At 70.8% G+C, this 461,373-nt stretch carries 393 protein-coding genes, 2 tRNA genes, 20 pseudogenes and 1 riboswitch (2 of these 416 only partly in view); of the genes and pseudogenes, 186 read left to right on the forward strand and 229 right to left on the reverse strand.

What is annotated here, in order from left to right; all coding sequences use genetic code 11:
• From O7605_RS15985 to O7605_RS15995, 3 genes and pseudogenes are all read right to left on the reverse strand, one after another.
• Positions 1–606, reverse strand: partial view of a molybdopterin molybdotransferase MoeA gene (locus O7605_RS15985; protein ID WP_164446207.1) — the 5' end (the start) only. The gene continues 708 nt to the left of window position 1, outside the view; the window shows 606 of its 1,314 coding nt (coding positions 1–606); it begins with the start codon at positions 604–606; its stop codon lies off the left edge, out of view.
• Positions 603–1,556: a UTP--glucose-1-phosphate uridylyltransferase gene (locus O7605_RS15990; RefSeq protein ID WP_269739924.1), complete on the reverse strand. Its 954-nt coding sequence runs from the start codon at positions 1,554–1,556 to the stop codon at positions 603–605. Before O7605_RS15990 ends, O7605_RS15985 begins: the two co-directional genes overlap by 4 nt.
• Before the next feature lie 9 nt (positions 1,557–1,565).
• A pseudogene (locus tag O7605_RS15995) lies at positions 1,566–3,903 on the reverse strand (diguanylate cyclase).
• 118 nt (positions 3,904–4,021) lie between these two features.
• Between O7605_RS15995 and O7605_RS16000 the strand changes: the two are divergent.
• Both O7605_RS16000 and O7605_RS16005 read left to right on the forward strand, forming a co-directional pair.
• The gene (locus O7605_RS16000) at positions 4,022–4,651 is read left to right on the forward strand and encodes a 5-formyltetrahydrofolate cyclo-ligase (protein ID WP_269739926.1); all 630 of its coding nucleotides are present in this window, start codon (positions 4,022–4,024) and stop codon (positions 4,649–4,651) included.
• A pseudogene (locus O7605_RS16005) lies at positions 4,648–4,854 on the forward strand (FmdB family zinc ribbon protein); the annotation flags it as partial. The gene O7605_RS16000 and the pseudogene O7605_RS16005, both read left to right, overlap by 4 nt.
• Positions 4,855–4,868: 14 nt before the next feature.
• On the opposite strand, the gene O7605_RS16010 reads toward O7605_RS16005, so the two are convergent.
• Positions 4,869–5,093 carry a hypothetical protein gene (locus O7605_RS16010; protein ID WP_269742795.1) on the reverse strand — a complete coding sequence of 75 codons (225 nt, stop codon included), beginning with the start codon at positions 5,091–5,093 and terminating at the stop codon, positions 4,869–4,871.
• Between the two features lie 214 nt (positions 5,094–5,307).
• Positions 5,308–5,469 carry a hypothetical protein gene (locus tag O7605_RS16015; protein ID WP_269739927.1) on the reverse strand — a complete coding sequence of 54 codons (162 nt, stop codon included), beginning with the start codon at positions 5,467–5,469 and terminating at the stop codon, positions 5,308–5,310.
• 568 nt (positions 5,470–6,037) lie between these two features.
• On the opposite strand from O7605_RS16015, the gene O7605_RS31915 reads away from it, so the two are divergent.
• A complete protein-coding gene (locus O7605_RS31915) occupies positions 6,038–6,202 on the forward strand; it encodes a hypothetical protein (protein WP_332317132.1) in 165 nt (54 codons plus the stop codon).
• A gap of 54 nt (positions 6,203–6,256) precedes the next feature.
• On the opposite strand, the gene O7605_RS16025 is transcribed toward O7605_RS31915, so the two are convergent.
• The gene (locus O7605_RS16025; protein WP_269739929.1) at positions 6,257–6,742 is read right to left on the reverse strand and encodes a DUF2231 domain-containing protein; all 486 of its coding nucleotides are present in this window, start codon (positions 6,740–6,742) and stop codon (positions 6,257–6,259) included.
• Positions 6,743–6,869: 127 nt separating this feature from the next.
• On the opposite strand from O7605_RS16025, the gene O7605_RS16030 reads away from it, so the two are divergent.
• Entirely contained in the window at positions 6,870–7,733 is an 864-nt protein-coding gene (locus O7605_RS16030) for an oxygenase MpaB family protein (RefSeq protein WP_269739930.1), read from the forward strand.
• Between the two features lie 25 nt (positions 7,734–7,758).
• Here O7605_RS16030 and O7605_RS16035 read toward each other — a convergent pair whose 3' ends face one another.
• The 11 genes from O7605_RS16035 to O7605_RS16085 all read right to left on the reverse strand — a co-directional run bounded on the left by O7605_RS16035 (position 7,759) and on the right by O7605_RS16085 (position 16,367).
• On the reverse strand, positions 7,759–8,598 hold the full coding sequence (locus O7605_RS16035; protein ID WP_443083987.1) for a RecB family exonuclease: 840 nt from the start codon (positions 8,596–8,598) through the stop codon (positions 7,759–7,761).
• Positions 8,599–8,734: 136 nt separating this feature from the next.
• Positions 8,735–9,349: a MarC family protein gene (locus tag O7605_RS16040; protein ID WP_269739932.1), complete on the reverse strand. Its 615-nt coding sequence runs from the start codon at positions 9,347–9,349 to the stop codon at positions 8,735–8,737.
• A gap of 40 nt (positions 9,350–9,389) precedes the next feature.
• Complete coding sequence (locus tag O7605_RS16045) at positions 9,390–10,250, reverse strand: PHP domain-containing protein (protein ID WP_269739933.1); 861 nt, start codon at positions 10,248–10,250, stop codon at positions 9,390–9,392.
• A gap of 24 nt (positions 10,251–10,274) precedes the next feature.
• Positions 10,275–11,483, reverse strand: coding sequence for a hypothetical protein (locus tag O7605_RS16050; protein WP_269739934.1), 1,209 nt, complete (start codon positions 11,481–11,483; stop codon positions 10,275–10,277).
• A gap of 50 nt (positions 11,484–11,533) precedes the next feature.
• Positions 11,534–12,343: a SigE family RNA polymerase sigma factor gene (locus O7605_RS16055; RefSeq protein ID WP_269739935.1), complete on the reverse strand. Its 810-nt coding sequence runs from the start codon at positions 12,341–12,343 to the stop codon at positions 11,534–11,536.
• Positions 12,344–12,443: 100 nt separating this feature from the next.
• On the reverse strand, positions 12,444–13,319 hold the full coding sequence (locus O7605_RS16060) for a PH domain-containing protein (protein ID WP_269739936.1): 876 nt from the start codon (positions 13,317–13,319) through the stop codon (positions 12,444–12,446).
• Between the two features lie 6 nt (positions 13,320–13,325).
• Positions 13,326–13,484 (reverse strand): hypothetical protein, encoded by a 159-nt coding sequence (locus O7605_RS16065; RefSeq protein ID WP_007455302.1) that lies wholly within the window; start codon positions 13,482–13,484, stop codon positions 13,326–13,328.
• Between the two features lie 116 nt (positions 13,485–13,600).
• The gene (locus tag O7605_RS16070; protein WP_332317133.1) at positions 13,601–14,299 is read right to left on the reverse strand and encodes a DUF6758 family protein; all 699 of its coding nucleotides are present in this window, start codon (positions 14,297–14,299) and stop codon (positions 13,601–13,603) included.
• Positions 14,300–14,445: 146 nt separating this feature from the next.
• The gene (locus tag O7605_RS16075) at positions 14,446–15,069 is read right to left on the reverse strand and encodes a TrmH family RNA methyltransferase (protein WP_269739938.1); all 624 of its coding nucleotides are present in this window, start codon (positions 15,067–15,069) and stop codon (positions 14,446–14,448) included.
• 170 nt (positions 15,070–15,239) lie between these two features.
• The gene (locus O7605_RS16080; protein WP_269739939.1) at positions 15,240–15,707 is read right to left on the reverse strand and encodes a hypothetical protein; all 468 of its coding nucleotides are present in this window, start codon (positions 15,705–15,707) and stop codon (positions 15,240–15,242) included.
• 144 nt (positions 15,708–15,851) lie between these two features.
• Positions 15,852–16,367, reverse strand: a complete 516-nt coding sequence (locus tag O7605_RS16085; RefSeq protein WP_269739940.1) for a MaoC family dehydratase — start codon at positions 16,365–16,367, stop codon at positions 15,852–15,854.
• A 588-nt stretch (positions 16,368–16,955) separates the two neighbouring features.
• On the opposite strand from O7605_RS16085, the gene trxA reads away from it, so the two are divergent.
• The 3 genes from trxA to O7605_RS16100 all read left to right on the forward strand — a co-directional run bounded on the left by trxA (position 16,956) and on the right by O7605_RS16100 (position 18,839).
• Positions 16,956–17,318, forward strand: a complete 363-nt coding sequence (gene trxA / locus O7605_RS16090) for a thioredoxin (protein ID WP_269739941.1) — start codon at positions 16,956–16,958, stop codon at positions 17,316–17,318.
• A 148-nt stretch (positions 17,319–17,466) separates the two neighbouring features.
• Positions 17,467–17,907 (forward strand): hypothetical protein, encoded by a 441-nt coding sequence (locus O7605_RS16095; RefSeq protein ID WP_269739942.1) that lies wholly within the window; start codon positions 17,467–17,469, stop codon positions 17,905–17,907.
• Positions 17,904–18,839 (forward strand): HTTM domain-containing protein, encoded by a 936-nt coding sequence (locus tag O7605_RS16100; RefSeq protein ID WP_269739943.1) that lies wholly within the window; start codon positions 17,904–17,906, stop codon positions 18,837–18,839. Before O7605_RS16095 ends, O7605_RS16100 begins: the two co-directional genes overlap by 4 nt.
• A 73-nt stretch (positions 18,840–18,912) precedes the next feature.
• Here the strand turns inward: O7605_RS16100 and O7605_RS16105 are convergent, their stop codons facing one another.
• Positions 18,913–19,311 carry a thiol-disulfide oxidoreductase DCC family protein gene (locus O7605_RS16105; RefSeq protein ID WP_269739944.1) on the reverse strand — a complete coding sequence of 133 codons (399 nt, stop codon included), beginning with the start codon at positions 19,309–19,311 and terminating at the stop codon, positions 18,913–18,915.
• A gap of 92 nt (positions 19,312–19,403) precedes the next feature.
• Between O7605_RS16105 and O7605_RS16110 the strand changes: the two genes are divergently transcribed.
• Together O7605_RS16110 and O7605_RS16115 are read left to right on the forward strand one after the other, a co-directional pair.
• Positions 19,404–21,464, forward strand: a complete 2,061-nt coding sequence (locus tag O7605_RS16110) for an intein-containing Rv2578c family radical SAM protein (protein ID WP_269739945.1) — start codon at positions 19,404–19,406, stop codon at positions 21,462–21,464.
• Between the two features lie 35 nt (positions 21,465–21,499).
• Positions 21,500–21,907: a CoA-binding protein gene (locus tag O7605_RS16115; RefSeq protein ID WP_269739946.1), complete on the forward strand. Its 408-nt coding sequence runs from the start codon at positions 21,500–21,502 to the stop codon at positions 21,905–21,907.
• A 4-nt stretch (positions 21,908–21,911) separates the two neighbouring features.
• Here the strand turns inward: O7605_RS16115 and O7605_RS16120 are convergent, their stop codons facing one another.
• Positions 21,912–23,108 (reverse strand): acyl-CoA dehydrogenase family protein, encoded by a 1,197-nt coding sequence (locus O7605_RS16120; RefSeq protein ID WP_269739947.1) that lies wholly within the window; start codon positions 23,106–23,108, stop codon positions 21,912–21,914.
• A gap of 184 nt (positions 23,109–23,292) precedes the next feature.
• On the opposite strand from O7605_RS16120, the gene O7605_RS16125 reads away from it, so the two are divergent.
• Positions 23,293–23,766, forward strand: a complete 474-nt coding sequence (locus O7605_RS16125) for a DUF4190 domain-containing protein (protein ID WP_269739948.1) — start codon at positions 23,293–23,295, stop codon at positions 23,764–23,766.
• 6 nt (positions 23,767–23,772) lie between these two features.
• Here the strand turns inward: O7605_RS16125 and O7605_RS16130 are convergent, their stop codons facing one another.
• Positions 23,773–24,678, reverse strand: coding sequence for an SDR family NAD(P)-dependent oxidoreductase (locus tag O7605_RS16130; protein WP_443083935.1), 906 nt, complete (start codon positions 24,676–24,678; stop codon positions 23,773–23,775).
• Positions 24,679–24,800: 122 nt separating this feature from the next.
• Here O7605_RS16130 and O7605_RS16135 point away from each other — a divergent pair, with 122 nt between their 5' ends.
• Complete coding sequence (locus O7605_RS16135) at positions 24,801–25,349, forward strand: DUF4190 domain-containing protein (RefSeq protein ID WP_269739949.1); 549 nt, start codon at positions 24,801–24,803, stop codon at positions 25,347–25,349.
• Positions 25,350–25,404: 55 nt separating this feature from the next.
• Here the strand turns inward: O7605_RS16135 and O7605_RS16140 are convergent, their stop codons facing one another.
• Positions 25,405–26,361 carry an HpcH/HpaI aldolase/citrate lyase family protein gene (locus O7605_RS16140; protein ID WP_269739950.1) on the reverse strand — a complete coding sequence of 319 codons (957 nt, stop codon included), beginning with the start codon at positions 26,359–26,361 and terminating at the stop codon, positions 25,405–25,407.
• A 110-nt stretch (positions 26,362–26,471) separates the two neighbouring features.
• Between O7605_RS16140 and O7605_RS16145 the strand changes: the two genes are divergently transcribed.
• From O7605_RS16145 to O7605_RS16160, 4 genes are all read left to right on the forward strand, one after another.
• Complete coding sequence (locus O7605_RS16145) at positions 26,472–27,314, forward strand: SDR family NAD(P)-dependent oxidoreductase (RefSeq protein WP_269742655.1); 843 nt, start codon at positions 26,472–26,474, stop codon at positions 27,312–27,314.
• Between the two features lie 61 nt (positions 27,315–27,375).
• Positions 27,376–28,095, forward strand: a complete 720-nt coding sequence (locus tag O7605_RS16150; protein ID WP_269739951.1) for a GNAT family N-acetyltransferase — start codon at positions 27,376–27,378, stop codon at positions 28,093–28,095.
• Positions 28,096–28,183: 88 nt separating this feature from the next.
• Entirely contained in the window at positions 28,184–28,777 is a 594-nt protein-coding gene (locus O7605_RS16155; protein ID WP_269739952.1) for a TetR/AcrR family transcriptional regulator, read from the forward strand.
• Positions 28,778–28,850: 73 nt separating this feature from the next.
• Entirely contained in the window at positions 28,851–29,666 is an 816-nt protein-coding gene (locus O7605_RS16160) for a TlpA family protein disulfide reductase (RefSeq protein ID WP_269739953.1), read from the forward strand.
• A gap of 38 nt (positions 29,667–29,704) precedes the next feature.
• Here the strand turns inward: O7605_RS16160 and O7605_RS16165 are convergent, their stop codons facing one another.
• Complete coding sequence (locus O7605_RS16165) at positions 29,705–30,631, reverse strand: DMT family transporter (RefSeq protein WP_269742656.1); 927 nt, start codon at positions 30,629–30,631, stop codon at positions 29,705–29,707.
• 144 nt (positions 30,632–30,775) lie between these two features.
• Here O7605_RS16165 and O7605_RS16170 point away from each other — a divergent pair, with 144 nt between their 5' ends.
• Entirely contained in the window at positions 30,776–31,486 is a 711-nt protein-coding gene (locus O7605_RS16170; protein WP_269739954.1) for an HAD family hydrolase, read from the forward strand.
• Positions 31,487–31,528: 42 nt separating this feature from the next.
• Here O7605_RS16170 and O7605_RS16175 read toward each other — a convergent pair whose 3' ends face one another.
• The gene (locus O7605_RS16175; RefSeq protein ID WP_269739955.1) at positions 31,529–32,053 is read right to left on the reverse strand and encodes a hypothetical protein; all 525 of its coding nucleotides are present in this window, start codon (positions 32,051–32,053) and stop codon (positions 31,529–31,531) included.
• A gap of 22 nt (positions 32,054–32,075) precedes the next feature.
• A complete protein-coding gene (locus tag O7605_RS16180; protein ID WP_269739956.1) occupies positions 32,076–32,945 on the reverse strand; it encodes a PhzF family phenazine biosynthesis protein in 870 nt (289 codons plus the stop codon).
• 108 nt (positions 32,946–33,053) lie between these two features.
• Here O7605_RS16180 and O7605_RS16185 point away from each other — a divergent pair, with 108 nt between their 5' ends.
• From O7605_RS16185 to O7605_RS16195, 3 genes are all read left to right on the forward strand, one after another.
• Positions 33,054–34,364 carry a magnesium transporter MgtE N-terminal domain-containing protein gene (locus O7605_RS16185; RefSeq protein WP_269739958.1) on the forward strand — a complete coding sequence of 437 codons (1,311 nt, stop codon included), beginning with the start codon at positions 33,054–33,056 and terminating at the stop codon, positions 34,362–34,364.
• Complete coding sequence (locus O7605_RS16190) at positions 34,357–34,986, forward strand: DUF1003 domain-containing protein (RefSeq protein ID WP_269739960.1); 630 nt, start codon at positions 34,357–34,359, stop codon at positions 34,984–34,986. The genes O7605_RS16185 and O7605_RS16190 overlap by 8 nt, the downstream gene beginning before the upstream one ends.
• 65 nt (positions 34,987–35,051) lie before the next feature.
• Entirely contained in the window at positions 35,052–36,200 is a 1,149-nt protein-coding gene (locus O7605_RS16195; RefSeq protein WP_269739961.1) for an Mrp/NBP35 family ATP-binding protein, read from the forward strand.
• 55 nt (positions 36,201–36,255) lie between these two features.
• Here O7605_RS16195 and O7605_RS16200 read toward each other — a convergent pair whose 3' ends face one another.
• Together O7605_RS16200 and O7605_RS16205 are read right to left on the reverse strand one after the other, a co-directional pair.
• On the reverse strand, positions 36,256–36,675 hold the full coding sequence (locus O7605_RS16200; RefSeq protein WP_269739962.1) for a preprotein translocase subunit TatB: 420 nt from the start codon (positions 36,673–36,675) through the stop codon (positions 36,256–36,258).
• A 76-nt stretch (positions 36,676–36,751) separates the two neighbouring features.
• Positions 36,752–38,071 carry a S1C family serine protease gene (locus O7605_RS16205; protein WP_269739963.1) on the reverse strand — a complete coding sequence of 440 codons (1,320 nt, stop codon included), beginning with the start codon at positions 38,069–38,071 and terminating at the stop codon, positions 36,752–36,754.
• Between the two features lie 186 nt (positions 38,072–38,257).
• Here O7605_RS16205 and O7605_RS16210 point away from each other — a divergent pair, with 186 nt between their 5' ends.
• Positions 38,258–38,932, forward strand: a complete 675-nt coding sequence (locus tag O7605_RS16210) for an O-methyltransferase (protein WP_269739964.1) — start codon at positions 38,258–38,260, stop codon at positions 38,930–38,932.
• Positions 38,933–39,016: 84 nt separating this feature from the next.
• Here the strand turns inward: O7605_RS16210 and O7605_RS16215 are convergent, their stop codons facing one another.
• Complete coding sequence (locus O7605_RS16215; RefSeq protein ID WP_269739965.1) at positions 39,017–40,483, reverse strand: leucyl aminopeptidase family protein; 1,467 nt, start codon at positions 40,481–40,483, stop codon at positions 39,017–39,019.
• Positions 40,484–40,633: 150 nt separating this feature from the next.
• On the reverse strand, positions 40,634–40,801 hold the full coding sequence (locus O7605_RS16220; RefSeq protein ID WP_013283866.1) for a DUF3117 domain-containing protein: 168 nt from the start codon (positions 40,799–40,801) through the stop codon (positions 40,634–40,636).
• A 190-nt stretch (positions 40,802–40,991) separates the two neighbouring features.
• Here O7605_RS16220 and O7605_RS16225 point away from each other — a divergent pair, with 190 nt between their 5' ends.
• On the forward strand, positions 40,992–41,816 hold the full coding sequence (locus tag O7605_RS16225; RefSeq protein WP_269739966.1) for a PaaX family transcriptional regulator: 825 nt from the start codon (positions 40,992–40,994) through the stop codon (positions 41,814–41,816).
• Positions 41,813–42,604 (forward strand): enoyl-CoA hydratase-related protein, encoded by a 792-nt coding sequence (locus O7605_RS16230; protein ID WP_269739967.1) that lies wholly within the window; start codon positions 41,813–41,815, stop codon positions 42,602–42,604. The genes O7605_RS16225 and O7605_RS16230 overlap by 4 nt, the downstream gene beginning before the upstream one ends.
• Positions 42,605–42,638: 34 nt before the next feature.
• Here the strand turns inward: O7605_RS16230 and O7605_RS16235 are convergent, their stop codons facing one another.
• From O7605_RS16235 to O7605_RS16250, 4 genes are read right to left on the reverse strand one after another with little or no spacing between them, the layout of a single operon-like run.
• Positions 42,639–43,262: a hypothetical protein gene (locus tag O7605_RS16235; RefSeq protein WP_269739968.1), complete on the reverse strand. Its 624-nt coding sequence runs from the start codon at positions 43,260–43,262 to the stop codon at positions 42,639–42,641.
• Between the two features lie 12 nt (positions 43,263–43,274).
• Positions 43,275–43,856 carry a DNA-3-methyladenine glycosylase I gene (locus O7605_RS16240; protein ID WP_269739969.1) on the reverse strand — a complete coding sequence of 194 codons (582 nt, stop codon included), beginning with the start codon at positions 43,854–43,856 and terminating at the stop codon, positions 43,275–43,277.
• A gap of 45 nt (positions 43,857–43,901) precedes the next feature.
• Positions 43,902–44,399, reverse strand: coding sequence for an SRPBCC family protein (locus O7605_RS16245; protein WP_164446752.1), 498 nt, complete (start codon positions 44,397–44,399; stop codon positions 43,902–43,904).
• Positions 44,396–45,094 carry a DivIVA domain-containing protein gene (locus tag O7605_RS16250; protein ID WP_269739970.1) on the reverse strand — a complete coding sequence of 233 codons (699 nt, stop codon included), beginning with the start codon at positions 45,092–45,094 and terminating at the stop codon, positions 44,396–44,398. Before O7605_RS16250 ends, O7605_RS16245 begins: the two co-directional genes overlap by 4 nt.
• A 142-nt stretch (positions 45,095–45,236) precedes the next feature.
• On the opposite strand from O7605_RS16250, the gene folP reads away from it, so the two are divergent.
• The gene (gene folP, locus O7605_RS16255) at positions 45,237–46,106 is read left to right on the forward strand and encodes a dihydropteroate synthase (protein WP_269739971.1); all 870 of its coding nucleotides are present in this window, start codon (positions 45,237–45,239) and stop codon (positions 46,104–46,106) included.
• A gap of 23 nt (positions 46,107–46,129) precedes the next feature.
• Here folP and ndhC read toward each other — a convergent pair whose 3' ends face one another.
• Positions 46,130–46,507, reverse strand: coding sequence for an NADH-quinone oxidoreductase subunit A (gene ndhC, locus O7605_RS16260; protein ID WP_269739972.1), 378 nt, complete (start codon positions 46,505–46,507; stop codon positions 46,130–46,132).
• A gap of 121 nt (positions 46,508–46,628) precedes the next feature.
• Here ndhC and O7605_RS16265 point away from each other — a divergent pair, with 121 nt between their 5' ends.
• The 3 genes from O7605_RS16265 (at position 46,629) to O7605_RS16275 (ending at position 51,288) form a co-directional block, all read left to right on the forward strand.
• On the forward strand, positions 46,629–48,098 hold the full coding sequence (locus O7605_RS16265) for a hypothetical protein (RefSeq protein WP_269739973.1): 1,470 nt from the start codon (positions 46,629–46,631) through the stop codon (positions 48,096–48,098).
• Positions 48,099–48,410: 312 nt separating this feature from the next.
• Positions 48,411–50,258: a 2-oxoacid:acceptor oxidoreductase subunit alpha gene (locus O7605_RS16270; RefSeq protein ID WP_269739974.1), complete on the forward strand. Its 1,848-nt coding sequence runs from the start codon at positions 48,411–48,413 to the stop codon at positions 50,256–50,258.
• Complete coding sequence (locus tag O7605_RS16275) at positions 50,251–51,288, forward strand: 2-oxoacid:ferredoxin oxidoreductase subunit beta (protein WP_269739975.1); 1,038 nt, start codon at positions 50,251–50,253, stop codon at positions 51,286–51,288. Before O7605_RS16270 ends, O7605_RS16275 begins: the two co-directional genes overlap by 8 nt.
• A 90-nt stretch (positions 51,289–51,378) precedes the next feature.
• On the opposite strand, the gene O7605_RS16280 is transcribed toward O7605_RS16275, so the two are convergent.
• Positions 51,379–52,392 carry a potassium channel family protein gene (locus O7605_RS16280; protein WP_164446250.1) on the reverse strand — a complete coding sequence of 338 codons (1,014 nt, stop codon included), beginning with the start codon at positions 52,390–52,392 and terminating at the stop codon, positions 51,379–51,381.
• Positions 52,393–52,553: 161 nt separating this feature from the next.
• On the opposite strand from O7605_RS16280, the gene O7605_RS32135 reads away from it, so the two are divergent.
• The 3 genes from O7605_RS32135 to O7605_RS16295 all read left to right on the forward strand — a co-directional run bounded on the left by O7605_RS32135 (position 52,554) and on the right by O7605_RS16295 (position 55,313).
• Positions 52,554–53,267, forward strand: coding sequence for a helix-turn-helix domain-containing protein (locus O7605_RS32135; protein ID WP_443083936.1), 714 nt, complete (start codon positions 52,554–52,556; stop codon positions 53,265–53,267).
• 244 nt (positions 53,268–53,511) lie between these two features.
• Positions 53,512–54,099, forward strand: a complete 588-nt coding sequence (locus O7605_RS16290) for a ClpP family protease (RefSeq protein WP_269739976.1) — start codon at positions 53,512–53,514, stop codon at positions 54,097–54,099.
• 212 nt (positions 54,100–54,311) lie between these two features.
• Entirely contained in the window at positions 54,312–55,313 is a 1,002-nt protein-coding gene (locus O7605_RS16295; protein WP_269739977.1) for an ion channel, read from the forward strand.
• A 67-nt stretch (positions 55,314–55,380) separates the two neighbouring features.
• On the opposite strand, the gene O7605_RS16300 is transcribed toward O7605_RS16295, so the two are convergent.
• The 4 genes and pseudogenes from O7605_RS16300 to O7605_RS16310 form a co-directional block, all read right to left on the reverse strand.
• Positions 55,381–55,456: transfer RNA gene (locus O7605_RS16300), tRNA-Arg, on the reverse strand.
• Between the two features lie 211 nt (positions 55,457–55,667).
• Positions 55,668–55,883, reverse strand: coding sequence for a nucleotidyltransferase family protein (locus O7605_RS16305; protein WP_164446279.1), 216 nt, complete (start codon positions 55,881–55,883; stop codon positions 55,668–55,670).
• A 37-nt stretch (positions 55,884–55,920) separates the two neighbouring features.
• A pseudogene (locus O7605_RS32140) lies at positions 55,921–56,030 on the reverse strand (SitI3 family protein); the annotation flags it as partial.
• Between the two features lie 583 nt (positions 56,031–56,613).
• Positions 56,614–57,255: a hypothetical protein gene (locus tag O7605_RS16310; protein ID WP_269739978.1), complete on the reverse strand. Its 642-nt coding sequence runs from the start codon at positions 57,253–57,255 to the stop codon at positions 56,614–56,616.
• A gap of 151 nt (positions 57,256–57,406) precedes the next feature.
• On the opposite strand from O7605_RS16310, the gene O7605_RS16315 reads away from it, so the two are divergent.
• From O7605_RS16315 to O7605_RS16350, 8 genes and pseudogenes are all read left to right on the forward strand, one after another.
• The gene (locus tag O7605_RS16315; RefSeq protein WP_269739979.1) at positions 57,407–57,541 is read left to right on the forward strand and encodes a hypothetical protein; all 135 of its coding nucleotides are present in this window, start codon (positions 57,407–57,409) and stop codon (positions 57,539–57,541) included.
• A gap of 39 nt (positions 57,542–57,580) precedes the next feature.
• Positions 57,581–59,077 carry a cellulose binding domain-containing protein gene (locus tag O7605_RS16320; RefSeq protein WP_269739980.1) on the forward strand — a complete coding sequence of 499 codons (1,497 nt, stop codon included), beginning with the start codon at positions 57,581–57,583 and terminating at the stop codon, positions 59,075–59,077.
• Between the two features lie 467 nt (positions 59,078–59,544).
• A pseudogene (locus tag O7605_RS16325) lies at positions 59,545–59,748 on the forward strand (hypothetical protein); the annotation flags it as partial.
• Between the two features lie 315 nt (positions 59,749–60,063).
• Entirely contained in the window at positions 60,064–61,632 is a 1,569-nt protein-coding gene (locus O7605_RS16330; RefSeq protein WP_269739982.1) for a TIGR02677 family protein, read from the forward strand.
• The gene (locus tag O7605_RS16335) at positions 61,629–63,020 is read left to right on the forward strand and encodes a TIGR02678 family protein (RefSeq protein ID WP_269739983.1); all 1,392 of its coding nucleotides are present in this window, start codon (positions 61,629–61,631) and stop codon (positions 63,018–63,020) included. The genes O7605_RS16330 and O7605_RS16335 overlap by 4 nt, the downstream gene beginning before the upstream one ends.
• Before the next feature lie 12 nt (positions 63,021–63,032).
• Positions 63,033–67,160, forward strand: coding sequence for a TIGR02680 family protein (locus tag O7605_RS16340; protein WP_269739984.1), 4,128 nt, complete (start codon positions 63,033–63,035; stop codon positions 67,158–67,160).
• A complete protein-coding gene (locus O7605_RS16345) occupies positions 67,157–68,446 on the forward strand; it encodes a TIGR02679 domain-containing protein (protein WP_164446280.1) in 1,290 nt (429 codons plus the stop codon). Before O7605_RS16340 ends, O7605_RS16345 begins: the two co-directional genes overlap by 4 nt.
• 119 nt (positions 68,447–68,565) lie before the next feature.
• Positions 68,566–69,369, forward strand: a complete 804-nt coding sequence (locus tag O7605_RS16350) for a hypothetical protein (RefSeq protein WP_269739985.1) — start codon at positions 68,566–68,568, stop codon at positions 69,367–69,369.
• A gap of 128 nt (positions 69,370–69,497) precedes the next feature.
• Here the strand turns inward: O7605_RS16350 and O7605_RS16355 are convergent, their stop codons facing one another.
• A complete protein-coding gene (locus O7605_RS16355) occupies positions 69,498–69,809 on the reverse strand; it encodes a hypothetical protein (RefSeq protein ID WP_269739986.1) in 312 nt (103 codons plus the stop codon).
• A 61-nt stretch (positions 69,810–69,870) separates the two neighbouring features.
• Between O7605_RS16355 and O7605_RS16360 the strand changes: the two genes are divergently transcribed.
• Positions 69,871–71,373: a TOTE conflict system archaeo-eukaryotic primase domain-containing protein gene (locus O7605_RS16360; RefSeq protein WP_269739987.1), complete on the forward strand. Its 1,503-nt coding sequence runs from the start codon at positions 69,871–69,873 to the stop codon at positions 71,371–71,373.
• On the opposite strand, the gene O7605_RS16365 is transcribed toward O7605_RS16360, so the two are convergent.
• From O7605_RS16365 to O7605_RS16410, 10 genes are all read right to left on the reverse strand, one after another.
• Complete coding sequence (locus O7605_RS16365) at positions 71,363–71,536, reverse strand: CsbD family protein (RefSeq protein WP_269739988.1); 174 nt, start codon at positions 71,534–71,536, stop codon at positions 71,363–71,365. The genes O7605_RS16360 and O7605_RS16365 overlap by 11 nt on opposite strands.
• A 77-nt stretch (positions 71,537–71,613) precedes the next feature.
• Positions 71,614–72,564: a cation diffusion facilitator family transporter gene (locus tag O7605_RS16370; RefSeq protein WP_269739989.1), complete on the reverse strand. Its 951-nt coding sequence runs from the start codon at positions 72,562–72,564 to the stop codon at positions 71,614–71,616.
• 141 nt (positions 72,565–72,705) lie between these two features.
• A complete protein-coding gene (locus tag O7605_RS16375; RefSeq protein ID WP_164446287.1) occupies positions 72,706–72,978 on the reverse strand; it encodes a GlsB/YeaQ/YmgE family stress response membrane protein in 273 nt (90 codons plus the stop codon).
• Positions 72,979–73,114: 136 nt separating this feature from the next.
• The gene (locus tag O7605_RS16380) at positions 73,115–74,197 is read right to left on the reverse strand and encodes a sporulation protein (RefSeq protein WP_269739990.1); all 1,083 of its coding nucleotides are present in this window, start codon (positions 74,195–74,197) and stop codon (positions 73,115–73,117) included.
• 258 nt (positions 74,198–74,455) lie between these two features.
• Positions 74,456–75,328, reverse strand: coding sequence for a hemolysin family protein (locus O7605_RS16385; protein ID WP_269739991.1), 873 nt, complete (start codon positions 75,326–75,328; stop codon positions 74,456–74,458).
• A 127-nt stretch (positions 75,329–75,455) separates the two neighbouring features.
• Positions 75,456–76,598, reverse strand: coding sequence for an RHS repeat-associated core domain-containing protein (locus O7605_RS16390; protein WP_269739992.1), 1,143 nt, complete (start codon positions 76,596–76,598; stop codon positions 75,456–75,458).
• A gap of 132 nt (positions 76,599–76,730) precedes the next feature.
• The gene (locus O7605_RS16395; protein WP_164446755.1) at positions 76,731–78,470 is read right to left on the reverse strand and encodes a cellulose binding domain-containing protein; all 1,740 of its coding nucleotides are present in this window, start codon (positions 78,468–78,470) and stop codon (positions 76,731–76,733) included.
• 210 nt (positions 78,471–78,680) lie between these two features.
• Positions 78,681–78,908 (reverse strand): hypothetical protein, encoded by a 228-nt coding sequence (locus O7605_RS16400; protein WP_164446291.1) that lies wholly within the window; start codon positions 78,906–78,908, stop codon positions 78,681–78,683.
• A 275-nt stretch (positions 78,909–79,183) separates the two neighbouring features.
• Positions 79,184–80,545 carry a pectate lyase family protein gene (locus O7605_RS16405; RefSeq protein WP_269739993.1) on the reverse strand — a complete coding sequence of 454 codons (1,362 nt, stop codon included), beginning with the start codon at positions 80,543–80,545 and terminating at the stop codon, positions 79,184–79,186.
• 321 nt (positions 80,546–80,866) lie between these two features.
• Positions 80,867–81,493 (reverse strand): PKD domain-containing protein, encoded by a 627-nt coding sequence (locus O7605_RS16410; RefSeq protein ID WP_269739994.1) that lies wholly within the window; start codon positions 81,491–81,493, stop codon positions 80,867–80,869.
• Between O7605_RS16410 and O7605_RS16415 the strand changes: the two are divergent.
• The 9 genes and pseudogenes from O7605_RS16415 to O7605_RS16455 all read left to right on the forward strand — a co-directional run bounded on the left by O7605_RS16415 (position 81,471) and on the right by O7605_RS16455 (position 91,853).
• A pseudogene (locus O7605_RS16415) lies at positions 81,471–82,706 on the forward strand (IS3 family transposase). The gene O7605_RS16410 and the pseudogene O7605_RS16415 sit on opposite strands and share 23 nt — an antisense overlap.
• Before the next feature lie 480 nt (positions 82,707–83,186).
• Positions 83,187–84,173, forward strand: a complete 987-nt coding sequence (locus O7605_RS16420) for a sugar phosphate isomerase/epimerase family protein (RefSeq protein WP_164446756.1) — start codon at positions 83,187–83,189, stop codon at positions 84,171–84,173.
• Positions 84,174–84,205: 32 nt separating this feature from the next.
• Positions 84,206–85,090, forward strand: a complete 885-nt coding sequence (locus O7605_RS16425; protein ID WP_269739995.1) for a transketolase — start codon at positions 84,206–84,208, stop codon at positions 85,088–85,090.
• Positions 85,087–86,058, forward strand: a complete 972-nt coding sequence (locus O7605_RS16430; RefSeq protein ID WP_164446294.1) for a transketolase family protein — start codon at positions 85,087–85,089, stop codon at positions 86,056–86,058. The genes O7605_RS16425 and O7605_RS16430 overlap by 4 nt, the downstream gene beginning before the upstream one ends.
• On the forward strand, positions 86,051–87,526 hold the full coding sequence (locus tag O7605_RS16435; RefSeq protein ID WP_269739996.1) for an FGGY family carbohydrate kinase: 1,476 nt from the start codon (positions 86,051–86,053) through the stop codon (positions 87,524–87,526). The genes O7605_RS16430 and O7605_RS16435 overlap by 8 nt, the downstream gene beginning before the upstream one ends.
• Positions 87,523–88,155 carry a DUF2291 family protein gene (locus O7605_RS16440; RefSeq protein WP_164446297.1) on the forward strand — a complete coding sequence of 211 codons (633 nt, stop codon included), beginning with the start codon at positions 87,523–87,525 and terminating at the stop codon, positions 88,153–88,155. The genes O7605_RS16435 and O7605_RS16440 overlap by 4 nt, the downstream gene beginning before the upstream one ends.
• Complete coding sequence (locus O7605_RS16445; RefSeq protein WP_164446298.1) at positions 88,152–89,690, forward strand: sugar ABC transporter ATP-binding protein; 1,539 nt, start codon at positions 88,152–88,154, stop codon at positions 89,688–89,690. The genes O7605_RS16440 and O7605_RS16445 overlap by 4 nt, the downstream gene beginning before the upstream one ends.
• A complete protein-coding gene (locus O7605_RS16450) occupies positions 89,687–90,799 on the forward strand; it encodes an ABC transporter permease (protein WP_269739997.1) in 1,113 nt (370 codons plus the stop codon). Before O7605_RS16445 ends, O7605_RS16450 begins: the two co-directional genes overlap by 4 nt.
• Positions 90,800–90,863: 64 nt before the next feature.
• Positions 90,864–91,853: a D-ribose ABC transporter substrate-binding protein gene (locus tag O7605_RS16455; RefSeq protein ID WP_269739998.1), complete on the forward strand. Its 990-nt coding sequence runs from the start codon at positions 90,864–90,866 to the stop codon at positions 91,851–91,853.
• 124 nt (positions 91,854–91,977) lie between these two features.
• On the opposite strand, the pseudogene O7605_RS16460 reads toward O7605_RS16455, so the two are convergent.
• From O7605_RS16460 to O7605_RS32150, 8 genes and pseudogenes are all read right to left on the reverse strand, one after another.
• Positions 91,978–93,322 (reverse strand): annotated as a pseudogene (locus tag O7605_RS16460) (NF041680 family putative transposase).
• Between the two features lie 233 nt (positions 93,323–93,555).
• Positions 93,556–94,566, reverse strand: a complete 1,011-nt coding sequence (locus tag O7605_RS16470; RefSeq protein ID WP_269740000.1) for a sugar-binding transcriptional regulator — start codon at positions 94,564–94,566, stop codon at positions 93,556–93,558.
• Between the two features lie 447 nt (positions 94,567–95,013).
• Positions 95,014–97,116, reverse strand: coding sequence for a cellulose binding domain-containing protein (locus O7605_RS32145; RefSeq protein ID WP_408058056.1), 2,103 nt, complete (start codon positions 97,114–97,116; stop codon positions 95,014–95,016).
• A gap of 911 nt (positions 97,117–98,027) precedes the next feature.
• Positions 98,028–99,012, reverse strand: a pseudogene (locus O7605_RS31920) (DUF6807 family protein).
• Positions 99,009–99,397 (reverse strand): annotated as a pseudogene (locus O7605_RS16485) (transposase family protein); the annotation flags it as partial. The pseudogenes O7605_RS31920 and O7605_RS16485, both read right to left, overlap by 4 nt.
• Positions 99,398–99,413: 16 nt before the next feature.
• Complete coding sequence (locus tag O7605_RS16490) at positions 99,414–100,547, reverse strand: ISAs1 family transposase (protein ID WP_269740002.1); 1,134 nt, start codon at positions 100,545–100,547, stop codon at positions 99,414–99,416.
• 166 nt (positions 100,548–100,713) lie between these two features.
• Positions 100,714–101,127 (reverse strand): annotated as a pseudogene (locus O7605_RS16495) (transposase family protein); the annotation flags it as partial.
• Between the two features lie 123 nt (positions 101,128–101,250).
• Positions 101,251–101,343 (reverse strand): annotated as a pseudogene (locus O7605_RS32150) (IS5 family transposase); the annotation flags it as partial.
• A gap of 355 nt (positions 101,344–101,698) precedes the next feature.
• Here O7605_RS32150 and O7605_RS16500 point away from each other — a divergent pair.
• Positions 101,699–103,483 carry a nucleoside hydrolase-like domain-containing protein gene (locus tag O7605_RS16500; RefSeq protein ID WP_269740003.1) on the forward strand — a complete coding sequence of 595 codons (1,785 nt, stop codon included), beginning with the start codon at positions 101,699–101,701 and terminating at the stop codon, positions 103,481–103,483.
• Between the two features lie 343 nt (positions 103,484–103,826).
• Positions 103,827–104,194, forward strand: a pseudogene (locus O7605_RS16505) (transposase); the annotation flags it as partial.
• 85 nt (positions 104,195–104,279) lie between these two features.
• Here the strand turns inward: O7605_RS16505 and O7605_RS16515 are convergent.
• Together O7605_RS16515 and O7605_RS16520 are read right to left on the reverse strand one after the other, a co-directional pair.
• Positions 104,280–106,091: a reverse transcriptase/maturase family protein gene (locus tag O7605_RS16515; protein ID WP_269740005.1), complete on the reverse strand. Its 1,812-nt coding sequence runs from the start codon at positions 106,089–106,091 to the stop codon at positions 104,280–104,282.
• A gap of 207 nt (positions 106,092–106,298) precedes the next feature.
• Complete coding sequence (locus O7605_RS16520) at positions 106,299–107,486, reverse strand: ISAs1 family transposase (RefSeq protein ID WP_269740006.1); 1,188 nt, start codon at positions 107,484–107,486, stop codon at positions 106,299–106,301.
• 453 nt (positions 107,487–107,939) lie between these two features.
• Here O7605_RS16520 and O7605_RS16525 point away from each other — a divergent pair.
• From O7605_RS16525 to O7605_RS16535, 3 genes and pseudogenes are all read left to right on the forward strand, one after another.
• Positions 107,940–108,778 (forward strand): annotated as a pseudogene (locus tag O7605_RS16525) (IS701 family transposase); the annotation flags it as partial.
• Between the two features lie 98 nt (positions 108,779–108,876).
• A pseudogene (locus tag O7605_RS16530) lies at positions 108,877–109,110 on the forward strand (ISAs1 family transposase); the annotation flags it as partial.
• A 27-nt stretch (positions 109,111–109,137) separates the two neighbouring features.
• Positions 109,138–109,263: a hypothetical protein gene (locus O7605_RS16535; RefSeq protein WP_269742797.1), complete on the forward strand. Its 126-nt coding sequence runs from the start codon at positions 109,138–109,140 to the stop codon at positions 109,261–109,263.
• A 278-nt stretch (positions 109,264–109,541) separates the two neighbouring features.
• Here the strand turns inward: O7605_RS16535 and O7605_RS31925 are convergent, their stop codons facing one another.
• Both O7605_RS31925 and O7605_RS16545 read right to left on the reverse strand, forming a co-directional pair.
• Entirely contained in the window at positions 109,542–112,364 is a 2,823-nt protein-coding gene (locus O7605_RS31925; RefSeq protein WP_332317134.1) for a cellulose-binding domain-containing protein, read from the reverse strand.
• A 38-nt stretch (positions 112,365–112,402) separates the two neighbouring features.
• Entirely contained in the window at positions 112,403–113,899 is a 1,497-nt protein-coding gene (locus O7605_RS16545) for a non-reducing end alpha-L-arabinofuranosidase family hydrolase (protein WP_269740008.1), read from the reverse strand.
• A gap of 480 nt (positions 113,900–114,379) precedes the next feature.
• On the opposite strand from O7605_RS16545, the gene O7605_RS16550 reads away from it, so the two are divergent.
• The 3 genes and pseudogenes from O7605_RS16550 (at position 114,380) to O7605_RS16560 (ending at position 116,976) form a co-directional block, all read left to right on the forward strand.
• On the forward strand, positions 114,380–114,679 hold the full coding sequence (locus tag O7605_RS16550; protein ID WP_091302750.1) for a transposase: 300 nt from the start codon (positions 114,380–114,382) through the stop codon (positions 114,677–114,679).
• A gap of 231 nt (positions 114,680–114,910) precedes the next feature.
• A pseudogene (locus O7605_RS16555) lies at positions 114,911–115,573 on the forward strand (IS3 family transposase); the annotation flags it as partial.
• A gap of 140 nt (positions 115,574–115,713) precedes the next feature.
• A complete protein-coding gene (locus tag O7605_RS16560) occupies positions 115,714–116,976 on the forward strand; it encodes an ATP-binding protein (protein WP_164446309.1) in 1,263 nt (420 codons plus the stop codon).
• 611 nt (positions 116,977–117,587) lie between these two features.
• On the opposite strand, the gene O7605_RS16565 is transcribed toward O7605_RS16560, so the two are convergent.
• The 11 genes from O7605_RS16565 to fxlM form a co-directional block, all read right to left on the reverse strand.
• Positions 117,588–119,438: an ATP-dependent helicase gene (locus O7605_RS16565; RefSeq protein WP_269740009.1), complete on the reverse strand. Its 1,851-nt coding sequence runs from the start codon at positions 119,436–119,438 to the stop codon at positions 117,588–117,590.
• Positions 119,435–121,474, reverse strand: a complete 2,040-nt coding sequence (locus O7605_RS16570) for an ATP-dependent nuclease (RefSeq protein ID WP_269740010.1) — start codon at positions 121,472–121,474, stop codon at positions 119,435–119,437. The genes O7605_RS16565 and O7605_RS16570 overlap by 4 nt, the downstream gene beginning before the upstream one ends.
• Before the next feature lie 140 nt (positions 121,475–121,614).
• Positions 121,615–122,199: a tetratricopeptide repeat protein gene (locus O7605_RS16575; protein ID WP_269740011.1), complete on the reverse strand. Its 585-nt coding sequence runs from the start codon at positions 122,197–122,199 to the stop codon at positions 121,615–121,617.
• 12 nt (positions 122,200–122,211) lie between these two features.
• Positions 122,212–122,535 carry a hypothetical protein gene (locus tag O7605_RS16580; RefSeq protein WP_269740012.1) on the reverse strand — a complete coding sequence of 108 codons (324 nt, stop codon included), beginning with the start codon at positions 122,533–122,535 and terminating at the stop codon, positions 122,212–122,214.
• A 326-nt stretch (positions 122,536–122,861) separates the two neighbouring features.
• Positions 122,862–123,431 carry a nucleotidyltransferase family protein gene (locus O7605_RS16585; protein ID WP_269740013.1) on the reverse strand — a complete coding sequence of 190 codons (570 nt, stop codon included), beginning with the start codon at positions 123,429–123,431 and terminating at the stop codon, positions 122,862–122,864.
• Between the two features lie 33 nt (positions 123,432–123,464).
• Positions 123,465–123,791 (reverse strand): NUDIX hydrolase, encoded by a 327-nt coding sequence (locus O7605_RS16590; protein WP_269740014.1) that lies wholly within the window; start codon positions 123,789–123,791, stop codon positions 123,465–123,467.
• 143 nt (positions 123,792–123,934) lie between these two features.
• On the reverse strand, positions 123,935–124,717 hold the full coding sequence (locus tag O7605_RS16595) for a thiopeptide-type bacteriocin biosynthesis protein (RefSeq protein ID WP_269740015.1): 783 nt from the start codon (positions 124,715–124,717) through the stop codon (positions 123,935–123,937).
• 11 nt (positions 124,718–124,728) lie between these two features.
• Positions 124,729–125,799, reverse strand: coding sequence for a lanthionine synthetase C family protein (locus O7605_RS16600; protein WP_269740016.1), 1,071 nt, complete (start codon positions 125,797–125,799; stop codon positions 124,729–124,731).
• On the reverse strand, positions 125,796–128,543 hold the full coding sequence (locus O7605_RS16605; RefSeq protein WP_269740017.1) for a lantibiotic dehydratase: 2,748 nt from the start codon (positions 128,541–128,543) through the stop codon (positions 125,796–125,798). The genes O7605_RS16600 and O7605_RS16605 overlap by 4 nt, the downstream gene beginning before the upstream one ends.
• A 68-nt stretch (positions 128,544–128,611) precedes the next feature.
• Positions 128,612–128,767, reverse strand: a complete 156-nt coding sequence (fxlA, locus tag O7605_RS16610; RefSeq protein ID WP_088643751.1) for an FxLD family lanthipeptide — start codon at positions 128,765–128,767, stop codon at positions 128,612–128,614.
• A 12-nt stretch (positions 128,768–128,779) separates the two neighbouring features.
• On the reverse strand, positions 128,780–130,021 hold the full coding sequence (gene fxlM / locus O7605_RS16615; protein WP_269740018.1) for a methyltransferase, FxLD system: 1,242 nt from the start codon (positions 130,019–130,021) through the stop codon (positions 128,780–128,782).
• Positions 130,022–130,552: 531 nt separating this feature from the next.
• On the opposite strand from fxlM, the gene O7605_RS16620 reads away from it, so the two are divergent.
• Positions 130,553–131,938 (forward strand): helix-turn-helix domain-containing protein, encoded by a 1,386-nt coding sequence (locus O7605_RS16620; RefSeq protein ID WP_209959912.1) that lies wholly within the window; start codon positions 130,553–130,555, stop codon positions 131,936–131,938.
• On the opposite strand, the pseudogene O7605_RS16625 reads toward O7605_RS16620, so the two are convergent.
• The 3 genes and pseudogenes from O7605_RS16625 to O7605_RS16635 form a co-directional block, all read right to left on the reverse strand.
• Positions 131,911–133,099, reverse strand: a pseudogene (locus O7605_RS16625) (alpha/beta hydrolase family protein). The gene O7605_RS16620 and the pseudogene O7605_RS16625 overlap by 28 nt on opposite strands.
• A gap of 891 nt (positions 133,100–133,990) precedes the next feature.
• Positions 133,991–134,716 carry a creatininase family protein gene (locus O7605_RS16630; RefSeq protein WP_269740020.1) on the reverse strand — a complete coding sequence of 242 codons (726 nt, stop codon included), beginning with the start codon at positions 134,714–134,716 and terminating at the stop codon, positions 133,991–133,993.
• 3 nt (positions 134,717–134,719) lie between these two features.
• Positions 134,720–135,952, reverse strand: a complete 1,233-nt coding sequence (locus O7605_RS16635) for a helix-turn-helix domain-containing protein (RefSeq protein WP_269740021.1) — start codon at positions 135,950–135,952, stop codon at positions 134,720–134,722.
• Between the two features lie 284 nt (positions 135,953–136,236).
• Here O7605_RS16635 and O7605_RS16640 point away from each other — a divergent pair, with 284 nt between their 5' ends.
• The 5 genes from O7605_RS16640 to O7605_RS16660 all read left to right on the forward strand — a co-directional run bounded on the left by O7605_RS16640 (position 136,237) and on the right by O7605_RS16660 (position 141,466).
• The gene (locus O7605_RS16640) at positions 136,237–137,643 is read left to right on the forward strand and encodes an APC family permease (RefSeq protein WP_269740022.1); all 1,407 of its coding nucleotides are present in this window, start codon (positions 136,237–136,239) and stop codon (positions 137,641–137,643) included.
• Positions 137,640–138,653 carry an acetamidase/formamidase family protein gene (locus tag O7605_RS16645; RefSeq protein ID WP_269740023.1) on the forward strand — a complete coding sequence of 338 codons (1,014 nt, stop codon included), beginning with the start codon at positions 137,640–137,642 and terminating at the stop codon, positions 138,651–138,653. Before O7605_RS16640 ends, O7605_RS16645 begins: the two co-directional genes overlap by 4 nt.
• 14 nt (positions 138,654–138,667) lie before the next feature.
• Positions 138,668–139,348 carry a GOLPH3/VPS74 family protein gene (locus O7605_RS16650; RefSeq protein WP_269740024.1) on the forward strand — a complete coding sequence of 227 codons (681 nt, stop codon included), beginning with the start codon at positions 138,668–138,670 and terminating at the stop codon, positions 139,346–139,348.
• 46 nt (positions 139,349–139,394) lie between these two features.
• A complete protein-coding gene (locus O7605_RS16655) occupies positions 139,395–140,063 on the forward strand; it encodes a GNAT family N-acetyltransferase (RefSeq protein ID WP_269740025.1) in 669 nt (222 codons plus the stop codon).
• Positions 140,064–140,350: 287 nt separating this feature from the next.
• Entirely contained in the window at positions 140,351–141,466 is a 1,116-nt protein-coding gene (locus O7605_RS16660) for a tetratricopeptide repeat protein (protein WP_269740026.1), read from the forward strand.
• Between the two features lie 258 nt (positions 141,467–141,724).
• Here the strand turns inward: O7605_RS16660 and O7605_RS16665 are convergent, their stop codons facing one another.
• Together O7605_RS16665 and O7605_RS16670 are read right to left on the reverse strand one after the other, a co-directional pair.
• Complete coding sequence (locus tag O7605_RS16665; RefSeq protein ID WP_269740027.1) at positions 141,725–142,549, reverse strand: class I SAM-dependent methyltransferase; 825 nt, start codon at positions 142,547–142,549, stop codon at positions 141,725–141,727.
• Between the two features lie 81 nt (positions 142,550–142,630).
• On the reverse strand, positions 142,631–144,091 hold the full coding sequence (locus tag O7605_RS16670; protein WP_269740028.1) for a site-specific integrase: 1,461 nt from the start codon (positions 144,089–144,091) through the stop codon (positions 142,631–142,633).
• Positions 144,092–144,362: 271 nt separating this feature from the next.
• On the opposite strand from O7605_RS16670, the gene O7605_RS16675 reads away from it, so the two are divergent.
• Positions 144,363–145,691, forward strand: coding sequence for a hypothetical protein (locus tag O7605_RS16675; RefSeq protein ID WP_269740029.1), 1,329 nt, complete (start codon positions 144,363–144,365; stop codon positions 145,689–145,691).
• A 61-nt stretch (positions 145,692–145,752) separates the two neighbouring features.
• Here O7605_RS16675 and O7605_RS16680 read toward each other — a convergent pair whose 3' ends face one another.
• From O7605_RS16680 to O7605_RS16700, 5 genes are all read right to left on the reverse strand, one after another.
• Positions 145,753–146,121 (reverse strand): DNA-binding protein, encoded by a 369-nt coding sequence (locus tag O7605_RS16680; protein ID WP_269740030.1) that lies wholly within the window; start codon positions 146,119–146,121, stop codon positions 145,753–145,755.
• A gap of 241 nt (positions 146,122–146,362) precedes the next feature.
• A complete protein-coding gene (locus O7605_RS16685) occupies positions 146,363–146,848 on the reverse strand; it encodes a hypothetical protein (RefSeq protein WP_269740031.1) in 486 nt (161 codons plus the stop codon).
• A 223-nt stretch (positions 146,849–147,071) separates the two neighbouring features.
• The gene (locus tag O7605_RS16690; RefSeq protein WP_269740032.1) at positions 147,072–147,620 is read right to left on the reverse strand and encodes a DNA cytosine methyltransferase; all 549 of its coding nucleotides are present in this window, start codon (positions 147,618–147,620) and stop codon (positions 147,072–147,074) included.
• 108 nt (positions 147,621–147,728) lie between these two features.
• On the reverse strand, positions 147,729–148,733 hold the full coding sequence (locus O7605_RS16695; protein ID WP_269740033.1) for a TRM11 family SAM-dependent methyltransferase: 1,005 nt from the start codon (positions 148,731–148,733) through the stop codon (positions 147,729–147,731).
• Positions 148,717–149,637 carry a hypothetical protein gene (locus O7605_RS16700; protein WP_269740034.1) on the reverse strand — a complete coding sequence of 307 codons (921 nt, stop codon included), beginning with the start codon at positions 149,635–149,637 and terminating at the stop codon, positions 148,717–148,719. Before O7605_RS16700 ends, O7605_RS16695 begins: the two co-directional genes overlap by 17 nt.
• Before the next feature lie 349 nt (positions 149,638–149,986).
• On the opposite strand from O7605_RS16700, the gene O7605_RS16705 reads away from it, so the two are divergent.
• From O7605_RS16705 to O7605_RS16835, 27 genes are all read left to right on the forward strand, one after another.
• Positions 149,987–150,517: a hypothetical protein gene (locus O7605_RS16705; RefSeq protein ID WP_269740035.1), complete on the forward strand. Its 531-nt coding sequence runs from the start codon at positions 149,987–149,989 to the stop codon at positions 150,515–150,517.
• Between the two features lie 505 nt (positions 150,518–151,022).
• Positions 151,023–151,442, forward strand: coding sequence for a GIY-YIG nuclease family protein (locus tag O7605_RS16710; RefSeq protein ID WP_269740036.1), 420 nt, complete (start codon positions 151,023–151,025; stop codon positions 151,440–151,442).
• Positions 151,443–152,113: 671 nt separating this feature from the next.
• Complete coding sequence (locus O7605_RS16715; protein ID WP_269740037.1) at positions 152,114–152,998, forward strand: hypothetical protein; 885 nt, start codon at positions 152,114–152,116, stop codon at positions 152,996–152,998.
• A 706-nt stretch (positions 152,999–153,704) separates the two neighbouring features.
• Positions 153,705–154,061: a pilin gene (locus O7605_RS16720; protein WP_443083988.1), complete on the forward strand. Its 357-nt coding sequence runs from the start codon at positions 153,705–153,707 to the stop codon at positions 154,059–154,061.
• 2 nt (positions 154,062–154,063) lie between these two features.
• Entirely contained in the window at positions 154,064–154,978 is a 915-nt protein-coding gene (locus O7605_RS16725; RefSeq protein WP_269740039.1) for a conjugal transfer protein TrbL family protein, read from the forward strand.
• Positions 154,975–155,937, forward strand: a complete 963-nt coding sequence (locus O7605_RS16730) for a PrgI family protein (protein WP_269740040.1) — start codon at positions 154,975–154,977, stop codon at positions 155,935–155,937. Before O7605_RS16725 ends, O7605_RS16730 begins: the two co-directional genes overlap by 4 nt.
• Complete coding sequence (locus O7605_RS16735) at positions 155,937–157,757, forward strand: VirB4 family type IV secretion system protein (RefSeq protein ID WP_269742657.1); 1,821 nt, start codon at positions 155,937–155,939, stop codon at positions 157,755–157,757. The genes O7605_RS16730 and O7605_RS16735 overlap by 1 nt, the downstream gene beginning before the upstream one ends.
• Positions 157,754–160,270: a helicase HerA domain-containing protein gene (locus O7605_RS16740; RefSeq protein ID WP_269740041.1), complete on the forward strand. Its 2,517-nt coding sequence runs from the start codon at positions 157,754–157,756 to the stop codon at positions 160,268–160,270. The genes O7605_RS16735 and O7605_RS16740 overlap by 4 nt, the downstream gene beginning before the upstream one ends.
• A gap of 300 nt (positions 160,271–160,570) precedes the next feature.
• Positions 160,571–161,455, forward strand: a complete 885-nt coding sequence (locus O7605_RS16745) for a replication-relaxation family protein (RefSeq protein WP_269742658.1) — start codon at positions 160,571–160,573, stop codon at positions 161,453–161,455.
• A gap of 467 nt (positions 161,456–161,922) precedes the next feature.
• Positions 161,923–162,735 (forward strand): hypothetical protein, encoded by an 813-nt coding sequence (locus O7605_RS16750; RefSeq protein ID WP_269740042.1) that lies wholly within the window; start codon positions 161,923–161,925, stop codon positions 162,733–162,735.
• A gap of 436 nt (positions 162,736–163,171) precedes the next feature.
• The gene (locus O7605_RS16755) at positions 163,172–164,017 is read left to right on the forward strand and encodes a hypothetical protein (protein WP_269740043.1); all 846 of its coding nucleotides are present in this window, start codon (positions 163,172–163,174) and stop codon (positions 164,015–164,017) included.
• On the forward strand, positions 164,014–164,202 hold the full coding sequence (locus tag O7605_RS16760) for a hypothetical protein (protein ID WP_269740044.1): 189 nt from the start codon (positions 164,014–164,016) through the stop codon (positions 164,200–164,202). The genes O7605_RS16755 and O7605_RS16760 overlap by 4 nt, the downstream gene beginning before the upstream one ends.
• Before the next feature lie 388 nt (positions 164,203–164,590).
• A complete protein-coding gene (locus tag O7605_RS16765) occupies positions 164,591–165,727 on the forward strand; it encodes an FAD-dependent monooxygenase (RefSeq protein ID WP_269740045.1) in 1,137 nt (378 codons plus the stop codon).
• Between the two features lie 31 nt (positions 165,728–165,758).
• Positions 165,759–166,109: a histone-like nucleoid-structuring protein Lsr2 gene (locus tag O7605_RS16770; protein WP_269740046.1), complete on the forward strand. Its 351-nt coding sequence runs from the start codon at positions 165,759–165,761 to the stop codon at positions 166,107–166,109.
• A 176-nt stretch (positions 166,110–166,285) separates the two neighbouring features.
• Complete coding sequence (locus O7605_RS16775) at positions 166,286–167,281, forward strand: MarR family winged helix-turn-helix transcriptional regulator (protein WP_269740047.1); 996 nt, start codon at positions 166,286–166,288, stop codon at positions 167,279–167,281.
• A 94-nt stretch (positions 167,282–167,375) separates the two neighbouring features.
• Positions 167,376–168,023, forward strand: coding sequence for a GGDEF domain-containing protein (locus tag O7605_RS16780; RefSeq protein WP_269740048.1), 648 nt, complete (start codon positions 167,376–167,378; stop codon positions 168,021–168,023).
• 139 nt (positions 168,024–168,162) lie between these two features.
• Positions 168,163–168,609 (forward strand): hypothetical protein, encoded by a 447-nt coding sequence (locus O7605_RS16785; protein WP_269740049.1) that lies wholly within the window; start codon positions 168,163–168,165, stop codon positions 168,607–168,609.
• Between the two features lie 195 nt (positions 168,610–168,804).
• Positions 168,805–169,242 carry a hypothetical protein gene (locus O7605_RS16790; RefSeq protein ID WP_269740050.1) on the forward strand — a complete coding sequence of 146 codons (438 nt, stop codon included), beginning with the start codon at positions 168,805–168,807 and terminating at the stop codon, positions 169,240–169,242.
• 22 nt (positions 169,243–169,264) lie between these two features.
• Entirely contained in the window at positions 169,265–170,302 is a 1,038-nt protein-coding gene (locus O7605_RS16795) for a hypothetical protein (RefSeq protein WP_269740051.1), read from the forward strand.
• A gap of 110 nt (positions 170,303–170,412) precedes the next feature.
• Positions 170,413–171,495 (forward strand): M23 family metallopeptidase, encoded by a 1,083-nt coding sequence (locus O7605_RS16800; protein ID WP_269740052.1) that lies wholly within the window; start codon positions 170,413–170,415, stop codon positions 171,493–171,495.
• Between the two features lie 100 nt (positions 171,496–171,595).
• Positions 171,596–172,264, forward strand: coding sequence for a hypothetical protein (locus O7605_RS16805; protein WP_269740053.1), 669 nt, complete (start codon positions 171,596–171,598; stop codon positions 172,262–172,264).
• Positions 172,265–172,341: 77 nt separating this feature from the next.
• Positions 172,342–173,439, forward strand: coding sequence for a DUF4314 domain-containing protein (locus O7605_RS16810; protein WP_269740054.1), 1,098 nt, complete (start codon positions 172,342–172,344; stop codon positions 173,437–173,439).
• A 103-nt stretch (positions 173,440–173,542) separates the two neighbouring features.
• Positions 173,543–174,034 carry a hypothetical protein gene (locus O7605_RS16815; RefSeq protein WP_269740055.1) on the forward strand — a complete coding sequence of 164 codons (492 nt, stop codon included), beginning with the start codon at positions 173,543–173,545 and terminating at the stop codon, positions 174,032–174,034.
• 351 nt (positions 174,035–174,385) lie between these two features.
• Positions 174,386–175,561 carry an AAA family ATPase gene (locus tag O7605_RS16820; protein ID WP_269740056.1) on the forward strand — a complete coding sequence of 392 codons (1,176 nt, stop codon included), beginning with the start codon at positions 174,386–174,388 and terminating at the stop codon, positions 175,559–175,561.
• Positions 175,562–175,598: 37 nt separating this feature from the next.
• Positions 175,599–177,236 carry a VWA domain-containing protein gene (locus tag O7605_RS16825; protein ID WP_269740057.1) on the forward strand — a complete coding sequence of 546 codons (1,638 nt, stop codon included), beginning with the start codon at positions 175,599–175,601 and terminating at the stop codon, positions 177,234–177,236.
• A gap of 293 nt (positions 177,237–177,529) precedes the next feature.
• Positions 177,530–178,132, forward strand: coding sequence for a hypothetical protein (locus O7605_RS16830; protein WP_269740058.1), 603 nt, complete (start codon positions 177,530–177,532; stop codon positions 178,130–178,132).
• A 112-nt stretch (positions 178,133–178,244) separates the two neighbouring features.
• A complete protein-coding gene (locus O7605_RS16835; RefSeq protein ID WP_269740059.1) occupies positions 178,245–179,111 on the forward strand; it encodes an HNH endonuclease in 867 nt (288 codons plus the stop codon).
• A 164-nt stretch (positions 179,112–179,275) separates the two neighbouring features.
• Here O7605_RS16835 and O7605_RS16840 read toward each other — a convergent pair whose 3' ends face one another.
• The 13 genes from O7605_RS16840 to O7605_RS16900 all read right to left on the reverse strand — a co-directional run bounded on the left by O7605_RS16840 (position 179,276) and on the right by O7605_RS16900 (position 191,324).
• Positions 179,276–180,379 carry a DUF2637 domain-containing protein gene (locus O7605_RS16840; protein ID WP_269740060.1) on the reverse strand — a complete coding sequence of 368 codons (1,104 nt, stop codon included), beginning with the start codon at positions 180,377–180,379 and terminating at the stop codon, positions 179,276–179,278.
• Positions 180,380–180,477: 98 nt separating this feature from the next.
• The gene (locus tag O7605_RS16845; RefSeq protein WP_269740061.1) at positions 180,478–183,846 is read right to left on the reverse strand and encodes a BTAD domain-containing putative transcriptional regulator; all 3,369 of its coding nucleotides are present in this window, start codon (positions 183,844–183,846) and stop codon (positions 180,478–180,480) included.
• A 32-nt stretch (positions 183,847–183,878) separates the two neighbouring features.
• A complete protein-coding gene (locus tag O7605_RS16850) occupies positions 183,879–184,325 on the reverse strand; it encodes a pilus assembly protein TadG-related protein (RefSeq protein ID WP_269740062.1) in 447 nt (148 codons plus the stop codon).
• Positions 184,322–184,705, reverse strand: a complete 384-nt coding sequence (locus O7605_RS16855; protein ID WP_443083989.1) for a TadE family protein — start codon at positions 184,703–184,705, stop codon at positions 184,322–184,324. Before O7605_RS16855 ends, O7605_RS16850 begins: the two co-directional genes overlap by 4 nt.
• An 80-nt stretch (positions 184,706–184,785) precedes the next feature.
• Positions 184,786–185,238: a TadE/TadG family type IV pilus assembly protein gene (locus O7605_RS16860; protein ID WP_269740064.1), complete on the reverse strand. Its 453-nt coding sequence runs from the start codon at positions 185,236–185,238 to the stop codon at positions 184,786–184,788.
• 2 nt (positions 185,239–185,240) lie between these two features.
• Positions 185,241–185,429, reverse strand: coding sequence for a hypothetical protein (locus O7605_RS16865; protein ID WP_041799409.1), 189 nt, complete (start codon positions 185,427–185,429; stop codon positions 185,241–185,243).
• Between the two features lie 45 nt (positions 185,430–185,474).
• Positions 185,475–186,347, reverse strand: a complete 873-nt coding sequence (locus O7605_RS16870; protein ID WP_269740065.1) for a type II secretion system F family protein — start codon at positions 186,345–186,347, stop codon at positions 185,475–185,477.
• Positions 186,347–187,195: a type II secretion system F family protein gene (locus tag O7605_RS16875; protein ID WP_269742659.1), complete on the reverse strand. Its 849-nt coding sequence runs from the start codon at positions 187,193–187,195 to the stop codon at positions 186,347–186,349. Before O7605_RS16875 ends, O7605_RS16870 begins: the two co-directional genes overlap by 1 nt.
• 2 nt (positions 187,196–187,197) lie before the next feature.
• Positions 187,198–188,508 (reverse strand): CpaF family protein, encoded by a 1,311-nt coding sequence (locus O7605_RS16880; RefSeq protein ID WP_269740066.1) that lies wholly within the window; start codon positions 188,506–188,508, stop codon positions 187,198–187,200.
• Positions 188,505–189,239, reverse strand: a complete 735-nt coding sequence (locus tag O7605_RS16885) for a MinD/ParA family ATP-binding protein (RefSeq protein ID WP_269742660.1) — start codon at positions 189,237–189,239, stop codon at positions 188,505–188,507. The genes O7605_RS16880 and O7605_RS16885 overlap by 4 nt, the downstream gene beginning before the upstream one ends.
• 20 nt (positions 189,240–189,259) lie before the next feature.
• Positions 189,260–189,835 (reverse strand): SAF domain-containing protein, encoded by a 576-nt coding sequence (locus O7605_RS16890; RefSeq protein WP_332317178.1) that lies wholly within the window; start codon positions 189,833–189,835, stop codon positions 189,260–189,262.
• 101 nt (positions 189,836–189,936) lie between these two features.
• Positions 189,937–190,800: a hypothetical protein gene (locus O7605_RS16895; protein WP_269740068.1), complete on the reverse strand. Its 864-nt coding sequence runs from the start codon at positions 190,798–190,800 to the stop codon at positions 189,937–189,939.
• The gene (locus O7605_RS16900) at positions 190,794–191,324 is read right to left on the reverse strand and encodes a hypothetical protein (RefSeq protein WP_269740069.1); all 531 of its coding nucleotides are present in this window, start codon (positions 191,322–191,324) and stop codon (positions 190,794–190,796) included. Before O7605_RS16900 ends, O7605_RS16895 begins: the two co-directional genes overlap by 7 nt.
• Before the next feature lie 815 nt (positions 191,325–192,139).
• Between O7605_RS16900 and O7605_RS16905 the strand changes: the two genes are divergently transcribed.
• The 4 genes from O7605_RS16905 to O7605_RS16920 all read left to right on the forward strand — a co-directional run bounded on the left by O7605_RS16905 (position 192,140) and on the right by O7605_RS16920 (position 197,524).
• Positions 192,140–192,490, forward strand: a complete 351-nt coding sequence (locus O7605_RS16905) for a winged helix-turn-helix transcriptional regulator (protein WP_269740070.1) — start codon at positions 192,140–192,142, stop codon at positions 192,488–192,490.
• A gap of 217 nt (positions 192,491–192,707) precedes the next feature.
• Complete coding sequence (locus O7605_RS16910; RefSeq protein ID WP_269740071.1) at positions 192,708–193,253, forward strand: prepilin peptidase; 546 nt, start codon at positions 192,708–192,710, stop codon at positions 193,251–193,253.
• Between the two features lie 763 nt (positions 193,254–194,016).
• Positions 194,017–195,540, forward strand: a complete 1,524-nt coding sequence (locus O7605_RS16915; protein WP_269740072.1) for an ATP-binding protein — start codon at positions 194,017–194,019, stop codon at positions 195,538–195,540.
• A 10-nt stretch (positions 195,541–195,550) separates the two neighbouring features.
• Positions 195,551–197,524: a Druantia anti-phage system protein DruA gene (locus O7605_RS16920; protein WP_269740073.1), complete on the forward strand. Its 1,974-nt coding sequence runs from the start codon at positions 195,551–195,553 to the stop codon at positions 197,522–197,524.
• A gap of 4 nt (positions 197,525–197,528) precedes the next feature.
• On the opposite strand, the gene O7605_RS16925 is transcribed toward O7605_RS16920, so the two are convergent.
• From O7605_RS16925 to O7605_RS16935, 3 genes are read right to left on the reverse strand one after another with little or no spacing between them, the layout of a single operon-like run.
• Positions 197,529–202,229 carry an ATP-binding protein gene (locus O7605_RS16925; RefSeq protein ID WP_269740074.1) on the reverse strand — a complete coding sequence of 1,567 codons (4,701 nt, stop codon included), beginning with the start codon at positions 202,227–202,229 and terminating at the stop codon, positions 197,529–197,531.
• The gene (locus O7605_RS16930) at positions 202,226–203,734 is read right to left on the reverse strand and encodes a hypothetical protein (protein WP_269740075.1); all 1,509 of its coding nucleotides are present in this window, start codon (positions 203,732–203,734) and stop codon (positions 202,226–202,228) included. The genes O7605_RS16925 and O7605_RS16930 overlap by 4 nt, the downstream gene beginning before the upstream one ends.
• Positions 203,731–205,293, reverse strand: a complete 1,563-nt coding sequence (locus O7605_RS16935) for a hypothetical protein (RefSeq protein WP_269740076.1) — start codon at positions 205,291–205,293, stop codon at positions 203,731–203,733. The genes O7605_RS16930 and O7605_RS16935 overlap by 4 nt, the downstream gene beginning before the upstream one ends.
• A 542-nt stretch (positions 205,294–205,835) precedes the next feature.
• On the opposite strand from O7605_RS16935, the gene O7605_RS16940 reads away from it, so the two are divergent.
• Together O7605_RS16940 and O7605_RS16945 are read left to right on the forward strand one after the other, a co-directional pair.
• On the forward strand, positions 205,836–206,219 hold the full coding sequence (locus O7605_RS16940; protein ID WP_269740077.1) for a hypothetical protein: 384 nt from the start codon (positions 205,836–205,838) through the stop codon (positions 206,217–206,219).
• Between the two features lie 325 nt (positions 206,220–206,544).
• On the forward strand, positions 206,545–207,480 hold the full coding sequence (locus tag O7605_RS16945) for a hypothetical protein (protein ID WP_269740078.1): 936 nt from the start codon (positions 206,545–206,547) through the stop codon (positions 207,478–207,480).
• Here the strand turns inward: O7605_RS16945 and O7605_RS16950 are convergent.
• Both O7605_RS16950 and O7605_RS16955 read right to left on the reverse strand, forming a co-directional pair.
• Positions 207,477–208,556, reverse strand: a complete 1,080-nt coding sequence (locus tag O7605_RS16950) for a hypothetical protein (RefSeq protein ID WP_269740079.1) — start codon at positions 208,554–208,556, stop codon at positions 207,477–207,479. The two genes, O7605_RS16945 and O7605_RS16950, sit on opposite strands and share 4 nt — an antisense overlap.
• 251 nt (positions 208,557–208,807) lie before the next feature.
• Positions 208,808–211,906, reverse strand: coding sequence for a tetratricopeptide repeat protein (locus tag O7605_RS16955; RefSeq protein ID WP_269740080.1), 3,099 nt, complete (start codon positions 211,904–211,906; stop codon positions 208,808–208,810).
• A gap of 244 nt (positions 211,907–212,150) precedes the next feature.
• On the opposite strand from O7605_RS16955, the gene O7605_RS16960 reads away from it, so the two are divergent.
• Both O7605_RS16960 and O7605_RS16965 read left to right on the forward strand, forming a co-directional pair.
• Complete coding sequence (locus O7605_RS16960; RefSeq protein WP_269740081.1) at positions 212,151–212,813, forward strand: hypothetical protein; 663 nt, start codon at positions 212,151–212,153, stop codon at positions 212,811–212,813.
• 24 nt (positions 212,814–212,837) lie between these two features.
• Positions 212,838–218,174, forward strand: coding sequence for an ATP-binding protein (locus O7605_RS16965; RefSeq protein WP_269740082.1), 5,337 nt, complete (start codon positions 212,838–212,840; stop codon positions 218,172–218,174).
• A gap of 438 nt (positions 218,175–218,612) precedes the next feature.
• On the opposite strand, the gene O7605_RS16970 is transcribed toward O7605_RS16965, so the two are convergent.
• From O7605_RS16970 to O7605_RS16985, 4 genes are all read right to left on the reverse strand, one after another.
• Positions 218,613–218,837: a hypothetical protein gene (locus O7605_RS16970; protein WP_269740083.1), complete on the reverse strand. Its 225-nt coding sequence runs from the start codon at positions 218,835–218,837 to the stop codon at positions 218,613–218,615.
• Positions 218,838–218,845: 8 nt separating this feature from the next.
• The gene (locus O7605_RS16975) at positions 218,846–219,652 is read right to left on the reverse strand and encodes an HNH endonuclease (RefSeq protein ID WP_269740084.1); all 807 of its coding nucleotides are present in this window, start codon (positions 219,650–219,652) and stop codon (positions 218,846–218,848) included.
• A gap of 314 nt (positions 219,653–219,966) precedes the next feature.
• On the reverse strand, positions 219,967–222,903 hold the full coding sequence (locus tag O7605_RS16980) for a tetratricopeptide repeat protein (protein ID WP_269740085.1): 2,937 nt from the start codon (positions 222,901–222,903) through the stop codon (positions 219,967–219,969).
• A 392-nt stretch (positions 222,904–223,295) separates the two neighbouring features.
• Positions 223,296–223,739: a hypothetical protein gene (locus O7605_RS16985; protein ID WP_269740086.1), complete on the reverse strand. Its 444-nt coding sequence runs from the start codon at positions 223,737–223,739 to the stop codon at positions 223,296–223,298.
• A 620-nt stretch (positions 223,740–224,359) separates the two neighbouring features.
• Here O7605_RS16985 and O7605_RS16990 point away from each other — a divergent pair.
• A complete protein-coding gene (locus O7605_RS16990) occupies positions 224,360–224,761 on the forward strand; it encodes a hypothetical protein (protein ID WP_269740087.1) in 402 nt (133 codons plus the stop codon).
• A gap of 1,327 nt (positions 224,762–226,088) precedes the next feature.
• Here O7605_RS16990 and O7605_RS16995 read toward each other — a convergent pair.
• Positions 226,089–226,295 (reverse strand): hypothetical protein, encoded by a 207-nt coding sequence (locus O7605_RS16995; RefSeq protein ID WP_269740088.1) that lies wholly within the window; start codon positions 226,293–226,295, stop codon positions 226,089–226,091.
• Positions 226,296–226,456: 161 nt separating this feature from the next.
• Between O7605_RS16995 and O7605_RS17000 the strand changes: the two genes are divergently transcribed.
• Both O7605_RS17000 and O7605_RS17005 read left to right on the forward strand, forming a co-directional pair.
• Positions 226,457–227,827 (forward strand): NB-ARC domain-containing protein, encoded by a 1,371-nt coding sequence (locus O7605_RS17000; RefSeq protein WP_269740089.1) that lies wholly within the window; start codon positions 226,457–226,459, stop codon positions 227,825–227,827.
• Positions 227,824–229,293 (forward strand): tetratricopeptide repeat protein, encoded by a 1,470-nt coding sequence (locus tag O7605_RS17005; RefSeq protein WP_269740090.1) that lies wholly within the window; start codon positions 227,824–227,826, stop codon positions 229,291–229,293. The genes O7605_RS17000 and O7605_RS17005 overlap by 4 nt, the downstream gene beginning before the upstream one ends.
• Here the strand turns inward: O7605_RS17005 and O7605_RS17010 are convergent.
• Positions 229,279–229,572, reverse strand: a complete 294-nt coding sequence (locus O7605_RS17010) for a hypothetical protein (protein WP_269740091.1) — start codon at positions 229,570–229,572, stop codon at positions 229,279–229,281. The two genes, O7605_RS17005 and O7605_RS17010, sit on opposite strands and share 15 nt — an antisense overlap.
• A gap of 665 nt (positions 229,573–230,237) precedes the next feature.
• Here O7605_RS17010 and O7605_RS17015 point away from each other — a divergent pair.
• Positions 230,238–231,509 (forward strand): ATP-binding protein, encoded by a 1,272-nt coding sequence (locus O7605_RS17015; RefSeq protein ID WP_269742661.1) that lies wholly within the window; start codon positions 230,238–230,240, stop codon positions 231,507–231,509.
• Positions 231,510–231,635: 126 nt separating this feature from the next.
• The gene (locus tag O7605_RS17020; RefSeq protein WP_269740092.1) at positions 231,636–232,196 is read left to right on the forward strand and encodes a hypothetical protein; all 561 of its coding nucleotides are present in this window, start codon (positions 231,636–231,638) and stop codon (positions 232,194–232,196) included.
• A 46-nt stretch (positions 232,197–232,242) separates the two neighbouring features.
• Here O7605_RS17020 and O7605_RS17025 read toward each other — a convergent pair whose 3' ends face one another.
• Complete coding sequence (locus tag O7605_RS17025; RefSeq protein WP_269740093.1) at positions 232,243–233,034, reverse strand: hypothetical protein; 792 nt, start codon at positions 233,032–233,034, stop codon at positions 232,243–232,245.
• Positions 233,031–233,660 (reverse strand): RNA polymerase sigma factor, encoded by a 630-nt coding sequence (locus O7605_RS17030; RefSeq protein WP_269740094.1) that lies wholly within the window; start codon positions 233,658–233,660, stop codon positions 233,031–233,033. The genes O7605_RS17025 and O7605_RS17030 overlap by 4 nt, the downstream gene beginning before the upstream one ends.
• 164 nt (positions 233,661–233,824) lie before the next feature.
• Here O7605_RS17030 and O7605_RS31930 point away from each other — a divergent pair.
• Both O7605_RS31930 and O7605_RS31935 read left to right on the forward strand, forming a co-directional pair.
• A pseudogene (locus tag O7605_RS31930) lies at positions 233,825–234,391 on the forward strand (hypothetical protein).
• Positions 234,392–234,393: 2 nt separating this feature from the next.
• Positions 234,394–234,765, forward strand: a pseudogene (locus O7605_RS31935) (nucleotidyl transferase AbiEii/AbiGii toxin family protein); the annotation flags it as partial.
• Positions 234,766–234,836: 71 nt separating this feature from the next.
• On the opposite strand, the gene O7605_RS31940 reads toward O7605_RS31935, so the two are convergent.
• Positions 234,837–235,271: a transposase gene (locus O7605_RS31940; RefSeq protein ID WP_332317179.1), complete on the reverse strand. Its 435-nt coding sequence runs from the start codon at positions 235,269–235,271 to the stop codon at positions 234,837–234,839.
• Between O7605_RS31940 and O7605_RS31945 the strand changes: the two genes are divergently transcribed.
• Positions 235,179–235,379 carry a hypothetical protein gene (locus O7605_RS31945; protein WP_332317135.1) on the forward strand — a complete coding sequence of 67 codons (201 nt, stop codon included), beginning with the start codon at positions 235,179–235,181 and terminating at the stop codon, positions 235,377–235,379. The two genes, O7605_RS31940 and O7605_RS31945, sit on opposite strands and share 93 nt — an antisense overlap.
• Before the next feature lie 19 nt (positions 235,380–235,398).
• On the opposite strand, the gene O7605_RS17055 is transcribed toward O7605_RS31945, so the two are convergent.
• From O7605_RS17055 to O7605_RS17085, 7 genes are all read right to left on the reverse strand, one after another.
• Entirely contained in the window at positions 235,399–235,797 is a 399-nt protein-coding gene (locus O7605_RS17055) for an Imm7 family immunity protein (protein ID WP_269740098.1), read from the reverse strand.
• A gap of 228 nt (positions 235,798–236,025) precedes the next feature.
• Positions 236,026–236,967: a hypothetical protein gene (locus O7605_RS17060; protein WP_269740099.1), complete on the reverse strand. Its 942-nt coding sequence runs from the start codon at positions 236,965–236,967 to the stop codon at positions 236,026–236,028.
• 373 nt (positions 236,968–237,340) lie between these two features.
• Positions 237,341–238,510 carry an FAD-dependent oxidoreductase gene (locus O7605_RS17065; RefSeq protein ID WP_269740100.1) on the reverse strand — a complete coding sequence of 390 codons (1,170 nt, stop codon included), beginning with the start codon at positions 238,508–238,510 and terminating at the stop codon, positions 237,341–237,343.
• Positions 238,507–240,141, reverse strand: coding sequence for a (2,3-dihydroxybenzoyl)adenylate synthase (locus O7605_RS17070; protein WP_269740101.1), 1,635 nt, complete (start codon positions 240,139–240,141; stop codon positions 238,507–238,509). Before O7605_RS17070 ends, O7605_RS17065 begins: the two co-directional genes overlap by 4 nt.
• Positions 240,142–240,143: 2 nt before the next feature.
• A complete protein-coding gene (locus tag O7605_RS17075) occupies positions 240,144–240,821 on the reverse strand; it encodes a DUF2461 domain-containing protein (RefSeq protein WP_269740102.1) in 678 nt (225 codons plus the stop codon).
• 7 nt (positions 240,822–240,828) lie between these two features.
• A complete protein-coding gene (locus O7605_RS17080; RefSeq protein ID WP_269740103.1) occupies positions 240,829–242,049 on the reverse strand; it encodes a 3-deoxy-7-phosphoheptulonate synthase in 1,221 nt (406 codons plus the stop codon).
• Positions 242,046–242,666: a pyridoxine/pyridoxamine 5'-phosphate oxidase gene (locus O7605_RS17085; RefSeq protein WP_269740104.1), complete on the reverse strand. Its 621-nt coding sequence runs from the start codon at positions 242,664–242,666 to the stop codon at positions 242,046–242,048. The genes O7605_RS17080 and O7605_RS17085 overlap by 4 nt, the downstream gene beginning before the upstream one ends.
• 51 nt (positions 242,667–242,717) lie before the next feature.
• On the opposite strand from O7605_RS17085, the gene O7605_RS17090 reads away from it, so the two are divergent.
• Positions 242,718–243,401, forward strand: coding sequence for a methyltransferase domain-containing protein (locus O7605_RS17090; RefSeq protein ID WP_269740105.1), 684 nt, complete (start codon positions 242,718–242,720; stop codon positions 243,399–243,401).
• A 53-nt stretch (positions 243,402–243,454) separates the two neighbouring features.
• Here the strand turns inward: O7605_RS17090 and O7605_RS17095 are convergent, their stop codons facing one another.
• The 9 genes from O7605_RS17095 to O7605_RS17135 all read right to left on the reverse strand — a co-directional run bounded on the left by O7605_RS17095 (position 243,455) and on the right by O7605_RS17135 (position 261,897).
• A complete protein-coding gene (locus tag O7605_RS17095; protein WP_269740106.1) occupies positions 243,455–244,207 on the reverse strand; it encodes an ABC transporter permease in 753 nt (250 codons plus the stop codon).
• Entirely contained in the window at positions 244,204–244,989 is a 786-nt protein-coding gene (locus O7605_RS17100; RefSeq protein ID WP_269740107.1) for an ABC transporter permease, read from the reverse strand. The genes O7605_RS17095 and O7605_RS17100 overlap by 4 nt, the downstream gene beginning before the upstream one ends.
• Positions 244,986–245,942: an ATP-binding cassette domain-containing protein gene (locus tag O7605_RS17105; RefSeq protein ID WP_269740108.1), complete on the reverse strand. Its 957-nt coding sequence runs from the start codon at positions 245,940–245,942 to the stop codon at positions 244,986–244,988. Before O7605_RS17105 ends, O7605_RS17100 begins: the two co-directional genes overlap by 4 nt.
• Positions 245,943–245,998: 56 nt before the next feature.
• On the reverse strand, positions 245,999–246,385 hold the full coding sequence (locus O7605_RS17110; protein WP_269740109.1) for a nuclear transport factor 2 family protein: 387 nt from the start codon (positions 246,383–246,385) through the stop codon (positions 245,999–246,001).
• 84 nt (positions 246,386–246,469) lie between these two features.
• Positions 246,470–247,261 carry a thioesterase II family protein gene (locus tag O7605_RS17115; RefSeq protein ID WP_269742662.1) on the reverse strand — a complete coding sequence of 264 codons (792 nt, stop codon included), beginning with the start codon at positions 247,259–247,261 and terminating at the stop codon, positions 246,470–246,472.
• On the reverse strand, positions 247,261–248,322 hold the full coding sequence (locus O7605_RS17120; RefSeq protein WP_269740110.1) for a Gfo/Idh/MocA family oxidoreductase: 1,062 nt from the start codon (positions 248,320–248,322) through the stop codon (positions 247,261–247,263). Before O7605_RS17120 ends, O7605_RS17115 begins: the two co-directional genes overlap by 1 nt.
• Positions 248,319–249,404, reverse strand: coding sequence for a saccharopine dehydrogenase NADP-binding domain-containing protein (locus O7605_RS17125; protein WP_269740111.1), 1,086 nt, complete (start codon positions 249,402–249,404; stop codon positions 248,319–248,321). The genes O7605_RS17120 and O7605_RS17125 overlap by 4 nt, the downstream gene beginning before the upstream one ends.
• A complete protein-coding gene (locus O7605_RS17130) occupies positions 249,401–254,896 on the reverse strand; it encodes a non-ribosomal peptide synthetase (RefSeq protein WP_269740112.1) in 5,496 nt (1,831 codons plus the stop codon). The genes O7605_RS17125 and O7605_RS17130 overlap by 4 nt, the downstream gene beginning before the upstream one ends.
• Positions 254,893–261,897 carry a non-ribosomal peptide synthetase gene (locus tag O7605_RS17135; protein WP_269740113.1) on the reverse strand — a complete coding sequence of 2,335 codons (7,005 nt, stop codon included), beginning with the start codon at positions 261,895–261,897 and terminating at the stop codon, positions 254,893–254,895. The genes O7605_RS17130 and O7605_RS17135 overlap by 4 nt, the downstream gene beginning before the upstream one ends.
• A 429-nt stretch (positions 261,898–262,326) precedes the next feature.
• Here O7605_RS17135 and O7605_RS17140 point away from each other — a divergent pair, with 429 nt between their 5' ends.
• Positions 262,327–263,880 (forward strand): AMP-binding protein, encoded by a 1,554-nt coding sequence (locus O7605_RS17140; protein WP_269740114.1) that lies wholly within the window; start codon positions 262,327–262,329, stop codon positions 263,878–263,880.
• Positions 263,877–266,126, forward strand: a complete 2,250-nt coding sequence (locus tag O7605_RS17145; RefSeq protein ID WP_269740115.1) for a chorismate-binding protein — start codon at positions 263,877–263,879, stop codon at positions 266,124–266,126. Before O7605_RS17140 ends, O7605_RS17145 begins: the two co-directional genes overlap by 4 nt.
• On the opposite strand, the gene O7605_RS17150 is transcribed toward O7605_RS17145, so the two are convergent.
• The 3 genes from O7605_RS17150 to O7605_RS17160 all read right to left on the reverse strand — a co-directional run bounded on the left by O7605_RS17150 (position 266,093) and on the right by O7605_RS17160 (position 268,800).
• Entirely contained in the window at positions 266,093–266,767 is a 675-nt protein-coding gene (locus O7605_RS17150) for a response regulator transcription factor (RefSeq protein WP_269740116.1), read from the reverse strand. The two genes, O7605_RS17145 and O7605_RS17150, sit on opposite strands and share 34 nt — an antisense overlap.
• A gap of 424 nt (positions 266,768–267,191) precedes the next feature.
• Positions 267,192–267,959, reverse strand: coding sequence for a heliorhodopsin HeR (gene heR / locus O7605_RS17155; RefSeq protein WP_269740117.1), 768 nt, complete (start codon positions 267,957–267,959; stop codon positions 267,192–267,194).
• 13 nt (positions 267,960–267,972) lie between these two features.
• Entirely contained in the window at positions 267,973–268,800 is an 828-nt protein-coding gene (locus O7605_RS17160) for a bacteriorhodopsin (RefSeq protein WP_269740118.1), read from the reverse strand.
• 181 nt (positions 268,801–268,981) lie between these two features.
• Between O7605_RS17160 and O7605_RS17165 the strand changes: the two genes are divergently transcribed.
• Both O7605_RS17165 and O7605_RS17170 read left to right on the forward strand, forming a co-directional pair.
• Positions 268,982–269,677 (forward strand): bacteriorhodopsin, encoded by a 696-nt coding sequence (locus O7605_RS17165; RefSeq protein WP_269740119.1) that lies wholly within the window; start codon positions 268,982–268,984, stop codon positions 269,675–269,677.
• On the forward strand, positions 269,674–270,687 hold the full coding sequence (locus O7605_RS17170) for a Brp/Blh family beta-carotene 15,15'-dioxygenase (RefSeq protein WP_269740120.1): 1,014 nt from the start codon (positions 269,674–269,676) through the stop codon (positions 270,685–270,687). The genes O7605_RS17165 and O7605_RS17170 overlap by 4 nt, the downstream gene beginning before the upstream one ends.
• An 89-nt stretch (positions 270,688–270,776) precedes the next feature.
• On the opposite strand, the gene O7605_RS17175 is transcribed toward O7605_RS17170, so the two are convergent.
• Positions 270,777–271,760 carry an alpha/beta hydrolase gene (locus tag O7605_RS17175; RefSeq protein WP_269740121.1) on the reverse strand — a complete coding sequence of 328 codons (984 nt, stop codon included), beginning with the start codon at positions 271,758–271,760 and terminating at the stop codon, positions 270,777–270,779.
• A gap of 74 nt (positions 271,761–271,834) precedes the next feature.
• Between O7605_RS17175 and O7605_RS17180 the strand changes: the two genes are divergently transcribed.
• A complete protein-coding gene (locus tag O7605_RS17180) occupies positions 271,835–272,395 on the forward strand; it encodes a TetR/AcrR family transcriptional regulator (RefSeq protein WP_269740122.1) in 561 nt (186 codons plus the stop codon).
• Here the strand turns inward: O7605_RS17180 and O7605_RS17185 are convergent.
• Together O7605_RS17185 and O7605_RS17190 are read right to left on the reverse strand one after the other, a co-directional pair.
• Positions 272,392–273,147 (reverse strand): serine/threonine protein kinase, encoded by a 756-nt coding sequence (locus O7605_RS17185; protein ID WP_269742663.1) that lies wholly within the window; start codon positions 273,145–273,147, stop codon positions 272,392–272,394. The genes O7605_RS17180 and O7605_RS17185 overlap by 4 nt on opposite strands.
• 57 nt (positions 273,148–273,204) lie before the next feature.
• Complete coding sequence (locus tag O7605_RS17190) at positions 273,205–275,892, reverse strand: helix-turn-helix transcriptional regulator (protein ID WP_269740123.1); 2,688 nt, start codon at positions 275,890–275,892, stop codon at positions 273,205–273,207.
• A 141-nt stretch (positions 275,893–276,033) separates the two neighbouring features.
• Between O7605_RS17190 and O7605_RS17195 the strand changes: the two genes are divergently transcribed.
• The 6 genes from O7605_RS17195 (at position 276,034) to O7605_RS17220 (ending at position 281,346) form a co-directional block, all read left to right on the forward strand.
• A complete protein-coding gene (locus O7605_RS17195) occupies positions 276,034–276,705 on the forward strand; it encodes a hypothetical protein (protein ID WP_269740124.1) in 672 nt (223 codons plus the stop codon).
• A gap of 58 nt (positions 276,706–276,763) precedes the next feature.
• Positions 276,764–277,333 (forward strand): SdpA family antimicrobial peptide system protein, encoded by a 570-nt coding sequence (locus O7605_RS17200; protein ID WP_269740125.1) that lies wholly within the window; start codon positions 276,764–276,766, stop codon positions 277,331–277,333.
• Complete coding sequence (locus tag O7605_RS17205; protein ID WP_269740126.1) at positions 277,327–278,349, forward strand: sporulation-delaying protein SdpB family protein; 1,023 nt, start codon at positions 277,327–277,329, stop codon at positions 278,347–278,349. Before O7605_RS17200 ends, O7605_RS17205 begins: the two co-directional genes overlap by 7 nt.
• Before the next feature lie 150 nt (positions 278,350–278,499).
• Positions 278,500–279,789: a GAF domain-containing protein gene (locus tag O7605_RS17210; protein WP_269740127.1), complete on the forward strand. Its 1,290-nt coding sequence runs from the start codon at positions 278,500–278,502 to the stop codon at positions 279,787–279,789.
• A 101-nt stretch (positions 279,790–279,890) separates the two neighbouring features.
• Positions 279,891–280,307, forward strand: coding sequence for a hypothetical protein (locus O7605_RS17215; RefSeq protein WP_269740128.1), 417 nt, complete (start codon positions 279,891–279,893; stop codon positions 280,305–280,307).
• A gap of 13 nt (positions 280,308–280,320) precedes the next feature.
• Positions 280,321–281,346, forward strand: a complete 1,026-nt coding sequence (locus O7605_RS17220) for a polyprenyl synthetase family protein (RefSeq protein ID WP_269740129.1) — start codon at positions 280,321–280,323, stop codon at positions 281,344–281,346.
• Positions 281,347–281,357: 11 nt separating this feature from the next.
• Here O7605_RS17220 and O7605_RS17225 read toward each other — a convergent pair whose 3' ends face one another.
• Positions 281,358–282,416, reverse strand: coding sequence for a LacI family DNA-binding transcriptional regulator (locus O7605_RS17225; RefSeq protein WP_269740130.1), 1,059 nt, complete (start codon positions 282,414–282,416; stop codon positions 281,358–281,360).
• Between the two features lie 497 nt (positions 282,417–282,913).
• On the opposite strand from O7605_RS17225, the gene O7605_RS17230 reads away from it, so the two are divergent.
• Entirely contained in the window at positions 282,914–285,016 is a 2,103-nt protein-coding gene (locus tag O7605_RS17230) for a cellulase family glycosylhydrolase (RefSeq protein ID WP_443083937.1), read from the forward strand.
• 61 nt (positions 285,017–285,077) lie between these two features.
• On the opposite strand, the gene O7605_RS17235 is transcribed toward O7605_RS17230, so the two are convergent.
• From O7605_RS17235 to O7605_RS17245, 3 genes are read right to left on the reverse strand one after another with little or no spacing between them, the layout of a single operon-like run.
• Positions 285,078–286,268: an ABC transporter substrate-binding protein gene (locus O7605_RS17235; RefSeq protein ID WP_269740131.1), complete on the reverse strand. Its 1,191-nt coding sequence runs from the start codon at positions 286,266–286,268 to the stop codon at positions 285,078–285,080.
• Positions 286,265–286,669: a roadblock/LC7 domain-containing protein gene (locus tag O7605_RS17240; protein ID WP_099847772.1), complete on the reverse strand. Its 405-nt coding sequence runs from the start codon at positions 286,667–286,669 to the stop codon at positions 286,265–286,267. The genes O7605_RS17235 and O7605_RS17240 overlap by 4 nt, the downstream gene beginning before the upstream one ends.
• A 38-nt stretch (positions 286,670–286,707) precedes the next feature.
• Positions 286,708–289,209 carry a sensor histidine kinase gene (locus O7605_RS17245; protein WP_269740132.1) on the reverse strand — a complete coding sequence of 834 codons (2,502 nt, stop codon included), beginning with the start codon at positions 289,207–289,209 and terminating at the stop codon, positions 286,708–286,710.
• A 325-nt stretch (positions 289,210–289,534) separates the two neighbouring features.
• On the opposite strand from O7605_RS17245, the gene O7605_RS17250 reads away from it, so the two are divergent.
• The gene (locus tag O7605_RS17250) at positions 289,535–291,586 is read left to right on the forward strand and encodes a copper-translocating P-type ATPase (RefSeq protein ID WP_269740133.1); all 2,052 of its coding nucleotides are present in this window, start codon (positions 289,535–289,537) and stop codon (positions 291,584–291,586) included.
• Between the two features lie 61 nt (positions 291,587–291,647).
• Positions 291,648–292,079, forward strand: a complete 432-nt coding sequence (locus O7605_RS17255; protein ID WP_269740134.1) for a DUF2000 domain-containing protein — start codon at positions 291,648–291,650, stop codon at positions 292,077–292,079.
• On the opposite strand, the gene O7605_RS17260 is transcribed toward O7605_RS17255, so the two are convergent.
• Positions 292,054–292,875, reverse strand: a complete 822-nt coding sequence (locus tag O7605_RS17260; protein ID WP_269740135.1) for a helix-turn-helix transcriptional regulator — start codon at positions 292,873–292,875, stop codon at positions 292,054–292,056. The two genes, O7605_RS17255 and O7605_RS17260, sit on opposite strands and share 26 nt — an antisense overlap.
• A 129-nt stretch (positions 292,876–293,004) precedes the next feature.
• Here O7605_RS17260 and O7605_RS17265 point away from each other — a divergent pair, with 129 nt between their 5' ends.
• From O7605_RS17265 to O7605_RS17275, 3 genes are read left to right on the forward strand one after another with little or no spacing between them, the layout of a single operon-like run.
• Positions 293,005–293,586: a copper chaperone PCu(A)C gene (locus O7605_RS17265; RefSeq protein ID WP_269742665.1), complete on the forward strand. Its 582-nt coding sequence runs from the start codon at positions 293,005–293,007 to the stop codon at positions 293,584–293,586.
• 17 nt (positions 293,587–293,603) lie between these two features.
• The gene (locus tag O7605_RS17270) at positions 293,604–294,803 is read left to right on the forward strand and encodes a Dyp-type peroxidase (protein WP_269742666.1); all 1,200 of its coding nucleotides are present in this window, start codon (positions 293,604–293,606) and stop codon (positions 294,801–294,803) included.
• A 17-nt stretch (positions 294,804–294,820) separates the two neighbouring features.
• Positions 294,821–295,444 carry a copper resistance CopC family protein gene (locus O7605_RS17275; protein WP_269740136.1) on the forward strand — a complete coding sequence of 208 codons (624 nt, stop codon included), beginning with the start codon at positions 294,821–294,823 and terminating at the stop codon, positions 295,442–295,444.
• 66 nt (positions 295,445–295,510) lie between these two features.
• On the opposite strand, the gene O7605_RS17280 is transcribed toward O7605_RS17275, so the two are convergent.
• From O7605_RS17280 to O7605_RS17290, 3 genes are all read right to left on the reverse strand, one after another.
• Entirely contained in the window at positions 295,511–296,611 is a 1,101-nt protein-coding gene (locus O7605_RS17280; protein WP_269740137.1) for an L-dopachrome tautomerase-related protein, read from the reverse strand.
• 142 nt (positions 296,612–296,753) lie between these two features.
• Positions 296,754–298,721 carry an ABC transporter ATP-binding protein gene (locus O7605_RS17285; RefSeq protein ID WP_269740138.1) on the reverse strand — a complete coding sequence of 656 codons (1,968 nt, stop codon included), beginning with the start codon at positions 298,719–298,721 and terminating at the stop codon, positions 296,754–296,756.
• A 227-nt stretch (positions 298,722–298,948) separates the two neighbouring features.
• On the reverse strand, positions 298,949–299,284 hold the full coding sequence (locus tag O7605_RS17290; RefSeq protein ID WP_164446363.1) for a YnfA family protein: 336 nt from the start codon (positions 299,282–299,284) through the stop codon (positions 298,949–298,951).
• Positions 299,285–299,475: 191 nt separating this feature from the next.
• Here O7605_RS17290 and crcB (O7605_RS17295) point away from each other — a divergent pair, with 191 nt between their 5' ends.
• Positions 299,476–299,958: a fluoride efflux transporter CrcB gene (crcB, locus tag O7605_RS17295; RefSeq protein ID WP_269740139.1), complete on the forward strand. Its 483-nt coding sequence runs from the start codon at positions 299,476–299,478 to the stop codon at positions 299,956–299,958.
• Complete coding sequence (gene crcB / locus O7605_RS17300; protein WP_269740140.1) at positions 299,955–300,323, forward strand: fluoride efflux transporter CrcB; 369 nt, start codon at positions 299,955–299,957, stop codon at positions 300,321–300,323. Before crcB (O7605_RS17295) ends, crcB (O7605_RS17300) begins: the two co-directional genes overlap by 4 nt.
• 44 nt (positions 300,324–300,367) lie before the next feature.
• On the opposite strand, the gene O7605_RS17305 is transcribed toward crcB (O7605_RS17300), so the two are convergent.
• Positions 300,368–303,019: an HAD-IC family P-type ATPase gene (locus tag O7605_RS17305; RefSeq protein WP_269742667.1), complete on the reverse strand. Its 2,652-nt coding sequence runs from the start codon at positions 303,017–303,019 to the stop codon at positions 300,368–300,370.
• Positions 303,020–303,229: 210 nt separating this feature from the next.
• Entirely contained in the window at positions 303,230–304,015 is a 786-nt protein-coding gene (locus O7605_RS17310; protein WP_269740141.1) for a potassium channel family protein, read from the reverse strand.
• A gap of 310 nt (positions 304,016–304,325) precedes the next feature.
• Here O7605_RS17310 and O7605_RS17315 point away from each other — a divergent pair, with 310 nt between their 5' ends.
• Both O7605_RS17315 and O7605_RS17320 read left to right on the forward strand, forming a co-directional pair.
• The gene (locus O7605_RS17315) at positions 304,326–305,936 is read left to right on the forward strand and encodes a potassium/proton antiporter (RefSeq protein WP_269740142.1); all 1,611 of its coding nucleotides are present in this window, start codon (positions 304,326–304,328) and stop codon (positions 305,934–305,936) included.
• A gap of 106 nt (positions 305,937–306,042) precedes the next feature.
• Positions 306,043–306,930 carry an ABC transporter ATP-binding protein gene (locus O7605_RS17320; protein WP_269740143.1) on the forward strand — a complete coding sequence of 296 codons (888 nt, stop codon included), beginning with the start codon at positions 306,043–306,045 and terminating at the stop codon, positions 306,928–306,930.
• A 1,466-nt stretch (positions 306,931–308,396) separates the two neighbouring features.
• Here O7605_RS17320 and O7605_RS17325 read toward each other — a convergent pair.
• From O7605_RS17325 to O7605_RS17335, 3 genes are read right to left on the reverse strand one after another with little or no spacing between them, the layout of a single operon-like run.
• A complete protein-coding gene (locus O7605_RS17325; RefSeq protein WP_269740144.1) occupies positions 308,397–309,632 on the reverse strand; it encodes an FUSC family protein in 1,236 nt (411 codons plus the stop codon).
• 4 nt (positions 309,633–309,636) lie between these two features.
• On the reverse strand, positions 309,637–310,002 hold the full coding sequence (locus O7605_RS17330; RefSeq protein WP_269740145.1) for a sensory rhodopsin transducer: 366 nt from the start codon (positions 310,000–310,002) through the stop codon (positions 309,637–309,639).
• Positions 310,002–311,219, reverse strand: a complete 1,218-nt coding sequence (locus tag O7605_RS17335; RefSeq protein WP_269740146.1) for a D-arabinono-1,4-lactone oxidase — start codon at positions 311,217–311,219, stop codon at positions 310,002–310,004. The genes O7605_RS17330 and O7605_RS17335 overlap by 1 nt, the downstream gene beginning before the upstream one ends.
• Positions 311,220–311,340: 121 nt before the next feature.
• Between O7605_RS17335 and O7605_RS17340 the strand changes: the two genes are divergently transcribed.
• Positions 311,341–311,967, forward strand: a complete 627-nt coding sequence (locus tag O7605_RS17340; protein ID WP_269740147.1) for a universal stress protein — start codon at positions 311,341–311,343, stop codon at positions 311,965–311,967.
• Positions 311,968–312,086: 119 nt separating this feature from the next.
• Positions 312,087–312,911: a zf-HC2 domain-containing protein gene (locus O7605_RS17345; RefSeq protein WP_269740148.1), complete on the forward strand. Its 825-nt coding sequence runs from the start codon at positions 312,087–312,089 to the stop codon at positions 312,909–312,911.
• 11 nt (positions 312,912–312,922) lie between these two features.
• On the opposite strand, the gene O7605_RS17350 is transcribed toward O7605_RS17345, so the two are convergent.
• On the reverse strand, positions 312,923–313,489 hold the full coding sequence (locus tag O7605_RS17350; protein WP_269742668.1) for a sigma-70 family RNA polymerase sigma factor: 567 nt from the start codon (positions 313,487–313,489) through the stop codon (positions 312,923–312,925).
• A 126-nt stretch (positions 313,490–313,615) separates the two neighbouring features.
• On the opposite strand from O7605_RS17350, the gene O7605_RS17355 reads away from it, so the two are divergent.
• Complete coding sequence (locus tag O7605_RS17355; protein WP_269740149.1) at positions 313,616–314,461, forward strand: MEDS domain-containing protein; 846 nt, start codon at positions 313,616–313,618, stop codon at positions 314,459–314,461.
• On the forward strand, positions 314,458–315,417 hold the full coding sequence (locus O7605_RS17360; protein ID WP_269740150.1) for a sensor histidine kinase: 960 nt from the start codon (positions 314,458–314,460) through the stop codon (positions 315,415–315,417). Before O7605_RS17355 ends, O7605_RS17360 begins: the two co-directional genes overlap by 4 nt.
• Positions 315,418–315,474: 57 nt before the next feature.
• Here the strand turns inward: O7605_RS17360 and O7605_RS17365 are convergent, their stop codons facing one another.
• From O7605_RS17365 to O7605_RS17380, 4 genes are all read right to left on the reverse strand, one after another.
• Positions 315,475–315,648, reverse strand: coding sequence for a CsbD family protein (locus O7605_RS17365; protein ID WP_269740151.1), 174 nt, complete (start codon positions 315,646–315,648; stop codon positions 315,475–315,477).
• Positions 315,649–315,718: 70 nt separating this feature from the next.
• Positions 315,719–317,968 (reverse strand): heavy metal translocating P-type ATPase, encoded by a 2,250-nt coding sequence (locus O7605_RS17370; protein ID WP_269740152.1) that lies wholly within the window; start codon positions 317,966–317,968, stop codon positions 315,719–315,721.
• An 11-nt stretch (positions 317,969–317,979) separates the two neighbouring features.
• Positions 317,980–318,975, reverse strand: a complete 996-nt coding sequence (locus O7605_RS17375) for a hypothetical protein (protein WP_269740153.1) — start codon at positions 318,973–318,975, stop codon at positions 317,980–317,982.
• Positions 318,976–319,008: 33 nt separating this feature from the next.
• A complete protein-coding gene (locus O7605_RS17380; RefSeq protein ID WP_269740154.1) occupies positions 319,009–319,218 on the reverse strand; it encodes a heavy-metal-associated domain-containing protein in 210 nt (69 codons plus the stop codon).
• Positions 319,219–319,330: 112 nt separating this feature from the next.
• On the opposite strand from O7605_RS17380, the gene O7605_RS17385 reads away from it, so the two are divergent.
• The 3 genes from O7605_RS17385 to O7605_RS17395 all read left to right on the forward strand — a co-directional run bounded on the left by O7605_RS17385 (position 319,331) and on the right by O7605_RS17395 (position 322,567).
• Complete coding sequence (locus O7605_RS17385; protein ID WP_099847797.1) at positions 319,331–319,627, forward strand: metal-sensitive transcriptional regulator; 297 nt, start codon at positions 319,331–319,333, stop codon at positions 319,625–319,627.
• Between the two features lie 275 nt (positions 319,628–319,902).
• Positions 319,903–321,249 carry a YibE/F family protein gene (locus O7605_RS17390; RefSeq protein ID WP_269740155.1) on the forward strand — a complete coding sequence of 449 codons (1,347 nt, stop codon included), beginning with the start codon at positions 319,903–319,905 and terminating at the stop codon, positions 321,247–321,249.
• A gap of 166 nt (positions 321,250–321,415) precedes the next feature.
• A riboswitch (cyclic di-AMP (ydaO/yuaA leader) is annotated at positions 321,416–321,546 on the forward strand.
• Between the two features lie 4 nt (positions 321,547–321,550).
• Positions 321,551–322,567, forward strand: a complete 1,017-nt coding sequence (locus O7605_RS17395) for a coiled-coil domain-containing protein (protein ID WP_269740156.1) — start codon at positions 321,551–321,553, stop codon at positions 322,565–322,567.
• Between the two features lie 82 nt (positions 322,568–322,649).
• On the opposite strand, the gene O7605_RS17400 is transcribed toward O7605_RS17395, so the two are convergent.
• Positions 322,650–323,348: a carbonic anhydrase gene (locus O7605_RS17400; RefSeq protein ID WP_269740157.1), complete on the reverse strand. Its 699-nt coding sequence runs from the start codon at positions 323,346–323,348 to the stop codon at positions 322,650–322,652.
• A gap of 199 nt (positions 323,349–323,547) precedes the next feature.
• On the opposite strand from O7605_RS17400, the gene O7605_RS17405 reads away from it, so the two are divergent.
• The 4 genes from O7605_RS17405 to O7605_RS17420 all read left to right on the forward strand — a co-directional run bounded on the left by O7605_RS17405 (position 323,548) and on the right by O7605_RS17420 (position 326,708).
• Entirely contained in the window at positions 323,548–323,883 is a 336-nt protein-coding gene (locus O7605_RS17405) for a helix-turn-helix transcriptional regulator (RefSeq protein WP_269740158.1), read from the forward strand.
• 96 nt (positions 323,884–323,979) lie between these two features.
• A complete protein-coding gene (locus tag O7605_RS17410; RefSeq protein WP_269740159.1) occupies positions 323,980–324,378 on the forward strand; it encodes a hypothetical protein in 399 nt (132 codons plus the stop codon).
• A gap of 213 nt (positions 324,379–324,591) precedes the next feature.
• Positions 324,592–325,377: a hypothetical protein gene (locus tag O7605_RS17415; RefSeq protein WP_269740160.1), complete on the forward strand. Its 786-nt coding sequence runs from the start codon at positions 324,592–324,594 to the stop codon at positions 325,375–325,377.
• 104 nt (positions 325,378–325,481) lie between these two features.
• Positions 325,482–326,708: an AI-2E family transporter gene (locus O7605_RS17420; protein WP_269740161.1), complete on the forward strand. Its 1,227-nt coding sequence runs from the start codon at positions 325,482–325,484 to the stop codon at positions 326,706–326,708.
• Between the two features lie 7 nt (positions 326,709–326,715).
• Here the strand turns inward: O7605_RS17420 and O7605_RS17425 are convergent, their stop codons facing one another.
• Positions 326,716–327,384, reverse strand: a complete 669-nt coding sequence (locus O7605_RS17425) for a dienelactone hydrolase family protein (protein WP_269740162.1) — start codon at positions 327,382–327,384, stop codon at positions 326,716–326,718.
• A 164-nt stretch (positions 327,385–327,548) separates the two neighbouring features.
• On the opposite strand from O7605_RS17425, the gene O7605_RS17430 reads away from it, so the two are divergent.
• Positions 327,549–327,728: a hypothetical protein gene (locus O7605_RS17430; RefSeq protein WP_269740163.1), complete on the forward strand. Its 180-nt coding sequence runs from the start codon at positions 327,549–327,551 to the stop codon at positions 327,726–327,728.
• Positions 327,729–327,743: 15 nt separating this feature from the next.
• On the opposite strand, the gene O7605_RS17435 is transcribed toward O7605_RS17430, so the two are convergent.
• The 10 genes and pseudogenes from O7605_RS17435 to O7605_RS17480 form a co-directional block, all read right to left on the reverse strand.
• Entirely contained in the window at positions 327,744–330,119 is a 2,376-nt protein-coding gene (locus tag O7605_RS17435; protein WP_269740164.1) for a glycoside hydrolase family 65 protein, read from the reverse strand.
• Positions 330,116–330,868 (reverse strand): HAD family hydrolase, encoded by a 753-nt coding sequence (locus tag O7605_RS17440; protein ID WP_269740165.1) that lies wholly within the window; start codon positions 330,866–330,868, stop codon positions 330,116–330,118. Before O7605_RS17440 ends, O7605_RS17435 begins: the two co-directional genes overlap by 4 nt.
• Before the next feature lie 71 nt (positions 330,869–330,939).
• Positions 330,940–331,524 (reverse strand): hypothetical protein, encoded by a 585-nt coding sequence (locus O7605_RS17445; RefSeq protein ID WP_164446390.1) that lies wholly within the window; start codon positions 331,522–331,524, stop codon positions 330,940–330,942.
• A gap of 408 nt (positions 331,525–331,932) precedes the next feature.
• Complete coding sequence (locus O7605_RS17450; protein ID WP_164446391.1) at positions 331,933–332,397, reverse strand: DUF4442 domain-containing protein; 465 nt, start codon at positions 332,395–332,397, stop codon at positions 331,933–331,935.
• Between the two features lie 56 nt (positions 332,398–332,453).
• Positions 332,454–333,755, reverse strand: coding sequence for an ABC transporter ATP-binding protein (locus O7605_RS17455; RefSeq protein WP_164446392.1), 1,302 nt, complete (start codon positions 333,753–333,755; stop codon positions 332,454–332,456).
• A 145-nt stretch (positions 333,756–333,900) separates the two neighbouring features.
• Positions 333,901–336,090, reverse strand: a complete 2,190-nt coding sequence (locus O7605_RS17460) for a bifunctional glycosyltransferase/CDP-glycerol:glycerophosphate glycerophosphotransferase (RefSeq protein WP_269740166.1) — start codon at positions 336,088–336,090, stop codon at positions 333,901–333,903.
• Between the two features lie 15 nt (positions 336,091–336,105).
• Entirely contained in the window at positions 336,106–338,217 is a 2,112-nt protein-coding gene (locus O7605_RS17465; RefSeq protein ID WP_443083938.1) for a DUF5941 domain-containing protein, read from the reverse strand.
• A pseudogene (locus O7605_RS17470) lies at positions 338,214–338,819 on the reverse strand (ABC transporter ATP-binding protein); the annotation flags it as partial. The pseudogene O7605_RS17470 and the gene O7605_RS17465, both read right to left, overlap by 4 nt.
• Before the next feature lie 140 nt (positions 338,820–338,959).
• A complete protein-coding gene (locus O7605_RS17475) occupies positions 338,960–339,787 on the reverse strand; it encodes an ABC transporter permease (protein WP_269740168.1) in 828 nt (275 codons plus the stop codon).
• Positions 339,788–339,851: 64 nt separating this feature from the next.
• Complete coding sequence (locus O7605_RS17480) at positions 339,852–341,294, reverse strand: L-serine ammonia-lyase (RefSeq protein ID WP_269740169.1); 1,443 nt, start codon at positions 341,292–341,294, stop codon at positions 339,852–339,854.
• Between the two features lie 448 nt (positions 341,295–341,742).
• Here O7605_RS17480 and O7605_RS17485 point away from each other — a divergent pair, with 448 nt between their 5' ends.
• Positions 341,743–341,949, forward strand: a complete 207-nt coding sequence (locus O7605_RS17485; protein WP_164446398.1) for a PspC domain-containing protein — start codon at positions 341,743–341,745, stop codon at positions 341,947–341,949.
• Positions 341,950–342,108: 159 nt separating this feature from the next.
• Here O7605_RS17485 and O7605_RS17490 read toward each other — a convergent pair whose 3' ends face one another.
• From O7605_RS17490 to pdxH, 7 genes are all read right to left on the reverse strand, one after another.
• Positions 342,109–342,861: a DUF4230 domain-containing protein gene (locus tag O7605_RS17490; protein WP_269740170.1), complete on the reverse strand. Its 753-nt coding sequence runs from the start codon at positions 342,859–342,861 to the stop codon at positions 342,109–342,111.
• Positions 342,862–342,959: 98 nt separating this feature from the next.
• Positions 342,960–344,120: an acyl-CoA dehydrogenase family protein gene (locus O7605_RS17495; RefSeq protein ID WP_269740171.1), complete on the reverse strand. Its 1,161-nt coding sequence runs from the start codon at positions 344,118–344,120 to the stop codon at positions 342,960–342,962.
• A complete protein-coding gene (locus O7605_RS17500; RefSeq protein WP_093404142.1) occupies positions 344,117–344,422 on the reverse strand; it encodes a type II toxin-antitoxin system VapB family antitoxin in 306 nt (101 codons plus the stop codon). The genes O7605_RS17495 and O7605_RS17500 overlap by 4 nt, the downstream gene beginning before the upstream one ends.
• A gap of 188 nt (positions 344,423–344,610) precedes the next feature.
• A complete protein-coding gene (locus tag O7605_RS17505) occupies positions 344,611–345,213 on the reverse strand; it encodes a nitroreductase family protein (RefSeq protein WP_269740172.1) in 603 nt (200 codons plus the stop codon).
• Between the two features lie 40 nt (positions 345,214–345,253).
• Positions 345,254–346,183: an aldose 1-epimerase family protein gene (locus O7605_RS17510; protein ID WP_269740173.1), complete on the reverse strand. Its 930-nt coding sequence runs from the start codon at positions 346,181–346,183 to the stop codon at positions 345,254–345,256.
• Between the two features lie 11 nt (positions 346,184–346,194).
• Positions 346,195–347,535: an MFS transporter gene (locus tag O7605_RS17515; RefSeq protein ID WP_269740174.1), complete on the reverse strand. Its 1,341-nt coding sequence runs from the start codon at positions 347,533–347,535 to the stop codon at positions 346,195–346,197.
• Entirely contained in the window at positions 347,532–348,185 is a 654-nt protein-coding gene (pdxH, locus tag O7605_RS17520) for a pyridoxamine 5'-phosphate oxidase (protein ID WP_269740175.1), read from the reverse strand. The genes O7605_RS17515 and pdxH overlap by 4 nt, the downstream gene beginning before the upstream one ends.
• A 254-nt stretch (positions 348,186–348,439) precedes the next feature.
• Between pdxH and O7605_RS17525 the strand changes: the two genes are divergently transcribed.
• From O7605_RS17525 to sepH, 3 genes are all read left to right on the forward strand, one after another.
• Positions 348,440–349,546 (forward strand): citrate synthase 2, encoded by a 1,107-nt coding sequence (locus O7605_RS17525; protein ID WP_093404137.1) that lies wholly within the window; start codon positions 348,440–348,442, stop codon positions 349,544–349,546.
• Between the two features lie 275 nt (positions 349,547–349,821).
• The gene (gene serC / locus O7605_RS17530; RefSeq protein WP_269740176.1) at positions 349,822–350,949 is read left to right on the forward strand and encodes a phosphoserine transaminase; all 1,128 of its coding nucleotides are present in this window, start codon (positions 349,822–349,824) and stop codon (positions 350,947–350,949) included.
• A gap of 298 nt (positions 350,950–351,247) precedes the next feature.
• On the forward strand, positions 351,248–352,330 hold the full coding sequence (sepH, locus tag O7605_RS17535) for a septation protein SepH (protein WP_269740177.1): 1,083 nt from the start codon (positions 351,248–351,250) through the stop codon (positions 352,328–352,330).
• Between the two features lie 142 nt (positions 352,331–352,472).
• On the opposite strand, the gene thpR is transcribed toward sepH, so the two are convergent.
• The 5 genes from thpR to O7605_RS17560 all read right to left on the reverse strand — a co-directional run bounded on the left by thpR (position 352,473) and on the right by O7605_RS17560 (position 357,156).
• Complete coding sequence (gene thpR, locus O7605_RS17540; protein ID WP_269740178.1) at positions 352,473–353,075, reverse strand: RNA 2',3'-cyclic phosphodiesterase; 603 nt, start codon at positions 353,073–353,075, stop codon at positions 352,473–352,475.
• A 17-nt stretch (positions 353,076–353,092) separates the two neighbouring features.
• Complete coding sequence (locus tag O7605_RS17545; RefSeq protein ID WP_269740179.1) at positions 353,093–353,599, reverse strand: hypothetical protein; 507 nt, start codon at positions 353,597–353,599, stop codon at positions 353,093–353,095.
• Between the two features lie 140 nt (positions 353,600–353,739).
• Complete coding sequence (locus O7605_RS17550) at positions 353,740–355,017, reverse strand: MFS transporter (RefSeq protein ID WP_269740180.1); 1,278 nt, start codon at positions 355,015–355,017, stop codon at positions 353,740–353,742.
• 79 nt (positions 355,018–355,096) lie between these two features.
• Positions 355,097–355,546, reverse strand: coding sequence for a MarR family winged helix-turn-helix transcriptional regulator (locus O7605_RS17555; RefSeq protein ID WP_216592721.1), 450 nt, complete (start codon positions 355,544–355,546; stop codon positions 355,097–355,099).
• Between the two features lie 131 nt (positions 355,547–355,677).
• On the reverse strand, positions 355,678–357,156 hold the full coding sequence (locus tag O7605_RS17560) for an NCS2 family permease (RefSeq protein ID WP_269740181.1): 1,479 nt from the start codon (positions 357,154–357,156) through the stop codon (positions 355,678–355,680).
• An 89-nt stretch (positions 357,157–357,245) separates the two neighbouring features.
• On the opposite strand from O7605_RS17560, the gene O7605_RS17565 reads away from it, so the two are divergent.
• Complete coding sequence (locus O7605_RS17565) at positions 357,246–357,488, forward strand: DUF2530 domain-containing protein (protein ID WP_269740182.1); 243 nt, start codon at positions 357,246–357,248, stop codon at positions 357,486–357,488.
• Positions 357,489–357,509: 21 nt separating this feature from the next.
• Here the strand turns inward: O7605_RS17565 and O7605_RS17570 are convergent, their stop codons facing one another.
• A complete protein-coding gene (locus O7605_RS17570; RefSeq protein ID WP_269740183.1) occupies positions 357,510–358,346 on the reverse strand; it encodes a DUF3027 domain-containing protein in 837 nt (278 codons plus the stop codon).
• An 86-nt stretch (positions 358,347–358,432) separates the two neighbouring features.
• Here O7605_RS17570 and O7605_RS17575 point away from each other — a divergent pair, with 86 nt between their 5' ends.
• The 3 genes from O7605_RS17575 (at position 358,433) to O7605_RS17585 (ending at position 361,689) form a co-directional block, all read left to right on the forward strand.
• Entirely contained in the window at positions 358,433–360,046 is a 1,614-nt protein-coding gene (locus O7605_RS17575) for an MFS transporter (RefSeq protein ID WP_269740184.1), read from the forward strand.
• Complete coding sequence (locus O7605_RS17580) at positions 360,043–360,693, forward strand: futalosine hydrolase (RefSeq protein WP_269740185.1); 651 nt, start codon at positions 360,043–360,045, stop codon at positions 360,691–360,693. The genes O7605_RS17575 and O7605_RS17580 overlap by 4 nt, the downstream gene beginning before the upstream one ends.
• 147 nt (positions 360,694–360,840) lie before the next feature.
• Positions 360,841–361,689, forward strand: coding sequence for a 1,4-dihydroxy-6-naphthoate synthase (locus O7605_RS17585; protein ID WP_269740186.1), 849 nt, complete (start codon positions 360,841–360,843; stop codon positions 361,687–361,689).
• Here O7605_RS17585 and O7605_RS17590 read toward each other — a convergent pair.
• A complete protein-coding gene (locus O7605_RS17590; protein ID WP_099847833.1) occupies positions 361,650–362,036 on the reverse strand; it encodes a cold-shock protein in 387 nt (128 codons plus the stop codon). The two genes, O7605_RS17585 and O7605_RS17590, sit on opposite strands and share 40 nt — an antisense overlap.
• 28 nt (positions 362,037–362,064) lie before the next feature.
• A complete protein-coding gene (locus O7605_RS17595; protein WP_269740187.1) occupies positions 362,065–362,688 on the reverse strand; it encodes an HAD family hydrolase in 624 nt (207 codons plus the stop codon).
• A gap of 83 nt (positions 362,689–362,771) precedes the next feature.
• Between O7605_RS17595 and O7605_RS17600 the strand changes: the two genes are divergently transcribed.
• Entirely contained in the window at positions 362,772–365,240 is a 2,469-nt protein-coding gene (locus O7605_RS17600; RefSeq protein WP_269740188.1) for a helicase-associated domain-containing protein, read from the forward strand.
• 3 nt (positions 365,241–365,243) lie between these two features.
• Here the strand turns inward: O7605_RS17600 and O7605_RS17605 are convergent, their stop codons facing one another.
• Entirely contained in the window at positions 365,244–365,483 is a 240-nt protein-coding gene (locus O7605_RS17605; protein WP_269740189.1) for a hypothetical protein, read from the reverse strand.
• 476 nt (positions 365,484–365,959) lie between these two features.
• On the opposite strand from O7605_RS17605, the gene O7605_RS17610 reads away from it, so the two are divergent.
• Positions 365,960–367,639 (forward strand): DNA repair helicase XPB, encoded by a 1,680-nt coding sequence (locus tag O7605_RS17610; RefSeq protein WP_269740190.1) that lies wholly within the window; start codon positions 365,960–365,962, stop codon positions 367,637–367,639.
• A 115-nt stretch (positions 367,640–367,754) separates the two neighbouring features.
• Here O7605_RS17610 and O7605_RS17615 read toward each other — a convergent pair whose 3' ends face one another.
• Positions 367,755–368,507, reverse strand: coding sequence for a TIGR03089 family protein (locus tag O7605_RS17615; protein WP_269740191.1), 753 nt, complete (start codon positions 368,505–368,507; stop codon positions 367,755–367,757).
• 118 nt (positions 368,508–368,625) lie between these two features.
• Here O7605_RS17615 and O7605_RS17620 point away from each other — a divergent pair, with 118 nt between their 5' ends.
• Entirely contained in the window at positions 368,626–369,666 is a 1,041-nt protein-coding gene (locus O7605_RS17620; RefSeq protein ID WP_269740192.1) for a hypothetical protein, read from the forward strand.
• A 134-nt stretch (positions 369,667–369,800) separates the two neighbouring features.
• Positions 369,801–370,937: a hypothetical protein gene (locus tag O7605_RS17625; protein WP_269740193.1), complete on the forward strand. Its 1,137-nt coding sequence runs from the start codon at positions 369,801–369,803 to the stop codon at positions 370,935–370,937.
• A 15-nt stretch (positions 370,938–370,952) separates the two neighbouring features.
• Here the strand turns inward: O7605_RS17625 and ligD (O7605_RS17630) are convergent, their stop codons facing one another.
• Both ligD (O7605_RS17630) and ligD (O7605_RS17635) read right to left on the reverse strand, forming a co-directional pair.
• Positions 370,953–371,864, reverse strand: a complete 912-nt coding sequence (gene ligD / locus O7605_RS17630; RefSeq protein ID WP_269740194.1) for a non-homologous end-joining DNA ligase — start codon at positions 371,862–371,864, stop codon at positions 370,953–370,955.
• On the reverse strand, positions 371,854–372,795 hold the full coding sequence (gene ligD, locus O7605_RS17635) for a non-homologous end-joining DNA ligase (protein WP_269740195.1): 942 nt from the start codon (positions 372,793–372,795) through the stop codon (positions 371,854–371,856). The genes ligD (O7605_RS17630) and ligD (O7605_RS17635) overlap by 11 nt, the downstream gene beginning before the upstream one ends.
• A gap of 85 nt (positions 372,796–372,880) precedes the next feature.
• On the opposite strand from ligD (O7605_RS17635), the gene ku reads away from it, so the two are divergent.
• The 5 genes from ku (at position 372,881) to O7605_RS17660 (ending at position 377,512) form a co-directional block, all read left to right on the forward strand.
• Positions 372,881–373,879, forward strand: coding sequence for a non-homologous end joining protein Ku (gene ku / locus O7605_RS17640; protein WP_269740196.1), 999 nt, complete (start codon positions 372,881–372,883; stop codon positions 373,877–373,879).
• Between the two features lie 193 nt (positions 373,880–374,072).
• Positions 374,073–374,708, forward strand: coding sequence for an FKBP-type peptidyl-prolyl cis-trans isomerase (locus tag O7605_RS17645; protein ID WP_269740197.1), 636 nt, complete (start codon positions 374,073–374,075; stop codon positions 374,706–374,708).
• A 186-nt stretch (positions 374,709–374,894) separates the two neighbouring features.
• A complete protein-coding gene (locus O7605_RS17650) occupies positions 374,895–375,719 on the forward strand; it encodes an SCO6745 family protein (RefSeq protein ID WP_269742670.1) in 825 nt (274 codons plus the stop codon).
• 84 nt (positions 375,720–375,803) lie between these two features.
• The gene (locus O7605_RS17655; protein ID WP_269740198.1) at positions 375,804–376,460 is read left to right on the forward strand and encodes an HAD family hydrolase; all 657 of its coding nucleotides are present in this window, start codon (positions 375,804–375,806) and stop codon (positions 376,458–376,460) included.
• 41 nt (positions 376,461–376,501) lie between these two features.
• Positions 376,502–377,512: an NADPH:quinone reductase gene (locus O7605_RS17660; protein WP_269740199.1), complete on the forward strand. Its 1,011-nt coding sequence runs from the start codon at positions 376,502–376,504 to the stop codon at positions 377,510–377,512.
• Between the two features lie 183 nt (positions 377,513–377,695).
• On the opposite strand, the gene O7605_RS17665 is transcribed toward O7605_RS17660, so the two are convergent.
• Positions 377,696–379,345 (reverse strand): long-chain fatty acid--CoA ligase, encoded by a 1,650-nt coding sequence (locus tag O7605_RS17665; protein WP_269740200.1) that lies wholly within the window; start codon positions 379,343–379,345, stop codon positions 377,696–377,698.
• A 55-nt stretch (positions 379,346–379,400) separates the two neighbouring features.
• Between O7605_RS17665 and O7605_RS17670 the strand changes: the two genes are divergently transcribed.
• Complete coding sequence (locus O7605_RS17670) at positions 379,401–379,892, forward strand: NUDIX domain-containing protein (protein WP_269740201.1); 492 nt, start codon at positions 379,401–379,403, stop codon at positions 379,890–379,892.
• Positions 379,893–379,953: 61 nt separating this feature from the next.
• On the opposite strand, the gene O7605_RS17675 is transcribed toward O7605_RS17670, so the two are convergent.
• The gene (locus O7605_RS17675) at positions 379,954–380,502 is read right to left on the reverse strand and encodes a type 1 glutamine amidotransferase domain-containing protein (protein ID WP_269740202.1); all 549 of its coding nucleotides are present in this window, start codon (positions 380,500–380,502) and stop codon (positions 379,954–379,956) included.
• Between the two features lie 146 nt (positions 380,503–380,648).
• Here O7605_RS17675 and rfaE2 point away from each other — a divergent pair, with 146 nt between their 5' ends.
• Both rfaE2 and O7605_RS17685 read left to right on the forward strand, forming a co-directional pair.
• Positions 380,649–382,562, forward strand: coding sequence for a D-glycero-beta-D-manno-heptose 1-phosphate adenylyltransferase (gene rfaE2, locus O7605_RS17680; RefSeq protein WP_269740203.1), 1,914 nt, complete (start codon positions 380,649–380,651; stop codon positions 382,560–382,562).
• The gene (locus O7605_RS17685; protein ID WP_269740204.1) at positions 382,559–383,431 is read left to right on the forward strand and encodes a glycosyltransferase family 2 protein; all 873 of its coding nucleotides are present in this window, start codon (positions 382,559–382,561) and stop codon (positions 383,429–383,431) included. Before rfaE2 ends, O7605_RS17685 begins: the two co-directional genes overlap by 4 nt.
• Before the next feature lie 14 nt (positions 383,432–383,445).
• Here the strand turns inward: O7605_RS17685 and O7605_RS17690 are convergent, their stop codons facing one another.
• From O7605_RS17690 to O7605_RS17700, 3 genes are read right to left on the reverse strand one after another with little or no spacing between them, the layout of a single operon-like run.
• The gene (locus O7605_RS17690) at positions 383,446–384,549 is read right to left on the reverse strand and encodes a glycosyltransferase family 9 protein (RefSeq protein WP_269740205.1); all 1,104 of its coding nucleotides are present in this window, start codon (positions 384,547–384,549) and stop codon (positions 383,446–383,448) included.
• Positions 384,550–384,557: 8 nt separating this feature from the next.
• On the reverse strand, positions 384,558–385,088 hold the full coding sequence (locus O7605_RS17695) for an Hsp20/alpha crystallin family protein (protein WP_269740206.1): 531 nt from the start codon (positions 385,086–385,088) through the stop codon (positions 384,558–384,560).
• Complete coding sequence (locus O7605_RS17700) at positions 385,085–385,591, reverse strand: DUF2231 domain-containing protein (RefSeq protein WP_269740207.1); 507 nt, start codon at positions 385,589–385,591, stop codon at positions 385,085–385,087. The genes O7605_RS17695 and O7605_RS17700 overlap by 4 nt, the downstream gene beginning before the upstream one ends.
• 151 nt (positions 385,592–385,742) lie before the next feature.
• Here O7605_RS17700 and O7605_RS31950 point away from each other — a divergent pair.
• Positions 385,743–385,850 (forward strand): annotated as a pseudogene (locus tag O7605_RS31950) (pyridoxamine 5'-phosphate oxidase family protein); the annotation flags it as partial.
• Between the two features lie 184 nt (positions 385,851–386,034).
• Here the strand turns inward: O7605_RS31950 and O7605_RS17705 are convergent.
• From O7605_RS17705 to O7605_RS17715, 3 genes are all read right to left on the reverse strand, one after another.
• A complete protein-coding gene (locus O7605_RS17705) occupies positions 386,035–386,718 on the reverse strand; it encodes a GOLPH3/VPS74 family protein (protein ID WP_269740208.1) in 684 nt (227 codons plus the stop codon).
• A 74-nt stretch (positions 386,719–386,792) separates the two neighbouring features.
• Positions 386,793–387,512: an ABC transporter permease gene (locus tag O7605_RS17710; RefSeq protein WP_269740209.1), complete on the reverse strand. Its 720-nt coding sequence runs from the start codon at positions 387,510–387,512 to the stop codon at positions 386,793–386,795.
• A 27-nt stretch (positions 387,513–387,539) separates the two neighbouring features.
• A complete protein-coding gene (locus tag O7605_RS17715) occupies positions 387,540–388,421 on the reverse strand; it encodes an ABC transporter ATP-binding protein (RefSeq protein WP_269740210.1) in 882 nt (293 codons plus the stop codon).
• A gap of 108 nt (positions 388,422–388,529) precedes the next feature.
• Here O7605_RS17715 and O7605_RS17720 point away from each other — a divergent pair, with 108 nt between their 5' ends.
• From O7605_RS17720 to O7605_RS17730, 3 genes are read left to right on the forward strand one after another with little or no spacing between them, the layout of a single operon-like run.
• Positions 388,530–389,681 (forward strand): sensor histidine kinase, encoded by a 1,152-nt coding sequence (locus O7605_RS17720; RefSeq protein WP_269740211.1) that lies wholly within the window; start codon positions 388,530–388,532, stop codon positions 389,679–389,681.
• On the forward strand, positions 389,678–390,283 hold the full coding sequence (locus tag O7605_RS17725) for a response regulator transcription factor (RefSeq protein ID WP_269740212.1): 606 nt from the start codon (positions 389,678–389,680) through the stop codon (positions 390,281–390,283). Before O7605_RS17720 ends, O7605_RS17725 begins: the two co-directional genes overlap by 4 nt.
• Positions 390,284–390,312: 29 nt before the next feature.
• Positions 390,313–390,705: a DUF4260 domain-containing protein gene (locus O7605_RS17730; protein WP_269740213.1), complete on the forward strand. Its 393-nt coding sequence runs from the start codon at positions 390,313–390,315 to the stop codon at positions 390,703–390,705.
• 68 nt (positions 390,706–390,773) lie between these two features.
• Here the strand turns inward: O7605_RS17730 and O7605_RS17735 are convergent, their stop codons facing one another.
• Positions 390,774–391,418 (reverse strand): hypothetical protein, encoded by a 645-nt coding sequence (locus O7605_RS17735; protein WP_269740214.1) that lies wholly within the window; start codon positions 391,416–391,418, stop codon positions 390,774–390,776.
• The gene (locus O7605_RS17740) at positions 391,415–391,930 is read right to left on the reverse strand and encodes a SigE family RNA polymerase sigma factor (protein ID WP_269740215.1); all 516 of its coding nucleotides are present in this window, start codon (positions 391,928–391,930) and stop codon (positions 391,415–391,417) included. Before O7605_RS17740 ends, O7605_RS17735 begins: the two co-directional genes overlap by 4 nt.
• A 56-nt stretch (positions 391,931–391,986) precedes the next feature.
• Between O7605_RS17740 and O7605_RS17745 the strand changes: the two genes are divergently transcribed.
• On the forward strand, positions 391,987–392,196 hold the full coding sequence (locus O7605_RS17745) for a hypothetical protein (protein WP_269740216.1): 210 nt from the start codon (positions 391,987–391,989) through the stop codon (positions 392,194–392,196).
• Between the two features lie 52 nt (positions 392,197–392,248).
• Here O7605_RS17745 and O7605_RS17750 read toward each other — a convergent pair.
• Positions 392,249–392,321 (reverse strand) — tRNA-Thr (locus O7605_RS17750).
• 129 nt (positions 392,322–392,450) lie between these two features.
• Between O7605_RS17750 and O7605_RS17755 the strand changes: the two genes are divergently transcribed.
• Complete coding sequence (locus O7605_RS17755) at positions 392,451–394,238, forward strand: metallophosphoesterase family protein (RefSeq protein WP_269740217.1); 1,788 nt, start codon at positions 392,451–392,453, stop codon at positions 394,236–394,238.
• A gap of 105 nt (positions 394,239–394,343) precedes the next feature.
• On the opposite strand, the gene O7605_RS17760 is transcribed toward O7605_RS17755, so the two are convergent.
• From O7605_RS17760 to tmk, 6 genes are all read right to left on the reverse strand, one after another.
• The gene (locus tag O7605_RS17760) at positions 394,344–395,174 is read right to left on the reverse strand and encodes a PSP1 domain-containing protein (RefSeq protein ID WP_269740218.1); all 831 of its coding nucleotides are present in this window, start codon (positions 395,172–395,174) and stop codon (positions 394,344–394,346) included.
• Between the two features lie 338 nt (positions 395,175–395,512).
• The gene (locus O7605_RS17765; RefSeq protein WP_269740219.1) at positions 395,513–396,217 is read right to left on the reverse strand and encodes a hypothetical protein; all 705 of its coding nucleotides are present in this window, start codon (positions 396,215–396,217) and stop codon (positions 395,513–395,515) included.
• On the reverse strand, positions 396,217–396,522 hold the full coding sequence (locus O7605_RS17770) for a hypothetical protein (protein ID WP_269740220.1): 306 nt from the start codon (positions 396,520–396,522) through the stop codon (positions 396,217–396,219). Before O7605_RS17770 ends, O7605_RS17765 begins: the two co-directional genes overlap by 1 nt.
• A 1-nt stretch (position 396,523) precedes the next feature.
• Positions 396,524–396,853 (reverse strand): YbaB/EbfC family nucleoid-associated protein, encoded by a 330-nt coding sequence (locus tag O7605_RS17775; RefSeq protein WP_269740221.1) that lies wholly within the window; start codon positions 396,851–396,853, stop codon positions 396,524–396,526.
• 164 nt (positions 396,854–397,017) lie between these two features.
• Entirely contained in the window at positions 397,018–398,232 is a 1,215-nt protein-coding gene (locus tag O7605_RS17780; RefSeq protein ID WP_269740222.1) for a DNA polymerase III subunit delta', read from the reverse strand.
• Positions 398,232–400,571 carry a dTMP kinase gene (gene tmk, locus O7605_RS17785; RefSeq protein WP_443083939.1) on the reverse strand — a complete coding sequence of 780 codons (2,340 nt, stop codon included), beginning with the start codon at positions 400,569–400,571 and terminating at the stop codon, positions 398,232–398,234. Before tmk ends, O7605_RS17780 begins: the two co-directional genes overlap by 1 nt.
• Positions 400,572–400,719: 148 nt before the next feature.
• Between tmk and O7605_RS17790 the strand changes: the two genes are divergently transcribed.
• Positions 400,720–401,928 carry an amino acid deaminase/aldolase gene (locus tag O7605_RS17790; RefSeq protein ID WP_269740223.1) on the forward strand — a complete coding sequence of 403 codons (1,209 nt, stop codon included), beginning with the start codon at positions 400,720–400,722 and terminating at the stop codon, positions 401,926–401,928.
• A 44-nt stretch (positions 401,929–401,972) separates the two neighbouring features.
• Here the strand turns inward: O7605_RS17790 and O7605_RS17795 are convergent, their stop codons facing one another.
• Positions 401,973–402,626 (reverse strand): TetR family transcriptional regulator, encoded by a 654-nt coding sequence (locus O7605_RS17795; RefSeq protein WP_164446778.1) that lies wholly within the window; start codon positions 402,624–402,626, stop codon positions 401,973–401,975.
• 224 nt (positions 402,627–402,850) lie between these two features.
• Between O7605_RS17795 and O7605_RS17800 the strand changes: the two genes are divergently transcribed.
• Both O7605_RS17800 and O7605_RS17805 read left to right on the forward strand, forming a co-directional pair.
• Entirely contained in the window at positions 402,851–404,167 is a 1,317-nt protein-coding gene (locus tag O7605_RS17800; RefSeq protein ID WP_269740224.1) for a D-arabinono-1,4-lactone oxidase, read from the forward strand.
• 660 nt (positions 404,168–404,827) lie between these two features.
• Positions 404,828–405,406 carry a DUF559 domain-containing protein gene (locus O7605_RS17805; protein WP_269740225.1) on the forward strand — a complete coding sequence of 193 codons (579 nt, stop codon included), beginning with the start codon at positions 404,828–404,830 and terminating at the stop codon, positions 405,404–405,406.
• Between the two features lie 63 nt (positions 405,407–405,469).
• On the opposite strand, the gene topA is transcribed toward O7605_RS17805, so the two are convergent.
• The 6 genes from topA to O7605_RS17835 form a co-directional block, all read right to left on the reverse strand.
• Positions 405,470–408,295: a type I DNA topoisomerase gene (gene topA / locus O7605_RS17810; RefSeq protein ID WP_269740226.1), complete on the reverse strand. Its 2,826-nt coding sequence runs from the start codon at positions 408,293–408,295 to the stop codon at positions 405,470–405,472.
• A gap of 302 nt (positions 408,296–408,597) precedes the next feature.
• Positions 408,598–409,365: a hypothetical protein gene (locus O7605_RS17815; protein ID WP_269740227.1), complete on the reverse strand. Its 768-nt coding sequence runs from the start codon at positions 409,363–409,365 to the stop codon at positions 408,598–408,600.
• On the reverse strand, positions 409,356–409,898 hold the full coding sequence (locus tag O7605_RS17820; protein WP_269740228.1) for a hypothetical protein: 543 nt from the start codon (positions 409,896–409,898) through the stop codon (positions 409,356–409,358). Before O7605_RS17820 ends, O7605_RS17815 begins: the two co-directional genes overlap by 10 nt.
• 119 nt (positions 409,899–410,017) lie before the next feature.
• Positions 410,018–412,396 (reverse strand): sodium-translocating pyrophosphatase, encoded by a 2,379-nt coding sequence (locus tag O7605_RS17825; protein WP_164446459.1) that lies wholly within the window; start codon positions 412,394–412,396, stop codon positions 410,018–410,020.
• A gap of 293 nt (positions 412,397–412,689) precedes the next feature.
• A complete protein-coding gene (locus O7605_RS17830; protein WP_164446460.1) occupies positions 412,690–413,124 on the reverse strand; it encodes an ATP-binding protein in 435 nt (144 codons plus the stop codon).
• Positions 413,124–413,465 carry an STAS domain-containing protein gene (locus tag O7605_RS17835; protein ID WP_099847876.1) on the reverse strand — a complete coding sequence of 114 codons (342 nt, stop codon included), beginning with the start codon at positions 413,463–413,465 and terminating at the stop codon, positions 413,124–413,126. Before O7605_RS17835 ends, O7605_RS17830 begins: the two co-directional genes overlap by 1 nt.
• A gap of 233 nt (positions 413,466–413,698) precedes the next feature.
• On the opposite strand from O7605_RS17835, the gene O7605_RS17840 reads away from it, so the two are divergent.
• From O7605_RS17840 to O7605_RS17850, 3 genes are all read left to right on the forward strand, one after another.
• The gene (locus O7605_RS17840) at positions 413,699–415,999 is read left to right on the forward strand and encodes a DEAD/DEAH box helicase (protein ID WP_443083990.1); all 2,301 of its coding nucleotides are present in this window, start codon (positions 413,699–413,701) and stop codon (positions 415,997–415,999) included.
• 105 nt (positions 416,000–416,104) lie between these two features.
• Positions 416,105–416,311 carry a hypothetical protein gene (locus O7605_RS17845; RefSeq protein WP_164446462.1) on the forward strand — a complete coding sequence of 69 codons (207 nt, stop codon included), beginning with the start codon at positions 416,105–416,107 and terminating at the stop codon, positions 416,309–416,311.
• 70 nt (positions 416,312–416,381) lie between these two features.
• Positions 416,382–416,960: a hypothetical protein gene (locus O7605_RS17850; protein WP_269740230.1), complete on the forward strand. Its 579-nt coding sequence runs from the start codon at positions 416,382–416,384 to the stop codon at positions 416,958–416,960.
• Positions 416,961–417,068: 108 nt separating this feature from the next.
• Here the strand turns inward: O7605_RS17850 and O7605_RS17855 are convergent, their stop codons facing one another.
• The 5 genes and pseudogenes from O7605_RS17855 to O7605_RS17875 form a co-directional block, all read right to left on the reverse strand.
• The gene (locus O7605_RS17855) at positions 417,069–417,458 is read right to left on the reverse strand and encodes an Rv3654c family TadE-like protein (RefSeq protein ID WP_269740231.1); all 390 of its coding nucleotides are present in this window, start codon (positions 417,456–417,458) and stop codon (positions 417,069–417,071) included.
• Between the two features lie 212 nt (positions 417,459–417,670).
• Positions 417,671–418,039, reverse strand: a complete 369-nt coding sequence (locus O7605_RS17860) for a TadE family type IV pilus minor pilin (protein WP_269740232.1) — start codon at positions 418,037–418,039, stop codon at positions 417,671–417,673.
• Complete coding sequence (locus tag O7605_RS17865; RefSeq protein ID WP_205808979.1) at positions 418,036–418,164, reverse strand: DUF4244 domain-containing protein; 129 nt, start codon at positions 418,162–418,164, stop codon at positions 418,036–418,038. Before O7605_RS17865 ends, O7605_RS17860 begins: the two co-directional genes overlap by 4 nt.
• A gap of 63 nt (positions 418,165–418,227) precedes the next feature.
• Entirely contained in the window at positions 418,228–418,935 is a 708-nt protein-coding gene (locus O7605_RS17870; protein ID WP_443083991.1) for a type II secretion system F family protein, read from the reverse strand.
• Positions 418,936–419,084: 149 nt separating this feature from the next.
• Positions 419,085–419,417: pseudogene (locus tag O7605_RS17875) on the reverse strand (type II secretion system F family protein); the annotation flags it as partial.
• 432 nt (positions 419,418–419,849) lie between these two features.
• On the opposite strand from O7605_RS17875, the gene O7605_RS17880 reads away from it, so the two are divergent.
• The gene (locus O7605_RS17880; protein WP_269740233.1) at positions 419,850–420,131 is read left to right on the forward strand and encodes a hypothetical protein; all 282 of its coding nucleotides are present in this window, start codon (positions 419,850–419,852) and stop codon (positions 420,129–420,131) included.
• Positions 420,132–420,436: 305 nt separating this feature from the next.
• On the opposite strand, the gene O7605_RS17885 is transcribed toward O7605_RS17880, so the two are convergent.
• Together O7605_RS17885 and ssd are read right to left on the reverse strand one after the other, a co-directional pair.
• Positions 420,437–421,636, reverse strand: coding sequence for a TadA family conjugal transfer-associated ATPase (locus tag O7605_RS17885; protein ID WP_269740234.1), 1,200 nt, complete (start codon positions 421,634–421,636; stop codon positions 420,437–420,439).
• Positions 421,633–422,736 carry a septum site-determining protein Ssd gene (ssd, locus tag O7605_RS17890; RefSeq protein ID WP_269740235.1) on the reverse strand — a complete coding sequence of 368 codons (1,104 nt, stop codon included), beginning with the start codon at positions 422,734–422,736 and terminating at the stop codon, positions 421,633–421,635. Before ssd ends, O7605_RS17885 begins: the two co-directional genes overlap by 4 nt.
• Positions 422,737–422,998: 262 nt before the next feature.
• On the opposite strand from ssd, the gene O7605_RS17895 reads away from it, so the two are divergent.
• A complete protein-coding gene (locus tag O7605_RS17895; RefSeq protein ID WP_269740236.1) occupies positions 422,999–423,886 on the forward strand; it encodes a VHL beta domain-containing protein in 888 nt (295 codons plus the stop codon).
• A gap of 133 nt (positions 423,887–424,019) precedes the next feature.
• Complete coding sequence (locus O7605_RS17900) at positions 424,020–424,949, forward strand: hypothetical protein (RefSeq protein WP_269740237.1); 930 nt, start codon at positions 424,020–424,022, stop codon at positions 424,947–424,949.
• Between the two features lie 15 nt (positions 424,950–424,964).
• Here the strand turns inward: O7605_RS17900 and O7605_RS17905 are convergent, their stop codons facing one another.
• Positions 424,965–425,426: a hypothetical protein gene (locus O7605_RS17905; RefSeq protein WP_269740238.1), complete on the reverse strand. Its 462-nt coding sequence runs from the start codon at positions 425,424–425,426 to the stop codon at positions 424,965–424,967.
• Positions 425,427–425,832: 406 nt separating this feature from the next.
• On the opposite strand from O7605_RS17905, the gene O7605_RS17910 reads away from it, so the two are divergent.
• Positions 425,833–426,639: an HAD family hydrolase gene (locus O7605_RS17910; protein WP_164446469.1), complete on the forward strand. Its 807-nt coding sequence runs from the start codon at positions 425,833–425,835 to the stop codon at positions 426,637–426,639.
• A gap of 203 nt (positions 426,640–426,842) precedes the next feature.
• Here the strand turns inward: O7605_RS17910 and O7605_RS17915 are convergent, their stop codons facing one another.
• A complete protein-coding gene (locus tag O7605_RS17915; RefSeq protein ID WP_269740239.1) occupies positions 426,843–427,586 on the reverse strand; it encodes an oxidoreductase in 744 nt (247 codons plus the stop codon).
• A 303-nt stretch (positions 427,587–427,889) separates the two neighbouring features.
• Here O7605_RS17915 and acs point away from each other — a divergent pair, with 303 nt between their 5' ends.
• The 4 genes from acs (at position 427,890) to O7605_RS17935 (ending at position 434,178) form a co-directional block, all read left to right on the forward strand.
• The gene (gene acs, locus O7605_RS17920; RefSeq protein ID WP_269740240.1) at positions 427,890–429,878 is read left to right on the forward strand and encodes an acetate--CoA ligase; all 1,989 of its coding nucleotides are present in this window, start codon (positions 427,890–427,892) and stop codon (positions 429,876–429,878) included.
• A 271-nt stretch (positions 429,879–430,149) separates the two neighbouring features.
• Entirely contained in the window at positions 430,150–432,555 is a 2,406-nt protein-coding gene (locus O7605_RS17925) for an immune inhibitor A domain-containing protein (RefSeq protein WP_269742673.1), read from the forward strand.
• A gap of 116 nt (positions 432,556–432,671) precedes the next feature.
• Complete coding sequence (locus O7605_RS17930; protein ID WP_269740241.1) at positions 432,672–433,157, forward strand: DUF5818 domain-containing protein; 486 nt, start codon at positions 432,672–432,674, stop codon at positions 433,155–433,157.
• Positions 433,158–433,245: 88 nt separating this feature from the next.
• Positions 433,246–434,178 (forward strand): alpha/beta fold hydrolase, encoded by a 933-nt coding sequence (locus O7605_RS17935; protein ID WP_269740242.1) that lies wholly within the window; start codon positions 433,246–433,248, stop codon positions 434,176–434,178.
• A gap of 15 nt (positions 434,179–434,193) precedes the next feature.
• On the opposite strand, the gene O7605_RS17940 is transcribed toward O7605_RS17935, so the two are convergent.
• Both O7605_RS17940 and O7605_RS17945 read right to left on the reverse strand, forming a co-directional pair.
• Positions 434,194–434,559, reverse strand: a complete 366-nt coding sequence (locus O7605_RS17940) for a hypothetical protein (RefSeq protein ID WP_269740243.1) — start codon at positions 434,557–434,559, stop codon at positions 434,194–434,196.
• On the reverse strand, positions 434,556–437,480 hold the full coding sequence (locus O7605_RS17945; protein WP_269740244.1) for an SseB family protein: 2,925 nt from the start codon (positions 437,478–437,480) through the stop codon (positions 434,556–434,558). The genes O7605_RS17940 and O7605_RS17945 overlap by 4 nt, the downstream gene beginning before the upstream one ends.
• A gap of 244 nt (positions 437,481–437,724) precedes the next feature.
• On the opposite strand from O7605_RS17945, the gene mycP reads away from it, so the two are divergent.
• On the forward strand, positions 437,725–438,876 hold the full coding sequence (gene mycP / locus O7605_RS17950; protein ID WP_269740245.1) for a type VII secretion-associated serine protease mycosin: 1,152 nt from the start codon (positions 437,725–437,727) through the stop codon (positions 438,874–438,876).
• 38 nt (positions 438,877–438,914) lie between these two features.
• On the opposite strand, the gene O7605_RS17955 is transcribed toward mycP, so the two are convergent.
• Positions 438,915–439,208, reverse strand: a complete 294-nt coding sequence (locus O7605_RS17955) for a WXG100 family type VII secretion target (protein ID WP_269740246.1) — start codon at positions 439,206–439,208, stop codon at positions 438,915–438,917.
• A 25-nt stretch (positions 439,209–439,233) separates the two neighbouring features.
• Entirely contained in the window at positions 439,234–439,554 is a 321-nt protein-coding gene (locus O7605_RS17960; RefSeq protein WP_269742674.1) for a WXG100 family type VII secretion target, read from the reverse strand.
• A 238-nt stretch (positions 439,555–439,792) separates the two neighbouring features.
• Here O7605_RS17960 and eccE point away from each other — a divergent pair, with 238 nt between their 5' ends.
• The 4 genes from eccE to rarD all read left to right on the forward strand — a co-directional run bounded on the left by eccE (position 439,793) and on the right by rarD (position 443,659).
• The gene (gene eccE / locus O7605_RS17965; protein WP_269740247.1) at positions 439,793–441,673 is read left to right on the forward strand and encodes a type VII secretion protein EccE; all 1,881 of its coding nucleotides are present in this window, start codon (positions 439,793–439,795) and stop codon (positions 441,671–441,673) included.
• A gap of 45 nt (positions 441,674–441,718) precedes the next feature.
• The gene (locus tag O7605_RS17970; protein WP_164446481.1) at positions 441,719–442,105 is read left to right on the forward strand and encodes a phage holin family protein; all 387 of its coding nucleotides are present in this window, start codon (positions 441,719–441,721) and stop codon (positions 442,103–442,105) included.
• Positions 442,106–442,229: 124 nt separating this feature from the next.
• On the forward strand, positions 442,230–442,727 hold the full coding sequence (locus O7605_RS17975; protein WP_269740248.1) for a GNAT family N-acetyltransferase: 498 nt from the start codon (positions 442,230–442,232) through the stop codon (positions 442,725–442,727).
• Complete coding sequence (gene rarD / locus O7605_RS17980; protein WP_269740249.1) at positions 442,724–443,659, forward strand: EamA family transporter RarD; 936 nt, start codon at positions 442,724–442,726, stop codon at positions 443,657–443,659. The genes O7605_RS17975 and rarD overlap by 4 nt, the downstream gene beginning before the upstream one ends.
• Before the next feature lie 25 nt (positions 443,660–443,684).
• Here the strand turns inward: rarD and O7605_RS17985 are convergent, their stop codons facing one another.
• Positions 443,685–444,377: an anti-sigma factor family protein gene (locus O7605_RS17985; protein ID WP_269740250.1), complete on the reverse strand. Its 693-nt coding sequence runs from the start codon at positions 444,375–444,377 to the stop codon at positions 443,685–443,687.
• The gene (locus O7605_RS17990; RefSeq protein WP_166458318.1) at positions 444,374–444,868 is read right to left on the reverse strand and encodes a sigma-70 family RNA polymerase sigma factor; all 495 of its coding nucleotides are present in this window, start codon (positions 444,866–444,868) and stop codon (positions 444,374–444,376) included. Before O7605_RS17990 ends, O7605_RS17985 begins: the two co-directional genes overlap by 4 nt.
• A gap of 246 nt (positions 444,869–445,114) precedes the next feature.
• On the opposite strand from O7605_RS17990, the gene O7605_RS17995 reads away from it, so the two are divergent.
• Positions 445,115–447,238: a PhoX family protein gene (locus O7605_RS17995; protein ID WP_269740251.1), complete on the forward strand. Its 2,124-nt coding sequence runs from the start codon at positions 445,115–445,117 to the stop codon at positions 447,236–447,238.
• An 82-nt stretch (positions 447,239–447,320) separates the two neighbouring features.
• On the opposite strand, the gene O7605_RS18000 is transcribed toward O7605_RS17995, so the two are convergent.
• On the reverse strand, positions 447,321–448,103 hold the full coding sequence (locus O7605_RS18000; protein ID WP_269740252.1) for an IclR family transcriptional regulator: 783 nt from the start codon (positions 448,101–448,103) through the stop codon (positions 447,321–447,323).
• A gap of 154 nt (positions 448,104–448,257) precedes the next feature.
• Here O7605_RS18000 and O7605_RS18005 point away from each other — a divergent pair, with 154 nt between their 5' ends.
• A complete protein-coding gene (locus O7605_RS18005; RefSeq protein WP_269740253.1) occupies positions 448,258–449,436 on the forward strand; it encodes an MFS transporter in 1,179 nt (392 codons plus the stop codon).
• Between the two features lie 119 nt (positions 449,437–449,555).
• Here the strand turns inward: O7605_RS18005 and O7605_RS18010 are convergent, their stop codons facing one another.
• From O7605_RS18010 to O7605_RS18050, 9 genes are all read right to left on the reverse strand, one after another.
• The gene (locus tag O7605_RS18010; RefSeq protein WP_269740254.1) at positions 449,556–450,641 is read right to left on the reverse strand and encodes a polyprenyl synthetase family protein; all 1,086 of its coding nucleotides are present in this window, start codon (positions 450,639–450,641) and stop codon (positions 449,556–449,558) included.
• A 91-nt stretch (positions 450,642–450,732) separates the two neighbouring features.
• A complete protein-coding gene (gene nuoN / locus O7605_RS18015) occupies positions 450,733–452,283 on the reverse strand; it encodes an NADH-quinone oxidoreductase subunit NuoN (protein ID WP_269740255.1) in 1,551 nt (516 codons plus the stop codon).
• Positions 452,284–452,506: 223 nt separating this feature from the next.
• A complete protein-coding gene (locus O7605_RS18020) occupies positions 452,507–454,039 on the reverse strand; it encodes an NADH-quinone oxidoreductase subunit M (protein WP_269740256.1) in 1,533 nt (510 codons plus the stop codon).
• Between the two features lie 79 nt (positions 454,040–454,118).
• Positions 454,119–456,062, reverse strand: coding sequence for an NADH-quinone oxidoreductase subunit L (nuoL, locus tag O7605_RS18025; protein ID WP_269740257.1), 1,944 nt, complete (start codon positions 456,060–456,062; stop codon positions 454,119–454,121).
• Positions 456,063–456,086: 24 nt separating this feature from the next.
• A complete protein-coding gene (gene nuoK / locus O7605_RS18030; protein WP_013731028.1) occupies positions 456,087–456,404 on the reverse strand; it encodes an NADH-quinone oxidoreductase subunit NuoK in 318 nt (105 codons plus the stop codon).
• A complete protein-coding gene (locus O7605_RS18035; protein ID WP_269740258.1) occupies positions 456,401–457,171 on the reverse strand; it encodes an NADH-quinone oxidoreductase subunit J in 771 nt (256 codons plus the stop codon). Before O7605_RS18035 ends, nuoK begins: the two co-directional genes overlap by 4 nt.
• Complete coding sequence (gene nuoI, locus O7605_RS18040; protein ID WP_093404032.1) at positions 457,168–457,809, reverse strand: NADH-quinone oxidoreductase subunit NuoI; 642 nt, start codon at positions 457,807–457,809, stop codon at positions 457,168–457,170. Before nuoI ends, O7605_RS18035 begins: the two co-directional genes overlap by 4 nt.
• A 1-nt stretch (position 457,810) precedes the next feature.
• Positions 457,811–459,157, reverse strand: coding sequence for an NADH-quinone oxidoreductase subunit NuoH (gene nuoH, locus O7605_RS18045; RefSeq protein ID WP_269740259.1), 1,347 nt, complete (start codon positions 459,155–459,157; stop codon positions 457,811–457,813).
• On the reverse strand, positions 459,154–461,373 hold the 3' portion of the coding sequence (locus tag O7605_RS18050; protein ID WP_269740260.1) for an NADH-quinone oxidoreductase subunit G. Its footprint extends 276 nt past the window's final position; only the last 2,220 of its 2,496 coding nucleotides appear in the window; its start codon lies off the right edge, out of view; the stop codon is at positions 459,154–459,156. The genes nuoH and O7605_RS18050 overlap by 4 nt, the downstream gene beginning before the upstream one ends.

Raw genomic sequence — 461,373 nt, forward strand, 5'->3', positions numbered from 1 at the left:
GGGGCTCGGACGCACCACCACATGGCCGATGCCGGTCGCCGCGAGCACCGCCACCAGCGCCGGCGAGACGTAGGTGCCGGAGCGGGCGAGCAGTGCACCGCCGGTCACCTCCTCGCCCGTCCGCCGGACCCCGTACCCCCGTTTCGGGACCCGGAAGATCTCCACCGCCGCCATGCCCTGGTCGGTCCACTCCACCGGCACGACCACGTCGGCACCGATCGGCAGTGGTGCGCCGGCCGCCACCGAGAAACACGACCCCGGCGTGAGTCGGACCGGCCGCCAGCTTGCCGCACCGAGATCACCGACGACGTTGAGCCGTACGGTGCGACCGCCCGGCCGACCCGACTGGACCGGGACGTATCCCACGCCCCGGCCCCCACCGGCGATGTCCTCCCAGCGCGCGGCGTACCCGTCCACGGCCGCCTGGTCGAAGGCCGGGAACGAGTGCGGGGCGACGACGTCCTCGGCGAGGACGTTGCCGTACGCCTGGGTGAGGTCGAGGTCGAGCGGAGGCAGCGCGCGCAACCTGCGCAGCACGCTGCCCAGGTAGTCGGCGAGCGGCGTCAACCCGTTTTCGGCCGCCTCGGCGTCGGCCGTCGCGGTCATGTATTCGGACCGCCCGACGCGTCGGAGTTGACGAACTCGGCCAGCCACTTGCGGAACTCGCTACCGAGGTCCTCGCGGTCGGCCGCGATCTGGACCACGGTCTGCAGGTAGCCCAGCGGCATGCCGGTGTCGTAGCGGGTGCCGCGGTAGACGATCGCGTGCACCGGTGTCCCCTCGGTACGCAGGATCTCCATCGCGTCGGTCAGTTGGATCTCTCCGCCGCTGCCGGGCTCCGTCCGGCGGATGGCGTCGAAGATCTTGCCGGGCAGCACGTACCGGCCGAGCACGGCGAGGTTGCTCGGCGCGTCCTCCGGCTTCGGCTTCTCCACCATTCCGGTCACCCTGACGACCTCGCCGATGTCGGTCAGCTCGGACTCGGCCGGCTCGACGGAGGCGATCCCGTACCGCTTCGTCTCCGCCGGGTCGACCTCGAAGAAGGCGAGCACCACCCCGCCCGTACGGGCCTGGAGTTCCAGCATCGCGGGCAGCAGCGGCTCACTGAGGTTGACGAACTCGTCGCCGAGCAGCACCGCGAAGGGCTCGTCGCCGACGTGCGACTCGGCGTACCCGACGGCGTGCCCGAGACCCAACTGCTCCGGCTGCCGACAGGTGTAGATGGACGCCAGTTCCTCGGTCCGCTTGACGGCGGCGAGCAGGTCGGGCTTCTCCGCGAGCCGTTCCTCCAGGTCAGGGCGACGGTCGAAATGGTCCACCATCGAAGTCTTGCCGCGGCCGGTGATCAGCAGCACGTCGCCGATGCCGGCCTGGGCGGCTTCCTCGACGATGTACTGCAGCACCGGTCGGTCGACCACCGGCAACAGTTCCTTGGGAACGGCCTTGGTGGCCGGTAGGAACCGGGTGGCCAGTCCGGCGGCCGGGATGACGGCCTTGACGGCACGGGGACGGCCGGTGGCGGCGGTCGCTGAGGGGTTCGCTGAGTGCTCCGACATGTCGCGAGACTATCGGCCACGGCCCTGACTCGGCGGGTGAGGACCGGAAGACGCGCCGCCCGCCGGACCGGTTCTGCCGGTTACCGGTGGCGTCCCGGTCAGGTCGGCGGACCGCCGGTGGTCGGCCCGCCCGGACCGGGGCGACGGGCCGACCGACGGGGGTCGACGCCGGCAGGTCGACACCCGGCGGGCCGATGCTGGTGCCGGCAGGTCAGGGCCCGCCCGACGGGTCGCCGGTGGTGATCGGCGCGTCGGGTCCGGCCCTGGGCAGTCCGTCGGCGGGGCTGCGGGCGACCGCCGGCACCGGTACCTCACGGGTCGGCGACGGCTCCCGGGCCGGCGCCAGGCGCCAGGTGTCCCGGCTGGCGGTCTTCGCGGCGTACAACGCCTCGTCCGCCGCCGCCAGCACCTGCGGGCCGGTGTCGGCGTGGTCGGGAAAGACGGCGATGCCGACGGAGACGGTCACCGGGATCAGCTCGCGGACACCGGCGTGCCCCACCACGGTCACCGGGGTGTCGCGAACGGCCGCGCCGAGCCGCTCGGCGACGGTTGCCGCGCCACGGGCGTCGGTCTCCGGTAGCAGCACCACGAACTCCTCGCCACCCCGCCGGAAGGCCAGGTCCACCTCGCGGATCTCGCCGCGTACCCGCCGGGCGAACTCGGCCAGCACGGTGTCCCCGGCCGCGTGCCCGTAGGTGTCGTTGACCCGCTTGAAGCGGTCCAGGTCGAGGGCGAGGACGCTGACCATGCGGCCGAACCGGCTGGCCCGTTCCACCTCCCGGCGCAGCGACTCGCGCAGGTACCGGTAGTTCCACAGCCCGGTCAGCGGGTCGGTGAGCGACAGTCGTTGCGCCTCCTCGTGTACGCGCACGTTGTCCACGGCGACCGCCGCGTGCCGGGCGAAGGTGCGCAGGGTGGCCAGGTCGTCGTCGTCGAACTCGTCGCCACCGAGGCGGTCGTAGAGCGCCAGCACGCCCAACACCACCTCCGGCGGCCGCCCCTGGGCGGCAGCCGCCGAGGCCACGCCCGAGACGTCGCCGCCGGTCGGGTCGGGCGCGGCGAACGGCACCGCGATGTACGTCCGGCAGCGCGGCTCGTCCGGGTCGACGCTCGCCGCTTCGGCCCGACCCCGACGGGGCTGACCGGTCGCCGCGACCGCGCCGACCACCCCGCTGCCCAGCGGCACCCGCAGTGGCGCGGTGCCGGGCCCGCGCTCGTCGAGCCCCTCGCTGCACCGGGCGACAAGGTGCTCACCCTGGTCGGTGAGGAGTACCGCCCCCGCGCGGGCCCCGGTCGCGGCGAGCGCGCTGTGCAGGATCACCCGCAGGATCCGGGGCAGGTCGTGGGTACTGGCCAGGGTGTCACCGAGCACCGCGAGGTGCCCGCGCAACTGGTCCCGGCTGCTGGTCAGCGCCGCCAGGTAGCCGCCCGTCTCGCGGGTCATCCGATTGAAGGCGACGGCCAGCCGGCCGATCTCGTCGCGGCTGCGTACCGGCACCCGGGCGGTGAGATCGCCGGTGGCGACCCGGTCCGCCGCACCGGCCAGTTCCACGAGTGGCCGAGTGGTGACCCGGGCCAGCCGCCAGGCGGCTGCCACGCCCAGCAGGGCGGCCATCAGCACCACCGCGACCAGCACCGCGTGCAGCCCGGGTGGCTGGTCACTGGGTACCGAGAGCACCAGGGGCAGCGGCTGGCCGACGGTCGGGCCGGCGCGACGTACGTACCGGCCGTCGGTGGTGCCGGCGACGTGCTCGTCGCGCAGCGAGGCCGCGGCGGCGAGCACCGCGTCCCGACCGTTGCCGGATTCGGTGGTGTGCGCCACCTGCACCGGCGCGGCCCCGTCGAGCAGGGTCACCGCCACCCCGGTCACCGCGGCGAGCCGCGCGACGAAGGCCGGGTCGACCGGCTGGGCGGCGGCCACCGTACCCAGCGACGTGCCGGCGGCGTCGCGTAGCTGCACCCGCGCCACCAGGGCGTTCGCCCCTCCGCCGGGCGCGGCCTGCGCGGTGCAGTCCCGCCAGGGTGCCGGGGGCGGATCCGGCGTGGCGTAGCCGACCCGACCGGCCACGTCGGTGACGAGCACCGCGGTGGCCAGGCCCCGGCTGACCACCTGCGCCGCCGCCGCGGCGTGGTCAGCGGTGACGGCGACCGCGTCGGCTGCGGCGCGTAGCTGCTGGCATAGGGCGTCGACCGAGGTACGTACGGCCGTGGCGGCCACCGCCAGCCGTTCGGTCGCACGACTGCGGTCGACCGCCGCTACGGTGGACGCGACGAAGACGGCACCGAGCAGGACCGGGCCGAACGCCACCGCCAGGAAGGCTGCGGTCAACCGCCCGCGTAGCGTCAACGCTTCCCCTTCCCCCCGGAAGTTGCGCGACCGTTGCCTGCGATGCTGACACAGAGCAACGGGTAGGCAAGCGTTGCGTGAGGAGTGTTGCGTGCCGGAATTTGCGGAAGGAGCGGAAGTGACGCATGACGCGAAGCGGGCCGCCCGGATCGAGTTGCTCGCCCGCCGCCGCGCCCGCACCGACGCTGAGCGCGCCACCGCCGCAGCACGCCTTCAGGACGAACTGGCGTCCCTGGTCAGCCGGCTGCGACCGGGCCGGACAGCCGCGTACGCCCCGGTCGGTGGGGAGCCGGGCGGGTCGGAGCTGCCGACGGTGCTCGCCGAGGCGCTGCCCGCCGGGGCGGACCTGTTGCTGCCGGTGCTGCGTGACGACCTCGACCTGGACTGGGCCGTCTGGGACGGGCCGCAGGCGATGGTCGCCGCCGGGCGGGGCATCCGCGAGCCGACCGGCCCCCGGCTGGGGGTCACCGCCGTGGCCACCGCCGACCTGGTGGTGGTGCCCGCCCTGGCCGTGGACCGACGAGGGATCCGCCTGGGACGCGGCGGCGGGTCGTACGACCGCGCCCTGGCGCGGGTACCGGCAACCGTCCTCACGGTGGTGCCGCTGTACGACGGTGAACTGCTTTCCGAGGTGCCGGCCGAACCACACGACCTGCCGGTACGGGCGGTGGTCACGCCGACCGGCGGCCTGCTGACCCTCGCGGGTGTCGTGCCCCACACTTCCGCTGGACGAACCGGGGGGCGATGACGCACCATTGGCACTCGAATACGTCGAGTGCCAATTCGGCCGTGCCAGATCCGGAGGGGAACGTGCCCACGTACCAGTACGCCTGCACCGCGTGCGGTCACCAGCTCGAGGCGGTGCAGTCCTTCTCTGACGAGCCGCTGACCGACTGCCCGGCGTGCGAGGGACGACTGCGCAAGCTGTTCAACTCGGTCGGCATCGTCTTCAAGGGCTCGGGCTTCTACCGCACAGACTCCCGCTCCTCCGGCTCGGACACCACGTCGAACGGTTCCGGCGGCAAGTCGGAGTCCTCGTCGTCCGGCTCCAAATCCGCTGACTCCGCGAGTTCCTCGTCGAACGGCTCCGCGTCGTCCGCGTCCGGCTCCGGCTCGTCCGGCTCCGGCAACGGGTCGTCCGGTGGTTCATCGGGAGGATCCTCCGGTGGAGCGAGCAAGGCGACGGCCACGGCCAGCCCCTCCTGACCGTCGGCACGCCCCCGGCTGCGGTGCTGACCGAGTGACTGCAGCGCTGACCGGCAAGCTGGGGTGACCGGCAAGCTGCGGTGCCGGCCGGCAAGGGCACCCCGTCAAGGAGCACCTCTGCCGGGCAGCACGGCTGCTGGCGGGCGGGCCCGACGCAGCAGGGGCGTCGGCGGGCACGCTGACGGGCGCCTGCCGGGCTCAGTCCCAGTGTGGCGGGCGCTCGGCGAGCAGCCGGTCGTCGTTGTCGCCGGCACGCTCGCCCCACCCGTGGTCGGTGTCGTCCGCGGTCTGCTCCGGCAGCACCACGAAGTCGTCGGTCAACTCGACCGCGCGATCGTCCTCACCCCGCCAATCGCTCACGAACGACAACATTAACCCTCTGCCCCACGCAGTCAACGCAGCAACTTCGGGGATCGTGCTGGGTCTCGCGCGACGGAGGCAGCACCATCCCCGAAGTTGCTCGTATCGACCGCCACAGGCGCGGCCTGGCGGAGCGGCGACGAGGTGATTGGTAGCGTCGGACAGCGTGACGATGCCCCCATCCGGTTCGGATCCGGACGATGCCTGGCGCCGGCCCGACTCCGGCGACGGGCGCTCCGGCGGCCCTCCCGCGGAGCGCGTTCCGGCGGCGGCCGATGCGAGTCACCCCCCGGACCCGTCGGTACCCGCCCCCGTTCCCGACGCGAGCCCGACCCCGAGCGACACCTCACCCCCGAGCGACACCTCACCCCCGAGCGACACCTCACCCCCGAGCGACACCTCACCCCCAAGCGACATGCCGGGCCCGAGCGGCATGCCGGGCCCGAGCGGCCTCCCCGGCCCGAGCGGTGGCCCCGGCCCGAGCTCCGGGAATGTCGCTTCCGGTGGGGCGAGCGGCTACAGCGGGCCGCCACCCACCACCGCTCCACCGCCCGGTTGGCGTCCCCCGGTGCACCTGCAGGCAGCACCGCCCCGCCGGCTGCCGCCTCAGGACATGGCCAGCCTGGACGCGCAGGAGCAGCGGGCGCAGCGGGTCACCTGGGCCGTCGGCGCGGTCGCCGGAGCCGTGCTGGTGGTGCTGACCTGTCTGCTCTGCACCCGGCTGCTGTTCTGAGCGGGCACCCGGGCGCGGCGGTGGGCGTACCCGCTCACGGCGGCCGTGGCCGGCCTACTCGTACGTGGTGCCCCAGACCATCTCGGCACCCGAGTGGCCGCTGAGCCAGACGTAGACCAGGGCCGCGACGCCCAGCCCCAGCACCACGACTGACAACACCGCCGGCACCCAGCCGGGCAGCTTCGGCACCCGGGCATGGCCGCTCGTGGCGACCAGCAGCAGGATGACCGCCAGACCGAGCCCCAGCGTGACGCGGAACAGCACCTCGCCGTGTGCCGCATGCTCGTTGATCTTGTCGAGGATCTCGCCCGAGAAGCCCCGCGCGATCTGCCGGGCCTGCAACGCCTCACCGGACTCCGTGGCGACCCACGCGGTGATCGGCGCGACCACCGCCAGGACCGCCACCGCCCAGTCCAGTCGGGCGCGGAACCGGGGCAGCACGATGTACGCGAGGGCGAGCAGCACCAGCAGCGGCACGAACACGACGACGGCGTGCACGACCAGTACGTGTAGGGGCAGGCCCAGCGCCTTCTCGAACATCGGCACCTCCGAGGGTGATCGTGGATGTCAGCGTACGGGCCCGTGCTTGATCCGCCCAACGCCCTGTTGCTCCACACGCAGACCCGACCGCACGGGTTCACCTCGGTTCGCGTGGCACCCTTGACAGGTGGAAACCGTCGACGTCGGCCTGTTCGGTCCCGCCTCGGTCACCTGGAAGCTGCACCAGGAGCCGATCCTGTTCGTCGCCGGCCTGCGCTCGCTCTACCTCCAGGCGCTGCACCCACGGGCCATGGCCGGGGTGGCGCAGAACAGCAACTACCGCCAGGACGCCTGGGGGCGTCTGATCCGTACCGCCGACTACGTGGGTACCACCGTCTACGGCACCACCGATGAGGCGGAGCGGGCCGGCCGGCGGCTGCGTCGGCGGCACGCCCGGATGACCGCGGTCGACCCCGGCACCGGCGAACGGTTCCGGATCGACGAACCGGACCTGCTCCGCTGGGTCCACGTCACCGAGGTGGAGTCGTTCCTCGACACGGCGCGGCGGGCCGGCGTACCGCTGGACGCCGACGAGGTGGACCGCTACTACACCGAGCAGCGGCGGACCGCCGCCCTCGTCGGGCTGGCGCCCGAGACCGTGCCCGGCACCGCCGCCGAGGTGGCCGACTACTACCGGCGGGTCCGGCCAGAGCTGCGGATGACCCGGGAGGCCGCCGAGACCGCCCTGTTCCTGACCGCGCCACCCCTGCCCTGGAAGCTCAGCCTGCCGGCCCGGATCGGGCTGAACCTCGGCCCGCCCCGGTGGGCGTACCTGGGCATCGCCGGCACCGCGCTCGCCCTGCTGCCACCGTGGGCCCGACGGCTGTACGGCGGACTGGGCCTGCCGACCACCGCGCTGTCGGCCGACGTGACGGTACGCGCGCTGCGGCTCGCGCTCACCGCCCTGCCCCGCGACTGGCGGGAGGGCCCGGTGCAGCGCGCCGCCAAGGAACGCGCGGCGCGGCTGACCGCTGCTTCCTCCGCCACCTGACGCACGGCGCGAGGTCGGTCGCGGATCAGTCCTCCGTCGTCGGCGCGGCGAAGCGTTCCACCGCGGCCCATGGCTCCTTGCCCGGCAGGGCCGAACCGGTGGGGCAGGTGCGCCGGTAGTCGCACCAGGCGCAGCGCGGGCCGGGGGCGGTCGGAAAGACGTCGTCCGGATCGGCGCCGTCGGCCACCGACCGCTCGGCGGCGATGATGTCGCGGGCGGTCTCCTCCGCGCGGCTCACCTGCCGGGCCAGCGACTCGACACTGTGCTCGTGCGCGGCGACGGTGCCGCTCGGCAGATGGTGCAACTCGACCCGGCGGCACGGCCGGCGGAACACCTGCTCGGCCGCGTACGCGTACAGCGCCAGCGCCTGCGAACCGCGCGCGTCGTCGCCGTCCAACCCGGAGCGACCGGTCTTGTAGTCGACGATGACCAACTCGGGCCCCTGCGGGCCGGGCCGCGAGTCGATCCGGTCGGCACGGCCGTTGAAGGCCAGCACCCCGGTCTTCACCGCCACCACCCGCTCCACCCCGACCGGCTCGTCGGCCGGGTCCAGCCCGGCGACGTACGCCTCCAGCCAGCCGAGGGCCCGCCGGTAGGACTCGCGCTCCTGCTCGTCGTCGCGGTAGCCCTCGCGCACCCAGGTGCTCTTGAGCAGGGTCGGCAGCACCTCCGGGCGGCGTCGGTCGGTGGGCAGCGCGTACCAGTTCTTCAGGGCGGTGTGCACGCTGGCGCCGAGCGAGTTGTGCGCCCAGGGCGGGCCCTTCGGCGGCGCCGGGCGATCGACGTAGGAGTAGCGGTAACGCCGCGGACAGTCGGCGTAGGCACCCAGGCGGCTCGGGGTGCAGACGAACAGCCGCTCCGGCATGCCCTCGAAGCCGAGCTGCTCGGGCTGCGCGTCGCGGGGCCGGGGCGGGCGGCCACCGGCGGCGGGTCGTCCGGCTGGAGAGGCTCGTCGCACCACCTGATCCTGCCATCCACCCCCGACAGACCGGGCGACCCGGTCAGCCGGCACCGTTGTACTGCGCCACGAACGCCGCGATCGCGTCCGCGATGAGCTGTACGGCGATCGCCGCCAGCAGCAGGCCGGCGATCCGGGTGAGCACCTCGATGCCGCCGGGGCGTAGCACCTTCACGATGCCGCCGGAGAACCGCAGCACGATCCAGACGGTGAGCATCACCGCGACGATGGCGGCGGCGATCGCGGCGAAGTCGGCGGGTCCGTCGCCCTGCTGGACGAAGAGCATCGTCGCCACGATCGCGCCGGGCCCGGCCAGCAGCGGCGTGCCCAGCGGCACCAGGGCGATGTTGGCGGTGGCCTGCTTGGTCGGGTCGTCGGTCTTGCCGGTCAGCAGTTCCAGCGCGACCAGGATCAGCAGCAACCCACCGGCCGCCTGCAACGCGGGCAGGTCGACGTGCAGGTAGGCCAGCAGCGTCTGTCCTGCCACCGCGAAGATCACGATCACGCCCAGCGCCAGCGCGACCGCCTGCCAGGCGGCCCGGTTGCGCTCCCGCGCGGACAGCGGGCCGGTCAACGCCAGAAAGATCGGCATCATGCCGGGCGGGTCGACGATCACCAGCAGGGTCACGAAGACCTCGCCGAAGAGCTTGAGATCCACCCGGTCACCGTAGCCGTGCCGGTCGGCGTCGAAACCCAGGTCAGCCCGAAGCGACCTCGGTCACCCCGGAGGATGCCGCGACGATCCGCTCGTACGCGTCGACACCGGTGGTGAAAGCACCGAGCCGAACCGTCTTGTGACTGCCGTGAAAGTCCGAGGAGCCGGTCACCAGCAGACCCAGCTCGGCCGCGAGACCGCGTACGTGGGCCCGCTCGCTTGGTGAATGGTCCTCGTGGTCGGCCTCCAGGCCGACCAGTCCAGCCGCGGCCAGCTCGGCGATCAGCTCGTCCGGCACGATCCGGCCGCGCCGGCTGGCCCGGGGATGGGCGAACACCGGCACGCCGCCGGCCGCCCGGATCAGCCGGACGGCCCGGAACACGTCGATGTCCTCCTTGGGCAGCCGGTACCGCCGCCCAAGCCAGTCCGGCCCGAACGCCTCGGTGGTGGTGGCAACGAGCCCGGCCCGGATGAGCGCCTGAGCGATGTGCGGCCGGCCCACCGTCCCGCCGCCGGCCAGAGCCAGGATCTCCGGCCAGTGCACGTCGACGCCGTCGGCACGCAGCAGGTCCACGGTGCGTTCGCCCCGGGCCAACCGCGCCGCCCGCACCCTGGTCAGCTCGGCCACCAGGTCCGGATCCGTCGGGTCGAAGAGGTACGCCAGCAGATGCAGCGGCACCGGAGGCTGTTCACCGTCCCACCGGCAGGAAAGCTCCGCGCCACGGACCAGCCGCAGCCCGGTCGGCAGGGCACGCAGTGCCGGTTCCCAGCCGTCGGTGGTGTCGTGGTCCGTGATCGCCACCACGTCCAGTCCGGCCGTCGCGGCGGCGCGCATCAGCTCGGCCGGGCGGAGAGTGCCGTCACTGGCCGTGGAGTGCGTGTGCAGATCGATCCGGGAGGTCATCGCCCGCGGTCACCGGTCGCCCGGTCAGCCACCGCTCACCACCACCGGTAGCTCACCGGCGGGCAGGCCGGGCAGGGCGGTCGGTGCGGCGGGACGGCCCGCGACGACCCGGTCGACGGCCACCCGCACCAGGCCACCGGCGGCGTCGGCGTAGTAGGCCGTGTCGGGGTTGCGCCAGACCACGGTGCCGGTCATCGGCGGTCCCGCCGGCCGTACGGCGGTGGGCAGGTCGAACATGGCCAGGTCCACCAGCAGCGCCGAGTCCACCCCCGCCGACCGCCCGTTGACCAGCAGCCAGCGTCCGTCGGGCGACACCGCACCTCGGCCGTCACCGGCCGTCTCCGGCCCACAGTCCGGCTGGCTGGGTGCCAGATCCCGGGCCGGGTCGAGCAGGGTCAGGCAGGTGGGCAGCCCGACGCCCGGAGTGGTCCCGCCGACCAGGCGTCCGTCGGGCAGCGCGCCGAAGATGTCGGTGCTGGCTCGGTCCCCGCCCAGGTCCAGCTGACCAGGTTGCAGGGTCCACAGCACGTGCCCGGGGCGATCGGGCGCCAACCTGACCAGCACCGCCCCGTTGACGAACCGCAGCGGCACCGCCTCGGCCGGTGCCTCGGCCCGTACGGTGCTGGCGAGTTCACCGTTGACGATCCCGGCGCCGGCCAGCACCGTGCCCTGCTTCCAGGCGACCTGCCGGCCGTCCGCGTCCAGGACGATCTCGTCAGCACCGGCCAGCAGCACCTGCGCGGTGCCATCCGCGGCCACCGCCCAGAGGAACCGCCCGGCCAGGGTCGGTGCCCCGACCGCCAACCAGCCACGGCCGTCCGTTAGCCGGTGTACCCGTTCCACCTCGCCGATGCCGAGCAGCGGCACCCGTCGACCCTGCGCGGTGGCGATCGAGCCGTCGATCAGCAGGTCGACCTCGGCGATCGGGGCCGCGGTGTCCGGCCCGGGTGGTGCGGTGACGCGCTCGACGAGCGGCCGCTGGTCCGGGTCGCCGATCACCACCGTCCCGCCCGCCGGCGGCCGGTTGTCGCGCAGGTGCAGGCTGCCCGCGCTGACCGCCACGACCACCAGCACGGCCACGCTCATCCCGGCCAGGGTGCGGCGACGTTGGATCCGGTCGGCCCGGCGGATCGCCGCACCGGCCGGGTCGGCGGCGACCGCGCGCGTCACGGCCGCCCGCCTGGACAGCATCTCCCGGAGGGCGCCTTCCAACTCGTCGGACGACACGTCCAATTGACGATCCGGGAACCGGCTCTGGTTGTCATGAGCTGCCGGTTTCCGCATCACCACCGCTCTCCGACCAGCGCGTCGGGCTGCGCTGCCGCCGGTCCGGGCTGAGCTGCCGCCGGTCCGGGCGCCGTCGGCGGGACGTCACGTCCGTCGGCCGCCGCAGCGGCGGGTGTGCCGCGCGAGGAGATCCGGTCGGGCGAGGCCGTCGCACCGGTACCGGCGCCACGGGCCGGTACCACCCCGCCGGCGGGCCGGCGCTGGGCGGCCCGCACGGGGCGCTCAGCGTCCTCCGGTTGCGGACTTCCGGGCCCGGTCCGGTCAGCCGGCTGACCGGTCGGCTCCGGCCTGCCGGCACGCAGGCCGAAGGGTTCCTCCGCGCCGATTCGTCGGCGCAACGTGGCCAGTGCCCGGGAGGTCTGGCTCTTCACGGTGCCCGGCGAGATCTCGAGCATCGCGGCGGTCTGTGCCTCCGACATGTCCTCGTAGAAGCGCAGCACCAGCACCGCGCGCTGCCGGGCGGGCAGGGCCCTCAGATGCCGCCAGAGCACGTCCCGGTCCAGCTGGCGTTCGAGCTCGTCCGCCGCGGCATGCTCGGGCAGTACCTCGGTCGGACGCTCACCGTGCCAGCGACGCCGCCACCAACTCGTCGAGGTGTTGACCATGACACGCCGGGTGTAGGGCTCGATCGCCTCGATCCCACCCAGCCGCTTCCACGCCAGGTACGTCTTGGTCAGCGCGGTCTGGAGAAGATCCTCGGCCGTGCCCCAGTCGCCGGTGAGCAGGTACGCGGTCCGCAGCAGAGCACCGGAGCGGGCCGCGACGAAATCGCGGAACTCCTCCTCCAGCGGGTTGCTGCTGGCCACACACCACCTCCGTGCCTGATCCTGCCGCAGCCTGCCACAGCGGGACCAGCGGGTCGAGGACGAAAGGTGCGCAATATCTCCGATGTTCGGACAAGAAGTTTCAGGCGCCGTCGTCGGCCTTCGCCTCGTCCTGTTCCTTGCCCAGCCGGGCCTCGACCGCCTGCGGCTCGTACATCTCCTCGACGACGCGCAGATAGAGTTCGTTGGGGTTGGGCAGGTTCTTGACCTCGCGCAGCGCCTGCTCCTGGCCGGCGGACTCCAGCACGAAGGTGCCGTAGTTGAGCGCCCGGCCCGCCGGCGTCTGCTCGTACTTCATGTCGGTCACCCGGACCAGGGGCATCATCGCCACCCGCCGGGTGATGATCCCGTTGACCACCATGACCCGCTTGTTGGTCAGGATGAAGCGGTCATACCACCAGTCGGCGACCCGCCACGCCACCCAGCCCATCACCGCGAACCAGAGCAGCACCGCGATCGTGGTGAGCGCGCCGACGTCCTGACCGGCGAGGAAGCCGGAGAGATAGCCGAGCACGAAGGTCGCGGCGACGCCGACGATGATCGGGGTGGCGAGGTGGACCCAGTGCCGCTTCCATTCGCCCCGGTACCGCTCGGTCGGAAACAGGTATCGGGCCACCAACGAGCTGGGCTCGTCCTCCAGCGGCAGCACCCGACGCGGGGTGCCACCGCTGGCGTCGGCGCGTAGGCCGGCCAGCTCCTCCTCGGAGATCTCCGGGTGGAGGTAACCGGCCTCCGGATCGCGCACCCAGGCCCGCCCCGACCGGCCTTCGCCGGCGTACCCCGGGCCGTCGCCGTAGCCGACGTCGTCGGAGAAGGACGGACCGTCGGAGAGGCGAGGGCCGGCGCCGTAGCCCGGCCCGTCGTCGGGATCGATTCGAGGGATCGGCTCTGTGTCGCGTTCCCGGCGGGCCCGGTCGGGATCGTCGGGATCGAAGGGCGGGCCGGAGGGGCTTCCCATCGGAGGCTAGGCGACCAGTGAGGTGAAGAAGTCGCCGAAGCCCTGGGCGATGTCCATGATGCCGCCGCCCAGCGACTTGAACACGTCCGCGGCGGAATTTGGCCGGTAGGCGACGAAGAAGATCAAGAATGCGATTCCGGCCCAGGTGAGGACCTTCTTGACCATGGCGGGCCATCCTCTCGCGCGGCGCCGGGTCCCATTACCGCAGCGGCACCCAGAGTATCAGCGTGGTGTCTTACCGTGAATATCTGCGTCCGTTCTCCGACATTCCGGGAGACTTGTCAAGCCTTCCCGTGCAGGTACGGAGATGGAGCGCCGTACACGAGCTCGGACGGCGTCCACTCGACCAGGTCGTGCAGCAGCACGTCCTCCGCGAGCAGATGCCCCGCACTCGCCGGCCAGGCTATCGCATAGAGCCACATTCCCCGAGCCTCGCCGGCGTACGCGCTTCGATCCGGCAGCGAGTTCACCAGCCACAGTGGAGTCGGGTGACCGGCCACCCTGATCCCGGCGCGTCCGACATGGCCGGGATGCCCCGGGCCGGGGTCGGTCAGCGCCTCGACCAGTTCCGGTCCGGCGTCGGGCCCGGGCACTCCGGCGTACCGCGCGCCCAGCCCCACGCCGGGCTCCTCCGCCACGAAGACCAGGTCCGCCGGGCCACCACCCAACGGTGCCGGCCCGGCGCAGGCGACCACCGTGGCCCGCACTCCGAGCCGATCGTCGCCGGCCCACGCCACGCCGGTCGTGGTCCAGCCCGGCGGCAGCGGCCACGGACACCACAGCGGAACCGCCGGCTGCTGCGGCCCGGCGGCGGCCCGGATGTGGTCGACCACGCTGGCCACGATCTCCGCGCCGATGTGCTCGGGCACGTGCAGGGGCGCGACCGGCCCACAGTCGGGGCAGCGGGATTCCGGGTGCATCAGATCCGGCGACCGGACCGACCCCCCGCATCTGGGACAACTCACCGCAACCGTCACCACTCCACCGTCACCCCCCAACCGCCCCCCGTCAACCCCCTCCCCCGCTCCCCACCCCCGTCCCCCACCTTCGCGATCATGAAGTTGTCATCTCGCTCCTCGGCGTGTCGCGACAACAACTTCATGGTCAACAGCGGTGGAGGGTGGGGTCAGGTCGGAGGTGGGCCGGCGTGGGCGCGGATCCAGGCGTGCATGGCGATGCCGCTCGCCACCCCGGCGTTGATCGAGCGGGTCGAGCCGTACTGGGCGATCGAGAAGACCTGGTCGCATGCGGAACGGGCGGCCTCGGAGAGCCCCGGACCCTCCTGACCGAACAACAGGACGCACCACCGGGGCAGCGTGCTGGTCTCCAGTGGCCGACAGCCGGGCAGGTTGTCGATGCCGACCAGCGGCAGCTCGTGCTCCGCCGCCCAGACGATCAACTGGTCGATCGTCTCGTGGTGGCGTACGTGCTGGTAGCGATCGGTGACCATCGCGCCGCGGCGGTTCCAGCGCCGTCGGCCCACGATGTGCACCTCGGCCGCGAGGAACGCGTTGGCGTTGCGGACCACCGTGCCGATGTTGAGGTCGTGCTGCCAGTTCTCGATCGCCACGTGGAAGTCGTGCCGCCGCCGGTCCAGGTCGGCGACGACGGCCTCACGTCGCCAGTAGCGATAGCGGTCGACCACGTTGCGCCGATCCCCCGCGGCGAGCAGCTCCGGGTCGTAGCGGGGGTCCTCCGGCGGGTCGCCGGGCCAGGGCCCCACGCCGACGTCGAGCTGCTCACCGGTCACGGTCACGCAGGTTACGCCCCGCCGCCCGGAGCACCTCCCACCGCCCGGAGCACCGGAAGTCACGCGGAGCACCGGGAGCCACGCGGACCGCCCGCACACCGCCGGCGGCGGACCGCTGTCACCGTCGGGCGGCCGGTCAGCGCACCGGTCAGCGCGGGCATGGGCACCGGTCAGCGCAGGGCGAGGGCGCCGCCGAGCCGGTCGAGGAACCGACGGTCGGCGGGTGCCAGCACACCGCCGGGCACGGCGGAGGACGCGGTACGACAGACGCGGGCGGCCACCGACTGCACCCACTGCCGGTAGGCGGCCGAGTCGGCGGGATCGGCATGCCGAGCCAGTACCCGCACGACGGCCCGGCAGGCGGCGAGCACGTCCACCAGATCGGTGAGCGGCGCCGCCGGCCGGGACGGCCCGTCGTGCCGGGCGTAGATCGCGGCCACCACCGCCCGGACCAGATCGCTGTCGAAGGCTCGTCCGGCCGCCACCGCGTCCAGTCCGGCCAGACCCGCCGCCACGCTCCGGGGCGGACGCCCCGGGCCGGGTTGGGCGGCGGCCACGATCACCCGCCCGGGCAGACCGGTGAGCAGGTCCCACTCGGTGGCGGAATAGGCGGTGGCGGTGGTGATTCGCTCGCTCATGGCGGGACCTCCGGCGCCAGCATATTCGCCCGGGACGGGGACCGAACCCCTACGGCGGGAACCCGCCGCGGCGTGCCACCGCCTCCCCGCCGGCCGCGATCGACCGGCCGCGACGGGTCCAGGCTCGGGACGTCACCACCCGGGTCAGCGCGGTTCGGGGAAGCTGGGCCGCTCGGGGTCGACGCCGTCGGGAACGGCCGCCGCCGCGTACTCCCGTTTGGGGACCATCACCTTGCGCCGGAAGACGCAGACCAGCGTGCCGTCCTGGTTGTAGCCGCGCGTCTCCACCGCCACCACGCCACGATCCGGTTTGGAGGCGGACTCCCGCTTGTCCAGCACGGTGGTCTCGCCGTAGATCGTGTCGCCGTGGAAGGTGGGTGCGACGTGCCGCAACGACTCGATCTCCAGGTTCGCGATGGCCTTGCCACTGACGTCCGGCACCGACATGCCGAGCAGGAGCGAGTAGATGTAGTTGCCGACCACGACGTTGCGCCCGAACTGACTCGCGGTCTCGGCGTAGTGCGCGTCCAGGTGCAGCGGATGATGGTTCATGGTGAGCAGGCAGAACAGGTGGTCGTCGTACTCGGTGACCGTCTTGCCCGGCCAGTGCCGGTAGACCGCGCCGACCTCGAACTCCTCGTAGTAGCGGCCGAACTGCATCCTGGTCTCCCTCGACGGAGGCGGCGGAGTTCGGCACAGCATGCCTTATCGAGGGTTAAGGCGAAGCCGGGGGCGCGACGGGCGGCGGAATGTCACACCGGCCGAGACCGATAGGCACCGGAGCGGGTGGGGCCGGCGCGGCTGGACCGAGGCCGGACGCAATGAGCGGCGGGGCCCTCCCCGGCACCCGCCGCCCACGCTCTGATGCTTCAAGATTCTGCCGTACGCCCGTCCTGTCGCACAGAGACCGAGGTCACATTTATCTTTTTGTTACATTACTCTGAGTGACATATCATCGGCCAAAAAGCGATCTCTGCAGGTCGAATCGCTGCTAGTCAGCGCCAAAGTTACCGCTTCGTACCCGGTCAGAGCGTTGATCTCACTGGAAACGCTCCCATTACGGGCGGTCACGCAAATGCGACATGCATGTGCGATCTGCGGACGCCCCCGGAGGCCGACGGCGATCGATGCGGACAAACACCCCATCCGGACTGCGACCAGGGTTACGGTGGCACCACGACGGGAATGCGAAGGGGGACGCCCGAGTTCCACCAGACGTAGCTGTTCCGCGTGATCGGAGAGACTCACATGGCAACCGTCGAGCTGACCACGGCCAACTTCGACCAGGTGACCGAAGGCGACGGCATCGTGCTGGTCGACTTCTGGGCCGACTGGTGCGGTCCCTGCAAGCGGTTCGCTCCGGTCTACGAGCGATCGTCGGACAAGCACGCGGACATCACCTTCGGCAAGGTGGACACGGAGGCGCAGCAGGAACTCGCCGCCAAGTTCGACATCCGGTCCATCCCGACCATCATGGCGATCCGCGACGGCGTGATCGTCTTCGCCCAGCCGGGCGCGCTACCGGAGTCGGCTCTGGAGAACCTCATCGAGCAGGTTCAGGCGCTCGACATGGACGACGTGCGCAAGAAGCTGGCCGAGCACAAGCACTGATCTCATCTCGGCACGCGGGCCGGGCCCCGATCGGGCCCGGCCAGCGGCGTCTGCGCCACCTGTCCGCTCGCCGGACCCGTCACAGCTGGGACACGGCCCGCCGATCAGGCCACTGCAACGCACGCCGGTGCCGTATCTTCGGCATCCGATGGATGCGTTGACGAGCCGCGGCCGTACGGTCCGGGTGGCGGTGACGGCACTCGGCCTCGCCGTCCTGCTCGCCGGCACGGCCTGGGGCGCCGACGACCACTTCCCGTTCGGCCCCTTCCGGATGTACTCCACCTCCGATCCGGCCGACGCGGACGCACCGGACACCCGGGTGGAAGGGGTCGACCGCAACGGCGACCTCGTCGACCTGGGCGAGGCGGCGACGGGCATCCGCCGGGCCGAGATCGAGGGCCAGCAGAGTCGGTACGTCGCCGACCCCAGCCGGTTGCGCGAGGTCGCCGAGGCGTACGGCCGACGCCACCCCGACGCACCGGGACTGGCCGAGGTCCGGATCGTGATCCGGTGGCACGACGTCACCGACCGCCGACCCACCGGCCGGTGGCTCGACGAGACCGTCGTCCGCTGGCAGGTCACCCCATGAGCCGCTGGCTCACCGAGGCGGTGCCGCGCGGTCGCGTCGCCGCGTTCCGCACGCTCGTCTACCTGTTCGTCGCCGCCGACCTGGTCGTCTTCACCCCCTGGGTACGCGACCGCGTCGACGTACCCGGCAACCTCTACCAACCGCTGTTCGTCGGGCGCGTACTGCCGCTACCCACCCCCACCGCGACGCTGGTGAGCGTGATCTTCTGGGCCCTGCTGCTGCTGGCCCTGCTCGCCGCGACCGGACGCGCTCACCGGCTGCTCGGCTGGACGGTCTTCGCGCTCTACCTGGAGTGGATGATCATCGCGATGAGCTACGGCAAGGTGGACCACGACCGGTTCGCCCTGCTCGTCGCTCTGGCCGTGCTGCCCACCGCCGGCCGCGCCCGGCACGGCGACCCGACCAGGACGGAGGCCGGCGGTTGGGCGCTGCGGGTCACCCAGATCTCGGTGATCTGCACCTACTTCCTGGCCGCCTGGGCCAAGTTCCGTTTCGGCGGCCTGGACTGGGCCACCGGCTCGGTGCTCGCGAAGGCGATCATCCGACGCGGCACCGACCTGGCGGATCTGATCGCGCAGGTGCCCCACCTGCTGCTCGTCGCCCAGTTCGGCATCCTCGCCTTCGAACTGCTCAGCCCGCTGGTCTTCGTGCTGCCCGAGCGCTGGCGGCTGGCCATGGTCGGCTTCTTCTACTCGTTCCACCTGGTGACGATCGCGACCATCACCATCTCGTTCGCCCCGCACCTGGTCGCCATGACCAGCTTCCTGCCGCTGGAGAAGGTACGCCCGCTCGTCGCAGTGCGACGGCTCCTCGCCCGCAGGTCACCGTCCGATCAGCGCGGGCTCGACTCGGATCCACTGGCCGACACCGCCACGCCCGCGAAGACACGACACGGTGGCCGCGAGCCGGTGCCGGACCCGACAGCGCCCTGACCGGCCCACGATCCGTGCTCGGCGCGCGAGCGGTAACGCACGGAACAGGCGGGCGGTCCGTCCTGGCGAGGTGTCAGCCGCCGGAGGGGCCGTAGAGGCGGTCCCGGGTCTCCTGGGGCAGCGAGCAGGCGGCCGTACCGCCGGGCATCCGGTGCCGGTTGCGGGCCACCCAGCGGTACACGGGCCAGGCGACGGCGCGTACCGGTGGGATCCGTAGCCCGGCCCCGGCGAGCCGCCACCCACGGCCGCTGCTGGCCAGCAGCGCCGCGATGGCGTCCGGGCCGGCGGCCCGGCTGCCGTCCGAGCCGACCCACTGCACCGCCTCCTCGCACTGCGCCTCGGTCAGGCCGAGCCGGTCGAGATCGGCGAACTGCCAGGGCACCACGCGGGCGTCGGTGGGAATCCGGCGCTCGATGAACTCCGCGCAGCGGGTGCAGAAGGCGCAGTCCCCGTCGTAGACGAAGGTCGACATGCCTTCATCCTCCCCCCAGCGTCGACCCACCCACACCCGGGTGTCCGGCGAGTCACTTGCACACCACTAGGACATGTGTTCGAATACTGGCCATGCGCTGGGAGAACCTGACCGCTCCCCCGGTCGAGGAAAGTCCCGGACGGGCAGCGCCAGCGACGCCACCCCTGCCGCTGGCGCTGCCCGATGCGGTCGTCCGGACCTTCGACACTCCCGACTTCGCCGGCATGACCTTCTACGAGGTGCACGCCAAGTCGATCCTCAACAAGGTCCCGGGCACCTCCCGCGTCCCGTTCGAGTGGACCGTCAACCCGTACCGGGGATGCAGCCATGCATGTTCGTACTGCCTGTCAGGGGAGACTCCAATCCTGATGGCTGACGGAGGCATCAGGGCGATACGCGACCTGGAGGTGGGCGACCGCATCTACGGGACCGAACGACGAGGTACCTACCGCCGCTACGTGGTAACCACCGTTCTGGCCAAGTGGTCGACGGTGAAGCCGGCCTACCGACTCACGCTTGAAGACGGCACGACACTTGTCGCGAGCGGCGACCACCGCTTCCTGACCGATCGGGGTTGGAAGCACGTCACGGGCGCCATGCAAGGCGACGGCCAGCGGCCCTACCTGACCACGAACAACCGCCTGATCGGCACCGGGCGATTCGCAGCCGGACCGAAGGTGAACGACGCCTACCGGAAGGGCTATCTCAGCGGCATGATTCGCGGGGACGGCAACCTCGGCACCCATGTCTACCCGTACGGGGTCGTGCACGAGTTCCGGCTCGCACTGGCCGACGAGGAGGCGCTGCACCGCACCCAGCAGTATCTGGGGGCGTTCGGAGTGCAGACGACACGGTTCTCCTTCACACCTGCGAGTTCACAGCGCAGAGCGGTGGAAGCGATCCGCTCCTCCAAGGCAGTGGATGTCGACGCCATCCGAAGACTCATCATGTGGCCCACCCAGCCCGACGACGACTGGTACCGAGGTTTCCTCGCCGGCGTCTTCGACGCCGAAGGAAGCTGTAACAGGGGGATCCTGCGGATCTCGAATACTGACGACGCCATCCTGACCCGGACAGCGGCCGCGTTCCGTCACTTCGGCCTTTCCGCCGTCCTTGAGGACCGTGGGCTGACCAACCGGGTCCGCACCGTGCGGCTGACGGGTGGCCTCGCTGAACGTCTGCGATTCTTCCACCTGACCGACCCCGCCATCAGCCGCAAGCGGTCGATCGAAGGAGCGGCGGTGAAGTGTCAGGCCAGGCTCCGGGTCACTGCGATCCAATATCTCGGATTGGAGCTCCCCCTGTGGGACATCACCACGGGCACCGGAGACTTCGTCGCCGACGGGGTGGTGAGCCACAACTGCTTTGCCCGGAACACCCACACCTACCTTGACTTCGACGCGGGGGCGGACTTCGACAGCCGAGTGGTCGTCAAGGTCAACGCGGGCGAGTTGCTGCGTCGCGAACTGGCCGCGCCGCGCTGGCGCGGGGCGCACGTGGCGATGGGCACGAACGTCGACTGCTACCAGCGGGCCGAGGGGCGTTACCGGCTCATGCCGCCGATCATCGAGGCGCTGCGCGACTTCGCCAACCCGTTCTCGATCCTGACCAAGGGCACGCTGATCCAGCGTGACCTGCCGCTGCTGCGAGAGGCGGCCGAGGTCACCCGGGTGTCCGTCGCCTTCTCGGTCGGCTTCCTCGACGAGCGGCTGTGGCGCTCGGTCGAGCCCGGCACACCGAGCCCGCGCCGCCGGCTCGACGCGGTACGCCGGTTCGCCGACGCCGGTTTCGAGGTGGGCGTGCTGATGGCGCCGATCCTGCCCGGCCTCTCCGACTCGGACGAGTCGATCGAGGCCACCGTGGCGGCGATCGCCAACGCCGGTGCCGCCAGCGTTACGCCGCTACCACTGCACCTGCGCCCCGGCGCCCGCGAGTGGTACGCGCGCTGGCTCGGGCGGGAGCACCCCCGGCTGGTGCCGCGCTACCGGGAGCTGTTCGGCGCGGGCGCGTACGCGCCGCAGTCCTATCAGCGGGAGCTGACCGCCCGGGTCCGCATCGCCGCCCGCCGGCACGGGCTGATCCGTCCCAGGGCCGACGAGCACCGTGACGCGCCGCAGCCGGCACCGGCACCTGAGCAGCTGACCCTGCTGTGAGCGCGCGCCGAATGCGACGCGGCTACAGTCGGCAGGTGCGTACCGCCCAGCAGATCCTCGCCGACGCCCAGGTGATCGCCGTCGTGGGCGCGTCCCGCGATCCGTTCAAGGCCGCCCACCGCGTACCGCTGGAGATGCAGCGGTACGGCTGGCGCATCATTCCGGTGAACCCGACCGCCGACGAACTCTTCGGCGAGCCGGTGTACCGGTCCCTGGCCGACATCCCCCACCCGGTCGACCTGGTCGACGTGTTCCGACCGGCCGACGACGCCGTGGACGTGGTGCGGCAGGCGGTGGCGATCGGCGCCCCGGCGGTGTGGTTGCAGCTCGGCATCGTGTCGCCGCAGGCTCGGCGGATCGCCGAGGAGGCCGGCATCGACTACGTGGAGGACCGCTGCCTGATCGTGGAGCGGGCCGCCGCCGGGCTGACCCGCCGGAGCTGACCGCTCAGAGCTTGTAGTCGCGGAGCAGGCCGCGGGAGATGATGGTCTTCTGGATCTCCGAAGTGCCCTCGCCGATCAGCAGGAACGGCGCCTCCCGCATCAGCCGCTCGATCTCGTACTCCTTGGAGTAGCCGTAGCCGCCGTGGATGCGGAACGCCTCCTGGACGACCTCGGCGCAGTACTCCGAGGCCAGCAGCTTCGCCATCCCCGCCTCGACGTCGTTGCGCTGGCCGGCGTCCTTGAGCCGGGCCGCGTTGACCATCAGCGCGTGCGCCGCCTCGATCTTCGTGCCCATCTCGGCCAGCTTGAAGGCGATGGCCTGGTGCTTCGCCAGCGGCTGGCCGAAGGTCCGGCGCTGCTGGGCGTACGCGACGGCCAGCTCGAAGGCCCGGATGGAGATGCCGCAGGCGCGGGCGGCGACGTTGACCCGACCGACCTCGATGCCGTCCATCATCTGGTAGAAACCCCGACCCACCTGGTCGGCCCCGCCGAGGACGGCGCTGTCGGGAACGGTGACGCCGTCGAGCACCATCTCGGTGGTCTCGACGCCCTTGTAGCCCATTTTGTCGATCTTGCCGGGGATGGTCAGACCCGGGGCGGTCTCACCGAAGCCGGGTTCCTTCTCCAGCAGGAACGTGCTCATGTTGCCGTAGACCGAGTCGGCGCCGGTCTCGGTGCGGACCAGGGTGGCCACCACCGACGAGTACGCGCCGTTGGTGAGCCACATCTTCTGGCCGTCGATGACGAACCGGTCGCCGTCGCGGACGGCCTTCGACTTGATCGCCGAGACGTCGGAGCCGCACTCCGGTTCCGACATCGAGAAGGCGCCGCGGACCTCGCCGGTGGCCATCCTCGGCAGCAGCCGGGCCCGCTGTTCGGCGGAGCCGTGCTGGGAGATCAGGTACGCCACGATGAAGTGCGTGTTCACGATGCCGGAGATCGACATCCAGCCCCGGGAGAGTTCCTCCACCACCAGGGCGTAGGTCAGCAGGGACTCGCCGAGACCGCCGTGCTCCTCGGCGATGGTGAGGCCGAACAGGCCCATCTCCTTCATCCCGTCGAGGATGTCGGCCGGATACTCGTCGGCGTGCTCCAGGCGCTGCGCGTGCGGGATGATCTCCTTGTCCGCGAATTCCCGGACGGTCTGCAGGATCGCCCGCTGCTCGTCGGTCAGGCCGGGCGTCTGGGCGAGTCGAGCCATCTCAGCCTCCGGAAACTCAGCGCCTACTCACTGGTAACTAAACGCTCGATCAGTATCGGTCGCCCGACCCGGGGGGCCAAGGCGACCAGTGCCCCCAACCACTGTGAAAAGGTTCACCGCTGCGGGTAGCGTCCCGCAGTGAGGGGCCCGCCCACCAGGGACGTTGGGACCGTAGGAGGAGAGCGTGGGCCAACCACCGGAGCCGGACCAGCCACCGTCGCCCTACGAGCCACCACCGGGCGGGCAGCAGCCGCAGTACGGCCAACCGTACGGACAGCAGGGCGAACAGCCGGCGTACGGGCAGCCGTCGTACGAGCACCCGGGCCAGCCGCCGCACGGCCAGCAGTGGGGTCAGCAACCCCCGTACGCCCCACAGGTGCCCTACGGGCAGTACGGACCACCGGCCGGCCCGGGCGGCGGACGCGGCACCAACGTGCTGGCCATCCTCTCGCTGGTCTTCGCCTTCGTCTTCGCACCCGCCGGCATCGCGCTCGGTCACCTGGCCAAGCGGCAACTGCGCACCAGCGGCGAGGACGGCGAGCAGCTCGCCACGTGGGGCCTGATCCTCAGCTACATCTTCACCGGCCTCTTCCTGCTGGCCTGCTGCGGCTGGCTGGCCCTGGCGATCTGGGCCGGCTCCGACGGCACCAGCACCTGAGCCCGTTCAGCGGAACTGGGCCTCGCGGACGCTGTTGCCGCCGTCGACCACCAACATCTGGCCGGTGATGTACGACGCGGCCGGCGAGCAGAGGAAGGTGATCGCCGCGGCCACCTCGTCGGGCGTGCCGGGCCGCCCCACCGGCGTACCCAGACCCTGCTTGATCTCGGCCATGGTCGAGGCCGCGGTGTAGATGGTGCCCGGAGCCACCGCGTTGACCGTCACGCCGTCGGCGATCATCTCCATGGCCAGCGCCCGGGTCAGGCCCACCACGCCCGCCTTGGCCGCCGCGTACGCCGCCTCGGTGGGCAGCGCGTTGACCGGACCGGCGGTGGCGGCCAGATTGACGATCCGACCCCAACCGCGCTCGGCCATGCCGCCGATGAAGGCCCGGCTGCACAGGAAGGCGGTGGTCAGGTTCCGGTCGATCTCGCCCCGCCACTCGTCGTAGCTGAGCTGCGCCACCGGGCGCAGCACCTCCGGGCTGGCCCGGCTGGCCAGACCCGCGTTGTTGACCAGCACCTCGACGTCGCCGAGTTGCTCGGCCACGGCGTCGGCCAGCGCGCCCACCTCCGACTCGTCGGTGAGGTCGGCGACGAAACCGGTCACCCCGAGTTCGCCGGCCCGCTCGTGGATGCGCCGGGTGGTCGACACGATCGCCACCCGGGCGCCCAGGTCGGACAGTCGGCGAGCGGTGGCGTACCCGATGCCGTCCGGGCTGCCCGCCCCCGTCACCAGCGCGACCTTGCCGTCCAACCGCATGGTCACCGGCTCGGGCAGTGGCGCCGGTGCGTCCTGGTCGCCGGGCTCCGGTGCCGCGGCGGACCGTGGTCGCCGGCTCATGCCCGGCCGGCTGACGTCCCGTCTCGGTCTGTTGCCGGAACGGTCCGCCGCGCGCGCGTCAATCCCCATGCCGAGATCCTGCCCTTTCCCGCCACTGTCGGGCAACGCGCACCCGCTGCCGGGCGCGTCGCGAGGTGCGCGGCAATGACTACCCTGACTGCGCCACATCATCGCGACGGAAGAGAAGCCCGATGACGCAACCCCCGCCGGCCGGCGGCTGGCCCGACCCCGCATCGACCGGCCAGCCGTCCAGCCCGCCCGCCGACCCGACGCTGCCGGTCAGCTCGCAGCCGGCCGTTCCACCGCAGCCGTCCGGATACGATCCGTATCAGCCGCCGGCCGACCCGTACGCCGGGATGAAGTCTGACCCGGCCGCCGCGCCGTATCCGCCGGCCGGTTACCCGCCGGCCCAGCCCGCCGGTTACCCGCCGCCGCCCCCGCCCGGCTACGGCTACCCCCAGCCCGGGTACGGCTATCCGCAGCAGAAGACGAACTCGCTGGCGATCGTCGCCCTGGTCCTCTCCCTGATCGGAATCGGCTCGTGCATCACCGCCCCGGTCGGCGCCATCATGGGGCACGTGGCCATGCGCCAGATCCGGGAGACCGGCGAGAGCGGCGAGGGGATGGCCAAGGCCGCCATCATCGTCGGTTGGATCCTCACCGGCCTGCTCGCACTGGTGATCATCGGTTACGCCATCGCGATCGCCTTCGCCATCGCGAACTCGTCCTCCACCACCTGACCGGTGTACGCCCGCCCCGGCCGAGGTCGGGGCGGGCACCGGGTGATCGCCGCGGTTACTCGGCCGGCGGGTTGAACGTCGAGGTGCGGGTCAGGCCGGCGGCCCGACCCTTGGCGGCGATCACCAGCGCCATCTTGCGGGACGCCTCGTCGATCATCTCGTCGCCGAGCATCACCGCACCCAGCCGGCCACCGGCCTCCGAGGTGTAGTGCTGGTAGGCGTCGAGGATCAGTTCGGCGTGGTCGTAGTCGGCCTGGGCCGGCGAGTAGACCTCGTTCGCGGCGTCGATCTGCCCGGGATGCAGTACCCACTTGCCGTCGAAGCCGAGGGCCGCCGACCGCTTGGCCACCTCGCGGAACCCGTCGGTGTCCCGGATCTGCAGGAACGGGCCGTCGATGGCCTGCTTGTCGTGCATCCGGGCGGCCATCAGGATGCGCATCAGGATGTAGTGGTAAGGGTCGCCCGGGTAGTCGGGGATGAGGGCGCCGACCACCAGCGACCTCATGTTGATCGAGGCCATGAAGTCGGCCGGACCGAAGATGATCGTCTCGACGCGGGGCGACGCGGCGGCGATGGCGTCAACGTTGACCAGGCCGGCGGCGTTCTCGATCTGCGCCTCGATGCCGATCCGGCCCACCTCCAGGCCGAGGGTCTTCTCCAGTTGGGTGAGGGTCAGGTCCAGCCACTGCACCTGCGCCGCGTCCTGCACCTTCGGCAGCATCACGCAGTCGAGGTTCGCCCCCGCGCCCTCCACCACGTCGATGACGTCCCGGTAGGTCCACGGGGTGGTGAGGTCGTTGACCCGGACGACCCGGGTCTTGCCGGCCCAGTCACCCTCGTTCAGCGCGGCCACGATGTTCTTGCGGGCGTCCGGCTTGGCCAGTGGGGCGACCGCGTCCTCCAGGTCGAGGAAGACCTGGTCGGCGGGCAGGCCCTGGGCCTTGCCGAGCATCTTGACGCTCGATCCGGGCACGGCCAGACAGGACCGGCGGGGACGCCCGACAACCGCCATCGACGGCGCTCCTTCCGAGGCACGGCCACAGCGCCGCCCCTGACTCAACGATCTCTGAGGTGCTTGTGACGCCACGGTAACCTCGTGCCGTGACCGCGGTGAATGGACCTGTGGAAGATGTCACTGACCGCCGACTGGTCGTGATAACCGGGGCCAGCTCCGGCATCGGACTGGCTGCCGCCATCAAGCTGGCCTGCCGGGGCGACCGGGTGGTCCTGGTCGGCCGGGATCCGGCCCGACTGCGAGCCGCCGCCGACGAGGTCCGCGAGGCGTCCGGGGAGCGGCCCGAGGTGTTCCGGGCCGATTTCGCCGCCCTCGACGACGTCCGGCAGTTGGCCGAGCGGCTGCGCGCCGGGTACGACCGGATCGACGTGCTGGCCAACAACGCCGGCGCGATCGTGCTCCAGCCGGTCACCACCGTCGACGGTTTCGAACTGTCCGTCCAGGCCAACCACCTGGCGCCCTTCCTGCTCAGCAACCTGTTGGCCGACCGGGTACGCCGCATGGTGGTGACCGCCTCCGGCGCGCACCGCAGCGGCACGCTCGATCCGGACGATCTCAACGCCCCGCTGCGCCGTTACCGCCCGATGTCCGCGTACGGCACCAGCAAGCAGGCGAACATCCTGTTCACCGCGGAGGCGGCCCGCAGGTGGCCGCAGGTCGACTCGTACTGCTTCCATCCGGGGGTGGTGCGGACCCGGTTCGGCAACGAGAGTCGGGTGGTCGCCCTGGGCATGCGTCTGCTGCCGTTCCGCAGCCCGGCCAAGGGCGCCCAGACGTTGGTCTGGCTCGCCAACCAGGACGGCTCCCGGTTGACGAACGGTGGTTACTACTTCGACTGCCGGCCACGCCGCCCGTGGCCCAAGGCGACCGACCCGCGGCTCGCTGCGCGACTCTGGGCGGCCAGCGCCGCCGCGGTGGGCATCCCGGACGGGCTGGGCCGCCCGGCCTGAGGTCGCGTCGGGCCGGGCAACCGGGTCGCCCCGGTCGGGAAACATTGCGATACTCCGCGCCATGACCGTCGCGGAGGGCGTCAACCTGCACGTGCTGGGCAAGGACGAGGAACTGGCCGCCCGGTTGGACGCGGAGCTGACCAGTTTCAACCAGCGGGCCACCGGCGCCACCGACGAGGCGGCGCTGTCCGTCCGGGTCACCGACGCGGGCGGCGAGCTGATGGCCGGGCTCACCGGGTGGAGCTGGGGCGGCTGCGCCGGGATCAACATGGTCTGGGTCCGCGCGGATCGCCGTGGCGAAGGCTGGGGCGGTCGGCTGCTGGCGGCGGCCGAGCAGGAGGCCCGACGGCGGGGCTGCGCCGAGATCTCGGTCGCCTCGTTCTCGTTCCAGGCTCCGGGCTTCTATCGCCGGCACGGCTACCTCGACACCGGTCGTCGGGAGGGCATCCCCGGTGGTCACGTCGACCACCAGTTCTGGAAGTCGCTGGTGAACGACCCGGCCGCCGCAGTGCGCCTGGTCGCTCTGGTGGAGCTTCCCGACGGCGCGGTCGAGGCCGGGCAACGGTACGAGGACACCGTGCTGGCGCTGCTGCCACGCCACGGCGGACGGCTGGAACGCCGGCTGCGCACCGGCGACGGGGGTACCGAGGTGCACGTCATCCGGTTCGACACCCGGGCCGGGTACGAGTCGTACCTGGCCGATCCGGAGCGGATCGCGCTGCGGGTGGCGCTCGGCGAGGCCGCCCCGCAGACCCGGGTGCTCGAGGTACACGAGGTGTGACCGGCGGCCGGGACGGCGCCGCCAGACTTGACCGAGCGGTCAACAGCGACTTAAATTAGACCGAGCAGTCAAGTCTGAGGAGTGAGTCGTGGCTCGGGACACTCGGGAGCGCATCGTCGCGGTGGCGCGCGACCTGGTTCACGGCGCCTCGCTGGCCGAGGTGAGCACCGAGGAGATCTGCAAGGCGGCAGGTGTCCACAAGGGGAGTCTCTACCACTTCTTCCCATCCAAGGAGGCGCTCGGCGGAGCCGTGCTGGACCGCAACTGGGAGATGCTGCACGCCGTACTGGAGGAGGCCTTCGTCGCGGACGTAGCGCCGCTGGAGCGCATCGACCGGTTCGTCGACAGCTTCGTGCGGATGCTCTCGTTCATGCGGGAGAGGTTCGGCGCGACTCCCGGCTGCCCACTCGGCGGCCTGGTCGCCGAGGTGGCCGGTCACGGCGACGACGGCCGAGCCCGGGCAGGGCGGGTGTTGTCCGGCTGGACGGGCTATTTCGCCACGGCCATCAGCGAGGCGAAGGGGCGTGGCGACGTGCCGGCCGACGTCGATGCCGACAGTGCCGCGACCCGTGCGCTGGCGCTGATACAGGGGCTGGCGCTGCTGGCCAAGGCGCACGACGACCCGGCCCTGGTGCTGCTCGCCAAGGCCGACATCCGGCTGCTGCTGCGGGCACCTGGCTGACCCTCGCCAGCGACGAGCGCCCCTTCGTCATGCACATTGAGTTGACCGATCGGTCAATTACTGAGGAGGTTCCATGCGGGAGTCGACCACCGACGCGGGCGAGGAGTACCGGTTCACCCGCTTCCGCACCGCCCTGCTGCTCGACGATCTGACGTTCGACCGGAATGCTCCGGCACCCGGTGACCGGATGCCGGCCTTCGACCTGCCGACCCTGGGCGGCGGCCGCTTCACCGACGCCGACCTCGGTCGCCTGCCGGTGCTGATGGTCTTCGGTTCACGGACCTGCCCGGTCACCGAGAGCGCCGGGCCGGTGTTACGCGCCCTGCACCGCGACTTCGGCGACCGGGTGCGGTTCGTTCTGGTAAACACCCGCGAGGCGCACCCGGGCGAGCGTTTCGGTCAGCCCCGGACCGCCGAGGACAAGTGGCGGCATGCCGAGGAGTTGCGCAAGCATCACGGGGTCGCATTCGAGGTGGCCGTCGACGACCTGGATGGCGGGTTGCACCGGGCGATGAGCCCGAAACCCAACTCGGCGTACCTTCTCGACGCCACCGGCGTGATCAGGTACCGGGCCCACTGGGCCAACGATGAGCAGGGCCTGCGGACGGCTCTGGCCGCGATCGCGGCCGGGGGTGCTCCGGCGCGCGGGCGCAGCCGCGCCATGGTCGGACCGCTGCTGCGCGCCGTCGGCCACCTGCCCGAGGTGGTGAGCTTCGCCGGCGGTCGGGTCGAACGTGACATCTGGCTGGCGGCCACGCCGCTGGCCGTGCTCGGGCGGGTCTCCCGCCTGTTCCGGCGACTGCCGGAGGACCGCCGAGGTATCGCCGCGGCAGCGTTCACCGGCGCGGTTGTCGTCCTGGCCGCCGCCGTGGTCGCGGTGGCGTCGTGACCGCCGAGGCGGGCCGCGGCGAACCTGGGAACGACTGCTCAGTCGCGGACCGGCACCGCGTCCGCTGGCACCGCCGTGCTGACGCGTGTCGCACGCCGGGCGGTGCGGGCGCTGGACAACACCACCACGGCCACCCCGACCAGCAGTAGTGACAGGCCGGGCAGGGTCACCGGATCGGGCAGCTGACCCAACCACGCCCAGCCGATCAGCGCCGCGCCGGGTGCCTCCAGCAGGATCAGCACGCTCACCGTGGTGGCCGAGACCCGCCGCAGCGCGTAGCTGAACATCGAGTGGCCGAGCAGCTGTGCCCCGCCGACCAGGGCGAGCACGGCCAGCCAGGTGCCGGTGTCGAAGCCGCTGAGCGGCACCCGGCCGACGAGACAGACCACCAGCAGGATCAGGCCGCACACGCCGTAGCAGATGGTGGTGTAGGTGGCGTTGCTGACGGTGACCCGGGCCCGCTCACCCAGCGCGGTGTACACGGCCGCGAACAGCCCACCGGCCAGCGCCAGCAGATCGCCGGTGAAGGCCTGGCCCGAAACCGTGAAGTCGGCTCCGGTCGCCAGCACCGCCCCGACCACGGCCACCCCGATGCCTACCCAGACACCCACCGGCAACCGGCGGCCCTGCGCCCGGGCGATCAGCCCCTGCCAGACCGGCTGGGTGGCCACCAGCGCCGTTGCCGCAGCCACCGAGGTGAGCTTCGCACTCGGCATCCAGGCGGCGAAATGCGCCGCCAGCGCCACCCCGGAGAGGACGCAGAACATGCCCTCGCGGCGGCCCGCGCCAGTGGTGACGAAGCGGAACTCGGACCGTCGGCGGGTCAGCGCGAACGGACTCAGCACGGCGACGGCCAGCATGTTGCGCCAGAAGGCGACCGCCAGGGCGGGCGCGGCGGCGAACGCGATGAGCGGCGCGGACGACGAGACGGCGAAGACGGCGACGGCGAGTGCCGCGCCGGTCATCAGGTCGAGCGGCGGACGATGGGGTTCGGTGACCACGAGGTGCAATCTTCACACGTCGTAGGGGCAGCACTTTCCGTCAGCGTTCGGTTACGATCATGCGCGTCCTCACCCAGGGCTCCTCCCTTCCGCCCGGAGTCGGTTTCCATGCCCACGTTCCGGGCGGTGCTGTTCGATTTCTTCGGCACGTTGACCCGTCCGGTTCAGCGTGGCGAGGGTCACCTCAGCACCGCCGAACTGCTCGGCTGTCCGCCGGACACCTTTCTCGAGGTGCTCGACCGCAGCTTCTACGAACGCGCCAGCGGGCGCTTCGACACCGTCGAGGGGACCTTGCGCTGGGTGTGCGAACAGGTCGGCGTACACCCTTCGGCGGAGGCATTGCGAGCCGCCGCCGTTGCCCGCCACCAGGCCGTACGCGCGGACACCCGGTTACGGGACGAGGCCGTGCCGACCCTGCGGGCGCTGCGGCGGCGGGGCGTACGGACCGGCGTGATCAGTGACTGCACCCACGAGCTGCCGACGTTCCTGCCGGAGCTGGCGGTCGCCCCGTTGCTCGACGTCCGGGTGTTCTCGGTGCAGGTGGGGCGCTGCAAGCCGGACGCGAGCCTCTACCTGGCCGCCTGTGCGCGGCTGGGCCTGCCGCCGGCCGACTGTCTCTACGTCGGTGACGGCGGCAGCCAGGAGTTGACCGGTGCGCAGCGCGCCGGCCTGAGCGCGGTCCGGCTCGCCGCACCCGACCTCGCCGACCATCTGGTGTTCAACCTCGACGCGGACTGGGCCGGCCGGACCCTGGAATCCCTCTGCCAGGTCGTCGACCTGGTCGACGAGGCTCCCAGCCCGGTCGGCGCACCCGCGTAGCACGCAGCCACCCCGGGCCGGCGTCGCCGCGAACGAGGTTGGTCAGCGCCGCCGGACGCGGTGCAGCCGGAACGGCCGTCGGGTGGCGCGCACCGCCGGCGTCGGCCGGGGCTGCTCGGCCAGCGAGCCGGACGGCAACTCGTCGCCGTGCGCCGGCTGGCCGGCCGGCGCGAGCCGCACCAGGGCGCAGCCGCCGGCTGCCCAGCGGGCGACGAGCTCGGTGGTGGGTCCGGGCGCGTTGAGCCGTTTGGCCGCCACCAACGGAGCGAGCGTTTCCCACTGCTCGGTGCCGGGTGCCACCCGGCTGACCTGTGCCGGCCAGGTGACGATCCGGCCACCGTGATCGCCGCGCTGCGTCACCTGGGCCTCGTCCGCCTCGGCCAGGCCCGGCGCGGACTGCTCCCCAGGGCCGCTGACCACGAACAGCGCGGCCTCCAGGGGTACGCACCACAGGGCCAGCGGCGGGTTGCCGGCCACCGCGACCCAGGCCACCGAGGCCTTCTTCATCGCCTCGTCGACCAGTGGGTGGTTCTCAGGCTCGTCGGTCACCGCGGCATCCTCTCGCATCCGGGCCGGTCCGCGTCCGCCGTCAGCCGACGAACGGCGGGACGAGGATCTCCCCCCGTGCCACCGGCATCACCTGACCGGCGACGCTGGTGCCCACCGCCACGCCACCGGCTGCGGTCACGGTGCAGGCCAACGAGGCCGGTCGGCCCATCTCGACGCCCTGCCGGACGGTGTAGGACGATCGTCCCTCGCCGGGCAGCAGGCCGCTGGCGACCAGCCACACTCCGAGACCGAGCGCGGCCGAACCGGTCGCCGGGTCCTCGGGTACGCCGAGACCGGGGACGAAGACCCGGGCGTGCGCGGTTTGGGTCGCGGGGTTCCAGGAGAAGACGCTGACATGCTCGATGCCGTACCGCCCGGCCGCCACCGGGTCCACCCGGGCCCGGGCGAGGGCGTCGGGGCGTACCGGCAGGAACGGGAACTCCAGGCCACAGCCGGCGACCCGGGGCGCCGGGCCGAGGTGGTCCTCGGCGCCGAGCCCGACCATCTCCAGCAGCGGCTCCGGCTCCAGTTCTGGCCCGAGGGTGGGGCTGCCACCGGTGAGGACGGCGGCGCCCTCGCTCACCTCGATCGGCAGCACCCCGGCACCGCACTCCTGGTTGACCTGCCCGGTCGGAAAGAGGCCTCGGCGAGCGGCGGTGACCGCAGCGCCGACGCTCGGGTGACCGGCGAACGGCAATTCGTCGACCGGCGTGAAGATCCGCGCCCGGTAGGTGGCACCGACCTGGGTGGCGGGCAGCACGAAGACCGTCTCCGACAGGTTGAACTCGCGCGCCAGAGCCTGCATCTGGTCGGTCGCCAGCCCGTCGGCGCCGAAGACCACCGCGAGGGGGTTCCCGGCGTACGGACGGTCGGTGAAGACGTCCACGATCTCGTAAGCCAAGGTCGACATGTTGATAAACACTAGGCCCTCGGGGCGTATGTCCGGGTCACTGCCCGGCCGTGCCGCCCCTGGAGCATCGTCGGCCGGGGCGTCGACACACCACCTAGGCTGGTGCCCGTGAGCACGCCGACCCGGGTGTACATCGCCCGACTTTCCGGAGTCGCTGTCTTCGACCCCAACGGCGACCAGGTGGGCCGGGTACGCGACGCGGTGGCCCGGCTGCGCGTGAGCCAACGGCCGCCCGAGGTCGTCGGTCTGGTCGCCGAGATGCCGATGCGTCGACGGATCTTCCTCTCCATCAACCGGATCACCTCGATCGACGCCGACGCCATCGTGCTCGGCAGCGGCACGTTGAACCTGCGCCGGTTCGAGAAACGCCCGAACGAGTTGCTCGTGCTTCAGGAACTGCTGGACCGCCGGGTACAGGTCGCACCGGAGGGCCGGGCCGCGTCGGTGGTCGACGTGGCGATGGAGTGCAGTCGTGGTGGCGAGTGGTCGCTGACCCGGGTGGCGGTCCGCGAACAGACGGGCCGGTTGGCTCGCCGGGGCCACCTGCACCAGGTCGAGTGGAACCAGGTACGCGGGCTCAGTGGCGTGGCGGAGACCCGGGGCACGGCCAACCTGCTCGCCGTACTGGAGGACATGCGTCCGGCGGACCTGGCGAACGCGCTACAGGACCTGCCCGACGCCCGGCGCAACGAGGTCGCGGCGGCCCTGGACGACCAACGGCTCGCCGACGTGCTCAGCGAGCTGCCCGAGCACGACCAGGTGGAGATCCTCGCCGCGCTGGACCGCGAACGGGCCGCCGACATCCTGGAGGAGATGGACCCGGACGACGCCGCCGACCTGCTCGGTGAGCTGCCGCCGCCGGAGCAGGACGTGCTGCTCGACCTGATGGAACCGGACGAGGCCGATTCGGTGCGGCAGTTGCTCAAGTACACGCCGGGCACGGCCGGCAGCGTGATGACCTCCGAACCGGTCATCCTGCCCCCGGACGCGACGGTGGCGGAGGCCCTCGCGCGGATCAGGGAGCCCCAGCTCTCCCCGGCGGTGGCCGCGCAGGTCTTCGTGGCCCGGGCGCCGATGGCCACCCCCACCGGCCGCTACCTGGGCATGGTGCACTTCCAACGGCTGCTCCGCGAACCCCCGGCCGACCTGCTCGGCGGGGTGGTGGTCAACGACATCGATCCGCTGCGTCCGACCACCCCACTGCCGGAGATCACTCGCCGGATGGCCACCTACGATCTGGTGGCCATGCCGGTGATCGACCGGAACAACCGGCTGGTGGGTGCCGTCACCGTCGACGACGTGCTGGACCACTCACTGCCCCGGGACTGGCGGGACCGGGACGGCGCGTCGAGTGGCCTACCGAACGGGGCGACGACCCCGGCCGTTCCGGACCCGGCGACGGACGGTGGTCATGACTGAGCAGCGGCGCACGGAACGGCTCGACCTACCGCGGGAGCCCCGGGGCTTCAAGCTGCCCCGGGTGGACCAGGAGACGTTCGGACGCTGGGCCGAGGGCATCGCCCGTGGCATGGGCACGGCGAACTTCATCGTCTACATGACGCTGGTGATCAGCGCATGGTTCCTCTGGAACACCCTCGCTCCGGCGGGAATGCGCTTCGACCCGTACACCTTCACCTTCCTCACCCTGGTGCTCTCCATCCAGGCCTCGTACGCGGCGCCGCTGATCCTGCTGGCACAGAACCGTCAGGCCGACCGCGATCGGGTGGCGATGGAGGAGGACCGACGCCGGGCGACCATGCAGAAGGCCGACACGGAGTACCTGGCCCGGGAGATCGCCGCGCTGCGGATCGCACTCGGCGAGGTGGCCACCCGGGACTTCGTCCGCTCCGAGCTGGCCCGGCTGGCCGAGGAGTTGGACGAGGCGGCGCAGCGGCGACAGCGGCTGGAGCGCCGGCACCGGGACGACCCGGCCGCCCGGGCCGGCGGTGACGGGCTGGACGAGCCCCGCGACGAGGTGGACGGCGACCAACCGGGTGACGGTCGTCACGACCCGGCGGCCTCCCACCGCCCGGAGAGCTGATCGACTCGCTCACACCGTTGTCACCGGCACCGGTGACGGCCTGCCGCCGACGTAGCATTACGGGCATGTCAGCTCCCGTCAGCACCGTCAACGACGCCGTCCTGGCCGCCCTGGCCACCGTCAACGACCCGGAGATCCGCCGGCCGATCACCGAACTCGGCATGGTGCGTTCCGCCGAGGTCGGCGAGGACGGCGTGGTCCGGGTCGAGTTGCTGCTGACCGTGGCCGGTTGCCCGCTGAAGGACAAGCTCCGGGCGGACATCACCGCGGCCGTGGGCACGGTGAGTGGGGTCAGCGGCGTCGAGATCGAGTTCGGGGTGATGAGCACCGAGCAGCGCCAGGAGCTCCAGGCGAAGCTGCGCGGCGGCGGCGCGACTGAGGAGCCGGTGATCCCGTTCGCCCAGCCCGGCTCCCGCACCCGGGTGTACGCGGTGGCCAGCGGCAAGGGCGGTGTCGGCAAGTCCAGCGTGACGGTCAACCTGGCCGCCGCACTGGCCGCCCGGGGTCTGTCCGTCGGCGTGGTGGACGCGGACATCTACGGGCACTCGGTGCCGCGGATGCTCGGTGCGGACGGCCGGCCCACCCGGGTCGAAGACATGATCATGCCGCCGCAGGCGCACGGGGTGAAGGTCATCTCGATCGGGATGTTCACCGCCGGCAACGCCGCCGTGGTCTGGCGGGGTCCGATGCTGCACCGCGCGTTGCAGCAGTTCCTCGCCGACGTCTACTGGGGTGATCTCGACGTCCTGCTGCTCGACCTTCCCCCGGGCACCGGCGACGTGGCGATCTCGCTGGCCCAACTGCTGCCGAACGCCGAGATCCTGGTGGTCACCACCCCGCAGGCCGCCGCCGCCGAGGTCGCCGAGCGGGCGGGCGCGATCGCGTTGCAGACCCACCAGCGGGTGGTCGGTGTGATCGAGAACATGTCCTGGCTGGAGCTGCCCGACGGCTCCCGGATGGAGATCTTCGGTGCCGGCGGCGGCCAGACGGTGGCGGATTCGCTGACCCAGACGATCGGCGCGTCGGTGCCGCTGCTGGGTCAGGTCCCGCTGGACACCCGGGTCCGGGAGGCGGGCGACGAGGGCAACCCGATCGTGCTCGCCGAGCCGGATTCTCCGGCGTCGAAGGCGCTGGGCCAGGTGGCCGACCGGCTCGCGCTGCGTCGCGAGTCCCTGCTCGGCAAGCCGCTGGGTCTCAAGCCGGCCGGACGCTGAGCCGCCGGTACAACCTCGCCCGGTCAGGCGCGGAGGCCGCCTCTCGTGGCGGCGGTCAGGTGACGTCGTCGTAGCTGACCGCCCGGGGAGCCGGCACCGGGCTGGTGGTGCTCGCCGGGGGCAGACCGGACCGGCGCGGGTCGGCCGCGTTCGCGACATCCTTGAGCTCGTCGTGCACACCGGTGACATCGGCGCGGAGGCCGTCGTAGACGCCCTGAAGCGGCTTCCGGATCGCCTGCTCGTCCTCCTCGCTGAGCAGATGCTTGCGGATGAACGCCTTGGGGTGCAGATCCTCCAACTGGATGTCGGTGCCCAGTTCCTTGCTCAGGTCCGTGGTGGCGCTGCGGGCCATGTTGCGTAGGTTGCGCACCATCCGCAGCCCGTCACTGATCACCGCCGGCAGCCGGTCGCCGAAGATCAGCAGCGCCAGCAGCAGCAGCGCTCCGACCTCCCACACGTTCAGGTTCTCGAACACCCTCGGTCCCCCTTTCCCCCGGCTACCGCAGCCAGAGTACGCACGTCGGTGCCGCTGCCAGAAGAGGGTGCACGGGTCACTTCGCGTCCGCGGCGAGGGTGACCGAGGCGTTCTGTCTGGTCGAACCCCGGCGGTACTCGACGGTCACCACCGAGCCGGGCGCGTACTTGCGGACCAGGGCGATGAGGTCGGTCGGCTCGGTCATCGGGCGACCGTTCAGCTTCAGGATCACGTCACCGGCGCGCAGTCCCGCACCGGCGGCCGGGCCGGACGGCTCGACCGTCGCGAGGCGTACGCCGGCACCGTTGGTGCCCGAGCCGGGCCCGCCCACCTGAGCGCCGATCACCGTACGACGGGCCTTCCCGGTGCCGATGATGTCCTGGGTGATCCTTTTCGCCTGGTTGATCGGGATCGCGAAGGCGAGGCCGATGTTGCCGGCCTCCTGCCCCTCGGCGACCAACGACTTGATCGTGGAGTTGACGCCGATGACCCGTCCCGCCGCGTCGACGAGCGGGCCGCCCGAGTTGCCGTGGTTGACCGCGGCGTCGGTCTGGATGGCGGCGTAGTAGCGCGTCGGTCCGCCCGGCTCGCCGGCGTGCATCGTCCGGTCCAGGGCGCTGACGATGCCCGCGGTGACCGTGTTCGCCAACGACAGCGGCGAACCCATCGCCAGCACCGGGTCGCCGACGGCCAGGGCGTCGGAGTCGCCGAATTCGACCGGGCGCAGCCCGGTGCGGGAGACCTTGATCACCGCGATGTCGGACTCCGCGTCCTGTCCCACCACGGTCGCGGACGCCGAGCTGCCGTCGTTGAAGATGACCGACGCCTTCCCGGTGCCGCCGGCCACCACGTGGTCGTTCGTGATCACATGCCCGTCGGCGCTGGCGATGAAGCCTGAGCCCTCGCTGGTGCCACCCAGGCCGGCGACCCGGACGGTGACCACGCTGGGCAGCACCCGCTCGGCGACGCCGGCCAGCGATTCCGGCGGGCGTTGGGCGAGCGTCGGCGCCGCACCGGGGACCGCGCCCAGCACCGTCGCACCGGCACCACCACGGATCGCGAAGGCGTAGCCCAGCGCACCACCGAGCGCGCCGGCGAGCAGGGCGGTCACCAGCGGAATGAGCAGCAGTTGCTGGAGTCTCGGCCGGCCAGCCGCGTCGGGATCGACGACCGGTTCCGGTTCGCTGCCGACGACCGGTGCCGCGGGCAGCACCACCGCCGCCGGTGCGTGCGGATCCCGCCACGGATCGGCGAGCGCGTCGGACCACCACGGCGACCCGGCATGGCCGCCGTCCTGCGGTGTCGCCGGTCCACCGGCCGTCGGATGCCCGGCCGTCGGATGCCCGGCCGCTGCTCCACCCACGCCGGGCTGGCGCCAGTCCCAGCCGTCGGTCACTCGGTGCCTCCCACTCCCGTCCCCCGGTGTCCACGCGTCCGCGATCCGGCGCGGGCTACCGGACACCGCTTCCAGGATTGCACGGATGCGCCGCACCGGGTCAGCGGTTGTCACCGCGGGTGGATGCCCCGCTGCGCTCAGAGCTGGCCGCCTTTAGAGTCACAGTGCCCAACCGCCCTGCGCATCATGCTCGTCGCCCGGAGGTGCCCCATCGCCACGGTCGCCGGTTCCGGCAGTTCGACGAACCCGGCCCTGCAGTTCGCCGAGTCGTACGTCACCGAGGACCTCGTCCTGCGGACCGCCCGCAGCCTCGCCCGCGAGGTCGGCCTGGACGCGGTCACCGCAGGCGCGGGTGCCGCGTTGCGCCTGCTCGCCGCCGCCGGCAACGCCCGCGCGGTGGTCGAGATCGGCACCGGCACCGGTGTCAGCGGGGTGTGGCTGCTGCGCGGGATGCGGGCCGACGGGGTGCTCACCACCATCGACGTCGAGGTGGAGCATCAGCGGATCGCCCGGCGCATCTTCGCCGAGGCCGGCTTCGTCTCCGGCCGCACCCGGATCATCACCGGCCGGGCGCTGGACGTCCTGCCCCGGCTCGCCGACGGCGCGTACGACCTGGTCTTCGTCGACGCCGAGGTGACCGGCTTCACCGCCTGCGTGGACGCCGCGTTGCGCCTGCTGCGGCCGGGCGGCGTACTGGTGCTCAACGGTGCGCTGGCCGGCGGCCGGATCGGCGACCCGGCCGCCCGCGATTCGGAGACGGTGCTGGTGCGCGAGACGGTGAAGGCCATCCGCGAGTCGGAGCACTGGATTCCGGCGCTGCTGCCGGTCGGCCACGGGCTGCTGGCCGCGGTGCGCTGCTGAGCCGAGGCACCCGGCCGCGCTGGCGGGCCGGCAGCGGTACCGAGCGGCCGGCTGCGGGGTGAGCCGGCCGCGCCCCGCACACCGTCAGTCCAGCGCCGCCAACCAGCGCAGCAGCCCGCGTACGCCCCAGCCGGTCGCGCCCCGGGTCAGCTCCGCGTCGTCGCGTTCGCACCAGGAGGGTGCGGACATGTCGATGTGCAGCCACCGGTCGGCCAGCTCGCCGGTGAACTCCCGCAGGTAGAGCGCGGCCAGCACGGAACCACCGCCCTGCGTCGGCGCGCTGTGCAGGTCGGCCAGGTCGCTGCCGAGGTGCTCGACGTAGTCGGCGGGCAGCGGCATCCGCCAGGCCGACTCACCGGCCGACCTGATCGCCGCCAGCAGATCCTCGGCGAGCTGGTCGTTGTCGCTGTAGAGGGCGCCGGTGCGGGTGCCCAGCGCCACCGCGTTCGCGCCGGTCAGGGTGGCCAGGTCGACGAGCAGGTCGGGCTTGAGCTCCTGGACGGCGTACGCCAGCGCGTCGGCGAGCACCAGCCGCCCCTCGGCGTCGGAGTTCGTCGTCTCGCTGGTCATCCCGCCGTAGTGCCGCACGACGTCGCCGGGCCGGAACGCGGCCCCGCTGACCATGTTCTCGGCCAGCGGCGCAAGCGTGGTCACCCGGACCGGCAGGCCCAGCGTGGCGGCACCGAGGGTGGCCGCCACGACGGCGGCGGCGCCGGCCATGTCCTTGCGCATCAGCTTCATCGCCGGCACCGGCTTGATCGAGATGCCGCCGGTGTCGAAGGTGATGCCCTTGCCCACCAGGACCACATGGGTCCGGGCGTCCGCGGGGTGCCAGTCCAGCTCGACCAGGCGCGGGCCGCTGGCCGATCCGCCACCGACGGCGAGGATGCCGCCGAAGCCCTCGGCCGCCAGTTGCTCCGGCTCGCGAACCCGCAGCGTGAGCCCGGGCAGGTCGGCCGCGGCCTCGGTGACCTGCTCGGCGAACCACTGCGGGTTCTTCACCGAGGAGGGCATGTTGGTGAGGTCCCGGGCCAGTCGGGTCAGCCGGGCGGTGGTCCGCGCCACCTCGACGGCCTGCTCGTACGCCTCGGGGTCGGTGACCGCCAGGTCGACGTCGGTGAGCGCGGGCGCGTCGGTGTCCGCACCCAGCCGGAACCGGTACGACGCCAGCAGCAGTCCCTCGACCAGGCCGCGCACCGCCTCGGGTGCCACCCCGCTCGGCAGGGCGAGTGTGACATGAGTCTCATCTTTGGCGGCACGGGCCAGTGCCGCGCCGCTCGCCCGCCACGCCGCCTCGTCGGCCGCGCCGATTCCGAGCAGCAGCAGCCGCCCGGGGCCGCCCCCGGGGCGCAGCTGAACGTGCACCTCGCCGGCCCCGCCCGAGAGCCGCGCCGCCGGGATCAACGCGGCCACCTCGTCGGCGATCCCGTCGGGTGGGGTCACCGCGGTCGGCACCGACTCGGCCGGCGCATCCTCGGCGGCGCCGGGCCGCACGGGCAGGATGAGGGTGTCGAGCCGTTCCGGCTCGGCGGTCAGACGAATGGCGAGCACGCGGAGCCGTACCTCCTGGAGACGGACGCGCGGTGGGTCGGACCGCGCGAAGGTGTGACGGCTCTGAGCCACCGGTGGGACCGGTGGCTCAGAGCCAGGAACCAGACGAACTGTCCGCGGCGGCGAGCGTCGCCGACGCACCGGCCACACTCAGCCGGCGGCCGCCTTCAGCGCGTCACCGAGAGCAGTCGCCTCGTCGGGAGTCATCTCGACGACGAGCCGGCCACCGCCCTCCAGCGGGACCCGCATGACGATGCCCCGGCCCTCCTTGGTGACTTCCAGCGGACCGTCGCCCGTCCGCGGCTTCATCGCCGCCATGTTGTCTCCCCTCAGACCTACACCAGGGTCGGTGGGTTGCCCCACAGCCACTTCGCCATGACCACCCGCAACTTGCACGTGGGTGTCGACCGACGATTTTCCCTGATGAACACCGCCGGACCCAAACCGAAGCAGCATTGATGTAACAGCATCTAGCTTATCCTTAGATGGCCTGTCACAATGTGCGGTCATGCAGGCACGGTCGGCACTCTTCGACCTGTACGGCGACCACCTCCGGCCGCGGGGTGGACGCGCACCCGTTGCCGCGCTGGTCAAGCTGCTGGCGCCGCTCGGGATCGCGCCACCTGCCGTACGGACGGCGGTCTCCCGAATGGTGCGCCAGGGCTGGCTCGAACCGATCAGGCTGACCTCCGGACCGGGATATTCGATCACACCGAAGGCGGCCCGCCGACTCGACGAGGCCGCCTCCCGGATCTACCGCACCGGTCGGGTCAGCTGGGACGGGCGCTTCGACCTGCTGGTGCTGGACGCACCGACCGCCCGCCGGGACCGTCAGCGCCTCGCCGCCAACCTGCGGTACCTCGGCTACGGCACCCTGGACGAGCAGACCTGGGTGGCCACCCGCCCGGCCGAGGACGTCGATCTGCTGCTCAGCGAGGCGGGCGTACGCTTCGAGCGGTTCAGTGCGGCGCACGCCGCCGGCACGCCGGGCGCGATGGGTCTGGTCCGCCGGGCCTGGGACCTGGCCGAGATCGGCCGGGCGTACGAGGAGTTCGTCGCCGAGCAGCGGACGCTGCTGACCGGCGTCACCGCCCGCAGCGGCGACGAGGAGGCGTACGCGGCCCGGTTCCGGCTGGTGCACGCATGGCGTACCTTCCTGTTCCGGGATCCGCAGCTGCCCCCGGCGCTGCTGCCCGAGCGCTGGCCCGGCACCGCCGCGGCCAGCTTCTTCGACCGCCACGCGGCCCGGCTCCGACCGGCCGCCGACCGGTACGTCGAGCAGTGCCTCGACGGTGGACACCGGTTAGCCCGACAGAAGGGTCGCCACTCGTGACCGAGCCGCTGCTCGTCGACCGCACCGACGCCGTCGTCACCCTCACCCTGAACCGCCCGACGGCGATGAACTCGCTCGACGTGGCGCTCAAGGAGGCACTGCGGGACACCCTCGCCGAGCTGGAGTCCGATCGTGGTTGCCGGGCGGTGGTGCTGGCCGGGGCGGGCGGGTCGTTCTGCGCCGGCCAGGATCTGCGCGAGCACGTCGACACCCTCCGGGCGGGCGACGACAACCCGCTGGACACCGTCCGGGCGCACTACAACCCGATCGCCGCCCGGCTGGCGAGCCTGCCGAAGCCGGTGGTGGCCGCCGTCCGGGGCATGGCCGCCGGGGCCGGGGCCTCCCTCGCCTTCCTGGCCGACATCCGCATCGGTGGTCCGTCCACCAGCTTCCTGATGGCGTTCGCCAAGGTCGGACTGGCCGCCGACACCGGCGCCTCGTGGACGCTGCCCCGGCTCGTCGGCCACGCCAAGGCCGTCGAGCTGCTGATGCTGGCCGAGCCGGTACGCGCCGAGGAGGCCTGCCGGCTGGGCCTGCTCAACCGGCTGACGGACGACGACGAGCAGGTGCTGCCCACCGCGCAGGAACTCGCCGCCCGCCTGGCCGCCGGGCCGACCGTGGCGTACGGGGCGATCAAGCGTCAGCTCTCCGTCGCCGACGCCGGCACCCTGGCCGACGCGCTGGCCGCCGAGGCGCAGGCGCAGGCGATCTGCGGCGCGACCGCGGACCACCGGGCCGCCACCATGGCCTTCGTCGACAAGCAGAAGCCGGTCTTCGAGGGCCGCTGAGCCCGCGCCGGTCCCACTGGCGGGACCGGGTCGGTCAGTCGTCCTCTTCCGGGTCCTGGTTGGCCTCCGCGCCGAGCACGAACGCCTGCATGGCCAACTCGTCACCCGAGGGCGAGACGAAGGCCGGCAACTCCCGGGGGCCGAGTTCCTGCACGTATGCCCAGAACAGCCGGACCGCCTCCGCCGGCGAGTCGGCCTCGATCGGCAGGTCCAGGCTGACCAGCCAGGTGCGACGCTGCGGGGCCGGACCGAGCCGGTCGACCAGTTCGCGGAACGTCGCCGCGTCGAGCGGGGTGACCGGCCCGCCGAGGAGCAGCGCGTCGGCCGGCACCGGCTCGTCGAAGGCCCGCCGGGTGTACGCGACGACGAGCGTGTCGGGCACCCGGTCGGACTGCGGGTCGTCCGGGTCCTCCGGACGACCGGCGGGCGGGCCGGCGACCCGACCCACGGCCACCAGCCGCGGCGGCTCGTCGGCCAGCACCGCGACCTGGTCACCGGGGCGGGGCAGGCTGCCGCCGTCCAGCCCGGTCAACTCAAGCGTGTCGTGGTGGACGAGCCGCTCGGCGTCGTACCGTCCGGCGGGCAGGAGCACGGCCCAGTTGCCCGTGTCGTCCGCCCGGCTCGTCCCGTTCACCCGATGTGCGGTGTCGGTCGTCATGCCCTCATCCCATCACGCCGGTCGGGAGGTCACGACGTGGCAGCCCGCCAGATGGTCGTCGACCATGCCGGTGGCCTGCATCAGCGCGTAGGCCGTGGTCGGGCCGACGAACCGGAAGCCACGCTTCTTGAGTGCCTTGGCCATGGCCGTGGAGGCGTCGGTGAGCGCGGGTACGGCGGCGGCGGAGCCCGGTCGGGCCCGATCGGGTGGCGGGGCGAACGACCAGAGCAGCGCGGAGAGTCCCTCCGGGAGCTCTTGGGCGGCACGGGCGTTGGCGATCGCAGCTTCGATCTTGGCCCGGTTGCGGACGATGCCGGCGTCGGCGAGCAGCCGGTTCACGTCGGCCTCGCCGTAGTCGGCCACCGTGTCGATCCGGAACCCGCCGAAGGCCGCTCGGAAGGCCGGTCGTTTGCGCAGGATGGTCAGCCAGGACAACCCGGACTGGAACGCCTCCAGCGTCATCCGCTCGTAGAGGGCGTCGTCACCGTGCAGCGGTCGTCCCCACTCGGTGTCGTGGTAGACCGCGTAGTCGGGAGTGCTGGCACCCCACCCGCACCGGGCCAGCCCGTCGGCGCCGATAACCAGTTCAGTCACGGCGTCAAGGCTAGGCCCGGTGTCCGACAGCCTGGCCGGCACCGGTCAGGGCAGGCGGCCCTGCTCGACCTGGCGGGCGAAGCGTCGCAGCGCCTGGGTGAGGCTGAACTTGGATCCGGGCCAGAGCACCGGCCAGGCCACCTTGCCGGCCGGGCCGCCCGGCAGGTGGAACCACTCGTGCCAGACCACCTGACTGCGCCCGCTCTCCAGCGGGGTGCACCGCAGCACCCCGGGGCCGCGCAGCAGCGTGCCGCAGTGCACCACGCCGATCTCGTACGGCGCGTCCACCCGGACGACCCGCATCTTATCCCGCAGCACCGCGGGGCCGACCGAGGTCACCGCCTCGACCAGGCTCCCCTCACCACCGTCACCCTCCACCACCCGGACGGTGGTGAACGGGATCCACTCGGACTGCCGCTCCCAGGCCAGCAGGGCAGCGAAGACCTTCTCGGCCGGCGCGTTGACGATCACCGTGGCGGTCACCTCACCCGCGCCGGGTTGGGCCGCCTCGCGAAGATCGTCCACGCCGTCCGAGCCGCTCACGCCGACTCCGACCGAACCACCGGACCGCGCGACGCGGTGCCCGACGCCCCGCTGTCCGCCGGCCTGTCGTCGGCGTCCGGATCGGCAGCCGCCGGGACCGCGCCCTCGGCCGCACCCGGCACCTGCTGCCCGCCGGCCGGCCGGGCATCGCCGTCGGCCGGCTGCGTCGCCTCGCTCGTCGCTCCCGCCGCGGTCGCCGGATCCGTCGGTGCCTCGGTGGTGGCCGCCGGCATCGGGCGGTCACCGGTCTCGGCTCCCGCGGGAGCCACCGAAAGCTCGATCGTCGATCCGTCGGCCACCGGCGGATCCCAGGGCGCGGGCCCCGCCACCGCCGGGTTGGCCGACTGCTCGCGGGCCCGTCGGAGCGCGTCGGCGTCGGCGATCCGTCCGTCCCGCAACGCCGTCACCTCCGCCTCCAGCACACCGATCAGCTCGGCCTTGTAGCCGATGTCGTAGGCGGCCCGGCGCATCGCCTGGTCGACCTGGGTCATCCGGTACCCACGCAGCGCGGTGTCGAAGCGCACCTCGCCGACATCGGACTCACGCAGCGGACGGTCGCCGGGCAGCGGCACCGCACGCCCGTCCGCCTCGACCGGAGCCAGGCCGGGATCCCGGCCGGTGACCAGCACGGTGACGCCGAACACGACCGCCGCGACGGTGACCGCCACGACCAGCAGGAGCAAAGGCTGACCCATGCACTGATCGTGGCACGCCGACGGGAACAGGGCGACCCCACCCGGCGCGGCGTACCGGACAGGAAGCCGGACCGACGACGGGATAGCGTCAGCGTGCCAGCGGCGTGATCGGCCGGCGGCGTACGGCGATGTGGGAGGTGGCGTGGCCGGGGTGCTGCGGCTCGGGACCCGGCGGTTCGGTCCCGACGAACTGGTGGTGATGGCGATCGTCAACCGCACCCCGGACTCGTTCTTCGACCGGGGCGCCACCTTCGCGGCCGACAGCGCGCTGCGGGCGGTGGAACGGGCGGTGGACGAGGGTGCGGACATCGTCGACATCGGCGGGGTGAAGGCCGGGCCGGGCACCGAGGTCGACGTCGCCGAGGAGATGCGGCGGACGGTCGGCACCATCGCCGCCGTACGGGCCGCCTTTCCGGACGTCGTCATCTCGATCGACACCTGGCGCGCCGAGGTCGCGGTAGAGGCCGTGGCGGCCGGCGCGGACCTGCTCAACGACACCTGGTCGGGGGCGGATCCGGCGCTGGCCCGGGTGGCGGCGCGGACCGGTGTCGGGCTGGTCTGCTCACACGCGGGAGGACTCAGCCCGCGAACCAGGCCGCACCGCGCGGCCTTCGACGACGTGGTGGCGGACGTGGTCGCGACGGTCACCGGCCTCGCCGAGCGTGCGGTCTCCCTGGGCGTGCGCCCCGACGGGATCCTCATCGACCCGGCACACGACTTCGGCAAGAACACCCGGCACTCGCTGGAGATCACCCGGCGGCTGGGCGAGCTGGCCGCGACCGGCTGGCCGGTGCTGGTCGCCCTGTCGAACAAGGACTTCATCGGTGAGACGCTGGACCTGCCGGTCGCGGAGCGGCTGGAGGGCACGCTCGCCGCGACGGCGGTCTCCGCGTGGTTGGGCGCCCGGGTCTTCCGCGCCCATCAGGTCCGCCCCACCCGTCGGCTGCTGGACATGGTCGCGGCCGTCCGGGGAGATCGTCCACCCACGCTCAGCCGTCGCGGCCTCGCCTGAGCGGTGCTCGGTCGAGCGGCCGGTCAGGTCCAGCGGAGAATGTCGCGCCGCCACGCGTACAGCAGGCCGAGCGCCAGGACACCCACGAAGATCGCCATTTCCACCACGGTGACCAGCCCGAATCCGGGCCGGTCGAAGATCACCGCCCAGGGGAAGAGGAACACCGCCTCGACCGCGAACAGCACGTAGAGGTACGCGTAGACGTAGTAGCGGATCTGCATCTGCGCCCAGTCGCCACCCACCGGGTCGAGGCCGCACTCGTAGCTGGCGCGCTTGCCGGGCGGGTCTGCCGGGCGGGCGGGGCGGAGCACGCGGTTGGCGGTAAACGCGACGGCGAGGAAGAGCACGCCGGCGAGCAGCAGCAGCCCGAGCGTCGCGTACGAGCCCAGGTAACCGGTCACGGTCGGTCAGCCTACCGTCCCGCGCTCGACCCCGGTCGCGTCGCGAACTTCTTTCTTCGGGGACTAGTGTCCCAGGACAACTTCCGACCACCGTGAGACCACCACCAGCACCGGAGGACCAATGCGACGGTTGCCCGGACGGCGCGCCTGGCGTCGTACCTTCGCGTCGGCCTGCGCCCTCGGTCTGCTGGTGGCCGGCGGGGCCGCCGTGGCGCCGGGAGCGGTGGCGGCCGGTCCGGCGGCGAGTCGGGCCACCGAGCCGGTGCCGTACAGCCCGCCGGCCGAGCCCACCGAAGAGCCGGCACCCACCTCACCGCCCCCCACGGTGGAGCCGCCGATCGAGACGAGTGGGCCCGCCGCGCCCCCGACAACGCCGACACCGGGCACCACCACCGGCGGGCCGGTCCCGAGCAGCGGTCCGCCGGCTGTCACGGCGGCACCGTCCCGGCCCACGTACTCGCCGCCGTCCCGGCCTGCCGATCCCACCCTCGCACCCCCAGCCGCGGCCGGTGTGAAGGTCACCACCGGCGATGTCACCCTGCCGGCCGGTTACTGGAACTCGGCCAGCATGGTGGTCACCCTGAACGTGACTGTGGCCAACACCGGCACCGCGAGCGCCGGTGTCCGACTCAGCTACACCCTGCCGGCCGGCCTCACCGACGCCGGCACGAGCGGCTGCGCCGACGCCGGGAACCGGGAGCACCGCTGCGGGCAGTGGACCACGGCACCCGGCGCGGAGTTCAGCACCCGGTTGCGGATCCGGGTCGACGGCGACGCCTGGCGCAACGTGCCGCTGGCCGGCTCGGTACGGGTGACGGCCACCGGCGCAGCCGGTACCGCGAGTGACGACGAGGGCTTCGCCGTGCTCTTCCCGCCCGGCCCGCCGGTACCGGGGATCACCATGTCGGCCGGGGAGGTCACCTTCGACGCCGAGGGCGCCGGCACGGAGCTACTCGTCCGGCTCGGCAACACCGGCCGGGCCGACGCCGATGGCCGGGTCGACGTGCTGCTGCCCGCCGGGGTCACGGTGGCGACGCCACCCGCCGGCTGTGTCGCCGTGGCGGCCACGCGTACCCGCTGCGAGTTGGGCACGGTGCGGTCGGGGCGGACCGAGGAGGTGAGGTTGCCGGTGACGGCGACGGCGCAGGCGCTGCGGAGCGCGCCGCTGTCCGGCGCGGTGATCGGTCGGCTCGATCCGCGCCACGGTGCCGACCGACGGATGCAGCTCAGTTTCCGGATCACCGCGACGTCACCCGAACTGCCCGCGGTGGTGTCGCCGCCCGCACCGGTGACGTCACCGGCCTTGCGCCCGGCCGGAGCGGCACCCGGCGACGGGCCGGCGGCGGGACAGCGCTCCACGATGCTGCTGATCACCGTGTCGGTGCTGCTGGTGCTGGCCGCCGGGCTGGTGGTGGCGTGGTTGCGACGGCGGGCCAGCACGCTGCCGACCGGCGGCGAGGCGAGCGGGGCGGCGCTGCGGACCGAGGCGGCGAACCCGGCCGGCGGCGCGCCGGAACCGGACAGCGGGATCTGGTTCCGCGCCCGGCGACCGGCCCGGACGTACGACCGGCAAGGGTGGGACGTGCGGTGACCAGGGGTGGGGGTGCAGTAATCAGGGGGGTGGGATGTGCGGCGATTTGGCGGTGATATGGATTACGGCGGCCCCGGCGAAACACCGCAACTGACCACATAAACCCTCACGTTCCGGTCCCAGTCGGCGGACCTCCGGGCCGGACGCGCCCCCGATCCGACGTAGGCTCTCGGTGAGGAAGGACAGGCGGGCCGGACGTTCACGGACGGCCGGTGCAGCGGCGCGTCAAGGAGGTCTCGTGGCCGAGCAAGGCGAGGTCACCATCCAGTTCAGCCGGCCGCGCCACGGTGCGCGACGAAGCGAGGTGCGGCCGTGACCAAGCAGATCCGCCAACTCGAACGGGTGGTCATCCGGTTCGCCGGCGACTCCGGCGACGGCATGCAGCTGACCGGGGACCGGTTCACCTCGGAGACCGCGCAACTGGGCAACGACATCTCCACGCTGCCCAACTTCCCCGCCGAGATCCGGGCTCCCGCCGGCACCCTGCCGGGTGTGTCGAGTTTCCAGGTGCACTTCGCCGACTACGACATCCTCACCCCCGGCGACGCGCCGAACGTGCTCGTCGCGATGAACCCGGCAGCGCTCAAGGCGAATCTCACCGACCTGCCCCGGGGCGCCGACATCATCGTCAACACCGACGAGTTCACCAAGCGCAACCTGGCGAAGGTAGGCTACGCGAGCAGTCCGCTCGACGACGACACCCTCGCCGGGTACGCGGTGCATCCGGTCGCGCTGACGTCGATGACGATCGGGGCGCTGGCCGAACTCGACGTGTCCAAGAAGGATGCCGAACGGGCCAAGAACATGTTCGCCCTCGGCCTGCTCAGCTGGATGTACTCCCGGCCCTACGAGTCGACCCTGCGGTTCCTGGAGCGCAAGTTCGCCAAGCGGCCCGAGCTGGTCGCGGCGAACGTCGCCGCCTTCAAGGCCGGCTGGAACTTCGGCGAGACCACCGAGGACTTCGCCGTCCGCTACGAGGTGAAGCCGGCCAAGATGCCGCCGGGCACCTACCGCAACATCACCGGCAACGCCGCGCTGTCGCTCGGCCTCGTCGCCGCGGGCGTCCGCTCCGGCCTACCGGTCTTCCTGGGCGCGTACCCGATCACACCGGCCTCGGACATCCTGCACGAGCTGAGCAAGCACAAGCGGTTCGGCGTCACCACGATGCAGGCCGAGGACGAGATCGCCGCGATCGGCGCGGCGCTGGGCGCCTCTTACGGCGGTGCGCTCGGGGTGACCACCACGAGTGGCCCGGGGGTGGCGCTCAAGGGCGAGACGATCTCCCTCGCGGTGGCGCTGGAGCTGCCGCTGGTGATCGTGGACGTGCAGCGGGCCGGGCCGTCGACCGGCATGCCGACCAAGACCGAGCAGGCTGACCTGAACATGGCGCTGTTCGGCCGGCACGGCGAGGCGCCAGTGGCGGTGATCGCACCCAAGTCGCCGTCCGACTGCTTCCACGCGGCCCTGGAGGCGGCGCGGATCGCGCTCACCTACCGCACCCCGGTCATCCTGCTGTCCGACAACTACGTCGCCAACGGATCCGAGCCGTGGCTGCTGCCCGAGGTCGAGTCGCTGCCGGACCTGCGGGTCGAGTTCGCCACCGTGCCCAACGGCGAGGACGGCACCACCTTCCTGCCGTACCTGCGCGACCCGCAGACCCTGGCCCGGCCGTGGGCCGTGCCGGGCACCCCGGGCCTCGAACACCGCATCGGTGGGCTGGAGAAGGCCGACAAGACCGGCGACATCTCGTACGACCCGGCGAACCACGACTACATGGTGCGTACCCGGGCGGCCCGGATCGAGACGATCCCGGTGCCGGACATCGAGGTGGAGGACCCGGACGGTGACGCCCGGGTGCTGGTGCTCGGCTGGGGCTCGACGTACGGCCCGATCGGTGCGGCCTGCCGCGCCCTGCGTCAGCGCGGCCTACCGGTCGCGCAGGCGCACCTGCGGCACCTGGCCCCGATGCCGGCCAACCTCGGTGCGGTGCTGCGCTCCTACGAGCGGGTGGTCATCCCCGAGATGAATCTCGGCCAGCTCGCGCACGTGATCCGGGGTCGCTACCTGGTCGACGCCATCGGCTACAACCAGGTCCGCGGCCTCCCGTTCACCGCCGCCGAGCTGGAGACGATGCTGGAAGAGGTCCTGAAGAATGTCTGAGCCCGTCGCCCTCAAGCTCACCGCCAAGGACTTCAAGTCCGACCAGGAGGTGCGCTGGTGCCCTGGCTGCGGCGACTACGCGATCCTCGCCGCTGTCCAGCAGTTCATGCCGGAGCTGAACATCCCCCGGGAGAACATCGTCTTCGTCTCCGGGATCGGCTGCTCGTCGCGCTTCCCGTACTACATGAACACCTACGGGATGCACTCGATCCACGGGCGGGCTCCGGCGATCGCCACCGGCCTGTCGGTCTCCCGACCGGACCTGTCGGTGTGGGTGGTGACCGGTGACGGTGACGCCCTCTCCATCGGCGGCAACCACCTGATCCACGCGCTACGCCGCAACGTCAACCTCAAGATCCTGCTGTTCAACAACCGGATCTACGGGCTGACCAAGGGGCAGTACTCTCCCACCTCCGAGGTCGGCAAGATCACCAAGTCGACGCCGGTCGGTTCGGCGGACGCGCCGTTCAACCCGCTCTCGCTGGCGCTCGGCGCGGAGGCCACCTTCGTCGGCCGGACCATCGACTCCGACCGCAAGCACCTGCAGTCGGTGCTGCGCGCCGCCGCCGAACACTCCGGATCGGCCTTCGTGGAGATCTACCAGAACTGCAACATCTTCAACGACGGGGCGTTCGAGCAGCTCAAGGAGCCGGGCACCCGCGACGACTACCTGATCCGGCTGGAACACGGCCAGCCGATCACGTTCGGCAAGGACGGGCAGTTCTGCGTCGTACACCCGCCCGGTGGGTTCGGCCTGGAGGTACGCGAGACCGCCGCCACCCCGGCGGAGGAGATCGTCGTGCACGACGCCACGGTCGCCGACCCGGCGTACGCGTTCGCGCTGTCCCGGCTGCCCGGCTTCGACCTGCGGAACACGCCGATCGGCGTCTTCCGCTCGGTACGCCGGCCGTCGTACGACAGCGTGGTGCAGGGGCAGTTGGCCGACGCCCGGGCCAGCGTCAGCGAGACCCCGGAGCAGCAACTGGCCGGGCTGTTGGGCAGCGGCGACACCTGGACCATCGTCGGCTGACCCCCGTACCGTGACCGCCACGACGACCGGGCCGTTCCTGTGCGGGGGCGGCCCGGTCGGGCTTTCGGCGCTGCGGTTGCTGACCGTCGCTCAGGGCAGGGTGTTCGCGGTGGGGCGGTCGTCGCGTACGTGCACCAGCATGTCCCCGGTCTCGATGACCGCACCGGCCCGATCCGCCAGGGTCACCACCTTGCCCCGCCGGACCAACGCGATGACCAGCGTGTCCAGCTCCCGGGGCGACTTGCCCACCTCGTGGCGCTCGGCGGAACGCATGGCCAGCGCCATGCCCTGACCCGGAGTGAGCAGATCCTCCACCACGTCGATCAGCGGCGGTGCCGACGTCGACAGGCCCAGCAGCCGGCCGGCGGTCGCCGAGGACACGATCACGTGGTGCGCGCCGCTCTGCTTGAGCAGCGGCGCGTTCTCCGCCTCCCGGGCCGCGGCGATGATCCGGACCTGACCCGCGGTGAGCTGGCGTACGGTCAACGCCACCAGCACCGACGCGTCGTCGCTGTCGGTTGCGATGATCACTGCCTTGGCGGTTCGCACGTGGGCCTGGTTGAGCACGGAGGATCGGGTCGCCGAACCCTCGATCGCGACCAGCCCGTTCGAGGTGGCCTGACGCAACGCCGGACCGGCGCGCTCCACCACCACGATCCGGGACTTGTCCAGCCCGTTCTCCATCAACGCCGAGATCGCGCTACGCCCCTTGGTGCCGTAGCCGCAGATGATGACGTGGTCCTTCACTCTTCTCTCCCACCGGTGCAGGCGACGGCCGGTCCGGTACTGCTCGGTCAGGACCTCGAGGGTGGTACCGACCAGGATGATCAGGAACAGCACCCGGGCCGGGGTGACGAACACGATGTTGACCAGTCGGGCCTGCTGGGTCATCGGCACGATGTCGCCGTAACCGGTCGTCGACAGGGAGACCACCGCGTAGTAGAAGCAGTCCAGCAGCGTCAGGCCGTCCCCGTTGTTGTCGCGGTACTGCTCCCGTTCGAGGTAGACCACCGCCACCACGGCGAGCACCAGCCCGATCGCGGCGGCCAGCCGCAGGCTCAACGCGCTGAGCGGGCCTCGCCGCTGCGCGGGAAAATGAATCACCGGGGGACCTGCCCCGCCTCGGTCGCCTGCACGTCCACAACATAGCGGCTGATCCGGCAGCCGCACGGCGGGGTGGCGTTTCAACGGCAGGGTACGGCGAACGGGGCGGCGGACGGGCATGATGGGACGGTCAGCGCAGGAACGGCGAGAGTGAGGCCCGCATGTCGTTGCTGAGACGGGTGATCGGCGCCGTACTGCGCCGCGAGCGCCAGCACCAGGGCCGCACGCTGCGGGAGGTCGCCCAGGCCGCCGGGGTGTCCGTGCCCTACCTGTCCGAGGTAGAGCGTGGGCGCAAGGAGGCGTCCTCCGAGGTTCTCGCGGCGATCTGCCGGGCGCTCGGCCTGCACCTCTCGGATCTGCTGGAAGAGGTTCGCGACGAGCTTCGGCGGGTCGAACGCCGGCTGCCGGCCACCGGCCCGGCCGCTCATGCCCGGACCGGTGGTGTCCCGGCCGCCCGGCGCGGCGACCCGGCGACCGCTACCGCTGGCCACGGCACGGACGGAAGCGCCCAGACCGTCGCTCGGCTCGACGCCGTCGGCTTCGGCTTCGCCTCGGACCTGACGGCAGGGCTGGACGGCAACGGCCTGCACGCGGGCTGGTCCCCCTCGGACCGGCCACTCGGCACCGCCGGGCTGGTTGACGGTGGGCTGGTCGGCGGTGGGCTGATTGGCGGTGGGTTGGTTGGCGGCATCAGGGTCGTTGCCTTCGCCGACCGGGTCGGTCCGGTCCACCTCGTCGCCCGGCGGCCGCTGCTGCGTCGCCGCTCCTCGCCCGGCCGGCCGTTCGGCGGCGCGCTGCACCGATCCAGGACACGTAGGCCGGCCGCCCGGCGGACGGCCACCGTTCGGGCCGCCGTTGGTAGTCACCACGGGTGAGACCACCAGGAGTCGTCGTCTCCTGCGCCTCGACGTCCCGCCGATATGTTCATGCCGTTCGACATCGCTCTGACCGGGAAGTTGCCCCTGGAGAGTGACCTGAGCTGGCGGCTGTTCCCCGTCGTTCTGCCGTGGGCGGATCTGCCCCCGGCAGAACCGCTGGGCGGACACCGGCGGCGTCCCGCAGGCTCAAGGAGCCGGTCCCCGGGCGCTCGACGTCGCCGCCGGCGGGTGGAGGTTGACCATGATCAGGATGCTCGACGACGGCCAGCGGACCTTCGGCGACCAGGTGTTCGAACGGCTGCTGCGGGAACGGATCGTGTTCCTGGGCAGCGAGGTGAACGACGAGATCGCCAACCGGATCTGCGCCCAGATCCTGCTGCTCGCCGCCGAGGACCCGGAGCGGGACATCACCCTCTACATCAACTCGCCCGGCGGCTCGGTGAGCGCCGGAATGGCGGTCTACGACACGATGCGCTTCGTCCGTAACGACGTGGCGACCCTGGCCCTGGGGCTGGCCGGCTCGATGGGTCAGTTCCTCCTCTGTGCCGGCACGGCCGGCAAGCGGTACGCACTGCCGCACACCCGGATCCTGATGCACCAGCCCTCCGGCGGCATGGGCGGCACCGCCTCCGACATCACCATCCAGGCGGAGAACATGCTGCACGTCAAGCGGACCATGCAGGAGCTGATCGCCCAGCACAGCGGCCGGACCCTGGCCGAGATCCAGCAGGACTGGGACCGGGACCGCTGGTTCACCGCCGAGGAGGCCCGCGACTACGGCCTGATCGACCAGGTGGTGACGGCCGCAACCCAACTGCCGGCCAGCTGACGCCGCTCGCCGGTCAACCTCGTGCTGGAGGAGACCGGTAGAAGCCGGCCACACATCACACCGATTGGGGTGTACGGCCTCGCGTCCGCGGCGTACGCAGGAGATGACGAGTTGCGCGGGCCGCTGCCATGCCTGAGGTTTGAGCCGACGGAATGCCCGTCGGGTTGATGTGCAGGTCGTGATGGGGCGGTAGAGCGTTGGCTGTGTTGTGGATGTCGGCGGGTCTTCTGGTGGTGGGGGCGGTCCTACTGGACGCGGCGGTGACCACGCTGTCGCTGGCAAGCGGGGCCGGTTGGCTCACCCGACACGTGTCGCAGGGCATGTGGCGGCTGATCCGTCGGCTCGCCGGCCGCGGCCCTCGCCGGCATCGGGTCCTGCGCTGGTCGGGCACCGCCGTCCTGGCGACCACCTTCGGGGCCTGGGTCACCGGCCTGTGGCTCGGCTGGCTTCTGGTCTTCTGCGCCACCCCGGACGCGGTGCTCGACCAGTTCGGCCGTCCGGCCGACATCTGGTCCAGGATCTACTACACCGGATTCTCGATATTCACCCTCGGCGTCGGCGACCACACACCAGGGACCACGACGGCACAGCTTGCCACGAACGGCGCCGTGCTCACCGGCCTGTTCCTGGTCACCCTGGGCATCACCTATCTCATGCAGGTGGTGTCCGCCGTGGTCGACAAGCGCACGATCGCCGGTCATGTCGCCGCCCTGGGCGCCGATCCGGCCGACATCGTCCGCCGGGGCTGGGCCGACGGGAAGTTCGCCCCCATGTTCGCCCAGCACCTCACCAGCCTCACCCCGGAACTCGTCCGGCTCGGTGAACGGCATCTGGCCTTCCCGGTGCTGCACTTCTTCCATGCCGAGAGCAGCGGCAAGTCAGCTTCCGCGGCGGTGACGGTGCTCGACGGGGCGTTGCTGTTGATGCGCGCCGGTGTCGACCCCCGCCACCGGCCGGACATCGGTGCGGTGGAACCGTTGTCCTGCGCACTTGAGCAACTGGTACGCATCCTGGACGGCTCGTTCATCGTGGCGACCGACGAACCGGTGGACGCACCAAGCCTGGAAGGACTGGCCCGGGCCGGGATCCCGACCAATCACGAGCAGCTCTATGCGGAGGCTGTCGAGAACACCCGGACGCACCGCCGCCAGTTGCGAGGCTGGTGTGTCTCGGACGGCTGGGACGACATCGATCTACGGCTCACGCTTCACTGACGACAGATTTCCATCGGACGCGGACTCGTGTCGTACGGCGTACTTCTGCTGGTCAGGGCGCTCGCGTTGGTGCCCCCGGCAGGATTCGAACCTGCGACACACGGTTTAGGAAACCGATGCTCTATCCCCTGAGCTACGAGGGCGCGAAGGCCTAGTCTAGCGACCTGGGGGTTCACCTGGGGTGGCAGGGAGTGGCCCACGTTCACCCGCGTTCCCCGGACCGCCGTTGTCGCAGCCCAGGAGCACACCCCGAGCACACGAACCCCGGTTTGCGACCGGCGGTCGGCCGCGGTGACCCCCGTTGGCACCAGTTCACCCCGATTGTCATCCGCTGGAGAGCACACACCGCGTACATCATCGAAGATCATGTGGGGCTAGCCGCTCCCCCGGCTGGGCGCCGCCTCCCACGGGAGATGCTGGAAAGGTCGCGACCAGCCGCGCGGCGGCCGGGTCGTCGTTGTCGCGAGTCAGGTCCGCCGGGTCGAGGAAGACGACGTCGACGTCGCCCACGGACGACGGGTCGAAGCCGCGTCGTCCGTCATGCGGGTCACCCGCGCTCGGCTGGCTCATTGGGTGATGATGGGTCGTCTGTGCCGTAGTGGCTCCACTAGGTATGCCGGTGTCTGCGGAGTTCACCCGCGGGCGGGTCAGCAGGAGCCAGCTTCCGTTCTGGACCAGCGCCGCGTCCTCTTTCCGGGCGGCCAACACCCGGGCCACGGTGTACCGTGCCAAAACTCGTCGCACAGGGTGTGAGCTGCTGTTTCGCGACAATGACGCAGGATGGCAGGCGTGTTGGTTCGGCTGCTGTACCTGAGTGCGGTGCGGATGTTCGGCTGGTTACCGCTGGCCACGTGCAGCGAGTCCGCGCTGGTCGCAGAGTTGCTGGTGCTGCGCCATGAGGTGGCGGTGCTACGCCGTCAGGTCGGTCGGCCGCGGCTGTCCTGGCCGGAGCGGGCGGTGTTGTCGGCGCTGGTCCGGGCACTGCCGCGGGAACTCTGGAGGCATCGGATCGTTACCCCAGCCACCCTGCTGGCCTGGCACCGCGGGCTGGTCCGCCAGCACTGGACCTACCCGAAGCGGCCCGGACGACCACCGATCAGCGACGACCTCCGTGACCCGATCCTGCGCTTGGCCAGGGAGAATCCCGGGTGGGGGCACCGGCGCATCCAAGGCGAACTCGTCGGGCTCGGCCATCGGGTCGGCGCTGGCACCATCCGTCGCATCCTCGCCAGTTCGAAGCGCGGTCCTGCCCCACGCGAGATCGACACCAATTGGAGGCGTTCGTGGAAGGGGTCCACCGCTATGCCGCGTTGCGGCGGGTGGCGGCGAGTTCGGGGAAGGCGTCCTCCCAGCGCTGGCGGAGCTGAGGTGGCACCAGAGGGTGGGCCACGACGTGCCGGTGGACTCCACCTCGGACGGTTCCGCGCCGATCGACGGCAAGGTGTACCAGTCCAAGGCCGCGCCGCTGGTCGACCCCGTGCTCGGCGTCGGCATCGGGTCCCTGCATCTCACCCAGGAGATTCCCGGACTCGATCCGGCGGACGCGAAGTACAACTACGGCAACATGGACCCGGCCGGCGAGATGCACGGCATCGTCTTCAAGTGGGCCGCCAACTCGTGGGTGCGCGGCATCCGGACCAAGATGACCGGCTCCCACCCGATCGTCACCGAGGAAGCCAAGAACCTCCAGATCGTCGACAACCACCTCGACGGCGCGTGGAACAAGGGCAAGGGCGGCAACGGCTACTTCCGCGGCTCCCGGGTCTGGGACTCGCTCTACGCCGGCAACGTCTCCCGCAACCTGCGCCACTTCACGTTCCAGTGGTCGGCGTCCGGCAACGTCGTAATCGGCAACGACTTCGACTCCGACCTCAACCTGCACGGCGGGTGGGAGCGGAACAACCTCTTCGAGCTGAACACGGTGCGCGTCCCGTACGCCCACCGCTCGGCCAACTGCTCGGCCAACTGCGGCGAGGAGGACGGCGGCGGGCCGGACAACTCGACGTGGTTCCCGATCTGGTGGGGGTGCCGGCAAGAAAGCGGTCAAGTGGTCCGGTGCGACCGGCCCGCGCAACGCCTTCTTCAACAACGCGATGAGCAAGCAGCTCTGCTCGGACACCGCCCCCTACACCGCCTACTACCCGGACCGTACCCGGATCTACCAGTTCGGCTGGAACGGCAAGGGCTACCGCCACCTCGACATCGGTGGCACGCCGATCGCCGACTAGGCACAGAACGAGCAGCGCGACTACACCGGCGGACACGGCATGGACGCCACCCGCACCGACTCCGGGCCGTCACTCTTCCTGATCCGGGCCAGTGGCACCGTCCCGTCGCCGACCAAGTCACCGTCCCCGACCAAGTCGCCCACCACCGCTCCCCCTGCCGACGGTCTGACCGCCCGGTTCGTCAAGACCTCGAGCTGGAACGGCGGCTACCGCGCCGACTACGTCATCACCAACAACGGCAGCACCAAGACCACCAGTTGGGTCCTCGAGTTCGACCTGCCCAGCGGCACCACCATCACCAAGTCGTGGAGCGCCACGCACACCTGGAACGGGCAGCACCACCGCTTCACCAACCTCAGCTACAACGGCGACATCGCCCCCGGCGCCTCCGAAAAACTCGGCTTCAACGCCTCCGGCACCGGCCTCCCCCTCAACTGCACCATCAACGGGAAGCCCTGCAGGGCCGTCGCCCCGACGACGCCGCCGCCCACCACACCAGCACCGACGACGCCGCCACCCACCACACCGCCGCCCACCACCGCACCACCGACGACGACCCCGCCGGCCGGAGCGATCGTGGACGTCGCCACCTCGCCCCAGTTGCAGGCCGCCCTGTCCACCGCCCGGCCCGGTCAGACCATCCGGCTCGCGGCCGGCACCTACCGTGGGGCGTTCCTCACCCAGCGGGCCGGCACCGCCTCGGCCCGGATCACGCTGACCGGTCCGCGAACCGCCGTCCTGATCAACGACGGCCCCGCCGGCACCGCGCCGTCCTGCCCGGCACCGACCGCCGGCTGGGACCCCGGCTACGGCCTCTGGCTGTACGACGCACCGTACTGGAACCTGACCGGCCTCACGGTGGCCCAGTCCAAGAAGGGCATTGTGCTGGACAACTCCCATCACGTCACCATCGATGGAATGCACGTGCACCACATTGACGAGGAAGCGGTGCACTTCCGCCGCTCGTCAGCCGACGGGATCATCCGCGACTCCGTCATCACCGACACCGGCCTGGTCCAGCAGGGTTACGGTGAGGCGGTCTACATCGGCTCCGCCAAGTCGAACTTCGGCTGCCACGGCAACTCCGGCGGCATGGACCGTTCCGACCGGGTGCAGGTGCTCGACAACCAGATCGGCCCGAACGTCACCGCGGAGCACGTGGACGTCAAGGAGGGCACCGCGGACGGCGTGATCCGGGGCAACCGGTTCGACGGCCAGGGCATCTCCGGCGCCAACTCCGCCGACTCATGGGTCGACGTCAAGGGCAGCGGCTACCTGATCGAGGACAACACCGGCACCTTCCGGACCCCCGGCACCTTCGCCAACGGCTACGAGACGCACAACCTGCTCGACGGCTACGGCTGCGGCAACACCTGGCGCGACAACACGTCGGATCTCGGCGGCGTCGGCCGGTACGCCATCCGCATCACCTCGACCTCGAAATGCTCATCGAACCCGAACGTCGTGCACTCTTCGAACACCGTCACCGTCACCGGCGCCGTGGACGGCCTGACCAACATCCCCACCACCCCGTAACCCGAGCCCGGCATTCGGACGCCGCAAACGTCGTTGGCGACGCACCGATGCGGGCACCCAAGCGCCGGCCTGCGGTTGGTACGTCGACCGTCACCTTGAGGTGTACGCGCCGGGGCCGGAACGAACGGCCGGAGGATCCCACGTTCTTCAGGGCCGAACGAGTGTGCGACCGGGACCGGTCCGCCACTGGACCAGGTGCGCGCGGCCACGACGGTGCGCACCTGGTCCAGTGCTCCGAGCACGATGAACATCGGCGAACGGCAAGCGCCGTCGACCGGCTCGACGGCGCCAAGGCCGGCGACGGCCTGCTCGTCATCGGCACCACACCGCAACAGCAACCGGCGCAGGACATCACCCCGGCGCCGCCGCCGGACTACCGACCCCACGGAGACCGGAAGCCCTACTGGTGGCCGAAACCCTCGCCGCGCCGCAGGGCCCGACCGACAGCACGGTGACGCTCCCGCGCCGCCGCGCAGGTCAACGCTGCCCTCGCGGACACCCGCGTCGTCTTGATCAGCGGAGCGCGCCAGGCAGGCGAGAGCACGCTGGTCCGCATCGTCGCCGGCGATCGTATGGCCGAGCGCCGCGATCTCGATCGGGCTCAGGACCGGGCAGCGGTGATCGCCGATCCGGTCGGATTCGTGGACTCCGCCGAACTCCTGGTCATCGACTAGATCCAGCGCGCTCCGGAACTCCTGCTGGCGTTTCCACAGGTCGCTCCCGCCTGACCAGGGCGCATGCCGTCCCCCGTCACCGGCCGGCAGCTCGGACACGATGTGTGGAACCTGCGGCGTGTCAGCGCTCCACGAAGCGCGGGGCAGGCGTACGGCATGGTGGCCGATGGCGGCTGGTCGCCGGCCCGCCGTTCCAAGACCGGCCTGATTCGACCGCAGGACAGGCTGCCGCCGCTCCCCTGTGCGCCCGGCCGCCGTGGCGGCTCTCCTGGGTAGGGTGGGGGGCTGTCCGCGTCCGGTGGGAGGTAGATGATGACGGCGCAGCCATCTGGACCGACGTTCGGTCTGGACGACTTCGGGCTGGACGACCGGATGCGGTTGTTCGGCTACGTGACGGCAGAGAACCGGCTCGCCTACCTGTGGCTGCTCCGGGCGTTCGACTCGGCACGGTCCAGCTACCACGTGGTGCTGCACACCTCCGACGTGGCCGCAGCACTGGCGACGTTGCACGGGACGAACGCCGACTGCCCGGACCCGGCCGGGCTGGAGTTGCCGCGGCTGCTCGACGCCCTGGTGGAGTGGGGGGTGCTCGACCGTGGGCAGGACGGTTCCCGCGCCACGACACTCGCCGAGTACCGCAACCGGCATTCGGTGTACCAGTTCACCGAGGCCGGGTACCGGGCGCACCGGGCGGTGGAGGCGGTGTTGTCGGCGAGCATGGACGACTCGACGCTGTCCCGGCTGGTCTTCGCCGACCTCCTGGCCGACCTCGACGCGCTCGCGGTGGCCAACGAGGCCGGGGACGCCGAGGAGGTCTACCGCAAGTTCACCCGGCTGGACCGGGCGTTGGCCGACATCGCCGAGCGGGCAGCGCGCTTCTACCACATGCTGGGTGACCTGGGGCGGACCAACGACGTGCGGCCGGAGGTGTTCCTCGCGCACAAGGACGCGCTGCTGGCTCATCTGCGGGACTTCCACGACGAGTTGCAGCGGTACACGCCCCGGCTGCGCGCGGCGGTGCACGAGGTCGAGGCGACCGGTCTGGACCGGCTGATCGAGGCCGCCGCCGAGGCCGACGAGCGGCTGTTCCACACCCCGGTGCAGCGGCTGGAGGACTGGCGGCGGCGTTGGGCGGGGCTGCGGTCGTGGTTGGCGCCGCCGGGACCGGAGCAGCCCAGCGAGGCGGACCGGCTGTCGGACGCCACCGTCGCCGCGATCGGCGACGTCCTCGCTCTGCTGCGCCGGGTCACCGAGGCGCGACGCGGCGGGGTGAGCCGGGAGTCGCAGTTGCGGCACCTGGCCGCGTGGTTCACCCACACCGGCAGCCAGGAGGCCGCGCACGCCCTGTTCGACGTCGTGTTCGGCCTCGGCGCTCCCCGCCACGTCGGGGTGGCGCATCCGGATCCGGAGGCGATCGCCAGCCGGTTGTCGTGGTGGGAGGCTCCGGCGGTGGAGCTGTCCCGCACGCTGGTGACCACCGGCCGGGCACCGGGTCAGGGCCGGGGGCGGCCGGCCCGGCTGGACCGGGTCGACGAGCGCCGGCACCGGCTGCGCGACGACCAGCTCGCCCGGGAGCGCCGGTGGGCCGACGCGGCGACGGCGCTGGCCGCCGTGGGCGTCAACGACCACCGGCTGGACGGATCGCAGACCCAGGTCCTGCTGCGCCTGCTCGACATCGCGCTCGCCGCTCGGGTCGGTGGCCGAGCCGGGGTGCCGCTGGCGGCCGCCGCGCACGGCGTACGGCTGACCCTCACCCCGACTCCGGGCCGGTTCACCACGGTGCGCACCGCCGGGGGCCGGCTGCATCTGAACGGGTACGCGCTGACGGTCACCGCCGCGCAGCACACCGCGGTCCGCCGACCCGAGCTGGTGCCGGCGTGACCGCGGAACCCCACGCTCCCCGGCCGGCGGTGCACCGGTTCGCCGTCGACGTCCCAGAGTTGGAGTTGGCTGAGTACCAGCGGGCGGTGCGGCTGGTTCTGCGTCACCCGCTGATCACGGCGACGTGGCCGGACGAGCGGGCGCTGCCCCGGGTACGGCGGTACTCCGCCACCCTGCGCCGGGATCTCGCCGAGGCGTTCGGGTACCGGCTGGAGCTGCACGGTGCCACGGCCCGGCTGGTACGGGCGAAGGACCGGCTCGACGGCACCCAGCCGGCGGTGTCGCGCACCGGGCGGCCGTTCGACCGGCAGCGCTATGCGTACCTGTCGTTGTGCCTGGCGGTGCTGGGCCGCGCCGGGATCCAGATCACCCTCAGCGAGTTGGCCGACTCGGTGGCCGGCGACGCGAACCGGATCACCGGCCTGGGGTTGGATCCGGACCACGGCCCGGACCGGCGGGCGTTCGTGGACGCGGTCGGCTGGCTGGAGGAGCGGGGCGTGCTGCGGCTGGCCGACGGCTCCAGCGCCGCCTGGGCCAGTGACCCGGGGGCCGGGGAGGCACTGTACGACGTGGCTCGGGACGTGGTGTTCGCGCTGTTCCGGCCGACCCGGGTGCTGCAGCACGTCGATTCGGTGTCGGCGCTGCTGGACCGGGCGATGAGCAGCAGCGGCAACGCCGAGCGCCGGCAGGCGGCCCAGGCGGCCCGGCGGGCGGTGGTGGAGTCACCGGTCGTCTACCACGCCGACGTCGAGCCGGCGGTCGCCAACCATCTGCGCGGCTCCGCGCTCGCCGCCGACCTGGCCCGGCTGACCGGGCTGCGGGTGGAGCGGCAGGCCGAGGGCGTGCTGCTGGTGGACACCGCCGGGTTCACCACGGAGCGGTTCCCGGGCACCGGCTCGGTGGCGCAGGCCGCAGTGCTGCTCGCGGTGGAGATGGCCGACCGGGTCGCGGATCCCGACGGCCGCCGGGTCAAACGGCTGCCCCCGCCCGGCGGGCTCGCCCGGCAGCGGGCGCTGGCGAGCCACATCGACACCGGCCTGCCCACGGCCACCCTGGTACGCCTCGACGACGCCGGTCCGGACGAGCCGTGGACCGCCGACGACCGGGGTGATCCTGACGAGGCCGACGGCGCGGGCCGATTGCCGTTCATCACCGACAGCTTCCTGCGGACGGCCGTCGGGGAGATCCTGCAGCGGTACGGGACCGCGTTCGGGGCCCAGTGGCACGCCGACCCGGAGCGGCTGCGCGTCGAGGCGGTCGCGCTGCTGGAACGCTTCGGCGCGGTCACCGCCGTGCCGGGCGGGGTGCTCGTCCGGCCGCTGGTGGGCCGCTACCGCCACACCGTCGCCACGGTCAAGCCCCGCGCCACCACCGAAACCCTGTTCTGAGAGAAGTCGATCGTGATCGAGCAACGCGGCATCCGCCGATTCGCCCCGACCCGGGCCGGGATCATCAACCTGTGGGACTACCGGGACGAGGAGTTCAGCTTCGTCGACGGGTGGCTGGTGCTGCGCGGGCCGAACGGATCTGGCAAGACCAAGGCGCTGGAGGTGCTGTTCCCGTTCGTCCTCGACGGGCGGATCGAACCGCGCCGGCTCAATCCGTTCGCCAGCGAGGACCGGACGATGAAGTCGAACCTGCTCTACCGGGGGCAGGAGGTCACCCACGCGTACGTGTGGATGGAGTTCGGCGACGGCACGCACTACGTGACCGTCGGCATCGGGTTGCGGGCGCATCGGCACGTCGACCGGGTCACCCGCTGGCACTTCGTGGTCGACGGCCGGGTCGGGGTGGACTTCTCCCTGCTGGACTTCGACGACCGGCCACTGACTCGCCGCGACCTGATCGACCGGCTGGGCGCCGACGCGGTGCGGGACTCGGCGGAGGACTACCGTCAGCTCATCGACGCCCGGCTGTTCGGCCTCGGCCCGGCCCGCTACGAGCAGCTGCTGGACCTGGTGCTGACCCTGCGCAAGCCGCAGTTGGCCAAGGATCTCAACCCGGTCGAGTTGTCCCGCACGCTGCAACGGGGGCTGCGCCCGGTCGAGGACCACCTGCTGGTGGAGGCCGCCCGCTCGTTCGACGACATGGAGGCGGTCGCCCGTACCCTCGAAGGGCTGGTGGCGGCGGACGGCGCCACCGCCGCGTTCCTGACGGTCTACTCCACCTACCTGCGGACCCACGCGCGGGTGGCCGCCGATGCCCTGACCGCCCGCCGCGACGCGGTCGCCACCCGGTCGACCGCACTGGGCGACGCCCGTGCCTCGGCCGAGGCGGCGGCCGAGGCGGAGTCCACGGCGGATGAGCGGCTTCGGGCCGTCGAGGGCGAGCCCGGCCGGCTCCGCGCCCACCTGGACAGTCTGAAGGCCTCGACGGCCTACCAGTCCCACGAGCAGCTCGCCGACCTGCAACGGCACGTGCACGACCTGGCCGAGGCAGCCGGGCGGGCCGACGAGGCCGTCGCCGCCGAGGAGAGCATGGCGGCGCGGCGGCGTACCGAATCGGAACGGGCGACGGTCGCGGCGCGGGACACGCGGACGGCGGCCGACCGGCTCGCCGCCGACCTCCTGCTCGACGCCGAGACGGCCGGGATCACCTGGCGCGCCGAAGACGCCGCTCCGGACGACCTGGCGGCCCGGATCACCGCGCGGGCCGCCGCCCGCCGCGACGACGTGCGCGCCCTCCGCGCGCAGGTGGCGCGGCACGACCAGGCAGACCGGGACCACGCCCGGGCCGCCGCCGACGCGGCCGGCGCCACTTCCGCCGCCGCCGACGCCGAGCAGGCCGAGCGGCGCGCCGAGGACGCCGTCGCGCAGGCCCGCGCCCGCCTGCGCGCCGAGATCGAGCAATGGGCGCAGGGCAACGCCGGACTGCTGGCCGACCTCGCGCGCCCGGACCTGGCCGCCGGGCTGAGCGCCGTCGTGGACACCACCGGCGAGCCGGGCGCGCGGACCCTGCGCGAGGTGTACGCCGAGGCCACGGCCACCACGGTGACCCAGCGGCGGGACCGGCTCGCGGCGCTGGCGGCGCAGCGCACGGCGCTGGCCGACCGGCGGGCCGAGGTGGCCGCCGAACGGGACCGGATCGCCGCCGAACACGACGACGCGCCACCCGTGCCGGTGACCCGGCCCGCGCCACGCACCGGGCGACCCGGCGCACCGCTGTGGCGGCTGGTCCGGTTCGCCGACGGGGTGACCGGCGCGAACGCGGCGACCGTCGAGGCGGCGCTGCACGCGGCCGGGCTACTGGACGCCTGGCTGCATCCCGACCCCGGGACCGCGGCGACCGCGCTGGCCGGCGACGACCTGGACGCCTACCTGCTGCCGCTGCCGCCGCACCGGCGGCCCACCGGGGCCACCCTCGCCGACGTGTTGACCCCCGAGGAACAGGACGACGTGCCCGCCGCGCGGATCACCGAGGTACTCACGTCGGTGGCGCTGGCCGACGTGACCACTCCCGCCGCCGCGCCGGTCACCATCGGCGTGGACGGCAGGTACGCGCAGGGCATCAGCGCCGGCCGCTTCGCCAAGGTCTCCTGCGAGTACATCGGCGCGACCGCCCGGGCCGCCCGCCGCGCCGCCCGCGTCAGCGAGTGCGACCGGCTGGTGGCGGTCATCGACGCCGACGCCGACGCGGTGGACCGCGAGCGGGCGACGGTCGAGGCGCTGCTGGCGGCGGTGGACGCGGCCGCCGCGCACCTGCCGGCAACCGCACCGGTCCACACGGCGCTGCGCGAGCTGGACCGGGCCGCCGCGACGCTGCGCGCCCGGCAGGAGGCCAGCGCGGCCACCGCCGCCCGCCTCGACCAGGCCCTGGCCGAGCGGGCTGCCGCCGTGGCCGCGCTGCGTCGGCGCGCGGCAGAGCGGTCGCTGCCGGTCGACCGGCTCGACGACACCGCCGAAGCGGTGAGCCGCTTCGAGAGGGGCGGGGTACGCCTGGAGGGCGCACGGACAGCCGCCGCGCGTGCCGCCGAGCAGGAGGATCAGGCCCGGCAGCGGCACGACGAGGCAGTCGACCGACTCACCGCCGCGACGGAGACCGCACGCACGGCCCGTGCACGGCACCAGGAGAAGGCAGAGGCGTACCGGACGCTGCGCGACAGCGTGGGCGCCGACGCGGAACGGGTGCTGGCCGACGTGGCCCGAACCGCCGACGCGATCACCGAGGCGGAGCAGGCCGTCGAGCAGGCTCGCACCGCACTCGGTGCCGCCCGGGAACGGCGGGTCGCCGCGCTGACCCGGGTGGAGCTGGGTGAGCAGGCCCTGGTCGTCGCCGTCGCCGAGGCACAGCACGACGCCCAGAGGCTGCGCCCGTACGCCCAGCCGGACCTGCTCAGCCTGCTGCGCTGCCCCACCGACCTGCGCTGGCCGGCGCAGACCTCGGACGACGAGCTGCATCCGCAGGTGGCGGCCCTGCACGAAGCGATCCTCACCGCCACCCGGGAGCTGAGCCCCACCGAGACATCGCTGAAGCAGAGCGCCACGCGGCTCACCAGCGCGCTGACCGACCTGCAGGCGCAACTTCCCGCCGCCGGCCTCGACCACCGGCCCGAGTGGGACACCGACGACGGGGTGATCGTGGTCCGGGTCGCCGACGAGCAGGGCCTCACCCCCGTCGCCCACTTCGCCGACCGGATCACCCGCGAGCGTCGCGACCAGGAGCAACTGCTGACCGACTCCGAGCAGCGGGTGCTGGAGGACGCCCTGCTCGGGCAACTCGCCCGGCAGATCCACCACCGGACCATTGAGGCACGCGACCTGGTGGCGGCAATGGACAGTCAGATGCGTGCCCGGCGGATGTCTTCGGGGCTCACCGTCGGCGTCGGCTGGCGGCTCGCCGACGACCTCGACACCGAGCAACGCGACGTGTGCAAGCTCCTCGAACGCGACCCGGCCCGGCTCGGGCCGGGCCAGCTCACCACCATGCGCCGGCACTTCGCCGCCCGGATCAAGACGGCACGGGCCGCCGCGCCCGAACGGCCCTACCGGGAACTGCTCGGCGACGTCCTCGACTACCGGCAGTGGCGGACGTTCGCGTTCACCCTGCACCGGCCCGGCGGCGGCACGGAGGCGCTGACCCGGGCCCGACACAGCCAGCTCTCCGGCGGCGAACAGTCGGTCTCCCTGCACCTGCCGCTGTTCGCCGCCGCCAACGCGCTGTTCGGCTCGGCTCGACCCGACGCACCCCGGCTGCTCGGCCTCGACGAGGCGTTCGCCGGCGTGGACGACACCGGCCGGGGTGAGCTGATGGCACTGGCGAAACAGTTCGACCTGGACCTGTTCATGACCGGCTACGACCTCTGGGCCACCCACCCGGCGGTCAGCGGTGCCGCCCACTACGACCTGTCCCACTCCGCCGTGGAACACGCCGTGTCCACCGTGCTGCTGGTCTGGGACGGCTCGACCAACATCGCCGACTTCGACGGAACCCTGGCCCGTGCGCTCGGCTCCCCGGAGACCCGCCGCGCCCCCGCTGGTCATGGTGAGGCCGACCGGACCGGCGTCCTGCTCGACCTGACCGACGAATGACCGACGGGCGCGGCGAACCGCAGTCGGACCGGTCCGCCGCACACCCGTCGCTCGTGCCGAGCGGGCGGCACCGGCCGGGCGGACCGGCGGATCTCGTCGAGCAGCCCGGCTGGCGACGGATGCTGGCGGCCGCCCGGCACAGCCTGGAACGCACCGGTGGCCGGCTCGACACCACCGTGACGCTCTCCACCCCCACCGACGACGAACGTCTCGTGATCATCGGCATCACCGGCACCCACCGCTCCGCCGCAGCGGCACGCCTCAGTATCCGGCTCAGCGCCGTGGACGAACACCTACGCGCCGCGTACGGAGTCGGCCTGATCGACGTGCTCGCCGCGACGGCCCCGCTGCGCAACCGACCGTCCGACCGCACACGCGAGGCGGTGGCCCGCGACGCCGTCCTCGCCGTGGCCCACGAGGGCCGACACGCCGGCAGCGTCTGGTACGCGGAATGGCTCGACGGCCTGCGCCGCGACGGCACCCTGACCCGCGTCGTCCGCACCGGGCTGCCGTTCGGCGACGTGGTCCGCGTCCTGGATGCGCTGCCCGCGGCCGACGAGCCCATGCCGGTCTTCGCCGACCGCGTGCTGGACGACACGAAGGCCCTCAGCGAGGGGCCGCTACGGGGGCTCGTCCTCCGTGCCGTCGCCGCCTGGCAGCAGGCGGCGCTCCCGGTCGGCGGTGAGCAGGAACGGGCGTTGTGGGAATCGGTCGGCCTGGTCCCGGACGACCTCGCCAGCCAGGTGCTGGTACTCAACGCACCGGCCACCGGCGGGCTGGTCGGGCGGTGGCTGACGGAGGCCGCGCAGGCCGGCGTGCCGATGCGGGTCACCCTGCACCAACTGCGCCTGGCACCGCTGGCCCTGACCTGCGGCGAGGTCCATGTCTGCGAGAACCCCGCCGTGCTGCGCGCCGCCACCACCGCGCTCGGGACGCAGGCCCCAATGCTGATCTGCACCGAAGGGGTGCCGTCGGTCGCCGCTCACACGCTGCTGTGCACCGCCCCTCAGGATGCGGTGATTCGGTGGCGCAACGACTTCGACTGGACCGGCGTACGACTGACGGCGGCGGCTCTCCAACGGTATCCGGGCGCGGTTCCGTGGCGGATGACCTCGGCCGACTACCTGCCGGGGGCGGGCACCGGCACGGCCCTGCTCGGTACGCCCACCGAAACCCCCTGGGACCCTTCGCTCGGCGAGTCGATGCGGCGGACCGGCCGAGCGGTGATGGAGGAGCGGCTGCTCGACCGGCTCATCGCCGACCTACGGGCGGCCGGAGCCGGGTAACGGCTGGCAGCGCCGGACGGATTCATCGACGCCTACGTCCAGGCGCTCGTCGACCGCGACGTCCGGCAGCTCTCCGGCATCCGGCACGAGGCCGCCGAATGCCTCGAATACGCCCTCTGATGCAACCCCTGCTGATCGGTGATCGGCTCGACGAGCTGCGGGCCGCGCTCACCACCACCCACACCGCCCAGTGGCGGCGACTGTACGAGCAGTGCGACTGGTACCGCGGACAGAGCCCGCCCACCGAGCATCCGACCGCCAGCATCACCTACTTCGGTCCGGCCGCGATGAACCTCGCCCTGGCCTACCGCCTCACCCGACAGCCCGGCTACCTGGCCGAGGCCCGACGATGGATCAGCACCGCCGTGGCATTCCCCCACTGGGGAAAGGCGAAGCTGCCCGACCACGACCTCGACGCCGGATGGCTGCTGCACGGGCTGTCCCTGGCGTACTCCTGGCTCCGCGACGACCTGCCCGGCGACGAAGCCGACGCGCTGCGCGCCAAGCTGCTGCTCCAGGGCGAGCGGATGTACGACTTCGCGGTGCAGACCGAGGGAACCTGGTGGTCGTCGAGCTACTGGCAGAACCACAACTGGATCTGCTACACCGGGCTGGCCGCCGCCGGCTACGTCCTCGATCAGCGGCGCCTGACGGGCGATCTGCTCCAGCAGTGGCCGTCGAGGTCCCACTCGTCGGTGCCGTCCTCGTCCTCGTCGTGGAGGTCGATGATGACGTGCTTGCCGGCGGTCCACGCGGATGCGCTGTCACTCTGGCAGTACTGGGCGACGGTTGCGGGGTCGAGCAGGTGTATCGGTAGTCGAAGCATGAGCTGGCGGGTGCCCCAGTTGGCCAGGTACGGGTGTGCGTCGAAGTACCGTTCCATCAGCTTGCGCGGGTCGCCCTTGAAGTTGCCCCACTCGTAGGTGTTGACGAGGCTGGTGGCGGTGATGTCGGCCCGGGTCGACAGCGACCGCAGCTCGGCCCGCTCCCGAGCAGTGAGGGGTCGGTCGACGGCGGTGAACTCGTAGTACTGGTACTCGCTCATCGTGGCCTACCTTCCGGCCCAGTGCCGGTAGGCGTCGATCCACGCGGCGCCGTCGGGCGCGGGGGTGGGTAGCGGCAGGTCGAGTAGGTCGATTCGCTGCCGGTGGTGGCCTCGGGCGCAGACCGCGACGATGGTGTCCGCGGTCAGGTTGATCTTGCGCGCGGTGACCTCGACGCCGAGGACGGTGGTGGTGAACGGCACCGTCAGATGCTCCTCGATCATGGTGAACAGGCCGACGAGCTGCTCGTCATCGCCGTACGCATCGACGGTCGCTTCCTCGATCATCGCCTCCAGCGCGGCGTTGCCCTTCGATGCCATCGGCGGAGGATAGCGGACCGCTGTCGGGGTGTTCGGAGCCCGATGCGCGAGGATGGTCGGCATGGGTTCGGTGGCCGAGTTCGTCGATCTTCGGCGGGAGGTGGAGCGGCTACGGGCGGAGAACGCCCGCCTGGCGCGCCTGCTGGAGCTGCGCGGCCAGGACACGACCGCGGCACCGGAGCAGTTGTCCGCGCCGGTTGACCCGCCAGGGCTGGTCACCATGGCTTCGCCGACCCGGGACAAGCTGGCATTGTTCGCCGACCGGTTCCGAGCCCGGACCGACGTGTACGCCGTGCGGTGGGACAACGCCCGTACCGGCGCAGCCGGTTGGATGCCCGCGGTCGCCGGCGGTTGGCGTAAGGGTATCGACCGGCGGGGTGCCACCTACCTGCCCCGGACGACGGAGGTCGTCGCGGCACATCTGGTCGGCGACGTGTTCATGGGCCTGTACCCACTGATGCCCGGCAACACCTGCCACTTCGTCGTGGCCGACTTCGACGGGCCCACGGCGATGCTCGACGCCCTCGCCTACGTGAAAGCGGCACGAGCCAGCGCGGTGCCCGCCGCGATGGAGATCTCCCAGTCAGGCCGCGGCGCCCACGTGTGGATCTTCTTCACCGGCGGTGACGCCGGTTACGCCGCCATCGCGCTGCTCGCGCCGGTCGGCTACCTGATCTCCGCAGTGTTGGCCCGGTTCTGCTTCGCCCGCGACGAGTTGGGCCCCGACGAGGCTCTGCCGCACCGGCCCGGTGTCGCCGGGGAGGCGGCGGCGGTGGTGCGGGGCATGGTCGACGGGGTGCGGCACCTGGGACGGGCGCGCGGCGCCGCGTACGCGATCGGTGCGCAGGCGGGGTTCCGGCTGCTGTTCGGGCTCCTGGCGCTGGCGATGCTGCTGCTCTACCGCAACCGGTTCGCCGGCGACGACCTCGACGGCGTACCGGCGCAGCTGGGTCTGGTATTCGCCGCGGGCGCGGCCGGGGTGCTGCTAGCGGCGGCGGCGACCCCCGACGGCGGCCCGCCAGGTCGGCGGGTGGCGGTGGGTGGCCGGGTTGCTCGCGGCGGTCGCGGTGGCGTTGCCGGTGTTCGGGTCGCCGTTCGACCCGCTGCTGCTGATCGTCGTCGTGTTGGTGGTCAACGTCGCCGGGCACGGCATCAAGATCGTGGTGGACACGATGGTGCAGCACGAGTGCGCCGACACCTTTCGGGGGCGGCTGTTCGCCGTGAACGACACGGCGTTCAACCTCGCCTACGTGCTCGGCATGGTGGCCGCAGCCCGGTTCATCCCGGACGACGGGCGCTCACCGCTGCTGCTCGGTGTCGCCGCGGCCGGCTACGGCTGCCTCGCGGTCGGCTACGCGGTCGCCGCCGGCAGGTGGGCCCGCAAGGCCGGGGACGACATCGCCCTGCCGGTGGCGACGATGCCGGCAGTCGACCGGTAACCGCCAGCCGCGCCCCGGACGACAGGCCGGCTGACACAGACAACAGCCACGACGGGGATGCCGCCGTGGCCGTTGTCTGTCATCTCACCCTTGCCGCGCCCTGCGCGGTGCGGGTCAGCTCTTGAAGGCGTCCTTAATCTTCTCGCCGGCCTGCTTGACGTTGGCGCTGGCCTGGTCGCCGCGGCCCTCGGCTTCGAGGCGCTCGTCGTCGGTGGCCCGGCCGGCGCCTTCCTTGACCTTGCCGGCGGCCTCTTCGGAGGCGTTGCTGATCTTGTCGTCGATACCCATCGTGCCTCCCGCGTCTCGTGGTGGCGCTACATCAAAAGCAGTACCCCGAGGGAGGAAGTCCAACCACCTGTCGACGCTCAGTGGCCGAGTCCGTTCGCGGCGGCGCCGGTAGGCGTGGGCTGCCGATCGATGTCGGGTTCGAGGTAGACGACCTTGGCGGTCGGCAGCGCCCGGCGCAGTCGGGCCTCGGCGTCGTCGATGGTCGCGGCGATGGTGGCGCCGTCGTCGGCGGCGGCGACGGCGATCTTCGCCGCGACGAGGAGTTCCTCCGGGCCGAGGTGCATGGTGCGCAGGTGGATGACCCGGTCCACCCCGGGGGTGGACAGCAGGGCGGTGTGGATCGCGGTGACCTCTTCCGGCAGTGCCGCCTCGCCGATGAGCAGGCTCTTGATTTCGGTGGCGAGGATGACGGCGATGGTGACCAGCAGGATGCCGATGCAGCCGGTGGCGATGCCGTCGAAGATGCCGTTGCCGGTGAGCACGCTCAGGCCCACGCCGAGCAGCGCGAGGACCAGGCCGAGCAGCGCGCCGGCGTCCTCCAACAGGATGACCGGAAGTTCGGGGGCGCGGGCGCGGCGGACGAAGGAGACCCAGCCGCCTCCGCCTCGGGTCCGGTTGGCCTCCTTCACCGCCGTGCGCAGCGCGTAGCCTTCCAGGCCCATCGCGATGAGCAGGACGACCACGGCGACCAGGGGTGAGGTCAGCTCCTGCGGGTGGGTGATCTTGTGGTAGCTCTCGTACAGGGCGTAGAGGCCGCCGAGGGTGAACAGGATGATCGCGACGAGAAACGCGTAGATGTAGCGTTCCCGTGCGTACCCGAAGGGGTGCAGGGTCGAGGGGGCGCGGCGGGCGCGTTTGCCGCCGACGAGCAGCAGCGCCTGGTTCGTGGAGTCCGCGACCGAGTGCACGCCCTCGGCGAGCATCGACGCCGATCCGGTGATGCCCGCGGCGACGAACTTGCTCACCGCGATACCCAGGTTCGCGGCCAGCGCCGTCACGACGGCCTTGGTGCTGCCCTCCGCTGCCATCAGTTATTTCCCCTCGTGGACGTCTCGGTGTGGGTGGCCAGTGTGCCAGCGGCGTGGCGGTCCGCAGCTGCCACAGGTACCGGACAGCACGCCGCCGGCCCGCCCCGAAGGGCTGGGCCGGCGGGACGGGCGGTGCGAGGGTCAGTGGACGCGGCGGCGGCCGTAGGCGCCGGCGGCGATCGCGACACCGATCGCGGCGAAGATCACCTGGATCAGCAGCTCGATCCAGTCGATGCCCTTGGTGTCGGACACACCCATCGCCCCGGCGACGAACGTGCCGAGGATCGCGGCGACCACACCGATGACGAGGGTGAGCCAGATCGGGATGTTCTGCTTGCCGGGTACGACCAACCGGCCCAGCGCGCCGATGACCAGACCGATGATGATGGCCGTGAGGATGCCGGTAACTTCCACGAGAGCCGTCCCTCCAGAGGGGTTGTCGTCGGCCCGATCATTGCCCCGCCCGCCGAACGGCGAAACCAGCCCGACGCCCTGGCGCCCAGGCACTGCCTGACCGTGCCGGCGCCGGCCAGTCCAAGGGCTCGGGAGGTCAGTCCTCCTCGTCACCCCCCTCGTCGTCGCCGAAGTCGAAGACCTCGTCGGCGATCATGCCGCCGGCGAAGCCGAGCGCGGCGCCACCGACCACGCCGGCGGCGACGGCACCCATGCCGGGGCCACCGTGCCGCTCGTGGTGGTGCTCGTCCTTGTGGTGCCCTCCGGGGTGGCCGTACCCGGCGTGCCCGTAGCCGGGGGCGCCGTAGGCGGGCTGCCCGTAGCCGGGCGGCGGAGGTGGTGGCGGGTAGCCGGGCGTGCCGTAGCCCTGGGCGGGCGGGGCGTATCCGTGGCCGGCGTGGGTGCTCTGGTAGCCGTCCAGGGCCTGGCGGACCCAGCCGTCGACCTGCGCGGCCCAGTCGACGCGGTCGGCGTCGGCGTGTGCGGCGTGGTAGCGGCCGTAGGAGTCGTGGCCGCCGGTGAACAGGCCGCGCTTGTCGAACTCGAGGACGACGTCGACGCCGTGCTCGTTGGCGACGAAGGTCAGCTCGACCTCGTTGACGCCGTGGGCGTACTGCGGGGCGGCGTAGTACTCGATCTCCTGGTATAACGGCAGGCTCTGGTGCAACCCGGCGATGTGCCCGCGTTCCAGGTCGGCGCCCTTGAACTGGAAGCCGAGCCGGCCGAAGGCCTCCAGGATGCGTTCCTGCACCGGCAGCGGGTGCACGTACACCGGGTCGAGGTCGCCCTTGTCGACCGCGCCACGGATGGCTACCTCGGTGCGCAGGCCCATGGTCATGCCGTGCAGGTGCTGCCCGTGCAGGTCGGTCACCGGGGTCTCCCACGGCATCGCCACCTGCAACGGCAGCGACAACTGCTGGCCCTCGCGCAGGTGCAGGCCGCCGGCGACCTGCACGCGGTGGAACTCGACGAGGGCGTCGTACCCCTCCTCCGCGCCGTCGACCTCGACCCGGGTGACCAGGCCGACGGTGATGTGGTCGATCTCCACGTCGTGGCTGCCGCCGGTCAGGTTCACCTGACCGGCCAGCATCAACCCCGGGCGGGTGCTCGGATTGGACAGGACGGTATCGACGCTGGGGCCGCCCACCCCGAACGCGCCCAGCATCTTCTTGAACACCACGAACCTCTCCCTCGACGACAGCCAACGCACGACATCCAGTTCCGGTGGAAGTTCCACACGCAACCCTTGTGCCGCAATGAGATCAACGGCGTCCATAATGGAAGCCGTCGCGTCGGGAACCTATCAAGGACACCTGAGAAGTAGCTGGATGTATCCGTACAGTTACTCTCAGGTAGTGCCGCGCGGGTGTCGAGCAATTACCTCGGCCAGCGATAGAGGCCGCCACCGCACGTCACGCGCCCGTCGGTCATCGGCCCGTCAGGAACTCGGCTCGTCCTCGCCGTCCTGGTGTCCGTTGGCGCGGGTCGGCGGCGTGCGAAGGCGAACTCGGGTGATGGCCCGCCCGGTCACCTCGGCGACCTCGGCGGTCAGGCCCGGCAGTTCGATTCTTTCGCCGGCCGTCTTCGGGATGTGGCCGAGGTGGGCCAGGACCAGGCCCGCCACTGTTGTGTAGTCACCTGCCTCAAGGGTGTCCTCGTCAAGGTCGATGCCGACATCGGTCAGGTCGTGCAACGGGAAACCACAGGCCATCAGCAGCGCCCCGTCGGCCTCCCGCACAACGGCCTGCACATCCCGGTCGGTCTCGTCGTAGATCTCCCCGACGATCTCCTCGACCAGGTCCTTCATCGTGACGATGCCGTCGATGGAGCCCCGCTCGTCCACGACGAGGGCGAACTGCTGCCGCTGTGCGCGCAGCTCTCGGATCGCCTCGGTCACCTTCAACGTCTCCGGCAGATAGACCGCGGGGCTGGCGTGCTCGGCCACCGGGCCGGCCTGGTCGAGCAGGTCACGCAGGTGCACCACGCCGACGGTGTCGTCCAGGCCGCCGCGGCCCACGACCGGGGCCCGGGTCTGCCCCGACGCCGACAAGGCGTCCAGCGGGCGGGCTACCAGCAGCGCCCAGCCCTCGGCGCGCTGCATCGCAATCCGCTTCGGCGCCAACTCGCCCAGCACCAGGGTCACGAAGGTCAACACGATGGTGACCAGCACGATCGACACCGGCTCCGCCGCCGACCCAGGACTACCCGGGTAGCCGCCCACGCCGCCGAACGCCGCTCCCCAGAGGAAGTCCTGACCGGCGTTGCCGTAGCTGTACGGCTGGCCCCGTCCAGGCCGCCACTCCGGAGCCATACAGCGCGCTTCCGGAGCCACCGACGATCGCAGGAGGCGACCTGCCGCACGCCCGACTGGGAGCCGGCGGCCAGTCCGCCGTACAAGCCGGTGCCGGCACCCCCGGCCATGCCCATCGTGGCACCCGTCAGCGCACCGGCCGCCGCGCCGACGACCACCTTCTTGATGCAGGTGTTGCGGTCGTCGCCGCTGAGCCAGCAGTCCACGCCACCCCCGGCCCACCGACGATGCCACCGATGATCGCCGTACAGACGCTCGCGCACTGCCCCGTCGGATCGCTCAGTACCGTCGGCCGGTTGTACCCGTAGTGGTAGGTCTGGGTGAACGAGGTCCCCAGCGCCTGCGGCACCGGGTCCGGGGTGGTGAACCGACCGTTGCCCGCGTCGTAGTCGCGAGCCCGCACGTCGTAGAGTCCGTTCTTCTGGTCGAGATGCTGCCCGTGGAACCGCAGCGGGTTGTTGACGTACGTGCCGCTGCTGGTCACGACCTCACCGAACGGGTCGCTGGTGGCGCTACCGGTCAAGGCGGTGGCGTTGGCCAGGTCCGTCACCGAGCCCTGGTAGTCGTCCAGCAGCCAGGCCGGAGTGGCCGCGACGGTGTCGGCGATGGCGCTGCCCAGTTGCCCCTGTGGCTCTTCCCACCACTTGTGGGTCAGCGTGCCCGCACCGTTCTTCTCCTCCACCCGGGTGGGCAGGCCGAGGGTGTCGACCGTCCAGGTGGCGTCGGTGGAGGCGTTGACGGTCCGGCCGATCCGGTTGCCGTCCCCGTCGTAGTCGTAACCGACGACGGGCCCGGTCGGCGGTTGGACCCGTCGCAGGTTGGCGTCGAGCCCGTACCCATAGGTCGTGGTGCCGCCTGGCCCTGCCTCGGTCGCCAGCGCGCCGTTGGCGTTGTACGTCAGGGTCGTGGTCGCCCCATTGACGGTCCGGCCGGTCGGCCGGTCATCGTCGTCGTAGCCGTAGGTGGTGGTGCTGGTACTACCGGACTGCGTCGTGACCTTGCTCTTGCGGTTGCCGTTGTGGTCGTACCCGTAGCTGGTCTGCTGATCGGTCGCGGCGCAGGTCGTTCCCGCAGCCGGCCGGCACACCCGGGTGACCTGGCCGATGTCGTCGTAGGAGTAGATCGCCCGAGACGTGCTCCCGCCCCGGGTGGTGGTCACCGTGTCCGGCGCGCCGGCCAGGTTTCGGGTGACGTCCTGACTGACCAGCGTCGTGCTGCCGGACGAGTGCGCCACCCGGGTCAGCGGCGCCGCTGATGAGCTTCGTGCCACTCATCCGGTGCTCGTCACGCCAGGTGTAGCTCTGCACCAACGCGTCCGGCAGGGTGCGGTCGGGCATGCAGCTACGGCTGATCGGCTGCACCTGCACGCCCGACGAGGATGGGATGAGCCCAGTGAGGGCTTTCAGAGGGTGAGTACGACGGTGGAGATGCTGCGTGCGCCGACGTTGACGGAGACTCGGTTGCCGTTCACGCTGGCCGGTTGGCTGGCCGCGCTCGCGTTTTGTGAGGTGGCGGTGTACTCGGCCTTAGTGACGTTCTGCGGGGCCTGGATGACGGCGTTGTTCACCGCGCTGTTCGACCGGTTGAGGATCACCAGTGTGACCTTGCCGTCGCCGGAGTAGGCGGTGACCTCCAGCGGCGACGCCTTGCCGCTCTTGGTCAGGGCGACCCTCTGGTAGCCGGGGCGGACGTACTTCGAGTATTGCGAAAAGGCGTAACCGCGCTTGAGCGGAGCACCCGCGGTGGTGCCGTAGGCGGACTCGCCATCGCCGATAAAAGAGTAGAAACGCTTGCCATACCACCAGATGTAGGCATTCCAGTTGGCCTCCATCAACCGGTGCACGGTACGCATGATGTCGTCGAGCGTTTCGTCCCAGACCGCCTTGTTGCTGGGGTTGCCCCAGATGTTGGAGCCGCTGCCATCGGCCTCGTGGTGGTTCCATTCGGTCATCCACACTGGCTTGTTGTGCTGCTCAGCCAGCGGGTAGGACCGCATGCGACCTTGGCTCTCCAGGCCGTAAAGGTGGCCGCCGATGTAGCCGATGTTGTTCCGGGCGGCGGTGTCGTTGAGGGTCGGGTCGGTGTAGGTGTAGTTCATGTTCACCGCTTCGGCGACCATCAGCTTGGTGTTCTGCACCCTTGCGCCGTGGTCGCGGACGAAGTTGCGCAGCTCAGTGCCGTTCCAGTCCATCGAGTCGTAGTCCGGGTGCCAGTCCGGCTCGTTCTGCACCGAGGTGACGTCGATCGTCACGCCTTGGTTGCGCATGTACTGAACGTAGCTGTTCAGATGGCTCGCGTAGTCGTCGTAGTAGTCGGTACGCAGCTTGCCGCCGTTGGTCCGGCTGTTGTTCGTTTTCCACGCCGCAGGCGCGGTCCACGGCGACGCGAGGAACTTCACGTTCGACCCGTACGACTCCGCCGTCTTCAGGACGTTCACGTGGGTGGACCACTCGCTGGAAACCGGTGAGATGCCGGTCCGCAGGATGGAGAGGCCGAACTGGTTGGGGCCCATTCCGACCAAGGTCTGGGTCTCAGCCGTCGACCACGTGCTGTTACCCCAGATCCACGTCGCGGCACCGAACCCGTCCACGGTCTGGTACTTCGTGGCGGTGTTCACTGTGATGTCCGCCGGCCCGCTCGGCGGCGGAGTAGACGGTGACGACGTCGGCGTCGGCGTGGACGTCGGAGGGCTGGTGGGGGTGATGCCGCCGGTGCAGGTGACCCCGTTGAGCGCAAAGCTGGTCGGGAGGGGGTTGCTGCTGGTCCAGGTGCCGTTGAAACCGAACGAGGTGGTGCCGCCAGTCGGGATCGAGCCGTTGTAGCTGACGTTCTTCGCGGTGACGGCCGCGCCGTTCTGAGTCACGGTGGCGTTCCATGCCTGGGTGATGCTCTGGCTGGCGCCGTAGGACCAGGTCAGTGTCCAGCTCGACAGTGGGTCGCCGAGGTTGGTGATGGCGACGTTGGCGCCGAAGCCACCCGACCACTGACTGGTGACGGTGTAGTCGACACGGCATCCGGCCGCGGCGCTGACCCCGGTCGCACCCGTGACAACCGCGGTGGACGCGACAACGAGGGCAGTGGCAGCGATAGCTCCGTAGCGTAGGCGTGACGGTGGGACGGTACGGCGGTGGGCGAGCCTCATCAGGCTTCCTCTCTGCTGCCGCTGCGTTTTGGTGGGCGGCAGCATCGGATAGCCGGAGGCGACTCGCAGGATCCGGTCCGACAAACGGTCAGACGCCCACTGCCGACCCCCAGCTATAGGTGATCAGGAATGTCTGGCTCTGGTTCGTCGCCGTTGCCCTCGGCGCCGATGATCAACTCTGCCGGCTCCCGCAGGCCGTATAGACAGCCATCATATCAGCCTGCCGAGAGAAGACTCGATACTGAATAGCCAGTACGGCAGCCGTCGTTCGGGATTGGCGGGGCAGAAGCGCGGCCCCTTGGTTCCGGCGCTGCGGTGCTGCGACGAGGCCGGCAGGGTCAGCCGCGACTTGGTCAGCGCGCAGGTGGGTGCCACCACCATCGATCGATACCAGGTGGCTGCGGGACACGGCCAGGACATGGTCGAGCTGATGCTCACGCAAGTGCACGCGGAAGGCACTGCTGTTGCCGCAGACCTCGTCCGCAGCCGCTCGCCAACGTCCAGTGGGCCCTGATCGAGCCACTGCTGCCGAAGCCGCACCACAGACGGGCAGCGGGAGAAGTATGAGCACCGTCCGCTGCCCCGTCAGCGCCCTGTTCCAGTAGCGAGTGGTAGACCTCTGCGGTCGTCCGCGGACGGTGCTCGGCCAGGTTCAGCCGAGCACCGTCCGCTACCGTGACGAGGAGGTGCGTCGCGGACGGTCCGATCGAACGTCAGGGGTTGATTCGGCCGGCGCCGGCACCGCCCGTCACGATCGACTTCACGCTGCTGGCGGCATCCAGGGTGTACGAGTACGGGATGCTGTTGACGCTGCCCCCGGCCTGCCCACTGCCTGACCCGACGAAGTGGTTGTTCCGGGCGACTAGGCTACCCGCCCCGGAAGACCCTTCACCACGGTGGAACGGGTCGCTGACGCCGTCGAAGTAGTTGCCCTCGACGAGCACACCGGCGTTCATGGTGGAAGCCACTCCGTAGCCGCTGTTCTTGTAGTAGTAGTTGTTGTACACGTGCACCGGGTTGCCGAAGCGGACCCGCGGGTGACGCTGCGTGGTGGCGTCGAACCAGTTGTGGTGGTAGGTGACCCGCAGGTGACCGACGTCCTGGCTGGCGTTGCCGTCACTGTGTCCGAGCAGCATCGACTTGTTGTGGTTCATTACCCGGTTCCAGGACACCGTGATGAAGTCCGAGCCCCGCTTGATGTCCACGGCACCGTCGTAGCCGTGGTCGAAGGTGTTGTGGTCGATCCAGATGTTCTTGGCCGACTCCTGCACGTTGATCGCGTCATCGCCCCAGTTCCGGAACGTCAGGTTCCGGATGATGACGTTGTTCTCGTTACTGATGTTGAAACCGCAACCGGTGATGGTCGCCCCGGAGTTTCCGAGGATGGTCTTGTTGGACTTGACCGACAGCATTCCGGAGCAGGAGATGTTGCCGGAAACCCGGATCACCGACGCGCTACTGGATCCCAGGGCGCTGCTCAGCGCCGAGGAACTGGTGACAGTGGTGGTGCTGGCGTTGCCGCCGCCGGTGGTGCCGCCATTCTGGGTGGCCCAGCCGACGAGGCCAGTCTGCGGCGGGCCGCCGGTGGGCGGCGGGGTGGTGGGCGGCACCGTGGTGGGCGGCGCCGTGGTGGGGGCCGTGCCGCCGGTGCAGGCGACCCCGTTCAGCGTGAAGCTGTTCGGTGCCGGGTTGCTGGAGTTGTTCCAGGTGCCGTTGAAGCCGAACGACGCGGTGCCGCCGGTGCCGATGTTCCCGTTGTAGCTGAGATTGGTGGCGGTGACCTGGCTGCCGTTCTGGGTCACGGTCGCGTTCCAGGCCGAGCTCACCTGCTGCCCGGCGCTGTAGGACCAGCGCAGGTTCCAGGACGAGACAGGGTCGCCGAGGTTGGTGATGGTGATGTTGCTGGTGAACCCACCCGACCACTGTCCGTCGACCGAATAGTTGACCTGGCAGCCGGCTGCGGCATGGGCGGTGCCGGCGATGAGCACCCCGCCGACGAACAGCGCCGCGCCAGCAGTGACGGTGGCGGTGGCGGTGGCGGTGGCGAGCAGCGTGGCGCGCCGTGTTGCGAGCATGGTGGATCCCTTCGAGAAGGCGGGACGGGGCTCGGGCTGCCGTCCACCGTCGACGGCGCCCTGCCCTGTGGCGCCGGTGGGTCGACTGGTACGGCATGCGTAGCCCTCGCCAGAGTGGTGAGCTGGCGATGTGGCTCCGGCAAGCGCTTCCCCATAGAACCATGCCTATAGAAGTGTGTAAATCACCAGACGTCGATGAATATTTATTCGCTACGGGTGCAGCTCGCGCGCGGCGCCGCAGGAACAGCGACCGGACCGGCCAGTCCGGACTCGATGCCACGAGCGGCCCGGGCCGGGACGGATTCCCTGCCCGACCATGCGTCAACGGATCGTGAAGATCAATCTCCGGTACGAGGTGAGATTGGGGGTCCCGTTGTCCGCCACTTCCAGGATGATGTGTACCTGCTTGCCCGGCTCGTTGGGCACCACGAAACTGGCGGCATTCTGTGAGGTGGCGTTGTTGATGGACACCTTGGCGGCGACGGAGTCGGCGTCGCCGTACTGCCACCAGCGGTAGGTGAGGACGTTTCCGTCGGGATCGGTGGACGGAGAGGCGTCAAGCGAGATCACCTGGCCGGGTGACACGTCTCGGCGCGATGCGCCGACCACCTCTGCCTTCGGCTGGTGGTTGGCGCCGTTGTACGACGAGGACACGGCCCAGTCCATGCGTGCCGCGAAGTCGTTCTGCACGGCCGGGATCCACCTCCAGTACATCTTGTTGCGGTCCCCGTCGTCGGAGATGGTCGTGTCCGTGAGGTGGCGGGGTTTGTTGCCTGGGTCATCGTACGCCGAGCGGCCGCCCCAACCGCCGAGCGTGTAGTCCTCGTGGGCATTCAGGCCGTTGGCGATCTCGTGAAGGAACGAGGGGGTGTCTGTCCCGCACCGGGTTTGATGGAGACATCGAAACCTGGGAGGAACACCAGCGATGCCGGCACCGAAGAAGTACAACGATGAGCTGCGTGAGCGTGCGACCCGGTTGGCGGTCGAGGCCCGCCGGGATCCGGCGTCCGCGGTCGGGGCGATCCGCCGGATCGCCGGGCAGCTCGGCATTCATCCGGAGGCGTTGCGCACGTGGGTGAAGAAGGCCGAGACCGACGCCGGTGACCGTCCGGGCACCACCAGCAGCGACGCGGAACGCCTCGCCGCGTTGGAACGGGAGAATCGTGAGCTGCGGCGGGCCAACCAGATCCTGAAGTCCGCGGCGAGTTTCTTCGCGGCGGAGCTGGACCGTCCGTCGCGATGAAGGTCGACTTCGTCGACTCTCAGAAGGCCGAACACGGTGTCCAGCCGGTCCTGCAGGCGCTCGAAGACAACGCCGGCACAGATCGCACCGTCGACCTACTACGCCGCCAAGACCCGACCGGCCAGCGCCCGCTCCCGGCGGGATGAGGAGCTGACCGCGATGATCGAGCGGATCCACGCGGAGAACTACGGCGTCTACGGCGCTCGCAAGCTCTGGCACGAGCTGCGCCGACGCGGTGTGCGAGTGGCCCGGTGCACCATCGAGCGGCTGATGCGCGAGTCCGGGCTGCGCGGGCTGCTGCGTGACAAGTCGCCGCGCACGACCCGGCCCGCAGCCGAGACCGGACGCCCGGATGACCTGGTCAAACGGGACTTCACCGCAGAACATCCGAACCAGCTGTGGGTCGCCGACCTGACCTACGTGCGCACCAGCGTGGGCTGGGTGTACGCCGCGTTCGTCCTCGACGTGCACTCCCGCATGATCGTCGGCTGGCAGGTCGCCACCAGCCTCTACACGGATCTGGCCCTCGACGCGCTGAAAATGGCGATCTGGCGCCGCGAGAATCAGGGCGCTGACCTGCGCAAACTGGTCCATCACTCGGACCGGGGAGTCCAGTATCGAGCGATTCGCTACAGCCAACGGCTCGCCGAGGCCGGCGCTGTCGCCTCGGTCGGGTCCAAGGGCGACTCGTATGACAACGCGATGGCCGAGGCGTTCAACTCCCTGTACAAGGCCGAACTCGTCCGCAACCGAGGTCCGTGGCGCGGGCTCGACGACCTGGAGATGGCCACCGTCGAGTACATCGACTGGTACAACAACCGGCGCCTGCACGGCGAACTCGGACACGTCCCGCCCGCCGAACACGAGGCACTACACGCGATGACCCAGCCGGTCACCGCACCCCTGAAAACCAGCTAACCAACTCTCCACCAAACCCGGGGCTTGACACTTCGCTTCGCTTCGGGCGATCAAGGCTGGCTGATTGCGGACCGTTGCCCTCGGCCGCGGACTACTTGGGCTGCCGGCTCCACCGGAGCGCATCGATGCTCATCGTAGTCGAGAGTGAGGTCGGTAGCCAGAAGTTCCGTACCGAATAGATACTCAGCACTGCTGATTGGTTGGGGCGCTCGGGCCCCGGCAGGAAGAGCTGACGCGGCGGGACCTGCGACAGGGATCCCCTTCCACCGGGGCGGGCGCGCGTCGGCGGCATGGCCGACCTTGCGCCTCAGACGGTCGGCTGGCTTGGGCAGGCGGGCGGGGTCGGTGCGCTGCGGCCGGCGCCGAGGGCTTGGAGGCGGTTGAGGCCCGCTGAAAGGGATGCCTCTCAAGCTTTGGACATTGACACAGGAGTTTCGATCGCTCTACGCTTTCATCATGTCGGATCACGCTCGAATAGATATGCAAGCGCCGGTCTTCGGCGCGGGCATCTGGCACTTCGGCCGGTATGTGGACAGGTACGCGACCGACGGGTACGGCCCGCCAGTCAACACGCTGGAGGCGATCGATCTGGCTGGCAAGGTCGAGGACCTGTCGGTGGTGGACCTGACGTTCCCGTTCGATCCGGCCGGGTTGAGTGTCGCGGAGGTGGCCGGCGCGCTGCAGCGCAACGGGCTGCGCGCGGTAGCCGTGACTCCGGAGATCTACACCCGCCGGTTCAGCCGCGGCGCGTTCACCAACCCGGACGCGGACGTGCGGCGAGCCGCGATCGAGCTGGTCTCGCGGAGCGCCGAGGCGGCCCGGGAACTCGGCTGCGACTACGTCAAGCTCTGGCCCGGGCAGGACGGCTGGGACTACCCGTTCCAGGCCGACCACCGGCAGCTGTGGAAGTTCTCCGTGGACGCGGTCCGCGAGCTGGCCGACACCTTCCCCGACCTGCGCTTCGCGATCGAGTACAAGCCGCGGGAGCCGCGTAACGCGATGGTGTTCTCCTCCGTGGCTCGCACGCTGCTGGCGATCGAGGAGATCGGGCTGCCGAACGTCGGCATCCTGTTGGACTTCGGGCACTCGCTCTATGGCGGGGAGTCGCCGGCCGATGCCGCGCGGTTGGCGATCTCGCGTGGTCGCTTGTTCGCGATCGACGTCAACGACAACTACCGCGGGTGGGACGACGACATGGTCGTCGGGTCGATGCACCCGATCGAGACGTTCGAGTTCTTCTACGCCCTGGTCGAGGCCGGCTGGCAGGGGGTGTGGCAGTTGGACCAGTTCCCGTTCCGGGAGGACAGCGTGCAGGCTGCCACCGACGGCATCCGGGTGATGAAGCGCATCCACCGCGCGGTGTGCGCCGTCGACCGGCAGGCGCTGCAGGCGGCCCAGCGGTCTCAGGACGCCCTCGCCGCGCAGCGGATCATCCAGAACGCCCTGTACGGCCCGTACCAGGGTTGAGGAAAGTGGCATACCTTCGATGAGGTGGCACCGTGAAACTGCCGGCTGATCCCGAACGCTCCCAGCGGTACGGGGAACTGTCCGCCCGCCTGCGCGCGTCCGACGCCGATGTCGCCGCCGTCGAGTTGCGGCGCATCTCGCGAGAGGTGCGGCGCAGCATCGTCCGGATGATCGACCGCGCCCGGATGGGTCACATCGGCGGTGACCTGTCGGTGACCGACATCCTGGTGACCTGCTTCTGGGGAGCGCTGTCACTGGATCCGCAGCGGCCGACGTGGCGGGAGCGGGACCGGTTCATTCTCAGCAAGGGGCACTGCGCCGCGGCGTTGTACTCCACCTTGGCGCACTGCGGCTTCTTCCGCCAAGAGGAACTTGAGACGTTCATGGCGCCGATGTCCGCGCTGAACGGGCACCCGAACAAGCTCAAGGTGCCTGGGGTGGAAACCAACACCGGCGCACTGGGACACGGTCTCCCGGTCGCCACCGGCTGCGCCATCGCCGCGCGGCTGACTGGAGCGACCTGGCGCACGGTCGTCGTCCTCGGTGATGGAGAGATGCAAGAGGGCAGTAACTGGGAGGCGGCGATGACCGCCTCCCACCACGGACTGTCATCGCTGACCGCGGTGATCGATCGCAACCGCCTGCAGCAGGGCGCCCGCACCGAGGACACCAAGCGTCTGGAGCCCTTCGCCGACAAGTGGCGCAGCTTCGGCTGGGAGGTGCGCGACGTCGACGGGCACGACCACGCCGCGCTGCTGCGTGCCTTGGGGCCGTCGTCGGCCGGGCAGCCGGTCGCGGTCATCGCCAACACGATCAAGGGGAAGGGTGTGTCCTTCATGGAGGACCGCGTCGAGTGGCATCACAAGGTGCCCACCCACGACCAGGTCGACCAGGCGCTGGCGGAGCTCGTCGGATGACGGTCGTGGAGCAGGTCACCTTCGACTGCCGGCAGGCGTTCGCCGACGAGTTGCGCCTCATGGCCCGAGCGGACGAGCGCATCGTCGCCGTCTGCAACGACTCGGTCGGATCGAGCAACCTCGTGGGCTTCCGCGAGGAGTTCCCGCAGCGGCTGGTGAACGTCGGCATCGCCGAGCAGGACCTGGTCGGTGTGGCGGCCGGGCTGGCCAATGCGGGCAAGATCCCGTTCGTCTGCGCGGCGGCACCCTTTCTGACCGGTCGGGCGCTCGAACAGATCAAGGCGGACGTGGCCTACAGCGACGTGCACGTCGTGCTCTGCGGGCAGAGCCCGGGCATGGCCTACGGCGAGCTGGGGCCGACCCACCACTCCATCGAGGACCTGTCGTGGATGCGCGCGGTGGCGAACCTCGACGTGATCGTGCCGGCCGACCCGGATCAGACCCGGGCCGCCGTACGCTGGGCCGCTGCCTCAGGTCGACCCTCCTACTTGCGGATTCCCCGCTTCAAGGTGCCCGCTGTCACGCCACCGGACGCCCCCTTCGCCCCCGGCACGGCGGTTCGGCTGATCGACGGTGACGATGTCACGGTCATCGCGATCGGGTCACTGACCAGCCGCGCGCTGGACGCCGCCGACCGACTGCGCGCGGAGGGCATCGCCGTCCGTGTGTTGAACATGCCCTTCGTGGATCCGATCGACGTCCGTGCGGTGCTGGCCGCCGCTCGGGAGACGCGAGGGATCGTGACCGCCGAGGAGGCGACCACGACCGGAGGTCTGGGGGCAGCAGTCGCGGCGATCGCGGCCACCGCCCACCCCACCCCGATGCGGATCCTCGGCGTGCCCAGAGTCTTCGCCCCCACCGGCGACACCGCGTTCCTGCTCGAGCACTTCGGGCTGACCGCGGACGGCATCGCCGCGGCGGTGCGTGACCTGCTCGGCACCTCCGACACGGGTGGTGGTCATGGCTGACGGGTCGCTCGTCCTCGCGGTGGACCAAGGGACGAGCTCCACCAAGGCACTCCTGGTCGACGCCGGCGGGCAGGTCGTCGCACGTGCTGTCGCGCCGTTGTCCGAACGGCAGCCGCAGCCGGGTTGGGTCGAGCAGGACGCCGTCGAGCTGTGGCAGAGCGTACGCGCGGCCGTGGCGTCGTGCGTCGACCCGGCGCTCGCGCACCGGATCGAGGCGGTCGGGTTGAGCACCCAGCGGGAGTCGCTGGTGCTGTGGGACCGCCGCACCGGCGAACCGCTCGGGCCGTTGGTGAGCTGGCAGGACCAGCGGACGAACGGCGCGTGCCACGAACTCGCAGCGGCTGGCAGCGGCCCGCTCGTGCGCGCGATCAGCGGGATGCCCCTGGACCCGATGTTCTCGGCCCTCAAGGCCGGCTGGCTCCTGGACACCTACGACCCGCAACGGCGGCGTGCCAAGGCCGGCGCACTGTGCCTTGGCACCGTCGACTCCTGGCTGCTGAGCCGGTTCGGTGGAGAGCACGTGACCGAGGTCGGCAACGCCTCGCGCACGCAGTTGCTCAACAGTGACACCCGGCGGTGGGACGAACGCCTCCTTGACCTCTTCGCCGTACCCGCCGCCGTGCTGCCCCGCGTGGTCGCCTCCTGCGGCGACTTCCCGGCCGTCCGGGGTCTGGCGCCCATGCCCGACGGCACTCCGGTGCGGGCGGTCCTCGGGGACTCCCATGCGGCGATGTTCGCGCACGCCGGCTGGCGACCCGGGGTGGTGAAGGCCACCTACGGCACCGGCTCGTCGGTCATGGCCATCGGCGACGGCGGTGACAGCCCGCGGCTGTGCCGCACCGTCGCCTGGGACGTCACCGGCCCTGTTCTCGCCGTCGAGGGCAATATCCGGGCGACCGGCCGTACGCTCAGCTGGCTGGCCGATCTGTTCGGCGTCGACGTACAGGTGCTGCTCGACGAGGCGGCGCATGCCGCGGGCCCCGTGCAGATCGTACCGGCGTTCGGCGGCCTGGGCGCCCCCTGGTGGGATCCCGACGCGGTCGCCGTACTCAGCGGTATGACGCTGGCCACCCGCCGCGGCGACCTGGCCGCCGCAGCCCTGCACGCCATCGCCCACCAGATCGAGGACGTCGTGGCGGTGCTCGAGGCCACCGTCGGCGAGGTGCGGCTGCTGCTGTGTGACGGAGGCCTGACCCGCAGCGCCCGGCTGATGCAGACCCAGGCCGACGTCAGCGGGCGGCGGGTCGGGCGCTCCGCCGAGCAGGACCTGTCCTGCCTGGGCGCCGCGGACGCGGCCGGACTGGCCGCCGGCCTGTGGAGCCTGCCTGACCTTGAGCGGCGGCTACGACCCACCGACGAGTACCACCCGTCGACCGACCACGTGGCCCGGGCCGCCGAGCGGACCCGATGGCACGACGCGGTCGACCGGGCCCGACCTGCTGCCGTACCGGGAAGGAGGAGATCGTGACCCTCGCACCGCGTCCGCGATGGCTCGGCCCGGCGGCCGTCGCCGCACTCGTCGTGGCGATCCTGGTCAGCACCGAGTATCGGCCGGCGGACGCGCCCTCGACGGCGGAGGCACAGAGGTTCGACCCAGCCCGCTACGGCGCCGAGACATACCAGAGCAAGGTAGTGCCGGCCATCCGGCAGGGCGCCACCCCGCTGCCGGAACTGTTCGCGGCCCTGACCGCGGACAAAGAGGCGGCCGGCCGGAAGTACGGCCACCGGCAGAGCACCGGCCCGTGGACCTTCGCGGTCACCGGCGAGGGCATCGCCGGCAAGACCACCGGCAGTCTCATGCTCGTCTCGGACACCGGACTGCCCGCGAAGACCCGGGTGTCGCTTCAGGTAGGGCCGGCGATCAACGGGACGGCCCTGCGGGACGCCGCCGGCTTCATCACCTTCGGCGATTTCCTCAACCAGGTGGAGTACGCGGACGCGGCGACCGCACTGAACAACCAGATGCGCGCGACTGTGCTGTCCGACCTGAGTCCCGCGGAGCTGGCAGGAAAGAAGATCACGTTCACCGGCGCGTTCAGCTTCGTCACGCCGTCGGTCATCACCATCACCCCGATCGAGATCGGGACGGCGCCGTGAACCCTGTCCTGCGTGCCTGTGGTGTGACGAAGGTGTACGGCGGCACCCATGCGCTCAAGGGCGTCGACTTCGCGATCGCCGCCGGCCGGGTGACGGCGCTGTTCGGCGAGAACGGTGCCGGCAAGTCCACCCTGATGAAGATCCTGGCCGGGATCGAGCAGCCCACCACCGGCCACATCGAACTCGACGGCACGACCGTCCGTCCCCGGTCCGCCCGAGAGGCGGCTGACCAGGGCATCTCGATCATCCACCAGGAGCTGAGTCTCTGCCCCAACCTGAGCGTGCAGGACAACCTCTTCCTGGCCCGCGAGATCCGTACCCGGGGCATCGTCGACCGGGCGGCACAACGCGAGGCCACCCTTGCGGTCCTGCGCCGGCTCGAGGAGGATCTGGACCCCGACCGGCTCGTGGGCGACTTGCGCCTCGGCCAGCAACAGATCGTCGAGATCGCCCGGGCACTGCTGCAGAACGCGCGGGTGCTCATCATGGACGAGCCCACCTCGGCCCTCACCGCGCCCGAGGTAGCCGTCCTGTTCCGGATCATCCGGGAACTGACCACCAGCGGGGTCGCCGTCGTCTACATCTCACACCATCTCGACGAGGCGCTGGAGATCGCCGACGACGTGGCCGTACTCCGGGACGGCAACCTGGTGGCCGCCGGTGCGGCGAGCGAGGTGACGCTCGGCTGGATCGTCCGGCACATGGTGGGCCGCGACCCCGACGCGCTGTTTCCCTACCGCGAGACCATCGTCGGCGCCCCGGTACTCTCCGCGGACCGGGTCGTGGTCGCCGACCCGCATAACCCTCACCGCCTCGCCGTCAACCAGGTGTCGCTGACCCTTCACGAGGGCGAGATCGTCGGCGTCTACGGACTCATGGGATCCGGGCGTACCGAACTGCTGGAGACGCTCGCCGGACGGATCACGCCCGCCGCAGGAACGATCACCCTCGACGGCTCACCGTTGGGCGACGCCGGCATCCGCCGACGAATCGCCGAGGGGATCGCCCTGGTTCCCGAGGACCGTCAACGCGACGGCCTGGTCCAGTCCATGTCGGTCGGGCAGAACCTGAGCCTCGCCGGGCTGTCACGGTTCGTCCGCAACCTGCTCGTCACGCGCAGCGCCGAACGCGAGGCGGTCGAGCGGACCATCACCGAGGTCACCATCAAGACCAGCGGCGCCACCGCCGCCATCGGCTCGCTCAGCGGCGGCAACCAACAGAAGGTCGTCATCGGCAAGGCGCTGCTGACCCGGCCCCGCGTCCTGCTTCTCGACGAGCCGTCCCGCGGCGTGGACGTGGGTGCCAAGGCGGACATCTTCGAACTCATGGCCGCTCAAGCGCGCCGTGGACTCTCCGTGCTCTTCGCGACATCTGAAGCCGAGGAGGCCCTGCACATCCCCGACCGGTTGCTCGTGCTCGCCCGTGGCGTGGTGGTAGGCGAGTACCGGCGCGGGCAGATAACCCGGGAGGAACTGATGAGCCTGTCCGACGGCCGTGTCGCCGCCCCCGCCGCGCAGAGGGAGCCGGCGCTGTGACCACACAGACCACCCTGCCGGCGAAGGCAGGACACGACACCGCCACCGACTCGGCCACGAAGGCCCACCGGATGTCGTTGCTCAACGGCCTGTTCGAGCTCCGTGCCTTCATCGCGTTGGCCGTGCTGGTCGTCGTGTTCAGCCTGCTGTCCGACTCGTTCCTGACCGTCACCAACCTGATCACGATGACCAAGCACGTCGCGATCAACGCGATCATTGCGCTTGGCATGCTGCTGGTCATCCTCAAGGGCGGCATCGACCTGTCGGTCGGATCCGTCGTCGGACTGTCCGGTGTCGTCGCCGGCGAACTGCTGCAGGGCCTGCGGCTCGGATTCCTCGACACCATCGCATACCCGCCGGTCTGGGCGGTCATCGTGCTCTGCGTCGCGGTGGGGATGCTCGTCGGCCTGGTCAACGGTGTCCTGATCACCCGCTTCCGCGTCGCGCCGTTCATCGCCACACTCGGCATGCTCTACGTGGCCCGCGGGCTGGCGCTGCTCATCTCCAACGGCACCACCTATCCCAGACTGGCCGGCAGCCCGGAGCTCGGCAACACCGGTTTCGGCTTCCTCGGCAGCGGGCGACCGCTCGGGCTGCCCACCTCGATCTGGCTGATGGCGATCCTCGCCGCCGCGGTCGCTCTGGTACTGATCAAAAGCCCGTTCGGCCGCTGGCTCTATGCCACCGGGGGCAACGATCGGGCGGCCGAGCTGTCCGGCGTACCGGTCCGCCGGGTCAAGACCATCGTCTACGTCGTCGCCGGCGGATGCGCGGCGGTGGCAGGCCTCATCATCGCCTCGGAACTGACTTCCGCAGCACCACAGGCGGGCGAGACCTACGAACTCAACGCCATCGCCGCGGTGGTGATCGGTGGTGCGGCCCTCAGCGGTGGCCGCGGCACGGTGCGCGGCACACTCGTCGGCGCCTTCGTCATCGGGTTTCTCGCCGACGGACTTGTGCTCCTCGGCGTGTCGACGTTCTGGCAGATCCTGATCAAGGGGGCGGTGATCGTCCTCGCCGTCATGCTCGACCAGGGGCAGCAGAGATTCCAGCGGCGTCAGGGCGCCCTCGCCTCCGCCGCCGCAGCCACCAAGACACCGTCGGTCTGACTCCGGCTCCACCCTCACATCCCCCATAACCCACCACACCACACCATCCCCCATGGAGTCCCACATGTACTCTTCAATCCCCCGGAGGCAGGCCCTCGCCGTCGTGCCCCTTGTCAGCGCCGCCCTTCTCCTCGGCGCGTGCGGCTCCCCCGGCGACGGGTCGACCAAGAACGAAGGCGGCAAGGAGGCCGGTGGCCTCATCGCGATCATCACGCCGTCAGCGGACAACCCGTTCTTCAAGGCCGAGGCCGACGCCGCCAAGGCCAAAGCGGAGTCACTCGGCTACCAGACCTCCGTCGCGTCCCACGACGACGACCCGAACAAGCAGAGCGAGCTGATCGACACGGCGATCTCCCGCAAGGCCAAGGCGATCATCCTCGACAATGCCGGCGCCGACGCGTCCATCGGTCCGGTCCGCAAGGCCAAGGACGCGGGCATCCCCGTGTTCCTCATCGACCGGGAGATCAACGCCACCGGCATCGCCACCGCGCAGATCGTCTCCAACAACGCCCAGGGCGCCCAGTTGGCCGCCGAATCCTTCGTCCAGGCCATGTCGGGCAAAGGCAGCTACGTCGAGCTCGTCGGCAAGGAGTCCGACACCAACGCGGGCGTGCGCTCAAAGGGCTTCACCGACGTCATCTCCCAGTATCCCGACATGAAGCTCGTCGCGAAGGAAAGCGCCAACTGGGACCAGCAGGAAGCCTTCACCAAGATGGAGACCATCCTGCAGAAGAACCGCAACATCCAGGGCGTCATCGCCGGCAACGACACCATGGCACTCGGCGCCGTCGCCGCGCTCAAGGCCGCCGGACTGAACGGGAGGGTCGTGGTGGTGGGGTTCGACGGCAGCCCAGACGCCATCGCCGCCATCAAGGCCGGAGAGATGCACGCCACCGCCCTGCAACCGGCCGTGCTCGGCGCCGAAACGGCGGTCGAGCAGGCCGACAAGTTCATCAAGACCGGGTCGACCGGTGCCTCGGAGAAACAGTCCATCGACTGCGAACTGGTCACCAAAGACAACGCCGACCAGTTCGGCGTCTTCGGCAGGAAGTAGGTTCCGTCCCTCAGGTCCCGTGTCATGCCTTCCTCGGCCGGGCACGGGACCCGACGGGTGACGCCGGTGGTGGAAGCAGACGGCCCCTGCTGTGCCGCGGTCCGGGCGGAGGCTAACTTGATCTTTAACCTCTTTGGCGTGGGCGAGGACTCGCGGTCTTCGTCTTCCCGGTGCCCGGTTTGTTGGTCTTCTTGGTGGTCGCGATGTGGACGTCGTGACGCGAGGTGGGCTGGGTGTTGCGGCGGCCGGGCGGCCGTCCAGGTCCTGGTCGGGAAGGTTTCGGTGCGCCGGCGGGGCAGGTGGCCTTGGCGCGGAGGTGTCGAAACCCTCGCCGGACGCGGGCGGGTGGCAGGCGCTGTGGTGGTGCTGGTTTCTCCCAGGGGCGGCGTAGGTCGGCGGCTGCGGTGCGGGCGAGACGGAGCTGGGTGTAGGCGGCGAGGATCAGCCAGGTCCAGCGGTCGGCTGCCTGCGGGGTGCGGATCTTCGGGCAGGTCCAGCCGAGGGTCTGTTTGAACAGGCGGAATGTGTGCTCGATGTCGAAGCGGCGCAGGAAGGTCTGCCAGAGCCGGTCGACGTCGGCGGCGGTGGCGTCGACGCCGGACCACCACAGCCACACCGGCTTCGGGGTCGCGCCGCTGGGCAGGTGGTCGACTTCCAAGCGGATGACGGTTCCCTCGATGATCGGCAGTGCCTTCGCCGCGTCGATCCAGGCGTTGCGGTGGGTCAGCCGGGGGTGCAGCCGGTTCCAGGCCCGGGCCCACGCCGTGCCGTAGAGGCGGGTGTCGGTGACGGTGGCCGCGTCGGGTTCGCCCCAGGTGGCGGGATCACCGAAGACGAACTCGCCGCCGTGACGGGGCGGCCGGCCGATTGTTCCCGGCTGCCGGGGTGGCGTGGCTCGGCGGAGTACCCGATCTGAGCGCATCCGCGCCAGGACCTGCACGGGCAGATCGGCCAGGAGGAACGCCAGGCGGGGCGCGTCGTAGCCGGCATCGGCCACGACCAGGATGTCCTGGTCGCCGGGCTGCCACTGCCCGGCGGAGACCAGCCGGCCCCACGATGTCGCGCACCTGCCTGGCGGTGACCGCCGCGGCATCAGCACCGGGCGCCAGCCGCACCGCGTCCAACGGCGCCGTCCATGAACCGCGGCCCGATTCCAGGGCCACGACCATCGAATACGGCCAGCCCGGAACCATGATCGTCTGGTCCTTACCGCGGCCGTAGGTGTGACACAGGATCCGCTGCGGTGAGGTATGCGCGTCCGGCCGCAGCCAACAGGTGATGTCCACCGCCAGCACGAGACGCCCGTCGGCCGCCCGCGGCAGCGGCACCCCGGCAAGGGCGGTACGCAGCCGGGCGATGTCCAGCCGCCCGCAGGCGAGGGCGTCATACAACGCCCCATGACCACGACGATGCTCACCCACCAGCGACAACTCCACCAACGACCGGACCGGCCCATCGGCACACAACACGGCGTCCGTCAGGTCGAACAACGCGTCCGCAAGCGCGGTCAAGCAGTCGTAGAACGCTCGCCGGGACCTGTCCAAGTCCCCGACGGCATCAGCCGCACAACGGCCATGCACACTGGTCACCAGAACAGCCCTTGGTTATTGATGTTCTTCCCTAGACAAGAAGATCATCGACCAAGGGCTGTTTCCGTGACCAGCCAGGGTCCCCAAAGGACCCGCGGAGGTTAAAGATCAAGTTAGGGGGCCGGTTCCACGGCGAGGCACCGGGCCACGTCGAGGTCGGTCACCAGGACGTCAAGCCAGCCGCCACGGAGCGCCGCGCGGATGGCGGTGTACTTACGGGTACCGCCGGCGATCCCGACGACACGAGGTATCGATCGCAGTGTGTCGGTGTCGATGCCGAGTACCCGCTCGTCAAGCGCGGACTTGACCACCTCGCCGTGTTCATCGAAGAAGCGCAGGCAGATGTCGCCGACGGCTCCCAGTTTGCGCAGGGCGTCCTGATCGGTGTCGGCGATGGCGTTGCCGCTCTCCATCAGCAGCGGCGACGGTTCCAGGCTGCCCAGGCCGGCAAGCAGCATGGTGAGGCTGCCATAAGTGGCCATGACGTCACTGATGTGCGGGTCGGTGACGAGGACCTCGCGGGCTGCTGATGACGTGGCCAGCCCGGGGGCGGGCAGGAAGATCGCCTTGGCGCCGGTCAGGATCGCCAGTCGGTCGGCGAGGCGGGTGGCGTAGATCTGCGACGTGCTGCTACCGACCCCGCCGATGACCTGGACGACCTGGTCGGCGACTGGGTTGGGGCGGGGGCGCATGGCGTCGACGGTGGCGAGCAGGGTCGAACTCCAGGAGGAGATGCCGATCCGGTCGCCGCCGGTGAGTGTGGTCTCCAGGTAGACTGCGGCCGCCGCGCCGATGGCCTTCAAGGCGGACTGCTCGCCCGGCGAGGAGTGGCCGGTGTCGGCCACCACCACGTCTCGCAGACCGAATCGGCGCTCAATCTCTTCCTCCAGCTCGGCATGCACGCCGGCCGGGGTGATCACGGTGGTGCGGACGATGCCCAGCGCGGTGGCCTGCTTCAACAGGCGAGAGACGCGGGGCTGGGAGATGTGCAGTTGCTCGGCGATCTGCGGTTGCCGCATCCCGTGCTCGTGGTACATCCGAGCCACCTTGGTCAACAGCCGCAACTGGCTGGTGGACACGCCGCCGATCGCCGGCTCCCGCAGATCACCGCGTTCGCTGGGCACAGGACTCCTTCCGACGTGCGGGTGAGGCGAGTGCCTCGCCACCAGAGGATACCTGAATGAGTATTCAACACTGGTTGCGCACAGCTACTTCCGGGACGGATTCACGACGGTCGAAGGTGAGCGCGGATCGGTGTCGACGGCCGCCATCTGATTGGTGCGTGAGTCGACGACCAATGCCCAGGCCGGCCCGGTGGGCACAGAACCGGCAGTGCGGAACGGTCGACTGGCGGACTTCGCTGCCAGGTTCAACCTAACCCAGGTGGCGTTGCCGGGCGGCGCCACGGCCGCCAAGATCTGGTACCGGACATACGAGCCGTTCGATGAACCGGGTGAGTGGGCGGGACCCGATGGCGGTGACCTGCGAGAGGAACCGGGGCTGTCTGCCCGCGGACCGGATGTCCGGTCGCCCGGCGCCGGTGCTGGAGGGCACCGGCGCCGGGCGGTGGGTCAGGCGACTGTGCAGGTGGTGCCGTTGAGAGTGAAGGAGGACGGCCGGCCGGTGTTGCCGGTGTGGTTGGCCTGGAAGCCGATGTCGACCGAGGAGTTCGGCGCGATCGTGCCGTTGTAGGAGACGTTGCGGGCGGTGACCGCCCCGCTCGACGGGGAGTAGGTGGCGTTCCAGCCACTGGTGATGGTCTGCCCGCCGGGCAGGGTGAACGCAAGCGTCCAGCCGTTGACCGTCGTGGTGCTGGTATTGGTGATGCTGATGGCGGTGGTGAGACCGGTGTTCCACGCGTTGACCGTGTACGTGACCCGGCAACCTGCCGAGGGCGGCGCAGTGGTCGGCGGCGCAGTGGTCGGCGGCGCAGTGGTCGGCGGCGCAGTGGTCGGCGGCGCAGTGGTCGGCGGCGCAGTGGTCGGCGGCGCAGTGCCGTTGCCCCGCACCAGCACGCCCACGCTCACCGGACCGAAGCCCAGTCCCGAGGCCGGATCGGTCGCCGTGTAGGTGAAGTTCGCCAGCCCGCTATGGTTGGCCGCCGGGGTGAACCGGGCGGTACGGCCGTCACCCAGCAGGGTCACCGTGCCGTTGCTGCCCGAGGCGACGGTGAAGTTCAGGGCCAAGCCACCGTTGAGGGTACGCAGGTCTACGTCCACCGACCCGTTGCGGTCGACCGTCGCGTGGCCGTCAGCCAACCAGTTCAGGTACTTCTCCAGCATCGTGTAACCGGTCGCATCGGTGTTGTTCCGATCCGCCGCGTTGCTCGGGTTGAGCCCGAGGGCGTGCTCCCAATAGTCCGGCATGCCGTCACTGTCGGTGTCCGTGGGCGCCGGCGCAGAAACGAGGGTAGGCCAACCGCCAACGTCGGAGACGTTGTTGATGATCCGTCCATTCTGCTGGCGGACGCTGTCGACGATCCGCTTGTCGACGGCGTCGCGACGCCACGGCATCGCACCGCCCTGCGCCAGCACCCGCGCGTACGCCGTGCCCGCGGAATCGGTTGTCACCGACGGGACAGGCCACTCACTACTCTGCCTGACGTGGTTTCCACAGAACATCCCCCACCCGGTGTTGCTGCCGTCAACCCGGCCGTTCTTGTTCAGGTCGATCATGTTGCCCGACTGGTAGGTCCGCAGACTGCCGCCACTCTCCATGGCACACGTCGCGGTCGAGTTCGGCCCGGCCACCAGGTAGTTGTTGATGTAGTTCAGCTCGATCGGGCCGTCGTCCGAGCCGCTGTAGCCGGCTGCGTAACCCCAGTTGGAGAAGACGTTGTTGCGCAGGTCCAGCCGGAAGCCCGGATCCGGGGCGTCGGTGCCCGGACGGGGGTTGCGACTGACGTTGTTCGCCCACAGGTTGTGATGCCACGAGTATGTGGTGTCGTGCGCGGAGGCGATGATGCTGCCGAACGCGTGACCAGCCCGGTTCAACGCCTCGGAAATGATGGTGTTCTGCACGGTCAGATTCTGGACATCCCGACTGGCCGAGATCACCTCATCCGAACCCCATGACCCCGACACATGGTCGATAATGATGTTGCGGCCGGACGAGATCCACATACTGTCGCGATCGTCACTCGCACCGGTGCGCAGCCGGATATGACGGACGACCACGTCGTGGGCGCCATTGCCGATGCCGAGGGTGTGATTGCGGATCGCGATCCCGTCGCCGGGCGCGCTCTGGCCTGCAATTGTGATGTTCGACTTGTTGATCCCCAGGTTGGAGTTCAGCGCGATCGTGCCGGAAACCTTGAACAGGATTGTCCGGCCACCGGCCGGCGCGCCGTCGATGCCCGCCCGCAGCGACCCGGGCCCGGAGTCGGCGAGCGTGGTCACGTAGTAGACGTCACCACCGCGGCCGCCCTTGGCGTTGGCCCCCGCCCCCTCCGCGCCGGGGAACGCGAGCGGGGCCGCCGCCGCTACGGGCGCGGGGTCCACCGCTGCCCCCGCTCGCGGCGTGGCGATTGACGCGGCGCCCAGCGCCATAGCGACGGTGATCACCATCGCCCCCGTGACACCAGGCAACCGCCAGCCCAACCGGCTGATCGGTGGATGCCCAACTGTTTCCATCCTTGCCCTCCTTTGAGGTTCGTGTAGGAGATCGAGATACATCCGGGCGTTCGCCAACAGCGGTGCCGCGAATATCGATTCATTGATGGTGCTCGATGCATGCGAACCGCGAACATAACGTCACGCGACGCGCTTGTCAACGTGTCGTCATGTTCCTGAAACGTCGGTCGACCGGACGCAGAGAGGCTGACTCTCCGTCAGACGACCCATGAACGACCACTTCCCGCATATAATTTCCAGGCGAAGCGCAGGCCCTTGTTCTGGTTGATCCCTGCCTCGGTGAGCAGCCGGTGAGCCGGCCGTGGGACCTCCGGCTGCATGCCAGCTCCAGTCGGATGCCACAACGGCCGCGTCAGCGATTGCCGGACTACCAGACGTTGCTGACGGCACACACCGCCGCCAGCAGTCGCTGGCAGGCCGGGATCTCATGCCGGGCCAGCGGTTCAGACCGGACACGGACGCGAACGGCTCGCGCTCATCGCCCCGGAGGCTCACGACACGACATGCCGCCTGCGGCGGCTGCGCCATCATCAGACGCCACGCGGGAGAGATAGACGGAATGAGTCGAAGCCACTCGAACCAGCCCAGGCGGAACTCGCCTGAGCTTCGACACCGGCCCGCCAGTGGCACGGGTATGGCATGCCCGGCCGCCCCGGACATCCCACCCACCGAGCGAGCACGGGGCGGACAACTCCACCACGCGCCAACGTGTTCGCATGAGATGTTCAGGACCGTCGTTCCGCCGCCGTTGCCCTCGGCTGCGGTCAATCAGGGCACCTGGCTCCACACACTACATCGACAGCTATCGTCGCAGAGTAGACGGCGCGCAGCAACATATCCGTTGCTGAATGTTTATCCACTAGACGGGTGTCTCGGTCTCGAACTTCAGCCGCGAGGGTCGAAGGCCACCCGGACGCAGGCAACAGACTCGGTCTCCCACGTCACCGCCGCTGCTACCCCGTTCCCGCCCCGGTCAGGATGGCCTCGGCGGCGCTGAGAACACCGGCCACCTGTGCCACCCGCAGCCTGCCGTCCATGACCAGAGTCACGATCCGGCGGCGGATCCCGGCGCCCGGGGCCAGGACGAGCGGCCGGTCCCAGGCCAGCGAGGAGCCGACCCCGGCGTAGTCGTCGTGGCGGACGAACCACTGATCGGCCTGCTGTGACCCGCGGTCGGGGACGAAGACCAGGCTCCACGGTGCGTCGCTGCCCCCACCGACTAGCGCCAGCCATCGGGCGCGGCTGCCGTGCAGGTGCCGCACTCCGACGCGATCCGGGCCGAGGACCTCCACCCGCCGGCCACTTCGCCGGGCCCCGCCAGAAGAAGCCGCCGTAGCCCGCGGCCGGCCGGCCGTTGGTCGCGGGGCTGGCGAGAGCGAGAGGCAGGGCGGTCACGTTGGTCATCTCGTAGCTGAAGTCCAGCGCCCACGCGACTTCGCTGACCGCTACGGCGGAGATGGTACGCCGTTCGTGCAGCAGGTCGACCCGCTCAGGTCCCGTCCAGCGCAGGTCGTGGTCGATGCTGCTGGGGGTTGTACGCACCCAGCCTCTGGTGAAGTTGAGTGCCGTGGTTGCGCAGGTCCATCGGGCCCCGGCCGGAAACAAGGGTACGACCACCCCAGAAGTTGACCCCGCCCACGTCGGCGATCGCCACACAGACCCCAGGTGATGCGGGTGGTCCTCCGGCATGAGTTCGGTGACCTCGGCGCCGGTCAGGGTTCGTACCGGATGTAGAAAAGGTCGCGGTGAGGCCGTCAGCGGTAGACGCAGCTGCCAGACGTAGTCCGCCACGACATGGTCGGCCAGGCTGAGACTGATCAGGTCGGACACGGTGGACCGGCCGCCCATGGTGAACTCCTCCCGTCCTGCGCACGGCGGCGGTGGCAGACCGGACTGGTCAGCCGGCAGGCGCCGGCCTGCAGTATGAGCCACTTTCATCCTGCGTAGCGGTTGGCTTCGACGTGGTGCAGGACCAGGATGGCTTGCACGATCGCGGTGACTCGGTGTGGCAGCAGCGCAGCTTGGCCAGGACCTTCCAGGATTTGAGCGTGGCGATCGCGCGTTCTCCGCGGGCGCGGATCTTCGCGTGGGCTCGGTTGACGGCCTTCTGCCTGTGTGACAGCTTGGGCCGGAAGCGGCGCCGCTTGAGCGGGGTGCGGACGCTGCCGTGGGCGCCTTGGTAGCCCTTGTCGGCGAAGGTCAGCACGTCCGCGCTGGTCAGGGCATCGATGATGCCGTGACCGCGTGCGGCGGTCGGATCGTGTGCCGAACCGGGCAGTGCCGGTGATGCCCACACGAGCCGGCCGGTGGCGTCGGAGATCAGGGCCCCGGCAAAGTCGTTAGGTGATGCCGAGCAGAGCCAGCGGTCGATGGCTATCGCGGGCGTGGTGGCGGTTGGCGGCGGCGATGTTGGTGATGCCGGTCAGGCGTAGTGCGCTGATGGCGGTGTTGCGGAGGGCGGCCATGACCTGTGGTCCAGTGCCGGTGCGGATTTGGGATCGGTCTTCGTCGTAGGTGACGTCGCGGACCCAGTGGACCTTGTTCTCGATTGACCAGTGGCCGCGGGCCCAGCCGGCCAGATGTGCGGGCTTGGCTTGGTGCGCACGCAGGTCAGTGATCGCGTAGATGGTTTCAGTGGTGAAGCGTTTCGGCTGGTCCAGGCGGCGTCGGCGGCGTCGGATCTGCAGCGCCTGCGCGGCGTGGGGGAAGTCGATGCCGGTGGAGATGGACAGGATCTTCAGGCTGCGGATCTCCCGCCGGCCGTGCCCGCGGTCGCTTGCGCGGTCGGCGTGGGGGACGGCTCGCCAGGGCAGGGCTGCGAGTTGGGCGTGCAGGTGGGGCTGATTGCCTTTGACGGTGAGGATCCAGTTGGCGCCGCGTTGGGCGAGGTAGGCGACGTGCTCGCGTTGGCAGTGCAGGGCGTCGGCGGTGACCACGACACCGGTGAGGTCGTCGATCTGGTCGAGCAACGGCTGGAAGCAGGTGGTTTCATTGGTCTTGCCGTTGACGTCGGTGCTGGCCAGGATGGCGCCGGTGGCCTGGTCGCAGGCGGCCAGGACGTGTCGGGCAGTGCTGTGGGCGGCGCGGGACCCGCGAATGCTCTTGCCGTCGACGGCGATCGCCCGCCTCGTACCCGTCGCGGGGCTGCGGGTGCTCAGCCACGCGGCGATCACCGCGGTCAGTTGGTCCGGATCCAGGGCCTGTAGCAACCGGCGGAGCATCGCCTCCGACGGACGCCGTCCTGGGTCGATACCCAACATCTGTGCGGTGTCCGCCGGCAGGTCCGCGACCCACTCACCGATGGCCGCGTACGAACGGCAGCCGGCCACCACCGCGCACACCGCCGCCGCGACCACGCTGGTCAGCGCATGACGAACTCCCCGGCGGGCCCGCGGATCGGACAGGCCCGCCAACGCCGCGAGCAGCCCGGGAGCATGAGCCGGCGCAGACACCCCGGCCGGTGCGATCGACAACGATGAGATCAGCGATGATGGCGACGCGGGCATGGCTCACTTCGAACAGATCAACAAGGCCTCGAGAACCTCGATGATCTTCAGAAGCGGTCATGCCCGCCCTGCATCTCCCCACCCCGGCGCTTCTGCACCAACCAACTCAAGCCGGACACCCGCCACGACTTTGCCGGGGCCCTGCGTCGGAGATGACCTGCACGTTCACGCCGTGGCGTTTGTGATTGCCGCTGTAGTACGGCTTCTGCTCGGCGACCCGGTCGATCGGGATCAGCGTGCCGTCCAGGATCGCGTACGCCAGCAGCCGGATGCGTCGCATCGCGGTCAGGTCGGCGGCTGCCGAGCTGAGCAGGGCAATCGCTTCCTGGACGTAGCGCCAGGCAGTGGCGACGCCGATCTCGAAGCCGGCGGCAAGTCGGGTATAGGTGTCGCCGTTACGCAGATGGGCCAGGGCGAGCAGCGCCTGCCGGCCGGGCTCAAGGCGCCGCCAGTGGGATCGGCGCTGCTTGCGGTGGTCGCGGATGCGTTCGGCGAGGTGGTTCAGAGTGCGGCTGGACAACGGAATCGTGGCGGGGTAGGACAGCATGGCGAGGCTCCCGGTCGGGCTTCGAGTCTTGCTCGACAGCTGTCCTACCTGGAGCCTCGCACCCATCGATCACCGGGCCTGCCACACCCACCCTGGGCTGCAAAATCAGCTTGGAAACGGCTCGGTGTTGTCGCTGGCGCTGGCGGCGGTGACGATGACAGCGAGAAGGAGGCCGAGGGTGTCGGTGATGATGCCGCGTTTGCGGCCGAACTTTCGGAGTCTCCGCTAGACCACAACGCTCTCACCAGCGACAGGACCGGCAGAGGTGTCGCAGAAACCCGATCACCTGTGGAACCCGGGACTGAGCGATTGAATCAATAATCAGCATTGATTCAATCGCTAGACACTGGCACGATGGTTGTCTATACGGCCTACGGGAGTCGGCCGCGCTGATCATCGGAGCCGAGGGCAACGGCGACGAATCGAACCCAGACATTCCTGATTACCTGCAGCTGGTGGCCGGCGGCAGCGTAGGTCTTTTGGCCTTCTGCAGAATTGGATTCTCCGAGTCGCCTCCAGTTGCCCGATGCTGCCGTCTATCGCACCGTGACGGCAGCAGAGAGGAAGCCCGATGAGGCTTGTCCACCGCCGTACCGTCCCACCGTCACGTCTACGTCGCGGAGCCATCGCGGCCACTGCTCTCGTCGTCGCGTCCACCGGGGTCGTCGCGGGTGCCACCCAGGCCAGCGCCGCGGCCGGGTGCCGCGTCGACTACACCATCACCAGTCAGTGGTCGGGTGGCTTCGGCGCCAACATCGCCGTCACCAACCTCGGTGACCCGATCTCCGCCTGGACGCTCAAGTTCTCCTTCGCCGCCGGGCAGACCATCACCCAGCTGTGGAACGGCACCGTCAGCCAGTCAGGCGGCAACGTGACGGTCACGAATGCCTCCTACAACGGCAACCTCGCCACCAACGCCACCGTCACCCCCGGCTTCAACGGCACGTGGAACGGCAGCAACCCGGTCCCCACCTCGTTCACCCTCAACGGCACCACCTGCACCGGCAGCCTCCCACCCACCACGCCGCCACCGACCACGCCGCCACCGACGACCCCGCCACCGACGACCCCACCGCCCCCCGGGGAGTCGGTCAAACCTCGTGTGATCAACATGACGGATCTCGGTGCCGACCCCGACGACCTGCAGTCCCTGGTCCGGATGCTGGTGACCGTCAACGAGGTGGATCTCGAGGGCCTGATCGGGACGACGGGCTGCTGGCGCACCACCCAGAGCTCGTCCAACATGGCCAACCTGCTCAATCCCAGGCTGAACGCGTACGGTCAGGTACTTCCCAATCTCCAGAAGCACGCCGCTGGCTTCCCGAGCCTCGCCTACCTGCAGTCCATCTCGAAGCTCGGCCAGACCGGCTACGGCATGGGCAGCGTCGGTGCCGGTATGGACAGCCCCGGCTCAGAACTGATCATCGCCGCAGTGGACCGGCACGACCCCCGCCCCGTGTGGGTCAATTTCTGGGGCGGTGGGAACACGCTGGCCCAGGCGCTGTGGAAGGTGAAGAACACGCGAAGCCAGGCCCAGGTGGACCAGTTCGTCAGCAAGCTGCGGGTGTACGACATCCTGGGGCAGGACGACGCCGGAGCATGGATCACCAAGAACTTCCCCAGCCTGACCTACATCCGCGCCAAGAACCTGGTCTACAGCTGGCAGCCCTCCGACAGTTGGCTGGACACCAACGTTCAGAACCACGGGCCGCTCGGGGCACAGTACCCGGACAGGAAGTACGCGACCGAGGGCGACAGCCCCGCGTTCATGCACCAGCTGACCAACGGCCTCACCGACCCCGACCGCGTGGACTGGGGCGGCTGGGGCGGACGTTTCGGTCCGGCCGAGAAGACCGGTGTCCGCGGCATGTCGTGCGCCGGCAGGCTCAGCAACGAACCGTCGTACGACCCGTACTACATGTACAGCGACGCCTCGGACGGTGGCAGCTCGATCAGCCGCTGGGGCACCGCCATCCACAACGACTTCGCCGCCCGGATGGACTGGACCATCACCGGCACCTACTCCGGCGCGAACCACCACCCGACCGCCGTGGTCAACGGTGACAACACCAAGCGAGTCCTGCGGATCTCCGCCGCTCCCGGTTCCAGCGTCAACCTCAGTGGGGCCGGATCCAGCGACCCTGACGGCAACGCGCTGACCTACTCCTGGTCGTACTACGACGAACCCAGCTCGCACAACGGAGCCGTGACGATCAACAACAGCTCCAACGCGAACGCGACCGTGCAGGTTCCGTCCAACGCGGGCGGTCGCGACATCCACATCATCCTGCAGCTACGCGACAACGGCTCACCCAACCTGTACTCCTACCGCCGCGTGGTCATCGACGTGCGATAGCCACGGACCTACTCGCATCTCCTTGGACGCGTCCTGCGGCAGAGCCGTACCAGCGATCCGCTGGTAGCCAAGGAAGGCAGCCTTAACTGACCTTTGTGGGTTGTGGCTTCGTCGCAGGACGTCCTGCAGGGCCCCGGCAAATTCGTGATGTCAGGCCCTGGGTTTGGTGGAGAGTTGGTTGCAGATCTTGAATGGTCGGGTTCGTCCGATGTGGTCTTCTTGACGGCGTTGGTTGGGGTAGTACTCCAACGTCACTTGACTTCGGCGTTGGGCGTGGCGCGGGCATGAAGACGGCCATCGCGTTGATCATCGATGGTTTGTGAGGACAACCGAAGATCACGCGATGGCCGTGGGCCACAGCTTAAACCCCGCCGGGTGGCGGGTCATCCTCGACGAGGCGGTGACGCGTGTCGCTGACCGGTTCGTGCGGGCGGAGCCACGCCGGACCGCCGGGCAGTTCGTGGAAGGGCTGCTGTCGGGCGTGGAACGAAAGACCTGCTGGTCCATCGCCGAACGGACGGGCCACGCTGATCCGCAGGCGATGCAGCGGCTGCTGCGCACGGGGTGTGGGACGCCGACGCCGTCCGCGATGACGTTCGGGCCTGGCTGATCGCGCAGCTCGGCCACCCTGACGCGGTGCTGGCCTGCGACGAGACCGGTTTCCTGAAGAAGGGCGTGTGCTCGGTCGGGGTGGTGAGGTGGGGCGCTGGCGAGGTGCCTGCCTGGGCAGGTCCTTTTCCGGCGCCCTCCTCCCGAACCGGACAGGCCCGTTTCCGGGCATCCGGCTCTCCAGTGACTACTGCGTGATTGCGGCGTTGCCGGAGTGGATCTGGGTGTGGCAGTCAGCGCAGACGATGAGCGTCTTGCGTCGCCGCTTAACCATGATCTTCGTCCAGGTGTTCTTGCGTGACTGCTTGTCTCGATCGAGGTCGGCGAGTTTGCGGACGTGATGAACTTGGATGTCCACCGTGCCGTCGCAGACCTCGCACCGCCCGTCGAGGAGCCGGTTGATCAGCTCTTTGCGGACGGCGATTGGGACGGGGCGGCGGTCGAGGACGACCGCTGTCTTCTGCCGCTTGAGTGGTATGCCGCCGAACCGGGCGACCAGTGCTGGCCTGCCCTCGCGCTCGACCCTGGCTTCGAAACACCGCCGTTTGCCGTGCGGGGTGTCGATGGTGGTCCGGTGCTTGCGGGCCATTGTCGACACCGCCGAGCGGTGTTTGAGTGCCAGGGTCTTGAGCATGGAGGTTTCCATGATCCAGCGAAGCCGGCTCAGTCGCCAGACATCGCCGGAGGGCAGGTAGTACTGGACGATGCCTCGGTACTCGGCCCCGTAGGTCGCGATGATGGTGTGGTCATCGTGGTTGACCAGTCGGGTCCGATGCGCGGGTTTGCCGCGTTGTAGGTACCGGGCGCATTTGGCCGTGATCACCGTTTTGGGCACGCGTAACGCGATCGTGCCGTTGACCGTCCGGTTCCCACGATGGTGCATGTGGTCGCCGTGCTGGACGGTGATCTCGTAGCCAAGGAACCTCGCCGCGCTGGTGCGGGCGTGCGTGATCAGCGTCTTGTTCTCGGACAGTTCCAGCTTGAGATCGTCACGAAGGAACTGAGCGATGCGCTGTTTGATTTCCTCGGCCTCGGCTCGTGGTCCGACGAACCCGAGCAGGGTGTCATCGGCGTAACGCACGTAGCGCAACCGCCGGTAGCCGGGATCGTTCGGATCTCGGCTGGGTAGGCGGTGCAGCTGCTGGCGCAGCTTCCTTGCCGTGGTGCGGTCACCACGAACACGAGCCCGTGCGGCCGCGTCTTGCACCCGGCAGTACGCGCGGTTCTTGGCCCGGCGTTCGCCTCGGGTGTACTCGGGGATGAGTACGTTCTCAACAAACGTGTCCAACCGATGCAGATAGATGTTCGACAGGATCGGTGAGATCACCCCGCCCTGCGGCGCGCCGCTGAGCGTGGCGTTCCAGATCCAGTCCTCCAGGTATCCGGCTGTGAGCATGTTACGCAGTAACCGCAGAAACCGGTTGTCGTGGATGCGCTCCGCCAGCGTCGACAGCATGACCTGGTGGTCCAGCGTGCCGAAGCAGTCGGAGATGTCACCCTCGATGAACCAGGCCGTCGCCGTCCAGGTCGTCGCCACCTCGCGTAACGCGGTGTGGCAGCCCCGAGCGGGACGGAACCCGTGGGACCGGGCGGAGAACTTCGGCTCGTAGTACGCCTCCAACAGCAGACGCATCACCTCGCCGACGAGCTTGTCCGACCAGGTAGGCAAGCCCAGCGGCCGTCGCTTCCCGTTCTTCTTGGGGATCCAGGTCCGCTTGACCGGGCTGAACCGGTAGCGCTCATGGCGCAACGCATCGATGATGCGACCGATCTTCCCCAGCGACATGCCGTCCACGGTTTCCGCGCTGGCACCCGGTGTCATCGCGCCGCGGTTGGCGTAGATGCGCCCGTAGGCCAGCAGATACAGCTGCGGGTTGAACAACTGTCGATACAACTCATCCAGCGGCAGGCCACGCCTGCCGCGCTCACGCAGGACACCCAGCACCGTTTCGGCGCTCTGCATTTCGCATACCTCCCGATTCCTGTGGTGTCCGATCACCTGCGCTCCTTCGCCCTGCGGACGGCTTTCCCGTCCTCCTCGGCCGGACGTGACCCCGGCGACTACTACGAGCGCTCCGTCGCCGTAGGGCTCGCACCCCGTAGGCGATCCCGCGTTCGTCTCTGTTGCACGTCAGCACGACGTAGGCGACCCACTCATCTCCTTTAATGCCCTCGCTGGGCATCGCCCTGCGTCCGGAGGACAGGGTCATTGCGTAGTCGAGTAGCTGCTGGTCACGGTGGTGATGAGGTCGTGGGGGCGGCGGTTGGCGCGTCGGGTGGCTCGGGCGATGTTGGTTTCGCCGTTGCCGCGGTGGAATCCGATGGCGGTGTTGCGGAGGACGGCTGCGACGGCGGGGCCGTTGCCGGTGCGGGCTCGGTGGCCGTCCTCGCGGAAGGTCACGTCGCGGACCCAGTGCAGCCGGTTCTCGATATGCCATTCCAGCCGGGCCCATTGCTGCAGGTCAGCAGGCTGGGCGTGCGCGGCGGGCAGTGACGCCACCAGATAGACCGTCTCCCGGGTGCGCTTGCCGGTGATCATGCGGGTGCGGGTGATCCGGACGGCCTGCTGGGCATGGGGAAAGCCGATGCCGCCGGGAGTCTGGAGGGTCAACGCCTTGACGGTCCGGGTCTCGGAGCGGCCGTGGCCGGTGTCGCGGTGCTGGTCCCCGATCGGCACCTGCGCCCACGGCAGCCGTTTGAGCTGGGCGTACAAGGTCGGCTGGTTGGCCTTGACCGACACGTACAGGTCCCCGCCGGCAGCGGCCACGGCTCGGGCGTGAGCGACTTGCGTGTGCAGGGCGTCCGCGACGATCACCACCCCGGCCAGGCCGCCCAGCCGGACCTTGACCTGCTCCAGCAGCGGGGCGAACGCCGGGATTTCGTTCGACTTCGCCGCGACCTGGACCTGCGCCAGGACCACACCGGTTGACGTGTCGTAGGCCGACAGCAGATGAACCCGTCCCTCGGTCAGGACCGCACCGCGCACCACCTTGCCGTCAACGGCGATGACCCGCCGCACCGACGGCGCCGACACCCGCGAACACAGCCAGTCGGCCAGGACCGCCGTCAACGTCTCGGCGTCGACGCGGACCAGCAGCCGCCACACCGTGCTCAGTACCGGCACCCGACCAGTGAACCCGAGCCGGCCCCACGCCGGCGCATCGAGATCATCGACCCAGTCGACGATCGCGGCGAAAGTGCAAGCCCCGGCCATCACCGCGCACACCGCGACCGCGAGCACGCTGGCTAGGGGGTACCGGACACCACGCGGGTCACGCGGATCGGGCACCCTCTCCAGGGCCTCCAACAGGCCAAACGCCTCACCGCCAACAGTCGAGGAGCCGGGCGGGGCGGGGGCATGGTGACGGATCACGTCGATCAGCGATGATGACATGCGCGGGTGTGGTCCTTCTCGGTGTCATGTTGTCTCAGCAACTCCATGATCACCGACGGACCGCACCCGTCCTACGCCACCCTCCAATCAGGCCAATGACCCGGCGAAAGCCCAGGTCGGAAGCACCCTCAGGCGACTACGCAAAGCCCCTGGTCCGGAGGATGCCCCGACCACGCTGCAAAGCCGAGGCAGGACGCGGCACCGGTTCCAGGCGTCATTTCCGGCGGATGGCACTTTTCATCGTCTGGAGATTGGGTTTCAAGCAATCCAGCCTTCGCCATATCGCGCGGGTCCCCCGACGCGTCACGTCAACGCCTGACCATGACCGCCGGTTTCCTGGCATGCTCTTGTCCCCGATCACCTTTCAGCTACGGGTAAGCCATCAGACCCAGGAACCTCCCTCCAGTTCCTCCCAGCTGAGCTGGGGATACAACAGAGCGCCTCGCGGCGCACCAACGGCAGTACACTGGCACCGCCGGCCGCGTCGAGAACAGCCAGGCGGGGTGTTCCTCGCCTACGTTTCACCTGCGGGGTGGGCGATGATCGACCGCCGGCTCTACCTACCCGAGACGACCTGGTGCGAGCGGTCCGAGCGTCTCACCGCCGCCGGCGTCCCCGACGAGGTCGGGTTCGCCACGAAGGCGGCTCTGGCCCGGCAGATGATCGCCGCCGCGGTCAACGCCGAAATCCCGTTCGCGTGGGTGACCGGCGACGAGGTCTACGGCGCCGACCCTGGCCTGCGCGCTGACCTCGAACACTGTGGGATCGGCTATGTCCTGGCCGTCGGCTGCGACCGACGCGTGGCGGTCAACGACGGCCGCACCCTCATCCGCGTCGACGACCTCGCCGAGCGGATACCCACCCGCGAATGGCAGCCCCGCAGCTGTGGGCCGGGCGCGAAAGGTCCCCGCGACTACCTGTGGGCCTGGATCACCACGGCCACCCAACCTGGTGAACACCGGTGGCTACTCATCCGCCGCAACCGCACCACCGGCGAACTGGCCTTCTACCTCTGCTGGTCACCCCGCCCCGTCCCGCTGAACACCCTCGTGCGAGTGGCCGGCTCCCGTTGGAGCATCGAGGAGCCGTTCCAGTCCGGCAAAGGCCAGGTCGGCCTGGACCACTACCAGGTCCGCAGCTGGACCGGCTGGCACCGATTCATCACCCTGGCCATGCTCGCCCTCGCCGTCCTGACCATCCTCGCCGCCACCGCACAGCAACCCGACACCGACGCGGAGATCATCGCGCTGACCATCGCCGAGATCCGCCGACTCCTCAACGCCTTCGTCCTCGCCACATCGCCCTGCCCTGGCGAGCCGTCCCCCACGCCGACCGCGCAAGCGACCGCGGGCACGGCCGGCGGGAGATCCGCAGCCTGAAGATCCTGTCCATCTCCACCGGCATCGACTTCCCCCACGCCGCGCAGGCGCTGCAGATCCGACGCCGCCGACGCCGCCTGGACCAGCCGAAACGCTTCACCACTGAAACCATCTACGCGATCACTGACCTGCGTGCGCACCAAGCCAAGCCCGCACATCTGGCCGGCTGGGCCCGCGGCCACTGGTCAATCGAGAACAAGGTCCACTGGGTCCGCGACGTCACCTACGACGAAGACCGATCCCAAATCCGCACCGGCACTGGACCACAGGTCATGGCCGCCCTCCGCAACACCGCCATCAGCGCACTACGCCTGACCGGCATCACCAACATCGCCGCCGCCAACCGCCACCACGCCCGCGATAGCCATCGACCGCTGGCTCTGCTCGGCATCACCTAACGACTTTGCCGGGGCCCTGGGTACGGGACACAGACGGAAGCATCAGCGGAAACTCCCCTAAAAAGCTGTTTGTAGGAAGCGCTGATGCTTCCGTCCATCTACCGCCCAGACCACCACCCCCGACCACCCACGTGTCACGCCACCAAAGATGATCTGCAGGACTCCGAAACGGAGTGACGACGGGAAAGGCAGAATCGAGTGACAGCAGGACGGTGGATCCTTCGCATATGGGTTAACCGGTTGCACCCTGCAGCGAACACCCGGCCCGGTGCGTGGTGTTATCTAGGAAGTCCGATGGACCGACCGTTCAAGTTTTTGGGTGCGGTGGCGGCGCTGCCACTGACAGGGGCGTGCGGAAGAGCCGTGGTCGGGGCCGAGGTAAGTTGGACGAGGTACGTCCTACCGGCCTGAACGAGGAAATCAAATGTCCCGTTCGTCTGCGTGCTGGTCACGATGGTGCCAGTACTGTCGACGACGGTGACATTCTGCCCCGGCCATGGGTTCCGGACGGTGATGGTTCCGGTGGCACCGCTTTCCAGAGCGACAGTCGTCAATGTTCCGTTTCGGATCTGTACGTGGGCCTTCCCCCGGTGCTGGATGTAGACGGTGCCGTCGACGTTCCATCCGTTCGGCCAGCCGGGTGCAACGCGCAACGTGCCGTCGTAGTGCTGCACGAGGCCCTCACTGATCGCTGCAGCGATGACACCCTGCTCTTCAAGGTAGGGCGTGGTGGGCTGGGCGTTCCAACTGGCGAACCCGTTGGGGAAGACCTGGTATTTACCGATGTTGGCGAGCATTGCGCTGCGCATGTCGTTGCCAAGCCCCAGGCGCGCGGCGTGGAGTGCGTCGTAGCTCCACGTGCTGCCGGTGACGTAGCTCCGATTGCTGAAGGTCCGTTTGGCCAGGTCGGACAGGTGGCCGGCGTCGCCGATCAGGTTGTACGGCCAGACCGGTTCGAGTTCGACGTTTTCCTGGTTGTGCTTGGTCGCGGTAGGTTCGGCCGACATCGCGAGCATGTTCCTCCCGGCCGCGTCTGAGGCCGGGGTCAGCACCTGCGACTTGGTGGCGATGTCGGTACGCGGCAACGGACGGATCTTCGGGATGGCCGAGTTGAGCCGACTGACCAGGTCGGCGTCCACACCCAGCGTCTGCGCGGCCGAGACGACGACCGGGAAGAGGGCCTGCATAGCGGCGACGTCGTTGATCGGGTCGTTGACGTCCCACTGGTTCTCGTGGGCATTGGAGAAGGTGTGCAGCAATCCGTCGGAGCCTGTCGTGGCGTGCGAGAGCAGGAATCTCGCGGCACCAGCCATGATCGGGTAGTGGGCTGACAGGAACGAACGGTCATCGGTGGTGAGGTAGGTCTGCCAGATCCACAGGCCGATCTCGGCTCCGGTCGTCACGTTGCGGGCGTTGTAGTTCGGCGCGATCCGCGAGTCACACGAGGCGTTGCTGGCCGCGTTGCTGCCGCCGTAGTAGCCGTTGCCGTTGAAGCGCATGGTCTCCGGCACGCAGAGGCCCTCGCGGCCCGGGAAGTGAGCCCCGGTCCACGCGGCGATGTTGGATACGTTGGTGCGGTAGAGGTTGAACACCGGGGTGTTCTGCGCGAACGCTCCGGCGGAGAGGTTCGCCTGGACCATCATGCGGGTGTTCCAAAACCAGTATCCGGCCGGATACCAGGGCTGTGAATCCTGATCGAACACGAACAGGTTGGCCACGCCGGCCTGGCTGCCGGGCAGGGCGCCGCGGTTTGTCGCGGCGATGTTGTACAAATACAGGGTCCGCATGTTCTCGAAGTACTCGCCGGACCCGTCACCGGAGGAGATCCTGATGAGGCCGACCGTGGCCCAGTAGTTGTGCCACCAGGACAGGTGGCCGGCGGCGAGGTCGCTGGCGCTACGGGTCAGATCACTGCCGAGCAGCGTACGAGCGGTGGCGATCGGGTCGCCGCCTGTCCAGGTCGGGGAGACCGCGATGACCCGGAACGAGCCGTCGCTGTTGGGCCGGAAGTTGACCTGGGCGGTCGTCGAGTTGGGTGTGGACGCGGTCACGTTGCGGCCACCGGCGCTGATACCCGCCATCGCACCGAAGCGCTGACCGGAGGCACCGGTCGCGGTGTTGTCGGTCCAGGTTTGCGAGAGAGTGGCCACCGACCCGGAGGCGGTCGCGGTGGGTGTACGGCCGCTCCACAGTTCCACCCGTGCGGTCTGCGAGGTGTTCGGGTCCGCGCCGGTGACGTCGACGACAAGCTGCGCGGTGTCCGCTCGCACATAAGCGGTCAACGACATGCCGCCGCCTGACTGGCGCAGCGTCCCGTCGTAGAGGTCGAGGTGACCCCGGAAGTCGCTGGCGTTGGTCAGTCTGCTCAGCCCGGGGATCACCACCCGCCCCGGTGACTTGCGGTCGGGAAACGTATCGGCGCGATTCAGTTGGGCGGTGAACCCGTTGGCTGACCACGCGGCAACCCCCAGCGTGCCGTTACCCAGTGGCGCGAACTGGCTACTGGCGCTGCCGGGCCGGTTGAACACGATATTTGACCGGCGTACGACGTTGGGAGTGTCCACCACGAACCGGCCACCCTGCCACGCGGTCGTCGTTCCGGTCGGTGGCGGGGACGTCGGTGGCGGGGATGTCGGTGGCGGGGATGTGGTCGGCGCCGTGGTTGGGGTCGACGGGGGCGGGTTTGACGGGATGGAACCGGTACAGTGTGTGCCGTTGAGTGTGAAGCTCGCCGGAACCGGGTTGCTCGACGTCCATGAGCCGTTGAAGCCGAAGCTGACGTTACCTCCGGTGGGAATGTTGCCGTTCCAGCTGGCGTTTGTCACGGTGACCTGCGCGGCGGACTGCGTGTACGTACCGCTCCAGAGCTGGGTGATGCTCTGCCCGGCGGCGAAGGACCAGGCCAGCCGCCAGCCACTCACGGGGTCACCCAGGTTGTCGATGGTCACGTTGGCGCCGAAGCCACCCTGCCACTGGTTGGTGACCGTGTAGGTGACTTTGCAGCCGGCGGCGTGGGCGGCCGCTGTCGTCACGACGCCGGTGGTGCCGACGGCGGCGACTGTCGCCGTGGCCAGCCAGAGGCGCGATCGTGCGAAGTGCATGGAGATCCTCCGGTGCATCAGGCTGAGAGACAGAGCGGCTAGCAGGTGGAGTTCGTCTGGGTGAGCAGACCGAGCCGCCAAGGCAGCAGGTTGTACGAATCGGTCGCAGCGGGATCCTTGCCCTGGTACAGGTACCGGATGTTGCAGGGGCTGATGAGCATCGTCTGGTCAACGCCGGCGCGGACCATCTCTCCGTGGCTGATGTCCTTCGTCCAGGCGGTACCGGCGAAGGTGGTATTGCTGACACCGGCGAACGGATTGGCCTGCGTATCGGCCAACGCGGACCATGGACCGGTGATCGCCGGTGCGGTCCAAGACCGGAAGTAACGCACGCCGGCAGCGCCGATCGCTTCAACAATCAGCAGGTACTGGTTGCCACCGGAAACTCTGTATACGTTGGCGGCTTCCCAGAGCGGGTACCGGGCCGCGTCCCGCATGGCGATGACCGTATTGCTCATTCCGTTCGGGAACTGCGCCAGGCTGGTCTCGGACCGGTACAGGTGCCCGTTGTCGTCAGACGAGAACAGGTGACACTTGACGCTGTCACAGATCACCCAGAAATCTACCCAATGGCCGTTGCCGATGTTGTCTCGGATGATCTGAGGCATGCCGCCGGCGTAGAAGCGTCGTGGCGCGGTCCAGCCCCGCGGGTTGCTGATGTCGGTGTTGGTGGAGTACGCGGCGTTGTCACCGACCTGGTAGACCAGGTACCAGAGTCGCTGCGGCGCGAAGTAGAACACGTGCGGCGCGGCCTTGTATCCGGTGCCGATCGCAGTCGTGTCCAGGAAGTGGTGCTGCGCTGCGGCAGCCTGCGACCAGTCGGTGAAGTTGAGATACACCATGCTGTACGAACCACTCTGGTTCGTCGTAGTGGCGATGACGTGCCACCGCCCGTTGTGGTATACCACTGACGGATCCTTTACCGCACGAATGTTGTGCGAGGCGTCTGACTTCGGCCCGATCAACACGCCACTGGAACTCCACCGGAAGCTGTTCGGCAGGCCGCCACCGGGCGGCGGCGTGGTCGTCGGGGGTGTGCTGGTGGGTGGCGTCGTCGTGGGTGGCGTGGTGGTCGGTGGCGCCACGGTGGGGACGACGGCTCCAGTGCAGGGAGTGCCGTTCAGGGTGAACGATGCGGGTGCCGGATTACTTCCGTTCCAGGTGCCGTTGAACCCAGGGGTAACGGTGGCGTCCGTCGCCAGCTCGCCGTTGTAGGGGGCATTCGTGATGGTCACGTTGCCTCCCGACTGGCTGACGTTGCCGTTCCACAAATGAGTGATGGTCTGCCCCGAGGTGAAGGTGAATCTCAACGTCCAGCCAGAGATGGAGTCGCCGAGATTGGTGATGGCGATGTTGGCGCCGAAGCCGCCCGACCATTGGCTGGTAACGGTGTAGGCGACCCGGCACCCAGCTGCGGTGCCGGCTCGGGCGGCTCCTGCCACGGCAGCTGTGGCCACGACGACGAGCGCAATAGTGGCAATGGCTCCACGGCGCAGGTGGGACGGCGACGAACTGGAACGGTGGGTGAACCTCATCGGGATCCTCTCCGCTGCCGCTCATGGAGAGGCGGCAGGCTGGCGCAGATGGGTGCCGCCTCGGTGGAACCGGGCCGCCAGGCAGGCAAGCGGCGTGCCGCTCACCATCGCCTCCCAGCTGAAAGTCAAGGGACTGTCTGCGTCCGCCGCCGTTGCCCTCGGCCGAACGCTCTCCCGCTCCCGCAGATATCGATGACCATCGTCGCACTCGAGTGCCGAAGATGCAAACAGAGTTAGCACTGCATATGTATTCAGTGGCCGCTCCGCCCTTTCTGAGGCCCAAGGGCTTTGCGTAGTCGCCTATGGGCGTTTCCGGCCTGGGCTTTCGCTCGGGTTCCGCAGCTTGTAGTTAAACGATCGTCGGAATCTGGGCACGGAGCAGGGAAGATCGATGCTCGGCGTGAGGGGTCGTGTGTCCACGCCCTCTGGACTGCCCTTCCCCTCGTAGCGTGGAGGCCAGAACTTGAGGGATAGAGGTTCATGGCTGAGACGAGACGCCGGTTCGATCCGGAGTTCCGCGCGGGCGCGGTTCGGATCGTGCGGGAGACCGGGAAGTCGATCGCGCAGGTAGCGCGTGATCTGGGGATCAACAGCGGCACCCTGGCCAACTGGGTGCAGCAGGATCGTGCCGCTCGCGGCGAAGCCGCTGCCGGGCAGTTGTCCGAGGACGAGCGGGCCGAGTTGGCGCGGTTGCGGCGTGAGAACGCCGAGCTGGCGATGGAGCGTGATGTCCTCAAGCGATCCGTGGTCCTGTGGGTCAAGGAAGCGACGGGCCGGTGAGCGTGGCCGCCTTCATCGCTTCCCAGAGGACCGAGCACAACGTGCCGCACGCGGTGACCTGTCGGGCACTCGGGGTGTCCGAGTCATGGTGCTACAAGTGGCGGGACCGTCGGCCGACACCCCGCCAGGACCGTAGGGCCAGGCTGACGGAGGCGGTCCGGCGCGTCTTCGACGCCTCGGGCGACACCTACGGCAGTCCACGCGTCGGCGACGAGTTATGCGAACAAAGGGTGGCGGGTGTCGGACAACACGGCCGCCGCGCTCATGGCCGAGCTGGGCCTGGTTGCCAGAGCGAAACGACGCCGGCGTGGGCTGACTCGGCAGGGCAAGCGGCCAGCCGCCCCGGACCTGGTCAAGCGTCAGTTCACCGCGACCGCGCCGGACGTGGCCTGGTGCGGCGACATGACCGAGATCATCACCGGCGAGGGCAAGCTCTACCTCGCCACCGTCACCGACCTGTACTCCCGGCGCATCCTCGGCTACGCCATGGGCGACCGGCACGACGCCGGCCTGGTCGTCGCCGCGCTGAACATGGCCGCGGTCACCCGCGGCGGCGACGTCGCCGCAGTGATCTTCCACAGCGACAGAGGCAGCGAATACTGCTCGGCCGACTTCGCCCAAGCCTGCAACCGGTGGAAGGTACGCCAGTCGATGGGCCGGGTCGGCTCGTGCTTCGACAACGCCGTCGCCGAGGCCACCTTCTCCACCATCAAGGTCGAGTACGTCCACCGCCACCAGTTTCGCACCCGCACCGAGGCCCGACTAAAGATCGCCACCTGGATCACCGACTTTTACAACCGTCGCCGCAGACACTCCGACTGCGACGGACGCTCACCGAACGACTACGAGCGATCGACAATCCGCGTCCTGGAGGACCGCAGCAACACGGCGTAGCGGTGGACCTCTTCCACGGCCGCCCCGCTGACAGGGCCCGCAGATCGAACAGCAGATGACCGCATAACGAACGCACCTGGTGCCGCAGATCGAAAGCCGAGGTCCCCGCAGATCGAAGGTTCGTCCGTTATGATGACGCCGTGCCCACGCCGCACCTGATCCCCCGCCGCACCGCCGCGCAGATCAATGCCGCTCTGGCGGACACTCGCGTCGTCTTGATCAGCGGAGCGCGCCAAGCAGGCAAGAGCACCCTGGTCCGCCTCGTTGCCGGCGATCGTCTGGCCGAACGCCGCGATCTTGATCGGGCCCAGGACCGGGCGGCGGCCATCGCCGATCCCGTCGGGTTCGTGGACTCCTCCGAACTCCTGGTCATCGACGAGATCCAACGTGCTCCGGAACTGCTGCTGGCCATCAAGTCGGCAGTCGACGAGGACCCCCGTCCCGGCCGGTACCTGCTCACCGGATCATTACGGCTGTTCGGCATGGTGGCCGCTCCGGACGCGTTGCCCGGCCGGATGGAGACCGTCGAACTCTGGCCGTTCTCCCAGGGCGAACTCGACGCAGCACCGGACGGATTCGTCGACGCCGTCTTCGCGTTCGGCCCCGACCTGCGACACGAGTCGGACGTGACCCGCGCCGACTACGCGGCCCGGATCGTGCGGGGCGGCCTACCCGAGGCGACCACCCGCACCGACCCACGCCGGCGCCAACGATTCCTCGACGCCTACGTCCAGGCACTCATCGACCGCGACGTCCGCCAACTGTCCGACATCCAGCACAAGGGCGAGCTACGCAAGCTGGTACGCCTGCTCGCGGCCAGATCCGCGACCATCATCGCCGCGAATTCCCTCGAATCCGCCCTCGGACTGAGCCGGCCGACTATCGCCCGTTACCTCCAGGCACTGGAAGAGATCTTCCTGGTGAAACGGATCCCCGGCTGGTCCCGCAACCTCGGCACCCGCACCACCGCCGCACCAAAACTGATCTTCGTCGACTCCGGCATCGCCGCCAACGAAATCGCCACCGACGCCCGGGCACTGCTCCGGCCCGGAGCACCGTTCGGCCCGCTGCTTGAGTCATTCGTCCTGTCTGAGCTGTCCCGCCAGCTCACCTGGTCCGAGCAGTTCGTCGACCTGTCCCACTACCGCGACCAGAGCAGGTACGAAGTCGACGCGGTGCTCGAGAACCGAGCTGGGCAGGTGGTCGGGATCGAAGTCAAAGCAGCCACCACCGTCGGACCAGACGACTTCCGCGGGCTACGCCGACTCGCCGACCGCCTCGGCGACGACTTCGTCAGCGGGATCGTCCTCTACACCGGAACCTCCACGCTGCCGTTCGGCGACAGACTCCGCGCCATGCCGGTCAGCGCCCTATGGCAGGTTGCCGCCTCGACAACAGACTGACCCCGCTCGCAAGTCGTTCTCCTCAGCCCTTCAGGGCCACCGAAGACCGAGAGGCGTGGTCTGCTGATCTCCGGCAAGCGATCGCAGCGAGCCCGCGAAGCGACCGGCACGCAACGGCAGAAGATAGAAACCCGCAGGTCATCGGCCTCCGAACACCGACGGAGCGTCGCATTAGGAAACCGATGCTCTATCCCCTGAGCTACGAGGGCGCGAGGGCCTAGTCTAGCGACCTGGGGGTTCACCTGGGGTGGCAGGGAGTGGCCCCCGTTCACCCACGTTCCCGGGACCCCCGTTGTCGCAGCCCAGGAGCACACCCCGAGCACACGAACTCCGGTTTGCGACCGGCGGTCGTCCGCAGTGACCCGGGTTGGCACCGGTTCAGCTGGGTTGGCATCCGCTGGAGAGCACACACCGCGCACATCATCGAAAATCAACGACGTACGTCCATATAGCGCCTTCGGCGTCGCCACCGAGGGCCACGGAGCGCTCACCCCGGGGTTCGCTCGGACCCCGCTGTCATACCGACTACCGCGGCCTCCGCCGAGCATCCGCTCATGCCGATGTCCGGACGTTGGTCAGGTTGTCCCTAGGTGAATCGGCGTAGCGACGGGTCAGCCTGCCGCCGCCTTGAGCTCGGCCTGTATGTCGTCGATGAAACGGGACCACTTCGTCGTGCGTACCTGGTTGTAGTGGCGAAAGGTGCTTCCCGGCAGGAGGATAACCGCGTCGGCGGCGCGCGTGAAGGCCACGTAAAACGCCTGGCGTGCGTTGGCAAGCTCGGTAGTCGTCGGCTGGCTGTTCCTGCGGTAGAACGGGATCAGGCCGTCGATTAGCCCGGGGAGGATGACAGCGGCGAATTCGCGTCCCTTCGCGCTGTGGTAGGTGGTGAGCGCGACATGCCCTGGGGCTCTCCCGCCCGCGAGTTCCGCCATGCTCATCCGGCAGCTCGCCTCCTCCGTGAGGATTTGGTGGGCCTCGACGTCACGCTGGTCGTCGGTATTGGCCGTGAGCGCAGCCGCATCAAGCGCGCGCAGCAGTTCGCCAAGGAAAGGACCGCAGGCGTCTTCGCGGCCAGGGCGGTCAGGAGCATCGAGGACGGGGATGAGCAGCCGGGCAAGGGAACGCACTGTCTCCTCGGGCGTGCTGAGCCCCCGGGTGCTGCGTAGTTGCCCGAGCTGCGCGGCGAGTTCGCGGGCAGTGCTGATTGGGCGGCGATCGCCGTGGTCGTCTTGGGCTGGTCCTGGCAGGGGGCCGGACAGTCGTCGCGCGGCGCAGCCGCCAACAAGGGCCGAAACGGGCGAGTCAGGGACGCGCCGCCCACGCTCGGCATCGAAGTTGATGCCTTGCTGAGTCAGTTCCTGCTCGATGAGCCGGTGGAGCTCGGTTTGCCCAGGGTAGAGAATCGCGATCCCTTCGGGGCGCACCCCGTTTGCGATCAGGGAGGCCGCAGCCTCCGCCGTGTGGCGGGCGTGGGCGTCGAGCCCTCCTTGAACTGGCTGGATGTCTATGATGCCGGGGTCGGCGCGTTCGGGGTTGTGATGGTACCCGCGGTCCTCGCCGAGAGCGCCCCGTGCTGCGGCGACAATGGCACTGCCGCTGCGGTAGTTGAGCGCGAGCCGGATCGCCTCGCGGCCGATCAGCTTCGGCAGCTCGAGCAGGTAGCTCGGGTCCGCGCCCTGGTAGCCGAAGAGTGTCTGGTCGGGATCACCAACAGCGGTGATTTTCACGCCGGCCGACATGAGTTCCTGAACCAGGGCGTGTAGCACCGGCCCGAGGTCCTGATACTCGTCGATGACCACGTTGGGGAATCGGGCGACGAGCAGTTCGCCGGCGGTCTGGCTCTTACGCATGATTACCAGCGCCCACGAAGTCATGGCGTCGAAGTCGATGGCATTGGCCTGGCGCAACGCCTTCTCGTATCCGTGCACAGCTTTGATGTGCCCAGCTTGGTACCCGGCAACGCTCTGCTCCGCCGCGAGCAGACGCCGTATCTTCGCCAGAGTGTGTTGCTCGCGGTTGTATTCAGCGGGCAGCCCGGCGGCGACCATCGCATCGGTCCAGAGTCGGACGACCTCGGCCCGGCCAAGAACCCGCAGGTCGGCTAGCTGAGGAGCGCCAACGAGGTGGCCATAGGGGCGTAGTATGTGCTGCCGGCAAAAGGAGTGCACCGTCCGGCTGGCTAGCCGGCGATTCCCGACGTACCCCAGCCCCTTGAGCCTCGCGACGAGTTCCGTCGCGGCGGCATCGGTGTAGGTGATCGCGGCGACACCACGGTGTTCGCTGGTCACCGCCAGCAGGTATCCGACGCGGGCGACCAGGGTGCGGGTTTTCCCTGAGCCGGGGCCCGCGAGCACGACGAGACTGCCGTCCTGGAGTACGGCCCTGCGCTGGCGCGGGTGCAGCGCGCGCAACTCACGAACGAGCGCGGGCGTCAGCATGATCTCCGCGGTCGGACTCGTCACGCCTCATCCCAATCGTCATCGTCGTGGTCGTCCTCCTCGTCCTGCGTGTCGTCATCGTCGTCGATGGCGTCCTGGTACTCCTCGCAGGTCGGAAGCAGCGGCATTTCCTCCACCTGAGTACGTAGGTCGTTCAGGAGTGCTAGCAGCGGTCCGCAGCCTGGCACGTCGAGCAGGTCTGCCGTCGCCAACGCATCCTCCTCGTCGTAGTCCAGAAGCTCGATGACACGATCTCGTAGGTCGTCGATCTCCTGGACATGGGCAGCCAAGCGTTGGGCGAACCGGCCCTTGCCGACTTCTTCGACGTAGGACAGCAGCTTCTCGCCCGCGGCGGTACTCGGGCCGCCCTGCCCATCGACCACCGCATCGATGGCGGATTTGATGTTCTTTCGCTTTGTCGTGCCCGGAAAGAGGTCTTCGAATGCCGCGTATATCTCGTCTTTCAGCAGTGGCACTACATCGAGTTCCAGGGTGCGATGGCCGACGTAGATTCCTCGCTTTGCCGCCAACTCAACGAGGCGGGGGCGACCGGTGCGCTGATCGCCGTCCGGCAGCCTGCCCGGAGTGATCTTGCCGAGCTTTGCCTTGAAGGTGGGATAGATATCGACGGCGTGGTGTTCGAGCAGGTCGCGGACGCGTGAGAGTCCGAACTCCGCCTTGTCGATCTTGCTGGAGTCGGTCGTGTCACCGTCGGTGAGGACCACGACGGGCCGATTGAGCCCCTTGGTGCCAAGCAGACGGATGTACGGCATGAAGTCGGTGCCCTCGACCGAGGCGACAACGATGCCGTGGGCATCGAGGTTGAAGCCGGTCGAGTGAGCCAACGCCGGCAGGAGGTAGCTGTCGGCGGCCCCTTCAACGAGGATGATCCGGCGAGCGAAGAGGATCTCGGCCCGGGTTACGTTGAGATATCGCTCAAGGTCTCGGGTCTGAAGGTCGGTGAGTATGCCTGGTGGGACTATGTGGGCCTGGCTCGCGTCACCGATTCGGGCGATGAGGATAAAGCTATGCAGGGGTGAGACGGCCGCGATATGTGGGCTGTGCGTGGTCAGGATAAGGTCATCGAACTCGCTTAGCAGATGGGCGAAGACATGCCGCTGGAGCGTCGGATGCAGGTGCGCCTCCGGCTCCTCCACCGCGAGGATGGTGTCCTCCCCGCTGTCGGCCTCGCGACGTGCCTGCAGCTTCTCTAGCAGCAAAGCGATGTAGACAATGTTCGCCGCACCCGTCGATGTCCGATCGATGCCGCGAGTAGCATTCGCGTCAACGAACAGTCGGACGCTGCGAAGCAGATCCTCCTTGCGGCCAGCGAAGGCGAGGGACGGTTGCACGCCCAACTGAGGTCCGGCCATCTTAGTGAGGCGATCTAGCAGCAGGCGCTCAATCTCTCGAACGTTGGGGTCACGCCCTAACCTCTCGCGAGCGCGGCTCATCTCATCTAGGGCGCGGGCAAGGTTCTTTTCGGAGGGCGGCAGTTCGCGGAGCAGTTGCGTCAGGGGATTTCGGTCGCCTCGCTGTAGATCGCTTTCGGCGTCCCGCATCGCCTGCAGGACGGACAATGATGCGTATCGCTTCGCGGCGGGCATCGCGTTGTCCGGGTCGTCTGCCCCGTAGATCGTCCACAGGTAGTCGTCCGGTGTGAGTTCCCGCTCGAACGGCATTCCGAGCACAACACCGAGGGAGGTCTTCGGCTGAAACAGGTAGGTGAGCCTGGCCACCATGGAGTCGCCGTCGGCGCTGACGATCGCGCCCTCGAGCTCACTGCGCGCGTCCAGGTCATCGTCGAATCCGGCAAGCTCTACCTGAATGGTGACGGTGACACCTTGGGCCAGAGTGGAGCCGGAGCTGTGGACGTCGTCGGCCTGGAGCTGTCGGTAGCGATCGGCAAGGCCGGGGTCCAGAACGAGGCGGAGCGCGTAGAGCAGGTTGGTCTTGCCAGCGCCGTTCTCGCCGACGATGACAGCCGGCGTTGGAAAAGGATCTATCGCCAGGTCGGCGAAATTCCGGAAGCCACGTATCCGAAGACTTCTCAGATGCACAAGATCCTCCGTGGGCCGGGCGCACACTGCCGCTGAGCGTAGCGTGCGGCAGCGTCCAGGCTTGTTGCGCCAGCCCTGGCCGCAGTCGGTTGGCCTACACCGAAAGCGGGGCAAACGTAGGAAGGTATCGCCAACCGATCCTAGGTGCCGCGAGCGTAGGCGTAGTCGATGAGCGTCCGGCCGTAGGGTTCTGGCACCTGCGGCGTTAGTTCGGTGAGCGTGTTCAGGTCAGCGACCGATCCCGTCGAGCGGGCACGGTACGCGGCGGCGGCCGCCCGCATCGTGACGTCGTCCGGCTCGAGTTGCTCGCCGCGAGTGGCCAGCGCAGCGGCCTCGGCGAAGTCGCCTTCCTCGGCGGCCAGACCGGCCAGGTCGAGGTGCAGCGACCAGTTGGCCGGATCGAGCGCCAGGGCGCGCCGGAAGGCCGCGGCCGTCTCGGCACGGTTGCCGATATGGCGCGAGGTGCCCGCGCGGACGACCTCGGTAAACGGGACGCGCCGCACGGCGTGGGCCTGGTCGCACAAGGCGAACGACGCGTCGGTGCGGCCGCACACGCGCAGCAAGATTGCCATGCGGGCCATTGCGTCAGGGTCCGCATGCCGGTCGCAGACCGCCTCGATCGCCTGGAACCACGGGGCCAGGCACTCGCGGACGGCGTCGGCGTCGAGGTCGTGGTCGTAGTCGTGGATGCGCATCGTGGCCTCGGCGACGGCGGCCGGGGTCACGGCACCGAGGAATCACTCGTCGCCGATCCACGGTGCGGACGCCCACGGTACGTCCGGCTGGTAGCCGGTGACCGCGCCAAGCGACATCGCGGCCTCGTCCATGTCGCCGTCGACGAAGGACAGGTAGGCCCGGGCCAGCATCGGTCCCATCGTGTTCGCCGCCCCGACAACGGCCGTGACCTCGGCGGGCAGCTCGCGCCACAGGTGCTCCAGCGCCGAGTACGGCTCCGGGTCGCGCGGATCGGCGGCGACCGCTCGCGCGATGAAGCTCGTCGCCGCGGCGGGCGAGCCGCCGCAGTGGGCCATCACCTGGGCGAGGGCGAGCGCTCCTGTCATCGACAGGATCAACACGTTAGCGCCGGCCGGCGGCGCGGGCGACGAGGTTCGTACACCGCCAAAGGGCGGTGCAGGCCCAGGCCAGACGAACGCTGCGCAGCGCGGCTACGGCCAAAAGCCCGGCACTGTCGCGACGACTGCAGCCGCCGATGATCGGGTTCACTCATTTAGCCGCGATGATGGTGTCTTGCGAGCCTCAGTCCACCCGGGCAGTCGTCTTGCCGCTGCCGGAGTAGATACGAACGAGGACCGGGTTCGGTAGGAACGGCTCCAGGTCCAAGGTCGCAGGCCTTGGTGGCAACCCTTCACGGGCTTCGAGCGCCGGCTCAGGTCTCGATGTGGACGCCGGGCCAGCGTTCGGTGGAGCGATGGCGGGCGAGTCGTTGCCGGGATATCTCCGGGCTGACCCTGGTCGGGTTGCGCCGCCACACCCCGTCGAGCAGGTCGTCGAGGCCGTACGGCGCGCACACCGTGATCTGGTCGTCCGCGTCGAGGCGGACGGCCACGGCGGTGGCGTACTCGGGCCAGGTGGCGACCGCGTCAGCGATGGTGCGCAGCGGGGCCACCGGGCCGCCGCCGAACTTCGCCGGGTACCAGGTGTGCACAGCAGCCTGGTTCTTCGCCTCCCACGGCGGCTCCGGCCAGGCCGCCACCAGCCGCCGGGTGGCCCGGTCGTCGTTGTCGCGGCTCAGGTCCGCCGCATCGAGGAAGACGACGTCGACGTCCCGCACCGATGACGGGTCGAAACCGTCGCCGTACCGCTCGCTCCAGACCAGGTCGCGGATGGCGCCCGCGCCGATCCAGGCGTCCGGCAGCCCGGAGTCCCGAACGACGCCCAGCGCCCGCACCAGCCACGGGCTGCGCTCGACGAGGTCCCGCAGTTCGTCCTCCCGCATCGTCTCCCCCGGTTGCCTCTGTCGGATGCCTGCTCAGTCGAACAGCCGGCCTACGAGGGCACCTTGGCCGGACTGCAGGACGTGCGCGGCCCGTATCGGTATCCAGAAGCACTCGAACCGGGTGGGCTGCTGCTCGCCGTCGTGGTCTTCCTGGCTCGCCCATCGCTCGGGCGTCGGCCCGTGCAGCGCCAACTCGAAGACGTGCCGACGTTGGATCTCGAAGCGGAGCGGGCTGATGTCGTACTCGATCGCCCCCAGCTTGCGCACGACGGTGAAGCCGGTCAGTCCGGTCTCTTCGCGAGCCTCGCGCAGCGCCGCGTCCGCCGGGTCCTCACCGGGGCGGACGCTGCCGCCGGGCACACCTGGATGCCCACCTCCTCGTAGCTGAAGTCGGTGTGGCGGAAGACGAGCAAGTGACCTTCCCGCACGACGTAGCAGAGAACCTTGTTGGTGATCACCTTCTCGGGCACGGTGCCTTCCTCCACTCCCTTCCTCTGGTGCGTCTACCCGGAGTCTGGCAGGTGTGTATCGGGCAGGCCGAAGATGGCTTCCTGGGCCGCTCGGGCGAGGGTGGCCTGTGTGGTGGCGGGCAGTCCGAGCCTGTTCCAGTGGAAGATCACGTGCAAAGCGATTACTGCCCGCAGACCACGGGTAAGGGTGCCCCTTTCCCGTTGGCGGTGTAGAGCTGCGCCGGCGTGTGCGAATGCGGTGTGCCAGTCGCCGGTGGTGCGAGGTGCGCCGAGCAGCAGGCTTCGAACGTCTCCGGTGAACCTCTCCCACCTTGGGGCATCGGTGGTGGGTGACTGGTTGAGGTGTGCTGCGCGGTGCTCGACGACTTGGGCCCAGACGTCGCCTTGCTCGTTGAGGTCGAGCCGTGCTGCGCGCATGAGGGCGGTGCACAAGATCAGGGAGTGTTCGCGCCGGGTAGCGGGGCGCTGGTGGAGGTAGGTGAGCAGGTGGCGGCTGTCGTGGTGGAACAGCGTGTGGGCGGTGGTCATGGCGTCGTGGCCGCCGAACGCGTGGGTCTCGGGTTCGTAGATGTCACCGGCCCAGGTAACCCCTTCGGTGAGAAGCCGGCGGGACTGATCCCTGCTCTCCGGGCCTTCTGCGGGTAGGTAACGGATGCGCCAAGCGCCTTTGCGGATGAACCACCAAGAGGAGATCAGGCCGGCGGTCTCGGCGGCGGGAAGCACTCGGCTGAGGTGGGTGACCGCCTGTTTCTCGCGCTCCCGGGCGGTCTGGCCGGGGTAGCTGATGTTGACCTGGTGCCAGGGGGTGTGGTCCACGGATGGCTCTTTCAGGTGAGGAGGAGACAGGCGTCCCAGGTGGTGGCGACGGCGGTGACGAGGTCGGCGCCTGCCCTGCCATCGAGCAGCCCTTCGGGCTCGTTGGTGGTGGGGGCGGTCTGCAGGTGGAGATCTTCTACGGCAGCCAGGGGTATCAAGGTGAGGGCATCGGAAGCGACCCGGCGGGCGGTAGCCACCAGTCCGGCGGTGCCGTGACACAGGCTTCGGTCGGTGAGCCGTCGAAGTTGTTCGGGGTCGGTGACGCAGGTGGTGAAGGCGGTCTCGGCGAGGCGCTGCCGAGTGGTGTCGTGCAGGGCTTGTGCGGCGAGTTGCTGTGCGCGGGCTATGCCGGGGGTGCCGTAGCACCAGGACGGTCGCAGCGGGGTTCGCTGGGCCGGTGTTCCGCGGTGCAGGTCGGTGAGGGTGATGGTTTGCGGCCACCAGATTGTGCCGTCGGTGTGCTGCTGCCAGGCGTCCAGCCATCGGCTGATGCGGTTGATCGCCGTGGTGTGTCCGGCGACGGTGATGCCGTCGCGGAGGGTGAGGGCGAGCAGTGCCAGTGGGCCGGTGATGCCGTGCGCCATACCGAAGTTCGCGTGACCACCGGGGGGCGGCGGCTGGCGGCGTTCGGACCCGTTCCAGCACCACCAGCCGGGCAGTTCGTCGCGCGGTTCGGTGAGCCGGACGAGGTAGTCCAGGACATGGCGGAGCAGGTCGCGATCGCCGAGCCTGCGCAGGACGACGCCGAGCCCGGTCAGCCCGCGGATGAGGTCGTACTCGGCGTAGTGCGGCTGCTCGTGGCGGTCGATGCGGCGGTGGGCAGTGTCGAGTCGTCGTCGGGCCACCGTGGCGGTGCCGTCGGCGGTGACCGCTCGTGCCTGGGCGAGCCCTGGATGGTCGGTGATGGCGAGGACGAAGGCGAGTGCGGGAGCTCCGTAGAAGAGGCTGGCTCCGTAGCTGATGCTCACGCCACCGGCGGTGGCGTCGCGCAGTGCCTCGTACGCTGCGGGCCAGTTGCCGGTCTCCAGGTGCAGCAGGGCGATGCCGGCCGCGCCGTCGGCGAGGGACTGTCCCGTGGTCACGGCTTGAGCCTGGCGAGGGTGGTGCGGGCGATGGTGCGGGCCAGCCGCAGGCAGTGCCGTTCGGAGGCGGGGTCGACGCCGATCATGCGGGCGTGGTGCAGGTGCAGCAGGTCACCGAGCACCTCGTCGGGGTCAAGTCCGTCATCGGCGACCAAGGAGCGGTAGGCGACCAGCGCCGCCGCGAGTTGCTCGTCATGGACTGGACGCTGGGCGTGTTCGAGCTGGGCGGGGTCGAGGCGGGGGCCGGTCCGGCGGGCGACGTGGGTGGCGAGCCAGCGCGGCCCGTCGCCGGTGAAGCTGTCAGCGATAGCGATCATCCCGGCGGCGGTGGCGGCCTGTCGGTCGCCGGTGAGCCGGTGCAGGGCGGCGCGCGAGTCGGCGGCGAACACCCGCTCGGCGGCGGCTAGGGTCGCCGCGCCGCCGTGGCGGGTTTCGGGGCGGTACGGGTGCAGGCTGTAATCGTGGACGACGGCGTCATCGTGCAGGCGCTGCACCCAGCCGGCGAGATGGCGGGTGGTATCGGCGAGCCCGTCGGTGTCCGGAAGTGGGATGCGTAGCCGCAGGTGCGGCTCGGGGTGGGGATACCTCAGGAACCACCAGCCGGCTGGTAGGTGGCCGGCGGGGCGGCCGGCGAGGTCGGTCAAGATGTCATCGAGCCGACCGTGTAGGTGTGCCTCGATCCACCGTGACCGCCCTGGCCAGTGCTGAACAGTGGTGGCTGGTCGGGCTGGTCGGGCTGGTTGAGCGGCCGGCGCGGGGTGGGTGAGGGTGAGCAGGAGTTCGGCGGGGCGGTCGTCGATCCAGCCCGCTGGCCCTGGTGCCTCGGTGAGCACGGTGCGGGGATGCCGGTCGAGGTGGTCGCGTAGAACCGCCAGGTGGGCGTCCTCCTCGATGTCAAGGCGTAGGCGTATGTCGTCGTCGCCGACCAGGACCTGCTCCGGGATGTGCCGTTGGAGGCGGTGTCGTCGCCAGGCGTCACGCCACTGCGCCCATGCTGTCCCCTGAGCGGGAAGCGCGGTGTGGTCGACGATCCAGCGGGCGGGGTGCAAGATGGTGCGTCCCCGTCGCAGGCGGGGTAGGAACGGCAGGCCGCTGGCGTGTCCCCAGTCGAACCGGCTGCACGGTGCCGTCCAGGCGGTCCAGATCTCGGCCAGGAACCGCATCAGCGGCTGCTGCAGCGTGGGTAGCAGCACGCTGTTGAACAGCAGCGGTTCGACGGGCTGACCGGTGGCCGCCAATACGAGCCACAACCGGCGTCCGTCGCCGGTCACCGCCAGGTCTTCGATCGTGTACGGCGGTGCCGGGTGGAAGTCGCCGACAGGGAGGACGGGCAGCAGCTCGGGCGTGCGGGCTACTGCGGTGAGGCGGGTGTCAAGGGGTGGTCCGGACAGCTGCAGCGTGGTCGCGCTGGGCAGGGCGGTCGGCAGCTGCCGGTAGACCTGCTGGAATCCGGCGAGTTCGGAGGGGGTGAGCAGATGCAGGAACCGGGCGGCGGCGACCCCGGCGTGGCGGGACCCGCTGAGTACCGTCAGGGTGAACGCGCCGCGGTCCAGATCGCGCGGAGTGTGGGCCGCGAGGGCAGCCCGCAGTTCGGTGTGCGGGATCGGCGGCCGGTCGTCACTCCCGCGGAGCCGGTCGATCAGCGCGTCGTCGAGCACCACTTCGGTGCAGCCGTCGAGTGCGGCCTGCTGCGCGAGCTGTCCGAGCAGCCGGTCGCGGGCGGTGAACAGCGCTGGGGCGCGGCGGGTGGATCCCCTGTAGCCGGCCGGAAAGCCCAGCACGTTCAGCACATCACGGATGGGAACAGCCGCGCCTGGGCCCCATCGCTCGATGAACGCGTTGTGGTACTCGGCCCATCCGGGGGTAGGTGGTGGCGCTACCGCCACGAGGGTCGACGCGGCCCGCTCCGCCTCGTGCAGGACCGGCGGGGGCAGGGTCACGGCGATGTCGGCACGTAGATCGACGGCGGTCCGGCTGCCCGGCGTCGGAATGACGCAGTGGCGGGCGACCTGAGCGGCCAGGTCGGTGGCGGTCATGGGCGGGCGGAGAGCCGACAGCAGCACCCCGGTGTGAACCAGGTCGGCCAGCAGCCGCTCGGCGTCGGCGATGCCGGCAGGTACAGCGATCGTCTCGGCGAGGTCGGCGAACCTGACCGGGGACCGCGCCGCCTGGATCGCCGCCCGGATTGGGCTGGTCAGGCGGATCTCGACGTCCCACCGCCGATCGTCGCTGGCGTGGGCGCAGGGCAGCACCCACCTGTCGCCGCGCCGGTATCCCAATGAGTTCGTCACGACGGGGACGGTGCGCAGGGTGGCCAGGTCGTGTTCGGCCCGCGCGGTGTGTTCGGCGATGAATTGGCCGTCGGGGCGTGGGACCGCGCGATGGGCGTCGCCCAGGCGGACTGCCGCGCGAGCGCCGAACTGGACCGGGGCGACGCCGGCGAACGTGCCGAACGGGGTCGCACGGGTGGTCCAGCGCAGCAGGTACCGGACCGCTGACTGCACCAGGCGCCGCAGCCGCTGCTGAGGCACCGGCTCCCCGCTCAGCGTGCGTTGGATCTGGTCGGCCAACTGCGGTGCCGCGCCGGTGACGGCTGCCGCGAATCCGGGCAGCGTCCACGTGGTGTCCAGCCACTCTCGCCACTGATCCGGATGACCGTGGGCCATGTCGGGCCAAGGCGGCAGAACGAGACCCTTGGGGTAGGCGGCGATTCTGATCAGCGCCGCGCCAGATGCGGGAACCATGATGCACCACCGAATCGTCGGGCCCGGCGTGCGCGACGCCGGGCCCGATCGTGAGAGGAACGGATGGGTCAGTTGCCGCCGTCGCACTTGGTGGTGCAGGCGTTGGAGCCGGTGTTGCCGGAGCCGCACCCGTCGTCGGTGGCGGTGGCGTAGCCGCCCGCGGTGGGGCCGGCGTCGACCAGGCTGACGTCCAGGGCGAACTCCGAGGTGTCGGTGTCGTTCACGTGCTTTCCCTTCTATGCGGGGGTGAAGGTGAGGACGAAGCGGCTGTGCCGCTTGTCCAACACCGTCCCGGCCGGCAGGTCGCCGTCGGGAGTACCAGTGGGCAGGACGTGCAGCACCGGCGAAGGGCTGCCCGAATCCAGCCATGCGCGCATCTGTCCGACCATCCGACCGGCCGCCGACGCGGCGACGGGCCCGTGCGCAACGGCGCTCAGGTCGAACATGTTGTCGTCGTTCCAGCGCAGCGTCGAGCGGTAGCAGAACGCGCCGTTGTTGAGGGCGGCCGGTGTGCCGAAGCGCCACGCCGGGGCGACGACGCCGGAATCCACGGCCTCCTGCTGAGCCGTGAGAACAACGAAAAGCTGTCCCGCATCGGTGATGCGGGACGCCAGCCACAGGTCGAGGTCAGCCAGGACGGTACGAGGGGGCAGGCTCACCCCGGCCCATGCCTGCGTCTGCGGCTGCGCCAACAGCTCACCGACGGCGCGGCGATCGACCTGCTGGTCCTCGTCCAGCCGCAGGTGAACCCCGTCAGCGATGTCGACGTACCGCACCTGATGTGCCCCGGCGCCCTGCATCGACACGAACCCGCACAACCGCTGGCTGTGGCTGACCAGCCGATCGCCGGTCCGACGCATCGCCCATGAGCGGGTCATCCCGAACGTCCGTAGCGGCACGACGAGCGTTCCGTTCTTGGCGAGCTGCGCGGTCCAGGCCGGTGAGATGTCCCAGGCGCCGACCGTGACGATGATCAGGTCGTATGTGCGGCCCGGGTTGACCGGTTGCTCGGCGTCCGCGCACACCACGGCCACGTCGTCGTAACCGGCTGCGGTGAGGCAGGCGGTGGCCCGGTCAGTTACCTCACGATCGATGTCCACGGTCGTGACCGAGCCTGACGGGCCGACCAGCTCGCGCAGCAGCGCGGCGTTGTATCCGCCGGAACCGATCTCCAGGACGTGCCGACCGGCCAACCCGCCGTCGACGGCGTCGGCTGCCTGACCGAGCATCTCCGCGATGAGCCACGGCGCCGACACCGAACTGACCGCCTCGTCGCCGATCCGCTTGGTCACCACGGCCTGGTCGGCCCGGTACGCCTCCGTAAGCGCGGCATCCGGCGTGAACAGATGCCGTGGCACGGACCGTAGTGCCGCCTCCACCTCGGGCCGCATGACCAGCCCTTTCTCCATGTGATCAGCGACGAGCTGATCGACCATTGCGGCGTGGAGGTCCTCGCCGCTCGCCGTGTCGACACTCATTCGTGCTCTCCCTCTCCATCAGGACCTGCCGATCGGGTGGTCCGCCGTACCGCTCTTCTCGGGCCCAACAGAGCGTCAAGCCGCTGGACTCGCCAAGTCACACGGGTATCTCAAGTCGATGTGGTGCCGGTCGAAGGTCGCGTCCTGCTGGCGGTCATGGGTGCCCGGGTAAGCGCCCAATGCCCACGGCATGATCGTTCGTGCGGCGGGAAGGCCGGGGCGCAGCCGTTGTACCAAGATCGCGGCGCGGAGCGGACTCCTGCTGCACTGCAGCCTCCCGTGCTAAGTCGGTGGCGGATCTGACGAGCAGCCAACGGCACGTCTCCACAATCGCCCGGCGAATCGGTGGAGTGAATGCCGAGCATGCGGACGAAGCGGCTGTCCGCATGTGCGCCACCGGTGAGCGTCTCCCGTACCTACGCACCTCGGTGTTCGTGGTTGCGCCGCGCTGAACACCGAGTGACCCTATGTGCGCGATAGTCACGCTGATCATCGCCATAGTGGTGCGAACAGTCACGAGGAGGCGGTGCTATGGGCCAGACCCCGCGGATGCTCCAGCCGTCCCTGTCCGAGCGCCACTTCTTCGGTGCCGAGCTGCGTCGGCTGCGGGAGAGGGCCAACCTCTCCCAGGCGCGACTCGGCGCGATGATCCGCTTCAGCGCCGACCTGGTGCGTCGGATCGAGACAGCGGACCGTTTCCCATCCCGGGAATTTGTCGAGGCCTGCGACAGGGCGTTGGAAGCCGGAGGGGCCTTGACCCGCCTGCTACCTCTTCTCGAGGAAAGTCGCAACAGCGAGAACATGCGGGCAACTTCCCCGAGCGGTTCTGGCAACGCAGACACCCTGCTGCCCACCCAATTGAAGGAGAAGCCCGGGGTGGCGGGCATGGTCGTCCGTGTTCCCTTCCAGCCCGGTGTCCTCGATCGCGCCGCCCTTGACTGGCTAAACGCTGCGGCGGACCCCCGGCCGCCCGTGGTCGGACGACCCGGCTCGCCTGACCAGGTTGACGAAGAGGATCTTCATGCGGCGGAGACCGCTCTGGCGATGTTCCGGCAGTTGGACCACACCCACGGCGCCGGACGAGTCCACGCGCAGGTGCAGCGGTACGTCGAAGGCGAGCTGAACCGGCTGTTGGCGAACACTCCCACCTCCGAGGCTGTCGGCCGGCACCTGTACACGCTGGCGGCGGGATTCTTCGAGCTCTGCGGGTACCAGGCGGTCGACACCGGTGCCCATGGCCTCGCCCAGCGCCGCTACCTTCGCGCTCTACGTCTGACGGAAGCCGCCGACGACCGCCCGTACGGCAGCTACCTGCTCGCAGTGAACATCGGCCACCTCGCACTGCACTGCGGCCATCCCGAGCCGGCACGCAGGATGGCGCTGACGGCGGTGAGAGGAAGCGAGACCCAGGCGACGCCCGCCGTGGCAGCCGCGCTGCACGCGGTGGTGGCGCGCACGCACGCCCGCCTTGGACGCGAAGACGACTGCCTGACCCACCTCGACATCGCGGAAAGGCAACTGGCCCGTGCCAAGCCCGAGGACGAGCCGGCGTGGATCGGGTACTTCGACGCGGCGTACCTCGCCGACGAAATCGCCCACTGCTTCCACGACCTGGGCCGACCGCAGCACACCCAACGGCACCTGGGCGACGCCCTCACCGCCCTGAGCCCCACCCACGTCCGGCGACTCGCCATCGACACCGCGCTCCTGGCCTCGTCGCTGGCCGCCGCCGGCCGCATCGACGAAGCCTGCGCCACCGCACGCGAGGCAGTCGACCACGCCGCACGAACCACCTCACACCGCTGCCTGCAGCGCATCGTCGAGGTGCAGGCCGACCTCGAGCCCTACCGGTGCGAGCCGGAGGTCCGCGAGTTCGGCGAGTACGTGCGTCACCGACTACCGCTGGCGGCCGTGTAGCCCCCGTTAGTCGCTGGCCGCATCCGCCATCACCGAGCGGTAGTGACCCAGCTCCGCCTCCAGCGCCGCGCCCGCTCGACGGGACGACGCCACATAGTGGCCGACATCGGCAAGAAGCAACACCTCAGGTGCCATGCCGAGAGACGTCAACTCGTCGGCGAGTTCGCGGACATCCTCGACCACGGCCACCTCGTCGGCGATGCCATGAATGAGCAGCACCGGCCGTTGCACAGCAGCGGCACGGACCCGGCCGGCACCACCTCGCAGCCGCATCGCGTGCGCCCGCTGGAACCGGGGCACCGTCTGCACCCACCGGTCAGGATCCACGATCGCCGACACGGCCGTGGCAGCGGCGAACGGGCCGTCCTGGGCCACCGCGTGCAACGCGGTGTAGCCGCCGGCGCTGGCACCACGGATGAACACCTGCCCCGGCACCGCCCGTCCCGTCGACAGCAGGTGAACCGCCACCGCCGCGCAGTCGCCGACATCGTCCAGGCCCCACCGGCCGTACAGCGATTCCCGGAACGCGCGGCCGTACCCGGTGCTACCCAGGTAGTCGACATCAACAACGGCGAACCCGCGGCTGGTGAAGAACTGTGCCTGCCAGTCCAGGCGCAGCAGGCAGGACGCGGTCGGCCCGGGATGCGCCCGGACGATCACCGGCGCCCGCCAGTCCGCCGCCGAGCCCGTCGGCGGATACACCAGGGCAAGGACCTCCCGCCCACTAGCCACTCGGACGCGCAGCTCCGTTGGGGTCGATACTCGCGCGCGGTCGAGTGCGGCGTGCTCCGGCCTGGCAAGCACCTTCACCTGGGGTTCAGCGTCAGCCAGGTCTACGAGCGCGACCTGTGGAGCTACGGTCGGCGATGATCCGATCAACGCCACCGTCGTCCCTCGGAGGGCGAGGTACGGCTTGATCGACGTGTACGGCAGGTCGACCGGGCGGACAGTGCCGTCGGGCTCGATGACGACAAGGCGGTGTCGCGGCCCCTCCTGCACCACCAAGACAATCCGACCATCGTCGAGGAAGCCATACGACACGTAACCCAACTCCCACGGCTCCGCAGCGCACTCACCCGCGATCGGCGCCACCGCCTCCACCCTGTGGCCGTCCCAGCGGTAGAGGTTCCACCAGCCGCTGCGGTCCGAAACGAAGTACAACGCCCCGCCGGGTCCCCACCGCGGCTCCACCGCAGACTCCTCCGGACCGCCGGCCAGTCTCACTGCGCCGTCGACCTGATGACGCGGCGAGTAGGACGCCACCCATATCTCACACGCGTCCCAGGGCATGTCGCGCTCGCTCCACCTGGTCCAGGCCAACCAACCCGGACCCGGCCGAGGCGCACCAAGGAACCCCGGGGACGAGACGAGAGTTCGCACCGTCGGAGCACCGGTGAGCGACACCGCGACGAGTTCGTCACCCTGCTCCGACTCCCGCACAGCCAGCAACTCGCCGTCGCCGACCGTCAGGTCACCGAAGGATCCATGAGCGATCAATTCGAGTTGATCGTCGGAACGACGACTCCGGTAGAGGCCATCTCGGCCGACGCACCACAGCGTCCCCTTGGCAGCAGCGAAAGATCCACCCCCGTACGCGTGAAGGCCGCTGGCGACATCAAAGCCCGTCGGACTGACATCACGCTTGCCCTCGCCGGACCGCCATCGTGTCACCGCCGTGCCCCCGCCAGCGTCAGGGCGGGTCTCTAACCAATACAGGCCGTCATCACCGGTACGCAGCTGGTCATAGCCCACCGAGGCGCGGACGGCGTCGTCCACCGACACTTCAGCGATCCTGTTGCCCGGCCTCACGGGTCCTCCTCGAACAACTTGCACGCGGGCCGGACGACGGCGGGCTCGTCAACCGTCGCCGGGGAGGCGGCGCGGCCACCGGCAGGGCCAGGTCTTTCGGACCGGTGTGAGGGCCTAGACGTGGCCGACTCTACGTCCGAGCGCCTTGTCCCTGCCGCCGGATCACCCTGCAAACTGCCTCCGCCCGCTCGCTCTCCCGGGGGCGGGGGCAAAGTCGGTGCGGACAACAGCTCTCGTTCAGCATCATTCCTGATCATGCTCGGGTCTCGACAGGAGACCGTGTTGGTCGGCGAAGGAGCGAACAAGGTCTTCGAGTACGGCTTTGCCCTTGGCGGCGGTGGCGTGGGACGGCAGACCGATGACGCCGCTGGTGGTGTAGCCACTCATGCCCCGCGTGAGGAGGTGACGTCGATCGTCCGCTAGGTGGTCAGCATGCTGGAAGCCATCACGCACCACCTCGGGCGCGACGTGCAGAAGCAGCGAAACCTCGAGCTCACCAGCGTGCATGTCCTGGTGGGCTGTGCTGTGCAGGCCAGCGGCAACTCGAGCGTCGTCCCAGTCTGCTCGAGCGGGGAACAGAGTCATCCTCGGTCCGGCGACGTTGGCTTCCTGAACGACGTTGGCAAGCGCGTAGTTACCGCCGTGTCCGTTGATCACGGCGAGCTGATCGATTCCTGATTGACGCAGAGAGGCGGCGATATCAACGACCACGGCGGCGAGTGTGGTGGCGCTGATACTGACCGTTCCACGCCACGCCGCGTGCTCGTGGGAGCAGGAGATCGTCACGGGCGGCAGCAGAAAGAGGCCGTAGCGCTCGGCGACTGCCTTCGCGATCGCGCATGCCACGACGGTGTCCGTCAGCAGCGGCAGGTGGGCGCCGTGCTGTTCAAAACTCCCGACCGGGAGGACCGCGACGGACGCCGCTCGCTCGGACTCCTCAGTGCTCGTCGCCGTGGTGATCAGATCCACGGGCTAATGGTTGCACGCTTCGAGGGTCGCCTGCCGATAGGCGAGCACGAAGGCCGCCGCCTCGGGGACGGCTGTCTGCTGTCGAAGGGCCACCGCCGTCGGGTTCAACCAGCGCAGAGCCCGCGCGGAGGAGGTACCACTGGCCAAGGCCAGGGCGTTGGCGGCCTCGGTCGCCGCGCGCTCGACGTCGTTACAGTTGACGTAGGCGGTGGACAGGACCGATCGCCAAAGGGCCTCGTCGACGCGCCACTGATCTGGCCAATGGCGCAGGAGCTGCTCGTAGAGATCGGCTGCAGCCACCGGTTGGCCGAGGAGCAGACGGCATTGCGCTTCGTGGGCAGCCACGTACACCGGGTCGCAGTGGACGCCAACATCGACCGGCAACGCCGAGCCCCAGTCGGCGCGGCCGGCGATCCTGTGCGCCTGGTCGATGGTGGCTGCGCAGGCGTTCTGGTCACCTCCCATCGCGTAGGCCTGGGCCTGGCGGACCAGCAGTAGAGCGCGGATGCGGCCTGGTAACCGAACCTCGTCCAGCGCCCGCTGCGCCAAGGCAGCAGCATTACGCGGGTCGAAGCGCTCGAGGGCTCGTTGGCTCTGCCTCATCAGGACATAGCTGGCAAGCGCCGGCGCGTTCGCTTCGACGGCGTGCCGCTGGGCGCGTCGCAGCCAGGCGTCAGCCTCGGCGGCGTCGCCCTGCTCGTCGATCCAGCTGAGGAACTCCGCCCACAGCGCCTGCGCGATTAGTACGTCTCGGCGGTCGGCTGAACGGCTTCGCCGCCCGATGGCGGCTGCGACGCCAATCTGCGCATGGGCAGTGGACGCCATCCCGACATATCCGGTGCGGTTTCCGGCAACGGCCAGACTGGCGAGCTGCTCGTGCCACGAGCGGAGCAGGTCGGTCTTGTCGAGGTGATCGATGGAGGCCCGGAGTTGGCCCTCCGCACCCTCGGCCAAGCGGTAGCCGACACTGGTGAGGCGACGCGCACTCTCCAGGTCCGCCAGGAAGCGGACCAGCTCGCCACCTGTCTGCAGTGCGCCCTCACACGACTCGACGAAGCGGGCGGACGGCCAACGTTCGGCCTTCTCCACCTTGCCGATGAGGTCCCCACTGACGTGCACGAGCCTGCCTAGAGCACGCTGGGACAACCCGCGGCACTCTCGCCACTGCCGAAGCGCGGCACCGAATCCATGCAGCGCCGATCGATGCGGGCTCAGCTGTCGTGGAGTTTGCGCCACCGGTACTCCTGGTTGCCGTCTGTCCGTCGCTGCCGGATCCGGACAGGTCTGACCGTACGTGGTCGGACGCTACGCGGACAGTTGCATGCGGACAACACCGTATGTCCGCATCAGAGGTATCGACTCACCTAGCCCGGTGGGCAATTCTCGTTGCCGAGATACCCGTTCGCATGCTCCACGAAATCGTTTGTGACGGTTCAAGGTCGAAGAAGAATTTGCCTTCGCTGACGAGTGGGGTGCGAAATAGCGTGATTAACCAGGACCCAAAAGTCTTGAGGAGTCTGATGAGTTTCCAGAATGACCTCTCCAAATATGGTTATCGGCAGGAGTTGAGCCGTCAACTACGGTTCCGGGACCTGGTCGCGTACGGCCTGGTGTACATGGTGCCGATCGCACCGATGGCGATCTTCGGAAGCGTGTACGCCGGCTCCGGCGGGATGGTGGCCCTGGCGTACACGGTCGGCGTGGTCGCGCTGGTGTTCACCGCGTTCTCGTACGCGCAGATGGTCAAGGCGTTCCCCATGTCCGGCAGCGTCTACAACTACGCCGGCCGAGGCATCAGCGCGCCGGTCGGGTTCCTGGCCGGCTGGGTGATCCTGCTCGACTACGTCCTCGTACCGGGCCTGCTGTACCTGGTGGCGTCGGTGGCGATGCACTCCACCGTGCCGGCCGTGCCGGTGTGGCTGTGGCTGCTCGGGTTCGTCGCGGTCAACACGGTCGTCAACTCGGTGGGGATCCGGATGACCGCGATGGTGACCCGGGTGATGCTCGTCGGCGAGCTGATCGTCCTGGCGATCTTCCTCGCCGTCGCCGGTTGGGCCGTCGCAACGGGCAGGGGCCGGTTCAGCTGGGATGCGTTCTACAACGCCGACACCTTCACCTGGTCGCTCGTCGCGGGGGCGGTGTCGATCGCGGTCCTGTCCTTCCTCGGCTTCGACGGCATCTCCATGTTGGCTGAGGAGACCAAGGGTGGCTCCCGGCAGATCGGCCGGGCGATGGCAGCCGTGCTCGTCCTGGCGGGGGTGCTGTTCATCGCGCAGACGTGGCTGGCCGCGATGCTCGTCGCCGAGCCAGCCTCGCTGCTCAGTGACGGTGATCCGAACGGCACCGCCTTCTACGATGCCGCGCAGGTGGCTGGCGGAGGTTGGCTGGCAACGTTGTGCGCGATCGCGACCGCGATCGCGTGGGGCCTGCCGAACTCGATGGTCGCGCAGGTCGCCACGTCCCGGCTGCTGTACGCGATGGCCCGGGACCGGCAGCTTCCCGGCTTCCTGGCGAAGGTGTCGATCCGCCGCAACGTGCCCCTCAACGCCACCCTGCTCACCGGTGCTGTGTCTCTCGCCCTCGGCCTGTACATGGCGACCCGAGCGGACGGGATCACGCTGCTGTCGTCGCTGATCAACTTCGGGGCGATGGTCGCGTTCCTGGTCCTGCACGTCTCCGTCGTCGTGCACCACCTCATCCGCCAGCGCAGCCGCAACTGGTGGGCACACCTCGTCATGCCCGGTATCGGCTTCGCGATCCTCGCCTACGTGGTGGTCAACGCGAACATCGCCGCGCAGCGTCTCGGTCTGGCCTGGCTCGCCCTCGGCATGGTCGTACTCGCCGGCCTGTACCTGACCGGTCGCCGGCCCGCCCTGTCGGGTCTGGCGCCCGTGCAGCCGCAGGCCCGCCACGTCGAGCGGGTGTGACGACCATGGACGCGATCAGCTACCGGCCCGCCCGCGACGAGCTGGCCTACACCTTCGGTGGCCGAATGCCCGTAGCCCACATCCGCTCCGGTGACACCCTGCAGGTGCACACCGAGGACTGCTTCGGCGGCCTCGTCCGCGGCCCGGCGGACCTGCCCTCGCAGGTGTGCCGCATGCCCTACCTGAACCCCGTTTGCGGGCCGTTCTTCGTCGAGGACGCCGAGCCCGGCGACACCCTCGCCGTCCACCTCGCCTCGATCGTTCCGGCCCGCGACTGGGGAGTCTCCTCGACGTTCCCGCACTTCGGGGCACTGACCTCCACCTCGCATACGGCGACCCTGCAGCCGCCTCTCGAGGAGCGGGTGTGGGTATACGACATCGACCAGCAGGCCGGCACGGTCCGCTTCCACGCCACCGACAGCGACCACACGGTCGACCTGCCGCTGGCCCCGATGATCGGCACCATCGGCGTGGCCCCGGGCGGTTTCGAGGCGCGTTCGACCATCGTGCCCGACAGCCATGGCGGGAACCTCGACACACCGGAGCTGCGCGCCGGTACCACCCTGTACCTGGGGGTGAATGTGCACGGGGCGATGCTTGCCCTCGGCGACGGCCACGCCCGCCAGGGCGAGGGTGAGGCCTGTGGCGTCGGGGTGGAGATCGCCACGACCACCACCCTGATCATCGAGGTCATCAAGGGCGTCCCGACGGTGTGGCCCCGCCTGGAGACTGACGCGTCGATTATGTCAGTTGGCTGCGCCCGTCCCCTCGAAGACGCGTACCGGGTCGCGCACCGCGACATGGTCGGCTGGGTGGGTGACCTCACCGGCCTGGAGCAGCTCGACGCGTACCAGTTAATGTCGCAGGCGGGAAGGGCGCCGATCGGCAACGTCTGCGACCCGAACTACACGGTCCTCGCCGCCGTCGACAAGCTGCTGCTTCCGCAGCCGCAGGCCGCCTACGGCGGGGTGCACGCCCGCCTGCGGCAGCACGCCGGCGGCCCACGGTAGGGGACGGGATCCAGATGACCTCGTCCATCCCGCAGTTGCCGTTGCGGGACGAGTTGTTCCTGTTGGGCCACGACGACGACACCGGCCAGCCGCACATCCACCGCCAGGCCCTCGCCCTCGGCCTGGCTGGTGCGGTGCTGATCGACCTGTTCCTGGCCGGGCGGATCGCCCTCGACACCGACGACACCGGGCCGGGCGGGAAGCAGCGGCTGTGGCTGCACCTGGACCGGCCGGTCGGTGATCTGATCGCCGACACCGCCCTGGCCTCCATCCGCTACGCCCACCCGACCCCGCCGCTGCGGGGGTGGCTGCGCGGGTTTGCCGACGACCTGTACGACCGCACCCGCGCCGGCCTGCACGCCGGCGGGATCCTGCGCCACGACGTGCGCCGCCGCCTCGGCGGGCTCGCCCGCACCGACCGCTACCTGCCCGCGGACCTGAAGTGGCCGGTCGTCGCCCGCGCCCGGCTGCACTACATCGCCGCCGGCCGTGACCAGCCCGACAACCACACCGCCGCCCTCGGCGGCCTCGTTGCGACCCTCGGCCTGACCAACCACCTGTACCTCGCCGACGACATCGCCGCCCTCACTGTGCAGCTACGCACTATCGCCGCGCAGCACCACCGGCAGGTACGCGACATCATCGCCGCGGTCGACGCCGCTGTTGGTGACCTCGCCACCGCCGCCTACCGGTGAGTCCTCATCACCCCACCCGTTTCCGCTGCCCTTGGAGAGACACCTCATGCACGTCGTTCCACGTATCCGTGCCGCCCGGTGGGCGGACAAGGACCTGGTCGCCGCGCTGATCGCCGACGCCCTGCATGCCGGGCCGCTCGCCCAGTGGCTGGTGCCCGATCCGACCTGCCGGCGGGGGATCCTGGCCGACGTGGCCGTCATCTGGGTGGAACACGCCATGTTCTTCGGCGACATCCAGATCACCGACGACCTGAGCGCCGCCGCGATGGGGTTTCACCGCTACCGCAGCATCCCGCCACCGTCGAACTACCGCAGCCGACTGGCCGACGCCGCCGGCCCGCACGCGCGGCAGTTCGAACTCCTCGACCAACTACTCACCCCGGTCCGACCCACCGAACCGCACTACCACCTGGCAGTTCTCGCCATCCCTCCCGCCGCCCAGCGGCGTGGTGTCGGCACGGCGATGCTCACCCACCACGAGAACCGCCTCGACCGCATCGACATGCCCTCGTGGACCGAAACCATTCATGGCAGCCAGGACGTGTACCGCCGGTACGGCTACCTCCCGAGGCCCGCGCTCACCCTGCCCGACGGGCCGGTGATCGCCCCGATGCGCCGCAACCCTTACCCGAACCGCGGCTCCTGGCCCGTGAACACCACCAGGCCGGCGCCCGTCACCGCCCCGGCGCGCGCCCAGTCCGACACCCAAGGCTAGGCCCTGGGTTGCGGCGGCCAGGTCGCAGCTCGCACCGCATCTCTCTGTCGCCGCCCCGCGTCCGCCGCCCACGATCTGCGCTGGGCCCACATCGGGCGTTCAAGCCGGTCGCCCGCCCGTAGAGGGAGGGCAGCGGCGACCGACGTGGCCGGCGACGACAGCCCCCACTGTCGTCGCCGGCCACACCCTCCGCTCACATGCGCCGTCTGCGGGTCGTTACGAACTACACAAACCCGGCGCTGCTCCCACCGCCTGAACGCAACCATGAACCCTAGGAAGGAGTGCCGATGCCGACGCGGACGACAGTCCTCCCCGCGTGGACACCCGCCTTCGTCGCCGAGGTCGTCGCCGCGACTATCGAGCACGCTGCCGTCCACGGCCTGCACCAAGCGGCCCGGGACGTTGCCCGCAGCCACGGCCTGTCGCCGGCGACGGTTGAGGAATGGGTCTCGCGGGCCCGCGCCGTGCAGGCCGCGCCCGTGCCACCCGACCTCCTGGCCTGCCACACCTGCGCACGATCCATGATCCTCGTCCAACTGCCCGGCAGTGGCAGGGTCTATCTGTGCGCGCCGTCCTGCGGGCGCACACCGGTGTCGGCCGATGAGATCCGCGAAGCCGTCGCCGCGGTGGTCCTGCACCGCACCCCGCACCTCGTTCCAATCGGCAAGACGACTCAGGCCGCCTCTTACGCGCTCGGCCCGATCCAACGCGTCACCGTCGGCGCGACCGGCATAGACCTGCACATCACCTGGAGGGCCATCTCCCGGCAGATCACCGGCCCGATGATGGCCATGGCCCAGCGTCTGCACCTGGCCCAGCGCCACGCCGCCTACAACACGCCCGAGCGTGCCATAGACGTCCTGCACAGCGGGCTCCTGCACATCGACCCCAACAGCGGCAGGCTCGCCCTGGACACCGCGACCGCCCGCGCCGCCGCGCTCCTGGCCACCCTCACCCTCACCAGCGGCGACCCAGCCGCCGCGCTCCCCTGGGCCCAGTGGGGGCACCGCAGCCTGCGCCATCTTCTCCGCGACCCCACCAACCCGGAAGTCCGCGCCGCCCTACGCGTCCTGGCCGCTACCCACCGCGCCGCCGGGAACCTCACCGCCGCCGCCGACTGCTATAGCGACCTCATCCGCCACCACACCCAAGCCGACGGACCCTACGCACTACCGACCCTCGCCGCCCAAGCCACCCTCGCCGTCGTCCTGCACGAACACGGCCGCCAGGAACCGGCGCAGCAGCTCCTCGCCCGTACCATCGCCGATCACCGCCGGGTCCATCCCCACCACCCCGCCATCGCGCGCATGACTGCCGCCCTATACCGCATGCACACCACAGCTACCGGCCCGCCGGGTCACCCCACACGCATCGCAACGTCCGCCACGCCCGGCACCAGCTAGGCGCCCGCACCTGACCACCCACCACCGGGACAGCTTGTCTGGGCGCACTCGCGCCGAGCAACAACACCACCACCCGGAGACGGGATGACCGCTGTTCGGCCCGCAGCCAGCCCAGAACGGTCCGCGCCAGCGAGACCGCTTCGGTTCAGCTCCTCGAACGGCTCGGTGGTGGTGTCCCGCTTCAGCAGGCCCGGCTAGCTCAGGCCCTGTCGAAGGGGCATAGATCGCTGGCGCCATTCAGGCGTCCGCTGCCCGATTTCAGGGGCTGGCTGGAACGGCATCGTGGTTTCGGCGCGGCGCCGTGTACAGCACGGTGACGTAATTGTCGGTCGCCGTCGCGCCGGGTTGGCGGGCGACCACCTCGGCGACGCCGTCGAGGAACGCCTCCCGCTGGTCGGTGCTTAACTCGCGTACGTTCGGGAAGGTCCCCCACAGCCCCCGCGCGCCGTGCGGGGTCAGATGGTGCTCCCAGCGAATCATCTCGACCTGGACGGGGCCGAACCAGTCACCTGCCCGCAGTTCCGCCGTGCGCTCGGCGACCCGCAGCGGCGCTGGCACAACGGCGGGGCCGCGCCCCTGCCCAGGTAGCCATCGTCGGTACACCGCGTCCAGCTCCGTACGCCAGGGCGGGCTGCGGTCGGGGTCGCCGAAGACCGTCCACCACACCGCCAGCCCTCCGCCCGGCCGGACGAAGCGGGCCAGCCGTCGCACCGCCGCGCCCGCGTTCAGCCAGTGGAACGCGGTAGCGCAGACGGCCAGGTCGAAGGTGTCGTCCGGCAGCGGCACGGTGGCGAAGTCGCCCTCGATAACGGTCACGTCGCGGCCGGTCAGGTTCGTTCGCAGCCGGGCCGCCAGCCGCCCACCGAGTTCCACCGCCAGCACCGACGCGCCGGCGTCCACGAGGGGGCGGGTCACCTGCCCAGTTCCGGGTCCGATCTCCAGGACGCGCGCACCCGGTCGCAGTCCGCACTCGGCAAGCACCTCGTACACCCTTGGCGGGTATTCCGGCCGGGCCGCCTGGTAGTTGTCCGGGTTCTCGTCGAAGCTGCCCCGCCGGCTCAGCAACTGGTCGTCACCGCTCACGTCGCGAGCGTATTCGCTCGGGCGACCGGGGCCGGCCCGGCCGCACGCAGCCGTCCGCTGCCGCTTTGGCGAGAGTGGGTTTCACCCCGCCTTACGGCGTTTCTGGTTGATCTTCTTTGCGACGGCGTCGGCGGCGTCCTGGTGCAGTTGTTTGGTGACGCTTTGGTAGGTATCGCGGGTGAGAGTTGTGGTGGAGTGGCCGAGTTGCTCGGAGACGACCTTGATGTCGATGCCGGCATCGAGGGCGATGGTGGCGGCGCTGTGGCGCAGGTCGTGCAGCCGGATCGGGGGCAGCCCTGCTTTGCGGACGAGCTTGCGGAACCGTTGGGTGACGGCGTTGGGGTGCCACGGTTGCCCGTCGGGGCGGACGAAGAACAGGCCGGTGTCGGGCCATGCGTCGCTGGCGGCGAGTTGCCAGGCGGCACGGCGGGCCTTGTAGGCGGTGAGGACCTTGGTCGTGTCGGTGTCGAGGGCGACGTCGCGGTTCCCGGCTCTGCTCTTCGGCGGTTTCTGCACGGCGGTGTAGCCGTGGGTGGCGATCTGGTTGTTGATCGTGGTCTCGCGGCGGTGCAACCGCACCTCGCTGTCGCGCAGGCCGCACGCCTCACCCCGGCGGGGCCCGCGGTAGGCCATGTAGTGCCACATCGGGTAAAGGTCGGGGGCGTGTGCGGCTGCGTAGTCGAGGAACTGCACGACCTGGGAGTCGGTCCAGACCATCACCGGTCCGGGGACCTCGCCGGTGGTCTTCCACCGCCGTACGCGTTCGTCCTCCCACACGATCGGTAGGGGCCGGTCGGCGGGGACCTTGACCAGGGCGGCGGGGTTGGCGCCGACGATGAGTTCGTCGGCGAGGGCGTCGTTGATCGCCTTGCGCAGGCAGGCGCGGATGCGCTGGCGGGTGGTGGCACCGGTGGGTCGCACGCCGGTGACGGACGCGCGGACGGCGGGGTCGGTGCTCGCTTTCGCGGCGGCGATCTCGTCGTTGCGGCGCTCGATGGCGGCGAACATGGCGCGGATGTGGGTGGTGCGCAGCTTGTCCAGCGGGATGTCGCCCAGGTGTGGGATCAGGTGGACCCGCGCGATCGATTCGTAGCCGCGCTGCGTGTTCGCGTCGATCGTGAGGTGGGTCAGCCAGCCGGTGAGGTACTCGGCGACGGTGGGCATGTCGGCCAGCGTGCCGTCGCCGCGCAGCCGCTGGCGGATGCGGTCGGCCTCGGGCAGGGGACGTTTGGCGCGTACGGCGGTTTGCAGCAGGTCGGCGATCTCGGTGCGGCGGCGCCGGTCACCGGTGGCGAGGGCGAGCAGGTCGCGGGCGTGGTCGAGTTCGTCGGCGGCGGCACGGCGGGTGGGAAAGCTGGAGCGGCGTAGCTGTCGGCGCCCGCCGTCGGTGGTGGGTGGTAGTTCGAGCTGGTAGGCCCAGTGGCCGTGGTCGGAACTCCAGGCGCGGTTCGCGCGGCGTAGTTTCGGGCAGTCGTTTCCCAGTGGCTTGCCGGTGTCGGGGTGGCGGCAGCCGCAGCGCTTGAAGATGCTTCCGTCTGGCATCGGTGGTGGTGCTCCCGTTCGACTGGGTGGTGGGGCATCGGTTTGGTCGATCGACATCCACGCGTGACCGGCGGGCACGATCAAGTCGCGGTTCCAGGTCCGGTGGGTGGTCCATGCGCTGGGGCCGGTGAGGGGCGAAAGTCAGATGCGCCCTGCTGGGGAGTCTGGGATCCTGTCCGGTTCGCGTGAGATCGGGCATGGAGGACGGCCAGTGGTGGCGGCAGATGACGTGGCGAGGGGTCGGGCGCGACGCCCGGAGTTGCATGCGGCAGTGGCCCAGTTGATGGCGGCGGTGCTCGGCGACTTGGCCGCTCGCGACGGCGTGCCGGTGTTCGCGACCGTTCCCGACTTCGGCGAGTGGCACCGCCACGGGCAGGAGTCGTTCGTCGCGATCCGCCGCGGTGCCTGGCAGATGCCGGCCCGGGTCGCCGACTACCGGTTCTTGGACACCTTCGCCGAGATGGGGGCGGTGCGGGCCGTGGTGGCCGCCGATGAGGTGCTGCGCGAGCGGGTGGATTGCCTCGTCGGCGTGGAGTTCGCCCTCACGCTCCGGCAGTTGGGGTGGACGCTGGTGCAGCACGTCCTGGAACCCGTAGTTGCCGGCGCCCGGGGCTACCGGTTCGACCAGGGCGCCTTCGACGCCGCGTACAGCAGGTTGGAGGACGGTCTGCTGGCCACGCGGGCGCGGCTGGTCGAGGTGGTCCCGCTCAACGCCTTCACCCCCACCGCGGGCATCGAGGCGGTCACGTTGCCGGACGGCCTGGTGCTGCAGGCGATGAGCGACCGGCAGGTGAGCGCCGCGATCGGCTACCTCGCGGTGCCGATCGCCTTTTCGGTCGGCCCGAACTCGGTGACCGTGTCGCGGTTCCACCAGTGGGCCCTGACCCGCTGCACCTCGTACCCGGTGTGCTCGGCCATGGACGTACCCGCCCAACCGACGACGCCGGATTCAGGCGCGTTGGTCGAGCCAGCCAGCCGTCTCGTGGCTGCGCTTCGGCTGGTGTGCGGTGGGTCCGTCACCGCGACTCGGGCGATCCGCTGCCCACCGGACGACGACTTTCCCCAGGGTCTGGGGCCGACGGCGTCGTTGTCGGTGTTGCCCGCCTTTGACGAGGAGCGGCCGACGGTCCTTGGGCGAGAGCAGGTTGAGGCGGTGCGCGAGGTGTACGACCTCCTCGCCCATCCCGCGGTCCGGGAGAACCGGGGTCTGCAAACCGCGCTGCGCCGGCTGGTCCTGGCCGGGGCCGACCGGGTGCCGACCGACCGGCTTATCGACCTGATGGTCTGCGCCGAAGTGCTGTTCATCAAATTGCCGGGCCTGCCAGCGGATCCCCGCAAGCAGGACAAGATCGTTGACGGAGCGAACGCGCTCCTGGCGGACGACCCTGTCCTGCAGGCACCGCCGGAGCGGCTCGAGGCCCTCCTGCGTCTAGGATACCGGCTCCGCAACGACGAGATGCACGGCGACGACCCGAGCAGGCGGGAACTGCGCACCCTCACCGGCCAGCCGACAGATGGCCTGTCAGCGGTCGTGGATGACATCGAGCGGGTGTTGCGTCGCGCCCTGGTCCGGCTCCTCTCCGGTGTCGTCGAGCAGTAGTCGGCGGCTGCACCGGCACGACATAGGGAGCCGCGCACTGGGCGTCCTACCCGTGGCGGGGTCACGGCGGAGGGCTGCAGCCCTTGGTGTCCCTGGCCCCGCCCGAATACCCGCCGCCCTCGTCGGCACCCGCCCCGCCGGTGTCACCAGATGTCGGTACCGGCGGGAAATCGAGGTGCAGTTTCCGCACGATCGGGGCGGTCGGCACGCGGTAGTACGCGCCGGCTCGGAACAGTGGCACCGGGAAGGCGTCGCGGGCGGCCAGCTTGTAGGCCGCCGAGCGGGAGATGCCGAGGATGGCGGCGGCGGTGGCGAGGTCCGTGGTCGCCCCGAGCGCCAGGATCCGCTCGGTGGTCCAGGTACAAGTTGCGTCGTCGCTGTCGGGGTTGGCGGCGGGGGCGAGGTTGCGGGTTCGTCGTGCTGATCGCATGGGCTTGACTCCTATTTCTCGGACCACCAGCCGCAGCGGTAGGTGGGTTCCTGGGTTTCAGACGAGGGCTGCCCCTCCGCAGGCGGCACCGCCATCGCGTCGGACTGGCGGTGCCGCCTGCGGAGCGAGGCCGCGGAGGCACGGAGCACGCCGATGCCGGTTAGCGGGAACTCACTGGCACCCTGGCCTCAGCCGGCGCGCCATCACTGGCCACGTCGGTAGGCCAAGGGATCTTCTCCCGCTACCACGTGTGTGGGCACAGCAGCAGCCGCAGGGCGGCGGCGGCCTGTTGGGGCACGACCCCGTTGCCGAGGACCCGCAGCGCAAGCGTGCGCGGCAGCCCCAGGTCGGCGTCGGTGACATGGCCTGGGCCGAGGCCCATGAGCCACTCCACGAACGGCGGCGCGAGGACGGGTTTGCCGTGCCGGCCGATCTGCGTGGGGTGCGGTGCGGGCCGGCCGAGCAGCCGCTCCCAGCGGGCGACCGCGTCGGCGTAGCCGCCCCACCGCTGCTCGTCGGGCCGCCCGAGCCCGGCGATGGTGGTGCGCAGATCCGCACCGCCGTCGCCGTGCCGCCCGGGACCGCGCCCGTCGGACGCGCGCGGGGTGGGCAGGGTACGGGCCGGGACCCGCACCGCCGCGGACGGCAGGGTCAGGTCGCCGTGCGAACCGCGCTGCCCTGGGCAGCCTTTCTCGCCGTCGGTGGCCCGCGGGGTGGGCAGCAGCACCTGCGACAGCGGGGGCCGGAACCCGGCCCCCGCGCGTCGCCCGGGCGTCCCGGTGTCGCTCGCCCTGGGGGTGGGCAGCAGCCGCGCGACATCCTGCCGCTTATGCCCCTGCTCACCGGTACGAGCGGTGCGCCCCGCGGTGGAGGTGGATAGGAGGCCGTGGGTGGAGCCTGACGGTTCGATGAGGTCGGGCAGCCCGCGCTGGTGGCCGGGGCCTTTGCCGTCACGGGCGCACGGTGTCGGCAGCGTCCGCACCCCCTCCGAGTCGTCCGGCAGGCGCGGCCAACAGGAACAGCCTGTCCCGGCGGTGGGCGGCGCCGATGTCGGACGCCCGTAGGCACGTCCACCTCGTGTCGTACCCGATCGCGGCCAGGTCGGCTTCGACAACGTCGAAACCTCGCCGCAGGAGCGCGGCGACGTTCTCCACGAACACGAGCGGCGGTCGAAGCACGCGAACGGCGTCGGCAACGGCACTCCACAGGCTGGAGTGCTCTCCGGTGATGCCGGCGCGTTTGCCGGCGTTGGATATGTCCTGACACGGGAACCCGGCGGTGAGGACGTCGACGGGTGCGATGCGGGTCCAGTCGACGGCGCGGATGTCACCGAGGTTGGGGATGCCGGGCCAGTGGTGGGCGCAGACGGTGGCGGCGTGCCGGTCGGTTTCGGCGTACCAGGTGAGCCGGCCGCCGAGCACCAGCTCGACGGCCATGTCGAGACCGCCGTAGCCGGTGCACAGCGATCCGATGCGCGGTGCGGGTCGATGGTCAATCACGCACCTCCCCGGCGTCGAGCGTCGGAGTCTCACCGCGCGCGGCCAACCGCAGAAGGCAGCAGCTGTGCACTCCCGCCGCGCGGCTCGGGTGGCGGTGGGCATGCGCACTCACGCGACCACCCCTCCCCCGAGGGAGTCCCCCAGGCTTCCTGAACCCGAGTCGGTCTGGCTCTTGATGAACACGAGGACGTCCTCGTGGGCGATCAGGTGCATGGGGGTGCCGGCGGCCCGCGCCTTACGGACCGCCTGCAATTGGAAGAACGACGGCCGGGCGACGAGCCCGCCGTCGCGGACGGCGGCGAGCAGCGCCACGCACCGGTCGACGGGGGTGAGGCCCGCCCGGATGCCGGCGCCGATGACCGCGCTGGGTAGGTCGACGAGTTCGCCGTGCTTGCGCCACGGTCGGGCGGTCACCACGACGACCCCACCAGGCTTGAGGAGGGTGTGGCAGCCGGCGAGGATCTGGGCGAACCCGTCGGCGAGGCCGGTGAGGTCCCGGTAGGCGAGGTTCCCGCGGTCGGTGCCGTCGTTGTAGGCGTTGTCGAACTTGGCCACGCCGTCGGCGCCGGGCCGGACAAGGCCGTGCACGGTCGGCCCGTACGGCGGCGAGGTCACCACCAGCGAGACCTGCCCGGTCAGGGCCGCCGGCACCAACGACAGGATGCTGGTGGCGTCGCCGCGGATCACACCGGCCCGGCCGGTCGCACCCTGGGTGTGGGCGTGCTTGATGTTGGCGTCGGCGATGTCGGACCAGCGCGACTCGTACTCCACCCCGATCGCGTCCCGGCCGGCGTGGATCGCCTCGACCAGCGTGGTGCCGATCCCACACATCGGGTCCAGCACCAAGTCTCCGGGTGTGGTGTAGGCGGCGACGGCGTGCGCGGCGATCGCCGGGAGCATCCGCGCCGGGTGCTGCACCGACTCACGGACGTACCGGCCGCGGCGCTGGACTGGTCCGGTGGCCTGCGCGGTCGCCCACACCGACAGGCCCTCCGGGCCGGGAGCAGCCCGATGCCGTCCGACGGAGTGGGTGCTCGTGGCGGCAGTCGTCGTGTTCTGCTTGTCGGGCTCGTTGGCGGTGGTGTGCGCGCGGTGCTTAGCCACGGCGACCACCGCTCTCACGCCCATCGGCCCGGCGCGGGGCCGGGCGCTGGGTCTGGCTGAACACCATCAGGTCCGCGTGGACCCGCAGGTGCACCACCCGCCACCGGTCGCTCACGGCGGTGGTGAGGGCGAGCAGTTCCTCGTCGGTGACGTGGTAGACGAACGCGTCCCCGTCGGTGTCGGCGGTGACCGCGACAAGGTGCTGCAGGTAGCCCAGCCCGACGCCAGCGGCGGCCTGGACCACGCCGGAGAAGTCCTCCGGGCCGGCGGTGGTGCCGGCCGGGACGGTGACGACGAGGATCAGGCAGCCGCCCGGCTGCAGCAGCTGGGCGCAGGCGGCCAGCAGCCACGCCAACCGGACCCGGTTGGTAGCGGCGTTGAGGTCGAGGGGCCAGCAGGCGACCACGAGACTGGTTGCCTGCTGCAGGGAGCCGCCGGACGGCAGGCCGGCGCCCGTGTCGGCCGGTGGGTGCAGGTCCGGGTCGGTGAGGTCGTCCCCGAACCAGGCGCCCATCTCCGGCAGGTCCTCCTCCTCGTCCGCGTCGCCGGTGATCCCGCTGGCGAGCGGGATGGGAGTGGCCGGGCCGATGATCAGGCTGGACGCGTCGGTGAACCACGCCGGGTGGTGCCGGCGGGCCCCGGCCGCACAGGCGGAGGTGAGGGCGTGGTCGGTGGTGAGGTCGACGACCGCCTCACCGGGGCGGCTGTAGGCGGCGATGAGGCGGTCGGCGAGGCGGGTGCCGATGCTGCGTCCGGCGTCGCCCGGGGTCCGGGCGGTGCGCCAGACGGTGAGCGGTACCGGCGGGTCGCCGGCGACCAGGTCGGTCGGGGTCGGATCGACATCGGCGTCAGGGCCGGTGTCGACGGTGGGATCGGGATGCGGGTTGTGGTGCTGCGGCGTGTGCTCGCTCATGTGGTGTCGGCTCCGCGCCGCGCCGTGCTGCGCTGACACCCTCAAACCGGTGTTTGTCAGCTGTGGCGAACACCTGCCGATCTCACGGTGATCTCACCGATGTCTGACAGCGGGTGCGTGTCCGCGTGGCTCGTCGTAGCCATCCGGGATGCCCTCGCAGACTGTCTTTCGCGATTGACCTGCATGTTCTCCGTTAGGGCTCGGGCCGCTGGGTTCGTCAATCAGCCGGCCCACTACGGATCAACTGCTCGACGCCCTCCTTGGTGGATAAACCCTTGCATTAAAGAGGGGCGACTGGTTCTATAGTCTTTGCGCCAAGCAGGCATCGGCCGCTAGGAGGTCTAAGTTGTTGCGTATCAAGCTGAGTCAGCGCACGTACGTGGGGGACGAGCAGGGCTCGCACCCGTTCCTGCCCCGTCAGCACGCTGGATGGGATCCGACCATGTCGGAGAAGGAAATCTACGACGCCGCCCGCGGTTGGTGGCGGCTCAATCAGCGCGCCGAACAGGAGCGCTACGCCGTCGTCGTAGCCGGCGGGCAGAGCGTGATGGCCATCCGGATCGCAGAGTGGCGGCAGGAGGGTGACCGGCGCGCGTTCGCTGGCGACATCCTTCAGTCCGGCGACCCCGTGCATGACAAGTTCGTGGGCAAGCCGGACCCGGCGGAGTCCACCAGCCGGTTCCCGGTGCTGTATCTGGCCGACCCGGTTGACATGGCCACCTGCCGCTGCGGTTGCGGCTCGACCGTCGCCCGCGGCGAGTGGGTGCAGGGCCACGACCAGCGGGCGATCCATGACCGCATCCGCGCCGACTTCGGCGGGTCGGTTAGCAAGTTCATTGACTGGTATGACGCCAACGGCCCTTTCGCCGCTGACGAGTGACCATTCGGGGCCCGGCCGCAGCGGGCCGGGCCCGTCCTTCGTTCCGGAAGTCGGAGTAACTCCTGTGCCCCCGTCTCAGCGACGGTGCCCTACGACAGTGACGCTGAGCTGGGCCCGAGCAAGTTGAATGAGGCGGGAAGGTCGCGGCCGTCGCATCCAAGTTGCCGTTGTCGGGGCAGCTCGGCGACTGAGACTTTTCGCTTGATGTCAGCGTTCGGTTGTCACCTCGGTGTCCGTAGCACTGCTCAACTCAAACAGGCTCGAGCGCGATGAGGGCGATGGCCTGCCGTTCTGGTGGCGGCGCAGGCGGAATGGTCCGCCCTGGTGGTGTCTAACGTGGCGAGCGTGGAGTAGAACCGTTGGTCATGACCAATCCCGTTCCGATGGCAGTCCCTCCGCCACGCGCACCGGTACTCGACCTTGAGGCCTTCGGGCTTCCCCGAGTCTTCAAACCCCGTTGCGACGTCGCTCCGGTCGGCACCCGCACCTGGCGGGCGGAGCCGTGATGAACAGGAAGGCCGCAAGCAGGAGGATTGAGCAGCTGCTCCGCGATCACCGCGGTACCCCCAAGGAGATCCTGACCGACCCCGACTATCCGCCCCATGACCCCCACAACATCCCTGGGGTCTATTTCATCGTTGAGTATCGCGACAGGCTCGACGGCGGGAACCCCGACCGGGTCAAGATCGGTCAAGGCAACGACCCTCGTCTCAGACTCGCTAACCTCCAGACCGGCAACTCGGCCAGACTGCACTTGGCGCACGTCATCTACGAGCCCGACCGGGATCGGCGCCATGCCGCTGAAACCGACCTGCAGCACCGCTTCCGTCACCTTCGCGTCGGCGTCGGCCGCGAGTGGTTCCTGTGGGCTGACGAGCTGAGCGACTTCGTCAGCACCTCATGTAGAGAGCAATGCTGGAAGTGAAGTTGTGGCAGGCCGGCTGCTGGCAGGCTCAGGTGCCCGCGATCAACTGAGGTCTGTCAGACACCCAGGGTCACGACCACCTCGACCCTGACAGCGGCATGCGCCGATGACAGGGGATGCTGACCGACATTGTCAGACCGCTGTCTGGCTTTTCGGACGGCAGCGGTGTCACCGAGGACACAGGCTCCGGGTCTGTCATTCGGACAGCGGATTGTCAGATCGTCTCGGCCCGCCGGGCGGACGCTGTCAGCCGACGCGGCGGCGCCTGGTGGACGCCGACAGTCGGTGGGGCGTCCAGCCGGTCGTGGTCTGACACCGTTGCGTCGTGAGGCGTTGTCAGGCGCTGTGAGACCGGCCGGGACGCGTCGTCAGGCCCGCGCGGCGGTGCCGCGTCCTCACCAGCCGGCCGCCGCCGCGGATCGTGTCCGCCGTCTCCGGTCGTGTTAGCGCGCAGGTCAACGTGGCTTTGTCAGAACGATGACGCTCGTCGACGTCGATCGTCAACGAGCGGTGGTCGGGGGCGGCTGACGGGCGTCGACCCGGTGTCCACGCCTGCCAGCCTGCGCTGTCAGGGGTCTGTGAGACCGGGGTGGCGCAATGGCGGTCATGCGCGCCGGCTGCACAGCTCCGGCCCGTCATCGACATTCGTCTCTGACATGGGAGTTCGTGACATGACCGTCTCCGCCAAGGACTGGCCCGACTCGCCGCTGGACGCCGTGGACACGGCGTTCGGCGACCTGACCTGCGACCCCAACCCGTTGTCACTGGACCTCGACCCGCTTGTCGGCCAGCTCGGCGATGACAGCGATCTGCCCGGCGGTGTCATTGCCCTGCCGGCGTTGCGGCAGTGGCTGCTGGAGCACCCACGCGCCTACACGGTGCGTGACGTCGTGTGGCGGGAACTGGTCCGCCGCGCCCGTCTCGACGGGCCCGCCTGGGTCATCGCCGCAGTCGCCCTGGCGATGCCGGCGCTGCGCCGCTACGCCGGCCGGCTGCACACCGGTTGGGCCGGTGACGCCCACGACCTGGACGCCGAGATCCTCACCGGTTTCCTGGGCGCCCTGCGTGACCGGGTCGACCTGGCCAAGCCGGCGCCGTACGCGGCGTTGTGCATGGCCGCGTGGCGGGCCGGCCACGAGCTGCGGCAACGGGACGGTGCCGAGGCCGTGCCGGTGGACGACCTAGAACACGTCACCGGCCCTCGCACCCCGAAGCGGCCCTACGGCCATCCGGACCTCCTCGTCCGGCGGGCCGTCGAGTTGGGCATCGTTGACGAGTGCGATGAGCAGCCGTATATCGACGTGCGGCTGGGCCGGCGGGCCATCGAACCCATCGCCGCCGGCCTCGGCCTAGAGGTCGACACACTGCGGCGACGTGTCGAGCGCATCGACGTCCGCATCGCCGACGCGCTGGCCGCCGGGATGCTCACCGAGGCGACCTCACCCCGGGCGCGGGAAGACCTCGCCGCCGCGGCCGAGCGACGGCAGCACATCCGGGCCGCGCGCGGTGGCAGCGCGCGGCATCCCGCGGCGCAGGTGACGTTGACGGCCGCCTGACCGCCGATCATTCCGCAGGTTCTCCGGTGGCGGGCCCGACCAGATGGTCGGGCCCGCCAGCGCGTGCGACGAACGCGCCACTTCTCACCGCTGCTACCGCCCGCCACCCTGGTACGGGGAGACCCGCCGTGGCCGTTGCCAAGCGGGCCTGACGGATCTCTCACGGATCTGACAGCGGCCCCGGCGGGGTGTTGATTCGGCGGCTGTGAGATTCCGAGGCCGACGCCGACGGCGAGGTCCGCCACCAGCGGCGTGCTCGTCGGAAAGGCCGCTGACCAGGGCTGTCAGAGGTTTGTGAGGTCGTGTCGGAGCGCTGTGGGATCGGCAGGTGTTCGCCACGGCTCACAAACGCCGGTTTGAGGGTGCGGAACTCCTCCGGCGCCACCACGGTGTCACGCGGGGGTTGGTTCCGCCCGCCGCCGGGCCGGGAGGCCTGGTCGGCACGGGATCGGGTGCCTCGGGTGCCGCGCCACGTTGATGCGCTGACACCTCATCGATAATCGCCAACCCGAACGGGAGGACGACCTCCTCCCGAGGTTCACCCCGGTCCCGGCCGACGTGTGTCTTCCGAGCCTGGCGGCGGCTCTCCGCCCACCGTTTCGACGAATCGCCCCGGCTGCGAGCCGGGGCGGGAGGTGCAGCCATCATGATCCGCCCGCTGTTGGCACGTTCACGTGCCCTGACCATCGCCCTCTCCCACGCACTGATGACGACCCACGCGCTTCGCCTCGTCGCCCGGGTTGCCGCGCCCGCCGCGGCGGCGGCTGTGGTGACGCTGGCCGTGCCGGCCGTCGCTTACGCCGACGCCGGCGGCCCGGTCGTCCTGGCCGCCAACGACCTGCCCACCGTCATCGCCAACCTGCAGACCTGGGTGATGGGCATCCTGGCCGCCGTCGCCACCCTGTTCCTGGTCCTGGCCGGGGTGTACTGGGCCACCGCCGGCGGGGATCCGGCCCAGGTCGACAAGGCCAAGGGCGCACTGAAGAACGCCCTGATCGGCTACGGCCTGGCAGTGCTCGCGCCCATTCTGCTGGAGGTCGTCCAGGGAATCGTCGGAGGCTGACGATGGCCTGGGCGCTCAACCAGATCCTCGACTGGTTCGCCGGCCTGCTGCTGGACTGTCTGAACGGGCTCATCACCGCGATCACCCACGCGCTGCTGATCACCCCGGACGTGACCAGCCTGCCGCAGGTGCAGGCGCTGACCGGGCGGTCGATCTGGGTCGTCGACACAGTATTCGTCCTGGTGTTCGTCGCCGCCGGTGTCCTGACCATGGTCGCCGGCGGCGACGAACGCGCCCGCTACACCGCCAAGGACCTGTTGCCGCGGTGCGTCGTCGGGTTCGTCACCGCCCACTTCTCCCAACTGATCGCCGGCACGCTCATCGAGTACGCCAACGCGTTCACCGCCGCACTGACCGCGCAGGACTTCAACGGCGACGGGGCGCTGAACGCCGTCAGGACCCATCTGATGGCCGCGCGTGACCAGACCGCCGGTCTGCTGTTCGTCGTCTGCCTGGCGATCATCGTCTTCCTGCTCGCCGCCACCGCCTGCAGTGTGATCGTCCGCTTCGCGGTCGCGCTGGTGCTCACCGCGGTCGCGCCGATCGCCCTAGCCTGCCACGCCCTGCCGCAGACCGACGGCGTGGCCCGCATGTGGTGGCGGTCGTACGTCGCCATGCTGGCCATCCCGGTGGTGCAGGCGTTCGTACTGTTCGCCGGCCAGTGGATGCTGCTGGACACCAGCAGCATGCTGCCGCTGCTGGGCCTGCCGGTCGAACCGGGTGGGGTGCTCAACCTGTTCGTGGTGATGGTCCTGCTGTGGACCACGCTCAAGGTGCCGGGGCTGATGCGCCGCTACGCCACCAGCGGCGGAGGCGGGCGTGGCGGCAACGTGCTCGGCGCGGTCGTACGGGTCGTCGTGGTGCAGCAGCTCACCCGCGGGCTGCGCATCCCGGGCCTTGGGGCGGTGCGACGATGAGCCGCGACCGGCGCGACGAACAGGCCGTCACCGCCCGCATGCCCGCCGACGTGGACGCGCCGGACAAGGTGCTCTACGGGCTGACGTTCCGGCAACTCGCGATCTTGGCAGTGGCCGCCGTCGTCTTCTACGGCGGCTGGAAGGCCCTGCACACCGTCGTGCCCGCACCGGTGCTGCTCGGCGTGGCCGTCGTTCTCGGCGGCCTGGTGTTCGGCCTCGCTGTCGGCCGCCGTGACGGACTGCCCATGGACGTGTGGCTGGCCTCCGCGGTGCGCCACTCCCGGGCACCACGCGCGTTGTCCGCCACCGACACCACCGCCAAGACACCCGACTGGGTGCAGGCCCCGGCGTCGAAGGTGATGCTGCCGGCGCCACTGAAGTTGCCCGCCGACGCCATCGACGAACACGGCGAGATCAGCCTCGGAGCGGTGAGGGCGGCGATGGTCGCGGCGACCAGCGTCAACCTGGCGCTACGCACGGCCGACGAGCAAGCCGCATTGGTCGACACCTTCGGGCGGTGGCTCAACAGCCTGTCGACGCCGACGCAGATCGTGGTGTCGGCGCAGCCGGTCGACCTGCACTCCGCCGCCCGCACCGTCGCCCGGGCGGCGGACGGGATGCCGCACCCGGCTCTCGCGGACGCGGCGGCCGACCACGCCCGTTTCCTCGACGATCTCGCGCAGCGGCGGGATCCGCTGCGCCGGCAGGTCCTCATCGTCACTCGGGCCAGCTCGGGCGAGCGTGGCGAGCACGCCGCCCGGCGTCGCGCCGACCAGACGGTCCGGTCGCTGTCCGGGCTGGGCGTCACCACCCGCGCCTTGGACGGCCACGCGACGACCGCTGCCCTGGCCGCCGCGGCCGACCCCTACCGGCCGCCTCGCCCCGGCGGCCTCGCCGCCCCCGACACCACCATCACCGCGCCTCCGGCGAGGAGGCCACGCACCAGGAGGACATCGTGATCACCGTCAAGCGCCGACGCACCCCGAACGACGACAGCACCAGCCCGCCATCCGCAGGACTCGCGGCGACGGTAGCTCCGGCCTCGGTGGAGGTGACGCCGCGGTTCCTGCGGGTCGGGGACGGCTATGCGGCCACCCTGGTGGTGACCGGTTACCCGGCTGAGGTCGGGCCGGCGTGGCTGGAGCCGCTGCTGTCCTGGCCCGGCCGGCTGGACCTCGCGTTGCACATCGACCCGATCCCCGCGCCGGTGGCGGCGTCGCGGCTGCGCAACCAGCGGGCCCGTTTCGAGTCGTCCCGGCGGGCGGACGAACAGAAGGGAAAGCTGACCGACCCGTACGTGGAGGCCGCCGCCGACGACGCCGCCGACCTCGCCGAACGCCTCGCCCGCGGGGCGGCGAAACTGTTCCGCGTCGGCCTCTACCTCACCGTGCACGCCCGCACCGAAGCCGAGCTCCTCGAGGCGTGTGCGCAGGTGAAGGCCGCCGCCGCGTCCACCCTGATCGAGGTGCAGCCCGCGACGTGGCGGCACCTGCCCGGCTGGACCACCACCCTGCCGCTTGCCACCGACAGCCTGCAGATGCGCAGGACCATGGACACCCAGGCATTGGCCGCCGCGTTCCCTCTCGCGTCGGCGGACCTGCCCGCGCCGCTGCCCGGCGACCCGGCCACCACCGGCGGGGTGTTGTACGGGGTCAACCCGGACTCCCAGGGCATCGTCTGGTGGGACCGGTGGGCGCAGGAGAACCACAACAGCGTGATCCTGGCCCGCTCCGGCGCCGGCAAGTCCTACTTCGTCAAACTCGACGTGCTCCGCAACCTGTATCAGGGGGTCCAGGTCGCCGTCGTCGACCCCGAGGACGAATACCTCCGGTTGGCCGACGCGGTCGGCGGCACCATCGTGCGACTCGGCGCACCCGGCGTGAAGATCAACCCCCTGGATCTGCCGATCGGGGACACCCGCCCGGACGTGCTCACCCGCCGCGGGCTGTTCCTGCACACCCTCCTCGCGGTGCTGCTGGGGCATGTGCCGCCGCCTGCCGAGCGCGCCGCCCTGGACCGGGCGATCCTCGCCGTCTATCGGCAGGCGGGAATCACCGCCGACCCGGCCACCCACCACCGGCCCGCGCCGTTGCTGAAGGATCTGGCCGCGACACTGCGGGCCGACGACAACGCCGCCGCCCACGAGTTGGCCGCCCGGCTGGCACCGTGGGTGGCCGGCTCGTTCTCCGACCTGTTCGACTCACCGACCACGACCCGCCCGGACGGGCATCTGGTCGTCTGGAGCCTGCGGCACCTGCCGGACGAACTGCGCACCGTCGGCACGCTCCTCGCCCTGGATGAAATCTGGCGGCAGGTCGACCTGCCGCGGCAGTACCGCTCCACCTCCTCGCCGCAGGCGCGGCGGCTGGTCGTGGTGGACGAGGCATGGCTGCTGATGCGCGACGGTGAAGGCGCCCGATTCCTGTTCAAGATGAGCAAGGCCGGCCGCAAACGCAACGCGGGCCTATTGGTCGTCACCCAGGACGTCGCCGACGTGCTCGGCACCGACCTCGGCCAGGCCGTCGTGTCGAACGCGGCCACGCAGGTGCTGCTGAAGCAGGCTCCGCAGGCCATCGACCAAGTCGCCGACGCGTTCGGGCTGACCGCCGGGGAACAGCGGATGCTGCTGTCGGCCCGGGTCGGGCACGGTCTGCTGATCTCCGGCACGAACCGGACCGCGTTCGAGTCGATCTCCTCGCAGGCCGAACACCTTCTCGCGACCACGAAGCCGTCCGACCTGGCCGACCTTGACCCCGACGGCGCAGAGGAGGACCTGTGACACCACTGCATGCCCTGTCGCCGACGCCGGCGCCCAGTCCTTCCGGGCCGGGTGCCGGGGTCATTGCCCCGCCGAGCGCGCCCACTCGGTGGGTTCTGCACGCCGCGGAGTGGGCGGTGGACCGGCCGTGGCTGCTCGGCGTCGCCGCCGCCCTGCTCGTCGCCTACGTCGCCGGGCGCAACCTGGTCGACGGGTGGCGGCAGCGCCGCCACGCCGACGGCGCCCGCCTCGTCACGGTCGCCCCACCGCCGGAGGTCGACCCGCACAGCGCCGCCGCGCTGTGGGCGAACCTGCACGGCACCCTCACCCCATCCCGCTGGCGCTGGCTGCGGTACGGCAGCCCGCACGTGGTGTGGCAGTACACCTGGACCGGCCGCCAGCTCCTCATCAGCATCTGGGTACCCGGCACAGTGCCGCACGGGGCAGTCGAGGCCGCCGTCCGGGCCGCCTGGCCCGGCGCCGCCTGCACCACCGACGACCAGGCATCACCGCCGATCCCACTGGACGTGCCGGCCGCCGTCGGCGGGCACCTGCTGCCGACCGCGGCCGAGTGGCTGCCTTTCGAAACCGACCACGACAACGACCCGCTCCGAGCACTCATGTCGGCCGGGTCGCAGCTCAAACCGGACGAGTACGCCTGCGTGCAGGTCCTCGCCCGTCCCGCCACCCCCCGCCGCGCCGCACGGGCCCGCCGCGCCGCCGGCCGGCTACGCGACGGCAAGACGGCCGTACCGGCCATCAACCCCGCCGCGCCGCTGCTGTGGGTCCTCGATGGGTTCCTGTCCGGCCGCACCACAACCACCCGCAGCGGCGGCGGCCAGCCGGCCGGCCGCCGGGACCCCGGCGTGGAGCGCGACGTGCGGGCAATCCTCGACAAGACCGCCCACCCGCTGTGGACCATCGGCATCCGCTACGCCATCGCGAAGAACAACCACCGCGCCGGGTCCCGGCCGGAGGCCCGGCTGCGCGGTGTCGCGGACGCGGTCGCCTCGTCGTTCGCCGTGTACGCCGGCCGCAACCGGCTCGCCCACCGGGCGCGGATGGCGCAACCGGTGGCCGTGCTGGCCACACGGCGGCTCGGGGCGGGGTTCCTGGCCTGCACCCCCGAGCTGGCCGTCCTCGCGGCGCTGCCGCGGGATCTGGCCGTTCCGGGGCTGGATCGGGCGCGGGCGAAGTCCATGCCCGCCCCGGTGGCGGTGCCGACCGGCGGCCGCGGGATGAAGGTCCTCGGTGACGCCGAAGTCGGTGGCCACGCGGTGGCCCTGTCCGTCGCCGATGCGAGGTATCACATGCATGTGGTCGGATCGACGGGCTCCGGGAAGACGACCCTGCTGGTCAACATGGCCGTCGAGGACATCAAAGCCGGCCGGGGCACCGTGGTCATCGACCCGCACGGTGACATGGTCCTCGACATCCTCGACCGGCTTCCCGCGAGCGTCGCGGGCAGGGTGGTGCTGTTCGACCCCGACCAGCCCAACCCGCCGACCCTCAACCCGCTGTCCGGCGACGACCCGGACCTGGTCGTCGACAACCTCGTCAGCATCTTCGGGAACATCTTCGCGAAGGCGTGGGGGCCGCGGATGGACGACGTCATGCGGGTGGCCTGCCTGACCCTGCTGCGGCACGCCAACGTCACCCTCCAGCACATCCCGCCCCTGCTGAACTCGGCGCAGTTCCGGTCGGCGATGACCGTTGGCCTGGACGATCCGGCCGGCCTGTCCGGGTTCTGGCAGTGGTACGACGACCTCAACCCCGCTCTGCGCTCCCAGGTCATCGGCCCCGTCCTCGCGAGGCTGCGGGCGTTCCTGCTACGGGACTTCGTCAAGCGCACCATGCGCTACCCCCGGTCGAGTTTCGACATGGGCAAGGTGCTCGACGGCGGGGCGCTCCTCGTCAGAATTCCGAAAGGCCAGCTGGGTGAGGACACCAGCAAGCTGCTCGGCTCGCTCGTGCTGGCGCAGGTCTGGCAGGCCGCCACCGCCCGCGCCGCCGTGCCGGCCGACAGGCGCCGGGACGCAACCTTGATCATCGACGAGTGTCAGAACTTTCTCACCCTGGCCAACAGCCTGGACTCGATGTTGGCGGAGGCGCGGAAGTATCGGCTGTCGATGGTCCTCGCGCACCAGGACCTGGCCCAGTTCCCGAAGGACCTCCTGGCGGCGGCGTCGGCGAACGCCCGCAACAAGCTGTACTTCTCCGTCGCCCCGGAGGACGCCCGCGTCCTCGCGAGGCACACCTTGCCCGAGCTCGACGAGCACGACCTGACCCACCTGGACGCCTACACCGCCGCCGGACGCCTCGTCGTCGGTGGGCGGCAGACACCGGCGTTCACCCTCAAGACCCGACCGCCGAAGCCGGTCGTGGGCGAGGCGACGGTGATCCGGCAGGCCGCCGCTGAGGCGGTGCCGGCGCAGGACACCAGCGCGATCGACGACCTCGTCGACCGGTTCTCGGCCCGACCCGACGACAACCGCCGGGCCCGGGGCAAGAGCGGTCCGAAGGCGAACGCCTGAACTCCGCAGGGCGGCTGAAGCGAGATCGACAGACCGGTCGACCGCGTTTCGGTCGCCCCTTCCGTGAGGGCTTCACCAGCCCTTCACCACCGATCACCACACCGCGCCGACAGATCCGGCTCTCCGGGTCTGTCAGTGCCGCTCACCGGCGGTCACCAGCCTCCGGTGACCACCTCACCGAACTCAGACACCCTCCCCTCGGAGGGAACTCCTCTTCCGCTTGGAGCATCCACCGTGTCCACCAACAACTCCGTCTCCCGGTCCTCGTCCGGTTCCCGCTCGTTTTCTCGTCTCGCTCGTCTGGACCGGCTCCGTCGACTCACCACCCGCGATCATCAACTTCTGCGGCTGCTCGCCGAGCACTACGTGCTGTCCACCGACCAGATCACGGCGGCGCTGTTCCCGTCCCGTCGCTCTGCCCGGCTCCGCCTCGCCCAGTTGCACCAGCTGGAGGCGGTCAGCCGGTTCGTGGACGTCACCACCGGCAGCGGCCAGCATCTCTACACCCTCGGCCCGCTCGGTGCCGTGGTCCACCCGACCCAGTTCAACGACCCGAACCAGGCCGGTGCCCGAGCGCCGCGGACCAGCATCGAACGGACTGAACGCATCATCGGCAGCCGCCGCTTGGCCCACCTGCTCGGCACCAACCAGCTGTTCATTGACCTGCTCGGCTATGCCCGCACCGACGGGCACGCCCGGCTGGCGCGGTGGTGGTCCGAACAGCACACCACCGCCGCCTACGCCGCCGCCTCGTACGCAGCCGGCAGCGGGGCCGGTGTCCAGCCCGACGGGCACGGCATCTGGCACGCCGGTGGGCGCGCTGTCGGGTTCTTCCTCGAACACGACAACGGCACCGAACCCCTCGGCACCGTGCTGCGCAAGCTGCGCGCGTACGAGCAGCTCGCCCGCTACGGGCCGCGGTACCCGGTGCTGCTGCGTGTCCCCGGCCGCCGACGCGAGCAGCACCTCCTCGACGCCCTCGCCGGAGTGCCCACCGCCATGCCCGTCGCCACCGGCCTGCACAGCGAGCACCCCGCCGGACCTGCCTGGACGCTGACCACCGACCCGGGCCCGCGCCGCTGGCTGCACGAACTGCCCTCCGACCACGGCCCGGACAACCCGGCTACCAACCCGCACCGCTTTCCCGACACCGACCTCAGCGGCCCCGCCGACCCGGAGCCCTGACGCTCACCTTCACCGCACGCGCAGGGGGTCGTCCACCGTCGTGGGCGACTGTGAGACCGACCGGATCTCACAGCCTCACCGTTCCTCACCCGCTTAATCGAGCGGTCGTCTGGCAGTGCAGGTCAACCGCACTTCTGACGATCTTGACGGCGGTCGGCGCTGACAGATCCGGCCGTTACCTTCATCGGCACCACCTTCACCCATATATCGCTCCACCCGGTCCGGTCCCACCTCGGGAACCACCGCCGCACCCCACGGTGCGCTCCGCCCACCCGCCTTCTCGGCCGGTCGGCGCCCGCGCCGCGCGGCGACCCCCAGGTCGCACCGCACCACCCGCACCATCCCGCTCCACCAGCAGCGACTCTGCTGCACCCATCCGCTGTTCGTCCGTGAGTCGACCCATGTACCCGGTGGGCCGGCCGCTTCCGCGCGCCCAACAACGCGCCCTACCGAAGGGGGAACCCCAGATGACCGCAACCAACGGTGCCGCGACTCCGCTGAGCCGCTACGGCACCCGCGTGCCGACGGTGACGCCCCGCCCGGGCCGCAAGCCCGCCCCCGCGGCCACCGCCGCCAGCACTACGGCGCCCACCAGCCCGATGGTCACGCCGACCGCGACGATCAATACCATGATCGTCTGCCTGCCCGACGGACTGCCGTCGCAGGCCCTGACCGCCACCCAGCTCGACCGGCACTTCGGCGTGTCCGGCACCCTGCAGCCCCGTTTCTGGGCCATCCCGGACATGTGGCTGTGGCAGCGGCGTGACCTGGTCGCGCCTCGCAAGGGACGTCCGGTGTACTGCGCCGGCGGACCGGTCAAGCTGCTCGACCTCGCCGCCATGCGCCACGCCGCCGGCGTCGGCGCCGGCATCCGCCACCAACTGTGGCAGCAGGTCGTGCACGGCACCCGGCCGGCCACCCCGTGGCCGACCCTGCTGGCCCGCCACCTGGCGGACCCCGCCCGCTACCCGCGCGAGCGGGCCGAGACGGACTTCCACAACCAGGCCCGCGTCAACGCGATGCGGATGCACAACGCGGCCAGCTACGGCGCCGCCCACCTCGCCGTGGGGGAGCTGGAGATGTTCCAGGCAGGCCCGATGGCCTACCAGCACTACAGCGCCACCACCGCCGTGTGCGGCGACGCCCTGCTCACCCCGGACGGACACAAGCTCGCACCCGCGAGCGACGCCCTCACCCACCGGGTGACCTACCTCGAGCAAGCGATGCGGTACCTCGACACCGTCGAGACCGACCAGCGGCTGCTCGCCGTCGCTCTGTAAGGCACCACCGGATCCGGAACCGGTCGGGCACCGCCACCCATCCCCCTCTTCACTGGGGATCGGCGGCGGCCCGACCGGCTCCCACCCCTTCCCAACCGCACCGCGCCGGCCCAGGCAGCAGACGGCGAGCTCTACCAGCCGGACCCATGAGCCCCGCCGGCCTGCGACGCACACCCCTAACCCGGCCAGCGCGGCGAGACCGCCATGGCAGGTCACCGCCTGTCGGGGTACTCGCCGACACCGCCACCCGAACCTCAGCTCCACCTGGCACTCGCGCTCGATCCGGATTTCCGGGTCCGACGCCGTACGTCTCCGCGGCGGGTGTGAGCACTCTGCCGCCCGCGCACGGCCCGGCGCCCCGGGCTGGGGCGCCCCGCAAGCCCGGCCGGCGAACGGCCGACCTTTCCCTCTTCCCCCATCAGGAGGTTCCTTCGCCATGTCCGACCGACTGTGGTTCCGCGTCGACGAGGTCCTGCCCCTCGCTGAACATGCCGCCGCCACCCGTGCGTATCTGAGGACCCGGCATCAGTACCGGGCCGGTGTCCCGGACCAGGCCGCCCTCATCTGGTCCCACGACGCCGACGGTGACTGGTTGTCCTCCAACGGCGTCCCCCGCTGGTACGACGCCGACGGCACCGACCACCGGGCCCTCGCCGAAACCTGGACCCACACCGCCACCGGCGCCACCGGCAACCCGGCCCCCGCCGACGACGGGCACGGATTCCTGCCCCTGCACACCGACCATGTCGACGGCCGGCGGGACCTGCTCGACCTGCTCCGCCACGCCCGCCACCATGGGGTGCACTGGTTCGGGCTGCACCCGGACCCGGCCCGCGACGACACCAACGACCGCTACCGCATCTCCCGCCACCGCGGCGACATCACCCCGCCGCTGTCCACCTGGACCCCGGCGACCGTCACCTGCGACGTGGTCGGCGGCGGCGCCTACCGCGCCATGGTCGCCACCGGCTACACCACCCTCACCCGCAGCGGGGTGCTGTGCCGCTTCCCCCGGTTCGCGGTGCAGCGCATGGCCGCCCACCTCGACGCCCTCTACCCAGCTGACATGCCCGGGGAGCACCCCCGGCTGCGGTTCGACGGCGACGAGGTCGCCGTCGAGTGGGAGAACGACGACGGCCTGGACAGTCGCTGGGTCGAGGACGACCGCGTCACCCCGGACGCCAACCGCTGCTACGCCATCGGCGCCTACCAGTGGCCATGGACCCTCGTCGCCTCCGAGGCGACCTCCCGCGCCGCCGACCCGAAGGACCGGTCGCAGTGATCGTCGACGAGGTGTTCCACCAGGGCGGGCCCGGCAGCTACGAGCTGACCCGGGTGCACCACACCGACGGGTACGTCCTGCGGGTCCGGGTCTACCGCGACAGCTACGCCAAGCAGCGCACGGCGGTCGCCGAGGTCCTCACCCCCGCTAGTCACCTGGACGATCATCGCCAGCAGCCCCGGTAGCGGCTGGCACCGCACCACCCCGACCACCTCACCTGACGCGACGCCGCTGATCCCGGTCGCCGACGAGGTGCTGCAGCGGGCGCGGCGGATCCTTCCCGTGCCGCCGCCGTTCACCACGCCCGGCCGGTAACCCGCCAAGTCCACGCCCTCCCGCGCCGCACTGCCCGCCCGGTCGCACCTCACGCACCAGCGGACCCACCCCGGCGCCGGATCTTCCGAACCTCATCCGCCCGCCGCACCACGGCGGACTGCTCAGCGCGTCCACGGCCCACCGCCGCTGACGCGCTTTCGCACTGGCACGACCTGGCCGATGCCCGGCCACCCGCGCACTCGCGCACACCCGGGCACGGCCGTGCCCGGGTTCCCACTTCGCAGAAGGGAACGCCCCATGACATCCACCAGCAGGCCCCGCATCGCCGTCGTCGGCGGCAGCCTCACCGGCCCCGTCACCGCGCTGCTGTTGCTGCACGCCGGATTCGACGACGTCACCGTCTTTGAGGCCGCGCCGGCGTCCGCGCCCCTGGGCGGCGGCCTCATCGGTCTGGAACACCCCGCCCTCGACGTGCTCGACCGCCTCGACATCGGCCAGCACGAGTTCGTCGCCCACGACTCCGAGGCCATCGTCCAGCTGACCATCCGCGACCGCCACCCCGCCGAGACGATCAGGCGTACCTACCCGGGCCGCAACACCACCTGGACCCTGCTGCACCACGCACTGACCCGCCGGCTGCCCACCGGTGTCCTGCACTCCGGCATGAAGGTCACCGCCCTGGCCGAGCAGGCCGGCCAGCCGGTGCTGCGGTTCCGCGACGGCCAGACCGCACCCGCCGACCTGGTCGTGTTCGCCGATGGCCGGTCCTCCACCGGCCGCCGCCTCCTCGACCCTGATCGGACCCTGCGGTACGCCGGCTACGTCGCCCACCGCGGCATCGCCGACATCACCCCCCAGCCCGGGCTGCGGGACTTCCTGCGGCTGCAGCCCTGCCCCGGTGCGCAGTTCAACCTCGCCCCGGTACCCGGCGGCTGCGACTGGACCTTCTACCTCAACTGCACCAGCAGCGAGTACGCGCAGCGGTTCGGCGCCGACCCCACCCGCCGGGTCTTCGCCCTACCCCGACACGTCAGCCCCGCCGCCCGCACCCACGTCGACACCCACGCCGACCAGCTCCTCCCGGCAGACCACGCCGCCGTCGTCCACGCCACCACCACCCGCATGGCGGTGCCAGTCCTCGACATCACCGCACCGGAGCGCATGGTCTGGCCTGTCGGCGGCGGCCACGCCGTCCTGCTCGGCGACGCCCTCGCCCCCGTGCGCCCCCACACCGCCCGCGGCGCCAACAACGGCATCGAACAAGCCGCAGGCCTCGCCGCCGCTCTCACCCAGCACCGCAAGTACGCCGCCGACCTCACCGCCGCCCTGCACGGCTGGCAACGCCGGCACCTGCCCGCCGCCGTCGCCGCCGTGCGCCGCGGGCCCGTCATCGGCCACCAGCTCGGCCTCGGCACCGACCAAACCGTCCAGTAAACCCCCTCTCGAAGAAAGGAGGTGGCCCCCTGTGGCCACCAAGACCACCGCGATCGTCGTCGACGACCTCGACGGCTCCACCGACGACGTCGGCACCTACCAGTTCGCCTTCAACGGCGTCACCTACGAGATCGACCTGTCCGCCGGCAACTTCGACCGGATGGCCGCGGCCTTCGGCCCGTTCATCACCGCCGGACGGCGCCTGCCGAAACAGGCCAGGACGCAACGGCGGCAGCGCGGCACCGCGACCGGCCGCACCCAGAGCCAGGAGATCCGCACCTGGTGGTGGACCGCGAACTGGAAGGAGCTGAACCTGCCCCGACCACGAACCGGCGGCGTCATCCCCGCCACGGTGCGCGACGCCTACCACGCCGCGCACTGACCCCCGGTCTCCAACGTGCCGCCCGGCGAGCGACCACCGGGCGGCACCCGAGCGCGTCGCCGCAGTCCCGCACTCCGGGCAGACGACTTGATCAATACCCGATCCGAAGCGTGCATCAGTGCGCGCACCTCACTCACCAACCCCTGCCGACGGCAGGAGAAAGGGGCCACGGGCCTATGACCAGCACCCCAGCCAACACGACCACCGATACGGCCGCAACGGCGCAGCCGGCGCCCAGCGTCGCGAAGGTCCTCGCCGCGCTGCACCGGCTCGGCGAGGCCACCGCCGCCGCCATCGCCACCGAAGCCGGCCTCGGCTACTCGACCACCACCCCGAAACTGCGCGCCCTGGAAACCGCGGGACTGGCCGAGCCCACCCGAAGCGACACCGGACGCAGCCTGTGGCGGCTGACCGACACTGGCCGGGCGCATACCGAACAGGGCGATCACGGCCAGCCCGCACCGGAGCCCGCCACCCGCGACACCGACACACCCGGCACCGCCGCCGAACACGGGCCGCGCGGCGACGACACGCAGGACAGCGAAGAGGCCGCCGGACAGGACCACGACCAGCAGCCAGCCGCCGAGGTTCCCACCGACGGGCAGCCGGACGCCATCCAGGAGTCGCCATCGCCGGCTCCTGGTGGTGTCGAGGCGGCACCCGACGAGGCCGCTGAAGCCGAGGACACCGAAACCGAGCACGGCGACGACAGCGACCGCTCGACTGCCGAACCCGAGGTGCCGGTCACGACAGGCGACACCGACCCGGTCACCGGAGCGACGCCCGCCGCAGACGAGGCGGACGCCCGACCAGCCACACCGGACAGTGCCCCTGCCGGCACGGCCACCGACAGCACTACGGGCGAACCCGCTGTGGAAGCACCCGCCCCGCCGGCCACGGAGGTGGTGGGCGAGGCGGCACAGGCCCCTGCGCGGCGGGCGTCGGGCACCCTGCGCGGCGCGATCCTCGACATCCTCAAGGCCAACCCCGGCCAGCAGTACAAGGTCAGCGAACTGTGCAAGCTGGTCGACCGGGCCAACGAGGGAACCGGCGCGAAGAAGGCCAGCGCGGGCGCGGTCCACAACGCTGCGGTGAAGCTCGTCGGGACCGGGCGGGCAGTGCTGGCCGCCGAGAAACCCGCCACGTTCGCTCTCGCCGACCCCACCGCCTGAACGACCCCGTCAGCCGGTAGCCCGGAGGCGGGCGTCGAACTTCCCGGAACCACGCCCGCCCCCGGTGCTCCTTATGCGACAAGGAGCTCTCGAAGTGTCTCCCATCCTGACCTCAATCGTCACCGCCGCCGGTGGAATCCTCGCCGGTCTCGCCCTCGCCGGAGCGCTGCTGTGGCGCCTGCAGCAGGCGCTGAGCCGCGCCCGCTACGCCGCCGACCACGACGACACCACCGGTTTGCCCAACCGGCGGGCACTGCTCGCCGCCCTCACCAGCGCCACACGCGCAGATGCCCCGTTCGGGCTCGTCCTGCTCGACCTCGACGGCTTCAAAGCCGTCAACGACACCTTCGGCCACGAGGCCGGCAACGACGTCCTCACCGAGGTTGGCCGGCGGCTGGCCGCCCTGCGAGGACCGGTGCGGCTCGCCGCGCGGTTGTCGGGCGACGAGTTCGCCCTGCTGGTCGACGGCGGCCCCGACGACGTCGCCGCCGCCGCCCGCGCCGCTTGGCGGGCGGTCGGCCGTCACCCCGTCGACCTCGGCGAGCACGCGCTGGCCGTGCGCGCCAGCGTCGGGCACACCAGCGCAGCCCTCGGCGTCGGCCCGCGCACCCTGCTGCACCAGGCCGACATCGCCATGTACCAGGCCAAACAAACCGGAGCCGGGGTCCACGGCGCCATCGCCACCACCGGCCACACCGGACCGCCGCCGGGTACCCGCCTGCGGGACCTGCGCCGCCGTTGACCGCTCACGGACACACCTAGAGGACCTCGCGCCCGTCAACGGGCGCGAGGTCCTCACCGTGCCCCGCTTCCATCCGCCAGCCCTGCTTCCCCCGTCCTCGGCGACGGTCGCCGAGAACCCATTAAGGAGTGCATCCGCCATGAGCAGCCCTCACACCTACGCCGTCGGCGATCGGGTGATCATCGACCCAGCGGTGGCCCGCGCCAGCACCCGGGGCGTCACCTACCGCGTCACCCGGCTACTGCCGGTCAACGTCGTCGTCGAACCCGTCAACGGCGGCCGAGCCGTAAAGGTCAACCCCACCTACCTGCGGCCCGCCTCCTCGGCGGACACCACCACCGGCGGCGAGCGGGCCATGTTCCACGAGGCGCCGCTGCATCCGGGCGCCCTCGTCACCGTCACCGGCGCGGGCTGGAAGCAGCCTCACGGCGAGCTGTACGTGGTGCTGCGCGACACCGGGACCGGCCGCGTCTCCCTCGTCCCGCTCGGCGGCAACAACGGCCGCTACTGGCGCGGCGTCTCCCGCCACCTGCTCACCACCGTCGACCCCACCCGCGTACGCCTCGACCCCGAACAAGCTACCTGAGCTGCGAACCCTCGCCGCCGTGTCGGGCGGGCAAGGTCCTGCCCGCCCGACACGACTTGACCTTCATCGAGAGATGAGCGTCGATCAGCGCTGGTCGTCGTCCGTCGTCCGGACACCAGCATTCCCGAGGGCTCCGACGCGAGTCGGGCGGCGACCGCGCATGCCCGCGATCCGCCGACCGAAGGGCCACCCGCCATGGCACACCCCGCACATCCCAAGGGCCGCAGCCGGCGCCCCAGCGACCGCACCGCCGTCCCGGACGACGTCACTGACCGGCTCCTGTGGGCCCTCGCGGTCGACGTCGCCGCCGCCCACCAACTCGGACCCGACGGCGCCTGCACGAACCTGCAGTGCCGTGGGCAGGACGGCCCCTGCTGGGCGCTGCGCACCGCTCTCCGCGCCGAACAACAAGCCCGCAGCGCACCCACCACCCTCGCCCCGGCGCCCCCGCCGCGCCCGGTCGGGGTCGTACGGGGACGCGCCCCCGTTCCCGCCGCGCCGCGTCGCTTCACCGGCTGGTTCACCCCCGCCCGCCCGCCGGCACCCCTGACGCGGCCCGCGCCCGTGCCGGACGCGGTGCCGCCTGAATCCCGCGTCTACCGGCGTCCACCCGTGGCGGCGTTGGCCGCCTGAGTACGCACCCTGGAGGCAACCAGTGAACTTCCTACCGAACGACACACTCGCCGGCTACGCCCGCACCGCCGTCGACCTGCGCACCCGCATGGTCGACTACCACCGCAGCCCGCTCGCGGCGCAGTACCTGCAGGCGTTCTTCGACAGCCGCCTCGCCAACCACCCCAGTCCCAGCCCAGCGGGCATGGCGAAGGTCCTCACCGCGGTCCGCGCCATGACCGCCAACCCGTGGCGACTCGGCGAGCCGTACGTCATCGCCCCCGCGATGACCGCGATCATCGCTGCCGCCGCGGCGGCTCTCGACCTGACCGGCGAGGTGCTCCCCGCCGACATCGCCCCCGACGACGGCGGGGTGCTGTTCCTCCCCGAACCGGTCTACCACCGCAGCCTCAGCGGCGAGGTGTCCTCGATCGGGGCGATCACCTGGGCCCGCACCACCAACACCAGCAGCGGCCGGTCCTTCTGGGCCATCGCCGGCTGGGCCGACCACTACGACCCGCACGACCCGGCGGCCGTCCGCCATCGTGCGCAACTCGCTGACCGGCCCGACCTCGCCCGCCAGTTCGGCCCCTACGTGCTGACCGACTTCACCGAGATCCCCATCGGTCAGCCCGTCGATTCCCGCCCCGATCTGCCGGTCCTCGACGGGGACGACCGCGACTGGGAACCGGCACCCGACGGCAGGTTCTGCATCGACGAGACCACCACCCCGATGCGCGCCTGCGCCGCCGTCGCCTACGCCTTCTGGCGAATCCAGGCCCAACCACTGGCCACGGTCGCCGCCGCCCCCCTGGACCGCGCCGCCCGCCGCCGCGCCGTGCGCGCCAACATCCGCCACGACACCTGCGTGGTCATGCTGCGCCGCACCAGCCCCCTCGCCGAACCGACCGGCGGGGAACCCAAGTGGCACTACCGGGTGCGGTTCGTCGTCCGCGGCCACTGGCGACGCCTGATCGACCGCGACGGCCACCCGTACCGCATCTGGATCAACGCCCACATCAAAGGCCCCGACGGGGCACCCCTGCTGCACGGCGAGAAAGTCGCCGTCCTCACCCGCTGATTCCCGCACCCGCCCGAAGGCCGCGCGACGCCTCTCCAGGCCCGCGCGGCCTTCGCCGTCTCCGCGCCTCACCCGCCCGCTGCCCGCCCTGCCTTGAAGGAGTGCCAGTCATGACCGTCCGCGTGCTGTCCTGTATCGCCATCGTGGTCGCCGGCGTCCTGCTGCTGTGCTCCGGGCTGGCCACCACCCTGCTCTTCAGCGGCGGCGCCGGTGCCTGCGGTATGCCCGTCAGCGTCACGGCCACCGCGTCGTCGGCGGCGCTCAGCCCCGCTCCGGACGGGATCGCTCCGATCGGTGACTGGAACGCCGAGCAGGTGGGCAACGCCGCCACCATCACCGCCGTCGGCATGCGCCTCGGCATCCCGCCCCGGGGCTGGGTCATCGCCGTGGCCACCGCGATGCAGGAATCCTCCCTGATCAACACCCCGGGTGGGGACCGCGACTCGGTCGGCCTGTTCCAACAGCGACCCTCCCAAGGCTGGGGCACCCCCGAACAGTTGCACGATCCCCAGTACGCGGCGACGAAGTTCTACCAGAGGCTGCAGGCCGTCGACGGCTGGCAGGCGATGCCGCTCACCGAGGCCGCCCAGGCCGTGCAGGTCAGCGCCTTCCCCGACGCCTACGCGAAGTGGGAGGGACCGGCCACCAAACTGGTCACCGCGATCACCGACACCGCCGGCCTCCCCACCGACGGCCTGGCCGGGTGCGGGGCCACCGGCCCGTGGACGCAGCCGGTCCTCGCCTCTGTCGGATCAGGGTTCCGTACCGGTGACCGGCCGGGCCACGACGGCGTCGACCTGAGCGCCCCGCGCGGCACCGTGATCCGCGCGGCGTCCGCCGGGACCGTCCGCACCGTCCGCTGCAACGCCGTCCACGCCGACACCGGCGCTGAATGGGGCTGCGACCGCGACGGCGACCCCGTTCTCACGCGCGGCTGCGGCTGGTACGTCGACATCGACCATGCAGGTGGGCTGCTGACCCGCTACTGCCACATGGACCAGCCGCCGATGGTGACGGTTGGGCAGCCGGTCGCCCCTGGCCAGCCTATCGGCGTCGTCGGCTCCACCGGCCACAGCTCCGGCCCGCACCTGCACTACGAGGTGCACCACAACGGCGATGCCAGCCCGAACGGCGCGATCGACCCGGTGCCCTTCATGGCGGCTCAGAACGCCCCGCTCGGCACGAGGCCCTAGAGGCGAGGCCGGCGGATCCATGGCACCCAAGCTCGGCGGCCGTCCCGCCCGGGACGGCCGCCGCAACCCCCACCCACACATCCCTGAGGAGGAAAGGCACGTGAGCACACCCACGCTGATCGGCCTTGCCGCGTTCCGCGGCAGGTACACCGCCCGCCTGATCCAGTTCGGCGAGGATCCGGAGGTTCTGGCGCCGCTGCTGCGCCGGATCTGGACCGACACGTTCGGCCGCGACACCGACGCCATGGCCGCCGCGCTGCTGGCCCGCAACTGGTGGTCCCTTGCCATCAACCCCAAGCCCCGGCGCTGGGACCGGCAGCCGCCCGTGCCCGGGCTGGGCTACCCGATCGTCACCGAGGACGACACGATCCGGCAGGGCTCGCTACGGGAGCACCTCGACGGGTTCGTCGAGTGGCTGTATCTGCTGCACCTCGACCAGCGGCGACTGGTGGTGTACGAGGCGACGGTCCACGCCCGCTGGCTGCGGCACAGCGCCCACCACCTCGACCCGGTCGAGGACCTGTTCGTCACCGAACCCGCCGACGACGACGGCCCGGAGATGACGGTGTGCACCGTCTGCGGCGCGGTCGACGAGATCGACCACGTCGAGGTGCCGTCCATGGCCGGCTACGGCTACGACACCGCCACCAGTTGCACCCGCTGCGGCTCCTCGGTCGCCACCGACCCGATGTTCGGCGACCACGTCACCCGCAAGCTCTGGCCACCGCAGCAGCCCGCCACCGGTGACGCGACGGGCAGCGCCAAGTGAACACCGACCACATGCCCGCGCCGGCCGCCGATGACGGCCGCCCTTGCACCGACCCCGACGACCGATCGGAGGCCACCATGACCAGCTACGAGACCGGCCAGCGCATCGCCCTGGTCCAGACCAGCGACCCGTACACCCTGCTGCGCCCCGGAGACACCGGCACCGTCCGCCGCCACGACCAGCGGCACAACATCGTCGAGGTCACCTGGGACAACGGCTCGACACTGTCGATGTGCCTCGACGCCGGCGACCGCATCGCACCGGCCACCACCACCCCGTACGGCATTGGTGGCCTGGTCGGCGAGTCCACCGGATGGGCCGCCGCGCTGCAGCAGATGCGCGCCGCCGGCACCGAGGCCGGACGCACCGCCGCCGAGTGGTGGGCGCAGGACACCATCGGCGCCCGCGTCGGCGGCGACACCCGCCTGGCCGCGCGCCGAATCCTGACCGGCATCGACGACGGCGATCCCGCCGTCCTCGACGCCCTGCCCCACTTCTCCTCGGCCGGAGAGTCGGTCGACATCGCCGGGTGGGAGCTGTTCGCCGACGCCACCGGCGACACCACAGGCTGGTTCGGGCTGCGCATCCAGCAGCGCGACGAGGCAATGGCCATCTACCGCGACGCCTACGACACCGCCGCCACCGACCGCGTCGCCGAACTGTGTCACCTCGCGGCCAGCCCCACAGGCCGCGACGTGTCCCACCTGCACCCCGACCGGGTCCGTATCGGCGACGTCTGCGTGTTCTCCGGCGACTGGGCGCGCACCACCGGCCCCGACGGCGACGACCGGATCGAGGTCGGTTTCGTCGGCACTCTGATCGACTACTGGAACGGGTGGGCGGTGTTCTCCTGCACCCGCCCTGTGGCGGAGGCGATCGTCGCCGACCAGCAGCGCCACCGCGACCAGCACCGGCAGAGCCTTCGGGACGAGGGCGTGCCGGAGGGTGAACTGGACCGGCGGGTCGACGAAGCGCTGGCCGACCTGTCCTTCGACGGCGACGTCATCGTCGCCGACCAGCGCGCCCTGTCCGACGACCCGGAAGCCATCGAACGCATCACCCCCGACGGCGACGGCCGGTACGTGGTGATGGGCCGCAGCTGGTGCTGGGAGGCCGTCGACCCGTACGCCTGCGACCGGATCGTCGGCGACCTGCCCGACCCCGACCAGGCATAGGCCGACACCCCCAACCATGCCGCGTCTGCCGAGGCTGAGCCGGATTCGGCGGCGGCATCCGACACACCCCCAAGACAGGTAAGACCAACAGGAAGGAAACCCAGTGACCGTCCGTACCCAGGAGGAGATCGTCACCCGAATCTGGGCTCTGCCGGCCGACCGCGAGGACATCTTCGGCTTCCGCGAGGAGGTGCTCGTGGAGGCACTCGACCTCGACCACGCCCGCCAGGTCATCGCCCCCCGACACCCAGGCGAGTGGACCCAGCGGGTCGACCACGAGACCTACGCCCGGGACTACCTGCGATTCGCCGTCGGGAAGATCCTCGACCACCGCGGCAACTCGGCGAGCCGGTCGGTGGACAAGCTCAGCGAACTCGCCTGGCTCCTCGACCGCGACGACATCGTGGCGGCGGTGGACCACGCCGGCTACCCGATGTACGGGGCGCCCAAGGTCAAGGCGTTCGCCGACGGGTTCGGCTGGCCGTTCCTCGACGACCTCGACGACCTCGACGGCGACGACAGGCTGGCCCTGGCCCGGATGGCCGAGGGACAGCAGTGCGACCCGCAGGGCTGCGAACGGGGCTGCGCCGACTGACCACGGCCGCGCCGCCAGCATCGCTGTCGGCCCTCACGTTGCACGCGTAGTCAGCCGGCGCTCCCGCGATCCCGCACCCGCGCACCCATTCGACTTGATCAATTGGGCTGGCGGGGGTTCCATCGTCGGCGCCGACACCGCCCGCGCGGCCTCGACACCGACCAGCACGCACCAGCGGCGACCCGACGTGTCGCCGTAACCCTTCAGCACCACCGGGGTGTGGTCGCCCACCTGCCCGGCCCGATGCGGGCCGGCAGGGGTTGGCCCCACCCGTCTCCGCTGTGCGGTACCCACCGCCCGCGCACCCGGAGACGGGTGCGCGGGCCCGACCCTTGGAATCGAGGCAACCCCATGACCACACCACACCCGCCGGCCCCGCCGGCCGGTTCACCGCAGAACGACCAGGCCTCGGCCAGCGGCGCCGGCACTCCCGCCACCGAGGCGGGCTCCGGCCGGTCCGGCTACCTCTACCGCAAGGTCGCCCTGCACCTGGCCGACCACCCCGACACCATCCTCAAGGTCGGCGAGATCACCCGGGCCATCGGCGCACCGTCGTCCGGGGCGGTGTTCGAGGCGCTGAAGAAGATGGCCGCCGCCGGGCACGCCACCCACCACCGCGACCCGCACCACCGCTTCCAGATCACCCAGGCCGGCATCGACGCCGCCGGCACCCTCCCACCCGCCGCACCCCGCATCCGCTCCAGCGGCAGTGCTGGTGGTGGCCGGCAGGCCCGGCCCGCGCCGGTACCGCGACCGAACGGGACGCTGTATCACCCGCGTCGGCTCGGGCGGGGCTGGGACGTCGAGGAACTGCGGCGGCTACGTACCCAGCAGGTGCCCGTGCTGCTGTACGGGCCGCCCGGTACCGGGAAGACCGCCATGGTCGAGGCGGCGTTTCCGGACCTGCTGACCGTCGCCGGTACCGGCGACACCGTCGTCGATGACTTCCTCGGCTCGTACAACCCTCTGCCTGGTGGCGGCTACGAGTTCGTCCACGGGCCGCTGGTCACCGCGATGCGCCAGGGGCGGGTGCTGTTGGTCGACGACGCCACCCTCATTCCGCCCCGCGTTCTGGCCGTGCTGTACCCGGCCATGGACGGCCGCGGGGTTATCACCATCCCCGCCCACGGCAACGAGACCGTGGAAGCCGTCGACGGGTTCTACATCGTCGCCGGCCACAACCCGGGCGTGCACGGCGCAGTCCTCACCGAGGCCCTGGCCTCCCGGTTCACCGTCCACCTGCACGTCACCACCGACTGGGATCTCGCCCGCCAACTCGGCGTCCCCAAGCCGGTCGTTGCCGCGGCGATCGACCTCAACGCCGACCTCGCCTCAGGCAAGACCGTGTGGGCGCCGCAACTGCGCGAACTGCTCGGCTTCGTCAAAGTCCGCGACCACCTTGGCATGACCGCCGCCCTGGCGAACCTGGCCGGCATCGCCCCCGAGGACGCCCGCGACGACGTCACCGCCGCCCTGTCCCGACACACCGGCACGCCCATCACCGCGCTCGCCCTCGGCAAGCGCTAACCGCCGTCCACCTCAGATTTCTGGAAGGAGCCAAGCCGTGTCACACCCCAGCACCCACCTACAGCAGGGCGCACCGCCGACGCCGGCCGGCGCCAGCGACTGGCATGACTGGTCCAGCGCGTGGACCCAGCACGTCCCGCTGCTGACCGGCCGTACCGACCTCACTGTCCTCGTCGCCCCTGGCGCCGCCGGGGACGCGCCCGAGTGTTTCTACCCCGATCTCAACCGGATCGAGGTCGACGCCACCTACATCGCCGAGCGCCCCGACGTCACCGACCCGGCCAAGGCCCGGCACAAGCGCCTCGTGCCCACCGGCTACGGGCTGCTCGTGCACGGCGCCGCGCACGCCGCGCACAGCCGCTGGGCCACCCCGCCCGGCACCCCGCCGATCCTCGCCGCTGTCGCCGACATGCTGGAGGAATCCCGGGCCGAAGGACGCCAACGCGCCCGCCGCCGGGGCGACCGCCGTTGGCTGCGCCACGTCGTGACAACCCTCCTGCACCCCGACGACGCGGCCGTCGACGACGCGTGGCACGCCGGACAGCTCGCCGCCCTGCTCCTGGCCCGTGTCGACGCCCGTATCGTCACCAGCAAGGACGTCCGCCCCGTCCGCGCCGCCGTCACCGGCGTTCTCGGACGCAAGCGCCTGCGGCAACTGCGGGACATCTGGCGGGAGGCCCACGGCTGCGACGACGCCGATGCTGACACCATGATCTGCCTGGCCCGGCGGTGGTGTCAGGTCCTCGGCATCGACCCCGACCAGCAGTACGACACGCCCGTGCCGGACGCCGGCCTATTCCCCGGCCGCCTCGCCGCAGCCCTTGTCGACTACCTCGCCGTCGCCGCTGGTGTCACCCCGGCCGAGTACGCCGCGGCGCTGCTGGCCCACCGGCACAGCCCACCAGCCCAGTGGGACCGCACCGACCCGACCGAGCAGGAGCACCGCGCGGCCCGCGACCTCGCCAACCGGCTGCGGCAGGCCCGCACCCGTCATCCCGAACCCGGCCGGCGCCCCTCGGCGATCCCACCCGGTCGGCTGCGGACCAGGCAGGCCATCACCGCCGAAGCACAGACCGCCGCCGGGCAGATGCCGACCGCTGCCCCGTGGCAGCAACGGGCGCAGCTGCCTCCGGAGAAACCGCGCCTGCACCTGGCGATCCTGGTCGACCTGTCCGGGTCGATGAGCCGCTACACCGAGGCGATGTCCTCCGCAGCGTGGATCTTCGCCAACGCGGCACGCCGCGCCGAGGCGACGACCACCACCATCGGGTTCGGCGACCGCACCACCGTCCTGGTGCCCCCACGCACCTACCCCCGCCAGGTGCTGCACATGCGCACCGGCCTCGCCACCGCCACCTTCCCGGAAGCGGTCAAGGTCGCCGACCAACTCCTCGGCCTGCGCCACGGCCGCACCCTGCGGATGCTCGCCGTCGTCTCCGACGGCTACCTCGACGACATCCCCGCCGGCCAACAACTCGTCACCACCCTGCACCGCGCCGGCTGCGCCGTGCTGTGGCTACACCCCGCCGAACCGCCGACCGACGGCGAACCGACCGACCCGGACCAAATCTGGGGGCACACCTTCACCCACGCCACCACCCTGACCGTAACCGACCCGACCGAGGCCATCGCGGCGATCGCCGACGCCGCCGTCACCGCACTCGCCCAGGCCTGAATCCCGATAGAGCGGGCCCCGATCCGGCGGCCAACCAGTCCCACTCCGCGCCGCGGCGCTGCGCCGGCTGCCGCCCGCGCAGCGCCGCACGCCGGGATCCACGACATACCAGGGCCTGGAATGCGGGGCTGCCACAGGCGGCCCACTCGCATTTCGCGGAGGGCCGATGCCGAACGGCCTCGCTGCTGCCCCGCGACTTGACCATCGCGCGCCATCGAAGCGTGCATGCATCGCGCCCCGACCGCCCCCCGGCGTCCGGACGCGGTACGACGCTGCCCATCAAGGAGTTCCTCATGCGTTACGGCACCGACGACGAACACCCCTTCGACACCGACAACCGCGCCTGGCGGCGCCTACGCGACGTCACCAGCGAACACTTCGACGCCATCACCTGTAACCGGGACCCGGACGGACGGCCGGTCCTGCTCACCCTGCGCGACATGCGCACCGGAGACACGGTCACCCTCGCCGTCCTCGACTCCCTGGAGATCCGCGACCCGCACACGCTGCTCGCGGTCCACACCAGCGGCGACCTCGGCGCCCACGGCCCCACCAGCGGCGCCGAAGCAGCCCACTCCCACGCGGCCACGCTCGCGCTCAACAGCACCACGGAGCGAGAACGCGGGGCGTTTCGTCGTTTGGCAGCGCAGTACGGCCAGCCAAGCACTGCCCCCTGCTCTGCTGGGCGATCGCGCGACTCGCGTCGCCAGGAGCGTGCTGTGGGGCCACCTGCGGCCGAGGCTGCGGGCCATCGGGGCCGGCAGCGCGAGCGTGAGCTTCGGCGCTCGATGTCTGCCATCATCGGACGATGGCAGATCTCCGGACATGGCAAGGTAGCTCATGAGCAAGGCGCCGGCCGGAAGGCGGCGGGACAGCCATGGAACAACGACCCCTAGTACGAGGCCGGTTCGTTACGGAGGAAAAGAAGATTCCGTCATACTCACCGTTCTGCACGAGCGGTGGGGTTATGTATGTTATTGGTGCGGAGAAGACAAGACGCGGCACGAGGTGCAGATCGACCACATCATTCCGGAATCCATCAGCGCCGCACGCCTGCAAGAATTGAAGGATATCGGCACTGTCGACTCCGACTTCGACTTGCAACGCCCGCGCAACCTCGCCCCGGCCTGCAGGCCCTGCAATCGAGACAAGAGCAACGGGGACTTCCTGGAGCACCCTAAGGTGCTCGGCAGACTACGGCGGGCGCTGAAGTTTGAGCCTGATATCGACCGGCTGGTGCGCAACTTCTTCACTGCGAACAAGATGGCCAAGAGCATGTTAACGGTTCGAAGCGCAGACCCAAACGATCCGGCAGCGGCAGCCGCCTTCGCCCAACACGGCCCCGCGATCGTGCAGGCTGTTGCCCAGATCGACCCAGCCATGGCGGACTACCGCACAACCGCGGTCGTCCAGGGCGAGTATGGCGAGACCCACCTGCTGCTGAACAGCCGGGGCCGTACAGCTGTGACCATAATCGAAGAACTGTGCCTAACGCCGATGTCCGAAGCTGTCGAACACCTAGTGGACACCCTCGTGTCCAGGATTGACGATCAGGTCCGATTCAGCCTCGCGCAAGATGACTCCGATGACGTCAGTCCAGCAAGCATCCATTTCCTCGATCTCGAAATTACGAACTTCGACTTTGAGGGGACGGGTGCCGTGAGTGTGGTGGCGCAAGGAACGTTCGATGTCACTTTCTCTGCCATCGTTGTTCAAAACAACCAGTGGGGTGACGGTCTTGTTGATCGACAAGGCGACGGCGACGCCTCTGGCAGCCTATGGGTCGAACTCAACTGGAATCGCGACGCTGTCGGCGCGCCGAGCGACGTATATGCCGAGATCCACGATTGGAATCCGCGCGTTGGGTGGACATAGTGGGGGCAGAAGCCCCGCAGAGCGAAGGCTTGGAGCAATCGCACGAGGGCGGGTCTTCGGAGGGTGGGGCCTCCTGGCTCATCTGCAACTTCGAGCCGTACCTTGCTCTGCACTTGCGCCGGTTCGCCGATAGGCTACTGCTTAACGCCGCCGCGCGGAGGCGGTCACGAGGCTCCGATCTCCTCGGTGGCACGGCTGATGTCGCGTCCGTTCGCGGTTCGCGGCACGGGTGGCCAGTATCGGCGGACGGTGCGCTCGGACCGTCCAATTCTGGTGGCGATGTCGGCTGGGTGCAGAGACGGGTCCTGGCGGTACCAGTAGGCCACTGCCCCGGCAGTGTCGGGCGGCACCTCTGCGCTGCTTCTGCCGTGGTCCGGGTCGAGATCATGACCCTGGTCCTCGATTGTGCCCGGTTCAGCGTCCCCTGCGTCGGCCAGAGGATCCACCCCGTTCCGCTCGGAGAAGTTCCCGAGCGCCGTGTTTGAAGATCCGATGGTGCGGGATCTGCTGGTTTCAGGTCGGTCCGCCTTGGGGCGAGGGGGATCCATCTCCCGCAATGGCGTCGTCTCTTTGGGCGCCGGGGCTCCATCGCCGGGCCGGACGAGGTGAGCGTCCTCTTGGTCGCGCGCTGCAACCAGTGGGGGTTCAGGTACCACCCGGTCGGTGCCGCTCGCATCGGCCAGTGCGTGCGCGGGGACGTCCGTTGCCGCCGGATAATCGCCTTCGTCGCCAGAGATCGCAGCCTCCGATCGTGGCGACGGCGATACGTAGTGGTCTTGGGCAAGCTGCGTTGCACGGATCGGTCCTGATGCGGGGACCGCTGCCTCCAGGTTCGAGGGCTCGGCCGTTGGGATCGGCGTTTCCGCTGGCATGGTGGCGGGTTGCTGGCCGTCGCCCCGACTGACGGACGGGGTGCGGATCCGTCCCGCGATCTCGACCAGGCTGATGCTGGCCACGACGACCAATCCGTCGACGGAGATGGGCAGCAGGTAGGAGGCGGCGGCGCCAGTTTCGCCGTATCGGGCGGCGACGCCGACCATGTGCCAGTAACTCACCCAGGCGGCGATGACGGCGATGACGGCGGCGGCGATCAGCCGCGCGGCGGCCAGGCCGCGGCGGTCCGCGGGTACGCGGGAGATGAGTTCGACGGTCAGCAGGAGTGCCAGCGGCGGCCACGCGGCGATGACCTGGCTGATGAGGTTCGGCCGGGCGTGTAGGACGTTCGCCGCGATCGACGCGGCGACGCCGAGGGCGAGCACGGCCCGCACGGCCCACCGCAGGCGGGTCAGTTGGCGGAGGTCGACAACCGCCACCTAAGGGGCGGGGGTTTGAGTAGCGGAAGTGGGTAGGGGCAGCGCTTTGGCGGTCATGCGGCGGCTCCGTCACCGGGCCGGGGTGCCGGCCGCAGGTCCGGTCGGCGGGCGGGACGCTGCACCTGGGCGACCAACTCGTCGGCTAGGGCAATGGTGTCATCGCTGGGTTCGGCGTCGATCTCGCCGAGGGCGCGAGTCAGAGAACGGCGCAGGCTGCGGATCGCGTCGAGGTGCCCGAGCGCGGCACGCGCCCGCATCGCCTGCTGGTACAGCTCTTCGGCGTACGGGTTGTGGCCGATCGCGGCGTCGAGGACGGTGAGCTGCTCGGCGGGGTTGTCGGCGAGGGCGTCGGCGAGGGCGAGGTAGGCGTCGAGTGCCTGCTGCCGGGTGGCTTCGCGGTAGGGCTCGATCCATTCGTAGTCGGCGCCGTCGGCCAGGTGCCCGCGGTAGGTGTCGACCGCGCGGCGCAGCGCGGCGAGGCGCTCGGCCGGGTCGGTGGCCTGGTTGGCGTCGCGGATCGCGGCGCGCATGCGCCACAGGTCCACGTCGACGGCGTCGCGGTTGAGGACGTACCGCTGGTGGGGGTGGGTGAGGTAGGTGCCACGTCCTGCGGTGCGGCGCATGATGGTGCGCAGGTCGGACACGTAGGTGTAGAGCCGGCCGGGTGCCTTGTTGGCGGGAGCGTCGGGGAGCAGATCGTCGAGGATCGCCTCGGCGGACGCGTCGCCGTCGTGCACGGCCAGGTAGACGAGCACTTCGAGGGATTTCTTGCGCAGCGTCGGCCCGGGCGGCACGTCGACGATCGCGGCGGTGCCCAGGACGGTGACCTGCACCCTCCCGTGGCTGGTCTCCTGGCTGTTCTCGGCCGTGCCGTCGGTGTCCGGTTCCTCCAAGGCGGGCGGGGGCGCACCGTCGCGGGGAGTCTCCATGCCGCGGGCATGGGCGCCGGTGGGCGGAGTTGTCGCCGCTGCCTGGGTGCCCGGGGTGGTCTGACTGTCGGCGCTGCCTGGTGTTGTTGTCGGGGCGGCGGGCACGGGCTCCGGGCCGGATGCCGGCAGGTGGTCACCCTCGCAAAAGGGGACGTCGGCTGGCGCCGGCTCGGTGTCGGGCGAAGGTTGCGCATCGGGTGCGGCGGTCGTGGCCTGGGCGGTGGTGACGGGTTCGGTCGGGGCGGGAGCCTGCGGCTGGCCGGTGTGGGATTCGGCGAGGGTGACGAGCAGGTCGCTGGTCTCGGTCGGGGTGAGGACGGCCAGTCGGCCGATGTCGGCCGGGTGGCCACCGTGGCGGGAGCCTTCCCCCTGGGCGCGGCTGGTGGTGCCGTCTGCGGCGACGACGACGGTGTCGCCGTCGGGCCATGTGCCCAGCAGCACGCCGTGGATGTCAAGGCGCTGACCTTGGGCGAGGAGCGCGGCGATGCGGGTGCGCTGGTGGCGGGTGTCGGCGTCGGCGAGCAACAGGACTGGCGGCATCGGCTCCCCGGTCGGGTCCGCCGTGCGTACCTCGGCGGCGGTGTCGACCTCGTAGGCGTAGGCGATGCGGCTGCGGTGCAGGGTCTGCGCCTCGAGCAGGTCGAGTGCCTCGTCGAGTCCACCGGTGACGGTCAGCCGCGGCGTTTGGGGCAGCGTGACGGCACCGGCGCCGAGCAGCGTCGCCGCGGTCGCTGACGGCATGACCAGCCAGGTGCGGTCTTCTGGCGCGTCGAGGCCCCCGGCGGCCAGGGCGGCGGCCATGAACCCGCGGGCGGCGGCCTCCGCGCCGGGACCGGTGAGTCCCAGGCCGGCGGGCGGCCAGACCGTAGCGAGCGGGTGCGCCAGCGATGGCACCACCGGACGGAGCGCAGTGTCGTCTCCTGCGCTCGGGTTCGCGACAGGCGCCGGCTTCTCGTGGTCGTCCTCGTCGTCGAGACCGGCGTCGTCGAGGGCGACGTTCTGGTCGTGCCGCCCGGCGATCTCCGGACGGTCGTCGTCGAGAAGGTCGGCGTCCTGATCGGAGGTGTCAGGGCCGTCCGATACGGAGATGTTGTCGTCTGCTTCGGTGCCGTCGGGGTCGGTGAACAGCCCGAGGTCGTCGTCCGGACCTTCGTAGCCGGCCGGGTCGGTGGAGGTCGTGGTGGCGTGGCGCAGGCGGCGGCGGATCTGGTTCACCACGGGCGGCATGGGCGCCACGTCGGGGTCGTCCAGGCGTAGGTCGGCCGACACGGGCCGGCGGGTGTAGCGGCGGCGGCGGTGGGCCCAGACGAGGGCGACGGCCGCGAGGATCGCGGCGACGAGCCCGGCGTCGAGCCAGCTGCCGGTGCCGAGTGAGACTCCGGGTGACGCCTCCGTTCGCGGCCCGGGTGTCTGCTGCCCGTTGACCGAGGGGCGGGGCGTCGTCGAGGCTCCGGAGGCCGACGGCGGGTCAGCGGGCGCGGTGGAGACCGACGGCGAGGGGACGTGGACTATGCCGTCGTCACCGTCGTGCGGTGCCGGGGTGGTGGAGCCTGTCGACGGTCTCGCGGACGGCGCATCGGGTGGCGGCTGGGTGGGTTGGCTCGGTGGTGTCGGCGCGGGCGCGGCGGTGCCGGGTGTCGGCTGTTCGGGGCCTGCCGCCGGGGGGTCGGCGGGTGGCGGGGTCCGGGGTGTGCCGACGGGTGGTGTGGCGTCGTCGGGCAGTTCCAGGGTCCAGCCGGGATAGATCAGGTTCGGGTTGGTGAGGGTGCCGCCGACGTCGTGGAAGTGGGTGCCCCGGTTGAGGGCGAAGATCTCCGGCCACCGGTTGGCGTCGCCGAGCCACTGCTGGGCGATCTTCGACAGGGTGTCCCCGCGCCGCACCTCGCAGGTGTAGGTCTGCCCGGATGACACGAGCGTTACATGGCCCGCTACCAGCCGCCCCGGCAGCGGGTCCCTCATGTCCGGCAGGGCGGACGTCGACGCGGCTGTCTGCCAGGTCTGCGTGTGGTGCTCATCCGTGCTCACCAGCCGCACGGTGCTGCTGGGCACGGCGGTCGCCGTAGCCGGAGCGGTGGCGCTGGTGTGGGCGGTTGTTGCCTGGGCTGGCGGGGTGAGGGTCGGTGCGGCCTGGGCGGCGGTGGCGAGGACGCCGCCGCTGATGGCGGCCACCAGGATGGCGGCGAGCCCGCGGGCCGGGGCGATGGCTCGGGGTTGCGGCAGGCGGATGCCCGTGACGGTTTCGGCGACCTCGGCGATCAGCGACCAGATGAATGCCGCCCACACCGCCCAGAGCAGGCACACGACGGCGTTGCCGAGCATGGCGTCGGTCAGCGGTGAGGTGAGGGCGGTGCCGACGTCCTGCCAGGTGGGGACCTCGCGGGGTAGCGGCCAGCCGACGTATCGGATGAGCGCGTACGGCACGCCGGCGGTGAGCAGCACCAGGATCCCGAGTCCGGCCAGCCGGCGGGCGGTGGCGGCGAGGAATGCGAACACTGGCGCTCCCGGTCGTGGCGTGGCGGTCCTGGTCAATTCGGTGCGGTGACGCCGGTCAGAGGGCTGGCGGTCGCGGTCGCGGACACCGGCAGGGCGCTGATCCCGACGAGGTGCAGCAGCTGAGTGGGCCGGGTGCCGCTGATGGTGACGGTGACGGCGGTGGGGGTAGCGGACGCGGTGACCTGCCCGTCGACACCGGCCTGTTGGGCGAAGCTCCGCGCGGCTGCGGCAGCCTGGGCGGGCTGGAGTTGGACAGTGCCGGTGGCCCTATAGGTGGCGAGGTCGATCTCGCGGGCGCCGGCCCGGGCGGCGCCCTGCGCGACGTCGAGCAGCCGCACCTTGTCCGACATGCCCAGGCCCAGGTCGAGGACCAGGCCGGCGAGGACGAGGACGAGAACGACGCCGAAGATCGTCCACGGGGTGATCTGGCCTCGGTCGTCGTGGCGGGCCTGCCGCAGGCGGGTACGCAGCCGGTTCATGGCGTGGACGTCCCGCGGTAGGTGTCGAGGGGCTGGTGGGAGGTGCCGCGGATGGTGATCGTGCCGGGCAGGCCGAGGCCGTAGAGGTCTTCGAGGCGGACGGTGCACGCCACGGTGGCGCTGACCTGCCCGCCGGGGACGAACGCGCCGGCGTCGACGGTGACGGTGGACGGCTGGCAGGTGAAGGGCCGCCCGGCCAGGGTGGCGGAGGCGCCATCGGCGCCTGCGGCGCGGGCCTCGCCGGGGGTGCGGGCGAGGCCCGCCTGGCGGGCCGCCGCGGCGGCAGCGGAGTTGACGTCGATGGCGGCCGAGGCCAGGCGCAGGCACGCCACCACCGCGAGGGCGGCCAGGACCATCAGCGGTACGTAGCTCAGCGCCATCTCGACGCTGACCGAACCCCGGTCTCCCCGCAGCCGAGGCACCCGGCGGCGTGGGCGTCGGCTGCGGCGCTGCTCGCGGGTCACGTCGAGTCTCCTTCCACTCCAGGAGGCGAGGGGGCCAGCGACAGGGTCGAGGGGCGGAAACGCTCGACCGGGGCGCTGGCCTGGGTGCTGACCTGCAGGCGCAGGAACGGCACGACGGCGGGCACCCGGCCGGCCACGGCCACCGTGGCGGTGTCGGCGGTGCGGGTGACCGACACGCGCGGGTCGACGACGACCTGCCCGGCGACCTGGTCGAGGACGGTTGCGGCGTCGGCGCGGCCGGCGGCGGCGGTGCCGCCGGACACCCTGGTGGTCTGCAGGGCGTGGTTCGCGGCGTGCTGGACGCCGAGTTGGGCCAGGGCCCACAGGGCGAACTGCACGCCGACGAGGACAAGCAGGAACAGCAGGGGCGCGTAGAGGACCACCTCGGTGGTGACCGACCCGCGGTCACCACCGAGCCGGCGTCGCCTGCCTCGTCGCGTGCGGTGCATGGCTAGAGGTTGATTCCGGTGATCTTGGTGATGATCTTGCCTTGGAAGATGGCGTAGACGGCCAGGACGAGGGTGACGAGCAGGGCGATCCACATGACCTTCTCGGTGGTCTCGCTGCCCCGGTCGCCGGAGTCGCGCAGCCGGCGGGCCCGGTCGGTGAGAGTGAGGTGTGCCAGGGTCAGCAGGGCCATCAGCTTGCTGGGGTGCACGGCGTTTCTCCTTCTGGTGTGTCGGGGTCAGAAGCTGTCGACGGCGGTGACAGCCGGGTAGAGGAGGAACAGCATGTAGGCGGCGGCCAGGAGCATGACCGGCATGGACATGCGTTCGGTGGCGGAGTTGGCCCGGGCCTCCAGGGCGGCGGCCTGGTGGGCGCGCAGGGTGGCGGCGCGGATGGTGAGGGAGTCGCGGATACGGGCGCCTTCGGTGCCGGCGAGGCTCATCGTCGCGGCGAGTTCCTGCAGTTCGACGACGCCGGTGTCCTCGCCGAGCTGGCCGAGGGCCTGCCAGGGCGGGATGCGTAGCAGCCGGGCGGTGGCCACGGCACGGTTCAGGCGTCCGGCGGCCCAGCCGTGGGTGTCGGCGCAGGCGTCGTCGAGGGCTTGTTCGAGTCCGGCGCCACCGGCGAGGGAGATGACGACGAGGTCGAGCACGGCGGACAGGGCGTAACGCAGCTCGTCGCGGCGCCGCTGCGCCTCGGCGTGCACGGTGGTCTCGGCCAGCCACCAGCCGCCGGCCGCGCCAGCCAGCGACGCCCACAGCGGCATGCCGGCGGCGAAGCTGACCCCGCCGGAGGCGAGGACGGCCATCGCGACCGGGGGCAGCAGCAGGCCGGCGAGGACCGCGAGGGCCTGGTCGGCCAGGTGGGTGGCGGTCGGCCGTCCGAGTACGGCGAGGTCGGCGCGCATCCGCTGCCGGGGCAGGCCGAGGGCACGCAGGGGCGCGGCGAGCAGCCGGGTCCTGGCCCCCACTGGTTCTTCCGGGGCAGTCGGGGTGCGGCGCAGGGCGTCGAGGGCCTGGGCGAGGCTGGGGCGGGCGGGATGCAGGCCGGTGCCGGCCAGGACGAGGCCGAGCCCGGCGATGACGCCGCACGCCACCACGAAGGCGGCCATCACGCCACCTGCCCGGGCTGGTCGGCCGAGAGCACCCGTGGTGGTTGCGGGACGCGGGAGGCGCGGGTCAGCCACCAGAACCCGCCGGCGAACACCGCTCCGACGACAAGGAGCACGATCTGCCCGGTGACGCTGCGGTAAGGGGCGAGGAACCCGCGGTTGAGCAGGATGAGCCCGGCGACCATCGCCACCGACGTGCCGGTGATGACCCGGGCGGCCGTGCGGGTCGCGGCCCGTTTAGTGGCCACCCGCATCCGGATGCCGGCGAGCTCGCGGGCGGTGGCGGCGAGGCTGGTCAGGCACTGGGACAGTTGCCCGCCGTGGTAACCGGCGGCCTGCGTCAGGGCGCGCACGACGAGGTCAGCGGTTGGGTCGGCGAGGTCGGCGGCGAACGCGCGCAGCGCGTCGGGCAGCCGTGCTCCGCCGCGCACCGCCCCCGCGAGGGCCTGCACCTGGGGGCGAATGGGCTGGGGTGTGACAGGGGCGGTGGCGGTGATGGCCTGCTCCAGGCCGGCGGCCGAGGACAGGGTGTCGCGCAGCAGCTCGGCCCAGGTGGCGATCGCCTCGATCCGGGCGATCGCGCGGGTGTGCTCCCGGTCGGGGCCGAGGACGCGGGGCAGCGCCCACACCGCGGCGGCGGTCAGCAGCGCCGCGACCGGCCAACGGGTCGCCGCTGCGGCGGCGAATCCGGCGACGATGGCCGCGAGGAGCCGGGTCCGGTCGGCCGACGTCCACCGTTGCCGTGTCCGGGTGGTCGGGGTGCCGGGTGGGCGGCGGCGTAGCCCGTCGGCGACGAGGATCAGGCCGGCCGCGCAGCCCAGGCCGAGCAGGATCGGCAGCAGGTCCATGCTCACCACCGGTCCCGGACGAGGAGGTCGGGGTTGAGGCCGGCGGCGGTGAGCTCGTCGAGCGTGTCGGCGCGGATCGGCGCGGCGGGGATGGCGCGCCGATCGGGGCCAGGGCGGTAGATCTCGTTGGTGGGAACCTGGGTGCCGTCGGTCTCCAGGACCTGACGGATGGAGGACACCACCCGGGTGCCGTCGGTGGCGACGTCCAGGTGCACGACGAAGTCGACGGCCTGGCCGATGAGCACATTCGCCGCGTCGAAGGTCAGCTTCTCCGGCGCCTGCATGACGTACATGGCCAGCCGGGTCAGCGCCTGCTTGCTGGAGGAAGCGTGCAGGGTGCACATGCTGCCGTCGTTGCCCTGCGACATGGCCAGAAGCATGGGAACGGCCTCAGCGCCGCGGGTCTCGCCGACGATGACCCGGTCCGGGCGCATCCGCAGGCCCCAGCGCACCATCGTGGACATATCGATGCCGCCGACGCCTTCGAGGTTCGGTTCCCGCTGCTGCAGGGCGGTGGTGTTCGGGTGGGCGTCGCTGTCCTCGTCAAGGCCGAGTTCGTAGGCGTCCTCGACGGTGACGATCCGCTCGTGGGGGCTGATCGCGCCGGCGGCGGCGCGCAGCATGGTGGTCTTGCCGACGCCGACGCCTCCGCAGATCACGATGTTCTTGCGCGCCCGCACCAGCGCCCGGATGAGTTCCCGCAACCCCACCGTGATCTCCCCGCGGTGCAGCAGGTCGTCCAGGGTCACCCGGTGCAGGGTGTTGCGGCGGATCGACAACGAGGGCCGTTTCGCCACCGCCATCACGGCGAACAGGCGTTGCCCGCCGGGCAGCCGCAGCGACAGGCCGGGCGAACCGCGGTCGAAGCGGCGCTCCTCCTGCCCGCTGCGCGCCGCCGCGACCCGCACCAGGTCGACCAGGTCGTCGTCGGAGGCGGCGACCTGCGGCACTCGCTGCACCTGCCCGTCGGTGGTGCGGATCCACACGTTGTCGCAGCCGTTGGCGAAGATGTCCTCCACCCGCGGGTCGTCAATCAACCTCTGCAGGCCGCCTAGGCCGGTGAAGCTGTCCCGCAACGCCCGCGCCAGGGCCGCCTCGGCCTGCGGAGTGAGCGGGACCCGGCCGGCGGAGATGTCCTCGCGTGCGTGGACGACGAGTTCCTCCGCGATGTATCCCGCGATCACCGCGTGCCGCTCGCCGTCGGGAAGCTGCGCGCCGTGCGCGGCCAGGCGGTCACTGACCCGGGCCCGCAGCCGCGCCACCACCTCCGGCGGCGCCGCGGTCGTGACGCCGCTCAGGGTCGGGGCGGTCACCGCACGACCTCCAGGGCCGCACCGGCGGGCTGCCCGCCGGCCGCGAGGGACGCGGCGAGGGCGCGCAAAGCTTGGGCGAGGCGGGTACGTGTCCACGCCCGCCCCGTCATCCGCCCGGCGAGGACACCCGCGCCCCACCGGTCGGCGGGCATCTGCGCCCACACCGGGACACCGAGGCGCCCACTGATCTCCGCCGGGGTGTAGGCGGACCTGCCGCAGACCGCCAGCCCGACACCACCCGGCCGCGCCGCGGCACGCAGCGCCGGCAAGCGGGTGTCCAGGTGATCCAGGTACTCCGTCGACCCCGAGGTGACCAGCACGACCGCGTCAGCGGAGCGCAACAGGCCCCACGAGGGGCTGTTGGCGTAGAGGCGACCCGCGTCGGCGACCACTACCGGCGCCAACCGCGCGACCGCCTCGGCCTGGCCGGCGAGGATCGACACCGCCCCCGCGGCGGTCTCGGCCGCCCCCGGCCCGACGAGGACGTGCAAACCCAGCGGCACCTGCTGCACGTACGGTGCCGCCCCGCCGGTGTGCCCGCCGTGCCGGGCCGCCGCCGCCAGGGACGCCAGTCCCGGCTCCTGCGCCAGCCCGAACCGCGCCGCGACCACCCCGCCACCGGGGTCGGCCTCCACCAGCAACGCCGGACGGTCCGGCCACAACGCCGCCATCCCCAACGCGGCCGTCGACGCGCCCGGCGCGCCGGACACCGACGCCACCACCACCAACATCTCCCGCACCTCCTCACGTCTCACTGGGACGGGCCGAGCTGCACCAGCGACACGTCCCCCGGGGCCGCCGCGACCGCTTCCGCCGCATCCGCGGCGAGCAGCACCGTCACCAACTGCGTGCCCACCTGGTCGGCGCCCGCCGCCACGGACACGACCGTGGCCACCGCCCGGCGTACACCGTTGTTCTGCTGCGGCGCCTGCTGCCCGCCTCCGGTCGGCGGGGCGACCAGCACCACCACCCGCGACCCGGCGGTCAGGCTCGTCGGGGCCCGGCCCGGCTTGACCGGAACCGCGATCACCGCCTGCCCCGCCGCGGGCCACGCCGCCGGCCCGACCTGCGCCGACACCAGCAGGCTCCCTGCCGCCAGCGGCACCGCCGCCGAACGGCCGACGACCCCGCCGCGCCGCTCGGCCGGGACCAGGTCCAGGCCGGACGGGTTCGCCACCCGCACCACCCGCACATCGGCGTCGGTGATGACCTGACCCGCCGGTACGTCCCGCGCGACGGCGAGGAACTGCTCGTCGGCGTGCCGGCGCAGGTCCACCTGCCAAAACGTCACCACCGTCGCCAGGACCAGCAGCAGCCCGGCGACCACACGCCGGCCGCTGCGCCGCCCCACCCGCCGCGTACCGGCGGGCACCGGCGGCAGGTGCGCAGCGGCGGTGTTCACCGCCCGGGGACGGTCCGTGGTGACGCTCACCGGACAGCTCCGACGATCGCCTGGGACTCCGCCACCCGCACGGACACCGTCGAGGTCGTCGTGAGCGGGGCGAGAGTGCCCCCGCCGCCGGCACCAGACCAGGTGACCGACCACGTCACCGTCGCCCGCAGCCGGAACGCCGCCCCCGCCGCGACAGCGGACGAGGATGTGTAGGTGTGCCCGCACGGCCACGACGCCCGCGGGTCCGTGCCCGGCTTCCACGGCTTGCCCGGACCGGCGCACGTCAGGTCGTCGCTGCCGTCGCCGAAGGACCACACCACCCGAGTCGGCGTCGCGGTCGCGGTCACCGACACCCCCGGCACCGAGGCGGTCGCCGACCGGGCACCCCACGTCGCTGGGTCCACCCACAGCCACACGGGCACCTGCACCAGCACGAACGGCGCGGTGGTGGGATTCGTGCGGATCTGCGGCGAGGGCAGGCGCAGCCGAGAACGCGCTGTCTGCGCCAACGCCGCCAAGTTCACCGTCGGCGCCTGGTCCAGCCACACCGGCACGTCCTGCGAGCCGAGCCCGCTGCCCACGCAGGTCCGCGAATACCAGCCACCCTCCGGGCCCTCACCCGGCGGGGGCGGGAGGTCTACGTCGACCGGCGCCCAGTAGCAGCCGTCCTCGCCGCCGCCACCCGAGCCGTCATCGGAACCGCCGCCGCCCTGGTTGCCGCCATTCGAGCCGCCCGGTCCGCCCGGAGTGCCGACGCTGATGTCACACTCGGCCGCGTTCGGGGTCTGGCTGCAGTCCACGTTTCCCAGCCCGTCGTCGGCCCAAGCAGAGGAGAAGGCGCCGACGCCGACGCCAACAATCAAGAGCGCGATCCCAGCGCGCAGAGCAAGCCTCAGCATGAGCCGACCGCCTGTACACCGAAGCTGGACACCTTCCAGCCGCCGTCGTCGCGGGTCACGGTCGCCCTCACGGCACGGTTCCCGCCCGGGACGTCATCGGCCAATGCTCCAGTCGCCGTCTTGTAGGTGAGGAATCGCGCCGTGTTCAGGCAGTCCTGCACCGAGATGCTCGACGGCGTGGCAGCGGGCGAGGCTTCCGTGACCTGCGGATCCGACTGGTACTCGCCCTTGATGACCTCGCCGTCCCGGCGGAGCTTCGCCAGGCCGTTCTTCAGGTTCGTCAACGCTTCCCCGGTGGTGTGCACAGGCAGGGAAGGCTCGTCCGGATTGGCCGTCAGGCCGGCCTTCGCGTAGGCCTGCCACATGCCTCGGTAGGCGTCCAGCGCCGCTTTTTCGGCTCTGCCGCGGGCGTCCTGGGTCGGCGCGGGAACAGATGGCAGCGGAGTTCGGCTGTCTTCGGCAGGCTCGGCACCCGTGCAGCCGCCCGCAGCCGCAATAGCGACCAGTGCGGCGAGAACAGCCACAGTGGATAGCGGATTGCGGGGCCGGCATGGTCGGTGCCTGACCCGACGCCTCCGCCGATCACGGAAAGTCACTTTTCCTCCTCAGGTGCGCCCAGCCACAGCAGGCGCTGGCGTTCCTGCAGCGATGCGTGGAAGTTCCAGGGAGCGCGGTCTGAATCCACCTCTACACCCGGACCCCGCAGTTACCGCAACGTACTTACCGTCAGGTGATTACGACTCCGTGAGCACCCTTCGGTAAGCGCCAATACACTGAAATCAGAACCAAACGGCGGTCGGGTGTCGGGTTAGCGACACTATGCCCGCAGGCATCGATGCCTCTAGAATCCCTCTGAACAGTTCGAGGGAGTCCCGATATGAGTCGCAGTGCCGAGGCTCGTTGCCCCCGCGACCTAGCCCGCGAACTGGGCCGGCGAGCGAGCGCGGTCGCAGCCCTCGTCACGCTGCGCGACCACGGCGACTCCAGCCTGGACGAGCTGGCGAAGCTTAGAAATTGCCGAGACGATGCTGAACTTGCAGGCGACCTGCGCTGGTTGGCGGCTGCTGGACTGGTGCGGCGCGCCTCGGGAGCCGGAAGCTGGGACGTAACAGATGCCGCGTCCGTCTACCTACTCTCACGGCCAGGTCGGGCCCTTGCCGATACCCTCGCGGCGTTGGCGCAGGCGTGCGACAAGCTGGGCGAGCGCCACTCTTCAGGACGCACGTCTGTCGATTAGCCAGCACCTCATCCCTCGGAGGTCGTGAATTTTACTATTCACGCTGCGCAGTGCTGCCCTTACACTCTTCGGGGTAGCCGACCTTGACGGGGAGGGAAGGCGGTGCATTCCTTTCAACGCGTCTACGACGCTGTCCGGCTGTGCGGACACCGGTGGTCCCTGGAGATCCTGACCGCGCTGCAGCAGGGGCAGCCCATGCGCTTCACCGATCTGCTGCACACCATCAGCCCTGCGCCCAGCTCGAAATCACTGAACGAGGCTCTGCGGCGGCTGCAGGAGCACGGCCTCGTCGGGCACGTCGCAAGCACTGAGGGCAGCCGCTACGCCCTGACCGAAGCCGGTGAGGAACTACTGCCGGTGCTCATGTCATTCATGGCCGACCTGGGGCAATGGCTCGATACCTACGGCGATGAGACCAGCCAGGCCTCGGGCAACAACCGCACCCGCCCCTGAGTAGCGTCGAGGGCGCGAGGGCTCGGTGGTGGTGAGTCACCTCGACGTGGCCGTCTTACTCGCCGGTGTCGGGCTCACCGGTGCACTGGCCGGCGCGGCTCTACCACGGGCCGCGCGGCTGCTATCGGTGCCAGCCAGCCGATGTGGCAACAACATCACGGTATCGACAGAGGCCACCCTCTGGGGCGGCCGGGACCGGCTTGCAAGCTGGTGGTGGATGCGCGTGCCCGGGTGGCTGCTCGGCAGCACCACCCTCGCGGTCGCCTCGGTCGGCATCGAAATGCGCCTGCGGTCTGCAGAGCCGCGCAGCCTTGCGACCTTGGCGGTGTGGCTGGTCGTTCTCTACAGCGGGGCACTGCTCGCGGCCGTCGACATCGCCGTGCGCCGCCTGCCCACTCCCGTCATCGCCGTCGCGGCAGCTGCGGTCTTCGCCATCCTCGCTGCCGAGGCCGCGATGACCGCTGACGGGCGGCGGCTCGTCATCGCTGCGGCGGCCGGCGCAACGCTCGGCGGCGGGTACCTGCTGCTCGCCCTCATCGCCGGCAGCGGCATGGGACTCGGCGACGTTCGACTCGCCGCACTTCTCGGGGCCGCCCTCGGCACACTCGGCTGGGACGCAGTGCTCGTCGGCGCGGTCCTGCCGTACCTGCTCGCCGCGCCCGCCGCGCTGATCCGCCTGGTAGGCCGCCGGGGTGAGGGCAGCATGCCCTTCGGGCCATACCTCGTGGCCGGCGCCCTCGCCGCACTTCTACTCACCGCTTAATGGCGACGGTGAGCCCAGGCCGACCAGACATCCCGACTCGATGTGCCCAGCGCCCGGCTGATGCCCTTACCAGGAGGACGAGCCGGCGGCCCCGTACGCAGCGCGCGGTCCAGCCGGGTTGATTCGGACGACGACGGAGAATCGCGGTGTGTTTTGGCAGCGCACCTCGCAAGCTGGCAGGCCAAATTCATTGGGCATGAGCCAAAGCCTGCTTGGGATCTTTGCGAGCAGGACGATGTCCCTCGATCCGGTCGGCTCGCCACGGCCGGTTATCGGCACCAGTTCCAGACCGGGCGCCCGAGGGCTCAGTCAGAGCCGGCGGCGCGGGCGGGGCCCGGGGCGGTGGGAACGGATCGGGACAGTTGGTTCGTCGCTACTACCACTGAGCCGTGCAGCCCGGGCCTTGGCCCGCCGGTAGGCGTGCAGCAGAAGCGCCACGTCCTCACCTACCGGGGGCGCAGCGAGGATCAGCGAGGCGACAAGCTCTTTGCGATTTGTTCGTTCGCCCGTCTCCTCAGCGAGCGTTACGAGATCGTCAAGTCGATCGCTGATCGGAGCTGGCAACGAAAGGCCGATGCGCTTCTCGGGGCATTCAGGCAGTGGCGTATCGGCGCTGATTCGTCGCCGCGTGGTCATGTACCTGCTCCGGACACCGAGGTAGTCTATCGCCAAGACGCGCGTCTAAAACATATCTATCGCATTTCAACGTGGCAATGTACGATCACGCACCCGGCGAATGGGCCGGCAGGAGGTGGCGTTACTGATGGCGACGCAGGTCGACAGCGGTCCAGTCGTTCGGCCTCGGCTCGTGAACCCCGCCAACTTCCTCTTCGCAACCCGCGACACTGGGTACAAGACGACCGGACTGGCGATCGCGGAGCTGATCGATAACTCCCTGCAGGCTGGAGCGCGGGAGGTCGCGGTTGAGGTTGCTACCGCGCGTAGCCCCGACCGGCAAATTGAGATCATGGTCGTCGACGACGGCGTGGGCATGGACGCTCAGACACTCGCGGAGGCGCTGACCTTCGGCGGAACGAGCCGGTTCAACGACCGGAGGTCGCTGGGGCGCTACGGCATGGGGTTGCCGAACGGTGCGCTCAGCCGAAGCCGGCGCGTTGAGGTCTACACCTGGCGACCTGGTGTCGGCGTCCTCTGGTCGAGGCTAGACATCGACGAACTGGTGCACGCTGGTGATGCTGCGCTGCCTCCTGTCGAGCACATCGACCGGCCGGCGTTTGTGCCCAACACCGGCTCCGGTACAGTAGTGCGGCTGACGCGCTGCGACAGGGTGGAATACAAACGTTCTACTGCGCTCGTCCGGAGGCTCAAGGACGATCTAGGGCGAATCTACCGACACTTCCTTGCCGACGGCGTCAGCCTCCAGGTGAACGGGCAACCTGTGGTAGCAAACGATCCTCTGTGTCTGCAACCTGGGTCGAAGATCACCGGCGGTAGACAGTTTGGCGATGATCTCCTCTACGAGATCCCGGCAGGTTCCACGACCGGCACCATATCGGTTACTTTTAGTGAACTTCCGATCGATCGCTGGCACGGGTTGTCGACGGAGGAGAAGCGGACGATGGGCGTTACGGCTGGCCCGCCGGTCTCTATCGTCCGCGCGGGCCGCGAAATCGATCGCGGGTGGTTCTTCATGGGCGGTAAACGTCGCGAGAACTACGATGACTGGTGGCGGTGCGAGATCAGGTTCGACCCGGTCCTTGACGAACTTTTTGGGATCACCCACGCCAAGCAGGCAATCTCACCGCGACCAGAACTGTTGGAAATTATCTCACCGGATCTGGAGACGATCGCTCGTGCGCTAAACGGTCGCGCCCGAAACCGATTCATGCTCGTCAAGGCCGCAGAGCCGCTGAGCGCGGCGGAACGGCAGGCGGCGCGTGCTGAGGCCTCACTGCCGTCCTTGCCGCGCGGGCGCCGGCCCATCCCTGACGAACTCAAGGACTTGGTGGATGGCCTGCACCGGCACGACGCGCCGTACCAGATTGCAGCCGCGGAGCTGCCCACGATGGGCGCATTTGAGGTCGTCGTGCGAGATCGGCAGATCATCGTGTTACTCAACACGAAGCATCCCTGGTATCGCGATCTGTATGGTCCGCTCGCGATGAGTGAGCTGGGCAGAGACCACGACCTTGCTCGTCAAGTTGCTCTCACACTTCTGGCCTCCGCCCGCGCTGAGGCAACGCTGCGGCGAGGCGCCGAGCGGGGGCATGCACAGACGCTGCGCCAGATGTGGGCCGACGTCCTCGCCACCTTCATGAATGCCTAGCATGATCGAGATGTGGTACTCGCTCCCCTGCCCGCCAGAGTGTCAACCCGCTGAGCGGCGGGCGTTTGTGGCGCTTGGTCGTGCGCTGGCAACCGATGACGCTTCGGCACGTCAGGCCGCGCGGGAACGTTGCCTCGCGAAGGACAACGCCGCGCTCACAGCCGCCACCCACGTTCTGATTGATCTTGTTGGTCAAGGCTGGAACGTGCGGGTCGATGACCACGAGGTGGCCATCGCTCCGCCGCTTGGAGTCGCCGATCCGGTCGAGGAGAAGAGTCGAGTACGGCGACAGGAACTCATCAAACGAGATGAGCAGCTATCCATCCCGTCGGTGCGTCGTTTCATCGCTGCCATGGAGAAGCCGCGGGAGTTCGAGGGTAAGTTCGTATCGATCTTCAGCCTTATGAGAGATGGCAAGGAACTTTCGACGGCTCTTCAGGCTCTCGAGATCGACGGAGACGCGGATCTGGCTCGGTTGCGTGGAGTGATCGACCCATACGTACAGGTAGTGTCCAGTAGTGAGCGCTGCATGCAGACTGGTTTCAGGCTCATGGACATTTGGCGGTACTTTCGTCACACCTGGTCTAATCAGTACACGAGCACTCCCGGGCGCACCATGATGATTCTAATTCGGGACCGTGCAGCCCCATTCCACCCGGTAATTGGAATCGCCGCACTTGGCAGCGCGGTCGTACAACTAGCGGAACGCGATGACTGGATCGGTTGGCAACCGGCAGTGTTCCTTGAAAACCTGCGCGCCGCCCCGACTCTGCGGATGGCTCGGTGGATTACCGCCCGACTGCAAACAGCGTTGGAAGAACTGCATGTCGAAGACTTGGTTAAAGACGGCTTGTACTGGCCCACGCTGTGGGAAAATCCCACCACGGATGCAATCGAGCGATTGCTGAAGGAGGCGGAAACTCGCCGCCGAGATCATCACCGGTTCGTCAAGGCGACGGACTTCAAAAAGGTTCACGACGCCGACGATGTCAAAAGCTGGCGTCGACGTGCCGAATCCGACCTCTTCCGCAGCAAGCGTTGCCTGGCACTGGCCGATCTTCTCAGCGCTCGACAAGCGTTCGCGCCCTACCTATACCCAAAGGCAAGCCGCACCGGGCTGTCCGACGCGCTCGACAGCCCGAAGGCCCGGCGGGCGATCATGTCCGTACTGCGTAGGGCGAAAGCCGATGCAGTAGGAACCGAGATTGCCGATCTCACCGTATGCGGCGCTGTCGCTCCCTATAACGCGCTGCTGGGGGGCAAGCTCGTCAGCATGCTGGCGGTCAGCCCAACGGTCGTCAAGGCCTACCACCGGCGCTATTCGACCTATGCCAGTGAGATCGCGTCATCAATGGCCGGTCGACCGATCCGTCGGCGGTCAAACCTTGTTTTCGTCGGAACGACCTCGCTCTACGGCTCGGGCGCCAGCCAGTACAACCGGATCCGGATCCCGCCCGAGGTCCTCGGCGGGCTCTCGCCTATCGAGTTCCGCCAGCTCGGCCGGTCGAAGTCGTTCGGCACGTCGCACCTATCGGCGGAATCGGTGCGAGCGTTGGTGCGTCTTGCGGAGCAGACCGCACGCGGTGCGCGGGTCAATAGCATCTTTGGCGAAGGGGTGAACCCGAAGTTCCGCAAGGTCCGTCACGGCTTCGACCTCCTGCAGTGGCCGTCGGATACCCTGCTGCAGCATGGGCGTCAACGCATCATCTACGGCATCAGCTTGGTGGACAACCTCTTGCCCTACCTACTCGGTAGCGACGCGGAGCCGAGCTACAAGTTCCGCCGTCGTAAGAGCACCGCGGATGTGGACGCCATCTCCGCATGGTGGATGCGTCGGTGGTGCCACCCACGCAGTAAGTCGCCAGCGGTGCTGGAGGCGGTCACGGCCCACCGCCTAACCAGACCGGTCAGGCACGGTGCACGCGTCACACTGCCCGATTTGCCACTTACCGCCGGTGAACATGAGCAGCTGGAGCTGTACTGACTGCCTAGAAGAGGCGATCGTGTGGCACCGGGTCAACATCGATGATGCGCTCGTAGTAGGGACGAACTGAGGTTCGTGTGTACGGCGTCTGGTGGGCGTTCTGCACAAAACAAGTAAGGGGAGCCATCGATCTCACTGCATCAGCCAAGCGTTCGGCTTCAGAACCGCTGGTCTTTCCGACCAGGGCTTTCTGGACCGCACGGACCTGGTCGACCTGGGTCTGGCTGAAAAACAGCCTCGTCGCCGTAGCGCCAGACACTGCATCGGGCAGATCCTTCGGGTACTGCGTGGCGATGACGACACCTGCGCCGAACGCCCGGCCCTCTCGCATGAGAGGTTCCAGGAAGGGTGATTGGACGAGACGCCATGCCTCATCCAGCACGACAAGCCGCTTCAGCACCCGCGGCTGCGGGCGTCGGATGAGCTGGTTGTAGAGGGCCATCAACAGGAATTCCGCCACCGCATTCTTGACCTCCTCGCCGGGCAGTTGGCTGAGGCGGACAACGGAACGCCCGTCGAGCAGTTGCTCGAGCGTGGCGCCGTCTCCATCGCCGGCGAACAATCCAAGATCAAAGATAGGCGACAGGCGCCCGATGAGCGCATCATGGCCTTCACGTTCGAGCACCTCACGGATGGCGTCAAACGGTAGATAGGTCTGGTCCGATGCTGGTGTGAAGGCTCTACCGTCGAGGCCCAGGATCGTATAGGTCTCTTTCATTGCTTCACGCAGATGGTACGCCTGCTGATCCCCCAGGCGATAGATCCGCTTGAGGATGCCGACGAGCTGATGCACGTGCGACATTGGGTTTGCCCGGCCTGAGGTAGGATCGGTCGGCGGTACCAACGGGTTGAAGGGCAACCCCCCAATACTGGCGTCGAACATGGACAGCTGCTCGGCACGCGTGTACTCCACGCCCGCGTAGTCATCCTTAAAGTCGAGAATCAGGGCCGGCAGACCGTTCGGCGCCGCCATGAGTTCGCGCAGGATCGCTTTGGTGGCTTGAGTCTTGCCACTGCCGGTCTCACCAGTGATTGCGATGTGGCCGTTGGCCAGCGGACGGTCGGGACGCTGCGGGTCGTACCAGACCTCAACCGGCCTGCCGTACTGCCCGGCAGCTTCACCAAGAAACGCGCGCGGCCGGTCAGCCGACGACGACGCTGCTGCTACCGAGGCCTCAGGGGCTGCGACCCTGTTAGACGCCGACCTCGCAAGGGTCGTCTCGGCGGGAGCAGAGACTGATCGCCCTACTTCAGTAGGCGAAGGGCTGTCAGCTTCCGTCCTTGGTGGCGTCTCTTGTTCCGGCGGACTGGGCACCTCACGTACGGGCGGGACGGCCTGCTGAAGCGCGCCTACGCCGGATTCGTTCAGCTGCGTCACGGTGAGCGGGAACGTGCGACCTCTAGTGGCCTGGGCGCTCACACGCCTGGGCGGTCGTAGTGACTCCGTGTCCACACCGATGGAGACCTCGACCAGATGCAGCTCGATGGTGAAAGGCACCTCGCCTTCGAATAGCCGTTGCGAGGCACTTGCCCAGGCCCGTCGTTCGTCGGTGTCGTGGCCGCGTTTCGCGAGTTCGCGATACACGTGCGCTCGAAGGATCTCCCGGCGAGCTGGCGTAGTGATGAGCTCATCCGCCCGGTCGGGATTGAACACGTCACGAAGCAGCATGCCGGTGGACAGGGCCTGGTTGACCGCCGGCCCCGTGGCAGTGTCGCCATCAATATGAAACTCAGCCGACGTGTCCTGCATCGTCTTCACCTCGAAGACGGTGATGGTGCACCCTTCTTCGCTGTACTCGATCCCGAGCAGGTCGGCCCTTCGGGCGTCTTCGTGAAGGTGCAGCCACCTACGGGCCATGTCATCATCAAGGCTGATGAGCAGACGCTTGCGATCCGCGGGCCGGTTCTTCTTATACCACCGCGCCACGATGAGCGTTCCAAGCAAGCCCTTGGTCCGGTTCTGGTCAACTTGGCGCTCGAGGTCAGGCGTGAGTGTCAAGGCACCCACGTCGAGAAGTTCTGTTAGCTCCTGCAGGAGTTCGTCAAGGTCAGCGTCACTGACCGCAGTGTTGTACTGACGGACAACCTCGCGCAGCGCTCGCCGGAACGGGTCGGTGGCGTCGGCGAATGCAACTACCTCACGGGTGCGATCGCGACCACTGAAGACCTGAAGCTTCCCGAGCATGAGGTCTCGGTCGACGTGCCGATCGGCCAGGACGAACCACGGTGCCGTTGCCGCTACGGCCTTGAGGCGTTCCCGCACGTCGCCATCTTGTCGCACGGCGAGGCGTGACGCGGGTGCCTGCTTGGCAATCAGTTGGGCAACCGTGAAATAGGCGGCGAAGGGCCCGCCTGGCGCGGGTTCCAGGTCCACAGTCTTGGCAAATACGCGGTACTTAAGTCGCTGAGGCATCGCGAGGGGCTGGACCGGCTGCTCTATGAAGCTGAGCGCATCCTGCATACCCGCCGATTGGTCGAATGCCACCAGGACGTGTGCAAGCATGCCTGCCGGTGGCTTCACGGTTTCGGCCGGCAGCGCGCGCACTTCGAAACTGAAGCGTCGATCCTCTGCGGTCGCGTGAAAAAGTTGCGCCACCCGTGCTTCGTCGTCGTCATCAAGTTCGAGCGACTGTATTCCAGCGTTGCGGCCCTTGTAGAGCACGGTGAGGTGAGCGCCCTGGATCTTCTCGCTGTACGCCAGGTCGGTCAACAGCTTCAGGTAGGGCCCTGGGCCGGGCGGGTCCAGCAACGCCAGGCGGAGCCCGTGGCGCGCTGGAGGGTGTGCTTCAAGGAACGCTTCGACGATGCGACGAATCTGTGCATAGCCGTCTTGCCCCACACTTCGTTCCTGCTTAACCGCGAAGTACGGAAGATGCCCGATGTCGCTGACGTGAGGCAGAACCTGTGGCGTGTCAGGCGTCAGATCTGGGAGGCAAAGACTGGTCAGAAAGTTCGGCAGCTTTCCCGCCGAGTCCCTTACCAACTGGAGGTCGCGTGCGCTGAGCCGGTCACGCTGAGCGACAACGATGCGCGCGAATTCAGAATACCGCCACAGGTACAAGGGATGCAGGGGCGTGAGCATCGCGATCGTAGTCAGGCCAGACCCAAAGGCAATGGTGTCGAGCTTCAAGATCTGGGAGATAACCTGATTGACATCTTGGGTGTACTCCGCAAACAGCTTCCCGTACGTGTTGCCGATGCACGTTAATAGGTCGTGATACCGCTCGACGTAGTCGCAGATCGCGACCCTTGAATTCCGTGCCGCCGCCACCGCAAGGGGCTCGACTGTCAGACGACCCGCATACCCCACGATCTTGTCTCGAGCCTTGTCGAACGACTCAAATCGCGCACGTAGTTCCCGGCCAGCGTCGTCGTCGAGGCTATCGAGGAATTCAAGGATCTGCTGGCTGGTCCACTCTGCCTTGAGGTCATCTTCACCCCGGTAGCCGCGGATTCTCTCCCAGATGTCGCCGTCGTTCCCGTCGATCCAGCCCCCGTAACGACCGACGCCCACGAGCCGGGTCACGATGTCGACGACTTCGCCGGAGACCTGCCCTTGGATGATGATCCCGGAGGGAAGCTCGTCCTCCCATCGTTCCGTGCCGACGGGAGTCCCCCCGCTGTCGAGTTCGCTGACCCCTGCAGCCGACTCCACGGCGGCGTCGAGATCATCCTGAAGAGACGCGTCACCGGAAAGCAATGCGTCCGCAGCGACAGTCGAGGCCGAAACCGGCGTGTCGAGCGGCCGATTGCCGCTCCCATCATCCGCGACGCCGCCCGAGGGGTGAGAGCCTTGGGTGCTGGTATCTGGCGGTATGACGGGGCCAGTCTGCGGTACCGCGTCATGGTCTGCTGGCAGGGGCGGGGGTTGCCACCGGCGGACCGAGAAGAGATCTTCGGCGTCAGCGACGGTGAGCTGATCCGCCGACTCGCCGCGGCGCAGCTGCCGAAGGAGGCGAAGACTGCGCCGAAGGGCCGCCCGCCGGTTCGGATCGGCCTCCTTGGCGATGTTCTCGGCGATTGCACGCCGGTCCTTTTCCGTCAGCGTTTGGAGCCGACCAACCAGATCGCGGTTCCTCTGAATGCGATTGGCGACCGCCCGGTCGCTCGCGTCGTCAAACAGCTTCGGGTCTGCCAGCAGGCCCAAGCGCGGAAGTTCCCGGCTCGACTTCAGTTTGAACTCCATCGCCTGGTCGGGCCCGTCTGGCAATGAGGTGTAGTAGTCAAGAAGTTGGCCGAAAGAGATGTTGCGGTCGCCGCCGAGCCTTTTCCACCAACTGATGAGTACATCGTTGGCGCCAGCGAGCTGCTGCTGTGCTTGCCTGATAAGTAGACCCTTGAGCTCGACCGGGCCGATGGGAGCGAAATCTTGCAGCGATGAAAGCCGGGCCTGATCTCCGGCCGCGATCACCACGATCGTCGCCTCAAGGCTTCTGTCATTACGCCACTGCTCGGCTCGCTGGACGCTGTTGGTGAACTTATCTGCCGGCATGCCGACCTCGGCGGCCAGAGCCAGGGCATCGCTCGACAGCAACGCAACCCGCAAGTCGGACCTGACTAGGATCCCGCTCAGCCGGGCTAGCACAGTGCGTGCGTCGAAATGCGGAATGTCCCGAACAAGGACGCCCACCGATCCGTACAGCTCAATAATCTTGCGGCACAGCAGCCCGCTGACTAGCTGTTCCCGAGGGTCGATCGTCGTCATAGCAGCGCCAAACTCTTTGGGTCGGTAGTGATGACGGTCTGCCCGTCGGCGAACGCCTTCGCGTAGCCAGCCTCAAGCATTGCCCTCCGCAATGCCTCGACGTTGAGTCGCAACTCCTCCTCGCTTACGGAAGTTGGCGTCCCGAACGGCTTCTGTGCCAGGTTGTTGCATCGCACGATCTGGTCATCGGAGCGCTGTCCGACTACGATTCCATAGTTCGCGCGAATTTCGTCGAGAAACTCCGGAAAGTCGAGCGGCCTTTCTGGATCGACAGTGGCCGCAACGAGCGTTTCGAGAAATTCGGCGTTGATCCCATAGCGCTTTTGCTGCTTGCCGCCACGGCCGGCGACGGACCAAGGAGTGAGGTAACCAGCGCGGCGCCCAAGGTCTGCCAGGAAGCCTCGCGGATGGTTCTTCTCTTCCGCGGCAACTTGCCAGAACGCCTCAGCAATGGCTTCCAACTCGGACACCTGGTCGTCGTGACGGTACGCATCGAAGCCCTGCCGGACCCGGTCCTGAACCTTGGTGGGGAGGCCTGCGATCACTTGTTCAGCCCCGAGGGCACTGACCTGCGGCTGAAGTCTTTCTCGAATACGAAGCAGCATCAACGCCTCGATCGTGTCGCCCGCAGCCCGAAAAGATGCTCGCGATGCATTGCGCAGGGATGTGCGGGAGCCATCGAACATGTCGAGCAGGATCGGGGAGCGTGGAGCGCCTTCAACAGCCTCGGAGTAACGGGAGATCAGATGGACGTGTACGGCGAAGCAGGCGAATGTCACCAGCCTTCGAAGGGAATTCAACTTCGAACCGCTGGTTCGCTCGAAACGGGCGAGACGGTCAAAGGAGCGGCGAAGATTGGTGAGGGTAGGTGAAGCAAGAACAGGCGTGCTTGCATCATCAACGATCATGGGGGCATAGGCATGCTGCATTGCGGCTTCAGTTGCGGTGTCAACGCCCTGCGGTTTAGCGAGCTTTGCCATCGGCATTGCCAGCATCGACCACGGGTCGTCGTCAGTTGACAGTAATTCACGGATATGAATGGCGGCATCCGCCTCATGCCCAGCCGTCAGTAAACGCGCCAGAAAGATGCCGCAGCGATGATCCGATGGGTCACGGGTGAGGAGTGTTTCGTTGGACAGGGTGTATGAGGAGCGTGCCGCTTCGCCGAATACGGCCTTGTCTGTCCCCAGCACGCCTTCGGCAAGGTTCCGCAACGTGCTAAGTGAGTCTCGATCGATGACTTCACCATCGCGACCGGTGATCGCCTCGCCGTAACGCTCAAGGATTGCGCTATTCGGGTTGCGCTCGACTTTCTCACGTGTCTTCTGGTTCAGGATTGATGGCCGAAGAAATTCGGCTAGTGCGTCCGAGTCATATGCGCGTCCCGTCAACGCCCTTCCGAGGCCGTTGGCCACATGCACAGGTTTGATTGAGTTGTTGGTGGGAACAAGTCCGAACTCGGCGATGTAAAGGTCATTCAGGAACGTCTTCAGGTCCGTTGTCACAGTCGGTACCTCGCCGGATGACGTTGAATTTCGAACCTCGCTTCGATATTCTTCTCCACGTTGCGGATTCGCACATCGACAACTTCTGTCTTGCTCGGCCCCACGGAATTGTGCACGCTGTCGACAAATCGTGTGATGCGCCGAGTTGCGCTCCGCGACCAACTCGTTCGCCCGAGACCCCACCTGGCCTCGGTAAGCGTTAGGTACAACGCGCGATCGACCAAGAGGCTGGCGACCGCCACGCCGTACTCGTCTGTAGCGGTGAGGGCGAAGGTCCGGACGAGACGCTGCTCATCGGGCAACCACTCGTCCACCCACGGAGCCAGCTTGGGTGGATCTACCTCGAATCGGCCATGGTGGACCTCGTGCAGGGAGAGGAACGTGCTTGGGGCCCTGACGTCGAAGCGGTGGCTTTGCCAGAGGACGAGGCGTTCGCGGTCGCTATCGGGGCAGTCTGGCTCGTAGAACCTGTTGATTGCTAGAAGCAGTTGCCGGACAACGCCTCCACCTGCTCCGTTACCGTCCGTGACCAGCCTGTCGAAGCTGCGTTCGTCGCTCGGCAAGAGGTCGAGAAGCGACCGACCGTCACGGTGCTCAAAGAAGAACCGCCGCTTGAGCGCGCGATACTCGTTATCTCGGTCATCCGCCGGCATCGGCTGTATGGCAGACGGGCGGAGCCCGTCGATCCACTCTTCTGCCTTTGTGGTCCCCTGCCAGAGCTCTGTGTCGCGCCGGGGGTGCGTTACGGCAGCGGGGTCGAAAACCTCCCGGACAGCATCGAACAGCGGTCCGACGCCGCCTTCGAAGGCAAGCTGCGCGTAGTGGTATCGGTGCGAACCCTGGCTCGCGAGCCGGACCGCAGCCGTTGCCCCTCCGGCGATCAGGAACGCCACGAAGCCGACCAACTGCCGCATTGTTGCGTGGTGGCCTCGCCGTGCAACCTCCGCAAGCATCAGGGCGATCCGCTCTCGAACCTGAGGATGGCGCAATGCCTCGCGGTTGACGACGGCCGGGTCTGTTGGCGACAAGCTGGCGTAGAAACGATCATCGGTTAGACGGGCGATGACCTCGAGTGTGATGGGCGCAGCAAGCACATTTCGCAGGCTAAGGTCGAGGACTCGAACGGGACCCTCAACATCCTTCACAGGCTCCCGGCCATATGACACCGCCTGCTGCACCTGCCGAAGCGCTGCCCTGAGTGGCTCGAAGTCGACAGCCAACGGATGGCGACGCAGCACGAAAAGCGGCCACTCATTGATAGCTAGCACCATGGCTCGACGGTCGCGGTCGCAGTCGCGCCAGCGAGAGAGGATGCTGTCATCGGACAATTCGTTGGCATCGGTAAGAACAACCGCCCCGGCCGCCTCTAACGCTGGCCTGAGTCGCTCGATGAGGTGCGTCTTTCCGTCACCGGGGTTACCCGTGATGATGATCTGATGGTGGGCGCGAGCCAGACCCAGGACATGATCGTTGAGACCGAGGTCCACATCGATCCAACCGAGTTCTTCGGCGGTCAAGCGGTCCGCATAGCTGTTGGTGCTGCGGTACAGGCGTTCCACGAACTCACTGGTTTGAAGAGAGGCCGCCGAGCTTCCGAGGGACCCGGTGGCGTCCCTGCCGCCCGAAACTGGCGCACTCTCACCGCTCGGTGTCACCCAGCAACCGCCCGTTCCCAGGTACATGCTGAGAGGTCGGCCAACCGCTGCTGAGGCACAGGCTCATGCGGACGGGGCATCGAGGTCACCACCATAAGCTTCTCGCTGCTGCAGAGGGCTGACTAACGAGGGGTCGACCGCGCAACCGCGGTCAGCACACCCCGACAGAGTAGTACCTGACACGGTATCGCCCACGTCTGACATTCGGTGCAAGCGATCTAGATGCCCTGGGATCGGTCAGCGGATTAGCGGGTTAGGCCTTGAAACAAGTCGATTAGATTTGATTAGTCTGGTTTTGGCAGAAAAAATGCTTTTGCGTTTTTCGCCATACTTCTCATGATCGGTTCCGCAGTGTTGGGCCGGATGACATCACCCCCCAGTACCAGGGAGACAGGACCCGTAGGCTGTGCTCTGGCGATCGTCAGGCTGGAGATCGGAGACCGCCCGTGGGAAGAGCGCTGGCTGCACAAGAAGTCAACATTGCGCGCGAGTGGGTCGCGGGTAAGAAGATCGAGTCTTTCCGGGTGTACGGCGTCAACTCGTTAAAAACCTTGGCGCCCTCGCTCGACGACCTCGTCGGCGACCAGATCGTGGACCTGGTCGCCCAAGACGACGCTCGGCGGGTCGACGTGGTTTGCCGCGTCCACGTCATAGCCGTCGACCTTGAGCGGACCGGGAAAATGGCGGCGTTGCGCGAGACCACCGCATGGAGTCCGGCCGCCGGGACACCTATGCCGACCGGACGAATGACCTTCGAAGACGGCACCGGACTTGACTTCAGGGAGCCAGCGAAGACGAAGCGAATCACGTTTGCCGTGCGTCGTCGCTGACCGCAACTCCTTGCTGGCCGAAACACCACGCACGCCAGCACGCAGATCAGAAGCTTCCTGCCGGCCTTCTCAGTACCCGCCTGCAGCGGTCGGGGGCGGGAGATGAGCGTCAAGGTTCCACAGCCCAGCCGATGACGCGCGTTCGGCCACTTCCTCTTCCTGTGTGCCCTACCCGACCAGAGGTCGTCGCGAAGCAGCCGCCAGCCTCCCTCGTAGCCGCACAGAGGTGTGCAAGCATCGCTGCATGGAGGTCCTACCCGGCTCCACGAGGCCGCCCGCCTCGGTACAGGGGTTGTTGGACCTGCTAGAGAAGGCGGAAGGATCTGTGCAGGTTCTGGACCCCCCAGAACAGGTGAGAGCGGCCTGGCGTCGACTCATCCATGCTTTGCGGTCTGGCGGACATGTGCCCAAGGGCTGGCATCTGGTTCACCGCGGCCGCAACACCGGTGACCTGGTTATCGAGCTACGGCGGGGCCGCCACCCGAGCAAGCAGTACCTGCCGGCAAGTCGCTCATCAGTGCCGGTCCCCGAGTTCCTGGTGGATCCTCATCCAGTCATCGACCGGTTGCGTGAGCAGCCCAGCCGCCTACCGGAGTCTGACGAGAACCGCTCCCGGACGCTGTTGCTCCTGCAGGCGCTGTGTCTGGAGGCGGAGAAGCGGGAATGGGCCGTCAGGTTCGATACGGACGCGCTGCTGAGCGTGGTCGTCGACGAACAGCCGCTCGAGGTGCGGGTACGGGAGGAGAAGGGAGCCCGCTGGATGCTGCGCCTGGTGCTCACGGTCACCGACGCCGACGCCGGTGTGGCCGAGTGGAAGGACTACGCCCGCAAGCGGCTTGAGGACGAGTTGCCCGCCGTCCTGACGGACCTGCGCCAACGTGGCCGGCGGCTACGTGACCGCCGCGAAGCTGCAGCGCGGGCGGAGCAGGTGCGGCTGCAGCAGGAACGCGACCGGGTGGTGACGGCGCACCGCGACCAGATCCTGCGGCAGCAGGTGGCTGCGTGGCTGCTGGCCGAGGACATACGCTCCTACTGCGCAGATCTCGTCAACGGCGGCATGCGGATCGACGACCCGTGGCTGGCGTGGGCACACACCTACGCCGATGACCTTGACCCGCTGGCCGACCCGCCCGGAATTCCCAGCGACCCACCGTCATCGGTGGCCGTGCCGACATCGAGACAGCAGCACGTCGGGAGGACTGCCTCTGCGGCGCCGCCCTATCAACCGTGGCATCCGAACCGCCGCTGGTACCACGGCTAGTAGTGCCAGTGGCCCGCAGGCAGGTACGGCCGCAGGTCATCGCGCTCGGGCTTTGGCGTCGCCGGCATGCCCTCCCGGCTGAGCCGGGGATCCACGTGGTCGGCATGCTGCAAGATCCACGTCGCCCAGGCCCGCACCTCCTGCGCACGGTCGGGCTCCAAGTCGTCAGCGACCGCCGCTAGCGCTGCCGCGTAGGCGCGGGCGTCGTCGGCGAACTGCCGCTCGCCAATACGAGCCTGGATGGTCTTGCGGCGGTGGTCCTCGGTGAACTGGCGTTGGGCCTCATCTTCCCGCCGCTGCCGTTCCCGTCGGCGCTCCTGTTCGCGGCGCTCCTCGGCCTCGCGGCGCGCGATCAGGAGGTCGGCCCACCGCTCGATGTGGGTGAAGATTTCGCCGAGTTGCCTGTGCAGGGGTTGGTCGGCGGTGTCGGTCCAGGTGTCGTAGCCGCGGCGCCGCGCCGGGTGCACTTCCTTGATCGTCAGCTGTAGCGGCTTGCCGCGCTCCCCGTAGAGCTGGAGCGGGAACTCATCCCGGCCGATGCGCAGGATCAGCTGGCCGTTGTCGTAGTGGTCCCGTCGGTTGTGCCGAAACAGCGTCTCGTACCCGCGGAACTCGGCCTCGGTGATGATGGCCTGCCAGATCTGGCGCATCCGCTGCACGGGCCGACGCTTGTTCGGCATCAGGTAGGGCCGGTGCTGGTAGATCATCCGCTCGGGGAAGTCCAGCGCCTCGGTGAGGTCCTGCACGATCGGGTGTGGGCGGCGCACCGTCGAGGGGACCGGGACGATCCGGCCGAGGAACTCCTGGGTCCGGGGCCGTGGACGCGGAGGCGGAACCCACTGCCGGGTTGGCTGATCCGGTGGCGCCAACGCGGGCGACTCGACGCCCCGGCGGTCGACCTCCACAAGCAGCAGCGACATGCCACCCGGAAACGACCAGCTGCGCAGCCGGTGCGGACCGGCTCGCAGCAACCGCAGCTTGGCAACTTTCGCCGCGTGTCGCCACGCGGCCAGGGATTCCTCGTCCAAGCCCTCCAGCTTGAGCCGGCCATGCGCCGCTCTCACCCGGTCGAGCACCAGCTCCGGTGTCACCTCCATCACCGTCTCCTTAACGATCCCACTCGCTATGCGGGACGCGTTCATGCTGGCCAAATTGCCGTAGCGAATTCGCCTCCGGACGCTCAGGCACGGGCATGGCTGAGTTCCTCGATGCACTCGTCGATTGACTAGCCAGAGCCGGTGGTGCGCTGGGCGCCGTCGCCAGCTGGCTGGGGCTGCTGCTTGGAGGCTTCGTCCGCGCTCGCCGCGCGAACAGCGGCCGTCGGCGCCTACGGCCCCAGCTCCGAATAACGGGGATAGGGCAGACCGAACCACTCCGCGAACGGTGGATATTCGTTGAGTGCCGTGCCCACCTCGGGGGTGGGCTCAGGGGCGCGCCACGGCGCTGCGGTTCGCCCATCAGGCTCTAGCCCGTAGCGGCGCAATTGCTCCGCCTCGGCCCCTTTCAAGCGGAACTGGAGATCGATGAGGTAAGCACCTGCCAGGCACGCGTCGCGAAGCACCCGTTCGGCCTCCTTCGCGCGCCCGTCCTTCTCGAGTACATCAGCCAGCGCCGACAACACTTCCGTCGTTGGTTGCGCCACGCCACGCAGTAGTCGTTCCGCCTCAGCAGTCCGCCCGGTTTCGGCGAGCATGCCGGCCAGTTCGACGAGCGCGTGCAGGTCCTCGGTGGCCGTCTCGCGAAGGAGCGCCTCGGCCTGCTCCGGCTGACCGGCTTGCCGCAGGAAGTACGCGACCCGAACCGGCGCCTGGGGTTTGCCACCGGCGGTCAACCGCCCAAGCACCTCGTTCGCCTCGTCGTGATGCCCGAGGTGCATGAGTTGGCCGGCAACATCGATTAGGACTTCTTGGTCGTCGGTGGCCGCACGCTGCTGGAGGACATCCGCCGCATCCTCGGTCTTGCCTAGGCGGTCTAGCAGGTTGGGCAGCAGCAGATTCGCGTGCTTGTCGCCGGCGTCGGCGGCCCGCCGCAGCCAGCTTTCGCCTTCTTCGAAGAGCTCGGGATCGTCGTCGAGTTCGATGCCGTCCTCGATGAGCAGTCCGGCGAGCCGCTGCATGGCCCAGGCATGGCCCTCTTCGGCTGCGTGTCGCAACAAGTCGTCCACTCCGCGCCACTGGTCGGCCTCGATCAGTAGTTCGATGCAGTGCTGGAGGGTATCCGCGGGGATCCTCTGGACAAGGGTCGAGCGTAGTGTCTGGCTCTCCTCTGCGCGGCCGAGTTCATCCATGAGGCCGGCGAGCAGGATCGCGGCGATCGGGCTGCCCTTGGCGGTCTGCTGGTGCAGCAGGGTTTCCAGATCGCCTTGCTGGTCTTGCTCGTACAGCACGTTGGCCAGCACGACGAGCGCAGGGGGGTCGCCTTGTTCGGCGCGTCCCGTCAACAAGCGGTGGGCCTCGTCGCTGCGTCCGCTGTCGGTGAGCAGGTCCACGAGCCGAACAAGAGAGTCAAGATCGTCAGGGTTCGCGACGAGTTGTCGCAGGTGTCGCTCGGCGTCAGCCGGGTCTTCGTGCACCTCTTGACCCGAGGTCGCGTCCCACACGTACCGCTGTGCGAGCGACTTGATGGCGCCCTTATGGCCGAGTTCGGCCGCTCGTCTTACCCAGGGGTCGCTCTCGTCGTGCCGGCCGAGCCGGCTGAGGAGCACGCCGATGGCCATGGCCGCGCCGGGTGAGCCCTGGTTGGCCGGAGGCGCGCAGAGTGTGACCGCGTCGCGGTAGAGGTGGCGTTCCTCGGCTTCCCTGGCCAGGCGTAGCTGGTCCTCAAGCGGGCCTGGGTCGGCGAGCAGGACGGTCCACAACTGTGGGGGCAGCGGATACATATGTTGCTCGGGACGCAGGTGCTGAAGGAGGTAGTCGGCGAGCACGTAGCCGTCGGGCTCGCCGAGGTCGGGCTGAGACCGCACCGGCGTCAGCGGAGCGATGACGCCCTTGACCATCCGGGTGACGTAGGCGATGGACGCGGCGAACCAGGGCGTCGTGCGGGCCCGTTGCTGTTCGTCGAGATAACCTGCCGCCGCGTGTTCGAGCATGGTCGCCGACAGCGGGGCGGCGCGACCGGCGGCGCGGGCATCGGCTGCGGCGAGCATGAGCGCTCGGGCGTACGGATCGGCATCCTGGTAGGCGGCGATGAGGTCCGGGCCGGCTGCCAGTGCTTGGGTGATCCGATTCGAGGATCCGGCGGTCGCGATGGCGTCGCGGAGGCGTGGATCGGAGCGCGACCGGGCCAGTTCGACATCGGCGGGTAGGAATGTCGGCGGCACGTCGATGCGGACGGCTCGGGCCAGCAGTGTTCGAATCTCATGGTGCGGATCGGCGTCGCCCGGGTTCGGCTGCGTGGTGAAGCGTTGCCAGTACTGCGGCCACAGGGTGCCGATCACGACCACAGGCGCGTTCGATCGCAGTATCTCCATCAGGGCGACGGCCGCCGCCTCGCCGTGCGGGGAGCTGAAATATCGCTGCGCCTCGTCAAGCCAGATGACTGAGGGTGGACTCGCTGGCCGATCCCGCAAGGCGAGCGCGGTAGTGGGGAACTCCAGCGCCCAGTCCGGCAGGCACGTCAGGACCGCCTCGTATGCGGTGCGCGTCTTCCCGGTCGACGAGCCACCGACGAGGACGACGAACACCCCGTTAATGGGCATGGGGTGCAGCAGGCGGCGAAGGTTCGCGTCATGGCTTCGACCGACGTAGTCCGGCAGCGTCGTCGCGACCTGCTCCGCCGGGCTGATAGAGCGGTGCACGCCCAGGTCGAAGGGCTCCCAGTCGACTACCCGGCGCTTCGGCGCTCCGGCCGCGCTCCGCCGCTCACGCAGGGCTTCGTTGACATCATTGATGGTGTCCATGGCCTGCGCCAGGACATCACCGGGCGTGAGGAATTCCGCGAAACGTCGGCTGATCTCGGGATAGGCGTCCAGGTAGGCGGACAACTGATTGGCGTCCCACAAGGCCCAGCCCTTGAGGCCGAGGCGCTGCCCGTAAGCGCTGAGTAGGTCGTTGACGCGGTCGATGCCGCCGCGCCCCGCGACGCTGGAAAGGCGGACGTTCGTGGCAACGATCAAGTACTGCGGGATCCGGCCGTCGGTGACGCGCCGCCGTCGCGGATCAAGCCACTGGTCCAACTCGCTCGTGAGGGTCTGGCACAACCATTGAGCATCGGCGACACCACCAGCGGTCCGGCGGCACTTCGCCTGGAGGACGCCGTAGCCGCACCAATCAGGCCGAAGCGACACCTCGCCGTCGAAGGTGGCCTCGCGGCCACCGTCCGGTCCCGCGCCGAAAGCCTGGACCGCTGGGCCCAGCACTCGCACCGCGAGCGCCCTACACAACTCCTCGAATCGCCGCTCGTTGAGTCTGCTCAGCTCGTATGCCACAAGACCATGATGAGCCTAAACTCTGACGCGCTACGTCCCCGGTGGACAGCGGACATGTCCAACGAGGCAGTAACAAAGGGCGGCTCCAGTAGACGACCGCCTCTGACACTCGTGGTCCACATGCCTGCAGCTCCCCGTTCGGCCGCCCTCGACGGCCCCGGGGAACCTCAGGTCGTTCGGCGGTTGGCTCCATGTCGAACCCTGCTGGTTCACTGGCCGCAATGACTGACGAAAGAGGCGTGGAGTGACCAATCAGCCGGACGAACCCTCGCGGCAGCACCCGAGCCTGCTGCGGGTCGCCGCGTGGATCCCTGACATCGACGAGAACCTGGAGCGGTGGGAGGAACTCGAGCAGATTGCGGTGCAGTGGATCGAGGAGCAGGCTGCCGCCGACGGGGTGACCCCGGTGGTGTTCTACAACGCGGCGAAGGCGCACGGGGGCCCCGGCCCGGTCCACCGGCTGGCGAGCCGCTACCGGTTCAGCTACCCGCTCGACCGAAACCGGCCTCGTGGCGCTGTAGTGGCGTTCCACCCGGACGCCCGGTCGCTGCGCCAGGCGACTGACCTGGCGCGCGGATCGGCACTGGTGGTCTTGGAGAGTGCGATGACCCCGCTGGCCGGATGGGCTGCCGGGACCCGGGCAGAGGACTTGTCCGGGGTGTATCCGCAGGTGCCGGCGCTGGACCCCGAGGCGCAGAAGGCCCTCGACCGGGCCCTGTTCTTCGGCGGGCACAACAACTGGACCGGAAGTCACGAGCGTGAGCACGCCCGCAAGGCAATGGACGCCGTGCTGCGCGGCGGGCTGATCGACGTCGACACTGCCGTGGGGTATGCCCTGGCACACGCAGGGGTCTCGGAGGTGGGCGCGAAGAACCTCCGCAGCAGCCTGGAACGCAAGAGGCGGTAGTTCCACCCCGGGGAGACAGAGCAGATGAAAGGTACCGAGCCGGCCTCACGTGCCGAGGCCGACGCGCAGCTGCGTGACCGGGCCGAGCGCCTCGTCCGGGCACAGCTAATGACCCGGGAGGATCAGGACTTCGCGCGCAGCCAGAAGAGCATGATCGGCCAGACGATGCGGGAGTACGGCGGCCGCTTCCTGTTCGAGCTGATCCAGAACGGGTACGACGCGCAGCCGCCGGACGCCGGCAGCGGGCGCATCGCGGTGGTGTTGGCGCGCGGCGAGGGCACACACGGCACTCTCTACGTCGCCAACACTGGGCGCGGGTTCACCGCCAGCAACGCCCGGCGGATCCGCTCACTCGGGCTGAGCGACAAGCCGATCGGCGAGGGTATCGGCAACAAGGGTGTCGGCTTCAAGAGCGTGCTCCAGATATGCGCGACTCCGGAGGTCTACAGCACGCTGGACAATGGAGATCCGGGGTTTTGCTTCCGGTTTGCTACCGAGGACGACGTGCCAGGGCTGGTTGGCGCAGATCCGGTGCTCACTCGGCAGATCATCGACGAGGTTTCGCTCTACAGCATCACGTTGCCGGCCGAGGGGACGCCCGCTCGGGTGGCGGCGCTGTGGGCCGACGGCTATGCCACCGTGGTGCGGCTGCCGCTCGACGAGGGCGCCGTCGATGCGGTGGCCGAGCGCCTCGACGAGCTCGAAGCGTCAGAGGTGCCGCTCATGCTGTTCCTGAAGCGGCTGGAACGTGTCACTGTCCGGAGAGAGGACGGTTCCGCCAGCGAAGAGCGGGTGCTTACCCGGGTACGCAGCAGCGCGCCGGTGGCGGCCGATGACTTCGCCTGCGACCTTGTGACGCTGGACGAGGACGGCACTTATCTGGTGCTGTCTCGGCGGGTCGATCCGGCCGCCTACCGGCGTGCGGTGCAGGAGGCGATCGACCGGCGTCAGCTCGACCCCAGGTATGCCGAGTCGACGGCGGCGGTCGACGTCTCGGTCGCGGTGCCGTACGGGGCTGCGGACGCGCATGTCGGCCGGCGTTACACCTTCCTGCCGATGGGCCGTAAGGCGCCGTCGCCGTTCGCGGGGCACCTCAACGCGCCGTTCTTCACCGACCTGTCCCGCACGGACATCGACGAGGCGAACCCGCTGAACCGGCTGCTGCTCACCTCGGCGGCGGGACTCTGCCTCGACGCGGCCGAGGCGCTCACCGGCTGGCCGGACGACGCCGCCCCTGCGGCTGTGCTCGATCTTTTGTGCTGGGACGACGACCGTCTGGGGCTGCTCACCTCTCGCGCGGAGGAGCAGGGCCGGCCGCTGGGTGAACGCCCGCTGTTGCCCGCGCAGGCGGCCGGCCGCTGGCTCACACCAGCTGCGGCATGGCGCTGGCCCGTACCCGACACAGGCATGCTGACCGCAGCGTTTGCGACAGCAGCCAGCGGCGCCGAGTTCCTGCGGGAATTGCCGATGCGCCGGCAGGCGCGGCTGAGGAGCCTGCTGTCGCGGCTCGGACTTGACGTGACGCCGGAGCCGGAGCGTCTTGCCGGCTGGGTCGAGCAGATGATGGCGGTGATGCAGCGCGACCGCCGCCCGATCAGCGACTGGGACCGGGCCTACGCGGACGTCGCGCGTCTCTTCGAGAAGGCGCCCGAGGCGTTGCGGGCGCGGCGCATTCTGCTGACCGACTCGGACGAGCTGGCACCGTGCGCCGGCCGGCGGGCCGGCGAGACATCCGCGAGCCGGGAGGCCGCGCCGTTCTTCCCGCCGACGACCCAGCGGATCGTCGACGAGGACGACGTCGACCCCGGCGCCGACCTGTCGCTGCCGGCAAGCCTGTCCAGCCGGCTGTTCTATTTGCGAGGCGATCTGACCTGGCACGTCAACCGGCAACAGACCCCGGCGCGCAAGTTTCTGCAGGACAACCGGCTTGTGCGCGGCTTCGAGACGCGGGGGATCCTCGAACACATCCGTGCCGTGCTCGCCGACAGCCGCGCGCAGCGGGTCGCCCGGGACGCGCTGACGTTCGTCTTCAACCTGAGCCGCAGCGGTGCCCGCATCAAGACCGACCTGGCTGCCCTGGGCTTGCGACTGCCGACTGCGATCGGCGTTTGGATGGCCGCCGAGGACTGTCTGTTCTCGTCCGACTGGCCGGGTACCACCGGCAAGGAGCTGTCCGCGATCGCGGCCACTCCAGAGGACCGGTCGGCCGAGTTGTACGCGCTCGCAGGCCGGTTGCTGGCACCTCCGGCGCAGGTCATGCGAGCCGGCGACCCTGTTGCCGACTGGGTTGCCTTCCTGCGGCGCATCGGCGTTGGCGAGGTGGTGCCGCTCAGGTCTGTATCCGACGGGCGCGGGATCTACGGCAGCAACCTGACCCGCGATCGGCTTTCGGCCGTGCCCGGGCTGCCCGATCCGGTCCGCGACCAGTGGGCGAAGGTCCTGCCGACGACGTCCGCTGCGTGGTATCCGTCCACCCCCTACGTGGTGAAAAGCCCGCTCTGGTGGATGCCGGGACAGGCCGACTGGGAACGGTTGACCGACCGGGTGCGCTTGCACCTGGCACGGCAGATCCTGCGCGGACTCAAGGGCGCCTGGTCGGCCGACGCCTTTGCGACCGTCTGGGAACGCGACCGGCCCGGCGACAAGAACCCGCAACGGCGGTGCACGCCGCTCGGCGCGTTCCTGCGTACGGTGGCCTGGTTGCCGACGCAACGACCCGGCCAGAGCGGCGGGGCTTTCGCGACGCCGGCCGAGTGCTGGACGTTTCCGGTTCGCAGTGACGACGTGCCGCCGCGGTTCGCGACGCTGCTCGCAAAGCCGATGCGGGATCTGCTCGACGACGACCCGGTGGCGCTGCGGCGACTGACCGAGCTGGGTCTGGGCGTGTGGGGCCGGGACGCCGATGCCCCGCGTTTGGTGCGCCACCTGGGCGCGCTCTTTCACGCCGGCGCGGTTACCGAGATGCACGCGGCGCAGTTCCACAACACGTACCGGGCGGCGTGGGTGGCCTGTGCCGCCCGTGGCGCCGAGGTGGAGCCGTTCCCGCCGGACACCCGGGGCTACCTCGTTGTCGACGTCGGCGGCTCGTCGACAGCCCTGCCGCTCGAGTCGGCCAGTGGCGACCAGGAGCCGCCCGACGTGGTAGTCGCGTCGCGGGACGACGAGCAGAGCCTGCTCCGGCTGATGGCCGACTTCGGGTGGCGGGTCCTCGAGGTAGACGCGCATCCGGAGACGGTCACCGCCGTCTTGCGCCGCCGCCTCGGCGAGCGGGTTTCACGTGCCAGCGGCGTCACGCCGGTCGTGCTGCTGGACGGATACGAGTTCGGCCCGCCGGCCGTCGCCGGCGCCCGACCGATCGTTGGCATCCTGCCGTGGCTGCCGCTGTTCGCGGCGACGCTGCTCGAACACCAGCGCAGCCAGTTCAGCCGCCTCGGTCAGCGGGCGTTCGACGACACGCTCGACGCGTTGCGGCGGGTGCGGGTCGCCTTCGCTGGCACGGTCGAGGTACGTCTCGGCGAGGAAACCCGGCGGCTTCCGGACCGGCTGCACGGGGTGCTACCGATGCCGCACGCCGCGCATCCTTCCCTGATCGTCGAGGGCGCGGAGACGGAGCTGGACTGGGACATGCTGGAGGCGATGGCGGAGCCGCTGGCATACCTCATCGGCCGGCGGGACTACGCCCGCACCTTCCGGTGGGCCGCAGAGCGGACCCGGCGGGTCGGCGTCCCCGTCGCCCAGCTCGCCGACGACGACGTGGCCGAGATATGCGACGTCACGGCCGAGGACGTCCGGACGATGGCGCGGCGAATCCAGTCTTCCCTGCGACCCTTACTACATAGGCTCTATCCCGTCGTCGCGCATTACCTGGACGCCGAGTCGGCTGCGCCGTTCGACCCCGACTCACCGGCGGTGGAAAGCGAGCAGGAGGCCCGAGACCTGCTTACTGCGCTGGCCTACCGACTCGACCACGAGCCGGATGAGCTGTTTGCCGCCGCGCTCGACGCTCCGACGCTCGCGGCGCTCCAGCAGCAGCTGAAGATACCCGTACGCGAACTCAACGCCACCCTGTCCGGCATGGGCGGGCGCTATCCGCTCATCGACTACGGCGCGCAGCACTCCGAGGACTTCGCCGACTACGTACGCCACCATCGCGACTCCCTGCTTGACCGGCTGCGCTGGCATCGGTGGGACCGCTTCGCGGCCAGCGACCCCCAGCCGGACTGGCCCCAGCTCCGGCGGGTTGAGTTGCTCGCCCCGGACCCGGAGTGGGGCACCACCGTCGACGTCCTCTCGACCGATCTCATGGCGGCGCGCGTCGAGGAGGAACTCACGGCGCGGCTGGGCGAACAGCCGCCAGAAAGCGGCCCCCCTCTGCCGCGCCGCAGCGACTGCGCCAAGGCCAACGCCGAGCTGGTCGACACCGCCGCCGGCAGGCTGGCCAAGCTCGTGCGCGCCTGGCTCGAACGGCACAGCCGCCCGGTCCCCGCGCCGTGGACGGACGAGGCGTCGGCAGGCCCGGCGCTGCGCGCAACGCTCGACTCGGCCGGCGCGCTCGACTTCGCCATGCTGACGCTTCCGGACGTGCTCCGCTGGCTGCAAACTCTCGGCGTCTGGCCGACGGACATGCCCGCGACCGATGACGTTGACGCGCTTGGTCTCACCCCCGACGACCTCGACCGCCAGAAAGCCGAGGAGCGGCAGCAACGCGCCGAACGGGAACGGCAGCGGCGGACCGTGAACATCGACGACAAACCATTCGACCTTGACGACGGCTTCACCTCGCTGCGCGCGGCTCTCGACAATTCGCTGGACCGAACACCCGCGTTCCTGGCCGCTCCACGCAGGTTCACCGGCCTCAAGGAAACCGACGCCCGGTCCGGCCCCGGCGGCCGGATCGCGGGTGGCGGCTTCGGCGGCGGTGGGTTCGCGTCCGAGCTGTCAAGCCTGCAAAAGCTGGGGGTGGGTTTCGCTGGCGAGTGGTTCGCTTATCGATGGCTGGAGCGGCAGTACGGCGCCGACTTCAGCCCGGAATGCTGGGTATCGGGATACCGTGAGCGGGTCTACCCCGGCACCGGTGACGACAGCCTGGGTTGGGACTTTGAAGTCCCCGGCCGGCGCGGCAGCTGGTACTACGAGGTCAAGGCCACCCTCGCCGAGGGCGGTCGAATCGAGCTGGGCGAGACTCAGGTCATCGCGGCGCAGGAGAACGCTCGGAACCGGCGGTGGCGGCTCCTAGTGATCACCAACGTCATGAATGAGAACCGCCAAATCCGTATGCTCCCGAACCCGTTCGACCCGGCGAGCCGCGGCCGGTATCGCTTCGTCGGCCAAGGTCTGCGTCTGGAGTACCGCTGGTTGTGACCGCCCGCATCTACACGGGCATCCTTGAACTTCGTTGTCGCGTAGAGTTGCTGAACGGTTTCGGTTCGTGTGACCGAACGCCTCTTAACCACGCCGCCCTGCAGTAGTGGAGCCCGACATCGGCCGATGATGCCGAAGGGCTGAGACCCCGCCAGCGGCAACGCTCACGCCTCATGTAAAAGGCTCACTCACCGCGCATGGGGCGACCGCATGGGGCGACCGCATGGGTCCGCCCGCTTCGTTTCTGCCTGCCTCACGTAGAGGGCGTCGCGAAGCAGCTACCGGCCTCCCTCGTCGTCGCACAGAGGCGTGCAAGCATCGTTCCATAGATGCCATGCTCGGCTCCACGATGCCGCCCGCCACGGTGCAGGGTGAGGTTGCCGGTAGCTCGGAGACTCGCCGCTGGCCGGGCATCCAGGGAAGGATTGCTCGGCCTGGTCATTTCCACATCCGGTCGGTCCCGACATCGACATCAGTGCCGGTGATGACCACGTTGGTGGTGGGGAGTTCAGTGAGGGCCGCGGTGAGATTCCAGGACACGGCGAGAAGGAACCGGGTGACCACGTGTGCTTCCACGTCGATGTAGACGATCTCAAGGTCGGGGGCGTCGGGATCGACGTCGTGCACGAGGGCGCTGTAGTGAGCCTCTAGCTGTCCGCTCACCTGGCAGGTCATACGCTGCCGTCGCGGCGGATGTCGGCGATGTCCATCAAGGCCGTCAGACTGTCGGTGCTGCTAGATACGACGCCGGCGGTGTCGCCGCATTTGTTACGTATGGCCCACTCGAGCGATGCCTCTGCATGGGCGACCATCTGGCGCATGCCGTCCTCGATGAGCCCCGGCCAGGCCCTACCGCAGATCTCCTCCACCCACGCGTACCGCGCGCGGCCTCGGGCATCGAGGTTGAAGGACGACCGCATGATGTCACCGCTGAGGTACAAAACGAGGCCGCGGTACACGAAGAAGTCGGCCCGGTCCTCGTCTAGCAGCGCCAGGGTCTGCACGACCGCCGGCGCGCATTCCAGAAACTCATCGCGGACTTTGGGCCCGGTCAGGTCCGCAGTTGCGGCGTCAATGAGCGCGCGGCCGACCGTGACGGCCGTCTTGTGGGCCTTGACCCGCCGGACGACCGCCGGCGCGTGCCGGGTTGCGTCGACCAGCTTCGCGTGCACGACAGGTGCCTCGAGGTAGTCGCCGTCGCTCTTGTCGTTGTTACAGGACGCGCAGATCGGGCCGAGGTTGGCCGGCTCATGCAGGTCGAAGCCAGCGGGCAAGTGGTGCCGCACGATGAGGTCGGCGAGCCGGGCCGGGGTCACGGTGCGCGGAATGATGTGGTCGATTTGCGAGGTGGAGACGGTCAACGGCTCGCCGCGCCAGTAACAGCGCCATCCCCACTCCTCTAACAGTGCCAGCCGCAGCACGCGGTCGTCGGCCCCGCCATAGCGGACCGAAGCCGGAGCACGGCGACGGGTGGTCACCGGGAAGGCCCGGCGTCGGTGGCGGCGAGGCCGCTGCCGGCCAGGGCGACGTGCTGCTGCTCGGCGGTGCTTCGGGCGGCCTCGACCGGCTGCGAGCCCCAGCACCACGGCCTGCCCTGTCGTCCGTCCGTACCAGGAAGTCCCGGCCGTGCCGCCGAAACGCGGACGCTTGTCGTCTTCGGCGCAAGCGCCGTGATCTTGATACGTTCCGAGGATACGTCGTCACGCGCGCGGTACGCCCACTCGTCGCCGACAACAATGCGGGATGGGTTCAATCCTCACTGCAGCACCTTTGCAGGTCTAAGCGGTTCTGGTCAGACCTCAAGGTAGCGCGGCAGGGAGGTTGCAGGGCGGCCGCTGTCATCTAGTCCGAAACGCTTGATCCGGTAAGCCGCTGTGGGATCGTGGGCATGCTCCCGCAGCTTCGCTAGCCTCTCGACCGCCCCGGGGACGCCGAGTTCGATCGCTTGCCGAGTCAGCTTTTCGGCGCCCGCCGTGTCTCCGTCGTGAGCGCGTATGTTTGCCAGTCTGGTCAGCGCCCAATCTTGGTCGTACTCAGCCGCCTGTCCGCATAGGCGCTCGGCGCCGTCCCGGTCACCTGATCTGAGCCGTAGCCGGATCAGCTTGTCGTAGGTGCGAAGGTCCCCGTACTTGGCAGCCTGTCGGGCGAACTGCTCCGCGCGCGCGTGGTCGTTGAGCTGGTGATGGCGTCGCGCCCGGTTGGCGAAGGCCCCGTAGTGGCCCTTTTCGACGGCCTGTTGGTAGAGGAGCTCCGCGCTCGCGGAGTCGCCTAACCTCTCGCGCAGATCCGCGAGGCTGACCAACACTCCCGTGTGGCCAGAGTCTACGGCCTGCCTGTAGAGATGCTCGACCGCAGAAAGATCGCCGACTTTCTTGCGCAGTTTTGCTAATCTGATAAGCGCGAGGCTATTGCCATTGCCAATGGCTTTTCGGCAAAATTTCTCAGCACCTGCGAGGTCACCCGCCTTTTCTAGCAGCTGCGCCACGCGAACGAGGCCATGGGTTCTTTGCAGCAGTCTGGCTGCATGTGCTGCGAACTCCTCTGCTTCGACGCGGCGACCCACTCTCCAAAGGAGATCGGTCAGGTCTTCAACCGCTTCCCCTCGCCCACCCTCAGCCGCCTGCCGGTACAACACTTCAGCGGCACCAAGATCGCCTCCCCGGTGACGCAGTCGAGCCGCAACGTACAGGATGTCGGGATCCGCTCTGTCAAGGAACTCGAAACAGATCGCCTCCGCGCTGGCAGCATCCTCGGCACGCTCCCACAAGCGGACGAGTTGAGTAACCGCCCTCATGCTTCCCTTGCTCACTGCCCGCAGATAGAGGGCTATAGCTCGCTGGTAACGGCCCCGGTTGTCCGCGTGGCGGGCGATCGTGAAAAGCAGGCTGGCGTCTTCCACGACATCTCCAACGGCTTCCCAGAAACTGGCTGGCGGGAACCTGAGCGCCCGCTCCCTGCTGCCGATCTGCTCGACATGGTCGGCCAACCGGTAGGAGGGACGGCCACTGCCCTCGGCTGGGTGAGGCCGTGGTCGTATACGCGTGAGTAGGCTGACTGCTCCCCGGCACTCCTCGCCGGCATATCGGAGGGCCTCGCCGAGCCAGTCATCCGAGGCCCGGTTCCACTCATGGTCATCCAAGTATCCATGGGCTGCCTTCTCGAGGAGGTCTCGTGGGATGTCCGATGGATGGCCGAGGCGACGAGCGTCGATGGCGACGTCGACTACCGCCCGGGCCTGCGGTTCGGCAAGGCGGTACTTGTTCTCCAGCTCCGGTGCGGCGGCAAGATATTGAGTGACGCGGCCACCATCGGAACGTTCGACGGCATGGCGCAATCGGGCGTCTTCGGCCCTCGTCCGCAGTGTGGCCAGTTGCTCCACGGTGAAGCTCTCAGCGACCTCGATACAGGTTTCAGCCAGGAGCTCCCGGGCTTGTGAATACAAGTCGGGTCGGTCGCGGCTGGGCTGACGGACCAGTTCGTTCCACTGTTCCCGCCACGCCGTAGCGAGGACCAGGACTGGTCCGCCATCGGGGCTGTTGAGTAGACGCCGCAGTCCTGCGGCGATACGTTCGCCCGCCTCGGGATCTGTCGGAGCGAGGTACCGCCGCACCTCGTTGAGCCATACCACGGTGTAGGGGCCGACCCGGTCTAGCTTTTCCAAAGCCGCATCCACGTGGGTGGGGCTGTAGGGATGCCATAAACGCCACCGGCCAGGCTGCCGCTCGTTCAGATAGAGCACCGCCTCCCAACAAGCGCGGGTCTTTCCGGTAGACGATCCAGCCACTAAAGTCGCCATTCGACTCTCACCCTGGATAACGTCGTCGACGATATCCCGCAAACGCGAGTCATGCTCTCGCTCAACGTACGGCGGCAGTTCTGACTTGCGGGGATTGCTGAGCTCAATACAACGGTGGACGCCCAGACTCAAGGGGTCGCATGCGTCAATCCGGGAGCCTGGAGGAGAAGCGGTGGTTCTGACTCCCTCATTGGAAAGCGCCCGGCGCCAAGCGGCCATGTCGCCTCCGGAGCGGCGGGCCGCATAGGCGCGAGCGGCCACCGTGAGGAGCGCCATGGCTCTAGCTGCGGCATCCGGCTTTTCGACTAGGGAACGCAGCAGGATAGCCCCCAGACGGGCGTCCCGACCAAGTACCGGTTCGCCGATTAGGATGTTCTCCGCGTCAGCGGCATCCACATGCCAGATCACCGCATGGTCGAGGAGCCGCTCCGCAGCTTCGGTTGGGAGGTCGGATGCTGCCAGACAAAACTGTTTTCTCACGAGGTCCAACACGTTTTGCTGCTCACCGGTCGGAGCTCCGCCATAGGGGTCTCGCCGCCGATTGAGTGCCTCCCTCAAAAGCTCGAGTGGACCTGTCAGATGCCCCACGGCCAGTACCAGGCCATCGCCTGGCTCGACTCGCCCATCGCGGATCATGCCGACCCACTGTTCGATGACCGGCTTGAGGCCCCTTCCATCGGCTCCCACGCTCAGCTCATGCTTCGCCTGTACCCAGGCGCGACCACCGAGGGCAAACTCGCAGTAGATGTCATCCGTGGGCTCGTCAACTTCGAGCCTGACCAAGACTGGAGCCCCGCCGCGCTGCGGGAGGAGCCCTTGAACTTCCTCTTCGAGTAGACCGTGCACCACGATGAATGCGGCTGCCGCTGCCCGGTGGGCGCTGCCAACCTCGCCAGCCGATCCGCCGATTGCGCCCCGTGCCGCAGTAGTCACAGGTCCAAGGCTGCCGAAACGTTAGGAGAGCCGCAAACCCGCTTCCCCATACCTCGCCTCCCGCAAGAGGCGGGACCAGCAAAGCCGCCCCTGACGACGCGCACGTAGCCGAGCAGCACACCACCAATACGTCGCACCGTCCCAACGGGAGACCAGTCCGAAGCCGACAAGCGTGCTGCGGGCCAGTGCGCCGTGCGCCGAACGTGCTCAGGGCGTGTAGGCCGGCGGCGGCAATGAAGCCGGCGGTGACGCTGGCGAGACTGTAGATCGGGGGCAACACCGGACCCGCGCCAACCGCTGCCCGGCCGTGGCCACGGCTGCCAACGGTACCCACGACTCACGGCCTCCGGCATTCCGAGATGAGAGCCGGGCGCTTCATTGCGCCACGCCCTCTACTGAAGCCGAGCCGCGATTTCATTGCGGATGTCTTCATGAAGCATTCCCGCAAGAAAGTTCCACTTGCGCTCCTCGATGAACTGCCCTATGGCGGTCTCCTCCAGACCTATCCCATTCCTGAGAAAAGCCTCCTCGATGCGAGCATCGACCAGACTCATCCGGTCAGCAGCCCCCTGCGTGCCTCCAGGAGTCCTCGCCATCTCCCGCCACAGTGGAAGGTCGACGCGCGGAATCATGGCTAGTCGCGCGATGAAGTCTGAAGGAAGCAAGGCTTTGGACGGCCAGTTATCCTTGGCCTTCTCCGCGAAGGCACCTCCGTCAAATTTCAGAGCAAGGTCCCTCAGGACTTCCAGCTCAAAGGCACTCCGCCCCTGCTCCTTGGACACCTGATACGAGCCTTGCGCGACCTTGTAAGCCTTGACGGCGAGGAAAAGCGCCACTACCCTGCAAGGCTCGACGGCGCATCGAATATTAGCCCGACTAGCTCCACACGTTTCATTGAAGCAGCGCCTGCCGACCGGCGCTGACCTCCGACCTGCGCGCTTCGCCCTTAGGGGTCTCGTGCAACCACTAGGCGTGCACCTACGGGCCTGCCCGGCCTCCCGGGTAGTGCGGTGAAGGGCAGGGCAAAACATCCTCCTAGGGTCAGGCGGCAGGGGTCTTTGTAGACCGAATCGTTACAGTTGTCCCGCTCGATCGCGGGAGGCGTCCGCAGACTCTCTTACCCTTCCCCGTATGTAGGGGCTCGTCTTGTGAACGCCCGCGCTACGGCAAGTCGGCAGCCGCCTCGTCGGCATTCTCCACGGCTCTGCCTCAAAACCGCCACATGCTACGACCAGGCGACCGCCTGGTCACACCGAACCCAACCCGCCACGGCTTTCGCCATGAGCTCTTTACCTCACTGCAAAGAAGCACCGACACGCCTGGCTGACGTGCGGCCCAACCGTCGGCTGACGGATCACACCCGGCCGATGGCGGGTCGCCCGTCTGGTGGGTCTCGCATCGGCAGACGTTCAGCTACGGTCGGGCAGTACCTGACCAGGGAAAAGGACCAGTCACGTTGGACACCGATCCGGGCGCCTACCCGCATCCGCAGCCTCAGCAGCCGCCCTACCCGCCGCAGCAGCACCTGCCACAGCCTTATCCGCCCCCGGGTTACTCGCCACAGGGCACCCCACCGCTGCCGCCCTACCCGCAGCACCACCTGCCACAGCCTTATTCGCCGCAGGGTTACTCGCCGCAGGGCGCCCCACCACAGCCGCCCTACCCGCAGCAGCACCTGCCACAGCCTTACCCGATGGTCGTGTACCCGCCACCGTCGCAGCCGGTCGTCTCCAAGACGTCGCTCAGCACCGGGGCCCACATGGTGCACCTGGTGCTCACGATCTGCACGTTCGGCGTCTGGGCGCCAGTGTGGATCCTGCACGCGATCTTCGCGCAGCGGCGTACGACGACCATGTGAATGGTGCCACCAGCCCGCGGAGCTGCAGCCGGTTGTAGGACGGGGCCCGCGGTAGCACCCGTCACGGCCGGACCACAATCCCTCTGCCGCGCGCGGATTATGGTTTTGGCACCGCCGTGGTCAAACGTATCCCCAAGCCAATAAAGACCGCCGTTGCCCAACAAATCGCCGGTCAGGTGCCCGGCGAGGCCGCGTCAGTCGTGAGTACCGATGCCCACCTGGACGTACCTGCCGGGCTCCCTCATGACACGGAGGCCGTGCCGCTAGGCCCAGTCGTAGACCGTTGCTTGGGCATCGCGCCATTACGCGACGGCAGCGTAGTGCAGGCCAACTGCGGGAAGCAGTGATGATCCACCGGCCCGCCCCCTCATCGCAGGCGTCCCGCTCGCCGGTGACGGCGGCCGTCAGGGCCTGGTCGATGACGGCGCCGCCGCCGGCGGCGGGATCGGCGAGGGTCGCGAGCACCTCAAAGCCGGCAGGGCCCCGCCGCAGGACCGTCACCTCCGCCCGCGCGCCGACGTCGCACACCCCGACGAACGACCCGACCGGCCACTGCACACCGGTGGCTAGCAGATGCTCCGCCACGGCCACCGGGGCTTCCACCAGACGTGGTTGTAGCAACTTCGGCCCGGTGCGCGACCTGCCGCATCCAGGTACGCCGCCGTGCCCCCACCCCGCCGGCACCACCAGCCGCACGTCCCGCACCGGCCCACCCCGCGACCCGCTCCGCCTCGGCCGCCGTCCGGCCCAGGGGCGCCGCCGCCAGCTCCAGCGCATCCACACGCGCGGCATCGATGGCGAGATCGTTGTCGGATGGGCGGCAAGGGCTCGGAATGAGCTGGCTCGGCTGCTCTGCGGCGGCCTGCCACGCCCGCTGCCCCGTCCACACCTGCCCATCCTCGGTCAGGAAACACGCTGCTCGGCAGGTAGGGCAACCCGTCGATCGACAACGGCGACGCGCTGCCGTCAGCCCAGGCCAAAACGGCGACGGTGGTGGCGCTTCCGCAGTCGATCGACAGCCGCGCTTCCCCCGCCCGCACACCCATAGTCCGACATGAGGATCACAGCGCCGTCACGTCCAATCACTCACAGGAGGTGAAGGGCGGGCCCGACCCGAGTCCTGCCCGGTCGAACGCCATCGATGTGCTTTTACTCGCACGGGCAATGCCCAGCCGTTGGCGTCGTGATCCACGGAATCTAGGGCGTCGACGCCCGGGAGGCGGGAGCCACCTTGAGCAACGCTACTGCGTCGCGCGCTGCCGCTGGCGCATGCTTCCGCGGGCCGCCTACGTCCATCGGCCGGCGGCTCGTTCGGCGAGTGGGTGATTCATCGCGCCCATAGCGTTGCGACAAGCATGGCGAGTGCCATGACAGCGCTAAAAGTGAACGCGGCCACGCCGCCGAAGGCGCCGATCATCGCGGCGCGGCCGAGTCCGGCGAGTCGGGTGAGTGCCGCACCGGCGGCACCGGCGATCGGGGGCAGCACAGTGGCGAGCACGACCACGACGATCACGAACCAAACTTGCTCTCGCATCATGTTCTCCCTGATGGCGCGTGTCTTGTGGCAGCGATCGTCCGATCGGCAGCGTGCGTTTCCCAAGCTCATGGGATTTGGGAATCGCGGAGCGGGCGCCTCCGCAGGTGGTGGCGGATACTTAACGCACCGCATCCCACGTGGGTCCAGGAAGGTGAAGCGTGGCGAAGGACTCGGCACGAGGCGCAACGGCCCGCGAACTGCTCGATGCTCTCCGGCACTATCGGGACGGCGCCGGTGTCACCAATGCCCAGCTTGTGAAGCACGGCGATGGCCTGCTTAACGACTCGACGGTCGGGCGCTACCTGCCCGTTCGGCGGGATGCCGTTTCCCCGGGCACGTGGCCGGACTGGACGAGGTTCGTCGAGCCGGTCCTCCTTGCATGTCTCAAGGTGCAGAAGATCAGCGAGCAGTCGCTTGAGCACCGGCGGGTCATGGACGAGTGGATCGAGTTCTACACCCGGCTCGGCGGCGTCCGGCCGCAGTCCGTGGCGCCCGGCCAGCCGCGTCTCGTCACGATGCCGAGGCCCGATCTCCGTCACCGGATTGTCGGCCGGGACAGCGCACTGCGGGCTCTGCGCAAGCTGCTTCGCCTCGGCGAACCGAATGCGACGAATGTGCCCCCGGTGACGCTGCGTGGTCTCGGCGGCATTGGCAAGACAACGCTGGCGATGGTGCTGAGCGACGAGCGCGCGGTGACGGATACTCTGCCGGATGGGGTGCTGTGGGTTTCACTGGGACCGAAGCCGCCGATTCACGCGCTGTTGGACCAGTGGGCCCGCAGGCTGGAGGTCGACCTGTTGGGTGAGGAGGACAACGGCGCGCGCAGCGAGCAACTGCGAAAGAACGTTCGCGACCGCCACTACCTGATCGTCGTAGACGACGTGTGGGAACCGGCCCATGCCCGCTACTTCGATATCGGCGGTCCGTGGAGCCGGACGCTGTACACCACACGAGAGATCAACGTCCTCTCGCCGCCGAGCCATGCATACCCGGTGGACGTTCTAGAACCAGGTGCGGCGCTCGACCTTCTCACCGACCTCGCGCCCGAAGCAGTCGAGCAGGACCGTACAGCCGCGGAAGACCTGTGCCGCCGGATGGAGTACCTGCCGCTCGGTATCAAGTTGGCCGGCCTTGACCTGGCGATGGCCGTCGTGCCCGGCCGCATACGACGACTCGTTCAAGGGCTGATCGAGGAAAGCGAGCGCCGGCTGGCGCTGCCCCAAGAGGAGGGACGGCTCGGTCTGGGCGACGGGCCGGTGCCGCTCGGCGCGATCCTCGGCATGAGCGTGGACAGGCTAAGCGACGAAGACCGAGAACGCTTTGCGGATCTCGGGGTGTTCGGCGGCGAACCTCGCACCTGGACGATCAGAATGGTGGCCGAGTTCTGGGAGTGCTCGGAGGAGGAGGCCGAGGACACCGTCAGCAACCTGGCCCGCCGTGGCCTGGTGGAGCGGCAGGCTGACGACCGTTACTGGATGCACGCCCTGCTGGCTGACTACGCCGATGCGCTCGCTGGGCAGATGCCATGAGCCGCCGCGACCGGAACAGGATCCGTCATACGCGGCAGTTCCTCAATCTCGTTGCTGCCGATGAGGAGGACACCGAGGCGATCCGGCCGGCACTCGACCAGGTACTCGCCGCCTGGGACCGCGCCGACGACGACCCGGACACGGCCGTCGCCTTCACGCTAGCGATGCGGCGCTTCTGCGATCACGCAGATCTGCAGGAGGAGTACGTGCGGCACGGCGAGCATGCCCTCTCGAGCGCCGCTGGCAACGACCGCTTCAGGTTGCTGATCAGTCTGGGACAGGCCCATGGCGCGCTGTGGCACTGGGACACCGCGCTGGGGTACTTCAGGCGGACGCTTTCTGAACTGGGACCGCAGGACGACCCGGATTTTCGCGGCTTTGCGCTGAACAACATCGGCCGTGTGCAGGCCGCGACCGACGACTACCGGGGGGCCGTGCGTTCCTACATTCAGGCGATCAAGGCATTCACAACGCCCGATGGCGACCGCGAGGGCCTGGCGACGGCGCTGAGTAACCTCGGTCACGCTCACTCGCGTTTAGGGAACCGGCAGGAGGCGCTGGACCTGCTTGAACGTGCCCTCGACGAGGCACCCTATGACGATGTCAGGGCGCCGATCCTCAGGCATCTCGGCTGGACCCACGCCGACCTGGGGCACTCAGCGGAGGCGGTCGAGCGGAACGAGCAGGCCCTGGCGCTGTACCAGCGGCTGGGCGATGACGCCGGCCACGCCTCCACCCTGAACAGCCTCGCGTTGCTGCACCACCAGCTCGGCGACCCGCGGAGAGCGCTCGCCATGCTGCACGAGGCGGCCGAAATCGAGGCCGGGCTTCCCCCGACTCACGACCGCGTCACCACGATCGGGAACCTCGCCACAATCCATGCGGATCTCGGCGAGACGGACAAGGCCGAGACGTACTTCCTGCGTGTGTTAGCTGCGGCGCTCGCCGCCGGGTCGCGTGAGAGTGAGGCCATCGCCCACAACAACATCGGCCTGCTGCGCTACCGCTCTGGCGACAAGAACGGCGCCGTGGCTGAGTTCGACCTTGCGCTGCCGCTCTTCACCGAACTGGGGCTAAAGGAGGGGATAGCCGCGGTATATGCAAACCGCGGGCTTGCTCGCCTCGACCGCGACGATATCGAGGAGGCGCTGCGCCTGCACCGCGAGATCAGCGACGTCAACGGCGAGGGCCAAACGCTCAACACACTCGGCCTGATCCACCAGCGGGACGGCGACGACGAGGAAGCGCTGCGCTGCCACGAGAGGGCACTCGCCATCCACGAGGAGACTGGCGACCTGGACGAGCAGGCCACCTCGCTGGTTAACCTCAGCGTGATCCTTGAGAGGCGGGGCGACACAGTCAAGGCGGCGGGCCTGCTGCGCCGCGCCATCCGGATCGAGGAGCAGATCGACAGCCCGGAGCTCGCCGAACACCGCGAAGCGCTCGACCAACTAGAGCGGGGCTAGGCTGGCCAGCTCAGCTCCGACGACCTCGCCTTCTCTGGCGACCTCACCCCACGCCGCATCCACGACCCGATCGCCGACGTCACCGACATCGCCCGCGAGGAGGGGTTCCGAGTCCATCCAGCCAAGACCCGCGTCCGCGGTCGGGCCGACCGGCAATTCCTCGCCGGACTCGTCGTCAACCATCATCCCGCCGCACCACGCGACGAATACGACCGGCTCCGCGCCGACCTCCACAACGCCACCCGCACCGGCCTCGCCGGCCAGAATCGGACCGGCCACCCGGCTTTGCTCAATACCTCATCGGACGGGTTCTCTGGGTCGGCCATCAGCATCCGGCACGCGCAGCCAAACTCGCCACGCTGCGGCCCACGCTCTCGCGAGACCGTAAACTGAGGTGGCGCGACACCTTCACCGGATCTCGATGAGGACGCGTCGAAGCGACCGAAGCATCGCCTGAGCAGGACTTACGCCCGTTCTGCTGATCTTTCGCAAGCGAGCACAGCAACGCGCGTGTGCGACCCACTAACACGAAAACAAAATTGGAACCGGCAGCTAGTCAGCCTCCGGGTACAGATAGAGCGTCGTCTTAGGAAACCGATGCTCTATCCCCTGAGCTACGAGGGCGCGAGGGCACAGTCTAGCGACCTGGGTTCACCTGGGGTGGCAGGGCGTGGCCCACGTTTCCCGAGACGGTTGTTGTAGCAGCCCAGGGAGTCTCTACGCGAGTTCACGCAGCGCCACCTCTGCTGATCTTGGTTGTTCAGGCTAGTAGGGATCTTCTGCGGATGCAGGCCCAGCAGCAACACGAGGTAGCCGTGGACACCTTCATGAACCGGCTCGCCCGCACGCCCGCAGATGGAACATCAAACGACCGCATATCGAACGCACGTTGGCCCGCAGATCGAAAGCCGAAGTCCTCGCAGATCGAAAATGCGGCCGCTATGATGACGCCCGTGCCCACACCGCACCTGATCCCCCGCCGCGCCGCCGCGCAGGTCAATGCTGCCCTGGCGGACACCCGCGTCGTCTTGATCAACGGAGCACGCCAAGCAGGCAAGAGCACCCTGGTCCGCCTCGTTGCCGGCGATCGTCTGGCCGAGCGCCGCGATCTTGATCGGGCTCAGGACCGGGCAGCGGCGATCGCCGATCCGGTCGGATTCGTGGACTCCTCCGAACTCCTGGTCATCGACGAGATCCAGCGCGCTCCGGAGCTGCTGCTGGCCATCAAGGCTGCCGTCGACGAAGATCCCCGTCCTGGCCGGTACCTACTCACCGGATCGTCTCGGCTGTTCGGCATGGTGGCTGCGCCGGACGCGCTGCCCGGTCGGATGGAAACTATCGAGCTCTGGCCGTTCTCCCAAGGCGAACTCGACGGGGCCCTGGACGGATTCATCGACGCCGTCTTCGCGCTCGGCCCGGACCTGCGACACGAGTCGGACGTGACCCGCGCCGACTACGCAGCCCGAATCGTGCGCGGCGGCCTGCCCGAGGCCACCACCCGCACCGACCCGCGCCGCCGCCAACGATTCCTCGACGCCTACGTCCAGGCGCTCATCGACCGCGATGTCCGGCAGCTGTCCGACATTCAGCACAAGGGCGAGCTACGCAGGCTGGTACGCCTCCTCGCGGCCAGATCCGCGACCATCATCGCCGCCAACTCCCTCGAATCCGCCCTCGGACTGAGCCGGCCGACGATCGCCCGCTACCTCCAAGCCCTGGAAGAGATCTTTCTGATCAAACGGATCCCGGGCTGGTCCCGCAACCTGGGCACCCGGGCCACCTCCGCGTCGAAACTGATCTTCGTCGACTCGGGCATCGCCGCCAACGAGATCGCGACCGACGCCCGGGCACTGCTCCGGCCGGGCGCACCGTTCGGCCCGCTGCTCGAATCATTTGTCCTTTCCGAGCTGTCCCGGCAACTCACCTGGTCCGAGCAGTTCGTCGACCTGTCCCACTACCGTGACCAGAGCAGGTACGAAGTCGACGCGGTACTCGAAAACAGAGCCGGTCAGGTCGTCGGGATCGAAGTCAAAGCAGCCACCACCGTCGGACCCGACGACTTCCGCGGCCTACGCCGACTGGCCGACCGCCTCGGCAATGACTTCGTCGCCGGCATCGTCCTCTATACCGGAACCGCCACGCTGCCATTCGGCGACAGACTCCGTGCCATGCCGGTCAGCACCATATGGCAGGTTTCCGCCTCGACAGCAGACTGACCTGACAGCATCAGCGCTCCATCGAGCCCGGGCAGGCGTATGGCATGGCGGCCCATGACGGCTGGTCGCCGGACGCCACCGGTCTGGCTCCTGGCCAACCGACGCTGCAGCGGCTTGAATGGCGGTGTGCAGGTCAGCAAGCACGGGCGGAGTTGGCGCGTCGGCACCGCCGCCGACGTGAGTTGGATCGCCGGTCACACCACTGCCGGCGTCTCGATCACCACCGCCATCCCACCGGTCTTCGACGCCTACGCCACCACGTACCAGGCCGACGAGGTCACCGCCGCCACCTACGAGCAGGCCCTGGTCGAGGACCTCATCACGCACACTCCGGACCAGCCGTGGTGGCTGGCCTACCTCGACACCGGCGCCCACGACGTCGTCTTCCCTCAGGCCCCGAGGGTGTTCCTCTACTGGGACTGGCCGTACGTGCTGGTCGAGGCCGGTCCCGAGCAGGCCCTCACCTGGCGCACCGGTGGGCACATGCGCCACGGCCGCGGCACGCTACCCGATCTGTTCTTTCCCGCCGACCGGTCATGGCTTGTCTCCGCGCTCTGGGACGACACCTGGACCTGCATCGGCGGGCCGGCACCACTGATCCACACCCTGGAGCGCGACCCGGTGGCCAACGCCCGCCAGGTCCGACCCGACGAGGACGCGCTGCCACCAGGACTGGTCCGCGAGTGACGATCAAACCAGGACCGAGCCGACCCAAAGGTTCGCGAACCTCTGGTTATTGGATCGGTAGCCGGACGGTTGACGGGTCGACGAGCGTGACGCCGGTGGCAGTGCGCACCTGCAGCTTGCTGCCGGCGAGTTCGCCACGATCGCTGGGCCACCACACACCCCAGATGCCGTTCCTCAGCGTGGCGCTCACTCGAAGTCCATTCGCCAGTACTACGTCGACGCCAGTCACCGCGGCACCGCTCAGGCCAAACATCTGGAAGGCTTGAATGCCGCCCTCTGGCGGCTGCTGCAAAACGCCGCCGAGCACCAGCACGGCACTGTCTTGCGGCTTGGTGAACGGTTTGTCGGAGACGGTGGCCGCCATGAGGTTAAGCCCATTGCGCCCGTCGGCCTTCAGGCCGGACAGGGCGATCAAGGGGTCCCTGGAGGTGCCGCTGCCCATCGAGACATCGACGCAGAAGGTGAAGCCGCCGCGTCGATCGACCAGCACCTCCCGTCGGTCCGCCGCCTCGCGGCGCGCCGGGACACCTCCGACGCCCACCCCGCCGACGCCGAGGTCGCTGCATTTCGAAGCCCAGCGCTCAACGTCTTCATCCGAAGCGGTCAGTGGTGGAGCGGCCTGCGGGACGGGCGTCCAAGCGGCATAATTCTGCTGCGGTTGCTCGGGGTCGACCGCGAGCGCGATGAAGCCGACTGCCGCGGTCAGGACAGTGAGGCCACCGGCTATGGCGATACGCCGGTTCCGGATCGGGGCAGCGCCACGCGAGGCCTGAGCAACCAGCATTCGCCGAACGTCGGTGTGGCGCTGTGGGTCCAGGCGGGATCGCAGCTCAGTCATGACATCTCCTGTCGCTGTGTGGGGGTGTCGACTGGGCAGGTCGCGGGATCGACGATGGTTAATGATTCTGTCTCGGCGTCGAGCCGGGACCGGGCCCGCGACAACCGTGATCGGACGGTGCCCACCGGTACGCCGAGCGCCACTGCCGCCTCGGCATATGTGAGGCCCTGCCAGACACAGAGCAGCAACACGTCGCGGTCGGGCGGCCTGAGTCGCTCGAGAGCCGCCCGCAACCGGGTCAGGTGTCGCTCGTCGTCGAGCCGGCCGGCGACCTCCTCGGCGTGGTCGGGCGTGGCCGAAGCGGGTGCCAGCCGTTCCAGCGCCCGTCGATGCCGCACCGCGGTCCGCCAGCGATGCTGAATCGTTCGGCGAGCGATCCCGTACAACCACGGCAGCGCGTTGCCATCGACCAGCTCGACCTCACCCCGCCGACGCCACGCCTCCAGGAACACGATGGAGACCAGATCATCGGCGGCGTCGATCGAGCCGGTCCGGCGGGCACAGAATGCCCGGATGGCCCCGCCGTGCCGGTCAAAGAGCACACCGAAGCACTCGGCCTCCCCCTGGCGCGCTCTCTGCCACAGCTCGCCGTCGTCGGCCCGGATCATGTCCGCCGTCTCGCTCACACTCTCCTATGACCGTTGCGCCCGTCAGGTTCCACTTCCGGTAGCACTACATCTGAACTAGCCCAGTGCAGCATGCTCGCCACAGCCGGCTCAGGTTCATGACACCGACAACAAGGGGTACGCTAGGCCAAGCATGCTTGGCCTAGCGTAGTAGGCTGACGAGCATGGGTCGGTTCTCCGAGGATGAGCTGCAGGCGGTTGTCTCCAGGTACGAGGCGACGCGGGCACAGGCGTTGACCGAGCGGGACGAGCAGCTACGGGCGTTCCACGCCGCCGGCTGGCGGCCGGTGGATCTGCAGCGGGTCACCGGGTACAGCCGGGAGACGATCCGTCAGGCGCTCCGACCGGACGTCCGACGGGCGACAAACCTCAGCCGGCGCAGGACGGCACCCTAGCCGCCGGCGGACTACCGGCCCTACGGTGACCGCAAGCCCTACGTCGTGGCCGAAACCCTCGCCGCGCTGCGCGGCCCAACCGACGGCACGGTGACACTCCCGCGTCACCTCGACTGGTCCGGACACGCCGAGTACGACCTGAACCGGACCGCACGCCTGGCCAGCATGTACAAGGTGGTACTCACCGAAGCCAGTAGCGTCGAGGATCTGCACACCTGGCTCGACGCCGACCTCCTCCGGCGGCTCTGGCCCACCCTCTGGCTGCCACCCCAGCTCCGCCAGCGCTGGGAGGAAGCCTTCCCCGAACTCGCCGCAACCCGTAGCGAGGTGGCGTAGCGGTGGACCCCTTCCACGAACGCCTCGCCCGTACCGGACTCGCGGCGGCCGAACGATACGGCTTCGCTCTGGCCGGCGGCTACGCGGTCCAGGCCGCCGGACTCCTGGAGCGGCCCAGCGAGGACGTCGACCTGTTCACCGCCTGGGACCGCCGCAACGAGTTCACCGCCGCGGTCGCCGCCGTCGTAAACGCCTACCGGAACGACGGCCTGACCGTCGAGACCGAACGGCAGTACGATACGTTCGCGCGGCTGGCCGTCACCGACGGCGTACGGGTTTCCAAGGTCGAACTCGGCGTGGACTGGCGTGCCAACGAACCGATCCTCATGGCGATCGGACCCGTACTCCACCCCGACGACGCGGTCGCGAACCGTCGGGTTAGGAAACCGATGCTCTATCCCCTGAGCTACGAGGGCGCGAGGGCACAGTCTAGCGACCTGGGGGTTCACCTGGGGTGGCAGGGCGTGGCCCGCGACGACCCACGCTCCCCTGACCCGTGTTCGCCCAGCCCAGGACCAAACCCGGAGTCTCCGTGCGACTCCGGGGTGATCTTGGAGGGCAGGGTGAATCGGCCGGCGCGACGGGGTTGCGTCGGCAGGGAGCGGTCCGGTTCAGGCTGCCGCGCGGATCGCTGGTGCCGGTCGGGTGAAGGTTCTGCCGACCCGGACGAGCGCCCAGAGGACGTCGAGGCGTCGCCGGGCGAGAATGGCTTGCCGGTGGTTCTTTCCTTCGGCGCGTGTCTTCCTGGAGACCATTCGCGAGTCGCGGGAACAGGTGCCAAACCTGCATGAGCGGCGACTTTGGCGGGGCTGTCGTACTCGGTCATGCCGGCGGTGTGGACGAGCAGTTCGGCGGTGAGCAGGTTACCCATGCCGGGCATGCTCCCGATGATCGGCGCCGAGGGGTGCTGGTCGAGCTGCTCGGCGATGAGGTCGGCGCTTCCGGTTCAGGTCCACTGCCCGCTCCAGGGGAGGGCTGGTCCCGGTGAGTAGTTCCTGCAAGCGGAATCAGTCCTCCACGACGGGGTGCAGCGGTGACAGAAACGGGTCGAGGCGTTCGGTGATGTCACCCCGCGCCATGACGTGGACCAGGAACGCGTTCGGTCCGGGAGGAACAGGCATTTCCTCGTCTTTTTCGTAGAGGAGGCCATAGGAGCCCGGTAGCCTTCGTGCCACAAATTTGAGCACCTGGCGCATCCCTGCCGCCTCATCCCGACGTCGGTTCGCCACTCCGTGCAGGAGCAGGTGGTACTCCCCGTTGAGTACCGTCACCTCCGCCGAGACGTTCGTCGGGAAGTCCAACCCGGCTATCATCTCGTTCAGCTCATCGATGATGGCGTGGAGTTGGCCGACGTCTGATTCCTCGGTGGTCTGCGAGAGGCGAAACCATCCGTGGAACTCGTACATGCCACCCTCCGAGCGGTCTGGTTTCGATGACGGGCTCGATGCCGTTCCAGGCACCGTATTCGTGCAGCTTCCTTCGCGCTGGCCGGCGGCTACGCGGTCCAGGCCGCCAGAGCGTCGGGTCAGGACACCGACAACCCTGTCCGAGCGGGCCTGACCAGTGACGCCGCCGGGGCCGACCCAGACGGGTCGGCCCCGGCGTACGGCCCGGCAGAAATGAGAGGGTCCCGATCAGCGCGGGAACAATTCCTGGTCGGCAAGCACGACCAGTTCGTCGGAACGCGCCGACATCGACGTCTTCGTTTCGTCGACCCAGACGTCGTAGCCCACCGGCGGACCTGACGGTCCCCACAGAGCACCCACGATGGTGGCCGTCCGCCCCTGGTGGAGGTCACGGAGCAGGCGGGCCCGGGTGCCCGGGGCGTGACCGTCGTCGGCGACGATGAGCAGAGCGTCCAGGATCTGCCGGACACCCAGGATGGGCAGCCCGTCCACGTACAGCTCTCCCGCGCAGCCCTCGCGCGGGGTCACCATGGTGCGGAGAAGCGCGGCATGCCGGATCGCCTCTCGGCGGAACTGCCAGTCGGTGCTGTGCTCGGCGGCGGCCAGCGCCTTCTCGATCGCCGGCCACAGCACGACCGGCTCCCGGTCGAGCAGCCGGCGGGCTTCACGGTCCAACTCCGCACAGGCCATATCGAGCGCGGTCTCCTCCCCCATCTCCGAGATCCAGGCCAGGTCACCCACCTCGGGCAGCAGCCCCGGTGACTCGGCCGCGACGACGATGTACAACATCGCGAGCAGTTCTTGGCGTCCTTCACCGTGGTAGAGCGGGCCCACCCCGGTCCCGTTGGGCCCCCGGGTGGGCGGAAAACGCTCGACGAGGTGTTGGGCCCGGCCGTCGGGGAGCCTCCCGGCCCGCCGGGTATCCGCGATCCGCTCTTCGAAGGACCGCCGTTCGCGGCGTTCGATCAGCAGTTGGCGGTGTGAGTCGAAGCCGGTCGGATAGATCGTGCGTCCATAGCTGGAGAGAGTCTCGCCGGGCTGGAGACCGACCGCCTCAAGCTGCCGGGCAGCCACCGAGTAGGCGACTCCGGTCCGGGCGGCCTGTTCCCGGATCGCCCGCTTGCGGGCGCGCCCCGGCCGTGGCATGAACCGCGGGTTCTGATCAGACATGGCGCCTCCGGTGCAGTCCCACGCCCTTCACCAGACGGTCGGCGTGGCAGGCACGCCGGGATCTCGACCCAACCGCGCGGAGTCGGAGACTCTTGGCCCCAGGACGCAACCAGGCGTGGGCTGTCACGTCGGGCGCAGGCAGGCGCGCTGCCGTCCGCCATGATATCGCGATGACACCACCATCTCTGACGACGCGGGTGGATGCCGGGCGTCTCCTGCCGGGGCGTCGCGTGGTGGCTGGCCACGAGACGGAAGAGCACGATAAGCCGGTCCCGTTCAATCTTCGGCACGTCCGCCGCACCGAGCTTGCCGAGAAGCCGCCACCTCCGGTGACCGGAAAGGGATGGGGTGACGACGGTCCACGCCCGGCAGGTCAGTACTTGCTCTCGGTGGACGGGCCCTGACGGGGTCCGTAGGGCGCCGTCTCCAGCCACCGGCCGAGCGCCGGAACCACCGGCGCCAGGGTGGCGCAGCAGCGCTGCCGGATCCGCATCGCCCGTCCCGGCCGCAGGTGACGCAGCGCGGCCCCGGCCGCGTCCCGGTTGTAGCGGGCCGCCGCGTGTCGTCGCGCGGCGTACCTGGGCACCGCCGTCGGATCGGCGTCCGCCGCCGCGATCGCTTCGGCCGCGGCGACGGCGTCGGCTATCCCGCTGTTCATCCCCCGGGCGCCGAAGGGTGGGAACAGGTGCGCCGCCTCCCCCGCGAGCAGCACCCGATGGTGCTCGTCGGTGAGCCGGTCGGCCACCACCTGGTGGAAGTGGTACCGGGCGACCCACAGGATCCGGTCCCGATATCGCTTCGGCACCACGGCGGGCAGCCAGCGCCGCGCCGCCTCGACGCTGTCGAAGGTCTCCGGGGCGTCGGTGTCGCGGCACTGAAGGTCGATCTGCCAGCCGCCGGCGAAGGGCACCTGGAGCACGGTACGACCGTCGAGGGCCGGATGTTCGTAGCGGAAGATCCGGCGCGGCGGCATTGGCCGATTCGGATCTTCGGCCAGGTCGACGACGACGTGGAAGCCGCGCGGTCGGGGGCCGTGCAGCCGCACGCCGAGCGAGCGGCGGACCGCCGAGCGGGCACCGTCGGCGGCGACGACGTACCCGCTGCTCCACCGCCGACCGTCCCCGGTTTCCAGCGTGACCGCCTGCGGCCCGGTCGAGACCGTGGTCACCCCGGTGCCCCACTCGAACTGGACCCCGGCTCGCTCGCAGGCTGCCAGGAGCAGGCGTTCCGTCTCCACCTGACGCAGACTGGCGAACGGGGGCAGCCCGCCGGAGTGCGGCGGATAGCTACGGGAGTAGACCAACCGCCCCCGGTAGTACGTCTCGCGGGTCGGCCAGACCACGGCCCGCTGGGCGATCTCCTCGGCGAGGTCCGGGTTGAGCCCGGCGAGCAGCCGCAACGTCCGATTGTGTACGAACAGGGCCCGGCTGCCCGGGCGGGCACGGTCCGCCGGCTCCGCTTCCAGCACCGTGGCCGGCAGACCCGCCGCCCGCAGCGCCAGGGCGGCCGTGAGGCCGGTCGGACCGGCGCCTACCACGATCATCGGCCACCCTCCGCGCTGGTGGAGCCGGGCTGCGCGCCGGTGAGTTCGCGGATCCGCTCCCGCAGCCGCCGTTTGTCCACCTTGCCCACCGCGGTACGCGGAAACGACTCGACCAGCTCCAACCGGTCCGGCAGCTTGTACGCCGCCAGCCCTCGGTCCCGCAGGAACGCCACCATCTCGGCCAGCCGTGGCGCCGCACCACGCGGTCCGGGCACCACGAATGCGCAGGTCCGCTCGCCGATCAGCGGGTCCGGCATGGCGACCACGGCGCACTCCCGCACGGCCGGATGAGCCAGCAGATGGTCCTCCACCTCGTCCGCGGCCACCTTGTCGCCACCCCGGTTGATCTGGTCCTTCACCCGGCCCTCCACCACCAGGTGCCCGCTGGGCAGCAGCCGGACCAGGTCGCCGGTGCGGAAGAACCCGTCGGCGGTGAAGGCGGTGGCGTTGTGTTCCTCCGCCTGGTAGTAGCCGCGCGGGGTGTACGGCCCACGGGTGAGCAGCTCCCCCACCTCGCCGTCGGGCACCACGGCACCGCTGGCGTCGACGACCCGGATCTCGTCGTCGGGAGAGAGCGGCCGGCCCTGGGTGGTGGCCACGGTCTCCGGCGGGTCGTCCAGGGCGGTCTGGCAGAGCAGCCCTTCGGCCATGCCGAACGACTGCTGCACCGCGCAACCGAGGGCCGGGCCGAACCGTCGGGCGGCGTCGGCACCGAACTTCGCGCCGCCCACCTGGACCAGCCGCAGGCTGGACAGATCCGACCCCGCGACCCCGGCCATCTCCAGCCAGAGCAGGGCCAGCGGCGGGACCAGCCCGGTCACCGTCACCCGCTCCCGTTCGATCAGGGGGAAGACGTCCTCGACGCTCGGCGACGGAGCGAGCACCACCCGACCGCCGACGTGCAGGGTACCGAGCACGCCCGGGCTGGCCAGCGCGTAGTTGTGCCCTACCGGCAGCACCGCCAGATAGCTGTCGGCGGCGGTCAGGCCGGCGTTCTCGGCGCTGATCCGAAGGTTGTAGCCGTAGTCCTGGTGGGTTCGGGGAATCAGCTTCGGCAGTCCGGTCGTCCCGCCGGAGAGCAGGAACAGCGCCACGTCCGCCGGGTCGGGGGCGGGCAGCGGCTCGGGCTCGGCGTCCACCGTGTCGAGGGCCACGAACTCCGCCGGCTCACCCACGACGAAGACGTGCTCCGGCCCGGTCACCCGACGGGCGAGTTCGCGGTGGTCGAAGCCGAGGTAGCTGTCCGGAATCACCAGCGCGGTCGCGTCACTCATGGCGCAGAGGTGGGCGAGTTCGCTCTCCCGGTGGGCGGGCAGCGCGAAGACCGGCAGCGCGCCGAGCCGGAACAGGGCATGGCACAGCGTCACGAACTCGATCACGTTGGGCAGTTGGACCACGACCCGGTCCCCGGGGGACAGGCCGGCCCGGCGCAGGCCCGCGGCCAACCGGTCGGCCCGCCGGTCCAGCTCCCCGTAGGTCATCCGGCGGGCCGGCTCGACAAGTGCGACCCGGTCGGCGTCGGCCCTGGCCAGGGTCCGCAGCCGGGTGCCGAGCGGCTCCGGCCGCCAGTAGCCCCGCTCGGTGTACCGCCGGGCGAACTCCGGCGGCCAGGGTACGCACCCGGCCAGCATGTTCAGCTCCCTCCGGTCGTGGAGACGTGCCGGTCCAGCCAGTCGACAAGCGGTCCGAGCGCGTCCCAGCCGTCCCGGACGAGGCGTACCGCCGCCTCGCCGTCGATCCCGTCGGATACCCGGTGCACCCGGTCGGCGGCCAGCGACCGGTACCGCAGCAGCTCCACCCGCGGATGATCGGCCGGACAGCCGCGCGGTCTGGTCTTGAGCCGTTCCCCGATCAGGTCCCAGTCGTCGGCGGTGAGGTCGTCGACGATCCGTTGCAGCGCGGCACCGGAGCGGCCGTCGTCAACCGCCTCGCGGTAACGCTCGACCTGTTCGGCGGAGAGGCCGTGGTAGCCGCCGCCCAGTCGCAGCCCTTCGGCGTCGAGCTGCAGGTAGTAACCGACGCTGTCGGCCGAGCCGGCGGTCAACCCCTGGTACGTCTTGTACGGCGACTTGTCCTTCGCGAACCGGACGTCGCGCTGCGGTCGCCACACCTTGACCGCGCCGTACTTGTCGCCGAGCTCGGCGGCGAGCGCCTCCATCGGCTCACGAACGCACGAGTCGTACGTGTCCTTGTGCCGGTGCCAGTGGTCGCGGGTGTTGTGCTTCTCCAGGTCCTGGTAGAAGCGGAACGCCTCGGCCGGGAAGCCGCCGAACGTCTTGACGTCCGCGCTGCCCTGCTGTCGTCTGCTCATCGCTGGTTCACCTCCGTCGGGTCAGGCCCGCGAAATGGGCCACGAGTTCGTCCGCCTGTTTCCGGTTGAGCCGCGGGTCGCAGGCGCTTGTGTACCGGGGCTGCGCGACCCGCGCCGGTGACACCGGCGTGTCGACCGGAGCGGCGACGCACTCGGTCACGTCCTCCGGGGTCACCTCCAGGTGCAGCCCGGCCGGGTGCAGCCGGTGGGCGGCGAGGATCCGGACGAAGGCGGTCACCTCGTCGTGGATCGCCTCCACCGGGCGGGTCTTTCCGCCGGAGCGCAGCCGGTACGTGTTGCCGTGCATCGGATCGCACAGCCACACCACCGGTACCCCGTGCCGACGGACCGCCAGCACCACCTCGGGCAGGATGCGCCGGATCCGCTGTGAGCCGAGCCGGACGATGAACGACACCTTGCCGGGTCGACCCTGCGGGTTCAGTACCCGGCTCAGCCGGACCGCCTCGCCGGCGGTGATGGATGGTCCGATCTTGACACCGACCGGGTTGCTCAGCTCCGCCGCCCAGCGCACGTGCCAGCCGTGCGGTGCCCGGGTCCGGTCGCCGATCCACAGCAGATGCCCGGAGGAGGCGTACCGACCGGCCCTTCCGGGTCGCTCCAGCGCGGTCTCGTAGTCGCGCAGCAGCGCTTCGTGCGAGGTGAAGACCGGGGCGGGCACCTGACCCACGGCACCGGCCGGGTCCGGCCACTCCAGGTCGGGCACGGCCCGTCGCCGGAGCTGGCGCAGCACGACGGCAGCGCAGTCGTACCCGGTCAGCATCCGGTTCGGGTCCGGGGTACGGGCCACCCGGGTCGCCTCCGGCCGGTTGACCAGGTCTCCCCGGTACGCGGGCAGCACCGTACCGTCGGGCAGCCGCTCCCACGCCGACGAACGCGGTTTCGCGTACTGACCGGCGATCCGCCCGATCGGCACCACCGGCAGCCCGGCGCCTCGGTGCAGCCGCGCGGCGAGGCTGGTCAACTGGGTCAGCCGGGCGGCGACCGGCTTCGGGGCGGCCTCGGTGAACCGCTCCGCGCAGTCGCCGGCCTGCAACACCATCGCCTCGCCCCGGGCCGCCCGGTCGAGCCGTGCGGCGAGGATCTCGCACTCCGCTTCGGAAACCAGGCCGGACCGGCTGGCGAGGATCTCCCGTACGCCTGCCACCGCCGCCGGATCCGGCCACTGCGGCTGTTGCAACGCCTCCGGCTCGACGAGGGATCCGGTCACGGCGCGATCCGTTCGCCGGCCCAGCCGTCCCCGGTGCGCCGGTACCGCAACCGTTCCGGCGCACCGGCCGGGCCGCCCTGCCAGAACTCGATCTGCTCCGGTAGCAGTCGTAGCCCGCCCCACTGCGTAGGCCGAGGTATCTCCTGTCCCGCGAAGCGCCGCTCGGTGGCCACGATCCGGTCGGTCAACGGCTCGTCGAGCACCGACCGTTGGTCGGTCGACCAGGCCAGCAGCTGCACCGGTCGGGGCAGCCGGCTGTAGTACTCGTCGCTGGCCAGCGGGTCCAGCCGCTCCACCGGCCCGTTGACCCGGACCTGCCGGGACGTCTCCAACCAGCCGAAGCAGAGTTCGGCGTACGGGTGGACGGCGAGATCGGTCGCCTTGCGGCTGCGGTAGCTGGTGAAGAAGACGAAGCCGGTGTCGACCCGGGCCAGGTCGACGTACCGCGCGGTGGGGCGTCCGTCCGGCCCGACCGTGGCCAGCACCACGGCTGCCGGGTCGGCGGGACATCGGGCAACCCAATCCGCGCGCCAGTCCTGGAACCGTCGCAGCGGGTCGACTCCGATCCACTGGGGATTGCCCGCCTGTTGCCTGGGTACTCGCCGTTCGACTCGCACCGTACCGTCCTCCTGTGTTTATGCTCCCGGTACCGGAAAGGGGGCAGATACTTGGATTCCCGGAATCAAGACCTGGTCCTGCGCCTGCGGGACCGGCATCAGGACATCGTCGAGCCCCAGACCTTCGAACTGCTGGGGCAGGAATGGGATCTCCTTCCCGGGGTCTACGCGCCACACCTGACCCCCTCCGCCGCCCTGTACGCCGAATGGCTCAGCTATCCCATCGGCGGATCGTTCTGTGAGATGGGCTGCGGTACCGGCTATCTCTCCGTCATCGCCGCGCAGCGCGGCTGCGCGGCGGTCACCGCGCTCGACATCAGTGCCGCGGCCGTGGAGAACACCCGGCGCAACGCCGAGCGACACGGCGTCGCCGACCGGGTGACCGCGCGGTGCGGCGACATGTTCCAGCCGCTGACCGAGGACGAACGCTTCGACCTGATCTTCTGGAACTCCAACTTCGTCGGTACCTCCCCCGGCGGATCGCCGGACGACCTGCTGGACCGGGCCTTCTTCGACCCGGGGTACGCGGCCCACACGGCGTTTCTGGGTACCGTCGGGCGGCATCTGGCACCCGGCGGGCGGGTCCTGCTCGGCTTCGCCGACCTGGGTGATCCGGCGATGCTCGGCCGAATCGCCGCCGAACACGGCTGGCGGCCGGTGACCCGCCGGTGTGCCGTCGGCGAGTACCCGGACGGCGAGCTGCGGTACGAGCTGATCGAGCTGCTCCGCTCGTGAGACCGCCGGCGCTGAGCCACCCGTCCACACGGGTGGCTCGGCGCGGTCGGCGGTCATCGCCGGCTGAGCCGCAGCGCCAACGGACCCAGCAGCAGCGTGGCGCCGAGCACCCAGGCCAGGGTCTGCAGCACCGGTACCAGGACCGGCCCTCCCGAGGAGAGACCGACCAACGCGGCGTGCGCGCAGCTCAACGGATTGGCCCGGATCACCGGCTGGGCCCACCCCGGGAACGCCGACAACGGCACCAAACAGGTGGAGACCAGCAGGAGCAGGGTGACGGGCGCGTTCAGGGCACTCGCCGCCGCCTCCGCGCTGCGGGCGGTCAGGGCCACCACCAGCGCCAACCAGAGAAAGATCAGCGCGAACAGCAGCACCACCAGCAGGAAGCCGACCGCCGCCGCGACGCCCTGCTCGAACCGGAACCCGAGGAGGTAGCCCGCCGCGACGGTCACCACGGTGACCAGCACGAACTTGACCACGTCGCCGGCCATCCGGCCGAGCAGTGGGGACATCCGAGCGATCGGCATGGTCCGCAGCCGCCCCTGGAATCCGCCGTGCACGTCGGCGTGGAAACCGACGGCCGTGCCCACGCAGCTGTAGGCGACGCTGAACAGCGCGATCCCCGGGGCCAGCCGCGCGATGTACGGCTCGTCGGTCGCCCCACCGACCACCTCGCCGAACATCACCAGCAGCAACACCAGCAGGATCAGCGGAAAGGTGATGGCGTCACCGAGCAGCCGTGGGCTGCGCAGGAACCGGCGCAGGTTCCGACCGGCCAGGACCGACGCTTCGTACCCGACACTCATCGAGCCCTCCTGAATGCGCGCGCGGCGGCCCACGAGAAGATCACCAGCAGCCCCGCCAGCCAGGCGACCGCCGGCCAGACCTTGCCCCAGGACGGCGTCGTCGAGGCGAGCGACCGCAGGGCCTCGATGACCACCGAGACCGGGGAGTACCTGATCACCGGCTCCAGCCAACCGGGGAAGGCGTCGGCCGGCACGAACGCGGTGGAGAGCATGATCAGGGCCAGGTACGGCAGGTTCAGCGTCGCCGCCACGGCCTCCGGATCGGTCGAGGAGAGGCCCACCGCGGTCGTCGCCGCGGTCAGGGTCAACGCGAACGCCACCGCGAGCAGCACGAAGCCGAGTACGGCCAGGGCTCCACCCTGGAACCGGAACCCCGCGACGTACCCGGTGGCACTGATCACCACCACCGCGAGTACCGCCCAGACCGCGTCCGAGGCGAGCCGGCCGACCACCACCGCCGCCCGGTTGACCGGCATCGACAGGCATCGGGTGAGCATCCCCGAGGCCCGGTCGGCGGCGGAGGCGGCGCCCGACGTGTTCGCCACCGTGAACATCCACTGCGCGACGATCGCCGGCGGCAGGAACTGGGCGTAGTCCAGCCCACGCTCGGCGAAGAGCCGGCCGAAGAGCAGCACGAACCCGAAGACGAAGATCACCGGGAACACGCCGAACACGACAAGCATCTCGGCGTTGGCCCGCTGCCGCAGGTTCCGGCCGGCGAGTGCGGAGCTCTGGGCGGCCAGGTTTCCGATCCCGTGCTCGGTGCCGGTCGCCGCCGTCATACCCCGGACCTCTCCGCGCTCGGCCGCTGCGTCCCGTCCGAGGTGAAGGCGAAGAAGACCTCGTCCATCGTGGGTTTGCGCAGGGCCACGTTCTCGGCCTCGATACCCGCCTCCTCCAGCAGCCGGACCACGTCGGCCAGCGTCCGGGCACGAGGCGCCGGCACGACGAGCGCGCCGCCCCGCTCGGCGACCTCGCCCAGACCGGAACGGAGTGCGGCGGCGGCAGCCTCCTTCTCGGGAACGGGGACCTCGATCTCGCACACCTGGCCGCCGACCCGCTCCTTGAGTTCGTCGGTGGTCCCCTCGGCGATCACCTGCCCGTCGTCGAGCACCACGACCCGATCGGCCAGCCGGTCGATCTCTTCGAGGTACTGAGAGGTCAGCAGGACGGTGCTGCCGCCGTCGCGGAGCTGGCGGATGAGCTGCCACATCTCCTCCCGGCTGCGCGGGTCGAGCCCGGTGGTGGGCTCGTCGAGGAAGAGCACCGGCCGCTCGACCACCAGGCTGGCGGCCAGGTCCAGGCGACGGCGCATCCCTCCCGAGTAGCTCTTGACCGGCTTGTCGGCCGCCTCGGTGAGGCGGAACCGGTCGAGGAGTTCCTCGGCGCGCTGGCGGGCCCGGGTTCGGCCGAGCCGGAGCAGGCGGCCGAACAGGACGAGGTTCTCCCGTCCGGTCAGCACCTCGTCGAGGGCGGCGAACTGGCCGGTCAGGGCGATCGACTCGCGGACCTGCCGGGGCTGTGCCACCACGTCGTGGCCGGCGACGGCCGCCCGGCCGCCGTCCGGCTCGACGAGTGTGGTGAGGCAGTTGATGACCGTGGTCTTGCCGGCTCCGTTCGAGCCGAGCAGGCCGAGCAGGGTTCCGCCGGGCACCGTGAAGGAGATGTCCGCCACGGCGACCTTGTCGCCGAACTCCTTGCGGAGGTGTTCGACCTCGATGCCGGGTTGTGTCACCGCTTCGTCCTCTCCGGGGCCGCCGGCCAGCGCGGGGGCCGGCACCGTCGTTGGTCTCAGCTCTCCTGGTTGGACATCGGCGTCTGCTGGTGGAACAGCAGCTTCCAGCCGTCCGCCTGGCGCTGCCAGAGGCTGGACATGTAGAGCCGGAAGGTGCCTCGGCCGCTCACCTCGGCGATCGCCCGATAGGTGATCACGGCGGTGTCGTCACTGACCGGCACGATCCGCTGCTCGTCGAGGGTGAAGCCGGTGAACGGCGAGGTGTTCCCGTCGATCTCGGCGACCAGGTCGTCACCGGTGGAGATCCCGTCGTGCTCCACCACGAGGGTCTGCGCGGTGACCAGTTGGCGATAGAAGTCGCCGTTGGCCGACGAGATCGCCCGCCACCCCTCCTGCTCCAGGGCGAAGAGTTCCTTCTCCAGATCCTGAGTGATCGTTGTCATGATTTATCCTTTCGATAGTGTTTCCTGGTCTATTTCACCGAAAGTTGCTGGCGAAACCCAATGAGCCGTTTTGATCTGAGTTGATCACGGTGTCGACGGCCACGCCGTCGCCAGTGGAAAGCGTGGTCGCACGTCCGCTAGGACCGCCCGGACCGCCGCGACCGGCCGTTCGGTGACGTAGAAGTGGTCACCGTCGATCACCTGGGCGCGGAAGTCGCCACTGGTCTGCTCCCGCCAGGCCGCCGCCTCCTCGGGGCTCACCTCCGGATCACGGTCGCCGCAGATCGCGGTGATCGCGGTCCGCAGCGGTGCCGCCGTGGCGGGCCGGTACCGCTCGATCAACCGGTAGTCGGCGCGCAGGCTCGGCAACACCATCTCCCGCAGCCCCGGCTGGGCGAGCAGGGACTCGTCGGTCCCGCCGAGCCGGCGCAGGTCCGCCAGGAGCGCCTCGTCGCCACCCTCGTGGACGGCGGTGGGACGCTGCCGATGCGGAGCGGGGCGGCCGGAGACGAAGAGCCGCAGCAGGGGACGCCCGATCCGCTCCTCCAGCCGTCGGGTGACCTCGACGGCGACCGCCGCACCCATGCTGTGTCCGAAGACGGCCATGGTCGGCCCGGCCATCGACGCGAGCGCAGCCGCGATCGGGTCGGCCAGTTCCGGCATGGTCACCGCGCACGGCTCGTCGGCGCGGTCCTGCCGGCCCGGGTACTGGACCGCCATGAGCTCCACATCCCTCGGCAGCAGCCGTGCCCATCTATGGTAAAAGCTCGCGGCCCCGCCGGCATGGGGAAGCGCCACCAGTCGTACCCGCGGCCGCCCACCCGGCGCGTCCGCAGTGGTGAGCCGGCGCAACCAGCGCTGACCAGTTGTGATCATCACGGGACTTCGACCTCCTTCACGGACAGCGGTCGCGGTGCGGGCCCGTCGAGCGACTCCGGCGGGCCGAGACGGCGGCTCGCGTCCCGCCAGGCTCCGGCGACGGCGAGTTGGGGCTGCCCGATCGGGAGCGGGTCGGCACCGTCCCGGGCCGCGCGGTGCAACCCGGCCAACGCCCGGCCGGCCGCCGCCGGCCACAGCTCCCCCACGATGCTCCGGTAGCTGGGTGCCTCGGCCGGCCCGAGCGGGCTGGCACTGGGGTAGTCCAGGTGCTCACCCGGACTCTCGTCCAGCCGACTGCCGGCCTGTCCCTGCTCCGGGAAGTGCGGACGCGGGCTCCAGATGAGCGGGCCGTGGGTGTTCAGGAGGGTCAGGTTCCCGCCCGAGGCGCCGACACTGATTCGGTGCAACAGGTGGGCGTGGTTGTCCGGATCCCTCAGGTGCAGCTGGTTCTGCACCCGCAGGGTCACCGGCACCCCGTGCACCTCACCGACCAGGGTGGCGAACCCGCCAGCCGACGGCACCGACTCCGCGAACGACCACGGACGGAGCCCGCCCAGCGCCAGCCGCAGGATGTCGAACAGGTGATAGAAGACCTGAAGCCCACAGGTCGCGTCGAGATGGAGCAGCGGCTGCTTGTCGGCGAGCGCCCGGGTCACGGCGATGAACCGCCGGACCGGCTCCACCTCCACGTAGTGGGTGCCGACCTGGTACATCACCCCGGCCCGGCGGGCGGTACGCAGTGCGCCGGTCAGCTCGTCCTGATGCACCGGCCCCTCCTGGAGGACATGGATGCCGCGCCCCATCAGCCGCTGCGCGAGCTCGGTGCCGGCACCGCCGTTCACCCCGGCGTAGACCGCGACCACCGCGAGGTCGACCTCCGGGGGGAGATCGTCCGGATCGGTGTAGAGCGGCACCCCGGACCGCTCGGCGCAGGCCACCGAGCGGGCGCTGCCACGGGCCAGCACACCGGCCAACCGCAGCGACGGCTCGGCACGTTCCAGGGCCCGCAGGTAGACCCGGCCGAAGCCGGTTCCGCAGACCACCACGTTCCCGGTCACAGCGCACCCTCCTCCACCGCCGCCGGCCGGTCGACAACCTCCAGCTGACGTACGCTCGGCGCGGCCGCCAGCCGCTGCATCACCCGGGCCGGATCGAGCACCTCGCCCGCGTGGTGCGAACCGGGCGGCACCTCACCGGCCAGGACCGCCCGGACGGCGAGGACCGCCGCCTCCGCGGTCAACCGGTAGCTGTCCGCCGCCCGCAGCGCCAGCGTCCGGGTCACCGGACGACCCTGCGCGACCCCGTCGAGTTGCAGGACGATGAGCTGGTACGTCGACCTGCCGAAGGTCTCCAACTCGGCCGCCCGCACCAGTCGGTCCGCGGCCGGGTCGATGTCTGCGGGGTCCACGGTGCTCAGTGCCCGCAGCGCCTGCTCCCCGTCGAAGACGTGGTACCAGCTCACCTCGGCGAGCCCGAGCGTGGCCGCCAGCCGCTCGGCCTCGGTACTGAGGAACGGATGCGCGGTGACCCGGCCCGGGAAGTACGGCAGCTCGACCCGGTCCAGCGGGGTCAGCGCACCCGGCACCCGGCGACCGCCCCGCCACGTGGCCAGCGACCGACCGGCCCCTCCGACCATCCCGGCCACGTAGTCCCGCGCGGCGCCGGGAGTGAACCGGTCGCGCCCGCCGGTGTAGGCGGTCAGCCGGTCGAGCCGGTCGAATCCCGCGGCGGCCAGCGCCCGGGGCAGCACGAAGGTCAGCCCCGGTGTCATCCCCGCGCCGACCACGACGCGGCGGCCGGTGGGCAGGCCGGGGTACCGGTGTTCGCCGGCCGCACCGACGTAGTCGGCCCCGGCGGCCACCGCCGCCCGCACCACACCGGCCTCGGCGCGGTACGCCGGGGCGGTGCAGTCGACGACGACCGCGCAGCCGGCCGCGAACTCGGCGAGGCGGTACCGGTCGGCGGCGTCCACTATGGCGGTGGCCTCCCGGGGTACGCCGGTTTCCCGGGCGACCTCGGTCAGCGGCCCGGGCCGCCGGCCGCCGAGCCGCAGCCGGACATCCGCCGCCGCCAACAGCTCGACCACCGCCGACCCGACCGCGCCGTAACAGCCGAGCACCCCGACCACCGGGCTCGTCACCGCGCCCCCCGGTGTACCTCGGCCAACACGTCGGCGACCCGCCGGACGTGCGGTGGCCGCAGGCAGGAGAAGTGGTCGCCGGGGACATCCACCACGGAGAGGTCGCCCAGACAGACGTCCCGCCAGTAGTCGGTCATGTCCCGCCGCAGCCAGGGCAGGAACCCGGTGTCCTCCCGCTCCCGCAGGAACGTGATGTCCCCGGCGTACGGCGTGGCCTCGTGTCGGGTCACCGCGCTCATGCTGTGCCGGTAGAGGTCGTAGAGACCGCCCAGTTCCACCGGGACGCTCGCCGCCTCGGACCGACCGGCCAACAGCCGCTCCACGGCGGCCAGTCGGCCCGGCTGCGGCGTCTGCCGCAGCGCCGCGAACTTCGCCGCGGCCCCGGTCAGGACCGGGTCACCGGTCAGCCCGTCCAGCGCCCCGGTCGGGACCCGGCCGGGGGTACGCGCCAGGACCTCCTGGAAGGCACGGGCGGTCGCCTCGTCATCCGGGTAGCCCAGCGCCTCGGTGTCCAGGTCGAGCAGCCGGGCGAAGACGTACTCCAGCACCAGCTCGTCCTCGATGGTGTGCGGCAGGCTGTAGCTGCTGATGATGGTGAGACTGGCTACCGTGGCACCGGACTCGGTGAGCTGCCGGGCGACCTCCAGGGCGAGCAGGCCGCCCATGCAGTAGCCGACGACGTGGAAGCGGGACGCGCCGGTCTCCAGCAGTCTGCGGGTGTAGTCGCCGGCCCGGCGCTCGACCAGCCCGACCGGATCCTCGCTCTGGTACGGGTCGTCGCCGGTCACCGCCAATCCGACCACCGGTCCAGAACCGCCCAGCAGGGGCACCAGGCTCCGGTACGCGGCCAGCGTCCCGACCCCGTCGTGCACCAGCACCCGCACCGCGTCACCTGGCGTGTCGACCAGCGGCAGCAGTGGAGAACGCCGCTGCGCCGGAGCGCCCGGATCGTCGACCGGGTGTCGTCTGTCCCGCAGGTACTCGGCGAGGGCGGCCACCGTGGGTCGGTTGAGGACCACCCGGAGCAGGGTGTCGTAGGGAACCTCGCCCGCCTCGGGCACCTCCTCGCGGAGCCGGCCGGCCAGCCGCGCGGTCAGCAGGGAGTCGCCGCCCAGCTGATAGAAGTCCTGGTCCCGGCCGACCCGGGGCACCTGGAGCAGGTCCGCCCAGACCGCCGCGATCCGCTGCTCCAACTCGTCGGACGGGGCGGCGTCCGCCGGCTGGGCGGCGGTGCCGTCCCGGACCACCCAGCTGGCCAGCGCCGCCGGGTCGACCTTGCCGTTGCCGGTCAGCGGCAGCGCGTCGACGACCTGCACCTGCGCGGGGAGCATGTATTCGGGTACCCGCTCGGCGCAGTGGCGCAGCAGGTCGGCCGGGCGGACGTCCGCCCGGTCCGCCTTGAACCGGGCGGCGAAGACGTGCTGGCCGAGCGGTTCGGTCACGTCGCCGGCACCGGGCAGGTCGAGCAGTAGGTCCGCGCCGGCCCCGGTGAGCAGTCCCCGCCACTGTGCCACGTCCAGGAAGGTCTGGTCCCGGCCGCGCCGCAGGTCGTCGTAGTCCCACTTGGCCGGATCCTTCTCCGGCATCATGAACTCCATCGACGTCATGATCTGCACGTTCTCCCGGGTGGTCTCGATGAAGACCAGCCATCCACCGGGAGCGAGCAGCTCACGGAGCCGGCCCAGCACCAGCGCCGCGTCCCGGGAGTTGTGCAGCACGTTGGCGCAGAGCACGACGTCGAAGCTGTTCGGCAGGTAACCCTGGGCCCTCGGATCGGTGTTGATGTCCAGCAGCCCGTACGACGCCCGGTCACCGAAGCGCTGCTGCGCCTCGGTGAGGAAGAACTGGGACACGTCGGTGAAGAGGTAGTCCACATCGGCGTCGGCGAGAGCCGGGATCAGCACCGTGCTGGTGCCGCCCACACCCGCGCCGACCTCCAGCACCCGCAGCGTCTCCGGCCGGCTCTCGGCCAGCTCGCGCAGCAGGCCCACCACCGCGTGGTTGACGTACCGACTGATCACGTTGTCGCGGTAGGCGGCGTAGGAGATGTCGAGGCGGCCCTCGGGGAAGAGCAGCGGCAGCGGGTCCAGTTCGTCGCGCAGCAGCCGCGGCAGCGACTCGGTGCTGGTCCGGAAGTAGTCGATCAGCTTCGCCGGATACTGGTCCTCCCGCTGCAACTCGTCCACAGCCGCCCAGGCGTCCCGCAGATCGTCCGCGCCGATCCGGCGGCAGGCGGCGTACCGGCCGTCGCGTTCGGTCAGCAACCCGGCCCGGACCAGGGCGTTGAGCCAGCGCCGGACCAGCCGGTGGTGCCGGGGAGCGGTCCCGGTCCGGTCGAGGATCTCCGCCGTGTCGTGGGTCTCCGCCGGCGACCGGAAGAGGCCCCGCTCCGCGAGCGCGCGCAGCATCCCGAGCAGGCCGGCCCGGTCCAGTCGTCGCATGAACTCGGCCAGCTCGGCCGCGTCGACGTCGTCGGTGGTCGCGTCGCCAGAGGTGGCCGCGGCGGCGAGCAGCCGGTGCCGCTCGTCGTCCGCACGGTCCGCGACTCCGGCCGCGGTCTGCACGAAGGCGACGAGCCGTCGACGCATCGCCTCCGTCCCGTCCACCAGCACATGCGCCGCCGCGACCCCTTCGGCGGTGGCCAGCGCCGCCTCGACCTCGGCCAGCTCGATCCGATGCCCCCTGATCTTGACCTGGCGATCCTGTCGACCGAGGAACTCCAGCGTCCCGTCGGGGTGGTAGGTCCCGACGTCTCCCGTGCGGTAGAGCCGGCCGTGCTGCGGATGGTCGACGAACCGCTCGTCGGTCCGCTCCGGGTCGCCGAGGTAGCCCAGGGCCAGGCCCGCCCCGCCGATGTGCAGCTCGCCCGGGACGTGGTCCGGGCTGGGACGCTGCCATCGGTCCAGGACGTGGAAGCTCTGGTTGGTCAGGGGCCGGCCGTACGGGATGCTCCGCCAGCCCGGGTCCACCTCGTCGATCGGGTGGAAGATCGACCAGATCGCCGCCTCGGTCGCACCACCGAGGCTGACCAGGCGCAGTCCGGGCAGCAGCTCCCGGGTCCGGTCGGGGAGGCCGACCGGAATCCAGTCCCCGCTGAGCAGGGCGAGCCGCAACGCGTCGAGGTCCGCCCGGGGCTCCACCGCCAGGTAGTCAGCGAGTAGCTGCAGCTGCGCGGGTACCGAGTTCCAGACGGTGACCCGGTGTTCGGCGAGCAGCTCCGCCCAGTGCGCCGGGTCGCCCCGGCGGTCGGCCGCCGGCAGCACCAGTTGTCCGCCGAGGCCGAGAAGTCCGAAGAGGTCGTACACCGAGAGGTCGAAGCCGAGCCCCGCCAGGGCGAGCACCCGGTCGTCGGCGGTGACGGCGAAGCGGCGGTTGACATCGTGGACGGTGTTCAACGCCGCCCGGTGCGAGATCATCACGCCCTTCGGCGTACCGGTGGAGCCCGAGGTGTAGATCACGTAGGCCAGGTCGTCCGGGTGGCGGCCGGGATTCGGGACGTCAGCCGGGCCGGGGTCGACAGAGTCGACGAAGAGCGTGCCCGGCGGTGGCGGCGTCGGCGACCAGGACTGGCCCAGCACCCGCCGGACCCCGGCGTCGGCGAGGATCCGATCCCGCCGGGCCGGCGGCTGAGCGGCGTCCAGCGGCAGGTAGGCGCCACCGGCGAGCAACACGCCGAGCACCCCCACCACCTGCTCCCAGCCCTTCTCCATCGCCAGGGCCACAATCTCCCCCGGCTGGCAGCCGTCGGACCGGAGCGCGGCGGCCACTCCCGAGGCCCGACCGAGCAGCTCCCGGTAGGTCATTTCGCCGCCGGGTCCGGCCACCGCGACCCGGTCCGGGTACCGCCGGGCCGCCGCGACCACGTCGTCGGTCAGCAGCCCCTCGGGCAGTGGCCCGGCGGTGTCGTTGGCGGCGGCCCTGGACCGGTGCTGCGTGGACGGCAGGTCGACCGGGGATGGCAGCTGCCAGGCCTCCGGTTCGGTGGCGAGCCGGTGCAGCAACGCGGAAAGCTCGCCGAACATGTCGTCGACCACGCCATCGGGAAAGATCCCCTCGCGGACGTCCCACCGGACGGTCAGGGCACCCCGCTCGACCAGGGCCTGGGCGTCGATCCAGACCTGGGGGGTCTGGCTGCGGCCGTAGCCGACCCGGCCGCTCAACCCGGTCTCGGGTTCCGATTCGGACTCCTCGCCGAGGCCGAGGGTACTGGTGAAGACGACCGGCATCAGCGCCGCCGACCGGCCGCGTTCGCGGGCCAGTTCCCGCATCACCGACACGCCACTGAACTGACGATGGTCCATGTCTGCCCAGAGCCGGTCCTGTACCGCGCGGGCCCGCTCGGCGAAGCCGTGCTCCGGCGCGGTCTCCACCGCCAGGAGGCTGACCGTGGTGAAGTCACCGACCAGCCGCCCGATCTGCGGATGCACCGGCTCCCGGTTGAGCAGGGTCAGGTTGAGACAGAACCGGGGGTTGCTGCTCCACCGGCCGATCACCTCGGCGACCGCCGCGAGCACCACGGTCGAGGGGGTGAGCCGCTGCTCCCGGGCCGCCCGCTGCAGTGCCGTCCAGCGCTGCGCGGCAACGGTGGTCGACAGCCGACGGAACCGGCCCGGTGTCCGCTGATCCGGCCGGCCGGCATGGTCGGCGTCGCCGCGCTGCCGGACCGGCAGCTCCGGTGCCCCCGGTAGCTCAGGCAGGCGGTCCAGCCAGTAGGCCCGGTCCCGCTCGTACCGGCTTCCCTCCCGGCTGCCGCGCTCGGCGAGCAGGTAGTCCCGGAAGGTGATCTCCAGCGCCGGCAGCTCCACTCCGTCGTACGCCTGGTGCAGCTCGTCGAGGAGCACCTGGATGCTCAGGTAGTCGGCGATCAGGAAGTCCACCGAGACGTGCAGGATGGTTCGACCGTCGGTACGGGTCAGTCGCAGCTCGAACAGCGGCCACTGGCGCGGGTCGTACGCCCGGTGGTCCAGCTCGTCCCGGGTGGCGCGCAGCGCGGAACTCACCTCACCGGCTGCGGCACCCCGCAGGTCGGTCACCGCGATCCGGTACCGGGACACCTCCGGCCGTACCTGCTGGTACCCGTCGAGGTCGAAGCTGGCGCGCAGCATGCCGTGGCGGCGCACCAACAGGTTCCACGCCTCCTCCAGCCGCGCCGGATCGAGCGACTGATACTCCATCTCGGCGTAGACCTGGCAGGGCACGTCGCCGTAGTCGAAGGCGTCGCGCCGGCCGAGCAGGTACGCCAACTGCACGTCGGTGAGCGGGAACGGATCGTGCTGGTGCTCCGGATCGGGGGTCACGGTGGCGGTCTCCGCGTCCAGGCACGCCAGCACGGCCTCCCGGTTGGCGGTGAGCTGTTCCCGACGCTCCGGGGTGAGTACCCCTCTGGGCGCCCGGAAGCGGAGCTGGCCGTCGTCCGCCCAGAGCTGCATGCCGAGATCGCGCAGGTCGGCGATCAGCTCGGCGGGCGTCGGTGTGGTCGTCGAGCGGGTCATAGCGCGCCTTCCTCAAAACCATCGATCAGCCGTGCCGTCCCGGCGACGGTGGGAGCGGCGAAGAGCTGCCGCAACGGAATGTCCACCCCGAACCGATCGCGCAGCGCGGCGGCGAGCCGGGCGGCGAGTTGACTGTCCCCGCCGAGGGCGATGAAGTTCTCCTCCCGGCCCACGCCGGGCAGGTCCAGCAGGCGGGCCCAGATCGCGGCGACCGCCTCCTCGACCTCGCCCCGGGGCGGCTCGCCGGGCTCGGCCGGTGCACCGTCCTCCTCGGCCAGCTTCTCCAGAGCGGACCGGTCGACCTTGCCGTTGGCCGTCAGCGGCAGCTCGTCGAGCAGGAGGCAGACGCCGGGCACCGCGTAGCTCGGCAGCCGAGCGGCGACGAACTCCTCAAGTCCGGCGAGGTCCTCGTCGCCACGACCGGCCTCGAGTACGCCGAAGGCGACCAGTCGGGGCGGCCGGCCGACCGCGACGGCGGCGGCCGCGCTCAGCGCGGGGTAGGCGGCCAGCGCCGAGGTCACCTCACCCAGCTCGATCCGGTGCCCTCGAACCTTCACCTGGTGGTCGGTTCGACCGAGGAACTCGAGCGTGCCGTCGGGCCAGTAGCGGCCCAGATCCCCGGTGCGGTACCAGCGCTCTCCGGCGTAGTCGACGAAACGTTCCCGGGTGCGTTCCGGGTCGTTGCGGTACCCGGTGGCCACTCCGGTGCCCCCGATCCACAGTTCCCCCGGGACCCAGTCGGGGCAGTCCCGGCCCCGGTCGTCGACCACCCGGTACCGCTGGTTGCGCAGCGGCAGGCCGTACGGGACGGCGGTCCACGTCTGCGGCACCTCGGTGACCTCGATGGCGTTGGACCAGATGGCGGCCTCGGTGGCACCGCCGAGCGCCACGAACCGGCAGTCGTCGAACGCCGCCGCCACCCGGCCCGGCAGGTCCACCCCCACCCAGTCGCCGGAGACCAGAACCAGCCGCAGCCCCGGTGCCGGGGCTGGTGCGTCGCCGGAGAGCGCCACCAGCAGCATGTCCAGCAGCGCCGGGACGCTGTTCCACAGCGTCACCCGGTGCTCGCGGCACAGTCGCAGCCAGGCCCGGGGTTCCCGTCGCTCCCGTTCGGCGGGGAGCACCACGGCACCACCGGCGGCGAGCGGTCCGAAGATGTCGTACACCGACAGGTCGAAGTCGAGCGCCGAGACGGCGAGGACCCGATCGGTCTCGCGTACCCCGAACCGCTCGTTGACGTCGTCGACGGTGTTCCCGGCCGCGCGGTGGGTGAGTTCCACACCCTTCGGCTGGCCGGTCGAGCCGGAGGTGAAGATCACGTACGCCGGGGAGTCCGGGTCCAGCGGCACCGGACCGGCCGTCGCGGTGGCCCGGACCGCGTCGGTGAGTGGCAGCGCCCGCACGGTCTCCGGCCAGTCCCGGGCGGCGGTGTCGGTGAGGACCAGGCGCACCCCGGCGTCGGCGAAGATCCGATCCCGGCGCAGTGCCGGCTGCTCCACCCCGCACGGCACGTACACCGCCCCGGCGGCCAGTACGCCGAGGACCGCGACCACCTGCTCCGGCCCCTTGGGCAGCGTGATCCCGACCGGGTCACCAGCGCGGACACCGTGCCCGAGCAGCGCACCGGCCACCCGCAGCGCTTGTCCGGCCAGTTCGCCGTAGGAAAGCTCACCACCCGCGCCGAGCAGCGCGACCCGCTCCGGGGCCTCGGCGGCCCGCCGGAAGAACGCGGTGTGCAGCAACCCGTCGGGTACCGGTCCAGCCGTCGCGTTCACGTCGGCCCGCACGATCCGCTGCTCGGGTGGGAGCAGCGCCGGCACCGGCACCTCCCAGCGGCCCTCGGCGAGCCACTCCAGCAGCCGCATGTACGCCGAGAACATCGCGTCGAGAACGCCGGCGGGGAACAGCTCCTCGACCGCGTCCCAGACCAGCAGCAGGCCGCCGGCCCGCTCCACCACCTGGTGGTCCAGCCAGACCTGCGGGGTCTGCGAGATTCCCCAGACCCGTTCGGCGAACGAGGGCTCGACCACGACGTCGTCGGTGACCCCGAGCGTGCTGGTGAAGACCACCGGCATGCTGACGTCGAGGTTGCCCCGGCGCCGGGCCAGCTCCCGCATCACCCACACCGCCGAGACGTCGCTGTGCGCCAGGTCCTCGCCCATCCTCCGCTGCATCCGGCGGGCGGCGTCGAGCCAGCTCTCGCCCGGTTCGGGCTGGTAGCCCACGAGCAGCAACGAGGTGAAGTCACCGAGCACGGCATCGATGTCCGGGTGCACGTCCCGACGGTCGAAGAGGGTCACGTTGACGGTGAGGTCGCCCCGGGCGCTCCAGGCGCCGAGCACCTCGGCGAAGGCGGTGGCCAGCAGGGTCGAGCCGGTCAGCCCGTACCGCTGCGCCAGCTCCCGCAGCCGGCGCCACCGCGACTGTGGAAGCTGCTGCTCCCGCCGCAGGAAGCGGGGGCGCTGGACGGTGGCGGGGTCCCGGGCCAGCGGCAGGGCCGGCCCCTCGGGCAGGTCGTCGACCCGGCCCGACCAGTACGACTCGGACTCGGTCCGGCTGGTCTCGTCCGGCCCGGCGGTGAGCACGTAGTCGCGGAACGAGACGCCGACCGGCGGCAGCTCGGCGTCGGGCCGGCGGTAGAAGGTGTCCACCTCACGCATCAGGATCATCGCGCTGAGCGCGTCGATGAGGATGCTGTCGATGCTCACCGCGAGCCGGGTCCGGTCGCCGTAGCGCACCGCCCGGACATCGAACAGCGGCCAGCGGCCGGCGTCGAGGACCTGGTGCGACATCGCGTCCCGCTGCCGCGCGAGCACCTCCTCGGCGTCGCCGGGCCCGACCTCGACGACCGGGATCTCGAACCTCGGCACGCTGGGGAGGATCCGTTGCTCGCCGCTGGGCAGGAAGACCGCCCGGAGCATCTCGTGCCGCTCGATGACCCGGTTCCAGGCGTCGGTGAGCCGGTCCAGGTCGATCCCGGCGCCGTCGTACTCGGTGTAGAAGTGGCAGCCGACACCACCCAGGGCGAAGGTGTCCGTACGGCCGATCCAGTAGGCCCGCTGCACGTCGGTCGGGGGGAACGGGTCGTGCCGGTGCTCCGGATCGGACCGCAACGTCGGCGTCGGCCGCTGCGGGCCGCCGTGCCGGAGGTCGGCGGCGAAGCTGGCCAGCTCCGCGGTGCGGAAGAGCCGGCCGAGTTCGGCGCCGGCGAAGCCCGCGGCATGCAGCTTGGAGATCATCCGGGTGGCGAGCAGGCTGTCCCCGCCGAGCGAGAAGAAGTTGTCCCACCGGCTCACGGCGGGCGTGTCGAGCAGTTCCGCCCAGATCCTGGCTACCGTCTCCTCGATTCCGCCCCGGGGCGGCTCCACCGGCACCGGTGCGGTGACGTCCTCGACCCGGGCCGCGAGAGCCCGACGGTCCACCTTTCCGTTGCTGGTCAACGGCAGTTCGGTGACGCTGGTGACGCTGGCCGGGACCGAGTGGGCGGGAAGCCGCTCCCGGAGGAAGGCGAACAGCCCCTCCTCGCTCGCGGACGGCCAACCCTCCTCGGCATCGTCCACCGCCGCCTCCGGACGCGGAACGATGGTCGCGGCCAGGCGGGTCGGCTGGCCGACCGCGAGCACCACGGCGGCGGCCACCGCCGGATGGGCCAGCAGCGCGGCCTCGACCTCGCCCAGCTCGATCCGGTGGCCGCGGATCTTCACCTGGTGGTCGGTCCGGCCGAGGAACTCGAGCGTGCCGTCGGGCCAGTACCGGCCCAGGTCACCGGTGCGGTACCAGCGGGTGCCGGCAACGGTCACGAAGGAGCGCCCGGTCGCCTCCGGGTCCCCCCGGTAGCCGGTGGCGACCCCCAGGCCGCCGATCCACAGCTCGCCGGGGACCCAGTCGGGCCGGTCCCGGCCCTGCGCGTCGACGACCCGGTACCGCTGGTTCCTCAGCGGGCGGCCGTAGGGAATGCTCGGCCAGTGGGCGGGCACCTCGGTCACCTCGACGTGGTTCGACCAGATCGCCGCCTCGGTGGCGCCGCCGAGGGCGACGAACCGGCAGTCACCGGTGGCGGTGACGGTGCGTCCCGGCAGGTCGAGACCGACCCAGTCGCCCGAGACCAGCACCAGGCGCAGCTCCGGCAACGTCCGGGCCGGCCGGTCGGGGTCGCCGGCGGCCAGCAGCAGCATGTCCAGCAGCGCGGGGACGGTGTTCCAGACGGTCACCCGGTGGGTGCGGCACAGCTCGACCCAGCGGTACGCGTCCCGCCGCTCGTCCTCCGCCACCAGCACCAGCGCCCCGCCGACCGAGAGCAGTCCGAAGATGTCGTACACCGACAGGTCGAAGTCGAGCGCCGAGACGGCCAGCACCCGGTCACTCCGGTCCACGCCGAACCGCTCGTTGACATCGTCGACGGTGTTCCGAGCCGCGATGTGGGTGATCTCCACCCCCTTGGGCTCGCCGGTCGAGCCGGACGTGAAGATCACGTACGCCGGGTCGGTCACCGGCACCGGGAGGCAGCCGGCGAGGGGTTCCCGGGTCGCCGTCGTCGCGACCGGCACCAGCTCGGTCCCGTCGGGCCAACCGGCCACGTCGCCGTCGGTGAGCACCACCCGTACCGACGCCCGCCGCAGCATCCGGGCCCGGCGGGCCGGCGGTTGCTCCGGTCCGGCCGGCAGGTACGCCGCCCCGGTGGCCAGCACCCCGAACACCGCCGCGATCTGCTCCGGGCTCTTCGGCAGGGTCACGCCCACCACGTCGCCCCGACCGATGCCCCGGTCACGCAGGGCAGCGGCGATCCGCAGCGCGCGGTCGGCCAGCTCGCCGTAGCTGACCACGTGGTCCGCCGCGATCAGCGCGGCCCGACCCGGGTCGGCCGCCGCCCGGTCGAAGAAGTCCGCGTGCAGCGGGCGGTCCGGCACCCTCCCGTCGGTGGCGTTCGCCGCGTCGCGCACGGCGGACTGCGCCGCGGGCAGGAGCGCGGGGGCCGGTCCGTCCCACTCGTCGCGGGCCAGCCAGTCCAGCAACCGCAGGTAGCCGGCGAACATGTCGTCTAGTACGCCGGGCGGGAAGAGCTCCGCCACCGCGTCCCACACCAGGTAAAGGCCACCGTCGCGCTCGGTGACCTGGTGGTCCAGCCAGGCCTGCGGGGTCTGCGACAGCATCCAGCCGAGCCGGCCGAAGGTCCGTTGCACATCCTCGCCCACCAGGTCGCCCATGCCGATCGCGCTGGTGAAGACCACCGGCGCCGGAATGCGGTCGTCGGTCCGGGTACGCGCGAGATCCCGGAGCACCTCGACCCCGGTGTACGAGCTGTGTCCGATCCCGGCTCGCAGCTGTTCCTGCAGTCCGCGTACCCGCTGCCGGAACGAGCTGGGTTCGCGCAGGTCGACCTCGATCGGGAGCAGGTTGGTGAAGTCGGCGACGATCCACGCCACGTGGGGGTCGACGACCTCCCGGTCGAAGAGCGGCAGATTGAGCAGGAACCGCTGCTCGGCGCTCCAGGCGCCGAGCACCTCGGCGTAGGCGGTGGCGAGAACCATCGGCAGGGTGACCCCGTGCTGCCGGGCCAGCTGCTCCAGCCGCCCCCGCGCGGCCGGATCCAGCAGGTGGTCGCGTCGCTGGAACCGGGTCGTCTCGACCAGCGCCGGCTCGACGGCGAGCGGCAGTTGCGGACCGTCCGGCAGGTCGGGCAGGCGCTTGCGCCAGTACTCCCGGTCCCGCTCACGGGCCGGCCGGCGACGGCTCTCCTGGTGCGCCAGGTACGTCGGGAAGCCGTACGGCAGCGGCGGCAGGTCCGCCTGCGGGCCCGCCCGGTAGAGACGGGTCAGGTCGGCCAGGATGAGCTGGATGCTCAGGACGTCGGCGACGAGCAGGTCGAAGTTCAGATGCAGTCGGTGGCGCCCGCCGGGCAGCAGGCTGAGGCGCAGGTCGAACACCTCACCCAGGTCGACCGCGAGGCGCCGGTGCGCCAGTTGGTCCCGTTCCGCGGCCAGCGCCGCGTCGACCTCGGCCGCACCGGCGGTACGCAGGTCGTGCACCAGCAGACCGAGCCAGGCCGGTTCGCGCTGGATCTGCTGGGTGCCGTCGTCGAGGAACCGGGCCCGCAGCAGGCCGTGCCGGCGCAACAGGGCGCGGACGGCTTCCGCCAGCCGGTCCGGGTCGACGGGCGCGGTGCCGGCGGCTGCGCCGCCGTCGAACTCGACGTAGAAGTGGCAGCCGACCCCGCCGAGGACCTGGTCGTCGCGGCGGCCGATCCAGTAGGCGTGCTGCACCGGGGTCAACGGGAACGGCTCGGTCTCGTCGACCGGGTCGCCGCCGGCTGGCTCGGCCGATCCGGTCCCGGTCGCCGGCCCGGCTGCCGCGAGCAGCTCCCACCATCGGTTCAGTACCGGCTTCTCGACCAGCTCCGCGAAGGTCAGCTCGGTGCCGGCGCGCCGCCACTGGTTCACCAGTTGCATCGTGCGCAGCGAGTCGAGGCCGAACTCGACCAGGTCGACGTCCGGGTCGATGTCGGTCGGTTCGACCCCCAACAGGCGGGCCACGTCGGTGCGCATCGCCTCGGCGGTCAGGCCGGGACCGGCCTGCGTCGGGGCGGTCTCCGACCCCGGTCCGCCGCCGGCCACGGCGACGGACGGCGGCTCGCCGGTGCCGCTCGACGCGGATCGGTCGCCGCCGGGCCCGGCCTCGTGCCGGTAGGCCACGGTGAGCTCGCCGGCCCGGAGCCGCCGCAGCACCTCGTGGCGCCAGGAAGCGGTGCCATCGCTCGTACCGGCCGGCGGACCCGATCCGTCCAACTCGCCACCGGGCACCAGGCAGACGGTGCCGGGGGCCAGTCCGTGCCGATCCACCACCGCGCCCATGACCCGGCGTGCCAGCTCCGGTCCGCCGGCGCCGGCCGTTTCCAGAATGAGCGTCAGCTCCCCGCCGTACTCCGGCTGGACGGCGCAGACGTTTCCGGCGGCGGCCACGCACTCACGCACCGAAGCTTCGATCTCCCGTGCGTCATATCGCACACCGTGCAGCTCGATTGCGTAATCGCTGAAATTGACCTCGTGGTATCTGTACGACACCCGGCCCACGGTGCCACGGGATCGCACGCCACTCAACTCGAACAAGTGCGCGGAATCGCCTGTCTGCTACCACGCGAGGTACCCGAACGGGTACCAAGGAACACCTAAGTTCTCGACGCCGCGCGCCCTGCCGCGGAACGCTGGCACGGTTTCGAACAGGACACCTGCCGGCTCATAGCATATTCCTCGGGAGCGCACATCCCGATGGCAGATAAAAATTTGTCCCGACCACCGGGGTATCGCATCAGACACTTGCCGCCCATCTTCGGGGCGATCTACCGTCGAGATCGAATTGCATTCTTCTACGGATTTCCGCGCTCGTCGGCATTCCTCGGACTTCCGCACCCGCCAGCAGTAGAAAGGGCTCTCGCCATGAATCTCGCGGCCACCCTGGCACGGCGCTGCGCGGAACGCGGCTGGGCCGACCGCCCCGCCGTCCGCGAACCGGGCCGGACCTGGTCCCACGGGGCGATCCACGATCTGGCCGGCCGAGCCGCGCGGGTGCTGACCACCGAAGGGATCAGACCGGGTGACCGGGTGCTTCTGGCGCTGCCCGACAGCGCCGCCTGGGTGGTCTCGTTCCTGGCCGTGGCCCGGGCCGGGGCGGTCGCTGTCCTGGTCAACCCGGCGCTGGCCGCTCCAGAGCACACGGCGCTCGTCGCCGACTGCGCTCCGGCCCTCGTGCTCTGCCCCGAGTCGCTGGCGGACCGGTTCACCGTCCGTACGCTCTCCCCGAACCAGCTGCTCGATCGGGCCGGTCGGGTGAGTCGTGCCCCGGCGGTGCCGGTGGCCGGCAGCGATCCCCTGTACGTGCAGTACACCTCCGGCACCACCGGTGACCCGAAGGGAGCCGTCCATCGGCACACCGACCCGGAGGCGTACTACCGGTCCGCCGGGCTCGGAGTGGTATGCAGCAACGCCGACGACGTCACCCTCTCGATCTCCAAGCTGCACTTCGCCTACGGCTTCGGTAACGCCTTCGTCTTCCCACTGTTCTCCGGATCGTCGGCGGTGCTGCTGCCGGAGCGACCGAGTCCCGAGGCGGTCGCGGAGCTGGTCACCGAGCACCGGGTCACCCTGCTCTACGGGGTGCCCACGTCCTACGCCCAGCTCGTGGCGGCCCGTGACCGAGCCGCCTTCGGCAGTGTGCGGGCCGCGGTCTCCGCCGGTGAGGCGCTGCGACCGGACCTCGCGGTGCGGGCCGAGGAACTGCTCGGCGTCCCGCTGCTCAACCAGGTCGGCTCCACCGAGGCCGGGCACGCCTTCTGTGCGAACACGGTCGACGAGCACCGGATCGGCACGGTCGGACGCCCGGTCCCGGGCTATCGCCTCCGGCTGCTCGACAGCGACGGGGTGGCGGTGCCCGACGAGGTCGAGGGGGAACTCTGGGTCACCGGGGAGACCGTCATGACCGGGTACCTCAACCGGCCGCAGGAGACCGCCCGCACCCTGGTGGGCGGCTGGCTGCGTACCCGGGATCTGGCGGTCCGGCACGGCGACGGGACGTACGCCCTGCACGGCCGGGTGGACGACCTGGAGATGGTCGGTGGGATCACGCTGGCACCTCAGCCGGTGGAGCACCTCATCGAGGAGCATCCGACGGTCGCCGAGGCCGCGGTGGTCGCCCGGACGGACCGGACCGGTGCCTCCCGGCTGCACGCCTTCGTCGTGCCGGTGCCCGGCGCCGCCACCCCCACCGTGGACGAACTCGCTCGCTGGCTGGACGGCCGGGTGGCGCCGTTCAAGGTCCCCCGGGGCGTCACCCGCCTCGCCGCCCTGCCCCGCACGCCGACGGGGAAGCTCCGCCGCTTCGCCCTGCGGGAGCAGGACACTCGGGAGCAACGCGGCGCTGGTACGGCCACGCGGGAGCGCACCGGCGTCGAGCGGCCGGACGCACGCACCGCCGGTCGGGCAGGGGTGGCGTGACGGTGCGGACCCTGCTGATCGACAACTACGACTCGTACACCTTCAACCTCTATCAGTTGATCGCCCAGACCTACGGCGTCGAGCCCCACGTGCTGCGCAACGACAGCCCGCGGTTGACTTCGGAGTTCGCGCGGCAGTTCGATGGGGTGATCATCTCGCCCGGTCCCGGCCGGCCGCAGGTGCCGGAGGACATCGGCCGCTGCCTGGACGTCATCCGCCACAGCGGCCGGCCGGTGCTCGGCGTCTGCCTCGGCCACCAGGCCCTGGGCCACCTCTGCGGGGCCGCCGTCGGGCCGGCACCTCAGCCGCGTCACGGCCACCTGAGCCGGATACGGCATGACGGCGGGCTCTTCACCGGCCTGCCACAGAATTTCGTGGCCGTCCGTTACCACTCGCTCTGCGTCGCCGAACCGCTACCGGCCGACCTGGTCGCCGACGCCTGGGCCGAGGACGGGGTGGTGATGGGCCTGCGGCACCGCAGCCGTCCCTGGTTCGGGGTGCAGTTCCATCCCGAGTCGGTGAGCACCGAGCACGGCAGCCGGCTACTGCTGAACTTCCGCCGGCTGGTGGGCAGGGACGCCACAAACGGTTCGCGGCCGGTCGACACCGCCGGGCTGGGCACGGCGTCGAGCGACACCGACGGTCCGGCCAGCGGGTGGCTGCTGCGCCACCGACGGCTGCCCGCCGTCGCCCGGCGGAACGCGCCGCCACCGCAGCCCGCGACGGTCGACCCGGAGTGGGTCTTCCAGCGGATCGTCGGCGACCGGCAGTACGCCTTCTGGCTGGACAGCAGCCGGATCGTGCCCGGCGTGTCGCGGTTCTCGTTCCTGGGGCACCCGGGCGGACCGGACGGGGAGGTGCTGCGGTACGTCAGCACCACCGGCACCGTCGAGGTGCTCGACCCGACCGGCGTCCGGATCGGCGTCGAGCCGGGGGACATCTTCACCGTGTTGCAGCGCCGCCTCGACGAGCGCCGGATCGCGGATCGCGGTGAGTTTCCGTTCGACCTGCCGAGCGGCTACGTCGGTTACTTCGGTTACGAGGTGAAGGCCGACTGCGGCGCACCGAACCGACACGAAGCCGAGACCCCGGACGCGGTCTGGATGGCCGCGACCCGGATGGTGGCCCTGGACCATCAGACCGGTGAGATGTGGCTGCTGGCGCTCTGCCGCGCCACTGACGCCCAGATCGCGGCGGCGGACGGCTGGCTGGACAGCACGGCGGCCCTGCTGTGCACCGGACCCGTCGGCCACCACCCGGTCGACGACCGCGACGGACGCACCCGCCGGCCGGAGGAGCCGGACCGAGCCCGACCGAACGGCGGGCGGGCGGAGCCGGAAAGAACGACCGACCCGGAGCGCTGGCTGTCCCGGGGACGTGAGAGCTACCTGGCGGATATCCGTACCTGCCTGGATCTGCTCCGGGCCGGAGAGAGCTACGAGATCTGCCTGACCAACGAACTCCGGGCCCCGTACGACGGGTGCGGCATCGAACTCTATCTGCGGCAGCGCCGCCACAACCCGGCACCGTACGCCGCCTATCTCCGCCTGGGAGAGACGCAGGTCCTCTGCTCCTCGCCAGAGCGCTTCCTCAAGATCGATCCGTCCGGGACGGTCGAGGCCAAGCCGATCAAGGGGACCGCTCCTCGGGCCGCCGACCCGGAGCGGGACCATGCCCTGCGGGCCGAGCTGCGCGACTCTCCGAAGACCCGGGCGGAGAACCTGATGATCGTCGATCTGCTCCGAAACGACCTCGGGCAGGTCTGCGAGGTCGGCAGCGTCCATGTGCCCTCGTTCATGGTGGTCGAGTCGTACGCGACCGTGCATCAGCTGGTTTCCACGGTGCGCGGCCACCGCCTCCGGTCGGTCTCGCCGACCCGCGTCGTGCGGGCCTGCTTCCCCGGTGGCTCGATGACCGGAGCACCGAAGCCGCGGACGATGCGGCTGCTCGGTGAGATCGAGGATCGAGCGCGGGGGGTCTACTCCGGAGCGCTGGGATTCTTCGGCCTGACCGGCGGGGTGGACCTCAACATCGTCATCCGGACCGCGGTACTGCACCGGGGGATCCTGCGGGTCGGCGCCGGCGGCGCCATCGTGCTCGGCTCCGACCCGGACGCCGAGTACGACGAGATGCGGCTGAAGCTGAGCGCACCGCTGCCCGGCTGGACGGGCGAAGGAGAACAGCGCCTCGGAGGGAAGTGGCGTACCGCGAGTCAGCGCTTGGCGGGCAGCAAGCCCAGCTGGTAGGCCGCCGTGACCGCCTCCGTCCGGTTGGTGCAGTTCAACTTCGCGAGGATGTGACAGACGTGCCGCTTCGCCCCGTGCTCGGTGATCCCCATCGTCCCGGCGATCTGACGGTTGCTCAGCCCTCGGGCCAGCAGTTGCAGCGTCTCGGCCTCCCGGGGAGTCAACGCCACAGTGGCGGCGGGGCGCTGGTCCTCCCGCAACACCGAGAGCGCGACCCGGCCGAGCGCGAGCGGCATCGGCATCTCACCTCGCCACAGTTCGGCCAGGGCGTGGTTCAGCGACCGCCGATCAAGCTCTCCGGCCAGGATGAAACCGTCTGCCGCCAGCGGTACGGCCCGGTCGCGGAGCGCGTCACCGGCTCGGTTCAGGACCGCCAGGGTCGGAATGCCGGCGCCTCGGGCGGCGAGCACCAATTGGTCAACCGGGACGTCGTCCTCGACGACCAGGATCAGCAGGTCGGGCCGGTACCGCCGGAGCAGCACCAGCGCCTCATTCACCGTCGGCGTGACCCGGACACCGGTGACCACGTGCAGTTCACCGAGCAGCGCCTCCAGCCCTTTGCGCAGCACCTCCGGCCCCAGAGTGACGAGAACCCGTAGCCCGATCGGCGATGTCTTTGATCGCCGCTTGGCCTGCGCCATGCTGCCTCCTCCGCTGCGGTGCCCAGCCGCGGCCGCACGTCCGGCCTCTCAACCAGGATCGATGCCCACCGACGCAGCGTGCGGTGACCTCCAGACCCACACCCACCTCCGGTCGCCACGCCGACCGGCGCCGGTCAACCCGGCGCGCGGGAAACCGTTACCCCAAATCGGCGTCGCTGAATCATTCTCGACTGGCGACCATGCATCTTAGCTAAGCCTTCGGCAGATGCCGAAAAACGTCATTGGTGGCACTCAGGCGGGTTCTCGCATTCTTGGAGGAATCCGCCTTTGGCGACGTATGGAGCATCTGCTGGATTCGGATTGAGGATCGGCAGGTTGCCGCGTCCGAGTCGAATGCAAGGGACGAGCCGAGGTGGGGAAACACGCGAAGCCACCGGGCCCGCGCAACCGCCGCCGGCCGGCGTCAGGTGCGCAGCACGTTGGCGTAGATCAGCCAGGCCAGCGCGGACTTGGCCCCGAGGCTGAGCAGGATGTACGAGATCTCGCCGTAGCGGTAGTCACGCCATCGACCGCGCTGGTGGTACTGCAGTGCCATGTTGAGCGCGAAGCTGGCGAAGAGCAGGAACTGGACGATGATGATCGCCCACACGAAACCGGGGATCTCCGGCGGTTGCGCGACGTACACGGCGATCGCCAGCCAGGGTGCCAAGCCGACAAGTGTGCCGAACCAGAAGGCGCTCCAGTCGGCGCGTCCCGGTGTCTGCTGCCGCTCCATCAGCAGCCCGAAGAGAATCATCGCGGTGTTCGCGGCGAAGATTCCGATGACCGCCGCGAGATCGCGGATCCCGACGAACAGGCCGATCAGGACGATCATGATGGAGGCGCTGACCGAGTACTCGATCCAGCGGGCGTAGTTGGTCCGCCGGTCGAGGTTGCGCTCGTACCAGCGGTGCACGACCGGGGCGGCGGTGACGAGGTGGTCGAGCGCGGCGAGGAGCAGGAAGACCGCCACCGCCGGGCCGATGGCGATCCGGAAGGCCACCTCCGGGAGCGTGGCGTCCCGTAGCGTCACCGGGTCCGCCGTGAGGTACGACGCGGTGACCGGCAGCGACAGGTCGTTGCCGGCCACCCACATCCAGCCGCCTTCGGCGGCCAGGAGCAGGCCGACCAGCACGTTGAACCAACGTAGCCGCAGGTAGCGGTCGCGGCCGGCGGCGGCGTGGTGTCCCATGGGCGTCACCCCCTCAGCCGGAGGTGACGGAGGTCAGGCCACCGCGCGGCCGGGCCACGTCCTCCTCGATCGCGGCCTGGCAGTTCTCGGCGACGCTGATCTTGCGGGCGATCACCCCGATCAGCACCCCGTAGATCACCTTCGAGGTGATGTCGGCAAGCGTGTAGGTGATCTGCCGGGCCACCACCCCGTCGGCGGAGTCCCACATCGCCGGCATGAGATACGCCCCGGGGTAGAGCATCCAGGAGACGAGGATCAGCCACCACACGGCCCGGGCCGGCCCCCGGGCGGCGTGGGGCAGCCGACGCAGGTTGCCGAAGATCAGGCGGGCCACCAGGACGAGCAGGAACAGGAAGAAGACGGTGCTGACCAGACCCCAGATCCAGAACGGCCAGGCCCTGTCGACCTCGTGGAACTGACCCGCGTAACCCGTGTAGATCATGGCCAGGCCGGCGGCGACGAACATCGCCCAGGTGCGGTGGAAGCGCCGGCCGGTGACGCCGAGTACCACCAGCAACTGGATCAGCAGCACCGGGACGTCGATGGACCAGTTCATGTACCGGTAGCCGTTGGAGAACAGGGTGCCGGTACCCACGAACGCGCTCCCGTCCCAGGTGAACGCCGCCGACCACCGCTGTGACAGCACCCAGAGTTCGAAGAACGCGGAGATCATGACCACTGCGGAGAGCACCGAGGCGAGCCGGTACCGCGCAGCGATCCCGGACATGGTCAGCAGGAAATAGACGAGCCCGGCGGCCATGACGGCGTAACCGAGCGTCAGTACGTGCGACACCAGCGTGTACTGGATGACGTTGTAGCCGAACTCGTTCTCGAAGTTCATGCCGCTGACCCGCCTGTTCCGACCCGGATCGTCTCCGATCGCGGAGCCTGGCTGCCGCGTCGCCGGCGATCGGGGAGCGATTCCTCCTTTATGCCCTTAAATAGGCTGATAGTCATCCTAAGCTGACAGCAAGGGGGCGGTCCCTCGTTCCCGGAGAGCCGGGATTGGCCAGGGAGGTGCCGTGGGGTTCTGGCTGTGGTTCTACGTCGTCGCCATGGCGGCCGGCGTCGCGCTCTTCCGCTACTGGCGGGCCAACCCCAAGGGCGTCCCGCCGGTGGAGTACTCGATCGCCACGGCGATTCCGCTCTGGTCGGGGTTCTGGTACGTGGTGATGGCGGTGGGCGGCGGTCGGATCGAGGTCTCCGACCAGACGACCTTCTGGGCCCGGTACGCCGACTGGGTGGTCACCACCCCGCTGCTGCTGGTGGCCCTCTCCCTCACCGCGATGCACGCGTTGCCCCGCAAGCGTTGGGGCCTGGTCCGCGCGCTCGTCGCCGCCGACATCATCATGATCACAAGCGGGTTCCTGGCCGACCTGATGGAGAGCCGGGCCGGGCGGTACGGGCTCTACGCCGTCGGGGTGGTGGCGCTACTTGTGGTCTTCGGGCTGATCTGGGGACCGTTGCGGGCCACCGCCGCCCGTCAGCCGGCCCCCATGTCGCGGGTCTTCACCCAGGTGGCCCTGCTGCTCAGTGTGCTCTGGGTCGGCTATCCGCTGATCTGGATCCTGGGGCCGTCCGGGATCGGGCAGTTCGGGGAGACCACCGACACCGCCCTGTTCGTGATCCTGCCGATCCTGTCCAAGGTGGTGTGGAGCGCGGTCGACCTGGGTCTCCTGCGGCGCCTGTCCGACCGCCGCCTGCTCACCGTCGCGTGACACCGGCCGCCCGTCAGGTCGGTCGGTGGGTCCGCCGTCCGCCCGGCGACTGGCTGCTGCGCCGGGTCGGTCACACGGGCCCGATCGTCCTGGCCGGCCTCGCCTGCCTGGACCTGCTGGTACCGGAGGCGGGAGCCTGGGCGGGGACCGTCCCACTGCTCGTGGGCCTGCTGATCGGGCTGCCGCACGGCGCCGTCGACCACCTGGTACCGGCCTGGATCTCCGCACAGGCCCGCTCCCTGCGGATCACCGTGGGGCTGCTGCTCGGGTACGCCGGGACGGCCGCCGCCACGGTCGCGCTGTTCCTCTGGGCACCGGTACCCGCCCTGACCGGCTTCCTGATCCTCGCGGTGCTGCACTTCGGCACCGGTGACGTGGCGTACCGGGCCGAGCGGGAGGGGCCGGCACCGGCCCGTCCCGTCCTCGCCGTCCTGGCCTACGGCGGACCTCCGGTGGTGTTGCCGATCGCGCTGTGGCCAGGGACGGTCGACCCGCTGTTGGACGCGGTCGCGCCAGGGGCCGCCACCGCGTTCACGCCGGCCGGGCGGCTGATCGGGTTGTCCGTCGTACTCCTGGCGGTCGTGGTGACCGGACTACGCGAGCTGGCCGCCCGTCGTGGTGCGGATGTGACGGAACTCGGGATCCTCGTCGCGGCCTTCGCCCTGGTGCCACCGCCGCTGGCGTTCGGTGGGTACTTCGCGGCCTGGCACTCCGCCCGACATGTCGCCCGGTTGCTGCGCGCCGACCCCGCCAACAGCCACCACCTCGCCGCGGGGCGGCTGGGCGGTCCGGTCCGCCGGTTCGCCCGGCAGGCCACCCTGCCCACCGTCGCCGCCCTCGCCGGCCTGCTCGTCCTGGTGCACGTCAGCGCGTCGCCGACCGTCGGCCCCGCGACCGCCGGCGCGTCCCAGGAAGCGCCGTTCCAGCTGGTCTTCGCGGTGCTCGCCGGGCTCACCGTGCCGCACGCGGCAGTGGTCAACCGGCTCGACGCACGGGTGGCCGCCCGATGAACCGGCCGGTTGGCCGCGGCCCGATTCGGCGCGCCGGCTCGGGCCTCGACCCCGCGTCGAAGCCCGGGCATCTCGTCGCAGCCGGGCCATCATCCGGTGAGGCGGTCCCGGAGGAACGCGACGATCTCGGTCCGCGCCGATCTGGCCTGCGGTACCACGCCCGGCATGCTGAGGAACGCGTGTGTCGCTCCGGGGTGTTCGGTGAGCTGTGCGGGCGTCCCGGCCTCACGCAGCCGTCGCGCGTACGTGCGTCCGTGATCGGCCAACGGGTCGAGGGTCGGCACCACCACCAGTGCCGGAGCCAACCCGCTCAGGTCGTCGGCGAACAACGGTGACACCGCGCGAGGATCCGTTCCTTCCGGAGCGGCCAGCCGGCGGAACAGTTCCAGCTGCGGCACGGTGAGGGTCGGGCTGGTGGCGTGCTCACTCATCGAGGCGTAGTCGAACGCCGTCGAGGTCAGATCGACACAGGGATTGACCAGCACCTGTGCCCGTACCGTCCGGTCGGACTCCCGGGCGCGGATCGCGGCCAGCGCGGCCACCACCGATCCGGCGCTCTCGCCGAAGACGGCCACCCGGGTCGGGTCGATTCGCCACCGCGCGGCGTGCCGCACGACGTGGTTCAGCACGTCCCAGCCGTCGTCGACAGCAGCGGCCAGCGAGATTCCCGGTGCGACGAGGCGGTGTTCGACCGACACGACCACCGCGGGCAGTCGACAAGCGAGGTGGCTGTTGACCCAGTCGCTCTGCACGGCTGTGCCCACGAATCCACCGCCGTGGACGTGGAGCACGAGCGGCAGGCCGGCCGGGTGGTCGGGTACGGACGACGGCCGGTAGACCCGAACCTGGAGCGCCCGGTCGGGCAGCGTCAGCTGCTGCCAGTCGATCCCGGCCCTGCGGTCCGGAAAACCGGTGACCAACCGCGCCAGGCTGGAGGCCCGCCGGCGGTTCTCCGCGTCGCGGAAAGCGGCCAAGGCCTCGGCCGGCATCGTCGACCAGTCCGGCTCCTTCCGCAGGGCGTGCAGCAGCCGGACGCCCAGCGGCGGCCGCCGCATCTCGACCGTGTCGCTCATGGCTCCTCCTCGATCACGATTACGATACTTCGAGTATCGATACTAGGAGTAGCATAACTGGTTATCGTGTGACCATGGACCGAGCGACCACACCCCCCAGACCGGCCGGCCGTCCCCGCTCCAGCGTCGACGCCACGGTCTTCGCCGCCACGCTCGACACGGTCCACCAGCTCGGCTACGCACACGCCACCGTCGATCGCATCGCCGCCGCGGCAGGCGTCGCGAAGACCACGATCTACCGCCGCTGGCCGTCGAAGGGAGCGCTGATCACCGCCTGCCTCGTCGACGCGTTCGGCCCGGCGCCACTGACCGGCGCCAGCCGGAAGGAGATCATGTCGACGGCGATCCGCTGGGTCGCGGCGAAGATCGGTGAGCCCGGGATCGGCGCGGCGTTCGCGGGCGTGTTCACCGATGCCGTGAACGATCCCGCCCTGCGCCAGCTTCTTTCCGCACAGTTGCAGGACCCCTACCGGCTCGCGCTTCAGGAGACCCTCGGCGAGCCGGAGAACCGGGTGCTCTTCCTCATCGACGTGGTCGTCGGAACCCTGCTGCACCGGATGGGCATGACCGGCGAGCCGATGGTCGACGCCGACGTCGACGCCCTGGTCGAGATGGTCCTACGCACGCTTCGCTAGTGCGGTGGTGCTGGCGCGTCGCGGCCCGGCAGGGTGGTTCGCCAGGCCGCGACGAGGGCCGCCACGTCGGGGTACCGGTCGGCGGGTGTCGTGGCGGCGGCGCGTGCGGCTACCTGCCGCTGGAGTTGGGAGCCACGCCAGCCGACCGGGGAGTCGAGCAGGTGGTGGATGGTACGGCCCAGGGTGTGGACGGTGGTGCGCTGGTCGATGACGGCGCCGCGGACGAATTCCTCGGGTGCCATGTACCGGCGGGATCCGGGGAGCCGGTCGGCGTCGAGGGTGAACGGACCGGGACGGTACTCGTCGAGATCGATCAGGCGTATTCGACGGGCCTGGAAGTCGTAGTGGAAGCAGCCGTCGTAGAGGTCGACCGCGACGTAGCCGGCGGCCGTCACGGCCAGATGCGCGTCGAGGACGGTGTCGATCGCCGTTTCGACGTCGCGCCGGGGTAGCTGCTGGAACCGGTGCAGGGCGCTGCGGTCCGAGCCGCGGGTCGTGGCATGGTTCAAGACGTTGCCCTCGTGCCACGGGTAGACCAGCACCGGCCCGTCGAGAACGTGCTCGGGGCGCACGATCGCCGGGTGGCGCAACGCGGCGTGGAACCGGACGGCCCGCAGCAGAGACTGCCGACTCCGGGCGCTGGTGGCTGTCTTGACGAACCACCGGCGTCCAGACGCCTCGACGCCGTAGGAGACGCACCCGGAATCCTGGGCGTCGAAGACAGCGAACGCGGACGCCAGCGGTAGCTCCATCACGTACCGGGAGAGTAGGGCAGGTCCGCCACGATTGCCGGCCGGCTGGACCGCGGCTCACCCGGTCTCCGGGTCGCCGACCTGCGACGTCCCGCCCCCGTCGCGCAGCAGCGCGGCCAGAGCTGCCCGTGAGCTGACCCCCAGCTTGCGGTACACCCTGGTCAGGTGAGCCTCGACGGTCCGTTCGGTCACGTAGAGCCGCATCGCGGCGGCGCGGTTGGTATGGCCCTCGGCGACCAGGGCAGCAACCCGGCGCTCGGCCTGGGTGAGCTCAGGTCCGGCGATCAGGGCCCACCGCCGCTGTCCGGCTCCGTGCCGGCGCTGGGCGTTCACCACCTGCTGGCGTAACCACTCGGAGGGCGTGCGTTCGGCGATCACCCGGGCGAGGTTGATGTGTTCCCGGGCGGAACCGGTTTCGCGTAGCGCATCGAGACAGCCGGCCACCGCGAGATGGGCCTCGCCGAGCGACAGGTCAGCCTGCCGATCGGCGAAGAGCCGGACGGCTTCCCGGGCGGCGGTCAGTGCGCTGACGGGGTCCCGGCGCGCGAGCAGCACCTGCGCGGTGGCCAGGCGTGCCTCGGCCCGCCGGATCTCCAGACCGAGCGCGGCGGCGGCGACCTCCGCCCGCTGCGACCAGGCGTACGCCTCGTCGAGCAGGCCGCCGGCCAGCAGGAACTCGGCGTGCCCGGCGAGCCACTTGGGCTGCAGGTCCCGCCGGCTGAGTCGGCCCCGGCCCGGCTGCACGAGCGTGCCGGTCAGGTGTCGCGCCTCGGTGTGCCGCCCCTGAGCGAACCGGATGTGGGACAGCACGGCCAGTGCGGTGTCGCGCAGGGTCTGGTCGTGCCGGGCCTCCCGGACGGCTTCCTCACCGACCGCAGCGGCGGCCTGCGGTCCGGCCCGCCAGAGCAGCGCCATCGCCCGGTAGGTGAGTGCGATCGCCACCGCCGGCCGCGCGCCGACCGACCGACCGGCCCGTTCCGCCTCGATCGCCACGCTGATCGCCTCGTCCAGTCGCCCGCTACCGGCGGCGATCCGCGCCTGGCCGGCGAGGAGCCCGGGCAGCAGGTGCGCCTGGCCGTGTTCCCGGGCCAGTGCCACCGCCCGGGTGACGTGTCGCAGTGCGCCCTCCTTCTCCAGGACGACCCCCTGCACCCAGGCCAGCCATTCCGGGACGTCGAGGCAGCCGGCGAGGGCACGGTCGGACATGGCGTCGACGAGTGCCTCGGCCACGCGCAACTCGCCGGCGGCGACGTCGGTGGACCCGTGTTCGGCGGCTCGGGCGGCGAGGGTGGTCCGGGCCACCGCCGCCAACGGTGGGTCCGTTTCCGCTCCGGTCGCCGCCCGGATCTCGGTGACCAGCGGGTTCAGGTCGCCCCACCGGCCGCTTCGGGCGGCGAGTCGCCCCTGCGCCACGGACAGCCGGGGCCGTAGTCGCGGCAGCGTCGTGGTGTGCTCCCGCGCCAGCCTGGCCAGCGCCGGGGCACTGGGGCCGAGCCGATCCGCCAGGTCCGCCCGCAGGACTGCGGCGGCGAGCCGGGTCTCGGGGCCGGGCGACGCGTCGAGCGCCGTCTGCGTGAGGCGGAGTGCGCCGGTGAGATCGCCGGCCGCGGCCGTTGCCCGGGCCCTGGTCAGCAGCGCGTCACCGAACGCCATCGGATCGTCCGGAGGGGCCAGGGTGACCGCGAGGCGACTCACTCGGGCGGCCAAGGGCGGGTCGACGGTCACCAGCTCCCGGGCCACCTCGTGGACCCGGGTGAACCGGGAGGCGGCCGCGCCGGCCCGCAACAGGTGCCAAGCGCAGGTACGCGGGTCGGCACGGCGCTGGCGCAGTGCCGCGTCGGCACGCAGGTGCGCTTCGGACCGCCAGCCGGTGGGAGCATCCTGGTAGGCCGCCGCCCGGACCAGGGCGTGCCGCGGACGCAGGATGGCGTCGTCGGCCGCGTACCGGAGCAGGTCCATGCGGACGAGCCGGTCCAGCGCCTCGACGGTCGTCGTACGGCCGTGCTGCCCGACCTCCGCCACCAGAGCGGGGTCGGCCGCCTCGCCGAGAACGGCCACGGTGTGCAGGATCCGCCGGGTCGGCTGGTCCGCCAGGTCGATCTCGGGGCCGAGGAGCCCCGCCAGGCAGCGGGACGGGCCGAGTTCCACGACCCGTTCGAGCACGACTGTGCCGTCTGCGTCGACCAGTTCGGGGTGCGCGTCGAGGACCGCGAGCAGCCCGGGCAGTCGTGCACCGGCTGCCGCCAGCGTCGCGCGCCGGGTCGCCGGCAGCACGCGCGAAAGCAACGCCTCCGCCGCCGCCTCGGGGAGCGCGCCCAGCGGCACGGCCAGTTGTCGTATCCCCGCGCCGGTGCCCGTGACCAGGCGGAGCAGGCTTCGGGGTGCCTGTCGCGGCCGGTAGGCGCAGAGGACGGCCAGCCGTCCGGGGGGTGGTGTGTCCACCAGCAGGTGCCGCAGGGCGGCCAGCGCCGGCTCGGCCCGGTGGGCGTCGTCGAGGACGGCGACGACGGGACGGGCCCGACTGAGCCGGCCGAGGCGGGCGAGAGCCGCGGGCGTCCACCGGTGGGCGGTCAGGTCGACATGGAACACGCTCGGCAGTTGCCGGAGCAGGTGGGTCAGGAAGGCCGTCTTTCCGGCACCGGGATCACCGGTGATCTCGACGATCGTCGGCTGCCCCGGCACGAGCCCGGCCAGACCGGCACGGACCGCAGCGAAGTCGTCGTCCCGTCCCACCAACATGGACATTCGCTCACGATAGGTGATCCGGACGGGTGATCTACGTAAGGGCTTTCCCCAATGCTCCTGCCGGTACCTGCCCGCCACCATGTGCCGGGTTCCGCCGCCCCGGCGGAACTCCCAGCAACAGGCGAGGGTGAGGAGAACTGAGTGCCCAGAAATCGATGGCGCCGACTGATGGCGCCGGCGCTCGTGATGTCGTTGGTGGTGTCCGGGATCGCGGGGCAGGGCGTGGCCAACGCCCGCCCGACCGAGGACCGGGCCTCGGCAGGCGCTGCGGCGACGCCGACCGTGGGTACGACGGCGGACGGCGCGGCGCTGATGCGTGGTGTCTTCTTCCTGCAGGGCGAGGTGGGCCAGAAACTGGAGCGCCTGCCGTACGTCTCCATGGACGCCGAGAACCTGCGTAAGAACCGGTCTGCCGAGGCGGTGCAGGCGGTGACCCGGCTGATCGAGCAGGCCGAGGCGGCCCAGCCCGGACTGCTCGCCAGCTTCTCCAACGGCATGCGCAGCGGCGATCCGTACCAGGTCGAGGCCGCGCTGACCGAAGCCGGCTCGGCGTTGGAGGCGGCGTTGGGAGATCGGCCGATCCTGTTCAGCGATGACGACGAAGAGGACACCGACACGGCGTTCATGGTGGAAACCGCCGTCGCGGTGGTGAACGTCGGAACCGTCGCGGTGTCCCTGGCCGTGGCGGTCACGGTGGCCGCCGTACTCGTCGTGGTGGCGTTCCTCGACAGCCGGGAGCGGCCCCTGGGCGGCCGCGACCTGGAGACCGAACGGCTCATGGCCCTGTTCGCCACCGAGCTGCGCACCATCTGAACCGGTGCGGGTGGGACTCCCGTGCCCACCCGCGCCCCTTCTTCCGCGAGGAGATGACATGGCGGACAACCGGAACCAGGTGGTCGTACCCCGCCGCCCGGTGGTCTGGATCGGGCTGCTGGTGGGCCTGGTCGCTCTGTTCGACCTGCAGACGTTCCTACCGGGCAACGCGGTCACGCTGCCCGGCCAGCAGCAGGCCGCCCCGGCGTTCCGGGCGCTCCTGCCGCAGGGGTGGGCGTTCTTCACCAAGTCGCCCCGCTCCCCCGACCTCTCCGTCCACGCGATCCGGCCCGACGGCCGGTTGGACGACATCACCACCGCCGCGTACGCCGAGCCACGCTACGCCTTCGGGCTCGACCGGTCCGCCCGCGCGCAGGCCACCGAACTGGCCATTGTGGTCTCCCGGATCCCCGGATCGGTCTGGCAGCAGTGCCGGCAACCGACAGCCGCCTGCCTCGTCGAGGCGATGTCGACACCGGCCGCACCGGTCCGCAGCGGCGACGACACGCCCTCGGTCTGCGGCCCGGTCGTCATCGCCCGTACCGAGCCGGTGCCGTGGGCGTACCGGGACCTGGTCGCCGGCGAGTTCCGGTACACCCACGTCGTTCGCTTGGAGGTGTCATGCTGACCAGCCGCCCGTCGAGCATTTCCGTCGCGGTGCCCTGGGGGTCCTGGCTGGGGCTCGCCCGTACGCTGCTCGCCACCGCGACCGCCGCGACGCTTGTGTTCACTGACGCCGACGCGCTGTTCACGCCACTTCTCAGCCGGGGACCGGGGCCGCACTGCACCGGCCTGTCCGACATCGGCGCCTTCTGTCTGGCCGGGCCGGAGCACGCGAACCTGGTGCGGTGGGCGTGTGTGGCGGTACTGCTGGTGGTGGCGAGCGGGTGGCGACCCCGGTTCACCGCTCTGCCGCACTGGTGGATCGCCTTCAGCGTGAGCACCAGTGTGTCCATCCCGGACGGCGGCGAGCAGGTCAACCAGGTACTCACCCTGCTGCTGGTACCGGTCCTGCTGGCCGACCCGCGCCAGTGGCACTGGCAGCCGGCGCCCCCGGCGGACCGGGTGGTGCGCCCCGGCGGTCGGGGCGTGGTGCTGGTCGCCACGGCGGTGGTCCTGCTCTTCGCGATCCGTCTCCAGGTCGCCGGCATCTACTTCCAGGCGTCGGTGGCCAAGCTCAGCAAGCCGGAGTGGGCCGACGGCACGGTGATGTACTACTGGCTCAACCATCACAGCTTCGGCGCCCCCGGCTGGTTGCAACCGGTGACGGACGCGCTGGTGACCCGGCCGGTGCCGGTCGCTCTGCTGACCTGGACTCCGCTGGTGATCGAGTTCGCCCTGGCCGTCAGCCTGCTGCTGCGTCCGGCCGTACGGTGGTGGCTGCTGCCGTTCGGTGTGCTGCTGCACGTCGGCATCGCGGTGTTGATGGGATTGTGGAGCTTCTCGCTGGCCATGCTGGCGGCGCAGGTGCTGTTGCTCGTGCCGATGGGGGCGAACCTGCCTGGCTCCTGGCGGGCGGTGCGGAACCTGGTCGGTCACCGGGGCGCCCAGCAGCCGGGCGAGGATGCCCCGGACGTGGTTGTGGAGTCGACCAAGCGGCCGAAGAAGGACGAACCGGTCCTGGTGGGCCAGCCGACGCACTGAACACGGTTCCCGTACGAGGTCCTGATGCAGCTCCGCGCAGGCCGCATCGACTGCCGGTACGCTGCATCGGCGACCTCGGACCGGTCACCGTTCCCGACGGGTGCACACCGACGTTCCTCGGCACTGGCAGATGAAAGGCGACCCGACATCATGACGGCGCTACCAGGTGAACTGCCCGTTGCCGCGGATCCGCCGGGCACCGGCCAGGCAGCGGAGGATCTGCGGACGCTGTTCGGGGAGTCCATTGCCGTCTTCGCGGCGCTCGCGGGGCCGGAGCACCGGGTGGAGGCGGCCAATCCGGCGTTCGTCGCCGCTGTCGGCGAACAACGGGCCCGCACCGGCGTACCGCTCGTGGAGGTGCTGCCCGAACTGGCCGCGCAGGGCTTCGTCGACCTGCTCGACGAGGTCTACCGCACGGGTGAGCCCTACACCGGCCGGGACGCCCGGGTCGTGCTGGGCACCGGGCCGCACGCGCGGGAGGCGTACTTCGACTTCACCTACGAGCCGCGCCGGGACGCCGACGGCACCGTGTTCGGCATCCGCGTGATCGGTGTGGAGACCACCCAGGTCAAGCAGGCTCAGCGGCTGATGGCCGAGCACCGGGCCATGTTGGAGCAGATCGCCCGACAGGCACCGCTGACCGAGGTGCTCGACGGGATGGCGCGCTGCATCGAGAAGCTCGCGCCGCAGGAGATGCTCGTTTCCGTGCTGCTCGCCGACCCCGACGGTCGGCACCTGCGTCATGGTGCCGCGCCCAGCCTCCCCGACTTCTACAACGAGGCCATCGACGGGATCGCCACCGGTGAGGGCGTCGGATCCTGCGGCACCGCCGCGCACCGGCGGGAATCGGTGATCGTCACCGACATCGCCGTCGATCCCTTCTGGGCCGACTTCCGCGACCTGGCCGGGCGGGCCGGACTGGCCGCCTGCTGGTCCACCCCGATCCTGGCTCGCGACGGCAGCCTGCTGGGCACCTTCGCCATGTACCACCGCACTCCGCGCGTGCCGCAGGACACCGACTTGGCCCTCGCCCGGGTCTTCGCTGGCACTGCCGCACTTGCCATCGAGCGGCACCACATCGAGCAGGCGAAACTCGCCGCCGAGACGCGCGCGAAGGCAGCCCGTGACGACCTCGCGAAGGCGGTACGCGCGGAGCGGGAGCTTCGTGCCGAGGCCGAGCAGCGCGCCAGCGCCGCCGCGGAACTGAATACGAAGATGCGTGCCGCCGCGGCTGCGCAGGCCACCACCCCACACCCGGAGACCTGTCAACTCGGCGGCACCCAGAAGTGCACCGCACCGGCCGAGATCAAGATCGCCGATTCGTGGGGCGACTCGGCGTGGGGCTGTCCCCGCCATGTCGAGGAAGCCATCCTCAACGTGCGGACGGTCTTCATCGCCAGCGAGGAACTCGGCGGCCTGGCCGCGTACCTCAACCGCTGACCGCCGGGTATCAGGCCGCACGGCCAGCACTCGAACTACTCTGAGTCACCATTTCGACACACCCCTACCCGACCGGGTTCCGGGTCGCCAACACTCCTTTCATGGAGAGCAGTGGGCGTGAGCGCAGCGACGAGCGTTTCGAGAAGGTGGCCGAGGAGACCTCCGAGACGGTGACCCATGCGGCCAGCGTGCTGGAGGAGGAACTCGCGGCGGGCATTGCCAGCGCGCGGCGGCTGGAAGAGAAGCTGAGCGCCGACCGCCGGGTGGACCCGGAGGCGTTCGACGAGTTGGTGACGCGGGTCCGCACCGACGGGCACGCGCTCATCGACACCGTGGTCGCGCAGTTGAAGACCTCCGACGACCGGCGTGGTGAGGTGATCCGCCGGTACACGTCGGACGCGCACGACGCCCTCGACGGCGTGCTCAACCTCGCGCGGTTGGTGCCGGACATGGCGAACGGTCTGGTCGACCGGCTCACGCCGGAGGCCAGGCAGCAGCCCAGGCCCTCGGACAGGTAGCCGGACCACCGGCGTGACCGGCGGTCATGTCACCCAGATGCTGGAGCGCTATCGCGTCCTCGCGATCGACGCGCTCCTCGCGGGTGTGCCGTCGGGCGGACCGCACTACCTCTATGACCTGGTCAGCGAGTATCCGCGGCGGTGGGGCAAGGGGCTGCGGGCCGCCCTCTGCCTCGCCGCCTGCCGGGCCTTCGGTGGCGCTCCGTCGGTGGGGCTCAACGCGGCGGTGACGGTGGAACTGTTCCACAACGCGTTCCTGATCCATGACGACATCCAGGACGAGAGCGAGCAGCGGCGCGGAGCGCAGACCCTGCACGGCGAGTACGGGGTCGGTGTCGCCCTCAATGTGGGCAACATGACGAACCTGCTCGCGTTGCAACGGCTCGCCGCCAACCGTCGGGCCCTCGGCTCGGGGATCGCGTGGCGGCTGTTCGAAGAGACCCAGCTCATGCTGCGTCACTCGTTGGAGGGGCAGGCCATCGAGGTCGGCTGGATCCGGGACAACGTGTGCGACCTCGACGCGGACGACTACTACCGGATGTGCCTGAAGAAGACCTCCTGGTACACCTGCATCTACCCGTGCCGTACCGGCATCCTCGTCGCCACCGGTCAACAGAACGCGATCGACGTGCTCGACCGCTACGGCTGGTATCTGGGTGCCGCGTTCCAGATCCAGGACGACGCGCTCAACCTCGTTGGGGACTTCGCCCGCTACGGCAAGGAGATCGCTGGCGATCTCTGGGAGGGCAAGCGGACGCTGATCCTCATCGACTTCATGCGGCGCTGCACCGGTGCCGAACGCGAGCGGCTACTGGAGTTCCTGCGCCGGACCCGGACGCAGCGCACGGCCGCCGAGGTTCGGTGGTTGCACGGGCGGCTGCTCGCCTACGACTGCGTCGAGTCCGCCCGCCGCAGCGCCCGCGACCTGGCCGCCGCCGCTCATCGGGAAGGACGGCGGGCGTTGGGGCCGGCGGCCGAGACCGAGGACGGACGGTTCCTGCTCGGCCTACCCGAGTACGTCGTGGAACGCAGCCGGTAGCGAACGGATACTCAATCTGACGTCCCGGGCGGTGCCGTGCTCTGCCGGACCGTGAGGGACGTACCCAACTCCAGGCCGACCTGCGGTGCCCGCTCCCCGCGACCGAGCGCCAGTGCCAGCTCGGTGGCGGTGACGGCCATCTCGGTCAGTGGCTGGTGAACAGTGGTCAGCGGCGGATCGACCAGGTCCGCCAGGGGCAGATCGTCGAAGCCGACCACGCTCAGATCGGTCGGGATCCGCACTCCCAGCCGCCGTGCCGCCTGGTAGACGCCGAACGCCTGCAGGTCGTTGGCCGCGAAGATCGCCGTCGGACGATCGGGCCGGTTCAGCAGGTCGAACGCGGCCGCCTCGCCACCCGCTCGGGACAGTTCGGCACGGACGATCAAGGACTGCTCCCCGCTCAGGCCGGCGGCGTCGCACGCGGAGCGGTATCCGTCCAGCCGGGCCCGGCAGCACAGGATCGGTTCCGGCGCGGCGATCATCGCGATCCGTCGGTGGCCCAGTCCGATCAGGTGACGGGCCGCGGACCGGCCACCGGCCCAGTTCGTCGCCCCCACGAACGGAACATCGTCCGGCAGTTCGACGGTGGGGTCGAAGACCACGAACGGGATGCCCCGAGCGCGCAGTTGGTGACGCTGCTCCTCGTCCAACTGCGCCACAGTCACCAGGCAGTCCGGGCGGCGGGAAAGAGTGTCGTCGATCCAGTACCGGATCGCGCTGCGGTGCGGCCCGAACTCGGTCAGGATGACTCCCACACCGTGCTGCCGGGCGACGCGCTCCACCCCACGGATGATCTGCACGCCCCACATGTCCTCGATCTCGTCGAAGACCAGTTCCATCATGTTGGATCGGGCGGACGGCGACGACCGGCGGTAGCCGTGCCGGCTGATCGCGGCCTCGACGCGGGCCCGGGTCTGTGCCGCCACGCCGGACCGGCCATTTATGACCTTGGAAACGGTCGGTACCGAGACGCCGGCGGACTCCGCGATTGCGGCGATCGTCACCGGCCGCAACGGATCGCCGAGCTGCGGCTTCAGGTCAGCGGGCTCGCTCGGCTCGGCGCGCGTCAACCTGGCCACCTTCTCACCGGTCCCTGGCGGCCGTGCCGGACCGCGTCGGCCATCGCCGGACGGCCGGGGCCGCCTCCTCGTTTCCGGGCGCAAGGATAACCGTTCAGTGCGATGCCGGGGGTGGCGCCGCCAGGCATACGGCGCCGTGATCGCCCCGATCCCGGGCCGCGGCGACAGGCATTCTCATTGACGGCGATCGAAGAAAGTTGTAACGTCTCGCGCGGAAACTTTCCAGGCCATGAGGCCGAAAGTTTCCGCGCGGGAGTTCCAGGGCTCGTCGCGGACGTCAGGGCAGCGTCCGCATGTCTCTCACCCTTCGTTGCGCGCGGCCGGGCAACCCATCGGTACGTCAATCGCCGCGCATTCCCGGCCGTGACGGCTCGAAGGCCCATGTCTTCGTACGCCATGCCCTGTGCTGGCAGCCCGTCCGCCGACAAGCACGAACCGGCGGAGCGGCCGGTCCACGACACGGGCGCCACTATGGCGAGGAGTTGCTGATGAGCTCGAAGAACAGACGAAGGACCCCCTGGCGTGCCGGCATGGTCGCCGGGGCGGTGACCGCGCTGATGATGGCAGGGACGATGGTGACCGGCAGCGCCCAGGCGGCGGCCGGCTGCCGGGTGGCGTACGAGGTCTCGTCCCAGTGGCCGGGCGGCTTCACCGCGAACGTGAACGTGACGAATCTCGGCGATCCGATCAACGGCTGGAAGCTGGCGTGGACGTTCCCCTCCGGCCAGCGGGTCACCCAGGCCTGGAACGCGACGGTCACCGCATCGGGTAGCCAGGTCACCGCGACGAACATGAGCTACAACGCCGCCATCGGCACGAACGCCGCGGTCTCCTTCGGCTTCAACGGGTCCTGGACCGGGAGCAACACCGCACCGACCTCGTTCACGTTGAACGGCGTCGCCTGCACCGGAGGCGTCGGTCCCTCGCCGACGCCCAGCCTCTCCCCCACCGCCTCCCCCACCACGTCACCGTCGGTCACGCCGACGGCGACCCCGCCGGCGGGGAACCGGATGGAGATGGTGGCGGCGATGCAGCCTGGCTGGAACCTGGGCAACACCCTCGATGCCATCCCGGACGAAACCGCCTGGGGCAACCCGTTGACCACCCGGGAGATGCTGCGCCACATCCGTGCACAGGGGTACCGGAGCATCCGCCTCCCGATCACCTGGAGCAACCACCACGGGCCGGCGCCGGACTACACCATCGACCCGACCTGGCTGAACCGGGTCCGCGAGATCGTCGACTGGTCCCTCGCGGAGGACCTCTACGTAATGATCAACCTGCATCACGACTCGTGGCAGTGGATCAACAGCTATCCGACCGACCGCACGAACGTGATGAGCCGCTACCAGGCGCTGTGGAGCCAGCTCGCCACCGCGTTCCGCGACCACTCGGCGAAGCTGGTGTTCGAGAGCATCAACGAGCCGCAGTTCGCCGGCACCTCGGGTGACGCCGAGAGCGACCAGGTGCTGCACGAGTTGAACCTGGAATTCGTCCGCCTGGTACGCCGGTCCGGCGGAGCCAACGCCACCCGCCTGCTGGTGCTGCCCACCCTGCACACCAGCGGTGAGCAGGCCCGGATGGACGCGTTGCTGGCCACGTTCGACGAACTCGACGACCCCAACCTCGTCGCCACCATCCACTTCTACGGCTGGTGGCCGTTCAGCGTCAACATCGCCGGCGGTACCCGCTACGACAGCAACGTCGAGCAGGACATCATCGGCAGCTTCGACCGGGCGTACAACACGTTCGTGTCCCGGGGCATCCCGGTCATCATCGGTGAGTGGGCCCTGCTCAGCTACGACTACACCCGGCCCGGGATCATCCAACGGGGTGAGCTGCTGAAGTTCTTCGAGGCGGTCGGCCATCACGCCCGCATCCGGCAGCTCACCACCATGCTGTGGGACGCGGGTTCGTTCCTGCACCGGCCGGAGCTGCGCTGGCGGGACCAGGGCATCTACGAACTGATGAAGGCGAGCCTGACGACCCGCTCCGCCACCGCGTCCACCGATCAGATCTACGTACCCCGCACGGGCGGCATCACCAGCAGGTCACTCACCCTCAACCTGAACGGCACCTCGTTCCAGAGCCTCTGGCACGGCGGCACCCGACTGACGAACGGCACCGACTACACCGTCTCCGGCAGCACGCTCACGCTGACCCGGACGGCCGTCACCCGGTTGGTCGGCAACCGGGCCACCGGCGTCAACGCCACCATCGAGGCCCGCTTCACCAGCGGCGTGCCGTGGCAGATCAGCATCATCAGCTACGACCCGCCGACCCAGACCGCAGCCAACGGTACGACCAGCGGCCTCACCATCCCCACCCAGTTCCGCGGTGACCAGCTCGCCACCATGGAGGCCGAGTACGCCGACGGCAGCGCCGCCGGACCGGCCAACTGGACCACCTACAAGGAGTTCTGGAGCAGCTTCCGGCCCGACTACGGCGCCAACACCATCTTCCTGACACCCGAATTCTTCGCCGAGGTCAACGACGGCGCCGTGACGCTCACCTTCCACTTCTGGAGCGGCACTCAGATCACCTACCGCCTGACGAAGTCCGGCAGCACGATCACCGGCAGTCCGGCCTGACCATGATGCGACGTGGCCGGTGCGGGTACGTCCGCACCGGCCACGACGGGCACCGCCGGGTTCAGCCGCCGAGGGTGGCAAGTTCCGAGACGACCACGTTCGTCAGTGCCCGGCCGTCGCGGCGGACCTGGCGCAGATACCACTTCTGGATCGGCGCGTGGGTGGACTTCGCGAACTGCCAGGGCCCACGGGGGCTGTTGAGCTGCCCGAGGCCGGCGATCGCGGCGTTGATCTGCTCCGGGGTGGGGTTCACACCCGCTGCGGCGATGGCCCGGTCCAGTACGGCCGCCGCGTCGTACGACGCCATCACGATCGAGGTGGGTACCCGCCCCGGGTAGGCCGCGTTCCAGGCGGCGACGAATTCCCGGTTGGCCGCGTTGTCGAGGTCGGGCGAGTAGTTCAGGCCGTTGTAGATACCCTCGGCCGCGTCGCCCTGCTCGACCAGGCTCGCCGGCTCGGTCACGAAGCCCGCCGCGTAGAGCGGCAGGTCGGCGACGGGGGATGCGGCGAACTGCTTGACGAAGGTGATGGCGTTCTGCGCGTCGAAGAAGCAGTAGACCGCGTCGGCGCCGGACTCGGCGATCTCGTCCAGGTACGGCCCGAAGTCCTCGGTGACCGGGAACGGGCTGAAGACGGCCTTGCCGCCGGGGTTGGCCAGCCGGCCACCGAGGTCGGTGAACGTGTCGACGAAGCCGCGCAACTCGTCGCGACCGCTCTGGAAGTCCGGCCCGATGGCATAGACCCGGCCCTGCCCCACCTCCTGCTTGACGAACGGCGCCATGGCCACGCCCGGCTCCACGGAGATCAGGTTGGTGTGCCAGATGTACGTCACGTCGGTCAGCGCCGGCCGCCCCAGGGCACCGACGAGCGGAACCTGGTGCTTGTCGATGAGCGGCAGGATGGCCGCCACGCTGCCGCCGTTGATGATGCCGGTGATAGCCGAGACGCGATCCTGCTCCAGCAGTTTCGTGGCGGACTCGACCGTCACGTCGCGTTCGTATCCCTCGTCGGCGACGATCAGCTCGGCCGGGTGGCCGCCCAACTGCCGGCCGCGCATGTCCAGATAGAGCTGGAAGCCGTCGCGCAGCTCGGAGCCGGGTGCCTCGAGCGACCCGGCCAGGGCGGTGATCATCCCGATCCGGATGGTCTGACGTTGCGGCTCCGATCCGCCGTCACAGGCGGTGGTGGCGGCGACCAGCACGCCGGTCAGCAGGGCCGCGACGAGCCGACGGGTGGGGTGGCTGGCGTTCACAGCATCCCCAGCAACTGGGACCGCACCGCCGGGGTCAGCACCTCACCCATCCGGTTCGCCAGGTCGGTCATCTCGTACGAGACCTGACCCACGTCGCAGACCGGGGACGCCAGCACGAGCAGCGAGGCCCCGTCGCTGAACGACATGCAGAACATGAAGCCGCCGTCCATCTGGGTCACATTGGAGATCACCGAGCCCGCCTGGAAGAACCGGGCAGCCCCGACGAGCAGGGCTATCAGTCCGCTGCCGGTGGCGGCGAGCTGATCCGCCCGGTCCCGGGGCAGGCTGTGGTTGTGCGCCAGGACCAGCCCGTCGGTGGAGATGGCGAGGGCATGACTGACCTCAGGAGTACGGTTCACGAAGTTCTGCAACAGCCAGCTCAGGTCGTTCGGGCTTGTCACGACGTCGCTCCAGATCGGGGAGGGGTGGACGGTCAGCGTCAGAAGGAGGTGGTGGACCGGCGTCCGGCGACGCCCTTGGCGTAGGCCGACATCGCCGCCGACACGGCGGCCGGGTCCAGCTTCCGCCGCGGGTCCGCGCTTGGTTGCTGTGCCTCGGGTACGAGGTGCGGCTGCGGGACCCGGCGCGGCAGACCGACCTGCGTGGCGGGCGCTGGAGTGGCGGTCGCCCACTTCTCACCGTCGTCGACCGGCCAGATGACGGCCACCGAGTCGCCGTCGAAAGCGGTCTTGAACCAGCCGTTCACCGTCGGCCCGGTCGGCGACCCGACCCCGATGGGCTGTGGCTGGGCTGCTGGCTGGAACAGCGGTGCGGGCACCGGTGGGGCGACCGAGCCGTTCGGTGCCGGCGCGCTCGCCCGTACCGCGCCCGCCGTGCCGACACCGGCCGGGATCCGCCCGGCGCTCGGCACCTGGTTGTCGGGACCGGCCACCGGGACGGTGGCGCGGCTCGTCGAGGCCACGGCCGGACGTCTCCCGGCGGCGGAGGGTCGGCCTCGGCCCAGTTCGGGCTCCGCCGGCGGCAGCTGCTGCGCCGGCCGGCGTACCACGATCGGTGCCGGCAGCGTGATCTCGGCTACCGTGCCGCCCGTCGGTCCGGGCCGCAGCTCGACCCGCACCCCATGCCGGGCGGCGAGCCGGGCGACCACGGACAGACCCATGGCCCGCACTCCCGACACGTCGACCGACGCCGGGTTGGCGAGCGCCGCGTTCAACTGCGCGCACCGCTGCGGGGACAGCCCGACACCCTGGTCCACCACCTGCACGATGGCCCGGTCCGAGAGCGCGTGCCCGGTGACCAGCACCTCCGCCTCCGGCGGGGAGTACCCGGTCGCGTTGTCCAGCAGTTCGGCGACCAGGTGCACGATCTCGTCAACCGCGTTGCCGGCGATCGCCAGCTCCTTGTCCACCGTGCCGATCCGGACCCGGGTGTAGTGCTCGATCTGGGACAGCGCGGCCTGGATCACGTGGTCGAGCGGGACCGGTTCCTGACGTACCCGGGAGATGCCGGAACCACCGAGCACCAGCAGGCTCTGGTTGATCCGGGCCATCCGGGTCGCGAGATGGTCCAGTTGGTACAGCTGCTGGAGACGTTCGGGGTCGGCCTCGTCGCGTTCCACGTCGTCGACCTGGGCGAGCATCGCGTCCACCAGCCGCTGCTCACGTCGGGACAGGTGGACGAAGATCTCCGCGATGTTGGCTCGCATCACCGCCTGCTCGCCGGCGATCCGGACCGCCTCCCGGTGCAGGGCCCGGGTCGCGGTGGCGACCTCGGCGATCTCGTCGGAACCGGTGATCCGGAACTCCGAGACGGATCGGTCCGCCACCTCGTTGGGCTGCACGCTGCCCGGTGGGGCCGCGCTGAGTTCCCGGACGACGGCCGGAAGCCGGTCGTACGCCACCTTGGTCACCGTGTTGCGCAGGGACCGCAGCCGGCGGGTGATCCGGCGCGCCACCACACCGGTGAGGACGGCGGTGAGCGCCAGGACCAGGAAGATGCCGACGCCCTGGAGCAGCGCGTCACGCAGCAGTTGCCCCCGCTCGGTCGACACCCGGTCGGCGACGGCGGCATCCACGTCGCTCTGGATCCGGAACATCTGGCTGACCCAGCCGTCCGTGGCCTCGACCCAGTCCTCCGCGTCGACGGTGAGCCGTCCGCCGGGAAGCGTCCGGCCCACCTGATCCTGGAGCCGTTGTGCGGCGACGACCTGAGGATCGGTGCCGATCTGCTCCCAGCTGGCCGCCCACCCTGGTTCGGCGAGGGCCAGGAAGGCGTTGGTGGCCTCGGCATACCGGGCCTGGGCACCGACGATCTCCTGCTGCCCGGCCGGGGTCAGTTCGCCTCCGGCGAGGCTGCGCAGCACGATCACCTGAAGCTGACCGATCGCCTCACCCGCCTCGGAGACCGCCACCGCGGCCCGGACGTCGTCGGCGATGTTTGTCGAGGTGTCGGTGGCCACCGACGCGCGGAAGGTGAGCAGGTCCGCGACGAGGATCCGGTAGCTGAAGGCGATCGCGGACAGGGTGGCCCGCGGGCTCGACCGGACCTGCTCGCGTACCGAGCCGAGCGCCGTCAGACCGGCGTCGATCCGTTGCAGGGCCGAGTTCTCGGCCGACACCTCGGCCCGGCGTCGTTGGAACTCGACGATCTCGGCGTCGGTCTTCGCCACCTGGTCGTCGAAGGTGGCGCTGGCGGCCTGACTCTGGGTGGTCACTTCGACCGCCGCGACCACCCGTTCGGCCTGCAGGGCGCGGGCCAGCGCACCAGCCTGGGTGGACAGTGTGACGACGTCGTGCACGGTGCCCGCGTTGAGCACCTGCCGGACGGTGCCCTCAAGGGCCAGGCCGGCGAACGCCACCACGGCGATCAGGGGTACGGCGACCAGCAGCCGTAGTAGGCGGACGATGCTGCCCCGGGCCAGCCACCCCCGGCGCGCTTCGGCATGGTTACGCACCGCGGCTGCCGCTGTAGCACGTGTCACCGGCGTACTCCGCCCCCTTGCCTCATCGACGTTGATCTCAGCAGGAACCGGCGTCCACGCCGGCTACATGGTGGAGGGTGGGCATGCCTGCCCACGTCAGAGCGCCATTCCTACCACGATGTATCGGTTCACCTCTAGATCCCTTATCGCCCGCCGACGGGTTGACTGACGTCTCGGACATGAACCGGAAGCACGACAGCGAAACTTGTTCGGCCAATCGTCGTGGACCAATGGAGGAAAGGGCGAGGCCAGATCTGTATTGATCTTGTTATAGAGGTGGCAAATACCCCCAGGGGGTATATGGTGAGGGTCGGGAGGCGATGACATGTCCCACGGCGACACCCAGCACCACCCGAAACAGCACGGGCACGGCGGGCACGACAAGCACGCCGGGCACGATCCGGCGGCGTTCCGCCGCAAGTTCTGGCTCAGCCTGGCGCTGACCGTGCCGATCGTGGCCACCAGCCACATGGTGATGGACTGGCTCGGCTACGAACTCGACTTTTCCGGAATCGGTCTGGTCGGGCCGGTGCTCGGCACGGTGGTCTTCGGCTACGGCGGCTGGCCCTTCCTCCAAGGGGCGGTGCGCGAGGTCCGGGACCGGGCGCCGGGCATGATGCTGCTGATCGCGATGGCGATCACGGTCGCCTACGTGGCGTCGCTGGCCACCTCGTTCGGCGCCTTCGACCTGGACTTCTGGTGGGAACTCGCGGCGTTGGTGACCATCATGCTGCTCGGTCACTGGCAGGAGATGAAGGCGATCGGCCAGGCCCGGGGTGCCCTGTCGGCGCTCGCCGCGCTGCTGCCCGACGACGCCGAGCGGCTCGACTCGGACGGGGCACCGCAACGGGTGCCGGTGACCGAACTGGGCGTCGGTGACGTGGTCCTGGTCCGTCCGGGTGCCCGGGTGCCGGCCGACGGCACCGTGGTCGACGGTCGCGCCGAGATGGACGAGTCGATGATCACGGGTGAGTCCCGGCCGGTGGCCCGCTCCACCGGCGACCGGGTGGTGGCCGGCACGGTGGCCACCGACGCGGCGCTACGGGTGCGCATCGAGGCGGTCGGGGAGGACACCGCGCTGGCCGGCATCCAACGGCTGGTGAGCGAGGCCCAGCAGTCCAGCGGCCGGGCGCAGGTGCTGGCCGACCGGTTCGCCGCCTGGCTGTTCTACATCGCCACCGCGACCGCCGTGCTCACCCTCGCGGTCTGGTCGCTGCTCGGCAATGTGGACCAAGCGGTCGTACGGACGGTGACCGTGCTGGTCATCGCCTGCCCGCACGCGCTCGGGCTGGCCATTCCGCTGGTCATCGCGCTGTCCACGGCGGTCGCCGCGAAGGGCGGAATCCTGGTCAAGGACCGGTTGGCCCTGGAGCGGATGCGCACGGTCGACACGGTGCTGTTCGACAAGACCGGCACCCTGACCCGGGGCGAGCACGTCCTCACCGACGTCGCCGCCACCAGCGGCTCGACCGAACGGCAGGTACTCGCCATCGCGGCGGCGGTGGAGGCCGACAGCGAGCACCCCCTCGCCCGGGCGATCGTGACCGCCGCCGCCGACCAGGACCACCGGCGGGTGGCCACCGGCTTCCACTCGATGACCGGCCGTGGGGTACGCGCCGAGGTGGACGGGGTGACCTACGCCGTCGGCGGCCCGGCGCTGCTACGGGAACTCGACGTCGCCGTGCCGGACGACCTCGACGAGCAGCGGCACGACTGGTCACGTCGCGGCGCGGCAGTGCTCTACCTGCTGCGGCTCCACGACGACCACGCTGGCGTCCTCGGTGCCCTCGCGTTGGCCGACCAGGTTCGACCGGAGGCCCGGCAGGCCATCGCCGACCTTCGGGAGCAGGGCATCCGGAAGATCGTGATGATCACCGGGGACGCGCGGCCGGTCGCCGAGGCGGTCGCCGCCGACCTCGGATTCCGTACCGGGGAGGACGAGGTCTTCGCCGAGGTGCTACCGGCGGAGAAGGACGACACCGTGACGGGACTGCAGCGGCGCGGGCTGCGGGTCGCCATGGTGGGCGACGGGGTCAACGACGCGCCGGCGCTGGCCCGGGCGAACGTGGGCATCGCGATCGGCGCCGGCACCGACGTGGCCATCGAGTCCGCCGGAGTGGTGCTCGCCTCCTCCGACCCGCGCGGCGTGAGCGGCGTGATCCGGTTGTCCCGGGCCACCTACCGGAAGATGCTCCAGAACCTGGCCTGGGCCGCCGGCTACAACGTGGTCGCGCTGCCACTCGCCGCCGGGGTCCTGGCCTGGGCCGGCGTGGCGCTGAGCCCGGCGGTCGCCGCCGTGTTGATGTCGGCCTCCACCATCGTGGTCGCGCTCAACGCCCAACTGCTGCGCCGGGTCGAGTTGCGCGCAGCGGATTGAACACCGAACAGGGCAGCTTCGTACAAGACCCCGGCACGGCGGCCGGCCCAGACTCGGCAACATGGAAACCACCACCGAGCCCGTACGCTTCGACACCAGGATCGCAGTCCTGCTCCGCGACGACCTGCCGACCTGGCAGCGACTGAACATGACCGCGTTCCTGGTCAGCGGCATCGGTCAGGCCGTGCCCGAGGTGATCGGCCAGCCGTACGCCGACGCCGACGACACGCCCTACCTGCCCATGTTCCGGCAGCCGGTGCTGGTGTTCGCCGGTACGAAGGAGACGGTGACCGCCGCCCACCAGCGCGCCGTGGCCCGTGGGCTGCCGCTGGCCGTCTTCACCTCGGACCTGTTCCGGACCGGCAACGACCGGGACAACCGGGCGGCCGTGCGCGCCGTCGGCCGCGACCACCTCGACCTCACCGGGCTGGCCGTGTACGGCCCGAAGAACGTGGTGGACAAGATCTTCAGAGGTGCCCGGATGCACCCGTGACCCCGCGATCGCGGGTGTACTGACCGGGATTGAAGCCGAGGATCCGCTTGAAGTGCCGACTCAGATGCGGCTGGTCGTGGAAGCCGGCCGTGGCGGCCGCCTCCCGGGCCGGTACCCCCTCGCGCAGCAGTCGACGGGCCAGGTCCACCCGTCGGGAGATCAGATACTGGTGCGGACCGATGCCGAAGGCCGTGGAGAAGGCCCGCACGAGGTGGGTCGGATGGGCGTGTAGCAGACCGGCGGCCTCCGCCAGGGTCAGTCCCACCACGAAGCGCTCGTCGAGCAGGTCACGTAGCCGCCGGGCGATCCGTGGATCCCGCAGCGACGTGACCACGGGCGTGCGGCGGGCAAGTCGCACCCGCAGCCGCTCGACAACGAGTGCGAGATGCACCTCGGCGGCGAACTCGTCACCCGCCTCGGCCAGCCGCGCGTGCAGCAGATCGATCCGCCGCCGCAGGGCTTCGTCGTCGAAGGTCGGCCGGTCCACCGCCCGACCGCCCAGGCGATCGTCGAACTGCCCGGGGTCGAGATAGAGCACCCGCTTGCGGAACCCCTGCGCGGTGGCCGGTGAGCCGTTGTGCGGCACGTTCGGCGGCAACAGCGTGACCACCCGCCGGAATGCGCCGTGCTCGTGGCGATCCAGGTCGTACCGGACGACTCCCTCGTCGACCACGAGCAGCGCCCAGCTGTCATGGGTGTGCATCGGGTAGGCGTGGTCGGTGAACCGCGCGTGCAGCACCTCGGTGATTCCGTCGATCGCGGGGGACCACGCCCGTACCTGCTGTCGCCGGGACACGGCGAAACTGTAGCCGCTCCGCCACCGGCCACCACCAGAGCGCAAGTGACCAGGGCAACTGCCGCTGGCGGAACTTCCGGGCCGCACCGGACGACAAACCTCATGACATCGATCTTCGAGGGGAACGTCATGCCCATCGTCCTGTCCCGTCGGGCCCTGCGCCCAGCGGTCCTGTTCACCGGGGCCGCACTCATCGTTTCCCTGGCCGCCTGCGCGTCGTCCGGGGAGTCGTCGACCACCCCGACGCCGTCCGCCACCGCGTCCACCGTCGAGGCCGGCGCGCTGGGCGTACGCGATCCGTGGGTGAAGGCCGCCGACGAGGGGATGACGGCGGCGTTCGCCACGCTTGTCAACGACAGCGACACCGACGTCACGATCACCGGTGCCGCCAGCGAGGTGTCGCCGATGGAGCTGCACGAGATGGCGATGGCGGACGGGAAGATGGTGATGCGGGCCAAGCAGGATGGCGTGGTGATCAAGGCGAAGAGCGAGTACAAGCTGGAACCGGGCGGCGACCACCTGATGTTGATGGACCTCGCCAAGCCGGTCCGGGCCGGTGACGAGCTGACCTTCACGCTCACCTTCGCCGACGGGCGGACCCAGACGTTCCGCGCGGTCGCCAAGCCGTTCACCGGAGCGCAGGAGAGCTACGCCCCTGGGCATGGCGAGCCGATGCCGGACATGCCGACGAGCCACAGCCCGGCACCGTGAGGCCCATCAGCCGGCCGGTGAGCCGGCGCGGCCTGCTCACCGGCGGCGCGCTGGCCGCCGGTGGCACGGTGGTCGGGGCCGCCGCGGTGGCCGCCGCCCGCGGCGAGCCGGCGGGACGTCCGCCGGAGCGGACGCCGGTGGCGGAGGTCGGCGAGGCGGTCGAACCGTTCCACGGCGTACGGCAGGCGGGGATCGTCGACGAGCCGCAGGCACATGCCGCGTTCGTCGCCTTCACCCTGCGCCCCGGCACCGACCGGGCCGGCCTCGGGCGGCTGTTGCGACTGCTCTCCGACGACGCCGCCCGTCTCACCCAGGGCCGACCCGCGCTCGCCGACACCGAACCCGAGCTGGGGCTGCTGCCGGCCCGGCTCACGGTCACCTTCGGTTTCGGCCCGGGCCTGTACGCCGCCGCCGGTCTCGACGACCGCCGCCCGCCCTCGGTGGTCGACCTGCCCGCGTTCCGCATCGACCGGCTGCAACCCCGCTGGTCCGGTGGGGACCTGCTGGTGCAGATCTGCGCCGACGACCCGATCACCGTGGCACACGCCCAGCGGGTCCTGGTCAAGGACAGCCGGCCCTTCGCCACCGTGCGCTGGGTCCAGCAGGGCTTCCGGCGGGCGGCCGGCGCCGAGCCGGGCCGGACCCAACGCAACCTCTTCGGCCAACTCGACGGCACCGCCAACCCGAAGCCCGGCGTACCGGTGGAGACGGCGGTCTGGGTCGCCGACGGGCCGGACTGGCTGCGTGACAGCACCACCCTGGTGGTGCGGCGGATCAGCATGAACCTGGAGACCTGGGACCTGCTCGGTCGCACCGACCGGGAACTGGCCGTGGGGCGGCGGCTGGACACCGGTGCCCCGCTGACCGGCACACGCGAACACGACGAGCCCGACTTCGCCGCTCTCGGCGCCGACGGGCTCACGGTCATCCCGGACTTCTCCCACCTCACCCGGGCGCACGTCACCGACGACCGGTTCCGGATCCTGCGCCGTCCCTACAATTACGACGGCGTGCCCGCCGCCGACGGAACGGCGGACAGTGGGCTGATCTTCGCGGCGTACCAGGCCGACATCGCCACCCAGTTCCTGCCCATCCAGCGGCGGCTCGCCGAACGTGATCTGCTCAACGAGTGGACCACCCCGATCGGCTCCGCCGTCTTCGCCGTCCCGCCCGGCTGCCCGGAAGGTGGTTGGGTCGGTCAGCAACTGCTCGACTGACGAGGAGAATGACCGTCATGTCCCGCCACCCGCATCGGCCCCTCGCCGCCGCCCTCGCCGCCGCGCTGGCCGCCACCGCTCTGCTGCTCGGGCCGGTCTCCCCGGCGTACGCCCACAACGTGCTGCGCAAGGCCACTCCCGCACAGGACGCCACGCTGAAGAAGGCACCGACCAGGATCACCCTGGAGTTCCTGCAGAAGCTGAACCCGTCGTTCACCACGATCACCCTCAGCGACGCCGACAAGCAGCAGGTGACCACCGGCGAGCCGGAGGTCAGCGGCACCAAGGGCACGGTCACCATCGAGCCGCCGCTGGCCAACGGCGTCTACACCGTCGCGTACCGGGTGGTCTCCAGAGACGGACATCCGGTGCAGGGGTCGTACACATTCACCGTCGCCGACCCGACGGCCACCGCCGAACCGAGCCCCAGCCCGCCGACGAGCGAGCCGGCACCGACCCCGTCGGCGACCCCGAGCGCCGAACCGACCGCCTCGACCAGTCCGGTCGCGAGTGACTCCTCCGACGGTCCCGGCACGACGGCACTGCTGGCCGGCGGCGGGATCGTGCTGGCCCTGGTGGCCGCCGCGGCGGTGCTCCTGCTGCGACGCCGGTCCGCCGCCGGAGGCGACCCGGCGCGGTGAGCCCTACCGGAGGCGACCCGGCACGGTGAGGCCGCACCGGGCCTATCGGAGGCGACCCGGGCGGGCTCAGCGCAGCAGCACCGGTCCGGCGTCGATCCGGGTCCGGAACAGCGCGTACGGCTTGCGGCGTAGATCCCGGCCCCGCTGGAAACTCGGCTGCCGGTGCAACTGGTTCGCGGTGACGTAGAGGTGCCCGTCCACCGCCACCGACAGGGTGTCCGGCCAGAGCAGCCGAGGGTCGTGGACGACCGTCTCGTACTCGCCGTCCGGACGTCGCCGCAGCACCGCGTTGTGCTCGTACGCGGTGAGGTAGATCCGCCCGGCGTCGTCGGCCTCCAGGCCGTCGGAGCCGGTGCCCTTGTCGCCCTCGTGGATCACCGTCGCGGCGACCTCGTCCGCGCTGGCCGAGACGTCGGCGAGCCCGTCGGTGGCGATGCTGTACCACTGGCGCGAGGCCAACGGACAGTAGTGCAGCCGGGCACCGTCGGCGGAGATGGCTATCCCGTCCGCGCCGATCGTCAACGGACCCGGCGGCCCGTCGGCCGGTCGTTGCAGCAGCGGCCTGCCCTCCACCACCGGCCGGAAACGGGACAGTGGCTCCGCCTTGGTCGACCGATGGTCGTGCAGCCGTCGCCAGGAGGTCCCGGTGGCCAGGTCGACCACGATGATCCCGTTCGGCCCGGCGACCGCGGAGTCGGTGAGGTACGCGAGGCCCGCCGCGCCGCGCCGCAGGTCGAAGCGCACGTCGTTGAGGTACGTGGTGGGCAGCGCCACGTCCGGCGGAAAGGTGATCACCTGGGCGACGGTGTCGCTGCCCAGGTCGATCCGGACCAGTTTGGGGCCGCCCGGTCGCGTCGGTTGGAACATCGGGCTGCCGGTGTCGAGCACCCAGAGCCGGTCGACGGGGTCCACCACGACGCTCTGCACCGAGACGAAGGCACCCGGGTCGTCGTCGCCGGCCGGCCGGTTCCACCGCTCGTCCGGGTACGGCACCTCGGCGCCGTCGCGCAGCTCGACCACGGTGGCGGGCACCTCGTCGCCCCAGCGGGGAAAGTTGACGAAGATCCGGCCGGTGTGCGACACGCTGACGCCGGTGGGCATGGGCCCGGTGAAGGCGTGCACCAGTTCCAGCTCGCCGACGGGCTCGTCGGACACGGGCTCGCTCATCCGCTGCTCCTGCCGTCGGGTCACGTTTCGCCCGACCCGTGCCCGGGTCTCACCGGACGCGACCGGTGCAATCCCCGTTCCCGTCGTCGGACGAGGCAAACGTGACCGTGCGGCTGCTCCGCCCGGCCTGCGGGGCCGGGGGTCAGCCGGCGGCCGGGTGCGGACGTTGCCGGGGCGCGGGTGGGCGGTCCGTGTCCGCGTAGCCGGCGGCCTGGAGGGTGAACAGGTCGGCGTACCGACCACCGGCGGCGACGAGTTCGTCGTGGGTGCCCTGCTCGATCAGACGACCGTGATGCAGCACGAAGATCCGGTCGGCGTGCCGGACGTTGGCCAGCCGGTGCGTGATCAGGATGGTGGTGGCCCGGCCGCGCCGGTCGCGGATGGCCTGGAACAGCGCGTCCTCGGCCCGCGGATCGAGTGCCGAGGACGGCTCATCCATCACCAGCAGCTCGGCGTCGCGGAGGAAACCACGAGCAGCGGTGATCCGCTGCCACTGGCCGCCGGAGAGGTCCTGCCCCTTGGCGAACGTGCGGTCGAGCAGCGTCTCGTACCCGTGCGGCAGCTCGCGGATCATCTCGTCGGCGACCGCCCGGGCGGCGGCGGCCTCGATCCGGTCCTGCCGGGCCTCGGTGTCGATGTCCCCGATGGCGATGTTCGTGGCGGCGGTGAACGGCCACTTGTGGTACTCCTGGGTGACCACGGCGATGCGACCACGCAGCTCGTCGCGGTCCAGCTCGGACAGGGGCCGCCCGTTCCAACGGATCACCCCGTCGCTGGGCGTGCGCAGGGCCGCGATCATCGCGGCTAGGCTGCTCTTGCCGGAACCGTTCTCCCCGACGAAGGCCACCGTCTGCCCCGCCTCCACGGTCAACGTCACACGATCCACCGCCGGGACGTCGCGATCCGGGTAACGCAGGCTCACCGCCTCCACGGTCAGCACCCGCAGCCGGTCGGGTGCCGTCACCACCGCCTGCTCCGGCAGGTAGGTGGCGGCGCGGGTCATGAACCCCGTGTAGTCGCGGAAGTGCTGGCCCTCGGTGTAGACGCGGTCCATCTGGAAGGTCACCACGCCCAGCGAACGTTGCGCCGCCTGCACCGCGATCACACAGGTCGCCGCCGCCGCGAGCGGGATCTGCCCGTCGATGAGCAGCAGGCCGAGCAGCACGTAGACCACGGCGGTGGCGACGCCCCCGATCATCGAGCCCACCGTGACCGTCGTGGTCACCCGACGCGCCAGGGCCAGCTCGATGTCGGTCTCCACCGCCATCACCCGGTCGTACTGGTCCAGCAGGAACCGGCGCAGTCCGTACGAGCGCAGTTCCGGTGCCGACGCCCGTTCGGCCATCAGCCGGTGCAGCAACCACATCCGACGTCGCCGCACCGAGCCGGCGATGTAGGTCTGGTACCGCAGGTGCCCTGCCCGCAGCGACGCCCACGCGTTCGGCACGGTCGCGACCAGCAGCGCCGGCAGCAGCAGCGGATGGATCACCACGACGGCCACGGTCACCGCGACCACCCCCACCAGACCAGCGAGCAGGTTCATCGAGGCGGGCACCAGATCCACGGCGGAGTCGGTGCCCCGGGAGGCCCGCTCCATGTCGTCGGCGAAGGCGTCCGCGTCGAAGGCCTCCAGTCGCACGGCCGTGGTCACCTCGAACAGCCCGCGCTCCACCTCCCGGCTGACCCTGGGCGTCAACCCGTTCAGCGCGTAACCGGTGGCGATCGCCATGCCGGAGCGCGTCGCCGTCGCGGCGGCCAGCACCGCGAGCGCCGGCAGCGCGGCCACCACCTTCTCCCCGGTCGGCCCACCGGCGAACAACTCGACCAGCACCCGCTGCGTCGCGAGCAGCCCGAACGCCGACATCACGCCGGCACCGACCGTCGCCACGGCGACCACCGAGGTGCGCAGCCGGTCGGCCCGCCAGCTGATCCGCAGGGCCGCCCAGATCAGCCGGGGCAGTTCGGCGAAGACGGCGAGCAGACCGGCCTGCGTCCGCGCCCGCATGCCCGTCTCCCACCACATTGCCCGCATCTCGGGGAGCACCGACTCCCCGGCCGTCGACCCGGCCTGCTCCGCTCGGTCACGACGCCGGGTCGACGTGGCGGCCATGGCACACCTCCTGGTCGGGGACACGTGGCCGCCGTCTTCCGGCCGGACGGTGGCACCGTGGCACGGAGCGGGACGGCCGCCAGTCGTAGCCGGGAGCATTCGACCAGCTACCTATAGTCACCGTCGATGCGACCAGGGTCCAGCCCTGTCGGCGCGCCGACCCGCCCGGCCGGTCCGGCCACCGTCCCTCGGCGAACTCCGGCAGTCGGCGGACATGCTCCGCGACGTCAGGCACCGCGCGGGGCGTACATGATGACGGCGACGCCGAGCAGGCAGATCGCGGCGCCGGTGAGGTCCCAGCGGTCCGGACGGAAGCCGTCGAAGATCATCCCCCAGGCCAGCGAGCCGGCGACGAAGACCCCGCCGTACGCGGCCAGGATGCGGCCGAAGTTCGGGTCGGGCTGGAAGGTGGCGACGAAGCCGTACGCGCCGAGGGCGAGCACCCCGGCGGCGACGAACCACAGCCCCCGGTGCTCCCGCCAACCCTGCCACACCAGCCAGGCTCCGCCGATCTCGGCGATCGCGGCCAGGGCGAACAGCAGGACGGAACGCAGCACGGTCACCCGCCGCACCCTACCGCCGCCGGCCGGCCACACCCCGGGTGACGTGCGGCGAGCGGCGTTATCCTCGGCACAAGGTGCCCGTTGAAGGCGCCCGGTGACGGTGGGGCCCGCCACCGGACCGTGCGGGACAACCGCGGCACCCGCCGCCAACGGTCCCTGCCAGGGTCCACGCGTACTGGTAGGGGGTGACCGTGGGAGCGCAGCGTCCACCCGTCGATCCGGATGTCGATCTCAGTGTTCCGCGTCAACGCGCGGAACTGCGGGGCGGGACGACCAGCCTGCTCGCCGCGATCGCCGTCGGCGGGATGGTCGGCGCGCTGGCACGATACGGGCTGACGGTGACCTTCCCGCACGCGCCGCGCGGCTTTCCCTGGGCCACCTTCGCCGTCAACGTCTCCGGCTGTCTGCTCATCGGGGCGCTGATGGTGCTGATCACCGAGGCTTGGACCGCGCACCGACTGGTCCGGCCCTTCCTCGGCGTCGGCGTGCTCGGTGGCTTCACGACCTTCTCGACGTACGCGGTCGAGGTGCAGCAGGCGGTGGCGGCCGGCGCGGCGCGCACCGGCCTGCTGTATCTCGCCGGTACCCTCGTCGCCGCCCTCGTGGCCGTCCGGCTGGGCGTGACCCTGACCCGGCTCGCGACCGGCGTGGACCGGAACCGGAGCGCCGGATGACCGTCCTCCTGGTGGCGCTCGGCGCCGCTGTCGGCGCGCCACTGCGCTACCTCGTGGACCGGGCGGTGCAGGCACGTCACGACTCCGTCTTTCCGTGGGGCACCTTCGTGGTCAACGTGGTCGGCTCGCTGCTGCTGGGTGTCCTGATCGGTGGGGCGGGCGCGGTGCCCGGTTCCCTGGTCGCCCTGCTCGGCGTCGGGCTGTGCGGTGCGCTGACCACCTACTCGACCTTCGGCTACGAGACGGTCCGGCTCTTCGAGGACGGCGCCCGTCTCCCCGCGCTGCTCAACGCCGTCGTCAGCGTCGTCGCCGCGCTCGGTGCCGCGTTCCTCGGGGTCACCCTCGCCGAGGCGATGTGGGCCTGACCCGGGGCGGTCTCGCGATGGCGGGGAGCGTGCCGGTGAACCGTTCAGCCGAGATTGTGGCGCAGTCGCTTGTCGACGGCGACCACGACCGCGGAGACCGCCCCGACGGCCAGGATGCGCAACCACACGTCAGGCCCGATCGGTGCCGTGCCGAAGATCGCGTTCATCGGTGGCAGGTACGTGATGGCGAGTTGACAGAGAGCCTGCGCGGCGACGCCGAGCAACAGCAGGCGGTTGGTGAAGAAGCCGAGCCGCCAGGCCGAACGGGTCAGTGACCGGCAGCTGAACAGGTAGAACGTCTCGACCACGACGAAGACGTTCATGGCAGCGGTGCGCGCCTGCGCGACGTCGGCGCCGTTGGACCGCTCCCACTGGAACACCCACCACGCGCCGGCCACCAGCAGCGCGGCCACCAGCAGGATCCGCAGCACCAGCGCACCGGTCAGCAGCGGCCGGGCCGGGTCGCGGGGCGGCCGACGCATGATGCCGCGTTCCTTCGGCTCGAAGGCCAGCATCAGGCCGAGCAGGACGGCGGTGGTCATGTTGATCCAGAGGATCTGGGTGGGCAGCAGCGGCAGGGTGGCCCCCAACACGATGGCGACCAGCACCACCAGCCCTTCGCCGAGATTCGTCGGCAGCGTCCAGACGATGAACTTGGTGATGTTGTCGAAGACCCCCCGACCCTCCTCCACCGCGGCCTCGATGGTGGCGAAGTCATCATCGGTCAGGACCATGTCGGCCGCCTCCTTGGCCACCTCGGTCCCGGAGCGGGCCATGGCGATGCCGATGTTCGCCTGCCGCAACGCGGGGGCGTCGTTGACCCCGTCGCCGGTCACCGCGACCACGTGGCCGCGTTGCTGCAGCGTCTCGACCAGCCGGAGTTTCTGTTCCGGGGAGACCCGGGCGAAGACGGCGGCCCGGTCCACCGCCTCGGCGAACCTCTCGGCGGGCAACTCGTCGAGATCCGTGCCGGTGACCACCCGGTCCGGCCGGTCGGCGTCGAGCAGCCCGAGCTGGCCGGCGATGGCGCCGGCCGTCGCCGCATGATCCCCTGTGATCATCTTGACGTCGATGCCCGCCGAGTGGCAGGCCCGTACCGCCGGGGCCGCCGCGCGGCGGGGCGGGTCGAGCATCGCCTGCAACCCGGTGAGGACCAGGGTGCCGGGCAGCGCCACCTCGTCGAAGCCGTCGTCCGGGCCGTCCGGGGGTCGTACGGCGGTGGCCAGCACCCGTAGCCCCTGGCCAGCCAGCTCCTCGGCGGCCCGCAGGGCGGCCCCGGCGCGGAGCGGCCGGATCTGCCCGTCGGCGCCCATCTCACCCCGACACATCGACACGATGCGCTCGACGCCGCCCTTGGCCAGGATCACCGTACGGCCCGTGGCGCGCTCGTCGTGCAACGTCGCCATGTACTGCCGCTTCGAGTCGAAGGGGATGGTGTCCCGGCGCGGATAGTCCGCCGACAGCCGACCGTGATCGATCCCGACCTTGGCCGCGACCACCTGCATCGCGCCCTCGGTCGGATCGCCGGCCAGCAGCCACTCGCCGTCCTGCTCGCGTACCCGTGCGTCGTTGCATCCGGCACCGGCCAGCAGGGACCAGCGCAGTGCCTCGCCGCCCCGGCCGTCGTCGCGGACCTCCCCGTCCGGCCGGTAGCCGGACCCGGTCACCTCGAATCCGGCGTCCGGGGTCCACAGCGCGCGGACCGTCATCTGGTTCTCGGTGAGGGTTCCGGTCTTGTCGGAGCACACGACGGTCGTGCTGCCGAGCGTCTCGATCGCCGGCAGCCGACGGAGCACCGCCCGCCGACGGGCCATCCGGGTCACCCCGATGGCCAGGGTGATGGTGACCGCCGCCGGCAGTCCCTCCGGGATCGCACCGACGGCGAGCGCCACGGCCGCCGTGAAGGTCTCGACCGCGTCCTGACCACGGAGCAGGCCGACCGCGAACGTCACCGCCGCGAGCACCAGGATGATCACGGTCAGCACCTTGCTGAACCGGGCCAGCTTGCGGGTCAGCGGGGTGGCGAGCGCCTCCGCGGTGCCGACCAGTCGGTGGATCTGGCCGAGCTCGGTCTCGGCTCCGGTGGCCACCGCGATACCGGCACCGCCGCCCGCCGCGATGAGCGTGCCCGACCAGACCATGTTGCGCCGGTCGGCCACCGGGGTGCCCACCGGCAGTTCCGCCTCCAGCTTGTCCACCGGAACGGACTCACCGGTAAGCGCCGACTCGTCGACCCGCAGTTCGGCCAGCCGGACCAACCGCAGATCCACCGGCACCTTGTCGCCCGCCTCCAGCACCACCAGGTCACCGGGGACCAGGTCGTCGGAGGAGATCGCCCGCAGCTCACCGTCGCGGATCACGCGCGCCTCGGTACGCACCATCGAGCGCAGACTGTCCAGGGCCGCCTCGGCCCGCGACTCCTGGGCGTACCCGATCGCGGCGTTGATCAGCACCACCGCGAAGATCACCGCGGAGTCGACGTACTCCCCGAGGACCGCGGTGACCACGCCGGCCGCGATCAGCACGTAGATCAGCGGGTTGTGGAACTGCCGCAGGATCCGGCGCAGCAGCCCGTCACCGCCGGCGGCGGGCAGCACGTTGGGCCCGTAGCGTTCCAGCCGCCGGGCGGCTTCGGCATCGCTGAGGCCACGCTGCGGATCCGTCTCCAGCAGCAGCACCACCTCGTGGGTGGACATGCCGTGGTGTTCGTTGGACCGCGACGTCCCCGCTGGCTGTTCGAGCGTCACCGTCACCCCGCCGACGATCAGAAGACCGGATCCGCGACCGCCGGCCCGGGTCGCCGCCCGCGTACCGACGGCCGGCCGGACGCCGCGCCCACCATCTTCCGGGACGGACTCCGTCCGGCAGGCCGGAACGCCCGATCACGCACCGCCGGCCGGCGTCGTTCAGTCGGCCGACCGCTCGGCCGGCTCGGGGCGCCCTCCGGTGTGCTCGGCCACATCGGGCTCGAGAAGCCGTCGCAGGGCGGCGATCTCGGCGCGCAGGGCCGCCACGTCGTCGCCGGTGACCTCCGCCGGCTTGTCGGCGGAGGCCGACACGCGGTCGACGATCCAGGTCGCCAGCGACCCCGTGACGAAACCGATCAGGCCGATCCCACCGATCATCAGTCCGAGGGCGACGAATCGGCCGGCGGTGGTCACCGGATAGAAGTCGCCGTAGCCGACGGTGGTGATGGTGACCGTCGACCACCACAGCGCGTCGTCGAAGGCGGTGATGTTGGCGTCCGGTGCGAGTCGTTCGGCGTCCAGCACGGCCAGCGCGGAGACCAGCACCAGCAGCGCCGTGGTGGCGGCGACGTAGACGGCCAGCCGGCCGCGCGCCCACACCTCGGTGCGGCGGTTGATGGTCAGCACCACCATGACCAGCCGTACCGCGCGTAGTGGTCGCAGCATCGGCAACGTCAGCACCACCAGGTCGAACAGGTGCTCCCGGAGGAACCTCCGCCGGTCCGGGGCCAGCCGCAGCCGCACGAGGATGTCGGCCCAGAACAGCACCCAGACGACGACCGTCGTGGCGGCGCAGGCCGTCCGCCACTGCGGACTGAGGCCCGGGTCGAGGATCGGTACCGCGTACACCACCAGGAACACCACCGACAGTACGGTGAGCGGTGCGGCGCTGACCCGCTCCCACGCCTGCAGTCGATCGGTCTGCGGTGCTGTCCCGCCGCTCATGAGCCGGCTCCCGTCTGCTCCGTCGTCGTACGCGTGACCGGGCCATGGTCGCGCAGTCGAGCACCGGTCCCCACAGGTGGTCCGCGGATCGTCCGGGTGGTGCGTCACCGTCACGCTCGGCATTCGTTGGCTGGTCACCCGGTAACGTGAGCGCGGGGACACACCGTGGCACGGGTTGCCGCCCGGCTGGTAGAGCCGGGCGTGCCGGCTGTGCGACCCGTGGGGGCGGGTGTCGGCGTCGTACCCCGCACCGGGCGCGAGCGTGAGGGAGCGGAAGCATGGGTCGACTGTGGCTGGGACGGGTTCCGGGATGACCCTGCAACAGGTCTACCTGCTGATGATCGCCGCAGCGGCGACGGTGCTGGTCAGCGTCACCGCCGCCCGGCTGGCCACCCGGGTCGGCGTGCCGATGCTGCTGGCGTACCTCGGCATCGGGCTGCTGCTCGGCGAGAACGGGCTCGGTCTTCGCTTCGACGACGCCGCCATGGCGCAGGCCCTGGGCACGGCGGCGCTCGCGGTGATCCTGGTGGAGGGTGGCCTGACCACCCGGTTCTCCGACATCCGGCCGGTGCTGGCGCCGGCGACCGCGCTCGCCACCGCCGGGGTGCTGATAAGCGTCGGGGTCACCGCCCTCGGCGCGCACCTGCTGCTCGACGTCTCGTGGCAGTTGGCCCTGCTGCTCGGCGCCGTGGTGTCGTCCACGGACGCGGCGGCGGTCTTCTCGGTGCTGCGTACCCTGCCGCTGCCCCGGCGGCTGGCCGGGCTGGTCGAGGCCGAGTCGGGGCTCAACGACGCGCCCACCGTCATCCTCGTCCTCGCCCTGAGCGCCACCGGGCTGACCGTCACCAGTCCGCTGGAACTGCTGGTCCAGATGATCTATCAGCTCGGCGTCGGTGGCGCGATCGGCATCGTGATCGGCATCGCCGGAGTGTGGTTCCTGCGCCGGCTCACCCTGCCCGCCTCCGGCCTCTACCCGATCGCCACCTTCTCCTGCGGCATCCTGGCCTTCGCCGCCGCGGGGCTCGCCCAGGCCAGTGGTTTCCTCGCCGCGTACCTGGCCGCGTTGCTCCTGGGCAACGCCCGGCTGGCGCACCGCCGGGCCACCGTGTCGGTGGCCGAGGGACTCGGCTGGATCGCGCAGATCGGCCTGTTCGTCATGCTCGGCCTGTTGGCCAACCCCAGCGAGCTGCCCGCCGCGATCCTGCCCGCCCTCGCCGTCGGCCTGGTGCTGCTGCTGCTCGCCCGGCCGATGTCGGTGCTGATCACCCTGCTGCCGTTCCGGATCCCGCTCCGCGAACAGGTGCTGCTGTCCTGGGCCGGCCTGCGCGGTGCCGTACCCATCGTGCTGGCCACCATCCCCGTCGTGGCCGGGGTCGGTGGCAGCGGGCAGCTGTTCAACATCGTGTTCGTGCTGGTGGTGGTGTTCACGCTGGTCCAGGCTCCGACGCTGCCGTGGCTGGCCAAGCGACTGCGGCTCAGCTCGGCCGGGATCGGCCCGGACCTTCAGGTCGAGTCCGCACCGCTGGACGCCATCGACGCGGACCTGCTGCACCTCACCGTCGAGGCCGAATCCCGGATGCACGGCGTGCACATCCGCGAACTGCGGCTGCCGCCGCCGGCCGCGATCACCCTGGTGGTCCGCGACGGCACCGCCTTCGTACCCGAACCGGACACCCGACTACGCCGTGGTGACCAGTTGCTCGTGGTCACCACGCCACATGTCCGGGACCGTGCGGAACGTCGGCTGCGGGCGGTCGCCCGGGCCGGCCGGCTGGCCCACTGGCGCGGCGAGACCGGTGACCCGGAGCGGCCGGCCAGGACTCGGCGCCACCCGGACGTCCCCACGGCTCCCCTGCCTCCGGCACCACCGCCGGACACCGGTGACGAAGCACCGCCGGTCCTCGTCCGGTCGGCCGGCTGATCGGCCGCCGGCCGTCCGGTCAGGGCATTGACACAGGCCCTACGGTGAGGCTGGTGTGCCGGGAAGCCTGGTCGGCGGTCGTGTCCCTCATCCCACGGAGGCCGCCGTGCAGCCGCCCGCCATCCGCACCGAGCACCTGACCAAGCGCTACGGTTCGCTGCTCGCCCTCGACGATCTGAACCTGACGGTCACCGCCGGTGAGGTGTTCGGATTCCTGGGCCCCAACGGTGCGGGCAAGTCCACCACCATCCGGCTGCTGCTCGGCCTGGCTCGTCCGACCGCCGGTCAGGCGCAGATCTTCGGAACTCCCGCCGCCGCGGTGGCCCCGGCACACCAGCGGATCGCGTACGTGCCAGCCGATGTGACGCTGTGGCCGCAGCTGACCGGCGCGGAGATCCTGGAGCTGCTCGGTGCTACCGGCCCCGGCGTCGACGTCGCCTACCGCGACGAACTGGTGGCGCGCTTCGCGCTCGACCTGTCGAAGCCGGGGCGGGCCTACTCCACCGGCAACCGGCAGAAGGTGGCGCTGGTCGCCGCGTTCGCCACCCGCGCGCCGCTGCTCGTGCTGGACGAACCGACCGCTGGTCTGGACCCGCTGATGGAGCGCGAGTTCCGCCGCGCCGTGGTCGAGGCCCGCGACGCCGGAAGCACGGTGTTCCTCTCCTCCCACCAACTTGCGGAGGTGGAGGCCGTCTGTGACCGGGTGGGCATCCTGCGGGCCGGGCGCCTCGTCGAGGTCGCCACCATGCCCGAGTTGCGTCGACTGCACCGCACCGAGGTGCTGGTGCGGTTCGCCGGTCCGGTGCCCGAGTTGACCGACGTGGCAGGGGTCGACGGCGTTCAGGTCGACGGGGCCGCGCTGCGGTTCACCCTCACCGGGCCGCCCGGCCCGGCCCTGCGGGCCCTGGCGGCGGCGGACGTCACCACGCTCACCATGCGCGAGCCCACGCTGGAGGAGATCTTCCTCGACTACTACGGCGAGGAGGGCCGATGAGCGCCGTCGGAGCCGGCGACGCGGGTGCCGCCGTCACCCGGCTCGCGCTGCGTCAGATCCGCCGACCCGCGCTCGTCGTGTCCGCGGTGGCGGCCGGCGTCACCGCCGTCGTCGTCGCCGGGTACGAGAGCACGGCCGGCACCGCGCTCGACGCCGCCGCGTTGGCCACCCTCGCCGAGAACCCGGCGGTCCGCACTCTCTTCGGCGAACCGTTCGCGCTGGACACCCCCGGCGGGTTCACCGTCTGGCGGACCGGCACCGTACTGGCCGTCCTGCTCTCGGTGTGGGGGGTGCTCGCCACCACCCGGGTCACCCGGGGCGAGGAGGAGAGCGGCCGGTGGGACCTCCTGCTGGCCGGCCGGTTGGCGGTGCCGACCGTGCTCGGTCGACACCTCACCGTCCTGGCCGCCGCCGTGGTGACCGCCGGCGGCGCGGCCGGCGTCGTGCTCGTCGCCGCCGGCACACCACCGGGTGGCGCTCTCCGGTACGCGGCCGGTCTCGTGCTGGTCGCCCTCTTCGCCGTGTCGACCGCGTTGGTGAGTGCGCAGGTGATGCCAACCCGGGCCGGGGCGAGCGGGTCGGCCCTGGCCGTGCTCGGCCTCGGGCTGCTGGCCCGGATGGTCGGCGACGGCGTCGCCGCGCTGGGGTGGTTGCGCTGGCTGTCGCCGTACGGGCTGCTCGCCCTCGTCCGCCCCTACCACGACGACCGGCTGCTGCCGCTGCTCGTGCTCGCCGGGGCCGCGCTCCTGGTCGGTGCGGCGGCGATGACGCTGGCCGGACGTCGCGACGTCCGGGCCGGGCTGGTCGCCGCGCCGGCCGGCAGGCCGCCCCGCACCTGGCTGCTCGGCACGATCGACGGTTTCGCGGTACGCCGGATGGTCCGCCCGCTGGCCGGCTGGTCCGCCGGGATCGGCGCGTACTTCCTGCTGATCGGCCTGCTGGCGACGTCGATGACCCGCTTCCTGGCGGACAATCCGCGCTTCGCCGAACTGGCCGCCCAGGCCGGCTTCACCGAGTTGAGCAGCGTACGCGGCTACACCGCGTCCCTGTTCGTCCTGCTCGCCGTGCCGGTCGGGGTCTTCGCCGCGTCCCGCCTCGCCGAGTTCGTGGCCGCCGAGACGGACGGCCGGTTGACGTCGCTGTACGCACAGCCGGTCCGCCGCAACCGGCTGCTGACCGCCGAGACGCTGGCCACCTTCGCCGGGGTGGCCGTCCTCGTCACCGTGGCGGCGACGGCGACCTGGCTCGGTGCCGCTCTGGTGAACGCCCCGCTGCCGCTGACCGCGGCCCTGGCCGGCACCTGGAACGTGCTGCCGGTCGTGCTGCTCTGCCTCGGTGCGGCGACACTCGCGCTCGGTTGGCTGCCCCGGGCCGCCGCGGCCGTCGGCGTGCTACCCGCGGTCGGCGGCTTCCTGCTCCACGTGCTCGCCGACAGCGTCGACCTGCCCGGATGGGTGGCCGCCGGCTCACCGTTCGCCCACCTGGCGGCGGTTCCGGCCGAGTCCCCCGGCTGGACGGCGGCGGGCGTCATGATCGTGGTCGCGATCGCCGCCGCCGCCCTCGGCCGGCTCGGCAACCGCCGCCGCGACCTGCTGGGATGACCACTGACCGGCGGCGGCCCGGCGGACCAACCGGCGAGCCTCGTCGCCTGGCACACCGGTGGCCCGCAGCATGTCGTTGGCGACGGTCCGCAACTGGGAGACCACGATCGTGCCGGAGAAGCCGATCTCCTGGCGGCATGCCTCACCGGCGTCGTGGACGGCCCGCAGCACCCGCTCCCGCGTCCGCACCGGCTCCCGCATCGACAGGAACTCCTCGTGCATCAGGCGCACGCCCTGCCCCACCTGCTCGACGGCGGTGGACAGGCCGGCCGGCACCGGTTCATGGTCACGCAGCGCGGTGAGAATGCGTCGGACCATCGTCCGGCTGTTGCGGAACGCCCGGTCCAGGTGCTCGGCCCCGGCGCCGTACGCGGCCAGCGCGCGGCGCCGCCGCCACCGCAGCGGGGAGAAGCGGACCACCTCCTCGGCCGCGGTCACCACGTCACCGACCTCCCGCAGTTGCCCCTCGGCGGACCGCATCTCGTCCAGTACCTCCCGCGCCCGGCGCGCGTCCCCTCGGGCCAGCGCCTCCGCGGCCGAGGTCAACTGCCGCGCGAAGGTGTCAAGCGCCGGCCCGGCTATCCGACGCACGCTGCGGGTCGGGTTCATCGGGACGAGGACCAGCACCACCAGCAGCCCGGTCGCGCCGCCGACCAGGGCGTTCACCGTCCGGGGCAGGACGATGTCGGGCGTGCCCGGTGCGAGGGTGGCGATCAGTGCCGCCGCGCCGCCGGCCTGGGTCACCAGGGCACCGGTGCCGCGTACCGCCACCGCGACGAGCAGCGCACCGAACACGATCACGAACGTCTGCCAGGCGCCGGTGCCGACCGTCCCCACCAGCAGGTCGCCGATCAGGACCCCGACGATCACGCCGACGATCAGTTCGACGGCCCGCCGGGCCCGCCGGCCGATCGAGGTGGCGATGACAGCCACCGCGGCGATCGGGGCGAAGGTCGGGTCCGGGTTGCCGAGCACCCGCTCGGCGACCACCCAGGCGAGCGACGCGGCCAGACCGCCCTGGAAGGCCAGCAGCAGGTGCTGTCGCAGCCGGCCGTAGCTGCCCCTGCCGACGGCCGCGACGCGTCCCCGCAGGCTGCTCATCGAGTCAGCCGACGGGGTGGGCCATGGTTCCGGTGAGGGCAACCGTGCCCGGCAAGCGGGTGTCCTGCCGGAGGAACTGCACCACCACCGGCACCGGTGAGCTGAGCACGCAGCCGTACGGGCGATCGAGGCGGACGGCCTCCGGGTCGATCAGGTCGTTGATCCGTACGTGCCGGATCCGTCGGGCACCGACGGCGAACCGGTACGGCCCGACCGGTTCGGCGTCCTCGTAGTAGAAGGTGAGCGTCACCTCCGCCTCGGAGTCGGCGGTGTTCAGCACGCACAGCTTGTCGAAGCTGGTGAACTGCGGCTCGCCGCCGCTTCCGCCGAACGGCACGTGCCCTCCCGGCACCGCCCACACCTGGGACATCACGCCTCCTCCAGCAGTCGGGCCAGGTCGGGGGTGAGGAACACCCCGTCCGGGTCGAGGCGACGGCGGGCCACCTGGAAGTCGTCCCATCGGGGAAAGAGTGGGCGCAGGTCGTCAGCGGTCATCCAGTGCTTCTTGCCCCAGTGCGGTCGTCCGCCGTACTGCCGGAAGACGTCCTCCATGTCCCGGAAGTACTCCTCGTACGGCAGCGCGGCGTTGTGCAGGCAGGCGATGGTGGTGGTGGTGCGACCGTACGCGTTGCTGAGCCAGATGTCGTCGGCGGCGATGCTGCGGACCAGTACCCGCCAGCCGACGGTGCGTCGGTGTCGGCTCAGGATCCGGCGCCGGACTTCCGCGAAGCAGGCCGGAAAAGCCTCCGACGGAAGCATGTACTCGATCTCCTCGAAGCGCAGATCCCGGTGCTGCGGGATGGTGTCGTGGGTCGGCCCGACCTCCAGTTCCCGGGGCTCCTGCCACCCGTTCCACTCCGGCACCCGACGGGCCGCCCACGTCGACCGCGCGGCCACCCCGTCGACCCGGTTCATGGTGCGGATCTGGGTCAGGTCGCTGCGCGGGTACCAGTAGAAGTCGATGTTGCGGTTGGTGTGCTGCAACTCGGCCAGGTGGTCGAGGGTCCACTCGATCGGGGCGCACCAGGACCGTCGGCGCAATTCGTAGCTGGCCTCCAGGTTCAGGGTGAGCTGGGTCACCACGCCCAGGACGCCGAGGGAGAGCCGGGCGGCGGGCAGCAGCTCGGTGTTGCTGGTCGCCGAGACGTTCAGCACCTCGCCGGTGCCGGTGACGAGGCGTACCTCCGCCACCTGGGTGGAGAGGTTGCCGAAGCCGATTCCGGTGCCGTGGGTACCGGTGGCGGTGGCCCCCGCGATGGACTGGTAGTCCACGTCACCGAGGTTCTCCATCGCCAACCCGGCCTTGTAGAGCCCCTCACCCAGCTCCTTGAGCCGGCTGCCGCCCCGGACCGTGGCCTGGTCGCCGGCCTTGTCGATCACACCGGTCATCCGGTGCAGGCTGACCAGGGTGCCGTCGGTACGCACCAGCGGGCTCGACGAGTGGCCCGAGCCGACCGGGCGCAGCGTGTCTCCCGACTCACGGGCCCGCAACACCAGTTCACGTACCTCGTCCTCGTCGGCCGGCTCCGCGTAGCCGGACGGGGTGAAGGTCAGACTGCCGGACCAGTTGACGAACGGACGCGGCACCCCGGCAACCTCCTCACGACGGACGAACCGTGCGCTTACCCCTGGTCTGGTGGGGTAGTCCTGGGTATGGCGGCACTCGTTCTGACCGCGTCCACGCCCCGAATCGTCGGCGAGGTGCGCCGTGTCTGAGTGGTGGTATCTGGGGCTGGTGGCGGTGTTGTGGCTGGCCGTCGGTCTGGGCACGGCGGCGCTCTTCGTCACTCGTGGCGGGCACCGCAGCCCGCTCTGGTATCTGGTGGGTGCGCTGCTCGGGCCGCTGTTCGTACCGATCGCCGTCGAGCGGGGCCGGGCCCGTCCGCAAGTGGTCGACGTACGCCACCGACCGTCCGAGGCGGTCGGCACCGGGCTGCGCGTGCTGGTCGGCGTGGACGGTTCCGAACACTCCGACCGGGCGCTGCGTGCCATCGCCCGCGCCCTCACCGGAAGCACCAGTGAACTCGTGCTGGTCACCGTCACCAGCCCCGACCTGTCCGACGCCGAGTCCCGGCGGGAGCACGAGCGGGCCCGCCGCATGATCGACGAGCGGGCCGCCGGGCTGCCCGAGGGGCTGCCCCGGCCCACCACCGTGATCGTCACCGGCCATCCCGTCGACGCCCTGCTCACGGTCGCCGACGACCGAGAGGTGGACCTGCTGGTGGTCGGCCGACACGGACACGGGATCGGTGACCGCCTGCTCGGCAGCGTCGCCGAGGGCCTCAGCCACCGGTCGACGCGGGCCGTGCTACTCGGCAGCCTGCCCGGTCGGTGACGTCGACGAACGACCTCGCGCCGCACCGAGCAGCACCTGGGCGGCGCTGACCTCGGCGTCGGCCGGTTCCGTCGGTCCCGGCCGGGAACCATGCCGGCCCGGGGAGCGACTATTGGTACATGCGGTGTGAGCAGTGGCGGGAGATTCTGTCGGCGCAGTTGGACGGTGAGGTCACGGCGGACGAGCAGCGCAGGGTCGGCGAGCACCTGGAGACGTGCGCCGGTTGCCGGACCTGGCTGGACTCGGCGGCGAGGGTGACCCGCCGGGCGCGTACCCGGGTGGTGACCGCACAGCCGGATCTGACCGAGGCGATCCTCGCCGCCGCGCCGCCGCCAGAGCGAGGCCGACGCAGGCTCGCCCCCATCGGGATGCCGGGACGCCTGTGGCCGGCAGCCAGCCGGCGGCTCACCCTGGTCAACGCGCTGCGCGCCGCGCTAGGGCTGCTCGGCGCCGTGCAACTGGTGCTCGGGCTGGCGCAGATCGGCCGGACCGGGACCGCCGAGCACCTGCACTCCACCGGCCAGCACCTGTGGCACGAGTCCGCCGCCTGGAACGTCGCGGTGGGCGCGGGGTTCCTCTTCGTCGCGTTGCGCCGCACCTCGCCGTCGGGGCTGCTGCCGATGCTCGGCGCCTTCGTGGTGACCCTGGTGCTGCTGTCGGTCAACGACCTCGTCGCCTCGCAGGTCGAGGTGCAACGGCTGGTGAGCCACGGTTTCCTGGTGGTCGGCTACCTGATCACGGTGCTGCTGGCGCGTAGCTCCCGCCAGCCTGGCGAACCGGGCGACCGACACCAACCGGAGCGGTCCCGCTGGCGACTACGCCTCGACGAGGTCGACGAACCCGCCCCGCTGCGGCTGCTGCCGCCGTACTCGGCTCAGGCGCACCACGGGCCGGCCCGGGCCGGTAGCGGCGCCGGCAGCCGTGAACAGCGGCGGGTCGCCTGACGACGAACTACTCAACCGGCGGCACCAGGGCGGGCGGGCGGCGGCTCGACCGACCGGATCGCCGCGACCAGGTCCTCCCGGGCCCGGGCCACGCGGGACCGGATGGTGCCGACCGGCACGTCACACACCTTCGCGGCCTCGGCGTACGACAGGCCGAGCAGTTGGGTCGCCACGAACGCCTCCCGACGCTCGGGCGCGAGGCCGTCGAGCAGCCGACGCAGCACCACCTGCTCGTCCACCCCGGCGCGTACTCCGGTCGGCGTGCTCTCGGCGGCGGCCTGCCAGTCGCCGAGGTTCGCGGTCCGTGGCCGGCAGGTGGCGGCGCGCACCTGGTCCACCGCGACCCGGCGGGCGATGGCCAGCAGCCAGGTCCGTGCCGTGGACCGACCCGCGAACGACGGTAGTGCCCGCCAGGCCCGCAGGTACGTCTCCTGGACCAGGTCGTCGACCTCCCGGACGCCGGGCAGGTGGGACAGGAACCGCCGTACGTCGTGCTGGGTGGCCCGCACGAAAGCCGCCGCGGCGGCGTGGTCGCCCCGGCCCGCGGCAAGCGCATGTTCGCTGATGTCGTCGGTCACGGCTGTCATCGCCGTATTGGTCGGTCGAAACCGCCGGTTGGTTCCCGGCCGGGCCGACAACCGGAGGACCTGCGTCTGGGGCCTGCCCCGGACGACGCCGTAGACTGCACTGATGGGGCACCTCACGTGAGCGAGCGGAGTGCCGTGCTGACTGACCAACCGCCGCGATACCGGCACCTGTGCTGGGCCTACGACGACCCGGCCGGGTTCATGACCCATGCCGTGGAGTTCCTACGCGACGGGTTGGCGGCCGGCGAGCGGGTTTGGTTCGTCGTCTCCGGTCCCGCCGAGCCGGTCCGGGACCAGTTGCTCGGTACCCGGGACTTCGCCGACGCACTGCTGACGGGTGCCGCCCAGGTCCGCTCCCTCGACGGCGCGTACGGCCGCACGGCGACGATCGATCCGGCGAGCCAGGTGGCGGCCTACCGCAGCGCCACCCGGGAGGCGGTGGCCGACGGATACACCGGCCTGCGGGTGGCCGCCGACGCCACTGAACTGGTCCGCACCCCCGCTCAGCGCGACGCGTTCGCCCGTTACGAGCATCGGGTGAACGAGATGATGCGCACCGAGGCGTTCCGGGCCATGTGCGCGTACGACCGCTCGCGGCTGGGCGAGTCGGCGGTCGCCGAGCTGGCCTGCCTGCACCCGGAACACAACCTCGGCCAGCTGCTGTTCCGGTTGTACGCCGTACCGCTGAGCCAGGGACAGACCGCTCTCGCCGGTGAGCTGGACCCGTCCAACCATGACCTGTTCCGCACCGCGCTGGACCGCGCGGATCTGCGACCCGTCGAGGACGAACTGGTGCTGGACGCCCACGGGCTCCGCTTCCTCGACCACCGGGCGCTCATCCACCTGAGCGAGTACGCCCGGGACCGGCACGCGACCGTCGTGCTGCGGGCCGCCCGCCCCGGGGTGGCCCGGCTCGCCGCCCTGCTGGACCTGCCCGACGTGCGGGTGGAGGTGGCTAGGTGAGGACCGGCGCGGCCGCCGGGCGCACCGGCTACTTCCATGAGGCTGTCTGTTACGGCTCCGACGAGGAACTGCTGGCCGTCGTGGTGCCGTTCCTGGTCGGCGGCGTCGAGGCGAGCGAGCCCACGTTCGTCGCGCTCGGCGAACGCACCGGCAACCTGGTCCGCGCCGCGTTGCCCGCCGACACGAAGGTCGAGTTCCTGTCCGGCGGTGACGTCTACGGCCGGCCCACCGCCGCCATCCGGATGTACCGCCAGCTCCTCGCCGACCTGGTCGCCGACGGCGCCACCCAGATCCGGATCATCGGCGAGGTGCCGCCGCTCGGTCTCGGCCCCACCTGGGACTGGTGGGCCCGGTACGAGTCGGCGATCAACCGCGCGTACGACGACTGGCCGTTGTGGAGCATGTGCGCGTACGACACCCGGACCACCGCACCCGGCGTGCTGGCCGACGTCGCCGCCACCCACCCGTGCTTCGCCACCCCCGACGGGCGGCACGTGCCGAGTGGCGACTACCTCGCCCCGGAGACGTTCCTCCGCCAGGTGCGCCCGATGCCACCCGACCCGATCCAGGCGGCCCCGCCTCTTGTCGATCTGCTCGGCCCGACGGCGGCGCAGGCTCGCGCGGCCGTGCACCAGGCCGGCCAGGGCGGGCTACCGGACGACGAGTTCGACGACTTCGTCGTCGCCGTCAGCGAAACCGTCACCAATGGGCTGCGGCACGGTCGTCCCCCGGTCCGGTTCCGGCTGTGGGTGGGCGCGGACCGGATCGTGGCCACCGTCAGCGATGCCGGTACCGGGCCGCAGGATCCGTACGCCGGGCTGCTGCCGTCGGTCAACGGGACGCCGGGCGGGTTGGGCCTGTGGATCACCCACCAGTCCTGCAACCACGTCACCTACCATCGCGACGCCGAGGGGTTCACCCTGCGACTCACCGGCGGCCGGCCGTTGGGCGCCTGAGCACAGCGGAACGCCGGGCCGGCGTGAGCCGACCCGGCGTCCGTGCCGCGTACCTGACTACTTGCGGAACGCGTCCTTGATCTTCTCGCCGGCCTGCTTGAGGTTGGCGCTCATCTGGTCGCCACGACCCTCGGCCTCCAGCTGCTCGTCGTCGGTGGCGCGACCCACGCCTTCCTTGATCTTGCCACCGGTGTTCTCGGCAGTGTTGTTGAACTTGTCCTCGACGCCCATGTCAGCCTCCCGGGGGTGCCTGTCGCTACGTACAGTCAGGTACCCAGCAGGACGGCAACCAACCGGAAATTCAGGAAACCGCGCGGAACCGGCGCAGCCGGAGGCTGTTGGCCACCACGAACACCGACGAGAACGCCATCGCCGCCCCCGCGATCATCGGGTTGAGCAGCCCGGCGGCGGCCAGCGGCAAAGCCGCCACGTTGTAGGCGAACGCCCAGAACAGGTTGCCCTTGATGGTGCCGAGGGTGTTGCGGGCCAGCCGGATGGCGTCCACCGCGGCCAGCAGGTCGTCCCGGACGAGAGTCAGGTCCGACGCCTCGATCGCGACGTCGGTGCCGGTGCCCATCGCCAGGCCGAGATCCGCCCGGGCCAGCGCGGCGGCGTCGTTGACCCCGTCGCCGACCATCGCCACCACCCGGCCCTCGCCCTGCAACCGGGCGACCACCTCGACCTTCTCCGTCGGCAGCACCTCCGCGATCACCTCGTCGACGCCCACCTCGGCGGCCACCGCCCGGGCGACCGTGACGTTGTCACCGGTGAGCAGCACGGGTTTCAGGCCGAGCGCCCGCAGCCGCCGTACCGCCTCCGGGCTGGTCGGCTTCACCTGGTCGGCGACGGCGAGCAGGCCCCGGGCCCGGCCGTCCCAGCCCACCAGCACCGCCGTACGCCCCGCCGCCTCCGCGTCGGTCGCCGCCCCGGCAAGGTCGTCCGGTACGACCAGACCCCGCTCGCGCAGCAGCCGGCCCCGGCCGAGCAGCACCTGACGGCCGTCCACGGTGCCGGAGACGCCCAGTCCGGCCACGTTGGTGAAGTCGGTGACCGGCGGCAGCGCGCCGACCTCGGCGGCCCCGGCCACCACCGCCCGGGCGACCGGGTGCTCCGAGCCGCTCTCCAGGGCGGCGGCCAACCGCAGCACCTCGTCGCGTCGCTCGCCGCCGGCGGGGGTCACCGCGAGCAGACTCATCCGGCCGGTGGTCACGGTGCCGGTCTTGTCGAGCACCACGGTGTCCACCCGCCGGGTGGACTCCAGCGCCGCTGGCCCCTTGATCAGTACGCCGAGCTGTGCGCCACGGCCGGTGCCGACCAGCAACGCGGTCGGTGTGGCCAGACCGAGGGCGCACGGACAGGCGATGATCAGCACTGCCACGGCGGCGGTGAACGCGGCGGCCGGTCCGGCACCGGCGCCCAGCCACCAGCCGAGTGTGCCGGCGGCCAGCGCGATCACGATCGGCACGAAGACCCCGGAGATGCGGTCGGCGAGCCGCTGGGCGGCGGCCTTGCCGCTCTGCGCCTGCTCGACCAGGCGGGCCATCTGGGCGAGCTGGGTGTCGGCACCGACCCGGGTCGCGGTGACCACCAGTCGCCCACCGGCGTTGACGCAGCCGCCGATCACCGCGTCACCCGTTGCCACCTCGACCGGTACCGACTCGCCGGTGACCAGGCTGGCGTCGACCGCCGAGGAACCCTCCTCCACCGTCCCGTCGGTGGCGATCTTCTCGCCGGGCCGCACCACGAAGCGGTCGCCCACCACGAGCTGGTCCACCGGTATCCGGGTCTGCACGCCGTCACGGAGCACGGACACGTCCCGGGCGCCCAGTTCCAGCAGCGCCCGCAGAGCCGCCCCGGCGGTTCGCTTCGCCCGCGCCTCGAAGTAACGGCCGGCGAGGATGAAGGTGGTCACCCCGGCGGCGGCCTCCAGATAGATGTTGCCGGAGCCGTCGGTGCGGCCGATGTCGAAACTGAACGGATGGGTCATTCCCGGGGTGCCGGCGGTGCCGAGGAACAGCGCCCACACCGACCAGCCCAGGGCGGCCAGCGTGCCCAGCGACACCAGGGTGTCCATGGTCGCGGCGCCGTGCCGCAGGTTGACCAGCGCGGCCCGGTGGAAGGGCAGCCCGCCGTAGACCACCACCGGGGCGGCCAGGGTCAGCGACAGCCACTGCCAGTAGGTGAACTGCCAGGCCGGCACCATGGCCAACACGATCACCGGGACGCTCAGCGCCACCGAGACCCACAACCGGGTACGCAGGGCGGGCAGCGGGTCCACCGGTTCGGCGGCTGCCGGCCCGGCCGGGGTGGGCGGTGGCGGCAGGCTGGCCTGGTAGCCGGTCTTCTCGACCGTGGCGACCAGGTCGTCCGGGGTGACCGGGTCGGCGTAGGAGACCGTCGCCTTCTCGGTGGCGTAGTTGACGGTGGCCTGCACGCCGTCCATCCGGTTGAGCTTCTTCTCGATCCGGGCGGCGCAGGACGCGCAGGTCATCCCGCCGATGGCCAGCTCGATCAGGTGCGGCGCGGCGGTCAGGGGTCGGCTCGTGCTCATGGTTGGTCCCGTCAGTCGTGCCCGTGCCCGGGGCTGCCGTGCCCGTCCTCGGGTCCGGGGGTCGCGAGCCCGTCGGTCGGCGCGGCGGCACCGCCCGGGTCACCGACCCGCACCGTGAACTCGGCGGTACGCACCACGCCTCGGTGCCGGAAGTCGAGGTAGAGCCGGTACGTGCCGGCCGAGGGGAACTCGGTGGCGAAGCTGACCTGCGGTCCGGGGGCGGTCCGCCCGTCGCCCGGGGCACCCTCGGGGTGTACGTGCAGGTAGGCGAGGTCGCCCCGGCGCAGCGCGACCAGGTGACCGTACGCGCCGAGGTACGGCTCCAGATCGGTCACCGGCGCGCCGTCGCGGTTGACGGTCAACGTCAGCGTGGTGGAGTGCCCGGGCCGTGGGGTGCCGGCCAGGGTGACCGTGTAACCGTCGACGGTGGCGCTGCTCGCCGGAGCGGGCAGCTCTCGCTCGGTCAGCGCGCCGGGGACGGTCACGTCGACGCCGAGCGTCATGGGGTCACCGCCGGTCGGGGTGAAGTCCGCGAAGGCCCGCCACACCCCCGGGGAGTCCAGCGGCGAGGCGATCCGCCAGGTGCCGTCGGCGGCCAGCTCCGGATGGACGTGCCGGAAGCCGGACAGGTCGCGGCGGGCCACGATGAGGTGCATCCGTTCGTCGTGGCTGACGTCGTATCCGGTCACGGGGCGGCCGTCGGGGCCGGTGATCCGGAACGCGAATTCACCCGGCGGCGCGTCGACCGGCACCAGGGAGTAGCCGCGGTCTGAGACGAGCAGGCCGCCGGGCAGCTGCCCGGCCTCCCCTTCACCGTGCCCGACCGGCCCCGCCGCTCGGCCGGTGTCGCCCTCGGCGCGGACGTCACCCCCGTGACCGGCGCCCGCACTGTCGTGGTCGGCGGCGAGCACGTTCACCGGGCCGGTCAGCTGCCCCACCCCGTACGCCGCGCCGAAGACCGCCGCCAGGCCGAGCACGAAACCGCTCAGCCTCGTCGCCGTGTTCATGCTCGACTCCTCGGTTTCCGCCTGCCGGCCGGCTCAGGCGCCGACCAGCTCGTATCCGGCCTCGTCCACCGCGGCACGCACCGCGTCACCGGAGAGCGGTTGGTCACTGGTGACGGTCACCTGACCGGTGGCCAGGTCCACCTGGACGTCGCTGACTCCCTCGATCGCACCGATCTCGGTGCTGACCGCGTTGACGCAGTGCCCGCAGGTCATGCCCTGCACCTGGTACGTCGTGCTGACCATGCGACTCTCCTCACCAGCTCGCCAGGGTGGCCGAGCACCACCCGATACCCGTAGGGGGTATCTACGACATCGACCGTACCATACCCCCTGGGGGTAGGCTATCCTTGTCGGCATGAGCACACCCGCGCCGATCCGTGGTTACACCGCCAGCAAGGACCAACTCCTGGCCCGGCTGCGCCGCGTGGAGGGCCAGGTGCGCGGCATCGAGAAGATGGTCGACGACGATCGCTACTGCATCGACGTGCTCACCCAGATCTCCGCCATCCAGGCCGCGCTGGACAAGGTCGCCCTCGGTCTGCTCGACGGGCACGCCCGGCACTGCATGCACGAAGGTGCCGCCGAGGGACGCGCCGACGAGATGGCGACCGAGATGATGGCCGCCGTGGGCCGGCTCATGAAGCGCGGCTGATCCGACCCGCCGACATACCCTCGCGAACGGCGTCGCGAGTTCGGGCTGGTTACCATTCGCACACGATGGCCAGCCGAAATCCGTGCCGCGCGGCCCGAGGTCGCCGGCGGGCACCCGCCCCTGCCGCCGTCGCGAACCCCTCCACAGCTCACGGTACGCAGCCGCCCCGCCACCTTCCGGCCATTCGGGCTGCCCTTCGACACGGTCGTCCGGCGGCACTGAACCGTCTCGCCCATCGACACGTACTCAGCCCTGAAATCGTTGGGAGACACTGAATGGGCGCCGACCACACCCGTTCCGCTCCGCCCACCCCGCCCCGGGTGCGGCGGATCCTCGTCGTGACGGTGGTCCCCCTCTTCCTCGCCACCCTGGTCGCCGCGATCGTGCTCTGGCCCCGGGACGCCCCGCGTCCCGAGGCCACCGACGACGCCCCCCGCTACCACGGCACGGTCACCCGGGTGGTGAGCGAGCCCTGCCCGCCCAACCCGGTGGTGCCCGAGGGCACCCCGACGACCGCGGCGGGCCCCTGCGGCACGGTCACCGTGCGAGTGCAGACCGGCCCGGACGCCGGACAGGACGTGCAGACGCCCATCCCGGCCGGGCCGGGGGCACCCCGCGTCGACGTCGGCGACGACATCATCCTGGTCTCGCTCGTCGACCCGGAGGATCCGTCGGTCAGCACCTACAACATCGCCGAACACCAGCGCGGCAAGCCGCTGGTGTGGCTGGCCGTGCTCTTCGCCGCCGCCATCGTCGCCTTCGGGCGGCTACGGGGCCTGGCGGCGCTGGGCGGCCTGGCGGCCAGCTTCGCGATCCTGCTGACCTTCGTGCTGCCCGGCATCAGCGCCGGCCAGCCGCCGCTCGCGGTCGCCATCGTCGGCGCCTCGTTGATCATGTTCGTGGTGCTGTACCTGACCCACGGCATCTCCGCGCAGACCTCGGTGGCCGTGCTCGGCACGCTCGCCAGTCTGGTCCTCACCGGGCTGCTCGGGCTGGCCGCCACCGGGGCCACCCACCTGACCGGATTCGGCAGCGAGGACGCCACCACCCTGTCCATGTTCCGGGGGGATGTCGACCTGCACGGCCTGCTGCTGGCCGGCATCATCATCGGCTCGCTGGGCGTGCTCGACGACGTCACGGTCACCCAGGCCGCCGCGGTCAACGAGCTACGCCACGCCAACCCGAACCTCTCCCGCCGGGAGCTGTACCGCGCGGCCACCCGGGTCGGCCGAGCCCACATCGCGTCGGTGGTGAACACCATCGTGCTGGCGTACGCCGGCGCCTCGCTGCCACTGCTGCTCCTGCTGACCGCGGACTCCCGCGCGTTGGGCCAGATCGTGACCAGCGAGTTCCTCACCACGGAGATCGTCCGGAGCGTGGTGGCCACGCTCGGGCTGATCGCCGCGGTGCCGCTGACCACGGCGCTGGCGGCGGTCGTCACCACCGCCGGACGCGGCGAGGCTGGTGCCCGCACTGGCGAACCCACCCCCCTGGTCCCCCGGCCGGCGACGGACCGGGCCGAGGCGCTCCGCGCCCTGAGCACCCCACCCACCCGAAACACGTCCCCCGCCACCCCCTCGGGGTGGCCCGACCCGGACAGGAGCACGGACACCACATGGTGACACTCCTCAACGTGACCGCCCCTGCCGATGCGGCTCGAAACCGTGTCGCTGGTCACTCAAAGCGATTACGAAATGACGCATCTAGTCGGGTTCGGGGCGTAGAAGCACAGATGGACTGTCGGGTAACCTCACTGCCGGTCACCGCCGAAGGCGCGCAGCGGCGCCTGCGGTGCCACCGCCCAATCGCCCTCAGGCGAGCCGGGGACCCAGGTAGGTGGGGTGAATCCGCGAAAGCGGTAGGGGCCACTTCCGTCCCGAACCCGTCAGCTAACCCGGTCGGCGGTCGATGGAAGGGAAAACAGTGACGGCACCCCTACGCCGCTGGTTGACACCCGTGGTGGCCGTGTTCGCCGCGTTCGCCGTGTTCGCCGGCCCGATGCCGGCCACGGCCGCACCGAACGACCCCAAACCGGCGGAGCACGACGACGACCCGCCGATGCTCAACGATCTGATCGAGGCGACCACCCGGGACTACTCAAAGGCCAAGGCCAAGCTGGAGAAGTCCAAGAAGCGCCAGCTCCAGCTGGCGGTCGAGGTCCGTGCCGCGCAGGCCGACCTGGACGCGCTCGCTCCGCAGGTCGCCGAGATCGCCACCCAGTCCTACCGGACCGGCCGGGTCGGCGCGATCGCCATGTTGTTGCAGAGCGGCGCACCGGACTCGTTCATCAACCGGGCCTCGGCACTCGACGAGCTGAACCTGGTGAACGACAAGAAGCTGGGCGAGGTCAACGCGATAAAGCTCCGCGCCGAGCAGGCCAAGCTCGCGCTCGACGCCGAGGTGCGCGAGCAGAAGAAGCTGACCAACGACATGGCGCGCAAGAAGAGCGAGGCGGAGAAGTCCCTCCGGCTGGTCGGCGGTGTCGGCCTGACCGGCGGACTGGTGGACGCCACCTCGCCGGTGGCCCGGATCGGGCCGAACCGGTCCTCGGACGGCGGGTGGAAGCCCGAGTCGTGCAGCCAGAACGACCCCACCACGTCGGGCTGCATCACGCCCCGGACGCTGCACATGTACAAGGAGGTCAAGCGGGCCGGGTTCAACCGGTTCGTCGGCTGCTTCCGACCGGGTGACAAGTTCGAGCACCCCAAGGGTCGGGCCTGTGACTGGTCGTTGCAGAACAGCGGCTTCAGCCCGTGGCACAACAACGACACCCGGATCTACGGCAACAACCTGGCGGCCTTCCTGGTCCGCAACGCCGACCGGCTGGGCGTCTACTACGTGATCTGGAACCGCCAGATCTGGTTCGCGGCGACGGAACGCTGGAGTTCCTACAGCGGCCCGTCCAACCACACGGACCACGTGCACGTGTCACTGCTCTGACCGCCCCACGCGACGCACCGAGGGCCGTCCCGCCAACCGAGGCGGGACGGCCCTCGTCGTTCCGGACGTCGTCGGTCGCGGATCAGGGCGCGGTCGCCATCAAGCCGGCCAGTTCGGCGGGTTCCGCGGCGACCGCCCGCACCTCGCCGGCGGCCAGCCGGTACGACATGCCGACCACCGCGCACCGCCCGGCAGCCACCTCCGCCGCGAGGGTCGCCGAGGAATCCAGCATCGTCTCGACGGTTCGCGCGATGTGGATGTCCACGATCTCGTCCAGCTCCTGCACCCCGGCGTCCTGCGCTCGGCGCAGGCTCGGCACCACCGCGTCGACCACGGCACCCAGATGCCCGGGGGGCGTGGTGTCGGTGGCCAGTGCCTCGCGGGCCGCCTGGACGGCGCCGCACGAGTCGTGACCCAGCACCACCACCAGCGGCGTACCCAGCACGGCCACCGCGTACTCCACGCTGCCCAGCACCTCCGGCCCGACGGTGTGCCCGGCGGTACGGACCACGAAGAGGTCACCCAGCCCGCGATCGAAGATGATCTCGGCGGCGAGCCGGGAGTCGGAACAGCCGACGATCACCGCGAAGGGATGCTGCTCGGCCGCGACGGCGGCCCGACGCCCGGCGTTCTGGTTGGGATGCCGCAGCGCGTCGGTGACGAATCGACGGTTGCCGGCGAGCAGTTCGGCGAGGGCCCGCTGCGGGGCACCGGGATGATCCGCGCTGAGCACCTCGCGGTCCGGACCGGGTTGCGTACCGGGCGTTCCGGGTCGACTCATCCAGCTGCACCTCATCTCTGGGAGGAATGCCTGGTCATCCCGGCCGGCGCTGGTCACGGGCTGCCATCACGGTCACACGCGGCATAACGCACGTCAAGCTATACGTGATATGTGTTTCATGCATCAGTCGACGCTTGCGCTCGGCCGGGCCGGTATCGGCGACGGCGCGAGCCGAGGTAGCCGAACGGCAGGTCATACGATGGCGGACATGGCGAGCACTGACGCACGGGAAAACGCGCGGAACTGGACGTTTCTCACGAACCACGCGCACGTCCTGCTCGCCATCGCCCGTAACCCCACCGCCCGGCTACGGGACGTCGCGACCGAGGTCGGCGTCACGGAGCGTGCCGCCCAGGCGATCGTCGCCGACCTGGAGGCCGGCGGCTACCTGCACCGCACCCGGGTGGGTCGGCGCAACGAGTACACCCTGAACCCCGCCGGACGGTTCCGGCACCCGGCGGAGGCCGACCACGAGGTCGGCGACCTGCTGGCCCTCTTCACCAAGGAACAGGTCACCGGCACCGCCGAGGGGTGAGTCGACGGACCTCCTGATCGGACGACGTGGCGCGCTTCACCCACCCCGGACGAACGCGGCGCTGCGATCCCGCCGAAGGCGGGATAGGTTGGGTCCGTGCCGTCTCCCGCGTTCGCCCGTCCACTGTGGCCGGCGACGCTGCGCGCACTGCGCGAGCTGACCCGACTGGCGCTGGCGTCGCTGGTGCTCGCCGTCGGTCTCGGCGGGGCCGTTGCGGCCGATCCGCCGGCCCGGTCCACCGCCGTGTCACCACCGACCGCCACCGTCGCCCTCGGCTCGCCGTCCACCGCGGTGCCGGCCGTCCGGCCCGCCGTCGAGCCCGCGCGGGCGGTCGACGCCGGCCCGGATTGGCGAGCGCCCGCCGCCACCGCGCCGGTCCGGCCCGAGGACACCGACGACACGTCGGCCGACGCCGCACCGACGGACAGCCACATCGCCTCGGCACGCGCCGTCCGCGCGGGCGAGCCGACCCGGCGTGGTCCGCCGACCGACTGACCGACGGCAGCCCGACCGGGAAGCCCGGTGACGCCGCCCGCGCCAGACGCCAGCGGCCGACCACACCGCCGGCATCCAACGGTGGCCCGGGGCATCCCCGGCGAGCTTGATCCGGCCGCCCCCGGCACGGCACCGACGCCGCCGTGCCCGGCCAGCCGCCACGACCCGCGTCCACCACAGTCGACGACTCATCCCGACCGCGAGGTGTTGATGATGCCTACCGCCCTGTCCTCCGTCCTGCTCGACGCGCCCCGGGCCGCGGCCATCTGGCTGGGCCTGCTCGGCCTGGTGACCCTCGCCGTCACCGGCCTGCTGCTACGACCCCGACTCTTCCGCTTCGACGCCGGCGTCCGCATCCGCGAGGCCGCTCTGCCGAGTGGGTCGGACCACGCCGAGCACCGACGTGACCAGGAGCGCTGGGCCGAGGAGGTCACGATCGCGGCGGACCGGGCCGACGCCACCGCCCGGCACCGGCGCGACGAGTGGCTCGCCGCACAGGACGAGGCCGAGCAGGCGTGGCGGTCGTACGAGGCAGCCGAGGCGGACGTACGCCGGCTCTCCCGCGCCGCCGGCATGCCGTTGCCGCAGACCGCCCGCACCCCCGCCGAGTACGCCGACCGGGAGCGCTGGCTGCACCGGGCCGCCCTGGACGCGTACTGGCGGCGGGAACTGTCGGTGGAGCAGCTCAGCGACGTCTTCGCGCATCGCGGCTGGGATCCCCGGTTGCACCCGGTGGAGCAGGAGTTGATGCTGCGCCGGGCGGTACGCGACCACCTCCTGGCCCGGCAGCGGGCGGCCCGGGAACGGGAGCAGGCCACCTGGCGGGCCGCGGAACTCGCCGCCGCGGCGGCCCGCAGCCTGCGCGAGGAAGCGGCCGCCGCCCTGGTGCCGGTGGTGGAGGAGCGCGAGTCGGTCCTGCCGCTGACCACACCCGGCGCCGCCGAGCAGACCCGGGAGATCCCGGCGGTCGTCGGCCGGGCACCGGTCGCCGCGTACTGAGTCGGGTCTCGCGAGCCGAACGCCCTCCGGGCCGGTCGTCGGCAACTAGTGTCGGAAGGACGTCGACCGGGTACCGACCACGCCGGACACTGAGGAGGGCCGACGTGGTCGCAAGCGATGACGGGAACCAGCCCGATAGGACGGCGGTGCGGGGCGCCGGACCACGCCAGACCTGGGCCGCCCTGCCCTGGCTGGTCCGATCCGCGGTGGTGTGGAGCGCCTGCCTGGTAGTGATCTCCGCCGGGCTCTACCTGCTGGCCCGGATCACGCTGCTGGTCACCCCGCTGGCCATCGCCGTGGCCGCGACCCTCTTCCTCGCCGCACTGCTCGATCCGGTGCAACTGGCGTTGCGTCGCCTGCGGCTGCCAGCCGCGCTCGCCGCCCTGCTCAGCGTCCTGCTCCTGCTCGGCATCCTGGGCGGCGTCGGCGCGCTGGTGTGGAGTCTGACCGCCGACCAGTTCAGCGAGTTGGGGGAGGAACTGCGTCAGGGGCTGGAGCGCACCCGGGACTTCGTCACCTCCACCCTGCCGGTCAGTGACCAACAGTTGGACAGCCTGCTCGCCCAGTTGCGCCAGGCGATCAGCCAGCAGCAGGTGGACCCGGTCGCCAGCGCCCGCACGGTGGCCGAGGTGGTCGGCTCGATCCTGCTCGCTCTGGTGCTGCTGTTCTTCCTGCTCAAGGACGGCCGGGAGATGTGGCGCTGGACGTTGCGCCGGGCCGCCGGGCCCAACCGGGACATCGCCGCCGAGGCGGGTCGCACCGGCTGGCACACCCTGGGCTCGTACAGCCGGGGCACCATGCTGATCGCGGCCATCGACGCCATCGGTATCGGCTTGGCGCTGGTACTGCTCAGGGTGCCGCTGGCGTTCCCGCTGGCGCTGATCACGTTCATCGGCGGGTTCGTGCCGATCGTCGGTGCCACCGTGGCTGGCGCGGTCGCGGTGCTGGTGGCCCTGGCCGCCAACGGGCCCACCACCGCCCTGCTCACCCTGGCCGCCGTGATCGCCGTCCAGCAGATCGAAGGCAACCTGCTGGAGCCGCTGGTGATGAAGCGCCAGGTACGGCTGCACCCGGTGGTGATCCTGGTCGCGGTGACCGCCGGCACCCTCATCGCCGGCATCGCGGGCGCCTTCGTCGCGGTTCCGATCGTTGCGGTCGCCTGGCGGGTCGTCGACAGCGTCCAGCGTCAACGGCAGGCTGCCGCGGACGGGTCCGATTCGGCGTCCGGCCCACCGGCGCCCGACCCGCCGCCATCGAAGAAGCCACCGGCCCGCCCGTCGACCGCCCCCTCGGGATCGTCGCCGGCCGGAGGCGATCCCGAACCCGCCTGAGGGTGTCTCAGGCGGAGGCGGGTTGCGGGTGCAGGTGGTCGTGGAACCAGTCGGCTGCCGCCTCGGCGACCTGGTCCAGCGTGCCCGGCTCCTCGAACAGGTGCGTCGCACCCGGAATCACGCGCAGCTCGGATCGGGACGTCAGTTGACCGAGCGCATGTTCGTTGAGCGTGATCACCTGCTCGTCGAGACCGCCGACAAGCAGCAGGGTGGCGGCGTGCACCTGGCCCAGCGCCGAGCCGGCCAGGTCGGGACGACCACCGCGGGACACCACCGCGCGTACCAGATCCGGTCGTCGCGCGGCGGCGACGAGCGCGGCGGCGGCTCCCGTGCTCGCGCCGAAGAGACCCACCAGGCTCGGCCCGAACGGCCGCTCGGTGGCCAGCCAGTCCACGATTCCGGCGAGACGGTCGGCCAGCAGGCCGATGTCGAAGCGCAGCTCGGCGGTGACCGCGTCCAGTTCGTCCTCGGCCGGAGTCAGTAGATCCACCAGGACGGTGCCGAGCCCCGCCTTGTTGAGCTGGTGCGCCACCGCCGCGTTGCGCGGACTGTGCCGGGAGCTGCCGCTGCCGTGCGCGAACAGCACCGCACCGGCCGGCTCCGCCGGCACCAGCAGGTCCGCCGGGAGCAGGACCCCACCCGCCGGGATCGTCGCCGCTTCGCCGCGCACGTCCATCTCGCCTCCCATCGGCTGTCTCGCCGACCCGGATACCCGGCCCGGCCGACAACACGCCCCGGGCGTCCGGCGAGTGGGTTTGCGCCGGAGGGCGCCGGGTAGCCGACGGTTGACCAGAGACGGACCGGCGTCACCGGCGCCGCCGACAGATCGCGAGGACCGTCATGGCGCATCACCAGCGCGAGCCCGTGCAGGCCGCCGCCGAACGTGACCGGCGGGAACAGGACGACCGGCACGGACGGGACTGGGCGGACGACGCGGCCCAGGCACGTTCGGCCGACGATCCCCGGGCGAGGTCGCCCCACGACGCCACCGGTCGCCCTTCCCAGGGCGAGCCCATCTGACGACGCGGCAGCGGGTCAGGCCGGGTTCTCCGGCAGCCGGAGCAGGGGTGCCCTACCGGGCGCCTGCTCCGGCGTCGGCAGGTCCGTACGCGGCGGTGGATTCGGTACGGTCACCGGCTCGTCGCAGGTGACGCGCACCTGGTTGCCGTGGTGACGCAGCTCGATCACCGCGTCCGGGGCGGCGTGGTGCAGGGCGTACGTCGTGTCGTGGCCGCGTACGTCGACCCGCAGCCGCATGCCGCACCACTGGAGCGAGAAGGACAGGGCGTTGAGCCGGCTGGACAGGCACGGCGCGAACGACAGCGTCCCGTCATGGTCCCGCAGGCCGCCGAATCCGGCGACCAGTGCGATCCAGGCACCCGCGAGTGAGGCCATGTGCACCCCGTCCCGGGTGTTCTCGTTCAGGTCGTGCAGGTCCATCAGCGCGGCCTCACGCAGGTAGCTGTGCGCCAGATCGGCGTAGCCGACCTCGGCCGCCAGCACCGCCTGGGTGCAGGCCGACAGTGACGAGTCGCGGACCGTACGGCGCTCGTAGTAGAGGAAGTTGCGCAGCTTCTCCTCGCTGGTGAAGGCGTCGCCCCGCCAGTGCATGGCCAACTCCAGGTCGGCCTGCTTGATCACCTGCTTGCGGTACAGGTCGAAGTACGGATAGTGCAACAACAACGGGTACTTGTCCGGTGGGGTCTGCTCGAAGTCCCACTCCTGCAACCGGGTGAAACCCTCCACCTGCTGGTGGACGCGCAGCTCCTCGTCGTACGGGATGTGCATGGCCGCGGCGGCGTCCCGCCACGCGGCGGCCTCCTCGTCGGTCACCCGGAGGTGGAACGCCTCGTCGCGGTACCGCGACGCCGCCTCGGCGGCGGTCAGCAGGTTCCGCTGGGCCATCAGGTTCGTGTAGATGTTGTCGTTCTTGACGGCGGTGTACTCGTCGGGACCGGTGACCCCGTCGACGTGGAAGTTGCCGGCGCGGTCGTGGTGCCCGAGCGAGCGCCACAGCCGCGCGGTCTCCACCAGCAGCTCCAGCCCGATCTCCCGCTCCAGCTGCCGATCGCCGGTCACCAGCACGTAGCGCCGCAGCGCGTCGGCGATGCCCGCCGCGATGTGGAACGCGGCGGTGCCCGCCGGCCAGTACCCCGACGACTCCGGCCCCTCGATGGTGCGCCACGGAAAGGCGGCACCGGCCAGATTGAGCGTGCGCGCCCGTTCCCGGGCCTGCTCCAGCGTGGAGAAACGCCAGTACAGCGCGTCCCGGACGGCGGCCGGGTGGGTGTATGTCAGCACCGGCAGGACGAACATCTCGGTGTCCCAGAAGGCGTGCCCGTCGTACCCCGGGCCGGTGAGCCCCTTGGCCGAGATGGGCCGGCGCTCCGCCCGTGCGCCTGCCTGGAGCACGTGGAACAGGCCGAACCGGACCGCCTGCTGCACCTCCGGATCCCCGTCCACCACGACGTCGGCGGCGTCCCAGAACTCGTCCAGGTACTCCCGCTGCTCACGAACCAGTCCGTCCCAGCCGTCCAGCTTCGCCGCGGCCAACGCGGCGCCGACCTGGTCGCGCAGCGCCGGCAGGGAACGCCGACTGGACCAACCGTAGGTCAGGTACTTGACCACCTGGAGCTTCTGCCCCGGCTCCAGTACGCAGGCCACGGTGGTGCGGACCCAGTCCTCGTAGCCTTCGGAGCCGACGGACGTCCGGGCCGGCGAGGCCACCTCGTGGTCCATCGCGGCGGCGACCCGCAGCCCGGAGACCTTGGTCTGGTGGATCAGCAGCCCACCGGCGGGAGTGGTCAGCTCCTCCTCCGCCTGCAACGGCGACTCGAGCACGGCGGCGACCCGCGGGTCGCGGCTCTGCGGCGGCAACGTCTCATTGGCCACCAGTTCCGACTGGATGATCAACCGCAGCGGCTCGTCGTCGGCCACCTCCACCTCGTAGCGGATCGCGGCCACCGAGCGCTGCCGGAAGGAGACCAGCCGGGTGGTGTTCACCCGGACCTCGCGTCCGGCCGGCGAACGCCAGTGCAGCGACCGGTGCAGGGTGCCGGCGCGCATGTCGAGGATCCGCTCGTGGGCGAGCACCTCGCCGTAGCGCACGTCGAGCGGCTCGTCGTCGACCATCAGTCGGATGAGCTTGCCGTTCGTGACGTTGACGATGGTCTGGCCGGACTCGGGGAAGCCGAACCCGGCCTCCGCGTACGGCAGGGGCCGCAACTCGTAGAACGAGTTGAGGTAGGTGCCGGGCAGCCCGTGCGGCTCACCCTCGTCCAGGTTTCCGCGCAGGCCGACGTGTCCGTTGGACAGCGCGAACACCGATTCGGACTGGGCGAGCACGTCCATGTCCAGCCGGGTCTCCCGGACGTGCCACGGTTCGACCGGGTACGCCCGTTCCCGGATCACTCGGGCCGCCCGGTGTCGAGCAGGTCGGCGAGGTCGTCGACCACCACGTCGGCACCGTGCGCGCGCAGCTCGTCGGCGTGGCCGGCCCGGTCCACGCCGATCACGTACCCGAAGCCGCCGGCCCGGCCGGCTTCGACGCCGGCCAACGCGTCCTCGACCACGGCTGCCTTCTCCGGCACCACGTCGAGCAGTTTCGCTCCGGCGAGGAAGGTGTCCGGGTACGGCTTGCCGCGTAGCCCCTCGGCTCGGGCGGTGATGCCGTCCACCCGGGCCTCCAACAGCGGCTCCAAGCCGGCGGCGGCGACCACCTCACGGCCGTTGGCGCTGGCCGTGACGACCGCCCGCCGCAGCCCCGCCGCGGCCACCGCCCTGAGGTACGCGACCGAGCCGGGATAGACGTCCACCCCGATCGTGCGGATCCGCTCCAGCACCATGGTGTTCTTCTGGTTGCCGAGGCCGTGCACGGTCTGGGCGCCCGGCGGGTCCTCCGGTGCGCCCTCGGGCAGGGTGATGCCGCGGGAGGCGAGGAAGGTCCGCACCCCGTCGAGACGCGGGCGACCATCGACGTACCGGTGATAGTCCGGCCCCGGATCGAACGGCCGGTACGGCTCACCGGTGGTGGCCGAGCGCCGGCGCAGGTAGTCGTCGAAGGTCTCGGTCCAGGCGGCATTGTGCACCCGGGCGGTCTGCGTGAGCACACCGTCGAGGTCGAACAGAACAGCGGTCACATGATCAGGCAGGCCGAGCATCGTATCAATCTATCCGCGGACGCGGACCGGCAAACACACTTCCGCTGATACCGGCGCGGCCCCGGGGTTGATCAGAGTCCGGCCGCGGAGTCGTACCGGCGGCGTAGATCGGCCATCTCGGACGGCTCCAGCGCCTCCTTCTCCGCCAGCTCCGCGTACTTGGCCGGGAACATCTGCCGCAGCCGGTCGATGAACCTGGTGTCCTCGGTCGCCTCGACCACCTGGATGTCCGCGGGTTCGGTGGACATGTCGATGATCACCGGGCCGGCCAGTTTGACCGCCCAGTCCCACGGGCGCCCCTGCTCGGCGACCCCGCAGAGGTGGAAGCCGTAGACCGTCCGCACGTCGGCGAGCACGGTGACCTCGGCCGGCTCGTAGCCGTAGACGTGCACTCCGCAGATCACCGCGGGCTTGGTCTCTTCCCCGTTCGCCACCTGCTGGATGTCGTGCCCGGCGTGGTTGTGCTGCTCCGGGTCCGCCTCCTCCAGCGTGGTACGCATCCAGTTCGTGATCTGCCCGTGCAGGTCCGGCGGCTCCGATTTCGACGTGGCCGAGTTGACCAGCACGACGGCACCTGTCGACACCACCAGCAGGATCGCCGCCGCCCACACGTAGCGGTGCCGGAACCACCTTGCGAAACTCTCCCGGGAAATCATGATCGTTTCTCACCTCGTCGCCGGTTCTGTGCGTTGCGGACCGCTGGGACGCCTCCGGCGCGTCGACGCTCGACCATCTCGGTCGACGCGAAGACAGCAGCCGGTGATACGACCGGTGGACCACCGTGCCCGGGTAGGTGTGACCGGTGAAGTTGGCCCAGGTGAGCGGCGCGCAGGCAGGTGCCCGAGCGATGCGCAACCGGCACTGGGTTGCTCCCGTGCTGGCCGTGCTCAGCGCGTTTGCCCCCGCGCTGCGGCGATATGAGTCATTCCAACACGCTTGGGCCCCATCCGGCAACATCGACGACCCTCGACGGTCTCGGCGCGGGCAGGCCCCAGCTTGCGGCATGTCGGGCAATCCTCGGGACAGCAGGGCCCGACATGCCGCATGTCGGGCCAGCTTGGGGGTCAGTTCGGGCGCAGGGTCCAGATGACGGTCATCTCCGAGGTCGGCTTGCCCTCCTCGGTGGCGATCTCCACGCGTACCGGAAACTCGGGTCGCTCGCCGGCCTCCAACTCCGCGACCACCTCGGCCGGCGCGCGGCCGAGCCGCGCCGTCGCCCGCACCGGGCCCAGGGCGAGCTTGCGGTACGCGATCTCCGCCCGCACCGCCAGCGGCGTGGCCCGGTCGAGCAGGTGACCGAAGGCGGCGAGCACCACCGCACCGGAGGCGGTCTCCCCGAGGGTGAACATGGCCCCGGCGTGCGGGCCACCGATGTGGTTGTGGGTGGCCGGCGAGTCGGGCAGCCGGACCACCGCCCGGACCGAACCCTCCGCCTCCGGGGCCACCTCGACGAATTCGAAGCCGAGCGTACGGGCGAAGGGCACCGCCTCGAGCATGCCGGCCGCCACCTGCCGCGAGTCGATAGTCATGCCGCCAAGCTACCCGCCAGTAACTTCGTCAGGCAAGGAGCGAACCGTGGCAGGGGTCAGCGCCAGCCGACGTCGATGCGGTCGCCGCGCTCGTCGAAGAAGTGCAGGGCGTCCATGCGTACCTGGACCGCGAGCGGGTGGCCGGCGGTGACGGCAGGGTACGGGGCGAGCCGGACCGCGAGTTCGGCCGGGCGGCGGTGGTGCCGGCCCGGGTCGTGCAGCACGCTGGTCCGGGTGCCGTTGGTCGCTGGTGTCGTCGACTCGCTGGCCCGGCCGGTGATCCGCTGCATCACCTGGCCGAACCGGCGCAGGCCGCGCTGGCCGGGCGGCGCGTCCGCGTCCCCCGGGGCGCCGATGTCGTCCACCATGATGGCGGTCGCGCCGATGTCGAGGAAGGCGAGCGACTCGTGGCCGTGGTGTTCCAGGTAGCGGATCCGACCCTGGAGCACGTCACCGGGGGTGTCCGGGGCGACCGGGGTGAGCGCCTCGGCTCGCATCCCGACCACGATCCGCTCGCCGTGGTAGTGCGCCACGGCCCGACTGCGGATGTCGTCCCAGGGCAGGTAGAGCGCCTGTTCCCCGAGCGTCAGGGTGACGTAACGATCGAGGTGGACGTAGACCGACGCCTCCAGCAGGTTCATCCGAGGGCTGCCCAGGAACGCGGCCACGTAGAGGGTCGCCGGCCGGCCGTACACCTGGGTCGGGGTGCCCACGTCCTGGAGCACACCCTTGCGCATGATGGCGACGCGGTCGGCCATGGTCAGCGCCTCGGCCTGGTCGTGCGTCACGTAGACGGTGGTGACCCCCAGCTCGCGGGTCAGCCCGGAGATCTCCGCCCGCAGCTCCGCGCGCAACCCGCTGTCCAGGTTGGACAGCGGCTCGTCCATCAGGAACAGCCCCGGCCGGCGGACGATCGCCCGGCCCATCGCGACCCGCTGCCGCTGGCCACCGGAGAGCTGGCTGGGACGTCGGGCCAGCACGTCACCGATGCCCAGTGCGCTGGCCACGTCGGTGACCCGCTCGCCGCGCGGGGTCGGCTCGACCCCGGCCAGCTTGAGCGGGAAGGCGATGTTGTCGTTGACGCTCATGTGCGGGTAGAGCGCGAAGTCCTGGAAGACCATGGCGATCTTCCGCTCCCGGGGCGGCAGGTCGTTGGCCAGTTCCCCGTTGAGCATCACCGCGCCGGAGGTCGGGTCCTCCAGGCCCGCGACCATCCGCAGCACCGTCGACTTCCCACAGCCGGACGGCCCGAGCAGCACCATGAACTCACCGTCCTTCACGTCCAGGTTGATGCTGTCGACCGCGACCGTGCCGTCGCGGAAAACCTTCGTGACGTCCTTGAGTGCGACGGTGGTCACCGTCTCCTCCCCACCTCGTCCACGGAATCCCGAATGACTGTGGCCAGGATCATGCGGATGGCACATCGGGTAAACGTGCCATGTTTGAATCGTGACAGACCTATTACGTTCCATCGATTAGCGGCGATTGTGCGGAACTTCCAACTCAGGCCGGGTTCTCCCCGAGGAACACCCGGCGCACCACCCGCTCGGCGGCGCGCCCGTCCTCCAGGGCGCAGAACCGCTCCCGGAAGCGGGCCCGGGCCCGCTCGGCGTCGGGTGCGCGCAGCGCACCCGAGCGGAACACGTCGAGCAGCTCGGTGAAGGTCCGGGCCACCGGTCCGGGCGGCTCGGCGACGATGTCCAGGTAGACGCCCCGGGTCAACCGGTAGGCGTCCCAGTCGGGCGCGTAGAGGACGATCGGCCGGTCCAGGACGGCGTAGTCGAACATCGCCGACGAGTAGTCGGTGACCAGCACGTCGGCGGCGAGGTACAGGTCCTCGACCCGGGGATGGGCACTGACGTCCAGGACGCGACCACGGGCCGCCGCAGGCGGTCGTTGCCGGTTCCGGTCCTGGAAGTAGTGACTGCGCATCAGCAGCAGGCCGGCGGGGCCGAGCGCGTCCAGGAAGCGCTCCGGGTCGAACGGCGGCCGGTACCGGGGCAGATGCTCCCGGTGGGTGGGCGCGTACAACACGACCTGCTCACCGAGGCCGGCGTCGAACTCCGCGCGCAGCCGCAGCACCTCCTCGGCGGTCGCGGTGACCAGCCGGTCGTTGCGCGGGTAGCCCACCTCCAGTGTGGTGTACCCGGCCGGATAGGCGCGTTCCCACATCTGGGTGGAGAAGCTGTTCGAGGTGACGCTGTAGTCCCACCGGTCCACCCGGCGCAGCAGGCCGGCGAAGTCCATCCCGCCCGCGCCCAGCGGATAGCGCTGCTGGTCCAGCCCCATCACCTTGACCGGGGTGCCGTGGTGGGTCTGCACGTGCACCGTGCCGGGTCGCTTGCGTACCGAGTCCGGGAAGTTGACGTTGTTTATCAGCCATCGGGCCCGCGCCAGCGTCCGGTGGTACGCGGGCGTGCCCGCGACCACGTACTCCACCCCCTCGGGCAGGGTGTGCACTCGGTCCCGCCGGACGATCCACACGCCGCGGACCTGCGGTGCCAGCCGGCGGGCCGCTTCGTAGATCGCGGCGGGATTGCAGGCGTAGCCGCGGTACCAGTAGGCGGCATAGACGGCCAGGTTGTCCTCGACCGGCCGGCGTCGCTCGGCCCGCTGGTACTGGCGCAGCGCCGCGTCGCGGGCCCGCCGCACGCCGAGCCGGGCTGGTGGCAGCACCCGTCGGCGGGTCCGGCCGGCCAGCCGGCGGGCGGCTTCCCCCGCTCGGCTCGCGGCTCGCAACGCGCTGAACGTACGCCACTGACCGGCCGCCACCAGCCGGTGCTTGAGCCCTTCGACCCCGCTCGGCACCCGGTGCCCGTCGAGCGGTCGGAACCGGGCGTGCTCGATGGCGACCCGGGCGAAGAAGGTCGGCCGCAGCTCCGGCCCGATCCGGTCGCCGTTGCCGAGCACCACCAGGTAGTGCCACATCATCCGCTCGAAGATCGCCGGCCGCAGCTGCTCGGCACCGAACCGGTCGAGTTCCCGGAACACCCGGTGCCACTGCTCGAACACGTCGAAGTGACGCTCGCCGCGGGTTCTCGTGATCGCCCCCGCCCGCCGCTGCCGGTAGTTCAGGCAGACCTGGTCCAGCACGCCGATCCGGTCGGCGGCCAGCAGCACCGGATAGCTGAACGAGACGTCCTCGTACCAGCCGGGTGCGAAGCGCAGCCCCACGTCGGCCAGGAACCGCCGGCGGACCAGCCGATTCCACGCGGTGTGCAGCAGGTTCACCGTCTCCGGCCGCTCGACCAGCCGGAACGTCACCGGCCCCGGCGGTACGGGGAAGACCTCGGCCATCGCGCTGCGGGTCACCGTGTCGTCCCAGTGCGCGCGTACGTGGTCGACCAGCAGCACGTCCGGCCGGGTCTGACGCAGTCGGGCGGCCACCTCGACCAGGCAGTCCGCCGCCAGCCAGTCGTCGCCGTCGACGAACCAGACGTATTCGCCGGTGGCCCGGTCCAGCCCGACGTTGCGCGCCGGTCCCAGCCCGACGTTGCGCTCCAGTCGTACGGCGGTCACCCGCTCGTCGCGTTCGGCGTACTCGGCGAGGATGTCACCGCTGCCGTCGGGCGAGCAGTCGTCGATCCCGATCACCTCGATGTCGGCGACCGGTTGGGCGAGGATCGAGTCCAGGCATTCCCGCAGGTAGCCCTGCACCCGATAGGCCGGGACGACGAAGCTGACAAGCGTCATCGTCCCGGCCCCTCCTCAGTGCGTCGCGCGACCTCCGGCACCCGCCGGCACCCGCGTGGCCCGGGCCGGCCGGACGAACCAGGCCAGCACCACGCTCGCCACGAAGAGCACCAGAAGGTAAGAACCGAGTGTAGTCAGACCAATACTCACGATTCCGGCGATCGTCGCCACTGCCAGCACCACCGATCGCCCCTCCCAGCCCAGGGTGGCCGCGTGCAGCGGCGGCGCCGGTTGCCGTTTCTCCAGCCGGGCGACCAGATCGTAGTGGTGCAGGGTGAGCACGAAGAGGTACCCGAAGATCAGCCAGAGGGGTGCTCCGCCGATCAGCCCGACCGCGATGGCGAACAGGAACTCGGCCGCCCGCAGCGCCGCCGGCACCAGCCAGTCCAGCGGCCCGTTGTGTGCCGCCCGCGCCCCGGCCGCGCCGACCAGCAGCACCACCAGCGCCACCGGCACCGCGACCGACGACACCGCCGGCAGGGCCGTCCACCGCCACCAGTCCGCCGAATCGATCTCCCCGGCCGCGTCGCCGGCCCCGAACAGGTCCACGGCCGGCGCCGGCAGGCGGAGCACCAGCCCGAGCAGGAGCAGGATCGCCGCGCCGAGCGCCGCCACCACCGCGAGCGCCAGCGGCCCCGGCCGCCGCAGCACCGGTAGCCGGGCGGCCAGCGGACCGTCGTCGCGGTGCAGGGTCGCGTCCAGCGTGTCCAGCACCGGCACCCACATCCAGCGGGCCCGCAGCGTACGCAGCCCACCGGTGTACGCGAACGCCAGCGCGCCCCAGGTCAGCACCGCCAACAGCGCGATCCGCTGGTCGAAGAGCGCCACCGCCAGCGAGATCAACGCCCACCGCTCCCCGATCGGGAAGACCACCGTGCGCTTGAGCCAGTACGACAACGAGCCGGTGTCCGCCTGCACCCGGGTCGACGCCGCGTTCAGCCGGTCGCCGATGCCACCGCCACCGCCACCGACGCTCTTCGGCCGGCGCGCCGCCTCGTCGTGCAGCACGCCGTACCACGCGTCGGTCAGGTGCCGCACGGTCTGCATGGTCATCGCGGCGATCGCGAGGGCCCAGCCGTACCGGAACCCGGCCTGGGTCGCGCCGAGGCCGAGCCCGGCGTAGACGAGGTACTCCTTCGCCCGGTCGGCCATGGTGTCCAGCCAGCCGCCCCAGGCGCTGAAGTTGCGGGTGTACCGCGCCAGCTGACCGTCCACGCAGTCCAGCACGAACCCGAGGTAGAGCAGCACCGCGCCGACCACCAGCAGCGGCCGGCCACCGGCGGCGAAGAGCGCCGCCGCGGCCACCGCGAAGGCCACCGACACCATGGTCACCGCCGTCGGGCTCAACCCCAACCGGGCACAGACCTTCGTGACGTACGGCGACCAGGTGCTGACGAAGTAGGTGGTGAAGAAGTCGTCCTTCTCCTTCACCGACAGCCGCAGCTCGGCCCGGTCCTCGTCGACGGCGGCCACCGCCGCCTCCGCCCGGCTCAGGCCGGCGGCCTCGTCGACCCGGTGCGCGACGAGCAGGCGTACCCGGTGCGCGAAGACCAGCGCACCCTGCCCGGTGAGGGCGGCGAAGAGCCGGTCCACGGCGGGCCCGGCCGGCGCGTCCGGCCGGTCGACCGGCCGGGCCGGTTCGAACAGGTCGACTGGGACGGCTCCGGCCGGTAGCCGACCGGCGGCAACCGCACGGGCGGCGGCCACCAGCGCGGGCACGTCCTCCCGGCCCACCCGGACCGCGCCGCCGAACGTGCCGGTGGCCGCGCCTCCCACCAACTGCTCGGCGCGGCCCGCCTCGACCACCTGACCGCGCTCCTCGCGCAGCACCGTCCGACCCTCGGTGGGCGGATCGGTGAGCACCAGCGCCACGGTCGGCCCGACCGGGCTGGTCAGCAGGTGCCGCAGGACGGCCGTGTGCGCGACCAGGTCGGCCCCGCTGACCACCACCGGGCCGTCGGCCGAGCCCGCCAGATCGGCCAGCTCGTCGAGGTCCGCGACCACCCGTACCTCGCTCGCGCCGGCCCGGCGCCACTGGCTGGCCAGCCGGTCACCAATCGTCTCGCCGGTACCGGTCGGCAGGCTCGCGGCCGGTGATGCGGCGGCGAGCACGATCGCGAGGGTCACCGGGGAACCGCGTCGTGGTACGCGGCCAGCGCCTCGGCGATCGTGCCGTCGACGCTCAGCCGGCCCGCGTCGAGGAAGAGCCCCCGACGGCAGAACCGGGTCAGATCCTTTTCGTTGTGTGACACCAGCACCAGAGTGCGCCCCTCCCCGAGCAGACGGTCGATGGTCGTGTAGCACTTCTTGCGGAACTCGGCGTCGCCGACCGCCGTCACCTCGTCCATCAGCAGGATCGGGTGCGGCAGGTGCGAGATGATCGCGAAACCGAGCCGCACCTTCATCCCGGACGAGTAGTGCCGCACCGAGGTGTCGATGGCGCGTTCCACCTGCTCACCGGCGAATGAGACGATCTCGTCGAAGTGCCGTTTCAGGTAGCCCGACGACAGCCCGTGCAGGCCGCCGACCAGGTACAGGTTCTCCCGCCCGGTCAGGTCGTTGGAGAAACCGGCGGAGAGTTCCAGCAACGGCGCGACGTCGCCCGAGACCCGGATCCGTCCCTCGTCGGGGATCAGCACCCCGGCGATCAGCCGGAGCAGGGTGCTCTTGCCGGTGCCGTTGCGGCCGATCACCCCGACGGTCTCCCCCGGCGTGATTGAGAAGGAGACGTCGCGCAGCGGCCAGAACCGGCCGTCGGAGGCACCCCGCGTACCCCGGTGGATGAACAGCTCCCGCAGTCGCAGCTGCCGGCGGCGGTTGCGGACGAACCGGATGCCGAGGCCCTCCGCCTCGATGATCGGCTCACCCATCAGAGTTCCTTGAGCACAGCGGGTTCGAGCCGGCGGAACGCCCACCAGCCGGCCACGAGCAGCAGCAGGCTGGTGCCGATGGTGGTGGCGAGCAACCGGGCACCCGGGAACTCGTCCGGGTACCACACCGCGTGGTGCAGCTGGAAGATGCCGACCAGAGGGTTGAGTTCGTAGCTCACCCGGAGCCAGCCCGGCAAGCCGGAGTCGCGGACCAGGCTCAGCGGGTAGATGATCGGCGTGGCGTAGAAGAGCACCCGGATGACCAGGCGCATGAACCGCTCCACGTCGCGCATCAGCACGTTGAACGCGGACAGCAGCAACGCCAGCCCGATCAGCAGGATCGCCTGCACCAGCACCGCGAGCGGCAGGGCGAGCAGCGACCAGCCCGGTTCGATCCGGCCCTGTACCGCGTACCAGATCGCGATGGCGACGAGGATCGGCAGGCCGGCGGCGTACTCTGCGAAGCGGCCGACCACCCGGCCGATCGGGAAGACCTGCCGCGGCACGTTCATCGTGGTGATCAGCCGGGCCTGGCCGGTGAGCGCGTGGGTGGCCTCACTCAACGCCGAGCTGGTCCACATCCAGGCGAAGATCCCGGTGATCAGGAACAGCGGGTACGACCCGGCGGCCTCGCCGAGATGCCGGTTGGTGTCGCGGGAGTAGAGCACGCCGAAGACGAACCAGTAGATCGCGCCCATGCCCAGCGGCTCGATCAACGACCAGAGGTAGCCCAGCACCGACTGCTGGTACTTCACCGCGAGGTCGCGCCGGACCAGGATGCGCAGCGAGCCGCGGTGCGACCACAACGCCCCGACGCCAGAGGTCACCGCCGCCTCCCGCCTGCTGAACGGACGACAGGTTAGCAGCCGGTGAACGCCGCCCGACGAGCACTCAGCACTCGATCACGTTGACGGCCAGGCCACCGCGCGCCGTCTCCTTGTACTTGATTTTCATGTCGGCACCGGTCTCCCGCATGGTCTTGATGACCTTGTCGAGTGAGACGGCGTGCACGCCGTCCCCGCGCAGCGCGAGCCGGGCGGCGGTGATCGCCTTGATGCTAGCCACCGCGTTGCGCTCGATGCACGGGATCTGCACCAGGCCACCGACCGGGTCGCAGGTCAGGCCCAGGTTGTGCTCCATGCCGATCTCGGCGGCGTTCTCCACCTGGGCCGGCGTGCCGCCGAGCGCCTCGGCCAGGCCGGCGGCGGCCATCGAGCAGGCCGAACCGACCTCGCCCTGGCAACCCACCTCCGCGCCGGAGATCGACGCGTTCTCCTTGAACAGCACCCCGATGGCACCGGCCGCCAGCAGGAACCGCACCACCCCCTCGTCGGAGGCACCCGGCGCGAACCGCGTGTAGTAGTGCAGCACCGCCGGGATGATCCCGGCCGCCCCGTTGGTCGGCGCGGTCACCACCCGACCACCGGCCGCGTTCTCCTCGTTGACCGCCAACGCGAACAGCGTCACCCAGTCCATCACGTGCAACGGGTCCGCACCGGCGCCGGCTACCGGGCCGGCGAGCACCCCACCGGTCAGCGGCGCGGCGGCGGGCGCCTCGGCGGTCGGGGCGGTGGCGTCGGCCTCCAGGCTGCGCCGGAGTTCGGCGGCGCGGCGGCGCACCTTCAGGCCACCGGGCAGGGTGCCGTCCCGGGTGCAGCCGCGCTCGACGCACTCCCGCATCACCCGCCAGATGTCCAGCAACCCGGCCCGGACGTCCGCCTCGGCCCGCCGGGACAACTCGTTGGCGAGCATGATCTCGCTGATGGACAGCCCGGTCGCGGCGGTCACGTCGAGCAGCTCCGCGCCGGTGAGGAACGGGTACCGGACCGGCGTGCTGTCCGGCTTGATCCGGTCCGCCCCGGCCGCCGCCTCGTCCACCACGAACCCGCCACCCACCGAGTAGTAGGTACGCGTCCGCACCTCGGCGCCGCCCGCGTCGTACGCCGAGAAGATCATCCCGTTCGGGTGGTACGGCAACGACCGGCGACGGTGCAGCGTCAGGTCCCGTTCCGGGTCAAAGTCGATCTCGTGCGTACCCAGCAGGGGCAGCCGGTGCTCCGCCCGGATCCGGCCGACCCGCCCCTCGACGCTGTCCGTGTCGACCGTCTCGGGCGCCTCGCCAGCCAGGCCGAGCAGCACCGCCCGGTCGCTGCCGTGCCCGTGCCCGGTGGCGCCGAGGGAACCGAACAACTCGGCCCGTACCCGGGCGGTGTCGGTGAGCAGACCGTCGGCCTTGAGTCCGGCGACGAAGGTACGCGCCGCCCGCATCGGCCCCACCGTGTGCGAGCTGGACGGCCCGATACCCACACTGAACAGGTCGAACACGCTGATCATTACTGTGCCTTCTCGCCGTCGCCGGGGTTACCGGTCAGCGGCCGGTCGTGGTCGGCCCCGTGCTGCGGGAGCCGACCCGGTCGTGGCCGGTCTCCGGTGCGGTCCGGCCCTGGAGACGCCCGGGTGGGGGCGCCCGACCAGCGAGCCTACTACCCGGTCCGCGACCATGACCGACCTGCGCGCTGTCGAGCTGACGGCGCAGACGAATCACCCCCCGTGACGACGCGGACGGTTCGACGCGACAGCGTCCGCCGGAGTGAATCTGCTCCACCCTCGGCGTCGCAGCCACCCCTGATCCCGACGGGAGGCGTCGCGTGGATCCCACGCGGGTAAGCACCTACGGGTCAGCGGGGTGGCCTTCCTCCTCCCGACCGAGGGCAGGGCGGCCATCCGTCCCTAGCGTTGACTTCAGCAGCGGCGGAACGCCGCAGAGGGGAAGTGACAAGAAATGAGCCGCAAACTCGTCCGGCCCCGCCAGGGGCGCATGCTCGCTGGCGTCTGCGCCGGCCTGGCCCGCCGGTTCGGCACCTCGGCCGGGATGATCAGGCTGCTGTTCCTGCTGTCGCTACTGCTGCCGGGCACCCAGGTGATCGTCTACCTGGCGCTCTGGATCATCATGCCCAACGAGGACCGCCACCTGGCCACCAGCCACTGACCCCCACCCACACACCCCCGCCCACCCACACCCCACCCCCGTGCCGTCGCGCCGTCATCGAGAGCGCAACTTCAGGGTTGTTGCTGTATCCGGCGCGCGGCAGGCGACAACAACCATGAAGTTGCTGCCGCCTGGCGGCGCACGGCGGGGTGGGGGTGGTCAGGGGGCGATGTAGGTGACGGTGACCTGTTCGAAGCCGAGCGAGCGGAGCAGCCCCTCCAGCATCTTGCGGGTGTTCTCCTCGGCGCGGGCGTTCAGGCCGCTGTCCCGGGCCGCCGCGGTGATCCGGTCCTCGGCCAGCCGGTAGACCTCCTGCTGCCGGTTCGGGTCACCGCCGATCAGGTCACCGACGCGGTTGAGCAGGCCGCGCTCCTCCGCGAAGACGTAGCTCTTCTCCAGATCGAGGTTGGTCTCGGCGAGTTGCGGTGCCGGCAGCTTGATCTCGACCGACTTGCCGTCGGCCGACTGCACGATCGCCCCCTCGGTGAGGGTGGTGAAGTCGACGTACGCCTCGACGCTGCCCGACCCGACGAACAAGGTCCGCTGGTTGAGCAGCCAGTCCGGCACGTTACGCCGGTCGTTCTGCAGGTCGACCACGACCTGGAAGTTGCCCTCGGCGGCCACGTAGCGGCTGAGGTCCTGCATCGACTCCAGCAGCGCGGGCTGGGTGCGGTCGGTCTGCTCCTTGGCGAACGGGTTGCGGAACTCGGGCAGGATCCCGGTGGTCTGCACGCCGAGCAGCACCACCACCGCGAGCGCCGCGGCGCCGAGCACCCAGAGCAGGGCGCGGACCGCTCCGCCGCCCGAGCGGGGAGCCGGCGGTGGTGTGTCCGCGTCGTCCGTGAGCACATCGCCCGACCGGTGGTCGGTAAACCTGCTGGTGGGCTCGTTGATGTCGCCGTCGCGTGCCATCGCCCTCACCGTCCTCGTCAGACGCCGTCTCTGGTGATGACGGTAAGCCCAACCTACGACAGCCGCTCGCCGAGCCCGTCAGATGAACCGGGCCAGGTTCAGGCGAACGCCGACACGCCGGTGAGCCGCTGCCCGATGACCAGCTGATGGATCTCCGAGGTGCCCTCGTAGGTCAGCACGCTCTCCAGGTTGTTGGCGTGCCGCAGCACCGGATAGTCCCCGGAGACCCCGTTGGCGCCGAGAATGGTCCGGCACTGCCGGGCGATCGCCAGCGCCTCCCGTACGTTGTTCAGCTTGCCGACGCTCACCTGCTCCGGGCGCAGTTTTCCGCCGTCGGCCAGCCGGCCGAGCTGAAGCGCCAGCAGGTAGCCCTTGTTCCACTCGACCGCCATGTCGGCGAGCTTCGCCTGGGTCAGCTGGAAACCGGCCAGCGGCCGACCGAACTGGGTACGGGTCGTCGCGTACGTCAGGGCGGTCTCCAGGCAGTCGCGGGCCGCGCCGAGCGCGCCCCACACGATGCCGTGCCGGGCCTCCGTGAGGCAGCTCAGCGGCGCTTTCAGTCCGGTCGCGTCGGGTAACCGCGCGTCCGCCGGCAGCCGCACGCCATCGAGGGAGATCTCCCCGGTCGACGAGGCGCGCAGCGACATCTTCCGGGTGATCTCCCGCGCCGTCACTCCCGGGGTGTCCATCGGTACGACGAAACCCCGCACGCCGGCATCGGTGCGTGCCCAGATCACCGCCACGTCGGCGATCGGCGCGTTGGTGATCCACATCTTGCTGCCGTCGAGCACCCAGTCGTCGCCGTCGCGGCGTGCCCGGGTGGCCATCGAGGCCGGGTCGGAGCCGTGATCGGGCTCGGTCAGCCCGAACGAGCCAATCGCCTCGCCGGCCGCCATCGCCGGCAGCCAGCGCTGCTTCTGCTCCTCGCTGCCGTAGCGCCAGATCGCGTACATGGCCAGCGAACCCTGCACCGAGACCAGCGACCGGACACCCGAGTCACCGGCCTCCAGTTCCAGACAGGCCAACCCGTACGCGACGGCCGTCGAGCCGGCGCAGCCGTACCCGGTCAGGTGCATGCCGAGCAGGCCGAGCTTGCCGAACTCGCGGGCCAGTTCGCGGGCCGGCACCTGGCCGGCCTCGTACCAGCCGGCGACGTGCGGACGGACCAGATCGTCGACCACCCGGCGCACGACGGCGCGGATCTGTCGCTCCTCCTCGGTCAGCGACCCATCCAGGTCGAGCAGGTCGACGGGGGTCACTCGACCGCCTCGGCGAGCACGAACACCCGGGCGTGGATCTGGTTGCGCTGCTGCAGCGCGGCACGCAGTGCCCGGTGCAGGCCGTCCTCCAGGTAGAGACCGCCGTTCCACTGCACGACGTGCGGAAACAGGTCACCGTAGAAGGTGGAGTCCTCGGCGAGGAGCTTGTCCAACGCCAGCTCGCGCTTGGTGGTGATGAGCTGGTCCAGGCGCAGTGGGCGGGGCGGAATCTCCGCCCACTGCTTGAGGGTCAGGTTGTGTTCCGGATAGGGACGCCCGTCCCGGACCGCTCTGAAGATCACGACGGACGCTCCCCTCCCCCGGCCGGGCCGGTACCGCGACACCGGGCCGGGTCGCGGTACGGCGCCGCGACCTGCGGCGCCGATGACCGTGCCAGCGTAGCCGGACCCCGCACCCCACGTTCTGTTCCCTGATGCCAGTTTCGCGACCGGTCGTCCGGTTCTCAACCGGACGAAACCACCGCTTCGGGTCAGCTCCACCGCCCCCGTCGGACGACCTCGTCCACCGGACGGCGTCCCCGACGCAGCGACGGTGACCGGTGGTCGGCCGCCCGATAACCGACAGTGAGGGCACCGATCGGGTGGTACGCCTCCGGCACACCGAACGCCTCCCGGTAGGACTCCAGTCGCTGCGGTGGGATGCCGAAGAAACAGGAACCCAGCCCCTCGTCCACGGCGGTGAGCATCATCAGCAGTGCGGCGAAGCCGGTGTCGACGAACCAGTAGGGCACCGGCCAACGATCAGTCGACCGGTCCGCCCAGCCCTTGTCGGGTTCCGCGTACCGCTCCAGGTAGACCGAGCGGTTGGCGTGCGGCACCACGATCAGCGGGGCCCGGCGCATCCCGGTCAGCCAGCGCTGCATCCCACCGCCCTCCGGGGTGCTGGCCGTCCAGAACCGCTCCCGGTCCTCCGGCGACTCCAGCACCAGGAAGCCCCAGCCCTGCGAGAACCCGGCCGACGGGGCGCGCACCGCGTGCTCCAGCAGCCGTTCCAGCACCTCCGGCGGGACCGGCCGGTCCGGGTCGTAGTTGCGCACCATCCGGCGTCGCCGGACCACCTCCGCGAACTCCACGCCGCACTCCTCACTTGCCCGCCCGGTCGACGACCGGACGTCAGACGCCGGGCCGGATGCCCCAGCTGCCGCGCCAGGTGTCGCCCGGTGCCAGGGTGATGAGATCCCGGCCCGACCGGAACGCGTCCGGCGGGCAGGTCATCGGCTCCACCGCCACTGACCGGCGGAACCGCTCGCCGGTCAGGGTGTCACCGGTGAAGACCTGCCACCAGCCGAACTGGTCGTCGGCCCAGATCCGCAGCCCGACCTCGGGGTCCGGCCCGGTCAGCGTCACCGAGGAGCCACCGTCGTCGTCCCGGTTCACCTGCCCGAAGGCGAGGTCCAGGACCGCGTCACCGATGCGCCGCGGCTCGGTGTAGTCGTACTCGGTGCCGGCCACCACGGCCGCGCCGACCGGCAGCAGCCGACCGTCCAGCAGCAGCCGGGTCCGACCGGGTACGCGCAGGGCGATGTCCTCCACGGACACCCCCGGCAGTCGCAGGTAGGGGTGCACCGAGAAACCGAAGGGCACCGCCTCGGTGCCGACGTTCGTGACCTCGTGCTCGGCGCGCAGCCCGTCGGCGCCCACGCTCCACCTGGTACGCAGCCGCAGCGGCCACGGATACCCGGGCTGCGGCAGCAGGTCGTAGCCGACCGTGACCTCGTCGGGTTTCTGCTCGATCAGGTGCCACGACGCCCAGTTCACCAGGCCGTGGATGGCGTTGTGCCGCTCCGGCTCGGTCAGGTTCAGCTGCCGGGACTGCCCGCCGAAGGTGTAGACGCCGTCGCGGATCCGGTTCGGCCAGGGTGCGAGCACCTGCCCCGCCGAGCCCGGGCACACCTCGTCGGTGGCGTACCCGTCGAGGTGCTCGACCCCGTCCTGGCGGTAGGCGCGGAGCCCGCCGCCCACCTCGACGATGACCGCCTCGTGACCGGCGGCCGAGATGCTCCACTGGGCTCCCGACAGGGGAAGCGGATCGCGGCTGTCCATGTCGCCAGACCCTAGCCGCCGGCGCCGTTGTCCGCTCGCCGCGGTCGGCGGCCGGCGTCGGGCTCGTGCCCGCCGTCCCCGGTCGGCGGCCGGTAGCGGGTCAGCGCCGGGAATGCCACGGCGAGCAGCACCGCGAGCACCGCCGCCGTGACCCCGCCGCCGACCCAGGCCACCCCACCGCCGAACCCGGCCGCCATCGCACCGGCCCGCAGGTCACCCAGGCGCGGACCACCGGCCACCACCACGGTGTTGACGCCCTGGAGTCGGCCGCGCATCCGGTCCGGCGCGTAGACCAGCAGCATCGACTGCCGTACCACCGAGCTGACCAGGTCGGCGGCGCCAGCCAGGATCAACAGCACGACCACCAGCCAGAGTTGACCGGCCAGTCCGGCCAACGCCACCGCGACGCCCCAGCCGACCACGGCCAGCACCAGCACCAGACCCTGCCGGCGGACCTGGCCGATCCAACCCGACACCAGGCCGGCGAGCAGCGAGCCGATCGCGATGGAGCTGTAGAGCCAGCCCACCGCCGCGCCACCACCGAACCGTTCGGTCGCCACCTCGGGAAACAGCGCCCGAGGGAAGGCGAACACCATCGCGATCAGGTCGATGGCGAAGGAGAGCAGCAGCACCGGACTGGCGGCCAGGTACCGGACGCCGTCGACGATGCTGCGCAGCCCCGCCTGCCGGGGCCCGCCGTCCGGGTCGGGTTCCGGCGGCATGGCCGGCAGCCGCAGAGCCGCCCAGACCAGGGCGGCGAGCAGCGTCGCGTCCACCGCGTACGCGACCGGCAGCGCCACCCCGAGATCCCAGATCGCCAGGATCAGGCCGGCGGCCAGCGGTCCGAGGACCGCGGTCGCCATCGCGGTGGTGAAGTTCAACGTGGTGGCCGCCGGCACCAGTTCGGCCGGCACCAGCCGGGCCACCAGCGCACCACGGGCTGGCCCGGAGATCGCAAACGCCACCGAACTCAGCGCCACCAGAGCGAGCAGCAGGATCGGGCTGCCGATGTCGAGCAGCGCCTGGGCCAGCAGCCCCAGCACCGCCACCCAGAGCAGGACGGAGCCGCCCAACAGCACCCGCCGCCGGTCGATGGCGTCGGCGACCGCGCCACCCCAGAGCCCGAAGACCAGCAGCGGTACGAAGGCGGCGATGCCGAGCAGACCGACCCAGAGGGAATCCTGGGTCAGCGCGTACATCTCCACCGGCACCGCGACGGCGGTGAACTGGAAACCGAACATCGCGATGGCGTTGCCGAGCCAGAGCCGCCGGTACGCCGGCACCCGCAGCGGGCGTAGGTCGATCGCCCAGCGGCGCTGCTCACGCGGCCGGTCGGTGCTGCTGACCGTCACGGTGCCAGCCGCTCCACGACCCAGCCCGCCTCGGTACGCCGGAACCGCAGCCGGTCGTGCAGCCGGCTGGCCCGGCCCTGCCAGAACTCCACCGAGTCCGGGCGCACCCGCAGCCCGCCCCAGTGCGGCGGCGCGGGGATCGGGTCCACCTCGGCGAAGCGCTCCGCCGCCGCCAGGTACGCGTCGTCAAGAGCGGCCCGGTCCGGCAGCACCGACGACTGGGCGCTGGCCCAGGCGCCGAGCTGCGAACCACGCGGCCGGCTGGCGAAGTACGCCTCCGTCTCGGCCCGGTCGAGTCGTTCCACCGGACCGGCGACGATCACCTGCCGCTGCATCGGAAACCAGGGAAAGAGCAGGCTGGCATACGGGTTGGCGGCCACCTCGGCGCCCTTGCGGGAACCGTAGTTGGTGAACAGCACGAAACCCGCCGGGTCGTACCCCTTGAGCAGCACCGTCCGGGCGCTCGGCCGCCCGGCGGCGTCGGCGGTGCCGAACACCATGGCGTTCGGCTCCGGCAGTTCGGCGGCGACCGCGTCGGCGAACCACCTGTCGAACTGGGCGTGCCAGTCAGCGGCCAGTCCGCTCTCCGTCAGGCCGGACTCGGCGGCGTACTCGTGCCGCATCCCGGCCGGCACCGGTGTGTCCCCCATCACGCTCCCGCTCCTCCCCCGTGGGACCGGTACGCACCCGGCGACCAGCCCGTCCGGCCCAGTCTTGTCGATGCCGGATGGGGCCCGGCAAGCGGGATGTCGCCAGCAGCACATTGACAGCGTCTCGCGCACCCGGCCCCCAGCAGGCAAGATGTCACGAACACATCCCTGAGGGTCGCCTAAGGCGCTCACCCGGCCGGGGCCGGGGCACCGAGCCCGGGCGGGCGCACCGACCACACACCAGGAGTAGTGAGATGGCCGATTTCAAACCCGGACTTGAGGGCGTCGTGGCCTTCGAAACCGAGATCGCCGAGCCCGACCGCGAGGGCGGTGCGCTGCGCTATCGCGGGGTCGACATCGAGGACCTGATCGGCCAGGTCTCCTTCGGCAACGTCTGGGCGCTGCTCGTCGACGGTCGCTTCGGCCCGGGCCTGCCGCCGGCCGAGCCGTTCCCGGTGCCGGTGCACTCCGGCGACATCCGGGTCGACGTGCAGTCCGCCGTCGCCATGCTCGCTCCCTACTGGGGTTTGCAGCAGCTGCTGGACATCTCCGACGAGCAGGCCCGCGAGGACCTCGCCCGGGTTTCGGTCACCGCACTCTCCTTCGTCGCCCAGTCGGCTCGCGGCCTCGGCCTGCCCGCGGTCCCGCAGAAGGAGATCGACAAGGCGGAGACGGTCGTCGAGCGCTTCATGAAGCGGTGGCGCGGGGAGCCCGACCCTCGACACGTCAAGGCCGTCGACGCGTACTTCATCTCGGCCGCCGAGCACGGCCTGAACGCCTCCACCTTCACCGCCCGGATCGTCGCCTCCACCGGGGCCGACGCCGCCGCCTGCATCTCCTCGGGCATCGGCGCGCTCTCCGGCCCGTTGCACGGCGGCGCGCCGTCGCGGGTGCTGACCATGCTGGAGGCGGTCGAGCGCAGCGGCGACGCGGAGGGCTACGTCAAGGGGGTGCTCGACCGGGGTGAACGGCTGATGGGCTTCGGCCACCGGGTCTACCGGGCCGAGGATCCACGCGCCCGGGTGCTCCGCCGCACCGCCCGGGAGCTGGGTGCCCCGCGCTTCGAGGTCGCCGAGGCCCTGGAGAAGGCGGCCCTCGCCGAGTTGCAGGCCCGCCGGCCGGACCGGGTGCTCGCCACGAACGTCGAGTTCTGGTCCGCCGTGGTGCTCGACTTCGCCGAGGTACCGGCGCACATGTTCACCTCCATGTTCACCTGTGCCCGGATGGGCGGTTGGAGTGCGCACATCCTGGAGCAGAAGAAGCTCCAGCGGCTGGTCCGTCCCTCGGCCCGCTACGTCGGCCCCGGCACCCGCAAGCCGCACGAGGTCGACGGCTGGGACGCCGTCCCGCACGACGTCTGATCTGCCGCGACAGGGCCCCTCCGCCGGATGGTGGAGGGGCCCTTTTCCGACTCGCTCAGGCAGCAGGCCAGGTCAGGTGGCTGTGGCGGACGCCTCATGGTTCAGGATGGGACCAGCGCCCGGACCGGCGGCGACGGGTGCGAGGATGAAGTCCGGCAGCGCTGCCGGACGGGCTCCGACCCGGCAACGCCGTGCGACCGTGCACGCGTCCGCCGTCGGTCCACGCCCATTCTGCTCACCCGGGCCCCGACCCATGCGGAAGGATCTTGAACACCGTGGCTGACGCACCGACCATCCGGATTCCCGACGAGATCAAGCCCGCCGACGGCCGATTCGGCTGCGGGCCGTCCAAGGTCCGTCCGGCGGCGGTCTCCGCGCTCGCCGAGGTGACCACCAGCTACCTGGGCACCTCGCACCGGCAGAAGACCGTCCGCGACCAGGTGGCCCGGTTGCGCTCCGGCATCGCCCAGTTCTTCTCCCTCCCCGAGGGCTACGAGGTGATCATCGGCAACGGTGGCACCACCGCCTTCTGGGAGGTCGCCGCGTTCGGCCTTATCCGCGACCGCGCGCAGTTCGCCAGCTTCGGCGAGTTCGGCGCGAAGTTCGCCAAGGCCGTCAAGGACGCGCCGTTCCTCGGTGAGCCCACGGTCCGCAAGTCGGACGCGGGCAGCGCCCCGGCCCTGGTCGCCGAGGCGGGCGTGGACGTCTACGCCACCCCGCACAACGAGACCTCCACCGGCGTGGCGGTGCCGATCGGCCGGGTGGCCGGCGCGGACCCCGGCTCCCTGCTGCTGGTCGACGCCACCTCCGGTGCCGGTGGGCTGGAGGTCAACGTGGGCGAGACCGACGTGTACTACTTCGCCCCGCAGAAGTGCTTCGGCTCCGACGGCGGGCTCTGGCTGGCCCTGATGTCACCGGCCGCGCTTGAGCGGGCCGCCGAGGTCAAGGCCTCGGGGCGGTACATTCCGGCCTTCCTCGACCTGGTCACCGCGATCGACAACTCGCGGCTGGAGCAGACCTACAACACTCCGGCGCTGGCGACCATCTTCCTGGCCGCGGAGCAGACCGACTGGATGAACTCCCAGGGCGGTCTGGCCTGGGCGGCCAAGCGCACCGCCGAGAGCGCCGCGATCGTGTACGGCTGGGCCGAGCGCTCGTCCGTCGCCACGCCGTTCGTCACCGACCCGGCACTGCGTTCCAACGTGGTCGCCACCATCGACTTCGCCGACGGGGTGGATGCCGGTGCGATCGCCAAGGCGCTGCGCGCCAACGGCATCGTCGACACCGAGCCGTACCGCAAGCTGGGCCGCAACCAGCTGCGGGTGGCACTCTTCCCGGCCGTCGAGCCGGCCGACGTCGAGGCGCTCACCGCGTCCATCGACTACGTCGTCGAACGGCTGTAGGACCGCCGACCCGGCCTCGCCACTGGCCCGGCACCCCGATCGGGGTGCCGGGCCCGCGCCGTGGGATGCCTCGGTCGGCCTCCGGCACCCGACTGATTCCGCACCACTTCGGACCGGGCATCACAGCACTGTCCGCCGTCGACAGCTGACCCGTCACACAGCGGCGGAGCAGGCGGATCCGCCGCTTGTCCGGGCGTGGCGTCTCCCGCCCGGGGACGGATGGGCGTACCGTGGAGCGCAACGCCCCGGGTGGCCGGCTCGTGGCGTACGGCCAGCGAAGCGGGACGGAGGCAACGCGATGCGCCCAGTACGCTTCGTCGCCCTCTCCGAGGACGGCCAGGCCCTGGTGCTCGCCGACGAGGTCGGGCGACTGCTCGCCCTGCCGTTGGACGAGCGTATCGCCGGAGCGCTGCACGCCGAGCCGGGCACGCCCACGCTCGCGGTGGCACCGGCCGCCGCCGACCCGGTGCCTTCGCTGTCTCCTCGGGACATCCAGGCCCGGATCCGCTCCGGTGAGTCCGCCGAGGACGTCGCCCGGATCGCCGGCGTCCCGGTCGATCGGGTGCTCCGCTACGCCGGGCCGGTGCTCCAGGAGCGCGCGATGCTCGCCCAGCACGCCCGGCGCACCCGGCTCAAGGGTGCCGAGAAGCCGACGCCACTGGCCGAGGTGGTCAACGGTCGGCTCGCCCAGCACGGGATCGACACCGAAAAGATCTCCTGGGACGCCTGGCGTCGCGACGACGGCACCTGGCGGATCGTCGCGACCTGGCCGTCCGGCAAGGCCACCGCCCAGGCGGTCTGGGATCTGGACAAGACCCGGCAGTCGGTAGCCCCGCACGACGACATGGCGCAATACCTGTGCGCCGAGCGCCCGACGCCGATCCTGGGCCAGGAGCCGGCACCGGAGCGGGGCGGCCACGCCCTGCCCGGCCCGTCGCGCGGCGAGCCGAGTCGCGGTGGACACGGGCTGCCCTCGCCCGCCGAGTCGGGTCGCGCGGGTCGTGACCCGATCCGCGCCGGCCGCGACGCGCTGCTCGCCTCCCTCGACCGGCCACTCGGTTCGACCACGGGCCGTGGGCTCGAACCGCGCACACCGGCCGCGCTCGCGGGCGGTCCGGACACGCAACGCCAGCGGGCGGTTGGCGGGGGCGCCGCGGCGCTGCTCGGCGGGGGTCAGGGCTCGGCTTTCGACGACGACGCGGACGCGCCCAAGGAGGTTCCGGCCGTGCCCTCGTTGGCGGTGCTGCGTCCACGCCGGACCAACGCGCCGGCCGCTGGTGCCACCGAGTCCGGCGAGGCCGGCGGCAAGCCGCGCAAGCGGCTGCCCAGTTGGGACGACGTCCTCTTCGGCACCGGCCCGGCGGCCCGCGAGTCCTCCTGACCCACCCGCACCGCACGCCGCGCCTCGCCGCACCTCCGTCGCCACGCCGATCTTGCACTTTCTGTCGGGACATCAGTCTGATAACGGACGTTTTAGCGACCAGAAGTGCAAGATCGGCGAGAGTCAGCGGGGCGTGCCGGGTTCAGAGGGGCCAGGCGGCGAGACGGTGGTAGCGCGACGGGGGTCCGGGCCGGCTCTGCACCAGCACCAGTTCCTCGGCCGGCCAGGGCGGGCCGAGGTAGTCGTGGAGGGTTGCCAGGTCCGCCTCGATGTCGGCGGGTGACAGCCGGTCACCCGGACGGGCGATGGTCAGGTGCGGCCGGAACGGCCTCTCGTCGCCGGGAAACCCGGCGGCAGTCAGTGCGGTCCGGACGGCACCGGCCAACGCTCCCAGACGGTTGACGTCGCCGTGCACGTCGACCCAGAGCACGGTGCTGCGGCCCCAGCCGAATCGACCACCGCCGCCCAGCCGCAGCACCGCCGGACCGTTGCACCCGGCGGGCGCCTCCGCCGCAGCACCACCGTGGGCAGCCTGCACGGCGCGTGGGAGTAGCTGCCGCAGCTCGGCCAGCCGTACGGGATCGACCTCGCCGAGGAAGGCGAGCGTCAGATGGGCCGTGGCCGGGTCGACCAGCCGGACGTTCGTGCCGACGGCCGAGGCCGCCGCCAGGCGCAACCCGGCCAACCGGGGGCTCAGGTGCGCGATGGCCTCGACCGGTGGGTAGATCGCGATGAAGAGCCGCACCTGTCACAGGATGGCAGTCAGTGGTTCCGCTCGGGTTGCTCGGGGCGGGTGGCCGGCAGCAGTAGGCCGGCGGCGTCCAACTCGGCCTCGACCCGTACCCGCTCGATCTGCCGGTCCAGGCCGGTCAACTCGGCGAGATGCTCGGTGATGCCCAACGCCCGGCAGGCCAGCCGGAGCCGACCGTCGTACGCGTCGAGCACGTCACTGTGCCACACCGCCGGTCTGCTGCCGCCGGCCCGATCCCGGCGCAGGCACCGCAGGTCGGCGGCGATCTGTTCCAGCGGTCGCCGGTCCAGCCGGTCGAGCGCGCCGAGGTCGATCCGGTCGGCGACCGCGACGGCGTCGGCGGCCTCGTTCAGCCGGGCGATCAGGCGTCGTTCGCGGCGCCGCTGCCGCCACTCGCCGTACCGGCAGGTCAACCGGTCGACGACCTCGTCGGCGCAGATGACGAGCGCGATCAGCACCGGCACGAAGACCACGGCGGCCAGCGCCACGGCCAGCAACAGTAGGCGTAGGATCTCCACCCATCGAAGCTATGCCGTTGCATAGCGTCAGGTAACCGATTTTCCGCATTCCACGCGTGCGGCGATTCGCTATCCAACCGCCGGTGAAGTCCCAGTGTTGGACCGACCGGGCAGCGGGCGCGGCCGGCCGTAGGAACTCGTCACATCTCGGTGACGTAGAAGCGGGGCAGCGGCAGGACGCGGAACCGCAGTCGGGCACCGGCCCGGCGTAGCTGCCAGGCCAGCGCCAGCAGCGCGGTGGTCAGCGAGAGCAGTCCACCGGCCCAGATGCTGGCACCGGCGCCGAAGGTCTCCGCGACCCAGCCGATGATCGGGGCGCCGACCGGGTTGGTGCCGAGGAACACCAGCACCCACAGCGCCATCACCCGTCCGCGGAAGGCGGCGTCGGTGCCGAGTTGCACCCGCTGGTTCGCCGCTTGGGCGAAATAGACCATGAAGAAACCGGTCGGCGGCAACAGGGCGACCACCATCCAGTACGCCGGGGCCAGCCCGACGAGCGTGCCGAAGGTGCCGCAACCGATCGCGGCGCCCAGCACCAGCCACACCGACGGTCTGCTCCGCCGCCCGGTCCCGGCCAGCGCACCGACCAGCGCGCCGGCCGCCAGCGTGGTGCTGAACAGGCCGAACGAGGCCGCCCCGGTGTTGAAGACCGTCTTGGCCAGCGCCGCCAGGGTCAGCTGGAAGTTGAACAGCGACATCCCGATCACCGACATCACCACCATCGGGAGCAGCAGGTCGGGACGGCGGGCGACGTAGCGCAGCCCGTCGAGCACGGTCGCCGCGGCCCGCTCGCCACGGGCCGGCAGCGGCTCCCGGTGCAGTTCGGCCGGCCGCATCCGGATCACCGTGACCAGCGGCGCGATCGAGCTGAGCGCGGTGACGAGGAAGACCGGCCCGACATCGAAGGCGGCGATGGCCAGGCCGGCCACGGCCGGACCGACGATCCGGGCCGAGTTGAACACGGCCGCGTTGAGGGAGAGTGCGTTGGGCAGCAGCGCCGTGCCGACCAGCTCGGAGACGAACGCCTGACGAACCGGGGTCTCCATCGCGTTGGCGACCCCGAGCAGGGCGGCGAAGACGAAGACGTGCCAGAGCTGGACCAGGTCGGTCAGCACCAGCAGGCTCATGGCCAGCGACAGCACGGTCCAGAACGCGTTGGCGACGAAGAGCAGCAGCCGCTTGTCGTACCGGTCGGCGAGCCGCCCGGAGAGCAGGGTGAGCAGCAGCACGGGCGTGAACTGCAGCGCGACGACCACACCGAGGGCGGTGGCCGAGTCGCCGGAAAGCTCAAGGACCAGCCAGTCCTGGGCGATGAACATCATCCAGACACCGATCAGCTTGACCAGTTGTCCGAATGCGAAGAGCCGGTAGTTGCGGACCTGTAGGGACTGGAACATCGTGCTCAGTCTTGCCTGCACTCTTGGTGCGCCTCCTTGCGGTCGTACGCGTCGTCAACGACGGACGGCACGGCGCGGGGCGCACACCCGGTGCGCGGCGTCAGGCGCGGGAGATTCGTTGCAGGATCTCCGCGGCCCGGTGCAGGGTCTCCCGATCGGTGTCACTCAGCTCGGCCAGCCGGCGGGCCAGCCACTCGTCCCGGACCCGCTCGAACTGGTCGAGCACGGCCCGGCCCCCCTCGGTCGTCGCGAGGATGACCTGCCGGCCGTCGGTCGGGTGCGGGGTGCGCTGCACCAGGCCGCGCTCCTCCAGCTTCGCGACGATCTTCGTCATCGTCGGTGGCTGCACCCGTTCGACGTCGGCGAGTTCCCGCGGCGTGAGCGCGCCCGCCAGCCGAAGGCTGGTGAGCGCGGACAGTTGGGTGACCGTGAGGTCACCAACCGGCCGGGCCTGGCGGACCCGCCGGTTCAACCGGGTGATCGCATCACGCAACTGGAGGGCCAGCTGCGCCGGTGGCATGCTCTGAGCCGTCACCGTCCGCTCCGTCACGATAGTTAGCCTAACTAATTAGCTGACCGAGCCGCAGCGGATATGACCATGCTCACCCCGACGTTTCTCCTGCTCCAGGCCGGGCGCGGCGATCACGTCACGTGGATCACACGCGCCCGGCCCGGCGGCTGTCAGAAGAGCAGCGTCTCGATCGGACCGCGCAGGAAGTACACCACGAACAGCGCCGCCACCGCGTACAGCAGCGGATGGATCTCCCGGGACTTCCCCTTGGCCAGTTTGATCACCACGTACACGATCAGGCCCGCGCCGATCCCGTTCGAGATCGAGTAGGTGAACGGCATCAGCACGATGGTGAGGAAGGCCGGGATGGCGATCTCGTAGTCGGACCAGTCGATCGTCCGGACCGCCGTCATCATCAGGAAGCCGACCACCACCAGCGCGACGGACGCCGCCTCGAACGGGACGACCACCACCAGCGGCGCCAGGAACATGGCCAGCAGGAAGAGCACGCCGGTGACCAGGTTCGCCACCCCGGTCCGGGCGCCCTCCGCGACACCTGCGGCACTCTCGATGTACGACGTGTTGCTGGAGACGCTTGCCGCGCCACCGCTGGCCGCCGCGATCGAGTCGACGAGCAGGATCTCGCGGGTACGCGGCGGAGTGCCCTGCTCGTCGAGCATGCCGCCTTCCTGGCCGACGGCCACCATCGTGCCCATCGTGTCGAAGAAGTCGGTGATGAGCAGGGTGAAGATGAACATCAGCACGACCAGCCAACCGGCCCGCCCCCACGAGTCCAACACGTTGAACTGCCCGAGCAGCGACAGGTCCGGCACGTCGAACGGGTTGCTCGGCAGCGTCGGAACGTTGAGCGACCAGCCCTTCGGGTTCGGCACCCCGTCGACGAACGACGGACCGATGTCACCCACCGCCTCCACCAGCATGGCCAGCGCCGTGGAGGCCAGGATGCCGACCAGGATGGCGCCCTTGACCCGGCGTACCACGAGCACCAGGGTCACCAGCAGGCCCACCACGAAGACCAGCATCGGCCAGCTGACGAGTTTGCCGCCGATGCCGAGACCGACCGGCACGGTGGTGTTCGCCTCGTCCGGGATTCGCCGGACGAAGCCGGCGTCCACCAGGCCGATGATGGTGAGGAACAGGCCGATGCCGACGCCGATCGCGGTCTTCATCTGGGTCGGCACCGAACGGAACACGGCGGTACGCAGCCCGGTCAGCACCAGCACCGCGATGATCACACCCTCGATCACCACCAGGCCCATCGCGTCCGCCCAGGTCATCTCGGGCGCGATCTCGTACGCCACCAGGGCGTTGACGCCGAGGCCGGCGGCGACCGCCAGCGGGAAGCGGCCGACCACGCCCATCAGGATGGTCATCAGACCCGCGATCAGGGCGGTGGCCGCCGCGATCGCGGGGATAGGCAGGGTGTTGCCGTCACCGTCGACGGCACTGCCCAGGATGAGCGGGTTGAGCACCACGATGTACGCCATCGTGAAGAAGGTGGCCAGACCGCCGCGCACCTCCCGGCTGAGCGTGGAACCGCGGGCCGAGATCTCGAAGTACCGGTCGAAGCCGTTGCGCGGCTGGCGGGAATCGGGTGGGGTGCCGTTGTCGGGCGGCGCTACTGCCATCAGGAACCTCACAGCGGATCATCGGGTTGTCGCGCGCATCGTTGCAGATGACCGGGCTGACGGAAAGCAGGGTCACGTACGCTGACCGGGTGCCCACCCCGCCACCCCGCCCCGAGCCGCTCGACCCGCCGATGGTGCCGTTCGCCCTCGCCGGGATGGCAGCCTGGGCCGTCGCCGGACTGGTGCTGCTGCTCTTCCGCGACCGGCTGGTCGCCGGTGGCCACGAGAACTGGCTCTGGATCTGCCTGGCCGGGTTCCTGTGGGGCTTTCCCGGTCTCGCGGTGATGATGCGGCACGACGCCAACCGCCGCCGTCGTCGCGCCGCCGGTTGAGCCGTCAGCGGCCGGACATGGTCAGGAGTGCCCGTACGGCTCCGCCGGCTCGCCGCTGTCGACGGACCCGATGGCCCGGCTGACCGCCATCGGCTCCACCGCACTGTCGTCGTAGACGGTGGGCATCTCGTCGACCGCCGTGTCCGCCTCGACAAGCGTCTCCGAGTGGGCACCACAGCCGTGGTCGGCGCTGACCACCCGGCCGTCGTCGGGCGCGTAGAAGTTGCCGCAGACGCCGAAACACTGCCGCAGCTTGCCCGCGAGTGGCAGGTAGAAGCCGCAGGTGCCGCAGCGGGCGGCGGGCGGCGCGGAGGCGGAGATCGGCGCCGAGGGACCGTGATCACCGTCGTACCAGCGCTGGGCCGTCTCGATCCGGCCCTCCCGCGACATCACCCGGGGACGGCCGAGCCCCAACTCCCAGGCGGTCTCCTCGACCGCCGGGTCGTCGGAGAGCAGGTAGCCGGGTTGAAGTCGCTCGTCGTCGGACGGGGTCGGCAGCAGGTCGCCGGGGCCCAGGTCGCCGGGCTTGAGTCGCTCCTGCCAGGGCAGCCAGCCGGGGGCGAGCAGCGCATCCGGCCCGGGCAGCAGCACCGTCTCACAGAGCGTCACCGTACGACTGCGCGGAACCCGCGTCACGGTGACCGCCCACCGCCAACCGCGGTAACCGGCCAGCCGACACTCGAAGTAGTGCGTGACGAGTCGATCACCTTCGGCGACGACCTGGAGGTGATCGCCGACGTCGTCGGGGCTCACCTCGGTGATGCCGGCGCGCGCCACCTCGACGGCGGCGGCGCAGACCTGGTCGAGACGAGCGGCGCGGGCGGAGGCGGGCCTGGTCACCCGACCATTGTTCCCCATCGTGTGGGTCGACTGTGAGGCACTCCCCAGAGGTGTTCTCCGCGGTGGCGCAGCATCGCCCGCGCCGATGGGTCAGGATGGGTGCCATGCCGCTGTTCTCCCGCTCTGAGCGGTCCCTCCTCGGGCGGACCGTCGGCACCGGCATCCGCGCCACCCGGCTGATGCTGCGCGGCTCAGTGACCAGCGGTCGCTGGGTGACCCGCAGCGCCGCCCGGGCCCGGGCCCGGGGTGCCGGTGGGGAGACCGGCATGGTCCGCCTGTTCGACCTGCACGCGATCTCCTGCGCCGGTGACACGCTGATCGCCATCGGGCTGGCCGGGACGATCTTCTTCAACGTGCCGCTCGGCGAGGCGCGGAGCAAGGTCGCGCTCTACCTGCTGGTGACCATGGTGCCCTTCGCGATGCTCGCTCCCGTGGTCGGTCCGCTGCTCGACCACTTCCGGCACGGCCGGCGGTACGCCCTGGCCACCACCATGCTGGGTCGGGCGTTCCTGGCCTGGCTGATCTCCGACTACATCCACGGCTTCGGGCTCTATCCGGCCGCCTTCGGCGTGCTGGCGCTCTCCCGGGCGTACGGGGTGGCCCGTTCCGCGGCCGTACCCCGGTTGCTGCCGGAAGGGCTCGGCCTGTCCCAGGTGGGCGCCCGGGCCAGCGTCTACGGCACGGTCGCGGGAGCGCTGGTCGCCCCGATCGGCCTCGCCGCCTTCTGGTTCGGACCGCAGTGGCCGCTACGGGTCGCCTCGGTGATCTTCCTGGTCGGCATGGTGATCGCCCTCCGACTGCCGCCGAAGGCCGACTCCGAACCACCGGAACGGGTACCGCGACCGCTGCGGGCGCTGCGGCGGGGCGCGGACGAGCGACCACTGGGCCGAGGCAGACCCGCCGGACGGTTGGTGATCTCGACCCTGGTCGGTGCGGCCACGCTGCGTGCGGTCTACGGTTTCCTGCTGCTGTTCCTGGCCTTCACCATCAAGGCGGGCGACCTGACCACCGTGGTGTTCGGACGTGACCTGGGGGACGAGGGATCACTCGGCCTGGTCGGCGGCGCGCTGGCCGTCGGCACCTTCCTGGCCACCGCGATCGGTACCCGGCTGCGCATCCACCGTCCGGCCGCCCTCCAGTCCAGCGGCATGGTGATCGTCGCCGGGGTGGCCGTGCTCACCGTGCTGAGCTTCTCGCTGCCGATGGTCGCCCTGCTCTGTGTGGTCACGGCCATGATGAGCGGCATCGCCAAGCTGGCCGTGGACGCCTCGATCCAGGAACGCATCCCGGAGCGGCTGCGGGCCAGTTCCTTCGCCCATTCCGAGACGGTGCTGATGCTCGCCTTCGTCGCCGGTGGCGGTCTCGGGCTCGTACCCTTCCACGGCCGGATCGGCATCGCCGTCGCCGCTGCCGTCGGTGCGCTCGCCGCCGCCCGAGGGCTGGTGATGGCCCGGCGGCTGCGGGGCGAGAGGCTGCACGGACGGCCGCTCACCGACGACGAGCTGGCCGCCGAGAAGCCGGCCGAGACGGACACCGCTGAGGCGGACAGCGGCTCTGAATCCACCCCCACGTCTCCGGCCCCCTTCCAGGGCGGGCGTGGTCCGGAGGAGCCGGGGCTGGCACCCCCCGGATTCCACATCTACCGGCCCTCCTCGACCGTCACCGGTTCCGGCGGCGACGACGAGACGCGCCGCAGCTCACCGGGTTCGCTCGCGTGAGCGGTCTGCTCGTGGTGACCGCCGTTCCCGCCGAGGCGGAGGCGATCCAGGCCGGTCTCGCCGACCCGACCGTGGCGGTGCTGCCGGTCGGAGTAGGCCCGGCGGTCGCCGGTGCGGCGACCGCCCGCCTGCTGGCGCTCGCCGAGCTGGCCGGCCGCCCGTACCGGGCAGTGGTCAGTGCCGGGGTGGCCGGCGGCTTCGCCGGCCGGGTCGCGGTCGGTGGCACCGTGCTCGGCAGCCGGGCCGTCGCCGCCGACCTGGGCGCGGAGTCGCCCGACGGCTTCGTGCCGATCGACGAACTCGGCATGCCGGCCGAACTGCTCGGCGGTGGTCCGGCCCTCGACGCCGATCCGGAGCTGCTGGCGGCCCTGCGCAGGGCGCTGCCGGCCGCGACCGTCGGACCGGTGTTGACCGTCAGCACCGTGACCGGCACCGCCGCCAGCACCGACGAGCTGGTCCGGCGCCACCCGGAGGCGGTGGCCGAGGCCATGGAGGGGTACGGCGTGGCGGTCGCCGCCAGCCAGGCCGGCGTGCCCTTCGCCGAGCTGCGTACCATCTCGAACCCGATCGGCCCCCGCGACCGCGACGCGTGGCGCCTGCGCGACGCCCTCACCGCCCTCACCGCCGCCGCCCCCGCCCTACGCTGACCCGCCAACCCCATCCCAAGATCTGCGCACCTTCAGCGATACTGCTGATTCTGGCCGAGTTCAGGCAGCAACCTCCGGGAAGTTGCCCGGATCTTGGATCGCTACCGGGCTGGCAGCGGGGCACGTGGACGGGGTTACGGTGGGGGTGTGGCGCTCTCGCTGGCGATCTCGCCCTGCCCCAACGACACGTTCGTCTTCCATGCCCTGGTGCACGGGCAGGTGCCCGGCGCGCCGCCGGTGGAGGTGACGTACGCCGATGTCGACGTCACCAACACGGCCGCCGAGCGCGGCGCGTTCGACCTGGTGAAGGTGAGTTACGCGGCGCTGCCGTGGCTGCTGGAGGACTACCACCTGCTGCCCTGTGGGGGTGCGCTGGGTCGGGGCTGTGGCCCGTTGGTGCTCACCCGCGCCGACCGTGACGGCGGCCCGGACCGCGACGATCTCACCGGCGCCACGGTGGCGGTGCCGGGCGACCGGACCACGGCGTACCTGCTGTTCCGGCTCTGGTCGGCCGGGCGGACGCCGCAGCGCGTCGAGGTGGTGCCGTTCCACGAGATCATGCCGGGCGTGGCCGCCGGCCGCTACGACGCCGGACTGGTGATCCACGAGGCCCGGTTCACCTATCCGCGACACGGCCTCACCGCCCTGGTCGACCTGGGCGAGTGGTGGGAGTCCGACACCGGGCTGCCGATTCCGCTCGGCGCCATCCTGGCCCGCCGGGGCGTGGTCGATCCGCAGCAGGCCGCGGGCTGGATTCGGGACTCCGTCCGACGGGCCTGGGCCGATCCGGCGGCCAGCCGGGGGTACGTGCTGGCGCACGCCCAGGAGATGGAGCCCGACGTGGTGGACCGGCACATCGGCCTCTACGTCAACGAGTTCACCGCGGACCTGGGTGAGGCGGGGTTCGCTGCCGTCGAGGCGCTGCTCGGCCGGGCCGCCGACGCCGGGCTCGTGCCTCAGACCTCCAGCTCGCGGGCGACCGCGTGGACCAGCTGAGCGATCTTCTGCGCGGTCCGACGGTCCGGGAAGCGGCCCCGGCGCAGGTCCGGCTGGACCTTCGCCTCCAGCACCTTGATCATGTCCTCGACCAGGCCGTGCAGCTCCTCGGCGGGGCGTCGGCGCAGCTCCGCCACGGACGGCGGAGCGTCCAGGAGCTTCACCCCCATCGCCTGGGTGCCCCGCCGGCTGTCCACCACGCTGAAATCAATGCGCTGGCCGCCCTTGAGTTCGGTGACACCCGCCGGTAGCGCGCCCTTCGGCAGGAACACGTCGCCACCCTCGTCACTGGTGACGAACCCGTATCCCTTGGCCGCGTCGTACCACTTCACTCGACCCGTAGGCACCTGAGAACCTCTGCTTCGCTTGAACCGTCTACTGCCTCAAGGCTAGCCGGATCATCCGGTCGAGCGCCGCCGGGAATCCGGTGAGATCCGCCAGCACCACCGCCGCCCCGGCGACCCGTAGTTCGTCCGCCGTACACGGGCCGGTGGCCACCGCGATGCCGGGCACCCCGGCCGCACCGGCGGCCACCATGTCCGCCACGTGGTCACCGACGTAGTGGGTCGCCCCGTGCGCCCGCAACGCGGTCGCCTTCTCCTCGGCGAACAGGTCACCGGCCAGCTCGTCCACGGCCAGCCCCAGATGCTCCAGGTGCAGCCGGGCCAGCCGACCGATCTTGGAGGTGACCACCAACACCCGGCCACCCCGGTCGCGGACCGCGGCGAGCGCCGCCACGGCGCCGGGCAGCGGCACGGTCGGCGTGATCGCGTACGCCGGGTACAGCTCGCGGTAGACGGCCACCGCCTGCTCGACCTGCTCCGGCGGGAACCAGCGGGCGATCTCGGTACGCAGCGGCGGGCCGAGCCGGGACACGGCGGCGTCGGCGTCGACGGACACACCGGTCCGCTCGGTCAGCGCGCGGTAGGTCGCGGCGATGCCGGGGCGCGAGTCGACGAGCGTCATGTCGAGATCGAACCCGACGGTCAACGAGGACATCCTGGAAAGCTACCCGGCCAGTCAGACCGGCCGGGACGTCCGATGGGCGAGACCGCCCCTCACCGGGCTAGCGTGGAACGACGATGAGCACCTCACTCGCCGACCACCTGCGGTCGCTGCCCGACGAGTCCCTCGCCGCGCTCCTTCAGCTCCGGCCCGACCTCGTCGTACCGGTCCCCGCCGACATCGCCGCCCTCGCCCTCCGGGCACAGTCCCGCGTCTCGGTGTCGCGGGCACTCGACGGGCTGGACCAGTTCACGCTCCAGATCATGGACGCCGCCCGGTTGACCCGTGACCCGGCCGACGGCACCACCTCGGTCGACGGGGTTCTCGCCCTGGCCACCACCGGCCCCAACCCACCCGCCCCCACCGCCGTCCGGGCCGCCGTCGACCGGCTGCGGGCCAGGTTCCTGCTGTACGGCCCCGACAGCGCCCTGCATCTCGTCGGTGGCATCGACGAGATCTCCCCGTACCCCGCCGGGCTGGGTCGGCCGGCGGCGGAGCTGGACCCGCGCACGGCCGCGCTCTGCGCGGACCCGGCGAAGCTGCGGCGGACGCTGCTGTCCGCGCCGCCGTCGGCCCGGGCGATCCTGGACCGGTTGGCCGCCGGCCCACCGGTCGGCAGCGTGCCGCCCGGCGCGTTGCAGGCGCCGGCGGTCGGCGCGGACGACGACCTGCCGCCGGACGACACCAACGGCGGGGCACCGACCGGGTCCCCGGTGCGCTGGCTGGTCGACCACCGGCTGCTGGTGCGGGTCTCCGGCGGCAAGGGTGGCACCACCGGCATGGTCGAGCTGCCCCGGGAGATCGGGCTGCTGCTGCGCCGCGAGACCGGTCCGCTGGGTCCGCTGCGCAGCAGTCCACCCCAGGTGGCAGCCACGCCCCGCGAGCCGAAGGCCGCCGACTCCGCCGGGGCCGGGCAGACCATGGAGGTGGTACGCCACACCGAGGCGCTGCTGGAGCAGTTGGCCGCCGAACCGGCGCCGGTGCTGCGCTCCGGCGGCATCGGCGTGCGTGACCTGCGCCGGCTGGCGCGGGCCACCGGGTCGGACGAGTCGACCGCCGCGCTGCTGCTGGAGGTGGCGTACTCGGCCGGGCTCATCGGTGAGATGGAGTTGCCCGGCGTCGCCGGCCGGTACGGCGCCGACCAGCAGGTGCTGCCGACCGCCGGCTACGAGATGTGGCGGGCCGCTTCGTTGGCCCAACGCTGGGAGCAGCTGGCCCGGGCCTGGCTGACCATGACCCGGCAGGTCGGGCTGGTCGGCCAGCGGGACGACCGGGACCGGCCGATCACGGTGCTGTCGGCGGAGGCGGAACGGGCCGGAGCGCCGGCCGCCCGCCGGGCGGTGCTCGGCATCCTCGCGGATCTGGAACCGGCCAGCGCGCCAAGCGTCGAGGAGGTGCTGACGCTGCTGGACTGGCAGGCGCCGCGACGCAGCCGGGGCCGGGAGAACACGCATCGGGAGGTGCTTGCCGAGGCGGCCACGCTGGGCGTGACCGGGTTGGGGGCGCTCACCTCGTACGGACGGCTGCTGCTGGCCGAGGCGACGGCGAGCGAGCACGGCGCCACGGACGACCCGCTGGGGTTGCTGGCCGACGCCGAGGACGGCGGCGGCGCGGTCCGGTCCCTGGACGCGCTGCTGCCCGCCCCGGTGGACCACTTCCTGGTCCAAGCCGACCTGACCGTGGTGGTGCCCGGGCCGCCCGAGCCGACGCTCGCCGCCGAACTGGAGGTGGTCGCCGAGCCGGAGTCGGCCGGCGGAGCGAGCGTGCACCGGATCACCACGAGCAGTGTGCGACGTGCCCTGGACGCCGGCTACTCCGCTGACGACCTGCACGACCTGTTCCGTCGCCGGTCCCGAACTCCGGTACCGCAGGGGTTGACGTACCTGGTCGACGACGCGGCCCGCAAGCACGGTGGGCTGCGCATCGGCTCTGCCGGGGCGTACCTGCGCAGCGACGACGAGGCGTTGCTGGCCGAGGTGCTCGCCGACCGGCGGGTGGAGGCTCTGGCGCTGCGCCGGCTCGCGCCGACCGTGCTGGTGACCCCGTACCAGGGCGGCCGCCTGCTCAGCGTGCTGCGGGAGGCCGGCTACGCCCCGGTGGCCGAGGACGCCACCGGGTCGACGGTGCTCACCCGACCGAAGGCCCGCCGGGCACCCGCCAGGGTGTCGGTGGCGAACCGGGTGATCGACCCACTCGCCACCCCGCACCTGCCGCTGCCCCGTCTGCTCGGTGTGGTGGAGCAGATCCGGCGGGGTGACGCGGTGGCGCGGGCGGCCCGACGGGCGCCGGCGGTGGTGCGGGGCGCGGCGCCCGACGGGCCGGTTCCCGCACACAATCACCACGACGCCCTGGCCGTGCTTCAGCAGGCGGTACGCGACAAGGCGCTGGTCTGGGTCGGCTACGTCGACGCGCACGGGGCAACCGCCTCGCGGCTGGTGCGACCCGTCTCACTCGGCGCGGGCTACCTGCGTGCCGAGGACGAACGCACCGAGATGCTGCACACCTTCGCGCTGCACCGGATCACCGCGGCGGTGCTGGAGAAGTGAGGTTCAGCGGCGGCTACGCCGCACCGACCCGACGATCGCCACGATCAGCAGCAGGGCGAAGCCCGTCCCGGCGGCCTCACCGACCGAGTCGATGAAGCCCTGCTGGAGCACCAGCCAGCCGAAGAGGAACCAGCCGAACAGGACGACGCCCACGACGGCGTACGCGACCACCGTGGCGGTGGAGACGGGTTCGGACGACTCCAGTTGCTCGCGCTCGGGGACAACTTCCTGGTCAACGGTCATCTGCCCTCCCCGTACGGTCCGGCCCTCGCCGTCAAGGGTGTCACCCTTGGCGGCTGTCGGCCAGCACCATCGGGTGACGATCCGACTCGGCTCGTACCCCGCGGTGCCGGGTGCGCAAACGGTGTGGAGGGGTGCCGGTGCGGTCCGGGCGCGCCGCTCGCCCCCGTTGGCTTCCACTGCGACGGGAACGGCCCCCGCTTTCCTGGCCCGTCCGGCCGTGGATCGAACGCGCTGCGCACCGGCACCGACCGGCATGACGACCGCGAGGGCGTACGGTGGCCCGTCCTGGGACCCGGCGGCCACCGACCTCGACAACTCGTCCCCTACTGCTAGACGCGCCAGAGCACCGGCGGGGTTGCGCCGGCTGAGCACTTTCTCGCCACCCGCCCGCGCGTGCAACACTGGATGGTCGCCCAGTGGCAGGTCAGCCGCCTGCCTCGGCGGCCGGGTCAGCCGTACGGACGAGAGGATTCGGCGTGAGTGGTGGACCGCTTATCGTGCAGTCGGACAAGACCCTCCTGTTGGAGATCGACCATCCCGACGCACAGGCCTGCCGGATGGCCATCGCTCCCTTCGCCGAGCTGGAGCGCTCGCCCGAGCACGTGCACACGTACCGGCTGACCCCGCTCGGGTTGTGGAACGCCCGTGCCGCCGGCCACGACGCCGAGGGTGTGGTGGACGCGCTGATCAAGTATTCGCGGTACCCGGTGCCGCACGCGCTGCTGGTGGACGTGGCCGAGACGATGGACCGGTACGGGCGGCTCCAGCTCGCCAACGACCCGGCACACGGCCTCGTGCTGCGCGCCCTGGACCGGGTGGTGCTGGTCGAGGTGGCCAAGAGCAAGAAACTGGCCGGGATGCTCGGCAACCGCATCGACGACGACACCATCGCGGTGCACCCCTCCGAGCGGGGGCGGCTCAAGCAGGCCCTGCTCAAGCTCGGCTGGCCGGCGGAGGATCTGGCCGGGTACGTCGACGGCGAGGCGCACCCGATCGAGCTGGCCGAGGCCGGCAAGGACGGTGGCAGGCCGTGGACGCTGCGGTCGTACCAGCGGGAGGCGGTCGAGGCGTTCTGGGCCGGCGGGTCGGGTGTGGTGGTGCTGCCCTGCGGGGCCGGCAAGACGCTGGTGGGTGCGGCGGCGATGGCCGAGGCGAAGGCCACCACGCTGATCCTGGTCACCAACACGGTCGCCGGCCGGCAGTGGAAGCGGGAGCTGATCGCCCGCACCTCGCTGACCGAGGAGGAGATCGGCGAGTACTCGGGCGAGCGCAAGGAGATCCGCCCGGTCACCATCGCCACGTACCAGGTGCTCACCTCGCGGCGCGGCGGCGCCTTCACCCACCTGGACCTGTTCGGTGCCCGCGACTGGGGCCTGGTCGTCTACGACGAGGTGCACCTGCTGCCCGCGCCGATCTTCCGCTTCACCGCGGACCTCCAGGCCCGCCGCCGGCTGGGCCTGACCGCCACCCTGGTGCGCGAGGACGGCCGGGAGGGGGACGTGTTCAGCCTGATCGGCCCGAAGCGGTACGACGCGCCGTGGAAGGACATCGAGTCGCAGGGCTGGATCGCCCCGGCCGAGTGTGTCGAGGTCCGGGTCACCCTGACCGACGCCGAGCGGATGGCGTACGCGACGGCGGAGGCGGAGGAGCGCTACCGGATGGCCGCCACCGCCCGCACCAAGCTGCCGGTGGTCCGCGCCCTGCTCGACCGGCATCCGGACGAGCAGACGCTTGTCATCGGCGCGTACATCGACCAGCTTCACCAGTTGGGCGAGTATCTCGACGCCCCGATCGTGCAGGGCTCGACCACGAACAAGGAGCGCGAGCGCCTCTTCGACGCGTTCCGCACCGGGGAGATCCGCACGTTGGTGATTTCCAAGGTCGGTAACTTCTCCATCGACCTGCCCGAGGCGGCGGTGGCGATCCAGGTGTCCGGCACGTTCGGCTCCCGCCAGGAGGAGGCGCAACGGTTGGGCCGGGTGCTGCGCCCGAAGGCCGACGGCCGGCAGGCGCACTTCTACACGGTGGTCTCCCGGGACACCATCGACACCGAGTACGCTGCCCACCGGCAGCGCTTTCTCGCCGAGCAGGGGTACGCCTACACGATCGTCGACGCCGACGACGTCCTCGGCCCACCCCTACCCACCGTCGACTGACCGCATCCCCGTCGGCAAGATCCGCGCAACATCCCTGTTGTTGCTGCCTCACCTCGGGGCCGACACAGCACCAACAGGGATGTTGCCGCATCGGGTCGTCCCTGCCTCGACGTGGTCAGAGCACGCGGGTGACCTGCTCGGCGGCGGCCACAGCGTCCCGGTCGGCGGGGTCCAGGTTGGCGCAGAGCAGCACCGTGGCGCCTGCGGAGAGTGGGGCGAGCAGCCACTTCAGCGGCTGGTCGTGCTCGGCGACGTCGACCAGCAGCCGGTCACCGACCCGCAGGTCGAGCTGCTCGGCCACCGCCCTGGCGATCGCACCCCACTCGGCGTAGCTGGTGCCGTCCGGGCTGGCCGCGTCGTTCGCGTGCAGCACGGGCCGGTCGGTCGGGGCGACGCCGTGCCGCAGCACCTCAACCGACCAGTCGAGCCAACCGACCGGCACGTCGACCAGTGGCTGCGGCCCGGTGCCGACGAGATACCGGTGCAGCCCGTCCGGCACGTCCTCCAACCAGTCGTCCAGGCGTTCCGGGGTGACCAGGACCGCGTCGTACGGTCGGTCGCCGCCGGGCTCCAGCACCGGCAGCCCGGCGGTGGCGCGCGGCCGGAACGACACCTCGAGCCCCACCGCCCAGGCCCCCAGGAGCACCGCGGCGGTACGCCAGTGCGGCGGCAGCAGCACCGCCACCCGGCTGCCCGGGGTCAGTCCGCAGCCGTCGCGCAGCAGCCCGGCGGCCCGCGCCGCCAGGTCACCGAGCGCGGCGGCGGTCAGGTCGTGCCGCGCGCCGCTGCGGTAATCGAGGTAGCTGAGCAGTGGCCGGTCCGGATCGGCGAGACCGGCGGCGGACGGGACGGGAAGGGCAGCACGCATAGGTACGTCCTACTCCTGCCGCCCGGCCCTGTCGAGGCCGCCCTTTTCCGGCCGGGTCGACGAAGACATGACTGACGGCATTGGTGGCGGGTGCCGCGTCACGGGGAGAGTCAGGGGTATGACTACTCACGAGGACGAGCGGGCGGCTCTCGACGGCGGCCGGCAGCCGATGTTGCGGCGACTCGTCCCGGTCGTGGCGCTGCTTTTCCTCGCCCCATGGGCCGCCGAGTGCTCGTGGGGAGGCTTCGCCGGCACCGACATGCTGGGCGTCGTGGTCGTCCTGGCACCGATGTACGGGGGCGCGGCGGTGCTGATCCGGGAGGCGGCCCGGCGTACCGGTGGCGGCTGGCCGATGATCGTCCTGCTGGCCGCCGGGTTCGGGGTACTTCAGGCGGGCCTGGTGGACCAGTCGCTGTTCAACCCGGACTACCTGGCCGACACCGAGTTCGCGGAGCTGAGCGCGGCGGACCGCACCCGCGTACCGGTGCTGGGCATCAGCGCGCAGGAGGCGATCAGTTTCGTCGGTAACCATGTCGCGTTGACCATCTGCGCGCCGATCGCCATCGTCGAGTCGTACCTCTCCCCGGCCCGCCGGCTGCGGCCGTGGCTGCGGGTGCCCGGCCTGGTCGTCGTGGCCGTGCTCTACCTGCTGGGCAGCCTGCTCGTCTTCGCCGACGACAGCGGACGCAAGGAGTTCCTGGCCAGCCCCGGTCAGCTCGTCGGGGCCGCGGCGGTGGTCCTCGCCCTGGTCGTGCTGGCCGCCCTGCCGCGTTGGCGGCGCCGGCCGCCCCTGGCTGACATCGCCGCACCCCGGCCATTCCGTCCCGGCCTGTTGGTCTTCCTCGTCTACCTGGGCGTCGCCATGCTCTCCGGCTGGATCGGCGTGGTCGTGTCGATCGTTGCCGTCGCGGCGCTGGTGGGGCTGCTCCTTCGCCTGTCGGGGCGCTCCGGGTGGGGTCAGGGACATGTGCTGGCCAGTGCTGCGGGAGCGCTCCTCGGGGCGGCCGTGCTGGCTTACCTGGTGCCCCCGTACTCACCGGCATCGCCCACCCAGGCCCTGCTCAGCGACGTGATCGTCAGCCTGCTCGCGCTCGCCATGCTCGGCGGCGGGTACGCGCGCCTGCGGCGGCACGGGTCGGCACCGGCCCACCCGGGCTGAGCGCGTCTGTGCGGAGGCCATGTTCTCCTCGAACACGTTCTGCGTGGCCGCCGCGAGCGTTGCCGGAGGCTGCCAGACTCATGGCGCAAGCGTCCGATGTCGACGTCGGATGCGGTCGGGCGGGAGGCTGGCGGATGAGGCGATCGACCCGACTACGGGCCGTACTGGTGATGCTCGCGGTGGGCGCGGTGCTGGCTCCGCCGGCCGCCGCGACGGCTGATCCGCTACCCACCGGCGCGGTCGTCGCGACCGTGTGGGCGAACCAGCCGGGTGCGGCCGAGTACACGGTCGACAACGGCTGGAGCTGGTCCTCCACCGAGGGTGACATCGTCGTACGGCGGACCGGCACCGGGGCGTACACCGTCGAGTTGCAGCACGCCGCGACAAGCACCGGCGTCGCGCACGTGGTGGCGTACGGTGGTGGCCCCGTGCACTGCACGGTGGTCAGCTGGTATCGGAGCCTGCTGGGCGGCGACCATCTGCTGATCCAGGTACGGTGCTTCGGGGCGACCGGCGCACCGGTGGACAGCCGGTTCGTGGCGACCTTCACCAACCGGCGGCAGATCCATCAGGGACGGTTGGCCTGGTTCACCACCGACCAGGCGACGCCGGTCGGTCTGCGTACCATCCCGGCCGGTCTGCGTTACGACTCGACGGGCGGAACGATCAGCTATGAGCGGCTCGGTACCGGTCACTACCGTTTCCGCATGAACCCCAACCCGGCAAGTGAGTCGGGTGCCCCGATCTTCCCGATGACGCACGTCACGGCGCTGGGCGGCAGCGCGGTGAACTGCCAGATCGACTGGCCGGACGGGCGGGAGGTGCGATGCGCCAACGCCGCCGGTAACGACGTCGACGCGCGGTTCGCGGTCACCTACGGCTCCCGGGTCGACCTGCTCGGCCACTCGGCGGGCCCACGGTTCGCCAGCGGAACCCTCTATGGCGACAACATCACCGGAGGGTTCATCAGCGGCGACAGCTACAACTCGACGCTGCCCGGCTACGGCGGCGCCAGCGGCACACTGACCGGCACCGGCCGCTACCAGATGACCTTCAGCGGCACCGGGACCGCGTTCGGCACCGCCTTCGTCAACGCCCACCTCGGCATACTTCCCGGCAGCCGGCCTCGCGGCCACTGCGTGCTCGCCGGCTGGGGACGATCCGGGGCGAACACGGTGGTCCTGGTGAACTGCTACGGCTGGCTCGGCGTACCGGCCAACCTGAACGCCCGGATCTCCTACACCACCTGGCCCGGGGGCACCGTCGTGTGAGCAGGGACGGTGGGGCTACCGCGGAAGTGCGGGGCCGCCGTCGAGCAGTGGGGCGAGCAGGTCGCCGTGCAGCTCGACCCGCTCCAGCACCTCACCGGCGGGGTACGGCTTGGTGGCCGGGCGTCGGCCCGCCGCACCGGCGGACACCTCGTCCCAGGTCAGCGGTGTCGACACCGACGGGACGGGCTGGGCGCGCAGCGAGTACGGCGCCACCGTGGTCTTCGCCGCGTTGTTCTGGCTCCAGTCGATGAAGACCTTGCCCGGTCGCAGGTTCTTCGCCATCTTCGACACCACCAGCTTCGGCTGTTCGCGTTCGAGTTCCTGGGCGACGCGCCGGGCGTAGGCCGACACGTCGTCGGCGGGCTGGGTGCCGGAAATCGGGCAGCAGAGCTGCATGCCCTTCTTACCGGAGGTCTTCGGGTAGGAGTCGATGCCGTCGGCGGCCAGTCGGTCGCGCAGCGTCAGGGCCACCTGGCAGCACTGCTCCAGTGCCGCCGGAGCACCCGGATCCAGGTCGATCACCATCAGGTCCGGGTGTGCGCCGACCTTCCACTGCGGGGTGTGCAGTTCCAGGGCGGCCAGGTTGGCCAGCCAGACCAACGTGGGCAGGTCGTCGGCGACGACGTAGTCGATGGTCTCCCGACCCTTGGTGGAGCCCGGCGCGGGCAGCGTCTCGACGCGTACCCAGGACGGGGTGGCGGCCGGAGCGTTCTTCTCGAAGAACGAGCCGCCGGTCACCCCGTTCGGGTAGCGGATGCGGGTCAGCGCCCGGTCGGCCAGGTGCGGCAGCAGCACCGGGGCGATCCGGGTGTAGTAGTCGATCACTTCGCCCTTGGTGAAGCCGGCCGTCGGATAGAGCACCTTGTCCAGGTTGGACAGCTCCAGCGTGCGGCCCTGCACCTCGACCGGGAACCGGTCAGCTGGCATCGTCGACCTCCTCGGCCGGTTTGTCCGGGCGGATCCGCAGGATCCGGGGGAACCGCAGGCGCCCGTCCGGGGTGCGTTGGCCGTACTTGACCTCCACCACCAGCCGGGGAGTTACCCAGATCGCGCCCCGGGCATCCTCGCGGGGGACGTCGCCGCCGAACGGCGAGGCGGTGGTGCGCAGCGGCTCCAACTCGCGCAGCAGTTCCCGTTCGAGGGCGGCACCGATCCCACCACCGACCCGGCCCCGGTAGACGAGTCGACCGTCGGCACCGGGCACCCCGACCAGCAGCCCGCCGATCTTCCGCGCGCCGGGCCGCCAGCCGCCGACCACGAAGTCGCCGGTCACCTCCAGCTTGACCTTCACCCAGTCCGGCGAGCGCACCCCGGACCGGTAGACCGACTCGACCCGCTTGGCCATCACCCCTTCGAGGCCGTGCTCGCCGGCCGCCTCGTAGGTGGCCGGGCCGTCGGAGAAGACCGGTGGGACCGCCCACCGCGCCGCGCCCAGAGCCAGGCCGTCGAGGGCCTCCCGCCGCCGGGCGTACGGCCAGCCGGTGAGATCCTGCCCGGCCAACCGCAACACGTCGAAGATCATGTACGTGACCGGGACGGTTGCCGCCAGCCGGGCCGCCTTCACGGCGTTGCGCACGTGCATCCGCTCGGCCAGGGCGGTGAACGAGGGTCGTCCGGCCTGGTCGAACAGGACCACCTCGCCGTCGAGCAGTGCGTCGTCGACCTGCTCGCCGAGCGAAATCAACTCGGGATAGGCGGTGGTGATCTCGACGCCGGAGCGGGCGTACAGGCGTGGCCGTCCGCCGGCGATTTCGGCGAGCGCGCGTACCCCGTCCCACTTGAACTCGTACGCCCAATCGGGGCCGGCCGGAAGCTGCCCGGTCATCGCGAGCATCGGCTTGAGCGGCGCGCCGGGCACAGGCCGACTGTAGTAGCAGGCCGAACACCTCGCGTCCGGTTCGCTGTGATGCGAGCATGGTCGATACCGGGGAAGGGAGCGCAGCATGCGGGCCATCTGGAAGGGAGCCGTGTCGTTCGGCCTGGTTTCGATCGCGGTGAAGCTGTATTCCGCGACGGAGGAGAAGGACATCCGGTTCCACCAGGTGCACCGGGCCGACGGCGGACGGATCCGGTACAAGCGCACCTGCCAGGTCTGTGGCGAGGAGGTCAGCTACGACGACATCGCCAAGGGCTACGACATCGGTGGCGGGGAGATGGTCATCCTCACTGACGAGGACTTCGCCGACCTGCCGTTGAGCACCTCTCACGCGATCGACGTGCTGGAGTTCGTGCCGGCCGAGCAGGTCGACCCGATCCTCTACAACAAGGCGTACTTCCTGGAGCCGGAGGGCGCCGCGACCAAGCCGTACCTGCTGCTGCGGGACGCGTTGACCGATTCGGAGCGGGTGGCGATCGTCAAGGTGGCGCTGCGCCAGCGGGAGCAGTTGGCCACCCTGCGGGTCCGCGAGGGTGTGTTGCTGCTGAACACGATGCTCTGGCCCGACGAGATCCGTAAGCCGGACTTCGGTTTCCTCGACGAGGACCTGAAGATCCGGCCACCGGAGTTGGCGATGGCCACCTCGCTGATCGACTCGATGGCCGGGGACTTCCACCCGGACGAGTTCACCGACGACTACCGGGCGGCGTTGCAGGAGGTCATCGACGCGAAGGTGGAGGGCCGCGAGGTGGTCCAGCCGGAGGAGGTCGAGGAGGCGCCCGCCGCCGCCGTCGACCTGATGGCCGCGTTGAAGGCGTCCGTGGAGCGGGCCCGGGCGGCTCGCGGCGAGGCACCGGCCGGCGGGGGCGCCGAGCCGACACCGATCTCGTCGGCACGTTCCGCGCAGAAGAAGGCGGCGGAGAAGAAGACCGCCAAGGCACCGGCCAAGAAGGCACCCGCGAAGAAGACCGCCGAGAAGAAGGCCACCGCCAAGAAGGCCACGCCGGCCAAGAAGACCACGGAGAAGAAAGCCACCAAGAAGGCCACCCCGCGCAAGTCCGCCTGACCGCACCCTCGATCACCTGAATGCACCTTTCTGGGCGGGTTCGGCACCACCACCGACTCCATGATCGTCATTTCCGTGCCGGTCGGCGCGGGCCATCGATGGTCGGAAGTGCGTCCGACACCAGGTACCGTGTGTCGGCGACGGCTGCCCGTGGCCGGACCCACCCCACACCTCTCAGCAGGGAGTCGAGGACGTGAGCGAGCAGGAGACCAAGGCGCGGCGGCGGCTGGCCGAGCAGTTGGCGGCTCAGAAGGCGGCCGAGGCGAAGCGCCGCCGGCAGGCCTGGGCCGGTGCGTTCGCCGGCATCGCCGTCGTGGCGGTGCTGATCACCGTGTTCGTGATCGTGGGCCAGCGCGGTGGTGAGGACGCCCCCGAGCAGGCCGCCGGTACGCCGTCCGCCCCGACCGAGGCGACCAACCCGCCGGCTGCGCCGCCCGCACCGCAGCTGCCGGAGGGCGCGGACCCGGCGCTGGGCAGCAAGCCGACGGTCACCGCCGGGGAGGGTGAGCTGACCAAGCTGACCGTGACCCCGTTGATCGAGGGCACCGGGCCGAAGGTCAAGGCCGGCCAGTCGATCACCACCAACTACGTCGGCGTCTTCTACGAGAGCGGCGAGGAGTTCGACTCATCGTGGGAGCGGGGACAGCCCGCCACCTTCCCGATCGGGGTCGGGCAGGTCATCCCGGGCTGGGACAAGGGCCTGGTGGGCGTGACCGTGGGCAGCCGGGTGCAGCTCGACATCCCGGCCGAGGACGCCTACGGCGACGGTGGCGGCGGTCGCCCGGCCGGTCCGCTGCGCTTCGTGGTGGACGTGCTCGCCGCCGAGTGAGCCGCGGGGCGCCCACCCCCACCGGCACCGGACATCGATGCGGTTGACCACAGATGGCTTCCGGGTGGTCACCGACCGGCAGTAGGTTCGACAGGCGTCCCGGGTACCTCGCCCGGGACGCCTGTCGAAGCGAACCCGGAGGTGCACGTGACGGCAGTGGACGCCGACGGGCGGACCGCCCGGTTGATGTGGACGCACTACGAACCGCTGCACGCTGTCACCTACTTCCATCCGCGCGCCCGCGCGGCCTACGAGGCGGCCGGGCTACGCGGCTACTGGCGGGGCTACTTCGCCGGTCGCGCCGCCCCGCTCGGGCCGACCGGTCCGGCTCCGGTGATCGCCGCCTTCTACAACTTCGCACCGCACATGGTGAGCCGGGCCGTGCCGGCGGTGTGGGAACTGGCCACCCCGGACCAGGCGCTGCGCGCCCGGCTGACCGGGGCGGTGCAGGCGCTCGCCGAGTTGACCTACGAGTTGCCCGAGCGGCATCTCGTGGAGGCCGCCGACCTGCTCGAGGCCGCCACCGACGGGCTCGGGACGGCCGGCCGGGTGCTCGGCGCGGCTAACGCGGGCCTGCCCCGGGGTGAGTACCCGCTGGCTCGGCTCTGGCAGGCCGCCACCACGCTGCGCGAACATCGTGGTGACGGGCACGTGGCCGCGCTGGTCGCCGCCGACCTCGACCCGGTGGAGACCCTCGCCTGGCGGGTCGCGGTCGACATGCCGGCGGCCAACCTGCTCGGCCGGGGCTGGTCGGAGCAGGACTGGTCGCAGGCGCGTGACCGGCTCGCCGTCCGTGGCTGGCTGGACGCCGAGGGCAAGCCGACCGAGCGCGGCCGGTCGTCCTTTCAGGCGATCGAGGACGCCACCGACCTCGCCGCCACCCGCCCCTGGCTGACGCTCGGCCCCGAGCGCGCACACCGCCTCCGCGAACTGCTCGACCCGATCGCCCGCGCCGCCCACACGGTCATCCCGCCGGACAGCCCCATCGGTCTGCCACCCCTGGCCAGTTGACCAAGAAGTTCGGGTCTGACCTCTCGTCGATTCCTGACGCGAACTTCTTGATCGACGCCGCGGTGGGTGGGGGAAGATGGGGGTGTGACGGTGGATGGGGTGGTTTTCGACCTTGACGGGGTGATCGTCGACTCCGAGCCGGTGTGGGAGGAGGTTCGGCGGGCTTACGTGGCCGAGCACGGGGGTGTCTGGCAGGACGACACCCAGCGTCGGCTGATGGGGATGAGCACCGGCGAGTGGGCCCGCTACCTCAGCGACGAGTTGGGGGTGCGGCGCACCGCCGACCAGGTGGCCGCCGAGGTGGCCGAGGAGATGGCCCGCCGGTACGCGGCCCGGGTACCGGTGATCGACCGCTCGGTCGACGTGGTCCGCCGGATGGCCGCACGGTGGCCTCTCGGGCTGGCCAGCTCCTCGCCGACCCGGCTGATCGCCGCGGCGCTGGCCGCGACCGACCTGACCGACTCGTTCCGCAGCACGCTGTCGACCGAGGAGACCGAGCGCGGCAAGCCGGCACCGGATGTCTACCTGACCGTGGCCCGGCGGCTCGGCCTCGACCCGACCCGTTGCGTGGCGGTGGAGGACTCCTCCAACGGGGTCCGTTCCGCGGCTGCGGCCGGGATGGCGGTGGTGGCGGTGCCGCACGGGGCGTATCCGCTGGATCCGGACGCTCGGCGGCTGGCCGTGGCGGTGCTGGACTCGATCGACGAGTTGACCCCGGAGGTCGTCGACCGGCTGGGCTGAACCGACACCGGGCGGTCCCCCGCCCGCCTACGGTCGGTGACATGAAGGCGATGGTGTACGAACGCACCGGCGATCCCTCCGTGCTCCAGTTGGTCGAGCGGCCGGTGCCGGAACCCGGTCCGGGCGAGGTGCTGGTGCGGGTCGCGGTGTCCGGGGTGAACCCGACCGACTGGAAGTCGCGCCGGCAGGGCCCGCTGCCGGCCGGCTGGCAGATACCGGGCCAGGACGGCGCCGGAGTGGTCGAGGCGGTCGGCGAGGGGGTCGACCAGGAGCTGATCGGCGAGCGGGTGTGGGTCTGGGAGGCCGCCTGGCAGCGGCCGTGGGGGACCGCCACCGAGTACACGGTGGTGCCGGTCCGCCAGGCGGTACGCCTCGGCGACGCCTCCTTCGAACTGGGCGCCTGCCTCGGCATCCCGTTTCTGACCGCGCACCGGTGCCTGACCTCGGGTGAGTATCTGCCGGACACCCTGCGTCCCGGCGCGCTGAGTGACCACACGGTGCTGGTGCAGGGTGGGGCCGGGGCCGTGGGCAACGCGGCGATCCAGTTGGCGTCCTGGGCCGACGCCTGCGTGATCGCCACGGTCAGCAGCGCCGAGAAGGCCCAACTGGCCGCGGCGGCCGGTGCCTCACTGGTGGTGAACTACCGGGAACAGGACGTGGTGGAGGAGGTCCACAAGATCGCGCCCGACGGGGTGCACGGGATCGTGGAGGTCTCCCCCGCCCGCAACGCGGCCACCGACGTCCGGCTGCTGCGCCCGGGCGGGGTGGTCAGCGTGTACGCCAACGACGGCGGTGACGAGGTGACGTTGTCGGTCGGTCCGCTGATGGTGCCGAACGCCCGTTGGCAGTTCGTGCTGGTCTACACGATGCCGAAGGCGGCCAAGGCCCAGGCGCTGGTCGACGTCGCGGCCGCGGCCGCGCAGGGCGGGATCCGGGTGGGCGAGGAGGCCGGTCTGCCGCTGCATTCCTATCCGCTGTCGGCGGCCGCTGCCGCCCATCAGGCGGTGGAGGACTCGGTGGTCGGCAGGGTGCTGCTCAGCGCCCACGAATAAGCGGCTCGACCTGGGAGTTTTCGCCGTCCGCAGGACAGAGACGAACAAGTCTCGCAATACTGGCATTGCGGGTCGCCCCGCGAGGAACGGGCGGCCCCGGCGCGGTGCGAACGCCGGGGCCGCCCACCGGAGAGAGGTCTGTGCAGGCCACTACTCCCAATGGCGATGATGCGCCGAAAAACGTTACGGCGTGGCCAGTTCCCGCACATTCAGGTCGCCGTCGGCGTACCGGGAGCGCACCACCTTCTTGTCGAACTTGCCGACGCTCGTCTTCGGCACCGCCTCGACGAACGCCCACCGCTCCGGCAACTGCCAGCGCGCCACCGACCCGGCCAGGAAGTCCCGCAACTCCTCCGGGGTCGCCGAGGCACCCTCCCGGAGCACCACCGTGGCCAGCGGCCGTTCGTCCCACCGCTGGTCCGGCACGCCCACCACGCAGGCCTCCAGCACCGCCGGATGGGCCATCAACGCGTTCTCCAGCTCCACCGAGGAGATCCACTCGCCACCGGATTTGATCACGTCCTTGGCCCGGTCGGTGAGGGTGAGGTAGCCGTCCGCCGACAGCGTGCCCACGTCACCGGTACGCAGCCAGCCGTCGCGGAACTTCTCCGGGTCCGGCGCGTCGTCCCCGACGTACCGCGCGGCGATCCACGGCCCACGGACCTCCAGCTCACCGACGGAGGTTCCGTCGGCGGGCAGCGGTTCCCCGGCCGGGCCCACGACGCGGGCCCGCACTCCCGCCGGCACCCGGCCCTGGGTGTACCGGTAGCGCCAGGCCTCGTCACCGCTCGCCCCGGCCGGTGGGCGCGACACCGAGCCCAGCGGCGACATCTCGGTCATCCCCCAGGCGTGGATGACGTCGATGCCGTGCCGCTCGTCGAACGCGTGCATCAGCGACGGCGGGCAGGCCGAACCACCGACGATCACCTCCGTGAGCGAGGAGGTGTCGACGTCGTGGCTGTCCAGGTAGGCGAGCAGGTCGGTCCAGATGGTCGGCACCGCACCGGCCAGCGTCGGCCGCTCGGCGGCGATCATCTCGGCGATCGGCGCGGCCTGGAGGAAACGGTCCGGCATCACCAGCGACGCGCCGGAGAGGAACGCCGCGAACGGCAGCCCCCACGACATCGCGTGGAACATCGGCACGATGGCCAGTTCCCGGTCGGTCGGCCCGAGCCCGAACCCCTCCGGCATGCAGATCTGCAACGAGTGCAGGTAGATCGAGCGGTGCGAGTAGGCCACCCCCTTGGGGTTGCCGGTGGTGCCGGAGGTGTAGCAGAGGGCGGCGGCGTCGCGTTCGTCCACCTCGGGCCAGTCGTACACCTCCGGGCGGTCGGCCAGCAGCGCGTCCCAGTGGTGTACGGCGATCCGGTCGCCCGCCGCCGCCAGCAGCGGGGCGGGATCGCCACCGCCGACCACCACCACGTGTCGCACGCTTGTCATGCCGCCGAGGGACTTCGCCAGCAGCGGGATCAACGTCGCGTCGACCAGCACCACCCGGTCCTCGGCGTGGTTGGCGATGTAGGTGACCTGGTCGGGGAAGAGCCGGATGTTGAGCGTGTGCAGCACCGCACCCATGCTGGGCACCGCGAAGTACGCCACCAGGTGCTCGGTGTTGTTCCACATGAAGGTGGCGACCCGCTCGTCGCCGGTCACCCCGCACTCCGTCCGCAACGCGTGCGCGAGCCGGGCGGCGTCCCGCCCGACGTCGGCGTACGTGCTGCGGCGCGGCTCGGCGCCGGTCCACGTCACCACCTCGGCCGCGCCGTGCACGGTGGCGCCGTGTTCGAGGATCCGGGAGACCTGAAGGGGGGCGTCCATCATCGTGCTACGCATGGGTAACAAGTTAGTGTCGCCGGTCACACGTTGGGAACCCCCGTAAATTGTCCGGGTGAGCATCTCCTGGGCTGATTCGTACGTCGGGCAGCTACGCGCCCTGGCCGGCGACCGGACGCTGATGTTCGTCGGCGCGCGGGCCGTGGTGCGCGACAGCTCGGCCCGCATCCTGCTGATCCGCCGCTCCGACAATGGGCAGTGGGCACTGCCCGCCGGCGCGATGGAGCTGGGCGAGTCGATCGCGGACTGCGCCGTGCGGGAGGTACGCGAGGAGACCGGGCTGCGGGCGCTGCGGGTGAGCGCCTTCGCCCTCTACACCGGCCCGGACCGCACCCACACCAACATGTACGGCCACACCTACCAGATCTTCACCACCGCGTTCCGGGTGGAGGAGTGGGACGGGCGGCTGGCCCGGATCACCGACGAGACGAGTGACGCGGGCTTCTTCCACCGCGAGGCGATGCCCCAGCCGCTCTCGGCAAGTGTCCTGGAGACCCTGGCCGACCTGGACGTCTTCGAGCAGACCAACCGCCTGATCCTGAAGTGACCAGGCAGCACGGTGGCCCCGCCCGGACGGGCGAGGCCACCGAACGAGCGCTGTCGGCGGATCAGTGCCGACCCTCGGCGAACTCCTCGACGATCTTGGCGCAGAAAGCCGGCAGGTCATCGGGCTTGCGGCTGCTGACCAGCCCGTTGTCGGTCACGACCTGCTCGTCGACCCATTCCGCGCCGGCATTCACCAGGTCCGTGCGCAGGCTGGGCCAACTGGTCAGCCGCCGACCCCGCACCACGTCCGCCTCGACGAGCGTCCACGGCCCGTGGCAGATCACCCCGACCGGCTTGCCGGCGTCGAAGAACGACTTCACGAACCGGACGGCGTCGGAGTCGGTGCGCAGGAAGTCCGGGTTGGCCACCCCACCGGGCAGCACCAGCGCGTCGTACCGGGCGGGATCCGCGTCGGCCGCACTGACATCCACCTCGTACGTGGTGGAGGGGTCCAGGTGCTCGAAGGAGGTGATCTTCCCAGGCTTGATCGACACCAGCTCGGCGGTCGCACCGGCCTGCTCGACGGCCTGACGCGGCTGGACGTACTCGACCTCTTCCACGCCGTCGGTGGCCAGGAAGGCTATTCGCTTGCCCTGCAACGTCGCTGCCACAGTGTTCTCCTTTCCGGGGGTACGTCCGTATCCGTTCCCGGTGCCGACGTCACGAAACGCGGCCGGACGGTGGCCCACCGCACGTCGCCGTCAGCGGGTGCCCGGCCGGCAGGTTTGACCCCGCCGAGCGGAGGGGAACCGCCGGCATGGCACGAGCAGCAGCGGAACAGCTCCGGCTCGCCGACGTCGTGCAGAGCTGGCTCGGGCGTCCGGTCCTGGTGATCGGTGACGCCATGCTCGACGAGTGGCGGTTCGCCGACTCCGACCGGTTGTGCCGGGAAGCCCCCGCCCCGGTCCTCACCCTGCGCCGCCGTATCTCGGCGGCGGGTGGTGCCGCCAACACCGCCGTCAACATCGCCACGCTGGGCGGGCGCTCGGTGCTGGTGGCGCCCGTCGGGGCCGACGCCGCCGGTGACGAGCTGCACGACTGCCTCGACCGGGCCGGCGTCTGGGACCGCACCGTCAGCCAGCCGGGCCGCTACACCCCGGTCAAGCGTCGGATGCTGGCCGGCGACCAGATCCTGCTGCGGGAGGACTCCGGCGACCCGGACGACCCGCTCAGCGACCTGGGGGTGGACTGCCTGCTCACCGCCCTGGACTGTGCGACTGAGGAGCTGCGGGCGGCCAGTGGAGGCGAGAAACCGGCCCTGGTGGTCTGCGACTACGGTCTGGGCGCGCTGCCCGCGCCGGTACGCGCCTGGCTGGTCGAGCACCGGGACCGGTACGCCACGGTCGCGCTCGACGCCCACGACCTCGCCGACTGGCGGGGCCTCGCGCCGACCGTGGTGACCCCGAGCTTCGCCGAGGCCACCCGCCTGCTCGCCCGCGCGGGCATGGTCCGGCCGACCACGAACCCGGCGACGTCCGCTGACCCGGCCGGCACCGGCACCGGCGCCTCGCCGGCGGCCGGTGGCCGTGAGCTGCACCTGGAGCATCCCGAGGTCGACCCGGCCGACGGGCCGTCCGAACTGACCGTCGGCACGGCGCCGGGCGAGGCCGGGATGCGGCGTACCGACGGGCCCACCGGCGAGCCGACCCCGGGCGAGAGTCGGGTGGCGATGACCCGCGACGGGCTCAGCGTGACCGGCACCGGGGTGACCGTGAACGCCGAGGTCGGTGCCGGCGTGGACCGGGCCGTCCTGGCCGAGTCGCGGCTCGCCGAGCTGCGTGCCCACACCGGCGCGGCGGTGGTCGCGGTGACCCTGGACACCGAGGGCGCGGTGGTCGGCGGTGTCGACGGTGCGCCCGCCCGCAGTCACAGCACGCCCGTGCCCGCCAGCCACGCCGTCGGCGCCGGTGACGCCTACCTGGCGGCGATGACCCTCGCGCTGGCCGCCGACGCTCCGCTGTCCACCGCCGCGCACCTTGCCCAGCTCGCCGCGACGAGCACCGTCGCCGGCACCGGCACCTGCGTGTGCCGCCGCGAGGACCTGCTGGCCGCGTTGGGCCGACCGGCACCCGACGACCGGCAGGTACTCGTCGACACCGGGCACCTGACGGAGATCGTCGCCGAACACCGGCGGGCCGGCCGCTCGATCGTCTTCACCAACGGCTGCTTCGACGTGCTGCACCGGGGGCACGTGCGGTACCTGGAACAGGCCCGCGCCCTCGGCGACCTGCTGGTGGTGGCGGTCAACTCCGACGGCAGCGTACGCCGGTTGAAGGGTGCGGACCGGCCGGTGAACCCGATCGAGGACCGGGCCGCCCTGCTCGCCGCGCTGACCTGCGTCGACCACGTGGTGGTGTTCGAGGAGGACTCCCCGGCCGCCCTCATCGAAGCCGTCCGGCCGGACGTCTACGTCAAGGGCGGCGACTACCCGCCCGAGCTGGTGCCGGAGGCGCCGCTGGTGCAACGGCTGGGCGGCCAGGTACGCACCCTGGGGTACGTGCCGGACCGCTCCACGTCGGCGATCATCGACCGGATCCGCGCGTACGGGCAGGAGGGCGCGACCGGCGCGCAGGCCGCTCCCAAGCCGGCGGTGGAGACGTCCGGCGCGACCGGCACCGGAACCGCCACGACCGGTGCGGACGCGCCGCCGCTGACCGGCAAGGCGCCGTGAACCGACCCCTCGACGCCGGCACGCCCGCGCAGTTCCGCGTCGACCGGCTGGTCGACGTGCTCGTCCCGACCCGCAACCGGCCCACCGAACTCGCCGTCACCCTCGCCGGGCTCGCCGCGCAGGAGGGGGTGCCGGGATTCGGCGTGGTGGTCAGCGACCAGTCCGACGGCGACCCCGGATACCTCCACCCGGCGGCGGCCACCATGGTCCGGGCGCTGCGCCACCGGAAGCATCCGGTGCTACTGACCCGGCGACTGCCTCGACGCGGGCTCGCCGAGCACCGCAGCTTCCTGCTCGACGCCTCCGTCGCGCGGTACGTCCTCTTCCTCGACGACGACGTCTGGCTGGAACCGGGCACCCTGCGCCGGCTGGTGACCGCGATCGGCGAGCTGGGCTGCGGCTTCGTCGGCAACGGGGTGCACGGCCTGTCCTACCTGGGCGACGTCCGGCCAGACACGCACCGGCACTACCGGGAGTGGACCGGCCGACCGGTGCCGGAGCGGGTCCGGCCGGGCACGCCCGAGTGGGACCGGGCGCAGATCCACTCCGCGGCGAACCTGCTGCACGTGACGGCGTCACTGGCGCTCGCCGACGGTGACTGGCGGGCGTACCAGGTGTCCTGGGTCGGCGGCTGCGTGCTCTACGACCGGGCCAAGCTCGTCGACGCCGGCGGATTCGGCTTCTGGCGACGGGTACCGGCGCGGCACCAGGGCGAGGACGTCGCCGCGCAACTCGCCGTGCTGGCGCGGCACGGCGGTGCCGGCGTCCTGCCCAGCGGCGCCTACCACCTGGAGTCACCGACCACGGTCACCGAACGCGACGTGGAGGCGTGGGAGGTCGTCCTCGCCTCGCTGGAGCCGGACGCCTGAGCCGGCGCGATTCGTCAACGGAACAGCAGTTCGCGGGCGGCTTCCAACACCTCGGCCACCGGCACGTCGGTGACGAAGGAGTCGCGGTGCGGGCAGTCGCCGTCGCCCGGACGGTGCGGGTAGATGCCGGGGGTGCAGTCCACCCCGCAGACCGGGCAGTGCACCGTCCACGAGGTGATCGGCCGGTGCCGGCCCCGCGTCACGGGAGCGGTGGTGATCAGGTTGCCGACCCAGAAGATGCCGACGGTCGGCGTACCGACGGCGGCGGCCAGGTGCAGTGGCCCGGTGTCGTTGGAGACCACCAGCTCGCATCCGGCGTAGCAGCCGGCCAGCCCACCCAGGCTGAGCGTGCCGACCTGTGGTCGGACCGGTACCCCGGCGGTGGCCACCACCTGGTCGACCACCTCCCGCTCGGCAGAGGTGCCGGTGACGAGGATTTCGTACCCGTCGGCGTGCAGCGTCCGGGCCACCTCCCCGAAGCGGTCGGCGGGCCAGCGACGACGGGTGTCCGTCGCACCGGGATGCAACGCCACCCGGGGACGTTCCGACTCACCGAGCACGGTGCGCGCCTCGGTCCGGTCGGTCTCGGTGACCGCCAGCGCCGGGATGATCGTGGTGGCCGCGGCGCCCACCAGGGCCACCGCCTCCAGGTACCGGATCACCTCGTGCTGGTAGTAGACGTAGCGCAGCCAGCGGTCCAGCGGCGGCGCGTCCTCGGCCCGTAGGCCCGCGGTGAGCCGGGCGCCGAGCGCGGCCACCAGCGGATTGGAGTTGGCGCCGCCGCCGTGCAGTTGCAGCGCCAGGTCGAACCGCTCCGCGCGGGCGGCGGCCAGGAAGTCGACAGTGCTCGACTCGGGCTCGCCCTCGGTCGCCGTCCGGATCCCCGGCGCGGGCGGCACCACAAGTACCCGGTCGACCGGGCCCGGCCGGTCGCGCCACAGCTGCTCGTGCCAGGGCGCGCCGAGCAACACGATCTCCGCCTGCGGGTACGCGGCCCGCAGCGCCTCCAGCGCGGGCAGTACGAAGATGAAGTCACCGAGCGCGTTGGCGCGCAGCACGGCGATCCGGGCCACGTCCGGAACCCGGTCGGCGGCCCCTCCCAGCACGGCCGAAGCCACCGGGCGCGCTACCGGCCGGAATCGCCGGTGGCGACGTCCGGCTGGTGCAGTTCCCGGTCCGCCGCCGGGTCGACGCTAGGCACGCCACCGGCGGGGCCCGTCGAACGCGGTCCGGTACGACCGACGGTGATGGTGCGCGGCGCGGGCCGGTTCGCCCGGGGCAGCCGTACCCGCAGCAGACCGTGGTCCATCACCGCGTCGATCGCCTCGGGGTCCACCCGCGACGGCAATTGCACGCGGTACTCGAAGCCCCGGGTCTCGAACCCGCCGGGAATGCCGTGGTCGGCGTTGACCTCGGCCTCCGTCCGCGCCCGTACGCACAGCTCGCGGTCGTCCAGCTCCACCGCGACCTCCTCGGGGGCGACGCCGGGCAGCCGGACGACCACCTCCCAGCCGTCGCTGGTCTCGCCCAGCTCCACCTCGGGCGGCCCCGGACGGCCGCCGACCAGCCGGCTCAGCTCGGCCCGCAGCGACTGCAGCTCGCCCATCGGGTCCCAGCCCTGCTGGCCGCCCCGCCAACCGCGTCCCGGCCTGGTCATCGCGCGTCTCCCATCCGTTGACTGGCGGCCGCCGGCCGCAACGAGCTCGGCGCGTCGAGGTTGGCCTCCCGGTCGACCCCGACGCCGAGCCGGTCGACGAGTTCACCGCCCAGCCAGCCGCCGACCCCGAGAATGCCCAGCGCCACCACCTCGATGGCGATCAGTGCCCCGCCCGCCCCCCGCGAATCGGCGTTGAGCCGCACCACCCAGACGGCGGCGAAGAGCAGGATCGCCGCGAGGTTAGCGACAGCATGGGTGAGCGCCACCCGCTTCGCCCGGGTTCCGGAGGGGATCGCCAGCAGATCGAACGTGCCGGCCGCCGCCGCCAGCAGGCCGCCGATCAGACCGACGGTGAGGTTCCAGTACGCCACCTCGCCGAGGAAGTCCGGCCCGCCGACCGTGTCGATGACGTCGAAGAGCACGGCGGTGACCAGTAGGGCGAAGGGAAACATCACAAGCATCGGATGGACGGGGTGCCCCAGGATCTTGAGTCGACTCTCCATCTCCGGGCCTCCACTGTTGTTCGAAAGCGCTCTGTGGGCCGTACCCCCGGGCACCGGGGGACAAACCTGACGGTCGGGCGCGACTAGAGTGACCATGGCGGTTTCCCGCCCGGGTGCCGCCACCACGGTCAACTCCACGGGGAGGCACCCAGTGACGGTGGAGATCACATCCGCAGCCGAATTGACCGACCTGCTCGGCACCCCCGGCCCCCGCGCAGTCGCCAAGGAGCGCACCCAACTGCACGAGCGTGACCGGCAGTGACGCCACTACGGCCCCCGGTACGCCACCACCCTCTACACCTGACCCGCCCTCCGCCCGCACCGCCACCCCCGTTGCCCACCGCGACTCCCGGCCCGCAACTTCGGTGATGTTGCGGCCCGAGGTCCGCCAGACACGACAACATCCGCGAAGTTGCAGGCTGGGTTGCCCGGTCACCGGCGGCCTAGCTTCGGGGTATCACCGTGGTGCTGACGATGACACTGTTGACGACGGTCGCGGTGATGGTCCGGGTGACGGCCTCCGCCGCCGCACCGGCGCCCCAGTTGCCCTGCTCGAGTTCTTTCGCGCGTTTGATCACGGGCGTGGTCCACGGGATGTCGCGGTAGAACTGGGGAAGAGTTCCGCTGCCCGACAGCAGTGCCGCGAGCGCGGCCACCCGGGCCGACGGTTCCGCGCCGTCCACGAGGACCTGCCGGACCTCCTCCAGCAGGCGCGCCCGGCGTCCGGTGCCACCGTCGCGCAGCGCGGTCGTCCGGAACAGGCCGAGCATCTTACGATCCTCCCGCCGGATGTCGCCGCGTCCGATGAGCCGCTCCAACACCGGCTTGCGCAGTTCCGGGCCGATCGCGGCGAGCACCGTCTGGACGCCGCGGGGCTTCTCGGAGACGTAGTCCCACGCCGATCGGAGAAGCTCGTCCGACGGTGCACGCCCCTCGACGATGCTCACCTTGCGTCGGTCCGCCATCGTCACCCGGTCGGCGAGGGCGAGATCCGCGAGGACCGCCCCGGCGAGGACGTAGAAGAGGGTGTTCTCTCCGGCGATGGTGCCCGACCTCGGCTGGAACAGCAGGAGCAGCAGGTCCTCCACCAGAGTCGGTGAGCCGGGTTGCGACGTCTCTGCGGTCACGATCACTCCTTGTCGTATGTCTTCACGCGAGGTCTGATCGGGTGTCGCGCGCACCTCGGTGTCGCTCGCCGCCCTCAGCGGCGGGGTTCCCACTTGAACAGGCGGGTGGCCGCCACGACGGCGATCACGACCCAGCCCAGCGTCGGGGCCAGCAGGAGCAGGGAGTCCGTCACGGCGACGCCACCGTTCCAGGCGTTCATCACCATCTCGGTGGCGGAACCACCGGGCAGCAGCCGCTTGAGCAGGGCGAGATCCTCGGTGCCGCTGATGCCCACCCAGCTGGCCACGCCGATCACGCCGAGGGTGACGGGCAGGGTGGTGACCTGGGCGTGCTCGGGTGAGTTCGTCAGGCCGGCGGTGGCCAGACCCAGGCCGATCAGCATGGCCACGGTCGCGACGATCGCCACCACCAGCAGGGGTATGTTGGCCGGCCCGCCGGCGACCATGGCCAGGGCGGTCAGGATCGCCGCGACCTGCACCAGCGCGACGACGGTGGCGGGCAACAGCAGGCCGGCGAGAATGCCGGGGTCCCCGATGGCCGTGGAGCGCAACCGCTTGAGGAAGAGATTCTGCCGCCGGGACGCCAGGGTCGTCACGGTCGTGGCGTAGAGCCCGAACGCGGCCACGGTGAACAGCACGATCGCCGCGATGTAGCCGAGGCTGCCGAGTGCGGCGAAGGTCTCGTGCTGCCGGACGAAGTACGCGGAGACGACCACCGGGATGATGAAGCTGGTGACCAGCACCAGCCGGTTCCGGAAGATCTGGATCAACTCGCTGAAGGCGATGGGGAACACGGGAAGAATTCCTCTCGGGGAGACGGGTCAGCCGCTGATGGCGCGGAAGACGTTGTCGAGTCGGGTCGGTCCGGCCTCCAGGTCCCGCAGTTCCACCGCGTGGTCCTGCGCCCAGGCGAGCAGGAGGTGCAGGTCCTTCTGCAGCCCGAAGGTCTCGATCACGACCTTGCCGTCGCCGTCCCTGGCCGCCTGCAACGGCAGCGCCGGCACCGCAGGTGGCAGCGAGAAGCGGATGACGGCCGGCAGGGTGCGGGTCAGCTCGGAGACGGTGCCCTCCCGGTGGAAGGTGCCCTCGTGCATGAGCCCGATCCGGTCGGCGCGCTGCTGCGCCTCCTCCAGGTAGTGCGTGGTCAGCACGATCGTCGCGCCGTTCTCCCGGAGCCGGTCCACGGTCGTCCACAGGTGGTCGCGTGACTGGACGTCCAGGCCGGTGGTCGGCTCGTCCAAGAAGATCAGCTCCGGGGTGCCGTAGACGGCGGTGGCGAAGTCCAGCCGCCGCTTCTCCCCACCGGAGAGCTGTGACACCTTCCGGCCGGCCTTGCCGGTGAGATCGACGACGTCGAGCACCCGGTCGACGTCGTCGGTGCGCCGGGTCAGGGTGCCGATCAGCCGGACCGACTCACGAACCGTGAGGTCGGGGGAGAAACCGCTCTCCTGGAGCATCACCCCCATCCGGGGACGGACCACCCGACGGTCACCCGGCTGGTGCCCGAAGACGCGTACGGTGCCGGAGGTCGGCGTCCGGTGCCCCTCGATGGTCTCCAGGGTCGAGGTCTTCCCCGCCCCGTTCGTGCCGAGCAGCGCGTACAGTTCACCGCGCCGGACCTCGAAGGAAAGATCCTTCACGGCGTGGAAGTCGCCGTACTTGACGTTCAGCCGTTCGACTTCGATCACTGGTGTCGTGGACATGCCCCAATGACAGCAGCGGTCGCGGCGATCGTTCAGTGGCGCCACGTCATGGGTACATGTGACGTGGTGTCACTGCCAGCCCGGTCTGGACGTGGGAATACTGGCTGGGTGACCGCGAGACCGCCGGCCTTCACCAAGACGACGCAGAGGCGGCTGCGCCGGATCAATCTCCTCACGTCACTGCCGCCGGTCGTGTTCGCCGCGGTGGTACTCCTGGCCACCGACGCGCACACCTGGTGGCATCTCATCGTCCTGGCCCCGGGTGCCGTGGCGGCGGTGGTGGCCTTCGAACGCTGGACGGCGGACGACCTCGCCCGGGTCGCTCTACCCTGCACGATCGTCGGGGCTGTGGTGTGGCCGCTCGGGGCGCTGCTGACCGGCAGCCCCAACGCCTACTGGGGCATCTGCGCCGTGGGGTCTCTCGCCCTCCGCGAGGTACGACGCCGGGCCCTGGCAGCGGTCGGACTGTTCAGCTACGTCGCCGCCGTCGGCGCGATGCGACTCCTGGTCGATCAGGACGACGTCCGCGGCGTCCTGATCACCTACGTCCTCGTCCCGACGGGCCTCACCATCCTGGTGACCGTCCTGACGATCGTCGGCGAGCGCTTCTACGACCTCATCCGGGAGCTGGACCACGCCCGAGAGCGCGAAGCGGAGCTGGCGGTCATCCGGGAACGCGTCCGCTTCGCCAGCGATCTGCACGACATCCAGGGCCACACCCTGCACGTGGTCAAGCTGAAGATCGCACTCGCCCGGAAACTGGTGCGCCGCGACACCGACCGCGCCGAGAAGGAGCTGCGGGAGACGTACGCGCTGGTGAGCGACACCATCACCCAGACCAAGGAACTGGCGTACGCCCAGCGCCGACTCAATCTCTCGGCGGAACTCGAGAACGCGAAGAACCTGTTCGAGGCGGCGGGCATCCGGGTCCGGGTGACCCGGGAGGCCGAGGTGGATCCGCGCAGCAGCGAACTGCTCGGCCAGGTCCTGCGCGAGACCACCACGAACATCCTGCGACACGCACAGGCCACCCAGGTGCGGATCACGCTCTCCGAAGCCGGCATCTCGATCGTCAACGACGGCGTGAGCGGCGATACGCTGCCCGAACTCAGAGGGCTGTCCAACCTCCGGCAACGGCTGGCAGCCGACGGTGGCGAGCTGACCGTACGACAGCAGGACGGACGTTTCCTGACCGCCGTGAGATTCCCGGCCGCCCGGGCCGACGCGGTCACCGGCGGCGCTGCGGAGGATCAACGATGACCACCACCATCGTGCTCGCTGACGACGAGGCCCTGCTGCGCAAGGCGCTGGCGGCGCTGCTGCCGCTCGAAGGTGACATCGACATCGTCGCCGAGGCGACCAACGGCGAGACCGCCGTCGAGGCCACGTTGCGGCACCAGCCCGACGTGCTGGTCATCGACCTGGAGATGCCCGGCACGGACGGCCTCGGCGCCATCACGCAGATCCGCCGCGTCCGGCCCGAGCAGGTGGTCCTCATGCTGACCCGACACGCCCGGCCCGGCGTGCTGCGAAAGGCGCTGAAGCTCGGCGTCCAGGGTTTCGTCAGCAAGTCGGCCGAGCCGGCCCACATCGCCTCGGTCATCACCGACCTGCACGCGGGCAGACGGTGGATCGACCCCGACGTGTCCGCGCTCGCCATCGTCGACGACTGCCCGCTGACCGAGCGGGAACTCGACGTGCTGCGGGTGACGAGCGAGGGTTACTCGGTCGCCGACATCGCCGCCCGGCTGCACCTCGCCCAGGGCACCGTACGCAACTACCTCTCCAACGCCATGCAGAAGACCCAGACCCACACCCGCCACGAGGCCGCGCGCTACGCCCGCGAGCACGACTGGCTGTGACCCCTGAACCGCCAGCTTGGAGATGTCGGATGTTGAACCCGGTCCAGACACAGCGCATCGAGGGCGTCGTGGTGGCGGCCTTCGCCGTCGTGGTGACCGTCGCCGTCGGGTACGCGTGGTGGTGGCTGCTCGCCCTGTTCCTGATCTTCGACCTGTCCATGGTCGGCTACCTGCGCGGCCCACACGTGGGTGCCTTCTGCTACAACCTGGTGCACTCCTACGCGCTGCCGGCGCTGCTCGGCGCGGTCGCGGTGGCCCTCGCCGCAGTCCGGGAGCCGATCGACTGGCTCGGCGTCCTCGCCATCGCGTGGGTGTTCCACATCGCCGTCGATCGCGCCCTCGGCTACGGCCTCAAGACCACCGAAGGCTTCGAGCACACCCACCTCGGCTCGATCGGGAAGGCCAAGCGGTCCGCCGACTGATCAGCTCGGCGGTCGTCCCGCCTCGCCCGCCGCGCACCTTGAGCAGGTGCGCGGCGGACGACGCACCATCAGTCGAAGGTGTGTACGACGCCCGGCTGGACGTGGATCCCGTCGGCGAACTCGATGATGTCCTGCTGGGTCCAGCCGCGGGCGTCCCAGATCTGCACCAGCAGCCAGACGCCGTCGGGCTGCTTGACCAACAGGTTCTTGAGGCCGTCAGTGGTGCCATCGCCGTTATTGAGCACGCCCGGCTTGCCGCCGACCTCAACTTGCGTACCGGTCGGGGTGGAGTGGTCGCTCCCTGACCGCAGGGTGATGAGGATCTTGTCCACGTAGACGTTCGGGCTTTTGTTCGCCCCGTTCTCTGGAGCGATCGTCAGGGTGGCGGCGTCGCCGCCCTGGATCTCCCAGCCCGCTGGGACTTTGTCGATCGTAAAGCCTTGAGGCTGCTCGCCCTCGTAGGCCACCAGGCGGGTAGCCACGGCTTGGGCCGGAGCGTTGTCGGCAGTGGTGGTGGTCGGGCCGGCCTGGGTGCCGATGGTGACGGCGACGGCCAGCGCGACGACCGCGAAGGCTGAGGCACCGAGCGCGCGGGCGGACCGGCGGCGGCGCAGCGCCCGGCGGCCCCGGGCCAGGTCGGCGTCGGCCTCGGCGGCCGACGGCGCGACGGCTGGGCCGGCGATCCGGGCGAGCCGGTCGTGCAGATCCATCATCGGGTGACTCCTGTCAGGGAAGATTCGTCAAGGGCGGCCCGCAACCGGTCCAGGGCGCGGGCGGTCTGGCTCTTCACCGTTCCCTCGGAGCAGCCGAGGGCGTCGGCGGTGTCGGCTACGGAAAGGTCGTAGAAGTAGCGGAAAACCACTGCGGCGCGCATCTTCGGTGGCAGGTCACGAAGGGCCGCGCGCAGGCCGTCGTCGAGGTCGCCGCCGCTGCTCGGTTCGGCGCGGGGCCGGTCCGGAAGTTCCGCCACCGGGCGTTCGTGGCGGCGCCACCACCGACGGCGTTCGTCGGTGAGCGCGTTGACCAGGGTTCGGCGCAGGTAGCCCTCGATATTGTCCGCCCGTTGGAACGCCGGCCAGGCGACGTACAGCTTGGTCAGGGTGGACTGGACCAGATCCTCCGCCAGATGCGCGTCACCCGCGGTCAGCAGCGTCGCCGTGCGGACCAGCCCGGCGCGGCGACTGAGCACGAAGCTGTGGAACTGCTCGTCACGGTCAGATTTCACACACGCTCTCCTTCACTCTCACAGCCCCCTGACGATTCGCGGACGAACGGGGTTGCATGGCGGAGAACGAACGCCTCCACGGTTCCGGCAGCGCCTCGGAGCCGGAACAGCGGATGCTTGAGCCCGCCTCGGCGTCGATGACGCTGGACGGGTACGCCGGGCTGTTCGACGACGACCTGGACACGGCCGCCAATCGGCTGGATGAGGCGTCACGGCTCGGGGTGTGGACTGCCCGCGGACCGGCACCACCACCGGCGGCGGCCTGATCGACCTCGAAACGGGCAGAAGCCCAGGCCGTTGACCTGGGCTTCTGTACCGAGCCGCCTGACGGAATCGAACCGTCGACCTACGCATTACGAGTGCGTCGCTCTGCCGACTGAGCTAAGGCGGCAACGGTGGTCAAGTGTACGGCACGCGCCGCTGCGGGGCCGAGCGGGATTGGCCGCCGGGTCGAGCGAACCGGACGCCCGGGGCGTTTCCGGGGTCGTCGGGTCACTCGGGTCGCACTACGCTGCGGCGAATGACCGACGATCACACCTCTCGCGACGAACCGGGCGACGTCGGGCCGCCGTCCCGCGACCGGACGCCGCCGCCAGGGTCGTACGCCGGGGAGGCCGCCGGCGGTCGACAGGCCCGGCGACCCCGCAGCACGGATCCACTGGAGTTGGGCTTCACGCCCCGCAAGCCGGTGCCGTGGCTCGCGCCGTTCCTGCTGATCAGCACCGGGCTGCGGACGCTGCTGGCGATGCTGTTCGGTGCGTACCTGGACAAGCGGGAACTCCAGAAGGCGCTGGACGCGGAGATCTCCCGGCAGGTGGGGCCGGACGGTGGGCTCTGGCTGGACTACGTGGCCGACCTGGGTGACGGGTTCGACGCCACCTATTCGGTGGCCTACCTGCTCGCCCAGCGGGAGATCACGGTGGACGGGCACCGGCTGCCCCGGGCACAGACCCTGGTGATGGGGGGTGACCAGGTCTACCCGTCGGCGGAGTACGCGGCGTACGAGGACCGGTGCAAGGGTCCGTACCAGGCGGCGCTGCCGGCCACCCCGGCCGAGCAGCCGACGATCTTCGCGGTGCCCGGCAACCACGACTGGTACGACGGGCTGACCGCGTTCCTGCGGCTGTTCGTCCGTACCCGGGACCGGCACTTCGGTGGCTGGTGTACCGGCCAGTCCCGGTCGTACTTCGCCGTCGAACTGCCGGCCGACTGGTGGCTGCTCGGTCTCGACGACCAGTCCGGCTCGTACGTCGACGACCCGCAGCTCACCTACTTCGACGCGGTGGCGAAGCGGCTCGGACCGCAGAGCCGGGTGATCCTGGCGGTGCCGGCTCCGGCCTGGGTCAAGGCCGTCGACCGACCCACCGCGTACGACTCGATCGACTACTTCATCCGCACCATCGTCGCGCCCACCGGTGCCCAGGTCCGGCTGCTCATCTCCGGCGACCTGCACCACTACGCGCGGTACACCGGGCCGGACGGGCGGCAGCTGGTCACCTCCGGCAGCGGCGGCGCCTACCTGTACCCGACGCACAAGCTGCCCGAGCACATCCAGGTGCCACCGCCCGACACCCTGGCCCGCCGGTCCAGCCCGTCCCGGACGTACGAGTTGGCGGGCCGCTACCCCGACGCCGCCCGCTCCCGCCGGTACGGCTGGGGAATCTTCGCCCGGCTGCCGCGCCGCAACCCGGGCTTCTCGACGCTGCTGGGCGTGCTGCAGACCCTGCTGATGCTCTCCATGGCCGGAGTGGCCGATTTCCGGTCCGAGGCCTCAGAACAGCGGCTGTTCAGTGTGCCGCTGGTGATGATGGTGCTGGTCACGGTGCTTGCGGCGGCGATGTTCGCGAAACCGCCCAGTTCCAGCGGCAAGCGCCACGCCCGGCACTGGATCCTCGGCGTCGGGCATGGGCTGGCGCACGTCGGGCTGGCCGCCGCCGGCACCTGGGCCTGGCTCGCGTTGCCGTTCCACGACTGGTCCTGGCCGCTGCCCGCGGTGGCGGCGGCAGTGGTCTACCTGCCGGTGATCGGGCTGGTGGCCAGCCAGTTGGTGGCCGCGTACCTGCTGCTCGCGAGCGCCTTCGGGGTGAACGTCAACGAGCTGTTCGCCGGGCAGGGCATCGAGGACGCCAAGGGCTTCGTCAGGATGCGCATCGATCCCGACGGCACCCTAACCCTCTACCCGATAGCCGTCGACCGGGTAGCCCGGAACTGGCGAATCAACCCCGACCACTCCCCCGACTCCTCCTGGCTAACTCCCACCACCCCGCTGTCCCCCCGCCTGGCCGAACCCCCCATCACCCTCACCTGACCACCCCACCTGCCCTGTTGATCATGAGGTTGACGGCGATGTTGATCTCTGAAACTGCCGCTAACCTCATGATCAACGCCGGACCGGTGGGGGTGGGGGTGGGGGTCAGCGGGTGTCGTGGGCGCGGCGGGGGCCGCAGACGTCGGCGCGGGAGCAGCGGGAGCGGGAGCCGTCGGCGTCGAGGCGAACGGTGACCGCGTCTCGCGGGACGCTGTGGCCGACCACGCGGCCCTCACCCTCGGGCGTGGTGACCCGGGCGCCGATCGCCGGGGCGGATTCGGCGAACTTCGCGTACAGGGGATGTTCGTACTTGAGGCAGCACATCAGCCGACCGCAGGCACCCGAGATGCGCAGCGGGTTGAGCGGGAGATCCTGGTCCTTGGCCATCCGGATGGTGACCGGCTCGAAGTCGTTGAGGAACGTGGCGCAGCACAGATCCCGCCCGCAGGAGCCGATGCCACCCTGTACCCGGGCCGAATCGCGGGCCGAGAGCTGGCGCAGCTCCACCCGGCAGTGCAGGGTCGCGCCGAGATCGCGGACCAGGGAGCGGAAGTCCACCCGGTGCGGGGCGGTGAAGTAGATCGTGCTGCGTTCTCCGCCGCCATCGCCGTTGCCGAGCACATGGTCGACCGCCACCACCTTCATCGGCAGGCCGTGCTCGCGGATCAGCCGCTTGGCCGCTACCTTCGCCTCGGCCTTGCGCCGCCGCAGTTCCTCGTCGCGGCGCAGGTCGTCCTCCTGGGCGAGCCCGGCCAGCCGTGGGAAACCCGCCGTGTCGTCGGTGACCCACTGCGCCGCCCACACGCACTCCGCCACCTCGGGGCCGTCGTCGGTGGGCACCAGCACCTTGTCGCCCACCTGCGGTCTCAGCTCGCCCGGGTCCAGGTAGTAGAGGCGCCCGTAACGCTGGAAGCTGACCGCACAGAGCATGCCCATGGCCTCACCCTACGTCGGGTTGGCGGAAGCGCGCCGGGGCGATCGGCGGCGGCGTGCCCCCGAACCGCCAGCCGATGTCACGCCGCGCCGCCATCCACGATTGTCGACTCGACCGATGCCCCGCCCGGCCACCGGTACGACGATGCTGCCCGGACGGCTGAAACCTGCGTCACGGGCGGGACAAGACCGGGCCGAACGCGTTGAGTGGAGAGCAGACCTGCGGGGGGTGCAGGGAAGGTCACGGCGCCGCTGACGGGCCACCTTCGAGAGGCCCGCGAGCGGCGCCGTGTGCCCTGTGCGGGCGCGGGTGCCGGCACCGGAGACAACGCCGAGGGACGTCACCAGCCGACCCGGGTCGTCCGGCCGCCCGGTGGGCCACCACCGGTGTCCGGTCGGAACCGCGCGCCCCCCGGACGCCACGGAGACTCGGCCAGGCTCGGTGACCACTGCCGCAACAACGTCTCGACACCGTCGTACGCCACGCAGAGCACCGCCAGCACCCGGGCACCGATCTCGGCGGCGGCGACCGCACCCACTGCGGACCTGCCGGTCTGCGCCGTCGCCCGGCCGGCCGACGTGGCGGCGACGACGGCAACCGCCTCGGCCGAGCCGATCGCCTCGGCCAGTGCCCGAGCGGCGGCGAGCCGGCTGCCTTCCACCCAGTCGGCGAGCGCGTCGGCGTAGCCGGCGGTGGCTTCCAGCCGCCCGACCAGGCTCTCGGGCCCCTCGTCCAGGTGCCGCAGCAACGTCGCCCGCGACTGGCCGTACGCCGTGGCGGCCGAACCGGACCAGAGCACCGGGTCGGTCAGCGCGGCGCAGGCGGGGTCGTAACCGTGCACGTGCCGACGCACGGCGTGCCCGGCGGTGGCCAGCGGCCCCGGCCGCAGGTCGAGGAAGCCGCGCAGCGCGTCGCCGGGCAGCACCTGCATCCGGCGTAGCAACGGCCACACCCGGTGCCCCTCGGGAGCGCCGGTCGCGAGCAGCGTGTCGACCCGCTCCAGCAGATCGAGGCCAGGCTCGGCGAGCCGGTCGAGGAAGTCCATCACGCCTCACCGGCGAGCCGACGGCCGATGGCGGAGTCGGTGTCGGAGTAGCGGTCGGCGGCCTCGCGCAGTGCGGCGGCCACGGACGCCAGCTGGATGGCGGCGTTGTGCGCCTCCCGGGCCCGATCGCCGGTGGCGGCCACCCACTGCCGATGCAACGCCCGCCCGACCTCACCCGGCCGGCCGGGTGCGTCGGCACCGAACGCCACCTGCGCCGGATCCCCTGCGGTGACCGACCGGGAGAGCGCGGTGAGCGTGGCGCTCGCCTCGTCGAGGCGACCGGCCAGGGTGCGAAGGCTGTCCATCTCAGGCCCCCGCAAGCGGTCGGTAGGCGGTGAAGGTCTCGTTGTGCAGCTTCTCCCTCGCCCACTCCGCGGCGTCCGCGGCGGCGGTGACGGCGGCTCGTACCGAGTCGGCCACGTCCCGCGGCGCCCGGTTGTGCAGGGGGCCGAGGAACCGTACGTCGGTGATCCGGCCGCCGGCGGTGACCACCACCTCGACCAGACCGTCCGGTGAGCGGACGGTGACCTCGACCGTCGCCACGGCCTGGTCGAACTCGGCCTGGAGAGACTCGATGCGGCGGTAACGCCGGACCGCCTCCTCTATCCACGCCTCGTCGATCTCACCCCGCGGCATCGCCGGACTCCTCCCGGTTTCATCACTGTGCGTGCCGCCACCGTCACCGCGGCACACCGGACCGTACCGCACGCGAATTGCGCCTGTCGATGGTTGTGGACAACGGTCCAGCCACGGGCCGGCCGGTCCAGCCGTTCGCCGAGGTGTTGCCAGCCTGGCGGCGGTCAGCCCTTCCAGAGGGCGAGCATCATCGCCTCGACAGCGATCCGGGGCTTGACGTTGGCCTCGATCGCGGCGCGACAGGTGAGCACCGCCTCCAGCCGCCGCAGTGCCCCCTCCGCCTGCCAGCTACGGGCACCGGCCTCGGCCAGTTCGGCGGTGTCGGAGTGCACCGGCGTAACCGGTGCGCCCAGTGCCATGGTCAACGCGTCCCGGTAGAAGGCGGCGAGGTCCACCAGGGCCCGGTCCAGCGCGTCCCGCTGGGCCCGGGTCGCCCGTGACTTCTGGCGTCGTTCCAGGTCCTTCAGTTGACCGGCGGCTCCCCGGGCGGCACCGGCCGCACCCCGGCCGGTACCGCCGGCACCGAGCGCCGTCTCCAGCGCCGCGCGCTCCGCGGCGTCGGTCTCCGCGACCGACGCCTCGGCCTCAGCTTCGGCGGCCTCGATCAGCGCGGACGCCGCGTCGAAGGCGGCACCCACTCCGGTGAGCCGACGCGGCACCGCGAGCACCGCCTCCCGCCGGGCCCGGGCCTGCGGATCACGGGCCAGCCGCCGGGCCCGCCCCACATGGCCCTGCGTGGCGGCGGCCGTCCAGCGCGCCACGTCGGGAGCGATTCCGTCCCGGCGGACCAGCACCTCGGCCACCGCCTCGGCCGCCGGCTGCCGTAGCGGCACCACCCGGCACCGCGACCGGATGGTCACCGAGATGTCGTCCGGGTGGGTGGACGGCGCGCAGAGCAGGAACACCGTACGCGGCGGGGGTTCCTCCACCGCCTTCAACAGTGCGTTGCCGGCCGCCTCGGTCAACCGGTCGGCGTCTTCGATGATGACGACCTGCCAGCGCCCACCGGACGGGGTGCTGGCCGCCCGGAGCACCAGCGCCCGCATCTCGTTCACCCCGATGGAGAGCCCCTCGGGCACCACCAGCCGGACGTCGGCGTGGGTGCCGGCGAGGGTGGTGTGGCAGCCGGGGCACTCGCCACAGCCGGTGCCGTGCACACACTGCAGCGCGGCGGCGAAGGCCCGCGCCGCGACCGACCGGCCCGAGCCGGGCGGACCGGTGAAGATCCAGGCATGGGTCATCCCCCCGCCCGGATCAGCGCCGACGGCCGCCTCGGGTTCGCCGGTGGCGCGCAGCACGGCGGCGGCAGCCGCGGCGGCCCGCCGCAGCGTCTGCACCGCCTCGTCCTGCCCCACCAGGTCGGCGAAGGCGTCCGGCATCAGGTCCGCTCCGTCGTCACCAGCTCCGACGGGGATAACTCGGGCTGCACCGAGGTGTCCGGACCGTGCGCCGGGCCCGGGTGCTCGATCCCGTCGGCGTTGCCGAGCAGCTCCTCCACCCGGCGGGCGACCCGCTCGGCGATGTCCTCGGCCGAGCGGGCGCCGTCGAGCACCAGGTAACGCTTCGGGTCGGCGGCGGCGAGATCGAGGAAGGCGTAGCGGACCCGGTCGTGGAAGGCGATCGACTCGGCCTCCAGGCGGTCGGCGCTCTCCGCACGCGCGGCGACCCGGGACAGCCCGGTGCGCGGATCGACGTCGAGCAGCACCACCAGATCGGGCTTGAGCCCACCGGTGGCCCAGGAGGAGAGCCAGGACACCTCGTCGACCGGCAACGTCCGGCCGGCTCCCTGGTAGGCCAGGGACGAGTCGACGTACCGGTCGCTGATCACCACCGCGCCCCGGGTCAGCGCGGGCCGGACCACGGTGGCCACATGATGCGCCCGGTCGGCGGCGTAGAGCAACGCCTCGGCACGCGGTGAGGGTGCCTCGTCGGGTGTGGTGTCCAGCACCAGCGATCTGATCCGGGTACCGACGCCGGTGGCGCCCGGCTCCCGGGTGACCACCACGTCCCGTCCCTGGCCACGGAGCAACTCGGCCAGCTTGCCGAGCTGGGTCGACTTGCCGGCGCCCTCGCCGCCCTCGAAGACCACGAAGAGTCCGGCCGAGACGAACGGCTCGGCCGGCATCAGCGGACGGCCGCGGATCGACCCCCACAGGTCGGCCAGGACCGGCACGCCCTTCTTGTCGTCCATCTGCCCGAAGGCACTGATCCCGGCGAAGATGCCGGCCGCACCGGCGGCGAGCAGCAGCAGGCGGGTGGAGGAGACGGAGATGCCGAGGTCGGCGATGGTCAGCGTGCGGGAGCCACCGACACCGGCCAGCAGGCTGCCGAGCGCGATCGCCAGGATCAGCACGAGCCGGGTACCGATCTGCACCACGGCGAAGACCCGGCCGCGTACCTCGTCGGCGACCTCACCGCCGAGCAGGGTGGTGCCGGAGAGGAAGGCCATCCCGGCGCCGGCCCCGACGAAGACCGCGCCGACGAGCGCCATGGACAGGTGGATGGCGAAGGCCAGGGTCATCACCGAGGCGCTGGCCAGCACGATGCTCATGCCGAACCAGCGACGCCGGGACATCTCCCGCACGATCATCGGCCCGAGCCCGATGCCGATCGCCAGGCCGATGAAGATCGCGCCGAACAGCAGGTAGAACGCGGCGTCACCGGCACCGAGCGAGTCGGCGAAGAACCGGGCGGTGCCGATGACGATGCCGCCGCCGGCGAAGGCGCCGAGGATGCCGAGAACCAGCCCGCGCACCAGTGGGGTCTGCCCGATGAACCGCCAGCCCTCGGCGAACTGGCGCATCATGCTCTGCTCGGTGCGCTCCCCTTCGTCGGTCTGCCCCTGACTGATCTCCTTGATACCGAAGGCCACCACGAGGGCGGTGGCGAGCCGGGAGAACGCGTTGAACCAGAGCGCGAGTTGGGCCGGCTGGGCCCAGCCCGGCATCTCGCCGCCGGTGGCGCCCCGGATGATGCCGTCGAGCGCGGAGAGCACGATCGCGGCGAAGACCGGGGTCAGTCCGTACGTGGTGATCAGGGTGAGCTGGTTGGCCGTCTCCAGCCGGGCCCGGGGGATGAGGTTCGGTACCGCGGCCTCCTTGGCCGGGATCCAGAGCAGGGTGACCGTCTCGATCAGGAAGGTGGCGATCGCCGCCCAACTGACCACCCGCGCGCCGCTGGCGCCGGTCAGCGCGTAGAGCGGGATGGAGGCGAAGAGCACGAACCGCAGCAGGTCGCAGATGACCATCGTCCAGCGCCTGTCGAACCGGTCGGCGAGCACTCCGGCGACCGGGCCGAGCAGCAGCGCGGGCAACAGCCGGATGGCGATCACGCCACCGAAGGCCGCGCCCTTGGCGGTGCTTCCCTCCACCTGGGCGGCGGCGAAGACACTGGTGGCGAGCAGGCCGAGCCAGTCACCGAAGGAGGCCGCGCCGAGCACGATCCAGAGCCGGCGGAACGGTCGGATGCGCAGCACCGAGCGGATCGCTCCGTACCCGGTCAGGTCGGGTTGCCCGGCGGGGCCTCCCGACGAACCCTGCGTCCCCGCCTTGCCCGACTGGTTGGTGGCACCGGACTGGCCGGCGGCGTCGCGTCCGGCGGCGTCGGCGGGCTGGTCGGCTGTGCCGGCGGGCTGGTCCGCCGGCGACACGCCGGACGACTCGCCGTTGAACTCGCTTTCGATGGCCGTACCTCCACGTGCCGGCCCATCGCTGGGCACCCCCGGTGGAACACTCTAGACCCGGTAGGGACGTCCTCCCGTCCTGCACCGCCTGCTCGCCGAGCCTAGGCCGCCGCGGCCAGCCCGACCCAGGCAACCCGGACACGAGGGTATTTCGCATTAACCGTTTCACAGTTAGCGTGCACACGTGGCCACCGACAGCGAGAATCTGCGCAACCGCCTGGACCGGGCGACCGCGCACCTCGACCCGCCGTACGCGGTGGTCGACCTCGGCGCCTTCGACGCCAATGCCGCCGCCCTCGTCGACCTGGCCGGCGGCAAGCCGTTGCGGGTCGCCAGCAAGTCGGTACGCAGCCGCGAGTTGATCGCCCGCACGCTGGCCCGACCGGGCTGGCACTCGGTGATGGCGTTCACCCTGCCCGAGGCGATCTGGCTGGTCCGCAGCGGGATCAGCACCGACGTGCTGGTGGCGTACCCCACCGTCGACCGGGGGGCGCTCGCCGAACTCGGCGCCGATCCGGTGCTCGCCGCCGCGATCACGCTGATGGTCGACGACCCGGACCAGCTGGACTTCTGCGACGCGGTGTCACCGTCCGGCCGCCGCGCCGAGCTACGGATCTGCCTGGACCTGGACGCCTCGTGGCGGCTGTTGAACGGGCGGTTGCACGTCGGTGTCCGTCGCTCACCGGTGCACAGCGCCCGGGCGGCCGGTCGACTGGCCGCCACCGTCGCCCGCCGACCGGGCTTCCGGCTGGTCGGGCTGATGTCGTACGAGGCACAGATCGCCGGCCTGGGCGACGCACCGCCCGGGCGGGCGGCGCTCGGCACCGCGATCCGGCTGGCCCAGCGCGGTTCGTACCGGGAGTTGCTGGTCCGCCGCAGCGCGGCGGTGGCCGCCGTACGCGAGCACGCCGACCTGGAGTTCGTCAACGGCGGTGGCACCGGCAGCGTGGCCGCCACCCGGGCTGATCCCGCGGTGACCGAGATCACCGCGGGATCGGGCCTGTACGGGCCGACGCTGTTCGACGCCTACCGCGCCTGGCGGCCCACCCCGGCGGCCTTCTTCGCCTGCGGGGTGGTCCGGCGCCCGACGCCCGACCTGGCCACCGTGCTGGGCGGTGGCTGGATCGCCTCCGGGTCCGCCGACCCCGCCCGACTTCCCCGTCCGTGGTTGCCGGCCGGGCTCAGCCTGCTCGGTGCCGAAGGCGCCGGCGAGGTGCAGACCCCGCTGACCGGCGCACCCGCCGCCCATCTGCGCATCGGCGACCGGGTCTGGTTCCGGCACGCCAAGTCGGGGGAGTTGTGCGAACGGGTGAACGAGCTGCACCTGGTGGACGGCGACCAGGTGGTGGCCACCGTGCCGACCTACCGGGGCGAGGGTCGAGCTTTCCTCTGACCGGCGCGCCGGCTGGCCGCGTCGGCGGTGGGGTGAGGTCGGCGTCAGGCGGGTTGGGCCGCCGGCTGTGCGGGTTCCGCCTCGGCGACGATCTGGTCGTCGGCCGGCTTCGCCGGCTGCACCACCGGCCGGCGGCCGGCGTCACCCCGAGCGTCCACCTGCCGGTGCAGGTATTCCCGGATCAGCGCCTTCGCCTCGGTGAGCACCCGGTCGTCCCCGTCCGGCTTCCGCCGGAACGCCAGCTTGATCAGGGCGTCGGCCGCCTCCACCGCGATCTCCAGATGGAAGCGCAGGTCCGGCACGTCGGCCAGCCCGAACCGCTCGGTGAGCACCCGAGCCAGTTGGTCGGCGATCACCCCGTTGTTGTCCCGCTGCTCATCGAGCAGATGCAGGTCGACCACGTCGCCGAAGTGCAGGGTACGGAACCCGGGAACGGTGCGGTGCATCGTGATGTATTCATCGATCCCCGCGTCGACCCCGTCCCACCAGTGGGTCAGGTCGTCCGAGGCGAAGCGTTCATCGAGCCGCTGGAGGTAGGACTCCATCGTGCGCAGCGTCAGCGCCTGCACGATCGCCCGCTTGTCCGGAAAGAACTGGTAGACCGACCCGATCGCCACCTCGGCCCGCTCGGCGAGCAGGGTGGTGGTCAGTCCCTCGTACCCCACCTCGTCAACGAGTTCGGCGCAGGCGTCCAACATCCGCTGGACCCGCGCGACACTACGACCCTGCACTGGTACTCGACGCAGTGGCCCGGTCGTGGCGGCTGAAGTGGACACTCGCCACCCCCTCTCGACGGATGAACATATCTGCACGTCACGAGTCCGTGACTACCGGTACAACGAGCGGACCTCGATTGCGGTGTTTACCAGGGACAACGTTCCTGATATGAATTCGGTTCATATTCATCTTTAGGAGCGGGCCGATGGTCGAGAGCACCGCCACCGAGACCGCCGCCTGGTCGAACTGGGCGGGTAACCAACGCGGCGCGGCCACCGCCGTACTGCGGCCGTCCTCGGTCGACGAGGTCGCCGAGCAGGTCCGACGTGCCGCCGAAGCCGGCGAGCGGATCCGCCCGGTCGGCAGCGGCCACTCCTTCACCCCGGTCGCGGTCAGCGACGGGCAACGGATGGACCTGACCCGACTCGCCATCGACGTACGCGTGGACGTCGATCGACGCCTCGTCACCGTACCGGCCGCGATGACCCTGCGGGAGGTGAACGCCCTACTCGCCGCGCACCGACTGGCCCTGCCCAACCTCGGCGACATCGACGCGCAGACCGTGGCCGGGGCCATCTCCACCGGCACCCACGGCACCGGTGCGGCCTACGGCGGCCTGGCCACCTTCGTCGAGGCGCTGACCCTGGTCACCGGCGCCGGCGAGGTGCTGCGTTGCTCCGCCGAGGAGCATCCGGAGGTTTTCGACGCCGCCCGCGTCTCGCTCGGCGCGCTCGGCGTACTCGTCGAGGTCACGCTGCGCTGTGTGGACGCCTTCGTCCTGCTGGCCCACGAACGTCCGGCGACGCTGGACGCCGTGCTGGCGCGGGTGCCCGACCTGGTCGCCGCCCATGACCACCTGGAGTTCTTCTGGTTCCCGTACACCGACCGGGTGCACCTCAAGACGAACGACCGGGTACCGCTCGACGACCGCCCGCTGTCCCGCTGGCGCGGTTGGCTGGACGACGACTTCCTGGCCAACACCGTCTTCGCCGGAGTATGCCGGCTCGGCCGGGCGCTGCCGGGCCTGGCACCCGGCATCAGCGCGATCTCCGCACGCGCGCTCGGTGAGCGCCGCTACACCGGTCGCTCCGACGCGGTCTTCTGTAGTCCCCGCCGGGTCCGCTTCCTGGAGATGGAGTACGCGCTGCCGCGCGCGGCACTACCCGACGCGCTGGCGGCGGTGCGTCGCATCATCGACGGGTTGCCGTTCAAGGTGCTCTTCCCGGTCGAGGTTCGCTTCGCCGCGGGGGACGACATCTGGTTGTCGCACGCCTACGGCCGGGATTCGGTGTACCTCGCCCTGCACCAGTACGTCGGCATGCCGTACGAGCCGTACTTCCGGGCCTACGAGGCGGTGGCCACCGAGCTGGGAGGCCGGCCGCACTGGGGCAAGCTGCACTGGCGCGACGCCGCCTCGCTCGCCCCCGCCTACCCCCGCTGGACCGACTTCCAACGCATCCGCGCCCGCCTCGACCCCCACCACACCCTCACCACCCCCTATCTGGCCACCCTCCTCGGCTAGCCCACCGCGAATCTTGGTCCGAATCCGCCCCTCTGGGGGCACTTCCGCACCAAGATCCGCCGGCTATCCACAGGGGCAGCGCGTTGAGAAGGTGCCCGGCAGGGTGGTGGCATGGGGAGTCGGGGTGCAGGACCAGTGGAGGGGCCATCCGTTCAAGGCGGATCAGCGGGGCGCGGGGTGGGACCGGGGCAGCGACGAAACGAGCGAGCGGTCCAGCGGGCACACCAACGCCGGCGTGGACGGGATTTGAGGGCTGGCTGGCGAAACGCTTGGGAGCGTAATCCGGGTTCGACATCCCGGCGAGGATGGGGGTCGGTCCCGCCAAGGGACGACGCGGATGAGCTGACCTGGTTGCTGTTCCACCAGGAGCAGGTGCTCAGCCTCGATCAGGCCCGCCAGCACCTGTCGCCGAAGGCGATCCGGCACCGGGTCACGTCCGGTCGTTGGCGGCAGGTGCATCGAGCCGTTTACGTAACGCACAACGGTCCTTTGACACCTACACAACTTCCGTGGATCGCCGTTCTGTCCGCCGGTCCGGCGGCGATGCTCGGTGGGTCGAGCGCCGCCCGGGCATGGGGCCTGCGCAGACATGACGACGGATTCGTGCACCTGCTCATACCGGCCGGACACCGGCCGCGTGCGATGCCACCCGGTGTCCAGGTGCATCGCACCACCATTCTGGCCGACGAGGACGTTCTCCACGTCGGGCAACCACGTCGGACGATGCCGGCTCGGTCGATCGTGGACGCCGCGCAATGGGCGTCAGATGACCATGAGGCGTGTGCCATCATCGCGGCCGGATTCCAGCAGCGCCTCGTCGGCGGCGACGATGTCCAGCGCGTACTCGATCGCCTTCCCCGCGCCCGGCGGCGCAGCCTGATCCGGCGGACGGCCGTCGACGCGGCCGGTGGCGCTCACTCCCTGCCGGAGTTGGAGTTCCTCGCCCTCGTCCGGCGCGCCAGATTGCCCGAGCCGACCCGGCAGGCGGTCCGGCGGGATGCCGCTGGCCGGCGCCGCTACCTGGACGCGCTGTTCGAGGAGTGGGGAGTGCTCGTGGAGATCGACGGCGGCCAGCATCTCCATCCGGCCACCGCATGGGCGGACATGCGCCGGCAGAACGACCTGTGGCAGCGCGGCGACCGGGTGCTCCGCTTCCCGGCCTGGGCCATCCGCCACGCACCCACCCAGGTCATCACCCAACTCCGCACCGCCCTGAGAGCGGCGGGTTGGCACCCCTGACGACGCAGATCTTGGTCCGCCAGCGCCCCTCCAGGGGCGGTTTCGGACCAAGATTCGGCGCGGTCAGTCGGTGGTGCGGGCTTTCGCCGGGGTGGACTTGGCGGCGGGGGTTTTCTTGGCGGTTGCCTTGGTGGCCTTCGTCGCCTTGGTGGCGGTCGCCTTGGACGCCGTCGCCTTGGTGGCCTTCTTCGCCGTCGTCTTCTTGGCCGGGGCCTTCTTCGCGGCGGCCTTCTTCTTCGGGGCCGGACCCTTCGCCCGCTTCTCGGCGAGCATCTCGGAGGCCTCCTCCAGGCTCAACGCCTCGGGGGTCTGGCCGCGTCGCAGCGAGGCGTTGGTCTCCCCGTCGGTCACGTACGGACCGAACCGGCCGTCCTTGATGACCAGGGGCTTCTCGGTCAGCGGGTCGTTGCCCATCTCCCGCAATGGCGGGGCGGCGGCCCGGCGCTGGCGGGTCTTCGGTGCGGCCAGCAACGCCAGGGCCTCGTCCAGCGTGACGGTGAACATCTTGTCTTCCGAGTCCAGCGAGCGGAACTCGTCACCACGCTTGACGTACGGGCCGTAGCGGCCGTTGTTGGCGAACACCTCCGCGCCGTCCGGGCCGACCCCGACCAGCCGGGGCAGGCTGAGCAGCTTGAGCGCCTCATCGAAGGTGAGCGAGTCGGGCGACTGCGAGCGCAGCAGCGACGACTTGCGCTCGCCGCTGGCCACGTACGGGCCGAACCGACCGGACTTGAGCAGGATCGGCTCCCCGGTCGCCGGGTCGTCGCCCAGCTTGCGTTCGCCCCCCCCGCCGAGGAACAGCTCGTGCACCTTCTCCGGGGTCAGCTCGTCCGGCGCCAGCCCCTCCGGGATCGGCGCCCGGTCGCCCGGGCTGGTGCCCTCCTCGCCCTCCGCGGCGGGTGCCTGCTCCTCGCCAGGCACCCGACGTTGCAGGTACGGCCCGTACCGGCCGACCCGCACCACCACCTCACGCCCGTCGTCGTCGGTGAACAGCGGGATCGAGTTGACGCTGCGCGCGTCGATCTCGCTGAGGTTCTCGGTGACCAGCTTCTTCAGCCCGCCCGCGTGCGCGATGGCCTGGTCGCCGGTGCCGTTGCTGCTGCCGAAATAGAAGGCGGTGAGGAAGTCGACGGCGGCGTGGTCGCCACCGGCGATCTCGTCCAGCTCGTTCTCCATGCTGGCGGTGAAGTCGTAGTCGATCAGCCGCGGATAGTGCCGTTCCATCAGCCCGATCACCGCGAAGGCCAGGAAGGACGGGATCATCGCCTGGCCGCGCTTGACGACGTACCCCCGGTCCTGGATCGTCTGCATGATCGACGCGTACGTGGACGGGCGGCCGATGCCCAGCTCCTCCAGCGCCTTGACCAGCGACGCCTCGGTGTAGCGGGCCGGCGGCTGGGTGTGGTGGCCCTGCGCGGCCAGTTCGTCGGCGGTCAGCGGCTGGTCCTTGACCAGGTTCGGCAGCCGCCGCTCGGCGTCCTCGGCCTCGGCGTTCTCGTCGTCACTGGACTCGACGTACGCCCGCAGGAAGCCCGGGTCGGTGATGGTCTTGCCGGTGGCGCCGAAGTCGGCCTCCTCGCCGCCGGAGGTGGTCGCCCGGATCCGCACCGAGACGCTGGAGCCGACCGCGTCGGTCATCTGCGAGGCGATGGTGCGCCGCCAGATCAGCTCGTAGAGCTTGAACTCCTCGGCCGACAACTCCTTGGCCACGTCGCCCGGGGTCCGGAAGTTGTCTCCCGCCGGGCGGATCGCCTCGTGCGCCTCCTGCGCGTTCTTCACCTTGCCGGTGTAACGACGCGGCTCCGGCGGCACACTGCGCTCGCCGTACAGCTCGACGATCTGCCGGCGGGCCGCGGCGATGGCGGTCTCCGACAGGTTCACCGAGTCGGTACGCATGTAGGTGATGTAGCCGTTCTCGTAGAGCCGCTGCGCGGTGCGCATCGTCTGCTGCGACGAGAACCGCAGCTTCCGGGCCGCCTCCTGCTGGAGGGTCGAGGTGATGAAGGGGGCGTACGGGCGGCGGCGGTACGGCTTCTCCTCGACCCGGGTGACGGTGAACGGTCGATCCGCCAGGCGGGCGGCGAGCCCCCGGGCCCCACCCTCGTCGAGGTGGACCACACCGGCGCCGGGCCGGACCCGGCCGGTGGTCGGCTCGAAGTCCTTGCCGGTGGCGATCCGGTCGCCGTTCAACGCGACCAGGGTGGCGTTGAAGCTGCGCGGCCCCTCGCCCGGGTTGGTCACGGCGAGGGTGGCCAGGATGTCCCAGTACTCGGCGGTGCGGAAGGCCATCCGCTGCCGTTCCCGCTCGACCACGATACGGGTGGCCACGGACTGCACCCGGCCCGCCGAGAGCTTCGGCATGACCTTCTTCCACAGCACCGGGGAGACCTCGTAGCCGTAGAGCCGGTCGAGGATGCGCCGGGCCTCCTGGGCGTCGACCAGATCCCGGTCGATCTCCCGGGGGTTGGCCACCGCCGCCTGGATCGCCGGCTTGGTGATCTCGTGGAAGACCATCCGCCGGACCGGCACCTTGGGCTTGAGGGTCTCCACCAGGTGCCAGGCGATCGCCTCGCCCTCGCGGTCCTCGTCCGTGGCCAGGAAGATCTCGTCAACCTCCTTGGCCAGCTTGGTCAGCTTGCTGATCTGCTGCTTGCGGTCGGCGGAGACGACGTAGAGGGCGTGGAAGCCGTTGTCGACATCGACGCCGAGCCGGGCCCACGGCTCACCCTTGTAGCGGGCGGGCACGTCGGCGGCGTTGCGGGGCAGATCACGGACGTGCCCGAAGCTGGCCTCCACGACGTACCCCGGGCCCAGGTAGCCCGAGATCGTCTTGGCCTTCGCCGGAGACTCGACGATGACCAGACGGGTGGTTCCAGCGTTGCTCGGCACGTCTGTTTCGACCTCATTCCCACTCAATGGCCGCGCCTGGCCGGCTCGGGGCGCACTCGTCCCACCGGTACCCGGCGGTCCGGATGTCCAACGTAACGCGCCGTCCGTGTTTCGGGTTTCGCGGGCGGCAATCCGCCCCGGACGATCCGTGGTCACGCCAGACGGCGTCACCGTACACCCTGGGTAGGGTGTCGAGCGGGCCGCTGTGACCATGGCAGCCCCTCGGTTGAGGTCAAACCCGGCCGATTCTCCCTGTGTTCCCCGACACCCGGCTGTCTCGGATCGGACAGCCACGCCGACCGTCAGACCCGACTCGGCCAGGCCGTGGGCGGGCTCGCGGACGGGCGCTCACCGACCAGTTCGGCCAGCCGTCGGGTCCGGTGGCGGCCCGCGATCCGGTACGCGGGACCACCGGGTCCGCTCGTGACCAGCTCACCGGTCAGCCCGGCGGTGGCCAGGGCGGCACCGACGGCAGCCCACCGGACCGGATCGTCACCGCCGAGATGGAGCAGGAAGTCGGGCGGATCGGCCACCCCGGCGGCGGCGAGCCAGAGGCGCAGCCGCCGGCCGTCGAGCTGGAACCCGGGCGGCGGATGCTGCGTCGGGCCGTGCAGCCAGGCCGCCGCGAGCGGGACGATCGTCCGGGTGTACGCGGTCCGCACCGCGTAGCGCTGGTCCTCGGTGGGCGCCCAGCTGCTGCGGACACCCCGCTGGGCCAGCTCGGCGACGAGCACGTGCACCCGCCAGGCGGCCGCCACCACCACCGACAACCGGGCCGTGCCGCCCATCCGGTGCACCTCGCCCGGTCCGGCGAGCAGCCCGGCGAGATCGGCCACGGCGGGCTCACCGGTCTCCGCGCCGAAGAAGACCAGTTGCCGGTCGCGGCCGGTCGCGTCGGCCGGCACCGGTGACGGGTCGTCCGGAGAGCCGTCGTCGGCCGGCGCGTCGACCAGGGCGGGCCGGCGGCCGGTCGGCCCGCGACGGCGCGTCGGTGGTGGCTCGGCGGGCGGCGGGAAGGACACCGGCAGCGGTTGCGCCGCCGGTGTCTCGCCGGAACCGCTCAACGGCATTCGGGTACCTCGTCGAAGGCGCGCTTCAACTCCTCGGAGTCGAGCCGGCTGGTGTCCAGCGCGCTGGCGTCGTACTCCTGCTGGAGGGTCTCCACCGCGTCGCGGACACCGTCGTAGAAGGCGCTGGCCTCGCCGGTGCCCAGGCCGTCGATGGTGGTCCGGGCCCGGCCGTAGGCGTCCCGCATCGACGCGAGCGAGGCGCGGAAGCCGGCGGAGACCTCCGCACCGTGCTCCACCTCGGGCACGCCGGCCTGCTCCACCTTGCGCCGGGCGGTCTCGCTGGCCTGCTCGGCGCCGCCGAAGAGCCGGACCAGGTTCTCCTTGGCCTGCGCCGGGGTGGTCTGCGCGGTCATCTGCTGGTCGGTGCTGTTGGTCAACTTGCTGATCTCGGCCCGCCAGGGGGTCAGCGCCGAACAGACCGAGGCGGCCCAGGCGCGCGGACTGGGGCCGCTGGAGCCGCAGGCGGCCACCAGCATCAGCGTGGCCAGGACCACCGTGAACTTTCCGGCGGCTGCCGCCCGGCACGTACGCATGCGTTGCAGCGTACGGCTTCTCCTCCCGGTCGGCACCGGTCATCGGTACCGGGGTCCGTGGAGGCGACCGGTCCCCGGCCGGCAGACGTTGCCGACCGGGGACCGGTGTGCCCGACGCGTCAGGCCTTGATTTCCTCCGGACGCGGGTCCGCGCTGCCGGAACCGCTGTCGGCGTCGTCGCCCATCGCGATGCTCTTGCGCTTGCTGAACACCACCGCCGCGACGACGATCAACGTCGCCACGAGCGCGATGGTGACCCGCAGGCCGACGTTACGGTCGTCGCCCACGCTCCACGCCACCACGGCCGGCGCGATCAGCAGCGCCACCAGGTTCATCACCTTGATCAGCGGGTTGATCGCCGGGCCGGCGGTGTCCTTGAACGGGTCACCGACGGTGTCGCCGATGACGGTCGCGGCATGCGCCTCGGAGCCCTTGCCGCCGTACGCGCCGTCCTCGACCATCTTCTTCGCGTTGTCCCAGGCACCGCCGGAGTTGGCCAGGAAGACCGCCATCAGCGTGCCGGCACCGATCGCACCGGCCAGGTACGACGCCAGCGCACCGGGCCCGAGGCCGAAGCCGACCGCGATCGGCGCCAGGATGGCCAGCAGGCCCGGGGTGAGCAGCTCGCGCTGCGCGTCGCGGGTGCAGATGTCGACGACCTTGCCGTACTCCGGACGCTGGGTGCGGTCCATGATGCCGGGCAGCTCGCGGAACTGTCGGCGGACCTCCATCACCACGGCACCCGCCGAACGGGAGACCGCGTTGATGGCCAGACCGGAGAAGAGGAACACCACCGCCGCGCCGATGATCAGGCCGACCAGGTTCTGCGGGTTCGACACGTTCAACGCGTTGAGGATCTCGGCACCGACGTCGGTCACCCCCGCGTCGGCGTACGCGGTGCGCAGCGTGTCGGTGTAGGAGCCGAACAGCGCGGTCGCGGCCAGCACCGCCGTGGCGATCGCGATGCCCTTGGTGATCGCCTTGGTGGTGTTGCCGACCGCGTCCAGCTCGGTGAGCGTACGAGCGCCGTGCTCGTCGATGTCGCCGGACATCTCGGCCACACCCTGGGCGTTGTCGGAGATCGGGCCGAAGGTGTCCATCGCGACGATCACGCCGACGGTGGTGAGCAGGCCGGTACCGGCCAGCGCCACGGCGAACAGCGAAAGGGTGATGGACCCGCCGCCCAGCAGGAAGGCGCCGAAGACACCACCGGCGATGAGCAGCGCCGAGTAGACCGCCGACTCCAGGCCGACGCTGATGCCGGCGAGGATGACGGTGGCCGGACCGGTCTGCGAACTCTTGCCGATGTCCTGCACCGGACGCTTGTTGGTCTCGGTGAAGTAGCCGGTCAACGCCTGGATGGCGGCGGCCAGCACGATACCGATGATCACCGCGCCGATGACCACGCCGCGCGGGCCGAAGAGCGGGTCGCCGCCGTTCACACCGAGGGTGGTCCGCCAGTCGTCACCGAGTTGCGCCGCCCACGTCGGCTGGAGGTAGGCGAAGGTGGCCACCGCGACCAGCACCGCCGAGATCAGCGCGGAGAGGTAGAAGGCCCGGTTGATCGCGGTCAGGCCGTTGCGGTCGGAGGCGCGCAGCCGGGTGATGAAGACGCCGATGATGGCGACCAGCACCCCGATCGTGGAGATGATCAGCGGCAGCACCAGGCCGTCGGTGCCGAACGCGGCCCGGCCCAGGATCAGCGCGGCGACCAGGGTGACCGCGTACGACTCGAACAGGTCGGCGGCCATGCCGGCGCAGTCGCCGACGTTGTCGCCCACGTTGTCGGCGATGGTGGCGGCGTTGCGCGGGTCGTCCTCGGGGATGCCCTGCTCGACCTTGCCGACCAGGTCGGCGCCGACGTCGGCGGCCTTGGTGAAGATGCCGCCACCGACCCGCATGAACATGGCCAGCAGTGCGGCGCCGAAGCCGAAGCCCTCCAGCACCGTCGGCGCGTCACCCCGGAAGATCAGGACAACGAGCGCGGCACCGAAGAGACCGAGACCTACGGTGAGGAAGCCGACCACGCCACCGGTCCGGAAGGCGATCTTCATGGCCGACTCCCGGCCACCTTCACGCTCCCGGGCGGCGGCGGCCACCCGCAGGTTGGCCCGGGTCGCCAGCCACATGCCCGCGCCGCCGATGAAGGCGCTGAACAGGGCACCGACCACGAAGAAGAGCGAGCGACCGATCTTCACCGCGACTTCGCTGCCGTCGGTGTTGTGCACCGGTAGCAGGAACAGCAGAACCACGGCGATCACCACGAAGATCGCCAGGGTCCGGAACTGCCGGAGCAGGTAGGCCGAGGCGCCCTCCTGCACGGCCCCGGAGATCTCCTGCATGTTGGTGGTGCCCTTGCCGGCGGCCAGCACCGTTTTCGTCAACGCGGCGGCGAAGGCGAGCGCGACCAGCGCGATCACCGCGGCGATGACGACGTACGTGACATTGGCTCCGGTGAGGGAGATCCCGCCGCCCTCGGCGGCCAAGGTGTCGGACATCTGTGTCCTCCTGTGCCGAACAACGCGCCGGCCGGTGGAGACGCACCGTCCGGCGCCTGGATGCGAATTCGCAAGCGCGCGCCGATCCACCCGGCGAACCAGCGACTCCACGCCCATCTGTGCTGGCTGCCGGGTGGATCACTTGCTGACAACCCGCGTACTCTAGCCGCCCCCAGTGTTCGAGGTCACACCGAGGTGGCGGCGGGTCTGGATGATCTCCGTCGCTGTGTTATGAACCGAAATCTGATATAGGGACCGGTCCATGGTGATCCGGTCGGCGGGTCCGCGCGAGGTCAGCGGTTGACCGGCCAGACCATCCGTACCTCGGTGCCGACACCCTCGTCGACGGGGCGGACCTGAAGATCCTCGACGAATCCGGCGAGCAGGGCGAAGCCCACTCCGGTGGTCAGGTCGTCCTCGTTGAGCGACTCGTTGGCCAACTGGTCGGCGTCGAGGGCGGCAAGACCGATGCTCGCCTCGATCGGTGCCCGGTCCACCACCCGCACCGCGTACGTCCCCGAGTCGGACATCTCCACCAGCACCGGCTCGGCGAGGCCGTACTGGCGGTGCAGGGCGACCGCCCGGGTGCACGCCTCGCCGATGGCCAGGCGGACCTCGTCGAGCAGATCCTCGCGAACGCCAGCGCGCCGGGCCACCGCGACGCCGACCAGGCGGGCGGTACGCACGTGCACCGGCGCGGGCGAGAAGGAGAGCCGGACGGTGGCCATCACTGACCGGCGCCGGTCGCCGCTTCGACCGTCGGGTACAACGGGAACACCTGGTCCAGCGCGGTGATCCGGAAGATCTTGAGCAGCGGCTCCTTGTCGCAGACCAGGGCGAAGGTGCCGTCCGCGGTACGCAGCCGCTTGAGCGCGCCGACCAGCACACCCAGCCCGGTGGAGTCGAGGAAGTCCACCCGACCCAGGTCGACCACCACGTGCCGGGCCCCGGCGTCGATCAGTTCCAGGAGCCGTTCGCGCAGCCGGGGGGCGGTGTAGACGTCCACCTCACCGCCGACCTCGAGCACCGTGTGCTCACCCACGGTGCGGGTCGCCAGCGACAGCTCCATCCGTCCTCCTCAGGCAGCCGTAAACTCTCTTGGCATCTAACCACTACCCCGGAGTCGGGCCGACGACTCACCGGGGCAGCCCATCCGTACCCGGCACGCCGATTTCCCAACACCCGAACACCAGTGCGAGAGTGCAGGACGTGACCTCGGCAGCCACCGTATCCGCCGGCAGCGGCCCCGAGCGCCCGACCGACGCCGTTACGGCCGGCCCACCGCTCGCGTCGCCCGGGGAGTTGCTGCGCCGGTTACGCCAGCGTCATCCCGCCGATCCGGTCACCCACGTCGAGCGGGTGCCGCCCCGGATCGGGGTACCGGCACCGTGGCCGTCCTGGGCGCCGGAGGAGCTGCGCGCGGCGTACGCCCGGCGCGGGGTGACCACGCCGTGGCGGCACCAGGCCGAAGCGGCCGGCCTGGCGTACGACCGCCGACACGTCGTGGTGGCCACCGGCACCGCGTCCGGCAAGTCCCTGGCGTACCAGCTGCCGGCGCTGGCCACGCTGCTCGCCGACCCGCGCGCCACCGTGCTCTATCTGGCACCGACCAAGGCGCTGGCCGCCGACCAGTTGCGCGCCGTCGCCGCGTTGGAGATCGACGGCGTCCGCCCGGCCTGCTACGACGGCGACACCCCGCGAGCCGAGCGGGAGTGGATCCGGCGGCACTCCCGGTTCGTGCTGACCAACCCCGACATGCTGCACCACGGCATCCTGCCCGGCCACGCCCAGTGGTCCGGCTTCCTGCGCCGGCTGGCGTACGTGGTGATCGACGAGTGCCACGTCTACCGGGGCGTGTTCGGCTCACACGTCGCCCACGTACTGCGCCGGCTGCGCCGGCAGTGCGCCCGGTACGGACGCGCCGACGGACCGACGTTCGTCCTGGCGTCGGCGACGTCGGGCGATCCGGCCTCGGCGGCCGACCGGCTGACCGGCCTCCGAGTGACCGCCGTCACCGAGGACACCTCACCGCGCGCCGGGGTCACCTTCGCCCTCTGGGAGCCGCCGCTGCTCCCGCCGGACCCGTCGACCGCCGGGTCCGGCGAGCCCGGGCCCGAGCTGACCCAGGTACGCCGGTCGGCGCTGCGGGAAACCGCCGACCTGCTCGCCGACACCGTCGCCGCCGGGGTACGCACGCTGGCCTTCGTCCGCTCCCGCCGGGGCGCCGAGGTGGTGGCGACCAGCGCCCGGCGCAGCCTCGACGAGGCGGTGCCCGGGCTCGGTGACCGGGTGGCCGCGTACCGGGCCGGCTACCTGCGCGAGGAGCGTCGCGAGTTGGAGCGGGCGCTGCTGCACGGCGAGCTGCTCGGGCTGGCCTCGACCAACGCCTTGGAGCTGGGAGTCGACCTGATCGGGCTGGACGCGGTCGTGATCTGCGGTTATCCGGGCACCCGGGCGTCGCTGTGGCAGCAGGCGGGCCGGGCCGGGCGCTCCGGCCAGGAGGCCCTCGCGGTGCTGGTGGCCCGGGACGACCCGCTGGACACCTACCTGGTGCACCATCCGGAGGCGGTCTTCGGGGCACCGGTGGAGGCGACCGTGCTCGACCCGGCCAACGCGTACGTGCTCGGTCCGCAGCTGGCCTGCGCGGCGGCGGAGGCCCCGTTGACCGCGGCCGACCTGGAGCTTTTCGGCGACGGCACCAAGGAGGCCGTGGCGGCGCTGGTCGAGGCGGGCGCGCTGCGCCAACGGCCGACCGGCTGGTACTGGCGGCATCGGGAACGGCCCGAGGTGGATCTGCGCGGCGACGGTGGCGCTCCGGTCTGCGTGGTGGAGGCGGCGACCGGCCGGCTGCTCGGTACGGTCGACGGCGGCTCGGCGCACTTCCTGCTGCACCCCGGCGCGGTCTACCTGCACCAGGGCACGTCGTACGTGGTCGACTCGCTCGACCTCGACGACGGGTGCGCGCTGGTGCACCCGGAGGAGCCGGACTGGTCCACGCACGCCCGCGACGTCACGTCACTGTCGGTGGTCTCGGTGCGTTCCTACGTGGACGCCGGACCGGTCGGGCTCTTCCTCGGCGAGGTGGACGTGACCAGTCAGGTGGTCTCCTACCAGCGGCGACGGATCGCCACCGGCGAAGTGATCGACACCCGCCCGTTGGACCTGCCGGCGCGCGAGCTGCGTACCGTCGCGGTCTGGTTCACCCTCTCCCCCGGGTCGCTGATCGACGCGGGGGTGCCGCCGGCCGACGTGCCGGGAGCGCTGCACGCGGCCGAACATGCCGCCATCGGGCTGCTGCCGCTGATCGCCACCTGTGACCGGTGGGACATCGGCGGGCTATCCACGGCGGTGCATCCGGACACCGACGCCCCGACCGTCTTCGTCTACGACGGCCATTCGGGGGGTGCGGGCTTCGCGGAGCGGGCGTACGGCATGGCCGCGTCCTGGCTCCGGGCCACCCGCGACGCGATCGCCGAGTGCGGCTGCGAGACCGGCTGCCCGTCCTGCGTGCAGTCACCCAAGTGCGGCAACGGCAACAATCCGCTGTCCAAGCCGGACGCGATCCGGGTGCTCGACGTGGTGCTCACCAATCTGCCGCAGTGACCGGCCGGGTATAAAAACCGGGGCCGCCGGGCAATGATGGTGGGAGCGCTTCCATAGAGCGTTGTGCTTGCCGTTCACCGTCAGTGCCAGCATGGAGGAGAGGCCGTGGCCGACACCATCGCCGAGACCGTCGACCTGCTCTACACCATCGATCAGGAGAAGCTCGACGTCAACCAGCAGATCGCGCTGGGGACCGCGCTCGCCACCCTGGCCCAGGCCGAACGGCTGGATCAGATCAACGAACGTCTGCGCACCATCCATCTGCTGTTGACCACCATGACGCACCGGTCGGGCGTGGACGGCGTCCGCTGACCGGCGGACCCTGCACGCAGCCGTTGTCCGACTGTGCGACACTCCGGCGCACCACAATCGAGGAGTTCTCATGCAGCTCGACAGCTTGCAGGCCCAGCAGCAGTTCCACATCCGTCAGCGGGTGCGGTTCATGGTCAACCAGTACGAGGTGCACAGCGTCGCGCCGGACGGTTCCGAGGGCGGGCTGCTGGCGTTCGCCCAGCAGAAGCGGCTCGCCTTCAAGGAGCAGGTGACGATCTACACCGACGAGTCCAAGCAGCAGCCGCTGCTCGGCTTCAAGGCACGCCAGCGCCTGGACCTCGGTGCCACGTACGACGTCACCGACCACGCCGGCAACCCGATCGGCCTGTTCCGGAAGGACTTCGCGCAGTCCCTGCTCCGCTCGACCTGGCACGTCGAGCAGGGCGGTCTGCCCAACGTCACCGGCCAGGAGCGCAGCATGCCGGTGGCACTGCTGCGCCGTTTCGTCGAGTCGCTGTCCTGGCTGCCGTACCACTTCGACTTCGTCGCGGACGGGCAGCCCGTCTTCTCGGTGGTCAAGAAGTGGGGTCTGCGCGACCGGTACGTCGTCGAGATCCAGAACCCGCAGATCGACCGTCGCCTGGTGATCGCCATGGCCGTCGCCCTCGACGCCCTGCAGGGCCGCTGACGCCGATCCTGACCTCGGCGATCCATCTGGCCCCGGGCCGGCCCGCTCGACCACCACGCCGAGCGGGCCGGCCCACCACCGCCCCAACCGCTCGCGGCCGGTACCCGGTCAGCCGCGCAGCGGGCCGGCCCGGCTGGTGGCCCTGGCAGTCCGGGTCATTCCCGGCAACGGGCTCACCATCACCTCCGTGGTGACCAGCACGTCCAGCCCGTCGATCCGGCACCACACCAGCCGGGCAGCGTTCGCGGCGACCAGCTCCGCCGCCCGGGCGCACGCCACCGGCGCGTCCTGAAGGACCCGTGCCGCACCCGCGAGGGCACCGAGATCGGCGGCCACCAGCGCCTGCTGACGCGCCACCCGGGCGGCTCCCACCCCCGCACCGAACAGGCCCGCCACGACGAACAACAACCCCACCCCCAGCAGGCAGATCGTGGCTCCACCCCGCTCACCACCCCGGGCCGCCGGCCACCACCAGCGGGGCGATGGACTGGGCGGCAAGGTAGCCGGTGGCCGGCGGGCCGGCAGACCGGTCCGTGGCGCGAACCGGCCGCACCAACGGCCGAAACCACTCAGCGCCCCCGCGCCCGGACTTCCCCGCCGGGCCGGCCCGCCCGGCTTCCTGCCGAGCGGTAGCTTCCACCCGGCACACGGTCCACGGGAACGCAGGCCGCGTCCCTGGGGGGCGGCGGCCGGGCGAGCTGCGACGGCGCTCACGGGTGTGGCTCCGGCGCACCCGGTTCGACCGCCGCGACCGCCGTGGCCACGACGCTGATCGCGGGCAGGTCGGCGCCGAGGGCGCGGACGGAGGCGCGGACCGTCACCCGGACGAGGTCGCCGTCCGAGACGACGACCACCTCGGCACCGGCCGGGGCCTGCCGGCGGCCGGCGGTGGCGCCCGGCTCACCCCGGGAGGCGGCGAGCGCCGCCTCCCGGGCCGCGTCCAGGCACGCCGCCTTGGTGCTCACCGCGTTGATCGTGGTCAGCCCGGTGAGCAGGAGCAGCACCAGCGCCGGCAGGCCGGCCGCCATCTCGGCCGTGAACGATCCCCGGTCGTGGCCGGCCGGCCGGCGCCGGGTCACTTCAGGGCCCGGTCGATGACGGCCGTCAACGCGGACTGCACACCGTCGGAGGTCAGCACCTTGAGCAGGACGCCGCCGAAGGCCACCGCGGCGAGCGTTCCGACCGCGTACTCCGCGGTGTTCATTCCGGCGTCCCCGCGAAGGCGGGCGAGGATTCTGCGCACGTGTTCGTCCTTTCTCGTTGGGTTTCACAGCACGTCGCCGAGGACAGCGACGATCACCGGCACCAGACCGGCGAGAATGAAGGCCGGCAGAAAGCACAGGCCCAGCGGCAGCACGATCAGCACGCCGGCACGGCGCGCAGCCGCCTCGAGCGCGACGGCGCGATCAGCTCGCAGGTCGTCGGCGAGCCGGGTGAGCGCCCCGGCCAGGGCGGCGCCACTGCTCGCCGAGCGGATCGCGGCGGTGGCCACCCGGTGCGCGCCCGGCACCTCCGCCAGATGTGCCCACGCCTCGTGGGGCCCACCGCCGAGTTGCAGCGTCCGGCCGACCCGGGCGAGTTGTCGGCCCAGCGGCCCGCCCAGCGCGTCGGCCACGGCGAGCAGCGAGCGTTCCACGGGTGCCCCTGCCCGCAGCGCCGCCGCCAGCAGGTCAGCGGCGAGCGGTAGGTCGGCGGTGGCACGCAGCCGGCGACGACGCACGGTCGGCGGCTCGATCCGGCGGAGCAGCCGGTCGAGCAGCACCGCCGTGGGCAGCGCCGCCACCGGTCCGGCCCAGCCCTCGATCAGCACCGCCGCCGCCAGGCCGGACAGCCCGGCGGCCAGCCGGACGACGTCCAGTCCCCACCGATTCGTATCCCGCGACGGGGTCGTCGAGGCCGGTGCCGAGGCTTCGTCAGGTGACCCGTCGCGCTGGGCGGCCGGTCTCCCTCCGCGGGACGTCGTCCACCCGGGCAACGACCGCCGGAACCGCTGACCCACCCGGCCGGACCTCGACTGTCCGGACAGCCGACGCAGCCGGCGTCGGGGCCGGTACCGGCCGACCGCGAGCCCAGCGACCAGTACGACGCCGGCCAGACCGCCGGCGACCAGCTGCGTCCCGGACATCAGCTGCTCCCGGCGGAGGTGGCCGAGAGTCGCTCCGCCCAGAGCAAGCCGATCACCTGAAGGCCCACGGCGGCGACCGCGCACGCACCACCGACCGGAGTGTGCAGCAGCACCTGGAGGGGATCCACCCCGATGCCGTAGCCGAGGCCGATCCCGCCCAGCGGCAGGGCGGCCAGCAACCAGGCGGTCGCCCGGGCACCCGACGCCTGGGCCGTGGCCGCCGCCAGCCCTCGGTCCGTCGACCGGGCGTCGGCCTCGATCCGCTCCACCAGATCGGCCAGGGGCGCCCCCGTACGCTCGGCCAGCCGTACCGCGGCCCCGGCCAGTCGCCCGAGCCGATCCTCGGCGGGACCGGGCATGGCCGGACGCGGTAGCTGCTCGGACCCGACGGGCCGGCAGTCGTCGGCGACGGTCTCACCCGGCGCGACCGGGTGGGCCGCCGGCGTGATGCCCGACAGCGAGTTCGTCAGCACCTGCGCGGCCACCGGCACCGGCAGACCCACCCGCAGGTCCCCGGCCAGGGCGCACAACTGATCCAGCCGCTCCCGGCGGTCGCGGACGGCCCGGCCCTGGGTCACCCGGCGGCGCATCGCCCGCACACCCAGTACGCCGTAGCCGGCCAGGGCCACCGCCGCCACCGGACCGGCCAGCAACTGACCGATCCCCGCGCCGAACAGGCAGGTCAGCACCAGAACTAGCCGCGGTGTCGCCACTGACGCCGCCGGTCGCGTCGCCCGAGGTGCCCGCTGATCGGTCTGCGCGCGATGCTCGAGCGGTATTCGCAGGTCGGCCGGTACCCGATGGCCGGTCTGATCGTGGTGGCCGGTCTGATCGTGGTGGCCGGTCTGGTGACGGTGGTCGATGTCGCCGCTGGCGGTCTGATCCTCGTCCGACAGCCGTATGCCGGTTCCCCGTGCCGTCCGCTCCGCGACGGCGGATGCCCCTCCCGGTACGACAGCACCGGCTACACCACCGGGCCGCCCCGGCCGCCGACTTCCGCGCGGCCCCGGCGGACGGGAGGGGGTCGGTACTGTTGGCGGCCCTGACCTGGGCCAGCCGATCGGGGACCCCGCTGGCCTCGACGGCTGAGCTGCACGCCACGCAGGCGCCGCCTCCGTTGTCGCCGGCCACCCGACACCGGTCGGCTCCGGGCTGCGCCAACCCCGGCCACGCAGGCTCTCGCCGTCCCGGTGACCACCCGCCTCACGCAGGGCGACGATCCACGCGACCAGCGGATCGTCGGCCGCCTTCCCGCCGTCCCCGGACCCGGACAGGGCACGTCGCCCGCGCATCCGGTGGGTCAGGGCGACAAGGACCGGCAACACCGACATCGCCCACCACCACGCGCCACTCATGACGACACCGCCGACGCGGGCCAGGGCTCGCACAGAATCGGCGGCACCGGCACGTCGCGGTTGCGGATCAGCGTGCCGAGCGCCCGGGCCGCCAGCCCGATCCCCCGACCACGAATCCACGCGGGGACCGCGGTGACCAGCCGCTCGGGTCCTTCCGGCAACAGCAGGCAGATGGAGTCCAGCATGCGGCCCTGCGGGGTACGGCGAATCTGGAACACCACCTGAAGCGCCGCCGCCACCTGGGCGTGCAGCGCCGGACGGGGCAACCCGCCGAGCAGCCCGAGCGCCTCCAACCGGGCCGGTACGTCCGACGGAGTGTTGGCGTGCAGCGTCCCCGCCCCGCCCTCGTGACCGGTGTTCAGGGCGGCCAGCAGGTCGACCACCTCCGCGCCCCGGCACTCGCCGACCACCAGCCGGTCCGGTCGCATCCGCAGCGCCTGCCGGACCAGCTCGCTCAGGCCGACGGCACCCGAGCCCTCCACGTTGGCCGTTCGTGTCTGCAGGCCCACCACGTGCGGGTGCACCGGTCGCAACTCGGCGGCGTCCTCGACCAGCACGATCCGCTCGGTCGTCGGCACCAGACCGAGCAACGTGTTCAACAGGGTCGTCTTGCCGGAGCCGGTGCCGCCGATCACCAGATAGGCGAGCCGGGCCGCCACCACGGCGGCGAGCACCGGCGCCACCGGCCGGGCCACCGCGCCCTGGGTCACGAGTTCGTCGAGGGTGAACGGCCGCTGCCGGAAGGTACGCAGCGACAGGTAGGGCCCGTCGGTCGCCACCGGCGGTAGCACCGCGTGCAGCCGCGTACCGTCGGCCAGCCGGGCGTCGACGCACGGATAACCGTCGTCCAGCCGACGACCGGCTCCGGCCGCGAGCCGCTGCGCGAGTCGACGGACGTCGTCGGGCGTGCCCACCGGCACCGGTACCTGGTGCAGACCCTGCCCCCGGTCGACCCACACCCGCGCCCCGTTGACCAGTACGTCGGTCACCTCGGGGTCGGCCAGCAGCACGGCGAGCGGGCCCGCGCCCACCAGGTCGTCACGGACCCGGTCGGCGATCCGCAGCAGGGCGTTGTCACCGAGCACGGCGGCGTCGGGCTCGGCGCGTACCGCGGAGACGATCGCGGCCGGGGTCACCGGCGCGGTCGTCGCGGCGATCCGCTGCCGTACCCGGGCCGCGAGGTTCTCCCCGGTCATGCCGCACCCGCCGCAGGCTGTCCGGTGAGTTCGGTGACGATCCGCTGGCAGAGCTCGGCCAGCGGGCCGCGCCCACCGGCCGCCGGGGCTTCACCCCGCTCCAGCCCACGGCACAGCCCCGGTTCGGGCCGTAGCGAGCCGGCCAGCGGCAGGCCGAGTGCTCTGGCCACCTCGGTTGCCCGCAGCCGGCCGGGAGCGGGCCCCCGGACGATGACCGACAGGTCACGACAGTGCGGGGCGACCGCCGTGACCACCCGGGCCGCGGCAGCGGTCGCCCGCAGTTCGGCGGGTACGACCACGAACGCGCGGTCGGTGGCCTGAAGCGCAGTCACCGCGGCGTCGTCGAGTTGCCGGGGCAGGTCGACCACCACGAGGTCCCGGCTCCGCCGGGCGGCGTCCAGGGTGGCGGCCACCGCCTCGGCCGGCACCGCGATCAGGTCGCCACGGTCCCAGGAGAGCACCACCAGATCGCCCCGGCTGGGCAACGCGCGGACCAGGGCCGGTGCGTCGACCCGTCCGTCGGCACCGGTCAGCGCCGGCCAGCGCAGCCCTTCCAGCTGCTCCCAGCCGAGCACGAGATCCAGGCCACCGCCGAGCGGATCGGCGTCGAGCAGGAGGGTACGCAGCCGTGCCCGGGCGGCGGTGACGGCGAGTCCACCGGCGAGGATGCTGGCACCGGCGCCACCCCGACCACCGACCACCGCGACCATCCGGGCGTGCGCCGGGGCCCCGCCGTCGCTGACGCAGTCGGCGAACCGGTCCACCAGCCACGGCTCGGCCGCCGGCAACACGGCGACGTGTTCTGCGCCGAGCAGCTCGGCCACCTGCCAGCCGGACTCGACGTCGCCGGACCGTCCCACCAGGACGAGTCGGCTTCGTCGGGGTAGCCGCGCCCGCAGGCAGGGCTGTGCCTGGTCGCTGCCGACGAGGACCAACGGGGACGGCCGCCAGCGGGTGCGGGCGGCCGCCGGATCGGCGGCGACCTCCACCTCGACGCCGCCCGCGGCAGCGAGCCGAAGCAGGTCGTCGAGCAGGTCACCGTCCGAGGTGACGACCAGCGGCAGGCGCCGGTCCGGCGGGACGGAGGTACGGGATGGCATCGCGGCCTCCAGGCGGTCGGCGCGGGTTCACTGGGTCGAACCCTGCCGCCACGGCCACCCCGGCTGCCGCCCCGGACGGCGGTCCTGTGGACAACGAAGCGTTCTGTGGACAACGCCCACAACGGTCGTTGATCTGTTATACGGACGGGCCGCCATCGCACCTGTCTCGACCCGCACCACCCATGGCGGGACGTGACGCGCACCACGCATAATCGACGTCCTGTGCCGTCGGCCGAACGGCATTGCTCGCCGGATCGAGGTCATGACTCAGTCGCCAGATCACGAACAGCCCCGTGTCGAGCCGAGGCTGCGGGTCGGCCCCTGGCTGTTCGACCCGCGTTCCCGCGCCAGGCAACTGTCGGCGCGTCCGGTTCCGCGCGCACTGCCGCCGGCACCGGTCGCAGGCGACGGCCGACCGGTCACCGAACCCCCGCCCGTACGCGAACCGACCGTCGCCTTCGAACCCGCCCGCCGCGCTTCCGGCCGAATGTCGCACCGGCTGATGCTCGCTGGCCTCGCCGCCGCCGTGCTCGGTCTCCTGGTCACCACGCTCTGGCCGGCGGCCGAACCCCCGACCGTCGCGGCGCCGGACGTGCCGTCGGACTGGATCCCACCGCAGCCAGGCGGCCCGGGATCCAGTCTGGAGGGTGTCGCCTCCGCCGATGCGCTGTCGCCATCCGCACCGGCAGCCTCGTCGTCCGTCGGCGGGGTCTCCTCCTCCCGGCCGCAACTCAGCCGGCGGGCGACACCGGTCCCGTCGGCCACCCGTCCTGCCTCACCGACCGTGCCGCCCAGGCCGAGTGCCCGACCGACCCCCACGCCGAGCCGGTCGGCAGGCCCGCCACCGACCACCCGACCGCCCGAGCCGGCGCAGCTGACCCCGCTACCGGCGTGGCGGGAACATGGTCTGCGCTCGGTCAGCGGCGGCAGCGAGACGAGCATCGAGTTCGTCAACCTCCGCTCACGATCGGTGATCGTGTACTGGCTGGACCACCGCGGGCACCGGAGGCAGTACGCCGTGCTGCACCCGGATGAGTCGTACCGGCAGCACACGTACGTCGGTCATCCCTGGGTGGTGACCGACCGGCGTGGTCGCGCCCTGGTCTGCTTCGAACCGACGCGTACCTCCGGCCGAGCCGTGATCAGGTGACCCTGGTGCGACCGACTGCCATGCGTAGCGCCCGGTGAGGCTGTCCGCTGGGTGACAGCACCATGGCGGAGCGGCGGGACGCGCCTACGCTTGGCGCACCTTTCGCCGGCCACGCTCCGGAGGGAGCCGTCCCATGCCATCCATCCTCGCCACAGCACTGCTCACGGCCGCCCTGACCGCCGCACCTACAGCCGCCGTGTCCCCAGCCCGCACCGACTACCGCGCGGTGGACCTCGGCACACTCGGCGGCGACAGCAGCTACGCCACCGCCATGAACGACCGCGGTGACGTGGTCGGCCGGGCCCAGGGCGCGGACGGCGTCTACCGCGGATTCCTCTGGCGCAACGGCCGGATGATCAATCTCGGCGACTTCAGCCCGACCGACGTCAACGACCGGGGTCAGGTCGTCGGCGTCCGCGACGACGGCTCCGGCGCGTACGTCTGGCATCGCGGCGTGCTGCGGCCGCTGGGCGGCCAGTCCGGCCGGCCCGTGGCGATCAACGACCGCGGCCAGGTCGTGGGCCACACCGACGCCGGCCCTGTCCTGTGGACGAACCGCCGTCCCCGGCCATTGCCTCTCGACGACGTGTCCGACATCAACGAGCGCGGCCAGGTCGCCGGCGGGGTGTCCGTGCCAACCGGCTTCCACGCCGCCCGGTGGCACCGTGGCCGGGTCACCGACCTCGGCGCTGGCCCCTTCAACCGCAGCAACACGTACGCCCTCAACGACCGTGGCTGGATCATTGGCTGGCAGTTCTCGGCGGAGCAGTCCGAACGCGGCATCCTCTGGCGACACGGACGCGCCCTGGACGTCGGTACCCTCGGCGGCAGCTTCACCCGGCTGCGGGCAATCAACAACCGTGGCGAGATCCTGGCCAGTTCCCAGGCCACCGACGGAAGCGAACGCCCGGCGCTGTGGCGGCGCGGCGTGCTGCACGACCTCAGCCTCGCCGGGATCAGTACGGCGGGCGAGGTCGTCGACCTCGATGACCGTGGCCGTATCGCCGCCTCGGTCCGCCCGGTCTGGGGTGTGAGCCGCGCGGTCGTCTACCACCCGCGTTGACGGAACCAGTCCGGGCTACTGCGGTGACGCTGGGCTAGACCGAACCGTCTTCAGCCTGCGCTGGGCGACCAGGACATAGGCCGCAGTAGGACCAAGCACAGCACCCGCGCCGCCCCCGCACGCCAGCAACGTGCCGGCAACCGTCGGCTTGTCGGTAAGTACCGCGATGCCGGCCACGTAGAGCATCGCCAGCACTGCGGCGACGGCGAACGAGACAAGCAACTTCACGGACAGCCGTCCGCCTCTCGAGGCGATCTCACCGGTCCAGCCCGCCGGCACGAACAGCAGCGGCACCAGGGCGATGCCCAGACACGCCATCGAAGCGCACAGTACCGGCCCGGCGAGCGGCCCGCCCAGATCCCCAGTGGTGCTGGCCGCGTAGACGAGCAGTCCGGCATAGATGACGGGCGTCTGCGCCACGAACACCAACCAGGCGACAAAGGCACCGGCGGCGTGATGGCCAATCGTTCTGCTCATGGCACCTCCCCGTGCGACAGCTTCGCGAGGGTATGCCACTCGACAGACACGGCTTTACCTGGGCCGCGACGGGAGGGAAAGGGACGACCCCCGTCGGGGGGAGACGGGGGTCGTCGGAGGTTCGGCTCCGGGGGGGTCGAGCCGAACCCGCTCAGCGGTCACGGGGGGTGCAACCGCCGAGAGTCTGCCGGTTGTACGAGATATGAATGCCTGTGCTGTAACCAAGTCTGCCTGAGCGGACCTGTGTACGTCGAGTGGTGTAGCCTCCACTCCCTGCGAAATCCTGTTCGCTGGGTGTGACCACGGTCACTGTTCGCAGGCGGGTGGGGGTCGGCCCGCAGGCCCGAGCGCTCTTCAGCCCCCGGGCACCCGCCGACGATAGACCATCGGGCTAGACTTTCGCGCCGTGGGCCGAAGTGCCGCTTTCTTCGATCTGGACAAGACCGTCATCGCCAAGTCGAGCGCCTTGGCGTTTGGCAGGCCGTTCTACCGGGACGGCCTGATCACTCGGCGTGACGTGGTCAAGTCGGCGTACGCGCAGCTGATGTTCCGGCTGGGCGGCACCGACGAGCAGACCATGGCCCGGACCCGTGACTATCTCGCCACCCTGTGCAAGGGGTGGCCGGTGGAGCAGGTCCGTCAGATCGTCGCGGAGACGCTGCACGAACTGATCAACCCTTACGTGTACGCGGAGGCCGCCGCGCTGATCGAGGAGCATCAGGCCGCCGGCCGGGACGTGGTGCTGGTTTCCGCCTCGGGCGAGGAGATGGTGCGCCCCATCGGCGCGCTGCTCGGGGTGACCGACGTGATCGCCACCCGGATGGGCGTGGTCGACGGCCGGTACAGCGGCGAGGTCGAGTTCTACGCCGCCGGTCCCAGCAAGGTCGAGGCGGTCAGCGAACTCGCCACCGCCCGGGACTACGACCTGGCCGACTCGTACGCCTACTCCGACTCGTACAGTGATCGCCCCTTGCTGGAGTGCGTGGGGCATCCGTCGGTGGTCAACCCGGACCGGCAGCTGCGCCGGCTGGCCGTCGAGAACGCCTGGCCGGTGCTCGAGTTCCGGCACCCGGTGCCGCTGGGCCGGCGACTGCGCGAGCGGCCCGCCGTGCCGGTCGCCGCGGCGGCGCTCGGCGTCGGTGTCGGGGTGGCCATCGGCATCGCCTGGTACGGCCGGCATCGCCGCACCCGCGCCTCCGCCTCGCCGGCCTGACCGCGCACCCTCGGGCTCCCCTACCGACGCCAAAGCCAGGAGGCCGCACCCCGACAGGCGACGCCGAAGCCAGGAGGCCGCACCCCGACAGGCGACGCCGAAGCCAGGAGGCCGCACCCCGACAGGCGACGCCGAAGCCAGGAGGCCATACCCCGGCAGGCACGGCCAGCGGCACCACCAGCGGACGGATCGTCGGTACGCGCTCAGGCGGCCAGGATCTCGTCGCCGATCGCGGTGAGCTGGTCGGCGCCCACCTCGACGGCCGACATGTAGTGGCGGAGCCAGGATCGCAGTCCGTCCGGGGTGCCGGTGGCGAAGGCACCGGCCGCGCCCACGTACTCCGGTTCGCGTTCCCGGTGCCCGACATCGACGGCGAGCAGGCCGCGTGGGTCGAATCCGGTGGAGAGCAGCACGAGACGGGCCGCGCCCCGGGCGACCACGCCCGACGGGCCGGCGAACGGGCGCAGGTTGAGCAGTTCACCGTGTACGACCGCGGCCAGCACGAGCGGAGTGACCCGGGTGCCGCCGGCCACCAGGGCGGCCAGGGCGTCGAGCCGGGCGGCCACCACCGGATCGTCGACCGGGCGGCCCAGCGCGGTCTCGGCGACCACCTCGCGGGCGGCGAGCACGTGCAGCTTCGCCAGCACCTGCCGGGGGGCCTTCGGCCAGAGTTCACTGAGCCCGGGCAGGGCGCCGGCCACCCGCAGCGCACCCTGGAGCACCGGTTCGGTGACGGTGCCGGCGCGTACCGTCTCCCGCTCGTGGTGGTGGCCCTCCAGCCCGGCGCTGGCCACCGCGGAGCGCAGGCTCACCTCGGCGGCGACCTGGCCGCCGTGGCGCCGCAGCGCCCGGTGGCCCAGTGCCTGGTCGAACCGGTCGCGGGCCCGCTCCACGGCGGCGGCGATGTCGGCGAGGTCGAGCAGCGGCGCGAGCGGATCGGCGGTCACCCCGACACGTTAGCGACGATGCCTGTCGTCCCGGGCGCGAGTCACCGGCAACGCGATCCCCGCCACCCCGTGCCGGCCGTGAGGAGTCGACCTGCCCTGCACCTCGGCGCGTCGGAGGGGCCGTTGAGCGACGGGCGCGTCGGGGATCGGTCGCCTCGCTCGGCCGCCGCGACTAACCTGCCCGGGAGAGACCCAGGTCACCCGAACGACGAGGAGTCACCGCATGAGCGAGCGTCAGCGAGCGAATCATCAACGCGGCGCGCTGGTGCCTCATGGCGGCACGGAGCGAAGCGGAGTGCCGGCATGAGCGAGGCATTGGCCAATCTGCTGAACGAGACGCGCCAGTTCCCGCCGCCGGCCGAACTCGCCGCCGACGCCAACGTCACCGCGGACGCGTACGCCGAGGCGGCGGCCGACCGGCTCGCCTTCTGGGAGCGCCAGGCGTCCCGGCTGGCGTGGACCAGGCAGTGGGACGAGGTGCTGGACTGGTCCCGGCCGCCGTTCGCGAAGTGGTTCGTCGGCGGGCAGTTGAACGTGGCCTACAACTGTCTCGACCGGCACGTGGAGGCTGGCCGGGGCGACAAGGTGGCGATCCACTGGGAGGGCGAGCCCGGCGACAGCCGCACCATCACCTACGCCGACCTGCACCGGATGACCTGCCAGGCGGCGAACGCGCTCACCGACCTCGGGGTGACCGCCGGTGACCGGGTGGCGATCTACCTGCCGATGATCCCGGAGGCCGCGGTCGCGATGCTGGCCTGTGCCCGGATCGGCGCCACGCACAGTGTGGTCTTCGGCGGCTTCTCCGCCGACGCGCTCACCAACCGGATCCAGGACGCCTCGGCGAAGGTCGTCATCACCGCCGACGGCGGGTACCGGCGCGGCAAGCCGTCCGCGCTCAAGCCGACCGTCGACGAGGCGGTGGCGAACTGCCCGTCGGTCGAGCACGTCCTGGTGGTCCGGCGCACCGGCGAGGAGGTCGGCTGGTCCGGCCGGGACCACTGGTGGCACGAGACGGTGGAGCAGGCGTCGGCCGAGCACACCCCGCAGCCGTTCGACTCCGAGCACCCGTTGTTCATCCTCTACACCAGCGGCACCACCGCCCGCCCGAAGGGCATCCTGCACACCACCGGCGGTTACCTGACCCAGGCGGCGTACACCTCGTACGCGGTCTTCGACCTGAAGCCGGACTCCGACGTCTACTGGTGCACGGCGGACATCGGCTGGGTGACCGGTCACTCCTACATCGTCTACGGCCCGCTCGCCAACGGGGTGACCCAGGTGATGTACGAGGGGACCCCGGACACCCCGCACAAGGGCCGCTTCTGGGAGATCGTCGACCGGTACGGGGTGACCATCCTCTACACGGCACCGACGTTGATCCGCACCATGATGAAGTGGGGCGAGGAGATTCCGGCCGAGTACGACCTCTCCTCGCTGCGGCTGCTCGGTAGTGTCGGCGAGCCGATCAACCCCGAGGCCTGGATGTGGTACAGGCAGCACGTGGGGCGGGGCGAGCTGCCCATCGTGGACACCTGGTGGCAGACCGAGACCGGCAGCATGATGATCTCACCGCTGCCCGGGGTGACCGCCGCCAAGCCGGGCTCGGCGATGACTCCGCTGCCGGGCATCGTCGCGGACGTGGTGGACGACCAGGGTCAGTCGGTGCCCAATGGCGGTGGCGGTTACCTCGTGCTGCGCGAGCCGTGGCCGTCGATGCTGCGCACCATCTGGGGAGACGACAACCGGTTCATCGAGACGTACTGGTCGCGGTTCGGCGCGGGGGCCGGTGGCGACGGCCCGTGGATCTACTTCGCCGGTGACGGCGCGAAGAAGGACGACGACGGGCACGTCTGGCTGCTCGGCCGGGTCGACGACGTGATGCTGGTGTCGGGGCACAACATCTCCACCACCGAGGTGGAGTCGGCGCTGGTGTCGCACCCGTCGGTGGCGGAGGCGGCCGTGGTCGGCGCCACCGACCCGACCACCGGGCAGGCGATCGTCGCGTTCGCCATCCCCCGGGGCAGCACCGAGATCTCCGGCGAGGCCGGTGAGCAGCTCATCGCCGATCTGCGCAACCACGTGGCGAGGACGCTCGGCCCGATCGCCAAGCCCCGGCAGATCATGCTGGTGCCGGAGTTGCCGAAGACCAGGTCCGGGAAGATCATGCGCCGGTTGCTGCGGGACGTGGCGGAGAACCGGTCGCTGGGCGACGTGACCACGTTGCAGGATTCCTCAGTGATGGACCTGATCGCCTCCGGCATGAGCGGCGGCAAGTCCGACGAGGACTGACGACAGGCGTACGCCCGAAAGGAAAGGGTGGCGGTCCGGCATCGGACCGCCACCTTCGTCATGTTCCCGCACGTCAACCGGGGTCGGGATGTGACAGTGAAAACGCCTACCAACAAAAAGGTGCAACAAATTTTGGCCACAACTCTTCTCACCAGCCTCGGGAGTGCCTAGGTTCACCACTGGCCCCATTCACGGGGGCCTCTTTCACCGACCCGCAACCCCCGACGGGTCGGTTCCCTCAATCCGGAGGTACCACGTGCGGAAAGTCGCAGTGGGTCTGCTCGGGCTCTCCTTGACGGCGACAGGACTGACGGTCGGCACATCCGCCGCCGCCGCGCCACAGCCGGAGAACCCGGCGGCCGCCCCGTCCATCGCGGAGCCCGCCCACGCCGAACACGACCTGCCGAACCCGCTTGAGGCCAAGCGCCGCGCCCTGCGCCAGGAGGGCCTCAGTGAGGTGCTCTCGGGCCGAGCCAAGGCCGAACGGATCAACGGCAGCACGGTGGTCAAGGTCGGTGAGCGGGCCGCCCGCGGCGGTGCGGCCGGTCGCAACGCCAAGACCACCAAGCGCGGCCGAGGCCCCACCGAGAAGCAGTACGTCGAGCTGTCCCGGGAACAGACCGACCAGATCTTCGTGATCCTCGCCGAGTTCGGCAACGACCGGCACCCGAACTACCCGGACCAGGACACCGACCCGGACATCCCCGGCCCGACGAAGTTCGACGGTCCGCTGCACAACGAGATCCCCGAGCCGGACCGGTCGGTGGACAACTCCACCGTCTGGCAGCCGGACTACGACGCCGACCACTACCGGACGCTCTACTTCGGCACCGAGCCCGGTGACGAGTCGGTCAAGCAGTACTACGAGGCCCAGTCCTCCGGCCGGTACAGCGTCGACGGCGTGGTCACCGACTGGGTGAAGGTCCAGTACAACGAGGCGCGCTACGGCCGCTCCAGCGGCTACCCCTGCGAGGGGATCGTCTGCAACAACGTCTGGGCGCTGGTGCGCGACGCCGCCAACCAGTGGGTCGCGGACCAGAAGGCGGCCGGGCGGACCGACGAGGAGATCGCCGCCGACGTGCGGGCGATGGACGAGTGGGACCGCTACGACCACGACGGTGACGGCGACTTCAACGAGCCGGACGGCTACATCGACCACTTCCAGATCGTGCACGCCGGTGGCGACATGGCCGACGGCGACCCGATCCAGGGCGAGGACGCCATCTGGAGCCACCGCTGGTACGCGTACGCCTCCGACCAGGGTCGCACCGGGCCGTCGAACTTCCCGGCGGGCGGTACCCAGATCGGCGACACCGGCGTCTGGATCGGCGACTACACCATCCAGCCGGAGAACGGCGGTCGCAGCGTCTTCTACCACGAGTACGCCCACGACCTCGGCCTGCCGGACGACTACAACGTCATCAGCGGCGGCGACAACAACAACGAGCACTGGACGCTGATGGCCCAGAGCCGCCTCGGCGCCAAGCACGACGGTGGCATCGGCGAGCGCGGCGGCGACCTCGGCGCCTGGAACAAGCTCCAGCTCGGTTGGCTCGACTACGAGGTGATCGTGGCCGGGCAGAAGCGGACGCTGACCCTCGGCCCGCAGGAGTACAACACCAAGCAGGCCCAGGCCGCCGTGGTGGTGCTGCCCGAGCGGGAGTACACCTTCGACAACGGCGCGCCGTTCGAGGGTGACAAGCAGTTCTTCTCCGGCAACGCGGACGACCTCAACAGCACCATGACCCGCACGTTCGACCTGACCGGTAAGTCGACGGCGACGCTGTCGATGAAGGGCCGCTACAGCATCGAGGCGGACTACGACTACCTGTTCTTCGAGACCTCGGTCGACGGCGGGCAGACCTGGACGTCGCAGAACGGCACGGTCGACGGCGAACCGTTGAAGGAGATCTCCCCCGGCCGGTTCGCGCTGGACGGCAGCTCCGACGACGAGTGGGTCGACATCGAGATTCCGCTGGACCAGGTGGCCGGGGACAGCGTCGCGTTCCGGTTGCGTTACCAGACCGACGGCGGTGTCTCCGAGGGCGGCTTCTTCGGTGACGCGGTCACCCTCACCGCCGACGGCGAGACCGTCTTCACCGACGGTGCGGAGTCCGACGGGGACGGCTGGACGTTGGCCGGCGGGTTCGAGGTGGTCGAGGCGACGTACACGCGGAGCTTCGCGAACTACTACATCGCCGGCACCCGGCAGTACATCTCGTACGACAGGTACCTCAAGACCGGCCCGTACTTCTTCGGGTACCAGAACACCAAGCCGGACTACGTGGACCACTACGCGTACCAGGAGGGGCTGCTGATCTCGTACTGGAACACCCGGTGGGCGGACAACGACACGTTCGCGCACCCGGGCGAGGGCCGGAACATGATCATCGACGCCCACCCGCGGCCGATCTACAACCTGACCGGGCAGCCCTGGCGGGCCCGCATCCAGGTCTACGACGCGCCGTTCAGTCTCAAGAAGGCGGATTCGTTCACGCTGCACCTCAACAGCCAGCCGCAGTACATCCGGGGGCAGGCCGCGCAGCCGCTGTTCGACGACACCAAGAAGTACTGGTTCCCGGAGCTGCCGAACCACGGCGTGAAGCTCCCGGCCACCGGCACCAAGATCAAGGTGTTGAAGCAGAACGGGATCTACACCAAGGTCCGCTTCTCCTGATCCGGCAGACCGACGACGTGGTGCCCCGGGCAGGTCAGCTGCCCGGGGCACCACCCCTTTCCGCACCGGCCACGACCGGAGGGGAACCGTCGCGTCGCCGCTCACGTCATACCCACGTGCCCACCACGATCCGTACCCGAGCTTCGGCGGCCGGCCTCGTCGCGCTGCTGGCCCTCGCCGGGTGCGGCGAGCCGGACGGAGGCACCGTGACCGCCGACCAGCGACCCACCGCGACAGCCGACCCCACCGGGGCGGGCGACACCACCGCCGACAGTGCCACCGGGCAGCCTCCCGTCGGGCGCACCGGCGGAACCCGGTCGCCCACCGAACCGCCGCTGATCGGCAAGCCGACCGCACCACCGAGCCATCCCACCGAGCTACGCAAGGCCAATGTCCTGGCCGGCCGGCTCAGTCGGGGTGGCAGCGGGCCCTGCTACACCCTGGTCACCGACGACGGCCGGGAGTACGCGCTGCACGGCACCGACAAGGGCACCTTCGCCACCGGCACCTGGGTCCGGGTGACCACCGCCCCGGCGACTGCCGAGGTGGACTGCGGCCCCGGAATCCCGGTCAGCATCCTCAAGATGAGCCAGGTCGGTTGACCGTCGGCGCCGTCGTGTCGGATCGGCCGGGCCACCGCGGCGACGGCACCGGCCAGGCGAGCGGCATCGGGGCCCTAGGCTGTCGGGCATGACCGAGCAGCGTGACGAGGCCGTCGACGAGTCCTGCGTACTCACCGAGGGGCCGTGGACGCACCGGTTCGTGGGTGCCAACGGCAGCCGCTTCCACGTCGTGGAGGCCGGTACCGGGCCGATGGTGCTCTTCCTGCACGGCTTTCCCGAACACTGGTGGGCCTGGCACCGGATGCTGCCGGCGGTCGCCGACGCCGGTTTCCGCGCCGTCGCGATGGACCTGCGGGGCTACGGCGCCAGCGACAAACCACCCCGGGGGTACGACGGCTACACCCTCGCGGCCGACGTCGCCGGCCTGATCCGGGCGCTCGGCGAGCGCTCGGCCACCCTGGTCGGCACCGGCGCCGGCGGCATGATCGCCTGGACCGCGGCGTCGTTCCACCCCAACCTGGTGCGGCGCCTGGTGGTGCTCGGCGCCCCGCATCCGCTGCGGCTACGGGCCGCCATCTTCGCCGACCCACGCGGTCAGTTCGCCGCGTCGACCCCGGCGCTGCGATTCCAGCTGCCCCGGTACGAACACCTCCTCACCCGCGACAACGGCCGCGCGGTGGAGGAGATCCTGCGCCGCTGGGGCGGGCACCGCTGGGTCACCGGCGCGGACTTCGCCGACTACGCACGGCGCTACCGGGAGGGCATGCGGATCCCGCAGGCCGCCTTCTGCGCGCTGGAGGGCTACCGGTGGGCGTTCCGGTCGGTACTGCGGCTGCACGGCTACCGGTTCGTGAAGCTGATGCAGCGACCGCTCGCCGCGCCCACCCTGCAACTGCACGGGGCGCGGGACGTGGCGGCGTTGCCGCGTACCGCCCAGGGCTCCGGGCGCTACGTCAGCGCGCCGTACGAGTGGCGGCTGCTCGACGAGGTCGGGCACTTTCCCCACCTGGAGATGCCGGAACTGGTGCTCGGCGAGGTCCTCCGCTGGGCGAAGTCCTGAGCCCGCTCGGCGGCCTCAGACCCGCTGCTCGCGGACGTCGGTGACCTCGCCGACCGGGGCCCATCCCTGGTAGACACCGAAGTCGAAGGCCTCCAGCCGCATCGCCTGCGCGACCGGCCACCGGCCACCGGTGTACTCGACCCGCAGCCACCCGTCGTGCTTGGCCAGCACGATGAACGGCTGCCCCTTCCAGGTGCAGGTGGTACGGACGTACACCAGTTCCTCGATCTCGCCGGCCGGTACGACCCGGACGTGCCGGCCGGGGCATACCTCGGTGAAACCCTCGGTCGCCTCCGGCTGGTACAGCCGGACCTCGCCGCCGTCCGGGCTGGCCGGGAACTCCCGCCCGCGCCAGCGCGCCACATAGCCGTCGCGCATCACCGCTCACCGACCTCGCGCCAGGAGAGCGTGTCGGCGTCGAGCACGGCGACGGGTCGCTCGGTGCCCGCAGCGTCGATACGGACCAGTTGAGCGCCGTGCGGCAGCCGGACACTGTCCACCTTGAACTCGGCCAGCACGTCGCTGCCCTCACCGGGGGCGAAGCCGTTGCCGCGGAACGGTGGCCGTTCGATGACCCAACCCTCCATCGCCCGCATGGCCGCCTCGTTCTGCCCGCCGTACGGGATGCGGTACAGGCTCGGCCGGTACGCCGGCCAACGGAGCACGTAGATCTGTTCGGCGTCCGGTGCGAAGGGCGACTCGGGGTGGTTGAGGCCGAGCGCCTGGTAGAGGGCGGCCGGGGTGGTGAGATGCGCCAGCTCGCTCGCCCGGTGGACGAACCCGGAGACCCGGTCGTAGCCCCGTTCCAGGTAGTAGCCGAGTTGGCTGGGTGCGATCGCCTTCTGCATCACGATCGGCCGGGTCAGGTCACCCGCCGGCGCCGCCTGCCGTGGGCTGCTCGCCGGTGCGGGGGCCTCGACGTTCGGCTCGGGCTCACCCTCGGCGTCGTCGCCGAGGCCGAGCTCGGCGGCCCAGTTGGCCAGCCCGACGATCTGCTCACCGGGCAGTTTCGCACCCACCGGGGTGCCCGGGTTGACGGCGAACGACCAGGAGAGGTCGGGCCACTTCCGGATGAGCTGGACGAAGCGGACCTGGACCGTCTCGGCCGCCGGATCGGTGTGGTCGGCGAGGCGCTGCGGAGAGGTGTAGGCCACCACGAAGGTCTGCCCGTCCAACTGCACGGCCGGCCAGACGAAGCCCGGATCGCCGGGACGGCTACCAGGGGCGGAGTCGGCCGCCACCGGCAGAAGAACCCGGGCCAACAGCAATGTGGACAGGAAGGTGTCCGTGCTGCCGGCCTCCGCGGCACCGTACAGGTCCTCCTCCACCTCGTTGGCAGGTTGGAATGGCGGACCGGCGGGCGCGGTGGGCGCACCGGACGTGGGCGCGGTCGGCCCACCGGACGTGGGCGCGATGGGCGCACCGGACGTGGGCGTCGGAGCCGAGGACTCGGACGCCGCGGACGGCGTCCCGGACACCGGCGTGAACAGCGACGGGCTCTGCACAGCCGGGCCGGGCGGGCGGGCGGCCGGCGCCGCCACTGCGACGCCGGCGTCCGTCTGGTCCTGGCGCGGTGGCGCCGGAGCGGCCGTCGGGGCGGCGACCGTCGACTCGGGCGTCACCGTCTGGACCGGGACGGTCGGCTCGGGCGGTGCTGCCGGCACCGCCTCCGTCGGCTCCGCTGCCGCCACCGTCGGCTCCGGCCGGGGGGCCGGGAAGCGTACCGTCGGCTCGGGATCGACAGCCACCCGCTGGGGATCGACAGCCGTCGGCTCGGGATCGGCGACCGTCGGATCCGGTCGGCCCGCCACCTTCGCGTCCTCCGCTGCCGGACGAACCGACGCCGCACCCACCCCGGTCGCGGACCGGTCCCCACCGCCGGTTGGCCCGCCAGGCTGACCTGCGTGTCCGTTGCTGAGGGTGAGGTCCCGGGCCTCGATGATGGTGCCCTCTATGACGATCGGGGTAAAGCCGCGGCGCGGCGCGGGCGGAGCGGAGACCGGCTCGGCCGCCGAGGTCGGTTGTTCCTCCTCCGGCTGACGACGGGGCAGCGCCTCGGTCGGGTCGCCGCCACCGGCGGTCGGATCGCCGCCACCCGGAGCCGCCCAACCGGCGGGGGTGCTCACCCGCAGCGGCCGAACCGGCCCGTCGGGCGGTGGCAGCGGCTGGGTCGTCTCCTCGTGCGGGACGGGACGGGTCCGGGTGGTGGCCTGGTCGTCCTCGCTGAACACGAAAGCGCGGGTCGGCCCGTCGGAAGGCTGTTCGCCCGCCGGTCCCCGGCGGGGGAACGGTTGACCGCCCCGGAACCGGGACGGTGGTGCTGCCCGGTCGACAAGGCGGTCACCGCGATGCGGCGAGCGACCGTTCGCCGGCTCGAAGAAGGATCGCTGACCCGTCGGCTGGGAGCCGGCCGGATCGCCGTTGGTGGACGTACCGGACCGGTCCGGCGCGGTGGGCCATCCGGGCCCGCCCGACGTCGGTTCCTCCGTACGGCCCGGTGCCGGCCGCCGTGGCGAGGCGCCGCCCACGGTGCCGGGGCCGTCGGGTCGGGCAGCACCCAGACCACCGGGCCGCTGGGCGTCGGCACGTCCCATCCCGCTGCTGTCGGCCGGTGCCGGGCGGGCAGCGGTGCCGGGTGACCGGTCGGCGAGGTCCGGGCGGGGGCGGGCGACCGTGCTCGACGTCGCTGGCGGCACCTCGGGAAGGTGGAAGGCCGCCGGCACCACCGGTGGTGCCGGGGAGAGCTGTGTCGGTCGGACCGGACCCGGCGATCGCGGTGGGGCGGGTGGGTTCGGCGTTGCCGGGGCGGGTGGGTTCGGCGTGGCCGGGGCGGATGACGCCGAGGCGGCGTCGCGGGCCCGGTTCAGCGCCTCCACACGTTCCAGCCGGGCGCGGGCACCCACCGTACGGCCGGGTAGCCGGACATCGCCTCGGGACAGCTGGGAGACGTACCAGGCGGGCAGGTAGCCCTCGATGGGCAGGCCCGGGTTCACCGCCAGCCACCACTCGTGGTTCGGCCAGCTCGCGGCGAGTTCCGCGTATCCGGTGCGTCGGCTGGGCCCGGCGTGCTCACCGAGGCAGGCCCGCATCGCCTCGGCGGAGGTGAACGCCAGCACGTGCGTCCGGCCGCCGGTTGTCCACGTGCCCCAGCCAACCGGAGTCCGCCCCGCGGCCGCCTGTGCGGAGACCGGCAGCAGCAGCTCGACACCGGACAAGATCCGGAAGTAAAGCTGCTGGTCATTGCCGTGCAGCGCGTCTCGCATCGCCGCCTCGGCCCCGGTGGCCGGCTCCCAGTCGGTCACGGCCACCCCTCCTCCCGGGCACAGCCATAGGTGTCGGGTACAACCTACAAGGTGATTGCAAGATCACAATCTCAGGCCATCGGTGGCCCGCCCGGTTCACCAGCAACCGATAACATCCCGTTCCGGTGTCGACACGATACGGAGGCAGTCGATGTACCGGACGCGCGGTGTGCGCCGGCGAGGTGATCGGCGCCCCCCTGGCCTCCTTCGGACGGGTCTGGCCGCAGTATTGCTGGCCAGCCCGATGACGGCCGTCGCGATGACCCCGGCCCGCGCCGCGCCGGCCTGCGCTTCGCCACCGGCTCCGGCCCGACCGACCTCCGCGGCCCCCTGGGCGCAGCAACGGTACGCCCCGGACCGGCTCGACCGACTGGCCACCGGCTCCGGAGTGACCGTGGCGGTGGTCGACTCGGGCGTGGACCGAGCGCATCCGCAACTCGCCGGGCGGGTGCTCGCCGGGACCGACCTGCTCGATGCCGGCGGCGACGGCGGCCTGGACTGTGTCGGGCACGGCACCGGCGTGGCGAGCATCATCGCCGCGGCGCCCAGCGACGGGACGGCCTTCCAGGGGCTCGCACCCAAGGCCCGGATCCTGCCGATCCGGGTCAGTGAACAGCAGGTCGTGGACGGGCGAGGGACGGGACGCACCGCGACGCCCCGGGATCTCGGCCGGGCCATCCGCTGGGCGGTCGACCAGGGCGCCACCGTGGTCAACCTCTCCGTGGTGCTCTACGCCGACCATTCCGCGGTCCGCGCCGCGGTCGGGTACGCGCTCAGCCGGGACGTGGTCGTGGTGGCTGCCGCCGGCAACGGATCCCCCGATGGCCAACGACGCCCCTACCCGGCCACCTACGACGGGGTGCTCGGGGTCGGCGCGGTCGGCGCGGACGGGCGGCGGGCCGACTTCTCGCAGACCGGCACGCACGTGGATCTCGTCGCTCCCGGTCTCGACGTGCTGGTCGCCGCGCCCGGGGGCGGTCACCGCAGTGCCGCCGGCACCAGCTACGCGGCACCCTTCGTCGCCGCCACCGCCGCCCTGCTGCGCCAGTACCGCCCCGACCTCGGCGCCCTGGAGGTGGCTCGGCGGATCGTCGCCACCGCCGATCCGGCCCCCGGCGACGGATACGGCGCGGGGGTGCTCAATCCGTACCGGGCGGTGACCGAGACCGGGGCGGTGCCGAAGCACGCGCGACCGGTGACCGGGCTGGCCGACGACCGGCCCGATCCGGCGCTGCTGGCGCAGCAGGACCGTCGACGCGACGCCCGGAACCGGGCACTGCTGCTCACCGGCGCGGGCCTGCCGCTCGTCGCCGCCGTCGTGCTGGCGGCGGCGGTGGTGCCCCGAGGGGTACGCCGACGGTGGCGTCCAGCCGACCACGGCCACGACACGGGGTGACGCCGGTCGGCGTCACCCCGTGGACTGTGCGCGGCGGTTCACTGGAAGAGGCCGGTGTTCCGCTTCTCCGTGTCGAGGTAGTCGGCCGCGGACTCGTCGACCGCGAGCTTGATGTCCCGCAACATGGCCTGGAGGTCCTGCGAGGCGTTCCGCCACCGTGCCTGCCGCTGCTCGTAGGCCTGCTGTGCCTCGCCGGACCAACTGGCCACCAGCGGTGCCGCGTCGCGCTCCAACTGACCGAGCTGCGCGTCGAGCGTGTTCAGCGCTCGCTGAATGTCCGCGCTGGCCTGTTGCAGCGCGGCGAAGTTGACGACCAGCACACCGTGCTCCATCGGATTCTTCTCCCTGCGTCGTGGGCTAGAGCGGCAGTTGGATGCCGCCACGGTTGGTGGCCGCCACCCGGGCAGCCGCCTCGGCGTCCGACGCGTCGTACCGGGTGCCGGCGGTGCGGATCGCCCCCGCCGTCTCCCGCAGCGCCTGCTGAAGCCCGGCCTGGTCCTCCGCCCACTTCCGTTTGACCTGCTCGAACGACCGGCCACCAGCCCCTCGCCAGGCCTGCTGGAGGATCTCCAGCTGGACCAACAGTCCACTGAGCATCGACTGCAACGACTGGTCGGTCTGCTCGAACTTCGCCGCGGTCTGCTGCATCACCGCGGCCTCTGCCTGGGTCTGGGACACCTTGGACGTCACCTCGTCTCCTCGATCGTGGCTGGCCCTGCGGCGGAAACGCACCGCCCACGACGCCGGAGGGGAAGCACGACGCGGGATGGGCCAACGAGAACTCGTCGCTGAGAGTAGCGACACGGTCGCGGTTCTGCTACCCCACCTCGCTCCCCTGTGGATAACGCGCTCGGTCGCCGGTAACTACCATGGGCGTCGTCGATGTCGCCATCGGTGACGGTCGAAGGGAGGCGCCGTGGCGGTGACCCTCACCCCGACGCGTCCGGACGCGGCCGGCCGCCAGCCCTCCGGCGACCCGTCGTCCGGATCCGCCCGTCGGATCCGCCCCACCGGGCCACGGCGACCGCCCGGGCGTCGGTGGCGATCGGCCCCGCTTCGGTCCGGGCAGATCGTCACCACCCAGGTGGTGGCGGCGGCGATCGTCGTGGTGGCGGGCCAGGGTCATCTGGCGACGGCCGCCACGACACTCGCGGCGGCCGTGCTGCTCACCGTGACCTGGAGTCGGGTCCGCCGACGGTGGCTGCACGAGTGGCTGGTCATCGGCGTCGGCTTCCTGGCCCGGCGGCACGCCGCCAGACCCGACGACGGCCCCACCGAGCTGCTCGATCTGGTGAACCCCGACACCGTGATCCGTCGCGTCGAGCTGGGCGACGGTTCCCTCGCGGTGCTGGACGACCCGGGCGGCCTGGTGGCGCTGTTGGAGATCGGCGATCCGGCCGACCTGCTCGGTGACCGCGAGCAGCCGCTACCGTCGCCCGCGTCGCTGCTCCCGGCGGAGACCGACCCGGGGCCGCCGGTACGCGTACAGCTTCTCCTGACCGGTACGCCGGCACCGGCGGTCGGTGCCGGCGGCGGTGCGGCGGCCGTCTCGTACCGTCAGCTCACCGACGGACAGCTGGCCGGGCGGGAACGGGCGGTGCTGGCGGTGCGGGTGTCGCGGGCGCGCGGCTGGCCGGAGGAGACGCTGCGGCACGCCCTCGCGGGCACCGTGCGGCGGATCGTCCGGCGGCTGCGACCGTTGGCCGTGCGCCCGATGGGCGAGCAACCGATCCGGCGGGTGCTCGCCGAGTTCGCCCACCACGACGGACGTCCGGTCCGGGAATCCTGGCAGGCGGTCCGCTGCGGCGACCTACTGCAGACCACCTTCTGGTTGAGCCGCTGGCCGGGCGGGCAAGCGGCCACATTCGTGCCCCGGCTGTGGACGTTGCCGGCCACCGCGATCACGGTGTCACTGCCCGCCGGGACGGAGCGACCGCCGGCGAGCGGGCTGCTCGTGCGACTGGCCGCGGCAACACCCGCCGAGTTGTCCGACGCGGCCCGGCAGTTGCGGCGGACGGCGGTCGCCGAGGGCGTGACGGTGGAACGGCTCGACGGCCGGCAGTTGGACGCACTCGCCGGAACGCTGCCGTTGGCCCGGCCCGGGACACCGCTGCTGACCGGTGCCGGGAATCCGAAGCGGGTGGCGCGGTACGGCGCCGTGGACCTGGTGCGGGAGGTGCCGTTCGGCGGTGCCGGGTTGGTGCTCGGCGTCAACCGGCACGGCGACGCCGTCACGGTCCGGCTGTTCCGGCCGGAGAGCACCCGGCTGATGATCGTCGGTGGGGTGTCCGTCGCCCAACTGGTCGCCGTGCGCGCGATGGCGCTCGGTGCCCGCGTGATCGTCCAGACGGCCCGGCCGCACGCCTGGGCTCGATTCGTCCGGGACACCGGTGTGCCGGGTGGGCCTGTTTCGCTGGTACCGCCGGGCCGCCCGGTCACCGGAGCGCCCGGCACGCCGCTCGCCCCGGTGCTCGTGGTGCTGGACGCCGCACCGCCGGCCGGTCCCCGCCCGGGCACCGCCTGGCACACCACGTTACTGGTCCGCGACGTGCTGACCCCCGCCGACGCGGACGCGTTGGGCCGGGTTGACCTGGCGGTGTTCCAGCCGCTCAGCCGGGCGGAAGCCAGCGTAGCCGGCAACGCGCTGGGGCTGGGCGACGCGGCGGAGTCGCTGACCCGCAGCCGGCACGACATGCTCGCCGTGGTCAACCGACGCGCCCTGCGGTGGGCACTGCTCGCCCGCACCCCGATCGAGGCGCAGCTCATCGACGCCCGAGCCATCGACCGAGCAGGATGATCTCGCGGGTTCCCCCCGTGCGCCCGCCGTGGCACCATGCCCGCCATGGGTTTTCTGAAAGGTCTACTGATCCGGGTCGGCGCCACGGCGGTGGCCTTCTGGCTGGCCACACTGCTCATCCCCGGCATCTCGCTCGACACGGAATCGATCTCCGAGACGATCCTGACCCTGATCCTCGTCGCGGTCATCTTCGGGGTCGTCAACGGAGTGCTCCAGCCGATCATCAAGACCGTCGGCTGCGGTTTCTACCTGCTCACCCTCGGTCTGATCGCACTCGTGGTGAACGGTCTGCTGTTCCTGCTCACCGGCTGGATCGCGGATCAGGCGGGGCTGCCCTTCGACGTCGACGGCTTCTGGCCGGCCGCGGTGCTGGGTGCGCTCTTCGTCGGGATCGTCACCTGGATCCTCGGCGCCATCCTCGACCGCGACTGACCGCGACACCGACCCTGCCGGTGGTCACCGCCCGACGGTGGCCACCCCGGCAGGGCGGTCGTGCCGGCCATATCGCGGGAATTGGCTGCGGAGACGGCCATCCGGAGGCACTAGCTTCGACCGGGTGTTCACTCTCACCCGCGTCGACGGCTACACGATCAGCACCGATCCGGCCCGGCTCGACCTGGATCTCGTACACGGCTGGCTCAGCCGGGACGCGTACTGGGCGCTCGGGCGGGACCGGGAGACGGTGACCCGGGCGTTCGCCGGCTCCCTCGGCTTCGGCGTGTACCGGCCGGCGGACGGCCGGCAGGTCGCCGTCGCCCGGGTCATCACCGACCGGGCCACCTTCGGCTACCTCTGCGACGTCTACGTCGACCGGGCCGAACGGGGTCGCGGGCTGGGCACCTGGCTGGCGGGCGCGGTCCGCGACCACCTGGCCGAGCTCGGCGTACGCCGGATCCTGCTGGCCACCAACGACGCGCACGGGGTCTACGCGAAGGTCGGCTTCGGCGCCGTACCCGCCGACCGCTGGATGGAACTCGACCGGCGCGACCACGCCGTGAGTCCGCTCACCAGCAAGGATCGACAACCCGGTACGCCCCTTACGGTGGAGCCGTGACGTCGCTCCGCCTCGGCTACCTCTACGGTCTCGGTGCGTACCTGCTGTGGGGGTTCTTTCCGCTCTACTTCAAGCTGCTCCGCCCGGCCGGTCCGCTGGAGATCCTGGCCCACCGGGTGGTGTGGTCCGTCGCCTTCGTCGCGCTGCTGCTCGTCGCGCTGCGCAACGTCGGCTTCCTGCGGTCCCTGCTGCGCCGGCCCCGGACCCTCGCGGGGATCGGTGCCGCCGCCACGCTGATCGCGGTCAACTGGTTCACCTACATCTACGGCGTCAACTCCGACCGGGTGGTGGAGACCGCCCTCGGCTACTTCATCAACCCGCTGGTGGTGGTCCTGCTCGGGGTGCTGGTGCTGCGCGAGCGGCTGCGCCCGGCGCAGTGGTCGGCGCTCGGCGTCGGTGCCCTGGCCGTGGCCGTGCTCACCGTCGACTACGGTCGGCTGCCGTACCTCGCGCTCATCCTGGCGTTCACCTTCGGTGGATACAGCCTGGTGAAGAAGCGTCTCGGCCTGCCCGCGGCGGAGGGTCTGTTCGTCGAGTCGGCGGTGCTGTCGCTGCCGGCGCTGGGCTACCTCGGCTGGCTCGCCGCCACCGGTGACGCCGCGTTCGGCCACGTCTCGGCCGGGCACACGGCCCTGCTGGTGCTCGCCGGGGCGTTGACCGCGATCCCGCTGCTGCTCTTCGCCGGTGCCGCCAACCGGCTGCCGCTGACCGCCCTCGGGATGCTCCAGTACGTGGCGCCGATCCTCCAGCTCGGCTGCGGCGTACTGATCTTCCACGAGCCGATGCCGCCGGCCCGGCTGGCCGGCTTCGCCCTGGTCTGGCTCGCGCTGATCGTCTTCACCGCCGACGCCGTGCGCCAGGCACGGCACACCCGGCGGCTGCGCCTGGACGCCGCCGTGCCCGCCACGGCGGCGATCGCCACCAGCCGCTGAGGTCTCCCGCCGCTGAGCTTCCGGCTCAGCGGACCTCGTAGGCGAGCACCGGAGTGCCGTCGGCACGGATCAGTTCCAGCCGGACCAGCTCGGCGTTGGTGAACCGGGTCGCCCCGGTGATCCGCAGGTCGTCGCCGGGGGCGGCGAGCCAGGAGCCGATCTGCTCCTGCGAGCCGTCCCCGGCGTGCGCCACCAGCCGGAAGGCGTTCGCCTTGCCGTACCCGGCCCGCTCGTCGTAGCCGCAGTGCATGGTCACCTCGGTGCCCCAGTCGGTGCCGGTCAGCCCGATCTCGGCATGCACCGGCACCGTGCCGGCGACCGGCTGCATCTGCACCATCCGCACCTGGGTTCCCGGCCCGGTCGGCACCTGCCCGGGCAGCATGGTGGCCGCCCCGAAGCCGACCACCAGGGCGAACGCGGCGGCGGCCAACCCGATGACCGCGTACCGCAGCCGACCGGCCTGCCGCTCACGACGTCGGCGCTCCCGGGCGACGTTGAGCAGCTCGGGCACCCGGGGGTTCTCCGGCGGTGGGAGGAACTGTTCCAGGCTGGCCGGATCCAACCGGCCGAGCAGGCCGGGCAGCACGGCGATCTCGGAGACCGACTGCTGACAGGCCGGGCAGTCGGCGAGATGCCGTTCGTAGGCCACCCGGTCGGCTGGGGAGAGCGCGCCCAGCACGTACGCCCCGTCGTCGTACGCGAACTCGCAACGGTTCATCCGGTCACCCCCATCTCGGCCAGTACCAGCCGCAGGGAGCGCAGCGCGTAGTGGGTGCGGGACTTCACCGTGCCCGGCGGAACCCCCAGCCGCGACGCCGCCTCGGAGACCGACCGTCCCTGGTAGAAGCACTCCACCAGGACATCGCGGTGCGAGGGACTGAGCCGGTTGAGGGCCTCCGCCACCGTCCACGCCTCGACGGCTCGCTCGGTTTCGTCGACGACCTCCGGCGGCTCGGGAAGTTCGTCGGTGTAGATCTCGCCGACCCGGGTGGACCGCCGCCGCCAGGCGTCGATCGCCAGGTTGCGGGCGGTGGTGAAGAGCCAGGCGCGCACCGAACCACGCCGGGGGTCGAGCGACTCCGGATGCCGCCAGGCCCGCAGCAGCGTCTCCTGCACCAGATCCTCGGCGCGCTGCCGGTCGCCGTTGACCAGCCGCAGCGCGTGCGCGTACAGCGCCTCGGCATGCTCGTCGTGCAGGGCGCGCAGCAGGTGGGCGTCGTGGTCGCTGATGGTCTTCTCCTCGCTCTCGGCGCGAGCGGGCGCGGTGTTACGACCAGAGATACGTGCTGTCACGCCGAACGGTTCATTCCCAGCTCAACCTGGGATTCCCGGGGATGGAGTTCATCGCTGGTTCACATCGGCGCCGACCCACGCTCACCGCGCCGCCCTAGCGTCCGGCGGGTACGCGTCGGTGACCTGCACCGACGTGCACCGACCCTCAGGAGGATCCTCCCCATGAGCGACCGTCCCCGGCTGCTCCCGCTGCTGGGCACCCCTCGCCACGGCAGCCGCGACGCCATGACCTGCCTGTACCGCTGCGGCAACGCCTGTGACCATCCGGTACCCAACACCTCCGACAACGCCTACTTCGGTGACGTGGTGAACGCCGAGGTCAGCCGCCGCGGCGTGGTCCGCGCCGGGGCGGTCGGCGCCCTGGTGCTCGGTTTCAGCGGCGCCGCGGCCGGCGCGCTGGCCGGTGCGGCCCCCGCCGCCGCGGCCCCGGTCCCCCCGGTGCCGCCGGCCGGTCAGCCGGCGGCGGCCGGCCGACGTCCGGGCAGCGGTGCCCTGAGCTTCAAGCCGATCCCGCCGAACACCCTCGACACGTTCGTCGTACCGAACGGCTACGACCACGCCGTCGTCATCCGCTGGGGTGACCCGGTGGTGCCCGGTGCGCCGGAGTTCAACCTGCGCCGGCAGACCGCCGCCGCGCAGGCCAAGCAGTTCGGCTACAACAACGACTTCGTCGGCGTGCTTCCGTTGGACAAGCGCGGCAAGCGGGCGCTGCTCGTGGTCAACCACGAGTACACCAACGAGGACCTGATGTTCCCGGGCTTCACCAGCCAGGACGCGCTCAGCGTCGAGCAGGTGAAGGTGGCGATGGCCGCACACGGCATGTCCGTGGTGGAGATCGAGCGGGTCGCCGGCACCGGCCAGTGGCAGGTCGTCGACTCCGGCCGCCGGCCGTACAACCGTCGCGTCGACGCGCTGAGCAGCAAGTTCGAGCTGACCGGCCCGGCCGCCGGCTCGTCGTTCGTGAAGACGGCCGCCGACCCGAAGGGCCGTACGGTCATCGGCACGCTCAACAACTGCGCCGGCGGCGTCACCCCCTGGGGCACGGTGCTCTCCGGTGAGGAGAACTTCAACCAGTACTTCGTCGGCGGCGACGCGGCGCCGGAGTCCGAGAAGGCCCGGCTGGCCCGCTACGGAATCAGCACCACCGCCCGCTACCCGAGCGGCAGCCGCAAGTGGGACCGGGCCGCGGAACGCTTCGACCTCGCCAAGCACCCGAACGAGGCGAACCGGCACGGCTGGGTCGTGGAGATCGATCCGTTCGACCCGGAGAGCCGCCCGCGCAAGCACACCGCGCTCGGCCGGTTCAAGCACGAGGGCGCGAACGTCATCGTCGCGCGCAACGGGCACGTGGTCGCGTACATGGGCGACGACGAGCGCTTCGACTACCTGTACAAGTTCGTCTCGGACAAGAAGTTCATGAAGGGTGACTCCTGGGTCGCCCGCAAGCACAACCTGACGCTGCTGGAGTCGGGCACCCTCTACGTCGCCAAGCTCGACCAGACCAGCGCCGGTGAGATCGACGGCTCCGGCACCCTGCCCAGCGACGGTGCCTTCAACGGCCGGGGCCGCTGGATCAAGCTGGTCAGCGGCAACCGCTCCTACGTGGACGGGATGACCGCCGCCGAGGTGCTGACCTTCACCCGGTTCGCCGGGGACAAGGTCGGTGCGACCAAGATGGACCGTCCGGAGGACGTCGAGCCGAGCCTGCTCACCGGCAAGGTGTACGTGGCGTTGACCAACAACTCCAACCGTGGGGTCGGCAGCAACCCGGCGCCGGACGAGGCCAATCCGCGTACCGCCAACCGGCACGGGCAGATCCTGGAGCTGGTCGAGGACCGGGGGGACAACACCTCCGACACGTTCACGTGGTCGCTGCCGATCGTCTGTGGCGACCCGGCGGACCCGTCGACCTATTTCGCCGGGTACGACAAGACCAAGGTCTCGCCGATCTCCTGCCCGGACAACGTGGCGTTCGACGCCACCGGCAACCTCTGGATCTCCACCGACGGCAACGCGTTGGGCAGCAACGACGGCCTCTTCGCCACCGCGACCGAAGGCCCCGAGCGCGGCCACCTCAAGCAGTTCCTGACCGTGCCGGTCGGTGCGGAGACCTGCGGTCCGTTCATCACCGAGGACAACCGCTCGGTCTTCGTGGCCGTACAGCACCCGGGTGAGATCACCGGTGCCACGGTCGACAACCCGGCCTCCACCTGGCCCGACGGCGATTACGCCAAGCCGGGCGTGGTGGTGACCTGGCGGCTGGACGGCGGACCGGTCGGTAGCTGACCCCGCCCCGGCACCGCGCCGGCCGCCGATCCGACGGCCCTCTCCCCACCAGGGAGGGGGCCGTCTCGGCGGGCGGCGACGGTCAGTTGTCGGCGGCCAGGCCGTCGGCGATGGTGCGGGCGGCGGTCAGCAGTTTCGTCCGGACCACCCGGGCGGAGGTCATCATCTCGCTGGCCGGCAGCGCACAGGCGAGCACGGTCCGCCGTTCCATGTCCTTGTCCGGGCTCACCAGGACGGCGGCGCAGGCCACGCCCTGCCGGAACTGGCCCAGCTCCAACTGCATCCCGCGCCGCTCCCCCGCCGACAGGTCGGCCTCGAAGGCCTCAGGGGTGGTGAGGGTGGCGCTGGTGAACGGACGCATCCCGTACTCGCGCAGGTAGCGGTGGCGCTGTTCGGCGGTGAGCGTGGCGAGCAGGGCCTTGCCGAGTGCGGTGGCGTGGGCGCCCTCGTCGAACCCGGGAACGAGATCCTCCAGGTACGGCGACCGGTTGCCCTCCGCCACCGCGGTGATCGCCACCTGGCCACCCACGAACCGGCCCAGAAAATGACTCCAGCCGGTCTCCAAGGCGGCCCGACGCAGGCTCTCCCCGATCGCCGGTGAGCCGCGGAACGCGGAGACCAGCTCGCGGTAGCGGTCGGCCACCTCCAGCCCCACGATGTACGTACCGTCCTCCCGACGGATCACGTAGCCCTCGTACGCGAGGGTGCGAACCAGGTGGTACGTGGTGGCCACGGTCAGCTCACAGCGACGGGCGATCTGTTTGACCGTCAGGCCCCGTGGGGCACGACCGACCGACTCGAGCACTCGAAGCGCGCGGGAGACACTTCGGATCAGGTCCGAAGGTTCCGCCAGGGGGTCACGCACAACCACCTCCGCCACCGGGGACTTACACCATATGAAAAAGCGGCCCGCCGCGAAACGCCTGATCGGGTGGATGATCCAAGGTTCCCGAACACTCGATGTGAAGTTCACCTCACTTTCCGTCGCCGTGATGCGGCTGGCGTAGGTTGGCCGCACCATGACCCACATCGCCCCTGCGCGTACCTCGGCAACCGCCGCACGACCCATCCGGGCCAGTGCGGTCGCGGTCATCGTCACGATCGTCTGCGTCCTGCCGGTCTTCCTGGTCGGTGGCCTCGCCGTGCAGATGCGGGAGGAGTTGGGCTTCTCTCCCGCCGGCCTGGGACTTGTCGTGGCGGTCTACTTCGGCGTCGGTGCCCTCGCCTCGGTGCCCTCGGGCGCGCTCGTGGAACGGTGGGGCGCGGCCGTGGTGGCCCGCGCCGGCATCGGGGTGTCCGCCGGCGCCCTGCTGGCCGTGGCGGTGGTGGCCAGGTCGTATCCGGTGCTCGTCGGTCTGCTCGCCCTCGCCGGCACCGCGAACGCGCTCGGCCAACTGTCCAGCAACGCCCTGCTCGCCCGGCACGTCCCGCCCCGCCGGCAGGGCCTGTCGTTCGGCGTCAAGCAGGCGGCCATCCCGGTCTCCACACTGCTCGCCGGCGTGGCGGTACCCACCCTCGCGCTGACCGTCGGTTGGCGTTGGGCCTTCGTGGCGGCGGCCGGTGCGGCACTTGCCGCGCTGCCGGCCGTATCCGCACAGGACGCCCTGCCGGCCCGGCGGCGCACCGGACGGACCGGCGGCGCGAGGCCGGGACTGATCCTGGTCGGGGTGGCCGCGACCCTGGCCGCGGGGGCGGCGAACGCCCTGGGCACCTTCGTGGTCGACGCCTCGGTGGACCGGGGTCTGAATCCGGGAATGGCCGGGCTCACCCTGACCCTCGGCAGCGCGGTCTGCGTCGCGGCCCGGATCGGAATCGGCTGGTTGGCCGACCGCCGCACCGGCGGACACGTCGCGGTGATCGCCGGTCTGCTGGTGACCGGCGCGCTGGGGCTGGGCCTGCTCGCCGCGGCCGGCCCCGGCCCGCTGGTGGTCGGCGTGGTGCTCGGCTTCGGTCTCGGCTGGTCCTGGCCCGGGCTGATGAACTTCGCGGTGGTCCAGCTGCATCCGCAGGCACCGGCCGCCGCCACCTCGATCACCCAGACCGGGGTGTACGCCGGCGGCTGTGTCGGCCCGCTCGCCCTGGGCCCGCTGGCCGCCGCGGCCGGCTACCCCGCGATGTGGCTGGCCGCCGCCGCCGCGATGCTGGCCGCCGCCGCCCTCATGCTCACCGCCACCCCACTCCTCGCCACCCCCCGCTGATCCCCCGCGCCCGCGCCCGCCCCCGTCACGGTGACCAAGAGGTTTGCGTCTGGATCCGCCCGGACGGCGACCAGAACTTCTTGATCAACCCGATGGTGGGTGGGGTCGGTGGGGATGGGTCAGCTGGTGCGGTCGGCGATGTGGTCGCAGAGGGATTCGAGGGCGCGACGGGCCGGGCCGGCGGGCAGGGGTGCCAGTTGGGCGCGGGCGTCCTCGGCGTAGCTGCGGACGGTCTCGCGGGCGCGCTTGAGCGCCGGACTCTCGCGAAGCAGGCCGAGCGCCTCGGCGTGCAGGGCGTCGTCAGTCAGCGGCCCGGTGGCCAGGATCTCCCGCAACCGCACGGAGGCGGCGTCCGCGTCGTCGCCGGCGAGGGCGTAGAGCACCGGCAGGGTGGGCACGCCCTCCCGCAGGTCGGTGCCCGGTGTCTTGCCCGACTCGGTCGACTCGCTGGCGATGTCGAGCAGGTCGTCGGAGAGCTGGAAGGCCACCCCGATGGTCTCGCCGTACCCGGCCAGCGCCGCCACCTGCTCCGGGGCGGCCCCGCTGAACTGCGCCCCGAAATGCACGCTCGTGGCGATCAGGGAGCCGGTCTTCTCGGCGATCACCCGCAGGTAGTGCGCCACCGGATCGTCACCGGCCCGTGGGCCGATGGTCTCGGCGATCTGCCCGTGCACCAGCCGGGCGAACGTACGCGCCTGCAGGCGTACCGCCTCGGGACCAAGCTCGGCCGCCACGTCCGCGGCCCGGGCGAAGAGGTAGTCGCCGACCAGAATCGCGACCGAGTTGGTCCACCGGGAGTTGGCGCTGGGTGCGCCACGGCGCACGGACGCCTCGTCCATCACGTCGTCGTGGTAGAGCGTGGCCAGGTGGGTCAGCTCCACCACCACGGCCGCCGAGACGACCTCGGCGCGGGACGGGTCGCCGAACTGGGCGCCCAGGGCCACCAGCAGCGGCCGGAACCGCTTACCGCCGGCCTCCACCAGGTGCCGGGCCGCCTCGGTGACGAACGGGTCGGCGCTGGCGATGCTCGCCAGCAACTCCGCCTCGACCGCCGCCAGCACGCCGAGGACGGACTCCTCACTGCGCGAATCGGCGAGGTGAAGGCCGAGCGCGCCGAACTGAGCCGCGCCGGAACGGCTCCGGCGACCACCGGAGCCGGTGACACCTGAACCCTCGCCACCCCTAATCACCACGCCTCCAACCATGCCACACACGTTCGACCTGCACCGGACCGGGGATACGCGACGAGGGCCGGCCCACAGCGCGTGGTCCGGCCCTCGATCGGCAGGTCAGCCGTTACCGGACGAAGTCGGCGGCCGAGGAGGCGAGGTCGAGCAGCGGCGCTGGGGCCACACCGAGCACCAGCGTGGCGAGCACCCCGATCACCAGGGCGGCCGAGGTGAGCCCACCGGGCACAGCCACCGTCGGCGTCGCGTCACCCGGCTCGGAGAGCCACATCAGCACCACGACCCGCAGGTACGGGAAGGCCAGCACCATGCTGGTCAGCACGCCCGCGATGACCAGCCAGACCTGTCCACCGTCCAGCGCCGGACCGAACACCGCGAACTTGCTGGTGAAGCCGCTGGTCATCGGGATGCCCGCGAAGGCCAGCAGGACGAAGGTGAACACGGCGGCGTAGACCGGCGAGCGTCGCCCCAGCCCGGCCCAGCGGGACAGGTGGGTCGCCTCACCGTCGGCGTCGCGCACCAGGGTCACCACCGCGAACGCGGCCAGCACCGTGAAGCCGTACGCGACCAGGTAGAACATCGTGCCGGAAAGCCCACCGCTGCCCGGTGCGAGCACACCGACGAGCAGGTAGCCGGCGTTGGCGATGGACGAGTACGCCAGCAACCGCTTGATGTCGGTCTGCGTCACCGCGAACAGCGCGCCGACCAGCATGGTGAGCACCGCCACCGCACCCAGCACCGGGGTGAAGTCCCACCGGGCCCCCTCGAAGGCCACGTGGAACACCCGCAGCAGGGCACCGAACGCGGCGACCTTGGTGCAGGCCGCCATGAAGCCGGTCAACGGCGTCGGAGCACCCTGGTAGACGTCCGGCGTCCAGACGTGGAACGGAGCGGCTGCCGCCTTGAACAGCAGACCGATGGCGACAAGCGCCATACCGGCGAAGAGCAGCACCGGGCTGGCCGTCGAGTTCGCCACGGCCGCGTTCACGGTGGCGAAGTCCACCCCGGCGACCCGGTCGCCCAGGCCGGCGGTGAAGCCGTAGATCAGCGCCAGGCCGAACAGGAAGAAGGCCGAGGCGTACGCACCGAGCAGGAAGTACTTCATCGCCGCCTCCTGGCTCAGCAGCCGCCGGCGACGGGCCAGCGCGCAGAGCAGGTAGAGCGGCAACGAGAACACCTCGAGCGCGATGAACATGGTCAGCAGGTCGTTCGCCGACACGAAGATCAGCATGCCGCCGATCGCGAAGGTGGTGAGCGGGTACACCTCGCCCGCGCCACCGGCGTTCTCCGCCTGCCGGCGGTCCTCCGGCGAGTCGGCGGTCACCGCGGCCTGCGCGACGAACGCCCCGCCCCGCTCGACCGCCCGCTCGCCGAGCAGCAGCAGCGCCACCGCCGACAGCGCGAGGATCGCGCCCTGGAGGAACAGCGTCGGCCCGTCGACGGCGATCACACCGATGGTGATCACCCGCTTGTCGGCGTTGACCACCACCATGGTCAGCGCCGCGAGCACCGCCAGCAGCGCCAACGGCAGCTGTACGGGGTGCCGCAGCCGCCGGGGCACGAACGCCTCGACCAGCACCCCGACGACCGCCGCGCCCAGCATGATCAGGATCGGCGCGATCGCCGCGTAGTCGATCGGCGGCAGTTCAAGCTCAGTCACAGGACCAGCCTTTCGTTCGCGACTGCGGGGCTCGCAAGCTCACTCCTCGCGCTCACGGAGCCAGCCTTTCGTCTCGCGACTGCGGGGCTCGCAAGCTCACTCCTCGCGCTCACGGAGCCAGCCTTTCGTCTCGCGACTGCGGGGCTCGCAAGCTCACTCTTCGCGCTCACGGAGCCAGCCTTTCGTCTCGCGACTGCGGGGCTCGCAAGCTCACTCCTCGCGCTCACCGGCTCGCCTCCTGGACGGTGTCTGCCGACGGGGCCGGGTCGGTCCGGCCGACGTCCTGCATGGTCGCCTGGATGGCGGGGTTGATCACGTCCGTCACCGGCTTCGGGTAGAAGCCGAGCACCACGATCAGCGCGATCAGGGGGGCCACGACGACCTTCTCGCGCAGGTTGAGGTCGCGCTTCATGCCGTCGATCTCGGTCAGCGCCGGGTTCAGGGTGCCCTGCGTGGTGCGCTGCACCATCCACAGCACGTACGCCGCCGCCAGGATGATGCCCAGCGTGGCGATCACGGCGACCGGCTTGTTCACCGTGAACGTGCCGATCAGCACCAGGAACTCGGAGACGAACGGCGCGGTGCCGGGCAGGGCCAGCGAGGCGAGACCGGCGAAGAAGAGCACGCCGGCCAGCACCGGCACCAGCTTGCCCGCGCCACCGAAGTCGCTGACCAGCGCCGAGCCCCGGCGCGCGATGAGCATGCCCACCACCAGGAAGAGCAGCCCGGTGGCGAGGCCGTGGTTGACCATGTAGAGCACCGCGCCGGTGCCCGCCTGGGTGGTGAAGGCGAAGATGCCCACGCCGATGAAGCCGAAGTGGGCGATCGAGGTGTACGACACCAGTCGCTTGAGGTCGTTCTGCCCGACAGCCAGCAGCGCCGCGTAGATGATCCCGATGACCGCCAGGGCCAGCGCCCACGGCGCGAACCACTGGGCCGCGTCCGGGAACAGCGGCAGGCAGTACCGCAGGATGCCGAAGGTGCCGACCTTGTCCAGCACGCCGACCAGCAGCGCGGCGGCACCGGCCGGCGCCGCGCCACCGGCGTCCGGCAGCCAGGTGTGGAACGGGAAGAACGGCGCCTTGATCGCGAACGCGACGAAGAACCCGAGGAAGAGCCAGCGCTCGGCGCCGGTGGAGATGTCCACCTGCGACAGCGCCACCCAGTCGAAGGTCTTGCCGCCGACCACCCACAGGCCGATCACGGCGGCCAGCATGAACAGACCACCGACGAGCGAGTAGAGGAAGAACTTCACCGCCGCGTACTGCCGCTGGTGGCCGCCGTAGCTGCCGATCAGGAAGTACATCGGCACCAGCATGACCTCGAAGAACACGTAGAACAGGAAGACGTCGGCGGCGGCGAAGACACCGATCATCGTGCATTCGAGGACGAGCAGCAGCGCGAAGTAGACCGGCACCGACCGTTTCGAGGACTCCGCGTCGTGCCAGGACGCCAGGATCACCAGCGGCACCAGCACCGCGATCAGCATCAGCATGACCAGCGCGATGCCGTCGGCGGCGAAGGTGAAGTTGACCCCCCAGTTCGGGATCCACGGGTACGACTCGCGGAACTGGAACCGGTCGCCACCGACCTGGAAGGTCACCCACATGACCACCGACAGCGCCAGCACCAGCAGCGACCAGCCGAGCGCGACCTGCTTGGCCAGCGTCGGCCGGCTGCGCGGCAGGAAGGCGACGACCACGGCGCCGACAAGCGGCGCCACGGTGAGCACCGAGAGGAACGGGAAGTCGGACATTATGCGGCCTTACCTCCGTCGTCACTGTGCGGTCCGCCGGCGACGGCCGCCTGTGAGGCCGACAGCCTCAAGAGGTCGATCACGCGAACCACCCCGCCTGTACGGCCAGGAAGGCGGCCACCACCAGCAGCGCGCCGGTCAGGATCGAGGTGGCGTACGACCGGACGAAGCCGGTCTGCAACCGCCGGAGTCGGCCCGATCCGCCACCGACGCCCGCGGCCAGGCCGTTGATCAGCCCGTCGATGCCCCGGTTGTCGAGGTAGACGAGCGCCCGGGTGAGGAAGATGCCCGGCTTCTCGAAGACCGCCTCGTTGACCGCGTCGGTGTAGAGGTTCTTGCGGGCGGCGGTGACCAGCACCCCGGCCGGCTGCGGCGCGGTCGCCGTCCCGTTGCGGAACAGGAACCAACCCAGCCCCGCACCGAGCACGGTGACCCCCTGCGCCAGGAAGAAGATCGCCAGGTGCGGCAGCACGCCGTGATGTTCCTCGGTCTCGGCGAGACCGGCGGTGGTGGTCAGCCAGTCCGGTACAGAGGTGGCCAGCAGGGCACCGCCACCCAGCGAGCCGACGGCCAGCAGGATCAGCGGGATGGTCATCAACGCTGGCGACTCGTGCGGGTGCTCGATGTCCTCGGTCCACCGCTTGGGCCCGTGGAAGGTGAGCACGAACAGCCGGGTCATGTAGAACGCGGTCAGTCCGGCACCGAGCAGCGCGGCCCCGCCGAACAGCCAGGCAGTCCACCCTTCCCGAGCGAACGCCGCCTCCACGATCGGCTCCTTGGAGAAGTAGCCGGAGAAGGGGATGATGCCGATGATCGCCAGCCAACCGGCGCCGAAGGTCAGCCAGGTGATCTTCATGTACTTCGCCAGACCGCCGAAGCGACGGATGTCCACCTGATCCTTCATGCCGTGCATCACCGAGCCGGCACCGAGGAACATGTTGGCCTTGAAGAAGCCGTGCGCCAGCAGGTGCACGATGGCCAGCGCGTACGCCGCGCCGCCCAGCCCGACGCCGAGGAACATGTAGCCGATCTGGCTGACCGTGGACCAGGCCAGCACCCGCTTGATGTCGTCCTTGGCGCAGCCGATGATCGCGCCGATGAGCAGGGTCAGCGCGCCTACGCTCACCACCACCAGCTGCAACGTGGCGTTGGCCGAGAAGATGATGTTGGAACGGGCGATCAGGTAGACACCGGCGGTGACCATCGTCGCGGCGTGGATCAGCGCCGACACCGGGGTCGGGCCCTCCATCGCGTCCGGCAACCACGCCTGGAGCGGGAACTGGCCGGACTTGCCGGCCGCGCCGAGCAGCAGCAGCACGCCGAGCACCAGTACGGTGCCGCCGGCCAGCGCGCCGATCCCGTTGAACACCTCGTCGTACTGGGTGGTGCCGAGGGTGGCGAACATGATGAAGATCGCGATCGCCAGGCCGGCGTCGCCGACCCGGTTCATCAGGAACGCCTTCTTACCGGCGGTGGCCGCGGCCGGCTTGGTGTACCAGAACGAGATCAACAGGTACGACGCCAGACCGACGCCCTCCCAGCCGAAGTACAGCATCACGTAGTTGTTGCCGAGCACCAGCAGCAACATGGCCGCGATGAACAGGTTGAAGTACGCGAAGAAGAGCCGGCGGCGTTCGTCGTGCGCCATGTACTCGACCGCGTACAGGTGGATCAGGAAGCCCACACCGGTGATCAGCAGGACGAAGACCCCGGCCAGCGGATCGAACAGCAGACCGAAGTCCACGCGCAGGCCGCCGACCGCGATGAAGTCCCAGAGGCTCAGCTCGACCGACCTGTTCTCCAGGCCGCGCAGGCCGAGGAAGTAGCTCAGGCCGAGCAGGAAGGCGGCACCGACCGCGGTCACCCCGAGCCAGTGCCCCCAGCGGTCGGCCCGCCGACCGAGCAGCAGCAGGATCGTGGCGCTGACCAACGGGATGGCCACCAGCAGCCAGACGCTGCTCAGCAGCCCGTCCGCCGTCGCGTACGAGACGGTCTCGGCCGGAGCAGCCTGGGCGTACGTCATGATTTCGTCCACCGGTGGGCCCCTCTAGTACTTCAGCAGGTTGGCGTCGTCGACGCTGGCGGAGCGTCGGGTGCGGAAGATCGCCATGATGATGGCCAACCCGACCACGACCTCGGCCGCCGCCACCACCATCACGAAGAACGCCATGATCTGGCCGTTGAGGTCACCGTTCATCCGGCTGAAGGTGACCAGCGCCAGGTTGGCCGCGTTGAGCATCAGCTCGACACACATGAACAGCACGATCGCGTTGCGCCGGACCAGCACCCCGGCGGCGCCGATGGTGAACAGCACCGCGGCGAGGACCAGGTAGTAGTTCGGCTCGACCGAGAAGAAGTCACTCATTTCTCAGTGCCCTTCAGCGTGGTCTCCTCGGCGGTCAGCTCCCGCACCGGCAGGACGTCCGGCGTGCTGCGGTCGCTCAGCCGGCCGTCCGGCAGGCGGGCCGGGGTGGCGACCGACGAGGAGGTGGCGAAGACACCCGGGCCGGGCTTCGGGCCGGGGTAGTTGCCCGGCGCGAAGCGGGCCTTCATGGTGGCCACCTGGTCGCGCTTGTCCTCCTTGCGCCGCTCGACGTGCGCCAGGATCATGCCGCCGATGGTGGCGGTGATCAGCAGCGCCGCGGTGAGTTCGAAGGCGAACACGTAGTCGGTGAAGAGCAACCGGGCGATGCCCTCCACGTTGCCGCCCGCGTTGGCCTGCTCCAGGCCGAGCGGGGCGCTGCCCTGCGTGGCCCGGTAGACCCCGCTGCCGAGCAGGCCGGCGAAGCCGAGCCCCAGCCCGATGGCGGCGAGCCGCTGGCCGCGCAGCACCTCGATCAGCGAGTCGGATGCCTCCCGGCCGACGAGCATCAGCACGAACAGGAAGAGCATCATGATCGCGCCGGTGTAGACGATGATCTGCACCATGCCGATGAACGGCCCCGCCTGGAGCACGTAGAACACCCCGAGGCTGAGCATGGTCAGCACCAGCCACAGCGCCGAGTGCACCGCGTTGCGGGCGACGACCATGCCGATCGCACCGGCCAGCGCGAGCGGAGCGAGGATCCAGAAGGTCACCGCCTCGCCGCCGGAGACCGCACCGGAGGCGGCGAGCAGCGTCGAGGTGCTCATGCCGACTCCCCCTTCTCCGCCTCGGCCCGCGCCGCGGCCTGCTCGGCACCGGGGAAGGTGACGCCCGGGTGCTCGTCGACCTGGTAACGCCCCGGTCCCATCGGCGAGCGTTCCGCCCCGGCGGAGGTGCCCGGGTTGGTGAGGCTGCCGACGTAGTAGTCCTTCTCGCTGTCGCCCAGCCGCATCGGGTGCGGCGGCTGCTCCATCCCCGGCAGCAGCGGTGCCAGCAACTGCTCCTTGGTGAAGATCAGGTCCTGGCGGTTGTCCCGGGCCAGCTCGTACTCGTTGCTCATGGTCAGCGAGCGGGTCGGGCAGGCCTCGATGCACAGTCCGCAGAAGATGCACCGCGCGTAGTTGATCTGGTAGACGCTGGCGTACCGCTCGCCCGGCGAGAACCGTTGCTCGTCGGTGTTGTCGCCACCCTCGACGTAGATCGCGTCCGCCGGGCAGGCCCAGGCGCACAGCTCACAGCCGATGCACTTCTCCAGCCCGTCCGGGTGCCGGTTGAGGATGTGCCGCCCGTGGTAGCGGGGGGCCGGCGTCGGCGGGGTGAAGGGGTAGTCGGTGGTGACGACCTTCTTGAACATGTGCGAGAAGGTGACCCCGAAGCCCTTGAACGTTCCGGTGATCGCGCCCACGTCACACCTCCTCAGAGTCCTGGCCGGCGGGGGCGTTGGCCGGCTCCCGCTCGGCGACCATGCGCCGGGTACGCGGGCTCGGTGGTACCTGCAGATCCAGCGGGGGCAGCGGGAAGCTGCCCGGCGGCCGGTTGTCGACCTGCTCGACGAGGGTCGGCTTCGGTGCCGCCTTGCGGCTCGGCCAGAACAGCGCGGCGAGCAGCACGATGCCGGCCGGGATGCCGATGGCGTACAGCCGGCTCTGGGTGTCCCAGTCGTCGATGGTGCGCAGGCCGGCGAGGACCACGATCCAGACCAGGCTGATCGGGATGAGCACCTTCCAGCCGAAGCGCATCAGCTGGTCGTACCGCAGCCGGGGCAGCGTGCCACGCAGCCAGACGAAGACGAAGACCAGCAGGATGACCTTGCCGAAGAACCAGAGCAGCGGCCACCAGCCGGAGTTGGCCCCCGACCACGCGGTGATCGGCCACGGCGCGTGCCAGCCGCCCAGGAAGAGCGTCACGGTGAAGGCCGACATGGTCACCATCGCGACGTACTCGCTGAGCATGATCAGCGCGAACTTGAGCGAGCTGTACTCGGTCATGAAGCCGGCCACCAGCTCCGACTCCGCCTCCGGCAGGTCGAACGGCGGCCGGTTGGTCTCGCCGACGATGGAGATGAAGAAGACGATGAAGCTGGGGAAGAGCAGCAGCGCGTACCAGCCCGGCGTCGGGATGTCGGCGCCGAACAGGCTCAGCTCGGTCGTGCTGCCCTGGGCGGCCACGATCTCGCTCGTGGACATCGTGCCGGCGAGCATGAACACCGCCACGATGGACAGCCCCAGCGCCACCTCGTACGAGATCAGCTGGGCAGCGGACCGCAGGCCGCCGAGCAGCGGGTAGGTCGAGCCGGACGCCCAGCCGGCGAGCACGATGCCGTAGACCGCCATCGACGAGAGAGCGAGCACCACCAGCACCGCGACCGGCACGTCGGTGACCTGCAACGGCGTCTGGTGGCCGAAGATGCTCACCATCGGGCCGAACGGGATCACCGACAGCGCGGTGACCGCGCAGATCACCGAGATGGCCGGGGCGAAGAAGTAGATGACCTTGTCCGCCGACTTCGGGAGGATGTCCTCCTTGAAGGCCATCTTCAGGCCGTCGGCCAGCGTCTGCAGCAGACCGAAGGGGCCGAGTTGGTTCGGGCCGGGCCGCACCGCCATCCGCCCCACCACCCGCCGCTCGAACCAGACACCGAGCAGGGTGCCGAGCAGGGCGACGACGAAGGCGAAGACGATCTTGCCGAGGATCAGCCACCACGGGTCGTGGCCGAAGTCGCTCAGCGACGGCGCCTGGGCGAGCGGGTTCATGCGACACCCCCGGAGGAGTTGAGGAGCGGGCCCGGACGGCCGGCCGCGTCGGCGGCGACCGGCTCGGTCGTGCCGGGCGCGGAGATCCGCACCACCGCGCCGGAGGTCGCGCCCAGGCTGCGCCGCACGGTCGAGCCGGGCGAGTTGGTGGGTAGCCAGACCACGCCGTCCGGCATCTCGGTGATCGCCGCCGGCAGGGTGAGCGCACCCCGCTCGGTGCCCACCGTGACCGGGTCGCCGTCGGCGACGCCGAGCGCCTCCGCGCTGCCCTTGCCCAGGCGGACCACTGGCGGACGGGCGGTGCCACCCAGGTGCTCGTCGCCGTCGGTGAGGCTGCCCAGGTCGACCAACTGATGCCAGGTGGCCAGGACCGCCTCGCCCGCGCCCGGCTGCGGCACCGACCCCGGCTGCACCGTGGGAGCGTCCGGGCGGCTCACCCGGGTCGCCGGCAGGCCGCCCAGCTCACGCCGGACGGTCAGCACGTCCCCGGTGCCCAGCCGCACGTCCAGCTGGGCGGCGAGCGCGTCGAGCACCCGCCCGTCGGTCATCGCGGCGGTGTTCAACACCGCGTCGAACGGGCGCAGCCGGCCTTCCCAGTCCAGGAAACTGCCGGCCTTCTCGACCACCGGTGCCACTGGGAGGACCACGTTCGCCCGGCGGGTGACGGCGCTGGCCCGCAGCTCCAGGCTGACCAGGAACGGCACCGCGTCCAGGGCCTGCTCGGCCAGCCGCGGGTCGGCCAGGTCCGCCGGATCGACGCCGGCCACCACGAGGGCACCGAGCTGACCCGCGGCGGCGGCGGCGAGGATGCCGTCGGTGTCCCGGCCGGCCTGGCTCGGGATCACCCCGGCCGGGATGTCCCAGGCCTCGCCCAGCTCGGCGCGGGCGGCCGGCTCGGTGACCAGGCGACCGCCGGGCAGCAGGTTCGGCAGGCAGCCGGTGTCGACCGCGCCACGGTCACCCGCGCGCCGCGGCACCCAGGCCAGCTTCGCCCCGGTACGCGCGGCCACCTCGGCGGCGGCGGACAGGCCACCCGGTACGGTGGCCAACCGCTCGCCGACGATCAGGATCGCCCCTTCGGCGCTGAGCGCCTCGGCGACCGTGGCGTGCTCGGCGAGCACCCCGGCCTCCTCGCCCGGCACCACCCGGGCCAGCTTGGCGCCGAGCTTCTCCAGGCCACGGGTGGCGAACGGGGCGATCGCGTACACCTTCAGCTTGTTCTTCAGGTACGCCTTGCGCAGCCGCAGGAAGAGGATCGGGCACTCCTCCTCCGGCTCCAGGCCGACCAGCACCACCGCCGGTGCGTTCTCGACGTCGGTGTAGGTGACGTCGGTGCTGCCGGCGACCGTACTGGCCAGGAAGTCGGCCTCCTCCCGGGAGACCGGGCGGGCCCGGAAGTCGATGTCGTTGGTGTGCAGCGCGACCCGGGCGAACTTCGCGTACGCGTACGCGTCCTCCACGGTCAGCCGACCACCGGTGAGCACGCCGGCACCCTGGCCGGTGTCCCGGGCGGCCCGCAGCCCTTCGGCGGCCACGCTGAGCGCCTCGCTCCAGGACGCCTCCCGCAGCTCGCCGGTGTGCTCGTCGCGGACCAGCGGGGTGGTGAGCCGGTCGACGGCGCGGGCGTACTGGAAGCCCCACCGCCCCTTGTCGCAGTTCCACTCCTCGTTGACCTGCGGGTCGTCCCCGGCCAGCCGGCGCTGCACCTTGCCGCGGCGCCAGTCGGTGCGCTGGGCGCAGCCCGCCGAGCAGTGCTCGCAGACGCTCGGGCTGGAGACCAGGTCGAACGGCCGGGCGCGGAAGCGGTACTGGGTGCCGGTGAGCGCGCCGACCGGGCAGATCTGCACGGTGTTACCGGAGAAGTACGAGTTGAACGGGACGTCGCCGTCCTCGCCCTCGGTCCCGTAGTCCTCGTCCCGGTAGATGTTGATCTCCTCGGCGGAGGAGCGGTTCATCAGGTCGATGAACTTGTCGCCCGCGATCTCCTCGGAGAACCGGGTGCACCGCTGGCAGAGCACGCACCGCTCCCGGTCGAGCAGCACCTGGGTGCTGATCGGCAGCGGCTTCGGGTACTCCCGCTTGTGCTCGTGGAACCGCGAGTCGGTGCGACCGGTCGACATCGCCTGGTTCTGCAGTGGGCACTCGCCGCCCTTGTCGCACATCGGGCAGTCGAGCGGGTGGTTGACCAGCAGCAGCTCCATGATCCCCTCCTGCGC

The sequence above is a fragment of the Verrucosispora sp. WMMA2121 genome, from assembly GCF_027460185.1.
Taxonomy (GTDB): domain Bacteria; phylum Actinomycetota; class Actinomycetes; order Mycobacteriales; family Micromonosporaceae; genus Micromonospora; species Micromonospora palythoicola.

Bases quoted from the DNA above. Each gene is read 5' to 3' on its own strand.
- O7605_RS15990 (WP_269739924.1), bottom strand. From the start codon at position 1,556: ATGTCGGAGCACTCAGCGAACCCCTCAGCGACCGCCGCCACCGGCCGT.
- O7605_RS16025 (WP_269739929.1), bottom strand. From the start codon at position 6,742: ATGTTCGAGAAGGCGCTGGGCCTGCCCCTACACGTACTGGTCGTGCAC.
- O7605_RS16035 (WP_443083987.1), bottom strand. From the start codon at position 8,598: ATGCCGGAGCGGCTGTTCGTCTGCACCCCGAGCCGCCTGGGTGCCTAC.
- O7605_RS16045 (WP_269739933.1), bottom strand. From the start codon at position 10,250: ATGACCTCCCGGATCGATCTGCACACGCACTCCACGGCCAGTGACGGC.
- O7605_RS16060 (WP_269739936.1), bottom strand. From the start codon at position 13,319: ATGGGAAGCCCCTCCGGCCCGCCCTTCGATCCCGACGATCCCGACCGG.
- O7605_RS16065 (WP_007455302.1), bottom strand. From the start codon at position 13,484: ATGGTCAAGAAGGTCCTCACCTGGGCCGGAATCGCATTCTTGATCTTC.
- O7605_RS16080 (WP_269739939.1), bottom strand. From the start codon at position 15,707: ATGAGCGAGCGAATCACCACCGCCACCGCCTATTCCGCCACCGAGTGG.
- O7605_RS16085 (WP_269739940.1), bottom strand. From the start codon at position 16,367: ATGCAGTTCGGCCGCTACTACGAGGAGTTCGAGGTCGGCGCGGTCTAC.
- trxA (WP_269739941.1), top strand. From the start codon at position 16,956: ATGGCAACCGTCGAGCTGACCACGGCCAACTTCGACCAGGTGACCGAA.
- O7605_RS16095 (WP_269739942.1), top strand. From the start codon at position 17,467: ATGGATGCGTTGACGAGCCGCGGCCGTACGGTCCGGGTGGCGGTGACG.
- O7605_RS16100 (WP_269739943.1), top strand. From the start codon at position 17,904: ATGAGCCGCTGGCTCACCGAGGCGGTGCCGCGCGGTCGCGTCGCCGCG.
- O7605_RS16105 (WP_269739944.1), bottom strand. From the start codon at position 19,311: ATGTCGACCTTCGTCTACGACGGGGACTGCGCCTTCTGCACCCGCTGC.
- O7605_RS16110 (WP_269739945.1), top strand. From the start codon at position 19,404: ATGCGCTGGGAGAACCTGACCGCTCCCCCGGTCGAGGAAAGTCCCGGA.
- O7605_RS16120 (WP_269739947.1), bottom strand. From the start codon at position 23,108: ATGGCTCGACTCGCCCAGACGCCCGGCCTGACCGACGAGCAGCGGGCG.
- O7605_RS16130 (WP_443083935.1), bottom strand. From the start codon at position 24,678: ATGGGGATTGACGCGCGCGCGGCGGACCGTTCCGGCAACAGACCGAGA.
- O7605_RS16135 (WP_269739949.1), top strand. From the start codon at position 24,801: ATGACGCAACCCCCGCCGGCCGGCGGCTGGCCCGACCCCGCATCGACC.
- O7605_RS16140 (WP_269739950.1), bottom strand. From the start codon at position 26,361: ATGGCGGTTGTCGGGCGTCCCCGCCGGTCCTGTCTGGCCGTGCCCGGA.
- O7605_RS16150 (WP_269739951.1), top strand. From the start codon at position 27,376: ATGACCGTCGCGGAGGGCGTCAACCTGCACGTGCTGGGCAAGGACGAG.
- O7605_RS16160 (WP_269739953.1), top strand. From the start codon at position 28,851: ATGCGGGAGTCGACCACCGACGCGGGCGAGGAGTACCGGTTCACCCGC.
- O7605_RS16165 (WP_269742656.1), bottom strand. From the start codon at position 30,631: ATGACCGGCGCGGCACTCGCCGTCGCCGTCTTCGCCGTCTCGTCGTCC.
- O7605_RS16170 (WP_269739954.1), top strand. From the start codon at position 30,776: ATGCCCACGTTCCGGGCGGTGCTGTTCGATTTCTTCGGCACGTTGACC.
- O7605_RS16175 (WP_269739955.1), bottom strand. From the start codon at position 32,053: ATGCGAGAGGATGCCGCGGTGACCGACGAGCCTGAGAACCACCCACTG.
- O7605_RS16180 (WP_269739956.1), bottom strand. From the start codon at position 32,945: ATGTCGACCTTGGCTTACGAGATCGTGGACGTCTTCACCGACCGTCCG.
- O7605_RS16190 (WP_269739960.1), top strand. From the start codon at position 34,357: ATGACTGAGCAGCGGCGCACGGAACGGCTCGACCTACCGCGGGAGCCC.
- O7605_RS16195 (WP_269739961.1), top strand. From the start codon at position 35,052: ATGTCAGCTCCCGTCAGCACCGTCAACGACGCCGTCCTGGCCGCCCTG.
- O7605_RS16210 (WP_269739964.1), top strand. From the start codon at position 38,258: ATGCTCGTCGCCCGGAGGTGCCCCATCGCCACGGTCGCCGGTTCCGGC.
- O7605_RS16220 (WP_013283866.1), bottom strand. From the start codon at position 40,801: ATGGCGGCGATGAAGCCGCGGACGGGCGACGGTCCGCTGGAAGTCACC.
- O7605_RS16225 (WP_269739966.1), top strand. From the start codon at position 40,992: ATGCAGGCACGGTCGGCACTCTTCGACCTGTACGGCGACCACCTCCGG.
- O7605_RS16235 (WP_269739968.1), bottom strand. From the start codon at position 43,262: ATGACGACCGACACCGCACATCGGGTGAACGGGACGAGCCGGGCGGAC.
- O7605_RS16250 (WP_269739970.1), bottom strand. From the start codon at position 45,094: ATGGGTCAGCCTTTGCTCCTGCTGGTCGTGGCGGTCACCGTCGCGGCG.
- O7605_RS16265 (WP_269739973.1), top strand. From the start codon at position 46,629: ATGCGACGGTTGCCCGGACGGCGCGCCTGGCGTCGTACCTTCGCGTCG.
- O7605_RS16275 (WP_269739975.1), top strand. From the start codon at position 50,251: ATGTCTGAGCCCGTCGCCCTCAAGCTCACCGCCAAGGACTTCAAGTCC.
- O7605_RS32135 (WP_443083936.1), top strand. From the start codon at position 52,554: ATGTCGTTGCTGAGACGGGTGATCGGCGCCGTACTGCGCCGCGAGCGC.
- O7605_RS16290 (WP_269739976.1), top strand. From the start codon at position 53,512: ATGATCAGGATGCTCGACGACGGCCAGCGGACCTTCGGCGACCAGGTG.
- O7605_RS16295 (WP_269739977.1), top strand. From the start codon at position 54,312: ATGTCGGCGGGTCTTCTGGTGGTGGGGGCGGTCCTACTGGACGCGGCG.
- O7605_RS16305 (WP_164446279.1), bottom strand. From the start codon at position 55,883: ATGAGCCAGCCGAGCGCGGGTGACCCGCATGACGGACGACGCGGCTTC.
- O7605_RS16315 (WP_269739979.1), top strand. From the start codon at position 57,407: ATGAGCAAGCAGCTCTGCTCGGACACCGCCCCCTACACCGCCTACTAC.
- O7605_RS16320 (WP_269739980.1), top strand. From the start codon at position 57,581: ATGGACGCCACCCGCACCGACTCCGGGCCGTCACTCTTCCTGATCCGG.
- O7605_RS16330 (WP_269739982.1), top strand. From the start codon at position 60,064: ATGACGGCGCAGCCATCTGGACCGACGTTCGGTCTGGACGACTTCGGG.
- O7605_RS16345 (WP_164446280.1), top strand. From the start codon at position 67,157: ATGACCGACGGGCGCGGCGAACCGCAGTCGGACCGGTCCGCCGCACAC.
- O7605_RS16350 (WP_269739985.1), top strand. From the start codon at position 68,566: ATGCAACCCCTGCTGATCGGTGATCGGCTCGACGAGCTGCGGGCCGCG.
- O7605_RS16355 (WP_269739986.1), bottom strand. From the start codon at position 69,809: ATGGCATCGAAGGGCAACGCCGCGCTGGAGGCGATGATCGAGGAAGCG.
- O7605_RS16360 (WP_269739987.1), top strand. From the start codon at position 69,871: ATGGGTTCGGTGGCCGAGTTCGTCGATCTTCGGCGGGAGGTGGAGCGG.
- O7605_RS16365 (WP_269739988.1), bottom strand. From the start codon at position 71,536: ATGGGTATCGACGACAAGATCAGCAACGCCTCCGAAGAGGCCGCCGGC.
- O7605_RS16370 (WP_269739989.1), bottom strand. From the start codon at position 72,564: ATGGCAGCGGAGGGCAGCACCAAGGCCGTCGTGACGGCGCTGGCCGCG.
- O7605_RS16385 (WP_269739991.1), bottom strand. From the start codon at position 75,328: ATGGCTCCGGAGTGGCGGCCTGGACGGGGCCAGCCGTACAGCTACGGC.
- O7605_RS16395 (WP_164446755.1), bottom strand. From the start codon at position 78,470: ATGAGGCTCGCCCACCGCCGTACCGTCCCACCGTCACGCCTACGCTAC.
- O7605_RS16405 (WP_269739993.1), bottom strand. From the start codon at position 80,545: ATGCTCGCAACACGGCGCGCCACGCTGCTCGCCACCGCCACCGCCACC.
- O7605_RS16420 (WP_164446756.1), top strand. From the start codon at position 83,187: ATGCAAGCGCCGGTCTTCGGCGCGGGCATCTGGCACTTCGGCCGGTAT.
- O7605_RS16430 (WP_164446294.1), top strand. From the start codon at position 85,087: ATGACGGTCGTGGAGCAGGTCACCTTCGACTGCCGGCAGGCGTTCGCC.
- O7605_RS16435 (WP_269739996.1), top strand. From the start codon at position 86,051: ATGGCTGACGGGTCGCTCGTCCTCGCGGTGGACCAAGGGACGAGCTCC.
- O7605_RS16455 (WP_269739998.1), top strand. From the start codon at position 90,864: ATGTACTCTTCAATCCCCCGGAGGCAGGCCCTCGCCGTCGTGCCCCTT.
- O7605_RS32145 (WP_408058056.1), bottom strand. From the start codon at position 97,116: ATGTATCTCGATCTCCTACACGAACCTCAAAGGAGGGCAAGGATGGAA.
- O7605_RS16500 (WP_269740003.1), top strand. From the start codon at position 101,699: ATGAGGCTTGTCCACCGCCGTACCGTCCCACCGTCACGTCTACGTCGC.
- O7605_RS16520 (WP_269740006.1), bottom strand. From the start codon at position 107,486: ATGTCATCATCGCTGATCGACGTGATCCGTCACCATGCCCCCGCCCCG.
- O7605_RS16535 (WP_269742797.1), top strand. From the start codon at position 109,138: ATGGCCGCCCTCCGCAACACCGCCATCAGCGCACTACGCCTGACCGGC.
- O7605_RS31925 (WP_332317134.1), bottom strand. From the start codon at position 112,364: ATGCACTTCGCACGATCGCGCCTCTGGCTGGCCACGGCGACAGTCGCC.
- O7605_RS16545 (WP_269740008.1), bottom strand. From the start codon at position 113,899: ATGAGGTTCACCCACCGTTCCAGTTCGTCGCCGTCCCACCTGCGCCGT.
- O7605_RS16550 (WP_091302750.1), top strand. From the start codon at position 114,380: ATGGCTGAGACGAGACGCCGGTTCGATCCGGAGTTCCGCGCGGGCGCG.
- O7605_RS16580 (WP_269740012.1), bottom strand. From the start codon at position 122,535: ATGACAGGAGCGCTCGCCCTCGCCCAGGTGATGGCCCACTGCGGCGGC.
- O7605_RS16585 (WP_269740013.1), bottom strand. From the start codon at position 123,431: ATGCGGGAGGACGAACTGCGGGACCTCGTCGAGCGCAGCCCGTGGCTG.
- O7605_RS16605 (WP_269740017.1), bottom strand. From the start codon at position 128,543: ATGGTTCCCGCATCTGGCGCGGCGCTGATCAGAATCGCCGCCTACCCC.
- fxlM (WP_269740018.1), bottom strand. From the start codon at position 130,021: ATGAGTGTCGACACGGCGAGCGGCGAGGACCTCCACGCCGCAATGGTC.
- O7605_RS16620 (WP_209959912.1), top strand. From the start codon at position 130,553: ATGGGCCAGACCCCGCGGATGCTCCAGCCGTCCCTGTCCGAGCGCCAC.
- O7605_RS16640 (WP_269740022.1), top strand. From the start codon at position 136,237: ATGAGTTTCCAGAATGACCTCTCCAAATATGGTTATCGGCAGGAGTTG.
- O7605_RS16650 (WP_269740024.1), top strand. From the start codon at position 138,668: ATGACCTCGTCCATCCCGCAGTTGCCGTTGCGGGACGAGTTGTTCCTG.
- O7605_RS16655 (WP_269740025.1), top strand. From the start codon at position 139,395: ATGCACGTCGTTCCACGTATCCGTGCCGCCCGGTGGGCGGACAAGGAC.
- O7605_RS16660 (WP_269740026.1), top strand. From the start codon at position 140,351: ATGCCGACGCGGACGACAGTCCTCCCCGCGTGGACACCCGCCTTCGTC.
- O7605_RS16670 (WP_269740028.1), bottom strand. From the start codon at position 144,091: ATGCCAGACGGAAGCATCTTCAAGCGCTGCGGCTGCCGCCACCCCGAC.
- O7605_RS16680 (WP_269740030.1), bottom strand. From the start codon at position 146,121: ATGCGATCAGCACGACGAACCCGCAACCTCGCCCCCGCCGCCAACCCC.
- O7605_RS16700 (WP_269740034.1), bottom strand. From the start codon at position 149,637: ATGAGCGAGCACACGCCGCAGCACCACAACCCGCATCCCGATCCCACC.
- O7605_RS16710 (WP_269740036.1), top strand. From the start codon at position 151,023: ATGAACAGGAAGGCCGCAAGCAGGAGGATTGAGCAGCTGCTCCGCGAT.
- O7605_RS16715 (WP_269740037.1), top strand. From the start codon at position 152,114: ATGACCGTCTCCGCCAAGGACTGGCCCGACTCGCCGCTGGACGCCGTG.
- O7605_RS16720 (WP_443083988.1), top strand. From the start codon at position 153,705: ATGACGACCCACGCGCTTCGCCTCGTCGCCCGGGTTGCCGCGCCCGCC.
- O7605_RS16725 (WP_269740039.1), top strand. From the start codon at position 154,064: ATGGCCTGGGCGCTCAACCAGATCCTCGACTGGTTCGCCGGCCTGCTG.
- O7605_RS16730 (WP_269740040.1), top strand. From the start codon at position 154,975: ATGAGCCGCGACCGGCGCGACGAACAGGCCGTCACCGCCCGCATGCCC.
- O7605_RS16750 (WP_269740042.1), top strand. From the start codon at position 161,923: ATGACCGCAACCAACGGTGCCGCGACTCCGCTGAGCCGCTACGGCACC.
- O7605_RS16755 (WP_269740043.1), top strand. From the start codon at position 163,172: ATGTCCGACCGACTGTGGTTCCGCGTCGACGAGGTCCTGCCCCTCGCT.
- O7605_RS16765 (WP_269740045.1), top strand. From the start codon at position 164,591: ATGACATCCACCAGCAGGCCCCGCATCGCCGTCGTCGGCGGCAGCCTC.
- O7605_RS16775 (WP_269740047.1), top strand. From the start codon at position 166,286: ATGACCAGCACCCCAGCCAACACGACCACCGATACGGCCGCAACGGCG.
- O7605_RS16785 (WP_269740049.1), top strand. From the start codon at position 168,163: ATGAGCAGCCCTCACACCTACGCCGTCGGCGATCGGGTGATCATCGAC.
- O7605_RS16790 (WP_269740050.1), top strand. From the start codon at position 168,805: ATGGCACACCCCGCACATCCCAAGGGCCGCAGCCGGCGCCCCAGCGAC.
- O7605_RS16800 (WP_269740052.1), top strand. From the start codon at position 170,413: ATGACCGTCCGCGTGCTGTCCTGTATCGCCATCGTGGTCGCCGGCGTC.
- O7605_RS16810 (WP_269740054.1), top strand. From the start codon at position 172,342: ATGACCAGCTACGAGACCGGCCAGCGCATCGCCCTGGTCCAGACCAGC.
- O7605_RS16820 (WP_269740056.1), top strand. From the start codon at position 174,386: ATGACCACACCACACCCGCCGGCCCCGCCGGCCGGTTCACCGCAGAAC.
- O7605_RS16830 (WP_269740058.1), top strand. From the start codon at position 177,530: ATGCGTTACGGCACCGACGACGAACACCCCTTCGACACCGACAACCGC.
- O7605_RS16850 (WP_269740062.1), bottom strand. From the start codon at position 184,325: ATGAACCGGCTGCGTACCCGCCTGCGGCAGGCCCGCCACGACGACCGA.
- O7605_RS16855 (WP_443083989.1), bottom strand. From the start codon at position 184,705: ATGGCGCTGAGCTACGTACCGCTGATGGTCCTGGCCGCCCTCGCGGTG.
- O7605_RS16860 (WP_269740064.1), bottom strand. From the start codon at position 185,238: ATGCACCGCACGCGACGAGGCAGGCGACGCCGGCTCGGTGGTGACCGC.
- O7605_RS16865 (WP_041799409.1), bottom strand. From the start codon at position 185,429: ATGGCCCTGCTGACCCTGGCACACCTCACTCTCACCGACCGGGCCCGC.
- O7605_RS16870 (WP_269740065.1), bottom strand. From the start codon at position 186,347: ATGGCCGCCTTCGTGGTGGCGTGCGGCGTCATCGCCGGGCTCGGCCTC.
- O7605_RS16875 (WP_269742659.1), bottom strand. From the start codon at position 187,195: ATGGACCTGCTGCCGATCCTGCTCGGCCTGGGCTGCGCGGCCGGCCTG.
- O7605_RS16885 (WP_269742660.1), bottom strand. From the start codon at position 189,239: ATGTTGGTGGTGGTGGCGTCGGTGTCCGGCGCGCCGGGCGCGTCGACG.
- O7605_RS16895 (WP_269740068.1), bottom strand. From the start codon at position 190,800: ATGCTGAGGCTTGCTCTGCGCGCTGGGATCGCGCTCTTGATTGTTGGC.
- O7605_RS16910 (WP_269740071.1), top strand. From the start codon at position 192,708: ATGCGCGTGCCCGGGTGGCTGCTCGGCAGCACCACCCTCGCGGTCGCC.
- O7605_RS16915 (WP_269740072.1), top strand. From the start codon at position 194,017: ATGGCGACGCAGGTCGACAGCGGTCCAGTCGTTCGGCCTCGGCTCGTG.
- O7605_RS16920 (WP_269740073.1), top strand. From the start codon at position 195,551: ATGTGGTACTCGCTCCCCTGCCCGCCAGAGTGTCAACCCGCTGAGCGG.
- O7605_RS16925 (WP_269740074.1), bottom strand. From the start codon at position 202,229: ATGACGACGATCGACCCTCGGGAACAGCTAGTCAGCGGGCTGCTGTGC.
- O7605_RS16965 (WP_269740082.1), top strand. From the start codon at position 212,838: ATGAAAGGTACCGAGCCGGCCTCACGTGCCGAGGCCGACGCGCAGCTG.
- O7605_RS16995 (WP_269740088.1), bottom strand. From the start codon at position 226,295: ATGCGAGAGCAAGTTTGGTTCGTGATCGTCGTGGTCGTGCTCGCCACT.
- O7605_RS17005 (WP_269740090.1), top strand. From the start codon at position 227,824: ATGAGCCGCCGCGACCGGAACAGGATCCGTCATACGCGGCAGTTCCTC.
- O7605_RS17015 (WP_269742661.1), top strand. From the start codon at position 230,238: ATGACGCCCGTGCCCACACCGCACCTGATCCCCCGCCGCGCCGCCGCG.
- O7605_RS17025 (WP_269740093.1), bottom strand. From the start codon at position 233,034: ATGACTGAGCTGCGATCCCGCCTGGACCCACAGCGCCACACCGACGTT.
- O7605_RS31945 (WP_332317135.1), top strand. From the start codon at position 235,179: ATGAGCGGCGACTTTGGCGGGGCTGTCGTACTCGGTCATGCCGGCGGT.
- O7605_RS31940 (WP_332317179.1), bottom strand. From the start codon at position 235,271: ATGCCCGGCATGGGTAACCTGCTCACCGCCGAACTGCTCGTCCACACC.
- O7605_RS17055 (WP_269740098.1), bottom strand. From the start codon at position 235,797: ATGTACGAGTTCCACGGATGGTTTCGCCTCTCGCAGACCACCGAGGAA.
- O7605_RS17060 (WP_269740099.1), bottom strand. From the start codon at position 236,967: ATGTCTGATCAGAACCCGCGGTTCATGCCACGGCCGGGGCGCGCCCGC.
- O7605_RS17065 (WP_269740100.1), bottom strand. From the start codon at position 238,510: ATGATCGTGGTAGGCGCCGGTCCGACCGGCCTCACGGCCGCCCTGGCG.
- O7605_RS17070 (WP_269740101.1), bottom strand. From the start codon at position 240,141: ATGCTGGCCGGGTGCGTACCCTGGCCGCCGGAGTTCGCCCGGCGGTAC.
- O7605_RS17075 (WP_269740102.1), bottom strand. From the start codon at position 240,821: ATGAGCAGACGACAGCAGGGCAGCGCGGACGTCAAGACGTTCGGCGGC.
- O7605_RS17095 (WP_269740106.1), bottom strand. From the start codon at position 244,207: ATGAGTGTCGGGTACGAAGCGTCGGTCCTGGCCGGTCGGAACCTGCGC.
- O7605_RS17100 (WP_269740107.1), bottom strand. From the start codon at position 244,989: ATGACGGCGGCGACCGGCACCGAGCACGGGATCGGAAACCTGGCCGCC.
- O7605_RS17110 (WP_269740109.1), bottom strand. From the start codon at position 246,385: ATGACAACGATCACTCAGGATCTGGAGAAGGAACTCTTCGCCCTGGAG.
- O7605_RS17115 (WP_269742662.1), bottom strand. From the start codon at position 247,261: ATGATCACAACTGGTCAGCGCTGGTTGCGCCGGCTCACCACTGCGGAC.
- O7605_RS17130 (WP_269740112.1), bottom strand. From the start codon at position 254,896: ATGACCCGCTCGACGACCACACCGACGCCCGCCGAGCTGATCGCCGAC.
- O7605_RS17140 (WP_269740114.1), top strand. From the start codon at position 262,327: ATGAATCTCGCGGCCACCCTGGCACGGCGCTGCGCGGAACGCGGCTGG.
- O7605_RS17150 (WP_269740116.1), bottom strand. From the start codon at position 266,767: ATGGCGCAGGCCAAGCGGCGATCAAAGACATCGCCGATCGGGCTACGG.
- heR (WP_269740117.1), bottom strand. From the start codon at position 267,959: ATGGGACACCACGCCGCCGCCGGCCGCGACCGCTACCTGCGGCTACGT.
- O7605_RS17160 (WP_269740118.1), bottom strand. From the start codon at position 268,800: ATGAACTTCGAGAACGAGTTCGGCTACAACGTCATCCAGTACACGCTG.
- O7605_RS17175 (WP_269740121.1), bottom strand. From the start codon at position 271,760: ATGAGCGACACGGTCGAGATGCGGCGGCCGCCGCTGGGCGTCCGGCTG.
- O7605_RS17180 (WP_269740122.1), top strand. From the start codon at position 271,835: ATGGACCGAGCGACCACACCCCCCAGACCGGCCGGCCGTCCCCGCTCC.
- O7605_RS17185 (WP_269742663.1), bottom strand. From the start codon at position 273,147: ATGGAGCTACCGCTGGCGTCCGCGTTCGCTGTCTTCGACGCCCAGGAT.
- O7605_RS17190 (WP_269740123.1), bottom strand. From the start codon at position 275,892: ATGTCCATGTTGGTGGGACGGGACGACGACTTCGCTGCGGTCCGTGCC.
- O7605_RS17200 (WP_269740125.1), top strand. From the start codon at position 276,764: ATGGCGGACAACCGGAACCAGGTGGTCGTACCCCGCCGCCCGGTGGTC.
- O7605_RS17205 (WP_269740126.1), top strand. From the start codon at position 277,327: ATGCTGACCAGCCGCCCGTCGAGCATTTCCGTCGCGGTGCCCTGGGGG.
- O7605_RS17210 (WP_269740127.1), top strand. From the start codon at position 278,500: ATGACGGCGCTACCAGGTGAACTGCCCGTTGCCGCGGATCCGCCGGGC.
- O7605_RS17215 (WP_269740128.1), top strand. From the start codon at position 279,891: ATGGAGAGCAGTGGGCGTGAGCGCAGCGACGAGCGTTTCGAGAAGGTG.
- O7605_RS17230 (WP_443083937.1), top strand. From the start codon at position 282,914: ATGAGCTCGAAGAACAGACGAAGGACCCCCTGGCGTGCCGGCATGGTC.
- O7605_RS17250 (WP_269740133.1), top strand. From the start codon at position 289,535: ATGTCCCACGGCGACACCCAGCACCACCCGAAACAGCACGGGCACGGC.
- O7605_RS17255 (WP_269740134.1), top strand. From the start codon at position 291,648: ATGGAAACCACCACCGAGCCCGTACGCTTCGACACCAGGATCGCAGTC.
- O7605_RS17265 (WP_269742665.1), top strand. From the start codon at position 293,005: ATGCCCATCGTCCTGTCCCGTCGGGCCCTGCGCCCAGCGGTCCTGTTC.
- O7605_RS17275 (WP_269740136.1), top strand. From the start codon at position 294,821: ATGTCCCGCCACCCGCATCGGCCCCTCGCCGCCGCCCTCGCCGCCGCG.
- O7605_RS17280 (WP_269740137.1), bottom strand. From the start codon at position 296,611: ATGAGCGAGCCCGTGTCCGACGAGCCCGTCGGCGAGCTGGAACTGGTG.
- O7605_RS17285 (WP_269740138.1), bottom strand. From the start codon at position 298,721: ATGGCCGCCACGTCGACCCGGCGTCGTGACCGAGCGGAGCAGGCCGGG.
- crcB (WP_269740140.1), top strand. From the start codon at position 299,955: ATGACCGTCCTCCTGGTGGCGCTCGGCGCCGCTGTCGGCGCGCCACTG.
- O7605_RS17305 (WP_269742667.1), bottom strand. From the start codon at position 303,019: ATGTCCACCCACGAGGTGGTGCTGCTGCTGGAGACGGATCCGCAGCGT.
- O7605_RS17310 (WP_269740141.1), bottom strand. From the start codon at position 304,015: ATGAGCGGCGGGACAGCACCGCAGACCGATCGACTGCAGGCGTGGGAG.
- O7605_RS17315 (WP_269740142.1), top strand. From the start codon at position 304,326: ATGACCCTGCAACAGGTCTACCTGCTGATGATCGCCGCAGCGGCGACG.
- O7605_RS17325 (WP_269740144.1), bottom strand. From the start codon at position 309,632: ATGAGCAGCCTGCGGGGACGCGTCGCGGCCGTCGGCAGGGGCAGCTAC.
- O7605_RS17330 (WP_269740145.1), bottom strand. From the start codon at position 310,002: ATGTCCCAGGTGTGGGCGGTGCCGGGAGGGCACGTGCCGTTCGGCGGA.
- O7605_RS17345 (WP_269740148.1), top strand. From the start codon at position 312,087: ATGCGGTGTGAGCAGTGGCGGGAGATTCTGTCGGCGCAGTTGGACGGT.
- O7605_RS17365 (WP_269740151.1), bottom strand. From the start codon at position 315,648: ATGGGCGTCGAGGACAAGTTCAACAACACTGCCGAGAACACCGGTGGC.
- O7605_RS17370 (WP_269740152.1), bottom strand. From the start codon at position 317,968: ATGAGCACGAGCCGACCCCTGACCGCCGCGCCGCACCTGATCGAGCTG.
- O7605_RS17375 (WP_269740153.1), bottom strand. From the start codon at position 318,975: ATGAACACGGCGACGAGGCTGAGCGGTTTCGTGCTCGGCCTGGCGGCG.
- O7605_RS17380 (WP_269740154.1), bottom strand. From the start codon at position 319,218: ATGGTCAGCACGACGTACCAGGTGCAGGGCATGACCTGCGGGCACTGC.
- O7605_RS17385 (WP_099847797.1), top strand. From the start codon at position 319,331: ATGAGCACACCCGCGCCGATCCGTGGTTACACCGCCAGCAAGGACCAA.
- O7605_RS17390 (WP_269740155.1), top strand. From the start codon at position 319,903: ATGGGCGCCGACCACACCCGTTCCGCTCCGCCCACCCCGCCCCGGGTG.
- O7605_RS17400 (WP_269740157.1), bottom strand. From the start codon at position 323,348: ATGAGTCGACCCGGAACGCCCGGTACGCAACCCGGTCCGGACCGCGAG.
- O7605_RS17405 (WP_269740158.1), top strand. From the start codon at position 323,548: ATGGCGGACATGGCGAGCACTGACGCACGGGAAAACGCGCGGAACTGG.
- O7605_RS17415 (WP_269740160.1), top strand. From the start codon at position 324,592: ATGCCTACCGCCCTGTCCTCCGTCCTGCTCGACGCGCCCCGGGCCGCG.
- O7605_RS17425 (WP_269740162.1), bottom strand. From the start codon at position 327,384: ATGGACGTGCGCGGCGAAGCGGCGACGATCCCGGCGGGTGGGGTCCTG.
- O7605_RS17430 (WP_269740163.1), top strand. From the start codon at position 327,549: ATGGCGCATCACCAGCGCGAGCCCGTGCAGGCCGCCGCCGAACGTGAC.
- O7605_RS17440 (WP_269740165.1), bottom strand. From the start codon at position 330,868: ATGCTCGGCCTGCCTGATCATGTGACCGCTGTTCTGTTCGACCTCGAC.
- O7605_RS17445 (WP_164446390.1), bottom strand. From the start codon at position 331,524: ATGATTTCCCGGGAGAGTTTCGCAAGGTGGTTCCGGCACCGCTACGTG.
- O7605_RS17450 (WP_164446391.1), bottom strand. From the start codon at position 332,397: ATGACTATCGACTCGCGGCAGGTGGCGGCCGGCATGCTCGAGGCGGTG.
- O7605_RS17460 (WP_269740166.1), bottom strand. From the start codon at position 336,090: ATGACGCTTGTCAGCTTCGTCGTCCCGGCCTATCGGGTGCAGGGCTAC.
- O7605_RS17480 (WP_269740169.1), bottom strand. From the start codon at position 341,294: ATGATCAGCGTGTTCGACCTGTTCAGTGTGGGTATCGGGCCGTCCAGC.
- O7605_RS17485 (WP_164446398.1), top strand. From the start codon at position 341,743: ATGAGCCGCAAACTCGTCCGGCCCCGCCAGGGGCGCATGCTCGCTGGC.
- O7605_RS17490 (WP_269740170.1), bottom strand. From the start codon at position 342,861: ATGGCACGCGACGGCGACATCAACGAGCCCACCAGCAGGTTTACCGAC.
- O7605_RS17510 (WP_269740173.1), bottom strand. From the start codon at position 346,183: ATGGACAGCCGCGATCCGCTTCCCCTGTCGGGAGCCCAGTGGAGCATC.
- pdxH (WP_269740175.1), bottom strand. From the start codon at position 348,185: ATGGGGGACACACCGGTGCCGGCCGGGATGCGGCACGAGTACGCCGCC.
- O7605_RS17525 (WP_093404137.1), top strand. From the start codon at position 348,440: ATGGCCGATTTCAAACCCGGACTTGAGGGCGTCGTGGCCTTCGAAACC.
- sepH (WP_269740177.1), top strand. From the start codon at position 351,248: ATGCGCCCAGTACGCTTCGTCGCCCTCTCCGAGGACGGCCAGGCCCTG.
- O7605_RS17560 (WP_269740181.1), bottom strand. From the start codon at position 357,156: ATGGCAGTAGCGCCGCCCGACAACGGCACCCCACCCGATTCCCGCCAG.
- O7605_RS17570 (WP_269740183.1), bottom strand. From the start codon at position 358,346: ATGGGGAACAATGGTCGGGTGACCAGGCCCGCCTCCGCCCGCGCCGCT.
- O7605_RS17575 (WP_269740184.1), top strand. From the start codon at position 358,433: ATGCCGCTGTTCTCCCGCTCTGAGCGGTCCCTCCTCGGGCGGACCGTC.
- O7605_RS17595 (WP_269740187.1), bottom strand. From the start codon at position 362,688: ATGTCCTCGTTGACCGTCGGGTTCGATCTCGACATGACGCTCGTCGAC.
- O7605_RS17600 (WP_269740188.1), top strand. From the start codon at position 362,772: ATGAGCACCTCACTCGCCGACCACCTGCGGTCGCTGCCCGACGAGTCC.
- O7605_RS17605 (WP_269740189.1), bottom strand. From the start codon at position 365,483: ATGACCGTTGACCAGGAAGTTGTCCCCGAGCGCGAGCAACTGGAGTCG.
- O7605_RS17615 (WP_269740191.1), bottom strand. From the start codon at position 368,507: ATGCGTGCTGCCCTTCCCGTCCCGTCCGCCGCCGGTCTCGCCGATCCG.
- O7605_RS17620 (WP_269740192.1), top strand. From the start codon at position 368,626: ATGACTACTCACGAGGACGAGCGGGCGGCTCTCGACGGCGGCCGGCAG.
- O7605_RS17625 (WP_269740193.1), top strand. From the start codon at position 369,801: ATGAGGCGATCGACCCGACTACGGGCCGTACTGGTGATGCTCGCGGTG.
- ligD (WP_269740194.1), bottom strand. From the start codon at position 371,864: ATGCCAGCTGACCGGTTCCCGGTCGAGGTGCAGGGCCGCACGCTGGAG.
- ku (WP_269740196.1), top strand. From the start codon at position 372,881: ATGCGGGCCATCTGGAAGGGAGCCGTGTCGTTCGGCCTGGTTTCGATC.
- O7605_RS17650 (WP_269742670.1), top strand. From the start codon at position 374,895: ATGTGGACGCACTACGAACCGCTGCACGCTGTCACCTACTTCCATCCG.
- O7605_RS17660 (WP_269740199.1), top strand. From the start codon at position 376,502: ATGAAGGCGATGGTGTACGAACGCACCGGCGATCCCTCCGTGCTCCAG.
- O7605_RS17665 (WP_269740200.1), bottom strand. From the start codon at position 379,345: ATGCGTAGCACGATGATGGACGCCCCCCTTCAGGTCTCCCGGATCCTC.
- rfaE2 (WP_269740203.1), top strand. From the start codon at position 380,649: ATGGCACGAGCAGCAGCGGAACAGCTCCGGCTCGCCGACGTCGTGCAG.
- O7605_RS17695 (WP_269740206.1), bottom strand. From the start codon at position 385,088: ATGACCAGGCCGGGACGCGGTTGGCGGGGCGGCCAGCAGGGCTGGGAC.
- O7605_RS17700 (WP_269740207.1), bottom strand. From the start codon at position 385,591: ATGGAGAGTCGACTCAAGATCCTGGGGCACCCCGTCCATCCGATGCTT.
- O7605_RS17715 (WP_269740210.1), bottom strand. From the start codon at position 388,421: ATGTCCACGACACCAGTGATCGAAGTCGAACGGCTGAACGTCAAGTAC.
- O7605_RS17725 (WP_269740212.1), top strand. From the start codon at position 389,678: ATGACCACCACCATCGTGCTCGCTGACGACGAGGCCCTGCTGCGCAAG.
- O7605_RS17730 (WP_269740213.1), top strand. From the start codon at position 390,313: ATGTTGAACCCGGTCCAGACACAGCGCATCGAGGGCGTCGTGGTGGCG.
- O7605_RS17735 (WP_269740214.1), bottom strand. From the start codon at position 391,418: ATGATGGATCTGCACGACCGGCTCGCCCGGATCGCCGGCCCAGCCGTC.
- O7605_RS17745 (WP_269740216.1), top strand. From the start codon at position 391,987: ATGGCGGAGAACGAACGCCTCCACGGTTCCGGCAGCGCCTCGGAGCCG.
- O7605_RS17755 (WP_269740217.1), top strand. From the start codon at position 392,451: ATGACCGACGATCACACCTCTCGCGACGAACCGGGCGACGTCGGGCCG.
- O7605_RS17760 (WP_269740218.1), bottom strand. From the start codon at position 395,174: ATGGGCATGCTCTGTGCGGTCAGCTTCCAGCGTTACGGGCGCCTCTAC.
- O7605_RS17765 (WP_269740219.1), bottom strand. From the start codon at position 396,217: ATGGACTTCCTCGACCGGCTCGCCGAGCCTGGCCTCGATCTGCTGGAG.
- O7605_RS17770 (WP_269740220.1), bottom strand. From the start codon at position 396,522: ATGGACAGCCTTCGCACCCTGGCCGGTCGCCTCGACGAGGCGAGCGCC.
- O7605_RS17775 (WP_269740221.1), bottom strand. From the start codon at position 396,853: ATGCCGCGGGGTGAGATCGACGAGGCGTGGATAGAGGAGGCGGTCCGG.
- O7605_RS17780 (WP_269740222.1), bottom strand. From the start codon at position 398,232: ATGCCGGACGCCTTCGCCGACCTGGTGGGGCAGGACGAGGCGGTGCAG.
- O7605_RS17795 (WP_164446778.1), bottom strand. From the start codon at position 402,626: ATGTTGGACGCCTGCGCCGAACTCGTTGACGAGGTGGGGTACGAGGGA.
- O7605_RS17800 (WP_269740224.1), top strand. From the start codon at position 402,851: ATGGTCGAGAGCACCGCCACCGAGACCGCCGCCTGGTCGAACTGGGCG.
- O7605_RS17815 (WP_269740227.1), bottom strand. From the start codon at position 409,365: ATGCCGTTGAGCGGTTCCGGCGAGACACCGGCGGCGCAACCGCTGCCG.
- O7605_RS17820 (WP_269740228.1), bottom strand. From the start codon at position 409,898: ATGCGTACGTGCCGGGCGGCAGCCGCCGGAAAGTTCACGGTGGTCCTG.
- O7605_RS17825 (WP_164446459.1), bottom strand. From the start codon at position 412,396: ATGTCCGACACCTTGGCCGCCGAGGGCGGCGGGATCTCCCTCACCGGA.
- O7605_RS17830 (WP_164446460.1), bottom strand. From the start codon at position 413,124: ATGGCCACCGTCCGGCTCTCCTTCTCGCCCGCGCCGGTGCACGTGCGT.
- O7605_RS17835 (WP_099847876.1), bottom strand. From the start codon at position 413,465: ATGGAGCTGTCGCTGGCGACCCGCACCGTGGGTGAGCACACGGTGCTC.
- O7605_RS17850 (WP_269740230.1), top strand. From the start codon at position 416,382: ATGCAGCTCGACAGCTTGCAGGCCCAGCAGCAGTTCCACATCCGTCAG.
- O7605_RS17865 (WP_205808979.1), bottom strand. From the start codon at position 418,164: ATGAACACCGCGGAGTACGCGGTCGGAACGCTCGCCGCGGTGGCCTTC.
- O7605_RS17880 (WP_269740233.1), top strand. From the start codon at position 419,850: ATGCTCGAGCGGTATTCGCAGGTCGGCCGGTACCCGATGGCCGGTCTG.
- O7605_RS17885 (WP_269740234.1), bottom strand. From the start codon at position 421,636: ATGACCGGGGAGAACCTCGCGGCCCGGGTACGGCAGCGGATCGCCGCG.
- ssd (WP_269740235.1), bottom strand. From the start codon at position 422,736: ATGCCATCCCGTACCTCCGTCCCGCCGGACCGGCGCCTGCCGCTGGTC.
- O7605_RS17895 (WP_269740236.1), top strand. From the start codon at position 422,999: ATGACTCAGTCGCCAGATCACGAACAGCCCCGTGTCGAGCCGAGGCTG.
- O7605_RS17900 (WP_269740237.1), top strand. From the start codon at position 424,020: ATGCCATCCATCCTCGCCACAGCACTGCTCACGGCCGCCCTGACCGCC.
- O7605_RS17905 (WP_269740238.1), bottom strand. From the start codon at position 425,426: ATGAGCAGAACGATTGGCCATCACGCCGCCGGTGCCTTTGTCGCCTGG.
- acs (WP_269740240.1), top strand. From the start codon at position 427,890: ATGAGCGAGGCATTGGCCAATCTGCTGAACGAGACGCGCCAGTTCCCG.
- O7605_RS17935 (WP_269740242.1), top strand. From the start codon at position 433,246: ATGACCGAGCAGCGTGACGAGGCCGTCGACGAGTCCTGCGTACTCACC.
- mycP (WP_269740245.1), top strand. From the start codon at position 437,725: ATGACGGCCGTCGCGATGACCCCGGCCCGCGCCGCGCCGGCCTGCGCT.
- O7605_RS17955 (WP_269740246.1), bottom strand. From the start codon at position 439,208: ATGGAGCACGGTGTGCTGGTCGTCAACTTCGCCGCGCTGCAACAGGCC.
- O7605_RS17970 (WP_164446481.1), top strand. From the start codon at position 441,719: ATGGGTTTTCTGAAAGGTCTACTGATCCGGGTCGGCGCCACGGCGGTG.
- O7605_RS17985 (WP_269740250.1), bottom strand. From the start codon at position 444,377: ATGAACCGTTGCGAGTTCGCGTACGACGACGGGGCGTACGTGCTGGGC.
- O7605_RS17995 (WP_269740251.1), top strand. From the start codon at position 445,115: ATGAGCGACCGTCCCCGGCTGCTCCCGCTGCTGGGCACCCCTCGCCAC.
- O7605_RS18005 (WP_269740253.1), top strand. From the start codon at position 448,258: ATGACCCACATCGCCCCTGCGCGTACCTCGGCAACCGCCGCACGACCC.
- O7605_RS18010 (WP_269740254.1), bottom strand. From the start codon at position 450,641: ATGGTTGGAGGCGTGGTGATTAGGGGTGGCGAGGGTTCAGGTGTCACC.
- O7605_RS18020 (WP_269740256.1), bottom strand. From the start codon at position 454,039: ATGTCCGACTTCCCGTTCCTCTCGGTGCTCACCGTGGCGCCGCTTGTC.
- nuoL (WP_269740257.1), bottom strand. From the start codon at position 456,062: ATGACGTACGCCCAGGCTGCTCCGGCCGAGACCGTCTCGTACGCGACG.
- nuoK (WP_013731028.1), bottom strand. From the start codon at position 456,404: ATGAGTGACTTCTTCTCGGTCGAGCCGAACTACTACCTGGTCCTCGCC.
- O7605_RS18035 (WP_269740258.1), bottom strand. From the start codon at position 457,171: ATGAGCACCTCGACGCTGCTCGCCGCCTCCGGTGCGGTCTCCGGCGGC.
- nuoH (WP_269740259.1), bottom strand. From the start codon at position 459,157: ATGAACCCGCTCGCCCAGGCGCCGTCGCTGAGCGACTTCGGCCACGAC.